Consider the following 461373-nt stretch of genomic DNA (forward strand, 5'->3'; position numbering starts at 1 on the left):
ATGGGAAAACATCAGTTTCGAATCCATTTTTGAAGCCCACAAAAATGTGTTCCAATTGCTGAAGCAATTTCATAATGAAAAAAGACTGAATATGGTTTGGGGAAACCATGATATGGTCTATCAGAACCCCAACTACGTTGAAAAATATCTTACCCATTATTTTGAGCCTATTGATGGCTCCGACAAATCCTTGTTTGAAGGGATAAAATATCACGAAGCCCTTCTTCTTAAACATAAAGAAACGGGACAAGAACTGTTCTGCACCCATGGACATCAAGCGGATTGGTGGAACTACGTTTGCTGGCGTATAGGACGATTTTTAGTTCGAATTCTTTGGAAACCACTTCAAGTAGTAGGTATAGCAGACCCAACCAGTCCAGCCAAGAATTACAAGGAGCTTATCCGAATAGAAAAGCGAATAAAACGCTGGATTCTGAAAAACAATTTGCGAATTACGATTGCAGGACATACCCACAGACCCCGATTTCCTGAACCGGGACAGATTCCCTTTTTCAATGATGGTAGTTGTGTACATCCCAGAAGTATAACAGGCATAGAAATAGAAAAGGGAGAAATATCATTAATTAAATGGCAAATTGCCACTAAAACAGACGGTACCCTTCAGATTGTGAGATTGCTTCTGGAAGGACCAGAAAAATTGGTAGATTATATCTGACTAAGCCCTTTTAGCCAATGTTTTAATTGCTTCAACAAAATAGTCAAGTTCTTTTGTTGTGGTATAAACGTTAGGGGTAATTCTGCATCCTTTCACGTTAGCATAGTCTATCGCCACAGTCCATATTTTAAATTCTTCCAATAAGGTTTTCGCCAAATCGTGGGGTTTCATGGTTTTGACCCCAACATTTGCGATTCCACAGCTTCTGTGAGATTCCTTAGGTGTATTGACCACAACGTTCTCAACATTGCGAAGGGGCTCAGACCAATACCGTTGGATAAACCGCAACCTGTTTTCCTTCCGCTCTAAACCAATCATTTCCAAATAATCCATGGAATCATTGATTGTTAAATCTGTATGAACCGGATGTGTTCCTGTATGGTTCAAGTGACGAATCTTGGTTTTGTCATCTTCGTGTTCAGCAAACAAAGGCCAAATCTTTGAAATGTTTTTCTCTTTCACAAAGAGCAGGCCGGCGCCTAAAGGAACACTCAACCATTTATGAAGACTAGATCCGTAGTAGTCACAATCCAACGCGGCAATATCTACCTTAATATGGCCAACAGCATGAGCTCCATCTACCATTACATCAACTCCGTGCGAATGGGCCATATCACAAATTTTTCTGATGGGAAGAATTTGCCCCGTAATGTTCACCATATGGCATACCATCAGTAACTTGGTCTTTGGAGTTATCTGGGATTCATATAGTTCCACGATTTCTTCATCTGAATTGGGATGATTGGGTAAGGAAATTTCTTTGCAAACAATTCCATACCGGTCTCGTTGTTGATGGAAATGGATGCGCATTGCACCATAATCTTGCTGTGCAAAAATCGCTTCATCCCCTTGTTTCCAAGGGAAGCCCCCAATAATCATATCCAGCGATTCGGTGGTATTCCGTGTAACTATCATTTCCTTTTCAGAACAGTTGACCAGTTTTGCCAAACGTGCCGCTACCGCATTTTTGTTGTCCCATTGAACTGTTCGCATATAGTGTGATGCTTCATAGTTGACCATTCGTACATGTTCTATGTATTTGTTCAAAATTGGTGTGGGAACAAAGTTGTAATAGCCATTTTCTAAATTGATGTAGTCTGGCTTTAAGTGATAGTCCATTCGAATGCGCTCCCAAAAGGTGTCTTCATCCGTTGGATAAGGCAGAGTCCTGTCTTGGCCGTACACATCCGAAGGTATTGTCAAAAAAGGAGCGGCCAGAGCTGTTTGTCCCAATCGTTTTAAAAACAGTCGTTTTTCCATATTGGTTGGTTTTCGAGAAATTGGTACTTTTCCGCTAGGCTGAAGTTACAATAAATTAACTCTTCTTGGAAACCTTACAACAACTGATAGACCAAATACCCGTTCGTCATAACTTGGCTTCCCATATCATGCTTTTCGGTATTGTACAAGGCTTCTTTTTATGTTTTGTAATTTTCTTCAGGGCGAGAAAAAATAGAATTTTAGTTTTTTTAGCGCTTTCCGTTCTTTTTCAATCTTTGGTCACTTTGGATATTTACTTGTGCTATACTGGCTTAATGAAGTATACCATGACGTTCAATGATTCCACTGAACCTATAGTTTTGTGCATTGCTCCTTCCTTTTACTTTTTTTTGTTTTGCCTATTACGCCGTGAGAAGGTTACTTTCAAAAAGCATTGGTGGCACCTTGTTTTTCCTGTTGGCTACGCTTTATTAGTAACTCCCTACTTTTTAGCTCCGTTGACTGTAAAATTCAACGCCTATTTAGGTGCCTACCCATCTGGAATTGATTATGTCAAAGTACCTGATTCATTTAATTTTTCCTATTCATGGATAAAAACCCATTTTGACAGGTTGGTGCTTGCAAGCTTTTTCGGATATGGTGTTTTATCCTTTAAACTGGTTTGGGCGGAATGGAAACGCAAAAAAAATGCTCCCAACCAAATAAAGGCTAGCAAGTACTTATTTAGTAGGAATTCTGTAATCATATTGTTCACCGTTTTCGTTTTCGTGTTCTTTATTTTCTATCGATATGATAATGATAGCGGGGATCACTACATTGGGATGATTCAAACCCTCATTATCTTTTCAGTTACATATATTATCCTTGGGGAATCACGGTTTTTTGAAAAATCTTGGATTGCAGATAAATACGAAACACTTACTTTGTCAGGTTTACGATTTAGCGAAATTGATTCATTGGTTAACAAGAAAAGCTATTTTGAATCCCCCTCTGCATCACTAAAAGATCTCGCAGATCAATTGCATACAAGCACAAATCAATTATCCAAAACCATCAACTTACATACGGGCAACAACTTTAACAGCTATATCAATCAAAAAAGGGTAGATGAAGCAAAAAACCGCCTTTTAAATGAAGAATTTGCCCATCTCACTGTGGAAGCTATAGGGCATTCGGTTGGATTTAACTCAAAATCAGCATTTTATGCTGCTTTTAAAAAGTACGCCAACACCTCACCCTCAGCTTTTTTGAAGGAAAACAAAGAGTGATTTTCCTTCTAATTTCTCCCAAATTATAATTCCGAACGCATACTACATCCAATAATTTAAGTTGATGAATTCAAGTTTACACCTTTGGCAAAAACAATTCATCATGAAAACTACTATAAGACGTCACGATTTGGACTGGTTAAGGGTAATCGTTTTTGCATTACTGATTTTATACCATGTAGGAATGTTCTTTGTTCCTTGGGGTTGGCATATCAAAAACAATGAGATTTACGAGTGGCTTAGGTGGCCCATGCTATTTCTGAATCAATGGAGATTGCCCATTCTTTTTGTTATTTCAGGAATGGGAACCTACTATGCACTTGGAAAACGATCTACTGGTAAATTTGTATTGGAACGTTATTTACGACTAGGTATTCCCTTAGCTGTAGGCATGTTGCTCATTGTACCTCCCCAAGTATATTTTGAGCGCTTGGCCAATGGGGCTTTCCAAGGTTCATATTTTGAGTACTATACCAGCATTGCGTTCAAAGGAATATATCCGGAAGGAAACCTTAGTTGGCACCATCTTTGGTTTCTTCCTTATCTATTTTTGTTCTCACTCTTACTGGCCCCATTATTTGTTTACCTAAGAAATCATGATACGGCAATGATAAAAAACATAGGGAGAATTATGAATACTTCCCTGGGGATGTATGTATTCATTGTTCCACTGTATTTCATTGAAGTTTTGGTGGAACCTTTTTTCCCAGTAAACCATGCATTGATAGGCGATTGGTTCACCATCAGCTTCTACATCGTATTGTTTTTCAGTGGTTTTATTTTAATAGCTACTGGAGATGTTTTCTGGATAAATCTGAACAATGTAAAGAAAAAAGCCCTTTACATCGGCTCAGGTGCTTTTCTAACATTGTTGTTTATTTGGCTGTTTTTAGAAGACAGTACTTTGGTTCATTTTATTGAAGGATTTGTCAAAGTAGTTAATCTTTGGTCTTGGATATTAGTTCTCTTTGCCTACGCGGTAGACTACTTGAATAAACCCAGCAAACTTTTAGCCTATTCCAACCGCGCTGTATATCCCTTTTACATTTTGCACCAAACCATAACCGTAGGAATTGCGTATTACCTTATGGATTTAAAATGGGGATTCTGGTCAAAAGCCTCTGTTTTGGTTATTGGCACTTTTGGGCTGAGTTGGCTGGTATATCATTTTATTATCTTGCAAATTCCATTGATACAGCCCTTGTTTGGAGTGAAAAGAAAAAAAGCCCACTGAAAAGTGGGCTCAATTTTTTAGAAAAAGTAAGACAACCCAAACAGCAGGTCAGAACCATTTATACTGAAGTTAAAGTTTTGACCTTCATTTTCAGAGTTTTCATTTTCGGAATTAAAGGATGAATATCCCAACACACCTATTGATGATTCCAAAGCCAGGTTTTTTGTGGCGAAAAAAGAAACTCCAGGTCTTAAATTCACAAAAAAGTTATCTCCACTGGATGTTCTCCTTTCTGAATTCTCGAAAATCTCCTCTGACCATGATTTTCCGTAACCCACTTCTCCTTGCATGTAAAACGCCAAATCAGGCGTTACACCAAAATATCTTCTAACATATGGAGCCAGTGATATCCCTTCGCTTTTGAATTCTGAAAAGGAGGCATCCTGACCTTCTTGGATTCTCTCAGTATCTGAATTGTTTACTGAGTAATCTGCTAACAAGCCAACCACCCAATTGTCACTAAACACATAACCGACTCTTGGAAATAATGATACTGATGAAAAATCCCTGTTCAACTCTTCGGAAAATACATCAATGATTTCTCCATTGCCGTCTGTTATCGTATTGTTTATGCTTGAGTCAAAAGTATCAGTTCGGAAAGATACATTACCGCCCAAAGTCCAAGTACCTTTTTCAATGGTAAGTTTGTCCTTTTTTTGTTCTTGGGCATAGATCAAGCATGTCGAAAGCACTACCGCTAAAAAAAATCTTTTTTTCATTTTTTGTTTTGATTTATAGTTTAAGCCAAACAAGCATCAAGCATTGTTCCCATCATAAGGTTCCTTACTGGTTTGTGAAGACTTTAACTCGGCATCCTCTCCCCTTATCGATTTAACTCCATTTTATAACCCAAATGGCAAGGTATTTGTTAACTTTAGCAATGGTTAACGACCAAATTGCTATGCGAAAGTCCATAATCTTACTGTTCTTCTTCGCTATTGGGCTCCTTTCCATGCAGGCTCAAGGGGATATTCCAACAACTAGACCTTTGAAAATAGGTGAGAGAAACAACTTGGATATTAAGAGTAGTAATCAAGGTACTTTGCTTAATATGCCCTCGGTATTAGATAATAACCTCGTTTCAAAAAACAACAAACCTGGAGTCAAGATGTTGCCGGACAAAGAGTTATTACAGGCGGGTCATGATTTGGTAATTGATCCCAAGGTTGGCGAAAAAGAGAAGAAAGGGTCCAAAAAGCATTATGGCGATCAGTACTTGGGCGATATCAAAACCAGTGCAAAATTTGTTGGCATTGTGTGCAGAGATCACGAGTATGTGGACGGCGATCGAGTAAAGATTTATTTGAATGGAGAGGTCGTAGAGGCCAATATTCTGTTATCTGGAACTTTTAAAGGTGTAAACATTGATTTGGTAAAAGGTTTTAACAGAATAGACTTTGAGGCGCTCAATCAGGGTAGTTCCGGCCCCAACACGGCACAAGTTGTGGTCGCCGATGAAAAAGGAGTCGTCATCCATAACAACCGTTGGAACCTTTCCACAGGCTCCAAAGCAAGTTTAATTGTAGTTAAGGAAGAAGAATAAAAACTACTCTCCGGGGCGATAGGTTTTTTTCGCTCGCTTTAGCACATCCTCTTTATAGTAAGCGGCATCCTTCCAATCCTCATTGGCATACATTTCTATTTGATCATCAAAATGAGGTGAATCTGGATCACCACTCTGCCCACCTGCCAAAATAGTCTTGGCTTTCACTTTGTCACCAAATTCAACCACAGCCACGAAGCTGTTCCCTCGCGTACCATATATCTTTTTCGTATTGTTATCGTATCGAGCGCCATACGCTGCAAGCGCACCCCACCTCCCACTAGCAAAACCAATGGGAATACTAGGTTTCGCATCATCAAAAGCTTGGCGAATATCCCCATTTAACCGCTGATACCTGTTTACCTCCCCCCAAGGCATTTCCCATGAGCCAAAATCCGCCTTAAGTTGATTCACTGTTTCTTGAAACAATGCCAGCTTCTCTTGGTCAGGGGATTCACTTCCCCAATACTCCACTAATTGCATGGAATACATCCCTTTCGGTCGTTCCGCTTGCATGTAACTTTGCGTACCATAAAAATGCGCTAAAGTCATGGCTACAGATTCCGTTGAAGTGGTAAAATCCCAGTTTCTTAGTAGCTCTATGGGTTCTTTCAATTCTGAAGTTGGGTTCGTATCATAAGCTTTAACCAACCCTGGAATTAAGGCTTTAAAAGCTGGCAAATACGGGTCATGTCCCAAAGCAATCAAACTATCTAAAGTATATTCATTTCTACCGGTTAATAATTCAATAGCATGAACTCCCCTGAAGTTTTCTTGGTCACGAGACATGTATTTTGGGTAATCCTCTCGCTTAGGGCTATTTTCCAAAGCCGAAGTATAGGGAGTGGAATTGCAATTTTGAATCCAACCATTATTTGGATTCAAAACCAATATATTTTCATCTACCGTGTGCAATCCCTTCCAATCCGTGGCAGGGTTACTTCCATCAACGGGTTGCGTAAAATCGAAAATGGTATCTCTTTTAGGAATGAAATTACCGTGGAAGTAGGCGATGTTTCCTTCCGCGTCTGCATAAACCGTATTGTTCGAAGAATTGGTTCGAATATCCATCATTTTTCGGAATCCTTCATACCCATCTTGTTTTGTCCGGATATAAGATTGCTCCAAGGCTTTAACCGGCTCCCACATCATGGCAGAGGCTGTCCATTGCCCCTCTACCATATGTGTTATTGGTCCGTGATGCGTATGATATATAGGAAAGGTCTTTTCCTTGATTTCATCTCCATCCTTATACCTTAAGGTAACCTCAGTGGATTCTACCCTCCTCAATTCTTCCGCGTACTGGTAAAGCAAAGTTCCATCTTGCTTTACTACTTCCTCTTTAAATTCGTCCATCACATCTGTGTAAGTGGAGGTATGCATCCAACCTGTTTTTTCATTGAAACCTTGATATACAAAAAATTGCCCCCAGGTCACTGCTCCATAAGCGTTTAACCCTTCTTCACTCACAACATGTACTTCTCCTCTAAAATAGAATGAAGTATGTGGATTAATCAACAGCATGGCGTTGCCGGACTGTGTCAATTCTCCAGAAATAGCGATTCCATTGGACCCCTGGGGTTCGGCCATCTCTTTTTGCTTCTTTATTTCTAATTTCTCCATTTCGGGAATTTCCATATCGCCTTCGTAAAAGGCTTGGATTTTCCTAGTAGAAATTCGTTCAATGTCACCACCTATACTTCCTTCACTAAAATAGAAAGGCATCCAGGGTTCAAAACGGGTCAAAAGTTTGGGTGTTACCTCTGGATGTGTGTGTAGATAGTAGTTGATGCCATCTGCAAAGGCATCACATAGCTTCTTTAACCAATCTGGACTTCTCTCATAATTAGCTATGGCTTCTTCTTGGGTCATAAATAGTCTAGCGCGCAAATCGCTATAAATAGCATCCTCACCTTCTACCTCTGCCAACCGACCAATGGCCCAAATGTAATTTTGTTCCACGCGATTAAAATCATCCTCGCACTGGGCATAAAGCAATCCAAAAACAGCATCGGCATCTGTTTTTCCGTAAATATGTGGAACCCCAAAATCGTCTCTAATTATTGTAACGCTTTCCGCTTGAGCTTCCCATTTTTCAACTTCGGTGAGCTCCTTTTTCTGCGCACAAGAAGACAAAATCAACAAGAAAATTAGACTAAGGGTTCTCATTTAGATGTATTTAAGGATTGTCGAGTGAAGATAACAAGAAAACTACCAACTCCCACTAGCACCACCACCTCCAGAACTACCACCACCTCCAGAAAAACTGCTGGAGCTCCCACTGCTCGAGCTTGAGCCAAAGGAATGCGTTCCTCCCGAAGAAAATGTTTTGGACATGTATTTGCTATCGCTTTTAAGGAATGAAAGCTTGAAATCTTCCTTTCCTTTGATTCGAATTTTCAAGACGGCCAAAAGCATAGCTAGTCCTAAACTACCAATAACTACATAGATTAACCAGTTTAAATCGTCCAATAGGTACTCGTATTTTGCAATATCAATTTCCCAAATCATGACAACAAAGACGAGGGGCATGACCACAAAAACCATAGAAAACACTAAGGGAATAAAACTGAACAGTGCCATAAAAATACCTGGAACGACACCCAATTTACCTATGAACATTCCCCGAAACACCTCTATCATTTTGCCATAGGACTTGTAGGAAATAAATCCTCCAGCCACCACAAAAATGGATAGAAAAAACATCATGAAAATCTTGACTCCCGAGCCCATGTCAGATTCTTCATCCATTTCATTCTTGAATTCCTCCAGAGCCTCAGGGTCATTCAAAAATTGGATAATCTGATTAGTGGCCAAGTCCAATCCTTCAAAATAGTTTTCTTCCTTAAACTCGGGAATCATGGTATTCCTTATAATTCTGGATGCCAAAGCATCTGTAATAAAAGGTTCCAGACCATAGCCCACTTCTATTCTCACCTCCCTATCTTCCTTCGCAAAAAGAATCAGTATTCCATTGTCCTTATCCGCTTGGCCCAATCCGTTCTGGTTGAAAGTCCCGCTGGCATATTGTTCAATGGTCTCACTGCCTAATCGTTGAATGGTGAGTACAACCAACTGATTGGTGGTCTCTGCCTCAAATTGACTGAGTTTTGCCCTCATCCCCAATAATTCCGCATTGCTGAAAATGTTGGCATGGTCCGTAACTATTTCTTGAAGCTGTGGATAGTCCTCTTGCGACAATGCCATGGTCACAAAAAGCATCTGAAAATAAAGAAATGCTGTTTTCATTAATTACAAACTGTATCCTCTCAAAGATAGTATAAGTGGGTCTTGTTCACGTTTTTCAGTTCATGAAGACCCTTTTTGGTTTTACCGGCCTAAAATTTGAACTAACTTGCACACTCTTTCCCAAAAGCTATGTCAGAAAAAAAAGTAAGCATCCTCAAGGCGTTCAAAACTATTATTTGGCCCAAAAGAAAATTAGTGCTTATTGGTTTGCTCCTAATCGCCATTAGCAAAGCGGCAAGCTTTGTTGCTCCAATTGCATCAAAATATCTTATTGATGATGTTATTGTAAAAAAGGATTATACCATGCTCAAGTATTTGGTTGCCGGTGTCATGCTGGCCATTTTGGTACAGGCCATAACCTCATTCCTTCTCACCCGAATAGTCAGCGTACAAGCACAATATTTAATATCAGAGCTGCGTGCTCAGGTGCAAAAAAAAGTGCTGGCCCTACCCATCAGCTTTTTTGACAACACAAAATCGGGGGCCTTGGTATCCCGAATCATGTCAGATGTAGAAGGTGTTCGCAATCTTATTGGTACTGGATTAGTACAGTTGGTCGGAGGAACAATCACGGCGGTGGTGTCATTGATTCTGCTTTTAGACATCAGTGTTCCTATGACCCTGATAACCTTTATTCCATTGATTGTTTTTTCTGTGATTGCTCTGAAAGCTTTCAAGATTATTCGGCCCATTTTCCGAAATAGGGGAAAAATCAATGCAGAAGTAAAAGGAAGACTTACGGAAACGCTCGGGGGAATACGTGTAATCAAAGGTTTTAATGCCGAAAAACAAGAGGAAGCGGTTTTTGAAGTGGGCGTGGACCGCTTGTACCAAAACGTAAAAAAGAGTTTGACCACGACAGCATTTATGTCGAGCTCCTCCACATTTTTGTTAGGTGTGGCCACCACAAGTGTTATGGGCTTTGGCGGATATCAAATTATTGAGGGTAGTTTGACCGTTGGCGAATTTGTACAGTTTACCATTTTATTGGGGCTTATGATTGCTCCGATTGTTCAGATGAGCAATATAGGGAGTCAGTTGACCGAGGCCTTGGCAGGATTGGATAGAACGGAAGAATTGATGAACACTCCGGAAGAGGCAGAAGAGGGTGAACGCACCCTTCAACTGGATTCCATTTTGGGCAACGTGAATTTCATCAACGTCTCATTTTCCTATGAAGAGGAAAAAGAAGTGCTGCACAATATCAGCTTTAAGGTAAAATCAGGACAAGTTGTTGCTTTAGTGGGGAGTTCCGGTTCGGGAAAATCGACCATAGCAGGATTGGCAGCCAGTTTTTTAAAGCCCAATTCTGGAACCATTACCATTGATGGACAAGATTTATCCCAAGTGGACCTCAATAGTTTTAGGCAATATTTGGGTGTGGTACTTCAAGATAACTTTTTGTTTGAGGGAACCATTAGAGAAAACATTCTCTTCCCCAGGCCAGATGCATCCGAAGAGCAGTTACAGAGAGCGGTTAAAGCAGCCTATGTAGACGAGTTCACCGATAGGTTTGATGAAGGCTTGGATACATTGATAGGTGAACGAGGGGTTAAGCTATCAGGTGGTCAGCGGCAGCGTATTGCCATCGCGAGAGCTGTTTTGGCAGACCCAAGAATTCTTATTTTGGACGAGGCCACATCCAACTTAGACACAGAATCTGAAGCACTTATTCAAAAAAGTTTAGCCGAATTGACCAAGGGAAGGACCACTTTTGTAATAGCACACCGTTTAAGTACCATTCGTAAAGCGGACCAAATTTTAGTTATTGAAAGTGGGAGAATTGCAGAACAGGGTACCCATGAAGAATTGATTGCTTCCGAAGGGAGGTATTACAATCTCTTTACTTATCAGGCTAGGATATAATCGCCTTTGTCATTCCCATTTTCATGGGAATCCATCAAACGTTTTCTATGGATTCCTGCCTTCGCAGAAATGACAAAAAAGAATCAGATTTCTTCTGGCGCTAGTTCCACTTCCAGCCCTTCGAGCTCTGGAGTGATATGGATTTGACAACCCAATCTGGAATTGTCCTCAACATTAAAAGCTTCGGACAGCATGGCTTCCTCATCATCCGATTTTTCAGGAAGATCATGACCTGAATTCACATAACATTGACACGAAGCACACATGGCCATACCGCCGCAAATGCCAATTGTACCCTCAGGAGCAAGCTCGTAGGAACGCACCACCTCCATCAGGTTCATGTTCATATCCGTTGGTGCATCCACTTCATGCAGTACACCTTGCCTATCCGTGATTTTGATTTTAATGTCGCTCATTTAAGTACTTTAGACGCCATAAAAGTCCGCAAGAAACAAAATTCCTTACTATTCTATCGCTTTGACCACTGCTTTTGGAGCTTCTTTTTTACTACCATCAAATCCAGTCACTCCTCCAACGGTTGTATATTTCATGACGTACTTTTTATCTGGGTGGATACGTTGGTAGGCACTTTGGCACATCAAAGTGGCTTCATGAAAACCGCACAAAATCAACTTTAGTTTTCCGGGATAGGTATTCACATCGCCAATGGCATATATTCCTGGGATGTTGGTTTGATAATCCAGGGTGTTATCCACTTTAATGGCGTTCTTTTCAATTTCAAGACCCCAATCTGCGATTGGTCCTAGCTTTGGAGATAGTCCAAACAATGGAATAAAATCATCCACCTCCAAGTCTATTTTTTCTCCTGAATCCGTTTTTTCGATCACAACCCTCTCCAGTTTTTCTGCTCCTTCCAAACTTCTAACCTCAGCTGGGGTAATCAAGTTAATTTTTTTCTGGTTTTTGAGTTGTTGCACTTTCTCTACTGAATCCAGAGCTCCACGAAACTCATTTCGTCTGTGTACCAAGGTAACTTCTGAAGCTACATCTGCTAGAAAGATAGACCAGTCCAAGGCTGAATCGCCCCCTCCGGCAATTAAAACCCTTCTATCTCGAAAAACTTCCGGCTCTTTTATCATGTAAACTATGCCCTTATCTTCATAATCAGAAAGGTTGGGCAATTGAGGTTTTCTTGGTTCAAAACTTCCAAGACCTCCAGCGATGGCCACAATTGGAGCTTTATGTTGAGTTCCTTTGTTCGTGGTAACCACAAATGAACCATCTTCTTGTTTTTCAATAGTCTCCGCCCGTTCCCCTAGAGTAAATCCTGGTTGGAATGGCTTAATCTGCTCCATGAGATTATCCACCAATTCTCCGGCCAATACCTCTGGAAACCCAGGAATATCATAGATTGGTTTTTTTGGATATATCTCGGCACACTGTCCACCAGGTTGGGGAAGTGCATCAATAATATGACATTTTAGTTGAAGTAACCCTGCCTCAAAAACAGCAAAAAGACCCGTAGGTCCCGCTCCAATAATCAAAATATCGGTTGTAATCATGTAAAATGTTTTGAAGGGTGCAACTTACATTTTGCCTTATGAAGTAATTATGATTTTAGTCATACTAACTTAAGTTGACCACTTCCTCAATTTGTGGTGCATATTTTTTTATGGTCATTTCAACACCACTTTTAAGCGTCATTTGGTTGACACTGCACCCGATACAATTCCCTTCCAACTTCACCTTCACTGAATTTTCATTATCAATGGAAATCAATGAGATATCGCCTCCATCACTTTGAAGAAAAGGTCTTATCTCTTCCAAAGCTTTCTCTACATTGCTACGTAATTCTTCTGATGTCATACTCATTTCTTTTTGACCGCTGCACAACCGGCCATAGTTGTAATTTTAATTGCTTCAGTAGGTGGCAAATCAGTATTTCTTCTAACCAATTCGCTAACCACATTTTTAGTCAACTCTTCAAAAGCTTCCTCTGTTGGCGTAGCCGTTTGAAGCGCTGCCGGCCTTCCTACATCTCCTGCTTCCCGAATACTTTGAACCAAAGGTATTTCACCTAAAAAAGGGACGCCTAAGTCTTCAGCAAGGTTTTTGGCCCCATCTTTTCCAAAGATATGATATTTGTTATCAGGTAACTCCTCTGGAGTGAAATAGGCCATATTTTCTATTATTCCCAATACGGGAACGTTAATCGCCTCTTGTTGGAACATGGCTACACCTTTGCGGGCATCTGCCAAGGCAATTTCTTGCGGAGTACTGACCACCACAGCTCCCGTAACGGGCAAAGACTGCATAATGCTCAGATGGATATCCCCAGTTCCTGGAGGCAAATCCAAGAGCAAAAAGTCCAGTTCATCCCAATGGGCATCAAAAATCATTTGATTCAAGGCTTTGGATGCCATAGGTCCCCTCCAAATAACTGCCTGGTTCGGTTGGGTGAAAAAACCAATGGAAAGCATTTTGACCCCATAATTTTCAACCGGTTTCATTTTTGCCTTACCATCCACGTTGATGGAAAGGGGTTTTTCCAAAGCAACATCAAACATGATGGGCATGGATGGTCCGTAAATGTCGGTATCCAAAAGACCAACTTTAAAACCCATTTTGGCCAAAGTTACCGCAAGGTTGGCGGTAACCGTAGACTTACCCACGCCTCCTTTACCTGAGGCAACGGCAATGATGTTTTGGATTCCAGGAATGGGTTTCCCCTTGATTTGGTTCACTTTAGGTTTTGCCGGAGCATCCACCTTAAGGTTCACCTTTATTTTTGCTTTTTGATAGACTTCTTGGTGTATTATCTTTAATATCTCTACCTCGGTCTTCTTTTTGGCTTGAAGACTTGGATTCTTTATGGTTACATCTACCTCAACCTCATCACCAAAAACCTGAACATTGGTCACTGCTCCGCTCTCTACTAAATTCTGTCCCTCTCCTGGTGCAGAGATTTTTTCCAATGCTTTAAGAATGTCTGCTTTATTAAACTTCATCAATCGTTTTGTTTGCCGTCGTTTAAACTGATTCTAAATTGCAAAGATACGGCAACGGCTTCATTTTGGGAAGTTTGCCCATTGAAAATGAAGATGGTGGGATAGGGTTGGGTTATTGAAGTTCTTTCGCCGGATCCCAAAAGTGCTTTTGAAAATTTACAATTTGGTTGTCCACCACTTTAATCCCCTCATTTTCCAAAAGTTGTTGCATCAGATTGGTACCATCAAAATGGTGTTTTCCCGTCAAAACCCCTACTCGATTAACAACCCGATGTGCTGGTACATCTTTTGCCAGTGAATTGTTCATGGCCCAACCAACCATTCTAGCACTCCGTGCAGCACCCAAATACTTTGCAATAGCTCCATAGGAGGTCACTCTTCCGTAAGGAATCAACTTTGCCACTTCATAAACCTTATCAAAAAAGTTGGGTTCTTCCATTTATCTGTAAAAAATGCGGATTAAGGTGATAATCAAAAGAATTAGCATTAAAGCGCTCAAAATATAGTTTGAGTTTTTCGAAAATCTATTGGTCTTCGTCTCCAATTTATTAAAATAAAACGTATACAAATACAATACCGAGAACGTACCCATTCCAGCAGCCAGTACAAAAATAAGAATGTCCGTAATCTCAAACTTAATCCAACCTGCTTTGTTCCACATCGCGTTAAGACCACTATAATAGGGGATGGTCAGTAAATTCAGAGCGGCCAAAAGCATCCCTTTGAAGAAACTATTCTTTTTGCTCATTTTCACTGGTTTCAATCCGCCTTTAGTCTTTTTCTTAGCAGTAACGAAAAAGTAGATTGCAAAAAAAGCAAAAACTACCAAAGCTATCTTTAAAAGCAAATCGATAACTTCTGGATTGTTGTAGAGAAACTTGGAAATGAGAACGGAAATATAAGACTGTACCATAATCATGGAAGAGACCCCAAGACTAAAGATTATCCCATTCAATTTTCCCTTTTCCACACTAGTTTTTGCAGCATTCATATTTAAAAGCCCCGGGGGTACCGTGGCCATAAATGCAGCAGAGAACGTGGCAAAAAAGAGGATTAGAAGGTGTGTCATATGTCAGCAAACCTAAACTGAAGATAGGTTATGGGTTTTCCCTTTTCAAGATATTGATTTTCATAAAATGTCTGTATTTCCAAAACTTCATCCGGGCTTCCCTCGTTTTTGTAAACGTCATGATTTGAATAGCATATCTCATGCCCTAAACCTTGAAGTATTCCTAAGGTATATCCGTGCAAAAACTCACTGTCCGTTTTAAGATTAATATATCCATCAGGCTTGAGGATTTGCTTGTATTTATTCAAAAAGACAGGGTTGGTCATCCGGTGTTTGGTTCGTTTGTACTTAATTTGGGGGTCAGGAAATGTAATCCAAATTTCATCCACTTCATTTTCCGCAAAAAGTGAGTCAACCAACTCAATCTGTGTCCGTAGAAAAGCAACATTGGGCAGGTCCATCTCCAGCGCAGATTTGGCCCCACGCCAAAACCGAGCTCCTTTTATATCAATGCCGACATAATTCTTACCAGGATTTCTTTTCGCCAACCCTACAGAATATTCCCCTTTGCCACAGCCCAATTCCAAAACAAGAGGGTTACCATTTTTGAAGAAATCACACCATTTTCCCTTCCAAACAAAGTCGTTCAGAGCTTCATCCCTAGTGGGCTGAATAACATTGGGGAAGGACTCATTTTCTTTAAAGCGTTTTAGTTTATTCTTACTTCCCAAGGCTATCATTTAACATTTTGTAAAACTAAGGAATTCAATAATGATTTGATGTTTTTGTTTCTTTGTTCTATGCAAAATTCCAAACGTATCCTAGTGGCTCCTCTCAACTGGGGACTTGGACATTCCACACGTTGTATCCCTATTATTCATGCCCTGTTGGCTCAAGGCCATCAGCCATACATAGCTTCAGACGGAGTAGCTCTGTCTTTGTTACAAAAGGAGTTTCCCAACCTACCTTCTTTTGAGCTCCCTTCTTATAAAATAACCTATGCAGAAAAGGGGCGTAATTTCAAACTTAAGATAATCTGGGACTCTCCAAAAGTCTTCAAGGCCATGTCAAAAGAAAAAAAGGCAATAAAGAAATTGGTCAAAGAATATGATTTGGACGGTATTATTTCTGACAATCGTTTAGGGGTATATTATAAAAAAGTTCCATGCGTCTTTATTACCCATCAATTGAATGTTCTATCCGGAAATACCACATGGATGAGCTCAAAAGCACACCAAAACATTATCAAGAAGTTTGATGCATGTTGGGTGCCCGATGTTGAAGGGAAACCCAACTTAACCGGCAAACTCGGTCATTTAAAAAAGAAGAAAAAGAACATTATCTACTTAGGTCCCCTTAGTCGATTTAAAAAAAACAAAAAGAAGGTGTCTTATGATTTAATGGTACTGTTATCCGGCCCGGAACCTCAGCGTACTCTACTGGAAGAAAAATTACTGGAAGAACTAAAAGCTTTTGCCGGAAACATTCTATTTGTAAAGGGAAAAATACAGGAAAAACAAAACCATGAAAGGTTAGAGCAAGGCAAATATCACTTGGACCTTTTCAATTTTATGCAATCTGAAGAGCTGGAAAAAGCCATCAACCAAAGCAAGTTAATTCTTTGTCGTTCGGGATATACCACGGTCATGGATTTGGCCAAATTGGAAAAGAAAGCATTTTTTATCCCTACCCCAGGTCAGTATGAGCAGGAGTATTTGGCCAAACGAATGCAAAAGCAGGGGTATGTTCCATATTGTGAGCAGGATGATTTTACCGCGGAACAATTGGATAGAGTCGCCTCTTTTGAAGGGCTGACACAATTCGATACCACTATTGACTATTTGGAGTTATTCGGGGTTTTTTCCAAGGTGAAAGAAAACTCAGAACCCACATCTTCCTCACTCTCCACATAGATTTTTTCATCGTGCGCTTCAATAATATGTTTTACGATAGAAAGTCCAAGCCCTGAGCCTCCTTCCTTACGACTTCCACTTTGGTCCACACGATAAAAACGTTCAAATAAACGAGGAATATGCTTTTTGGGAATTCCTTCACCGTTGTCCGTTACCCGAACAATGACTTTGTTCTTTATGAGATTTTCAACACTAACTTCCGTGGTACCTTTGGGATGACCATATTTAATTGAATTCACCAATAGGTTACTGATGACCTGTTGAATTTTTTCGCGGTCCGCCTTCACGAAAATGGGTTCGGGATATTCCATATCGAAAGTCAAGGTAATTTCTTTATCTGCGGCCTTCATCTCCAATAGGTCAAATACATTTTGAATCAATTCAATGATATCGAAATCCTCTTTTTCAAGCTTCAGTCCACCAACTTCAAGTTTTGTAATCAAGTCAAGATCACGAACAATATAGATTAATCGCTCCACCCCTTTGTTCGCCCGCGCCAGATACTTTTCCCGAACCTTTTTATCATTGATTGCTCCATCAAGCAAGGTCAATATATACCCTTGAACGGTGAACAATGGTGTTTTTAGTTCATGGGATACATTCCCCAAGAAGTCCTTTCTATACTCTTCTTGAATTTTTAGTGTATCTATTTCAATTTTTTTGTCCTCAGCAAATTTTTCAATTTCCTCGGTCAAAGTCTTCATATCCGTTGTAACGGGTTTAGAGGAAAAAGTAGAGGATTCCAAGAGTGAAACATCATCATATATTTTCTTGATTCTTCTGTAAATGAAGCGTTCCACCCGGACTTGCAATACAACGAATGAAATAATGAATAAGCTGATAAAAAGGGATGCCAACAGCAAGAGGTTCCATTCTTCCAAAAGGACCATTGCAACTGAAAAAAGAAGGCTTGTTATTAAAGAAATGAAAAAGGAGGAACGTAGGGCAAACTTGTAGGATTTCCTGGTTTGAATGGCCATTACAAGACAAACTTATAGCCCACGCCCTTTACGGTTTTAAAGTGATGGTCTCCAATCTTCTCGCGCAATTTTCTGATGTGTACATCTATGGTTCTTCCTCCAACAACCACTTCATTGCCCCATACTTTGTCAAGGATGACCTCCCGTTTGAAAACCTTACTGGGTTTTGATGTCAATAAGGATAGAAGCTCAAACTCTTTTCGTGGCAAAATTATCTCCTTACCATCGTTTACAATTTTATATTCTTCCCTGTTGATTACGATGTTACCCACTTTTACAATGTCTTCAATCTCTTGCTTTTCGTCCTTCAATCTCCGTAAAAGGGCTTTCACTTTGCTCACCAACACTTTGGGCTTTATAGGCTTGGTTATGTAATCGTCGGCTCCGGCATCAAAACCGGCAACTTGGGAATAATCTTCCCCTCTGGCAGTCAAAAATGTAATAATGGTATTCTCCAAACCTGGGGTATTCCTTAAAACCTCACAAGCTTCAATCCCATCCATCTCTGGCATCATAACATCTAAAATAATGAGGTGGGGACTCTTCTTTTTTGCCTTGACAACGCCCTCGGCGCCGTTCTTCGCTGTAAAAACTTCGTACCCCTCAGCAGAGAGATTGTAACTCACAATTTCTAAGATATCTGGCTCATCGTCAACCAATAGTATTTTGATATCCTTTGTTTTCATGGGATGGTAGAATTAATTAGTAACACCCAAATGTAAATATAATACGATAACTCGATAAATGCTTAACATTCATTTAATCTCCTAACCTTATTGTAACACTTTTCAAATAAACACTTAACACGTTGCTAACATCGCATTTACAGGCTGTCTCGTTCTTTGCCCCGAATTATAATCCAACGAAGACTAATGAAAACATATCTAATACTCCTCTTTACCATAATTAGTACTGCAGCTTTCTCCCAACAAAACGGTAGTATCGTAGGTAAATTGACCGATAAAGAACTTAATGATGAACCCTTGGCATTTGCAAATGTTCTTATTCAGGGTTCCACTCAGGGAACCACTTCAGATGTGGATGGCCTTTTTGAAATAGCAGATGTTGCCCCTGGAACCTATACCCTAGTAATTAGTTTTTTAGGATATGAAACATTGGAAATACCTAATGTCGTTGTCGAATCTGATAAGGTTACTGAGGTTAATGCAGGATTAGGTGCCAGTACTTTTGGATTGGATGAAGTTGTGGTTACCACATCCGCGAGACAAGATTCTGAAATTGCATTACTCCTGCAGCAAAAAAAGGCTCTTGTTATCCAAGAATCCATTGGAGCAGAAGTATTGACGAGAAAAGGTATTGGTGACGCAGCAGCAGCCGTAGCACAAATTGCTGGAATCTCAAAACAACAAGGCTCTAGTAATGTTTACGTACGTGGCTTGGGTGATCGCTATCAGAACACAACGCTCAACGGTCTATCTCTGCCTTCCACCAATGTCAATAAAAAGAACATTGACTTGGATTTATTCGGGTCCGATGTGATACAGAGTATCGGAGTGAGTAAGGCATTTTCTACCAATTTCTATGGAGACTTCTCTGCCGGTAATGTAAACATTGTATCTAAAGCTCATACAGGTAAGGCTTACCTCAGTGTTAGCGCAGGCTCAGGTTTAAACTCTGCAGCTATTGGAGAAGATTTTTTGTTGAATGAAGGTATAAGCTACTTTGGTCGATATAACAGATATGACAACAATCCTTTCGCTATTGTTCTTGGTCAGCCGGTTGATCCAGTTGACGGAGGTTCTCCAATCAACGTAAACTTCGGTATTGAAGGTGGGTTTTCTGTTGTGTTTAATGAAGAATCTAGACTAAACTTCTTTGGGACTGCATCCTTTGCCAATGGCTGGAGGTTTAGACAGGGTGAAGCAAGTGATTTTACTAATACATTGAATTCCTCTTATCCCAATGTAGATCAATATATCTACAACGCCACTACTACGGCGTTGGCTAATATCGATTATATAGCGTCCAGCAAATTCAAATTGCAATATCGATCACTGTACATCAATAGTGCCCAAGATCAAACCGAGTTTTTTGGTGTAAATGGAGAAGGTACGATTAGGGATGATATTGGAGATACAGATCAAGGATTCTTTGTTTATAACGGGCGTTTTAACCAAGATCAGATATTTGTAAACCAACTTTTGGGTGAGTTCGATGATGAAGAAAAGGGTTTTGAAGCCAACTGGGGATTTGGGTATAATAAGGTACTTTCCGACGAACCGGACCGTAAACGTTTCACGCTTCAAAACTATCAATTGGCATTGGATAGCGACCCGAATACAAATCCTATCTTTTTTGATAACGTAGCATTTGACAATCAACGGTTCTTTCAAGAAATAGAAGATGATGAGTTTAACGGCTTCATTAACGTAAAAAAGCAGTTTTCAGAAAACTTTGCGTTAAACGTGGGTTATGCCGGTAGACGTAAGGTAAGAAACTTCAATGCCATCCGCTACGGATACGAGTTTACGGATAATGACTTGGAGATTACTGACGTAAATAATCTAAATGAAATATTTAATGTATCCAATATAGATATTCCAAATGGAAGTGGTTTATGGGATGTGGTAACCTTAAATCCAATACCTGGACAAAGTACCGTGAACAGACCTGGATTACCAGATAGCCAATATAGAGGTGAGTTGAATGTATATGCTGGTCACATCAATACCGAAATCCAGCTTTTGGATAAAAAATTACTCCTAATACCCGGCATCAGGTTTGAGAATTTCCAACAAGAAATTACATATGATGTCCAAGGTGACATCATTCCCCCAGGTACCTCAACTACCGTAACCTCAAATGACAATTTGCTCTTACCTAGCTTAAATGCAAGGTATGCTTTGAATGAAGACATGAATCTACGGGGTTCGTTTAGTGTGACTGCCTCGTTTCCAGAATTCAAGGAAGTTGCTCCTTTCGTTTATGAGGATGTTGTTATTCGCTATGGTGGTAATCCAGACCTTCTTGGAGGTGCTGATGGAAGCGGACCGAACTTTTCTGAGATATTTAATTACGATTTAAAGTACGAGTGGTTTTTATCCCCTAGGGAAATCATTTCTTTGGGCGTTTTCTACAAACAGATCAAAGATCCAGTAAACCGGGTAACCGCTAGGGATGCTACAGGGGACCAGCGCTATTTCAGAACTGGGGATCAAGCTGATGTTTTTGGTGTTGAACTGGAATTTCGAAAGAATATCTTAAAGGATGTTGAAGATAATCCCCTCCTTAATCTTGGATTTAATTTGGCATGGACCGACACTAACCAGGACCTGCAATCCGTAGGAGGCACCTTTACTACCAGTTTCAACAGAACAGAAAGTGAATTGGAAGGGGCATCAGATATTATCTTTAATACCGATCTTAGTTTTACTCCTACCATAGGGAAATTCAAGCCGAAAGCAACACTGGTTGGCTCTTACTTTTCCGACAGGATATTTGCTTTAGGTGCAGGAACTGTTGGAGATATTACAGAAGAATCCGTTACAACCCTAAATCTGGTAATTATCAATCCAATTACCGAAAACTTTGAAATAGGACTAACTGCAAGAAACTTACTTAACCCAGATATAACACTTTCTCAAACAGACCAAGTGGGCAACCGCCTCATTATTACCGAATTCAAGGATGGTATTGATGTAGGCTTGTCACTTAAATACAAATTTTAATTACAGATGATAACTATTTTAAACCCTTTAAAAATGAAAATCAGATTTCTTTCAAGCTTACTCATAATAGCGCTCTTAATCGTGGGCTGTGAGGAGGACAACACGCCAGATATTGTTATTAACGATAACAGTGTCGTAAATAACACCGAGGGCGGAAACAATGGAAACGGTGGTGGAAATGGAACCGAAGAGCTTTTCGGTTTTATTACCGAAGATACAACACTAGATCCTTCTATAACCTATCGATTAGCTGCTGCCACATTTATTGATGAAGGTGCAACATTGACCATCCCTGCAGGTACGGTAATAGAAGCTGAGCCCAATGGAGTACAAAACTATATTGCAGTGCTTAGAGGTTCCCAAATACAAATCAATGGAACGGCAGCAAACCCGGTCATCATGACCTCTGCCGCTAATACTCCTGCACCTGGAGACTGGGGAGGTTTGGTTATTTTGGGCCAATCTACCACGAACTTAATCGATCCTGCTGAACCAGATGACCTTCCAACTAGTGAAGTAGGCCAACTTCCTTATGGAGGTTCTATTGTTGCCGACAATTCCGGTATCATCAGTTATTTGAGACTGGAGTACGTAGGTGGTGCTCTTAATGGGACCCAAGAATTAAACGGATTATCATTGTACGCAGTTGGAAGTGGAACCACTATAAATAATGTACAGGTTTTCCAATGCTCTGATGATGGTATAGAGTTTTTTGGTGGAACTGTGAACGTAAACAACCTTGCCATTGTGGGAGCTGAAGATGATTCAGTTGACTGGACAGAAGGTTATACCGGTACTATTACGGACGTATTTGTGTCACAAACTTTGGACGGTGATAGTGGATTTGAAATGGATGGGTTCAATACAGACTTTCAAAACTCTGGCGGTTTCGTATCTGTCCCAACCATCAACAACGCTACAGTTATTGGAAGTGGCGACAACAGTCGAGCTTTCCGTTTACGTGCTGGGACTGGTGGTATTTTTAACAATGTCGTTATCGAAGATTTCGGAAGAGGTGTTGTAGTGGAAGATGACACTGCTGGGGATATTACCTCAGACAACATTCCTACTGATCTTCAATTTACTGATGTCTCTTTTACTGGTGTAAACGAAGAGTTTTTATATGAAGATGATTTTGCAAACCCAACTCCTCCAACTCAAGCAGATGTAATTAGTGGTGACTCTGCTAATGCAACTGGAACCGATGTTGCCACATGGGGTGCTGGCTGGACTGTAGGCATCAACTAAAAAATAAGCGCTAATAATAATATTAAGGCCCCGTAATTCGGGGCTTTTTTCATGCACTTCATCGAAAAAGCCAACCCTTTTTCGACAAAAGGCTCACTTTCAGCGATGTAATTATATATATTTGTGGCATAGCCTTTGTAACCTACTTTGTATGAAGCACCTTTACGCGGTACTTTTCTTTTTTGTGTGTACCATTGGATTCTCTCAAGAGAATGTGGAGTCCAATGCAGATATCGATGGCTTAAAACTATATCCCAATCCCTGCACCCAACACAAGGTTTTTATAGAGACTCTTTCCAATAATCCTAAACAAATAGCAATTTTTGACGTTTTAGGAACCCAAGTACTCCAAACCACCATGGTAGGTAAGGAACTAAACCTTTCTCGTTTGGACAAGGGCATGTACATTATCCGAATTCTGGAAAACAATAAAGTTGCCACCAGAAAACTGATAATCAAGTAGTTCGTCGATGATTTTGACCCTTATATCCTGTAAACGTTCACGTTTTTCAGCTTAACCTACATAATTTCCTGTTTCACAACATTTTATAGGTATACCCTTAAGCTTTAGCTACTTTTATAATGCGTAGACCCCAAATCAACATGTATGAAGAACCTCTACTTAGTTATCCTTATGGCATTACCACTATTTACCTTCGGTCAAGAACTGGTCACTGTAAACACACAACAGGTGAGCGAATTACAAGGGTTCAAAATGTATCCGAACCCTGCGTACGGAGATGAAATCTATATCACTACTTCATCTAACGGGACAAAAAATGTTAAGATTTTTGATGTATTTGGTGATGTTGTCCTTACGGAACGAATATCCACAAATACCTTAAATATATCACGATTGTTACCTGGAGTCTATGTACTTCAAGTAACAATACAGGAAAAGACCATGACTCGAAAATTGGTCATCAAATAACCCCCATATCTTAAGCCCTTTCAAGGGCTTTTTTCTTTTTTGGCCTATTTTTGTGGGCCATGGAATTCAAGAATATCCAATCCATTTTCTCAATTTCAAATTCGGATGAGTTTGAGACCCAGTGCTTGAGAATCTTTGATTTTCAATTCAGCCAAAACCCTGTTTATAAGTCATATTGTGAGCTTTTAGGTAAAAATCCAAAAAACATTTCCGATAGTTCTGAGATTCCATTCCTTCCTATCGAATTCTTTAAATCGAAAGAAATAGTTTCTTTTACAAAACCTGTTGAAGTTATTTTTGAAAGTAGTGGCACGACAGGAAGCACAACTAGCAAACATTTCATTCCTGATTTAAATATTTATAGAGAAAGCTTTACAAAAGCGTTCACTCTTTTCCTTGGGGCTCCCGAGAAGTATTGTATTCTTGCTTTACTTCCTTCGTATTTGGAACGCAAAGGGTCATCACTGGTGTTCATGGTAGATGACTTGATTCATCAATCCCAGCACCCAGACAGTGGTTTCTACCTATACGACGTACAACAACTTCACCAAAAACTCATTGAACTAGAGGAGAAAGCAACCAAAACCCTGTTGATAGGGGTCTCTTTTGCCTTATTGGATTTGGCAGAGCAATATCCAATGAACTTAAAACATACCAAGATTATGGAAACAGGGGGCATGAAGGGAAGAAGAAAAGAAATGATTCGTGAAGAACTGCATTACCACTTAAAAAAAGCGTTTGGAACAGATGCCGTATACTCAGAATATGGCATGACCGAACTGTTGTCCCAAGCATACTCCTTGGGTAAAGGTACATTTGATTGCCCTCCTTGGATGAAAGTTTTGACAAGGGATACTGAAGACCCACTTTCTCCCCAGGATTATGGTAAAACGGGAGGAATCAATATAATTGACCTAGCCAATGTCTATTCTTGCTCATTTATTGCCACTCAAGATTTGGGGAAAGTATACCCAGATGGTTCCTTTGAGGTTTTAGGAAGGTTCGATCATTCTGATGTTAGGGGATGTAATTTGATGGCTTTATAGTCGTCAATCCATCATGACCAGCACATAGTAATTCTTCTTACCTCGCTGAAGCAACACGAATTTATCGTTAATCAAATCGGTTTTAGTGATTAAATAATCCTCTTTCACTTTTTCCTTGTTTACGGAAATGGAGTTTTGTTTTAATTCTCTACGAGCCTCTCCGTTGGACCCCAAAAATCCTGTTTTTGCTGCCAGCGCACCAATCATATCCAAACCATTTTCCAATTCTGACATAGATAACTGAGCTTGGGGCACTCCTTCAAAAACGTCCAAGAACGTTTGCTCATCCAGTTGTTTTAGATCTTCAGAAGTAGATTTGCCAAAAAGAATATTACTAGCCTGCACGGCTCGGTCCAAATCAGCTTCAGAATGTACCATTGAAGTTACTTCTTCGGCAAGCTTTTTTTGAAGCAATCGCATGTGCGGTGCTTCATTATGTTCTTCAATCAGCTGTTCAATAGATTCCTTGTTCAAAAAGGTAAAAATCTTGATATACTTCTCCGCGTCCACATCCGAAGTATTCAGCCAATATTGATAAAAACGATACGGTGAAGTGCGGTGGGCATCCAACCAAATATTACCTCCTTCGGTCTTTCCAAACTTAGTGCCATCGGCCTTTGTGATCAAAGGACAGGTCAGGGCATATCCCTTCCCTCCGCCAATTCTACGGATGAGTTCGGTTCCAGAAGTAATATTTCCCCATTGATCGCTTCCACCCATTTGGAGGGCGCAATCATGATTCTGATACAAATACAAAAAGTCATACCCCTGAACCAGTTGATACGTGAACTCCGTAAAGGACATGCCTTCTTTAGCATCCGATGACAATCGCTTTTTTACGGAATCCTTGGCCATCATGTAGTTAACGGTTATGTGCTTGCCCACGTCCCGAATAAAGTCTAAAAAGGAAAAGTCCTTCATCCAATCGTAATTATTGACAAGAATAGCTGCATTTGACTCAGTGCCATCAAAATCCAAGAAACGGGACAATTGTGCTTTTAAGGCCTCTTGGTTTCTTCGCAAGGTTTTTTCATCCAAAAGATTACGTTCTGCCGATTTTCCCGAAGGGTCCCCGATCATTCCTGTTGCGCCACCTACAAGGGCAATGGGTTTATGTCCTGCCAACTGAAAATGCTTCAACATCATTACCCCCACCAAATGTCCAATATGCAATGAGTCCGCAGTGGGGTCTATCCCGACATAAGCAGCCTGCATTTTTTCCATCAAGTGTTCTTCCGTTCCTGGCATTACGTCATGTATCATTCCACGCCATTTCAGCTCTTGAACAAAATTTGTTTTCATCCCTAGTAGTTTAAATCGCTGCAAATATAAAATGAAGTTCTTAGATCGTTACGGAAATACGACGCAAAGAACTACTTTAGTTATATGATTCTAGTCACCGGGGGAACTGGACTATTAGGTTCACACTTACTTTATCAACTTGTACAGGATGGCGGAACCGTAAGGGCAACGTATCGAGACCCCAAAAAGAAAACCAAAGTACTGGAGGTCTTTGGGTTTTATTCTGAAGAACCACATGAGTTATACCATAAAATTCAGTGGGTCGAGGCCAATGTTACGGACCTAGCTTCTTTGGAACCTTGTTTTGAAGGGGTTAACCAAGTATACCATTGTGCTGCTTTGATATCATTTGATCCCAAAGATCTTAACGATTTGCTTAAAACAAATGTTGATGGTACGGCCAACATGATTAACCTTAGCGTGAAATATAAGGTCAACAAGTTTTGCCATGTAAGTTCGATTGCAGCGTTAGGTTCTGGCAAAAAAGGGCAAACCATATATGATGAAAATGTAGAATGGAACGATAACCAAGTATCCGTTTACGGTATATCGAAGTTTGAGTCGGAGCTAGAGGTTTGGCGAGGCTCCCAAGAGGGACTTCCTGTGGTAATTGTCAATCCTGGAATTGTATTGGGCCCAGGATTTTGGCGTTCGGGCAGTGGCCTATTGTTCAGAAGAGCTTCAAAAGGAGGGCGATATTCATTCCCAAGTGGAAGTGGCTTCGTAAGTGTGAATGATGTGGTGAATTCCATGGTACTGTTAATGCAATCCAACATAGAAAATGAGCGCTATATCTTGGTCAATCAAAATTTGACCTATCATGAGGTATTTCTCAATATGGCTAAAGCTTTAGGTGTGGAACCTCCGTCAAAAATAGTTTCCCTTTCATTATTGGAGATCCTTTGGCGAATCGATTTCCTAAAAAGTACATTTTTTGGGAAGCGCAGAAGACTTACAAAAAACCTTGTGAAAGGTTTGTATCAACAAGACAAGTATGACAATTCAAAATCGAAAACCATACCTAATTTCACTTATGAATCGCTTAACGAGGTAATCGGATTTTGTTGTGAAAAGTTTAAAGTTACGATGAAGGCTTAGCTTCTTTTCTGACTTTGTTCAAAGAGTCTGCTCTATTTTGTTGGGCAGCTCTGGTGCTATCGTTTCTTTTTTGGCTGTCTTCCTCCAATACCTTTCTTTTTGCTTCTAATCTTGCCTCCACTTTCTCATAAATCATTTGATATCTCAATGGAATAGAAGCGTAGTACTTATCGCTCTGGACAAATTGGATACTATCAATCTGATATTTTTTATAAAGAAAATCCATAGTCTCCACACTGTTATCCTCTAAGTAGTAATTAAAAGAGGTTTTTGCAGCTCTGAGTAGGGCCAAATCATGGAGAATGTCGACCATTTTTTCTTCGGAAATCAAATCCTCAGGTGGTTCCACCACTTTTTCAGCACAGCTCCAAACCGCTAATACCAAAACAAAAGCAAGTACGGTTCTCTTTGTCATCTGTTAAAGGTGAGTCTTTTTGCATTCCGCTTCTCAGAAAAAATACCATTGTCATAGGCCAAATGGCCATTAACAAATGTTCTCATCACTTTTGAGTGGAAAGTAGTTCCCTCAAAAGGAGACCAACCACATTTGTATAGCACGTTGGATTTTTCAACCATTTGGGAGACTCCTTCTTGTATCTGAACCAAATCGGCATAATATCCTTCACGGATATACCCCCTTCTATCCAAATCGAAAAGCTTGGCCGGATTATGGCACATCTTTTCCACAATCTTTGGTTTGCTTATCATTCCCTCCTTTTCCTTTTCCAGCATGGCAAGCAGTGCATGCTGCACCAACGGTCCCCCAGATGGGCATTTTGTATAGGGATTGTCTTTTTCTTCCAACGTATGCGGAGCATGGTCGGTGGCTACTACGTCAATTCTATCATCCAAAAGGGCTTCCCACAATTGCTCTCTATCTTTTTGTGTCTTTACAGCTGGATTCCATTTGATGAAAGCACCCTTATTTTGATAATCCTCATCAGAAAACCATAAATGATGTATACACACCTCAGCTGTTATCTTTTTCTCTTCAAGGGGAATTGCATTGGTAAACAAATCCGTTTCTATTCCAGTGGACAAATGAAAAACATGTAACCTGGCACCGGTTTGCTTTGCAAGGGCTATGGCCTTTGATGAAGATAAGAAGCACGCCTCTTCACTTCGGATAATGGGGTGCAGGTGAATGGGTATATTATCTCCATATTCACCTTTATACTTTTCAAGATTGGCCTTTATGGTTCCCTCATCCTCGCAATGTGCAGAAATGACCATTCCTGTGCTACTGAAAATACGCTCCAAAACGACTTCATCATCTACTAGCATGTTTCCTGTAGACGAACCTAAAAAAAGTTTGACCCCTGAGCAGGCATTCCTGTCCAGTCGCTTTAGCTCTTCCAAATTATCATTGGTTCCTCCAAAAAGAAAAGAATAATTGGCCCAAGCGCTTTTGGACGCCATACCAAACTTCTCTTCCAACTTTTCAATTGTGGTGGTCTGAGGGTTTGTATTGGGTTGTTCCATAAAAGTCGTAATCCCGCCTGCCAGTGCCGCACGACTTTCAGTATCAATAGTTCCTTTATGGGTCAACCCGGGTTCTCTAAAATGTACTTGGTCATCGATAATCCCAGGGAAGAGATAATCTCCTTTTAAATCAATGACCGTTGCCATAGGTTCCGAAATATCCCTATCAATTCTTTCAATGAAATCAGAATTTAGGAGAACGTCCATCTCGAAACATTCCCCCTCATTGACCATTTTGGCATTCTTTAATAGAATCTTTGGCATTGCTAAAAACTTTTTCTTAAAAAGGTGCTTCTTAGTTTCATCGTAATCACTCCAAAAATGGCCTCTTTGACAATTTTTGAATTCATCTTGGACTTACCATGAATCCTATCTGTGAAGATAATGGATACTTCTTCTATTTTAAAGCCTTTTAAGTAGGCTCTATACTTCATTTCAATTTGAAAAGCGTAGCCAATAAAACGTACCCTATCCAAATCAATTTCTTCCAAAACCTTTCTTCTATAACATACGAAACCAGCAGTTGGGTCGTGAACCTTCATTCCCGTAATCAGTTTTACATAGAAGGAAGCTCCATAGGAAAGCAGAATACGGAACAAAGGCCAGTTAACCACATTGACCCCTTTTTTATAGCGAGACCCCACGGCAACGTCTGCCTCATTCAAACACGCCCTATGCAAACGCAACAAATCCGCGGGACGGTGTGAAAAATCGGCATCCATTTCAAATATATAATTGTAGTCCCTATCCAAAGCCCATTTGAAACCATGGATATAGGCTGTTCCCAAGCCGGATTTCTCTTTCCTTACTTCCAGAAAAAGTCGCTTGGGAAATTCTTCTTGAAGCATTCGGACATTTTCTGCTGTTCCATCTGGAGAATTGTCATCAACAATCAGAATGTGAAAATCTTTCTTTAAATCGAAAACCGTTCTGATAATCGCCTCAATGTTTTCGATTTCGTTGAAAGTAGGTATAATGACGAGTCCGTCTGCCATTCATGATAAGTTAGACGGCAAAAATAACACATTGTGTTCTGATTTAATACTATAGATTTACGGTCACCGCAGTTTACCAATATTTGTACCTTTATCCCACCAAAATATCTATTGATGACCCAAAGGTTCCCCGCGATTTTCCTTATTCTACTCGCGTCACTTTTCATCTTAAACCTTGTTCAAAGCAGTCTTACCGAGCTCATTTATGATGAGGCCTATTATTGGTACTATGCGCAAAATATGGATTGGGGGTTTTTTGATCACCCTCCCATGGTTGCCTTTCTTATCAAAATAGGCAGTTTTTTATTTGATGGAGAATTGGGCGTACGTTTTATAAGTTGTGTTCTATCTGTGGGGACTTATGTGGTTCTGTGGTTGACCATAGATAATCCCAAGAAAAAAGACCACGTGGTGGTTTTCTTTCTTCTATTGTTTTCCACCACCCTCTTGAATGCTTACGGATTCTTTACACTCCCTGATACTCCACTACTTTTTTTTACTGCACTTTTTCTTTGGCTTTACAAGCTTTTCTTGGAAAAACCATCATATCTGCTTGCTCTTGCCATTGGTGTGGTAATGGCAGCTTTGATGTATAGTAAATACCATGCAGTTCTTGTCATTGTTTTCGTATTGCTGTCCAATCTAAAGCTATTGCGCGAGCCTAGGGCGTGGTTTGCCGTCATAATCGCTTTGCTCTGTTATATACCTCATTTCGTATGGCTTTATGGGCATGATTTTGTTTCCATTAAATACCACATTTATGAACGCCCCAACCAAGCCTACTCCTTTTCTAAATTTACCTTGGGATACTTAGTTAATCTTGTGGCCATTTTTGGGCTCCTTTTTTTCTGGGTCTATAAAGCTTTGCTAAAAACCAACACAACCGACCTTTTTGTAAAGGCCCTAAAATATCTCTCCTATGGGGTAATCATTTTCTTTTTTGTTTCAAGTTTCAATAGGAGGGTACAGACACAATGGGTGGTGGTCATCTCAATTCCCCTAGCCATCTTGACATTCAACTACATTTTGGAAAACTCAAGCTCCAGAAAATGGGTATATCGATTGGGACTTGTAAGCCTAGTGATTATGTTATACGCGCGGGCATGGTTAGTATACAAACCCCTTTTCCCTCTTAGGTTTGAAACCCATGACAATACCGTTTGGGTGAATGAACTCAAGAAAAAGTCGAAAGGGGTTCCTGTGATTTTCGAAAATTCTTATCGTCGCCCATCCATGTACTCCTTCTACTCTGGAAAACCTAGTTTTGCCTTAAACAATCATATGTACCGGAAAAGCCAGTATTCCATTGATGAATCTGAAAAAAGTGTCCAAAACAAAAGGATACTGTACGTAACGAAATATGCTAAAAGTGGAGACATTCAATTTTTGCACTCTGATAATAAAACAGTGTATTTTGGAACATTTATGGATAATTTTGAATCTTTTCGAAAGTTGCAATGCATAGTGGATACCACTTCTGTAGAAAAGGAATACTCTTTAAAGATTTACAATCCCTATAATTTTGATGTTCCATTATCAAAACTTTCATTTTCTGCTGCATTTTCAAATGCCTACAAGCAAGTAAAGGATTTACAAACAATGGAGGTACAAGCTGTTAAAAAAGACAGGCAAATAATCCCTGCCAGAGATACTCTTGAGTTTAGATTCGAACTGCCAAAATCCAAATTTGAAAATCCTAAGTATTTTAGAGTGGGTGTTTCTGAGAACGGTCTACTTCCTGGATTGAATGGAATCCCTGTTAAAATTTAACAATGAACCCAATTATCAGAACCATAGAATCTCTGGATTGGATGACCTTAGCTTTGGTCTTGAGTATGCTTGTAATGACTTTGGGAAAGTATCTCTTTCAAACCAAGTTCCTCAACTTCTTGATTCTGCCCTTTAACAATAAGTATATTATGCTTTCCAACAAAAAAGGACGTCTTTTAAACTGGTTCCATATTTTCATGACCATTTTCCAGTTCATTAACCTTTCGTTATTCATTTTTTTGATTAACAAGGCGTGGAACGGTACGTCAAATCAGGACACTTTTGAGGTGTTCTTGATTACTATTGCATTGGTAATAGTTTTCCAAACTGTTAAAATCTTCCTTCAACTTTTCAAGGCTTTTGCTTTCAATACCCAAGAACTGGTTTGGGATGTGATTTATAACAAAACCACATATTTTAATCACAGTAGTTTGGTAATGTTTCTTAGTAACATAATTCTGATTTACATACTGAACAATTCAAAAACTGTCATTTACATAGCCATTGGGCTTATTCTTTTAATTAATGCCATTGGACTGATAAAGCTGGTGAAGAACCATCAAAAAGTGATAGTCTCCTATTTGTTTTATTTTATTTTGTACCTTTGCGCACTCGAAATTGCACCCTTGGTTGTAATTGGAAGCTATCTAAAAGGTTGATTATCTTATGAAAGTAAAAACAATTTTGGTTTCCCAACCAGAACCCAAAATCGAAAATTCCCCTTATTCTCGATTAATCGAAAAAGAAAAAGTAAAAGTAGATTTCAGACCCTTCATTCATGTAGAAGGAGTACAGGCCAAAACTGTAAGACAGCAGAAAATTGACCTCAATAATTTTACTGCCATAATTCTTACCAGTAGAAATTCTGTGGACCATTTCTTTAGAATTGCTGAAGAAATGAGGTTTAAGGTACCTGATAGTATGAAGTATTTCTGCCAATCTGAAGCTGTTGCCTACTATCTACAGAAGTATGTAGTGTACCGTAAGCGTAAAATATATGTTGGCAAACGAACTTTCAACGAATTGGTACCGTTGATTAAGAAATACAAGGATGAAAAGTTCTTGCTTCCTTCCTCCGATACTTTGAAGGCTGCTGTTCCTGAAGCTTTGAATGAACTTAAAGTAGATTGGACAAGAGGTATTTTCTACAAGACAGTAATCAGTGATTTGTCTGATTTGAGAAACGTTTATTACGATGTATTGGTGTTCTTCAGTCCTTCGGGAATAGAATCTCTTTTGAAGAATTTTCCTGATTTTGAACAGAACGACACAAGAATCGCCGTTTTTGGTAATAGCACAGTAAAAGCTGCCACAGACGCCGGACTTCGAATAGATATTAAGGCGCCTACTCCTGAAACACCTTCAATGACCATGGCCCTTCAGAAATACATTACCAGTGTAAACAAATAATTAAAGCTTTAGCTCTTATATCAAAAAGGCCGCTCTAAAGAGCGGCCTTTTTCAATTAAAATGCATAGCGTTGAGGACCTCCACGCCTAATCTCTTCACTGGCGTAGGCTTCAAACTTTTTGAAGTTTTCGCGAAACGCGTTTGTCAGTTTAAAGGCCGTTTTATAATAAGCATCATCGTTGTTCCAAGTTGCTCTCGGACTCAAAACTTCGGTTGGAACACCAGGGCACTCCCTGGGCTGCGCCACTCCAAATACAGAATGAATATGGTATTTGTCATAGGAATACAGCCCAAGCTCTCCACTCAGGGCAGCACTTATCATGGCCCGGGTATACTTAAGTTTCATTCGTGTTCCCACACCATAGGGTCCGCCGGTCCATCCAGTATTAATCAACCAAACATCTACTCCGGATTCCACCATTTTTTTGCTTAGCATCTCCGCATACTTGGCAGGATGTAAGGGCATGAATGGGGCTCCAAAACATGCAGAAAAAGAAGGTTGTGGCTCAACCACCCCAGCCTCTGTCCCAGCCACCTTGGCCGTATAGCCAGAAATAAAGTGATATGCAGCTTGGGCAGGTGTCAGTTTTGATATAGGTGGAATAACTCCGAAAGCATCAGCGGTCAAAAAGAAGATATTCTTCACATTTTTCCCAATCGAAGGCTGTTGGATATTCTCAATATGGTGTATTGGATAGCTTACCCTTGTGTTTTGCGTAATGGTGGTATCTGAATAATCAACTACACCATTATCATCCATAATGACATTCTCCAGGATAGCTCCTTTTTTTATGGCACCATATATCTCGGGCTCCTTTTCTTGAGACAGGTCTATCACTTTTGCATAACAACCCCCTTCAAAATTGAAAACTGTATTTTGTGGTGTCCATCCGTGCTCATCATCACCAATCAGCTTTCTATTAGGATCTGTGGAGAGAGTTGTCTTTCCAGTACCTGATAAACCAAAGAAAAGTGCTGTATCTCCTTCAGGACCTACATTGGCCGAGCAGTGCATAGGCAATGTGTTCTTTTGGACTGGTAGAATAAAGTTCAAAGCTGAGAATATACCTTTTTTGATTTCTCCAGTATATCCCGTACCCCCTACAATAGCAATTTTCCGTGTAAAGTTCAAAATGGCAAAATTATGTTGACGGGTACCGTCAATTTTGGCATCCGCGGTAAAGCCTGGGGCATTCAGCACCACCCATTCAGGGTCAAAAGACTTTAGTTCCTCCTCTTCAGGCCTCAAGAACATATTGTATACAAACAGATTGGACCATGGGTATTCATTAATAACACGTATGTTCAAACGATATGACTCATCCGAACAAGCATAACAGTCCCGTACAAAAACATCGCGCTCATTAAGGTAATCCACCATTTTGTCATATAGCCTATCAAACTTTCCGGCATCAAATGGAATATTGATGTCACCCCACCAAATTTTGTCCTTGGTAATTTCATCCTCCACAATAAATCGGTCCATAGGTGACCTTCCAGTAAACTCCCCGGTGTTGACGGCTAAAGCTCCAGAAGAGGCCTGCTTTCCCATCTCCATATCAATGGTTGTTGAGTGTAAGGTATCAGGAGAAAGCTGATAGTGTATCCTATCATGATGGATTCCATAATCCTTTAACGAAATCGATTTCGTAAATGGGCTGTCAGATGTCATTTTTTTACTTTTAACGTTAGGGCAAAACTAGAAAATTATATATTCTCTAGTCCGTATTAATCTAGTTATTTGCCCTTTTTTGGGTCGAAATGCTATATGCTAAAAAAATCCAGCTAAAAATTAGAAGAATGCCACCAACTGGGGTAACTGGACCTAAGTATTTTAAATCGAATGAAAGGGCTTTTCCTATAACCAAAATGTAAATTGAAGCAGAGAAAAGAATAACCCCGGTCAATGTCAATCTATACAATATGACCTCAGATTTTCCCTTCATCCCACCCCAAAGTCCAACAAAAAGAAAGAAAAAAGCATGGTACATTTGATAGCGGACCCCCGTTTCAAAAGAATCTACACTTTCGTAATCAGCAATTCTTTCTAAACCATGGGCACCAAATGCCCCAAGAAGAATTCCTATCAAGCCCAATATCGCTCCCGTTATTAAAAATGTTCTTTTCATAACTTTCTTTGCCCTTTATTTTACAAATACAACAATTTGATACCTTAGTCTCTGGTAAAACAAAAGTAACTAAAAGCTATGTCCCGAACTGTTTTGGTATTTGGAGCTGGGAAATCTACCGCTTATTTATTGGACCATATTTTAGAAAAATCCACGAGTGAAGAGCTTAAGCTTATTATTGCCGACATTAACCCCAATTCAGTTGACCCAAAAATTGCCTCACATCCCAATTGCACTGTTCAACAGCTGGATATTTTTGAAGATGAAAAAAGAGAAAAAATGATACGGGATGCTTCGGTAGTGATTTCCATGTTGCCTCCTAAACTGCATATTAAAGTTGCTGTAGATTGTTTGAACCATAAAAAGAACTTGGTAACCGCTTCCTATATAAGCGATGCCATTCAACAACTGGATTCGGATGTAAAAAATAGCGGGCTTGTTTTTATGAACGAAATTGGCCTTGACCCTGGCATCGATCACATGAGCGCCATGCAGATCATCGACCGTATTCGCGATAATGGTGGAAAAATGCTTCTTTTTGAATCCTTTACCGGTGGGCTGGTGGCACCTGAACACGATTCAAACCTGTGGAACTACAAGTTTACGTGGAATCCTAGAAATGTTGTTGTTGCAGGACAAGGAGGTGCTGCAAAATTTATTCAGGAAGGGACGTATAAATATATTCCCTATCAAAAACTTTTTCGAAGAACGGAATTTTTGGAGGTTGAAGAATATGGCACATTTGAAGCCTACGCTAATCGTGACTCTCTTAAGTACCGCGAAGCTTATGGCTTGCAAGATGCACTTACCTTATATCGAGGAACCATGCGAAGGGTTGGTTTTTCCAAGGCATGGCAGATGTTCGTTATGTTGGGTATGACGGATGATAGCTATGTTATTGAAAACTCACAGGGCATGTCCTATAGGGAGTTTGTAAATCTGTTCTTACCCTATTCGCCTACTGATTCCGTAGAATTGAAACTTAGACATTATCTAAAAATTGACCAAGATGATATCAGATGGGGTAAACTTTTGGAGCTTAACCTATTTGATCATACCAAAAAAATCCCCCTTGCCCAAGCTTCTCCGGCCCGCATGCTTCAGTATATTTTGGAGGACAGCTGGACCCTTGAATCCCATGAAAGGGATATGATTGTGATGTACCATAAATTTGGCTACGAACTCAATGGCGTAAAAAAACAGATTGATGCCAATATGGTGGTCTTGGGTGATAACAACAGCCATACCGCTATGGCCAAAACTGTTGGACTTCCAGTTGCCATGGCAGCACTACTGATTCTTAATGGTAAGATCAAAAACCATGGTGTCCAAATACCCATCAAAAAAGAAGTGTACCAACCCATCTTAAAAGAACTGGAATCCTACAAGATTCATTTTAAAGAATATGAAGTACCGTATCTAGGCTATAATCCGGACTCAGTTGCTATTTAAGATTGTTGTTTTTTAAATATCTTTAGCTTCAATTTTCAATGCAAAAGATGAAATCCAATAACAATTCTGTCAAGATAGATGGTATTGACAAAAAAATCTTAAGGTATTTGATGGAAGATGCCAGAAGACCGATACTAGAAATTGCAAGAAACATTGGTATCTCTGGCGCGGCTATCCACCAACGACTTCGAAAGCTGGAAAACGCCAAGTTGCTCGCAGGTTCAAAGTTTATCATCAATCCAAAAGTATTGGGCTATACCACCATGGCCTATATTGGTATTTTTTTGGATAAAGCCATGGCCAACCCTCGAGCTGTAAAGGAACTCGAAAGAATTCCAGAGGTCTTGGAATGCCACTATACAACCGGAAACTGGTCCATCTTAATCAAAGTGCTCTGCAGGGATAACGAACATTTGATGATGGTTTTGAATAAAAAAATCCAGCAAATTGAAGGAGTCTCCCGAACGGAAACCTTCATTTCGCTGGACCAACAAATCGATAGGCAAATTTCAATATAGAAATTACTGGAAAACTACGCTTTCGGCGATGCTCCTATTTTCCTCCAAATCCGTTCTTACGCTATGAAGTTTCATCCCTATCGTCATTAAGGCGGTTGTTCCGAGAGGAAGTCGTAAAGGCGGATTTTGAGAATTTACCAAATCGTATATGGCTTGCGCCGCTTTTTCCGGGTCACCTTCCTGTTTTCCGTCCACTCCTTTGAGCTTGTCCCGAAATGCTCCGGCGGTGGAATCATAATCAGATATCATTCTCTTTGCTTCCGGAAGTTTTGAAGAAGCAAATTCCGTACGAAACGGTCCAGGTTCAACCAAAGACACCTTAATGTTTAAAGGTTCAACTTCCTGTGCCAAAGCCTCGCTAAAACCCTCCAAGGCAAATTTGCTGGCATTGTAAACTCCGAACCCGGCAAATGCCTTCAAGCCACCATGGGATGAAATTTGAATGATATGTCCAACTTTTTGCTCCCTCATCATGGGCAATACCTCTTGAGTCATTTTTAGAGCTCCGAAGAAGTTAGCTTCAAAAACCTGCCTTGTTTCCTCCATACTGCTTTCCTCAATAGCCCCGATAAACCCAACACCAGCATTGTTCACCAAAACATCGATTCTACCAAACTCATTTTTGATATTGTTTGCCATATTTTCGATACCTAAGTGGTCGGTGATATCCAAGCGGTAAGCAAAGCCTCTTCCGGTATTTGCCGTGTTAAATGCATTGACCTGATTTTCCTTACGGAATGTTCCCACCACAAAGTCACCCGAGTTCATAACTCTATTTGTCAAGGCTTTTCCCAAACCGCTCGATATTCCGGTAATCAACCAAACTCTTTTTTCCATCTTATTTAAGCTTTAAAAGTTGAAGGGATTCTTCCTTTAAGAAGAATATGCCAACTATAAACAAAGCTGTTGGGAGCAGCCAAATACCATTACCTATAAAATCATGGGCCACATGAAAGGCTACGATATTAAATACTATTGGAGCCAATAACAACCATCCCAAGAGTCTGGTTCTTTTAATCGCGATAAGAATGCCACCAACTATCTCTCCCATGGCGACCACCACAAAAAGGTAAGAGGTAAACATGGTGCCCAAAAATTTTTGCGCTGTTTCATCCGCTGGAGGTTCCACGGGTATGAAGCCGAGAAACTTGTTTAATCCAAAAATCACCATGAGCAGTCCTAGAAACCCAAATAGTGCATTGTTCAATGTTGTTTTCATTGTAGATAGATTTAAAATTCAACACTACAAATTTGAACAGACCAAAAGCGAGCTCTAATAATCTGTGTTAGGAAAAACTCTTGAACTAGTTTAAGAATTCTGGGCGATTCCCTTTCTGATTTTGCTCAAGAACTCTGGAGTCATCCCTAAATAGGAGGCAATAATCCGTTGTGGAACGCGATTCACAATACCCGGATACATGGAGGTCAATTTCAAATAGCGCTCTTCGGCCGTCATACTCAAGTTGGAAAGTGCTCGATTTCTGGAATAGGCGAAAGCTTTTTCGGTAGATACTCTAAAGTATTCGCTCAAGGAGTGTATTTTTCCACACAACGGTTCAATGTCCTCATATTTCATTTGAAGCAAAGTTGAATCCTCTAAAGCCTCCACAAATAAGGTAGCCGGAGTTCTCGTGATATAGCTATAAAAATCACTTACGAACCAATCTTCAATGGCAATTTGAACCGTGTGCTCCTTACCATCCTTATCCAAAAAGAAGGACCGAAATGCACCTTTTACAATGTAGTTGCGATACGGGCTGATATAGCCCGGTTGGTCAATAAACTGCCTTTTTTTTATGGGGGTGATGTTAATTATAGCGGCAATCTGTTCCTGTTCCTCTTGGGAAAGCGTAACATAGCGAGCAATGTTACTAAATAAACCTTGATATTCTCGGGGTATCATTTCTTTACTGAAGTATCTATCCGAAAATTACAATAATTGGCACAAAAAAACCTGCTCAATATATGGCGAGCAGGTTATGTTTCTTTTATTCAGGCTGATTAATCCCTGCCTCCAAATACTTGAACGGCCCAATACAAAAGGGAAGCCAAGGCTCCAAGCGCAGCAACCAAATACGTACGTGCAGCCCACTTTAAAGCATCTTCAGCTCCTGCGTATTCTTGTTGGCTTACCATATTCTTTTGTTTTAACCAAACCAAAGCCCGTTTACTGGCATCGTATTCCACTGGCAAGGTTATAAAACTGAACAATGTAGCGAAGCCCATCATAATCAGACCTGCAACAGCTACGTAAAAACCAATACCTCCCAAGGCATTTGTGGCCATTAACGCAATTCCTCCAAAAACAATCCATGTGGACATTCCGGAGGTAACACTGACCACAGGGACTAATTTGGAACGCATGGTCAACCATTCGTAAGCTTGCGCATGTTGCACGGCATGGCCCACTTCATGTGCTGCCACTGCTGCTGCAGCCGCATTTCTTTGACTATAGACTGATTCGCTTAGGTTTACTGTTTTATTCCTCGGATTGTAATGGTCCGTCAGCATCCCAGCTGTGGAAATCACTTTTACATCTCGAATTCCATGATCATCCAACATTTTTTGAGCAATTTCGGCTCCACTCATCCCATTACGAAGATGTACCTTGGAGTATTTTTTGAACTTGCTTTTCAATTGGTTGCTTACCAACCAGCTGACAAGGGCAATACCTCCAATTAATATATAATATGTCATCATAGCTTTTGTGTTTTAGTATATCTAAAGATACCAACTAAAATGCAAAAACCCCGCCAACTTGTGACAGGGTCTTTTTTACTGACAAAATGTAAACTAAACTAAAACGGGTTCTAAATTGAAAGCTTCTGTAATTTCTTTGTAGACTATCTCCCCTTCCACAATATTGAGTCCTTTGGATAAGGATTTATCCAAATTACATGCGCTGCGCCATCCCATATTGGCCAATTTTAGCACATAGGGCAGTGTTACATTAGTCAAGGCTACGGTAGAAGTGTAAGGGACTGCCCCTGGCATATTGGCTACACAGTAATGAACTACATCATTTATAATGTATGTGGGGTCCTCATGAGTGGTGGGCTTAGTGGTTTCAATGCATCCGCCTTGGTCAACAGCCACGTCAACGATAACTGTTCCTGGACGCATATCACTAAGCATCTCTTCGCTTATCAATTTTGGAGCCTTGGCTCCTTTGATCAACACACCACCTATGATGAGGTCATGGGTTTTTATATGTTTTCTGATATTAAACTCATTTGAAAATTCGGTAACCACGTGACTGGGCATTACATCATTCACATAACGAAGTCGTTTCATGTTCACATCCAAAATGGTTACATGTGCTCCAAGGCCAGCTGCCATTTTTGCAGCTTGAATTCCAACAGTTCCCGCGCCCAACACCAATACTTTGCCTGGAGCCACCCCCGGAACACCTCCAAGAAGCACTCCCCGGCCTTTTTTGGGCTTTTCCAAATATTTGGCCCCCTGTTGAATGGCCATTCTACCCGCCACTTCAGACATTGGGGTCAACAAAGGCAGTGTACCATCTTCATCCTCAACGGTTTCATAAGCAATACAAGTTGCTCCGCTATTAATCATTGCTTTAGTGAGCGCCTCGCTTGAAGCAAAGTGGAAATAGGTGAACACAATCTGTCCTTTTTTTACCAAGGGATATTCTTCTGCAATCGGTTCCTTTACCTTTACTATCATTTCACTAATAGCATAGATTTCTTGAATGGTATTCAATATAGTAGCTCCTACTTGTTGGTAGTCTTCATCAAAAAAGCCACTACCTTCCCCAGCTCCTGACTGCACATAAACGGCATGGTTGTTCTTTACCAATTCAAAAACGCCAGCCGGAGTCATTCCAACACGACTTTCGTTATTCTTGATTTCCTTAGGTACACCAACAATCATTATTATGTTTTTCCGATTACAGCTCAAAGGTGTCACAAAAAAAACAAATAAAAAAGGAATTATCGATAAAATTTAGGGGTGTATCGATAAAAAAGTAATTAATATTTAAAATAACCCCTTTTTATTAGGGGGTTGTTATTAAAAATTTATATAAAAATGTCAAACAACCCATATTTATATAGGGTTACTTATATTTTATTTTTAGCATTAGCATAAGAATTGCCAATAAAGATGTTATGCCATTGGCCAGTATGACCGATAGACTCTGAATATTGATCCCATAAATCAACCAAAGTATTGTCCCTGCCAAGAAAACCGTGTACATGGTCAATGAAACATCTTTAGTCGATTTGTTTTTGAAAGCTTTGTATACTTGGGGTACAAAGGCAGATGTGGTTAGGGTGGCTGCGACCAACCCAACAATTTCAATATTTCCCATTGGATGGATTTTAAATGTCTAAAAGGTTTGTGTCCTTTGGACGGGATAACCTATGCTATATCATTAAAGGCGGAGCTAGCCTACAATATTGATAATCTTACCGGGAACCACAATCACTTTTTTGGGTTTACGCCCTTGTAATTGCTCCTTGGTTTTGTCATGTGCCATAACCACAGCTTCAATTTCATCTTTGCCCATATCCAGAGGCAGTTCCAACTTAAATCGAAGTTTTCCATTAAAAGAAATAGGGTATTCCTTTGTGCTTTCCACCAAGTATTTTTCTTCAAACTCAGGAAATGCTTCATTGGCAATGGATTCCGAATGACCCAAACGCTCCCAAAGCTCTTCGGCAATATGCGGTGCATAGGGCGAAACCAGAATCGCCAAGGGTTCCAAAATGGACTTACTTGTACATTTCTGGGATGTTAACTCGTTGACACAAATCATGAAAGTGGAAACCGAGGTGTTGAATGAAAAGCTCTCGATATCCTCTTCCACTTTTTTGATGGTTTTGTGCAGTGTTTTTAGATTTTCCGCAGATGGCTCAATATCATTTAAGGCGCCATAAAGCTTCCAAAGTTTCTTCAAAAAAGAATGAACTCCGGTTATTCCCGCTGTATTCCAAGGTTTGGATTGCTCCAAAGGCCCAAGGAACATTTCATATAAACGAAGGGAATCCGCTCCATATTCCTCACAAATGGTATCCGGGTTGACAACATTAAACCATCGTTTTGACATTTTTTCAATCTCCCGACCCACTATATATTTTCCGTCTTCAAGAATAAAATCGGCATTCTTAAATTCTGGCTGCCATTTTTTTAACCCATCAATATTCAATTCATCTGAGGGATTTATTAGAGAAACATCTACTCTTAAAGGATCGGTACTATATTTATCTTTAAGCCCCAAGGATACATATCTGTCTTCATTTTTAATTCTGAAGACAATTGCTGAAGTCCCCGTAATCATCCCCTGGTTAATCAACTTTCTAGCAAACTCGTCTTTAGGAGCTATGCCTCTATCAAACAAAAACTTCTGCCAAAAGCGGGAATACAGCAAATGCCCCGTGGCATGTTCACTCCCCCCTATATACAAATCCACATCTTGCCAATATCCTATAGCCTCTTCGGAATATATGGTCTCATCATTATGCGGGTCCATGTAGCGGTTAAAGTATTGTGAGCTCCCCGCCCAACCTGGCATCGTATTCAATTCCAGTGGGTAGACTCCTTCGTAAGATTCCGAATCAAGTTCGGAATGACCGTCATCCCGGACTTGTTTCAGCATCTCATTGGAAACCACCTTGTTGTTCTTGGCATCCCAAGCCCAATGTGTTGCATTGCCCAGAGGCGGCTCCCCAGTTTCTGTAGGAAGGTACTTTTCCACCTCAGGAAGCTCCAAAGGTAAGTGTTCCAAATCAATCATTTGCGGCATGCCATCCACATAATACACCGGAAAAGGCTCCCCCCAATACCGCTGTCTACTAAAAACGGCATCACGAAGACGATAATTGATTTTTCCCTCACCTTGTCCTAGTTTCTCCAGTTCAGCAATCACTTTGGAGGTTGCCTCCTTGTAGGATAAGCCATTTAGAAAATCGGAGTTGGCAATAATCGTATTGGTTTTATCCGCGAACGCTTCTTCTGAGATATCGACCCCTTCAAAAATGTTGGGGATTGGAATGTTATAATGCTTTGCAAAATCATAATCACGTTGGTCACCACAGGGAACAGCCATGACCGCTCCAGTCCCATAACTGGCCAAAACATAATCCCCAATCCAAATGGGGACGGGTTCCTTTGTAAAAGGATGTTCTGCATATGCACCTGTAAACACTCCAGAAATAGTTTTTACATCTGCCATTCTATCCCGCTCGGAACGTTTCGCGGTCGCCTCCACGTAGGTTTCCACCGCTTCTTTTTGTTCCTTGGTGGTTATTCGGGATACCAAATTGTGCTCGGGAGCAAGAGTCATAAAACTTGCTCCGAAAATGGTATCGGGACGAGTTGTAAACACCTCGATACTGGCGTCGTGGTCCTTAACCTTGAACGTCACCGAAGCGCCCTCCGAGCGACCAATCCAATTGGTTTGGGAATCTTTCAATGGTTGCGGCCAATCAATCGTATCCAGACCATCCAAAAGACGTTGCGCATACGCAGTAATCCGCATGCTCCATTGGGTCATTTTCTTTCGGATTACTGGATGCCCTCCTCGCTCAGAAACGCCATTTACAATTTCATCATTGGCCAAAACTGTTCCTAGGGCCGGGCACCAATTTACCTCCGTATCCGCCAAATAGGTCAATCGATATTTTAAAAGTATCTCCTGTTTGGTCTTTTCTGAAAATCCGGACCAATCCTTAGCATTAAATAAGGGGGTATCCTCATCACAAGATGCTTCAACATGGGTATTTCCTTCTTTATCAAAAATGGAAATCAAAGTAGCAATATCCTCTGCCTTATCCGAAGCTTTATTGTACCATGAGTTGAACAACTGAATAAATACCCACTGTGTCCATTTGTAATATTTGGGGTCAGAGGTACGCACTTCCCGACTCCAATCAAATGAAAATCCAAGTTGGTCCAACTGCTCCCGATACCTATTTATATTGGTTTCAGTAGTTATTGCCGGATGTTGCCCTGTTTGGATGGCATACTGTTCCGCTGGAAGTCCAAAGGAATCATACCCCATGGGGTGAAGCACATTGAAACCTTTGTGTCTTTTGAAGCGCGCATAGATATCGCCGGCAATATATCCCAAAGGATGGCCCACATGAAGTCCTGCTCCGGAAGGGTACGGAAACATGGAGAGCGCATAGAATTTTAGTTTATCGGAATTGTTGGTTGCTTTGAACGTTTCGTTTTTGGCCCAAAACTTTTGCCACTTGGCTTCAATTTCCCTGAAATTGTAGTTCATTTTCTTATATTCTCCTTTGGTTGGGCAAAAATAGGTTTAATCGCTTAATTACAATTTACTTTTCTATTTTTACGTACTGATTTTGCCCAATGAGCCAATATATTGAACGCTACCAAAGACGACGCTTGATTTCATCCTACTTTTCTGTAGTGCTGAGCATAGCTTTGGTTCTTTTTTTGTTAGGCGTTTTGGGACTTCTGGTATTGAATACCAAAAAGTTGGCGGACCATTTCAAGGAACAAATAACAGTTTCCGTCTTTTTGAAGGACAATGCTAAACCTGTAGAAATTGAACAACTACAAAAAAGCTTGGCGCTGGCCGAGTATACCAAATCCGCAAATTATGTTTCCAAAGAGGATGCCGCAGAACAATATAGTGAGGACATTGGGGAGAATTTTGTTGAGTTTTTGGGATATAATCCCCTTAAAAACTCCATTGACGTCAATTTAAAGGCGGATTTTGTTACACCTACCCAGATTTCCGAAATAGCAGACGAAATTGCCTCAAAAACGTATGTGGATGAAGTGAGTTATGACCAACCCCTGATTTCCTTGCTTAGTGATAACGTACAACGGATAAGCCTATGGATTCTAATCGCTAGTGGAGTCTTCACCTTTATATCGGTATTATTGATAAACAGCTCCATCCGACTTTCCATTTATTCAAAGAGATTCATTATCAAGACTATGCAAATGGTGGGAGCCACAAAAACCTTTATCAGAAAACCATTTATTTGGACAAATATTCAATTGGGTATGTTGGGGGCGCTCATCGCCCTGATTGCTTTGGCAGTTGTCGTTTATTACGTCAATCTCAACTTCCCCGAGTTAAATCTGTTTCAGGACTTGATAACGCTTATTGGGTTGTTTGTCTCTGTTTTTGTACTTGGGGTTTTAATATCCTGGTTAAGCACGCATATTGCCACACAGCGCTTTTTGAATCTAAGGACTGATGATCTTTATTATTAACTTTACGGCATGAGTAAGAAAAATAAGAAGGAAAAAGAACCGTCGAAGGAATTTGTGTTTCAAAGAAAAAATTACCTCTTTCTTTTTATCGGATTGGCCTTCATAGCATTGGGTTTTATTTTGATGAGTGGAGGCGGAAGTGACGACCCCAATGTTTTCAACCCAGACATATATAGTTTTCGAAGAATACGTTTGGCACCTACCCTAGTTTTAGTTGGACTGGGCATTCAGGTATATGCCATATTGTTGAATCCTCACAAAAAGAAAAAATAATTTGGACATTATTGACGCAATAATCCTTGGAATTATCCAGGGTTTAACTGAGTTTTTACCAGTATCCTCGAGTGGGCATTTAGAATTGGGCAAAGCTATTCTCGGAGCTGATGCTCTTCCCGAAGAAAGCCTTTTATTTACGGTTATTCTCCACTTCGCAACTGCATTGAGCACCATCATTGTATTTCGAAAAGATGTAATTGCGATTTTTAAAGGCCTATTTCAATTTAAATGGAATGAGGAAACCCAATTCTCCATGAAAATTATCATTTCGATGATTCCTGCCGCTTTGGTGGGTTTCTTTTTGGAGGACTTCTTAGAAGTATTTTTTGATGGAGCCATTGTCATTGTGGGAATCATGTTGCTCATTACAGGATTCCTTTTGTATTTAGCGGATATGGCCAAAACAACGGATAAAGGCGTTTCGTATCGTAGCGCTTTTGTCATAGGTATAGCGCAAGCTGTCGCCATCCTGCCCGGCATATCCCGAAGTGGAGCAACAATTTCAGCAGCTGTTTTATTGGGAGTAGATAAATCGAAATCAGCACGTTTCTCATTTTTGATGGTTGTACCGCTAATTTTTGGAAAAATGGCGAAAGACCTTTTAAGCGGTGATATCCATTTTACAGGAGATCAGACCGTAGCCATTACGGCTGGTTTTATTGCAGCATTTGTTGCTGGCCTGGCCGCATGTACTTGGATGATTAAATTGGTACGCCAAAGCAAGCTTACCTATTTTGCCATCTACTGTTTTATCGTAGGGCTTATTGCAATTGCTTGGAGTATTTGGGGTTAAAATTTATATCCTAGAAATTTTACCAAAGCCTTTTAACCTTCTGATGTTTAAAAGCACAATATTAACGGCATAATAATTGTTGTTTTATTGAAAACTATGAAGTACAGCTTACTATCAGTTTACTTCAGAACATGACAAATAACCCTAAGTATCCGCCATGAAAAAAAACCTCATTATTGTTTTTTCGGTCCTACTGATTGCTGCTTGCAATAATCCCGAAAGTAATTCCTTTTGCATCGGGCCGATTGAAGACCAAAGTTCAATAAGAACTAACCCCAACAACCTCAATGGAAAGTTTGAGTTTGATTATCTCATTTCTTCACAGTTAAAATCCAATGTAGATGGTACTGAAGAAACTTATGAGTTAGATTACTTTGTAAATACCTCCGATGGCTCCAAATTTTTGTCAAGAACAACCATGATGGTCAATTTTGGGGCAATAGATAGTGAATTTGGCTCTGTTGATGGCGTTATCATAATGCCAAGTGGAAAAACAGTAGTCTATGTAAACGACGCTCAATTCAATATAAAACGAGCAATAACTGTAGCCATGGACGGAATTGGTGAAGACAAAGTGTTTAATGACCTTGTATTTCTAAACGAGTTTTTTAATAACACCGCCAACCTTAGAGAGGTCGCTGACCGTAAACCCAGCGCAATCAAGCAAAAAACCAAGGCCTATGCCGCTATGGTAAATAGTCCAAATGGAGAAAAAGCGAAGGTCACTATGCATTTTTCAGAAAACAAAGGGGGAAGGGTAATTACAACTGGCGTGCCCTTGGTAGGGCTGTTAGTGGGTGTGGTTAAAGATGAGACAATTGGTGATTGCAATAGGTTATCGGTCTATACCAAAGTAGAGTCTAACGAAGGTATATTCGAAGCTACCCTTAATGAAATGGTTCCCTCCGCACAATCGTTCGATGGTTCTTCATATAAAGAAGCTACTTTAGGAGTAACCATGGGCAACCAATCTTTTTCAAGTCAACCTATAAGTGATGAGGTTGACGAAGCCATGGAACGGGATTATGCCAGAATACAATTTCTTTTGGATAGATTAAAGGATTGTGAACCCGATGACGTTGATTGCAAAGAACAAATAGCTTTGGAAATGGTTGAGGTTCAAGACAGAATACAGAGACGTGTAGCAAATAATGCCTCCGACCCTAATGCACTGGGACGTGAAGGAACCAATTTTGCCACTGATAAAAGAGGATTGGAAAGACGATTAAATCGAATTACGGCAGAAATTATTAAGCAAAAGGCTGATTGTGAACGAATAGAACTTGAATTGGACAATTGTAAAGGTCCTTGTTCAGGATTGGAACGAGAAAAAAAGCGTTGCAAGCAAGAAGTGGAAGAACTAGAGGAAGAAGCTCAAACCATAGCTTGCCAAATGGCAAAGTTAATGGGAATTGAAGATGCCGCTGAAGATTGCCTTCAATGATTTTGAAATCAAGCCGTACCTTTACCCTTTGCAAATAGCGGCGGAACATTTCGCTGTTTTAATTTCTAAATCGTGACATCCAAAGAATCTTTTTTGCAAGGTCAAATTCTTTTGATTGACAAGCCCTACGAATGGAGTTCTTTCCAAGCGTTAAATGCTGTAAAATGGGCCATCCGCAAAAAATTTGACCTCAACAAGAAGTTCAAGATTGGTCATGCTGGCACACTTGATCCCTTAGCTACGGGATTATTGGTCATCTGTACAGGGAAGTTCACAAAGAAAATTCCTGAGCTTCAAGGACAAATCAAAGAATATACCGGAACCATCAAGCTCGGTGCGACCACCCCATCTTATGACCTAGAGACCGAGTTAGACCAAACATATCCCACTTCACATATTACGGAAGAGGGCATTCGAGAAATCTTGCCAAAGTTCATTGGAAAAATTGAGCAAAGACCACCTTTGTTCTCGGCACTAAAAAAAAATGGGAAACGACTTTACGAGTACGCCCGAGAAGGAAAACAAGTTGAAATAAAGTCGAGAACCGTAGAAATTCTCACTTTTGAAATTACTCGTTTTGATATGCCAGAAGTTGATTTTCGGGTAATTTGCAGCAAAGGCACTTATATACGTTCACTGGCGCATGATTTTGGTAAAGCCCTGAATTCTGGGGGCCATTTAACCAAACTCAGAAGAACCAAAATAGGCGATTTCAACGTATCTAAAGCTGTTACACCCGAGGTTTTTAGGCAAAATCTTGAAGGTAATGGTTAAAATCCCTAAAAAAGGAGTTAGGGAAAAGCCAATTGTAAAATATTTTAAAAAAAAAGGGGTTATTATAGCACCATGAATCTTAACCGTCAACAGTTATCTTTTTTAATCACCTTCTTCTCCATGGCGTTGGTCATTTTGTTGATGTACAACATCCATCTGGGAGGAATGAAGGAGGAAGAGTATGTGATAGAGTTAAGTTTGGCCGATGAAGATATTGAGAAATTGCTGGAGGAAGAGGAAAAAAGATTGGAGGAACTTGCCAATAGTGACCCAATTAAAAGCCATATGGCCTTAAATGAAACGGCCAAACCAACCGTTGGTAATCCAGAGCCTTTAAAAACCTTGGAAGAACTGATGGAAGAGAGGGCTTTGACCAGCGATGCCAGCGAACATTCAGCCGCAGATGACGCCTTTGCTGACAATTTGAAAAAGTTGGCGGAACAACGACAGGAAAAAAAGCAACAGCTTACCGAACGTGAGGAGCAAAAAGAAACTTTTACCAACGCATTAAAGGATAAAAGAACTTCAATTTCCTATTCGCTGGTAGACCGAAATGCATATTCCTTGCCACCACCCATTTATACTTGTATTGAAGGTGGAAAAGTGGTTATTAATATAAAAGTAGACCAAAGCGGTTACGTAGTCGAAGCAGATTTCAATGATCAAAGTTCCAGCACGAGCAATGGATGCTTGGTGGACAATGCCATTCAATATGCTCTAAAAGCCCGTTTTGATTCGAGCTCCAAAAGCTCACAGATAGGCTCAATCACTTATCTATTTCAGAGTAAGTAGTTGAACTAAATCCTCAAGAGTGTTCTGGCCCTTGTCCTTATTGTACCAGATTTGCAAATCCTGTTTGAAGTCTGCAGTCAACTTTCCATGTTCTTTCTTGTAGTCCTCAACCATTTGGGCAGCAATGCTTGGTCTTGGTCCCCATTCTCCAACAACTTCTTCTTTATCTGTATCCCAAACAATTAGTTTTGGAATAGACCTTGTACCATTGGTCAGAAACTTGTCCATCAAAGGTAAATTCTCGTCCCGCAGAACAATTTTAAATTCAATTTTTTCATTGAGCTCTGCAATCTTGTTGATTACCGGCAGGCTTGGAGATGCATCACCACACCAACTTTCGCTTAATGCCAAAAAGGCCAAATTTGAATCCAGATTGGAAATAGTTTCTTTGATTTCTTCAGAAATCTTCAAAGTCTTGTCCCAACGAGCCATTCTTCGGTCGTTCAATTGGGTATAATTAATAAGGGACTCCAATTGCTCAGGCCCCGTAGTGGCACGATTCTCTGCCAAATTTTTTACTAGTTCCCTATAAGCTTGGTAAGACATTCCTTTTTCTATTCCCGAAAGCACTAAGTTCAATACATCTTCCTTCTGATTCTCCACTACTGTTTCCATATTTATATTTTTCCAAATGTAGTTCTAACGGATAGTACATTTGTTGATTTTTATCATTTGTGGGATTACTTGCAAAAAACTTACAGTAAGAACAGTATGCAAAGAATCCACCTAAAAAAGGTGGATTCTTTAGCGTTAAACCAATCACTTAATCCAACAATTCAAAAAGAACAAACTGGTTCAATTGTGGGCCAAAGGCACTAAAGTTATTATCGGCAACCAAAACGACCGATTTATTACCATTAGGAAAATCTGGACCAAACGTAATTCCTTCAATATTGTCAACCACTCCTTCAGTAAGTTGGTTGCGAATTGTTTCAAAATCAAACAAAAGCTTTTTGGAGGCTACTGTAAAATCCGCATTGACAAGGGCCTCTACTCCACTTACATCTGTAGCATCGGAAATATCAACGTCATAAATCTTTACATTATTTCCACCATAATCATATCCCGTAGAAAAAGAACGCTCCAAGAACAAGAATTTTTCTTCGTCATATTGAAGAAGCTCCACAACCCCGTTGAGTTCAAAGGTACTCCCATTTGCAGCTGGTCTCACCACAGGGTCCAATTCATAAGCAAACTCCTTTCCAAAGTTCCCAGAAGCTCTATCTATGTATGAAATACGAATTGGGGAATCCGTATCTTGGGTAGTAGGGGCAGGACCATCTTCAACCAAAGGAAGTTCCATTGTAACCCAATACCCCATTTTGTCATAGCTTAAAGTAATTCCTTCAAAAGTTCCATTTTGTCTTGGTCCTCTTGCCGCATCACCGATAAATGCCTGATAACGTGAAGGCAAATTGGTTCCAGAAACGTATGCCCCGGTCAAGTTAGCCACTCTTACAAAAGGGTCTACACCATTGTTGATGTTTCCTTCACTGGTCCAAACCAAGTTCCCATTATCAAACCGAATAGCTTCAGGATCTACGGTTCCTCCACCAAAAGAGCTACCGGTGTTATCCAGTAATTCATTTACTCCATTAATCGAGATATCAATAAACCCATCCATATCATAAGATATGGTCGCATTGTAGAATCTTGCATTGTTTGGGTCATCTGCGATAAGGTACCATGTGCCCAAAGCGTAATCAATACCCGATAATCCTCCTATCAAGGTATTTTGAAACATGGTATCATCTGGAATAACAAATTCATCTACAAATTTCAATTCCAAATCATCGGTTTTTCCACCAGAGAAATCATCGATAAATGCACAAGAACCCAGTAAAAATAGGGTGGTCAACCCTATAACTTGAAGTAATCTGTTTTTCATTTTAGAAGTGTTTTTTAGATTACTTCAAGTTTTAATTTTAATGCATCCGCAGACTTAATTTTGGATTATGGCTATTTTATAAAATCGTAAGCTTAATCAGTAAATGAACTCGGTTTAATGATTTAGAAATCTTTTCTTTACCATTCCTCCTTTAGTATCATTGATACTGTTCATTATCACGAAAGCTTTTTTGTCTATTTTATCGATTTCAAGATAGAGTTTACGAATCTCCAGTCGGGTAATAACGGTGTAAATGACCTCATACTTCATTTGTTCCCCCTTGTTTCCATATCCTCCTCTTGCATCATAAATGGTCAATCCTCTACCCATAGTCTCAATAATCATTTCACGCAACTCCTCACTCTTTTGGGAAATGATGGTAACCCCAGTGTATTCCTCGATACCTTCAACCACAAAATCCAAGGTTTTGGATGCGGCCAAATAGGTTAGCATGGAATATAATGCCGCTTCTATTGATAGAAGATAAGCGGCTGCCAAGAAAATGACCAGGTTAACTAGAATAATGACGTCACCAATCTTAACCCCCCATTTTTTGCTAAGAAAAATAGCGAGAACCTCCGTACCATCAAGTACACTTCCACCTCTAATGGAAAGTCCGATACCTGCCCCTAAAAAGAACCCTCCGAAAACAGCCACCAACAATTTATCCTGGGTAACTTCGGGAAAAGTGACCAACACCAAGGTTAGCGCCAAACCCAATATTGCAATTACTGCCTTAATGGCAAATTGCCTACCAATAACTCGATAGCCCATTATTAAAAATGGGATGTTGACCAATATTATAAGGGCCCAAAGAGGAACTTCAGCTACTTCTGATATCAGTAGTGAAATACCTGTTGCCCCACCATCTATAAATCGATTGGGCAAAAGAAAACTCTCTAGACCAAAGGCAGCGGAAAATATTCCAGAAACAATAAAGAAGGTGTCCTTTACGCCCGAAGAAATTGATAGCTTAAAGTTTTGATTCCTTTGCTTGCCGCTTTCTTCCAGTACCGTTCTCCTTTGAGCCATGCTTCACCATCTATAAGTCCACTGGGTTTATGGCCAAACTCTTGAATAACATCGCTTTCGTGAGGAAGAACTTATTCTGAACCTCATTCTGCTTTAAAAAAGCATCAATAAGACTACTCTCCCGGGAGTTAATCAAAAACAAGGAGCTCTCCCCAAAACTGAATTTTCGTTCTTCAGCGGATAGCAGTGTGCCATAATCCCTCACAATATCTGCAATCAATTGGTTTTGGGTAGTATATGAATCGAGTTCCCTATAAATCGCAATCACCTTGTTTTGAATCTCTACCAAGGCATTGTCCCTCTCAAATTCAGCATCTCGCAATTTGAACTTTGCCAATTTTAAATCTCCCCGTTCTTTCCTCAAAAATATAGGTACACTAAAAACCACCCCTCCCTTGAATTCATTGGTCTCCAAGGAACCGATATTCCCCGGGGTCTCCGTCAAAAAATTGTACTCTACATCCAAGGTGGGCAACAATTTGTTCGCTTTCAGCCTCTTGTCAACCACAAGGCCATCAATCTTGTATTCCAGCGATTGTATTTTTGGGTGATTTTCAAGAGTGAAGCTATCCAAAGGCCTACCCATAATCTCCAAAGTTTCGTCAATATCATCTTCAACACCATCGTCTGGGACCACATTGGCCTGTAATTCGACTGGTAAATCATTTAGCCATAAAAAGTTGGACAGCTCCAAGGAGCGCTTCATAAGTTTTACCCGGGCTTGCTCCAAGCTCAGTGCTCTATTCTGAACTGCAATTTTTGCCTCTACAGTGTCGATTACGGCAATATCACCGGCCAATGCACTTTTTTTGATGCCCTGAAATCGTCTATCGGCGTTTTGCAAAAAGTCCTGGAAAATCTGGGCATCTTGATAGGCCCTTAACCAATCAAAATAGGCCAACGATGCTTTATACAGAATTTCGTTGACCAATAAATCTTGGTCCGCCTTGCTCTGCTCCCTAAAGAACTTGGCTTTCCGCAGGGTAGCCATGCGCTCGTTTATCCAAAAACCATCCGCCAGGGAGAATGAAACCCCAAGACTGTACAATCCGTCATCTGGCAAGAATTCGTCAGGATTGGTAAATTCCCCTTGAATCTGTTCAAAATTTCCCTTAAGTTCAATACCGTACCATGTAGGGATTTTAAATGTCGCATTCAAACGGTCCCAATATTCGGTCCCTGAAAACTCTTTCCGATTATAATCCACCTCAATTTTTGGATCAAAACCCCCACGAGCTTTCATCAAGTTAGCCTGACCTATGGAAATGGTCAATTGTGCCTGTTTAGCCACCGGATGGTACTTCTTGACATAGCCAAGGAACTCCTTAAACTTAAGGACTACCGTATCTTGCTGGCCATATACTCCTGAGCTCATTGCAAGGAATGAGAACAGGATGAAAAAGTAGTTCCTATTTTTTTGCAACATCGGACTTGCCGTTTACAGGTTGATAATAATTTGGTGGGAATCCATTGATTTGTCGCCACAGTTCAAACCAAATTGGAACATCTTCCAACAAGGCCATGGTAAACGCTCCAGAACCAACCCTTAAATCCTTAGGCCAAGGAGCTTCGTCCGGGTCAGGTGCCACCAAGATTCTATATTTTCCGTTGTCACTGATAAAAGTCTCTATGGCCACCACTTTGCCCCCAAAAGTTCCGAAGGATACATTGGGCCATCCACTGAATATTATTGCGGGCCATCCATCAAATTGGATTCGTATTTTCTCTCCCAAATGCATCAAAGGCAAATCGATAGGCTCGACAAACGTTTCAACGGCCATTTCGTAATCCGAGGGCATAATCCCAACCAAACGGTCCCCTTCTTTAAAGGTCTCGCCTATTCCGGATTGCAGTGCCTTGTTGATAAAACCACTTTGAGGAGCCCGTATGTACATCAAATCATTTCGAATCTCATAATTGGTATACTCATTTTCCAGCTTGGTCACCTGCGCCTCAGAATCAAACTGATTGGATTGCGCGGTATACCTATCACTTCGGGCTTTGGCTATTTTATCGGCATACTCTGCCTGAACCCTATTGATTTCAACTTGAGAGTTGATTACCTCATTTTTGCTGGTAAGGAGTTTGTTCTCCTGTGAAATCAATTTGGCCTGGGTCTCTTGTAATTTCAAGCGCTTTTCCTCGACATCGGTCACCGCTTTAAGTCCCTCTTTTTCCAACTGCGTGGTTCGGTCAAATTGACGCTGAGCAATCAAGATATTGGTCTTGGCTGCTTCAAGATCAATGCTATCGCTTTGTACTTTAAGCCTAGATTGCAACAGTTTATTACTAGCCTGTTCCAATTTTAACTGTCGCTCCTTGGTCAACGCCTGGATTTGAGTCCCCAGGGCCTTCACCTTTTCTTCGTACGACGTTACCGCCATCTCTTTTGCCCTAATCTGCTGACCAGTTCTGGCAACAAGGTTGGGATCAAAGTATTCACTTTTTACTTCGGAAATATGTAAAATAGTGTCTCCCTTGTTTACAAAATCTCCTTCACGTACATACCATCGCTCAATACGACCTGGAATAGGCGATTGAATGGTCTGTGGCCTTTGATCGGGTTTAAGCGTGGTCAAAAAACCATCTCCAGAGATATTCTGCGTCCATGGCAGGAACAGTATTATCAAAAGAATTATTGAAAAAGCCGCTAAAAAACGATTAAAGTGTTTGTAATGTCTTCTATGAAAAACCTTTAATCCGGCTTTATGTCCGGTGATATCCACCTTCTGGTTCAACTTGTTATGAGATATATTGAGCATGGTGTTTTATCTTTCGTTAATCAACTTTCCGTTTTCAATTGTAATGATACGACCACATCGGTCCGTCCATTTTGGGTTTTGACTTACCACAACCAAAGCCCATCCATTGGAAGGTTCGGTCAAAAAGTCCATAATTCGGACTGCTTCTTCTTCTGTGAATTGATCCAGTGGATCTTTCAAAATCAAAAGCTTGGGTTTTCTCACAATACTTCGAGCCAAAACTATTTTCTTTGATATTGTGTAGGGTATTTGTCTCCCTTCCGGATACAATATCGTGTTCAACCCTTGTGGTTGTTCTTTCACGAATTCAGTAAGTCCCGTTTTCTCAAGAGCCCAGTACACATCATCTTTTGAAACATCCTTATCACCAAAAGTGATATTATCCAAAATTGTACCCTCAAAAGGTGACTCTTCCGTAAGGGATTGTCCGAGGTGATAGCGATAGTAATTCAAATTCAGTCCTTGCAGTGCAACGTTATTCACAAAAATGTTCCCATTACTTGGCTCTATGATTCCAGCAATCAATCTGAGTAATGTTGACTTACCAGAGCCATTGGGCCCCTGAAGTAAAATGGTACACGTAGGTGTGATGGTTAATGAAATATTATCGATGATTTTTTTATCTCTATCGGGAACATGATAAGAAACATTTTGAAGCTCCACCGTAAAACCGTCATTTTCTGAAAATGGACGCTCCCCTTCAAGAGGTTCCAATTCCCGATCCACCACCTGACCCAATTTTTCAAGGGATGTCAATAGATCATAGAAGGTTTCAAGTCCAAGAATCAATTTTTCAACAGAACTGATTACCAAAAGTATGATAAGCTCAGCTGCAACAAACTGTCCAATATTCATTTCCTGATTAAGGACCAAAAGACCACCTATCAGTAAAAGTCCAGCAGTCACCAAGACTTTAAACCCAATCATTTGTATGAATTGGAGAATAAGAACCTTGAAATGGCTTTCGCGTGCATCAAGGTACTTCGCTACCAAAGTGTCATTTTTGTCAATGGCATGCGAAGTTTTTCCAGATAGCTTGAAACTGACCAAACTTCTTGCAACCTCCTGAAGCCAGTGGGCCACTTTGTATTTGTTTTTGGATTCATCCAAACTGGTTTCCAAACCTTTCTGAGCTGTAAATTTAAACACCACATATATCAAAAGGATAAGCAGAATACCATAAATGATGAAGAATGGGTGATAAAAGGAGAGCAAAAGCAATCCAAATATGATTTGCAAGAGTGCCGCCGGAAAATCAATCAAAATCTTTGAAAGCGACTTTTGTACGGTGAGCGTATCAAAAAAACGATTAGCCAACTCTGGCGGATAGTAATTTAACAGCTGGCTCATTTTTATCTTTGGAAACCGATACGCGAACTCAAAAGAAGACCGGGTAAAAATCTTCTGCTGAACATTTTCAATTATCCGTATCTGCATCAACTGTAAAATCCCTACAAATGCAACACCCAAGGTGACCAATACGACCAGGATTATCCAAGAAGTGCTTACTTGTGCCCCCTGAATAAGGTTAATAATGGCTTGTATCCCCAAAGGCAAGGATAGGTTCACCACACCTGCAAAGATTGCATAATAAAAGATTTGCAGGACATCTTTTTTATCTAAAGCAAGAAGCCCCAAAAGGCGCTGCCATGCCGTTAATATGTTTTTAGCCATTTACTGTCGGTTTAAGGGCCCTAAAAGCCAGATCCATAAAATACTCGGTTGGTGTGGTTACGTCGTTGCAATCAGTAAGCATGGGAAAATGCTCCCTTAAAAAATATTGATGCAGGGAGCCCTCCAAAATTGTACTTGCCAAACTGGAAGGGTAAGGGTAATTGCCATCCATGGCCACAATCATTTCGTGCAAACGATTTACTAGCCTTTTATAAATAATGAAGTAACCATCCTTGTTCTCGCGATCAACTTCTTTGGTAAGATAAGACTTGGAGTATTCGTTGATTACTATTTTGTTCAATAGCACCTCATTAATATGGGAAAATGAGACATCTTCTTCTACTGTTTGGGTCAATATCTGAATGGCCTTTTTAAGCTTTTCCTTTCTATCCATAATGCCATTTGTGGCAAACACCATTCTATATTCCAACCATCCCCAGTACCATGATGCCAAATACAACAATAATTTGTGCTTATTTTCAAAATACCGATAGATAGAACTCTCATTGGATTTAATGCGTTCGCCCAATTTCCTAAAGGTGAAGCTTTCAAAACCCATCTCATCAATCATCAAAATGCTTTGCTCTATGATACGTTTTCCCAAATCAGATGATTCTGGGTCTTTGACATAGATTTTATCGTTTATCCCTATTCGAATTGAATGCAGCAATCTTTCCATATAAAACACTTTCATTAAATCGAACGCAAATATAACAGTATTACTATCATATATTAATAGTTTAACTACTTATTAACAATAGTAATGCTTTTTTATTTGCAATTAAAACTATCTTTATACAGTTTACTGAAAATCAAGCCTATGCAAAGAAGATTACTTTATATAATTCCGATTACCTTTTTGTTTTGCTCAATACTTAATGGGCAAGAGCATTTTAAAACCATAAGTTTTGAACACTTTACTGAAAGTAGAGGAGATTCAGAAAGCGGTTTGATAATAGAAATTCCGAAGTCGCAAATAATTGTTTTGGAGAATTCCCTTAATACCAGTTCCGGTTTTGGGATGCGTCTCAATTTTAATGGGGCCATGGTGATTATAGACCAGATGGAGGTTTTAAGAGATGGCAGGACCCAAGTAGTGCTTAGGCGGGAAGACGGTAGAAACTTTTACGGATATAAGCCCACTTTGAAAGCTATTCTAACTAACAATCAAAATAATGAAAAACAAGGTTCTCAATTGGTTGAAGACCAAAAAAGACGATCCGGTCTATGATGCTTCGTATCAAGTTCGTTTGGTGGAGGGTATTTTTGAGCCTGCAGAATCGGCCGATGTATTATTGTCTTTGCTGAACTATAAAATAAAGTTTCACACTGTCCAACTCTTGAACCTACAAGAAAATGATGGCAAGAATTTGGAACAATCCAAAAAGAGGATAGAAGAACTTAAATTGGCTAAAAAAAGGGTGACCGACATCGTATTGGACGCCCGAAATAAGGGAGAAGTACTGGAGATTCAAAGTACGATTACCATTATACCGAAATCAAGTGAGGAAACATTCTAGTAGCTATCCAGCCATTGAAAATGTGTCTTCATTATTTCTTCTTTGTTTGTTCCCAAATAATCCAAAAGAGCGTTAGATACAGGAGATAATTTTTTATTCTTCAACCAAACCAAATTCCATGTGGTAATAATGGGAAGACTTTTTGAGGGTATAATCCTCAGTTCTCCATTTTTTAATTCCCTGTGCACACCTATCAAAGGCATTATGGAACATCCAAGGCCCGCTATTACAGCTTGCTTTACTGCCTCGTTGGAAGTAAGCTCAATCTTTTTTCCTACCGTAATGCTTCGCTTGGTCAGATAACTCTCCATAGCCGCTCTTGTTGCCGAACCTTTTTCCCTAAAAATCAACGGCGTGTCCTTTGAAAAGACACTTTTACCCAGTTTTACTTTTTCAAAGTATTTTGGATTGCCTACCAATTGCAGAACGTTTTTCATTAAACTCACTTTGTTTAAATTCAAATGCTGGGGCAGTACACTTACCAATGCAAAATCTACCTGATTTTCTTCCAAGGTTTCAACCACCCTGGACTTGTTCGTCACATCCATTACCAAATCAACACCAGGATTCTCTCGTACAAAATCCGACAAGAAATAGGGCATCACATACTTTCCAGTGGACACTACAGATATTTTTAAGCGCCCGGCCAATTCTCCTTGATATGCCAAAAGCTTATAATTAATACTGTCCACTTCTTTCAAAATCCGTTTAGCCGCAGATGCAATCTCACTACCAAAATCAGTCACAAACAATTGCCTTCCCACAACCTCAGTCAAGGGAATCGGAAATTGGTTTTGAAAATTTTTTAGTTGAATAGATACGGCAGGCTGAGTCAAATGAAGCTCTTCCGAAGCCTTCGTAATACTCTGTTTTTCAACTATTTTCAAGAATATTCTGAGTTGATTTAAGGTATAGTTCATAAAATAAATTTATTTATACAATAATAAATATAAATAAACATATATAATAATAATGTATAACCTTTGCCCCAAATTATACCACATGGAAGAAAAAATATCGTTGCCGTACAAACAGAAATCCAAATCTAAAAGTGTTAAATGGACCTTTAACCGTAGTCGGGCCGCTAAAGCGACTTTAATAGGCATGATTTGCTTTTTCATCGCTCTATCGATTCAGAATGGATCCCTTTTTCTCGATAAAATACTTTTATGCTCAGGAATTATCGTCGCCCTTTTGGTAGCCTCAGAGATAAAAAAACCCTAATACCTTAATTACCCAAAAAAATAAAAATGGAAACAGTTGTAAAAACAAAACAAAAAATTCAGTTGGTAGATGGTACATTTTCACCTTCTGAAGCATCCGATGTTATCATTGCTCTACTAGAACAGAAAATCAATTTCCATAAACTTCAGCGTCTTTCATGGTGCGAGGGGAACAAGGATGCGAACACGAAATATCCAGATGACCGCATACAAGAACTTGAAAAAGAGAAAATCATAGCCAAAGACTTCATAAACAGTGTACGCTGGGAGGGAAAAAGGCTTAGAATTGATGGCGTTCTCAACATTACCTTAGAGGAATAACAATAAATGGACTTACACCTTTTGGTCGATAATTTGACCAACCCAGCCTTGCTTTTCTTTTTCTTGGGCATCATCGCCGTTCAGTTGAAAAGCGACCTTTCTATACCCGAAAATTCATCAAAATTCATATCCCTTTACCTACTTTTTGCCATTGGTTTTAAGGGTGGCCTAGAGCTTTCCCATAGTGATTTCAGTATGGAAATCGTTTGGTCCCTATTCTTTGGAATATTTTTGGCCGTTTCAGTACCAGTCTTTGCCTATTTCATTTTGAGACGTAAATTCAATGTGGAAAACTCCGGTGCCATAGCCGCTTCCTATGGTTCGGTAAGCGCAGTGACCTTTGTTACGGCCATCTCTTTTTTGGAAATGGAGACCATAGATTTTGGGGGGCATATGGTGGCAGTAATGGCTTTAATGGAAGCTCCTTCAATTATTGTTGGTGTACTTTTAATGGCCCTATTTCAGAAAAACAGGACTGAAAAAGGCAATTTTGGTAAGGTCCTACATCATTCGGTAACCAATGGAAGCGTTCTTCTCATTCTAGGAAGTCTAGCCATTGGCTTTTTGGCCAATGAACAACAGGCTGAGGGTATAAAGCCGTTCACAACAGACATTTTCAAGGGCTTTTTAGCCGTATTCTTATTGGATATGGGTATTATGAGTGGTAGAAAACTTGGCGACTTTGTTAAAAAAGGAAAGTTTGCACTATTCTTTTCGGTTGGGCTACCCATAATCAATGGGTGTTTAGTAGCATGGTTCAGTCAATTTATCACCGATAGTATGGGCAATCGTTTTCTATTTGCCATCTTGGCCGCGAGTGCATCTTATATTGCTGTCCCTGCCGCAATGCGGATTGCTGCACCTAAAGCCAATCCAAGTCTTTATATTCCCATGGCTCTCGCCATTACGTTCCCTTTCAACATAACATTGGGAATGCCGCTCTATCTTTTTACCATTCAGAGTTTTACACCCTAATCAAGAATACCATGAAAATTAAAAGAAAACGCCCTGCCCTATTTCCCAATCATGGAAACGACAAAGTAGCTCTCGTAATCCCTGTAAAGCCGCACCAAGTGAAATTAGGTGCAAATTTTAAAGTGGGCAATCCAGCAAATGCGGCTTATCTTTTTCTTTGGAATTCCCTAAAACAGAAAATCAATTATCTGCATAAATCAGACTTACCAAGCAACCATATGGTGGATCAGGTGGTTACTATAACCGGCATTCTTAAACGTAAAAACAACACATACACAGCAATTCTTGAACGCAAGGACAAAAACGAATTCTATAAAGGCTTACAAAAGATTTATGCCGATATAGACAATGCTGTAGTGGCTAGGGAATTAATATCTCTCTAAAAGCAAAGAGTACTTTTTCTTATATCTTTATCCAAAACCTAAAAATGGATAAACATCGCTGTGGTTGGTGCGAGGGAGATGCACTCTACGAAGCTTATCATGATGAAGAATGGGGTGTTCCCGTTAAGGATGATGCCATACTTTTCGAATTTTTGATTCTCGAAACCTTTCAAGCCGGATTAAGTTGGATAACTGTGCTCAGAAAACGTAATAATTTTAGATTGGCCTTTGACAATTTTGATTATAAAAAGATTGCCAAATACAATCCAAAAAAAATTGATGAGCTCTTGTCCAATTCCGGAATAATTCGAAACAAGTTAAAAATCCATGCGACCATAAGCAATGCCCAAGCCTTTATGAAAGTTCAAGAAGAATTTGGCAGCTTTAGCGATTACATATGGGGGTTTGTAGATGGCTCCCCAATTAGGAATTCTTGGAAAAGCTATAAAGATGCCCCAGCGACCACACCCTTATCGGATACACTTAGCAAGGATTTAAAAAAACGGGGGTTTAAATTTGTAGGTAGTACCGTGGTCTATGCTCATATGCAGGCCACTGGAATGGTAAATGACCACGAAGTAAGTTGTTTTCGATATAATGAAGTATAAGCTATTTTTTATAGTTCTAATGCTTGGTCAGTGTTATTGTTTTGGCCAAACCAAAAGAGAAGTTGAATATAAAATCAGCCCTTCAGAGCTTCCTCAGGGCATTGAGACACTGTTGTCTCCGTTTACAGAAGATGCGAAACGGATTAGGTATTACCAAGAAATTGATGGTGACAAAAAGAGCTACGAGGCCAAGTTCAAAAAAGGACGACTACGGTACAGCGTCGAGTTCGATGAATCTGGTTCTTTGGAGGATGTGGAATTCATTATAAGAGAGACAGATATTCCTAATGAAAGTTGGTTGAACATTGTTCGATATCTTGAGCAGAACTTTTTAAAGTTTACGGTCAAGAAGATACAACAGCAATATCCGGTAGAGAACAAAGCGCCTAGTAAAACCCTTACCGAAGCTTTCCAAAATCTCATATTGCCCTACATTAATTATGAATTCATTGTTTCGGCTAAGAAGCAAAAGGGGTATGAGCAATTCGAAATTCTATTCAATTCCGATGGTCAATTTCTGAGTATGCGCAAATCCATCAGTTCAAAGTATAACCATGTCCTTTATTAGAGTCCTTGGCATAGGAACTTGCCTTGTACTTTCCATTACTTTGAATGCACAAGAAAATGTAACGGGTTTTTGGCAACCCCAAGCAGCTATAGATTATGATGTTTCCCCAACATACGGACATAATTTTTCCGTAGCCTATCGCTCTTTTTTCTTGGAAGATGAAAATTTCGGCTTAACGAGTCGACAGTTGGATTTGGTCCATTTTTCGAAATTAGTCCTTAAGGAAAACCAAAGTGTTGCCCTTGGAATTCAATACCGATTTAGGGATATTTTTGAGAACGCTTCCAATGAACTGCGGCTCACACAACAATACAATTTCAAATACCGGCCCTTCACTATCCGATATGGACATAGATTTCGCAGTGAGCAACGTATCACAACTAATCTAACAACCCATCGGTTTAGATATCGATTTGCTATTGATTTTCCCCTAAAAGGTCAGAAGTTGAATTTGGGGGAACCTTATCTTGTTGGTAGTGCTGAACAATTACTAAGCGTTGCCAAAGGCGAATCGTCCCAATATGATTTTCGTCTCAACGGACAGATAGGTTGGCAATTGGACAAAGAATTCAAGCTCCAAATAGGGATGGAATATCGTTTTGAAGAATACACAGCTCCTCAAATCCAGCATGTTATTTTTCTATTGACCACGGTTCAATTATCCCTTTAGTATTTCAAGAAAACGACTTCTTGATATAAGTTCTGCTCCTAAACTTTCCAAATGAGCGGTATGAACCTGGCAGTCAACTATATTATAATTAAGCTGTTGTAGTTCTTTAACCATTTTTATAAAAGCAAACTTGGAAGCATTGGGAACCAAACTAAACATGCTTTCACCACAAAAAACGTGTCCCAAATCTATTCCATAGAGTCCGCCAACCAAAGCCCCATCTTGCCAAACTTCATAGGATTTTGCAAAACCTTTATCAAACAACTCTCTGTACGCTTTTCTTATATTGGTGGTTATCCAAGTTCCCTCCTGGCCTTTGCGGTTTACTTTCGCACAATGCTCAAGAACGCTATCAAAAGAAGTATTGGTAGTAAGAGAAAACTGCTTGCTGCGCAACACTTTACGCATACTTTTGGAGATTTTGAGCTTTTCAGGAAACAAGACCATTCTTGGGTCTGGGCTCCACCAAAGAATCAAGGCATCATCATTAAACCAAGGGAAAATTCCGTTACGATAGGCCAAAACCAATCTTTCTGGAGACAAATCACCTCCCACAGCCAATAGCCCATCTTCGTTGGCAGCACTTACAGGAGGAAACTCCAACCTATCCCCCAAAAAGAAAAGCGGAAGATTTTTCTTGTCTTTTTCCACCTTGCAATTTTTTATAAAATTACAAAAAAGCCTTACAAAAGTAACAGGCCAATGATATATATAAATGTTCCAAACAACATGAAAACCAGAGTATAGGGTAGTATTTCTTTGGCCTTGAGTTTGGTAATTCCCAAAAGGGGAAGAGCCCAAAATGGCTGTAGCATATTCGTTATCTGATCGCCATAGGCCAAGGCCATTATAGCTTTCGGCAAAGGAACATCCAATTGCAGCGCTGACTCTAACACCAAAGGACCTTGAATAGCCCATTGACCACCGCCACTGGGTACAAAAATATTGACCAACCCAGCACTGAAGAATGTAAAAATCGGTAAGGTGGTTGTATTGCTGATGGAGACAAAAAAATCAGAAATAGAATTTATCATGCCGCTACCGGCCATAATTCCCATTATTCCAAAATATAGAGGGAACTGAATCAAAATCCCAGATGTATCCGTGATGGCCTCTTGCACCGCTTCCAAAAAACTCTTGAAGCTACCGTGCAGAACTATCGCCAATCCCAACATAAAAAAATTGAGCATGTTAGGAGTTATGTTCAGTTGCTGAAGTGGTATTAGATATTGAACCAAAAACGCGGCAAAAAGTAAACCCCCAAAGAACAAAGCCATTCCTTTGGAATGATCTAGTTGCTCTGCTCCAACTAAATCCTTTTTCTCCGTTGAACTGAAGGTATATGACTTCAAATAAAATGAAGTTGGGGATGCTTTCTTCCCAATGAAAAATGCTAACAGCCCTATCACCAAAAGAACCACAAAGAACAATAATAGATTCCAACCACTTAATATGGTCAAGGATGTAGAAATGGAGGAAGGCAGCTGCTCCAGTACACTATTATCCGAAATACCAGACAACAAATCAGGTATATGGCCTTCTTCGGCTACTTTTAGTGGTGCAGAACCACTAATGCCTCCATGCCATATCATTAAACCCACATAACCCGAAGCGCCAATCAAGGGGTAATTTAAGGGTATCTGATTGGCTTGTGCATGCTCACCCACTTTTCGGGCCAAAATAGCGCCAAAAATGAGACCCAAACCCCAATTGAAAAAGGAGACCAACATCGTAGAAACCACTACCAAAACCGCGGCAGTAGACGTATTCGTTGCCCATTTGGTTATTCCAAGCATCAAGCGTTCCATGGGTTTGCTCAATACCAATACATGACCAAGCACCAAAATCAACATCATTTGATAGGCAAACACCAAAAGTCCACTGTTCCAAATGCCATTTTCCCAGTAGGACAGAATTGTGGTAATTCTAGACCCTTGGGAAGTGTCTTCAGAAAACAACAATGCCAGTACCATAGTGACAATGGTAAGTAGAACGGCAATGGTAAAAGGAGACGGCAAGAACCGCCTAAAAAGATGTTCTATGAGCTTGGTGAAACCCAAGATGAATTAAAAAGGAAGGTCGTCGTGATCTTCTTCATTCAAATCATCAGCAGGCTCAAAAGCTTCCATAGGAGGAACAGGAGGCATATCTTCCGAGGCCGGAGCACCTTCCAAATTCTCAATACGCCAACCTTGAATGGAGTTAAAATACTTTACCTCACCTTGGGGATTGGTCCATTCCCTACCCCTGAGATTGATACTTATCTTTACTTGTTGTCCTACCTGATAACTATTCAATAAATCACATTTATCCTGAACAAACTCAACAAGAATATGCTGAGGGTATTGTTCTTCTGTGGTAATTACAACTTCGCGTTTTCTGAAACCATTGTTCCCATAGGTTTTGGTCTCATCTATCATTTTTATTCTTCCCTGAACTTCCATGTTTTCTGCTTTTCAAAATGCCTCAAAAATACAAAAACCAAGTCCATAAAAATGAGAATGTATCAACGAACTATCAACAGTATTTTTCATTTTCCGCTATCTTTAAAGACAATTACACCAAAAAAGTGAACTTCAACCCCAAAAGAAAAGCTTCCAACATTACACTGCTGATTTCGGCATTTGTCATTGTGAGTCTGATTCTTTGGAACACCAATAGTTTTTTTAAAAAGTTTAAGGAGGAAGAGCGGTTAAAAATGGAAATTTGGGCTACGGCCCAATTAGAGTTGATACAATCTTCGGTAGACCAAGAACTTGGAAATCTTACCCTAAAAGTCATGGGCAATAATACTTCTACCCCAATGATTTTGGTAAATGAGGCCGGGACTATTAAGACACACAATATTCCTGAAGAAAAAGCCCAGGATTCCATTTACCTCCAAAAAAAAATTGCACAATATAGAAATGAGAACCAACCCATTCAAATAGTACAAGACGGAGAACTATTGGAAACCCTATACTATGGTAATTCAGAGGTTTTGAACAAATTGAAATATTATCCACTTGCTCTTTTACTCATCATTTTTTTGTTCGGGACCGTTATTTTCTTCTTTTTCAAGACCAATAAAGCTTCCGAGCAAAACAAACTGTGGGCCGGCATGGCTAAAGAGACTGCCCACCAAATAGGGACCCCATTGACATCCTTGTTGGGTTGGAACGAGTTGCTAAAATCAGAAAACATCAATGAAGATATCACCAAAGAAATAGGAAAGGATATTTCGCGTCTCCACACGATTACCGAGCGGTTTTCCAAGATTGGTTCTACGCCAAAACTTGAGGTACATGATATTGTCTCCGAGACTGAAAAGGCCTATGAATATCTAAAACGGAGAAGCTCAAAGCTCATTCAATTTTCTTTTAATTCGAACATTTCTGAATTACCCGTGTTATTGAATCCACCTCTATATAATTGGAGCATTGAAAATTTGGTAAAAAATGGTATTGATGCTATGAAAGGCAGGGGAAACATTAGTATTGAAATTGAGCAGAAGGGACAAAATGTGAATGTCCTGGTAACGGATACGGGACATGGCATCCCAAAAAGCGACTTTCAGAACATATTCAATCCAGGAGTCACTTCAAAAAAAAGAGGGTGGGGCTTAGGACTTTCTCTGGTGAAAAGAATTGTGGAAGAATACCATAAAGGAAAAATTAAAGTACTTTCGTCAAGTAAAGAGGGAACAATCATGCAAATTTCCCTCAAAGCAAGCCCCTAATCCCTACAGCCTATGTCCAAAACAAAAAAAATTGTAATAAAAGAAGCAGATATTACCAATCACTGCCCAGTATGCTATAACCAAGAACTAAAACTCACCTTTTATCAAAAGCACACGTACAATGCTTTTTTTCACAGAACTACAGACGAAGTTACCCACGAAATGAAGTGTCAAAAATGCCATTCGATCATCTATCCCGTAAACCGGACCACAGATATTGAGCGTGTTTTTGATTATTACAACAAGTTGGTAGAGCCAGACAAACCTTCTGTACGATTTACCACCTTGTTTTTTATAATCCTGATTTTGGTTTTAGGGTTAATCGGAACCGCTATATATCTGCATTTGGAGGGTATTATCTGAGGTGTTCCCCTATTCTTTGGGCAATCTCTTCAAACTCTTCAGTTTGTAGAGAAACCTTATGTTGAAAAGTTGCATTTTGCATGCTGTTCAAAGGGATTAAATGAACATGTACATGGGGAACCTCTAATCCAATTACCGTCATTCCCACCCGTTCACATGATACTGAGGATTCAATGGCTTGGGCAACTTTATAGGAAAAATCCATTAACTTCAAATACTCTTCCTTTTCCATATCCCAAATCTTGTCCACCTCTTTTTTTGGAACACAGAGTGTATGACCTTTTGCATTGGGGTTGATATCCAAAAAAGCAATATGGTCATCATCCTCGGCAACCTTGTGACATGGGATTTCTCCCTTTATGATTTTTGTAAAAATACTTGGCATTTAAAAAGCTTTTTGAATAAAAAATCCCGCCAATTGGCAGGATTAAATATAATCAATTCAGGTTCCTATTGCCTTGTAATTTCGAGAATATCGAACTTTAGAGTTCCATTGGGGACCGTAATCTCCGCAACATCCCCCACGGACTTTCCTAAAAGTCCTTTTCCAATAGGTGAAGTGACCGATATTTTACCTGCCTTTAGGTCCGCTTCGCTCTCAGCTACCAAGGTATATTTCATTTCCATTCCGTTGGTTTGATTCTTCAACTTCACAGTGGATAACACCAATACTTTGGAAGTGTCCAATTGAGATTCATCAATCAATCGGGCATTTGCCAAAGTCTCTTCCATTTTGGAAATCTTCATCTCAAGCAATCCTTGCGCTTCTTTAGCCGCGTCATATTCTGCATTTTCGGAAAGGTCTCCTTTGTCACGGGCCTCTGCTATTGCCTGGGAGGCCTTTGGACGTTCTATATCCTTCAAATGGTTTAGCTCCTCCCTCAATTTCTTTAATCCTTCGGCGGTATAATATGATATTTTACTCATCTTCATCAGTTTTAATGCAAAAGAACACTGGAGAAAATAAAATCTATTTTCCCAATGCACTTTATCTTCACAAATACAAAAATCCTCAACGAACCCTGTGCAATGCACAGTTTTTTGCGAGGATTTAACGCAAATATAGGCATTTTTTACCCAATTTTGTCGTTATAATGCTTTGAAATTGAACTCATGAAACACTTCTGGACCCTTGCCCTTTTACTTATTTTGTTTGGTTGTGATAGCGACCCAGAGAACAGAAATCCATTTTTGCAAGAAGCAAGATTTAGATTTGAACTGGACCTAAATCTTCCCTTATATAACAATTTAAACACCATCGGTAACCCTGTATATGTTGGAAACGCCGGCGTAGGAATAAGAGGGGCTTTTGTAATTAGAAATGGTATTGATACCTTCCTAGCTTTTGAAGCAAGTTGTCCCAATCAGACACCAAATGAATGTTCAACGATGGAAATAGAGGGGCAAAACGTGGTTTGTCCCTGCGATGGCTTAACTTATAGTTTGTTCACGGGCCAACTGCTCAACCGCCCTGATGATGGCAATCGGTATTTTGACCTTCTTTTTTATAGGACCACTCAGAGCGGGAGTATAGTGACCATTTCAAATTGATTGGTCTCAGATTAGTTGGTTTTGTCGGTTCCTAGGATTTTATCCATTACCCAACTCGTATGTAATCCAGATTGACCTGTTGATGGGTGGGTACTTTTACTCCATAAATGGTTCTTTATATTCTCAGCATGAAACTTCTGAATATGTTCCGGGTTTGGAACTTCCAGAACCTCTTTCCCACAGGTATTTTCCAAAATTAAAGGTGCCTCGTCCAATACGGCGAAAGTGATTTTTCCTTCAGAACCAAAAATCTCAACAACATCTTCGCGGTGATGGGTTAAAAAATTCCAGCAACCCTCTCCGGTTACTCCATTTTTATGAACCCAGGAGCCCGTAATCGCATCATAAGAAGTGTACAATCCTCCTTGATTTCGAGCAAAACCACTGGCTTCTTCTATTTCACCCAACAAAAAGGTAAAAAGGTCCAATCCGTGACTTGCCAGGTCATCAAAATATCCTCCTGGGGCCACTTTTGCATCGGTTCGCCAATTATATTCGTCACTCAAATCCATTGCATTGGGTGCCTTTGTTTTCAACCATCGGACATGCCTAATATCTCCTATTTGTTTTGTATCCAACCACTCCTTTACCTTTAAAAATCTAGGCAAAGACCTCCTATAATAGGCTATGAACAATGGAATGCCCTTTTCTTGGAATGCATGAAAAATGGCCAAACTATCTTTGTAGTTTGGCGCTATAGGCTTTTCAATACAACAAATTTTACCCGCTTTGGCCACCCAAAGACCATAGTATTTATGAGAATCTGGTGGAGTGGCAATATAAATGGCATCGATATTAGGGTTTTCAATGACTTCTTTGGCATCAGTAGTCCATTTAGGGATTCCATGTCGACTTGCATAATCAGCGGCCTTTTCCCCATTCCTGCACATTACCATGGATACTTCAAAGCCTTCCGTTTGTTGATAGGCAGGAACACTTTTTTTCTCAGCTACACTTCCGCATCCAATTACTCCCCAGCGAATCTTCTTACTTCCCATGTAAACGTAGGTTCTTAAAACAAAGAAAGTGCCCTTTTTTGAGGAATCCTATTTTGAGATATAGTTCTCCATCGTTTCCACCCACAAAAATCAATAATCCAACCCTTGATAGACTAAATCTTCATATACCAAAGACGATGTTTCCAAATTGGTTTCCTTGAGCCACTGCAAAAATTCGTTTACCCTGTTCTTTTCCATCTTTCCCCATTCATTTGTGTCTCCATAGGCAACAAGGCTCTCTTTTTGACTCTTGACCAAATCAATATCCGAATCAGTTTCAGATACAAACGGCCTCAAAATGTTTGCCGCTTGCTCTGGGTTTTCCTTTGCATACATAAACCCTTTTTTTGTAGCCTTTAGAAATGAACTATACGCTTCTGTTGAGTTATCCACTTTAGATTTTGAGACCATTAAAACAGGTGAATACCCATAGGGTATACCATAATCCGACATACGAAAAGCACGCAGTCGAACACCTTGGTTATGGGCTTGAACTCCCTCCCAATTCATAAAAATCCATGTGGAATCGTATTTTTTGGAAAGGAGCGTTTCCCAAATACCCAGTTTATCAGGGTATACCAAATCCATTTCGCCTTTACCCCCATCATTGATTATCATCTGGCGAACAATCTCATCTTCATACCGTGCTTTATACGAAGCGTAGGTTTTTCCATCCAAATCGCTAGGTCGTTCAATAGAAGAATCTTCCAACACCACAATGGCGCTTAAATCCTCTTGAAAAATGGTCGCGATTCCAATGGCATCGAACGCTTGTCTTTTAGTCCGATAACTGATGATGCTTTCAAAAGGACAAAGGGCCATATCCGCTTTGCCCAGCTCTACTTTTTTGGCAGGTGTTACAGTATAGTTGTCATCTTCTGCGTTCAATAGTTCAACCTGAAGTCCCTCCTCCTTATAATATCCTAATTCTTTGGAAACGAAAAACCCAATGTGGTTGGTATTTGGGGTCCAATCCAATGCTAGTTTCAATGTTTTCATCTCTAAAGATTTATGGTTGCTCCCAATAAAAAGTTTATCCCTGCTTGTGGATAAAATCCGTTTCCTTCAATTGTGGTAACCGTCCCTGGAGTGGTAAAATCGTCGTCAAAAGTGAAAAAGAAACCGTTGTTCTCATATTCCAAATCGAACAGGTTATTGATTTGACCCGAAAACACGATAGACTTGACAATAGGAATCGTGGTAATCTGATATTGAATGTTCAAATCATTAACAAAATAGGCCTCCAATCGGGAAACGGGTGAATCAATGTTCCCCATAAACTGCTCTCCCACATATTTTGAAAAGAGGCTAAAACTCCAACCTTCATTTGGACTAAAAGTAAACACATTTCCTGCTATGACTTCAGGAGAAAATGAGATATTGGTATTGCCCAAATTCTGAAGTTCCCCATCCCTTTGAAAGAAAAAATCACGGTTTTTATTTGTACTCAATGCTAGGTTGGGACGCACACTGAACTTATCCGAAATATTCCAATTGGCATCTATCTCCAGACCCAAACGGAAGCTGCTACCGCTGTTCGTACGTATTGGAAAACCTACCTCATCCAAAGCTCCGGTAAGTACCAATTGATTTCTAAAATCCAGATAATACACATTAGTGTTCAATTGAAAATCTGAGGTAATATGCCTCCACCCCAATTCAAAATCATTTAAACTTTCTGCTTCGGGATTCCCATTTTCAAAATCTACTCGAGCTGGTTCTCGGTTTGCCCTTGCATAAGATAGATAGAGCTTGTTATTTTGATTAAGATTATAGGTAACCCCAGCCTTAGGATTAAAAAACGTGTACGTTTCATCAACACTCAAGGCTGCTCCTGGTTCAAACAATGAACCACCAGCTTCATAATTGATATTACGCACCTGCAAATCACCAAAGAGCGAAAGTTGGTCATTCAACTTAAATGTTCCCTTGGCGTAAACATTAAAGTCCTTTTTATCACTTTCATTTTCAAAGAAACGATTCGGGATATTAGGGACTATGGCAAACTCGGAACCAATAACTTCACCAAACTGTTCGCCATCGTAGCGATTCCATCCCCCGCCAAAAACAGCGTCCACTTTAGGCGAATTATAAATCAAGCTAAAAACCGTACCATAAAAATCACTGTTCAAATGTTGACGGGTAATCAAATCCGAGTTCGTAACAGTTTCCCCGTCAGAATCAAACTCGTCCAATCTAAAAAAGCTAAGGGAAGCGTCATCCACATACTGCTCAAAAAACCCTCTTCCATAGGTGTAGTGGAAAGAGATATTTCCACTCCAATTGTCGTCAAATTGTTGGGTCAAGTGCAATTGATAATGGTCTTGTTTATAATTGTCGGTCTGACGATCATAAAATCGCTGAACGCCATCCCTATCGACATAAAGACCATCAAAATTAAAACGCCTATTGGTCTCGAGACCTGCCGCATCCAAACCGGCAAAGGAAAGTCCTGTAATTTCCTCACCTCCAAAAACAAGTAGTTTAATCTGGGTATTATCATCTTTATAAACACCATCCAAAAAATAGGAGCTCAAATCTGAAAAAGCTCTGTCGACGTAACCATCCGATTTGATTCTGGAAAGTCTTCCTGAAAAAGCAAAGTGATCATTCAGCAATCCTGTACCAAATTTTACCGTATGTTTTCGGGTGTTGAAGCTTCCAAAGCTATTCGAAATTTGACCATAACCTTCTTCAGCCACATTATCGGTCAAAATATTGATGCTGGCCCCAAAGGCCCCAGCTCCATTCGTAGAGGTCCCTACCCCCCTTTGGATTTGAATATTCTCTACAGAAGAGACAAAATCCTGAAGATTGACAAAAAATGTGGTCTGACTATCCGCATCATTGTATGGAATACCGTTAATGGTGACATTAATTCGAGAGTTGTCAGCTCCCCGGATTCGAAAATCGGTGTATCCCACACCTGTTCCATCAAAAGTTGTCGAAACTACCGAAGGTAAATAATTGAGCAGGACCGGAATATCCTGACCTAGATTTACTTTGGCAATTTCTGTTTTTTGAAGATTGGAAAAGGTAACCGGAGATTCCTGGGTAACACGAGAAGCAGAAACAACCACTTCATTTAGATTTACTTGTTTTCCTTCCAGGGAATCTGTTGGCGATTCTTGTGCACTTAAGCTCAGCGCGAGCCCAAAAAGGGCGGTAATTGTGAAAATAGTTTTAATGCGATGTTTTTTGACTCTTTTTAATTGTCGCATTGAGCCACTTCGATGTTTGGTGGCTTTTTGGTAATAGGTAGAACATAGTAGTTTCATTCGTAAAAATGTTACGAATAAAAGGGGCTATTATTCTGGTTAAACTTAATTTATGTAAGCGAAACGTTTGATAGTTGGGCCAGCGCACCGTCTCGCTCCTCACCCCAAAGGTCTACAAGACCTTTGTTGCTCGGCCGTCCCTTGGCGGCATTACCCGCCCAGGTTCATTGGGTATAATCTCAGCCTTTTATAAAAAAGCACCCCTTTGAGATGGGTGCAAATGTACTACCCGGTTGTCATTTTTCATAACAAAAAAATAAGTTAATTAACAAAGTCCAGATATTCCAGGCCTTCAAACTCTACGTATATCTCCTACCCATGCGCCCCAAACAAAAGAAAAGGTTCACCTTAAAAATTATAACTAGCTATTTTGTGCTGGTCAGTCTAGGTGTGCTTGCCGGATACTTGATTTATTCCGAGTTTCAAACCTATGATGCGGTCCAGAGCCAATCAACGGATAATCAAAAACTACTTCAGACCAATCTTCTACTAACGGAACTCCACGAGGCAGAAAACCTGTCCAAGTTGGCCTTACAGACCAGAAAGTCGAATACGCTCAAGACCTATTCCAAAAAGGTTGATTCCATCACGGTTCTTATCGACTCTTTGAAAGTGCTTACCCTGGAAAGCTCTCAGCAGAAGAGATTGGACAGCGTTCAAGACCTGCTTATTCAAAAGGCTTTTAACACTGCTGAATTACGAAAAATTAGATTGGAGGCCAAAGAGTATGCTCCCATGGATTCTTTGTTGAGGGCCTTCAAGAAAATGGAGATTGATATGGGCAGAATCACTCCTGAAAATCTCGTTGCGAATTATGAAGAGCTTCCTCCATCCACCCAAAAATCCATTACGGAATATGTGAACTTATTGAATGAAAATATTCCCCAAAGTAGCAATGCATCAACCAAAGAAGTAAACATTGATTCTTTGCTGCAAGTCTCAAAATCCATTTTGGCCCAATCCAAAATTGAGAATACCCGATTGAAACAATCCTTAGCGCAAAAGGAGGTAAACATTTACCGAACGGATTTGGAGCTTTCCCGAAAATTACGCAGCATCATTTCTTCACTTCAGCAAGAAATTTATAGGAACGCCGAATTTGACAGTTTTCAGAAACAAAAAGTGATTGAACGTAGTATTCGGTTAGGGGGAATTGCGGCTTTTTTAGGTCTATTTGTGGTTATACTTTTTACCGTATTGGTTTCCAACGATTTTCTTAAGGTACAACGATATAAAGATCAACTTGAAAAGGAAAAAACCTATTCTGAATCACTCTTGAAGAGCAGGGAGCAGTTAATTTCCACAGTAAGTCATGACCTAAAATCTCCTTTGGCGACCATTCGTGGATATACCGATTTATTGGAGCAAAAAAACACAAAGAAGAAACCTTTGAAGTATACGAACCATATGAAATCGGCTTTAACCTATGTAGATACCCTTCTAAGTGATCTTTTGGATTTTTCCAGATTGGAGGGAGGTCAGTTACCCATTGAAAAAAAGTCCTTTCTCCTACCGGAACTCCTGAATGCCATTACTACCCAATACGAGGATATACCAGACAAAAAGAACGTTGCTTTTTCTTGGACGGTTAGCCCTCAGCTCCACACTCCCATACAAAGTGATCCTGTACGCCTAAGTCAGATTCTGAACAACTTGATTGGCAATGCATTCAAGTATACCAATGAAGGCTTTGTTAAGGTAGATGCTTCCGTATATGAAACCAAGAAAGGGCCTTATTTGAAAATAAAGGTGATGGACAGTGGCATTGGGATTAAAAAAGAAAAGCAAGCCCTGATTTTTAAAGAATTCACGCAGGCTGATGAGTCAATTTATGGAAAATATGGAGGATATGGTTTAGGACTTACCATTGCGAAGAAAATGAGTTCACTTTTGGGCGGGTATTTGGATTTGGAAAGTATGGAACAGAAAGGAAGTACATTTATAGTCTATATTCCTTTGGAATACGGAACTCAGGAAGAATTTCCAATTGAACATCAATCTTCAATTTCCAATAATGACCCTCTATCCATATTGATTTTTGAGGATGACAAAGCCTTACTAGAGTTGTTATTGGAGATTTGTAAATCACATAGCATCAAAGCTATAGGATTCCGCACTTTTCAGGATATGGAGATTCCTAGTGATTTTTCCTATTCCCTTGTTCTGACCGATATTAATCTTCCGGATGTGGATGGTTTTGGAGTATTAAAGAAATTGAAGTCCAAAACCTATTCGCATTACAACAATCAACCCATAATTGCCATGACTGGACAGCGCAATATTGACCAAGTAAAATACATTGAAGCTGGGTTTTCGGAAGTTTTGCCCAAGCCTTTTTCTGCAGAAACCTTGCTTGAAACGTTACAAGTGGTTATTTCTGAAAGTACAATCGAAGCGTATGAAATCCCTGAAAAACAATCCACTTATTCGCATTCACTCTTTAATCTTGAACCTATTTCCTCTTTTTTGGAAAATCAAGAAGCCCTTGAAAGTGTGCTTGCCACTTTTCTTGAAAACAACGCTCAGAACCTAAAACTATTGGGAGACGCTCTTTCGCTGAGGGATATCAAAAAGGTAAGGTACATTGCCCATCAGACGCTGCCCATGTTTAGACAACTTCAAGTGAAAGATGCCATTCCCATTCTTGAACGATTGGAAGTTATCACAAAAAAAAACGAATGCACCAATGCAAAAAAGGAATACCAAACATTAAAAGGTATTTTCTTGGCTCTTGAAAAAGAGATACAAGGAGTGTTCTTTATACATCCAATTGATACAGATTGATTTTGTTGTAGAGTGTTTTCCGTGTCATCTGAAGCAATTCTGCTGCTTTGCTTTTATTAAAATTAGTTTGTTTCAAAGCTTTTAAGATTCGCTCTTTCTCATACGAGGATTTTGAAAAATCCTTTGCTTCGGTGTTCTGTTTTGTTTTGGTTTTTATATGCTCAGGTAATACTTCAATCTCAAGACTGGCTCCTTCGGAGAACAAAACAGCCCTTTTAATGCTATTTTTCAACTCCCTCAAGTTTCCCGGCCAAGCGTAGTTCAATAAAACCGTTTTTGCCTCCTCTGAAATCTTTACTACCTCACGACCAATTTCTGAATTGGCCTTCTTTAAAAAAGCTTCCGCAAATTGCAATAAGTCATTGCCTCTTTCGCGTAAGGCGGGTATTGCAATTGAAAACTCGTTCAAGCGATGATACAAGTCTTCTCGAAACCTACCCTCAGCGACCGCTTTTCTCAAATCTTCATTGGTAGCCGATATGATCCGTAAATCAACATGGATCTCTTGGGTACTTCCCACGCGCTTGATGCGTCTTTCCTGTAAAGCGCGCAAAAGTTGAATTTGATTTTCATAGGAAAGATTCCCTATTTCATCCAGAAACAGAGTTCCTCCATTCGCAGCCTCAAAATGCCCAATCTTGTCTTCCACTGCACCCGTAAAACTTCCTTTAACATGCCCAAAAAATTCACTGCTTGCAATTTCCTTGGGTACTGCACCGCAATCCACAGCAACAAACTGCTTGCTTTTCCTTGAACTTGTATTATGAATCGCCCTGGCTGTTACTTCTTTTCCCGTACCACTTTCACCAATTAGCAGGACGGACATATTCGTAGGTGCCACCAGTTGGACATGATTTTGAAGTGTAATGGAGCTTTCGCTGTTTCCTAATATAAAATCAGATGTTGAAGGAGAAGCTTTTACAACTTCGCCATCTATTCTTTCCTTTTCTTCAATTCCCCCATTTTTTAATGCATCATTGATAATTTCCAAAATGCTGTCAGGTGTAAAAGGTTTTGAAATATAGTCGAATGCGCCTTTTTTCATGGCCTTCACAGCCGTTTTTACTTCCGCATATCCAGTCATCATGATAATTTGCGTCCGCGGGGATTCTTTTTTGATTGTTGAAAGTAAGCTCACCCCATCACCTTCCGGAAGGCGGACATCGGATAGGATAACATCAAAAAAAGAAGTTTTTATTTGGGAAATTGCTTCTCTGAGCGAAATCGATACCGTGACTGCAAATTGATGCCTGGTCAAAAAGCGGGACAGCATTTGACTAAAAGCAGTATCATCTTCAATGATTAAGATTTTGGGCATATCTCGTAATCAATATACGACGTACCCACAGGAAAGGATGATAAATTCTTGGTAAAATTGTCACAAAAAGAAGAGGCTTGCCAAAGCAAACCTCTTCCTAACCAAACTAACCTAACACGATTAATCAAAAACTAGTGTTGTTTTCATTACATTTCTATCCAATTGCCTTCTGCATCCGCATAAACAGTCCCGGAAGAACCATCCGTTAAAGAAAGCTCCAACTTAAATTGGTTAGACGCATTTTTATAGGCTTTATCAATGCTAGCTGTAGGATAGTCTTTTGCTACTGCAGCCGCTACTGCTTCGGGAAGGTCGGATACACTGATTTCCTCAAAATCTTGTACATCCGCTACAACGATTGTTTCCTCATTTTGAACATCTGTTGCAGCCTCTTGAGCAGTTGCCATAAATCCTACGAATGATAATACTGTTGCTAAAATCAATTTTTTCATGATATGTCTTTTTAATAATTAAACTCAATCCATACCATGAAAATCTGATGCCAATGGGTAATAAATCACTAAACCGGTTTTATATATTTGATTATCAGTATATTATATTATTTCTACAGAGTTCTAATATTGTGTAATAGTGTGAACCCCAAAAGATGACTGTGTATTTTTTATACAAAAAGAAGGCTGCAAAAGCAGCCTTCAAGTGGACAACGCATGGTTAGTGTTTGCATAGCATCATCCTATTTCCCTTTTTTCTGTTGGTTTTCTCTCCTGTGAATGGACAGAAGGACAAAAATGGATATCGCCAAAACGATTATACTTACTACAAATACCGTTCTAAAAAGTATCATCTCTCTTTCTCTGTTAGATTAGACACAGCTATCTCGTATAGGTCACAAAAAAAGGCCGCAACATGTGCGGCCTTCAACCAAATCAACCAACCAAAAATGACCAGACGCTAGCGTCTGGTATACTTATATCGTTTGTTTTTTTATATTCCTATTTGTCCAAAAAAGAAAACCTAACAGTACCAAATTCAGCAATACTAAAAAACTTGTAATCCCTATTAACCACATAATCTGTTTCTTTACTTCATATAGTAAGACCCAGATTTTTTGGCCGGGTCACCTCAAAATGAGGTTTTTAACAGTTTTTTGACATTTTTGGGCAAAAAAAATCCCCTGATCAGGGGATAGTGAAATAATGGCATTAAAACCTTTTATGCCTGATGGCTAGGTTTGAGCAGGTCATTTACCGTTTTAACCGGATTGAACGTGACTAATGGAACCTCAACAAACAGGGTGTTCCAAAAAGCCATCGCCCCATTCCAAAGGCCAGGAAGTTCCAGAGCTTTCAATTCTTTCCCTGCTTGTGTTTTTCCTGTAATGAAACCTTGTTTATGGTCAACAAATTCCAGAAGGTCATATTTTTCCCCTTTATGGTTCTTAACTCCACAAATGATATCCACTGGATTGAAGTGTGTGGAATTTTTCAAAAGACTTGCCTGTTCAGAATCTGACATATCTACTTGAGCAGATTCCACAATTTGAAGGGAAACACCACCATCATGATCCAAAATCCAAAATGGGCCACCTCCAGGTTCACCTTCATTCTTGACCATGCCACAAACCCTAATGGGTCTATTAATCTTATTCTTAACAGCAGATAATTTACCGTCAAAACTTAAAGTGCCAAAGTCTTCAGGAAACCTTACGTTAAGTTCGTCTTCCAAAAATGTTTTGATATCCATCAATTTTTCTTCGGAGATATTGTTTTTTTCTAAATCTGCTGCATATTCAAAAGCTTTGGACTGTACTTTTAAAAGAACACCTGCAAGCATTTTCTTGCTGTTCCCCACTGCCTTCAAATTCTCATCCACTACGACATTATCTATGTTCTTGATAAATATAATATCAGCATTTTGTTCATTTAGGTTCTCTATTAAAGCGCCATGACCTCCCGGTCTAAACAAAATGGAGCCATCTTCCTTTTTGAAAGGTTTGTTGTCCAAATCAACAGCAATAGTATCCGTTGATGGTTTCTGATTGGAATACGATACATGAAAATTCGTATTTGTAGCCTCAGATACCTTAGGCCCAGAACTGGCATGCTCATCTTTGAACATATCATTATGTTGCACAGAAATGGTAAAATGCAGATTTGCATTCCCATTGGTCTTTGCATAAAAAGCGGCCTCCTTCAAATGCTCTTCAAAAGGTGTCGCGGATTCTGTCTCATAGTTGTGAAATGGCAACAATCCTTTAGGGTAGAATCCGTAGTTCAATCCCTCTTCCACCAACATCTCTTTTACAAATAGATGGGATTCTTCATCGGCGTTTTCCGCCTTGCCAGAAATACGACCCATAATTAGGTCGTAAAATGGCAAACTTTCTTTTCCTTCTAGAAACTGTTGCACTGCTTTATCTCCAGTTCTCCCAAAATATGCCGACAAGGATTCATTTGATGCATTGTAGGAATCCAAAAAATTGAACATGGCCTTGAACATACGGGATGCGGCTCCCGACGCCGGAACAAACTTTAATAGGTACAGTTTCTCAGAAGCATCCTCAAAGTAAGCAATTAAATCTGATTGCTCTTCATTTGAAAAGCGCAGAATTCCATCACCCACAACTGCAGCTTTTTTAAGTTTTACAAAGGGAATCCCTTCCTTAAAGGTTTGGATTTGACTTAATACTTTCTCTTGGGAAATCCCCTTTTCTTCGAGCTGTTTTAAATCATCAGAGCTGAATTCAATCATGGGTAAAGTAGTTTGTCTATGTGTTGTTTTGCCGACTGGAATCGTTGTTCTTTATCTCCCTTTAAAGTAACGAAATTCCTATCGTATTTCTTTAAAGTTTCATGGAAATACGAAAACATTCTTTCCCGTTCATCGGGCTTGTCTCTCAAATCATCTTTTACCCATGGCACATCAATATAAGTTAATAAGTATAAGTCGTAAGAATTGAGTAGGGCGTATTTCTCCAAAAGTGGGTCAGAATACCCTAGATAATAAGCCTCTGAATACACTTTGGTCTCTAGCAAATCGGTATCGCAGATAAGAATTTTATTGGCCTTTTTTGCCAAGGTATTTTCCAAATCCATTTGACCATAGGCTATTGGCAACAAATCATCAGGTTCACACGTTTTCTGTTCCCTATCCCATTTTTCCTGTAAATACTCTCTTGCATACTCAGGAACCCAAAGGGTTTGGTAGTGGTCTGCCAATTGTTTGGAAAGTGTGGTCTTTCCTGTAGACTCTGGCCCAAATAAAACTACTTTAACAAGGTCTGAGGGCTCTTGCCCAAGCTTTTCTTCCATGCGCGATAGCCATAAATGGCAATAATGGTGAACAAAAAGTACTGAAAAGAGGAAAATACCAACCCCTTGTATAAATATAGGGGAACAGAAATGATATCACCAATAATCCAGAAGGTCCAATTTTCCAATTTTTTTTTGGCCATCAACCACATGCCCACAAAGAAAATGGCCGTGGTCAAGGTATCCACATAAGCAGTCCATGAATCAAACTTTTTGAAGATGATATAAACCCCAAAAACAAATACTATTGTGGAGAGAAACAACAGGATTGCCCATTTTTTTTCCAAAGCGTTCATTTGGGTGATTGGAATAAAATGCGTCTCATCAATTTTTCTGGTCCAAACCCACCAACCATAGATGCTCATAGTAAAATAGTACGCATTGATGAGCATATCGCCTAGCAGTCCATATACTAATAAGATATATACGAAAATGGCGGTGCTGATAATTCCAGTGGGGTAAACCAGTATATTTTCCCTTTTGGAAAACCAAACACTTAAGAACCCAAAAACAACTCCTATTATCTCAAGTATTACTAAATATGTAGGAACACCTTGGTACTGGGCAAACAACCAATCAAAAATGGGGCTCATAGGTACTTCTATCCGATTTAACCACTTTCATTTGAAGAACCACATGGTCCAAATTGTCAAAAGCTTCCTTGATTTCGGTCTTAAGTAAATTCATTACCTCATCATAATCGCCGTACACTTGCGTACTCAAGGGGTTTTCCAAAACCGTAAGCCCAGAAGCTCTTAGTTTTTTAATGAAGTTGATGATTGGTGGTTCAAAATCATCCTTAAGGGGAGTGAGTGTCAACTCAACGGATATTCTCATGGGTCATGCCAAATTTAAAACCACAAAGCTACAAAAGCCAATGGTAGAAATTAATCTTCCTTTTGCGCATAGACGCAGGTGAAGCCTTCAAATTCTAAAAAATCTACTCCAAACTCGGATTTTTGCCCCTGATATCTAACCTTGGCCTTAGTTTTCAAATCATCAAAACGAAAATCCGAAACATCTATGTGTTTCAAAAAGCTCAATCCCGGCTCGCCGTATATCTTATACAGTGATTCTTTTGCCCCCCAGACAATGGTAAGCTTTCTAATAATGGCTTCAGTATTGGCCAAGGTTCTATATTCGTGGATAGGTGTAAACTTATATGCGATTCTCAATATTTTTTCACGCTGTTTCTCAATATCGATACCTACCTCTTCTTTCTTGCCAATAATTATACCCGTGAAGTTATGTGAATGGGTAATGGATATATGATTTCCATCCTTTAAATAGGGCTTACCAAAGTCGGAATAGTATACATCCTTATCCTCATAGCCCGCTTCAAAGAATAAATGTCGAATACTTAGAAAAGCCCTTCTATGCATCTCTGATTTCATGGACTCCAGGCGATTTTGACAATGTGTTGTCAATTCAACACCTTTCGCCAAATCATGTTCAGATTCGGTTACTTTCCACAGGTAAGCCGTGGTATTTGGAGAAACTGTTATGCTTTTGTAAATGGGCACTGTTAAGAGATTAGTAATTTGTATCTTTGCAGCCTTAAATAGCTAAGCTACAAAAGTTAAAGTACAAAAAGTATGAGCACAAAGACAATTCCCTATGTTCCCTACAAGGTAAAAGATATTTCATTAGCCGATTGGGGTAGAAAAGAAATTGAATTGGCTGAAGCGGAGATGCCTGGATTAATGGCACTACGCGAAGAGTATAAAGTTGAACAACCTCTAAAAGGAGCACGCATTGCTGGATGCCTACATATGACCATCCAGACCGCAGTTTTGATTGAAACCTTGGTTGCCTTAGGGGCTGAAGTAACATGGAGTTCATGTAATATTTTTTCCACGCAGGACCATGCTGCTGCTGCAATAGCTGCCGCGGGAATACCAGTATATGCCTGGAAAGGAATGACAGAGGAAGAATTTGATTGGTGTATCGAACAAACCTTGTTCTTTGGCGAGGAAAGAGAGCCTCTTAACATGATTCTTGATGATGGTGGAGATTTGACCAATATGGTTTTGGACCAATATCCAGAATTGGCAGGTGCCATTAAAGGGCTTTCCGAAGAAACTACTACAGGTGTTCATAGATTGTATGAGCGTGTAAAGAAAGGTACACTCCCTATGCCCGCCATCAATGTGAACGATTCGGTAACCAAATCTAAATTCGATAATAAATACGGTTGTAAGGAAAGTGCTGTGGATGCCATTCGAAGAGCTACAGATACAATGCTTGCCGGAAAAAGAGTGGTAGTTGCCGGTTATGGCGATGTTGGAAAAGGGACTGCTGCTTCGTTCAGAGGCGCCGGAGCCATAGTGACCGTAACTGAAATTGACCCTATCTGTGCACTTCAGGCCTGTATGGATGGTTACGAGGTAAAGCGATTGGAAACTGTGGTTGGCAACGCTGATATTGTTATTACCACCACAGGAAACAAAGACATTATTAGAGCTGAGCATTTCAAGGCCTTAAAGGATAAAGCCATTGTGTGTAACATTGGACACTTTGACAATGAAATCGACATGGCCTGGCTAAACGGCGAATACGGTGACACTAAGGATGAGATTAAGCCTCAAGTGGATAAGTATACTGTTGATGGCAAAGATATTATCATTTTGGCCGAGGGACGATTGGTTAACCTAGGATGTGCTACCGGACACCCAAGTTTTGTAATGAGTAACTCTTTCACAAACCAAACCCTGGCTCAAATTGAGCTTTGGAACAATAGTGATACGTATCAGAACGAAGTATACATGCTTCCAAAACACTTGGATGAAAAAGTTGCCAAATTGCATTTATCCAGATTGGGTGCTGAACTTACAGAACTTAAACAAGACCAAGCCGAGTATATCGGAGTTACGGTTGAAGGACCTTTCAAGCCGGAATATTATAGATATTAGGCATGCGCTCTAAAATTTTAATAGATAAACCCTTGCCTATGGCAAGGGTTTATTATTTTAGATTATAATATGACATCCGCCAAATGAATATCGTTTTAACGGGAGCTACAGGTACCTTAGGGTCTCAAATACTCTTTTCGCTACTGGAAAGCAGATTTGATACTCTGGAAAGAATCTATGTGATTGTTCGCAGAAAGAAGCATATTTCCGCTGAGGATAGGATAACAGCTATTCTGGACAGCAGTTCTGCTCCTGTATTTATCCAAAAAAACAAGGATGCTGTTCAAAATAAAATCGAGGTAATAGATGCTCAACACCTATTGAATCCAGCTTTCTTTCTTGAAAAAAAACCCGTTCACTATTTTATTCATTCTGCTGGATTCGTGAATCTCTCAATAAATCCGGACAGTAAAAACGAGATTTTTAAAGAGAATCTGGTCCTTACCCAAGATGTTTTTAAGGCATACACGGATTACCTTTCCAAATTCATCTACATAAGTACAGCTTTTTCCATTGGAAAATTGGAAGGGCTTTTAAATAACAATTATGTAGATATGGAGCAGAGCGAATACCGAAACTATTATGAAGCTTCCAAACATGCAGCAGAGAAGTATTTGGTAAAGGCTGGTGCTGAAGCTAATATCCCTATCCAAATACTGCGCCCAAGTGTGCTTGGCGGAAATATTATGGACAGTCCGAACTTTTTCATCTCCAAGTACATGGTGTTTTATCTATTTGCCAAATTCTTTTATAAGAGTCCTTCTTCTGAACCCGTTCGAATTCAGGCAAACCATGATAGTAAACTGAATATTATTCCAACGGACTATGCGGCCAAGGTAATAACCAAAGTATTTGATACAGACGTAAAACAATTGAACATTGTAAATTCAAAGGGGACAAACATATTCAATGGAATTGCCAAAATATTGGAAACGGTAAACTTCAAGAACTTTAGGCTAACGCAAGAATTGATGGATACCGCTTCGGACTTTGAAAGCGCTTTGGAACAATTCTATTATGAGACTATTGGTGTCCATCTAACGCCATATTTGACTTCAAAACCATATGAATGGGACACTACGTTGTTGGAAAGTATTTTACCCATCCCCAAGTACAATTTGGAAGACTATCTAGTGGCCACTGTCGAATTTGCCAAAAACAATGGTTTTAGAAACCAGAGATGGTAAATTCCCTATTTGTATTTATAAAGCTTACTGATTCATCGAAGACCTACTGAAATGCAATTAGGAAAAGGTTACATGTCCAACCAGCGCTTAAAGTTGGTGGTCCGCTCCCTAGAAACAACGACCTGCTCTTCTTCCTTGGGAAGGATTTTTAATAATAAACGGCTGTTAAAATAGCTATGTATTTCCGTTACAGCTTTAACTGATACCATGAATTTTCTATTGACACGAAAAAAATGGATGGGATTCAGGATATTCTCCAATTGATCGATGGTATATTCAATAGGGTATGATTTTCCAGTATGTGTGTACAAATAAATCAATCCTTCATGCGATTTAAAGTAGGCAATGTCCTCAACATTGAACGATTTGAACATGTTACCAACCTTAACCATAAAACGATGTTTGTATTCTTTATGGAAAAGTTGTTTTAAATGCTCAAGATTTTCCGAAGTGCCATTCCCATTTTTGGTTATGTTTTTTTTGAATTTTTCCAACGCCTTCTTCAAATCTTCTTTAACGATGGGTTTCAATAAATAGTCCAATCCATTGTATTTGAATCCACGTATGGCAAATTCATTATAGGCCGTAGTGAAAATGACTGGAGGATGTTCGTGCAATCCATCCAAAATATCAAAGCCGTACCCATCGTTCAGCTGGATATCCAGAAAAATCAAATCCGGGATACGGTTCTTATCGAACCAGTTTGCTCCACTTTCCACCGAATTTATCTCTGCAACTATGGAAATCTCAGGAGCCAACTCCCTGACCATCTGCCCAAGTCGTTTTGCCGCAAATTCCTCATCCTCTACGATTACGGCCTTCATCACGAAATGGTTTTAAGATTCGTTCTCATTACATTGCTCTCCAAAAGCGGAATAATCACTTCAAAGAAATCTTCCTCCTCTCGAACAAGGACCTGTTTGTTCGAATAATACGCATACCTCTTTTTGATATTCTGTAGGCCCATTTTTGTGGTCTCCTCGGGCTTGACCCTTTTTTGAAGGTTGTTCTTTATTACCAGAGCATCCTGTTGAATGTTGGAAATTGAAATATGGAGCGGTTTTTCTTTGCTATACTGGTTGTGCTTTAAGGCATTTTCAACAAGCATTTGTAACGTAAGGGTAGGTATGAAATACCTTTTTGGTTGTACTTGTATGTCCATGGATATGTCAACAGCCTTCTTATGCCTTACATTCATCATAAAAATATAGGAATCCAAAAAGTTGATTTCCTTTTGGAGACTCACCAAATCGTGCTCTCTATTGTCCAAAATATAACGGTAGGTAGAAGCCAAACGGGTCACAAAATCCGAAGCCAAATCCCTATCCTCGTACATTAACGAAGTCAAAGTATTTAGACTGTTGAACAAAAAATGAGGGCTTATCTGATTCTTCAATGTGGTGTATTGGGATGCCATCATTTCTCGTTTCAAATCGTCCATTTGACGGGTAAGATCGTCTTTTTGTTTAATCGAAAAATAAAAGAGATTCACGAAAACCACTGCTGTTGCCAGTAGCCACGCCCTAAAGACATCTCCCCAAAATTCTCGTACTGGGTCATTACATACAATTCCAAGAATGTCTTTAAAAGGAAAAAGGGCCAAATAGTATATGATAGTAGTCATTGGTACCAGTAGCAACATTGTTTTTGCAAAAATGACCAGACTGTTTTTCAAGTTAAGCCCTCCCAAACGCATCTGTTTAGATATAAGCCTATCATTATATTCCCATGTGACCATAAAAAATAAGAACGCGGTAACATAATAAAATACGGCAGTAGGGCTTATGAATTGCTCAAAATCATCATTATCACGCTCAACAGTAGCCTTTATCATCAGATATACAACATTGACCACCATCCATCGGAAGAAAAATTTTCTAAGGCCCTTCTTTGTAAAAAAATCTTTCATATCAACCATAAAGATAAAGAAGTCTTTTTGCCACCCCTTTCCCGATTGAACCAATTGCTAAAAAAGAAGCTGATCTGTCATTTTCAAGTTTAAACTGTATTTCCAAACATAAAGGCCGGAAAATTCAACTCAATCTATTTACCGGTGCCGACAGAGTCAAAATCAACAACCCAGCTTTTTATGCTCCCTACCGATGGTGATTCAAGACATCTTTGGGCAAAACAATTAAAAATCATGAGAAAGTTAGGAATTGTATTAGCCCTACTAATTGGCCAACAACTTATGGCTCAAACAGGAACCATCAAAGGAATTGTTTTGGACAAGCAGTCCGAAATTCCACTTATCGGTGCAACGGTTGAATTACTGGAACAAGCAGAAAGTTTGGGAGTAATAACGGATGAGGATGGTAGGTTTACTCTTGAAAACACACCAACAGGTAGACAAAAAATTAGGGTGAGTTATATTGGGTACGAGAGTGTAACCCTGCCCAATATAGAAGTGACCACAGGAAAAGATGTTTTCCTCACCGTTTCTCTATTGGAGTCCTTTAATCAATTGGACGAGGTCGTATTGACCTCCAATACCAATAAGGACAGGGCCAATAACAAGTTGGCAACGGTATCCGCTAGACAATTTGGCGTAGAGGAAGTAACCCGTTTTTCCGGGGGACGAAGTGATGTAGGCCGTTTGGCAGCAAACTTTGCCGGGGTTTCCACTCCGGATGACAGCCGAAATGACATCGTGGTTCGTGGCAACTCTCCAACGGGATTGTTGTGGAGGGTGGAAGGAATCCCGGTACCAAATCCCAATCATTTTTCCACCGTAGGTACCACGGGAGGCCCTGTATCCGCAGTTAACCCCAACACGTTGAAGAATTCGGATTTTTTAACCTCGGCTTTTGCATCGGAATATGGTAATGCCCTAGGCGGTGTTTTTGACTTAGGTCTGAGAAAAGGAAATGTGGACGACTATGAGTTTTCCGGACAAGTGGGTATTTTCACTGGAGTTGAAGTCAATGCGGAAGGCCCTTTGGGTAAAAAGAACGGTTCATTCTTAATTGCAGCGCGTTATTCATTAATCGATTTACTGGGAACCGGTGCAGGTGGTACCGCTGCCACCCCAAACTATAGTGATTTAACATACAACATCGACTTTGGTTCAGGAAAACTGGGGCGGGTCTCCCTATTTGGAATGTTAGGTACATCGAATATAGAGTTCTTGGGTGATGATATCGACGAAGATGATTTGTTTGCTGCTGAGGATGAAAACACCTTTGTCGATTCGAATTTTGGAGTAGTAGGCATAAAACACCAAATTCCTATCGGAAAGAAATCGTATCTGAGAACAGTTGTAGGAACTTCATTCACAGGAAATGAGTTTACAGCAGATAGATTCATAAATAAAGATACTCCTCAGGAAAGAATCATTTTGTTCACCGAATCGGATAACTCGGAATCCAGGCTTTCGTTCTCCACCTTGTTCAATGCTAAATTGAGTAACAGAGCAACCTTGAGAACCGGGGTCCTGCTTGAGAATTTTAATGTGGAACTTACTACCCGTGATAGAGACGAACAACCGGACAATAATGGTGATGGTGACCCTGATTTATTCACTTTTCTGGATGTTGATGAATCTTTTTCGATAATTCAACCCTATGTGCAAAGCCAGTTCAGATTAACAGAAAAACTGACCTTGGATGCAGGGTTGCATGCCCAATACGCAAGCTTAAATGAGCAATTTGTGCTTGAACCTCGTGCCGCTTTGAACTTTCAAATAGCACCAAATCATAAAATAAATTTTGGATATGGACTCCATCATCAGAATGTTCCTTTCCCTCTTTTGTTTCTAAATGAAGAAGTAAATGGCAATCTGGTTCAAACCAACAGAGATTTGGATTTTGTAAGAAGCAATCACTACGTGTTGGGGTATGATGTAAAGTTGGGCAATGATTGGAGAGGAAAAATAGAGGTCTACAATCAAGATATTGATAATGCTGCCGTAGAATCGTTCCCTTCCAGTTACTCCTCCCTTACAGAAGGTGCGGATTTTGGATTTTCCAATGACAGGGTTTCCCTTGTAAACGAGGGCACAGGTTTTAATAGAGGGATAGAATTCACCTTGGAGAAGTTTTTTAGTCAAAACTACTATGGTTTATTGACCGGTTCTTTTTATGAAAGTAGATATGAAGGTAGTGATGGAATTGAAAGGGACACTCCATTTAACAATGGTTACGTTATAAACGCTTTGGCCGGAAAAGAATTCCCTATGGGTGCCAACAAAAGTAAGATTCTGTTTGTGGACTCCAGACTTTCATTTGCCGGAGGACGCTTTTTTACTCCCGTAGACCTTGAAGCTTCAAGAGCTGCAGGGTTTGAAATACTGCAGGAAGATTTGGCCTTTAGCGAGCAACAGGATGGCTACTTTAGATGGGATGTCAAGTTTGGCCTTAAAATCAATAGTAGAAGCAAAAAACAATCCCACAGATTTTACGTGGACCTACAAAATGTTACGGCCAATGAAAATGTCTTTGCAAGACGATACAACCGGCTCACCAACAATGTGGACCAAGTAGACCAAATAGGGTTCTTTCCTGACTTTGGATACACTTTTCAATTCTAAAAACATCGAGAAATGGGCTTTTCAAATCATCTAAAACAAAAACTATTGAACAAGTATGGTCCCTGGGCATTGGTCACAGGAGCTTCTTCAGGAATTGGTATGGCCTTGTCCACACGACTGGCTGAATCAGGTTTTAATTTGGTACTGCATGGAAGAAATGCCACGGCATTATCTGAGTTGAGCTCAGCTTTGGAAGATAAATGGGGCGTAGTAACGGATGTCATTATAGCCGATATTTCATCAACTTCAAGCGTCGTGCAACTTATAGACAGTCTTGGTGATTTACCGATTGGTCTTTTTGTAGCATCGGCCGGATTCGGTACTTCTGGAGATTTCATTCAGGGAGATTTGGAAGCTGAAATTAAAATGCTCCAGGTAAACAATTTGGCTTTGATGATGCTTACCCATCACTTTGCTCGAACATTCGCCCAAAAAGGTGGTGGTGGAATTATTCTAATGAGTTCAATTGTAGGTTTTCAGGGAGTGCCCAATGCTGCTCATTATGCTGCGACCAAAGCATATGTGCAATCCTTGGGAGAAGGTCTCTACCACGAATTAAAACCACACGGTGTTGATGTTCTTGCCGCTGCACCAGGTCCTGTCGCTAGCGGTTTTGGAAAAGTAGCGGACATGCAGATGACCAGTACCCTAAGCCCTGAAGATATAGCCTTGCCCATATTAAAATCATTAGGAAGAAAATCCACAGTATTTCCTGGTAGGCTTACACAGATTTTGATTTTTGGGTTGCGAACGGTACCACGTTGGGGAAAAATACGTATCATGAAAATGGTGATGGGCGGCATGACAAAACATCAAAAAGCTGAGGTATGAAAAGAATGGCTATTATTTTGTTAGCTTTAGCTTTCATTCTATTGGGAATATCTTTGGCAAGAAACACAGAAAACAGTAGCGCTTTTATGGATGGTCAAATAGGACTGCTCGAATCCTACATTCTTGAAAGAGATGCTTCAAATCCAAAAGTGTCTAAAGTTGATGTAGCGTGGCATGTTGATCATTCATTAAAAACCATTAATCGGATTTGCGAAATACTGGAAAAATCAAACCCAGAGGAATTTAAATCAAATTTCAACTTTACAAGAATTATGATTTTTGCTTGGGGAGATTTTCCAAGAGGTGTAGCAAAATCGCCAAAAATAGTACGCCCACCTGAAGACATACAAACGGAAGACCTTTATGCCCAGCTGGAAGAAGCCAAGGAAAACCTTAAAAAGATTGAAAGTTTACATGAAAATGTGCATTTTGAGCATCCCTATTTTAATGTAATAAACAAAGGGCAGACCAAACGATTTTTAAAGATACATACAGGGCATCATCTAAAAATAATAGAAGATATTCTAAAGTAGAAGCAATAAAAAAGCCCGCTAAATAGCGGGCTTTTTTTATCTAGTAAATGCTTTTTAAGCTTCGAAAGGATCAACGGAAACAAAAGATTTGCCTCCAGCTTTTTTGTCAAATCGAACAATACCATCCACTCTGGCATGTAAGGTATGATCTTTCCCAGCATATACATTATCTCCTGGATTGTGCTTGGTACCTCTTTGTCTAACAATAATATTGCCAGCAACAGCAGCCTGTCCACCAAAAATCTTTACCCCTAAGCGTTTCGATTCTGATTCTCTACCGTTTTTTGAACTACCTACACCTTTTTTGTGTGCCATGATATTTCTTTTTTAGTTCTTTATTCCTTATTTGCTCAAAGCTTCAATAAGCTCTGCTTTCTTCATTGATGAATATCCGCTGATTTCCTTGGCTTTTGCCATTTCCTTCAACTCAACAACTGTTTTGGAAGATAAGTCTTCTGTTGCTTTAGCTTTAGGTGCTTCTTTTTTAGGAGCAGCGGCTTTCTTTGGAGCGGCCTCTTTTTTCTCAACAGGCTTTTCCGCCTTCGCTTTCGCAGGAGCTGCTTTTTTAGCTCCTTTTGCCACAATACTTTCAACCACAATCTCGGTCAAAGATTGTCTGTGACCATTTTTTTTGCGGTATCCTTTTCTTCTTTTCTTTTTAAAGACAATTACCTTGTCTCCACTCAGGTGCTTTACAACTTTAGCTTCAACAGCTGCACCTTCTATGACTGGGGCGCCTACAGTAACGTTCCCGTTGTCATCCAAAAGAAAAACTTTATCAAAAGTTACTTTTTTACCTTCTTCTGTTTGCAAACGGTGTACGTACACTTTCTGGTCTTTTGCAACTTTGAATTGCTGCCCTGCCATTTCTACAATTGCGTACATAATGCGTTTATTAGAGTTTAATAAGGCTAAATTGGATTTAGCGGGTGCAAATATACTCCTAAATCCTTAATTCACAAGCATTATTTGACACAATTACCCCTATTTTTTAGGGTTATTGGATGATTTGAACAGCTGCATGAAAGAAAGGGTCAAAACCAAGGTAGTGGCAAAGCCCATTATAGCTACCGTGAAAAACACTATCCCCTCAAAATTTGCATAGTCTTTGGACCATACTTCGGAAAGTTCGTTTAAAAAATTGGAGTTCAATTCCGTTGAGTAAAATGCAAAGAAAATTGTAAACAAAAGTGTAGCTACAAATCCCATGGTGATTCCGGCCGTAAATCCCTTTCCATAACTGAACTCTTTTCCCATCCGTATTTTGGTATACTTGATGGTTTCATAAATTCCAAAACCTGTAATTACCCCGTTGAATAAACTAAAAAAAACATTGGTATGTTTTCCCATCAGGGCAAGAATTAAAAAATAGGCCATTAAAATGCCGCTGGTAACAATACCAAACCGGATGGGCAGGGTTAGATTTTTCATATCAGTGCTTTTTTGGATGGGTATATAATTTACTGAATGTTTGGGAATTATTGGTTCTTTTTGTCAAAAACTAAACATTTAAAAATCCGAAAATCCTTTCGATTAACCCTATATTCGTGTAACATGTCAGATAAAACTGAGTCTAACCCATCATGACACGTTAACTCTTAAATTATAAATATGAAAAGAACTCTTTTTTTGGGTCTTCTCATGCTTGGATTAGGAAATTTCGCATTTGCTCAAGAAGTTTCTTTTGAGGAGTATGACTTGCCCAATGGGCTTCATGTAATCCTGCATCAGGAAAATGGAGCTCCAGTCGTGACCACTTCGGTAATGTACCACGTTGGAGGTAAAGATAGAACAGAGGGCCGTACTGGTTTTGCCCATTTTTTTGAACATCTCCTTTTTGAAGGAACAGAAAATATTGAAAGGGGAAAATGGTTTGAGATTGTATCCTCAAATGGAGGAATCAATAATGCAAATACTTCGCAGGACAGAACCTATTACTACGAAGTATTTCCTTCAAATAATCTACAACTTGGGCTTTGGATGGAATCAGAAAGAATGCTTCATCCTGTAATTGATCAAATAGGGGTCGATACCCAGCAAGAAGTGGTAAAGGAAGAAAAGCGTTCAACTTATGACAACCGTCCTTACGGTCAATTTTTGGCTGTATTGGGAAAAAATCTTTTTGACGTTCACCCGTACAAAGATCCAAACATAGGCTATATGAAGGATATTGATGCAGCCACTTTGGAGGATGTGAAGGCCTACAATAAAAAGTATTATGTGCCCAACAATGCAGTCTTGGTTGTAGCAGGGGATTTTCAGATAGAAGAAACCAAAAAAATGATTGAAGATTATTTTGGTCCCATTCCCAGAGGCGCTGATATTGTTCGCAACTATCCAAAGGAAAAACCAATAACAGAACAAAAGATTGCGACAGCATATGATGCCAACATTCAAATACCTGCCATAGGTTTAGCCTATAGAACTCCTGGTTTTAGGGAAAGAGATGCCTATGTTCTTGATATGATTTCAACCTATTTAAGCGACGGAAGGAGTTCCAAGTTGTATAAGAAAATGGTTGACGACCAAAAGCAAGCTCTTCAAGTAGGAGCTTTCAATATTGGTCAAGAAGATTACGGTATGTACCTAGTATTTGCACTTCCAGTTGGTGAAACCAGTTTGGAGGTGCTTCAAACAGAAATGGAAGAAGAAGTGGCAAAGGTGCGAGACGAGCTAATTTCTGAAAGAGACTATCAAAAACTACAAAACAAGTTCGAGAATGATTTTGTAAATGCGAACTCTGGAGTGGAGGGCATAGCAAATTCTTTGGCCCGATACTATTTGCTCTATGGGGACACCAACTTGATCAATAAGGAAATTGATATCTATCGTTCCGTAACACGGGAAGAAATCAAAGAGGTGGCAAGTAAGTATTTAAAGCCCAACCAAAGCGTAATCATTAACTATTTGCCAGGAGACAAAACGGAAAATTAAGATGAAAACAATTAAAAATTATATTTCAATCCTTTTTATCCTCTTTGCATTTGGACTCAATGCACAGATTGATAGGAGTAAGCAACCCGAACCCGGACCAGCGCCAAAGATAAATTTGGACAAGCCCAATTCTTTTGAGCTAATGAATGGTTTGAAAGTTATGGTGGTTGAAAATCACAAACTACCACGAGTACGAATTCAGCTTGAAATTGATAATCCTCCGGTACTTGAAGGTGATAAGGCCGGCGTTCAAAGTTTGACAGGCTCACTTTTGGGACAAGGTTCCACCAATATGTCCAAAGACGATTTTAATGAGGAAGTGGACTTCTTGGGTGCCACCATAAACATTGGGGCGCAGGGTGCTTTTGCCAGTAGCCTTTCCAAATACTTCCCAAGAATTTTGGAATTGATGGCGGATATGGCTTTGAACCCAAATTTCAATCAAGAGGAATTTGACAAAGAAAAAAATATTCTTTTGACTGGTTTAAAAACCCAGGAAAAAGATGTTTCTGCTATTTCTGGAAGAGTACAGCTGGCTTTGGGGTACGGCAAAAACAATCCTAACGGGGAGTTTCTTACCGAAGAAACAGTGAACAATGTCACCTTGGCCGATGTGCAACAGTTTTACAGGAAGAATTTTGTTCCTGCCAATGCCTATTTAGTAGTGATAGGTGATGTTCAGTTTGAAGAGGCAAAGGAATTAATTACCGAGGCGTTTACCCCATGGACGAAAGCCACACCACCTTCCTTGATCTATTCCAAACCTCAAGATGCCCAATACACACAAATTAACTTCGTTGATGTTCCCAATGCCGTTCAATCTGAAGTTTCCGTACAAAACTTGGTTGAGCTTCAAATGAAGGATGAAGATTATCTCCCAGCCTTAATTGCCAACCAGATACTCGGTGGCGGCGGAGAAGGAAGACTATTTTTGAACCTTAGAGAAGATAAAGGATACACCTATGGTTCATATTCCGCCATCCGCGATAATAAATTTGGTCCTACCCGGTTCAACGCAGTTGCCCAAGTTCGTAACCAAGTCACTGATAGTTCAGTTGTAGAAATTCTAAAAGAAATTGACCGAATTATTAAGGAACCCGTTTCTGATAAGGAGCTTGAGAACACCAAAGCCAAATATTCAGGGCGTTTTGTAATGGCACTGGAGCAACCGGAAACCGTGGCCAACTATGCATTGAACATTGAAAAAGAAGGCCTTCCGGATAATTTCTATGAAACGTATTTGGAGCGCATTAACGCAGTTTCTGTAGAAGATGTCCAAAAAGCGGCCCAAAAACACTTATCCATAGACAAGGCCCGAATAGTCGTTGCCGGAAAGGGAAGTGAAGTAATTGAGAATTTGGAGAAAGTAGAATTCAATGGTAAAAAAGTACCCGTACTCTATTACGACAAGTTTGCAAACAAAACGGAAAAGCCAGATTACAATGCCTCGATTCCCGAGGGAATCACCGCCGAGTCCATTTTGCTGAATTACATTTCTGCTATAGGAGGCAAGGCAAAACTGGAAGGTGTAGAATCCTATGCCATGTTTGCCGAAGCCCAAATGCAAGGTATGACTTTAGAACTGGAATTGAAGAAAACCTCTAAGGACCAGTTCATGCAGAACATAAAAGTCGCCGGTAATTCCATGCAAAAACAGGTATTCGATGGAGACAAAGGATATATGGTCGCACAGGGTCAACGAAAGGATTTATCTGAGGAAGAAATCCAAAAAATCAAGGAGGAGTCCGCTGCTTTCCCAGAATTGAATTATTTGGTTGCTGGTGGCATCAGTCTTGAGGGAGTGGAAACTGTCGGAGACAAAAAGGCCTATAAACTAAAGATCACCGAGAATAAATCTGCTTTTTACGATGTTGAAACTGGATTAAAACTTCAGGAAATGGAAGTACAGGAGGTACAGGGACAACAAATTAGTCAGACGTTAATACTTTCAGATTACAAGGAAGTCTCCGGAATTCAGTTCCCATTCAAATTATCCCAATCTGCAGGACCTCAGACTTTTGATTTTATAGTTAAGGAAATCAAGGTAAACGAAGGTGTTACTCCAGCGGATTTCGAATAAAATACAATGTCAAACGAACAAAAAGGCGTCTATTTGGGCGTCTTTTTTTTGTTTACCAAGTAAACCCCCAACAAAATAATTGCCGCTGCCAACAATTGTTGAAGCTTAAATTCTTCTCCATCCAAGATTCCCCAAAAAATCCCTACCAAAGGGATAAGATAGGTTACCGAAACCGAAAAAACCGCAGAGGATATCTGAACAAGCCGGTTGAACATAACTTTGGCTACACAGGTGCTCATAATGCAAAGGATAACGATATATCCCAATGAGCTCCAAAAGTACTTACCAGTAGTAACTTCCTGGGAGAAAAATCCGGAAAAGGGAAGAATCAAAAGTGCGGGTACAATAATTGCGGAAAAATTACCCACAGCAATTCCCATGGCCGATACATCATCAAGTTTACTCTTAATAATATTTGCGTTCGATGCATAGCAAATCGTTGCCAGAACTACGAATCCCGCATACCAATAATTTTGACTCGGATTGATTTGGCTTTCGAAAACAACCAAACATATTGCTCCGACAAGTCCAACAATCACGCCTACTAATTGATTATGCCCAAAACTAATTCCAAAGGCAAAGAACCCGATGAACAAGGTAAAAAGAGGTACTAGCGAATTCAGAATAGATGCTATGGCGCTATCAATCTCGGTTTGGGCAAATGCAAACAAAAACATGGGGATAAAACTTCCCACAAAACCAGATAAGGCTACCCAAGGCCATTCTTTTTTGCTAATGGTACGAAGCGACTTGAATCCAATTATGAATAAAAAAAGACCAGCCAACACTACTCGTACAGCTCCTAGTTGTACCGGGTTAAACCCATCAAGTCCCTTTTTGATAAGGATGTAAGATGTACCCCAAATAACGGAAAGAACAAAGAGATAAATCCACTTTCTATTTTGTAGGGTCACCTTAGAAATTTAAAGTGCAAAAGTGCGGTATATTTGAGAGAATTTGAGCTTTTGTGCCTTATTTTTGTCACCCAAATCCCATTTGATTGAAGAACTTCATCGTATATAGTTTTGTTCTGCTCTATGTCATTGCAATGACACGACCCATCCTTCCCTTGATGGAATTCATTATATACGAGGATTACATTGCTGAGTTTTTGTGTGTTAATAAGGACAATAAAGAGCTTCAATGTAATGGAAAATGCTATTTGATGCAGATGCTTCAGGAACAAAATGAGGATAAAAAACAAAATCTTCCCAAGATTGCGATGGAGGAGTATCCTATTGGATTTGTGCAATTACCTGATTTTATTTCAGAAAAGTTCTTAAAGGTTCATGACGAACAAAGGTTCAAATACATGAATCCTTACAGTTATATCTTCTCATCCGAAAGTTTTCATCCCCCAAGTATTTCTTGTTGATTTTTCTTGTTCACGCCAATTAATAGGGAACCTGCCAACGGTTCTCCAAGTTTTTGATTGGTATTAATCAAATAATACACTTTTAAAACAATACAATGAAATACTATTTATCCATCATTGCAATGATGGCTGCTTTTGCATTTTATGCACAAGAAACTACTAATACTGCACAAAAATGGTCCGCAGGAAGACCAGACGGACACGCTCCAATTCCCGTAATGGGAGACCATATGCACGGAAAGGGAGAATGGATGTTCTCCTACCGATATATGTATATGAACATGGAAGACCTAAAACAAGGCAGCGACGATGCCTCCTTTGGTGATGCCCTAGAAAACTATATGGTAACCCCCACAGAAATGCCCATGAACATGCACATGTTGGGAGCAATGTTCGCCCCAAGCGATAAAATCACCGTAATGGCCATGTTCAATTACTTATCCATGGAGATGGACCATGTAACCCGAATGGGCGGAACATTCATAACGGAGGCTAGTGGTTTTGGTGACATCCAAATTTCCGGATTGTACCGATTCTTCAATCAAAATCAGCAAACCCTGCACGGGCAGTTGGGCTTCTCCATTCCAACGGGAAGCATCACAGAAAGTGACGTTACTCCAGCTTCGGCACCCAACGAAACAGAACTGCCCTACCCCATGCAAATTGGAAGTGGCACATTTGATACCAATTTGGCCCTTACCTATTTAGGTCAAGGTGAAATCAATTCATGGGGTGTTCAACTCAGGGGGATTTTTCGATTTGGTGAAAATGATAGGGAGTTCCGCTATGGAAATCGATATAGCCTCAATAACTGGTTTGCAATCAAAGCTGCAGATTGGCTAAGTTTTTCGGCAAGGTTGGAAGGACTTATTGTCGGTGAAATTGAGGGAGAAGACCCTAACCTCAATCCTATGATGGTGATTACAGCCGATACTGAGAACTCTGGGGGAAACTTTGTGAACGGTGGATTGGGCTTTAACATCTACATTCCATCAGGAGCTTTAAAAAATCTCCGATTCGGTTTTGAAGTGGCATCACCAATTTATCAGGATGTCAATGGAATTCAGCTAAGAACCAGAGAGACCCTGACTTTGGGAACCCAATATGCATTTTAGGCTTTGTACATGAAAAAAAAGCTGATTTTGATGCTCGCTTTCATTTCATTTTTGACAGGAGCGGCACAAACTGTGCTTAAGGGTACGGTAAAAGATGCTAAAAACAAACCTATTGCATTGGCAAACATCAAGGTTTTGAACAGCAGTTTAGGTACTGCAACCAATAGCAAGGGTGAATTTTTATTGGAAATCAATTCTAAGGTAGAAACCATTGTGATTTCTGCCTTAGGTTTTGCGACTCAAACCGTAGTATTCGAAGGTGACTCTGAACTGACCGTTATTCTTTTGGAAGAAACTACCGTTTTGGGAGATGTAGTCGTATCGGCCCGAAAACGAGAGGAAGCATTGGTTACTTCTCCCATTTCTGTGAGTTCATTGGATAGTAAGACCATAGAAGATACTCAAACTTGGGATTTGGGAGGTCTTACAGCCATTGTCCCAAACTATCTTTATCAAGAGTCTGGGGTACCTTTTCAGGCGATTCAATCTATACGAGGGATACAGGTTTTTAGTGAAAACCCTGCAGTGGCCACCTATATTGACGATGTGAATCAATTGGATATTCTTGCCAATGGTTTTGCGCTAACGGATATTGAACGGATTGAGGTCTTAAGAGGACCACAGGGCACCTTGTTTGGAAGAAATGCCATGGGTGGGGTGATTAACATAACTACCAAGCAACCAACAAACACAACAGAAGGTTTTGCTGAAATTGGTTTTGGTAATCTGGGTTTAAACCGACACTCTATTGCATTGAAAACACCCTTGATAAAAGACAGGCTTTTCTTTGGTTTTTCAGGTTTGTTTCAAAACAGAAATGGCTATTGGGAAAATGATGCCTCTTTGGCTTTTGTACCAAATCCATCTTTGGATGGGGAAACCGTGGGGGATTTTAGAAACTTGTATGGAAATCTTAGCTTAAAATGGTTGGCATCAGAAAAGCTAGCCTTTTCATTGAATGTGAAATCACAAAAAGACTGGTCCGATGCAACGGGATTTTTTGTCTCACAACCCAATGAGGAAATCGCTTTCGAAAATCCGGACAAAATCTATTTGAGCCGATTGGGAAGTCATAATAGGAACATAGTCAATACAGCTTTGGTTGGCAAATACTATGGTAAAAACTATACCCTTAGCTTCATCGCCACGTATCAAAACATAGTTTTGGCATTTGAGGATATTGACTTTCCTGGATTTTTCCACTCTTTCGTTGATGATGAAATTGGAGAGAAACTTCCCCCTCAAGAAGTATGGAGTCAAGAAATAAGAATCAATTCGACCGATGCAGACTCTAAATGGCAATATACTGGTGGAATCTTTGGATTTTCTCAAAAAGCTTTCGAGCCTTCCACAAATCTTGCTCAGGAATTAACCGATGGCGAAGCCGATTTCCTTCAATTACCAAGAGGGTCGAACATCATTTTCCGAAATGAAGGACTAAATCAGGGTTTTGCAGCCTTCGGTGAACTCAGTATTGCAATCGGCAATGGATTTGAACTAACGGGAGGTCTACGATATGATTTTGAGGAACGGGAAGCCACTTTTAATGGTTTCGGAGATTTAATATTTCTGGATGATGAACTCATTGAAAATGCTCAAGAAGTAACGGAAAAAGGAAGCTATTCTGCCTTATCACCAAAACTGGCTTTCTCTTTTACACCTAACAATTATTCCAATTTGTATGTAAGCTATAATCGAGGGTTTCGAGCTGGCGGGATAAATGCGCAGCGATTGCCAGAGGGTATTGATCAAACATTTGACCCTGAGTATTCGAATAACTTTGAGTTGGGCTATAAATTAAACTCAATGGATAACAGATTTAGGTTGGGTGCTACGGCCTTTTATATTGATTGGACAGACCTTCAATTCTTTAACCTTGTTGCATTGTCCACGTTTGCTCGGGAGAACGTTGGAGATGCCACATCTATGGGTTTAGAACTTGAAACTTCATTAATCCCAGTAAATGGTCTTGAACTTGATGCCAGTTTTGGGTATAACTATACGGAATATGAAGACTTTGTTTTGGTTAGGCAGGATTTTGTTTCAGGTGAGGAGATACGAACCGATATCAGCGGCAACTCCCTAAGCAATGCTCCGGAATATACGTTGTTCTTGGGAGCACAGTATGGAACACGTATTTCGAGTGAATTAAGAGCCACCGTAAGAGGTGAACTCAGGAGTATTGGCAACTACTTTACCGACATTCAAAATACGTTGGAGCAGCCTTCTTACAACTTGGTGAATGCCCGTATATCTTTTGAATATAAAAACTATCAATTGATCTTTTGGGGTCAAAATCTTACAGATGAAACCTATCTCGCTTTTGGAAATGCAGACACAAGTTTCGGAAGCAGAAATGTTAGGACAGCTGCCCCTTTGACTTTTGGCAGTACCCTTAGCTACAGATTTTAATTAAAAACAACATAAAATGAAATTATTAACAACAGTGTTGGTTGCGATGCTAATACTTTCCTGCAAAGACCATCAAGTAACTACTAACACTTCCGAAGAGAAAAAAGAAGAGATGGGAAGTACCAAAAACAGAAATGTGAAACCGGACGGAAGCTTTTATTCCGATGAAGAGTTGGAAGCCATGGGCCATGCCGAATCAATGGCCATACTATATGAAGTACCCACTGATACGGTAAAAACTATAGGATTTCTTCTATATGACGGTTTTTTTACCATGGATGCTATGGGGCCTCTTTCAGTGTTGAACAGTATGTATCCTACTGAAAAAATTCTTATTGGGAGAACTAAAGGAAAAATAGTGAGCAGCGATAAGGTAACCTTTCATGTGGATTATAGCATAGAGGACATTGACCAATTGGATATGCTTGTGATTCCGGGGGGATTTATAGAAACCTATCAAGCCACCAAAGACGAAGAGCTTTTGCAATGGATTCGCAAAATTGATGATAACAGCAAATACACGGTAAGCGTGTGTACTGGAGCTTGGATTATGGGCGCTGCAGGTTTACTTGAAGGCAAAAAAGCCACTACACACTGGTATCGAGCTGAAGAAAATCTTGCAAAGTATGGCGCCCAATTTGTTGAAAAACGTTTTGTAAATGATGGCAAATATTGGACCAGTGCTGGCGTTTCTGCAGGAATCGATATGAGCTTGGCCCTTGTTGACCAGATTCTAGGAAGAAACTATGCCGAATTTATCACCCTGAATCTTGAGTACGACCCCCAACCTCCTTTTGAAGGGGGGCATCCCAAAAAAACGGATAGGGTCGTTAGCGCGATGATGGAAAAGATGTTCGATGAAGGGCTAGCCCCATATCTTGAAAAGTAATAGATTTGAAAAAACCGATTGGAAAATGAAACAGATTATAATTTTAGCTCTTTTGGTAGTCTTCACCATGAGCTGCAAAGAAAAAAAAGAAACTCCTGAAGGACCTACCCAAATGGAAGAGGTAATGGCAATTCATGATGAGGTAATGCCTAAAATGGGAAAGCTAGGGAAAATGGTAGGCGAGCTTAAAAGTAAAGTTGATACTACTGAGGCAGGCCAACAATATCAAGCTGCGATGAAAGACCTGCAAGATGCCAACAAAGCTATGATGGATTGGATGATGAATTTTGGCAACCGCTTTGATTCTGATGAGATATTGGAAGGAAAAGCTCTAACTGAACAAAAACAGGTATGGCTAAATGAAGAGGAAGAAAAGGTAAAGGCGCTACGTGAACAAATAAATCAGAGCCTTGAAAAGGCTGAAGCCCTCTTGAAACAACAATAGTTTTAGTTTTTCCAGCTAAGACTCTCCATGATTTTTCTAATATCCTTTTGGAGATATATTGCGGCGGGAAGAATGGAATCGTAGTTTGGTTTTGCATAGAAATACAAAGAGCCTGTAACAAAGTGAGAGGTACTGTCAGTCACATAAAATTGGGATTGTGAGGCGGCATTACCGCTTACTTCATAGAACATCCCATAGACCTTATCGCCTGGGTTGATGAAAGGTTGTTCCAAAATATTATCCGCCTTCACTACATGTTCATAGGACAGTTTCTGGGCGTCAACAAGCAGCGTATCAAGATTGCTTTCTACTTTTTTGTATGTTAGATAGATTGAACCCTTCATTGAGGGATAATCCAGAACCAAAGAACAGTCCTTGTTTTCTTTGACGAAGGCAATGTCATTCTTATCAAAAGTAAAAACACAATCTGAATTTAGTTTTTGATAAGATGCTTCTGGATAGTCCAAACGCAACATAGCCTTGGGTTTTGGCAGCACATCGCCCTTGCATCCAAGAGCTAAAACAATACTAAAGGCATAAATAAGGAGTCTAACTCTCATTGGGCAAAGTGAACTTAATTCGTTTTAATCGTTTTTTATCCAAGCTTTCCACCACAAACTGATAGTTTTTGAAAAATACTTTTTCTCCTCTTTTTGGAAAACTTCCAGAAATCTCCAAAACAAAGCCCGCAATGGTTTCCGATTCCCCTTTTTGATCCTCAAATTCGTCTTCATCTTCAATCTTTACCACCCTGTAGAAATCCTTTAAGGTAGTCTTCCCGTCAAAGACATAATTAAAATCGTCCAATTTGGAAAAAATCAAATCCTCATCATCGAATTCATCGCTGATATCCCCAACAATTTCTTCAATGATATCTTCCAAAGTTACAATTCCTGAAGTTCCTCCGTACTCATCCACCACAACTGCCAAATGATTCTTCTTCTCCTGAAACTCGAGTAGAAGGTCATCCAATTTTTTATTTTCCGGAACAAAATAGGGTTCTCGAATCAAAGACATCCAATTGAAGCTTTTTCGTTCCAAATAGGGCAATAAATCCTTAACATATAGGACTCCTAGAACATTGTCCATACTTTCCGAAAAGACCGGAATACGTGAATACCCGTTCTTTTTTATTTCAGAAATAACCTCGGGAAACTTCATTTCCTCGTTAAGGGCAAAAATATCAATTCGAGGGCGCATTACTTGTTTGGTGTCCGTGTTACCAAAGCTTACTATACCTTCGAGTATCTTTTTTTCTTCCTTAGTTGTATCTCCTTCTGATGCCAGTTCCAAGGCCTGGGATAAGTGATCTACTCCAAAATTGGATTTTTGTCTCCCCAACTTGTCCTGTAAAAAAACCGTGGCTGAACTCATGGGAGAACTAAAAGGTGTTAAAACCACACTTAGTGCACGCAGAGGTCTTGACATAAGTGTTGAGAACTGTTTTTTGTTTCGATTGGCATAAATCTTTGGAAGAATCTCCCCAAACATCAAAATCAAAAAGGTAGCAACAATGACCTCGAGTAAAAAACGTACGGATACTACTCCAAATAAGGTCTGGTTTATTTCCGAAAAGAGCGTATTTCCTATAGAACTAAACAAAAGGACAATACCAATGTTTATGGCATTATTGGTAACAAGAATAGTGGCCAAGAGTTTTTTAGGCTTGTCCAAAAGCCTGTTTATCATCGCCCCACTTGATTCATTCTCTTCTTCAAGTTCATTCAAATCTGTTGGGGAAAGTCCGAACAAGGCGACTTCCGCACCAGAAATAAGTGCCGAAAAGCACAATAAAACAAGTAGTACAATGACTTTTACACTAAAAACTCCGCTGTAAGCGAACAATGCAATGGACAAGCAATACGGGTCAGGGTCCAAGTTAGTAGTATTTAAATCTTTCTTTTAGAAGGGTAAATCATCATCTTCTACACTCTCCTCAGCGGCTGGGGCAGCAGGTTGGGTTGGTTGAACCGGAGCATTGGCAACAGAAGGTTGGGAAGGGTTCGTCATTCCTTCTTTGTTTGTTGAAAGAAAAGTGAAATCCTGAACATGAACCTCAGTAGTGTAGCGTGTATTTCCGTCCTCTCCTTGCCATTGTCTGTTTTTCAGTCTTCCTTCGAGATAGACTTTATCTCCCTTGCTAAGGTATTTTTCACATATTTCGGCCGCTTTATTGCGCACCACAATGTTGTGCCAATCCGTGTTGGTTACCTTCTCGCCGGTTTGTCTATTGGTATAGGTCTCATTGGTCGCCAGTGGAAAGCGGGCTATACAATTACCTCCTTCAAAATAGTGGATTTTAACCTCATCTCCCAAGTGGCCAATTAGCATCACTTTATTTAATGTTCCGCTCATAACTTTTCAATTGGACAAAGGTACTAAATTTTAAAAGTCCTGATAAAGTCAGCAATCAAAACTGGTACAGCAAATGAACCGATTTGGTCCCAGGAAATCCCATCCTTGATTTTTTCTGAAGGCTTAAGAATCCAAAACTGCGTATGTAAATGTTGATGGGATAGTTTATGGACAATGGGCTCTTCATTAAAAAGCACCAAAGATTCCAAATTTTTTCCGTAAGGTTTTTGCTGCAATTCTTTAACCATTGTATCATGGTCTGCAATACTACCGGTTTCCACCAAAGGAAATTGATACAGATTTTGCCATATACCCTTTCCTTTTCTTTGCTCGATAAGCGTGTTTTGGTTTGCGTCAACCAAAACCAGGTAGTTAAAGTAGCGATGTTTCAATTTGGTCTTTCCCAACTTAACCGGAAGGCTTTTAACCCTATTCTCGTTTAGGGCAGCACATCCATCATTTAAAGGACATAAGAGACAGTATGGTTTTTTGGGAGCACATTGAATAGCACCAAATTCCATAATGCCCTGATTGTAGTCACGAATGTTTTTGGTATCCATTACCTCTCTGGCCAATTCCTTGAAATATTTTGTGCCCTTGGTGGAATTTATTGGAAGTTCAACACCGAAGTATCTGGATAAGACCCTATATACATTGCCATCCACAACAGGTTCTGGAATATCAAAACATATGGAAGCAATAGCACTTGCTGTATAGTCACCCACACCTTTAAGCTGTTTTAGGCCCTCATAGGAATTTGGAAATTCACCTCCAAAATCCTTTACAACCATTTTTGCCGTAGCATGCAGATTCCGTGCCCTGGAGTAATAGCCCAAACCCTGCCATAGTTTCAATACTTTTTCTTCTGGAGCAGCAGCTAAGTCCTGTACGGTGGGAAATGCTTCTATGAATTTGAAATAGTAGGGCGTTCCCTGTACAACCCTGGTCTGTTGTAATATAATCTCAGAAAGCCAGATTTTATAGGGATCCCTGGTACTTCGCCAAGGTAATTCCCGTTTATGCTCTTTGTACCAGTTCAATACTTTTTGTGAAAAGCTCATCAAAAAAATTATGGAAAATAAAAGTAGTGGTTTATGTACTTAAAATTAAAGGCATTAAGCAAAAGATTAATTTAAATTTTTATATTTGCAAGCCTAAAAAAACAGAAATTAAATTAACGAAATGACGAAAGCGGATATCGTAACTAGAATCTCGGAGAAACTAGGTATGGAAAAAGGAGATGTTCAAGCAACTGTTGAATCTTTTATGGAAGAAGTGAAATCGTCCTTGGAAAATGGCGACAATGTATACCTAAGAGGTTTTGGTAGCTTTGTCATTAAGACAAGAGCGGAAAAAACAGGTAGAAACATCTCTAAAAATACTACCATCAAAATTCCGGCCCATAATATTCCTGCCTTTAAGCCTGCCAAAGTTTTTGTTGAAGGTGTTAAGAGCAACGTACAAGTAAAATAATTCAACTAACACTAAAGGAAAAGCTATATGCCGAGTGGTAAAAAGAGAAAAAGACATAAGGTAGCTACTCACAAGCGTAAGAAACGCAGAAGAGCAAACCGACACAAGAAAAAGTAGTTGTTGCAACTACTTTTTCATTTTACATGCATACGTTCTTTGACATAGAGATTCAAAATGAAGAATTTCAATCGGTTTAACAAAAAACCGATTCCAAATATTGTTTAATCATTTATTCCAAAAACACTTCACATTGGAATAAATCAAAATCGATTCATGTGAATAGAGAATTAATCGTTAGATCTAGTTCTGAAGCAGTCGATTTTGCCTTACTAAAAGATGGAAAACTCATTGAACTTCACAAGGATGAGGACGACAACAACTTTTCCGTTGGGGATATCTTCCTAGCCAAGATAAGAAAGCCCGTTACCGGACTCAATGCGGCCTTTGTCAACGTAGGTTATGAAAAAGATGCCTTTCTGCATTATCATGACCTTGGCCCGCAACTGTCATCCATGCTCAAGTTCATCAAAAAAGTAAGAACAGGGAAGCTTAGAGATTACACCCTGAAAGATTTTCCATTTGAAAAAGATATTGACAAGAATGGCAGCATCAATGATGTAATAAAAGCCAATCAGTCATTGTTGGTACAAATTGTAAAAGAACCCATTTCCACCAAAGGCCCAAGAATCAGCTCTGAACTTTCCATAGCAGGGCGTTACTTGGTCATGGTTCCTTTTTCTGACCGTGTTTCCGTATCTCAAAAAATAGGAAGCAAAGAAGAAAAGGATAGATTGATACGCTTGGTGAAGAGTATCAAGCCCAAAGGATTTGGCGTTATTATCCGTACCGTTGCAGAAGGCAAAAAAGTTGCTGAACTGGACAAAGATCTTCAGAATCTGCTGACCAAATGGTCGGCAATGTGCAAAAAACTGCAAAAGGCACCTCATCCTTCCAAAGTTTTGATAGAGCTTAATAGAGCTTCTTCCATACTTCGGGATGTTTTTAATGATTCCTTTACCGGAATCCATGTGGATGACGAGACTTTATATAATCAAATCAAAGATTATTTGCATGAGATTGCACCCCAAAAAGAATCCATAGTTAAACTATATTCAGGGTCTGCCCCTATTTTTGAAAAATTCGGAATAGAGCGTCAGATTAAGACTTCTTTTGGCAAAACGGCATCCATGAGCAAAGGAGCCTATTTGGTAATTGAACATACCGAAGCACTCCATGTAATTGATGTAAATAGTGGAAACCGTTCGAATAAAGCGAAAAATCAAGAGGATACCGCACTTGAGGTAAACCTTTTGGCCGCTTCCGAAATTGCAAGGCAATTGCGACTTCGTGACATGGGTGGTATAATCGTGGTAGATTTTATTGATATGACCAAAGGCGATCATAGAAGAAAACTTTTTGATCACCTGAGGGACGAGATGAAGGAAGACCGTGCGAAGCACAAAATATTGCCCCCAAGTAAATTTGGTCTCGTTCAAATTACGCGTCAACGTGTTCGCCCAGAAATGAACATTAAGACCAGTGAAGAGGACCCCAATGTGTCAGGAAAGGAAGTCGAAGCTCCGATTGTGTTGATTGATAAAATCAATGCAGATTTGGAACGAATATTAAAAAGCAATAGAAAGCATAAGGATATTGTATTGAACCTACATCCATTTATTGCTGCATATTTGACCAAAGGATTTCCGTCACCACGATTCAAATGGTGGTTGGACCACAAGAAATGGATTAAGATTCAACCAAGGGATGCCTACACTTATCTAGAATATAGATTCAAAGACAAGGAAGGAAAGACCATCCGATAATATAAAGCGACTTCAGCAATGGGGTCGCTTTTTTGTTTTTGTACTTTTAGCAAATGAGCACATATGTACATTATTCAGTTCAGGAGGCCCAAAAAAAAATGGAACGTTACTGTGCTTATCAAGAGCGATGCCATAAGGAAGTCGAAAAGAAATTGAGGGAAATGCGTATGATTCCTGAAGCTATTGATAGTATAATGGGCCACCTCATCCAAGAGAACTATTTGAACGAAGAACGTTTCGCAAGAAGCTTTGCCCGGGGGAAGTTCAACATAAAAAAATGGGGCAGAAACCGAATCAAAAATGAATTAAAACAACGGGATATTTCAAAGTTCAATATTCAACTTGCACTTACTGAAATTGACTATCAGGACTATCTTCAAACTCTTGACGTTTTGGCTAAAAAAAAATTGGCACAACTCACCGAACCCAACCTATTCAAAAAAAGAAAAAAATTATCCGATTACTTGCTTTATAGAGGTTGGGAAAGCCCATTGGTTTATGAAAAAGTTATGGAACTCACCAAGTGACCACTACTTTTGAATAGCTATGAGTTCTGTCCGTCTTATAGCTTCTTCATTTTTCCAATCTATCCATTTTTGACCTTTCCATCTTCGCATCATATTATCAAAATGGCGCATAAAGAAAATATTGTATAACGCTTTACCAAAATTCTTGGGCTTACGGGCTATGGCCCTAAGACTCATGGAAAATCCTGGGCTAATGTATTTCATATGGTGCCAATACCCTTCTGGAATGTACAACACGTTTCCATGCTCCAAATGTGCAATGTGTCCCTTTGCATTTTTAAGTGCGGGCCATTTGTCCAAATCCGGGTTGGCAAAATCAATATCTTCCCGCGTAATTAAAGAATGAGGGATTTTATATAAAAACTTGGTTTCTGATTGCGGAAATAGGATACATTGCTTTTTTCCTTCAAAATGAAAATGAAAGATGTTGGCCAAATCAATATCGTAGTGCATAAAAGTATGCGAGTCACTACCTCCAAAAAACAACATAGGAAGTCCTTTCATCAACCGAAGTCCAAAGTCTGGATATTTAAAGTCTTTTTGAAGCTGAGGAATCTCTTTGATAACATTCCAGAGAAAAATGCGATATTTTGTAGGTTCGCTTTTAAGAAGACGGATATAATCTTTCATCTTCATCTTGGCATGGGGCTCGTTGAATCCCTCATCATGCTTCACTGGTCTATCATCATAAAGAGGCACTTCCTTTTCACCAGCAATCTGCGACATATAATCCAAACTCCATTTAGAATAAGCCGGCCAATCCTCGATGAAGTTTTCGATGACTACTGGCTTCTGGGGCCTAAAGTACTTTTGAAGAAACTCTTTCTTAGAAAGTGTCTTTTCTCGAGGAATTTGTTCAAGGTTAAGTTCCAATATTTCAACGAGTTTGAAACTACAAAATTACTAAAAGGTTTTTAAACCCTTTCTATGACTCTATTCCTTGGTCGCTAACTTTGACTTTTCTTTAGCCAATTCGTTTCGTTCAATCGTGTGGTCAGGACGCGTCCATCTGGGCTTCTCTCCCAAGGATTGATATTCTGAATCTTTGGCTTCTACCGTTTTGGGCTGAGAAATCTTTATGAATGGTTTTTGTGGATTCAATCCCAACGTTTTAAACATTTCCATGTCCTCGTTTACATCGGGATTTGGTGTGGTCAACAGCTTGTCTCCAGCAAAAATGGAGTTCGCCCCAGCAAAAAAGCACATGGCCTGGCCTTCTCTACTCATTTCTGTACGCCCTGCGGAGAGTCTTACTTGAGTCTCTGGCATCACAATTCGAGTGGTGGCAACCATACGTATCATTTCCCAAATTTCAACTGGTTTTTCGTCCTCCATAGGAGTTCCTTCAACCGCTACCAATGCATTAATGGGAACGGATTCCGGTTGGGGACTCAAAGTGGATAGTGCTACTAACATTCCAGCTCTATCCTCGGTAGATTCTCCCATACCGATAATACCGCCACTACAGACAGTCACATTGGTTTTTCTCACATTTTCAATGGTTTCCAAACGATCCTCATACCCTCTGGTTGAAATCACCTCCTTGTAATATTCCTCAGAGGTATCTAGATTATGGTTGTATGCGTATAGTCCTGCCTCCGCGAGTCGTTTTGCTTGGTTCTCGGTAACCATGCCCAACGTACAGCATACCTCCATATCCAATTTATTGATGGTACGTACCATCTCCAATACTTGGTCAAATTCGGGTCCATCTTTTACATTACGCCATGCGGCACCCATACACACCCTGGAACTTCCCGAAGACTTCGCTCTTAAGGCTTGTGCTTTTACCTGCTGAACGGACATCAAATCATTCCCTTCAATATCCGTGTGGTATCTTGCAGCTTGCGGGCAGTAGCCGCAATCTTCCGGACAGCCTCCGGTTTTAATGGATAACAAAGTAGATACTTGAACTGTATTGGGGTCATGAAATTTGCGATGCACCGTTGCCGCTTCATATAATAACTCCATTAACGGTTTGTTGTAAATTTCTAAGATTTCTTCTTTGGTCCAGTTGTTTCTTATTACACTCATATTTCTCGGATGTGGAGACAAAAATAGGTCTTATTCTTAAACCAAGATAAGACAGATGTCATGAAAAGAAAAAGGCCCATAGTTAAAACTACAAGCCCTCTTCCTATTAAACCAACTAAATTCTACGTTTTATCCTTTTCCGAGGATTTATCGGTTTCCTCAGTCCCGGATGGATTTTCTAAATCCTTTCCTTTCAAATATTCTGGTAATTGCATTCCTGCCATGTTGAACATTTCTTGTAGAGGTGGTACGGATTTATACATTCCTGATATGAAGTTTGCAGTGGAGTTTTTTCCATCCTCACTTTTGGAACCAGAATCCCATACCGTTACTTTATCAATTTTGATATTTTTAATGGCCTCAGCCTGTTTTTCTACCAGCTCCGGAAGCTTATCGGCAATCAATAAGAGCACAGCATCTTTGGGGTCATTCCCAGCAGCTTTTACGATTTGGTCAAGACCCTCTGCCTGTTTGGTCAAAACTTCAAAGATTCCCTTGGCCTCTGCTTCAGCTTTGAAGAGAATAGCATCTGCTTCACCTTTGGCTCTTCTACGAATCATTTCGGCTTCTGCTTCTGCTTCAATCTCCACTTTTTGTTTGTCTATTTCCGCAGGAACTACAATATCTGCCATTTGCGAACTTCTTTCACGTTCAGCACGGGCCATCTCTGCATCTTTTTCAGCCGCATAGGACTCTTCCAAAGCTTTTGCGGCTTGTACTTTTTCTGCAGCAGCAGCTGTACGCTCTGCCTCTGCTTCCCGTTGTCTACGCAATGAATCTGAGTTGGCTACATCTATCTTTGCAACGTTCTCTCCTTCAACCGCTTTTGCATTAGCTGCAGCAACCTGAGTTCTTTCATCTTGCAAAGCATTGGCCTCACCAATGGAACCGTCCCTGTTTTTTTCCGCAACGGACTTTCTGGCCGCATTTATCGCATGGGCAGCAGCCTCCTTACCCAATGCTTCAATATAACCGGACTCGTCCACGATGTCCGTGATGTTTACGTTGATAAGCTTAAGACCTACTTTTTTCAGCTCAGACTCTACACTTTGCGAAATGTTGGTCAAAAACTTATCTCTATCCGAGTTAATTTCCTCAATATCCATGGAAGCCACAACGAGACGTAACTGACCAAAAATGATTTCCTTGGCCAATTCCTGTACCTCGGTCATTCCCAAACCTAGGAGTCTTTCAGCAGCATTTTGCATTACTCCAGGTTCTGTGGAAATACCAATGGTAAAACGAGAAGGAACATTTACTCGAATATTCTGTCTACTTAAAGCATTGGTCAAATCAACTTCGATTGAGATCGGGGTAAGATCTAGGAACTCGTAATCCTGGATAACGGGCCAAATAAATGCGGCTCCTCCATGAATACATTTGGCTGAATTACCAGAACCTACTTTTCCATAGACCACCAAAATCCTATCTGAAGGACATCTCTTATACCGTCGGATAAACGAGATGATTATGATGAAGAAAAAGAGGATGGCAAAGCCAATGGCGAGAAGGGAGGCCCCTCCACCTAATTGTAAGGGTAGTATTAGCATATGGTCAATTATTTAAGAGTTTAACAATTACTATTCCGTTATCGGTAACCTCCTTTACCTTAATGACGTTACCTTGTTTTAAATCGATTTCTTCGTCCGTTAGGGCTTCCAATTCCCTTAAAGTCCCCTGAACGTTCACACTTACTTTCCCTATACTGGACCGATTGGCGCCTATGGTCAAGTATACTTCACCAATTTGCCCCATGGCATTCTTCAATTTTAGCGTACCACTACTTTGAAGTTTTGCCAAGTAATAGAACAAGGAGGCCATAGCGAACATCATCAAGAGTCCACAGGTAACTGAAACCAATATGGTCGCTCCAGTGGAAAGTCCATTGTCCATACAGGCAATTCCAGACCAACCGAATATGGTGAAGAATCCAATAAGATTTTTGAAAGAAAGAAATTGGAAGCCAATTCCGGTGTCCCCATCAATGTCCATATCCACATCACCGCTAACATCTTCGACATCACCACCTACAAATGTCATGACCATGAGAACAGTAAATATTATGGAGCCTACAATGGCTACTATCCAATAAACTTTTTCAAAAAGAGTGAGTGCTGAAAACCAGTCTTCCATAGTTTAAAGTGTTAGGTTATTGTTTAGGTATTAAGATAAGGTTTTACCATAAACCTTTTCTACATTATTTGGAAAGAAGTACGGACACTGCATTGCCCCCAAAACCAACCGCATTTACCATGATTTTCTCAATGGATTTTGACGGAGTCTCTTGTTGCGTAAAAGGGACTTGTAAATATTCTTGGTGTTGAAGCATCAGTATGGCCATTTCCACACTGAGCATTCCCGAAGCTCCGAAAGTATGTCCTACTTTCCACTTATTGGTAGTCAAAAAAGGTGTTTTGTTACAAAAAACCTTTCGGATGGCATTATATTCTGATAAATCGCCTTTTACGGTGCCTGGAGCATGTAGCACTATAACATCTACTTCCTCAGGTGATATCCCGTTCAAAGCCATCTCCATGGAATCCTGAAAACACTGAGCATCCGTAGAAATGGAAACATTGTGTGTCAAAGGTTCTGTAGCATATCCTACTCCTTCAATTTTTGCCAAACGATTTGTTTGTAGTCCTTCTTCCAAACAGGCCATGGATGAGCCTTCTCCCAATACCATGGAATTTGTTTTCTTTTCCAAATCCAACGCGAGACAGGGGTATGGTGCTTCCAGTCTTGAATAAATTTTTAGCGCTTGTATTTGCGCAATGGTAAATGGTGTAAGCGGAGCTTCGCTGCCTCCTACCAAAAACCTATTTGACATTCCACTCTGAATCCAAGCCACTCCATTTAACAAGGCATGAAGCGCTGTGGAACAGGTTATGGAATGTGATATGGTTGGCCCATTGGACTTAAGATCGTGCGCGACCCATGATGAGATGTTTCCCAATGTCGTTGTCGGTGAAGCCAATGTGGAAACATTTCCTTTTTTTAAAAATTCTTGGTGATAGTTTTCAAAAAGTGATGTGGCGCCGCGTGAAGAACCAATATTTACCCCAAAATTTGTTTTTTCATTCCAACCCGCCTCTCCAATAGCTTGTCTAGCTGTTTTAACAGCAAACAAAACCGAATCATCCAACTCGTGATATTTGGTGTCCGAATTCCGTAGGCCATCTATTTCTCTCTTTTGATTTTTCGTAAGCCCTGATACCCACACACTTTTCCCGTTTACGTTTTTTGGGGTAAATCCATGGGTCATTTTTTGATAAGAATCCCATACTTCTGAAGTACTACTTCCCAAAGAAGAGATTGATGAAAGAGCTGTAATGGAAATTGGTTTCTTCAACACTGAATCTAATTCGGGCAAAAATAAAAGTTCTTATCTTCATAAAACAGATAAACTTGATAACAATGGACAACGAACTGGTACCCCAACCCAACTGGTGGAAAAGAAATTGGAAATGGGTCGTACCAGTAGGAGGTTGCCTCACCCTTATCATTATCTGTATTGTGTTCTTTGCCTCACTCTTTTTTGGTGTGACCAAAATGATGGAAGATTCACAACCCTATGAATATGCCTTTGAGTTAATAAACAATGATGAACAGTTAACTGATGTGTTGGGTACGCCTATCGAAAAAGTGGGTATGGTTCAAGGCAATATCAGTTGGAAGAATGGAAAAAAAGAGGCACAAATGGTCATTCCCATAGAAGGTTCGAAGGATTCCGGTACGCTTTATATTGATGCTTATGGTGAAGGCGACACATGGAATTATAGGGAAATACGTGTTGAAATAAGCGATGCCTCAGTGAACCTTTTAGACTAATTTTCTACTTCTTAAACTACTTCAAGCACTCCTTCTATTGTTGAATAAATACGTTGCAATTGTTCATCGGTAATTACATAAGGAGGTAAGGTGTAAATGGTATTGCCCAAAGGTCGGAGATTAACCCCTTGAGTCATGAAAGACCGATATAATTTATCACGTAGCGAACCGTAACGGTTCGTTTCAACAGCCAAATCCAATGCAAAAATTACGCCCATACTTCGTGCATTTTTAACCTTGGGATGTGATTGTATTCTCTCCGTAAAGCGTTGGTGTTGATGAGCGATATAAGCTCTTCGTTCCAAAATCTCATCAGAATTTAGCAACTCAATACTAGCCAAAGCTGCAGCGCAACCCACGGGGTGAGCACTGTACGTGTGCGCATGGAAAAATCCTTTGGAAACCTCATCACTCAGAAAAGCATCAAAAACAGTTTGGGAGCAGCTAGTAATGCTTAATGGAAACATCCCCGCGGTAAGTGCCTTGCTCAAACAAATGATGTCAGGAGCATGGGTCAAGTCCTCTGATGCGAAGTTTTTTCCAGTTTTCCCAAAGCCAGTCATGATTTCATCTGCAATACAAAGTGCTCCTGCTTTCTGACATACGGCAATCATTTGGTCCAAACCTTCGGTAGAATGGAACTTCATACCAGCTGCTCCTTGAACCAAGGGTTCAAAAACAAAGGCAGAGCATTGGTTTTCAGCAAGAATTTTATCCAATTCTCCCAAAACAGCCTTCAAGTTTTCTTCTGTTGGTACTGGAACACGGATTACTTTCAATAAAAAATCCTCGAACGGTCCATTGTAACTGGATATTCCCGAAGCGGACATCGCTCCAAAAGTATCTCCATGAAACCCATCTTCAAATGCGATTATAGTATCTCGTTTTTCTCCTTTGTTGTGATGGTATTGAATAGCCATTTTGATAGCAGCTTCAATGGCAGTTGAACCATTATCATTAAAGAAAATTTTAGCCTGATTGCCGGGAAGTATCTTTATTAGTTTTTCTGACAATTCCACGGCAGGAGCATGTGTGAAACCGCTAAACATGACAAAATCCAATTTCTGCATCTGTTGGGTCATGGCCTTAACAATATATGGGTTGCAATGCCCATACATCGCGGTATACCAAGAAGCAATTCCATCTATATAGCTTTTCCCATCTTCATCCCAGACAAGGGCTCCTTCGGCCTTCACAATACCCAAAGGCAAATGGGCTGTCTTATGTTGGGTAAGCGGGTGCCATATATGGTTTTTATCCCTTTCGACCAATTTTTCCAATGCTACCGGATTCTTCAAAACTTCATTTTATCTATCTTGCAAAGATGATAATTAATCACCAAAAACCCAGCCTTCACCTTGCTTGATAAAATTCTTGGCATTGTAACTCCAGATTATCAAAAACTGAATTGGAAAACAGTGCTGCTCATTCTTTTTTTGTTAGACTTTTTCATCCGACTTCCCTTCTTTTTCAGGGATTATATCGATAGGGATGAGAGCACGTTTATCATTATGGGACAATCCTGGGTTGATGGTTTTTTGCCCTATACCCAACTATGGGATCTAAAACCACCCATTACGTTTTTATTTTTTGCAGTTATCATCAAAATTTTTGGCAAGAGCTTTATTGCCATACGGTTTTTTGGTACACTTTTAGTAACTCTGTCAGCACTTTTTACCTATCTAATTGGATTGCGAATTACCTCTAAAAAGGTGAGCTTTTGGAGCGCAATAGCCTGTGTGTGCCTTATGAGTCTTTTTGGAAGTTTACAGGGTGTAATGTCAGAGCATATTAGCGTGACCTTTTTTATTGCTGGGGTATATGTATTGCTCTCTAAAAAACATATTTTCTGGCATTTTTTAGCCGGTGCGCTGTTGGGTCTGTCCATTATGTCCAAATTAAATATGGCTTACCCTTTTGCTGCTTTGGGTATATACTTGATTTGGTCGATTATCAGACATCAGGAATATTCCAAGGGGGTTCCAAGACTCTTCCTCTTGGGTATCGGTGCAGTTATATCCATTACCCTTACTGCAATTCCCTATTACATCGGTGGAATACTTAATATTTGGTGGGAATCCATTTTTGAAGCGCCCATAGCTTATTCTGAGGGAAAGTTGAACTCCCCGCTGAAAGTTCTACCCTTGGTACTTTTGACTCTTCTCTTTTACTACACAACCTATAAAAAAAAGCTGCTGGATTATAGTGATGCGGGTATTCAGGTTCTCTTAATAGTTTTTTCGGGAATTGTTTTATCATTTGTTCAAGCTGGAAAGGTCAATGGACATTATTTGATTCAGGCGTATCCCTTCATATTGATTCCATTTGCCGTTGCAGTCAGTAAGCTTCCTGAAATCAAAAGAAAATATCAACCTCTATTGTTGATTCTTATTCTTGTTCCCATTGAATCTTATCTGGAATATGCGAACATAGTATCCAACAAAATGGAAAAAGGAACTTTTTATAATGGTGAAGGGATTGAAGTGCCAAAATACATCATGGACAACAAGTTAGACAACCAATCCATTTTTTTTGCTGAATACCACATCGGGTACTGGATGTTGGATGCTACGCCACCAACTGTCGCATCAACACACCCCAGTAATATTACCCGCGAAGAGCTTTTTCCCTACATGAAAAATCCAAGGAAAACGTCCATACAGGAATTACGATATATTCTTGAAGAAGAACGACCTAAAATCATAGTGGCCCGAAAAGGAAAGCGAATTTTTGATAAAAAATATGAAGAGCTCAACGCCTATATAGACCCCTACTTAGAAGAACACTACGTTTTAAGAGAAACCATTGGTCGTGGGCTTATCTACCAACGACTAGAATGACGTTAGCGCAGTTCTAAATTTTTTCGCATACTTCTTTACAACTTCTTTATCAAAATCCACTTCTTCATTTATTCTTCCTAAAAAGGAAACATTTGTTTTACTAAGTATTATACTTTCCGTGGTTGGATGCTCATCTCCACTAAATATGATTCCAATTTCCAAATTCTTTTTCTGAAGCTTTTCTATGGTAAGCAGGGTATGGTTGATACTTCCCAGGTAATGACGTGATACCACAATTACTTTGTAATTGGGTAGAATGAGGTCATTTATGGTGTCTTTTTCATTCAATGGCACCAGTAACCCTCCTGCACCTTCAATAACCAAGTGATTTTCTGTTTGAGGAGCAACAATTTTTTTCAAATCCACTCTGATTCCATCAATTTCCGCTGCTGCATGAGGGCTCATTGGAGTATTCAGCGCATATGAGTTAGGGTGAATCTTAGTCTTTGTATTTGATATCAATCGCTCAATTTTGTGGCTATCCGAATTGTCCAAATCTCCGGCTTGAACAGGTTTCCAATAATCCGCCTCCAAGGCTTCTACTACAATTGCCGAAGCAACTGTCTTTCCAACTTCTGTTGATATTCCGGTAACAAATACTATCATTGGGACGGTTTTGTAATAAAGTTACAGTTTAAACATCGATACTTTTTAGGTTCAAAGAAAGGAAAGAGCTTATAGAAAACTCCCTTTCTCGAATAGTATATTTCGGACTTGGTGGCTTTACAATTGGGACAAACAATCAACTCACCATTTTCATCTACTGCATAATTCCGAACTTCATTAAAGATTTCCTCAGCTCTTTCCTTGTCCGACCCATATACCTGCAATTTAATCCCTCCCAATGCATTGCTTGCGAATGGGTCAATGGAAACGGTATTTTCATCCTTTAGAATCACGGTTATTCCTTCAGACTCCAATTTGCCCTTGATTATTTGGACGTCAGCTAAAAATTCAAAACTACCCAGGGTCACTAGTTCCTTGCTCATATGTGCTCTCTAATCGTTTTAAGTACATTTTCAATTTCTTGTTTGGTATTATAGGAATGTAGACAAAATCGCAATCGCTCTTCACCGAACTTTACTGTTGGCGAAAGAATGGGCTTAACATCATAACCCTCATTCCTTAGCACCTGTGATAATTCTTTTACCTTTTGATTACCTGGAACCAGCATGCAATGTATAGCAGAATTGCTGTCCAAAAAACGGTTTTCCAAATTAAATCGATTTATTTCCTGTTTGAAAAAATCAATGTTGGAATGAAGTTGTTCTTGTCTTTTCAAGCCCTCTTTTTCCAAAAAAGAATAACTCGCCAATAGAATTGCTAGGGCATGTGGCGACATAGCAGTAGTATAAATCAGGCTACGGGCAAAATTTACCAAATACTCTTTCAAATGCTTGCCGCCCAAAACAGCGGCACCATGACTTCCCAAAGCTTTACCAAATGTTATGATTCTCGCGAAAACCTCATTTGTAGTTTCTACACGGTCTACCAGACCTTTTCCAAAAACACCAATGGCATGGGCTTCATCCACGATAAGATGAAATCCTTGTCCTGAGCAAAAATCTACCAGAGCCTTTAAATCAGGGGAGTCTCCGTCCATGGAAAATACAGACTCTGTCACCACATAAACCTCGTTTTCTTTACTTTTCGGCTGGGCTCCAAATAAAACTCCAATCTTATTTTTTAAACTTTCCAAGTCATTGTGGGCAAATTTGTAGCTCTTTGCATAACTCATTGAAATACCTTCACGGATACTCGCATGAATCAATTCGTCGTATAGAATCAAATCCCCTCTTTGCGGTACGGAAGAGAGTAGTCCAATGTTGGCGTCGTATCCTGAATTGAATACAAGAGCAGTTTCAGTAGTGTAGTGTTTGGATAAGTAAGCTTCAAATTCATCATACAATTGATGATTTCCAGTAAGTAGACGCGAGCCTGTGGCTGCATGTTGCCTTATTTGTCTGCTTTCCAATACACTTTCTGCCTTTGAGATAATCCAATCACATTGCGCCAAACCTAAATAGTCGTTGGAAGAAAAATCTACTAAATTTTGCTTTTTTGGCAATTCCCTAAAAGCATTCTCTGTCTTTCGCTTTTGAAGTCTTTTCTCCAGTTTTTTTGGAAAATTTGGCATGTTTCAAAAGTACTATCTTTATTGAAATAGGCTTGCAATGATTGTATACAAACAAGCTTCAACTCCTCGGGAATTGGAGCAAATTCTTACCCTACAGCAACAAAACCTGCCTAAAAGCTTATCTCAAAACGATATGGTCAAAGATGGTTTTCTTACTGTAGAGCACTCCCTAGAACTTCTAAAGGAAATGAATGATATGTCCCAGCATATCATAGCAGTTGAAAATGAAAAAGTTGTTGGTTATGCCCTTTCCATGCATCCAAAATTTGCGGAAAGCATTGACATACTAAAACCTATGTTCCATGAAATAAACAAGGTTGTGAAAAAAAGAACCAATTACATGGTGATGGGACAAATCTGCATCGCCAAAACACATAGGGGACAAGGGTTGTTTCGAAAACTATATTCCAACATGAAAACGCATTTGCCCGATGGTTTTGACACGATCATTACCGAGGTTGATACCAAAAATCAACGTTCCATGAATGCCCACAGGGCGGTTGGGTTTGTGGAACTCAAAAACTATAGTTCGGATGGTAAAGATTGGTCGTTGATTATAATGCAATAAAAAAGCCGCTTTGCAGCGGCTTTTCAAATTTTATCTTTAGAATTTGGCTTAATCTGCCAATACAATCACTTTGTTATCTTTCATTTCCACGGTTCCGCTCACTATGGATAATAAAGTTTCTCCATTGGTCCCCTTGGTAAATTTGTTCTGAAAGTCTTCATGGATTTCAATGTTACCTTGCACCTTAACGTCACCTTCTCCCAATAAAGAAACAATAGGTGCGTGGTTTTGAAGCATTTGAAACTCACCATTGATTCCAGGAACCGTAACTGAGGTCACTTCTCCTGAAAACAAAGTAGCTTCGGGCGATACAATTTCTAAATACATACCTACTAAACTTCTGCTAACATTTTCTCTCCAGCTTCAATCGCATCTTGGATGGTTCCTTTAAGGTTGAATGCTGACTCTGGAAGATGATCTAGCTCACCGTCCATAATCATATTGAATCCCTTAATGGTGTCCTTGATATCAACCAAAACTCCTGGAATACCTGTAAACTGCTCTGCCACGTGGAACGGTTGTGATAAGAAACGCTGAACCCTTCTTGCTCTACCAACTGCCAACTTATCTTCTTCAGAAAGTTCTTCCATACCCAAAATGGCGATAATATCTTGAAGCTCCTTATAGCGTTGCAATAGCTCCTTAACGCGTTGCGCACATGCATAATGTTCGTCACCCAAAATTTCAGGAGTCAAAATCCTTGAAGTGGAATCCAATGGATCCACAGCGGGATAAATTCCAAGCTCTGCAATTTTACGAGAAAGTACCGTAGTAGCATCCAAGTGGGCAAAGGTTGTCGCAGGAGCAGGGTCAGTCAAGTCATCAGCAGGAACGTAAACCGCTTGTACTGATGTAATGGAACCTTTCTTAGTCGATGTAATTCTTTCCTGCATAGCACCCATTTCAGTCGCCAATGTAGGTTGGTATCCTACCGCAGATGGCATCCTACCTAAAAGGGCAGATACCTCAGAACCTGCTTGCGTAAAACGGAAAATATTGTCTACGAAGAAAAGAACGTCCTTACCTTGTCCATCTCCAGCCCCATCACGGAAATATTCTGCGATGGTCAACCCGGAAAGTGCTACACGGGCCCTAGCTCCAGGAGGTTCGTTCATCTGACCAAAAACGAAAGTCGCTTTGGATTCTTTCATGGCTTTTTTGTCCACTTTGGTCAAATCCCATCCCCCTTCTTCCATGGAGTGCAAGAAATCGTCTCCATATTTAATAATTCCAGATTCCAACATCTCACGAAGCAGGTCGTTTCCTTCACGGGTTCTTTCACCAACACCAGCAAAAACAGATAGACCACCGTGACCTTTTGCGATATTGTTTATCAATTCCTGAATCAATACGGTCTTACCTACACCAGCACCACCGAACAATCCAATTTTTCCCCCTTTGGCGTAAGGCTCGATAAGGTCAATTACCTTGATTCCTGTATATAAAACTTCTGTAGAAGTTGAAAGCTCTTCAAATTTTGGTGCTTCCCTGTGAATTGGAAGACCATTATCCCCAGTCTTTGGCAAATCCTCAAGACCATCAATAGCATCTCCAATTACATTGAAAAGTCGTCCGTACACATCTTCCCCGATAGGCATTTGAATGGCGTTCCCAGTAGCATTAACATCAACTCCTCTACTCAATCCATCAGTGGAATCCATAGAGATGGTTCTTACAGTATTTTCACCAATATGTGATTGTACTTCCAATACCAATTTAGAACCGTCTTCTTTAATGATTTCCAAGGAATCATAAATCTTTGGGATTTCTACTCCGGATCCAAACTCTACATCAATGACCGGGCCGATAATTTGGGCAACTTTACCTGTAACTTTAGACATTACTCTATTAATTTTTAATTGAATAGGATAAAAAATCTCTCGATTTTTTCGGCTGCAAAGATATACTTTTACTTCTTTAAAGAGAAACGAAAACAACCTTTTTTACAGCAATAAAAAAGGCGCTGAATTTATCAGCGCCCCATCTTTGAGTTGTTGTCAAAAATTATGGATTTATGGTCCATGAAACGTAATAAATAGCTCCGATTAAACCAGTACCTACGGCTTGGAAATATTCATCAGCCAAAAGGTTGGACCCTCCTGCTTTGAATACTGATTTTATACTTGGAACCGAATAGTTGATTTGCGCATCCAAAACCGAGTAGGCCGGTACATCGCCAACTGCAAATGTGGCCTCCCATAAGAAGCTATCGCTCCATCTGTAGTTAAAATTGAAACCAAAGTTTTTAAATAGCTCTGTATTTCCAAAGGAAGCTTTTATTCTATGCTCAGGAGTATTGAAACTTGTAAGGAAATCCGGGAACCTTTCTCTATCAAAATCAAAGTCGGCATAGGTATAGTTCACACCCAAATCAAAGTTTCCAAAAACCTTTGTGTCAATACCAATGGTACCCCCCCAAGAATCCACATTTTCAGTTAGATTGGTATAGGTTTGATATACTTGTCTATCTCCGTTTTGTAAAGCGAGTAAAGAAAGCCCATTGTCTCCAGCAGTTCCATACAACGGGACAAATACATTTTGATTAAGAATAAAATTGCTGTATTGGTTGAAATAACCACTTAAATCAATGGTAAACTTTCCTATTTGACCACGATACCCTGCTTCAAAAGTGATAATTTCTTCTGGTTGTACAAGTTCAGCATTGGCTACTTCAGGAGCTCCGGCAATCACCGAACTTACTGAATAGGCATTTTCGTATGCCGCTCTTCCAAGAATTTCCACAGTAGATTGACCGATCAAATTTTGTCCATCAGGAGTCACATCAAACCTTCTGATGTCCCTATCCAAATTATCAGGAGCAGATCCTACTAAAATCGCAGCACCCGCGTTCAATCCAATGAACAAATCCTGGGTTGTTGGGTTTCTAAAACCTTGTTGTGCCGATATTCTAATATTATGATTTCTATTAGTTCCAGCCGTATATCCTAATGCCACTCTTGGTGAGAAGAAGCCATCAAAAAATTCATTCTTGTCATAACGAACCGAACCGGTGAACTTCAATCTATCATCCAAGAATTTCTTTTGTAATTGTGCATACGCGCCAAACTCATTATAGGAGATAGGACCATCAATATCCGTAAAGATTGTTCCTGCGGAATTTAATTCATATTCCCTAAAAGAACCTCCTACTTGGATATCTGCCCAATTGTTGATAAGGTGTGCTAAGTTATAGTTTCCATTAATGTGACGGAATTTAGTATTATCTATAAATCTTGACCCTGTGGTCAAATCTCCATCTGCCGTAACTGCATCAAAAGCAGCTTGAAATTCGGGTGTTCCTGGAATCAATCTACCTGTATCTGCGGCTTGTCTAGCAGCGGCATGGGCCGCCGTGGAAGCCTGCTCCCTAGTTAGTCCTCCTTGTTGTATCCCTCCTAAAAATGTTGGGATATAGGTCTGGGCATATTCGGTGAACCATTGCGTATTTGATTTCCATCGGTTGTTGATATTCAAACCTGTAAATCGGGTATCATAGGAATCCCCCGCGTTTTCTGAGACGATGTATCCCCGTAAAAAGAAATTATCGTTTCTGAATTCAATCTTATGTTGTTGAAGATTGAACCCTCGTACTGCATATCGGTTAGCACCTTGATATATAGTATTACCCCTACCTATTCTTCCTTGATATATGATTTCAAAATCATCTGCGAAAGGTCTATAGTATACCGAGAAATCTGTTTTTACACTTTGGGCTCCATAATTAACCAAATCTCTTTCTTCGTATCCTGTACGTGAAACCTCTGCTGAACCTATGGTTCCAGCCGGTAATCCCGCGGCAGAATCAAAATTTAGAATTGTGGAAGCTTCATCTCCATAAATATTCAATCCGTCGAAAGCTGGATTAGTTCTATCAGCACCTGGTCTGTTGATATCATCCGTCCGAACAGCATGCCAATCTTCACCTTGCAAGAAAGAAAGGTTAGCCTTTACAGCCAATTTATCGCTAAAGGCGTGGGCTGCTCTAATCCCTATATCATAATATTGGTTATCTCCTGCTGCTTCCTGAGAAGTTAGCCCTGTTTTGGCGTAAAAACTAATTCCTTCAAAATCAAACGGACTCTTACTGGTCATAAAAAGAATTCCATTGAATGCGCCAGCACCATACAATGCAGAAGAGGCACCGGGTAGAATCTCCACACTCTGTACTTCCAACTCAGACATTCCCACCAAGTTACCCAAAACGAAATTCAATCCGGGAGCGGAGTTATCCATCCCATCCACCAACTGCAAAAATCGTGTATTTGCAAAGGTGGCGAAACCTCTGGTGTTAATAGACTGGAATGTTAAACTGTTGGTATTGATGTCTACTCCTTTAAGGTTTTGAAGCCCTCCATAAAAGGACTCCGCCGTAGTATTCTTAATATCCTTTAAGCCAAAGCGTTCCACGGAAACCGGAGACTCAAAAATACGTTCTGGCGTTCTCGAAGCGGAAATTACTATTTCATCCAAAATTGTTGAAGCCTCGCTTAATGTTATTGACAACACTTGATTGTTTGTCGTAACGTCTGCCACAAAATCTGAAAAACCAATACCGGTAATTCTTAATTGGAAGGGTGGTTCTTGGGACGTATTGAAAGTGAAATTCCCATCAAAATCTGCTGTAGTTCCTTCTGCTTTTCCAACAAGTACCACATTGGCACCTGGTATGGGTTCATTGTTTTCATCAACTACTTTTCCAGTCACTGTAGTTTGGGCAAAAGAAGCTGCTCCAAATAGCATCATGGAAAAAATAATAAGCTTTTTCATTAGTTTGAATTTGAGTTAAATTAGTTTTAAGGATAAGTAAAACTTTGGAAGCGGAATATACATTTTTTTTGGTTCGGTTTGTACAAAATTGAAAAAAATTATGCATGCATAATACTTTTTCACCAAAAAAATAGGGCAATCAATGTGATTTTAACAAAAAAGGCCCCTTTTCAGGGGCCTTTTTCACTTTTATTGTATTTGTAAAGGTCACTCTACAGTAACCGACTTTGCTAAGTTTCTTGGTTGATCTACGTTGCAGCCTCTCATAACCGCTATATGATATGAAAGTAATTGAAGTGGTATTGTAGTCAACAATGGTGTTAGGCATTCATTGGTTTCTGGAACTTCAATAACATGATCTGCCAACTCTTTTACGGTTTCATCACCTTCAGTAACAACAGCGATAATACGACCACTTCGTGACTTTATCTCTTGAATATTGCTGACCACTTTTTCGTAATGTCCTTTTTTAGTGGCAATTACCACTACCGGCATTTGCTCATCTATTAAAGCTATGGGGCCATGCTTCATCTCGGCAGCTGGATAACCCTCTGCATGGATATAGCTGATTTCCTTTAGTTTTAGAGCTCCTTCAAGTGCCACCGGAAAATTGTAACCTCTTCCCAAATAAAGACAATTTGTAGAGTCTTTGTAAATGTCCGCTATATGGGAAACCAAGTCATTGGATTCCAATGCTTTTTCAACCTTACTTGGAATATTCTCCAATTCTGTCAAGATTTCATGGAACTGAGGTGAAGAAAAGATTCCTTTTTCGCTTGCTAGCTTCAAGGCAATCAAGGTCAATACTGTAATTTGAGTGGTAAATGCCTTTGTCGAAGCTACACCAATCTCTGGTCCTGCGTGCGTATAGGCTCCGGCATGGGTTTCTCTAGCAATGGATGACCCTACTACATTACAGACACCGAATACGAAAGCTCCTTTTTCCTTCGCCAACTTTATGGCTGCAAGCGTGTCAGCTGTTTCTCCAGATTGCGATATGGCAATTAAAACATCATTTTCCGTGATGACAGGATTTCTATACCTAAATTCAGAAGCATATTCCACTTCAACAGGAATACGCGCCAAATCTTCAAATATATATTCCGCGACCAAACCGGCATGCCACGATGTTCCACAAGCTACGATTATGATTCTATTGGCGTTCAGGAATTTCTCAAGGTTTTGGTCAATGCCAGCCATTCTCACTATGCCCTGGTCAGCAAGTAAGCGTCCTCTGTATGTATCTAAAATTGCTCGTGGTTGCTCGTATATCTCCTTAAGCATAAAATGATCATACCCTCCTTTTTCTATTTCCTCTAAATTCAATTGAAGTTCCAATATATTGGGATAGGCTATGGAGTCATCCTTGATTTTGCGCAACTTTATCTCCTTACCCAGACGGATAATGGCCATCTCTTCATCCTCCAAATACACCGCGTTATTAGTATATTCAATAAAAGGTGAGGCATCTGAAGCAACAAAATATTCGTTCTCTCCTATTCCAATGGCCAAGGGACTTCCTAATTTAGCCACCACAATTTCGTCTGGTTTGTTTCTATCGAAAACCGCTATGGCATAAGCTCCTACCACTTGATTAAGCGCAATCTGAACTGCTTGCCCCAGCTTAACTTCTTCTTTATCCTTAACCTCTTCAATAAGGTTCACCAGAACCTCGGTATCCGTATCAGTTTTAAACTCATATCCTCTAGAGGTTAGGGCTTTTTTAATAGACTCATAATTCTCGATAATTCCGTTGTGGATAATTACTAGGTCACCAGAATTAGAATAATGTGGGTGGGAATTGGTATCATTGGGGACTCCATGGGTTGCCCATCTTGTATGCCCTAATCCCAAACTGCCTTCTATATTATTAGAAGTTTCGGCCTTCACCTTTAAATCATCTACTTTGCCCTTGGTTTTGGACACCACAATTTGACCGTCATGGTAGAGAGCTATTCCTGCACTATCATATCCCCTGTACTCCAATCTCTGTAATCCCTTGACAATTATTGGGTATGCATCTCTATGACCTATATATCCTACAATTCCACACATAGAAGAAAGATTTTGACGCTTAGCGTTCTAATTTCACGCAAATGTAAAATGAATATGTAAAAAAAAAGCTACGTTAAGATATATAACGTAAAAAATCCACAAAATGTATCAATTTGCCTCTGTGTAAAAAATCTCTAACTTCAGTTTTCTATCTTCTTCTGAAGCAGGAACATTACTTCCAAACAAAACAGTACCCAAAGGATTGATTGTGGACATTATGGGGACGTCAATGGTAGCTGGTTCTGAAGCACCTACTCCTTCTTGGACAAAAGGAATGCCTACGTTTGATGATACCGCCAAGGCCAACTTAGCATTAGTGGAATCCCTAACAACTATATTGTTGATATGCTCCGTTATTCTAACGGTATATCGTAATCCCACATCTCCATCACGCTCCAGTAATCCGTCGTAACTTGGTAAAATAGTAAGAGGTTCAAACACTTCTGTAGGATCCGGGTCAGTAAGAAGATTATAAAGGGGTTGATTGGTCTCTGCATTGTACAAATACAATCTAGGTGGTTCCACTACTGTTCCTCCAGCACTCAACAATGCTTCCCTGTCCACATAAAAAACCAAATTGGCTTCATTGATAATCCAATTGTTTGATCGTATCTCTTCAATCAAGTTCCTGCCCCTAGTTTCAGAGTCTTCTAAATCATCAAACAGCAATACTTCGGACATAACTCCTGTACCACCTTTCAAATAAATTCTAGAAGCATTCTCGCCATTATCGAGTTGACTGGAAATACTCGCTGGTATTTCATCTTCAAAAGTATTGACTGCATTTCCTCTGGTTACCAATCCATTGGCACCTTGAATCAAATTGAAAATAAAATCTCTTTCTACAGTTTCAGCAACATCATCTGTAGTATTAAAATCCTGAAAGTTATATGTAATTGTTATGGTAGCCTGTGTAAGGTCAAAGAGGAACAAAAGGTCTTCTTCCACACCATTTCCGGTAATACGTATACCTCTGAAAAAGTCAGAAAAATTGGATACACTGAGTAATTCAGACTGCCCCTCTTTATCAAGGATATTTCTTTGAAAAAAATCCATGTCCAATGGTATTTGTAGGCCTGGAGGCAGTCTAGATTCTACTACCTCGGACTCATCCACATCCTCGGTATCCGGGTCATCTTCCTGAAAAGTGATTATCTCCAAATCACTAATAACAAGTGGTTCCTGACCAGGGTCAGAACCATCATAGAGTACCTCGCCCTCAAAACTTGAAAAGTCCTGGTTGGAGAAAAATTCCTGAGCTTCTTCAAAATTGGTATTTGGGTCAAGGTCCCTTAAAAAGAATGTAGATTCCGTAACCCTAAGATTAACGTTTTGCATCCTATTTCCAAAAATACTATCCAAAGCGAATCTTCTTCGGAATGTATTGGGAACAAAATTGTCTCCTGTACCATCTTCGGTTTCGTCAAAAGGATTGGAACCTAAAATACGTTCATCGTTGTCACTTACACCATCACCATCCCAATCTGAGTTGGGGTCCAATCTATCGGCTTCGGTTCGTTCAATTTCGTCTTCAACACCATCACCATCTGTGTCACGTACTGAGCCAGGCGGAAGTTGAAAGGGTAAGTATAAAATTACTTCTACCACTGTTTCTTCTTCGGGTATCGTAGAGTCACTATCATCCGAATCAGCATTATCCTCAACTTCTTGGGTGCTATCACCAAATGTTGGATTCGGAGTTCCCCCAGGAAAAGTGACCTGAGAGACAATACTCGCAGTTCTTCTACCAAAAATTGGGTCATTGAATGTCCCCAATTGGTATAGGGGCAATCTATTGGTTTGTACCGCTTGAACTCCCTTATTGAATGCAAAAACATTATATTCTTCACGGCCAGTGGTAAAAGGTTCTCCTGCAACCACACCCTCTCCTAGAGTACCTAATTCTTCTTCACATGAAACCAACATCGCAACCAAAACCATGGCAATTGCCAAAGGTTTAATCCCTTTCAAATTTCGCATGTTTTTTATTTTAGAACCTCAGTTTTATAAAAATTGGTATAAGCTTCTTCTGCCTCTTGAAGAGAGACATAGGGCAAAACTGGTTTGGAAGAGTTGTTTATGTGTGTTTTTAGGTCATCAGAAACGCCTTCCGAGGCTAAAATAATGGCATCGGAATAATCGGTGGCAACCTTTAACAAATTATTATAGTCGGGTTGGGAAAGCGGCCCAATGCTATCCTCAGAAATTCCATCAAATTTGATTTTATCCATCATTTCTTTGTCAAGCTCACCTTCAAAACCGTTTTCATATACGGACAACACAATCTTGCTGTCAGCAAACAACGGTTCATCAGCGTAATACTTTCTTAAGTACAATGGAAGCAAAGAAGCCATCCAGCCATGGACATGGATAATATCCGGAGACCAATTCAACTTCTTTACAGTTTCAACCACGCCTTTTGCAAAAAATATGGCTCTTTCATCATTATCCGGGAAAAGATTGCCATCAGCATCGGTAAAAGTGGCTTTCCTCTTAAAATATTCATCGTTGTCAATGAAATATACTTGAATACGCTCCTTGGGTATGGACGCAACTTTTATAATCAACGGCATGTCCATATCGTTGATTACCAAATTCATTCCCGACAAACGGATTACTTCATGTAATTGATGTCTTCTCTCATTAATATTTCCATACCTCGGCATAAAAATACGTATCTGACCCCCATTGCTATTTACCATTCTAGGGGCTTCGTATGACATTAAGGAGACTTGGTTCTCAGGGAGGTAGGGCACTAATTCAGAAGATACAAACAATATCTTTTTTCCATTCATAAAGTCGTGTTTTTACTTATCCGAAAAACGTAGCTGCAAAAGTACAAAAATTATGCTGATTACCAGTAATTATAGTATTTTTGCACGCTTTTAATACTCGAGATGTCAATTTTTTACACCAAAATGGACCTTTTTTCTTTTCTTGAATCAAAGGAAATGCAGGACCTGACTTTAGGTCTGGTTCCCACAATGGGCGCGCTTCACAAGGGACACCTCTCCTTGATCAAAAAGGCGCTTTCTGAAAACGACAAGGTAGTCGTGAGTATTTTTGTCAACCCGACCCAGTTTAACAATCCTAATGATTTGGAGAAATATCCAAGAAATTTGGACCATGACTTGGCACTATTAAGGAAAGTAGACCCCAACATTTTAGTTTTTGCACCTTCTGCAAATGATATTTATGAAGGCTCTGTGGTTTCCCAAAACTACAATTTTGATGGTTTGGACAAAGCCATGGAAGGAGCTTTCAGGCCTGGACATTTTGATGGCGTCGGCACTATTGTGGAACTGTTTCTCAAAACTGTTTCTCCTGACAAAGCCTATTTCGGTGAAAAAGACTTTCAACAACTTCAAATTATCCGAAAGTTGGTAAAAAAGAGAGGTATTAAGGTAGAAATTATAGGTTGCCCCATAGAGCGTGAGCCGAATGGATTGGCCATGAGTTCCAGAAATGAAAGATTGAGCATTGAAATGCGACAAAAGGCTGGTTTCATTTATAAAACGTTGGAAACTGCCAAGAAAAAGTTTGGCACGGAAAGTGCAAATCATCTATTGAATTGGGTAGGGTCTGAATTTGAAAAGAATGAGGATTTTGAATTGGAATATTTCAGCATTTCAGAGGAGGAAACCTTGCTGCCCATAAAAAGAAAAGAAAACAATAAAGAATATCGAGCTTTCATTGCCGTTTATGCGAATGACGTTCGTTTAATAGACAATCTAAAACTCAATTAACTAATTTTGCGCCATGCAGGTAGAAGTTGTAAAATCTAAAATACATCGAGTAAAGGTCACTGGAGCAGACCTCAACTACATTGGTAGCATTACCATTGATGAAGATTTAATGGACGCGGCCAATATTATTAGGGGAGAGAAAGTCCAAATCGTGAACAACAACAATGGTGAGCGATTGGAAACCTATGCCATTCCTGGGCCAAGAGGTTCTGGTGAACTAACCTTGAACGGGGCCGCGGCACGCAAGGTTGCTGTTGGTGATGTCCTCATTTTGATAACCTATGCTTGGATGGGCATTGAAGAGGCCAAATCCTTCAATCCTGCATTAGTGTTCCCCAACGAGGAAACCAATAGGCTAAACTAGTTTTGAGCACCTCTCTGAAAAAGTTTCTCAAAATTACTGTCCCAATTCTCATCGGATTGGGGCTAGTGTACTATTCCTATGCTTCCACAACCCCGGAGGATAGGGCCAGAATTTTTGAAGCCATTAAAAGTGCAGATCCCATTTGGGTCTTCTTGTCCATTTTCATAGGTATTCTGAGTCATGTTTCTAGAGCTATCAGGTGGAACTATCTTTTAGAACCTTTGGGATATCGACCAAAACTGATAAACAATATTCTCATTATCCTTACCAGTTATTTTGCCAATACCCTTGTTCTTCGCTCTGGGGAAATCCTTAGGGCCACAGCGCTCAACACCTATGAAAAAGTTCCCTTTGAAAAAGGTTTTGGTACTATTGTGACCGAAAGAATCATTGATGTCATTATGCTGCTTCTGGTCATAACCATAGCGCTCCTCGTCCAGACCGATGTAATTTTGGGCATTCTGGAAGAAAATGGAATTGGACTTATTGGGTCACTGGTCTTACTTTTGGTTGGCGTGCTTGGACTCGTTATAGCAATCCGACTCATTAAAAAATCCACCTCCAGCTTTGCCCTAAAAATAAAGGCTTTTCTTAACGGACTTCTGGATGGTGTCATGAGTATCTTCAAAATGAAGCATCGAGGGGCCTTTATCTTTCACACTTTCTTCATCTGGGCCTGTTATATTGGCATGTTTTGGGTCATTAAGTTTACAGTTCCCGAAACCACAGAGCTACCTTTAGGCGCCTTTTTAGTTGCCTTTGTTGCCGGTGCCTTTGCCATGGCCACCACCAATGGTGGTTTGGGGCTTTTCCCTATAGTTGTCACCGCCGCTTTGTCCGTTTATGGCATCAGCAAGACTTCAGGAGACGCCTATGGATGGATCATGTGGACTGCCCAGACCATGATGGTGGTCGTTTTTGGCACAATATCCTTTATGGTACTACCGTTATTGAATAGAAATCGGTAGACCCCGGCCATCTTATACTTAACCAAATGAAAAAATATCTGCTCCTGCTTATTGGCATGGTTAGCCTCAGCCTTGCCGGTCAGGTAAAACAAGAAATCTTTGAATCCTTTAAACTTCAGGAACGGAGAAACGTTTCCTATTATTTCCCTGAGAATTACTCTGAGGACAAGAAATACCCTTTGATTGTTGTTCTAGATGCGGATTATCTTTTTGATGTCGTTGTGGCCAACGTCAAAGTATATGGCGCAAACAGCAGAATGCCTGAAGCCATTGTTGTAGGAATTCATCAATCTGAAAATGATTTGCGTTGGGATGACTGCGACTTTGAGCAGTCCACAGGTTTGCCTACGGAAAAAGGTGCCAAGTTTTATGAATTTTTAGGCACTGAGCTTATTGCCTATTTGGAAACACAATATAATATTGCCCCATTTAAGATGTTTGTGGGCTATGATATTACGGCCAACTTTGGCAATTACTTTTTGTTCAAGGACAAGTCGTATTTCAACTCTTATGTAATTGTGTCCCCTGTCTTGGCTCCCGATATGGAAAGTCGCGTTCCTGCCCGTCTTTCCGATTTGGACCAAGAAATCTTTTACAATATCATAGTTGAAAAAGAAAAAACAGAAGACAGGCAGCGGATTCTTCAAATGAACAATGCCATCAAATCCATAAACAAGGAGTCTTTGCATTACTATTTTGATGAATACGATAACGCTGACCACGTTTCAATTACAACCTATGGGATTAGCAAGGCATTCGACAATGTTTTCAAAATGTTCAGACCCATCAGTCCAAAAGAATATAAAACAGAGATATTGACCTCGAATGAGCCTGTTTTCCAATATCTGGAAAAACGCTATGCCAGAATTGAGGAACTTCTTGGGTATAAAAAGTCCGTAGATTTGAACGATATCATGGCCATTTATGCAGGTTCCCTTAAAAAACAGGATTTTGAGTCTTTGAAACCCTTGGCGGAGATTTGTAAAAAGGAATTCCCCGAAACTATGTTGGGCTTTTATTTTGAAGGCGAATATTATGAACAATTGGGAGAGCCCAAAAAAGCGTTCAAAACCTTTGAAAAAGCCTTTCAGATGGAAGAAATCGACTTCTTGACCAAGGATATGGCCCTCGAAAAAATTGATGCACTCAAAGCTGATTTCGGTTACTAATCCCTTAAAATCGGTTTAAGACTTTGTGCTATCTTTAGCCTCAAATTTGGGGCGAGTGGCCAAAGTAAAAACTTCTTTTTTTTGTCAAAATTGTGGAGCACAATACCCAAAATGGATTGGACAATGTACTTCCTGCAAACAATGGAACACCATTGTTGAAGAAGTTATTCAGAAAGAGGAAAAGCCAGCTTGGAAATCAAGTGCTACGCCTACATCGAAAAGAGCCGGTTCTCCAATACGGCTTTCGGAAATCACACAGGAAAAGGAACTTCGCCTGGACACCCAAGATATGGAGTTCAATCGTGTATTGGGTGGCGGATTAGTTCCTGGTTCGTTGACTTTGCTTGGAGGTGAGCCCGGTATCGGAAAAAGCACCTTGCTCCTTCAAATAGCTTTAAAACTGCCTTACAAAACACTATATGTTTCCGGTGAGGAGAGTCAAAAGCAAATCAAGATGCGAGCAGACCGCATCCTCCCTTCAAGCGAAAATTGCTTCATCCTCACGGAAACCAAAACCCAAAACATTTTCCAACAAATCACCTCACTGGAACCGGATTTGGTCATCATCGATTCCATCCAAACCCTACATACAGATTATGTGGATTCTGGGGCTGGAAGTATTTCACAAATCAGGGAATGTACCGCTGAGCTTATCAAATTTGCCAAGGAAACCCATACTCCAGTTATTCTTGTTGGACATATTACCAAAGATGGAAATATCGCAGGTCCCAAGATTTTGGAGCATATGGTGGATACTGTGCTGCAATTTGAAGGAGATAGAAATTACGTTTATCGAATTCTACGCTCTCTTAAAAACCGATTTGGTTCAACAGCCGAATTGGGTATTTACGAAATGCAGGGCAGTGGCCTTCGTGAGGTCAACAATCCTTCCGAGGTGCTTATCTCTAAAAACGATGAAAATCTAAGTGGAACGGCAATAGCCGCAACGGTAGAAGGCATGCGTCCCCTATTGATTGAAATCCAAGCCTTGGTGAGCAGCGCAGTGTATGGCACACCGCAACGTTCAGCAACCGGCTTCAATGCAAAACGCTTGAATATGCTACTGGCTGTGCTTGAAAAAAGAGCCGGTTTCAAATTAGGAGCAAAAGATGTATTTCTGAATATTACAGGAGGTATTTCTGTGGATGACCCTGCCATCGATTTAGCCGTTATGGCTTCTATCCTATCAAGCAACTCCGATATTCCTATTGAAAAGGGGGTATGCTTTGCTGCTGAAGTCGGACTTGCTGGGGAGATTCGTCCCGTGCAACGCGTGGACCAACGTATTTTGGAAGCAGAAAAGCTAGGATTCTCTACGATTTATGTGTCCAAAAACAATAAGATAGGCTTAAAGAATCCGAATATCCAGGTGCAGTTGGTTTCCAAGATTGAAGATGTGGTTTCCCACCTATTCGGCTAAGCTCTAAGGTGCCGGATTCGGTATGGCGTTATGGATTTCCTCTATGCCATCCAATACCTCATCGGAAAGGTCAACATCTATACTTTCAATATTTTCCTTAAGTTGCTCCATGGTAGTCGCACCAATAATATTGCTGGTCAAAAAAGGGCGAGTGTTTACAAAAGCCAAGGACATTTGAGCCAAACTTAATCCATGGGCTTTCGCTAAATCATTGTATTTCCTCGTGGCTTCAACCGAGATGGGGCCACTATATCTATTATAGTTGGGGAATAACGTAATTCGACCTTTACGGGGCTGTATCTCATCCAAATATTTTCCACTCAAGACGCCAAAACCTAAAGGAGAATACGCCAACAAACCAATCCCTTCGCGAGTGGAAACTTCAGAAAGGCCCACCTCAAACAAACGGTTTAGCAAGCTATATGGGTTCTGAATAGTCAACATTCGAGGTAAACTTTGGTGTACTTTGCTCTCTTCCAGAAATCGCATAGTTCCCCATGGGGTTTCATTGGAGAGACCCACATGTCTTATTTTACCTTCGCTTACCAAATCCCTCAAGGTTTCCAAAACCTGATGGATATTATCCTCCCACATATCCACGGCATGGGCATTGAATCCTCGTTGTCCAAAATAGTTGGTGTTTCGCTCAGGCCAGTGCAATTGATATAGGTCGATATAGTCCGTTTGCAACCGCTTTAGGCTTCCTTCTACAGCTTTGATGATGGAGTCTTTGCTGAACCCAGTGGTCCTTATGTGTTTTGTAAACTCGGCTCGTCCTGCAATCTTTGTGGCCAAAACTACCCTATCACGATTACCAGTTTTTTTGAACCAACTCCCAATAAATTCCTCAGTTACCGCATACAATTCTTTTTTGGCAGGAACGGGATATAATTCGGCCGTATCAAAAAAATTGATGCCTTGGTCCAAGGCATAGTCCATTTGGTCATGGCCTTCTTCTTCACTGTTCTGCCTTCCAAAAGTCATGGTTCCCAAACAAATCTTGCTTACTCGAATATTGGTATGGGGAATTCTAGTGTATTTCATGCAATTTTTAATTTGAAAGCCTCAAAAATAAGATATAGTTCTGGAAGAGGTTTTACCCCTTCGTTATTTTTCGACTTCCAGCAGTATGGGGCAATGGTCACTGTGTTTGGCTTCTGAAAGAATTACGGAACGTTTCAATCTACTTTCCAGTGAATTGGCGACCATACCGTAATCCAAACGCCAACCTTTGTTATTGGCCCTAGCGTTGGCACGATAGCTCCACCACGTGTAATTGTGCGGTTCTTTATTAAAGTGCCGAAAACTATCAATGAATCCGCTGTTCATAAAATTCCCAATCCATTCACGCTCTACGGGTAAAAAGCCAGAAACATTTTTGTTCCGTACCGGGTCATGAATGTCTATGGCTTCATGACAAATGTTATAATCCCCGCAAACAATCAGATTGGGTCTATCATTCCTAAGCGCGTTGGCATACTTCTGAAAGTCGGCCATATAGGTCAGTTTAAACTCCAGTCGGTCTAGATTGGTCCCAGAAGGAAGGTACATACTCATCACGGAAAGGTCCCCAAAATCGGCGCGAATATTTCTTCCCTCATTATCCATATAGTCTATCCCTGTCCCATATTCAATATGGTCCGGTTCTGCTTTGCACAACAAGGCCACACCGCTGTACCCCTTCTTTTCCGCACTGAACCAATAATGAAAAGGATATCCCGCCTTTTCAAAAGCTTCAACATCCACCTGCTCTTTCTGGGCCTTGGTCTCTTGCAGGCAAACCACATCAGGGTTTACACTTGTTAGCCAATCAATAAACCCTTTGTTCAAGGCGGCTCTAATACCATTTACATTATAGGAAACTATGTTCATGCTCAAATTTTTACTAAAAATAACCATTGTCCTTGGCTCTTTAAAACCAATTTGACCCAAGAAGCCATTACCTTTGTTTTTTGGAACACTAGTTGATTATCCCAATAGTGTTTAAAACCTTGACCATGAAACGAATACTTTTCTTTATCATTTTGTTCTCCGGATATTTTGCACTAGGACAAGCGTATCCAAGATTCGACAATGACAATGAACTGAAATTCAATATCGGACTGTTCTTGGCCACCACAAGCGTAGAAGGCTCATACGAGTATTTCTTCAGCGAAGATACCAGTATAGGGGGAACCGTCTATTTTGATAATGATGCTACGGATTTCAATGGAAACTTCGGAATCGGACCCAACTTTAGGGCATACTTTGGCTATCAACCCCGAAGCGGCTTTTTTGCAGAAGCCTTTGGGCTCTATTATACTGGGGAGGACGAAATTTCGGAAGAAGAACTTGGCCCGCGAAACAATGATTATAGCACTGTGGCCTTGGGGCTAGGGCTGGGAAATAAGTGGGTGACACGAAGTGAACGATTCAGTCTGGAAATCTTTGCTGGTTTTGGAAGAAATATCAATCCTGAAGATTTTCAGGATGACTTTATGTACCGAGGTGGATTGTCCATCGGTTTCCGTTTTTAATCCCTAACTTGGTCATAAGCTTAGTATGTATGACCGCATTATTACTCATCGACATTCAAAAAGGAATCCAAGAGACCGGATACTACGGAGAGGAACGCAACAATCCCCAGGCTGAAGAGAATTGCACCAAAATCTTGAACAGTTTTAGGGAAAAAGGATTGCCCATATTTCATGTGCAACACTGCTCCACCAACCCCGGTTCGCCCTTGCACCCTTCCAAAGAAACCCATGCTTTTTATCCAGGAGTCGCTCCAAAAAACGAAGAGCCTGTCATTCAAAAAGATGTGAACAGCGCCTTTATCGGGACCGACCTTGAGCAACAATTGCAACAGAAAGGCATTGATAAGGTGGTCATTACTGGATTGACCACGGAACACTGCATTTCAACCTCTACCCGTATGGCCGCCAATTTAGGCTTTGATGTGACCCTTATTTCCGATGCCACCGCCGCCTTTAGCAAAAAAGGGATTGATGGAGAATTTATTGGGGCGAATATGGTACACCAGATTGAACTGGCCAACCTCAAGGATGAATTTGCTACTATTAAGGATACCCATACCCTCTTGAGTGAACTGTAAATTGTAACTAGCTAAATGAAACATCACTTTCTTTTTTTGTTCTCTGTTCTTATGATGCTATCTGCCAACATGCAATCCCAAGAAAAACCTTTGAAAGTGGGTGTGGCGGGTCTGACCCATACCCATGTACACTGGATTTTGGGAAGGGACGATATTGGAGATATTGAAATTGTTGGTATTGCCGAACCCAATCGGGATTTGGCCCAACGCTATGCGGAGCAACATGGCTTTTCTATGGATTTAGTGTACAACACTTTGGACGAAATGATTGCGGCTACTGGTCCCGAAGCGGTGACCGCTTTTGGTACCATTTATGACCATTTGGAAGTGGTAGAAACCTGTGCTCCAAAAGGCATCCATGTGATGGTAGAAAAACCTTTGGCGGTGAGCATGGACCATGCCCAAAAGATGAAAGCCTTGGCCGAAAAGCACAACATACACCTTCTCACCAATTACGAAACCACCTGGTACCCCACCAACCATAAAGCCAAAGCCCTTTTGAATGAAGGTAAGATTGGGGATTTACGAAAAGTGATTGTGCGCGATGGACACCGAGGCCCGAAAAAAATTGGGGTGAACAAAGAGTTTCTGGATTGGCTCACCGACCCCCAGGAAAACGGAGGTGGTGCAATAACCGATTTTGGCTGCTACGGGGCCAATCTTATGACCTGGCTGATGCAGGGAAAACGACCTAATACGGTAACTGCAATTACCCAACAGTTGCAAGCCGAAAATAACCCCAAGGTGGACGACGATGCAACCATACTACTCACTTATGATACGGCCCAAGCCATTATTGAAGCCTCTTGGAATTGGCCCATGGGCAGAAAAGACATGGAATTATACGGCTTAACAGGAGCCATTTATGCCGATAACCGAAACGACCTACGTGTACGTATAGCGGAAGGTTATGATGGGTTTGAAGAAGAAAAAACCACCTTAGCTGAACGAGAGGCGCCCTACAACGACCCCTTCTCTTTATTGGCTGCTGTAGTAAAAGGAAGTATACGCTTATCCTCTTACAGCCTTTCTTCCCTGGAAAACAATATGGTGGTTATGGAGATTTTAGATGCTGCCCGAGAAAGCGCCAAAACGGGTAAAACGATTGTTTTGGAAGAGTAGAAAAGTTATTTCCTTCACTAAGAGAAATTACAGATATCCTCTACAAGATAGTACGATTATGCATTAAATTGGGGGTATAGAAGTATATTTCAAATCGCCATATATAAGTTGTGCCGAATCATGTATAAGTTATTATTGTCAACATTTTTTATGCTGTTCATAATTGGAAAATCATTGGGACAGTACCCTGAACAGCCGCCAAAAGAACTGCTAAAGAAGTATAGATTTTATACTCATAAATTCGAACCAAAAAGCTGTTGGAAATATAAATATGAGTTAAAAAATGGACTTGTCGTAAAGCAACAAAACTATTGCAGAAACAAACTGACTTACTTGGCTCTCTTCGAATATGATAAATTCGATAACGTATATAGGGAGATTGAGAAATATAATGCTGATGATGGAAATGTGAATAAAGTTTCAGAGATTAAGCTAGACTATGAGGATGGATTGCTGATTCGAAAAGAATTGGACTACGGAATAACTGAAAAGTATTCTGATTTCACTGAATTTGGTGAGCCAAAATTGATTGAAAGAGAAGATGAACATAACATTTGGCCTTACAAAGAAACCTTTGAATATGATGAGAACGGAAATGTTATTAAATCTACTGTATATAGCACATACAACGATTTAGATGACAAAATTATCAATGAAAAAGCAACCACCTCTTATAAATACGACAACTGGAATAATGTTGTAGAAATTCATAGAGAATTTGAACCTGAACAAGAATTTCCAATCATTATGATTGGCGGGCCAGCGAAATATGAGTTTGAATATTTTAGATACAAGTACAATGATAGTGGACTTTGGACCAAGAAGTACAAAACCGTCAATGAAAAGGAGTATCTAATCGCCAAAAGAAAGTATAAATAACGGTGTCCAATAATGACTATAGCTCATAGCTGAGACCGTCTACGTAGTTTAAAACAGATTATGCTTAATAAAAGTAACATCCCTTTGGGTTGTGTAGTGTATTCAGAATCAATCCATGGCATTGAAGCTGAATGGATTTTTAAACGAAAAGATACAATAGAACGGGGAAAGGGAATCGGAATACGACTAACTGAAGTAAACAAAAAAAGGAGATATGAAGGGGAATTTGAGATTACTTACTCTGATACAGATGGCAATACCTCACCAAAACTATATTTGATTATTTCCTTTGAATCGGGATATTATACCTTGACATGGAGCAACAATGAAAAAATTACAGATATAGGGATTGGTATCGAAAGGGATAACAAGTTATTGGTCAGTTATACCAAAGCCATTTGAATTCAATTTTTAGGATTTATGAATTTTCCCATTTTGATTTCTGAATCAGTTAAAAAATTATGCAGAACAACGGTTATAACCCATAGCTTTTGCCTGACCATTTTTTGTACTTTCAATTCGACCAATAAATGGCTGGCGCTGGCCATAAAGTCATCGCCGAGACCTTTGTACACAATTAAAAATCCAATGCTTAGAATTTTCACACCAATGCTTTTCATTTCAATTTTCTTAGCCGGTTGCGGTGGTGACGACTATTATAACATTGCGACATTTCATGCTAAGAATGGTGATTACGAAAAGGCAATAGAATATTTTACAAAAGCGATTGAGAAAAATCCAAAAGACACGGAAGCCTATTACCAAAGAGCTTATTGTCGCCAAGCCATAAATGGTAATAATGAGCTTATAATTGCTGACTATACTAAATCATTAGAGTTTAATCAAAACGACCATGAGGCTTACATGAATAGAGGTGTGGCGAAAATGGCAATTGGAAAGACTTCGGAATCAATACAAGATTATTTGAAATCAATTGAGATTAATCCAAAATACCCCTTAGTATACGCGAACCTTGGAAATGCTTATAAATTGAAATTTGATGACGAAAAAGCTTGTAAAAATTGGAAAAAGTCTCTTGAACTTGGAAGTGAAAATGTTCGAGAAAGGATTGAAATAAATTGTAAATAAAAAACTGTGTACAACAAAACCTATTCGCAATACCCTTCGGGAAACTACGCGTGGCCAAACCGTTTGCAAAAATCATAAATGCAGAAGTTTAAAAGCATTGGATTCCTAATTCTAGTTATCGTTATCGGATATAATGTCTACGATTATTTTAAAGTGAAAAGGGAATTAGAAAATAAGAATCTTCAGGAATGTAGCAGAAAATTCAGAATCACAAATCCTGAAATCGATAAAACGGTCGCTGACCAATATTGTAAGTGTACTATTGAAAGACTTGGTGAAAAGTATAAAAACTCAAAAATCGAAGCGGAAAAAATTCTTGAAGATGAAAGAGCAGTTATGCAGGATTGTTTTGAAGAAGCGAATAAATAAAACAAACTTTTGCTATTAATAACCATGATTTGTTATGGTTTTGTAAGACACCAAAATCATCGCCGAGACCATTAGCTACAAATGGAAAATGCGACATACAACCAAATCAATCGTCTTTACAATAAACAACTGAATGAAAATCCTTCTGAATGTATGTGTTGTTTTGCTTTTAGGCTGCAATACATCAAACAAAAAAGACAACACACAACTCACCAACTCAAATGACGATTACCTGATTGAAGATGTTGTAATTGAAACAAGGGATGGGGCGCAACTATCAGCAATCGTTTGCCGAAAAAAAGAAAACACCAAACCACAGGCTGTAATCTTACAGAGTACCATTTATGTCAGGGACAAAGGCCGTGACCTAAACACCATAAAAGAATCTGCAGACAGAGGTTATGTGGGAGTTATTGCTTACGCAAGAGGAAAACGCTTTAGCCCGAATGAAATTTGGCCTTATGAAAATGATGCCAATGACACTTATGATGTTATCGATTGGATTAGCAAGCAAGAATGGTGTGATGGGCGCGTTGGGATGTTCGGTGGCAGCTATAATGGGTTTACGCAATGGGCCTCGCTGAAAAAACCACACCCTGCACTTAAAACAATTGTGCCCTATGTGGCAAACAGACCTGGATTGGGCTTGCCGATGGAGAACAATATTTTTATTAATCCGAATTACGAATGGGCATTTCTAGTCGGGAACAATAAATATTTGGATACTATCGCCGGCAATGATAGACAACGTTCTCGAAATTTGATGTTCAACTGGTGGGAAACTGGTGTATCCTACAATAGAATGGATAGTATTGACGGAATACCCAACAGGCTTTTTCAAAGATGGATAAGCCATCCTTCATTTGATGGGTATTGGCAAAAAATGGCGCCTTATAAAGAAGACTTTTCACAAATTGATATTCCCATACTTTCGATAGATGGCTACTACAACGATTCACAAAATTCAGGACTTTATTATTTAAGGGAGCATTACAAATACAATCCAAATGCCGAGCACTATTTGATTATCGGCCCATACAGTCATTTTGGCGCGCAGCGCAATGGTTCTGAAGAAATAAATGGATACGAAGTTGATAAGGACGCGCTGATAAACACAAATGAAATAACCTATCAATGGTTCGATTATGTCTTCAATGATGGCAACAAGCCCGAAAAATTGCAAAACAAAATCAATTACCAGGTGATGGGAGCAAACGAATGGCGAAGCGCGTCATCGATTGAAAATATGAGCAATACCCATTTAAAATTCTACTTGACAACTGAAAAGCAGAATGACATCTATACTTTAAATGATGAAAAGCCTGTAAATTCTGCATTCTTATCCCAAAAGGTGGATTTTTCCGATAGAAAAAATGGCAATAATGATTATTATCCGAATCCGATAATAAAAGAGGATATGGATTTGAGCAATGGATTTAATTTTATAAGCGAACCTCTTGAAGAATCCATTGTTGTCAATGGCTCTTTTCTGGGTGAATTAACCGTCAGCATAAATAAAAAAGACTTTGATTTTGGAGTCACACTTTACGAAGTGATGCCCAATGGAAAACTATTCCACCTATCTTATATTGTCGGAAGAGCAAGTTATGCGGATGATATCGAAAACAGGCAATTACTTCAACCCAAAGAAATCGAAAGAATTCCATTTTCAAACACACATTTGGTCAGTAAGAAACTAAGCAAAGGAAGTCGTCTGCTTGTGTATATTAATGTCAATAAAAATCCGTTTTCCGAACTCAACTATGGGACTGGAAAAACCGTAAGCGAGGAATCCATAAAAGATGCTCATGAACCTTTAGAAGTTAAATGGTACAATGACAGCTACGTAGAAATACCAATCTTAACTGACTAAATACAGGGAGTGACTCCAACACATAACGTGGTATATAAAAAACAATCCTTATTTTTTAAAAACCGTAACAATTTCAAATCTCATGGGTCATTGAAACAAACAAATCAAATGAAATTAATTTTACAGCTACTTCTAATCACTTTTTTGATAGGAAAATCGTACGCCCAAGAAAGTGATAGAAGTGTTTTTGGCAAAACGGATGCCTACTTGGAAAGTACCCTAGATAGTCTACAGATTGTTGGTTTAAACTATGCAATACTTGTTGACAATAAAGTAGTGCACAAAAAATCATTCGGTTCGGCACATGCCCAACTTGATGTGCCTATGACCCTGGACAAATCCTTTCCCGTAGCTTCAATATCCAAAATGTTCAGCTCAATTGCCCTTCATAAATTACTGAGCATTCATAATAGGGACGTAAGTGAAACCGTAGGGGATTTTCTTCCAAGCAGAAACGACTTGCCCGAATCATGGCAAAAATTGACGCTAGAACAATTGCTCTCCCATACTTCTGGTGTTCCAGACCAAATAGACTATCAAATTTTTTTAGCGCCAGAAAGTGAACAATCGGTTATTGATGCCATAAAGGATAAACCATTTAGTTCCCAGCCAGGAACGGAATCAAAGTATAATGCAACAGGGTTTTTGTTGATTCGTGCCATAATTGAAAAATTGGCCAACCAAGATTTTGAATCGCACATGCAAACGGAATATTTTGACAAGTTCAATTTAATTTCCGCTAAATATGGTGGATTTAAAAAAGTGATTCCAAATAGGGTGACCTGCTACCAAAACAACAATGGAAATTTAGAAATGTTCCCTCTCAATTATTCGCCACCAATGTATGCTGGTGCGGGTCTAAACATCACTATTAATGATTTGGCCAAATGGTTTCAAGCATTACAAGATGGACTGATTCTGGACAAAGACATCTTTAATAAGATTTGGACGCCCGTTAAATTGGCCAATGGAAAGGATGGTTATTTTGGGTTGGGATGGGAATCCTATAGACTTGAAGGAGGCTACCGAATGGTGGGTCACGGCGGTGCTGGAATTTCATCCTTTAGGCATTACTGGAATGAAAACACAAATCAGAACATTACGATAATCCTGTTGACAAATGGCGCCTATGACTGGAAAATAAGGCCCAATCAAATGAATTCAGAAATTGCCAACATGTTATTTGAAAAATAACTAAAGTTCTCCACACTGGCTTTAATACAGGCCTTCCACTTGGCCATTTTTTCGTACTTTCAATTCAACCAATAAATGGCTGTAGTTGGCCATCAGGGCATCGCCGAAACCGTTAGCCAAAATATCAATGAAAAGCCCTCTGAACATAGAGATTATAGAAAATAATGGAGGTGGACATAATGATTTGTTGTTTGAAATACCTAAACTAATAGGACAACAAAAATTTGACACTTACTATTTTGCCTTGGCGATTGAACCAAAACATGGAATAGCAGAGATTAAAAATGCTGTTGCTCGATTAATCGATTCGTGGAATAAAAAACAAGCTGAATTGAAAAACGGACAGGTTATTTATCTGCCCATTGATTTTTCAGACCAATACACAGGTTGTTTAAGAGTGGAGAAGAAAAACGACCTGACTTTAAGTTATGGATTTTCAAGACGTGAAGGTTGGAGGGGTGATCCAATGAATCCAGTAGACTATTTTGAATCGATAACCGATTTCAATTCCATCAATGAAAAGTCGATAACGGTTAATCAATTGGAATTTGAAAAGTGTTTGACCGAAATAATTGAAAAACTGAAATCGAAGTAAAAAGTAGAATAACAATATCATAAATCATAGCTGAGACCACAAGCACCAATAGATTTAAAATCGAACAAAATGGAAGTCACCACCGAAAAAAATGAAAAGGTTGCCAATATGGTATTCGCATCCATTTATCCACTTTACCTGAATAGATTGGAGAAAAATGGAAGAACAAAAGAAGAACTCAACCAAGTAATCCAATGGTTCACTGGTTTTGATCAAGATGCTCTACAAGCCCTTATTGATAAAAAAGCTACGTTTAGAACATTTTTTCAAAAAGCCAACATACATCCAAATTCTTACTTGATTAAAGGAGTGGTTTGTGGATATCGCATTGAAGAAATAGCCGATGAATTTGAGTTGTACAAACAGTGTAGACAAATGGAAAAGCTGATTGATGAATTGGCAAAAGGTCGTAAAATGGAGAAAATTTTACGTGAAGAAAAAAAGTAGACCCTGGAGCTAACAAAACCTCAACTACGTCAAAAATGGAGTTTGACGAAAACGCTACCTTCTGTTATGAAAATCGAACAACTAATCAAGAGTCTGACCGAATTGGAAAAACTGAAAACAGTTGAACGTGGACTCAATGTTGGGAATAGAAAAGAAAGTAGCGCAGAACATTCTTGGAGCTGTTTATTGATTGCCGATGTAGTACTAGATTTTGTCAATGAACCTTTGGACAAACTAAAAGTTTTTGAATACCTACTCTATCACGATGTTGTAGAAGTTTATGCTGGAGATGCAAAATTCAACAACCCAGAGGAAATGAAATTAAAGCAAGAAAAAGAAGAAAAGGCACTGGAAAAAATCTCTTCATTTCTACCAAATTCCAATAGATTTCAAAAAATAATGGCGGAATATGAACACCGAAAAACGCGGGAATCAGAATTTGCTAAAGCAATTGATTGTATCGACTCTTGTGTTCGAAACTTGAATGATGAAAAAGCCTCGAATAAAGACGGGTTTACGGAAAGTTTAATTCGACGGAAATACGAACCACACGTTTCAAAGTTTCCGATTACGGAAGAATTATTTGAGACGCTAATGAAAAGATTGGTTGAATTGGAAAAGGTTTAGCAGTAAGTAACAATAAGTACAATTTATCTGACGAACTTAGGACAAAATCATAGCCACTATTTTGAAGAACTCCACCCCATGAAAAGATTGCTCATTTTCACCCTATTTTGTTTTGTAAATACAGGACTATGCGTAGCTCAGGAGTATAATTCTCCCATTACCATTGGTGTTAATCATACCATTAAGTCTTCCATATTAAATCAGGATAGAGCCATTCAAATTTATACTCCAGAATCATACTCAGATTCCACTAAGGAATATCCCGTGCTGTACATTTTAGATGGACAACGGTATTTTCTAAGTGGAGTGGCTGTTCAAACGGCCATGAAAAACCCTCGTGCCATTCCAGAAATGATTGTGGTAGGTATCGCAACCAACAATCCGTTACGGCGAACTTTATTTGGTGATGAAAGTGAAAAATTCACCAGTTTTTTAATCAAAGAAGTGGTTCATTATGTAGACTCCAACTACAGAACAAGTGATGAACGAGTGATTTTCGGATGGGAGGCAGCAGCTTATTATATAAGCGAAATGATTCTGCAACAAAGTGAAGTATTTGATGGAGCCATCATAACTGACGGGGGCTACGCTTCCGAAGACCTAGTAAAAGGGTTTACCTCCAAAAAAGATGTGTACCTGTTCATGGCCAACTCCAAAAAGGATATTTACTATATAGGTTCTACGGATGCATTTCAAGAAGTATTAAATAACCATGCTCCTAAAAATCTCATTTGGAAATACCGTTTGTTCAATGACGAAATCCATGAATCATTGCCCCATTTAGCAATCTACAAGGGGCTAAAACACTACTATCATAATTATAATTCACTGGTTTTTGAAAGTATAGAAGCGTATATTGATTTAGGTGGAATGGACTACCTGACTTCGTATTTTGAGGAACGGGCCAAACGATTTGGCTTCGATAAACAAATAGATAACAGCACAAAAAATGCACTCATCTGGTTGGCCTGGAAGCGGGACAACTTTGAGTATTTCAAAATTTTCATGACCGAGTTTAAGGATGTTCTAAGCACGCAGCGATACGCTTCGGCCTATTGGCAAAATCGTTTTGGGCAATTTTATTTAAAGCATGAAGATTATACCAATGCGATTACATATTTTAACGCGGGACTTACCAAATACCCAAACTCATCATTTGAAACAGAAATGCAAGAGGGGCTTACCCTAGCCAAAAACAAAGAAGACCAATAAAAATAAAACCAGGAATTTGAAGCACATGTCTATGCAAAACCAAAAAAGCTTTTGAATAAAAACCTGCACCACGTATAACCAATTACTAAAAAGAATTTTCCATGGATATAGATCCCGAATATCTGAACAGCGTTGTGAACCAACTGATACTAGTTGCCTCTCTTTTAGCGGGTTTTTCGATAGCCATTGTTGCCAATCTACTAACCGACAAAACAGAAAGCAAAATCCACAATCGCATTTTTAAAGTAACAATTCTTACGGCAAGCTGCTTTCTAGTATCGGTTTTTGGGATGACAAAACTTGTAATGATGACCACTAAAGGGTATCCCAAAAACCTTTCACCCATAACATTGGAGATATCCAATCAGATTAGCGCCATATCCTTTCTTTTGGGAATCGTTTTCTTGTGCATTGATATAGGGCTTTTTGGCTGGACCAAATCAAAAAAAATGGGGCGTTTTACGACCCTTGTGGGCATACTGACCTTCTTTTTGATTCTACTGACCCTAACGAATATCGAAAAGTAATGCTTAAAAACGGTCAGTTTTCTACGTCAATAAGAATTTAAAATTTCAAGAAAATTCCCATAATCAATTATCTTTAAAGTAAGGTCGCTCTTTCCGTGGGAAAAAGTCAAAACCAATGAGCCATATGACCGTTTGCGGCGACTGAAACAATGTAAGGTGTTGAAAGAGAAAAAAAACATAATTGAAAGAATTTTTGATAGCCGAGATGATAACGGGCTTTGGAAAGTGATTCCCAAAACACATAAGCATTATCCCGACTACATGCATTATGTCCCAAACTATAAAGCCTCCCTTTGGACTCTAATTTTGTTGGCAGAACTTGAATGTGACAAGGATGATGTCCGAATAAAAAAGCCGTTGGAAACCGTAAAAACCCATTTATTTGATGAAGAGCATGGCATTTACACGCTAAAAGAAGACCACTTCCCAATCCCCTGTTTAAATGGGAATATGTTGTATTTGGATTGTTATTTTAATGATGCCCCGGACGAAAAAAGCAATAGGTTATTGGATTTCTTTTGCAAGAATCAACGGTTTGATGATGGAAAATATGAAGAACCCAAAAATCAATTTTGCACCAACACTAGCTGCTATGGCAAGCATACTTGTTATTGGGGTATAGTCAAACTCTTCAAAGGAATTTCTTTTATCCCCAAAGATAGGCGTGATGATAAGGTTAAAACACTAAAAGAAAGATGCATCAACTTCATATTAAAGCATAGAGTGTGTTATAGCTCCAGAAATCCGGAAAAAGTAATGATAAACAAATTGGATTTGCTGACATTTCCCAATTTCTACAAAGGAGATTTTTTGGAAATACTTTGGTTGCTAAAACGAGAAGAGGTGGAATCGGAAAAATTAATTCCAGCCATAGAATTATTAAAGTCAAAGAAGACCAAAGATGGAAAATGGCCCCTGGAAAGAACAATGAACAATATGGTGACCTCAGTTGGAAAAGTCAATGCCCCCAACCCTTTTGTTACCCAAAGAGCCAATGAGGTATTGACCTATTATGAGAAAAAAGTCTCCAACAATACTCAAACTGCATAAAACCCTTTGGGACCGCAAAACCCTACATGTTGGCCATTGCAACCATCAAAAACAAACCCCATGAAACTAGTATTTACCGCATTACTTTTTTGCCTTTCATCCATTATTTGCTTTGGGCAAGAAACCATAGAAGTGGTTTACAATCAAGACTACTCGGTTACCTTGAACGGCATCTCAATTGACCATTCAACCACATACCAAAATCTTGTAGAAATACTCGGAGAACCCGAAGTTTATAAAGTGTACCCCACTGGAAAAGTTAATTATCGTTACACAGATCTGGGCCTTGTGTTTCATACGGTAGACGGCAACCTACTTACGCTTGCCTTCAACTTCAATTGGGATGGGGACAAAAACTTTCCGAACACATCGTTTGAAGGGGTTCTAAAAATTGGCGACAACACTATTAATGCGAAAACAACCGAAAGTATAGTGGATGATTTGGAGCGCTTTGAAATAAAGTGTCTTATGGCTGGAATGTGCATGAACAATCCAAGAAAAATCAAGAACCCTATTTTATTGGGCTTTAAAAACGATTTGATTACCCAAGTAAGCATTGAATTTCATTAGAAATAAAAATAGATTTCGATACTTATGAAAAAGGATTACGGAAAAGTTTTATGGTTGATTTTGGTGATTCTCTTCATTACTCTGATTGTGAGAATGGCTTATCTTCCCTCTGCTTATGGATTTTGGTTTCCCTTCATATTGACATTCATCATTTGTGGGGTTGGAGTTGGCGCTGTGGGGGCAATTCTTGCTGGAATTCTAGACTTAGTTCTAAAAAAGTACACCTTCCAGAAGTTATTCATTATACTATCATCAATAATCGTAGTAGGTCTTCATATTTATGTGTACGCTCCGCCACTAAAAATTATAGTCCCTAACGATTTTACCGGTGAAGTTAATTTAGTAGTGCATCCAGACAATGAAAAAAATCTAAGGATTGATTCAAATGGGATAGGATACATAACAAAGTCGATTTACATAGGCTCAAGGGGAGATAAAAAACCTTGGGTATATTTACAAAATGGAGAAAGAGTATATCCAAAAAGAATAGTGGGGTATGATTCCTTATTCTTTTTTGGACATGGTTCTTTTAATGGAAAAGCTGCTCTGAAATTTAAAGTAGAAAAGGAGTAAAGAGTATTGACAATCGTTACAATTCATTGTATTTTATAATATACTAGATTCTTGGCAAAGATAAAGGAGAACAACAAGAAAAACAGAATTCTATGAAAAACAGAATGCTATTATTTAGCTGCTTAATTGGAATCGTTTTTTCTTGCAAGGTCTTTTCGCAGAACGATACACTTAGTGCTGTCGACTACAAAATAATTGCCCATGGAACCGACTCACCTATTCCTAATCTACAAATAGTGTGTTTTAACAAGTATTTCAATAAAGACTATTTATCTGCCGACTTTCGAAAAAAGTATAATCTTGACGAAGAGACTCTTTACAAAAAGAAAATGTTGGTACAGATATTTCATTCAGATAAAGACAAAAAAGGACTTGATAAAATTGACTTAGTTGGAATTGAAGAGGATGATAAAGAGTTTGTGATTAAGTATAACATTGTGAATACCAACCCTGATAATGATGATAGTCAATTGTCCCCATTTTTAATTATTCAAGTGCCTAAATCGAAAAAGAAAATAAAGTTTATAGCTGATGGGGTCGAATTAGGACAAGGGACAGAGGTATATGTAGACTAAAATGAATATCTAGTAATAATTTATGATTCATTGTAATTCTATTCCATATCAAAATCATATTCGAGACGCCGAGCATTTATGAATGTTAAATATCTCTTATCCATATTTTCTATCCTCACCGTCTGTAACTACTCAAATGGACAAACGGATTTAAAGTTTGAACGAAAGGTATTCTATGAGGTAGTTCCCAAAATAATTGATTCGCAATTCCCAAAATGGCAAGGAGTTTTTAAAATAAAGAAAACCCTAGGGGACAATATATCAATTTGGACTGAGGAAACTTCGGTTAATGCTATCATCGGAATAATGGACTCTGTTTATGGATTTAACAACTCCTTTTACAATAAATACATAAATCTGTACTTTTCAGATACTGAGTTAAAATTTGATACCCTAAAAATTGGAAACAATTACAGGCTAGATATTTTAAAAATTAAAAAAAGGGAAGATTACAATTATAAATACTTAAGTGAAGTTCCGGGGCCAGAAAAGAGGTGGAATAGAAGCAAAGACTTTTATTTGTTAGGATTAATTGGCTTTTCAAGAATTCTATTTGATGAAAAAAAGAAGTTTGGAATCATGGATTTCTCAGCGACCTGTGGTCAGCAATGTGGGTTAACCGCTCTAGTATATTTAAAAAATGAAAATGGAAATTGGGTAATAGACGAAATTGAATCCATCCTCATTGATTAAAACTGCCTACGCGATTACCGTTCCAACTCACTCCAAAACCTCCCCCAAACCTTTAAGCAATTCTACCGCATCTTGAATTTCTCTGGGAGTGAAGGTATCTTCTTGCAGAAAGTGCAGCATAAACACGATGTAGTCCAGGCGCTTGCGTATTTCTTCTTTTGACCCGTAGGAGTTGGTAATCCAGCAGGATAATTCCTGTATTTGGGACATTTCAAACATATTACTTATACAGTTCATGTCAACTGAGGCAAGGTACATGCTTAAATTGTTTTGTGTAACTACTAATTAGTGACAAGGAAAAGCTAACATGCCAGGTTCTTCAGTTTGGTTTTGAAAGTTTTTTGGTGAAAGTTTTGAGTAAGAAGGACTTAAGAACTTCTGTGTAAGGGTTTAGCGAAAAATCATTTGAGTTTTCTATCAAATCATTGATTTATGTGGTATTTTTCTTGAATATAGTTCAGGTATTTTCAGAACCAATACATCAACCTAAAACCCAAAAATGACCAAAACCCTCCTTTCATTTTTTCTTTTTGCCACTTTAAGTTCAACTATCTATTCCCAAATCTCATATGAAAAGGGATACTACATCAGCAGTGCAGGCCAAAAAGTAGACTGTTTTATCAAAAATGTAGATTGGAAAAACAATCCTTTGGAAATTGAATACAAATTATCCGAGAATTCAACCCCCGAAAAAGCTACAATAAACAACATTAAGGAATTTGCCATTAACGGGATTTCTAAATACCAACGACATAGAGTCAATATAGATCGCTCCAGCAAAAACATTAAATACATTACCTCCGATAAAAATCCTGTGTTTAAAGAAGAGGTCCTTTTTTTAAAAGTGCTCATCGAAGGAAAATCCAATTTGTATGAGTACGTAGACGGTCAACTTAAGCGATTTTTTTATAATAAAGACGGCTCCTTAGTTGAGCAGTTGATATATAAAAAATACAAGACCTCCGACAACAGAGTCGGCGACAACAACAAATTCAGACAGCAGTTATGGGTGAATCTGAAGTGTGGTGACATTCAAATGAACGACATTGAAAAACTGGATTACAACACAAACGAGCTGACCCGATTCTTTACGGAATACAACCAGTGTACCAATAGCGAATTGACAAGCTACCTTCCCAAGCAACAACAAAATCCATTTCATCTTTCCCTCAGGCCCCGCTTAAACAGTTCTTCGGTGTCCTTGGACTTTGAGTCTTCAGAATCGAGTACAATTGATTTTGACAACCAACAAAGCTTTGGTTTTGGTTTGGAAATAGAATACGTTTTTCCTTTCAACAAAAACAAATGGGCCATTGCCCTTGAACCTACCTACCAATCCTACAGTGCTGAAAGCACAGTAAATGTAGATAATGTTGTTGGTGGAATACTTGATGTAAACGTGGATTATACTTCCATTGAACTTCCATTGACCTTGAGACACTATCTCTTTCTGGATGAGAATTCCAAAATCTTTTTGAACGTATCCTACGTTTTTGACTTTAGCTCAGGTTCTTCACTTGAGTTTGTCCGAGCCGATGATTCCATTTTAAACGAAACGGAACTTGATAGCAAGGGCAATGTAGCTTTTGGATTGGGTTATAAATTCAAGAATAGGTACAGTGCAGAATTAAGATACCAAACAAGCAGGGAATTACTTGGTGACTTTTTACCCTCTAGCCCCAATTACGATAGCTTGTCCTTCATACTTGGGGTGTCTTTGTTTTAGCGCTATTTGCTTTCTAAATCTTCACTGTAGACACAAAGTTCTTTTTGATCACCTCCAAGAAGTCGGCCGTATCGTAAGGCTTTATAATCAAGTCGGTAAAACCTAAACCTTTTAGGTCTTCAAAAGATTTGGTAGGGTCCGTGGCCGTAAGTGCTATAATGGGAACGGTACTGTTAAAGCCCCGTATTTCACGTGTCGCCTCAAAACCATTCATAATGGGCATGTTCACATCCATCAAAATCATGTCAAAGACCTCATCGTTAATAATTTCAAGCGCCTCTTTCCCATTTTCGGCAATGGTACAGGTGAACTTATTCTTTTCCAAGATTTTTCGAGTCACCAAGCGGTTGATTTTGTTGTCGTCCACAATCAAAATATGGCTGCCCACAATGCTGCGGTCTATGGTTTCTTCCTTGGGCACTTCTTCAATTTCGGTCTTCTGCGTTACCTCATAGCAAATGGTAAAGGAGAATTCGGTGCCCACATTTTTCTCACTTTTTAGTTCAATGGTGGCATCGTGCAAATCCAACAGTCGCTTTACAATGGCAAGCCCCAATCCTGTGCCCTGAAAATCGTTGGATTTCATATCCTGGGTAAACTCATCAAAAATATCACGTTGCTTTTCTTCGGAAATACCCATACCTGTATCGGCAATCTTAAAATCCAGCAGAATACATGTTTCCCTAATTTCTTTGGGCGTTATGGAAACGGTAATGGTTCCCTCCTCCGTAAACTTACAGGCATTGCTAATCAAATTAATGAGTATTTGGGAGAGCTTTACGTAGTCGCCCTTCAAAAATTCGGGTATGTCATCTGTAATTTCAATCTCGAATTGATTGTTGTTCTTCGCTCGCATGTGCTCCATGGAATTGGTGATATTTCGCACCAATTTCCGTAAGTGAAAAGGTTTGTTCTCCAACTCCCTGTTCTTCAGCGCATCTAATTTGTTCAAGAACAACAAATCATTGATCAATGCAAGCAAATAATCTGCTGAAAACTTTAAAGAGGTGATGTCCTCCTTATATTTCGCGAGAGGTTTTTCTTGTTTTAAGATGGAGGCGATACCGATGATACCATACAAAGGAGTTCGTAACTCATGACTGATGGCAGACAAGAAGTTGGTCTTAACCTCGGAAAGCTCCTCTGCCTTCTTTTTGGCGTCCAGGTACTGCACATTGGTTTCCTGGAGACTCCTTACCAATGCTTTTCTTCTCTTGAAGGAAAGAAACATGGTGCAGACAAAAATCAATAAAACTACAGAAGCAGCTAAAGTAATATAAACAATGGTTTTGTTTCTATCCGCCGTCTGACGGTTCATCTCATTTTCCAGTTCTTTAGCCTTAAGCTCTTGTTTGTACTGGTTCACGTTCATTCGGGCAATTACCTCATTTATGGCAGCTGCTTTTTCTATCTCATGCTTCTTATCAACATACTCGTCCGATTCTTTTCTGGCCAGATAGGCTTGCTCATAATCCCCATTACCCACATAGGCTTCAATTAGGAATTCATAGCCTTCTACGAGGCCGTCGGTATAATCGTGCTTTTTTGATAGCGATATGTCGTTATCAAAATATTCTATGGCTTTGTCCCAATCCTTCTCCAATAAGGCCAATCTGCCCTTGGAAAAGTAATATCCAGCACGTAACAATGGGATTTGAATGGAATCCAAATATTTATCCAGACCTGCGACATGCTGTTTTGATTTTGCTACATTCTCCTGATCCAAGTAGATGTCCGAAAGATTGAAATGAATGACGAAAACCCGTGTTACGTTCTTCTTGGCGCGATATACTTTTAGTGCCTCATTGTAATAAGCAATTGCCTTTGCGTCTTGTCCAATTTCGTTGTTCAGGTTGCCAAGATTGTTGTAGGCATCGGCAATCAATGTGGAATCATTGACAATTTTGGCCTTTTTCAACGATTCGGTGAATGTTTTCTCTGCTCTTAGCGTGTCCTTTATTCTGATAAGCGCACTCCCTGTATACTTTGATATTTCAACGTCCCAAGCCAAATTGTCAATTCTATTGGCCAGTTGGAGTCCCATATCTCCATACTTTAGAACTTCTAGAAAGTTATTGCTATAATAATCGTGAATCAGTTTGTTCTTTAAACTGTCCAAACGAGTCAAAATTTCCTCTTCTGGAGTATCTACGGGTGGGTCAAAATAATTGGAGGTCTCTTCTTGGGCTACAAGTAGGCTGGAAAAGAATACAACAACGAAAAAAAAATATAGCTTTCGCATTTTTAAAATTTGGGGTGCGTGCAAGGCTATATTTTAACGTATCTAAATCGTTTTTAGTGTATTGTCGGGGTGTTTTACTGCAAAACGCGAACCTACCTTAAATTCGTTGCAACCAATACCGCATGTCCACCTCTTTGGAAATGATATCTTTTACGGCATCCACCTTTACCCGTTGTTGTTCCATAGTATCCCTATGACGGATAGTTACGGTTTCATCCTCCAGGGTTTGATGGTCCACGGTTATGCAGAAGGGAGTACCCACCGCATCTTGACGACGATAACGACGGCCCACGGCATCTTTTTCATCATAAACCACATTGAACTCCCACTTTAGCTCTTCCACAATTTTATGGGCTACTTCGGGTAGACCATCACGCTTCAAAAGAGGTAAAATGGCGGCTTTGGTAGGGGCCAAAACAGCTGGTATTTTAAGTACGGTCCTAGTCGTATTGTTTTCAAGTTCCTCTTCTTGCAGTGCACTGGAGAAAACGGCTAAGAACATACGGTCCAACCCTATTGAAGTTTCCAGAACATAGGGCACATAGCTCTTATTCTCTTCAGGGTCGAAATACTGTAATTTTTTGTTGGAATATTTCTCATGGCTTCCCAAATCAAAATCAGTTCTGGAATGGATACCTTCCAATTCTTTGAAGCCAAAGGGAAATCTAAATTCAATATCGGCGGCCGCATCTGCGTAGTGTGCCAATTTTTCATGGTCGTGGAAACGATAGTTATCCTGACCCAATCCTAAGGAAAGGTGCCATTTCAAGCGTTTTTCCTTCCAGGTATCGTACCACTCCTTTTGGGTTCCTGGTTTGATGAAATATTGCATTTCCATCTGTTCAAATTCCCGCATTCGGAAAATGAACTGGCGCGCCACGATTTCATTACGAAATGCCTTTCCCGTCTGTGCAATCCCAAAGGGGATTTTCATCCTTCCCGTCTTTTGTACATTCAGAAAGTTGACAAAGATTCCCTGTGCTGTTTCCGGGCGCAAGTACAAATCCATGGCTGAATCTGCCGTAGCCCCCAGTTTGGTGCCGAACATTAGGTTGAACTGCTTTACATCCGTCCAGTTTTTAGAACCGGAAACTGGACAAACTATGCCCAATTCTTCGATAAGGGCTTTAACATCGGCCAAATCTTCATTTTCCAAAGATTTTCCCAGACGCTTCAGGATACCATCCGCTTTGGCTTGATAATCCAAAACACGTGGATTGGTCTCCAAAAATTGTTGCTTATCAAAACTATCCCCAAAACGCTTGGCCGCTTTTTTGACTTCCTTTTCAATCTTAGCTTCAATCTTGGCCACATGGTCTTCCACCAAAACATCTGCACGATAGCGTTTTTTGGAATCTTTGTTGTCAATCAAGGGATCATTGAATGCATCTACGTGTCCCGAAGCCTTCCAAGTAGTGGGGTGCATAAAAATGGCAGCGTCAATTCCAACAATGTTGTCATTTAGCTGAACCATGGCCTGCCACCAGTATTCGCGAATATTCTTTTTTAGCTCAACTCCATTTTGACCGTAGTCATAAACAGCGCTAAGCCCATCGTAAATTTCACTGGATTGAAATATGTAGCCATACTCCTTTGCATGGGAGATAACCTTTTTGAAAATATCTTCCTGATTCGCCATGGGGCAAAAATAGTTTTTTGAACTAAAAAATAAGGGGTTATTTCAACTGAAATTCAGTAGAGGCCAAAAGTCTTTCGTCCTCAAAAACATTAAGGGTATAAATTCCTTCAGAAAGGGATTCTGCAGGTACGGTTATGGCATCACAAATACTAATTTCTTTACCGGTGTAGACAATCTCCACTTTCTTACTATAGGTGTTTCCACCCACAGAAATCGTATTGGCATTGTCTTCGATTACCTTCATTTCCGGTGTCAAAAATTGAAGATACAGCACACGTACTTTTCCTCTCTCCGAAGGGTCACTTAATATGGTAACACAGCCTCTCAATTTCTCAATTGTGGAAGCTTTGTTGGTTTTTATAGGTCGACCTGCCCTAAGTCTAAATCCACTGCCTTCTGCATTCTGCAACTTTAGGTAGCTTTTAATTTTTAACTCGCGACTCAACTCTCTGTTGGTCTCACGCAACAAAGACTCTCTTTTTTCTATATTGCTAGCTCGTCCTCTGGCATCCCGCAGTTGTTTTTGGGTTTCTTCATATCTATCGGCCAAAAGACGATTGTTATATCGTAGAAAGTTGTTTTTCAGTTTTAAGCTATCAAAACTTACCTCCAACATGCGAAGTTCGCTGCGTGTTTCTTTGAGTTTGGTAAGACTAAAATTCAGCCTTCCCACAGAATCCAACAGTTGTTCTACTCTAAAACGGGAGGTTTGCAGTTCAATTTCATTTACTTCGTTCAAGCCAGATAGCCGGTCAACTTCCGCTTTCATCAAGGTCAAATCCTTAACCAAAAGCGACTTTTCCTGTTCCAAAAAAACCATTTGATTCTTGGACTGGGCATAGCTATAGTAAAATGCAATGAGAATACCCACAATTACTGCTACAAGTGCGGCAAAGATTATCTTGTAATTGAAATTGTTATCTTGGGCGTCCATGGGGTTCTAGAGCTACTCTAAACAAAATAAGATTTGATGTCCAAAAGGTTGGCTAAGATAATAAACGATATTAACAACATCCTATTGCCAAGAGTGTGTTTTGGATGTAATGCCCATTTATCCAGAGGAGAACATGTTTTATGTGCCGTTTGTCGACATGAATTGCCACTCACCGATCATAACTTTAGTGAAGAAAATGCAGTTGACCGCATTTTTTATGGACGAACTCCTATAAAAAAGGCTGCTTCTTTTGTTTTTTTCTCGAAAAATGGAATGGTAAAAAACCTAATGCATCACTTAAAGTATAAAAAACAAGAGGAGATAGGCGCTTTTTTCGGTGATTGGTACGGTTCTTTGTTGAAAGAAGAAAACACACTAAAAGCTATTGACGTAGTAGTACCTGTTCCACTTCATCCCAAAAAAGAAAAAAAGCGAACCTATAATCAAGTATCGCTTTTTGCAAAACAGATTGCCGAGCATCTTCAAGCAGATTTTTCAACGGAATTGCTTATCAGAACCAAAAATACCAAGACCCAAACCAAAAAAGACCGACAATTGCGATGGGAAAACATTAAAGATGCCTTTCAATGTGATACATCCAAAAACAAGGGATATAAACATTTACTATTGGTTGATGATGTAATTACCACAGGAGCGACCTTGGAGGCTTGTGCCAGAACTCTTGCTGACTTGCCTGGGGTTGAAATCTCTGTGGCCAGCATGGCCGTTGTGGAGTAGGGTTAAATTTTGCCAATGTCCGTTTTCAAAAATCAAATTAATCGTTTCTTTGCCCAATAATTTTTTATGGTTCATCTTAAGAAATACTTGAGCTTCTTTTTTGTCCTTTGGATTGCCTTGGTACTTTGGCAATGTGCACGCCGAGGAAACCCAACGGGTGGGCCGGAGGATGTAACTCCACCCGAATTGATTCGTACCGAGCCGGAAAACTTCTCAACCGAGTTTAAATCGAATACCATTCGCTTGTATTTTGACGAATACGTAAAACTTGAAGACGTTCAGAACCAGTTGATCATATCTCCCCCGTTAAAGTACTTACCAGAAGTAAAACCACAGGGCGGAGTCAGCAAATATGTGGAAGTTATAATAAAGGATACTTTAAGCGAAAACACTACCTATACCTTGAATTTTGGTCAAAGCATAGTGGATAATAATGAAGGTAATCCCAATAGTTTTCTTACCTACGTTTTTTCAACCGGTACGTATATCGATTCACTGACCCTTGCTGGGGCTGTAAAAGATGCTTATGATAGAAAGGCAGAAGAGTTTATCAGTGTTATGCTCTACGAATTGGACACATCTTTTACAGATTCTACGGTTTTTAAAAGACCCCCAAACTATATTTCCAACACCTTGGACAGTCTTCCCATTTTTGAATTGAAAAATCTCAAAGCGGGAAAATACAAGCTTATTGCCCTAAAGGATTTGAACAAAAACAACTTGTTTGACCAACGACAGGATAAAATTGGATTTATTGAGGATACCATCATAATACCTACCGATTCCATATATCTCCTAAACCTTTTTAAGGAAATACCCGACTACTCTGCCTCCGTGCCCAGTTATGTGGCAAAAAATCGCATCATATTTGGTTATCAAGGGGTACAAGAGGAAATTAGCATAGAAAGCCTTACCGATTTACCAGATTCAGTACGAACTACCATCTTAAAAGAAAGGGAAACCGATACCCTAAACTATTGGTTGACCCCAACGGATTTGGATTCTATAATCTTTTTGGTGCAAAACAAGGTATTGGATCAAAAGGATACGTTTACGGTAAAAACAAGAAAACTCGAATTGGATTCTTTGAGACTCACCAACAGCGTTAGCGGTAAATTTGGGTTTGAAGAGATTTTTAGCCTCTCGGCCAATACACCCATTGTAGCTGTGGACACTAGCCATGTTGAGGTCTTCGTGAGTGATTCTATCCCTTACGATTATGGTTATGCCGTTGATTCCGTTAAAAATCAGATTGACTTTGCGTTCGAAAAAGAACCCAACCAAACCTATAAATTTAACTTCAATCCTGGTGCTATCACCGATTTTTTTGGTATTCAAAATGACAGCTTAACCTATAGGTTTACTACTGGCAGTTACGCGGATTACGGAAACCTAAGGGTAAACCTTTCTGGTACGGTTAGGTATCCCATGATTGTTCAGTTGACCAATGAACAAGGTGAAACGCAAAGGGAAGCAATCTTGGAAATTCCCACACCTGTGGAATTCAACAATCTTGAACCAGCCCGATATATGATTCGGGTGATTTTTGATGACAATGCCAATGGCATCTGGGACACGGGCAATTATTTGAAAAAGATTCAACCTGAAAAAGTCAGTTATTATCCTGATATCATTGAGGTAAGGGCCAATTGGGAACTGGAGCAGTCATTTATTATAACAGATTGAAATCATCCTGGTCTTCCAGAAACTGTAGTTTCTCTCTGTTTTTATCTATATGCTCTTTGTCCAAGGTCACATACAGTATTTCTTCTCCTGTAGAAAGAGCTAGTTGATTACCCAAGACATCATAAGCTGATGAATGCCCAGGGTATTCATGCCCCAACTCATCAAAACCTACTCGATTTACCCCTAAACAATACGCCATATTTTCAATGGCTCGAGCTTGAAGTAGTGTGTCCCAAGCAGAAATTCGTGGCTTTGGCCAGTTGGCTACATAGATTAAGACATCATAATCCTCTGTGTTTCTTGCCCAAACAGGAAAGCGAAGGTCATAACAAATCAATGGACAAAATCGAAATCCCTTATAATGGACTATAACCTTTTTCTCTCCGGATTCATATTTCTTATGCTCTCCTGCTAAAGTAAACGTGTGCCTTTTGTCATATGTAGTAAATCCTCCATGAGGCTCAACAAAATACAAGCGATTATAGTATTTACCCTCTTCTTTAAAGACAATACTCCCAGCGATGGCAATTTGAAGTTCCCGTGCCATGCTTTGCATCCATTTCACTGTTTGAAGCCCTTCAGAAGCATCAATATGTTCAGGTGACATTGTAAATCCGGTAGTGAACATTTCAGGTAAAATGACTAAATCGACATTGTTTGGCAATAAGGCCATTTTTGATTCAAAAGCCTTTCGATTGGCATTGGGGTCTTCCCAAATTAATGGAGATTGAATTAAAGCAACTTTCATTAATCAAAATAAACTTCGTTGGTTTTGGACTTGGCCAATTGGAACAACTGCTTTATCTGAAATTCCAAAATACGTTCCTCAGATAGAGGGGGAAGATTGTCTAATGAAAAAAAGTCTGCCCCTAGCATATCAAAACCGGGTTTAAGTTGTCCGCCAGTTATCTGACAATGGAAGATTATTTTGTAAAGATAGTAGGGTTCAGGTGGGTGTGGATGAACTTGTTTATCATAAACCGCTAAAAGACGTACCACTTCCGCCTTCATTCCAGTCTCTTCCCAAATTTCCTTTATAGCAACTTCCGAAGGTGTGCTTCCAATATCCGCCCACCCTCCTGGAATGGTCCATTTACTGTCCACGCTTTCCTTGGCCATCAGTATCTCATCCTTTTCATTAATTACAAAACCCCGGATGTCCAATTTAGGTGTAGGATATGATTCGGAGGGAATTAAAAACTCCTTGAGCACCTCCAGGGGTTTTTCAGCTACCTGTGCCATCAACTCGGTGCCAATTCCCTTTAATTCTTCATATCTTTCCCTATCATAGTCGCCCTCCGCATAAAGTAAACCTGTGTCGGCAATGGCATTTATTCTTTTAATAAGGTTCAGTTGATTGGAATTCATAGGCTTTAAGAATTCGCCTCCAAGAGGGTGATTAAGGGTTTAAAATCTTGTGTTTTGGCATGGTCCAAGGCAGTGCTCCCACGTGCATCCTTTACTGAAATATCTGCATTGTTGGCCAGTAGGAGCTCAGCAATTTCCAAATGGTTGAAGGTCACCGCATAAATCAAACAGGTAGCTCCCATCACATTGGTCACATTTACATTGGCACCGGCATCTATCAAAAGTTTAGCAATTTCTACATACCCTTTAAAACATACACCCATTAGGGCCGTATTCCCAGAACCATCCTTTTCATCAATTCCAGCCCCATGTGATAAAAGAGTTTCCGCAACTTCTTTTTGGTTGTAATATGTGGCCAAAATCAGAGGTGTAGACCCACGACCATCCTTTGCATTTATCAAAGTAGGTTGGTTTTGCAACATTTGTGCAACTTTGGCAGCGTTGCCATTTCGAATTTCGCTGAAGAATTTTTCCGAATTTTCCATTTACAGTGAAAGATAAAAAAACTGCCACAACCTTTTACGAAATGTGGCAGTCAAGTTAAATTTTCTTTTTCTTGAATTTATGTTTTGAGGCAGTGATTCAACACATTACGAATCGTCGCTTATCTATTTTCAAATTATCTTAAAATTAGTTTTAAAGTCTTAAAAAACATGTATTTGGTCATATCGAAACATTATAAAAAAATAGGTTTTCTCTATCTGGGGAAGCCAAGGATAGCAAAAATGACCTTTGATATGGCAAATGTCCCCCCCTAGTGGGAACTTCAACCTTCCTACCTTTGAAAGTGTCCGGCTTTGGCTTTGAACAAAATATGAAATGCATTCAATGACCTCGTATTAATCATCTTAATCTCAACAATCATAAAATCGTAACACATGAAAAAAATCATTTTACCTGTTTTGGTCCTTACCTTCTTTAGCTTTAGTAAGGATACTACCAAACTAACCGAAGCTGAACGTACTATGGTGATAGAACTCTTGGAAGAAACTCGGGATCACATGAAAAGTGTAATCAATGGTTTAACAGAAGAGCAGTTGAATTTTAAAGCAGAAGAGAGTTCTTGGTCCATTGCAGAATGTGTGGAACATTTGGCCATCTCTGAAAATGCCTTCGGCGGATTTATCCAAAAGACCGTTGCTTCCGGTGCCAACCCGGCCTTGCGAGATTCCTTGAAATTCAAGGATGAGCAACTTATGGGAATTATTACTGACCGTAGTAATCGTGTAAAAACTACCGAGGCTTTTGAACCAAGTGGAAAATTCGGCTCATTTGAAGAAACAGTGAAGGCTTTTATGGAGAAAAGAAAGGAGCATATTGAATATGTAAGAACCACCAACGATGATTTAAGAAACCGATACAATAGCGATTTACCATTTGGAACCGTTGACGGGCTCCAGGTCATCATATTTGCTGCGGGCCACACAGAACGTCACGTATTGCAAATGGAAGAAGTCATGGCGCACAAGTCGTTTCCCAAGGGAAAATAACGGACATTAACAATTATTAGCAAGCCCTTTCCAATATGGAAGGGGTTTATTTTTTACTTTCGTCCTTATTCCGTAAATCATCTATTATGAGAACCTTGAAGTTTTTTGCCTTGGTATTTATCGTTTCCATGTTTTCTGTTGGAATCAATGCCCAATCCAAAAAGGACCGAAAGATTATAAACGATGCCAAAAAAGCCAAAAAGACCTTATTAAAGGCAGACGCTGGTTTACAGCGCTTTTTTGACGATTCTGCAGGTTACGTACTGTTCCCAAATGTGGGCAAAGGAGGTTTTATTATTGGAGGAGCGTCTGGTAATGGTGTGGTGTATGAGGGTGGAGAAATGATTGGTATGGCCAATCTCAAAAAGTTGAACGTAGGTTTGCAAGCTGGCGGACAAGCCATAATTGAAATCATCTTTTTTGAGACCTCTGTGGATTTGGACCGTTTTAAGGAAGGAAAGTTTCAATTTTCGGCTGAAGCTTCTGCGGTGGTATTAAAAACCGGGATTGCGGCCAGTGCTAAATACAAAGACGGTGTAGCTGTTTTTGCCTTGCCAAAGGCAGGCCTTATGGCCGATGCCTCGGTAGGAGGACAAAAGTTCGGGTATAAGCCCTTTTGAAAAGGCTAAAACCATCTTATAAGACTATAATTTGCTACCATAGATTCTTGAACGAATCCTTTACCTTGTTAAACAAGGATTCCATATCAATATCCAAGAATTCCATCTCCAATATTTGATCAAATATTTCGGATTTTAACCCCATTCTTCTGGCATTCGTCAATCGTGAGTTTACATTTTTCCAGTTAGAAGTGGATTTCATGGATGAATCTATGATTAAATTGTAATCTTTTTTTATCCCTTTGGTATCACAATGTTTCGCGATAACCTTTTTCATATGCCTGGCATAGCCGGAGCCTGCAAAGAAAAGAGCCGCCCATACTCGTTTTGCCTCTTTTGACAAAGACTCAAAATCATCAATTTCTTCTTTCAACCTTTTATTACTGAAAGCAATCATGGAAAATCCTGAAAAAAGAAAGTCTTTCACCTTTATCCTTGCAGGTCGCTGTACGGTTTTCCCATTTCTAAATTCTGAGGCATCCACTTTTTCCCATGTAATATTGGCTTTTTTAAAGCTGGTTGTATGGAATCTTTTTTGACCGCCACTTAGCATAAAATCAAAACCGGCAATTCCATCCTTATGTACATCGGCACCAGAAGTCACATACTTTTTATCAAGCTGGTTCTTTTTAAAGGATTTATAATATCGATAGTTCAAGGGCCCGGTCTCTCTTGAAAAAATAGCCATTACCAAACCAATATCACGAGCGTTACTGTATCCTAGAATTTCTGTTTTAAAAAGTGCCAATCTCGTGTAATCCCAATTTTTCTGAAATTCCTTCGCGTTGAAGAACTCTGCTTTTTTTAGAGCAGTATTTACATTCAATACCTGATTTTTCAAGTCTTTTTTAGCCAGACCATATGAAGGATAAAAATTTTGAATTATCCCATTGATTTCATTCTCTGTCATAATATGCTTTTACATGGTATTTAATTCGGATTCGGGTACAAAGTCATTACTGTTTTGAAGTGATTATAAATAAAGTGAAAGTTCAAGTTCTAGACCTTTGTTATTTGACGAATGGGTGTTTTGGATTAACAGATAGGTTGCTTTCCCCTAGTCCCTGACTTTTGGAGTAAAATCCTCTGGCGCATTTTGGGTCTGTTTGAAGGTTCCCGCTTCTCCCGTATCGTTAAAGATGGTCCATTCAGAAAAAGTATAGGTAGGATTCCCTTAAGAATTGTCGTAACCTATTGTTAACCATTTGGAAGGTAAACTAGCTCAAAATATACTTTGTTATCTTTAACTCATGACCGTAAGATTACCTAAAGGAGAAGACAGAAACATTTCAGATACAGAAGACATTGCTCGAATAATGCAAAAAGTTTTAAGAAGGCAAAACAAACTTCACAGAAACAAAGAATACTTTTGGACTATTGGACTAAATACCTCTAATGATATAGAATACATTGAGTTAGTTACTATTGGAAGCAACAACAGAATGATTCTTGTCCCAGTTGATGTGTTTAGTTTTACTGTAGCGAAAAAGTGCAAAAAAATTATCTTTTGTCATAACCATCCTTCAGGAAATTTAGTTCCTAGTAGAGCGGATATTGAATTCACAAGAGATATGGACAAAGCGGCAGGTCTTCTCGGTATTGTCATGTTGGACCATTTGATAATTTCAGAGGAGGATTACTCGACTATTGAAATCTAGACAAACTTTCAAAGATTTATGGATTTTTAAGCATTAGTTTGTACCTAAGTACTAAACACTTTTAAGTGTAAGGTCAATATATAGATTGATTTTGTAAGAAAAATTCATGTTTTCTAGATGTAAATAATTATATCGTAACTTTGGCACGACGCTTGGACTAAAACAACCATGAAAACAATTCCAATCGACAAATTGGTAGATGTAATAATCTTATACTGCAATTCAAACGGATTAACAATTACCCCATTGAAATTGCAAAAGATATTGTATTACATACAGGCTTGGCATATTGCAAGATTTGAAAAGCATACTTTGTTTGATGAATTGCCTGAAGCTTGGGTAAATGGCCCTGTTTATAGATCAGTATATAATACATTTAGTGAAAAGTTCTATCGTAATACCCCACTTAAAATAAATGTGCAAGGTGATGTTCCAGAGGAATTGGAAACACAAATGAATGAGTTAGATTTAGACCAGTTACAAACCGAGCACATAAATACTACCATAAAATTTTACTCACCTCAATCTGAGGGAAACTTAGTGCTCAAGACCCATGCGGATGCCCCATGGAACATTGCCAGAGACGGATTAGATGCATTTGAACGTTCTAGCAATGAAATTAGTATTGATTCAATGTTTGACTATTATAATCCACTGCTTGCGTAATAATGTCTTTTCTTGATGCTCTAAATGACCATGCCGAAGAGATTGAGAGTTATGGTTTGGATTTTCGCCTTAACCCAGGTGATGCCCCTAGAGCGGTACAATTTATAAGGCCAAGTGTATCCTACGACTTATTGCAAAAGAACTATGAACCTAATATTTGTCATACGTCAAATGATTTTATCAAAGAAGACTTTCATGACTATTTTGACGTTCTAAAAGATGTATGCTCCAAATCTCTCGGTGAGTTAATGAATGAACACTCCAATGTTGATTTTGAGATATATTCCTCGCCAAATAGAAACTTAAAAGCTGTTTATGCTAAAGCAATGGGGAAAAAAAACATATATCAGTCTGAGATGCCATCTTTCGGTAGGATAGGTTTATATAATAGTTTAGACGAAAATGGCAAAGCACCACGCATTTTTTTTGCTTTGGGACATTGGGCTAGATTACATGTTTTAATATTTGATCCCTTACATCAAATTTATCCATCCAATAATAATTAATCAAGAAAATAGATTATAACAAAAAAGTGTCGTCCCCCAAGTTGCGATCTTGTTTGACGACACTTCTGCTAGCTTGAATTTTTTTAAGCAAGTGGATTCTTTTCCGGCTTGCAAAACTACTGACCGCTAAGTCAACAGTACCTAAGTCTATCCTCATAGGCATTGAGGGAACTTTTATCCTTGCAGTATCGCTATCCCTAATTTGATTACTTACCCTGAACCAAATTATATAGAGTGTCTTAAAACGAGTCTATACTTGACCGATTAAAGCCAAAAGGGGTCAAGGCTTGAAGCCAACCTGATTGGAATTCAGACTCTTCTATACTACAAAGACTTGGCAAGTTAAATCTACAACAGATGAATAGAAAATTAAATATTAATCCATCCAACCTTTCAACAATCTTATTAACAGACTTTTACTAGCGGGATTTTACCAGAACAGCACCTTAAAGTGTAATAAGATTTTTTGTAGAGCATAAGGCTAATTTATTCTTTTCTATAATGTCGAAAATCTATTTGACACTCTAAATGATTCACTTGTTTTTGATGATGAAAGGACCCCTCAAGGCAGATATAAATGGCAGAAAACCAGATATGATCGAAAAATTGACCACATCACTAGAGTGCTTTCTGAGATTGGTAGTGAAAAAACAGAATCTGCTCCGGATATCATCGGGCTTTGCGAAATTGAGAATAGAAAAGTCCTGGTTGATCTTGTAGAGCATCAAAATCTTTTAGCTCATGATTATGGTATTGTTCACTTTCCTTCTCCTGATGAGCGTGGGATAGACGTTGCTTTGCTTTATAAAAAGCGCTCCTTTCTACCCACTTCATTTGTAAGTCATCGCTTAATGCTATTGGATGAACTTGGAGAGCGCAACTACACACGCGACCAGTTGGTGGTATCTGGTGTTTTGGATGATGAGCCTATTCATTTTTTGGTCAACCATTGGCCGTCAAGAAGGGGAGGCGAACAAAAAAGCAGACCCAATAGAATTAAGGCTGCACAATTGAACAAACGGATCATAGATTCCATTTTAAATCTAGATGTTGACGCAAAAATCATAAGTATGGGGGACTTTAACGACGACCCAAAAAATGATAGCTTTAAGAAAGTACTTAAGACCAAAGGCAATCGTAAAACCTTGGATAGTATGGAATTGTTCAATCCCATGGAAAAACTATATAAACAAGGTATCGGGTCCTTGGCTTATCGAGACAAATGGAATCTTTTTGACCAATTTTTTATGACTTCGAATTTGATTCAAAGAAACAAAGGCTATTTTCTCTGGCAAGCAGGTGTTTATGCTCCAAGCTATCTACGTACCACGAATGGCAAGTACGCGGGTTATCCTTTCAGAACATACGCTGGAACCACATATCAAGGTGGCTATAGCGATCATTTTCCAGTGTACCTTCTATTGTTAAAAGAATATAGAGATTAGCCTTCCTTAAAAACAACCTTGGAAAAGTTTCTGTATCTCATAACAAAGCAATCCTATGAAAAAAACGCTATTTATTGTAATGCTATGTATCCTATATTATTCTTGCGGGTCAAATGACGATGACCCATGTCCTGAAGTGGTAATAGACCCAATAGTACAGTCTATCTTTATTGAGCTTGTGGATAATCAGGGAAATAATCTTATTGAAAATGGGACATTTCCAGCAGCCGGGATTACAGCTGAATTCAATGATTTTCTAATAACGGGAATCGTTTTTACCGAGGTGGACGGTCTTGAAAACTTAATCACTTTAAATTTTTTGGGTAGTGGTGGTGAAACCACGTGGCTAATTAATTTAAACGATCAAGTAACGGATACGTTGGTTCTAGACTTATCTCTAAACATAGGAGAATGCGGATTCAACACCTATACTCTGAATTCTGCTCTTTACAACGGGATAGAGCAAATACTTATGGTAGATGCTGATTTCGTCGGTGATACCAGAATACGTGTTGTAAGGGAGTAATCCCCTTTTTTGACTAAAACCACTGTCTCCATGGAATGCGAGAAAGAATTAGCACAAGACCCAGACCGTAGAAAATGGTAATGGTTTTGAACTTTTTGTCGCTCTCCATCAAACGTTTGTGGCGAGACCAGCCAATGGTAATCAAAGCAATGGCCAGTATATTGGTGAAGGGATGTTCCAAGGCCAATAAACGAGCAGGAGCGTTCAACCCGCCCATGCCCAAGGTTTGAATCGCTTTTAGCCCATTTGCCGAAACGAAGTATAGAATTAATCCAACTACCAGCTGGATATGGCTCAATATTAAAGCGAAAAGACTAACACGTAGGTCTTTGTGCATGGTAAAATCACGTTTGCCCATCCAGCCACTCAACGCATTAAAAACAGCGAGGACAAGAACTATAAGAACAACATATGCAAAGTAGGAGTGTAGGTTTTGAAGAATTTCCATGGTCAATTAGTTTGCCTAAAAGTAATGATTTTGGGAATAAAAAACCCCGCCTAAGGGCGGGGTCTTGAAATTAACTATCTATTGATTGCTTAGTTGAAAATGTATCGGATTCCCAATTGCATTTGCCATCTTGATGATTGGATGCCTTCGTCATCCAATTCCTCAAAATTAGCGCTGCCGTCCAATCCAACTACACCTGTGTTAAGTGTAAAGGTTGGTATATCTCCTGTAGAAACCGTCGTAAGAGGACTTACTTCGCTTCCTACGAATTTCAACTGACCCCAATCTTTGTTCAACAAATTAGTGAAGTTAAAGATATCTGCAGATAACTGGATAGTATGTTTGCTGTCTCCCCAATTAACGGAGAAATCCTGCAAAAACTTTAAGTCAACAATATGGCTCCAAGGACCTCTTGAACCATTACGCTCTGCATAATCTCCTCTTCGTGTGCGTAAATAGTCATCATTTTCGATAAACGCGTCCAAGGCCGCCCACTGCTCTGCAGGAGTGGCAACAAGGTTACCATCGCTATCGGTAAGATTTGCAAATGCAATCTCACCTTGGTTAGCTGGCACATAAATCAAAGCATTGTCACGAGAGTCATCATTCAACAAGTCTCTACCTTCATTATAGCTAAAGCTATATGGAGTACCTTGAAAACCTTGATAGAACAGACCCAATGTAGTTTTTATATTTTCATTCCAGTTGTATTGGTATGAAACATTGGCTATGATTCTACTTCCCAAGGCAAAATCAGATCTAGTAACAGGTAAATCAGAGTTTTTACCATTTACTGTCAAAATATTACGCCATTGAGAACTGTTCTGAGAAGACGTTCCATCAAAAATCTTATTGGATTCTGCATATGCATATGAAATTGACCCTGCAAAACCGTTTTCGAATGGCTTCGATAGTGTAAAGGTTGCATTTGTGGCGTTTCCACCACCGGTATTGGAAGCCAGAATTATTCTACCATAAGTGTTATCAATCAAGTCTGAAAAACTTCTGGTATAGAATGGCCTGTTATCAGCACCTTGATAGTTACCTATAGCTTCAGGAATATTTAGGTTCTCATAAAAAATATCTGTGATTACATCAGTATACAAAAAATCTGCAGAAGCAATCAATCCCCACCAAGGTAATTTTTGATCAACAGCAATGTTGTACTTAACTACTTGTGGCAATTTGAAGTTTGGTGCAATCAAATCAATATTCCCGCCTAGTGCTCCGGTTCCAGGTTCAACGTTCCTTGTTTGATTGTTAACATCCGGATTAAACTGGGTAACAGTTGTATTGAAATCCGCAGCAAATCCGCCTGTTATACCGTTATTATTGTACGTACCCCCTGGCCATACCAAAGGTAGTCGAGAAGTGAATACTCCAATACCTCCACGAATCTGGGTAGTCCGTTCCCCATTAACATCCCAGTTGAATCCTAAGCGAGGAGAGAAAACGGCATTGCTAATCTGTTGACCAACTCTGGCTCCCTGTAAATCTTTACCTGCAGCTTCCAGAAGACCAACTGTTGTGGTATTGAATTCCTCATTTACGGGACCCGACTTCCATACAGGAATATCAATACGTGCACCAATACTAACTCGGAAGTCATCAGTTACATCCACCTCATCTTGAACGTAGAAACCGTATTGTTCTGTTTCAAAGTCAGCAGAACCATCAGACTCATCACCTACTGCAGTGCTTCCTACCAGAGAATAACCGTGCTGATATTCAACCGGTGCTTGGTTGGTCAAGAACTGGTTTAAACCAGTGGAAAGAAGGTTCCCATCATCATCAAACAAATCCTCGAAAGTATAACTACCAAAGTTAAAAGCAAAGAATAGGTTCTTTACCTGTGCAAATTCCATGTTTGCTCCTAAAGTAACAGTATGTCTTCCAGCATATATGTTGAAGTTGTTTGTAATGGTTACATAATCTGTATTTAACAAGTTAGCTGTAGAAAAAGGCTCAGACCCAAAGAAGATATCTCCGTCACCGTCTTGAATTTCAACTGTTGGAAAAGGCTCCCCAGATGGGTCCCTGTCATCTCTTACTCTAGCATAACTGACAATGAAGTTGTTGCTGAATTTATTGCCAAAACGAGAATTGAGTTCCAACGCGGTGGAATTTGTGTTGGATTCGAAGAACTCTGAACCATTAAGGAATCCTATTTCTCTGTTACCAGAAGTTCTAGATTCAAGATTCTCCGCCCCTACATAACTATGTCTCAATGATAGGTTATGATTCTCATTGATGTTCCAATCCAACTTAGCAACAAAAGTGTTACTTTCCAAGGTTCTTGTATTGTTATCAAAAATACCAGGATTGTAGCCAAAATTGGTTTGAAGGAAGTTGCTCAAATTCGCCAAATCAGCTTCAGAAGAACGTCCCGTATAGTTGCTGAAGTTAAAAGGTTGAGGCGTTTCAGTTTCATTCCTTTCATAGTTAACAAAGAAGAACAATTTGTCCTTGATTAGGGGACCCCCTAAACGAACACCATATGTATTTGCCGAAAACTCATTTAGTTTTTGTCTTTCTTCACCATCACCTACCAAATCTGGAGGAGTCTTCCCTGATAGGGATTCATTACGTGTGAAATAATAGGCAGAACCTTGGAATTCATTAGAACCAGAACGCGTAACCGCGTTGATGGAACCTCCAGAAAAACCAGATTGTCTTACATCGAAAGGTGCAACGTTAATTTGAAAAGTCTCGATTGCATCCACTGATAGCGGGTTTACCCCTGTTTGCCCTCCATTAGTTCCGGAACCAGCAAGACCAAAAACATCATTGTTTACCGCACCGTCAATGTAGATTGCGTTATATCGGTTGTTTTGTCCAGCAATTGATATGGAAAATCCATCATCACCTTCCGACACTTGAGCTTGAGGAGTAAGACGAACAAAATCCGCCAAAGACCTTGAAGCCGCTGGTATGGTGGCCACCTCTCTTTGAGAAATATTGGTTTCAGTACCTGTTTTGTTTGCACTAAAAGTCCCATTGGATACGGCAGTAATTACCACTTCATCCAGGGCAGTGGCAGATTCCTGTAATTGGGAACTTTGCCTGGATGTTTGCCCTAAGTTCAAAAAGATATTTTCCCTCACATCATCGTTAAAACCAATATAGGAAAAGGTGATTTTGTAAGGACCTCCTGTTCTCATACCTGAAATTCGGTAGAAACCGTCAAAATCGGTAGCAGCACCATAAGTTGTACCGGTTGGCATATGAATCGCCACTATACTGGCACCAGGAAGAGGTTCACCAGTATTATCAGTTACCTTACCGCCCATGGCGGAAGAAGTAACACCCTGTGCAAAGGCTGTCGCCGTAAACAATACGGCTAAAACGGCCAAGTAGAATTTTTTCATTTTACAGTATTAAATTGATCAAATAGCACTGCAAAAGTGTGGCATTTTTAACATTTCGTTATTAAGGGAATGTTAAATAAAGAAAGGTTTCTTAACATTTAGATAACATTAATGAATCTGATTATCAGCTAGTTAAGATTTGCTAATCTTAAAGAATTCTTAATTTAACCTTTAAAAAACTGAAGAAGTTGCATTGTGGAACTATCATGTCTGCCAATTTCAGAATTTTCAAGGTCGGCAAGTATATTTTTAGCCAATTGCTTACCTAATTCCACACCCCATTGGTCGTAACTAAAAATATTCCAAATTACCCCTTGAACAAAGATTCTATGCTCATATAGGGCTATCAAGGCACCAAGGTTCTTAGGAGTAAGCTTGTTAATGAGCAAAGTGGTTGTGGGTTTGTTTCCTTCAAAAACCTTGAATGGGAGAATGGTATCCAGTTTTTCTGGTCCTACTCCCTGTTGTTCCAACTCCGATTTTACCTCCTCCTCCGTTTTTCCATTCATTAAAGCTTCTGTCTGGGCAAAGAAGTTGGCCATTAGCTTTTTGTGGTGTTCCACATCTCCATGTAGGGATTCTTTGAAGCCAATGAAGTCTGTTGGGATGAGTTTTGTTCCCTGATGTATTAATTGAAAAAAGGCATGCTGGGAATTGGTGCCCGGTTCACCCCAGATAATGGTTCCAGTTTCATGGGAAACCGAGTTTCCGGCCCTATCCTTGCTCTTCCCATTACTTTCCATGATACCTTGTTGCAAATAGGCAGAAAACCTATGAAGGTATTGGGAGTAAGGAATAATCGCTTCCGTTTCCGCGCCAAAAAAGTTGTTGTACCAAACCGTTAAAAGCCCAAGGATTACAGGTAGGTTTTCAGAGAAGGGAGTCTCTTTAAAATGGATATCCATCTCATGAGCACCATCTAATAGCTCTTCAAAGTTTTGATGCCCTATTGAAAGGGCTATGGACAACCCAACAGCACTCCATAAAGAAAAGCGACCTCCAACCCAATCCCACATGGGGAATACATTTTCTGAACTTATTCCAAACTCATCGATTTTCTTCAAGTTGGTGGATACTGCCACAAAGTGCTTGGCGACATCCTTTTCCGAAGCATTTTCAAGAAACCATTTTTTAATGGTGAGCGCATTACTCAAAGTTTCCTGGGTAGTAAAGGATTTTGAGACTATAACAAAGAGAGTAGTTTCTGGATTAAGTCCCTTCAGTGTTTCATGTACGTGATCGCCATCCACATTACTCACAAAATGTACATTGAGATGGTTCTTGTAAAACTTCAAAGCTTCGGTTACCATGACCGGACCCAAATCTGAACCCCCAATGCCAATATTAACAACATCGGTGAATGCTTTACCCGAATATCCTTTGGTATTACCAGAAATAATTCTCTCTGAAAAAGCTTTTATCTTATCCCTAACCTCATAAACCTCCGGAACTATGTTTTTGCCATTTACAAAAATGGAATCGCTGATTTTAGCTCTGAGTGCAGTATGCAATACTGCTCTATCTTCCGTTTCGTTAATGTTTTCGCCCTTAAAATATTGAGATATTGCTTCTTTTAGCTTGACCTCATCTGCTAGTTCCAATAGCAGGGAAAGTGTTTCTTCGGTTATCCTATTCTTGGAATAGTCTACAAAAAAATCACCAAAATGGATGGAAAACGCCTTTGCTCTTTGGGGGTTCTCCTTGAAAAGTGTTTTGAGATGTTGAGGCTTTAGCTGATTGAAGTGGTCATGGAGTTTTTTCCAAGACTCAGTTGTCGAGGGATTGATTTTGGAGAGGGACATTTTCAGTGTTATAGGTTATCAGTGTTTCTTGTTGTTGTGGCTCTACAAACTCAATGCAATCGAGTTGTTGTTTCATGGGGGCTATGTGTTCCAAATAATTCGTCCGAAGAGAATCCGCAATGGGTTCAGCCGCTGGTAATTTCTCCCGCAAAGGATCGACCTGTCTTCCATTCTTCCAAAATCGGTAGCAAACATGAGGACCGCCTGTGTTACCGGTCATTCCTACCCATCCTATAACATCACCTTGGCGAACAAACTCTCCTCTTCTTACCGCCTGTTTTTTCATGTGAAGGTATTGGGTACTATACGTCCCATTATGCCTAATCTTAACATATTTACCATTCCCTCCCCGTCTTGTAGATTCTGTTACCGTGCCATCTGCGGTGGCAATAATAGGGGTTCCTATTGGAGCAGCATAGTCAGTCCCTCTGTGAGGTCTCACTTTGTATCCATAATACGCTATCCTTCTTTTAAGATTGTATCTTGAGGACAATCGATATCCAAATTTGATAGGAGCCCTTAAAAACGTGCTACGTAGGTTGTTTCCTTCATCATCAAAATAATCCTGTATTTGTTTTAAGGAATCTGTGACATAAGGAAATGCATAGACTTGTTTTCCCTTATGTTCAAAGAGTGCAGCTTCAATGGGCTCTACACCTGCATAAATACTATCATTGATATACCTTTCTTTAAAAAGGATTTTGAACTTATCTCCTTTTTCCAATTTAAAAAAGTCAATGGTCCAGGCATATATTTCCGAAAGGTTTATGGTGACCAGATAATCCACTCCAAGACTATCCAGTGTTTGTGAAAGGGAGCTTTTGATAACTCCGGAAACCTCTCTTGATAGATACTTTACTTTTTTCTTGCTCTTGTAGGCGACGGCAGAATCCCTTAAATCTACAACAGTATAGTTTATTTTATCGTTCTCGTAGATAAAGACTTCTGCTTTCTCCAACGTATCTCGGGATTTAAGAATGGTATAGGGTCTTCCGACCTTGATACGCTTTACATCAAAACTATCCTTGTACTGTTCAGAAATAGTAACGATTTTAGGATAATCCACATGGTTGGCCAGCATTAGTTTTCCAAAACTGTCCCCTCTACGCACTGTGTCATTGACAACCTTGAATTCATCAAGGTCAAAACCGTAAATTTTCTTCTTGGGTATTTCTATTGGAATTTGAGCCACCTCAATCGGTTCGACTTTTTTGGTCTCCTTACATCCGACCAAAGCAAATAACAACACAACGATGCCCCAATATTTCCCCATGTTATATCTTTTTGTTTTCAGGATTGAAAATGTGGTCTACCCACTGTTTTCCCCAAGTTTCTTTTTCCCCTTCAGAGTGCAAAGTTGGGAAAAATATTATTTTCTGGAAACTCGGAGGCAAATAGGCCTTCCAATTCGTACCTCCAGTGGCGTCCACCTCAGCTTTTTCTTTTGCCAAATACCGATAGGCGGAACCCATATGCATCAATGGCCAATTCACGTTCGCATTCACATCCAATTCTTTTAACGCATTTATCAACTCTTCATTGTTCTTGGATGCTTGAGGAAGCTGAAGGTATTTATGATAGATAGTGCTATTTTTTACTTGATTTGAAATTCGAAGCAGTCTGGGGGTATACCTGAATTCAAATTGTTTTAATGTCAACGTTTTTTCTCCAGTGGTTATATCGGTCGCTCCCTTTTTCCAGTATATATGTTCAAAAAGCTCTTCAATGGTATTTTTTCCTGTAAAGGTCTCCCGGTCATCCAAATGGACTAAATTCTCCAAAGGCGTGGCATAAATCTCGATCATTCGGTATTGAACCGATTGAAATCCGCTTGCGGGAAGCAATGCCATTCTGTATCGAAGAAACTGTTCGCGCTCCATTCCCTTTATCATAATACTGAAAGAAGAAATAAGCGCTTTGTAATAACTGTTCATTCTTCGTATCCTTTCCACAAAGAAGGATAAATCCTGGGATTTGTCTTCAACAAGCTGTTTTTGCTCATGCAAAATCAGTTTAAAGTACAACTCCGTAATCTGGTGGTACATGATAAAAATCTCCTCATCAGGAAAATGGGTTCTGGGCACTTGAAGACTAAGCAGGGTGTCTAGATGGATATAATCCCAGTACGTAAGGTATTTTTGATATAGGAGGCCATCAAGGTAGGAGCTAAGGTCCTGACCTGAGTGCCTGTATTTTTCTTCAAGTTTGTGGATTTGGGACTTAATGATGTCGTCCTGGTTCATTCAGTAAAATCTATCGCTTCTTCATTATTATTTTAAACTGGTTGCGAAGCCCATTATAACCATCCAAATCTGCTTTTAAAGAGCCTACAGCCAAATCTGCCTTAATGCGGACAGGTATTTTGTTCATATCATTGGAAACCCATAAGGTCAGGCTCTCTTTTTCTTTGAAAACACGCCCTGATTGAACCAAAGGCCTAAATTTAAGACATTCTACTTTTCCAAATTTGGTGCGAATGATTTCTTTTCCCAAAAACTTCAATTTGAACTTAAAAACGCCATCGTCATCAAACAACATGTCCATATCGATGGATTGCCCTTCCTTGAAGTCCTCAAGTTTATACCTGTTCCTTAGGTGATACGATGCGGATAAAAGGTCTTGGATATCATCATGCACGGGGATGTCAAATTCCTTTCCATTCTTGTTGTCCTTTAGAATGGCTTTATCCTCGGCATAGTGAAAATCAATTTCAATATCTTTCGTGTAGCCTCCCTCGTTTATTTTTCTAATAAATCGATAGGGTTTGCCATCCTTGCGGCCGAAGTAGCTTTCATAAGTATCATCCACCTTAAAAAAGATACTTGCAAAGCCTGTGGTTTTCCCTCGACCCACAACATGATAAACGGGAATACTATCTATTTTATCAGTGCTTAATTGCAAAGTGGCGTAACTGGCATTTAAGAACCCATAGTGAATGCGAAATTTTAACCATTCCCCAGATTTAAAGGCAGGATAGGTTTTTTGTCCTGCCATAGGAAGGGTAAAAAGAATACAAAGTAGGATGTATATTTTCTTCATGGCTTTAACTATGGTTGTAAAATTAGTAAAATCAAGCTTCAAGATGATTAGTTTACAATTACTTAAACAAAAGCTGTTTCAAAATATTGTAGCATAAAAAAAGCCCAGTTTAGCAACCGGGCTTTTCCTAAATAACCAACCAAACTTTAAATTATGAAAAACCAATACTTAAAGTTATAAGGGAACCACCCCTTATGTTTTGTAAAGATACATCAAGACTTTGTAGGAAAATAAGTTTTTAACGGACTTTAACTAACCGAATAAAATTTTATGAAATCCTTAGACAAGAAGGCTGTATGCAAGGTATTCTAAAACCAGTAACCTACGCTAAAAAATATGTGGTTTTCATTGGATTCTGGAGAAAAAGAATAAAAAACCTGAACCGGGCCCAAAAAAGATTCCAAGCCATAACCAATACCATAACCTGTGAAGCTAGGCTCGGAGAACCATTCTCCAGTTCTGAACAAATCGTCTTCTACATTGGCGAAATTAGCGGTGAACATAAAATGATTCTTAGGTGCGAATTCATAATCCAATCGCCCGTAGGCCTTTACGAAACTATTTCCTGGTAAACTCAGGAAATCGTACCCAAAAAATGGAATGAAATTATTTACAAAATCATTGCCATAACCCCCCAAAACAAAATCAAAAGAAGTAACGCTGGACGTTCCCAATTTAAATCCTCCTGAGGTTTCCAGGTTAAGAGACAAATTATTTTTCAATGGAAAAGCCACTCCTAACTGCGCTTTCCCAATTGAAAACTCCCTGAAGTTGTCGTTAAAGTCGGATGAAAAAAGGTAAAGATGAAAATCACTGTCAAAGAACAATCCTTTGGTTGGGAAATATTTATCATTATATGTGTCAAGTTTAATAGACCCGTAAGTACTGAAATAATTGGAGTCTTCGAAAAAAGTCCTATCAGAAGAAGTTGGAACAACTAATTCCGGTGTTTCCTGCTCAATTAAATCGTTTAACGTATTTGTACTGTATCTCAATAGTTTATGCTCCACTCCAAGAGTAAGAGCAAATTCTTCCCTAAAAACGGTCTGTAGATAAATTTGATTGGTGAGATCAGTAACATCCAAGGTGATTTCCCGAATATTAGGGTCATCAACTACATCAAAGTTTGAACGTATCAGTCCAAAATCAATTTCTTCATCAAAATCGGTGAATCTCGAATTTATACCAAAACTCCAATAAAATCCTTTATCCAGATAGTATTCCAAATTATACCGAATATGGTCTCCCAATATAAAGTCAAAAGAAGCGACATCATCTTTCAATAAGAAATTCTTTCGGGTAAGGTTGATTAGTGCAGCACTTTGGTACAAATCATCATAGTGAGCCGCCATTTTAATGAACATTTTTGTCTCTTTTTCCCTCAACTTTAAGATCAAATCAGTACCTAGACCATTGGAGACCAATTCGTAACGAATGGCTTTGAAATTTCCCGTGGCAGATAAATTGTTGATTCCCTGTTTTAGCTTTTCAAATGGAATCCTTTCTGCCAGATTGAACCTTAGTTTTCCTTTAATATATCCACGGGTATAGCGGTCGTTTCCACGTATGATCAACCTGTTTATGGTAAGACTGTCCATAGCAGGGATATTAGGTTTGATATATGGAATAGCATTTTGCTTGATGGCAACTTGCTCCAATTCTTCAAGTTTTTCCATAGCTCCATCGCGACCACTTTGAATAATCTCTTGTCCTCTTTCAAAATCTATGACCGAGAAATCATTAATGTCCGGTCTAATATAAATATCGGTCTGTTTGGATTTCTCTTTCATATCGTTAACCGTTCTATAATTATTGATTTGAAGCAGAATCTCCGTTGCAGAGGTTAGGGATTCCCGTGATGCCAAATCATGTTGCACATCAACACCTATGATAAAATTCGCTCCCATTTTCTTGACCTCATCTATAGGATAGTTGTTCACAACCCCTCCATCAATCAATATATCACCATCCACTTCGGAAGGTTCAAACAAGGAAGGGAAAGTACCACTGGCCATAATGGCTTCGGGCAAATAACCACTGTCCAAAAGAACGCTTTCGCCCGTTTCAACATTGGTTGCCATGCAGATAAAAGGTATGGGCAGCTTTTTAAAATCAGATACATCCTTTACGTGAAAAAGGAGTTTTACAAATTCGTTGTAAATGTTTTGCCCTCCAGAAATGGCCTGGGGAAAGGAAACATTAAAGTTGTCAAACGGTAAACTCAATGCATATCGTTCAGAGTCGTCTTTTTCGTAAAAAGTCTTTGCCCCCCTGGGCACGTTATCCGTTATAAGCCTTGGGAAATCAGTAGTCCTGAAAATGGAGTCCAGTTCGTTGGCAGAATATCCTGAAGCGTACAAAGCACCTACAATGGCCCCCATACTTGTTCCTCCAATATAATCTATCTTAATACCAGCTTCCTCAATGATTTTCAATGCCCCAATATGGGCCAAACCCTTTGCACCTCCCCCGCTCAGAACCAACCCAACCTTCAACTCCTCCAAACCATTATTAGCCTGGGAAAAAGCCACTATTCCAGAAATAATAAATAGGAAAAATGCAATCTTTCTCTTCATTTCCAATTCTTAATGAAAGGATTCATAAATCTTTTTTGCCTTTGCCATTCCTACAGTTTCCGCCAAACTCTCCACCGTTGCTTCCTTTATTCGTTTTACCGATTTAAAACTTTTCAAAAGCTGCTCTGCGGTCTTTTTGCCTACTCCTTCAATACTTTCCAGTTCAGAATCAATAGCGCCCTTGCTTCGCTTATTTCTATGATGGGTAATTCCAAATCTATGTGCCTCGTTTCTAAGTTGCTGGATTATCTTCAACGATTCGGATTTTTTATCAAGGTAAAGTGGAATCGGGTCATCTGGGAAATAGATTTCCTCCAAACGTTTGGCAATACCAATAATAGCTATCTTACCCCGCAGCTCCAAAGCTTCCAAACTTTTCAATGCCGAGGACAATTGTCCCTTACCGCCATCAATTACAATGAGCTGTGGTAAGTTTTCTTCTTCATCCAACAATCTTTTATATCTCCTGTACACCACTTCTTCCATGCTTGCAAAATCATCCGGGCCCTGTACAGTTTTTATATTGAAATGGCGGTAGTCTTTTTTGGAAGGCTTTCCATTTTTGAATACGACACATGCGGCCACTGGATTACTCCCTTGAATATTCGAATTATCAAAACATTCTATATGTATGGGTTCTTCAGAAAGTCTTAAATCAGACTTCATTTGGGCCATGATACGTTTGGTATGCCTATCCGGGTCCGTGATTCTTATTTGCTTAAAACGATCTTGTCTAAAAAAGCGGGCATTTCTTTCGGAAAGCTCCATGATGCGTTTTTTGTCTCCTAATTTGGGTACCGTAACCTTGAGGTCATCTTCAACAGACACGGGAAATGGCAAATATATTTCCTTGCTATCAGAGCTAAAACGGCGTCGCAACTCTACGATGGCCAGTTGCAATAACTCAGTATCAGCTTCGTCCAGTTTTTTCTTTATTTCTAAAGTGTGTGACCTCGTAATAGCACCATGCGAAAGCTGGAGAAAGTTTACATATCCATGCGTCCCATCAGAAATAATGGTAAACACGTCTACATTGTTAATTTTGGGATTGACCACAGTGGATTTGGCCTGGTAACTTTCAAGTATTTCTATTTTTTCCTTGATTTCTTGCGCTTTTTCAAACTCCATTTCAGTAGCAAGAACCTTCATCTGAGCTTTAAACTCCTGTAAAGGTGCTTTGAAGTTCCCTTTGATGATTTCCCTTACTTTTTCTATACGCTTGCTATATTCTTCTTCAGTGATCAGTCCTTGACATGCACCCTGACAAAAACCAAGATGGTATTCCAGGGAGAACTTGAATTTTCCCGCTTCAATCTTCTCCTTGGTCAACAGATGCTTGCACGTACGCAAAGGTTGAACATTTTTTATCAGTTCAAGGAGCGTTTTCACGGTTTTCACGCTCGTGTATGGGCCAAAATATTCAGACCCATCCTTAATAATATTTCGGGTCATGAAAATTCTGGGGAAAAGTTCGTTTTTGATGCAAATCCATGGATATGATTTATCATCCTTTAGCAAAACGTTGTATCGGGGCTGATGTTCCTTGATGAGATTGTTCTCCAAAAGAAGGGCATCTGATTCTGTAGCTACCACTATATGGCGGATGGATACAATTTTCTTGACCATTACCCGGGTCTTGCCGTATTCATGGTTCTTGGTGAAGTAAGAAGAGACCCTTTTCTTTAAGTTCTTTGCCTTACCCACATATAAAATCTTGCCGTCAGTATCGAAAAATTGATATACTCCTGGATTGTTGGGCAGCGTACTTATTTGAACCTCAATAGCGGTCTTGGACATATTTTATAGCAACGAAAGGTCTTAAACAAAGTTAAATGTAAATAAATGGGATAATAGTTAAAACTGATAAATCTATATTTCATTTTGATTGATGGCATTCCAGATTTGATACTTGGGTCTTTACTTCAAAATACTTGGAACTCTTGGATTTTGAACCGATATTCAAGTAAACAACAATATGATACTTGTTGTTCCAAAAAAAGTGTTTAAAATTTCCCTCAAATTGTTAAACTGTTGCTAAAAAAAGTGCTTTTCATCGATAAAAAGTGCATTTCATAGTAATCTTCTCGTTTTATTTACTTACATTTAAACTGAATTATTATAACACCTATGGAAAATTATATTATCGTCTTGGGAATGTATCTCATCTTGATGTTGTTTTTCAAAATCTTTTATTCGGTTTCCGAAAAAAAGACTCTTCAAGATTAATATTCCAAGACACCCCAAACGCTTCAACATTTTATGTTGAAACATGAACTAAGAAGAAAATACAGACAAAACAGAGTTCATCTAGAAAGAGATGAAATCGAAACAAAAAGTATAACCTTAGTAAATAAAATTTTACAAATCCCAATATGGGATTTTTTTTATTTCCATACTTTTCTGAGCATTATAAAAAACAAAGAGGTGGACACTTTACCCTTGATCACCTTGCTTCAAGGTAGGGACAAACACATTGTTGTTCCTAAAGTGATAGGCGAACATTCCATGAAACATTATTTACTTACCGACAATACTGGACTAAGACTAAACGAGTGGTCCATTCCTGAACCTATTGACGGTATTGAAATACCTGAGAAAAAAATTGAGGTTGTTTTTATCCCATTATTAGCTTTTGACAAACTTGGTAACCGTGTTGGGTATGGAAAGGGGTTTTATGATGAATTCCTATCTAAATGCGATTTCGAAACCATAAAAATTGGACTCTCACTTTTTGAAGTAGAAGAAGAACCAATTACCGATGTTCATGAAAAGGATATTGGTTTAGATTACTGTGTAACTCCAAACCAAATCTACACCTTTTAAGCTTCTTCTTTCTTTTCTGTCTTTGGAAAGGCCTTTTTGTTGAAGACAATCAAAATACCCACTCCTGTACTTATTGCAGTATCTGCAATGTTGAAAACCGGCTCAAAAAACCGAAAGCTTTTTCCTCCCAAAGAAGGTACCCAATCGGGCCAAGTGGTATCTATCATTGGAAAATAAAGCATATCCACTACCTTCCCATAGAATAACTTTCCGTAGGGTTCATTAGAAAAAAGAGTAGACACCTGCCCAACACTTTCATTAAATATGGTTCCATATAAAACGGAGTCAATAATGTTACCCAAGGCTCCCGCGAATATGAGTGATACGGCAATAATCAAAGTTTTAGGAGCATTCTTTTTGATAATGTCCCATAACCAATACCCGATTCCTACAATAGCAAAAAGCCGAAAAATGGTCAACACCAATTTGCCGTTAGTTTCCGAAATAGGAAGCAAATCACTTAGTTTAGTTCCCCAGGCAGCACCCTCGTTTTCTATGAACAGGATTTTGAACCAACTGAAAACATCAACAGATTCTCCCAGAATAAAATGGGTCTTGATATAGATTTTACTGATTTGATCCACCAAAAGAATCAGAAAAATGATGAGTAGGGACTTTTTTAGATTCATCGTTTCTTTAAAGAATGCGCAAAAGTAGGCATATTATTTCGTTTTGTTCAAGTAGATATTACCCTCTTTGCTTTGCAGCATATAGTGTTTATCCCCTTTGGGGAAGTCCTTGTTGAAGACTTTTCCATAATCGCTCGCCGCTTCCACCACTCCAGAGGCTGTACTGAGCCAAATATCCCCTTTTTGGGTGGTAACGTCTACGGTTTCCCCCACATCAACTATTTTACAGTCTCCATCAGAGAGTCTTACTGTGAGTTTCCGGTAATCCCCCTTGGCTTCAACATGCGAATTTGTCCCATAGACCACGACTTCCTTGTACTCAGGAACTTCGATATGCAAAGCAATTGAAATCACCTTATGCGCACTAAGCTTATCGTTTGGAAAGATAAAATTGGGATGGAATCCTGTGCTTACCAAAATGGACTTTCCTTCGGTCTCAAGGTTTACCACTAAATCTGTGGAGTACTCGCCTTCCATACTGGCATTTATCCTTAACTCATCTGAAGAGGTGGTTTCCAAATTTACTTGATAGCAATTTTTTACGTCAATTACTATCCTGGAAACATGGGAATCCACCAGTGTTTTTTTCAATACTTTTTGTGAAGAAACACTGAAAAAGAACAGAGACACAAAAGGAAAAACAAGCCCCTTACATTTAAAAGAACTTAGGGGGCACATGTTATTATTTCTGCATGTTTTTTGCCTCAATACTTAGGGTAGCATGGGGAACCAACTTAAGGCGCTCTTTGTTGATCAACTTACCGGTAACCCTGCAAATTCCATATGTCTTGTTCTCAATTCTGAGCAATGCGTTCTTCAAATCGCGAATAAACTTTTCTTGACGTATGGCCAATTGTGTGTTCGCCTCTTTGCTCATGGTTTCAGAACCTTCCTCAAAAGCCTTAAAGGTGGGAGAAGTATCGTCTGTTCCATTATTCCCGTCGTTCATATATGAACTTTTCAAAAGCTCTAAATGTTTATTGGCTTTTTCTATTTTTTCCTCAATAAGGTTTCTGAATTCTTCAAGGTCTTTATCCGAATATCTTACTTTTAAATCTTGTGCCATGTTCTAATGTTTTTGGATAAATAATTTTGTATTTACTTCATCGAAGGCAATTGCAACGCCCTCTTCCAATTTTTCCTCAAAATTCAATTCTGCGGTCAGGGTCTCTGTTTTGATGTAATCTTCATTACTCGATACCGCTTTCTCTACAAAACCGTCTTTTAATATTTTGATGTCAATCTTATCTGTAACTTCAAATCCCGATTCTTTTCTAAGATTCTGGATTCTATTTACCAGTTCCCTTGCAATCCCTTCTTTTCTGAGTGTATCATCTATGGTCACATCCAAGGCCACCGTAAGGGCTCCTGATGTTGCTACCAACCATCCCTCAATATCTTGGGAAGTTATCTCTACATCGGTTAACTGTAAAATAATACTTTTATTTTCTATTTCAAGCATTAATTCGCCTTCACGCTCCATTTTTTGGATATCTTCTTGGTTCAACTGACTCACAGTAGCAGCTACAGCCTTCATGTCCTTACCAAACTTAGGGCCCAATACTTTAAAATTGGGTTTTATCTTCTTCACCAAAATATCGGAAGCATCATCCAACAACTCAATCTCTTTGACATTGACTTCTGATTTAATCAAGTCTGATACCGCCTCTATTTCTGCTTTCTGATTTTCATCCACTACAGGCACCATTATCTTCTGTAAAGGCTGTCTTACCTTGATTTTCTCCTTTTGGCGTATGGACAAAACCAGCGAAGATACTTTTTGAGCCATTTGCATCTTTCCTTCCAACGCTTTGTTAACCATGTTACCGTCAAAAGATGGAAAATCTGCCAAATGAACACTTTCAAAGTTCTCCATTCCAGTGGCTGCATTCAAATCCTTATATAGTCGGTCCATATAAAAAGGTGCCACAGGAGCTGAAAGTTTGGCTACTGTGACCAAACACGTATATAAGGTTTGGTAGGCTGAAATCTTATCTTGTTGATAATCCCCTTTCCAGAATCGCCTTCTACTTAAGCGCACATACCAATTACTCAGGTTTTCTTGAACGAAATCGGAAATCATGCGTGCTGCCTTTGTAGCCTCGTAATCGTTGTATGCCTCGTCCACTTTTTGTATCAGGGAATGAAGCTCTGACAAAATCCATTGGTCAATCTCCGGCCTTTCGTTCAGTGCTATTTCATCTTCACTAAAATCAAACTCATCAATATTGGCATAGAGTGCAAAAAAGGAGTAGGTATTGTAAAGGGTGCCAAAGAATTTTCTTTTTACTTCAACCACACCATCTAAGTCAAACTTTAGATTGTCCCATGGATTGGCGTTGGAAATCATATACCAACGGGTGGCATCAGCACCATGCTTTGGTAATGTTTCAAATGGGTCAATGGCATTGCCCAATCGCTTGGACATTTTCTTTCCGTCTTTGTCCAAAACCAAACCGTTGGAGACCACATTTTTATAAGAAACGGAGTCAAATACCATAGTTGCAATAGCATGTAAGGTATAAAACCATCCACGGGTCTGGTCCACTCCTTCGGCAATGAAATCTGCTGGGAAAGCCACACCATCATCTATCAACTCTTTGTTCTCAAAAGGATAGTGCCATTGAGCGTAGGGCATGGAACCACTATCAAACCAAACATCTATCAAATCTGATTCCCGTTTCATGGGTTTTCCAGATGGCGATACCAAAGTAATTTGGTCCACAATGTTCTTGTGCAAGTCAACCGTATCATAGTTCTTCTCACTCAAGTCGCCAATCACAAAATCAGCAAAGATATCTTTATCCATGAGGCCGGCTTCAACCGATTTGGACATTTCTTCTTTGAGTTGTTCTATGGAACCCATAATCATTTCCTCTTTGCCATCCTCGGTTCTCCATATTGGAAGAGGTATTCCCCAATATCTCGACCGGGATAGGTTCCAATCATTGGCATTGGCCAACCAGTTCCCAAAACGTCCTTCACCAGTAGCTTTTGGCTTCCAATTGATAGTCTGGTTCAATTCGAACATCCTATCCTTAACGTCGGTCACCTTTATGAACCAAGAATCCAGAGGATAGTACAAAATCGGTTTATCAGTACGCCAACAGTTGGGATAACTGTGAAGGTATTTTTCAACCTTGAACGCCTTATTTTCCTCTTTAAGTTTGATAGCAATCTCCACATCTATCGATTTTTCGGGAGCCTCACCATCATCATAGTATTCATTTTTTACATACTTGCCACCAAACTCTTTGAGTTCTGGACGGAATCGACCCTGCAAATCAACCAAAGGGACAGGGTTGTTGTTTTCATCCAAAACCAACATGGGTGGTACTTCGGGTTCCGCTTGTTTGGCCACGAAGGCATCATCCGCTCCAAAAGTAGGTGCGGTATGGACAATACCAGTACCGTCTTCCGTAGTTACGAAGTCTCCGGAAATGACACGAAAGGCGTTCTCTGGATTTTGATAGGGCTGAACATAGTCTATCAATTGCTCGTATTGAATCCCAACCAAATCCTTACCGGAAAAACTTTGTACAACTTGGTATGGTATTTTTTTTGCCCCTTTCTCAAAGCTTTCAAAATCTGCTTGGGTTTCTGCCTCAAAAAACTTTCCTGAAAATTGTTTTGTTACCAGTGCTTTTGCCAAAACCACTTGGGTAGGCTCAAAAGTGTATTGGTTAAAACTCTTTACCAAAACATATTCAATTTTGGGGCCTACGGTCAACGCTGTATTTGAAGGCAATGTCCATGGTGTGGTTGTCCATGCTAAAAAATAGATTTCTCCGTCTAATTCCCTTAGAAAATCAGGTAATGATTCTCTTTTTGCTTTGAATTGTGCCGTGACCGTAGTATCCGTGACATCTTGATATGTACCCGGTTGGTTCAGCTCGTGGGAGCTCAATCCAGTACCCGCTTTGGGGGAGTACGGTTGTATGGTATATCCCTTATAAATGAGCCCTTTATCATAAATCTGTTTCAACAACCACCAAACAGATTCCATATACTTGGATTTGTAGGTGATGTAGGGGTCATCCATGTCCACCCAATACCCAACTTTCTCGGTCATTTCATTCCACACATCGGTATAGCGCATCACCGCTTTTCGGCAGGCCTCATTGTATTCCTCAATGGAGATTTTTTTACCGATGTCCTCTTTGGTAATCCCAAGTTCTTTTTCTACCCCTAATTCCACAGGTAGACCATGGGTGTCCCAACCAGCTTTCCGCTTCACCTGGAAACCTTTCATGGTCTTATATCTTGGGAATATATCCTTAATGGTTCGCGCCATTACGTGGTGAATCCCAGGCATTCCATTTGCTGAGGGAGGGCCTTCAAAAAAGACATAGCTTTCCTTGCCTTCCCGAGTGGAAACACTTTTCTCAAAAATCTTTTCGTCCTTCCAAAAATCCAATACCTCATCGGCTACTTTTGGCAAGTCCAATCCTTTGTATTCCGCGAACTTCATCGGTTCCTTTTTCTTCTCAAATTCCAAGTTCGCAAAATTAAAAATTTAAGTGGAATTCTCTGTAGTGAAATCGCTTAAGAAAGCTTCGTAATTGACTTAATGTAAATGTAATACCTCCGTAAACTGGAAAACCGGCCAATTTTATTATTTTGAATCCCTAACACTAAACCATTTTATTATGAAAAAAGTAATTTTTATTGCTCTTACAATCTTTATTTCGTTGGGAACCATTGTTTCCTGTAAAGAAGCTGCCAATAAGGCCAAAGAGGCCTCTGAAGAAGCATCAAAAACCATTGAAGAAGCAGGGGATGATTTACAGAAAGCTGCCGACGATGCATCCGATGTGCTTAAAAAAGCAGGAGAAGAAACAGAACAAGCTTTGGATAGCCTTAAAAAAGCGGGTGAGGATTTAAAGAATACTGCGGAACAGACCGCAGAGGACTTGAAAAAAGCTGCTGAAGATGTCAAAGAAAAGTTGGACAACTAGGTCGTAGCTAAGAAAAATATATCAATAGGCTGTATAAAAAGTTTGATATTCGTCAAACTGAACTTGTTTCAGTTTCTCATAAATATTGGGTTATCAAGTTATTGGGATTCTGAAATAAATTCAGAATGACGCGCCTTAGTGCATTTTACACAACCTCTTCCCTTTAAAAACTGTATCCTAATCCAAGTATCAAATTAGTCCCTGGCGCCACGATTCCGGAAGAATACGTCCGATATCTTTGGTCCGTTATATTCTCAAGACTTAAGGTGCTCCTCAAAGCATTGGTAATTTGATATTGCGACCGAAAGTTTAGGGTGTACCACGAAGGGGAATATGGGTTTCCATTGTCATCCGTAGCATAAATGAAGGGTTTGTTTCTTTCTGACAGGGCCAAATCCTCAAAAGCTATTTCTCCATTGTAGTTTAGAAAAAAATCGGCTCTAACTTTTTGATTTTGCCAAATTAAATGCACATCTGCAAAAGTAGGGGCTACATGTCGCGCTGCAGAATCGATACCACTATCATCTTCCTCAATGCCTTCGGTAAGGGTCAAGTTCGAAGAAAGCGACCAATTTTCCGTGAAAAAAGCATCCATTCCAAACTCAAAACCGTAAACATAGGCTTTGGCCGCATTTTGAATAGCCTGAACATTGCTCAATTCTCCATTGAACTCAATTTCACGTAGACCACCGAAGGAAAAATCCCTGCGAACCAAAGCATCTACCAAATAGGTATAATAAGTAGCACCTTTTACTACCAATTTATCATTAAAATTCTTTCGCAATCCCAGCTCAATATTGTAGGCATATTCAGGTTCCAAGTCTGGGTTTGGTACTACCACAGAACCAGGTTCAGAATCAAACACCTTTCCAATATCGTCGATATTTGGAGCCCTAAATCCTGTTGACCCGTTCATGGTGACTTGTAAATCTGCCCTAGGAAACCAACTGAACCCGATACTCCCTGTTAGAGCTCCCGTAATCAAATCTGCCTCTTCAAAGGGGAACTGAAAAAAAGTATCATCAAATTGAGCGTCTACCCAAACTTGGCTATAACGCAAGCCTGACAATAAGGTGAAGTTAGGTTTCAATTTGTATTCTCCATTAATGTACCCCGCAAAGGTCTGCCATGTAGAGCCGTCTGGATAGCGAGATGCCGAAGGAGTAACTGCATTGGTTTCAATGTTGGTTTGACTTCCCTCGGAGTTCACCTTATTAAAAAGGTATTCAGCTCCATAATAAAGCCGAAGGTCACCTATCTTTTTGTTCTCAAAGTCTAAGTTAACCGAAAGTGCATCCACATTCTCAACCGTGGTAAATCGTGTGGGGTCCTGAAACCTGCGCTCATTGCGACTTTCTTCAAAATGCTGGTAGGCCGTTGTGAGTTTTACACCGTCATAAAATTTGTTCTTTCCCTTTTTTGTGATTTGAAAATTACCCATAAACCACTTTTGGGGACCATAGAACCATTCCGCCGCCCTTAAACCCGTACCGTCGCTGTTTGGACGGATTAAACGATCGTAACGAGAGTAGTCTGATGTTTCGGAATAGTACAATCCCAAATCATAGTTCCAAGTGGTATTGGGTTTGTAGGTAAACTTTTGAAGGAAATTGACTTGATCATAACCTGAGGGAACCTGCCTTCTTGGGTCATCGTTCTCTACAAGAACATCTATTCCATCCCTTCGTTCCACAAAAGTATTTCGTAAATATTCCACCGGTCCATGACGACCCATTACCAAATCATCAAAATTATTATAGCTGAAACTGGAATAAGCTGCCCATTTTCTCTGCCCAAAATTTACGTCAAAGTGAGCCGTATTCTCATTATTTGCAGAAGCAAATCGGTAGGATGCATTTCCGGAAACCGTTAGGCTATCGGTAAAGGAAAATCTAGGTTTGTGGGTGAAAAAATTCATTACTCCACCTATTGCATCGCTTCCATAAATTACAGACCCTGGACCAAAAATAATCTCTGTGTTTTTAACGGTAAAAGGGTCAATTGAAATTACATTTTGGACATTCCCTCCCCTAAATATCGCATTATTCATCCGGACACCATCTACGGACAATAGCAAACGATTGGTGGCAAAGCCACGAATCATGGGACTTCCCCCTCCCAGTTGACTTTTTTGAACGAATACTTTACCGCTGTTTTGTAACAAGTCTGCCGAAGTTTGGGGATTGGTAAAAGAAATGCTTCTAGCGTCAATAGACTCAATCTTCTGGGGGATGTCACTTTTCTGTTGCTCCCACTTCGAAACTGACATCACTACTTCTTGTAATTCTGCAGGCCTTAAATTGAGGTAGATACGGTTTCCCCTTCTGGCTATCTGTGCTTTGGTAGTGGTAAAAATCTCGTAGCTGATATGCTTAAATGTAATTCTTTCGTTTCTGGAAAAAACACTGATATCACATTTTCCATTAAAATCGGAAATAGCGGTTTTGGTCTGTTCCTTGTTGTAAACCGCAATATTGACCACAGGGTTCCCTGTTTCGGCATCCAAAACGGTTATTTCTTGGGCGAAGACTGAAAAAGATGCCAAAATGAAAATAACGAAACATCCAACTATGCTACGCATATCATTCAAAAACTGCGTTTAAAACTTCCAGGGACTTGGGTTTTCTGAATCCGTGCAAATGTAGCTGAAAATACAGAATAACTATTTTGATAAGTTCTCGCCTCCGGGGTTTTCCTATTTTTATTGATGCAAGTGCATCAAAATTTATGCCCAACAGCTTAGTGAACTCTGTTAAATTTTCGCCCTGGACCACAGGGTTCAAAGATGGTGAAGTGCTAAAACTTCCTTCCTGTAAATCAAAATAAGGAGAATTGGAAAAAGAAGTGTCTGGGTAAAATCCTAAATACTTCGTCAAATTCAACAAAAAAAGAAGATGGAAACTGGCATTAACTGGATGCTCATCTAACCAAAGCAAGCTGTATTCCAAATAGTTGAAAAGTGCTAAATCCTGTTCATGTTCTTGAATCGAATTCCCTAACATTTCAGCCAAAAAAAGAACAAGACTGTTTTTTACAATATCGGTATGCAAAGAAGAGTAGGGATTGGTCACTTTGGCCTCTCGAATGCTTTCTAAAGTCCCTTTGTTTTTGTGGTTGGCCACAATTTCCAACTGCATTAGGGGTAAGAAATAAGCTGCTTTTAATTTGCCCCTCTTTGAAGCCAAAACCCCTTTTAACAAATAGGATTTCAACCCATCAGTTTTCGTATAGGCCTTTACGATTAGACTGGTGTCACCGTACTTTAAAGAAGATAATACTATGGCCTTGGTGGTAACTTGCATTTAGCTCAAAAAAAAACAGCTTTAAAACAAGGTAAAGATAAACCCTGTCTCAAAACTGTTTTACTAAATATATTTCGGGTTTAGATTACCCCTTGGGCCAACATAGCATCCGCGACTTTAACAAAGCCTGCGATGTTAGCTCCTTTTACATAATTACAATAACCGTCTTCCATACCATATTCAATACATGAATCATGGATGTCTTCCATAATTGCCTTCAAACGCTCATCTACCTCATCCCTTGTCCAACTGATACGAAGTGAGTTTTGAGACATCTCCAATCCTGAAGTAGCTACACCTCCTGCATTGGATGCTTTTCCAGGAGCAAATAGGATTTTCGCGTCGTGGAAAGCATGAATTGCCTCTGGAGTGGATGGCATGTTTGCTCCCTCAGCAACTGCGATACATCCATTTTTAATGAGTGTGGCGGCGTCATCACCATCCAACTCATTTTGCGTAGCACATGGAAGGGCAACATCACAAGCAACTTCCCATGGTGTTTTCCCTTTATGATATTTTGCAGATGGATATTTATCCGCATACTCCGAAATTCTTCCTCTTCTATTGTTTTTCAGGTCCATGACAAATTCCAGTTTATCGGCGTCTACGCCATCTTTGTCATAGATGTACCCACCTGAATCAGAAAGTGTCAGCACTTTTCCACCCAACTGCAATACCTTTTCGGCAGCGAATTGGGCCACGTTTCCAGAACCAGAGATAACCACTGATTTTCCTTCAAAAGACTGATTTTGCGTTTTGAGCATGCTATCTGCAAAATACACCGTTCCATAGCCTGTAGCTTCCGGGCGAATCAATGAACCACCCCATGAGCGGCCTTTCCCGGTAAGCACTCCTGTGAACTCATTTCTTATCTTCTTGTACATTCCAAACAAGAATCCAATCTCTCGTGCACCAACTCCAATATCACCAGCTGGAACATCTGTATTCGGTCCAATGTGTCGACATAATTCAGTCATAAATGCATGGCAAAAACGCATGACCTCATCATCAGATTTTCCTTTTGGGTCAAAATCCGAACCTCCTTTTCCACCCCCCATTGGAAGGGTTGTCAAACTGTTTTTGAAGACCTGCTCAAAAGCCAAAAATTTCAAAACACTTGCATTTACGGTTGGATGGAAGCGAAGCCCTCCTTTATATGGGCCAATTGCCGAGTTCATTTGAATACGATATCCTCTGTTTACATGGATCTCCCCCTGATCATCAACCCATGCTACCCTGAAAGAAATTAGTCTTTCCGGTTCAACCATTCTCAATAGAATGTTCTTACCATGGTAGATATCATGTTTTACTATATAAGGTATGACGGTTTCGGCAACCTCTTGAACTGCTTGGATGAATTCTGGTTCATGGCCGTTACGGCTTCTGACCTCATCCATAAATGCTTTGATTTTTGCTTCCATATAAGGATTGGTAAATTGTTAATTGAAGTTCCCGAAATGGGCCCTTTTTTATCGAATTAGGAATTTGACGGCAAAATTATGCTATTTAAACAATTTAAGGCTTGTTTTATGAAAATTTTGCAATTTCAGATTATCCGATGGCCTGTTCCAAGTCTAAGATAAGATCATCAACATCCTCAATACCTACACTTAAGCGAATCAACGCATCAACAACACCACTTTTTTCGCGTTCTTCTTTCGGGATACTGGCATGGGTCATGCTTGCAGGATGACCTGCTAAACTTTCAACACCACCCAGGGATTCTGCCAAAGTGAAAACCTGCAGTTTTTCCACTATTTTGATGGCATCCTCATAACTGCTCCCTTTGGGTACAAAAGAAATCATACCGCCAAAATCATCCATTTGGCTTTTGGCAATATCATGATTTGGATGGGTTTCAAAACCGGGCCAGTACACTTTTTCTATTTTAGGATTGTTGGCCAAGTATTCGGCTATCGCTTTACCGTTTTCGCAATGCCTTTGCATACGTACATGTAGTGTCTTAATTCCACGAAGGGTTAAAAAGCTATCCATGGGACCACATACTGCACCGCTGGCATTCTGGATGAAATACAATTTATCAGCCAAGTCTTTATCATTCACTACCAAGGCTCCCACTACCACATCGCTATGTCCTCCTAAATATTTCGTAGCTGAGTGCATGACTATGTCTGCGCCCAAATCCAAAGGTCGTTGCAGGTATGGTGTGGCAAAGGTATTGTCAACGGCCAATAGTAAATCGTGCTCTTTAGCCAACTTAGAAACTCCCACTATGTCAATAACATTCATCATTGGATTGGTAGGGGTCTCTACCCATATCAATTTAGTTTTATCATTTATATGCGAAGCAATGGCATCCAAACTCTGCATTCCTATAAAATGAAATGTAATACCATATTTTTCAAAAACCTGTTTGAATAAACGATAACTACCACCGTAGAGGTCGTTGGTAGAGACCACCTCATCTCCTGGGTTCAACAACTTTATCACAGCATCAATTGCAGACAACCCACTTGCGAATGCCAAACCATATTGCCCATTTTCTATGCTGGCCAAAGAGTTTTCCAAAGCGGTTCGGGTGGGATTGGCACTACGGGAGTATTCAAATCCCATATGTCCTCCTGGTGTGCTTTGCGCGTATGTGGATGTCTGATAAATTGGAGGCATTACCGCACCATAGGCCTTGTCAGGATGTTGCCCTCCGTGAATAGTCTTGCTGTTGAATTTCAAGTCTTTTTTGCTCATTTTGTTTTGATATGCGAACAAAGGTATCGTTATCTTTTGGAGTAATCAACGAAGTCTTATTTTTGAAATGCCTTAAACCTCGAATCATGAAAAAACCCATCGGCGTACTTTTGTTCATTTTGCTCCTCCTTGGTTGTGAAAATGAAGCCAAACTTACTTTTGGGACTTTTGAGTTGTCCAATACTGCTTGCGATGTGTGTCCAAAAATTGAAATAAAGCTTCCAGAAGCATTGGACGATATATCCACTTCAAAAACCATCAATACTGCCTTGAGGGAAGAAGTTATCGCTCTACTCTCTTTTGAAGAGGAAACCGAGATAGTCTCTATTGAAGGGGCAGTTGAATCTTTTAGCACCAGCTTTAAAGATTTAAAGGAAAAGTTTTCAGATGAAGTGGCTTGGGAGGCAGAGATTAATGGAGACATTGTTTATGAAGATGATAACATGCTTACATTGGTGATCAATGCATATATCTTTACTGGTGGCGCACATGGATACAGCTCGACTTCTTTTTTGAATTTTGATAAACTAAAGGGAACCGAACTTGAAAATTGGCAGCTGTTTGAAGATGAAGAGGGATTTATCCACTTTGCTGAAGCTAAATTCAGGATTCAAGAGAAGATTCCCCAAGATGGGAATATCAACGCTACGGGCTTTATGTTTGATGGTGATATGTTCCATCTGGCAGAAAACATAGGATATACCCCAGATGGTATACAATTGATTTATAATCAATATGAAGTAGCTTCTTATGCCGATGGACCAATCGTATTGACCATTCCCTATGCAGAATCAAACAAGTATCTAAAACGGGGTATCCAACTTTAGTTTATCGTCTGGATTTTTTTAAAACATTTTTACATATCTAAAAATATAGATATGTAGATATTTTTATTATATTCGCTTCATGAATATTGTTGAAATCAGTAAAGTATTGGCGAACCAAACCCGGGTAAATATTTTGAGATGGCTCAAAAACCCCGAAGCAAATTTTCCTCCGCATCAAGAAATTGACCATTTTGATGATGGGGTTTGTGTTGGGTTCATTCAAGACAAAACCGGATTATCACAATCCACAATTTCAACCTATTTAAATTCTATGCAAAATGCCAATTTGGTAATCCCCAGCCGACATGGCAAATGGACGTATTACAGACGAAATGAGGAGGTAATTCAAGCATATTTACAAGAACTACAAAAGGAACTCTAATTTTTTAGAACAACATATCGAGATTTAGCGAAATATAAATTTAATGGTCATGGAAAAAACCATTCCTTGCGAAAACGTAGGACCACACCACTACGCAAAAACCAAAAAAAGAAGTGTAATCAAAATCATTTTTGCCTTTTTGGATTCTTATCCTATTGCGGGAGCCGAATTCATGAGCAGAACTAAATAAACATCAAAAACGTGAAAACAATAGGAATAATCGGAGGAATGAGCTGGGAATCTTCTAAGTTCTATTACCAATATATCAATCGTATTGTGGCTGACCAATTGGGAGGCTCCCACTCTGCACGAATTTTAATGAGTTCCGTGGATTTTGCAGAAATCGAAACTTTGTCCTTTGCCGATAACTGGGAAAGAATTGGAGAACTTATGGCCATAGAAGCTAAACGATTAGAGTCTGCTGGGGCAGATATTATCATTTTGGCCACTAACACCATTCACTTGGTAGCTGATAACATTGAAGAGGCCGTTTCAGTTCCATTTTTGCATATCGCCAAAGCAACAGGAAACGCTATTAAGAAGAAAGATATTTCAAAAATTGGCCTATTGGGCACCCGTTTTACCATGGAGCGGGATTTCTATACCAAAATCCTGACAAACGATTTTGGCTTGGAAGTATTGATTCCATCCGAAGAAGAAAGAACGTATCTCCAGAATTTGATTTATGGGGAATTGGTAAAGGGTCAATTCACCTCAGAAGCCAAAGAAAATTGTTTGGCAATAATAGAAGGATTGAAATCAAAAGGTGCACAAGGGGTCATTCTAGGTTGTACCGAGTTGCCGATATTAATTCCAGAAAAAGAGGTTACCATTCCTTCTTTTGATACGACCATGATACATTCATTAGCAGCTGTTGATTTTGCAACCTCTTAATTCTTAAAAAAATGAAAATACTGATCATAGGGGGAAACGGAACCATTGGAAAGAAAGTAGCAGCACATTTTCAGACAGAACATCAGGTGCTAGTTGCAGGTAGAAAAAGTGGAGAAATTCAAGTCGATATTTCTTCTACTCCTTCTATTGAAGCTATGTTTCAACAGATTGGCAAAGTGGATGCCATTGTTTGTATAGCAGGAGAAGCCAAATGGGATAGCTTTGGTGCTTTGACCGAAGAAGATTACTATATAGGAATCAATAGTAAATTAATGGGACAGGTAAATCTGGCAAGAATCGGTCTTTCTTATCTAAATCCCAAAGGGTCTATTACTCTGACTACGGGAATCTTAGCTGATGACCCTGTTGAAAATACAGCAAGTGCTGCCATGGTGAACGGTGCAATTCATAGCTTTGTAAAAGCCGCATCCTTGGAATTGGAATACGGCAACCGCCTGAATGTGGTTTCGGCGGGAATGGTGGAGGATGCTTATGAAAAATACCGAAATTATTTTCCTGGACACTCCCCAGTCCCAATGGCCAAGGTGGCAAGAGGATATGAAAGAAGTGTAATGGGAAAGGATAACGGTAAAATTATTCGGATTTATGAATGATCAAATCAATTGAATATGAAAAAGATATACTACTTGGAATCCTGCAACACATGTCAAAGAATTTTAAAGGAATTGCAACCTTTGGACGGCGTTGAACTCCAAGAAATAAAAACACAACCCATAACTCCCAAACAGCTAGAACAAATGAAAAGCTTAGCTGGAAGTCATGAAGCTCTTTTCAGCAGAAGGGCAATGTTGTTTCGCCAAAGAGGATTGCATGAAAAAGAACTTGCCGAGCAAGATTATAAAGAGCTGATACTGGATAATTATACCTTTTTGAAAAGACCTGTCTTAGTATTAGACAGTCAAATCTTTGTCGGAAATTCCAAAAAAGTGATTCAGGCCGCCAAGGAAGCTTTACACGCATGAACAAACGCACCTTGGCTATATTGGCCGCTATTGGAGCCACCACCATTTATGGTATAAACCACACCATTGCCAAGGGGGTTATGCCCACTTACGTAAAACCTTTCGGTTTTATCATGCTACGGGTGGTAGGTGCTGCAGCACTTTTTTGGATTTTTTCGTTGTTCGCTCCAAAGGAAAAAATAGAGAAAAAGGACTGGCTCAGGGTTCTTGTATGTGCCGTACTGGGTATGGTCATCAATATGCTCGCTTTCTTTAAGGGTCTTCAACTCTCAACTCCAATTAACAGTGCCGTTTTAATTACCATTACACCTATCATTGTGGTTATTTTATCAGCCTTGTTCCTTAATGAACGGATAACTCTCAATAAGGGATTTGGAATTCTGATGGGTTTTGCAGGTGCAGTGGCGCTAATTTTGTTTGGTGCCGAAATTCGTAGTGACGCACCAAATATCCCATTGGGGAATTTTCTTTTTATAGTCAACTCAGCTTCTTATGGAGCTTATTTGATAGTGGCCAAAACCTTGATTGAGAAATATCACCCCTTTACTTTGATGCGCTGGCTTTTTACCATTGCGCTTATTATCAATTTCCCGATAACGTTACCCGAGTTTTTAGAAATACAGTGGTCAACCATGCCTCTGTGGGTATATGGTTCCATTGCTTTTGTGGTGATAGGAACTACCTTTTTGACCTATCTTTTCAATGTTTTTGCATTGACACAATTAAAAGCATCCACTGTGGGTGCATTTGTTTACCTACAACCACTTTTTGGAATCTTTTTTGCTCTTTTTTCAGGAAAAGACCAGTTAACATTGGTGAAAATATTGGCCACCTGTTTGGTTTTGTTCGGTGTGTATTTAAGCAGCAAAAAACCCAAGCCAAGACCCTAGTTCTTTTCTTTCTTTAAAGCGTATTTTTGATTCTCATGATGAGGACGTCTTTTAGGTGCTTACTTTTTCTTTCAATTCTAGCCTTTGTGAGCTGTAATGAATCGGCCAATTCAAAACCAAGAGTTACGGTAGCTGTTGCGGCTAACATGCAGTTCGCCATGAAATCAATTGCAGACAGCTTTTCCAATAAAACCACCATTGACTGCGAGCTTATTTTAGGATCATCGGGAAAACTTACCGCCCAAATTCAACAAGGTGCACCTTACGATGTTTTTATCTCAGCAGATATAAGATACCCAGAAGAGTTATACCGAAACAAAAAAACAGAAGGAAAGCCTAAGATTTATGCCCAGGGGAAGTTAGTACTTTGGACGGTGATGGAAGATTTGACTCCTTCTCTTTCGCTGCTTCAGACGGAAACTGTTCAGCACATAGCCATAGCCAATCCCAAAACAGCGCCTTATGGAGTAGCTGCGCTGGCCGTACTGGGCAATCAACCATTTTATGAAAGCGTGGTTGAGAAACTGGTATATGGGGAGAGTATTGCGCAAACCAACCAATTCATAACTTCAAAATCTGCTGAAATTGGTTTTACCTCCATGGCGGTTGTGCTTTCAACAGAAATGAAAAACAAGGGTCATTGGATTGCCCTTCCAGAAGAATCTTATCCAAGACTTCTTCAAAGTGCAAGCCTTATAAAGAAAGAAAACGGCGCTTCCAAAGAAGCACTTGCTTTTTATGAGTTTCTTTTCTCCCAAGAGGCCCAGAAAATACTGAAACAGTATGGGTATTCCATCCCCAACTGATTTCTCTTAGACCCATATAAAGTCGTTTTAAAATGGCTAAATTGTACAACCTAATCCACAACTGGAATCCATGATTTGGGACCCTTTGGTACTTACCCTTAAATTGGCCTTGGTCACTACCTTTTTGCTACTGGTCATTTCTATCCTCTTGGCTTCATGGTTGGCGCAGACCAGGTCAAAATTGAAACCTGTCATCGAAACTTTGGTCAGCATGCCATTGGTTTTACCACCTACAGTACTTGGTTTCTACTTTCTAGTTGCGTTTAGTCCAGGAAATGCCTTTGGAAATTGGCTCAACGATTGGTTCGGAATAAAACTGGTTTTCTCTTTTCCCGGGCTGGTTTTGGCTTCCATCCTATACAGTTTGCCTTTTATGGTGCACCCCATTCAATCGGGTCTTTCCAGCATTTCACCTTCCCTAAAAGAAGCTTCCTATTTAATGGGGAAGTCCAAGTGGGAAACTTTGACAAAAGTATTATTGCCCAACATAAAACCCGCAGTACTGACCGGAATTGTCTTGGCCTTTGCACACACCATTGGGGAATTTGGTGTTGTTTTGATGATCGGCGGAAACATTCCAGAAGTCACCAAAGTTGCATCCATTGCTATTTATGATGAGGTTGAAGCCTTGAATTATGAGGCGGCCAACTTTTATTCCGCCATTCTATTTATAACCACATTTGCCATTCTACTTTCAGTTTATCTTATAAATGGTCGATATATTAAACCGTTTTGGAAATGATTGATATTCAGGTCCAAAAGAAACTCGACTCACCCTCTGGTAACATGGTTCTCGATGTGGGTTTTACTATAGAAGAAGGTCAAATGGTGGCTTTGTTTGGAGAATCTGGAGCGGGCAAAACATCCTTACTTCGAATTTTGTCAGGGTTACTTCAACCAGATAAGGGCAGAATTTCGGTACACGAAAGAATATGGTTTCAATCACAGCCTAAAGTCATCAACTTAAAACCTCAAGAAAGAAATGTTGGTTTTGTTTTTCAAGACTATGCCCTTTTCCCCCATATGACGGTGCTCGAAAATTTACAATTCGCTGCTGGTACGAGAAAAAACGTCAACCTGCAGCATCTGCTAGAATTGAACGAGCTTGGAGATTTGAAGCATAAAAAACCGAAAAATCTTTCTGGAGGACAACAACAGCGTGTGGCACTGGCCAGAGCTTTAGCTCAACAACCAAACATTTTACTCCTGGATGAACCCCTTTCGGCTCTTGACGATAACATAAGAAGAAAATTGCAAAGACATCTACTAGAAGCACATAAAGAGTACAAATTGACCACCATTTTAGTGAGTCATAATATTGAGGAAATCATTAAGTTATCCGATTGGGTTATAGAACTCCACCATGGTAAAACAGTTGAACAAGGGCATCCTCACCAACTGTTTGCTTCAAAGGAAATCAGTGAAGATTTTAAAGTAACTGCAGAAGTGCTGTCCATTGAATCTAGTGGTAATTCTTTTGTCGCTCAACTTCTTGTTCAAAACCATGTCCTGAAAATGTCTTTCTCCCAAAAACAAGGTAAATCCATTCAAAAGGGCGATAGGATTGTTTTGGCCTCAAATGATTTTAAGCCAAACGTTTATAAAGAATAGCTTTTACAAATCCTTTGGGATTTTGGCAAACTTCCTAGTATCCACTTTGGTTAAGACCTTAAAGCTAGCTTCCTTTTCCATTTTACCGAAGGCATCCAAAAACTCTTGCGGAAGACCGATGAGTTTACGTTCCTTCAAGTCCATCCATGCACCCATCATTTCACATCGGGCAAAGTTTTTTCCATCACTGTCGTAAAAATTGTGTTCAAATTCGAAGAACATCCCATCCTTACTCAACCCTTGAAGACCTAAAGAGACCTTTATTGGTTTTCCAGGGAAAACTTCCTTGAAGTAGTACATGTGTTCGTAAAAGACCACTGGACCAATGTTGTGCTTGGCCATGGATTTTTGATTGAACCCCAAAATCCCTAGATAGGTCATACGAGTGTGGCTCATAAAATTGATGTAAGCCGAATTGGCCAAGTGTCGATTCGCATCCAAATCGCTCCATCGAATATCAAATTCCTTAAAAAACATAGTCGGTTATTTGTTATGCATGCATAATAATTGTAAAATTATCATAGTTTTGGATATAGATACCCATCTATCCCAAAAATCAACTTATTTTTAATGATACTTTAACACGAAACCATGTCTCAAAAAGCTGAATTCATCAAAGATCTTGCGTTGCCAGTGGTAGCAGCCCCCATGTTTTTAATCTCTGGTCCAAAATTGGTCATCGAGTGTTGCAAAAATGGAATAGTAGGGACGTTTCCGGCGCTAAACCAAAGAAGCAGTGAAGGGTTTGAGGAGTGGTTGATTGAGATAAAAAGCGCGTTGGAAGCTTTTGAGGAGGAAACTGGGAAGAAACCTGCTCCCTTTGGAGTAAACCTCATCGTACATCCAACCAACCCCAGATTGGAAGCGGATTTAAAGTTGTGCATCAAACATCAAGTGCCCCTAATCATTACTTCATTAGGTGCCGTAAGTCAAGTTGTTGATGCGGTTCATAGCTACGGTGGATTGGTTTTTCATGACGTCATCAAAAAAAGACATGCGCAGAAGGCAGCGCAGGCAGGGGTAGATGGTCTCATTTTGGTTGCCGCGGGAGCTGGGGGACATGCCGGGAGTATTAATCCCATGAGTTTAATAGCGGAGGTCAAGCAATTTTTTGACAAAACTATTTTACTATCTGGATGTATAAGCACCGGTAGGGATGTGGCATCCGCGATGCAAATGGGTGCCGATTTAGCCTATATGGGTACCCGTTTCATTAATTCGGAAGAAAGTAAGGCGCCCGAAGAGTATAGGCAGATGATTATTGATTCAGGAGCAAGTGATGTGGTTTATACTGCCGCCATCTCGGGTGTGCATGCCAACTTTTTGGCCGCAAGCCTTAAAGCAGCAGGAATCTCTGAGGAAGACCTTAAAAAAGACCATAAGATAGATTTTGGAAAGGAATTGGACACCGAAGCCAAAGCTTGGAAAACGATTTGGTCCGCCGGTCAGGGCGTAACGACCATTGAAAATGTTATGCCCATATCGGAACTGGTGCAATCTTTAAAAACTGAATTTAAGGAAGCCATTGAGGAACAGACTAAACTTTTGGAAGTCTATCCGAAGGATTAACCCATTTTCTCCATCACCTTAATACTTTGCAATCGCCTTATGTTCATAACACCACAACCAGTTCTCGTTGGGTTCCGCGGAACTAATGACATAATGATTATGTGAAGCTGCATGTTTACTGGCATGTTTGTTGGGTGAGCTATCACAGCATAACGTAATTCCACAGTCTTGGCAGGTCCTTAAGTGGACCCATCGGTCTCCGGTTTTTACACACTCGGCACATTCGTACTTATCCGCTCGCTTAACTTCAGTGATTGCGTCAAGGTGTTCGCATTTTTTGGGTCTCATAGCCATTACCTAAAAATACAATAAAGGTGTCTTAGTTTGTTAGAACCCGCTTCGAATAGGTAAGATTTCTTTATTTTAGTTCATAATCTGTCCAAATGTACATTAAACGCAATATCAGTTGGGACATCATTCTAAGATATGGTTGGAAGAACCTTATCTTTTTTACCCTCTATGCCCTTGTGATTTTTGGCGTTTACTACGGTTTGGATTGGACATTTATTGACCTTCCCTTTCAGCCCCTTACCGTAATAGGTATCGCTGTTTCCTTCTACATCGGTTTTAAAAATAGCCAGAGCTACGACCGATTCTGGGAAGGCAGAAAAATATGGGGCGGCATTGTTAACTATAGCAGAACTTGGGGCATACGCGTGCTTGCCTTTGTAAAATCAGATGACCCGCAAGCGGACAAAAAGATGCAAGAACAAATGATTCTTCGACATGTCGCTTGGCTAAATGCTTTACGGGTCCAACTGAGGCAGCCAAGATCTTGGAGTATTAAGGAAGGTAAGGCGGTTGAACGTGTTTTTGATAAACACGGCGAACGAAACATCTCCTGCAATGAAGCTTATCATTTTGTAAGCATGCGGGAGTTTAGTGATTTGAAAAAAAGGGTCAATCCAGCGACCCATTTGGTGAAAAATCAAGCACTTGATGTAACCAAACTAAGAGAGGATGGTGTGATTGACGGTTTTCAGGAAATCCAATTGCAAGCAGTTTTGGAGGAGTTCTATAATTTACAAGGAAAGTGCGAACGCATAAAAAATACCCCTTTCCCCAGACAGTATGCTTTTTTTTCAAAGGTGTTCACTTGGATTTTTGTCCTTTTAGTGCCCTTTGGTTTACTCAATGTTTTTGAGGCGCATAACCAAGATTTTGGTGTCGATGGTATGGATTGGTTGATTTTTTTGCAAATACCTTTTTCAGTTTTGATTTCTTGGATTTTTACCACCATGGAAATTGTTGGGGATAACAGTGAAGACCCCTTTGAAGGTAGAATCAATGATGTACCGATGACCGCATTGTGCCGAACCATTGAAATTGACCTAAGGGACATGCTTGATGAACAAGAGCTACCTGAGCCTGTTAAACCCAAAGACAATATTTTGTATTAATGCCCTTAGTCACTTCCAGGTATAGTCCTCCCCATTTTTTCAAGAACGGCCATATCTCAACCATATATGCCGGTCTAGTAAGGCAAGTAAATGGCTTTAGTCAACAAAGGGAAAGAATTGAACTTATGGATGGCGACTTTTTGGATTTGGATTGGAGCTTTTCAAAAGGTAAATCAGACAGACTAGTCATTCTACTTCATGGATTGGAAGGCGATGCTCAACGACACTATATAACCGGTAGTGCCAAACTGTTCAATGCCAATGAATTTGATGCATGTGCGGTCAATTTTAGAGGCTGCAGTGGCGAACCTAATCAATTATATAGGTCATACCATTCTGGAGCTACGGGGGATTTAACGGAAGTCATCAATCATATTTTAGAAAACAAAAAGTATCGTTCAATCCATATCAAAGGCTTTAGTTTGGGCGGCAATTTGTTGCTGAAATATTTGGGAGAACGAGAAGGGGTACCCAAGGAAATCAAAGCTGCAGTAGCTGTCTCCGTACCTTGTGATCTTCATTCTTCATGCGAGCAATTACTCTCTTCCAAAAATATGCTCTATGCTAAGCGTTTTAAAAGAAACCTACTTCAAAAACTTCGTCAGAAACAAAAACTCTTCCCGGAGTTAATCTCAGATGCTGAAATCAAATCAATAATCACTCTAAAGGATTTTGATGATGTGTATACCAGTAAGGCCCATAATTTTAAAGATGCCATGGATTACTACACAAGCTGTAGCTCTCTGCAGTTTCTTGAAACAATTGACATACCTGCCTTAATCATCAATGCGAAGAACGATTCTTTCCTAGGAACTACCTGTTATCCTTATGAAGAAGCTGATAAAAACCATCACTTGTATTTGGAAGTTCCTGCTTATGGAGGACATGTTGGGTTTTGGGGAAAAAACAACATCACCTACACAGAAAAAAGAGCCTTGGAGTTTTTCATAAAAAACTCCGGTTAGCATTTACCTGCTATTCCCTATCTTAGTGTCTTCGTTAATGTCAAATCCAATTTGAAGCAATCACCATGAAAAAAGCAATCCTGTTACTAGCTCTTGGAGCATTTGTTGTAAGCTGCGGAGGAAAAAAAGAAGAGAAGAAAGACGGTTTTGAAGTAAGCCGCACTAAATCTGAAGATAAAAAAACGGTAGCCAATGAAGGTGTTCCCGTAGATTTGAACAACAAAGGGATTGGTCCAATCAAAGAAGTATCTTTTCCGGATGAAATTGATACCGAGATGGCGGCCCGTGGAGAAGCTCAGTTCAACGCTATTTGTGTCGCCTGCCACATGGTGGACCAACGTATGATTGGACCTGCCATGAAAGGAGTGTATGAGCGAAGAAGTCCAGAATGGGTTATGAACATGATGTTGAATCCTGATGGTATGCTTAAAGAAGACCCTATTGCCAAAGCTTTATTGAAAGAGTACAACAACGCCATCATGTTGAATCAGAATCTTACTGAAGAAGAAGCGCGTGATTTGGCGGAATATTTAAGAACCCTATAATACTTATTTAGAGCGGGTTTATTTTTTTTGTAATCCTCATGGATAACCTCATTATAGTCGATTATAGACCCTCTGATTTTCAACCTTGGCTAGATATGTCCCTAATACTCTTTAAGGACTATCCCCCTGAGGAAACTGAATTCGAGCTCAAACGCATGGCAGACAACCCGAAGTACAAGACTTTTATGGCAAAGTCTGGGAACACTTCCATCGGATTTGTCACGGTTTCCATCAGAACAGACTACGTGGAGGGTTCGAAGACCTCTCCAGTAGGCTATGTTGATGCCATATATGTGGATTCCGAATATCGAAAACAAGGTCTTGCCAAACTTCTATTTAAAAAAGGCGAACATTGGACCAAACTTCAAGGTTGTTCTGAAATTGGCTCTGATACGTGGGATTGGAATACCGCGGCTCAGGACTTTCACCAAAAACTGGGCTTCCAAAAAGAAGATGTTCTGGTCCATTACATAAAAAAGATTTCTGACTAAGGGGCTATTTTTATTCGAGTCGTGCGATGAAACCCCAGTTCATTGCTTGTTTTCTTCCCAAATAACGAGGATTTGCATCTTGCCACTCGTCATCCGATCTTATCCAGAAAACCAGTTTGTTGTCGCCCTCTTTTAGGGATAACAGTATTTTTTCCTCACCGTCCATCACACGCATAAAATTACCAGTGTCAAGTTCTCGGCCAAAAAATACCACCTGACCGTTTAAGACCATCAATAAAACCTGAGTATAATCAAAGGCCAAAGTAGCCTCTCGGTCAGTTTCCGAAACAATAATTGTTTTCGCAAAAATGGACTCTTTGGGGTGGTCAAAGTAACGCACCAAATTCACGATTCCATTTTTACCTGCTTTGATGCTTTTCCATGTATGGTTTTTTTCTGCATCATTCAACCACTCATAATATTGCCTCTGGGAGTAGATATTGCCTTCCAATTGCTCTGAAATTTGCCAGTCGGTCAAATACGAATTTGGGTTCTGGACCTCCTTAATCGAAAATGGAGTGGTCAATTCCTTGATTTCAACATTGGCAAAATAGGCTTCGGCAAAACTGGTCTTCAAAAACAAAAAACCTTCTCCCGTCTCATCCTGTAAGAGTTCCACTTCCATATTTGGACTTTTTTCATCGTTAATAAATGCTCTCATCTTTTTATCAAACACCTCTACTCGCAAATGGAACCATTCCTCCGGTTTGAATTCAGCTTTTGTTTCATAAATCGGCATGTTGTATATCTGCCATGGTAGAGCGGCGTTGTATACGGGAGCATATTGGAGCGCATCCTCCTTTCCTCCTGAAAACACTCGGCAGTAGAAAAACTCATAATTAAACAAGTCCTTGGCGTGGAATCCTACTCCTGGCATGGCTTTGCCAGCAATGTCCATTTCGAGCACAAAATTTTCGAAAGATCTCCCTTCTAGTTTGGCTATCTTATGCCTTCCCAACCGGAAGGCATTTTTCCCCTTGTAGTTGGTTGTATGAAAATCAAGGTTTTGGTTGTTTTCGTTATCAACAATCTTCCAATTTTCTGATGTGAACTCGATTTTTTGAGCAAACATCGCTTCACTAGAAATCAACATCAAAAGTAAAAGTGTAGTCCAATCAATTTTTCTGTTAAAACGCTTCATGTGGTTTTTTTTTCAAAATTCAGATGAATCTTACTGTAACAAACCATCAAAAACCGTTTATTTATAATCCAAATCCCGTTCATTTTTGAATTCACAACATGACCACTGTTGAAAAAGACTTATTGAATAGTTGCATTACCCAAATTGTGGGCAGATACTTTCCTGAAAAAGCGTCAACAAACCAGACTCTCGGACAAAGGGATTTGAATTACTTGGCGGACTTAATTGAGGAAAAGACCAATATTCGTATAAGTCTATCCACAATGAAACGGCTTTGGAAGGGAAATTTCAACAAGATGCCACACCCCAGTACTTTGGATGCTTTGGTTTCTTTACTTGATTTTGAAAATTGGAATGCTTTTCGGCAGAATCAAGGAAACGGTTTTTCTCAATCTACGTCAACCCATGCTAAGCTTGAGAAGCGCTTTTCAAGACCGCTTTTAGCCCTATCGGTTTTGGGTGTTATGGCGTTGACATTTCTTTTGATATCCCTGGTTAAAAAAAAGAAAGAAATCGTAATTCCTGAAGGAGTTTCTTTCTCGGCCAATAAAACAGTAGCCTTCAATGTACCCAACTCAGTCATTTTTTCTTATGACCTGGCTGGAATTGAAGCAGATAGCTTTTTTATACAGCGTTCGTGGAATCCCATGCACAAATCGGCAATACGTCCAGAAAAGAAAAACTTTTCAGAAATCTATTATTATCCGGGCTTCCATTGGGCAAAGTTGATTGCCAACGACAGTGTCATCAAAAAAACACGTGTTCATGTCAAAACTGACGGCTGGTTCGTCACTGCGAAATCGAAGAGGATGCAGGATGTTCCGTTGTATCCAAATCAAGAAAACATCATATCGGAAGGGAATTTAAGAGTTGAGGAACTAGATTTACAAAAAGCTGGCTACGACCCAAAACAGAACTTGATTCTGTCTTTTTTTAATATCAGGGAATTTGAGAATCTTCAAAGCCAATCATTCATACTTGAGACCAGGGCAAAGTTTGAAGATGTCCAAAATTTAACTTGCCCCTACATGGAAGTGACATGGATTGATGAAAAGGATGTTTCGTGGGTAGGACTCATTGATAAAGGCTGTGAAAGCAACTTAAATCTAAAACTAAGTGATACCATTTTAATGGGGACAGAAAACGATTTCTCAAAACTTGGCGCTAAACTGGATGAGTGGCAAACCATTAAAATTATCTGTCATAAAGGAACCTTCAAGCTATATTTGAATGATATTTTGGCGACGGAAACCGAATTCACTGGAGCAACGGGAAAGATTATGGGCTTGGTTTTTACCTTTACTGGAAAAGGGGCCATTGATTACGTATCTTTAAAAGATATAAACGGTAAAGTTTTGTATTCAGATGAGTTCAATGATAGATAAAACCTGCATTACCCTTTTCTTGCTAATTTTTAGTCTTACCCTGAATTCCCAATCCATCGATGGGGCATGGGAAACAGTTATGCCCAATGATGATGACCTTGAAACGCAGCATGTAGTCATTATTTCGGACGGTTTTGTTTCCGAGGCTTTTTTTGAAAAGGATTCAGGAAAATTTATGGGCACTTGGGGCGGTTCTTACGAAGCAAAGGATGGAAATTTTGACTGCACCTACGAATTTTCAACTTTTGACCCCCAATTGGTCGGAACTTCCCAAAGTTTGGAATTTAAACTCATAGATGGGAAAATGCATCTAGAGGGTAAGGTTTGGACTCGTATTGATGATGGTTCTCCAGGAGTGTTGAACGGAGCATGGTTAATTTCGGGAAGAATGCGAGACGGGAAAATTCAACAGCGTGATACAAACCGGCCTAGAAAAACCATGAAAATCTTATCCGGCACTCGATTCCAATGGATTGCCTACAATACCGAGACCAAAGAGTTTATGGGAACTGGCGGAGGAACCTATACTTCAGAAAACGGAAAATATGTCGAAAACATAGGGTTTTTCTCCCGGGATGATTCAAGGGTTGGAGCCAGTCTTTCATTTGACTTTAAATTGGAAGACGGTAATTGGCATCATTCCGGCAAAAGCAGCAAAGGTTCTCCCATTTATGAAATTTGGAGTCCACGAAAACAGTAACACCATGATACAAAAATTGGGATTGTTTCTCATCGTTTTTCTTTTAACCAACCCTATGAAATCTCAAGAATTACCTTATCGAGAAATTCCCGACTACCCTTCCGACTATGGCCCTGGCAATGTTGTGTCTCGGATGATTGATGGTTTGGGATTCCGATTTTATTGGGCAACCGAAGGATTAACCGAGAAAGACTGGAGTTATAAACCCTCCGAAGAGTCGAGAAGTGTTTTGGAAACTCTACAACACATTTATGGCATGTCCGAAATGATTCTGAATGCTCCGACTGCCACACCCAACGTTCGCCCTGCCGATTTTTCCAAATTGACTTACAGTGAATTGCGTGAAAAGACCTTAATCAATCTCAAAGCAGCCAGCGAAGCCGTTCTTGGAAAACAGGCATCTGATTTTGAAGATTTTGCGGTAATCTTTCAAAGAGGAGAAAAACAAACACCTTTCCCGTATTGGAATCTAATCAATGGCATGCTTTCCGATTGCATTTACCATACAGGCCAGATTACCATGCTTCGCAGGGTAACTGGAAATCCCATCAATCCAAATGTTAGTGTGTTTACAGGTAAGGTTAGGGAATAGACTTAACTATCCACCACTACTTTATAAGTAGGATCTTCCATCACATTGACTTCAATAATATCCTCTGCATTTTTTAAAAGGCGGATACAGTCTTTGCTCAAGTGTCTTAGGTGTACTTTTTTTCCAGCTTTGGCATAGCGTTCGGTAATCTTGTTCAGAGCCTCAATCCCCGACATATCAGCCACCCTACTTTCTTGAAAATCGATGATTACCTCACTAGGGTCGTTTTGAACGTCAAATTTTTCCCCAAATAAGGTTGTGGAGCCAAAAAACAAAGGGCCATAAATTTCATAGTGTTTTACTCCGTTTTCATCCAAATGCTTTCTTGCTCGAATACGTTTTGCATTTTCCCAGGAGTACGCAAGAGCCGAAATAATAACACCCAGTAAAACGGCTACCGCCAAATTATGTGTGATGGCTGTAATCAAAGTCACCAAAACCATAACGATAACATCGGAATTTGGCATTTTCCTAAATGTTTTAAAGCTGGCCCATTCAAAAGTTCCAATGGCCACCATAAACATCAGTCCCACTAGAGCTGCCATAGGCAGTTGTTCTATCAAACTACTCCCAAACATGATGAACACCAATAACATCACGGCAGCAGTAATTCCAGAAAGTCTTGCTCTTGCCCCAGATGAAGTATTGATTAAACTCTGTCCTATCATGGCACATCCTCCCATTCCAGACAGGAATCCGGAGAGGATATTTGCAGTTCCCTGTGCTACACATTCTTTATTTCCACTACCCCTTGTTTCCGTGATTTCATCAATAATATTAAGTGTCAATAAACTTTCTATTAAACCTACTCCTGCTACAATGGCAGAATAGGGAATGATGATTAGAAATGTATCCCAAGTAAATGGAATTTTAGGTATGGACAAGGGTGGAAACCCACCTTTTATACTTTCACCTTCTTGTATAGTATCGGCAACCGTCAATGTATCAATTCCAAAGCCGATTACAATAGCGGAAACCACAACAATGGCCAGCAAAGATGAAGGGAATGCTTTTGTCAGCTTAGGAAAACCCCAAATAATCAACATAGTCAAAAGTGTCAAACCCAACATGGTGTACAAGGGTGTTCCTGATAAAAGTTCTTCTGTTCCCTTTTGATAAAAATTAGGGAATTGCGCCATAAATATGATAATGGCCAAACCATTTACAAATCCAAACATTACAGGATGAGGTACGAGCCGAATGAATTTTCCCAGACGAAGCAGTCCAGCTAAAATTTGAATGACTCCGGCAATAATTACCGTTGCAAACACATAGTTTAATATTGTTGTGGGCTCAATTCCAGGAAAAGTCTGTTTGAGTTCTAAAATCAATCCTACGAAGATTACCGCCACAGCACCTGTTGCACCGGATATCATACCCGGTCGACCTCCCAATATTGAAGTCACCAAAGCCAGTACAAAGGCTGCATAAAGACCGGTCAATGGGGAGAAGCCTGGAATCAAGGCAAACGCAATAGCCTCTGGAACCAAGGCCAAAGCAACAGTAAGTCCTGATAACACTTCTGTGCGATAATTTACTTTCTGTGAAAAATCAAAAAGGTTCAAGTACTTTTTCATTGCCCATGTTTTGAAGCCGGCAAAAATAGCACTATTCTGTAAAGTAGGTGATTAGCTCACCTATTTTTATGGATTTAACGATCTTACCAAGCTGTTAACCCAAGTAATCGTTCTCCCAGAGGATTTAATTTAGCGGTTTCATATTTATCGCGTTCCCAATTTCTGGGGTCACCTGGAAAGGCATAGCCTTCTGGTGCAACTCGATTTTTCCATGAGTTGATGCGCCATTGCCTTAGAGATTCATTCTCCTCTTCCGCAGGCATCATGGAGATGTATTGGGCAATACGCACCTTATTCCCAGATTTGTTCGGACGGATACCATGAGGTTGCGTACTGTTGAAAATCAACAAATCCCCTGCTTCCATCTTGACTTTTACTATTTTGTCTTCCAAACCTGATATGTCTGGTTGAAAATGGTCCCTGTCTTCAGGTTGGGTCAATTTCCATGTATCATAATTGCGATACAGCCATGGAATGCATTGGAATCCCCCCATATTTTCATCCATTTGGTCCGCTAATGCTAAAACTCCTTGAACATTTTGAGGTTTCGTTTCAGGGTCATAATCCCAATGGATGAAACCCTTTTTATTCATCCCAGGCTGTAATGGAAAGTTTAAGTTGGCCCGATCAATGGTCACCCATAGTTTTTCTGTGCCCCAAACATCCACAAAAGCATTATATACTTTTTCGGTCTGTCGATTGTTCCAGAGATATTGATGGTTGTACACCTCAACCATACCTGTGCCCGTGAGTTCCTTCATTTTCATTTCCGCCCTCGGTGGAGCATACCAAGTTTCCGGATTATTGGGGTCTTTCTCATCAAATTCCCATAAAAAGTCCGCAGTAGCCTTAGCTTGTTCCTTGGAAACCGCATTTTTTATTACCACATATCCTTGTTCCATCCAAAAGTTCCAATCATCTTCAGAAAGAACTCGTAAAGGCTTCCCCTTGGATCTATCATTCAACTTTTGGGTACTGCTTGTTGCGGTTGAAGGATTACCTGGGATTTCTTCATGGGCCTTATTGGCCATTTCCATTTTATACTCTTTGTTCATAACCAAAAAGTTACGAAAAAAGAAAAGCATAGTAACGGCTAAAGCCAAATGGAAAGAAGAAGGCGAATGGTATAACCAACAAAAAAACCGCCCCAAGCTAGCACTTGAGGCGATTTTTAACTAAATAACCAACCAAAAAACTTGTCTATATAGTCGAACACTATGTTTTGTCCTTACATTTTTCTTTGCCGAGTTACGTTCATTATGGAATTTTTAACTTTTTCCCGCTTTTTTCCTGTCTTTGGATTTGCCTTCAAATACTGTACAAACCCTCTTCCTGTAAACTCGTATACGGTACCACTTGCTACATCAAACAACTCTATGGTACTATCATTGATAACGTATAACTCAAAATAATCATTGCCCAAGAAATCGTAATCCAGTGTTAAAGTTTTAAGTGTGTTATCCCCTTCAACATCAAAAACCTCATAAATGCCTTCATAGTCCCAAACCAAATCCACAAGCGGTATTGCCACGTTATCTATGGAAGAACGAAAAACGCCTTGTCCTCCACCTGACAAAAACTGCAGATAATTCTCTTCGTCGAACTCATTGACAGCTCCAACTTCGCTAGTGAATGTTTTCTCCCAAGCTTCATATTCCTGCAAGAAAAAGTGGATATTATCATAGAACACCAAATCATAGTCAAAGTTGTTTCTCTGATACCCCCTTAGAACATAAGACGTGTTTGTATCTGGGTTGTAAAGCTCAATTGTCCTATCATTTATTGCCAATACCTCTAAAAACCAAAGACCATCAATATCATGATCTACTTCCACAGCCCCGTTCAGGGTTCCGTAAGCACCCACATCTATACCAAAACCGTTACCGGTTTTTCCTATGCCAGCCAAATTGTTATTTACATATATGACACCTCTATTAAAAGAAATGGTAAACGCCCGCTGTAAAAAAGGAACTTCTCCATTTCCTCGGCTTGCATTGATGTCGATATACCATAAATCGTAACTCTCTAAAACCAGAGCGGTGTTGACCGGTGATGCTTCAATGAAGTCATCTTCGATAATGACATCTGTGTAACATGATGAAGCCAAGAGGCCTATAAAGAGTAATCCGAATAGTAGTTTTCCATTTCTCATAATTTCAGTCTTTTGATTATACTTTACTAAACCAAGCATTATGCCAAAATCATAACCATTTGATAATCAGATATTAATGTAGTGTTTAAAGGATTGATTAGTTTTGAATCCTTAAATTGAAATATGCAAAACGCGCTTAGGTTTGGAGTTGTAGGAGGTGGTAGTTGGGGTACTGCCATTGTAAAAATGCTCTCCGAAAATATGGACCGAATAGCTTGGTATATTCGTAACGATTCCATTATCAGACATCTACAACGGGAAGGTAATAATCCACATTATATTAGCTCCGCCCAATTTGATGTCTCCATGCTACATCTAAGCTCTTCTATTGATGAAATTGTGGAAGCTTCGGATGTGCTGATTTTGGCTATTCCCTCTGCTTTTCTGGAGAAGGAGTTTGCAAATTTGACCCTATCCCTTAGGGATAAAATTGTTTTTTCTGCAATTAAAGGGATTGTTCCAGAAACGGGACTGATAGTGGGAGAACATCTTCATGAAGCTTACCATATTCCATTTGAAAACATTGGCGTGTTAACTGGACCATGCCATGCCGAGGAGGTTGCCCTTGAACGCCTCTCATATCTTACTTTGGCCTGTTCCGACACTTCCAAGGCTGAACTGGTGGCAAAAAAATTGAGAAGCCATTACATTCGGACCAAAATATCCGATGACATAATCGGTACGGAGTACGCGGCCATGCTCAAAAACATCTATGCCATAGCTGCTGGAATAGCGCACGGTTTGGGCTATGGCGATAATTTTCAGAGCGTTTTGATGAGCAATTCCATTCGAGAAATGAAACGATTTATCGGTTGTGTTCACAAAATGAAGCGAAACATCAATAATTCGGCTTATTTAGGTGATTTGTTGGTTACGGGCTATTCTATTTTTAGCCGAAATCGCATGTTCGGAAATATGATTGGCAAAGGATACACCGTTAAAAGCGCCATGATGGAAATGAACATGATAGCTGAAGGCTACTATGCCGCAAAGAGCGCGCATGATTTAATGGCCAAATTGAAGAAGAAAGCCAAAACTCCAATCATTGACGCTGTTTACAACATCCTGTACAAGGAAAAAGAGGCCAAAAAAATTTTCAAACAGCTTACTGAAAAATTGGATTAAATCCGCTCCAATGAGAAATTGGAATGAGATTCCAGTTCCTCTTGAATCTTTTCTTTGAATGCAAGCATTTGAGCATTGTCGTAGCTATACACTTTTTTGAACTCTTCCATGACAGGTTCAAGATATTCACGAATACTATCAATATCGAAATATAACCTTCCCGTTCTTCGAATAAAGAAATCCAATGGATTGGCCGCCATTTCAAATGCTATGGAAAACTGAGCTTCGGCCCGAATCATTTTCACATAATTGTCTTTGTTTCGCAAAGAAGCATAGTTTTCTAAAATAATCTCTGTTTGCTTGCCATAGGTGGTCACTAAGTACCAAGCGTCATATTCCGAGAAACCATCATCCTTTATGCGTTCATAAATCTCGCCAATGTATTTTTTTACATGCTTAAATTTCTTGAAATCATTCCCACAGAGAGGAATTTTGTCAGTCGAGCAAGATTCAAAAGATATTCCTTCATCTTCCTCCATTTTTTTTGTGATACGATTGACCACACGTTCTGCCATTTTTCGATATCCGGTCAATTTTCCACCTGCAATACTCACCAAACCAGTATCGGAAGTAAATATTTCGTCCTTTCGCGATAATTCTGAAGCGGATTTTCCCTCTTCGTGAATCAAGGGTCTTAAACCAGCCCATGAGGAAATGATATCTTCCATTTCCAGATTAATGTCCGGGAACATGTTGTTTACTGCAGAAATCAAATAGATGGCATCGGCCACATCAGTTCGCACATTGTCCTTATCTAGGTTGAAGTTGGTATCCGTTGTACCCACATAGGTTACTTTTCCTCTTGGGATAGCGAACATCATCCGGCCATCGGGAATATCAAAATATACGGATTGCTTTACGGGTAATTTTTCCCTTGGGAATACCAAATGGACTCCCTTCGTCAAATGTAGGCGTTTCCCTTTTTTGGAATTATTGGTGCTTCTCAGTTCATCAACCCAAGGCCCTGCTGCACTTATTACATGCTTCGATTTTATCTCGAACTCATTTCCAACTATCTCATCTTTCACCTTGACTCCGGAAATGATATCGTTGTCATACATAAAATCAACCACCTTGGCATAGTTCAATGCCTTGGCTCCATATTGAAGGCTTGTTTTAATGTTTTCAATGGTCAATCGGGCATCATCAGTTCTATATTCTGCGTAGTACCCAGCACCATTCAATATCTTTTTGGGCAAAAGTGGTTCCAGCTTCAGGGCTTCCTTTTTTTCCAGCATCTGCCGTTTATCATCACCGGTCACTTGAGCCAAAATATCATAGACTTTAAGTCCAATCGAGGTCAACCATTTTCCATAGGACCCCCCTTCAATGAGCGGAAGCAACATCTTCTCAGGAAGTACCAAGTGAGGTGCCAATTTGTGAACAATGGCTCTCTCGGAACCTACCTCTTTCACCAACCAAAAATCGAATTGCTTTAAATAACGTAGCCCTCCATGAATCAATTTGGTGGATTTACTGCTGGTTCCGGAAGCGAAGTCCCCTTTCTCCAATAAAGCCACCTTCATTCCACGGGAAGCTGCATCCAAGGCAATTCCTGCGCCAGTAATTCCTCCACCAATCACGACCAAATCAAAAGTCTCTTTGGTCAATTCTTGAATGGTGTGCTCTCTGTCCAAGTTGGAAAATCTAATATTCTCTTTCATACCTTTTGCAATCAAACTTCAAAAATACATATAATGTAAACCTTTACACAATGAGGGATATTTAAGTTTACATTAACTCCGTTGCGTAAACTCATACTCTCTATCCACAGTACAAATTCTGACCTTATACCAAGAATACCATTGCTCTTTTCCCTTTTGTTGTGCCACTTGATGTTCTATATTGGCCTTCCAACGGGAGATGGATTCCAGATTCTCCCAATAGCTTATTGAGATCCCAAGAGATGATCGTGCGCTCTCAAAACCCAAAAAACCTGGTTGTTTTCTTGCTAAATCCTCCATGTCCTGCGCCATTTTCGCATAGCCATTATCTTCTTCGGTTCTGGTGTTCGTAAAAATAACTGCGTAATAGGGTCGTTTCAGTTCCATCAGTCTATATAGCTTTTCTCTAAGAAGTAGTTGACCAAGGCCTCTTTCATCAAGACAGATTGTTCACCGGCTTTCAATGGGGGGAGTTGTTCCTTTACCTTATAGTGCGGCCATCCATCCTCATCAAAAAAATCGAAATCGTAATATCCGTACGGCTCCAAAAGTCTGCAAATGGCTATGTGCATTAAGTTTACCTTTTCATCTTTTTTAAAAGATCTGTGAAAATTGCCCAGTTCCTGAACACCCACCAAATAAATGATTCCATCAAGTTCCAATGGATCTCCATCAGAAAATTGCGCCGAGAGCTTTTCCACTAAAACTGTCCATCTTTCCTTTAACTTTTCGTCCCTAGCCATAACTTTAGTTGGTTCGGTAAAGGTACAAACCAAAGTTCTATATTTGTTAAAAACCCATAAGTGACCTTTTTTGATATTGTAATTGGCATATTGTTGGTCTGGGGTCTTATCAAAGGCCTTAAAAATGGTCTTTTTGTTGAAATCGCTTCCTTGTTGGCCCTAATAGTTGGTCTTTATGGGGCGATACATTTCTCTTACGTTACCGGGGATTATCTCAAAGCACAGGTAAACTGGTCAGAGAATTATGTGAAAATTGCCGCATTTCTTATAACCTTTTTTATCATAGTGGTTCTTGTACATTTTGCCGGCAAGTTTTTGACCAAAATTGCTGACTTTGCCATGTTGGGCCTTCTCAATAAAATCGCAGGTGGCATCTTCGGGGCGCTTAAAACTGCCATCATTCTAGGTGCGCTTCTTATTTTCTTTGAAAGACTTACGGATTCCTTCAACTTTGTGGACGAAGAAACCAAACAATCCTCTATTTTTTATGAACCTATTAAAGAAATAGGAGCTTTGGTGTTCAGCTTTGTCCTTGAGGAAAAAGAGGATGCCCCTAAAATTCAGAATTTAAATCGAGGCGTATGAAATGCGTGTTTTTTCGATAAACGGTTGATTTTCTTGGATTTAAAATGTGGGAAATCACTTCTTACCTGCATATAATCGGATAAATCCGTTTCCTTATGGAGTTTTTATTGCTTAGGCAATCTCCTCTTTTAGATTAGCTATACGAGCACAAGAGAATACTAATGAACACCCCCGAAAATGAAAAAGTTGAGCACTGCAGCTATAACGGCGGTTTTGGCTATCATACTCATTACATGTAGTAAATCGTCAGCGACTTCCGAACAGGAAATTATAGCCAACAATCAGGAATCTATCAGCAAAGCAGAAGTAAATGCCAGCCAACTAGAGACAGAACTCCTTGATATGATAAATGAACATAGAGCTTCTATAGGAGTGGATGCTTTAAAGGCCAGTTCCGAAGTATATCCCTTCGCAGAAGACCATAACAGCTACATGATTGCTCAAAATAAATTGAGTCACGACAATTTTGAATCTAGGGCCGCCCAAATAACGGTAAGAACAGATGCTATCAGAATTGCTGAAAATGTTGCAAGACATTATAGTTCCGCACAGCTTGCATTGAGTGGCTGGTTGGAAAGCTCAGACCATAAAGGCACATTGGAAGGGAACTATACCCATACAGCTCTAAGTGTTGTTTTAGACAAAGAGGGGCGGCCATACTTTACACAAATATTTATGTTGGTGGAATAAGATTTTAGTCTAGGTTATATTAGAAGTGTTTTATCAAGGCCTGTTTTACTACAGGTCTTTTTTTTACCTTTCGTAAAAATTAAGCCCATGACTATACAAGAACCTTTCAATCTTACCAAGTGGGTAGAAGAAAACAGGGATGCCCTTAAACCCCCCGTTGGAAACAAAAATCTATATAAGGAGGCTGGTGATTACATTGTTATGATTGTTGCCGGACCCAATGCTAGAAAGGACTATCATTACAACGAGACCGAGGAGCTTTTTTATCAACTGGAAGGTAACATAGAGGTACATATACAAGAGGATGGACAAAAGAAAACCATGAAGTTGGGGCCAGGAGATATGTATTTGCATCCTGCAAAAATACCCCATTCACCCGTTCGGCATGAAGGGTCTATTGGGTTGGTAGTAGAACGAAAACGCGACCACATGAATGTTGATGATGGCCTTATGTGGTTTTGCGATAATTGTAACAATAAACTCTATGAGGCCTATTTTACCCTTCATGATATTGAGAAGGATTTTTTAAGTCATTTCAAGCATTTCTATGGTTCTAAAAAATTAAGAACCTGTAATAATTGTGGAACCGTTATGCCCGTTGACAAACGTTTTATATCTGAAGATTCATAACTATGTTGTTAGTTGCTAAAATCATTACCGCTATTGTCGCACTATTGCATCTCTACTTTTTATGGTTGGAAATGTTTGCGTGGACAACAAAGGCCAAAAAGGTGTTCAGAAGTTTTCCTGAAGACCTTTTTGAACGAACGAAAACCCTTGCCGCCAATCAAGGATTGTACAATGGTTTTTTATCTGCAGGTTTAGTTTGGTCCCTTTTGATTCAAGATGCCCTGTGGCAATTCAACGTTGCCCTATTTTTTCTTGGTTGTGTTTTAGTAGCTGGAATCTATGGTGCCATTTCGGCATCTAAGAAAATATTTATAGTTCAAGGCATTCCAGCTTTGCTCGGTATTCTTTTTTGGTTGGCCTCACATTATATTTGATTTCTTTCCTCGGTAATTCCTGTTCTTCGTAGTTTTGTAAAAATCTAACAATAACCGCGTAAAAAGTTATAAAATGGCAATTGCTGCACTCTCTTTTGGTATAGACGAAGCCTTGAAACAATTAGGCTTACAAGAAATCAATCATGGTACCTCAACAGGTGTTCATTCATTTGGTTCTGGTGAACTGATTGAATCCTTTTCGCCTGTGGATGGACAAAGTATTGGAAAGGTTACGTCAACCACAAAAGAGGAGTACGAAAAAGTGATTCAAACAGCGACCAAAGCTTTCCATCATTGGAGAAAAGTACCTGCTCCCCAACGCGGAGAAATTGTACGTCAATTCGGAGAAAAGCTTCGTGAATTAAAAGAACCTTTGGGAAAATTGGTTTCCTACGAAATGGGAAAATCTTATCAAGAAGGTCTGGGCGAAGTACAAGAGATGATTGATATTTGCGATTTTGCCGTTGGCCTTTCCCGACAATTGCACGGACTTACCATGCATTCGGAAAGACCGGGTCATCGAATGTACGAGCAATATCATCCGCTTGGAATAGCGGGAATCATTTCGGCCTTTAACTTTCCTGTGGCAGTCTGGTCATGGAACACTGCCCTGGCTTGGGTTTGTGGAGATGTCTGCGTATGGAAACCCTCAGAAAAGACACCCCTTTGTGGAGTGGCCTGTCAAAGCATTATAGCCGAAGTACTAAGGGAAAACAATCTTCCCGAAGGTATTTCATGTCTCATTAATGGTGATTACACGGTTGGAGAGTTTATGAGTCATGACAAAAGAATCCCTTTGGTCTCTGCAACTGGTTCCACTAGAATGGGCAAAATTGTAGCTCAGGCTGTTGCTGCCCGTTTGGGAAAATCACTGTTGGAACTTGGGGGAAACAACGCCATCATCGTAACCCCAGATGCCGATATAAAAATGACCGTTATTGGAGCGGTATTTGGTGCAGTGGGCACCGCGGGACAGCGTTGCACCTCCACTCGAAGATTGATAATCCATGAATCTATTTATGATAAAGTCAAAAAGGCCTTGGTAGATGCATACCAACAACTGCGAATTGGTAATCCGTTGGATGAAAACAATCATGTGGGACCTTTAATTGACCTTGACGCAGTCAAAATGTATAATTCTGCTCTTCAGAAAGTAGCGGAGGAAGGAGGCAATATCATTGTTGAAGGAGAAGTTCTTTCTGGAGAAGGTTACGAAAGTGGCTGCTATGTAAAACCAGCAATAGTTGAAGCAGACAATACCTTTAAGATTGTTCAAGAGGAAACCTTTGCGCCTATTTTATACCTTTTGAAATATTCTGGTGATGTGGAAAATGCCATTGCCATGCAAAATGATGTAGCACAAGGACTCTCCTCGGCCATTATGACCAACAACTTAAGGGAAGCGGAACGGTTTTTATCGGTAGCGGGCAGCGATTGTGGTATAGCCAATGTAAATATAGGAACGTCCGGAGCCGAAATAGGAGGGGCTTTTGGTGGTGAAAAAGAGACTGGAGGAGGTCGTGAAAGCGGTTCAGATGCCTGGAAAGTGTACATGCGCCGACAGACCAATACCATAAATTATACTGCTGAACTTCCTTTGGCACAAGGGATAAAATTCGACCTATAAAATAAAAACCGCCAATTTTAGATGAACATAAAACTGACGGTCTTAAAACCAACTTAACTAACTCAAACTTAAATTAAACCCTATTTCAATGCCGGAGCTTTGTCGGGAGAAATAGGGTCCCTTACCTAATATTGAATCAAATTTCTTACTAATTGCCATGTAAGTCAAAGGCAAGCGTATCGTTGGTTGCAAAAACTGTATAATTGGTATTTTCAGTTCTATTCTCGGGAAGGGCTATGCCAAATTACGAAGGGATTGACTGATTTCTCCCTTTTTCTCCAGGGTAAAAGGTGTACACCGGCTCACTTTGCCAAAATTGTTTGGTATCTATATCCATTGCTGTCAAGCATCCCTTAAAAGCAGCACCAGTATCCATGTTCCATACATTGGCACTATTTTGAGGAATCACCACCCCAGCTTTAGAGATTGGAGTGTGTCCTATAAATATCTCCGTATAGTTTTTTAATCTCATGGGAAAGTTCTTGTGGTCAATATCAATATTTGGATTCAGTGCTTTGGCTAATTCCCAAAGGGTTCTATCCCAATAGAAGAGTTGGTCAAAATATTCAAAGGCCACGCCTTTCAGGTTCGTGAAACCAGCGTGAAGAAAAAGCCGGTTTTTTTCATCCAGATAATAATTTTGCATTCCAGTATAAAAGTCCAGATGTCTATCCCATGTTACTCTATTTGCCCTGAGGTATGAATCTCTTGTTGCGATTCCCCCATGTGCCAACCATTGCGGATTCTCCTTTTTTGTAATCATCCATTCTTTGCATAGCTCATCGTGATTACCTCTAATAAATGTGCAGTTCCAACCATCCTTTAAATTGATTAGAAAATCAACTGTTTCGACCGCAGTACTCCATCCATCCACATAATCCCCTAAAAAAATAAGATGGTCTTCCTTTGTCACCTCAGCTCTTTCCAGAAGTTGTTCAAGTGCCCTAAGACCTGAATGAATATCTCCAATAACCAACTTTCGCATAAGCAAATTTTTGGCAAGTATACATAACTATACTGTTCGTAGATTCAAAATATACTTTAAGATTTGATTATTTACTGAAAAGTTTCTAAGCGGAAGCTAAAATAAACACTATACTATAACAGTGCATTTCATCGATATTTGTAGGAATCTTTTAACAGGAATTTAAGTTTTTGTTATATTAAAAGGCTAATTAATTTAAGACCTCTATATGAAAAAACCTCTACTCACTAAACTATCTTTTTCTTTGTTTGCTTTTCTATTTGTTTTCATCTCACATGGAACAGCTCAGCAGCTTAAGAAAACACATGATGATGCCCCTCAAAAAGGGCATAATCTGTACAAACAATCCAAACTGTACGACAGTAAAAACGGTCCAGTAGGGCAAAGACCCAAAGCTACTGGGGATCGGGCAATGGACAGAATTTCTTATGAATTCCGTCAAGTCCAAGATCCAGTAACAAAGCAAATTCCAGAAGGCATTCGTTCCAAAGAAGTTACCTTTTCGGATAAAATTGCTCCCACCGATATCCAGCAGGAAATGTCGAAAACCTACGGTGAAGAAGCGTCAAAAAAGCGATTCTTCTATTGGCGTAATCGTGGGCCTTTCAATGTAGGAGGGCGTACGCGGGCACTTGCTCTGGATATGCGGGATGAGAACATCATCTTGGCAGGTGGTGTTTCAGGTGGCCTCTGGCGTTCTACCAATTCAGGCGAAAGCTGGAGACGTGTTACCCGAAACCTTCAATCACCAAGTATCACTGCCATTGCCCAAGACCCAAGAAAGAACAAGCAAAATGTATGGTACTACGCTTCGGGCGAGCGTTTTGGGAATTCTGCCGGTGCACCGGGAGCTTTCTTCCAAGGCTCTGGTATTTTTAAATCTTACAACAATGGTAGATCATGGTTTAGAATACGAAGTACTTCCGATAACGACGTGACTTCCTTTTCTTCCTTTGATTTGATCAATAGTCTGGCGATTCATCCTTCAAATGGAGATGTTTATGCAGCGACCTTTGATGGCCTGTTCCGTTCGCAAGATGGTGGAAGAAACTTTGACGAAGTACTGCCTAGTGGCTTTGATAGCCAAACAGAAGTCATTGTAACTCCAAGTGGTACATTGTATGCCACAGTTGATATTTTTGGAGCTGAGAATGCTGGATTTTATACTTCACAGGATGGTACAACATGGACCAACATAACACCAGAAGGAATCTTTCCCTCTTATGGTAGAACCATAATGCAGTACGATCCTTCAGATGAAAATCGTGTCTACTTCTTCTCTTTTGATTTAAGTGCAAACGGAGAGGCCTTTTTGTGGAGGTATCAAGCAGACGCAGAAACCCCAGAAGAGCAATGGGTAGATTTAACAGCAAACCTACCTACTTCAATTGGGGGTGTAGCGGGTAATCTAGACTTACAAGGGGCATATAATATGGTAATCAAAGTGCACCCAACCAATCCCGATTTGGTATTCGTAGGAGGGACCAACCTGTATCGTTCAACCACTGGTTTTACAACGCCAACCGGATTTGAAAGTTGGATAGGAGGTTATACTATCTTTAGTGATAGTTTCGCGCTTTATCCAAATCATCACCCAGATCAACATAATTTGGTTTTTCTCCCATCCAATCCAGATAGGGTAATTACCGCCAATGATGGAGGTGTTCAAATTACAGAGGATATTACCATAACCACTGAACCCGTAAGTTGGACTTCTCTCAACAATGGATACATTACCACACAACCTTACGCCATTGCAATTGACCCCGAAGGAAATAGTCAGGACATTGTTGCTGGGTTCCAAGATAATGGTACGTGGTTTACCAATTCCATAAATGGAAATGACCCTTGGGAAAGTGATTTTAGTGGTGATGGTGCTTTCAATGCGATTGCTGATGGCGGACTAACTAGATATGTTTCGGCGCAATTTGGGGTAGTGTTCCGTCTTAATTTCGATGAAACAGGTGAATTTGTATCCTTTACAAGGGTTCAACCTGCTGGCGCAACAGGTTTTGATTTTGTGGCTCCATTCGTACTAGACCCTGTAAACGACAATATAATGTACATGCCTGCTGGAGACCGCATGTGGAGAAACAACAATCTGGATGAGATACCTCTTTTCTCCAATGCGCCGACCACAGTCAATTGGGTAGAACAGACCCAAACCGCAACCCCGGATGGTTCCGTTATTTCCGGTTTGGATGTGTCTAGGTTTCCCGTCGCCAACACATTATACTATGGGACTTCTTCTGGGCTAATCTTCAAAATTGAGAATGCCAATATAGATGATCAGGTTCCAGTTGATGTTTCTACCGGAAAAGGTCTTCCAACGGGTAATATCAATCAGATCTATGTAGACCCTAACAACTCAGATAGGGTTTACGCAGTTTTCTCCAATTATAACATTCCCAGTATTTTTATGAGTAAAAATGGGGGTGAGACTTGGGAAAACATCAGTGGAAATCTTGAAGAGAACGCCGATGGAACAGGAAATGGCCCTTCCGTGCGCTGGTTTTCTATTGGTGGGAACAACAATATATTTTATGCAGGAACAAGTACAGGACTGTATGTTTCCTTTTATTTAAATGGCACAAGAACCAGATGGTTCAGAGAGCCATTTGTAGTTGGTAATGCCGTAGTTCCTATGATAAGGACACGCGAAGATGGATTTGTTGCCGTAGCCGCACACGGAAATGGTGTTTACAATGCTCAATTCTTTGCATCTAGATTTCCTGATGCAAAACTATCCACTTCGTTCTTGTTACCTGATTTAACCCTTCCTATCAACAATCCACCCGTTGAAATTGATGTAACGGATTTGTTTGTGAATTCGAGAGGAAGAGCCATCTCAGTTGAATTAACCAATTCCAATCCAAACTTGGTAACTGCAGAGTTGGACGGAAATACCCTATCTCTTTCATTTGCTCCAGAATCTGAAGGTTCGGCAGCCATTGGCCTTATTGCAACATCGGGCCGAGAACAAGTTGCGGAGGGCTTTACCGTCACATTGACTGAATTCCCAATTTACGAACAAAACGGATTGATTTCATCTAGTAGTCCATCTCAATTGATTCCAGATTTTGGAGGTGCCTTGATACAAAGCGCCGACGATTTCATCGTTCCTGAGGGGGATCAGTGGACAATAAACAACATTGTTGCCTTTGGAGGAGCCAATGGAAACCCGCTACTGACAAGCGCTAATGTTGTTGTTTACGAGAACAATGGAGGTTTGCCCGGAGCAGTTATCTACGATAGTGGTGCTATTGTACCAAATTCTGAACCAACGGATACAAATCTGAATTTAAGTCTCCCTGAGGATTTGGTTTTGGAACCGGGAACATACTGGCTATCTGTTTTTGCAAATCTGGACTTTCTTCCAAATGCCACCCAGTGGTTCTGGTTAACACAGGTTGGCCTCATTGGAAACGAATCTGCATTTAGGGATACTGGAGACTTATTTGGAGCAGGTGCAACGGATTGGGGACCTACAAGTGCTGTTTTTGGTGGTGCCCCTGAAGATCAGGTTTTTCAGATTTTTGGAACCGTCACCCCAACGGCTGGAGGAGAAAGCGCTATGGAAATAGCTCCCTCCGGAAGTAGTGAAGTCGACCAAGAGGCGACCGATATTCCACAAAACCTTGCAGAGGTCAAGCCCGAAGTAATTACAGCTGTGTGGCCCAATCCTTCGGCAGATGAATTCTATTTTGCAGTACAAAATGCCGAAAAATCTAGAGTAAGTGCCAAAGTATTTAATATGGTTGGGCAATTGGTTTTTGAACAAAAGGATTGGGACAGTTCCCGTCCATTGATTTGGAACTCTTCAAATGCAACCCCAGGTATATACTTTGTAACAATCTCGGGGGCAAACATTAATGAAACCTTCAAAATCATTAAACGTTAATTTTTGGATTACATATAAAGGCGCGGTTATTTCCGCGCCTTTTTTAACATCTAACTAGGGTTCCCAAATCGTATATCCTTAAAGAATTTAGCTCATGAAATCTATCTTTTTTTCTTTTGTAATGCTGTTTATGAGTTCTTGTAGCGAAAGTACAACCGATAATACAACTGCAGACTCCGCAGACAATATTCCCCAATTTCAGCAGATAGGAACAGACGAAATCCTTTTCAACATTAGGGTTTTGAACGTATTTGAATCCCCACAAAATGTTTGTGGTGCTGAAAAATCCAATGTTGCCTCAATCGAGATAATGGAAGTACTCGAAAAAGGGAGTACTGTTCGTCAAAAAGTTTCGAAAGAGGAACAATTCAATCTGGTGTTTTTGTTCACTCCTTCCAATTTGGAACAAAATGTGGTTATTGAGGCCAAGGCAAGAGAAACCCTTTGCAAAAACAGTTCCGAAACCTATTTTACAGTCATATCCCACAAAATTTTGGACTAGCCCCACTTTTCTCCTTATTTTAGTTTCTTAACGAATCTAATGGGGTATGAAAAAAGTATTCTGTGTTGGCGAACTTCTGATTGATTTTGTTGCTGAGAATCAAGGAAACGACCTTTCTAAAGCCTTGCATTTTACCAAAAAAGCCGGGGGCGCTCCAGCCAACGTAGCCTGCGCTATTTCTAAGTTAGGGGGAAAAGGGATTTTTGTAGGAAGTGTTGGGAATGATCCCTTCGGTTCATTTCTTTTGGATACCCTAAAAAAGGAGGGCGTTGATATTTCCTTGACCCAAACTTCTTCAGTTTTTACAACATTGGCCTTTGTATCCCTTGCAGAAGACGGAGAACGTGATTTTGTGTTCAGCCGTGGTTCAGACAGGGAGTTGACTTATGATCCTTCCCTTAGAAAAGATTTTGTAGGCCATATGCTTCATCTGGGTGCTGCAACAGCACTTTTGGGCGGACCACTTGAAACAGCTTACAGTAAGTACCTTTTTGACGCGCTGACCAAGGAAATGTTCATAAGCTTTGACCCGAATTATAGAGGCGATCTTTGGAAGGACAACGAGCAACAGTTCATTAAAAAATGTATGCCCTTCATTGAAAAATCCCATCTCTGTAAGTTCAGCCAAGAAGAGGCGCTTTTGCTTTCCGGGGCTTCAAATGTTGATGATGCTTGTGATACACTCCATGAGGTGGGAACAAAAATCATAACCGTAACCTTAGGAAAAGAAGGCACTTTGGTCAGTTGTAATGGTATGAAACAAATTGTTCCTAGTATTCCAGTTAAGGCAATAGACACCACCGGAGCTGGTGACGCTTTCATTGGATGTCTTTTGTCCCAAATCTCCCATTTGGATAAATACGAACAGGTTTTCAGTGATACTTCCTTACTGTTGGCCATGGTGGAGAAAGCAAATAAAGCTGGGGCAATTACCACTACTGCCTACGGGGCAATTCCAGCCCTTCCCACAAAATCCCAATTGGAGAGTTAATGAACCAAGCTGCCTTACATCGCCTTTTATCTTCAAAAGCTGAAGACATATCTTCCGAATCGTTGTTTCATCTGAGGATGGCAACCAACCTCAGTCTAATCCAAAACCTATTCTTTTCCCTTTATCCCGAGGAAAAGCACGAACCCTTTTTTGAACAGTTGTTGACTTTGTTGCCAAAACTATATCAAACACGGCCTGAAGAGCTAAAGCTCCAAGATCTTGAACGCATTTCATCTGGAAATTGGTATCAAACAGAAAAAATGGTGGGAATGCAACTCTATGTAGAGCATTTCAATGAAGACATAAAGGGTTTAAAAGAAAAATTATCCTATTTCACAGAATTTGGGATCAACTTTGTGCACTTAATGCCTGTTACCACTCGTCCAAAAGGAGAAAACGATGGAGGCTATGCCGTGAATAGTTATCATAAGGTTGACAAACGGTATGGAAATCAAAAAGACCTTCTCAATTTGACCAAAAGCCTAAGGAAAAAGGGAATGTACCTTATGTTGGATTTTGTGGTAAATCATACGTCCGATGAGTATTTGTGGGCCAAAAAAGCCAAAAAAGGAGATAAAAAATATCAGGGGTATTATTATACTTATCCCGATACTACCGTTCCCAATGCTTTTGAAAAATCGCTTCCAGAGGTATTTCCAGAAACCTCACCGGGGAACTACACCTATATCCCTGAAATGCAACAATGGGTTATGACTGTTTTTAACAGCTATCAATGGGATCTCAATTACACCAATCCCAAAGTTTTTCTGGAAATGTTGACACAGTTGGTCAATTTGGTGAACCTAGGAGTGGATATCGTCAGGTTCGATGCACTGGCTTTTTTATGGAAAAAAATTGGTACTATTTCCCAAAATCTTCCTGAGGCCCATATGTTGGTAAGTCTCTTTAGAATGTGCTTACAAGTTGTTGCTCCTGGAACTGTTTTGCTAGCAGAGGCCATAGTGGCGCCTAAGGAAATCATTAAATACTTTGGAGAGGGTATTCAACTTGGTAACGAATGTGAAATTGCCTACAACGCTTCTTTAATGGCATTGCTATGGAATTCCATTGCTACAAAAAAAACGGTTTTGCTCTATAAAAGCTTGGAGAATGTACCCGAAAAGCCAAAAGATGCCACTTGGCTCAACTATGTGCGTTGCCATGATGATATTGGACTCGGTTACGAAAATCAATTCATTGAAGAAATTGGCTGGAATCCTGCTCAACATCGAAAGTTTTTATTGGACTATTACTGCCAACGTTTGGATTGGTCACCTGCAAAGGGACTGTTGTTTATGCATAACCCAAAAACAGGAGATGGAAGAATTACGGGAAGTGCCGCCTCACTGCTTGGCCTAGAGAAAGCTATCGGGGAAAATGATGAAGAACTGATTGATGAGTCGGTTTCCAAGATAATCTTGCTACATTCAATAATACTCTCCTTTGGAGGAATCCCAATGTTCTATGCTGGAGACGAAATAGGTACTTTAAATGATTATTCTTTCCTTGAAAAGGATGATAAAAAGGGTGATAGTAGATGGGTAAATCGCCCCTATCAAGACTGGGAAGTAATAGATAAACTAACCCAAAAAAAACTCCCTCAAAGCAAGATTTTCCACACCCTGAAGCGATTGGTGAAAATTAGGAAAAGTACATCCATTTTTGCAGATACCAACAACGTGTCTCTCTATCATACGGGCAACCATCATATTTTTGCATTCGAACGCGCTGATGGCAAAAATGATGGCCTTCTCGTCCTTTGCAATTTCGATGAAAACCCCCAAGTGGTCAATGCTTCTTGGATAATGAAACTTGGGTATTTTACAAAGGGAGAACCCAAGGATTTGGTTTCAAATAAAAAGGTATCCCTAAAAAGCGGGCTTTTGCAATTGAATGCCTATCAGGTCATTTGGCTGAAGAAAGACTAATTATATTTCACCTTACGAAGAACCCTAAGGGACTCTTTCAATGACTGGTATACTCCTTCATCAGTCTTTTTCAACAAGGGCCTCGCCTTTTCCATCCATTCCCTGGCTTCTTCAAAACCATTCAGATAACATATCAAATAGGTTGCTGGCAGATGTTTTAAATCCGTCTTTTCCGCTTTATTCAAAGCTATCTGTTTGTCCAGTTTCATCATGATTGAATTGTTGGAGTTCAATACATGATGCAATGTTTTTTTATCATACTGGGGAGGTTCAAAGACCAATTCACTCTTTATGTTATACTTTCCGTTTTCGGAAAAAGTGATTTCCATTCTTTCAAGAGGGTAATATTTTTGTTGGACTCCCAATCCCAGCTGAACATATTCCAAAGTAGAGAAGGAATCTTCATTATACTCAATTGTAATTTCATCCAAAGCTGAATAAAACAGTTTCACCTGCTCATTGATGAGCTCAATATCTACTCTGGAAAAATAGGTTTTGCTCTTAACCCTTTTTGCATTTCCCGCCCAACATACCACAAATTGTTCCTTAAAGACTTTATAATGGCTGCTCAAATCTGCATGCCGCTTGTTCATAAAACTTATTACGGCGTCCAAGGTCAGTTCAATATTGTTCCTTGCATGTTGTTCTATGGTAGCCACAGCTTTGGAATTGATATCCTTCAACTCAATATCAAAAGCTTTGGGCAGACTTATACTACCTTCCCTAAAAAAAACGGCCCCGCCATAATATTTCCAAATATTCTTTCTGAGTGCACAGACCTTTCCATTGGATTTTATCGTCACCAATCCAACTACTTTGCCATCGGGCAAATGAGGGAAAGGAATGTTCTCGTATGAAATCAAAGGAGGGTTATCTAAATAAGCGTTCACCAAATTCTGAATCCTGCTATCATCAAAAAAATCGACACCAACAATTTTGTTGTCTTCATCCTCTACCCCTATTACAATGAATGAATTGTTTTTGGGGTTACTATTGGCAAGCGCACAAACGTGCTTCAAGAACTTCGCCTTGCCTTCTTTTTCGCCTATCGAAATAAATCTCTTTTTGTCATAGAAGCTATTCTCATCATTATGAGCCAAGAGATTTTTAACCAACAGGCGTTTATTGATCATAGTGCTTTCTTCACTATAGTGCTATTGGCCTGAGCCGTGGGCATGACCACCAAATCCGCAATATTTACATGACTGGGTCGGGTAATGGTAAAAAGAATAAGCTCAGCAATGTCTTCGGGGAGCAATGGTTGATAACCTTGATACACCTTTTCAGCACGGGTATCGTCCCCTTTAAATCGTACCTGGCTGAATTCAGTTTCAACCAACCCCGGATTGATGGCACCCACCCTAATTCCGTGAGCGTTTAAATCAATGCGCATTCCTTGGTTAATCGCATCAACAGCATGCTTACTGGCACAGTACACATTGCCGTTGGGATACACCTCTTTTCCCGCGGTGGAACCGATGTTGATAATATGCCCCGATTTATGCTCAACCATTTGAGGAATAATTGCCCTGGATACATACAGCAGCCCCTTTACATTGATATCCATCATGGCGTCCCAATCATCCATGCTTCCTTCGTTGATTGGGTCCAGGCCATGCGCATTACCAGCATTATTGATAAGAACATCAATTTTAGAGAAAGCTTCGGGCAATGAACTAATTGAACCGAAAACCGCTTCCCTGTCCCTAACGTCAAAATTCAAAGTATGCACTTCTGTTTTTGAACCCAAATCTTTCTGAATTTCCTTCAAACGTTCTTCTCTTCTTCCACAGAGTATAAGTCTGAATCCTTCTTTTGCCAATAGATTTGCGGTGGCCTTTCCAATACCGCTGGTTGCACCCGTGATCAATACAGTTCTTTCTTCCATTATTTTCCTTTTAGGGTACTTCATGCCCTTGGCTGGCCGCCAAAAGGGTAAACCAATCTTGTAAATCAAGTTCAATATGGGCGGCTTCCGCAGAAGCCGTAATCCTTTCCTTGGTTGTAGTACCAATTACTGGAGATGGTTTTGCTGGGTGTGTCAGCATCCATGCCAAAAGCAACTGGCTTTCCTCAACATTGTATTTCTGTGCCAGTTGTGAAAGAGTTTCCTTAATCTTACCTGTTTGTTCGCTTCTTTCACGAAAAACTTTTCCCAACGGACTCCAAGACATTGCAAAACGATTCTTGCCTATGCAATCGTCGAATGTACCGTCGTACATAGGGTCTAAATGAGTAATGGAAAACTCAACTTGATTGGCACTTACATCAATATCCTTTTCCAACATGCTGATTTGGGAAGGCGTAAAATTGGAAACACCAAACTGTTTGATTTTTCCACTATCCAAGAGATGTGTTATGGCTTCGGCAATTTCAGGAGGGTTCATCAACGGGCTGGGCCGATGTATCAGAAACAAATCAAGGTAATCTGTTTTCAATTTTTTGAGTGATTCTTCTGCAGACCAAATAATATAGTCCTTACTGTACTCATAATGTTTCAAACGATTTTTCCGGCCGGTGGTCATTTGTATACCACATTTGGTTATCAATTGAATTGAAGACCTGTTTATTCCGCTTTCGGAAAAAGCATTGCCAAAGTCAGTCTCTGTGGTATAATCTCCGTAAATATCTGCATGATCAAAAGTATGGAGCCCGTTCTCAAGACAATGCTCCATCAAATCAATCATACCTGTTTTGGAAAGTTGCTTTCCCCAACTTCCCCATGTCATCGTTCCCGCTATAATTGGGGAATAGTTTTTAATAGTTTGCATATAGGGTGAAAGTATAAAAATAAACCCTTAAATACTTCCCAAAACTAAGGGCTTGCCGTTTTTTTTAACCATTAATTAACAGCCGCTTTTTAAATTAATTTTCATTTTGCAATCCTTAGAAAAAACACTATCATTAACCTTTGCGACAAAAGTTTTGTATGGAAGAAAACACTACTATTGATATTAGTGCTGTGAATGAGAAAATAACGCATGAAAGTGCTTTTATTGATTTGCTCACCTCGGAAATGAATAAGGCCATAGTTGGTCAAAAACATATGGTAGAGCGTTTGCTGATAGGTCTTTTGGGCCAAGGTCATATTTTGCTAGAAGGTGTTCCAGGCCTTGCAAAGACACTTGCCATCAATACTTTGGCTAAGGCAGTCAAGGGTAGCTTTAGCAGAATTCAGTTTACTCCAGATTTACTTCCGGCAGATGTCGTGGGTACTTTGATATACAACATTAAGGAGAATGATTTCTCCATTAAAAAAGGACCTATTTTCGCCAATTTTGTTTTGGCTGATGAGATTAACCGTGCCCCTGCCAAAGTGCAATCCGCTCTGTTGGAAGCCATGCAGGAAAAGCAGGTAACAATCGGTGATGAAACCTTTATATTGGATAAGCCCTTCTTGGTAATGGCTACCCAAAACCCGGTAGAACAAGAAGGAACATACCCACTACCTGAAGCTCAAGTAGACCGTTTCATGCTGAAAACCGTGATAGATTATCCCAAATTAAATGAGGAGCAGCTTATTATTCGCCAGAACCTTCGCAGTACCGCTGGTGAGCCTGTAAACCCGGTGGTAAGCCTAAAACAAATTTTGAGCGCCCAACAGACCGTCCGTGAAGTATACATGGATGAAAAAATTGAAAAATATATCCTGGACCTGATTTTCGCAACCAGGTATCCAGAAAAATATAACCTCGACCAATTAAAACCCCTAATCAGCTTTGGAGCTTCACCCAGGGGAAGTATCAATTTGGCAAATGCTTCCAAATGCTACGCATTTATTAAACGAAGAGGATACGTTATTCCAGAAGATGTTAGAGCCGTGGTTCATGATGTGCTGCGACACAGAATTGGAATAACTTATGAAGCTGAAGCAGAAAATGTGACATCTGAAGAAATTATCAACAAGATAGTCAACGAAGTGGAAGTACCTTAACCCAATGCATAATTAACAATGGACAATTGACCAAGGGCCCAAAACCCTTAAAAAAGAATTGAACATTGTAAAATTGTTAATTAAGCAAATGGATACGAAAGAACTACTTAAGAAAGTACGGAAAATTGAAATAAAGACCAGACGTCTTTCCGATCATATTTTTGGTGGGGAGTACCACTCTACCTTTAAGGGAAGAGGTATGACCTTTAGCGAAGTTCGTCAGTATCAATTTGGGGATGATGTTCGGAATATAGATTGGAACGTTACGGCTCGCTACAACGAACCCTTTGTCAAAGTGTTTGAAGAAGAGAGGGAGCTAACCATGATGCTTATGGTTGATGTGAGTGGTTCCGAGCTTTTTGGTACAGCAAAGCAGTTCAAAAAAGAGGTTATTACCGAAATATCTGCCACCTTGGCTTTTTCTGCCTTGCAGAATAATGATAAAGTAGGTCTAATCCTGTTTTCAGACGAAGTAGAACTGTTCATCCCTCCAAAAAAGGGCAAGAGCCATGTATTACGAATTATTCGTGAACTTTTGGAGTTTACTCCAAAAAGCAGTGAGACCAACATCACCGAAGCCTTCAAGTTTTTAACCAATGTGATGAAAAAGAAGGCCATTGTTTTCTTGCTTTCAGATTTTATAGCGGATGACTACGATGCAACACTCCGTATTGTGGGAAATAAACATGACGTGACGGGCATTAGGGTATATGACCAAAAAGAAGAATCCATGCCCAATTTAGGAATGGTCCAAATGCAGGATGCCGAAACTGGAGTGTTGGAGTTGGTCAATACCCGTTCCAAAAAAGTGCGTAGTGCCTATGGACAATTTCATAAGGATAAAGTGGAATACTTTTCAGATTCTTTTGCCAAATCAGGTAGTGGTATAATCCATTGCAGGGTAGATGAAAGCTATGTGAAAAAACTATTGGGCTATTTTAAGAGAAGGGGATAATGAAGTTGGTGAAATACATATCGGAAATACAACAGAGTTCATTGAAACTTCGGATAGTATGTTTCATGGCTTTTATTCCACTCTTTGGATTTTCCCAAAACACATCTAAAGTCTCTTCAAAAATTGATACTACCTCCATAAGAATCGGGGAGCAAATCCAGTATATTATTACTGTAGAAACCGATTCCATAAATATTGTTCATTTTCCGGAGGGGCAAACCTTTTCGCCTTTGGAAACGGTTGAAGCCTTGCTTACCGATACCATCAAAGAGAGTAATCGAGTAAAACTTCAGCGTATTTATGCCCTTACACAATTTGATAGCGGGTCATATACAATTCCGCCTCAGCGTATTGCCATCAATGAGCAACCCTTCTTCACCGACTCTTTTCAGATAAAGGTTGCGGATGTGGTTGTGGACACCACCAAGCAAAAAATGTATGACATCAAACCGCTTATTCAAGTTGATCGCAGTTATGCCAAACTTTGGTGGATCATATTTTGGGTAGTTCTCGCACTGTTGATTATTGGTGGTCTGGTGTATTGGTTCTTTTTACGGAAAAAACCTTTGACCGAAGAGGAAAAAGAGGCACTACTGCCTCCGTATGACCGCGCACTTTTAGAACTAAAGCGTTTAGAGAATTCTAGGTATTTGATTCAAGATGAATACAAAAAATACTACTCTGAGCTAACAGATATTGTTCGGTCTTATTTGGAAGAGGATGTTCAGGTTACCGCATTGGAAAGTACCACGGACCAGCTTATTACCAAGTTGGAAATGCTGAAAGATTCAGGAGAACTTCAACTTGAAGATGAAACCATAAAACAATTCCAACAAATACTTAGAACAGCAGATTTGGTGAAGTTTGCTCGTTCCAAACCATCCACTTCAGTAGCTGAACAGGACCGAAAATTAGTGGAGGAAATTGTAGTAAAAACGCATGATGCCCTTCCCGAGCCAACCGAAGAAGAGCTTTTATTGAACGAGGAGTATTTGGAAGAATTGGCGAAGAAGAAACAACGTAGGCGAATTTATTGGGCCGCTGCTATTTTTGCGGGACTTCTTATTTTAGGAACTACATTTTCCCTTATTTTCTTTGGTGCGAAGCAAGTGAGGGATACCGTTTTTGGATACCCCACCAAAGACCTTCTGGAAGGTGAATGGGTATTTAGTTCCTACGGATATCCTCCAGTGGAATTGGAAACCCCAGATGTTTTGGTTCGTAATGAAGCTGAACTTCCAGAAGAAGCACAGGAATTGGTAAAAGAGCTTCAAACTTTTCGCTACGGAAGCTATGTAGGCCTTTTTGGTGTAAGCACCAGTTCTGTGACCTATAAAGAACAAACAGAACCCAATTTTGAGGCTGCAATTGCAGGAACTCTATCCACGTTTGAAGCCTTGGGGCTTAAAAATATTATTACCAAGCAAGAAGAATTTACAACTAAATCCGGTGTGCAGGGACTTAAAACCTATGGTACTGGAAATTATAAGAATCCATTAAACAATGAATCCAAAAAAGCGAAATACAATATCCTTTCCTTTGGTGGAAAAGGATTTATGCAACAGGTCATTATCACTTGGGAAGATGGTGATGAATATGCAGAACAAATTGTAGATCGTATATTGGGCTCGCTCGAAGTTAAAACACAGGCTTAGAAATGTTTGAGAATGTAGAATTTGCAAATCCACAATTTTTCTGGTTGCTGCTCCTGCTGCCTCTGGCAATTCTATGGTATTTCCTTAAACGAAAGCAAGAGGTTGCTTCCCTGCGTATTTCAAGTATCAAAGGATTTACTGTAAAAAGTATTATTTCCAAGCTTAGGCCCTTACTTTTTGTACTTCGCCTTTTGGCCTTGGCGGCCATCATTACAGCTTTGGCACGACCACAGACGGAAGATATTTCGACACGAACCAAGACCACCAAGGGAATCGACATTGTCATGGCTATTGACGTTTCCAGTAGTATGTTGGCCAAAGACCTAAAACCTGATAGATTGACCGCACTTAAAAAAGTAGCAGCTGATTTTATCAAAAAACGACCCAATGACCGCATTGGTTTGGTGGCCTACGCTGGTGAAAGCTATACCAAGACGCCCATCACCAGTGACAAGACCATAGTTTTGAGCGCCCTTAGGCAAATAACGCATGGCGAACTTGAAGATGGAACAGCAATTGGTATGGGGTTGGCCACTTCGGTAAACCGACTTAAAGAAAGTAAAGCCATAAGTAAGGTTATTATATTGCTTACGGATGGTGTGAACAACTCTGGTTTCATTGAACCTTCCACGGCGGCGGATTTAGCGGTAGAATTCGGAATCAAAACCTATACCATTGGTTTGGGCACCAATGGAAACGCACTATCTCCAATAGCTTACAACAGGGACGGTTCTTTCAGGTTTGGTATGCGTCAGGTAGAAATTGATGAAAAGCTGTTGGAAGAAATAGCCTCTGCAACGGGAGGTAAATACTTCAGGGCAACGGATAATGAGAAGTTGGAAGAAATCTATGACGAAATCAATAAACTTGAAAAAACGGAAATAGAAGAGTTCAAATATTACAAATACGATGAAAAGTTTAGGCCCTTGGTGCTTCTGGCAGGAGTTTTGCTTCTATTGGAGTGGGGTCTGCGTAGTTCGATATTTAAAAGCTTCATCTAGGTACAATGATTCAGTTTGACGAAAAAATATATTTTTATCTCTTAGCCATACTTCCGGTAATGGCAGCAGCTTTCTTTTTTCTTCAAATATGGAAAAGAAGAGCCCAAAAACAGTTTGCCGATACACGACTGTTGCGCAGATTGGCTCCGGATAAATCTCAATTCAAGTCCGCATTGAAGCTTTTATTTCTTCTGGCAGGATTGGGGTTTTTGATTTTGGGCTTAGTAAATCCCAAAATCGGTACCAAGTTGGAGACTGTAAAACGGGAAGGGGTTGATATTGTATTTGCCATCGACGTTTCCAAAAGTATGCTTGCTGAGGATATTGCTCCCAATCGTATGGAAAAAGCCAAGAGATTGGTCTCGGAGATTATCAATCAATTGGCCAGTGACCGAATTGGAATTATAGCCTACGCGGGCCAAGCTTATCCCCAATTGCCCATAACCACCGATTACGGGGCGGCTAAAATGTTCCTTCAAGCCATGAACACCAATATGCTTTCCTCCCAAGGAACAGCAATTAATGCGGCCATAGATTTGGCAAGCACCTATTTTGATGACGAAGAGCAAACCAATAGAGTGCTATTTATTGTTTCTGATGGAGAAGACCACTCTGAGAGAACGACAATCAGTGCGGTTGAAAATGCCACTCAAAACGGTATCAGAATTTTCACCTTGGGGGTTGGAAAACCCAAAGGTGCACCAATACCCATCAAAAGAAATGGAGTTGTTGAGAGTTTAAAAAAGGATAATCAAGGTGAAGTGGTCATCACCAAATTGAATGAGGCAGTGCTATCCGAAATAGCAGACGAGGGAAATGGGGTTTATATAAATGGTTCCAATACAGATGAAGCGGTTGAATTCATCAAAGAACAATTGGCCCAAATGGATAAAAAAGAATTTGAGGCCAAACAATTTGCAGAATACAAAGACCAATTCCAATGGTTTCTGGCAATCGGTCTGTTCTTTTTATTTTTGGATATCTTCCTGCTTGATAGAAAAACCAAATGGTTGAAAAAACTTAATCTTTTCAATGAACATGATGATGTATAAGGAGATAGGATTTTTGGGTCTGTTTTTGATATTTGGGCTTACTACATGGGCCCAAGATGCAGAGGCGGAAAAAGCTGCAGAAAAAGCATTGAAGAACTCTACCAATCTTACTTGGGAGGCCAACAAGGAATTAACAGCCAATGATTTTACCGGGGCGGAATCCGATTATAGACGTGCCATTTCCAAAAGCAAAAAAAATGCAGTTGCCCCTTACAATTTAGGCAACGCCTACTATAATCGAGAAAGCTTTAGCGAGGCATTTGGCAGATATAAACAGGCTGGGGAAACTGCTACCTCCAAAGATGGAAAGCATAAATCGTTTCACAACATGGGCAATGTGTTCATGAAAAACAAGGAATACGAAAAAGCCGTCGAAGCCTATAAAGAGGCTCTACGAAACAATCCCAAGGATGAAGAGACTCGATATAATCTGGCCTTGGCTAAAGAAATGCTAAAAAAGCAACAAGACGAGCAGCAAAACGACCAAGACAAGGACGATAAAGACAAACAGGACCAGCAAGACCAAAAAGACAAGAATCAGGATCAAAACAACCAGGGGGACAATAACAAGGATAACGAAGGGGAACAGGACCAGGATGAAAATAAGGATCAAGGTGATGAAGGAAAAAATGGGGACAACAAGCCTGAAGAAAATCAAGAGGGCGAAGGAGATAAGAAAAAGGAACAAGAACAAAAACCCAGCGAAGGAGACCAGCCTGACCAACAGAAACAACAACCCAGACCAAATCAACTCTCCAAACAGCAAATCCAGAATTTGCTAGAGGCCATGCAAAACGAAGAGAAAAAGGTGCAGGAAAAAATGGAGGCAAGAAAGGTTAGAGGTAAGAAAATTAAAAACGAGAAAGATTGGTGATGTTGAAGTGGGGCGTTTTTTTTACTACAATTTTATCTACTGCCCTCTTTTGGGCATCAGACGTAAGTGCCCAAGAAGAAATAACCTTTGAACTCAAATTGAGTAAAGAAAAACTAGGGATAAACGAACGCCTAAGGGCAGAGTTTACCATGAACAAGGATGGAGACAATTTCAACCCTCCATCTTTTGAAGGTTTTAAGGTGGTAATGGGGCCGTCTCAATCCATAGCTTCTTCATGGATTAATGGAAAACGCACCTATTCCAAAACATATACTTACATATTAGTCCCTACAGCAAGAGGAAGATTTACTATCAAACAGGCTACCATTGAAATTAATGGAGAAACCTACAAAACCCTGTCCAAAACCGTTGAGGTTACTGCCGCGGTAGACAAGCCGAATGATCAAAAGACAGTAGATGATGTAGCAGATGAAAGCCTACATTTAGTAGCAGAAGTATCTAAAGGCAATCCATATCTAAACGAAGCGGTAACGGTTATTTACAAACTCTATGTAAGTCCGAACATCAACGTGACCAACTACCGTTCGCTGGACAGCCCCAAATACAATGATTTTTGGAGCCAAGACATTCCGGTTACCAAGCATACTGCTCAAAATGGAACCTATAAAGGAAAGCCCTATCGCTACGTGGTACTTAAAAGAGTAGTGCTTTATCCTCAAAAATCAGGTAAATTGGATATAGAGCCCTTGTCTCTTGAGATTTTTGTTGATGTCCCCACTAACCGAAGGGATTTCTTTGGAGGACGCATTTACACACAGACAAGCAAAACGGTATCTGCTGGTAGAAGAACCCTTACGGTGAAATCCTTACCGGAAGCAGGGAAACCTGCAAACTTTGGGGGAGCCGTAGGTGATTTTAAATTTCAGGTCACTTCAAGTAAGAAGAGGTTAAACGCTTCAGAATCGCTTCAAGCCAAAGTAGAAGTGTCAGGAAAAGGAAATTTGAAACTGTTTCAATTGCCGGAACCTGAGTTACCGAGCTCTCTTGAGGTATACGAGCCTGAATACAACGAAAATGTCCGTACAAACCTTTCGGGTATGGAGGGGAAAGTGGCCAACAACTACACTGTGGTTCCCTCTTTTAGGGGAAAATATCCAATCCCCAGTATTTCGTTTAGCTATTTTAATCCCAAGACCTCAAGGTACGTTACTTTAAACTCTGAAGAAATCAACATCGAAGTTTTGGAAGGTCCTGCGGGAAATAATACGGTTAGCCCTGTAGCTTCCAATGTAAACAAACAGCTGGTGGTGCCCACCGGCAAACAGTTTCACTTTATAAAACTACGGCCCAATCTCACTAAAATTGGAACGGATTATTTCTTTGGTTCAAACACTTTTTATATTCTGCTTTTTGCGCCAATTCTATTAATTCCTATCGCTGTATTTTCTTTTAAGAAAAGAGAAGCGATTGCAAGTGATATTGAAGGCAATAAAATTAAAAGAGCAAACCGTCTGGCCAAAAAGTATCTCTCCACAGCTAAAAAGGAATTGGGCAATAAGGAGGCTTTTTATGTGGCTTTAGAAAAAGGCTTGCACAATTACTTAAAGGCCAAATTAAAAATTGAGACTTCAGAATTCAGTAAAGAAAAAATCACCTCTATTCTAGATGAAAAACTAGTTGATTCTTTGGACATTGAGGGTTTTATTAGTTTGTTGACCAACTGTGAAATGGCTAGGTACAGCCCTTTTTCAGATGTACAGATGCAGCAGGATTATGAAAAGGCGAGCGAAGTCATCTCAAAATTGGATAAACAACTATGATGCAAAGGGTCTTTCTTTTGTGCACGGCACTTTTGGTATTTGCTTGGGGCAACTCTCAAAACAGCCAATTGTTTACGCAAGCTACGGAACACTATAATAAAGGAGAATATTCCAAGGCCATAGAAAACTACGAGCAAATTTTGAAGGGTGGTAAACACTCACCGGAGCTATATTTCAATTTAGCCAATTGTCATTATAAGCTGAATCATATTGGTCCTAGCATTTATTATTACGAAAAAGCATTGCTACTTAATCCAGATGATGGAGAAATAAAGAACAATTTAAAGTATGCGCAGAACATGAGGCTCGATGCCGTGGAAGAAATGCCACAAACTGAAATTGGGAAAGCATATACCTCAGTTGTGAACATGTTCTCTTTTGATGGGTGGGCCTATCTTTCAGTGGTACTAATAATGCTATTTGTGTTGGGTTACTTGGCTTACTACTTCCTTCGCAGCGCTACCCAAAAAAGAATTGCTTTCGTAACCAGTATTTTTTCTTTAGTTCTGGGACTGCTAACAGTTTTACTGGCTTACCTCCAATACCAGGAATATAAATCCAACAACCCTGCAATTGTCTTTGCAAAGGAAGTCAAAATCACCTCCGAACCCAATGAGAACAGTGAAACCGTTTTTATTCTTCATGAGGGGACCAAAGTAAATGTGCTGGATGGTTTAAACGATTGGCAAAAAATAAAATTGGCCGATGGCCAAACAGGTTGGGTTAAAAATCAAAATGTCAAGTTATTGAAGGATTTTTAAACAAAATTTAACTAAAAACAATAGCTTTGCTATTATTTTTGTTTAAAACCGCCTTGTTTGAAGAACATTGCTTTTCCCTTAATTGCTCTTTTTCTGGTGTCCTCTATATTGACTCCATCGCTACTTCCAATTATTGATGAAGACATTGATATAGTGCTTCTTACAGACACAAACGAGGAAGAAAAGCAAGGTGAAAAAGAATCAGAGAAAAAATTTGATGAGAAAGACCTGTTCTTAAACAATTTTCAACATATCTATTCGGATTTAATCCAATCACAAGAGCATACTCATTTGGAGTATGTAGTTCACAATTCTGATTTTGTGTTGGATATTCTACTTCCCCCACCTAGGAAAGTATAAATTAATGCCATACTTTTTAGCAAATTATATCATTCCCTCCGAAGAATAGTATACTTCGGAGAACAAAACCTAATCACATTATGTTCAAGTATATTAAAAATGACTTGCCGGCAAGTATCGTAGTATTCTTTGTTGCATTGCCTTTATGTTTGGGAATTGCCCTTGCCAGTGGTGCCCCATTATTTTCAGGCCTGATTGCAGGAATCGTAGGTGGAATAATTGTGGGTGCCCTCAGTGGTTCCCAGATTGGGGTCAGCGGTCCAGCAGCCGGTCTTGCAGCAATTGTTCTCACAGCTATAGGAACTTTGGGAGGTTTCGAAAATTTTTTGGTTGCTGTAGTTTTGGGCGGTCTCATTCAAATTTTGTTCAGTATTCTAAAAGCCGGGGTTATTGCCTACTATTTCCCGTCATCGGTTATTAAAGGAATGTTGACCGGAATCGGAATCATAATCATCTTAAAGCAAATCCCTTACTTCTTTGGTTATGATAAAGACCCGGAAGGCGACTTCGCCTTCTTCCAAATAGACGGGGAGAATACGTTTACGGAAATTTTTAATACCATTAGCGGAATCATAAGTGGTAACTTTAGCAACGGCGCTACTATTATTGCGCTAGTGGCCATGGCCATCTTGATTTTATGGAACAATGTACTTTCCAAAAAAGGAAAAATCTTTCAGCTCATCCAAGGCCCTTTGGTTGCAGTAGTTCTTGGTATAATTTTCTTTGTTCTCACCCAAGGAAATGAAACCTGGGGGATTTCTGCTGAACATTTGGTGAAGGTTCCCGTTCCCGAAAGTATTGAAACCTTAGGAAGCTTACTGAGTTTTCCCAATTTCTCTGTAATAGGAGATGCACAGATATGGATCACAGCATTTACCATAGCCCTGGTGGCCAGTTTAGAAACCTTGCTCTGTGTTGAGGCGACTGATAAACTTGATCCTTACAAAAGAACTACCCCGACCAATAAGGAGCTTTTTGCACAAGGTATTGGAAATACAGTATCCGGTTTGGTAGGTGGTCTCCCAGTAACCCAGGTTATTGTTCGAAGTTCAGCAAATATTCAATCTGGCGGTAGAACGAAGGCGTCTGCTATAATTCATGGTTTCTTCTTACTGATTTCAGTGGTTCTAATACCGAGGTTATTGAACATGATTCCTCTCTCCGTTTTAGCGGCAATCCTGTTCATAGTTGGGTACAAACTGGCAAAACCCAAGCTTTTCAAAACCATGTACAATCTGGGGTGGAAGCAGTTCATTCCATTTGTAGTTACCGTATTGGGAATTGTTTTTACTGATTTATTGGTTGGAATAGGTCTTGGACTAGGTGTAGGTATAGTGGTCATTTTGATTAAGAGCTATCAAAATTCGCACTTCCTGCATATAGAAGATAAAAGTAACGGGGCGCACAAAATTAAGATGACCTTGGCGGAGGAGGTTACTTTTTTCAATAAGGGAGCCATTCTAAAGGAGTTGGATAGTCTCCCAGAAAACTCACAACTTGAGTTGGATGTTCGAAATACAAGATATCTGGATAACGATATCATTGAAATACTTGAAGATTTCTCGGAGAAAGCTGCCAATAAGAATATTGATATAAAATTAATTTCTGAACGTGGAGTGGTTGAAAATCCAGATAGCTACATTCAATTTTTTAAATTAGATAAAAATCAAAATCCTCCTAGCGATGATAACACAGACTAAAGAAACACAAGCGGCGCTGACCCCAAATGCGGCATGGGAACTTCTCAAAGAAGGAAATAAACGTTTTGTAGAAAAGAAACAGACCTCTAGGGATTTACTACAGCAGGTTAAAGAGACCACATCGGGTCAATATCCCTTTGCCACTATTTTGGGTTGCATCGACTCCCGGGTATCTGCCGAACTTATTTTCGATCAGGGCGTGGGAGATATATTCAGCGCAAGGGTAGCCGGTAATATAGTGAATGAAGATATTTTGGGAAGTATGGAGTTTGCCTGCAAACTTGCGGGAACAAAAATTATTGTAGTTCTGGGGCATACCAGCTGCGGCGCTGTAAAAGGAGCTTGTGATGACGCAAAAATGGGTAATCTTACCGAGTTATTGAGTAAAATAAGGCCAGCTGTTGTGGCAGTGGAAGAACCAGCGGATGAATCCCAGCGGAACTCCAAAAACATCAATTTCGTGAATGCTGTTGCAGAAAAGAATGTTCATATGACCATGGAAAACATCAGAAAGAAAAGTCCTGTTCTAAAGGAAATGGAAGACAATGGGGAGATTCTTATTATTGGTGGTATGTACGACATTGCCGATGGACAGGTGCACTATTTTTAACTTATTCTTTTAAGAATTTCAATTCAATCAAGGCCAATGATTATCCTTTCGTTGGTCTTTTTTAGTGTCCTAAATTCACTATCTTGGTGGTAATGCTAAACCCAAGCACTGCATATGTTTAAACATTTCAGGGGTGATTTATTTGGTGGGGTAACCGCTGGCATAGTAGCTCTACCGTTGGCCCTTGCTTTTGGAGTAAGTTCGGGTTTGGGGCCTAGCGCAGGTCTTTACGGAGCAATTTTTATCAGTTTTTTTGCGGCACTCTTTGGAGGGACCAATACTCAGATTTCTGGGCCTACAGCCCCAATGACCGCGGTTAGCATGGTGGTCATTGCAAGTATCGTGGCCATCAATGACGGTGATGTAGAAAAAGCACTTCCTGCCATACTTACCATCTTCCTATTGGCTGGACTCATGCAAATTGGTTTGGGCCTCATAGGTCTTGGAAAATATATTAAATACATTCCTTACCCTGTCGTTTCTGGTTTTATGACCGCTATAGGGGTAATCATTTTGGTGACCCAAATTCTTCCAGCTGTAGGTTACTATCCAAAAGAGGACGAGGAGTTTGTCGCTCAATATATGGCCGAGGCCGAGGAAGAAATCTTGAAAAACATTTTACAGGAAGAAGCCGGGGAAGGAATTCTAGTTCTTGAGGATTTTGAAGAAACCATTAAACGCGCCAACAAAATAACTCCAGCAGATATGAATAAGGAAGCCAAAACCCTTGCCGCTAAAGATGCTTCGGGTGTTTTGGGAACTTTTAAAGTTTTGCCAAGAGCGTTGGGCAACATCAATTGGCTTGAACTCTCGCTTGCAGTGGCCACAATTCTTATCATTTTTGGATTTAAGAGAATTACTAAATCCATACCAAGCACTTTGGTGGCCCTGTTAGTTGTCTCGGGAATTGCCTATGGTGTTGGATTGGACTACCGTCCCATTGAAAAAATTCCAAGCGGTCTCCCTCTACCTAATCTGGAGATTTTCAGCAAATTTTCCCTTGGTTCCATTTCTCCCCATATTTTCACAGCCCTCACACTTGCCTTGCTAGGGGCAATTGATTCACTGCTAACATCCGTGGTTGCTGATAACATGACGCAGACCAAACATAAACCTAATAAAGAATTGGTAGGGCAAGGAATAGGAAACAGCGTTGCCTCCATTTTTGGGGGTATTCCTGGTGCCGGTGCCACAATCCGAACTGTTGTAAATATCAATTCTGGTGGAAAAACCAGATTATCTGGAATGATTGCCGGAGTACTATTGCTGATAATTCTTTTGGCACTGGGACCTGTGGCCTCACAAATTCCGGCAGCTGTACTCGCAGGTATTTTAGTTACTGTCGGCATTGGAGTAATGGACTATAAAGGACTGAAAGCTATTCCCTATTTGCCAAAAGACATTCACCTTGGCCCACTCAAATTGAGTTCGGAGGTAATTATTATGCTTACAGTAATGGTACTTTCATCTGTATGGAATCTGGTGTATGCTGTTGGAATTGGATTAGTTTTTGCCTCTCTAATGTTCATGAAAAAAATGGGAGACCTAACCGCCAAAAAATCAGAAGTCTTACCGCTTATCGAAGAGAAAGCTTGGGCGGATGAAACCAATTTTCCAAAGAATTTAGCTGAAGAAGTGTTTATTAAACACTTGAATGGACCGCTTTTTTTTGGGTCTACCAGCGATTTCCATCAACTTGCCGAACAGATTCCTGATACTGCCTCGGCGGTAGTGATTCGCATGGCGCGTATGCAATACATGGACCAGACCGGGCTGTATGCTATGGAAGATGTATTGCAAGACCTTAAAAACAAAGGAATGGATGTACTGTTCGTTGAAATTCTAGACCAGCCCATGTATATGATGGAACGTATTGATATTATCCCAGACCTTATCCCTGAAGAACATATTTTCCCTGACTTTGATAGTTGTATGGAATGGATAGAAGAGCACGTGGAAGATAAGTATCCATAACCTATCAATCTGCTTATAACTTTTAATCCTATTAAGGCTTAATTCCAATACCATACGGGACAAAGCTTTCATTTTTTGCTTTTGGGATTGTAATACATTTGAGGAGCTTAGCGGTATCGTTTTCTTGTAGCTATTCCCAATTCCAACCATTATGTTTTCAGAGACAATTTGCTACCTTTGTCGATTGACAATCCAATCACCAATGATTGACACGCTTAAACAACACTTGGCTGAAGTAGAGGCTTTTTCATCCACCTCGAAAGACGAAATAGAAGCATTCCGAATTAAATATTTAGGAAAAAAAGGGCTTTTAAACTCCTTTTTCGCTGAATTCAAGAATGTGCCCAACGGGCAAAAGAAAGAATTCGGTCAGGCTATCAATCAATTAAAGACTTCAGCAAACGAGAAGGTAAATACTTTAAAGCAAGCTGTTGAAAATCAATCAGAGACGCAAGGAAAGTATGGTGATCTTACACGTCCGGGTGAACCCATAGAAATTGGTGCGAGGCATCCCATTTCAATAGTTAAAAATAGAATAATCAACATCTTTTCGCGTATTGGATTCAATGTTTCTGAGGGTCCCGAGATAGAAGATGATTGGCATAACTTTACCGCTTTAAATCTGCCCGAATATCACCCTGCACGTGATATGCAGGATACATTCTTTATTCAAACCGACCCAGATATTTTGCTTCGTACCCACACCTCATCGGTACAGGTAAGGTACATGGAAAACAACCGGCCCCCCATTCGCACCATATCCCCTGGACGTGTGTATAGAAATGAGGCTATTTCGGCAAGATCCCATTGCTTCTTCCATCAGGTTGAGGGACTTTATGTGGACAAAGATGTGTCTTTCGCAGATTTGAAACAGACTTTGCAATATTTCACTTCAGAAATGTTTGGAAAGTCAAAAATCAGGCTGAGGCCTTCCTATTTCCCTTTCACCGAACCCAGTGCCGAAGTAGATGTATATTGGGGATTGGAAACGGAAACAGATTATAAAATGACCAAGGGAACAGGTTGGCTCGAAATTATGGGATGTGGTATGGTAGACCCCAATGTTTTGCAAAACTGTGGTATTGACCCTGAGGTTTATTCCGGTTTTGCTTTTGGAATGGGTATTGACAGAATTGCATTATTGCTGCATCAAATTCCAGATATCCGATTGTTGAGTGAAAACGATATTCGCTTCCTTGATCAGTTCAAAAGCTCCCTGTAACATCTAGATTGAAAAATGTCGAATTCTTTGTTTAGTAAAGCAATAACAGCACTATTCTATATTTTTCTGCTAGTTACAGTAACTTCTTGCTCTAAAAATGATGATCAGGGTTTGTTCTCACCTCCTCAATGGCTGATAGGGACATGGGATAGAATAGAGGATATTGAAGCAGGACCATTATTTCCGGTAAGGCTGGTCATTACCTCTGATAATATAATTTCGACAAATGAAGATGGAAGCTTTGATGATTTTTCTGCTTTGGCAAGAAGCATGGAAAGACCAAATTATAGTGAAAGAACTATAGATGAGAACAACTATACTGCTTCTGTAAGCCTTTTACCGAATAGACCAGGTTCTGGAGTTTCCTTGCAATTTAGAAGACTGTCGGACAATGAAATGACTACGAGCTTACTCCGTTTTCGCAAAAGATAAAACAAGTCTCTTTCTTTAAAATATCATCTATTTCAAATAGTGGATAGAATGGAGATTTCAAAATATATTATTCATTTTAAAGCAGTTCAAATCCTCCCTTTAGTTTGTTTAACAACACCACGATGTTCAATGAAGGTACTTTTTTGGGCCCATTTTTTTTGAAGTTGACATTTTAGTCCCCTGATTTTTACGGAATTGTCATAGGATACAAGCGCCTAAGCTATTAATTTAGAGGTGATTGCTAATTCAAAAAAGACCATCTATGACCACCAAAAACATTTCCAGAAGAGATTGGCTTAAAAAAGGCGCCATTACGGCCGGAGGAATTCTTGCTACTCCTTATTTAGGATACTCTGAAAACCTAAAAGCTCCATTGGTTCTTGATACGAATGGAGATGCTGTCTACAGCCCTTTTTTCAAAGAGTATTTACCAAAAGATATTAGGGAATTTCCTTCTTTTGAAGCCAAATTGAATGCAAATGAAAATCCATATGGACCATCGCCAAAAGCCTTGGAAGCATTTAAAAATGCAGCATCCGGTGGAAATAGGTACGCATGGAAAGAACTCTTTCAATTGGTTGACAAAATAGCTGATTTTGAGGGAGTAAGTGCAAAGAATATAATGATGGGCCCGGGTTCTTCTGACCTTTTGGAAAAAACGGCCATGGTGTTGTTCATGAATGGTGGAAACGTAGTATCTGCCGATCCTGCATATATGTCACTAATACGAGTTGCTGAATCTGTAGGTGCCACTTGGAAGCCCGTTCCACTAAAGAAGGATTGGTCTCATGACTTAAAAGCCATGGAGGCCGCTGTTGACTCAGACACAAAATTGGTGTATATCTGTAATCCCAACAATCCTACGGGTACCATTACCGATCACGAAGAAATGGTTGATTTTTGTTCCAGAGTCTCCGAAAAGGCTCCAGTCTTTGTGGACGAAGCCTATCTGGCTTTTATGGGAGAAGGTTTGAAGAAAAGTATGGTTTCCCTAATCAATGAAGGTAAAAACGTAATCATTGCCCGTACATTTTCAAAAATCCATGGAATGGCCGGATTGCGTGTAGGTTATATTGTAGGCCAAGAATCTACTTTAGGTCAACTGCAGAAAATAACAAGAGGTGGAATGGGAATATCATATCCATCTGTATTTGCGGCAATGGCGGCAATGGACGATACATCCTTTTTGGACAGTTCAAGGGAATTGAATGTAAAATGTAGGGAATATGTGTATTCCAGTTTAGATTCCATGGGCTTCGATTACGTAAAATCCCATACCAGCTTCATGATATTCCCTATTGAAATGGCTGGAAAAGATTTTCTAGAGAAAATGACCGACTTAAAAGTTGGCGTAAGGGCATTCCATTTTATGGATAAAGATTGGTGCCGAGTAAGCATGGGTACCATGGATGAAATGAAACTTTTTACAGACGCAATCTCCAAAGTTCTAGTCTAGCGTTTCATGGACTCCGGATTATATAAGACAATTACGTTTGTATGCTTTATCCTTATTGGTGTTTTTCTAAAAAACAAAATCAAATCCAAGGATGAGCGCAGTGGCATAAAGGCAATTATCTTGAACCTGGCATTGCCTGCCACAATTTTCATAGCCTTATTGGGTGTGAAAGTGGAGTGGAGCTTATTGTTCCTTCCTATCATGGCCTTAGCGCTCAACGTAGTTTTGTTTCTTGCAATCCCTTTCGTCCTTCCTCTGGTGGGTATAGAAAAAGATTCTCCAGAGTTCCGAACCGCAAGGCTGCTCATCCCTTCGCTGGCTCCAGGTCTTTCATGTTTCCCTTTTGTGCTTGAATTCTTAGGCGAAAATGCTTTAGCTAAAGTGGCTATGGCCGATTTGGGAAACAAAATTTTTGTGTTGGTCATTCTTTATGTTGTTGCCATGAATTGGCACTACCAACTCAGAAGTAAGGCCAAGAAAGGTAATGGAAAGTTGATGTCATTATTGAAAGTGCTTGTTTCGGAACCGGTAAACATATTTATAATTGCTGCGCTAATACTACTGGTATTTGGGTTTACTATGGATACCTTACCCGTTTTGTTCAGTGACATCCTGAAAAAACTGAGCTTGATTATGACTCCATTGGTTCTGTTGTTCATTGGGTTGGGAATCAAACTTAAAAGAAAACAGTTTTTTCAAGTGTTTTCCATGTTGTGCATTCGTGCAGGGTTGGTATTTGTTTTGGGAGGAATATTTATCCTATTTTCCGGATTAAAATCCATAGAAAACATTCTTTTATTGTTGGCATTTGGTTTGAGCTCATGTAGCTTTTGGCCCTACGCCCATATTTCCGCGGTGGAACATCTTGAAGTTGAAGATACCCAAAAACGTACTTTTGATAGTGATTTTGCCCTTAACATTTTGGCGCTTTCCTTTCCGTTATCGACTGTTCTAATTCTTGGAGTACTCAACACTGGAACTTTCTTTACCACCAATATTAATATCTTACTCGTTGGTGGAGTCCTGTTTGCCATTGGTTTAGTTTACCCCATTTTGAACGGGCTGAACAAAAAAGTATCACTTACTAAAATGGGTAAGGCGAAAATAAAAAGAACTGCCCCCGAACATATATAATGGAACTATCTTAATGGATAGCCCTTTGCGGCCCACCAAGGATGCACTTCTATTTCTAACCTCTCGGCTTTTACCATAGGGTCCAGGTTTGCTAAACTATCAGCCATTTTTAAGGTAGGTACGTTATAAATGGTAATCCCCCGTATTTCTCCATCATCTCCAAAAGGGCCTGAAATATCAGCATAGCCTTCGTCATACATTCTTTTGAGATGAGTCAAGTGCAATATTTGCAAACTGTCCAATTCCGATTTGCTTTGATTTCTATTAGGACCTGTCTTTAAAAAGGCCATAAAATACTGTTGCATCAAAATGGTGTCCTTGGTCTCCTCATCTACAAAATCGAAAATCTGATACCCCTCATTGGTCAATTTCGCTTTCAATTGGGAAGTACTTTCCTCTTTGGGCATTTCCTCTTCCACAGGTTTAGGAGTTACTCCCTGCTTGCAAGAAAAGATGATAAAACATGCCAAAAAACATAGAATTCTTACATTTTCCATTGGTTGTACGGTTTTTGAATAAGTTGTGAATTATAATATGCCACCTTTCCAGTGACCTCCTCTCCAAGCCAACCTGGCTTTTCAAAGGTTTCGTTTTCGTTTTTCAACTCGATTTCAGCAATTACCAATCCTAAATTATCTCCCGCAAACTCATCAATCTCAAAAAGCTTTCCTTCAAAATCCACTTCATATCGATACTTGTCAATAATTCCTGGCTCACATAGTTTCATTAGGGAGAGCGCTTCCTCTTTTTCAATTTCCTTTTCCCACTCATATCTTGAGGTTCCAGATACATTGGATTTTCCCTTTACCGTCAAAAAACCAACTTCTCCTGTTACTCGAACCCGAACGGTTCTCTCAGGATGGGTGTTCAAAAAACCTTGTATAATTCTGGTTTTTGACAAAGCCTGCTCTCTATATTCATCGGATTTCACCAAAAACTTGCGTTCAATTTCCAAATGTTCCATCCTATTAAATATAGCCATAAATTTGAGTGTGGCCTTTGATTTTCCATTACGCAAGATAATCCATGTGGATATGGATGCATTTTATGCATCTGTTGAACAACACGATAATCCTGAGTTGAAAGGGAAACCTGTTGCGGTAGGTGGCGGGTCCAAAAGAGGTGTTGTCTCTGCGGCGAGCTATGAAGCCCGCAAGTATGGAGTACGAAGTGCCATGTCCGGTTATATTGCCAAGAAAAACTGTCCTGACCTTATTTTTGTCAGACCTCGTTTTGACCGGTACAAGGAAATATCTCTTCAAGTGCGAAATATTTTCTTTGAGTATACCGATTTGGTGGAGCCCCTCTCCTTGGATGAGGCGTATTTGGACGTTACCCAAAACAAAAAAGGCAATCCTTCAGCTACGTTGATTGCCAAAGAGATTCGACAAAAAATATTGGATAAGACTGGATTGACCGCCTCAGCTGGAATTTCAATCAACAAATTTATTGCGAAGGTAGCGAGCGATATCAACAAACCCAACGGCCAAAAAACCATCAATCCTGAGGAAGTTATCACCTTTCTTGAAAACTTGGACATCCGAAAGTTCTACGGGGTGGGAAAAGTCACAGCTGAAAAAATGTACAAACTCGGCATCTTTACTGGAAGCGACCTCAAACAAAAATCGTTGGAGTTTTTGGATGAGACCTTCGGAAAAAGTGGACGATATTATTACCATGTGGTCAGAGGTATACATACCAGTGAAGTGAAACCGCATCGCATTCCGAAATCTGTCGGTGCCGAACGCACTTTCTCTGAAAATCTGAGCAGTGAGATTTTTATGTTGGAAAGGCTTGAAAATATCGCTTCGGAACTTGAAAGAAGGCTTCAAAAATCTAAAATTGCCGGTAAAACGGTCACCTTAAAAATAAAATACAGTGATTTTACACTAAATACCCGAAGCAAGACCCTCCCTTATTATATTTCCAACAAGAGTCTAATATTGGAAACCGCCAAAGAGCTGTTGTACCAGGCCCCTCTTAAGGACTCTGTTCGGTTGTTGGGAATTTCTTTGGGTAACCTAAACACTGAAAAGGAACAGGCAGAAGAAGAAAAGAAGGAGAAAGACGAAATTCTGGTCCAGCTACGCTTTGATTTTTAGGTCAAACCCCATTGGTTGAGAAAACTGTAATCAACCAGACAATTAAGGACGAGAAAAAAATTCCAGTCATATTTGCAAAAAAGGCTTGTTTTCTTTCAATTTTAAACAGATAAGATGCTATACTCCCTGCATATACTCCCGTACCGGGCAGAGGAATCATAACAAATAGCACCAAGCCCAAAAAACCAAACTTTTCAATTTTCTCTCCCGAACCGGTTTTGGCCCTTTTCGCGATGAAAAGTGCAGATTTTTTATAGAATCTCCACTTCAAAAAATATCGGTTGATTTTATCCAGGAAAAACATCATTAAAGGGAATACAGCAATGTTTGCCAGAAAACAAAAAATAAATACGACGTATTCGTTGAGTCCCTTCATGATACCATAAGGTATACCGACCTTTGCCTCCCCAAATGGGGATAAGCTCCACAACATTGCCAGTATTAAATCCAGTATCACAGCTTTTTTTTGAACTGCAAAAATACTTATGAAAAATTCTTTTTCTTTTTACTGAAGCATTAAAAAAAATATAAAATTTGACAGCCCTGGGTGGATAACTTTCCCGATGAGAGAACTGTATGATTGGCTCGCAATAAAGCACCTATATATTGTTCCTGCTGTTCACATGTAAAACCCCCAACTGTCTTTTTTTATCTTTATGCTATGCAGAAATCAACCTTACATGAAAAAATCATCTCTACCGCAGGAGATTTGTTTTATACAAATGGATATAACTCCACAGGTATAAATGAGATAATAAACAAGTGTGGTATTGCAAAGGCTACGCTATATAGCCACTTTAAATCCAAAGAAGATATTTGCATAGCATATTTGACTCAAAGGCATGAAGAATTTCTAGACGATTTGAAACAATATGTAAGTCGAAGGAAAAAAGGCAAGAACCAACTTTTGGCCATCTTTGATTACCTAACCGATTTATACAGAGAAGATACCTTTTTTGGATGCTGGGCCTTAAAGACCCTAGGTGAACTCTCAGCTAAACAGAAGCGTATTTTTTCCACCATACAAAAACACAAAAAGGAGTTGTTGCTTTATTTAGGGGATGTTGTACTGGAAAACATCCATAACGTTTCCAAAGCGGAAGTGGAAAAGGTTTCCGGCGGGATATATATGTTGTATGACAGTGCCATTACCGAAGCCTATTTGCACAAAAATGCCTGGCCCATCTATCTGGCCAAAACCATAGCTCCATCTTTTTTTTCCAACTTGGACATGAAGTCATAAAAAAAGCGCACCCTATATAGGCGCGCCTTTTCAAACTAAAAGCATTCAATTTGCTATTTTACTATCAACGTATTGTCGGTAGAAGTTGGGTTCAAAGGACAGAAGTAAACATACTCACCTTTTTCCAGTTTAGTAGCTTTTGATGTTTGAGATGCACCAGTTTTTACTGGTTGAGTCACATAAGCTGTTTGAATGTGATTTTCAGGTTTGCTGACATCCAATCCTTTTTTTACCAATACAAAACCAACATCATGACCTACACCATTATTGGAAATGTCAAAAACATAGGTTCCTTCCGAAACTGTAATTTGTTTCTGGGTAAATTCACCAGAAGTCTGTTCCAAAGCTATGGTCTTCACAGCCTTGTCCTTCATTGCATCTTGTGCCTCAGCTGTAAAAAGGGCTCCAAAAGCGAATACTAAAACTAAAATTGCGTTTTTCATTTTTCTATGATTTAAATTGGGTTTTATCTTTTCAGAATTATACTGTTGCTTCCAAAGGTTGTGCTACTGGAAAGTCTACAGGTACATTCGTAGTTTTGTGGATATAGTTAGAAATCGTTTTATCACCTACCAAAACGATGGTATCAATCATGTTTTCTTTGGTCCAACCAGCGTTGAAAAAGTTGTCTACAACCTCGCTATCCGTGGCTCCTCTATTCTCCGTAATATTTCTGGCCAATCTTGCCAAAGCATCCAATTTATTGTCAAAAGATGCCTCGCCTGCTCTTAGTTCAAGAATTTGCTCGTCTGTGAAACCGTTCATTTTTCCAATAGCGGTGTGCGCAGACAAACAGTAAATACAGTTATTTACTTGGCTTACGGCTAGGTTTACTACTTCTTTTTGTTTGGCATTCAAAGAAGTCTTGGCATTGGATAATGTCAAATAGTTTCCTAGTGCATTTTCAGAATGTGCATAGGTTGCAAAAAGATTGGGAACAAAGCCAACAGCTTTTTCCAAATTATCGAATATAGCTTGATTGTTGCTGCTTACTTCTTCTCTTGTGGGTACATTAAAATTGCTCATAATCGTAATAATTATAAAATGTGTTATTGTTTAAAATTGAATATTGGATACAAAGGGTTTTTCAGCATCACAATAAAAATCATGATGATGTTTTTGCTCACAATGTGTTTTTGGTGAGATGGTTTGGAATTCAGACTTTCTGTTATTCCCGAAAATCTCTATTAAGTTGAAAATTGACTTTTCCGATGTTTTCATCTTTACCTTTCTTTTAATTTCTGAGCAAAGATGCGGTGAAAGTCAAGGTGAGTGTTAGCAACAATTTCCCGACCGCTTGTCGAAATTTCCCTTAAGCAGCTATTACCTTGTTTTCTCGATATTCCGAAGGGGTCATATGCGTCATTTTCTTGAAGAATTTGCTAAAATGCGCAGGGTCGTTGAAGCCTAGTTCGTATGCTATTTCCTGATTCTGCATATCCGTAAAATGCATCATCCTTTTCGCTTCGAGAGCAATACGGTCCAAAATAATTTGTTGTGGAGGCTTTTGGTTGTAGATGGAAAACAAATTAGAAAGGGTTTTGGGGGATTTGAAAAGGAGTTCCGCATATTCACTTACCTTTCTTTTGCTCCTGTAATGTAAGTCAACCAGAAAATTGAACTTTCTTATGGTATCGATTTGTTCATTGTTCAAAGTCTTCACTATGAGTTGTTCCTTGGCCAAACGTGTGCTCATGATAATCAGTCTTTTCAATAACATTTGAAGCATATCTCCTTGAATGTTATCTGGTGTTCCAAATTCTTCGGTAAAAACCTCGTGCCACAAATCAAATTTCCTTTTCTGATTTTCCTTGACAGCAATAATGGGGATATCCTGTGTCCCAAAAAACAAAATTCCATTACAGGATACTTCACTATCATGGTCAGCAATGCAATAAAACTCCCTATTGAACAAGATTCCCGTTATGGGTAATTCCGATTTTTCAAAACTTACTTTATGCAAATAGGTAATGGTCATCAAATGATTGGGGGGTAACTCCACCGGAATATTATCTACGGTAAAATCAACAGGTTTTTCATTTCTATTCCATAAAAATTTGATGGTGTTTTGGGTTATTGAAAAGTGATTAATATTCTTTTGAATGTTATCCGTAAAACCAATTATGGATCCTAATTTTGAATCTTGATATTCGTATTTCATGTCCAAAATAGTTTTGTTTAATGTTTTGAAAAACCCTGAATTTATTACAGTTTGTCCCCATTTCTTGTTGATGCTTACAGGGATTTTACAGTTAATTTCACTAAAATGATTAAACAGAAATGTTAATATATTATTTAGATTTCTGCGCGAGTTAAACTTTTTATAGTATTGAATATGGAAAGTACCAAATTTTACGATGAGGCATTATGCAAGTTCTACGGAAAATTAGAGATAAATAGCTATCCTCTTAGTTCGTTGGACATTTATGCACAGCACTTTAATAAGGTATGTAAAAACCTAAGTGACATTAAAAGTTTGGCTACTTTGGCCAGACAGCAGGATTGGAATAAAGGTATCTCGCTCCGTGAGGAGATTTTGGACAAAGACCACGTTGTAGTGGTAACTGACCCTAAACTGAACATTGTTTATGCCACCCAAAACATTTTTTCAATGAATGGGTATTCCCCGGAAGAAATTATTGGAAACAAGCCAAAGATGTTTCAGGGAGAAAAAACATGTCAGGAAACGTCGAAACAGATTTCAGCGGCTATTAAGCAACTCCTTCCTTTTGAAGCTACCATTACCAATTACCGTAAAAATGGCTCAATCTACAATTGTTGGATAAAAGGACAACCTATTTTCAACAGAAAAGGTAAGGTTGTTAACTTTATAGCTTTTGAAAAAGAGGTTGCCTAATTATTTACTAGTCGTCTAAACGGGACAGCTCTCTATTTCCGTAACCCTCAATGTGTTTACCATACCCTTGTCTTTAATAGGCATGGCCGCTAGGCTTATTAGCATATCCCCAACATCTAAAAACCCTTTCTTACAAGCGATGTTATTCACATCCTCAATGGTCTCATCGGTTGTAACATATTTATCGTAGTAAAAAGCCTTTACGCCCCACAACAAATTCAATTGGGTAAGGATCCTCTTGTTGGAAGTAAAAACCAAAATATGCGCACTGGGTCTCCATGCCGATATTTGAAACGCCGTGTATCCACTATTGGTAAGAGTGGATATGGCCTGTGCCTGTATCTCGTTGGCCATTAAAGCTGCATGGTAGCAAACAGATTTTGTAATATATCTTTTGGTTCTGATGTGCGGCGGAGTCTGCGGAACATTGATTAGGGCAGAACCTTCAACACTTATCAGAATACTGGACATTTTCTCGATTACCTGAACAGGATAATTACCTACAGATGTTTCTCCAGAAAGCATTACGGCATCTGCTCCGTCCATAACGGAATTTGCCACATCGTTTACCTCTGCACGTGTTGGTGTTAAGCTTGTAATCATCGTCTCCATCATCTGAGTGGCGATGATAACCGGTATTCTCGCTTTTTTAGCACGTAGTACCAGTTGCTTTTGTATCAAAGGCACTTCGTGCGCGGGAACTTCCACTCCCAAATCACCACGTGCTACCATCAAACCGTCGCAGTAGGCTACAATCTTATCGATGTTATCAACCGCCTCTGGTTTTTCAATTTTGGCAACTATCGGTATTTTATGTTCGGAATGCTGATTAATCAGGTTTTGCAAATCGATTAAGTCTTGACTATGCCTTACAAATGACAGTGCAATCCAATCCACTTCTTGAGAGATTGCAAAAACAGCATCAACAATATCTTTTTCGGTAAGAGCAGGAAGCGAAATAGCCGTATTGGGCAAATTCACTCCTTTTTTAGATTTCAAGGGACCCCCTTGGATTACCTCAGCGGTCACTTCGTCGACACCATTTGTGGATTTTACCTCAAAGATTAACTTACCGTCGTCCAAGAGTATTCTTTCGCCAGGTTTTACATCTTTCGGAAAACTGGCGTAATTCATGTAAACTCGCTCAGCACTTCCTTCAAAAGGTTCTCCAGTTGCAAACTTCACGGTATCTCCAGGAGCTACCACTGCTTCTCCTCCCATAACACCAACTCTCAATTTTGGTCCTTGCAAATCAGCAAGTATAGAGGTGTTCATGTCAAGTTCATCGTTGAGTTCACGTATCATTTTGATACGTTCGGCAACATCATCATGAGAAGCGTGTGAGAAATTGATTCTAAATACATCAACACCCGCCAATATCATCTGCTTAAGAGTTTCTTTCTTGCTGGTGGCAGGACCTAGTGTTGCTACAACCTTGGTCTTCTTTCTTGTTGGCATTCCTAAAAGATTAAATTGCTTTTCGATTTTAATGCGTTTGGGTCTATGGAGTATGCTGTAACTATATTGGGCATAGCATTGATAGCCTTTACCGTTTTGTCCATTATCCCCATGTCATCCGTGTCAATCCTCAAAAAATAATCCACCTCTTTATGTTCAGAAACCAAAAAATCTGTCTTCTGGGAAACATCATTGGTGAAGAGGCCTTCGGAAATTCCTATTTCCTGATCACAACTGTTTGTAAAAAGCACCCAATAATTCTGGTTGATTTCGTCTTCCCAATCAAACATTGAAAATAAGAGATTTTCACCATAGCTTAGGTCGTTATCTGTTCTCTTCAACTGCAATTCGCAACCTTTGTTAAGTGAATAGGCTAACGAAAAATCTTCCATACCACTATGGATGGCAATTAACTGAAAATCATCATCGTAATACGCCTCTATTATTTTTCGAGTGGCTGACATGTCCTAAATGCGAACTGTAAATATAGTCTTAATACGCAATACAGCCTAGCTATATATAAAGCAACGCATGGAAAAAATTACGAAAACGTTTGAGTTTACCTTTTTTTAAAGTTAGGACACATCGATACGGCTTTGGAGTGCGAAGTATGCTCGTTTCGATGCTTTTTCCTCCGCTTTCTTTTTGGAAGTGGCTCTGGCTTTGGCCATAATCTTGTTGCCAATGGTAAGTTTTACAGCAAAATGCTTGTATTCATCGTTGCCGGTATCTTCATAAACTTCATAGTTGAAAGGTTTTTTTTGCTTTTGGCACCATTCAATTACCAAACTTTTGTAACTGATGACTTTTCCTTCCAACTGTTCAATATCCACATAGGGATTGATGACTCGGTCATAGATAAATCGTTCACAATAGCTGTATCCTCTATCCAAGTAAATTGCCCCCACCAAGGCTTCAAAAACATTACCATGAATATTATCCCCAAAATGGGATTTGGGAATCCGACTTTCCACGTGCTCCAACAGTCCTAAATCCTTACCCAATTCATTCAGGTGTTTTCGGCTTACTATCTTGGAACGCATTTTAGTTAGATAGCCTTCATCACCTCCTGGAACCTCATTGTATAAGTGCTTTGAGATGATGGTTCCGAGCATCGCGTCCCCTAAAAATTCAAGTCTTTCGTAATTCTTGGGATTCCCTTCTTCATCTTTTATGTTCATGGACCTATGAAGAAAAGCTCTCTTGAATATCTCAGTGTTTTTAGGTTTAAACCCTAATATTTTTTTCATCGCCAAAAAAAAATCCCCATCCGTTTTCGGTGGGGAGTTAAATATTTTTGACGTTAATCTCATGCTTTGGCTTCGCTATATTTTTTTAAAAAGTACACAAGCATTATGACCCCCAAAACCGAACGTATTGCTCATGGCAATTTTTACATCTCGCTCTTGAGCTTTGTTCAATGTGAGGTTGAGGGAAGCATCAATTTCTTCATCTACCACGCTATGGTTTATGGTAGGTGGTACCATTCCATGCTCAATGGCCAGAATGGAGGCGATGGCTTCAATGGCTCCAGCCGCACCAAGCAAGTGACCGGTCATGGACTTTGTAGAATTGATATTGATATTGGATGCATGATCTCCAAAAACCTTGGAAATAGCTTTCAATTCAGCGACATCACCAAGAGGGGTTGACGTTCCGTGCGTATTGATGGCATCTACATCTTCTGGTTTCAATCCTGCATTTTCCAAGCAATTTTCCATAACCCGAACCACGCCAATTCCTTCAGGATGCGGTGCTGTCATGTGATGGGCATCACTGGAAAGTCCTCCGCCCAAAACCTCAGCATATATTTTTGCTCCACGAGCTTTGGCATGTTCGTATTCTTCCAAAATAAGTGCTCCAGCTCCCTCACCTAAAACAAAACCATCCCTTGTGGCATCAAAAGGTCTGGAAGCGGTTTCTGGACTTTCATTTCTTGTGGAAAGTGCGTGCATGGCATTGAATCCTCCCATACCTGCAATGGTTACGGCGGCTTCACTTCCACCGGTAACGATTACATCACAATGCCCCAAACGAATATAGTTCAAGGCATCAATAAGTGCGTTGGCCGAAGAGGCACATGCCGAGACCGTGGTATAATTTGGTCCCATAAATCCATGCTTTATGGAAATGTTTCCAGGAGCGATATCCGCAATCATCTTTGGAATAAAGAAAGGATTGAACCTTGGGGTTCCGTCTCCATTGGCAAAACCAATCACTTCGTTCTGAAAAGTTTCAAGACCTCCAATTCCAGCGCCCCAAACAACACCTACCCTAAATTTATCTATTTCGTCCAGATTAAGGCCAGAGTCCTGAATAGCTTCATCCGAAGAAACCAAGGCGTACTGTGCAAAACGGTCTAGTTTTCTAGCTTCCTTTCTGTCAAAAAAATCCTGTGGATTATATCCTTTAAGTTCACAAGCAAATTTGGTCTTGAACTTTTCTGTGTCGAAATATGTAATGGGTGCCGAACCGCTAACGCCATTCTTTAGTCCTTCCCAATAAGCTTCTAAATTATTACCTATGGGGGTCAGTGCTCCCATTCCGGTAACTACTACACGCTTTAACTGCATTGAACTATGTTTTACCCTTAAAAACCTAAATTAAAAAAAAATTATCCATGCGATTTGGTATCGCATGGATAATTTACATCATTTGATAAAATATCATAAATTATTTAGCTTCTTCAATATAGCTAATGGCTTGACCAACTGTAGCAATATTTTCGGCCTGATCATCAGGTATTTGGATGTCAAATTCTTTTTCAAACTCCATGATAAGCTCCACAGTATCCAAGGAATCCGCACCTAAATCGTTGGTAAAGCTAGCTTCAGCTACTACTTCATTCTCATCTACACCTAGTTTATCAACGATGATAGCCTTAACTCTTGATGCAATGTCTGACATAATTATATTGGTTTTAAAAATTTAAATCGTTGGCAAAAATATAAAACTTTGGATTAAATACACTATTTGTCGATAAATTGTGCTCAAATCAAACTTCTTACAAATGAGAACGTTACTTTAGCCTTTTGAACTTTGCCCATTCAAAATTGTACTTATTTAGATGAAACGAATAGTAATTCTTGCCTCTGGCAATGGTTCCAATGCCGAACGGATTTCCACCTATTTTGAAGATAAAGAAGGTATAGAAGTTGCCGCTATTTTAACCAACAAAAGTACGGCAAAGGTGCTTGAGCGTGCTAAAAGGCTTCAAATTCCTGCATTTTACTTCAACAAAACGGCGTTTTCCAATTCCGATGCCGTAGTGGGGTTATTACGTTCTCTCAAACCGGATATTATAGTCTTGGCTGGTTTCCTTTGGAAGGTACCTCTGAATATAATAAGAGCATTTCCCGGAAGGATTATAAACATTCACCCCGCCCTCCTACCCAAGTACGGTGGTAAGGGAATGTATGGTGACCATGTACACCAAGCCGTAAAGACCAATAACGAAACTGAAACTGGGATAACCATCCATTATGTTAATGAGCATTACGATAAAGGAGCGATCATACATCAAGCTAAAGTTGGAATTGAACCTTCAGATGATATTGACGGTATTGCCAATAAGGTACATCAGTTGGAATACGAGTATTTCCCAAAAATCATTGAAGACCTATTAAATTCGCAAAATGGCGAAGACTAAAAAGTTCTATGTGGTCTGGAAGGGTAAAAAACCCGGAATCTATGAATCTTGGTCCGATTGCAAGGCTCAAATAGAGGGCTACCAAGGCGCTCAATACAAAGCCTTTTTGGAATTCTCCGAAGCAAAAAAAGCATATAAGGGCGAATACAAGGATTATAAAGGAACAAACACCAAAAAGAAAACACTATCCAAAGCAGAACTGCTCCGCATCGGTGAACCCAATTACAACTCCATTTCCGTTGATGCTGCATCCAGCGGAAACCCAGGAAAAGTAGAATATCAAGGTGTTGATACTAAAACCAAAAAGGTGTTTTTTAAACAGGGTCCCTTTGACCAAGGCACAAACAACATAGGTGAATTCTTAGCCATAGTCCACGGTCTTGCTTTTCTAAAAAAGAAAGGTAGTTCCAGAATATTATATTCAGATTCTAAAATAGCCATGGGTTGGGTAAAAAAGAAAAGATGCGGCACAAAACTTACTAAGACCAAAAAAAACGAAGAGCTTTTTCATTTAATCTCTCGAGCAGAAGAATGGTTACGTGAGAATACGTACGATACTATATTGGTTAAATGGGAAACCAAAGCATGGGGAGAAATCCCAGCGGATTATGGAAGGAAATAATGACAAATCAATTCCCTTTCACCAAATGTATTTATGAATGTTTCAAATGCAATATGTAACCGTATATTTGCAGCAAAATTTTGTGAATGGGCAAATTATTGATTGTTGGATCAATCGCTTTTGATGAAATAGAAACCCCTTTTGGAAAAACGGGAAAAATATTGGGCGGTGCGGCTACATTTATAGGTTTGGCCGCCGGTCAGTTTAGGGTTGATGCAGGTGTCGTTTCCGTAGTAGGGGATGATTTGCCGGAGGAATACCTTAACCTTTTGAAGGAAAGAGATATTGATGTAACCGGTGTTGAAGTAATCCAAGGAGGAAAAACCTTTTATTGGAAGGGAAAATATCACAACGACCTCAATTCCAGGGATACCTTGGTAACGGAATTGAATACTTTGGGTGATTTCGACCCTGTGGTCCCAGAAGATTTCAAAGACGCGGATGTCGTCATGCTCGGGAACTTGCACCCCAATATTCAATTGAGTGTAATTCGGCAAATGAAGGTTCGACCAAAGCTTACCGTTCTGGATACCATGAACTTTTGGATGGACAACACTTGGGATGAATTAATGGAAGTCATCAAATTGATAGATGTCATCACAATTAATGATGAAGAAGCTAGACAGCTGACGGGAGAGCATTCCTTGGTGAAGGCAGCAGCTAAGATTCAAAATATGGGGCCAAAATATGTGGTCATAAAAAAAGGAGAGCACGGAGCGCTTCTTTTCCATAAGGAATACATCTTTTTTGCCCCTGCGCTTCCTTTGGAAGAGGTTTTTGACCCAACAGGAGCGGGAGATACTTTTGCAGGTGGGTTTGCAGGATATTTGGCGCAGACCAAAAACATTTCGTTTGAAAGTTTAAAAAATGCCATAGTTCAAGGTTCCAATTTGGCATCGTTCTGTGTAGAACGCTTTGGTACCGAACGCATGCTCGACTTAGAAAAACATGAGGTCGACCTGCGATTGGCGCAGTTTAAAGAATTAACACAATTCAATATAGAATTAACATAAGTGTGGCCCTGAGAATTCTCAGGGCCTTTTTATTTTTTTGCTATGAGTGATCCTATTAAGCACGAATGCGGAATATCACTGGTCCGTTTGCTTAAACCTCTTGAATACTACAAGGAAAAATATGGTACGGCATTTTATGGGGTGAACAAAATGTACCTCATGATGGAAAAACAGCATAACCGAGGACAGGATGGTGCTGGATTTGCAAGTATAAAATTGGATATGAACCCAGGAGAGCGGTATATGAGCAGGGTTCGGTCCATACAACAACAACCCATCCAAGATATTTTTGCCCAAATCAATGATCGTATAAACAATGTTTTGGCAGAGCATCCCGAGTTTGAAGATGACGTGCAACTGCAAAAGAAGAACATCCCATACATTGGTGAGCTTCTATTGGGACATGTACGTTATGGCACGTTTGGTAAAAATAGCATCGAAAGCGTACACCCTTTTTTAAGGCAGAACAATTGGATGCATCGTAACCTTATTGTGGCCGGAAACTTTAACATGACAAATGTTACAGAGCTTTTCGAAAATCTTGTGGAACTCGGACAGCATCCAAAGGAATTGGCAGATACTATTACCGTAATGGAAAAAATTGGCCATTTCTTGGATGATGCCGTAGCCAAAATCTACAAGGATATTAAAAAAGAAGGGTATAGCAAAAGAGAAGCCTCTCCAATTATTGCCAAGAGACTCAATGTTGCCAAAATACTACGCAAATCATCCAAAAATTGGGATGGTGGTTATGCTATGGCCGGGCTATTGGGCCATGGTGATGCCTTTGTGTTTCGTGATCCTGCAGGTATTCGCCCGGCTTACTATTACAAAGACGATGAAATAGTGGTAGTTGCTTCGGAAAGGCCAGCCATACAAACCGTATTCAATGTTCCCTTTGAACAAGTACAGGAACTTGACCCGGGGCATGCTATAATAATAAAGAAAAAGGGGAGCGTCCATCTAGAGCAAATTATTGAACCCAAAGAAAGAAAGGCCTGTTCTTTTGAGCGTATTTATTTTTCTAGGGGAAGTGACCAAGAAATCTATCAAGAGCGAAAAATGCTTGGCAAACTGGTTTTTCCTCAAATCTTGAAAACTATTAATGACGATTTGACGAATACCGTTTTTTCATATATCCCAAATACCGCTGAAACTTCCTTTTTGGGAATGGTCAAAGAAGCCCAGAATTATTTGAATCGTAAAAAGGAAGAACAGATTTTGTCTTTGGGAAACAATATTACCCGAGCGAAACTGAACGCTATTTTAGATGTAAGACCACGTATAGAGAAAGTGGCTATAAAGGATGCCAAACTTAGGACCTTCATTACTCAAGACAGTAGTCGTGACGATTTGGTTACCCATGTTTATGATATTTCGTACGGCTCTGTGAAGCCCAACGACAACTTGGTCATTATAGATGATAGTATTGTACGTGGTACTACCCTTAAAAAAAGTATCCTTAAGATTTTGGACCGATTGAATCCGAAAAAAATTGTGGTCGTTTCATCCGCTCCGCAAATTCGCTATCCTGATTGTTATGGTATCGATATGGCTAAATTGGAAGACTTTGTAGCTTTTAGAGCTGCATTGGAGCTGCATAAAGAAAGAGGTACTATGTCCATTGTCGATGACATCTATCAAAAATGTATTGAACATAAAAATTCAAAAGATACTGAAGCCGTCAACCACGTTAAAGAATTTTACGCTCCATTCAGCGCTCAAGAGGTTTCTCAAAAAATCGGAGAGATATTAAAACCCGAAGTAATCAAAGCAGAGGTAGAAATCATTTACCAGGGCATTGATAATCTTCATAAAGCGTGTCCACAAAATTTAGGAGATTGGTATTTCACTGGAGATTATCCAACGCCTGGTGGAAACAGAGTTGTGAACAGGGCTTTTATCAATTTCTACGAGGGCAAAAACGAAAGGGCATATTAACACTACGATTAACAATAAGTTAATGTGTGCATTTCGTCGATGAAACCTGCATATTGTCGGGTTTTTGGCAATCACGTAAATGTCAAACCTACTTTAGTATTGCCATAGCATAAGTAGGTTAAGTTCATGGTAAGATTTGGGGCAAAAAAGGTGGAAAATTTTCCACCTTTTTTATTTTCCATCCAACTTTCTTTTCTCTTCGTAGTCCTTTTCCTTGGCATTCGTGTCTTCTCTCGACTCATATGGTAATTCAACCAAATTACTGGGGTTTCGTCTAAAAGCTTTTCATCTACAACAGGGTCACCTTACTTTTGGAGAACCATAGCATAAGTAGGTTAAGTTCATGGTAAGATTTGGGGTAAGAAGGCGGAACAATGTTCCGTCTTCTTTGTATTTGAACCCCAAGGTTTTAAGGTTTTCTACCTTTTGTTTTTCACTCCTCAAATCAAAAATTTCTTTAAAAACTTTTGTTATTTCTCACAATACCAGTAATTTAGTTTTGCCATAGCATAAGTAGGTTAAGTTTATGGTAAGATTTGGGACGAAAAGGGTGGGAGCTTTCCCGCCCTTTTCTATTTGCGAAGTTTTACAATAAAAAAGCCCGGTAATCTTACTGATTATCGGGCTGCTTTTTTAAGATAGAATCCTTTCTAAACCTGCTTATTTGTTGGCATTGTAATACTCAGAAACTTTATCCCAGTTAATTACATTGAAAAAAGCCGAAATGTAATCTGGTCTTCTGTTTTGATAGTTAAGGTAGTATGCGTGTTCCCAAACATCCAATCCCAAAATTGGGTATCCTTCACATCCAGTATCAGGCATTAGTGGATTATCCTGATTGGGAGTAGAGCAAACCTCCAACTTTCCCCCTTTATGAACACAAAGCCAAGCCCATCCAGAGCCGAATCGGGTTCCTGCGGCCGAAGTAAATTTCTCCTTAAAGCTATCAAAAGAACCAAAGGCCTCGTCAATAGCGGAAGCCAAATCACCTGAAGGAGCTCCTCCTCCATTCGGGGACATTACTTCCCAAAACAAACAGTGGTTATAAAAACCTCCTCCGTTATTTCTTACTGCTCCGTTGGACATGTCCATGCCAGACAAAATATCTTCAATACTCTTACCTTCCAAATCGGTTCCGGCGATTGCGCCATTTAATTTTGTGGTATACCCATTATGGTGCTTTGTATGGTGGATTTCCATAGTGCGGGCATCTATATGAGGCTCTAGCGCATCGTACGCATAGGGCAAATTAGGTAATTCAAAAGCCATAATTATATCATTTTTAAGTTATTAATTGCTTCCTGTAAAAATACGGTTTTATCGTCTATTTCATGGCAATCCAATATTAAGTTAAGAAGGGTTATGCGTAATTTGCAAAAAAACTTTTGAAGGATTCCAACTTTGTCATCTATAATGCTTCAGCCGGTTCTGGTAAGACGTATGCGCTGACCAAAAAGTACCTTCAATTATTACTTTCCGGAAATTCTTCCACCCGCTTCAAAAGAATGCTGGCCATCACCTTTACAAATAAGGCGGTCGGTGAGATGAAATCTAGAATCTTGGACAGCCTTTTTAGGTTCTCGCAACCTGATATCTTAGAAAACGAGAATGATATGTTCAAGGAACTTTGTGTCGAAATTGCTCTTAGTCCGCAACAAATGCAGAAGCGATGTGCCTATTTATTGAAGCAAATTTTGCATAACTATGCTTTCTTTGAGATTTCCACAATTGATAAATTTAACCACAAACTGATTAAAACCTTTGCAAGAGATCTCCAGCTTTCACAAAACTTTGAGGTGGAATTGGATGTAGCTGTTCTTTTGGAGAAAGCAATTTCCAATTTATTGGAACGAACAGGGGAAAACGATGACCTAACGCGCGCCTTACTTGATTTTTCGCTGGAAAAAATTGAGGAAAACAAGAGTTGGAACATTGTATTTGACCTCATGGAAAGCGGAAAGCTGTTGTTTCAGGAAAACCACTTTTCTCATTTAGAAAAACTTAAAGAAACATCGATAGCTGACTTTAAAGCAGCGCAGACCCATATTGCTTCCCATGTTGCACAGCTTGACAAAGAAATGGTGTCCTTGGCTAAACTTGCTTTGGAAAAAATCGAGACCCTTGGCTTTCTACCTGAAGATTTCCCTAGAAAAACACTTCCAAATCATTTTAAAAGGATAGCTGATGGCGAATACACCCCGAAAGCACTCTACAATAATAAGCTGGAAGAAAACTTGATTCAGGGTAAAATTCTTAAGGCGAATGATTCAAGGGATACCACAGAACTTTCATCATTTCTACTTGAACACTTTCTTGGCCTAAAAAAAACAATTTACGCCCGAGCTTTTCTGAAAAATGTTTACTCCAATATTGTTCCGCTAACCGTACTCAATGAAATATCCAAAGAGGTAAAAAGACTGGAAGAAGAAAATGATACTATTCCTATTTCTGCTTTGAATCAATTGATTTCAAAAGAAATCAAAAACCAACCTGTTCCTTTCATCTACGAGCGGCTTGGGGAAAAATACCGCCACTATTTTGTTGATGAGTTTCAAGACACCTCTAAAATGCAATGGGACAATATGGTTCCTCTAATATCCAATGCTCTTGAAAGCCAAGGGGAACAGGAAAAGCAAGGTTCATTGTTCCTTGTAGGTGATGTAAAGCAGGCTATCTATCGTTGGCGGGGAGGAAATACGGAACAGTTTTTGGATTTATTGGATTCCCAGGAAAACCCTTTTGTAATTGCTCCCCATATAGCCCATCTGGACACCAACTGGAGAAGCTCTTCAAAAATCATAGATTTCAACAATGCTTTTTTCTCCTACTCAGCGAATCTTCTTAAAAATGATTCATACAGAGATTTATTTCTCAAAAGCTGCGTTCAAAAACATAACAGCTCTATTGGAGGCTATGTGAATATTTCCATGGTAGAGAATACAGAAAAAGACGAACTGTATTGCAATAAGGTCTTGGACATTGTTTTGGAATTGATTTCGAACGGATACAATTATCGAGACATCTGCATTTTGGTCAGAGACAACACCAAAGGAGCACTTTTGGCCAATCATCTTTCTGAACAGAACATTCCTATTATATCTTCTGATTCACTTTTACTGGCTCAAAATAGAGTGGTGTCTTTTCTAATTTCATTACTGCAACTGATGGACAACCCAAGGGATAAAGTCTTTGGTTATGAGGTGCTATCGTTCCTATGTGATTTTAAAAAGTTAGAAAACAAACACGATTTTATTGCTGCCCATATTGACTCCTCCAAAAGCTACCTATCAGAAGAATATGGTTTCATCTTGGAAAGCCTCTCCAATAAATCTGTATTTGAAATACTGGAGCATGCCATTTTGAAAATCGGGATTTCTCAAGGCTCTGAAGCATACATTACCTTTTTAATGGACGAAGTGCTGGAAGTGGAAAGAAAAAATGGTCCTGGTATTCCAGCTTTTATGGAACATTGGGAACGGAAAAAGGAGTCGCTTTCCGTTGCAGCACCGGATTCTGTGGATGCCATCAAGATAATGACCATCCATAAGTCGAAAGGGTTGGAGTTTCCTGTGGTGATTTATCCCTTTGCCAATTCCAAAATCAATGATAAGAGAAAAAAAATCTGGGTGAATTCTCAAGGTATGGATTTGAATCTAGGTCTTCTTGAAAACGTATTAATGAATGTTACCGCAGATATGCGGATGTATCCCCAAAATGCGCAACAAGCCTACTTGGAAGAAGAACACAAAACCCAGATGGATACTATGAATGTTCTTTATGTTGCTCTTACCAGGGCTGAAAAAGCACTGTATATCTTAACCGAAAAAGTAAAACATACCTCTGAACTGGAAAATGCCAACACCTATGCTCAACTGTTCCAACTTTATTTGCAAAACGAAAACCTGTATGATGAAGAAAAGAACGAGTATGCTTTTGGCAAACTCCCCAAACCTTCAATTCTAAATTCAAAAGAAAGTCCTGCAAGTTTTAACATCTCATACCATACCCGAGCTTTTATGGAGAATGATTACTCAATTGCAACCATTCAGGGCCAGTTATGGGGCACGGAGGCAGGTGAAGCCATTGAACTTGGGAACCTCGTCCATTATGCCTTATCAGAAATAACCTATCTTGAGGATATGGCCAATGTTTTGGAACAACTAGAGTTAAAAGCGGTTTTTCAAGCTTATGATTTTAAGAAAGTGGCCGAGTACATAAAAGAAACGGTAAATCATCCATTGATTGCACCCTATTTCTCGAAACCCTATACCATATATAATGAACAAGAGATTTTAATGTCAGATGGGCAGAAACTTCGTCCTGATAAAATTGCAGTTTTAGAAAATGAAGCCACTATATTGGACTTTAAAACCGGTAAACCAACTGATAAACACAAAATCCAAATAACAAGATATGGTGAAGCCCTAAAAACTATGGGATTCTCAATTAAGAACACTATTATTGTATACATTGGTGAAGAGATTCAACCGCTCTTCCTTTAAACATTAAATTTACCATGTACGGAAAAATTAAAACCCATCTCTCGCAGGAACTGGAATCCATAAAAGAAGCTGGATTATTCAAGAAAGAACGTATTATTACATCACCCCAAGACGCTGTCATAAAGATTTCAACAGGTCAGGAGGTCATTAACTTTTGTGCCAACAACTACTTGGGCCTATCCTCTCACCCTGAAGTAATTCAAGCAGCAAAAGACACCTTGGATTCCCATGGATTTGGAATGTCTTCCGTTCGGTTTATTTGCGGCACTCAGGACATCCATAAACAATTGGAACGGGAAATAGCCAACTTTTATGGTACAGAGGACACCATTTTATATGCTGCTGCCTTTGATGCCAATGGCGGTGTCTTCGAACCATTGCTTACCGCTGAAGATGCCATCATATCAGACTCGCTCAACCATGCATCCATTATTGATGGTGTTAGATTGTGTAAAGCAAAAAGATATCGGTATGCCAATAACGATATGGCAGATCTAGAAACTCAATTAAAACAGAGTCAAGAAGATGGTGCTCGGTTTAAGATTATAGTCACAGATGGGGTATTTTCCATGGATGGTTTATTGGCCCCTTTGGACAAGATTTGTGATTTGGCTGACAAGTATGACGCGATGATCATGATAGACGAATGTCATTCTGCAGGTTTTATAGGAGCTACAGGACGAGGGACTTTAGAAGAAAAGGGTGTGATGGACAGGATTGACATTATAACTGGAACACTGGGGAAAGCACTAGGAGGCGCCATGGGGGGTTATACCACCGGGAAAAAAGAAATCATTGAAATGTTACGCCAGCGTTCCCGGCCGTATTTGTTTTCCAATTCTTTGGCACCTGCTATAGTAGGCGCATCCATAAAGGTATTTCAACTTTTGTCTGATGATACTTCATTAAGGGATAAGTTGCAAGAGAACACTACCTATTTTAAAGAAGGCCTTAAAAAAGCGGGATTCGATATTATTGACGGTGAATCGGCTATCGTTCCTGTAATGCTCTATGACGCAAAGTTATCCCAACAAATGGCCGACTTGCTGTTGGAAGAAGATATTTATGTAATCGGATTCTTTTATCCTGTAGTGCCCAAAGGAAAAGCAAGAATACGGGTACAATTGTCAGCAGCACATAAAAGGGAACATTTGGATAAAGCCATAGCCGCATTTATCAAAGTAGGTCAAACTCTAAAAATCGTTTAACTGCACTCTTTTACCCATGTAATACGTTAAAAAAAATGAAAAATTGATTTTGTTAATAGTTCTTAACAACTTACATTTGCAGCTGATAAACACTTAAACTTAAAATTTTGAACATGAAACATCTGAGCAAATTATTGGTTGTTGCCCTTGTATTTGTAGGGTTCAACAACATCCAAGCGCAAGACGAAAATAATCCATGGCAAATTAGTTTTGGTATCAATGCGATAGACGTATTCCCTACCAATGACGAAGAAGCCTTGACTAATTTCGGTTTCCAAGCAGGTGGTCTTTTTGACGAATACTTTAATGCAAATGACCATTGGAACATCTTGCCTTCCGTTTCCACTGTCTCTGTAGGGCGTTACATTGGCGATGGTTTTTCTGTTGGTGTTAGAGGTTCTTTAAATAGAATTGAAAATCTAGGAGATGTCAGCGTGGACGATTTGTCCTTTTATGCAGTTGACGGTACCATCAAATACAATTTTTTGAAAAACACTACTATTGATCCATTCGCGGAGATAGGTGGTGGTTACACTTGGGTTGATGAAATTGGTGCAGGTACTGTAAATGGAGGTGTTGGTGTTAACATTTGGTTCACTGATAACCTTGGATTTATGTTGCAGACTCAGTACAAACATGTTTTTGAAGATAATGTTCCTATCCATTTCCAACACTTGGCAGGCTTGAATATCCGTTTTGGAGGTACTGATACTGATGGAGATGGTATCTATGATAGAGACGATGCTTGTCCTGAAGTTGCTGGTCTTCCTGAGTTTAATGGATGTCCTGATTCTGATGGTGATGGTATCGAAGATGGCAAAGATAGTTGTCCAAATGAAGCTGGTACAGCTGAAATGAACGGTTGTCCTGATTCTGACGGTGATGGTATCGCGGATAAAGACGATGCTTGTCCTAACGAAGCTGGTTTAGCTGCATTAAGCGGTTGTCCTGATGCTGATGGCGACGGTGTTGCTGATAAAGACGATGCTTGTCCTAACGAAGCTGGTCCTGCTGAAAACAAAGGATGCCCATGGCCAGATAGAGACGGTGACGGAGTATTGGATAAAGATGATCAATGTCCTGATGTTGCTGGAACGGTTGCTAACAATGGATGCCCAGAAGTTACTGAAGAAGTTCAAAAGCAATTGAACGATTACGCTAGAACTATTTTGTTCGATACTGGAAAATCTTCCATTAAAGCTGAGTCAACTACAGTAATGGTAGACATCATTCAAATTTTGAATGAATATCCTAACGCTAAGTTTACAGTTGAAGGTCACACTGATAGTGTAGGTAGTGCAAAAACTAACCAGAGACTTTCTGAAGAGCGCGCTAATTCAGTAAGAGATTTCCTTATCGATAAAGGAATCGGAGCTGATAGGTTGACAGCTATAGGATATGGTGAAGACAAGCCAATTGCTACCAACAACACAAGATCAGGTAGAACACAAAACAGAAGGGTTGAAATCAACCTAGTTAAATAATACGTTAGAAAATTAATTTTCTATAAAAAGGCTCTGCACATGCAGGGCCTTTTTTATTTTTGGTCATGCACCAATCGTTTATTGAATTCGTTCTTCAGGATTTAACCAAAAATGGTTCTTCAATTGAACACAACACCTATATTCTTCCCAGTAAACGATCAGGAGTTTTTCTCAAACACCATTTAAGCGAGATACTCAACAAAAACATTTTCACCCCACCTATTTCTTCTATAGAAGACTTTGTTCAAGAAGTCTCTGGATTGAAAAAGGCATCAAATATCGAACTCCTATTGATCCTATATGAATCATACAAAACTTTGCCTATTAAAGATTTGGATGATTTCGATACTTTCTTAAAATGGGGAGAAACTATACTACAGGACTTTAACGAAATAGACAGGTACCTATTACCCGCAAACGAGATTCTAAACTATCTAAAATCAATCAAAGAACTCGATCATTGGTCATTACAACCCAAGAAAACCAGATTGGTTAAAGAGTATTTGGACTTTTGGGAAAATATAGAATCCCTATATCATGATTTCAGCAAAAGGTTGATTACCAAAAAAATAGCACACCAAGGCCTTATCTACAGAATCGCAGCTCAAAACATTGCTAAATACACCGAGGAAAACATTAAAAGCCCTATCGTCTTTTTGGGCTTTAATGCACTTAACTCTGCTGAATCAGAAATAATCCAACATCTTCTTGCCCATACTGAATGTGAGGTATATTGGGATATTGATTTGTACTTTTTGGATGATCCCATACATGATGCTGGTCTATTTATAAGACGATATATCTCCGAATGGCCATATTATGTTAAAAACAACCCGAAAGGTATTCATAACCGTTTTTTATCAGACAAGACCATAGAAATCACTGGAGTGCCAAAGAGCGTCTCACAAACAAAATATGTTGGAGAAATACTTAAGGAGAGAGCAGCCATAAAATCAGCTTCTTCAGATAATCTGGCTGTTGTACTTGCTGACGAGTCTTTGCTATTTCCGATGACCAAGGCAGTTCCAACCGAGATTGAAAACATAAACATAACTATGGGTATATCCTTAAAGAACACCCTCTTGTATTCCCTTTTTGTTTCTGTTTTTGAGTTGGTTGAAGACACAACGAACAAGGGATGGTTTTATAAAAACGTATTGAATTTGCTGAGCAACCCCTACTTCAAAATTATCAGCGAGGATAGTAAAGTACATTTTTCGGATAATATTATACAATCATTAAAAACCAACAATACAACCTATGTACAACCGAAGGCTTTATCGCTCTATCTAGCCCAATATGATATTGACCCAAACTTGTTTCCAGATGAAGCTATGGTTCCCAACTCCATAATCGAATATTGCTTATTCATAATTTCTCGTTTAAAAGAGATTTTTCAAAAGGAAAAAAACGCGGTAGAGCTACAATACGTGTACACTTTTTATAATCTATTCCATCAACTGAAAACACAGATAAACGCCATCGGTTTTATCAAAAACATTAAAACCGTACATAGCTTTTTTAAACAATTGGCAACCACAGAAAGCATTGATTTCATTGGCTCACCTATCGGAGGTTTGCAGCTAATGGGTGTTTTGGAAAGTCGAACTTTGGACTTTGAAACAGTAATTATTACTTCGGTGAATGAAGGAATACTTCCAGCGGGAAAAAACAATAGTTCATTCATTCCTTTTGATGTGAAAAGAGAATATGGTCTTCCTACATATAAAGAAAAGGATGCGATTTACACCTATCATTTTTACCGCTTAATTCAACGCGCAAAAAATGTCTACATTATCTACAATACAGAACCTGATGTTCTGGAAGGTGGCGAAAGAAGCAGATTGATTTCCCAATTGTTGACAGACCATAATCTAAAATCCGTTGTTTCCCATAAAATAGCAACTCCAAGAATCCACATTGAACCACAAAATAAGGAGCAAATAACAAAAACCTCGCTTTTACTTTCCAGTTTAGAAGCTTTGGGTAGTAAAGGGTATTCCCCAACATCTTTGAGTAACTATATAAGAAACCCTATAGATTTTTATAAAAAGCATGTCTTACAGCTTCCAGATTCCATTGAAATTCAAGAGAGCATTGCGGCAAACACTTTTGGAACAATTATTCATGAAGCACTTTTTCTACTTTACCAACCCTATTTGGGCACTATCCTGAATAAGGAAAGTATCACTTTGATTCGTAGCCATATAAGACCTACCATAAAAAAATCGTTCAGCACACATTTGCCTAGTGCAGATACAGAAAAAGGGAGATATCTTTTGATATTCCACGTCATAGAACGCTATATTCAGAACTTCATCAAGATGGAATCCCAACTGGTAGAGAAACATCAAATAAAGCTATTACATCTTGAGGAACGATTTGAAACTACCTTAAATTTCAACGAAATATCCCATCCGATTACACTTAAAGGATTTATAGATAGAATAGATGAATTCGATGGAACAATCCGTGTAATTGACTACAAAACAGGTAATACGGAATCAAGGGATGTACGGATAAAAGAATGGGAAGAGCTTATTTTAAACGATAAAAAAAGTAAAGCCTTTCAACTTTTATGCTATGCATATCTTCTCAATAAGCATAATGGAAGTAGCACTGTTACAGCAGGTATTTATGCCATAAAGAATTTAAAGAATGGACTCCTCCAGTTTTCATTCAACAACAATCCTATAATAAATGAAAGTGTTTTGGAAGAATTCCAAAATCAACTGAAAGCACTTATCATGGAGATTTACAATCCTGAGATTCCCTTTACGGATAAAAATTGAAGCTATTTCAAATCAGGTCGGGAGGGTCTCACCTCAATCTTACTGGGTAAGGTTCTCGGGTGCATTTTTAGCAAATCAATCACTATTTGCCCAATGTCTTCCGACTGTATTTTCCATGCATCCTTCTCAGAAGGTTGGTTGTTATTAAAATAGGTGGCAACGGAACCGGGCATAATGGTACTTACCTTGATATTGTACTTTCTCAAATCCAACATGGCTGCCTGCGTAAAACCTACCACACCGAACTTAGTGGCGTTATAACCAGCACCCTGGGCAAAAAAATTGGTCCCTGCCAGGCTCGCCAAAGTAATATAATAGCCCTCTGAAGCTTTAAGAGCTTCTACCGAGGCCTTGAGTGTATAAAATACCCCATTTAGGTTTGTATTGATCATTTGGTTCCACTTGTCCAATTCCATCTCATCAATTGGCGCAAAATGACCAACCCCAGCGTTCGCTAAGACTACATCAAGCTGGCCCCACTTCTCAATAACATCCTTCACTGCTTTGACTTCATCTTCAAAAACAGATACGTCCGAAGTTATCCCTAAGACATTATCAGAATTGCCCAAAGTTTCTATTGCCGTGGAGAGGCTACTTGGGTTCCTGCCACTTATGGCCACCTTCATGCCTTGATCAAGTAAAGCCTTGGCAACACCCAATCCTATCCCTTTTGATCCACCTGTAATGTACGCTACCTTTCCTTTTAAATCCATATTCCAAAATTAGAAGTAAACAAAAAAACCACCCTTAGAGTCAGGTGGTTTAGTGGAGAATACCGGATTCGAACCGGTGGCCTCTTGCCTGCCAGGCAAGCGCTCTAGCCAACTGAGCTAATCCCCCAAGCGAGCGCAAAGGAAACACATTTTGAGAAAGTTTCAAAATGTAGGGGCGAGCCTTAATCCTTTTTAACGCTTAATATCAAAACCGGTATTGGAACAAAAAATTCAGATTTCGGAATGGTATTCTTCTCCCAAAGTTTTTTGAAAAAGCCTCTTTTTCTTCTAAAGACGCAAATCAAATCCGGTTGTTGATTTTGATAATATTCCAATACCCCCAAATAGGTGTTTGCATTCTCCGAGATGATAAGCTGTTTGCTCAAATCCAAAAGAGCTGTGTTCACCTTGAGATCGTCTTCCGAATACCCTGGCCTTTTAACCAATAGCAGGTTAACATCCGATATAAATTTATCCTTTATGGAAATCAATGGGTTTAAGACACGGTTACGTTTCAAGATACCCGAACCAAAAGCAGTCATAATATTCTGAATGGGCTTGAATTCTGTTCCTTTTGGAACAATCAGGGTTGGAATGTTGGTTTGTTTAACAATTCGTCCAGAGGTGTGACCCAAATATAATTCCTCCTTGATATCATTGCTTTTCGGGGCGATGATGATCAAATCAATCCCCAATTCTTTGTTGATATCGTTAAGCCCATCAATTATGTCACCGTTATAAGTGGCAATTTTAATCTCGACATTGTTCGTATTGACACTAGCTATGATCTCCTTAATATGTTCCTTGCTGCTCTTTGCAACCTTTTCTTCAATGTTTGCCAGACTTCCTGAGGCAGAGGATACCGAAAAGACATCCATAACAAAAACCTGAGCGCCAAAATTGCCTGCAAAATCGATTGCGTATTGCAGGGTGTTGGAAGCATTAGGAGAAGTTCCAATGGGTACCAGTATATTATTCATTGTTTGGTGGTTGTGATTATACCTTAAATTTACAACTTAATTGTACCGAATCAATGATACGACACGCAAAGTTACCTGAAATTAAGGACATTCTGCAGGTTGCTAGAGCTTGTGCCCTAAAAATGGTTGACAATGGGATTTATCAATGGAATGAGCATTATCCCAAGGAGCAAGCTTTTCTTAATGATCTTAACAGAAATGAACTCTATGTGAATGAGCATAACGGTCAAATAATAGGAGCCATCGTTGTATCAACACATATGGATGAAGAATATTTTCCGATAAAATGGCTGACACCCAACGGAAACAATACCTATATTCATCGGGTATGTATTCATCCGGAATTTCAAGGAAAAGGATTTGCCCAAACCATGATGGATTTTGCTGAAGATTTTTCCAAAACCAACGGGTTCGCTTCCGTTCGGCTCGATACCTTTTCCCAAAACAAACGTAACCAGCATTTTTATGAACAACGTGGCTATCAAAAACTAGGGAATATCTTTTTTCCCAAACAAAGTGAACACCCTTTTCACTGCTACGAACTTGTTTTGTAATCTGTACGTGTATTGAAGACTCAAATCAATTTTAAATCCATCAATCAACTGGCCGTACCAGCAACAATTTCTGGTATAGCAGAGCCTTTGTTGTCTATTACGGATACCGCCATAGTTGGAAACATTCCTGTAAACGGTTTGGAATCCTTGGCGGCGGCTGGAATTGTAGGTTCTTTTTTGTCTATGCTCATTTGGGTTTTAGGACAAACGCGAAGTTCCATTTCCGCCATAATCTCTCAGTATTTAGGCGCTGGAAAATTGAAAGAGGTAGAAAACCTTCCCGCCCAGGCCATCTTTTTTAATGTATCTCTTAGTGTTGTTATTTTATTGTCCACAGTCTTCTTTATAGAGGATATTTTCAGATTATTTGAAGCAAAAGGAAAAATATTGGAACTCTGCGTTTCTTACTATGCCATTCGTGTTTGGGGATTCCCTTTGACCTTGTTCACTTTTGCAATCTTTGGGATTTTTAGGGGGTTGCAGAACACCTTTTATCCCATGATAATCGCACTTATTGGGGCAGTTTTGAATGTAATTTTAGATTTCATTCTTGTTTATGGAATAGAAGGATGGATTCCAGCCATGTATCTGGAAGGTGCAGCTTGGGCCAGCCTTATCTCACAGGCGGTAATGGCCCTATCTGTTTTCATATTACTGTTGAAGAAAACTACTATACGACTACGGCTAACGTTTCCTTTGAACAAAGAGATAAATAGGCTTATAGTAATGAGCTTAAATCTGTTTGTAAGGGCTTTGGCTTTGAATGCCGCTCTAATTATTGCCGTAAGGGAGGCCACAGCATTAGGAGACAAATACATTGGAGCACACACCATAGCGATCAACCTTTGGTTGTTCGCTGCTTTTTTCATTGATGGATATGGTGCCGCTGGAAACAGTATGGGTGGGAAACTTTTGGGTGCAAAAGATTACGATGGCCTTTGGAAGCTGGCCAAAAAAATTATTCAATATGGACTCATTGTTAGTGTAGTCATTATGCTGACCGGCTTTGTTTTTTATTACTCCATTGGAAAATTGTTCTCCAATGAAACTGTGGTTTTAGAAACTTTTTACAGCATTTTCTTTATCATGATTCTTGGGTTGCCCATGAATACCTTGGCTTTTGTGTATGATGGCCTTTTTAAAGGGCTTGGCGAGATGAAATACCTTAGAAACGTTCTCCTTGCAGCAACCTTTCTCGGGTTTATTCCCGCTTTATATTTGGGTAAGTTCTTAGGCTGGGGATTTTATGCCATTTGGATTGCTTTTGCGGTTTGGATGGCAATTCGAGGATTTTCCTTGGTTTGGAAATTTAGAAGAAAATTCAGGCCCTTGGTGCAAAACCTTTAATTTTGATTCCAGTTTTAATACATATACCCTATGTCAACCGATAGAACCGACGGAAGCCTGTACACTTCAATTCAAAATAAGGTCGCGACTGTTGAATTTGGTCATCCAGCCAGCAACTCGTTCACTTCTAAACTGCTGGAACGTCTTACCAAAGAGCTATATGCTTTGGGCAAGGATAGTGAAGTTTCCATAATTGTTTTGAAGTCCGAAGGTGAACGTGCATTTTGTGCCGGAGCCTCATTTGATGAATTGGTTGCTATATCCAATTTGGAAGAGGGAAAAGCTTTTTTCAGTGGTTTCGCCAATGTCATCAATGCAATGCGAAGCTGCGGAAAGATAATTGTTGGTCGGGTCCAAGGGAAAACTGTAGGAGGCGGAGTGGGTTTAGCGGCTGCTTGCGATTATGTCTTTGCCACGGAAGCGGCTTCTGTCAAACTCTCTGAGGTTTCCATAGGAATTGGTCCATTGGTAATCGCGCCGGCCGTGGAACGTAAAATTCAAAAGTCAGGTTTGGCGGAACTTTCCCTGAATCCTACGGAGTGGAAAAATGCCTATTGGGCTCAGGAAAAGGGTTTATTTTCTAAGGTTTTTGATTCCATTTCTGAAATGGATAAAGAGTTGGATTTACATATTTCCAAACTAGCTTCTTATAATCCAGAAGCTCTAGCCGAAATGAAGCAGGTACTCTGGGAAGGGACCGAACATTGGGATGAGCTTTTGTTGAAAAGAGCAGCCGCTTCAGGTAAGCTTTCCCTTTCCCCAGAGACCAAACAAACCTTGGATAAATTCAAAAAATAACCCATGGATATCCTAAATTTCTTGAATAGTGATATTGTATTTCCGATAGTGGCTTTTTTGGTCATCGTGGTCTATCTCGTTACTAGAATACGAAACCGAAGAAGATTCAAAAGGTAGGTTAATGTCCAAAAACAAATCATCTATGTGGATTTTGCTATATAGTTTCTTTTTTGCTCTGGGTTGTTTTTTAATGTATTCCGCATATACACAATATCAAAAAACAGAACTGCTTTTGGAAAAAGGTGTACGAACAACTGCTACAGTCAAGGAGTTGCTCGTATCTTCCAGTAGTGATGGAACCACTTATGCCCCAGTTTTTGAGTTTAAAGACCGTCAAAGAAACATTCACTCCTACACCAGTAAAATCTATTCTAGTCCACCAGCCTATGATATTGGTGAAAAGGTAAAAATAGTCTATAGTCCAAAAGACAAGCAAAATGTAAAGACTATATCCTTTTGGGGATTATACCGGGGCATGGTTATATTGGGCATGATAGCCTCTCCACTCCTTGTTATTGGTGGATGTTACCTTTGGTATATCTACTTTTAATGCCATAACCGTATCTTTATTCCGTGAAGAAACTTCAACTTCCTTCGGGTAAAAAAATCTACTTTGCTAGTGACAATCACTTGGGAGCACCCACATCCAAGGACAGTTTACCTCGTGAGAAGAAATTCGTTTCATGGTTGAATAGCATTAAAAAGGATGCAGGAGCAATTTTTTTGCTTGGTGATCTTTTCGATTTTTGGTTCGAATACAAAACCGTTGTTCCAAGAGGATTCACTCGTATTTTGGGGAAATTGGCCGAGCTGACTGATGCTGGAATCCCTATTTTCTATTTTGTAGGGAACCATGACCTATGGATGAATGGCTATTTTGAAGAGGAATTGAACATTCCGGTGTTTCATAAACCTCAACAATATTTGGTTAACGAAACCACTTCTTTTTTTATTGGACATGGTGACGGCCTAGGTCCAGACGATAAAGGATTCAAGCGCATGAAAAAAGTGTTTACTAACCCAGTGGCACAGTGGTTTTTCAGGTGGTTACATCCTGATTGGGGCGTTCGCTTGGCGCAACACTTATCCATAAATAACAAAATCATTTCTGGTGAGGCAGATGCCAAATTTTTGGGAGAGGACAAGGAATGGCTGGTTCAATACGCCAAACGAAAATTGGAACAACAACACTATGACCATTTCATTTTTGGGCACCGACATCTTCCTTTGGAAATCCAGCTGAATGAAAATTCCAGGTACACTAATCTTGGAGATTGGATAAGTTATTTCACTTATGCGGTTTTCGATGGAGAGAAATTGACTCTAGAAAAATTTCGGAATTCGTCACCCTGAACTTGTTTCAGGGTCTCATTATTCAGGTCTCAAATCCTAATAGCATTACTCATTCTCCTGCTCTTCAACATCCGCTGTTAAATCCAGCTTTCTGAATTTGGGGAAGAACGCAGCCATCCCTCCTACGGTCAATAGAGTCATACAACCACCAAAAACCACTGCAGGAACCGTACCGAGGATTTTAGCGGCAAGACCACTTTCAAAAGCGCCCAGTTCATTAGATGATCCCACAAAAATGGAATTCACAGAGGCCACCCGACCTCTCATATTATCCGGTGTTTTTAATTGAAGAATCGTTTGACGGATAATCATGGACACGCCATCAACAGCACCACTTAAGAACAACGCGGCAACTGAAATCCAAAAAATCTTGGATACCCCAAAGACGATGATACAGACTCCAAATCCGAACACGGCCCACAATAATTTTTTACCCGCCTTCTTGTGGAGTGGAAATCTGGTGGAACCCAACATGGTAATGGATGCACCTACGGCTGGCGCTGCGCGCAAAATCCCAAATCCTTCTGAACCTACATGAAGTATATCCTGAGCATAAATGGGCAATAAAGCCACTGCGCCTCCAAACAGGACGGCAATCATATCCAAAGTCAATGCGCCGAAAATAGCTTTGCTGTTGAAAACAAACTTCAACCCATCTTTTAAACTTTGTAGAATAGGCTCTCCAATTTTTGGATTGAGAATGGGTTTTCTAGGAATTCGGAACAAAAATAAAAGTGCCATCAGCGAAAAACCAAAAATCACACACATGGACCAATGCACTCCAATCCAGCTAATAGAGAACCCTGCTAAAGCTGGGCCCAGCACCGATGCTAATTGCCAGGTGGAACTGCTCCAGGTGGCTGCATTCGGATAAATCCTTTTAGGAACAATCAAGGCAATCAAAGAGAAAATAGTTGGCCCAATAAATGCACGGACCAAACCCCCTAAAAACACCAAAGCGTAAATGGAATATAAAATGGTTTTAGAGGACAACGATTCTTCCAAATCAGGGTCACTCAGAAAAAATAGCCCCAAACTGACCACCGAAAATCCAAGAATACATTTTATAAGCAAATCACGTTTTTCTGTTTGGTCCACCACATGACCCGCGAAAAGTGCTGTGCCCACTGCGGGAATCACCTCCATCAAACCAATAATTCCTAAAGAAAGGGGGTCCTTGGTCAATGAATATACCTGCCACTCAATCACAATAAACTGCATGGACCAAGCAAAGACCATGGCAAAACGAACCAGTAGAAAAATGTTGAATTCCTTATATCGGAGTGCAGCGTATGGATCCATTAAAGCTATCGAATGTCCCTAAGTTTCAACTGCAAGCTAACATTTCCATTCCATTCATTCTCATCCAAAGAGAAAACAATGTCAAAAGGGTTGTTATTTGTGATTTTATCCTTGCATTTTCCTAAGTTAAATCCGATGGCATCAAAAGACTTCTCGATAGTACTCGAAGTGATATCTGCGTTCTGGGAAACCCTGCACTTTAAATGTTTTTCATCTTCGCCCACGCACTTTCCATAACCCGTATCTTTTACTTGTGAGGTCATAAAAACAGGAGTCATGTTTCCTGGTCCAAAAGGTGCAAATTGTTTTAATATCCGATAGAGCTTGGGTGTAATCTCATTGAGTTCGATTTCAGCATCAATGGAAATTTCAGGTTCCAAAAGGGTCGTGTCTATGGTTGATGCTACTACGGTTTCAAATTGCTGTTTGAATTTTTTATACTGGCTCTCCAAAAGGGTTAAGCCCGCCGCGTATTTGTGTCCTCCAAACTGCTCCAAGGTGTCCGAACAAGCATCTAAAGCATTATAGACATCAAACCCCTTTACGGAACGGGCTGAAGCTGCCAACTTATTCCCACTTTTAGTGAAAACCAAAGTAGGTCGATAATACGTTTCTGTCAATCTGGATGCCACGATTCCGATTACGCCTTTATGCCAGTTTTCGTTATAGACAACCGAGGTAAACTTGTCTTCTTCTTTGTTCTCTCGAATCTGAATTAAGGCTTCCTTGGTAATTTCTTGATCTAACTGCCTTCTGTTCATATTGAACCGTTCAATTTCCCCAGCCCATTTTTGGGCAGCTTCCAAATTGTCCTCAACCAATAATTGAACGGCATGTTCTCCATGCTTCATACGCCCTGCAGCATTAATGCGAGGTGCAATCACAAAAACAACATCCGAAATACTGAGCTCTTTCTTTTTCAATTGTCCAATAATGGCCTTAAAACCCACTCTGGGAGCCGTGTTGATGACCTTCAAACCAAAATAGGCCAAAACCCTATTCTCTCCGGTCATTGGAACTATATCCGCAGCAATGGCAGTGGCCACCAAATCCAAATAGGGCACTAAGTCTTCTAGGGTTTCTCCTCTTCTTTCAGCTAGTGCTTGAATCAATTTAAAACCAACTCCGCAACCGCACAATTCTTTATATGGGTATTCGCAATCTTCCCGTTTTGGGTCCAAAACGGCAACAGCCTCGGGTAAAATCTCTCCTGGTCGGTGATGGTCGCAGATTATAAAGTCTATTCCTTTTTCGTTCGCATATTTCACTTTATCAATTGCCTTTACCCCACAGTCCAAAGCAATAATCAACGTAAAATCATTGTCAGAAGCGAAATCAATACCCTGAAAAGAAACCCCATATCCTTCAGAATATCGGTCTGGAATATAGGTAGCCATATTTGGGTATGTCTCTTTAAGAAATGATGACATTAAAGCTACCGAAGTGGTTCCATCTACATCGTAATCCCCATAAACTAAAATATTCTCTCCGGCTTCTATGGCTTTTTCGATTCGTTCCACGGCTTTATCCATATCCTTCATAAGAAATGGCGAGTGGATGTCCTCCAAACTAGGTCTAAAGAATTTTTTCGCCTTTTCATAATTGGAGACACCCCTTTGCAGCAACAAATGAGCAATCAATTTATCCACCTTGAGGGATTCAGAAAGGGAATTGATTTCTTGAGGTGAAGGATTCGGTTTTAGGGTCCAGCGCATAATCAATTTTGATTTGGGTCGGCGTCAGTTCGAGTATTTCCGTAGTGTTTTACACGAAGGAAATGTATCGAGAACACCTTAATGAAATTTCTTTCTTGATAGATTAGGTAATGCTTCATAGGTATTATTAATCAGGGCTTCTTTTTTAATTCTTGACCACTTCTTGATTTGTTTCTCCTTTTCTATGGCTAAACTAATGTCATTAAATTCAGCATAGAAAACCAAGACCACGGGTCTTCTGAAAAAAGTATAACTTTTTCTGTGTTTTCCTTCCTGATGTTCTTGTATTCGCTTCTCAAGATTAGAGGTTACTCCTGTATAGTAGGTGTTGTCAGAACATCTCAGCATGTATACATAAGACTTTTTCATATTAGGTGTAGGCACTTCTCGATACAATTCTGACTTTGTCAGAACCACTCGAAGTGACGTTAACTTATGTAAGGCTGAAAAGTATTTCTAAATGTAAGGTATTTCTTGAACTTGCTCTTGAGTTTTTAAACCTCAACCTCCTTATGATGAAAAAACGTCTTAATCTCCAATTCCGCAAAACGACGGAACATTTCCATAACCCCACAGTATTTTTCTACAGATAAGTCTACTGCTTTTTGGAGTTTGTCTTCATTAAGATTGCTCCCATGAAAATGATATTCAATGACCACTGAATCGTAATATTTGGGATGCTCTTCCGTGAGATTGGCAATAGTCTCCATTTGAAAATCATCCACTTCCAATTTCATTTTTTTGATGAGCGAGGCCACATCCAAGCCTGAACAACCAGCCAAAGATGAAAGCATCAGCGCTTTGGGCCGTAATCCTTCCCCTGCTCCCCCATTCTCAGGTCCAGCATCAATCTTGATAGAAAGCCCTGAGGGATTGTTGCTTTCAAAAGCCATTTCACCGAGCCACTTGGTGCTAATATGATTTGTCATGATAGTAAATTTTCGTTTCTTGTAACTTTCAAAAATACGATTAAAAACTGCACCTATGGCCCTTGTAAATCCGTTGGACCCGAATCATGATCCAGATACCAAAAAACTAGCTGAATTCTTTAATGAAACCTTGGGGTTCTGTCCTAATTCAGTGCTCACCATGCAGCACCGACCTGCTATTTCAAAAGCGTTCATCAACCTGAACAAGGCAGTTATGGCCAATGAGGGAAGGGTTACCTCAGCGCTTAAACGGATGATTGCTTGGGTAAGCAGTAATGCCACTGGGTGTCGCTATTGCCAAGCCCATGCCATACGAGCGGCAGAACGCTACGGCGCGGAACAGGAACAATTGGATAACATTTGGGAATATAGAACCCACTCGGCTTTCTCTGAGGCGGAACGCGCGGCTCTCGATTTTTCTTTAGCGGCATCTCAAGTACCCAATGCAGTAAACGCTGAAATAAAAGAGCGGCTGTACCAGCACTGGAACGAAGGTGAGATTGTGGAAATGCTTGGGGTGATTTCTTTGTTTGGTTACCTGAACCGTTGGAACGATTCCATGGGGACTTCTATTGAAGATGGAGCGGTTGATAGTGCCGAACAGTATTTGGGCAAAACGGGTTGGGAAAAAGGGAAGCATGATGGGAGCAAATATTAAACGGCATTCAGGCTTCTATAAAGTTGTAGAGTCCTTCAATAATTTCTTTTAGAGTATTATTTTCTTTCACCAGTTGTTCGTATTCTATTTGATACTCTAAAAAGTAATTGCACAATTTAAGTTTATAATCATTTTTTAAAGTCCCTGATTTTGCCAGAAATGCTTTTTGGTCTTTTTCTGGAATTTTAACGTTTTTGAACATCTTTTTATAGAAGAATCCAAGACGCTCATTAGAATAATCTTCTTTTGAAAACTCTATTCCTTCTAGTTTATCGTGATGTACCTCTTTGACCAATAAATGGGAAAAACCTTTAATGACTTCCATTGGTAGTAAATTCTCAATTTCAACTACGATGGTATTCAGATATTTGAAATTATCCTTTTCGCTAGATAACTCTTCTAAGATTTTCCTCCTTTTCCCTTTTTTACTACTGCCCTTAGCTAAATCAGAATCGGCTAATAGCAATATTTTATTTGAAAGTGAAAAAGCTTTAATGTGTTCTGGCACTTTTTCATAATTAATCTCCTCTCCATTTTTATCAAACAAATAATGTGCTATTAGATTGCCTCCATATTCGAAAAACGCAAAGTCTATATCTTCTTTTAAAAGTTTTTTTCCTTCCAATTTGTTATAAAGCCTTAGCCATTTTGCGACATACTTTCTATCTGTTGGACCTTCAACCCATAAAGATGTATTGGAAAGAAAAACTGAAGAAGTATTAACCCCTAAAACATCCAAAATTGTTTTATTGGGTTTTACATTTGTTTTCACTTCATATTTTTCCACACTTTTTTTCTCAAATTGAAAAATTGAAATTTTTTCCATTTCCAGAGTTAGGTCCAAAAAATGATTTGAATGAGTGGTGAAAAAATATCTTAAGTTTTTGCCTTTCAGAAAATCGTCATTAATTAAGGTTTCAATAAAAATCCTCTGAAGGCCCGGGTGAAGATGGGTTTCTGGTTCTTCTATAAAAAACCAAGTGTTTGGTAAGGCAGTAAATATTGGAAATAGAAGTGAAATTATAGATTGTATACCATCACCAATATCGTGAATCTTTCTTTCCTCTCCATCTACTAAAAATCTAATATTCTTTTCTCCTATATGAGAGATTATTTCCAAAGCTTTTTTTTCGAAAAAATGTCTGGATAAGAAATTTTCGAACTTCTCAAAATTTTTTCTAATTCTCTTTTCGTCATTTCTGATTTTTAAAATTTTCTCAAAAAGATCTAGTCCAGTAAAAACATTTTCTTTATCTAAACCATAAAGTTCTCTGGTCGTTTCTTCAAAAACTTTAGAATCAATTAGGCTACTTGTCTTTATGCTTCTAAGGATTGGTATATAAACCTTTTCCTTCGGTTGATTCAAGCTCACAAACCCTATCTCTTTTTTTAATGACTCAACAATTGAAAAGAGACTTTTTCGTTTGGATAGTGCCAACTTTCTATTCCTTTGAGAGATACCTATATCTGGGATATCTAATCTTTTAATCAATCTTAAATCATCATATTTGGTCTTTATAATTTCATCTAACTGCATCTCACAACTTGACCAGTTCAGTATTAGATTTCTATAACCATTGTTTATCTGTTTAACTTTTCGTATAATTTGTTCCGTCTCCCCCGCTTACTTGATAATCAAGTCGGTTTATTTCCGAAATACTCTTTGAACCCCATTCTTCAACTTCATTAAACAAATCTTCAATGCTTTTCTTTTCAGAAGAAATCTCATAATTCAATCTATCCGATTGAAGTAATCCTCTTAAAAATCTACTCTTACCCGAATTGTTGGTGCCAACGAAGAGATTGATTATAGAAAAAGGGCCAAAAAAATCTATTCTTTCTTCAGAATTAGTAGATGAGATTTTCAGCTCATCTGAATAATAGATACAATTAGATAAATCTTCGCCAAATTCCTTTGGCAATTGTCCATCTCCAAATAAAAACTTCAAATACATATAAGAAATGTACTTCAAAAATTACATTTATTTATTACTTTAAGAATTTTTCTTGACCTGCATCAAGTTTTACATCATCATCCTGCCTGAACTTTGCTGTAATCAAAAAAACGAACAGTTATGGCAAGCTTAATATTGACCTCCGAAAATCAGATTCAACGACTAAACGGCATCCTGACCAGGATTGAAACCATTTCAAAACTGGATGTAGAAAAACTTACCACGTCGCCCAGACCAAAATCATGGAATGTAGTTGAGGTAATTGAACACCTCAACATGGCGTATCGTATTTATGTGCCTAAAATTGATGATACGCTTGCCAAATCTCCAGATATACAAAAAGAAACGGAAGGGTTTAAAGCTAGAGGATGGCAAAAGTTTGTGATTCAAGGGCAGCTATCAAAAGATGGTAAGCGCAAAATGAAAATGAAGACCTTAAAGCGTTTCACCCCAATATTCGCGGCCTCCGACCTAACCCAAGAAAAAATTGATGAAGTGTTTGCCAATTTTTTTGAACTCAACAATCATCTAAAGCAGTCCATTTTGAGTAGCCGAAGCAAAGATGTGTCGAAGAAAAAATTCTCCTCGGCCATTGGCCCTATTGTGAATTTTTATTTACCCGAAGCTTTTGAGTTTTTGCTTTGCCATATGGAGCGCCACATGGTACAGATTGATGAGATTTTAGAGTCAAAGCGGCTTTAAAAAGTTATCCGAAGCATAGTTCCCAATTTTAGCACCTAACTTATTCCCTTCTTCAGAATCGTATCGAAAATGAATACCGAGATACACCCTGGACATGGATGCTTCCAAACCCGCTTCGGAGAAGCTATTGAAGTTTCGTGTGGGTGGGTCCATCTTCATGCGTCCTGAGAAAAAACCTGCACTGTCCACTTCCTTTTGTACCATGGTAAATTTATAGTCATCCCCTTTTCCAAAGGTGTTGGCCAAAACCGTCATGGCGGCCGTACTTGCCGTTCCGTGGGCGGATGGATACGACGGAAAGGGATAGGTATGTTTGTGTAGGTTGTTCCATTCTACCTCCGGTTCTGTGTTATCATTTCCATCATGGGCTGCCCAACGAATGGCGGTATATGGCCTCCAATGGTTATAATGGAACTTGTTATAAAACACATTCACATAGCCATCAAATATTACCATATTCATAAGGGCAAAACTGCGTGCAGCATCCCAAAGGTTTGGGTTCTCTTTTTTTATCAGGTCGCGGAGTAGCTTATTGTGGGAGCTTTCTCCAAATTCTTTCCACCACATGGCTAGATGGGCTTCGTCTTTTGTTCTGGTTTTACTATCATACCTACCTAATTCTTTCACCTCATTAAAGGCTTTGGTATACGCCTCGCTGTTGATTTCTGGCGGTGGAGGGGCTTTAAAATGGTCATAATTTGGTAGTAAGAATGGCTTTATTACGGCAAGACCCGCCCCAAAAATAAATCCTTCCGGAGTACCACTATGCTCATTGAATTCGGCATACACACCAGGTGCCATGGGATGAAATGTATAATCGGCTTGGCCATTCCATTTATCGCCCTCCCGTTTTTTCAGTATGGCTTCCGCTGCATCTTCACCTAGTGTTTTGCCCTTGGCCTTGGTTTCTGAATCTTCAACATTGGAAAGATGTTTATCCAGAATCTTTTTGAAGGCCTCTTTTTTATCGGGATATTGATTGATGGCCACCGAATAGGCTGCATAAGCAGCGGCTGCTATGGGATTTGCATCTGGCGCTTCGGTATGGTATGCGTAATATTCATATTTGGGCACAATACTGTTCAATGCGTCGTGCATGGCAACATGCATCATTGATGCCGAACGCACACCTTTCATCGTGAGCAAATTGTCCTCAGCGATTGCTGTTTCGATGATCAGTTGATTAAAGTCCGATGCCAAGCTGGCATTGTAATCTTCAATACGCACATCCTGAGAGGTACAGCTTTGAAACGTAAACAGTACCATTAAAACTATTATGATAAGCGTTGTGGATTTCATGATTGGATATTTTTAATGTTTACGGCAAGTTAGAACACGATGTGCTGAAAATATATTCCAGAAAACTCAAAAAATGTTCTAAAAATGTCAAGCCACAACCGCCTGTTGCTCTAGCATTCTTTTGTACCGTAGAGGGGGATGCTGGTAGTGCTCTCTAAAGCACTTGATGAAATGGGAAGTGTTTTCAAAACCAATATCCAAAGCTATTTCATTGATGTTCTTGTCGGAAGTTTCCAATAAGAACTTTCCATATTCAACCCTTCTTTTCTTTATCCATTTTGCGGGGGTCATGTTATATATTTTGTAGAAGTCACGGTTAAAGGTTGCTAAGCTCCTACCACTGAGTTTGGCCAGTTCCTTGAGTTTTAAATTGAACATAAAATGTTCCTCCATGATGGGTTTCAAACTGCGCTTACCATCTGTGTTTAATTTATTAAAATAGCCCGTAGCCAACGGATTATGCCCACTCGTGGCAATGTTCACAATGAGTTCTTTGAACTTGATGGTCAAAAGACTTTTGGAGGGTGGGTTTTCCAAGGAAAAATAGCCCAACAAGGTGTCAAAATAATCTTTTAAGGTCTTGTTCAAGTTGAGGCGAATGACCGAATCCGTATAGGCTGCAGTGCCGGCACTATGATTCATTCCACATTCTTCTTTCATTACCGAAGCAATAAATTCATCAGGGACCATAATGAGCAAAGCGCAGAAGTCGCCATTAAGGATTTTATAGACTCTATGTGCTCCTTTCTTAAGAAATGCCGCATCGCCAGCCTTTAAAACGTATTCTTCATGGGGTGTTTTCCAACGACCCCCACCTACAAACACATAACAGAAATAATTGGTCTTTATCCAATAATCCACTGGCGAACCTTCAATGGGACAATCGTAGGCGGTAAATAACAAATCGTCCACTTTAAACTGTTTGAAAAGGGGGTTCCCATCCACAAATTCATAAAAGTGTACCATGTCTTTTCGTCTCATGGGCTTTTGTTTTTTTATTATACCTCAATTAAATGCATTGTTGGACTGGTTGCCAACACTTAAACGCTGTCTCGTACCAAAAGGGGGAAGTTTCGGGTACATCAAGGTACAATTTTTCTGTAAAAAGCTCAAGATTAAGGTTTTGGGAATTCTATTGGTAAAACACCTCAACGTCTGGGAAAGTATGCTGTATTTTTTGGTACTGCTCCAAGGTCATTCGCCAAATCATGGTGTCTCGGGGTTCACCCTCTGGGGAAGTGGTGGTGTTTTGGAGTATCTCGGCCAAATCAAAACCCAGTTTTTTTGGGATTTTTAGACTGCCCACATTCTCGGGGTCGCAACGAATTTCAATGGTGTTTACGGCATGATGTTCAAAGCCCACTTTAATCAACGCTTGGGTGCTCTCCGTAGCGTAGCCTTGGCTTGTATATTTTGAGTTTATCCAATACCCAATTTCGCGAGCGTCTGCACCTATTCGGGTATGCAATCCCGTGGAGCCGATTAAGACGTCTTCTTGTTTATTGAAAATCCCAAAGGTGTAATCGATGTTTTCCAGAAACTCCTGTTCAAACTTTTCCAAAAGCTCTTGTTTGGATTCCAAGCTGGATGGCTCGGCTTGCGCCCAGGGCATCCACTTTTTTAGGTCGTCCAAGCTCTGGGTGATGGCCTCCAAAAGTATGGAAGCGTCGCTGGGATGGTAACAGCGAATCAGTAACCTTTGGGTATGTATTCCATAGGGGATTTGCTTTTTCATGGGGCTTTAAACCAATTCCTCTCCTTTCAAAAGACGTTCAATATTGTTTTTAGTGTCCGTGTTCGGTTCAACTTTTTTTAGCTGTTTTATTTTTTCAGTTATTTCCTCTGACCAATTCTCCTCTTTCCATTTATCCAAAGCTCGGATTGCCATATTTCTATTTCGAGTAACAGGACTATCTAATCCAACCAGAATGAGCCTTTCTCCTTTCCTAGGGTATTTTCCCAAAAAAGTAAGTATGTAATCCAATGAAGAATGCTTATCATAGTCTTCGCCAAATCCCATCGAATCTTGTGGTCCTGAGCCCAAAAATTCTAGTGGCAGATTGCTTATAGCAAAATCGATAATCTCATCTACTTTATTTTCTTTGGCATTTTCCGTTACATCATACCAAGCTGAACTGTCTAATGCGTTTTGTTTTAGTTTAGTCCAAACGGAATTCCAGATGTCAATCCCAAGTCTATGCGCTGCCTGTTTACCGTTCCAATATTCAATGTTGTCAGAGCCTTTTAGAGCACTATTAACTTCTGCTGTCCAATCTTTTGAGTTTAAAAGTTCATTAATATCTATGAGACAATTGGATAAATCATTTTGATTCCAGTTTTTAAGTGTTTCATTTTCTTCTGGTGATTCTTCTAGGTAATCTTTAATTCTATTAAGAGTTACATAGTTAGAAATGTTGAGATTTCGCGTTTTAGAATGCCTGATAAAACTCTCAATTGCTTCACCGCGATCATCATAACCTGACATTCCAACCGCTGGTCCTTCATCCAGTAAAGCGATAATTATGTCCCCAGCGGAAACATAAAGTTTTTCATCAATAGATTTAGTGCGTAGCTTTTCATTTAGCATACCATTTTTGGCACAGGTTAAAGCTAAATACTCATACATGATATTGTTTTTATATCCCTCCAACAGAAGCCAATCTCTAATTTCGCTGGTTAGCTCCATTTCAGCTAGTCTGTCTACTAACTGAATTTTGCCCCAACCATCAACTTGCTTTGCAAGTTCCCACAAATCGAAGACTAGATTGTCTGATAAATTCGAAAGTGCAACCGTGGAAAAAACCGTAAACTCGTCATGAAGTCCCAATATTTTTATATCATCTATTGGCATTTTATTTTGGCACAATCCAAGAATCGCAATTCCAAATTTTACCGAATTGCGATTATTTGTTTTAGTAGCCAGTTTATGGGCATAATTGAACAAATGCGGTTCTATCGGAAACGAACTTTGCCCTATTTTTTGTAAAAACTCATCTATAATACCAATTACACTTTCATTCTCCGTAATTTCTCTATAGAAGTCGGACTTACTTTGATTATCTCCCTTTCTTGCAATTTTTCCAATTAAAGTTACAAGTTGTTTTATTCTTAATTTGGATTCTTGCGATTCATCAGCTCCAAACATTGCATCCACTAAACCTGGAGCAAACTTTACTTCATTCTCTTTCCTCTTTTCGTCAGGTAAGGTTTCAGCCGAATCATTTAATGAACCATCTTCACTAATATTACTTTTTAAGTGTTCAAGAATCGATTTATCCGTTTCCCAATCAAGAATTTCTTTTGGTTCTTCGCTATTCAATAAATTTTTAATCCAATCAATCATTCAATGTTTTTTTCTAGAATAAAGAACAAAAATTAAGGTGCACCTCTTTTTAATGAAATTAAACCTTTTCAATCTAAAGCTCAAGATTGACCTTTATTTCTCCAGTCTTGGTATTCTTCCCAATCATTCTGGCGGATTTCTTCTTTCTCTTCTTCTGTCATGTTGTTTTTGTCAGACCAACTAAATTGCATTGAGCGAGGGAATTCTGCGTAGGCGATGACATCTCTGGGGTCTGCATTGGCCTGTTTAATCAGTTCTCTTATTTTGTTAAAATCACCTTCCGCTAACTTAAGGATTGCTGCTTTCGTCCTATTGGTACTTATCCAAAATTTCTGAAGTCCTGAAAACTTATTCTCAACTTCTCTCGCTCTTTCAGGAAACTCTCTTGAAATCAAGAATTCTATTTCACCCTCTTCGAAACTTGATATTCTTTGACTTCTTTTCTTCTTGTTCCCTTTTCGACTCATTTAAAATGCTCTACAACTTTTTAAAACATGGTTCGTCTTATTGAAGAGTTACTCCTTTTCAATCTAAAGCTCAATATTGACCTTTGCTGAGATTACTGGTATTTTTAGGAAAAGTTTTATTCGAATATTTGCCTTGCCAATTCTACACCGAAAAGTGAAAACCTAAACTTGTCTGATGCAACTATTACAGAATAAATATCCTCTTCTTCAATATACTCGTCAGAACGTTTTTTAATCTCTTCGTGGAGTTTTGGTGGTTGTTCTTCAATTAATCGTAATCTTAAAAGATTATCAATTAAAAGTCCTCTAGTAGCTAGCTGAGTTCGGCCATTTCTTTCCAATTCTGCTCTTTCGAAATAGGGTCTGTCTCCGCTTGACATTAAAAAACTATTGCTGTAAATAAAATGTAAAATATAAACTTCATTTACAGAAAGTTGATTTAGAATTTGAATAAAAATGTTGCTCGTATCAAACTGATTGTTTGGATTCATGGTATTGGCTAGAAGTTTTGCCCAACTGTCCTGCATTATTTCGTCTTCTTCGAATGAGGCATGTTCCAGTAGCGTGGTGACATCTTTTATTGATATTTTCTTCGGAGTTTCTATTCCTTTGGACTTTAGATATTCCTTAGCTTTAGTTATGATATTGACTTGGTTCTTAAACCTCCAGTATTTCACCTTGTCTGTGAAAATCCCCGTTCCCTCCATAAAAGGTCCAGCAATTAACTTTTCAATAAAATCAAGAGCCTTTTTCAGCAGCCATTCCAATTCCTTTTGCTAATTCCGAGTTTTCACCTTCTCCCATAATGTTATTAATAAATTAAGCTCGACAACTTGGATATACTTTCTTTAAATGAAACATATTAACCTATCCGTGAATTTACCCGTTTTGTCTCAAATTTCCCACCATTCCACTTTAAACTATATCTTTGAAGTGCGAAACACATCTTTATTCTTACGCCTACAACCTCTCGTGTCGTAACAGATAAAATTGGATAGGCAAATGGGTGCGAGTCCCTAGACCAATCAAGGCGTAGCTTTGATGTGTTTCGCGGTGACCTATCCTCATTTATTCACTTTTTTATCACTTTCTTATGCGAAACACAGAAGGTTATCGGTCATGCCCGCATTGTAATGCGACCATGGCTAAAACGCTGAATCCAGCACAGCGCAAATTGTTGGACTATGTAGATGCCCTAGATGGCCCAGACCGGGTAAAGGCCCTACAATGGGTACACGATGTGGCCCTGTACGAATCTCACGAACCCTTGTACCGAGAAGAAAAAGAGGCCCTCTACCAAGTAAAGGTACTTTGGGAGCTTATTGAGGCTACCCTTCCTTCGTACAAGACTTCGGAAGGGGAGAAATGAGTTTGTATTTTCATCCTGAGCAGGTCTTTTTGCGCTTGCTCAGGATGAAATTTTTATGGCTACTGAACTACTTTAATTCGTTAAGGCTGGCAAAATGTACTCTTGTAAAATATCGCGGGGCTGGTTGCCTTTTCGGTTTCTAAAATTCCCCGAAGTGACCACCACCACAGCTTCCAACTGCGGAAGGATAAAGATAAACTGCCCGCCAGCGCCCCGGGCTTCAATGGCGGCCATGGGCTTTCCGTTTACCTCGTAGCTATCGTGCCACCAGAGATAACCGTATTCATTTTTGTCTCGGGTATCCTGCAGTCGCCCATACTTCCCAAACGATTCAGCCACCCAGGCCGAAGAGATAACTTGTTTTCCGTTCCATTGGCCTTGGTTCAAAAACAATTGTCCAAATTTGAGCAGGTCCCTTGAGGTCAATAGCATCCCACCACCAAAATACGGCACGCGCTCCGTGTCATCCGTCTGGTTTATGTAGTTGGTGATTCCAAGAGGAGCAAATAGTTTGTCGTGCATATAGGTCTCCATGGGCATATCCAAACGTTCGTTTAAACACACACCCAACAAAAAGGGATTGGCAGACCCATAATCAAAATAGGTGCCCGGTTCGTTTACCATGGGCGCTTCCAAAACCGACTGAAGCCAACTGTTGGGATTGCTCGGGTTTTGGTAGAAATCTTCCTGAGCCAAGTTGTTCACATCCATGCCGGAGCTCATGGTGAGCAGGTCTTTTATGCGAATTTTGGATTTTTGGTCATCTTTGGTGTGCTGGTATTCCTTTGGAATAAAACTGTACAAGGTTTCATTCACACTCTCGATAATTCCTTCATCAAGGGCAATCCCAATCACGGCCGAAGAGATGCTTTTTGAGGCCGACCTTAGGTCGTGTGGAATATTGGCGTTGTACCCATCAAAATAAGATTCAAACACTAATTTGTTTTCTTTGGAAATCAAAACACTGTGAGTATTCACCAACTTTTGCGCATGCACATCTTGGATGAGTCGGTCCAGTTGTTTGGTATCCATTCCAAAGTCGTTACCATTAGCAGTGTCCCAGCCGTCGTTTAACTGAGTGGGCATATCTGAACTTGCAGTTTGGGTCACCGCATCCGAATTATAGTCCCAACCCTCTGTGGTGTGGGTTAGGCTGGTCTTCGTTATCAAAACATCGGTCAATAAAATTTCGAGGTCAATGGTTCCTTTCAAAAGTTTGGCCCGAAAATTAAGCCCTGTGTTCCCGTCTTTGAACAAGAGCATGTCCTCTTCCTGTTTAAAACCCTCGCCCCAAGCCCCTCGGAACCGTTGGTCTCCAAAAAAGGGATAGGCTACTAGATTTTCACCTTCTGTTAATTCTGTGTATAGCATAATATCGTCCGACTGTAGGCCATTATCCACCATAAAGGCATTCCAATTGCCTTCGTATTTGTCGCTTTCCATTTTGGCTAAGCGCGTACGGTACAAAAATCTTCCGGACTTTATAAATCCCCTGAGTGCTTGTTGGTTTTCTGCATACTTTAAATCAAAGAACAATTGTTCGTTCACATTGAACTGAATCGTATTCTCATTGGATGATTGTACCGTTTTCTGCAGAAGCATTTCGCCATTGCTTATATTGAGATTAAAGGTTTTGTCACCCACCTTTTTCAAAGACACTTTAAAGTTGAAACTGTTTTTGTTGGGCAAATGACCTATCCATTCCCCTTCAATAGGCTGTGGAGTGGTTTGTTGGGCACAACTTGTGATTAGAAATAAGGATAAGACTAAGAGGGATACTTGCTGTTTTTTCATTATTTGATTGATTTGAATCCCAAAAGTAGTGTGTTCCCAAACGAGGAAATTGTATCAGATTAACATCGGTTGTTTTTTAGAAAAAATTGACAACACTCGGAAGTCTGATGTCTGATGTCATTCCGAACGCATGTGAGGAATCTCAACAAAATAGATTTCTCAGTTGTTTCACTCCTTCGAAATGACATGGAGCATAGGTAGATGTGCAAAAGCATTAGTATTTTTGAAACAAAGCCCGCTGCATGAATGATGAAACCTTCCTTCGCCTAAAGGCATTTTTCCCACAAGTCAATTTTCAGGGTTTGGATGAGTCTTGGTTTCGTTCGCTTTGGGTAGAAAAAACATTTAACCAATACGACATTATTACCGAGGCCGGTTCCATTGAGCATTATTTCTATTTTGTGTTGGAAGGTGTGCAAGCCTTGTACATCTTGAATGAAAAAGGGCAAAAAGTGGTGCTTGGGTTTTCGTATACCGGAAGTCCGTCTGGGGTTTTTGATTCCTTTATTGCGCAAACCGCGTCTTCCACTTTTTTGGAGGCATTAAAACCCTCCACCCTTTTGGGTATTCATCTTTCGGATTACCATCACCTTTTCGAAAAGCATCCAGAATTCCATAAATGGGGGCATCTCTTTTTTCAAAATGTACTTTTTGGACGGCTCTTTCGGGAGGTGGAGTTACTCACAATGTCGGCGGAACAACGGTATGTTACTTTTATGCAGCGCTGTCCAGAGGAACTTAAAGTTATTCCTCAAAAATATCTGGCCTCCTACCTCAATATGAAACCGGAGACTTTTAGTCGGTTAAGGGCTTCGGTTACATATTGATATTAAAATAAACTTCCGTCAGTTTGAGTGATTTTCAAGGGAAAACTGTATCGAAAACAAGGAAGTTTTGCGACTCAACCACATCTCGATACGTTTCCTTCGTACAAAGTACTTCGAAAACACTCGAGGTGACGTTGGTTTTAGTGAAAGTGGGATAAGCTCTTCCCGCGCCAAATAAGATAAAATAACAAACCCACCGTAAAAGGGTGGGCTCAAAGTTTTTAAGGAAGTCTGCGGCTACTGTGCATTGTCATAATAAAATCGCTCATGCACAATTTGATATCCTTGCCATTGTTGTACTGCTACCTGCTCCATCTTGGCCCTATGCCCTCCTTTGAAGGTAACATCCATGGTGGACTCCACAAAAGAAGTGCCGGCTGCCTCATCAGACCCAACTTTGTTTATTTCTAAACTGTGGAACTCTTCAATATTGTTCAAAAATTGTTCCTCATAGGCTCGGCATTCGGCTTTACCATTTCTTGTTCCCCTAGGTTCGGTCATTACCACGTCTTCTGCGTAGTATTTATCAAAGGCACCTAAGAGTTGACCTTGCTGAAGTTGATTGTAAATGTCCCTAGCTTTTTCTTTATAACTCATTGTAATAGTTTTTATGATGACATAAAACTAAAATATTTTTCTATACAACTATTGTATATACAAATGTTTAACATCAATTTATAATTTTACATGTAAATCTCATCCAATGTGCTTTTCTATATTCTTTTTGAATTCTGGTACAACCTCTTCTTCAAACCAAGGATTCTTTGCCAACCAAAACTGGTTTCGGGGGGAGGGGTGCGGCAATACAAAATACTCTGGGGCGTAGTTCTGATAATTTCGAACGGTTTCTGTGAGATTTCTTTCCCTTTTGTTTCCTAAATAGCGTTTTTGTGAATATTGGCCTATTAAAATAGTAAGTTGAATGTTGGGCATTTGTTCCAAAAGTACATCATGCCATTGCGGAGCGCATTCTGGTCTAGGCGGGAGGTCACCAGATTTTCCCTTTCCAGGATAACAAAACCCCATGGGCATTTGAGCAATTTTGGTTTCGTCATAAAAGGTTTCATCGGTCACACCCATCCATCTTCTAAGCTGCTTTCCACTTTGGTCATCCCAAGGGACGCCCGTTTTATGCACCTTTGTGCCCGGGGCGTGGCCAATAATCAAGATTTTGGATTCAGGATGACCAGCCAAAATAGGTCTTGGACCTAATGGTAAATGCGCTTGGCAGATTTCGCACTTTCTTATTCTCTCCAAAAGCTCTTGCATACTTCTGTCTTATATAAATATGGATTCTAATAAATAAATGGTAAGCATCCCCCAAAAGGTTCCCGTGGCCATGCTCAAAATAGCCAGAACAATCGCATGGGGCATCCATTTTTTCTGATAGGCGGCCGTGACGGCGGGCGCGGTTGCAATTCCTCCCACATTGGCCATACTGGCAATGGGCACCCAGGCAAAATTGACATTCAAGAGTTTGGCAACCAGAGTCATAAAAACAAAATGTCCGAAAAGCCAAATCACCAAAAATCCAAAAAAGCTAGAATTAAAGCCGAGCACATCAAACTGAAGTTTAAGTCCCAAAATGGCCATCACGACCAATATCAAAACTCCGCCTAACTTTAAGGAAAACTGAAAATTCCATCGGGGAATAAAATTTCCCAAAATCAGTCCAACAATGGAAAGGACAACTACCTTGAGCGCAAACATGTCTATGATTTGATTGCTAATGACCACAATACCGCCCATGATCAAAAGGGTCAATCCTATGGACAAAGGTTTTCCCTTTCTTTCCCGAATTTCTTCAGGTAAGCTAATATCCCTTATTTTAAAAATGGCATTCAAGGTTTTGCTTCTTTTGATGGTCTGGAACATCAAAATGGTCCAAACGTTCACCAAAATATTGTCCATCACCAATACGGAGAGGAAGATATTCTCCGGGCATTCCACCAATTCTTTAAGCACCAACTGACTCGTGCTACCACCTATCCAGCTTCCCACAATGGGCGGCATTCCTTTCCAAAAACCCTGATTCCCCAATGTAGTGGCCACTAATTCTGTGTTTGAAAAAAATAACACAAAAACCACCGGAAAAAGCGCAATGAAAATGGAACCTGCCACAAAAACTACAATGGGTTTGTACCCTACCGCCTTTAATTGGCCCAAGGATAAACTGGCCATAACGGCAACAATGGTTAGTGGAATAAAATAGTCTTTGCTATAAGTGTGAATTTCGTCTTGAGAAAAATCCAGATTAAAAATGAAAGAAATAAGTGCAGGGATGATGTAGGCCAGAAGAATTGCTGGAATCCAGTCAAAAATGGACTTTAGGTATTTGCTTTCAAAGCGATCCAGAAAATAAATGACCACAACCGTAAAGCATACAATTGCCCAAGGAATCCAACTTATCATTTGCCCTGCAATATCCCAAGATGAATAATCCGACTGCCAGAAATGGAAACAGGATTTGTGCTTTTTCCAATCACAATTCCAGATTCGGGTGCAGCATATTGTTCGACCACCTCGCCAAATGCGTTCTTAAGAATAGCTATTTGTTCCCCTTTTTCTACTATTTGTTTCAGCTCCACCAAAACTTCCAAATACCCCCCCTTTTGGGTAAAAACCCAATAAGACTTAGAGCACACATAACCCAGTTCTGGCAAATCATATTTGGAATCAGAAAAGCCGAATCCGTTCAGTACTTTCAAAATTCCCTCTACCCCACGTTTCACCATTTCCGATTGGTACACCTGTGGATTTCCATACTCCATGGTGATTGAATGTACACCTTTGCTTATAGCAAATGCACGAAGGGTCAATCCTGAAGCCTCACCAAAACTTGCCTTTCCTTTGTTGGATACAATGATATCTGGTTGTAGTAACCTAAGCATCTTCGCTAAAGTCTCATCACTCATATCTCCTCTGCCATAAAGACTGTTTACCCTACCAAAACTTGCGGTATGCAAATCGATATGATAATCAAAAAGAGGAACAATCTTTTCTCCTATTTGATAGGCCATTTGTTGGGAACGATTACCATTGGGTTTGCCAGGAAATAATCTATTTAAATCTTGAAGGTCCATGAACTCCCGTTGATTCCTTGCGATAGCCAAAGGGTTCAACCCTGGAATGGCCACAACCGTACCTTTTAAGCCTGAAGGATTGATTTCATCTATGAGTTTATGGATGATGGAAATTCCATTCAGTTCATTTCCATGGATGGCGGCCGTAAGTCCCAAAACCTTTCCCTCCTCAGCACCTTTTAAAATAATAACCGGTACGGTAATTCGATTTCCAAACTCGTTATCTCCGAGTCCTAACCAAACCTTGTGAACTTTGCCGTTTTCAAAATTGGCCAGATTCAACGCATCAAGAATTACATCATTTGAATCCTGGGCCTGAATCCCGAGACAAAAGAGTATCAGTAAAAAAAGTGAGCGTTGGTTTTTCATGGTTATAAGCGTGTAAATCAAATATACTTTTTATTTGTTTTCGTTGACTTCCCTTTTCGTTTGACATCCAATGACTTTCGCCATCCCAAACCTCTAATCATCCTTTTTCGTATACAGGAATTGCCCCAACAAAACGCCGAGGCAATTCTTCATCACACAATCCACCTATCATGAAAACCTCTTATACATGGATTTCAGAGAACTCTAGTCTGCTACTTCTGGTTTATGCAGGCTTACCACAATCAGCACAGCAATCCCATTAATCCAGTAATAGTATCCATCCAACCCTTCAAAAGAGAGCGCAAAGGGCGCCAAAATAAATACCACGGCCACCAAAAAATCTATCAATAAATGATACCTGTAGGGAATTACCCGAAATACTCCCAAGTGGTGGTCTGTCAATAAAGTCAAAACCAATGCGGCCACTCCAACGGCAACTGAAAGCTGCAATGCCAAGGGATTGGAACTTCCCAAGCCCAACAAAAAAGGTAAGGCTATCAATGCTAATGCAACTGGATAATCTAAAAATGCATGTATTCTTTTTGTAACGAATTTCATAATCTTAATTTTTAATTGAACTCCCCTACAATTCTAGTTGTAGGTTTTGCTTAATTGCTTCCAGTTGGTATCTGCGGTGCTCTTCAATTTGGAGTGGTTTTTCTCTGCCAACCATAATTGTTTTGCATCCAATTCTACATTGTTCAAGAACAAATAATATTTGCCATCTTTCACCATAAATTTGTTAGGGTCTACTCTAAACTTGGCTCCAGCATATACTCCAAAAGCACAGTACCCGCCATATTGTGGCAAATATTTCTCTGGGTTCTTGTCAAATGTTTTTTTCTGTTCTTCAGAAGTGAAGTAATAAGCTACTTTGTTGTATTCTGATTTATAGGCTTTATTTCCTATTTGTGCCAATCCCAAATCCAAGTAGGATACAGGGCTGTAGCCAGCCAATGCAATATTGCTGTTGTCAATGTTGTTTGCTTTTTTGTCTTGTCCAAAAGTGATTGAACTGATTGCTAAAGCAAAAATGAGTACTGTTGTTTTAATTGTATTTTTCATCGTTCTATTTTTTAATAATTGTCTGTATTTGTTTTTAGAATTCTTCTTGAACCGCAGGTTATGATAGGTTAAGTTTTCTACTATCCATGCAGTTCGTTTCTTCGGTCTCAAAACCTAAGGTGGTTGACTTTCTCCATCTGGCTTCCGTAAAAAGAGAGCCAAAATCGAAACGTTGCGTCTTAATCAGTCGTCCGTGCCGTTTGGTGTTGAAGAAATGCATAGCAAATTCTTTTACTCCGCGTTGAAATACTCTTCTTGTACCACTTCACCGTTTTCATTCCAGATTCTGCGAATGATTTCGTGCCAGTAAATCTTACTGTCGTCCTTCATGTTGAAATCGAATGTGAACTCTGATGCAGATACATTTCCATCAACGATGGTGTGGTGATGAGTAATGCCATTGACTTGGGCAATAGCTCCTGCAAAGCCTTCCATTTTTTCAACCATTTGTTGTTTGTTGGTAGTTGCTACTCCATTGTAGTCAGAGGTAGTAGAATCTTCTGCGAAGAATTGTTTTACCGCATCCACAATAGCTCCTTGGGCAACTATACTGTCCATTTCTGTTGCTAATGATTTAATATCCATTGTTGTCAATTTTTAATGTTTACACAATTGTTGTTTGTAATTACATTGCAAATTTCAGCAAGGATGCCAGGCTAGGAGGTACAAAAAAGACGCTAAGAATTGTACTTTTTGGATTTATACAAAGTGGGTGTGGTGCCTGTATATTTCTTGAAGAATTGGGAGAAATGATTGGCTTCTTCAAAACCCAAAGCAAAGGCCACCTCTTTTACGGAAGCATCTTGTTTCAATAGTCTTTTTGATGAAGTGATTAATTCTCCTCGAATCAATTGTCCTAGGGAAGCATTCATTTTAGCCCTAGTTTTTTTGGAAAGCGCCTTTACGGAGAGATGCATTTTGTCTGCATAAAACTCAAGGTTTCGCTGTTCCGTGTGATGGGTTTTTAGTAATTCAACCAAGTCCTGGATAAACGAATCTCGGTTGTCAAAGTCAAAATCATTTCTGAACTCGGAAGGGGTCATTCCCGTACTTCTTTTAAAGACCCGATTAAAGTAAGCTGGGTCTTTATATCCCGTTTCAAAGGACACTTCTTGAATGCTCTTATCCGTAAAAACAATTTTCTTTCTACCCTCCATCAATCTTTTGTTGGAAATCAAGTTTTTTACAGAGAGCCCTATTTTATCCTTGACCAAGGCTTGGGCTTCGTATCCATTTTCGGTCATCAGCTTTATCAAATCATCACTGGAAAAATTACCGACATAGTTTTCGTCAATAATATCCTTGACATCAAAAATCAGCTGGTATTCTTTCTTGCTAGCCTTAAAGGGATTCTGCCAATACCATTGTTTGGATGATATATCGATGATGTCTGTAGTGTTTTCCGAAAATACGGTGTTGGATAAGTATTTTTGGCATTCATCACACTCATTAAAGTTGATATAGCCCAATGAAATTAGGTGTTTAAAAAGCACACGTACTTCCTTCTTTTCAAAGATGTCCTTGTTGGGAAACTCAATCTTTCGAACCACAAAGTCATCTGAAAAGAATTTGATGTATTGGCCTTTTTCCAAATAAATGGCCTTGTCCTGCCAATCCGAATAGTTTTTAAAATCTACTTGAATGGTTCCTGAACCGGAAAGAATATGAAATAAGGTATACTTATTCACAAAGTACACCTTGTTGATTTCAGGATATAGTTTTTGTACCACTGTGGCCGTCGGTTGTTGCCAATTTGGTCGAAAAAAAGGGAGATTACTAACACTTATTGCTTTCCGGCCACCACAATAACAAACTCACCCTTAGGGGGTTTAGTTTCAAAATGTTTCAAAACATCAGACACCGTTCCTCGGATGGTTTCTTCATACATTTTAGTCAATTCACGCGAAACTGAAACTTGTCTATCCACTCCAAAATATTCACCAAACTGCGTCAATGTTTTTATCAATTTATGTGGGGATTCGTAAAAAACCAAGGTCCGTTTTTCTTCGGCCAAAGCCTCCAGTCGGGTCTGTCTGCCTTTCTTAACGGGTAAAAATCCTTCAAAAACAAAACGGTCATTGGGAAGACCACTGTTCACCAAAGCAGGCACAAAAGCGGTAGCCCCAGGCAAACACTCCACTTCAATATTGTTTTGGACGCAGGCACGGGTCAACAAAAATCCGGGGTCGGAAATCGCGGGGGTTCCCGCATCGGAAATCAAGGCCAACGTAGCCCCACTCTTTAATCGTTCTAACATGGCTTCAAGCTGTCTGTGCTCATTATGCATATGGTGACTCTGCAAAGGTGTGTCAATTTCAAAATGCTTTAGCAGCTTTCCGCTGGTACGCGTGTCCTCGGCTAAAATCAAATCCACTTCCTTCAAAACCTTAATAGCTCTAAAGGTCATGTCCTCAAGATTTCCTATTGGTGTTGGAACCAGAAACAGTTTTCCCATAGGCCAAAGTTAAGGCCTTGCCTTTTTTCCCGTGAAGTAGGAAGTCAGTACAAAAATAAAGGCAAGAAGAGCCCCCATTTGTTGTCCATCGCCAATCATAACATGCGCGAAAAAGGCCAAAATGGAGTTAAAGAAGAATCCGGCATATGCCCATTCTTTCAACCATTTTGAAAAATTCCCCCAAACTGCAACAAGGCCCAAAAGTTTGGCAATGGCCATAGGATAAATTAAATAAGTTGGATAACCCATAGCTTCAAAAAAGCCACGAATCATCTCGTTGTTAAAAAAGTAATTGTACGCAGAAAAACACATAATGGCGGTCAACAAGGCAGTTGATAGCCAATAGGTAATTTTAATACCTTTCATCTTAGTTAGGTTTAGGGATGAATTTCCCTAAAAATATAAAAAGTAGCCGAAACGGATTCCGGTTTATGCGAAGCGTCTTTCTATCAGTGCCATAAAGCGAGATTCATACTCCTCTTTACCTTCCCAATTGTGGTACTCCGGTTTTACCAAATTGGTGATAAATGCCTTGGAACGTTCCTCAGTCTCAATGGTGTTTAGCTGATTGACAACCTTTTCGTATTCCTTAATATTGTCGTTGAAGAGGTGCTTAACAAAAGCCAATTTATCATTCAATCCTATTTGATACTCCTTTACGAACGAATCATTTAAAGACTTTTTCGCTGAAGCTTCAGCGGTGCTTTCTGTAAAAATATCCTTGCCATTTTCGGGCTTTTCCGGTTTGGCCACAAACTCCGCAAAAAAGTGCTCCACCGCAGTCTCCGTAGGCATTTCTGAAACCATATCTTTAATCGTATCCATCCCAGGAGTAATAATATCCTCATCGTGAGGATTACTTTCCGGAACTGCTGTATTGCCACTCATAACAGTGTTGGCCAATTTTTCAAATCGCGATGCCAACACATTCTTGGAAACATCCACCTCAATATCACTCAACTTTTCATCAATAAACTTCAACACCGCAAGTTTCTCATAGAGTTCTTTTGCCTTATCATACAGCTCAATTAACTGCTTGTCTTCCCTGGCCGTAATAATGTCAGTGGATAGTTTTATCAATTCTTCCCGTAACTTCCTAACCATCACTTAAATCTTTTTATAAAAATAAGTCCATTTTGATAATACCTTTAAGAACAAAAGGTTAAATTTTATCGCTGTAAGAGGGCTTATTTTTTTAGTAGCTTTGTGTTTTGTCTTAATATAAAACGAAAGTACTACCCTTTTCGTTTAAAAGTACAGTATGTTTCTCGAAAATACGGTAAACCCAGAAGAACAGTTTGGATGGATAGAGGTTATCTGCGGTTCCATGTTTTCAGGAAAGACCGAAGAGCTTATCCGACGCTTAAAACGCGCCAAGTTTGCCAAACAAAAGGTTGAAATCTTTAAACCCATAGTGGATACCCGATATCATGAAGATATGGTAGTCTCCCATGATTCCAATGAAATCAGGTCCACGCCAGTACCTGCTGCTGCCAACATTCGATTGCTAGCGGATGATTGCGATGTAGTAGGTATTGACGAAGCCCAATTCTTTGATGACGAAATAGTAACGGTTTGCAACGATTTGGCCAACAGGGGTGTTCGCGTTGTAGTTGCCGGATTGGACATGGACTTTAAGGGAAATCCATTTGGACCTATGCCCGCACTAATGGCCACAGCAGAATACGTAACCAAGGTGCATGCTGTTTGTACAAGGACCGGAAATTTGGCCAACTACAGTTTTAGAAAAGCTGACAATGATAACTTGGTTCTTTTGGGAGAAACTGGAGAATATGAACCCCTTAGCCGAGCTGCTTTCTACAAGGCCATGCTCAAAGAAAAAGTAAGTAAAATGGATGTAGAGGCCGAAGAGGTTACCCCTAAAAAGAAAACAGCCAATGGATAAAGTTGGTGAAACCGTCTTGGAAATTGACCTAGAAGCCCTAGCCCATAACTACAACTACCTCAAATCAAAACTGCTTCCCAAAACCAAATTCTTAGCAGTGGTAAAAGCTTTCGCTTATGGAAGCGACATGGTTGCCATTGCAAAAAAGATGGAATCCCTTGGAGTGGATTATTTTGCCGTGGCCTATGTGCGGGAAGGTGTTTTACTTCGCGAAGCGGGTATTGTGACTCCCATTCTGGTGCTCCATCCCCAACCTGTGAATTTTGAACAATTGATTACGTATCAGTTGGAGCCAAGTTTATATTCCCCGAAAATCTTGGTTGAATTTTTGAAAACAGCTCGGGAGAAAAAATTGAAGAACTACCCTGTTCATATCAAATTCAATACCGGTCTTAATCGTTTGGGGTTTTGGGAAACCGACGTCGATTACATCTCAAAACAATTGGACAATCGTGATGAGATAAAAATCACCGCTATCCTCTCCCATTTAGCCGCATCAGAAGACCCTGATGAGAAAGAATTCAGTGACACTCAAATCAAGATTTTTAAGAAAATAAGTGTCGCGCTCAACGAAAGATTAGGGTACAGTCCATTTAGGCACATGTTGAACACTTCCGGTATCATCAACTATCCAGAAGCGCAATTTGAGATGGTTCGTAGCGGCATTGGTTTGTATGGCTACGGCAACAGTGCTATTGAAGATAAAAACTTGAAGCCAGTAGCTCAGCTAAAAACCATTATTTCCCAAATACATAAAATAGAACCCGGCGAAACGGTCGGATACAACCGTGCTTTTAGTTCGGAGGGGTATCGAACCACTGCAACACTACCGCTAGGTCATGCAGATGGTATTGGTAGACAGTATGGGAATGGAAAAGGCTATGTGCACATTAAAGGAAAAAAGGCTCCTATTATAGGCAATGTATGTATGGACATGATTATGGTAGATGTAACCGAAATTGACTGCGTGGAAGGTGATGAGGTACTGGTTTTTGGACAAGATAATTCTGCTGATGCCTTTGCGTCATCTGCCCAGACCATTTCCTATGAAATATTAACCGCCATTTCCCAGCGGATAAAACGAATCATTCGGTAATATCCACTTTTTCATCCTTCCCTTGCAAAAAAGTGGTTTTTTTCTGTATTTTGGATTCATTAACCATAAAAAACTATAAAATGGGATTTCTAAAAGAATTCAAGGATTTCGCCATGAAGGGGAACTTGGTTGACATTGCCGTAGGTTTTGTCATGGGTGCGGCCTTCAACAAAGTTGTAGCCTCTTTTACTGGAGGAATCGTTTCACCGCTCATCGGTCTTCTGTTTAATTCTGATTTCAATGATTTAAAGTATGTTATAAATGAAGGTACCGTGAATGACGCAGGTGAAAAAGTTGGCGAAATAGCAGTCCTCTATGGGGCATTCTTGACCAACGTAATTGATTTCCTCATTGTCGCCTTTGTCATGTTCCTGATTGTGAAAGGAGTGAACAGAATGAAGAAGAAAGAAGAGCCTGCTCCAGAGGCACCAAAAGGACCATCTCAAGAAGAATTGCTTGCTGAAATCCGGGATTTATTGAAAAAATAAAATCGACGACCCTGTAAAAAAGGGTACCGCTACATCACAATTCTTAACTAAAAAACCGTCAGTCTGTTTCGCTAACACTCTGACGGTTGTTTTATTTGTAACATTTTGTTATTTTTTCTTTCATCTTTCTTAAAAGACTTGCATAAATCCAATCTGCGGATGTACTTTTGTTCCATAAATTGATTAAAACTATGAAAGTAGCCGTAGTTGGAGCCACGGGAATGGTGGGCGAAGTGATGTTAAAAGTATTGGCCGAACGTAATTTTCCTATAACTGAATTGCTTTTGGTGGCTTCTGAGCGTTCCGTTGGTAAAAAACTGGAGTATAAAGGTGAGGATTATACGATTATTGGGCTTGCTGATGCAATTGCCGCTCAACCAGATATCGCCATCTTCTCCGCTGGAGGTGGTACCTCTTTAGAATGGGCTCCCAAGTTTGCAGAAGTTGGAACAACGGTAATCGACAACTCCTCTGCTTGGCGAATGGACCCAACGAAGAAATTGGTAGTTCCAGAAATCAATGCATCAGAATTGACCTCCGAGGACAAGATTATTGCCAACCCTAACTGCTCTACCATTCAGATGGTTATGGCATTGAATCCACTTCATCTCAAATACCAAATGAAGCGAGTTGTGGTCTCTACCTATCAATCGGTGTCAGGTACTGGGGTTAAAGCTGTCCAGCAATTGGAAAATGAGACCAAAGGTATAGACGGGGAAATGGCATATCCATATCCAATTAATAGAAACGCATTACCACATTGTGATGTCTTTATGGAAAATGGATACACCAAAGAGGAGATGAAACTGGCTAGAGAACCTCAAAAGATATTGGACGATAGGACTTTTTCAGTCACCGCTACTGCAGTGCGAATTCCAACTGCTGGAGGTCATTCCGAATCAGTCAATGTTGAATTTCATAAGGATTTCGACCTTAACGAAGTTAGACAATTGCTTAGTGAAACTCCAGGCATAGTAGTTCAAGACAATCCTGAAACCAATACGTATCCCATGCCCATCCATGCGCATGACAAAGATGAGGTCTTTGTTGGGAGATTGCGTAGAGACGAGACGCAACGCAATACGTTGAACATGTGGATTGTATCAGATAATTTGCGAAAAGGAGCAGCGACTAACGCTGTGCAGATTGCTGAATATTTGGTACAGAAAGGATTGATCGCCCAGCAATCTTCAGCAGTTTCTTAAAATACGTTAAAGGTTACCCTAGTTTTCAAAAGCCTAGTGGGAATTGTGCTATTTTTAACAGATTAAATTAATTGAAAATGCGCAAATTAACCTTCCTAATCGCTGTGCTTATTCTTGCCAGTTGTACCCAGGAAAAAAAGAGAGAACCTATTGCTGTGAACTATCCCGTTACCAAAAAGGTAGACACTGTGGATACCTACTTCGGAACTGAAGTAAAAGACCCTTTTCGTTGGCTCGAAGATGACCGTAGTACCGAAACCGAAGCTTGGGTTAAGACTCAAAATGCCACCACATTCGGTTACTTAGACAAAATCCCTTTTCGAGAAGACTTAAAAAACCGTCTGGAAAAGCTATGGAATTATGAAAAATTGGGCTCCCCTTTTACCGAAGGTGAGTACACTTATTTCTATAAAAATGATGGGCTTCAAAATCAATATGTGGTTTATCGCCAAAAAGATGGTGAAGAGGCAGAAGTGTTTTTAGACCCCAATACATTTTCTGAAGACGGTACCACTTCATTAATGGGCCTGAGTTTTACCGAAGATGGTTCCAAAGCCGCCTACTTGATTTCCGAGGGAGGAAGTGATTGGAGAAAGGGAATCGTAATCGACACAAAATCCATGGAAAGAGTAGAGGATACGCTTGTGGATATCAAATTCAGTGGTATTTCATGGAAAGGAAATGACGGTTTCTACTATTCCAGTTATGATAAACCAGAAGGAAGTGAACTTTCTGCTAAAACAGACCAACATAAACTATACTATCATAGCTTGGGAGCCCCGCAATCCGAGGACAAGTTGGTATTCGGAGGGATACCTGAGGAAAAACATAGATATGTAGGGGGCAGTGTATCCAAAGATGAAAAGTACTTGTTTGTTTCCGCTCGAATATCTACTTCGGGGAACAAACTTTTCATGAAAGATTTATCAAAACCAAATAGTGAATTGGTCACGATTCTTGATGACACGGACTCAGATACCTATGTAATTGACAATACAGATTCCAAACTGTTTTTGGTTACGAACAGAGACGCGCCCAATAAAAAAATTGTCGCCGTAGATGCTTCCAACCCAACTCCTGAAAATTGGAAGGATGTTATTCCAGAAACCGAGAATGTACTTACACCTGGAACCGGAGGCGGATACTTCTTCGCAGAATATATGGTTGATGCAATTTCCAAAGTTATCCAGTACAATTATGATGGTAAGTTGGTGCGTGAGGTTGAACTTCCTGGAGTGGGAAGCGCCAATGGATTTGGAGGCAAAAAAGAAGAAAAGGAGTTCTATTTTTCCTTTACCAATTACAACACGCCTGGTTCCTCGTACAAATTTAATGTGGAAACAGGTGCCTATGAGCAATACTGGAAACCTGAAATTGATTTCAATCCCGAGGATTATGTTTCCACCCAGGTCTTTTTCGATTCAAAGGATGGGACCAAAGTCCCTATGATCATTACCTACAAAAAAGGTGTGGAAATGAATGGAGAAAATCCTACTATTCTATACGGATATGGTGGTTTTAATATAAGTCTTACTCCCTCGTTCAGTATAGTAAATGCAGTTTGGATGGAGCAAGGTGGAATTTATGCTGTACCCAATCTTAGGGGCGGTGGGGAATACGGCAAGAAATGGCATATTGCCGGCACCAAGCAACAAAAGCAGAATGTGTTTGATGATTTTATCGCGGCAGCCGAATATTTAATTGCTAACAATTATACCTCCAAGGAATACTTAGCTATTCGTGGAGGCTCGAATGGAGGGCTTTTAGTTGGGGCTACCATGACGCAACGTCCTGATTTGATGCAGGTGGCGCTGCCTGCAGTAGGTGTTTTGGATATGTTACGTTACCATACGTTCACGGCAGGTGCTGGATGGGCCTATGATTACGGGACCTCTGAAGATGACAAAGAAATGTTTGAATACTTAAAAGGGTATTCTCCAGTGCACAATGTAAAAGAGGGTGTGGAGTATCCAGCTACTTTGGTCACCACTGGGGATCATGACGACCGTGTTGTTCCAGCACATAGCTTTAAGTTTACTGCCGAGCTCCAAGAAAAACAACAAGGGGACAATCCTACCTTAATCCGTATTGAAACCAATGCGGGGCACGGAGCGGGAACACCTGTAAGTAAGACCATTGAGCAGTACGCTGATATTTTTGGTTTTACCTTATTTAACATGGGATATGATAACCTTCCAAACCAAGCCGTTTTGAAGGAATTTAAAGATTAATCAAATTGGATATTTAATCAAATCCGCCTTTGAGGAGGCGGATTTTTTATGCTCTTAAAAATAATGCTCGACGTTCAGGTTCACTCTTTTGATTATGATGGCAGGTTGATTCTGAAGGATATCTTTTTTAAAGTCAACAAAGGGGAGCATATTGCCTTAATGGGAGAAAGTGGCTCAGGGAAAAGTACGCTGTTGAAAATTATCTACGGTTTGCTTCATCTTAAAGAAGGTTCCATTTTTTGGGGAGAAAAACAAGCCCTGGGGCCCAATTACAATTTAGTGCCTGGAGAGCCTTATATGAAATACTTGTCCCAAGATTTTGATTTGATGCCCTTCACCACTGTGGAAGAGAACATTGCGGAGCATCTTTCTGTTTTCACACGAGAAACTCATGCTGATCGTATTACCGAATTACTCGAAATGATCGAAATGAAGGACTATGCCAAAACAAAGGTTAAAAACCTTAGTGGAGGCCAACAACAACGAATAGCCCTGGCAAAAGTGCTTGCCCAAGAACCCGAAGTGCTTTTGTTGGATGAGCCTTTCGGTCACATTGATAATTTTAAGCGAAATGCTCTCCGATACAATTTGTTTCCTTACCTAAGGAATAAAGGTATTACCGTTATAACCGCTAGTCACGACCCTAATGATGTCCTATCTTATTGCGATAGGATTTTGGTTATCAAGGATGGGAAATGTTTAGCAAATCACGAGACCCAGTTGCTGTACCAAAACCCCCCAAATTTTTATATAGCGTCATTGTTTGGCGAGGTGAATCAGGTTCCCATTCGCCTACTTAAATCTTACGCTCCATTGGATACTTCCGTATTGATTTATCCGCATGAATTTAAAATTTCGAAGGAGTCGGGGCTCAAAGTAGAAATTACCAAATCGCAATTCAGGGGCTCCCATTTTTTAGTTGAAGGAGAGACAAAGGAAGGATATTCACTTCGCTTTAATTCAAATGAAGAACATGATATTTCTTCTTCGGTTTATTTGAACATATCTTTGGAGACTATCAACTTACGGCTAAAGCCCAAAGAAGCATTTTGGACCAAGGAATCATCATAAAAGAACTTCAGTTTAAAGCTGTACGCAGTAGCGGACCAGGAGGGCAACATGCCAATAAAGTTTCTTCCAAGATAGAACTCTCATTTGATGTTGATGCTTCTTTGGGCTTGTCACCAGAGGAAAAGCAACGAATATGCCTAAAACTACGATCAAGATTAACTGCGGAAAAAATTCTCAAACTAAACTGTGAAGAATCAAGAAGTCAGCACAAGAACAAAGAGTTGGTAACCAAGCGCTTCTTTCTCCTATTAAAAAAGGCTCTGGAAGTTCCCAAAAAAAGGAAACCTACAAAGCCTTCAAAATCTTCGGTTGAGCAACGCTTAAAATCCAAGCGAAAGCAGTCCAACAAAAAAATCAATCGCAAAAGACCCGATTTGGACTAACCCATTGACGGGACTTCATAAAAGTATTGGGCCTTTTTTATTTTCCCGTCCTCCACTTGATACAAGCAGAGCTCTTCAAAAGCCCAACGGCCCGTATCCTTGAAAGTGGCATCCATGGACATGGGTACTACGAAATGATTGGCGGCTACCATAGGGTCTCCTACCGTACCCCCATGAACTGCTTCAATGCTCTCCGCCCATTGCAAATAACCATTCCAAATATTGTCTTTTCCCTTGGTTACTTTTTCCCCAGGCATTCCATCCATTTCTATACTTTCTGCATCATCTGCATAAAGGTCATAGGCCTCCTTGTACTTTTCTTCACGGCACAACTGAACCAGTTTATCCGCAACTTCTTGTGTTGTCATGACATTCATTTATTGGTTAATACCTTTAAAGATAAGCATCTTGATAAGGTATTTGTTTTAAGGAATGGTTAAACCAATCCCGATTAATCTATTTTCGAGATTTTGATTGTCTTCCCATTGAATTTGAAGCTCTCACCAGTAGTTTTTCCCAATAAACACTGCCCTATTGGAGAGGCGACGGAAATGCAGAATATCTTTTCATGGGTATCTTCAAAAACTCCTGCAAAAACTGACAGAAAATAGGATTGGTCATTGGTTTTTATTAAACTTCCTAAACTTGCATTTGAAGTGGATTTGTCAATAGAAATTCTTCGAAGTATCTCTTTTACTTGTTTCAGCTCCTTTTCCTGTTTTTCCAGTTTTTCCTGTTCCAACTGAACCATCGCCCTTCCCGTTTCGTGCTTATCTCCCGCGGTGCTTTTGGTTTCGTTGACCAAAGAATCCTGAAGAAGCTTATATCTTGCAGTCAACTTCTGTTCCTTTTCATTTACATAAGCATGGCAGTGTTCCAGAAGCGCTGTTTTTATCGACATGGAGCCTATTTTTATATAAAGGTCAATCTGAAAACCGTTTCAACACTAGGGATGGAATGCACTTTGATGCTTCCACCATGCAACTGCATTACCCTCTTTGAAAGACTCAATCCAATCCCGGTCCCACTTGTCTTCGTAGTAAAAAAAGGTACAAAGATTTCTTCCATTAGTTCCTTGGGTATTCCTGGTCCGTTGTCCCTTACTTCAATAGTTTTTATTCCGCTTTCTTGCTTTGCTATTAGCTGAACTTGGGCATTGTTGGTGTTTTCTGAGGATTGAATGGCATTTTTGCACAGATTGAGCAGTACTTGCGAAATTTGTTTTTCATCTATGTAAATCTCTAGATTGAGCGGAGTACAATCTATTGTGAATTCAACGCCAGACTCCTTTGCCTGGGTCTCCAATAGCACTTGTATTTTGTTAATTAGGTTAAATCCATTTACCAAGGTCCTATCCGGTTCCGGTACGCTTAAGAGTGTTCGATAGGACTGGACGAAATCCATCAGGTCGCCCCCCTGGTCTTTAATTACTTGCAAACCTTTTACGGTATTCTGTATTTGCGCTTCCTCCAAATCCGATGCAGAAATGGCCTCCCCATTCTTCGAAAAATATTTGATAATCGTATCCGAAATAGAAGTTATGGGGGTAATGGTGTTCATAATTTCATGGGTCAGTACACGAATCAATCTTACCCAGGATTCCGTTTGTTTTTCATCCAATTCCTTGTCAATATCCTGGGCTACGACCAACAACAATTCTTGCTCGTTAAGGACAATCCCCCGAGATTTTAAAGCCAATTGTTTTTGCTCCCTTTCATTGGTCAACTCCACCAGTTTACGATCAAACGGTTTCAATTCACTAAAAAGTTGGTACAGTTTTTCATCAACCTGTTGTAACTGCTTGATATGGTTTAACGGACTGTGATTGAGCAAACGTTCCATAGTCGGATTGGCAAATAATATATGTCCTGCCGGATTTACTGTAAGGATACCTATATCCGCTTGCTTGATAATTTCCTGATAATACTTTTCCTTGGCTTCATTCTTTAGATAAAGATCCTGAACCGTATCATTGAGCAGATTCAAACTATGGTTAAGTTCGTTCAAGGATTTTAGCTTGGTTTCCTTGGGAAATCGAAGCGTGAAATCTTCGTTCTTCATGGCTTTGAACAGATAGGCAATAGCGCTATTCATTTGATTGAAAAAACGAACTAGAAGTATTATCTGAACCACAAAAAACAAGAACCAAAGTCCACTAAATAAGAATTCCTTATTAATAAATGTGTAGGCTATCCCTAAGGCAGTAATGCCTATAAATACCACCCTAACAATAAGCCGATAATAAAAATTGTTACTTACCATCAGGACTGATTCTTTTTCAATTTGTTATAGAGCGTTTGTCTTGAAATCCCAAGCTGTTCGGCCGCTGCACTGTGATTTCCCTCATTCTGTTCAAGTGCCTTGGCAATCATTTGCTGTTCCATATCATCTAGGGTCAAGGCACTATTGCCCAATTCGTTATGAGGTTTTGGGTGCAATAAAAAATCTGATGGTTTTATCACATCTCCTTCAGACAAAATTACTGCACGTTCCATAGTATGCTGTAATTCCCTGATATTACCTGGCCAAGTATAGGTCATTAGTTTTTCTTGGGCTGCACTATTGATTTTGAGGCTCGGTTTATCGTATTTGCCCCCAAACCTTTTCAGAAAGAAGTCGGCCAATACAAGTATGTCCCCCTCCCGCTCACGGAGAGGTGGTACCTCAATATGTATAGTATTGATGCGGTAGAGCAAATCCTCTCTAAAAAGTCCGTCGGCGACCATTTGTTCCAAGTTGCAGTTTGTAGCACAGATTAATCGGATATCCACGGAAATGGATTTATTGGACCCCACTCTAACAATGGATTTGTTCTGTATTGCGGATAGAAGTTTTGCTTGCATTTGTAAAGAAAGGTTCCCCATCTCATCCAAAAAAAGACTCCCTTGGTGTGCAGCTTCAAATTTTCCTACCCGATCTTCTTTTGCATCCGTAAATGATCCTTTCAAGTGACCAAAGAGCTCACTTTCGAAAAGGTTCTCCGCAATAGAACCCATATCAACACCAATGAACACCTCATCTTTTCGAGCTGAAAGACGATGGAGCTCTCTTGCAATCAATTCTTTACCCGTTCCATTCTCTCCAGTAATCAAAACATTGACATCGGTCTTGGCCACCTTTTTTACAAGATTCAAAACAGAATTCAATGCCTTGGAATTTCCGATAATCAAATTCTTTCCTTCATTAATAACCTGTTTTAAATGGGTTTCTTTCTTTTTTAGCTTATTGATTTCAAGCTTGGATTTTCTTAGTTCATATGCGGATTTCACTGTGGCCATTAAACGTTCATTGTTCCATGGTTTTAGGATGAAGTCTGCTGCGCCCTGCTTTAATGCACTCACGGCAAGATCCACTGCTCCATACGCAGTCATCAAGATTACGGAGGTATTGGGTGACTTCTTTTTTATTTCGTTCAACCAAAACAGTCCCTCATTTCCTGTATTGACCCCAGCAGAAAAATTCATATCCAAAAGAACAATATCTATTTCCTCCAGTTTAGGAAAAGATGAAAGCTGATTGGGGTTAAACAGGGTCTTAACACTTTTATACTCAAATTGAAGTAAAATCTCAAGCGCACTGAGCACGCTTTTATTATCATCCACTACCAAAATATTGGCATCAATCATAAATCCTATAGTTTATTGATTTAAAGCTACAAATAGAATGTCAATCCCGCTAGGCATTGTAAAATATTTGGACAGAAATTGTATAAAAAATTTACACTTTGTTTTTTCAATAATTATTGATTTTATATTAAACATTTGATTTACAGATATTTAATTTTTTGGCATATGAATAGCTTTAAGTTTGGCACAGCAATAAAACATGAAATTTAAAATATACATATCAGTAGTTTTCTTCATCTTGGCAGCTAAGATGTTTTCACAAAAAGCATGGACTTTGGATGAGTGTGTTTCTTATGCCGTTGAAAACAATTTGCAAGTCAAAAATCTTAGTTATACCAAAGACAACAATCGCGAGAGCTATCGTCAATCAGTTCGTAATTTGTTGCCCAACTTTAGTGGTTTTTCACAATATCGCTATAATACCGGTCTAAATGAGGACCCTTCAACCGGTGTATTTGTCAATCAAGAGTTCAACAGTTTCAATTATAGTGTCAACGCCAACCTAGACATTTTTCAAGGATTTCAAAAACTAAACTCCATCAAAGCGGCCAAGTTCATTTACGAAGCCGCCAAAGAAGATGTGCTTCAAGAGAAGTTTCTACTTGCCTTCAGAGTAATGAGCGCCTACTACGACATTAAGTTCAACGAAGGGTTGGTGGCAAACTCCTTGGAGCAACAGGACATCTCACAGACCAATTACGATATGGTACAACGTCAGGTTGAGTTAGGGGTAATGGCAGAAGCAGATTTGGTGGAAGCCGAATCCAATTTGTTATCGGACAAACTTTTGGTTACCCAAAATCGCAACTTACTTGCTCTATCCAAATTGACTCTACTTCAGGAAATGAACCTTACAGAAGAAAGTGACATCGAACTTCAAATTGAAGAAGCAAGTGAAAATGATGTGGAAGGCTCAGGTACAGTAGAGGTTGATTCTTTATATACGGCGGCAAAAGGATTCATTCCTGTAATCAAGTCCCAAGAATACTTGGTGAAGGCGGCCAAAAAGCAATTGAACGCTACTCGCGGTAATCTGTATCCTTCCTTATCCATGATTGCGGGTCTGGAATCAAGATATTCCGAAACTACATTAGATGACAACGATGTGCCCGTGCCTTTCTCAGACCAATTGAACGACAACTTTTCACGATTCATCGGGGCACAGATCATTGTTCCAATTACAAACGGATGGTCCAGCCGCTCACAGGTGAAGCAACAAAAAATTGCATTGTTACAAGCAGAAAACAATTTGGACATTCAAGAGCAGGCCTTATTTCAATTAGTTCAACAGCTGGTTCAAACCAACAACGCTTTAGTTGCCGAATACGAACAAAGCAACAAGCGTGTTGAATCACAAGGTTTGGCATTTCAAATTGCACAAAAGAGATACGAGAAAGGGCTGATTAACGCATTAGAGCTTTTTCAAGCTAAAAACTTATACGGAACAGCACAGAACGAAAATCTACAAGTACGCCTTCGTCTGAAAGTAAACGAAAGCACAATAGATTTTTATAGCGGCTTGCCAATTTTTAATATCAATTGATAGACTAATGGATATACAATTAGAAAAAAAGAAAGGATTAAGACCCAAGCACTACGGTTACATTGCAATGGGAATATTACTTCTATTTGTTGGATGGAAACTACTTTTTGCCGGAACCACCTCAACATTTAGAACCGATAAAGAGCGACTTTCAATCTCCGAGGTTGTTGATGGAAAGTTCGATGACTTTATCACCATCAATGGAAATGTAGCTCCAATTGCTACCATATATATGGATGCCTATGAAGGTGGCCGAGTAACCGAAAAACTGATTGAGGAAGGTGCCATGGTAAAAAAAGGAGACATTATTCTCAAGCTGGAAAACATGGTGCTTTATGAACAAATTTTAGCTAGTGAAAGCAATTTGGCCTTAAAGCAAAATGACCTACGTTCCACCAAACTCAATTTTGATTCCAGACTTTTGGATGGCAGACAATCCTTGGCTACAGCTTTCTATGACCTACAGCGCCTAAAAAGAAATTATGAGCAGAACCAAGAGCTTTACGAAGAGAAGTTAATCTCAAAAGAAGCATATCTCCTATCCAAAGAGAACTTTGAGTTGGCTCAGCGACAACACAATATTATTGAAAAGCAAACTAAGCAAGATGAGGAATTGAGCAAAACTTCATTGACCAGTCTGGATGCCGATTTGGTCCGAATGAGAAAAACACTTTCAATGGTTTATGAAAGACTCGATCACTTAAACGTAAGGGCTCCCGCTGATGGTCAATTGGGCTTTTTGGACGCCGAAATTGGTCAAAACATTGCTCAAGGACAGCGTATAGGTCAGGTAAATGTATTGACAGACTATAAAATAGAAGCCGAAATAGACGAACACTACATTGATCGTGTAAAACGAGATTTGTTCGCTTCCCTTGAACGCAATGGAAATGAATATCAGTTGAGGGTTAGAAAGGTCTATCCTGAAGTTAGAAACGGAAGATTTCAAGTGGATCTGGTTTTTACGGATAACAAACCTGAAACTATAAGAGCGGGCCAGAGCTACAATATTAGATTACAATTGGGCGCTTCCAATGATGCTCTTCTACTTCCAAAAGGTGGATTCTATCAAAGTACTGGTGGACAATGGGTTTTTGTTCTTGGTGCCAGTGAAGACGAAGCATTGAAGCGAAACATTAGAATAGGAAAGCAAAACTCAAGGTATTACGAAGTTCTTGAGGGACTTCAGCCTGGAGAAAAGGTGATTACCAGTAACTACGACAGTTTTGGTACTGCCGAAAGAATAGTATTAAAATAAATTTCAATTAAAAAACATAAAAAAATGAACAGATTAGTGATATTTTATGGATGTGCGCTCTTAGCTAGCTCCGCCATAGCAGAAGAACAACAAAGTCAATGGGACTTCAATCACGAAAAACTAGAAGTAGTCCTGAATTCTACAAATTCGATTGTATCCAATACGATTAAAGCTCAATTTGCAGCAGGGGAACAACCATGTATTCCATGCAATGAAGAGAATGGTGAAGTTGAATTGGATATAAATAACATTGACTATGTCACTGAAGATAAGGTTGAGCTTGGGTTCAATCCAAACGACTATCTTCCTGAAAACTTTGATCCTTATACCACTTACTTCGACATTGACTCCATAGAGTATGTTGAAGAAGAAAATGAATATGTTGCTGGTATTGACACCAAAGTATTTCTTCCGGAAGATTTTGATCCATATACCGATATCGTTTCGGTGGATTCCATCAATTATATGGAAGAGGAAGAATTTGCTTTAGACTTTGATACCTCTAAATACCTTCCTGCAGGATTTTCTCCCTACGAAGTTTATTTTGACATAGATGCTATTCTCTACATTGACATTGAAGATTTGGAAGAGGAACTCTCGGTATCATCTTGGGAGACAAACATAAAAAACGAACCATATAACTAATTAATAAAGACCATAACATCATAAAAATGATACAGATACAGAACCTTAAAAAGAGTTTTAGAACCGAAGAAGTAGAAACCTTGGCGCTCAACGGAGTAAACTTGAACGTGGCAGAAGGCGAGTTTGTCGCTGTGATGGGACCATCCGGGTGCGGAAAATCAACATTGTTGAACATTATTGGGATGTTGGACAATCCGACCGATGGCAGTTACAACTTTGCTGGTCATGAGGTGAGTGGATTAAAAGAAAGCCAACGTACACAACTTCGTAAAGGAAACTTGGGATTTGTTTTTCAGAGCTTCAACCTTATTGATGAGCTCACTGTTTTTGAAAATGTAGAACTTCCTTTGATTTATCTTAAAATGAATAAAAGCGAAAGAAAGCAGAAAGTTCAAGCGGTTTTGGAACGTATGAAAATTGCCCACAGGGAAAAACATTTTCCACAGCAGTTATCAGGAGGTCAACAGCAACGTGTTGCTATTGCCCGTGCCGTAGTTACAAATCCCAAACTGATTCTGGCAGATGAGCCTACCGGGAACCTTGACTCCAAAAACGGAATAGAGGTAATGAAACTGCTCACCGAACTTAATCAAGAAGGCACCACTATTGTAATGGTGACGCACTCTGACCGTGATTCCCACTACTCGCATAGGGTAATCAACCTATTCGATGGACAAATAGTGACTGAAAGCCAAAACAAACCTATACAGGCAACCGTATAAGAGAGTTTATTCATCAATCAAAAAACAAAAAATCATGTTTAGGAACTATGTCAGAATTGCCTGGAGAAATCTACTGAAACGTAAGGTGTTCACTGCTATTAATATACTTGGGCTTGCCATTGGTTTTGGAAGTAGTATTCTTATATATCTCTTTTTGAGTTACCATCTTTCTTTTGACAAGTTCCACGAAAACTCAGATAGGATTTACAGAATTGTCACTGAGGAACACCGGGATCTTATTGATTATGAAGCTAGTGTTCCTCCCGGCTTTGCCAAAGTGTTTCGCGAAGACTACGAATATGCCGAAAGAGTGGCAAAAATTGTTGAACAGAGCGGCCTCGTTATGGATGTTGAGGTTGATGGCACAACTAAAAAGCTTAAGGAAGATGTTGTGTTTGCTGAGGAAGACTTCTTCAAGATTTTCAATTACCCTCTCTTGGATGGAAGTAACAACATATCGTTATCAGAGCCCAATACAGCGGTTGTTACAGAAGAAATAGCACTCAAAATGTTTGGAAAAACCGACATAGTTGGCCAAACCTTTGTACTGGAAAATGACAAGACCATAAAAATAACCGGGGTACTGAAAAATCTACCTAAAACCACATTTCATGAAGAGCAGGTTTTTGTATCATTTGGCAACCTCGAGGATTTCTTTGGTTTTGCCGCTTCAGAAAGTTGGGGCGGAATTTCAAGTAATCTTCAGTGCTTTGCGCTTTTAAGACCCAATCAAAATATTCAAGCGATTGAGAGCGCTTTAGTTGAACTTCCCAAGCAACATCGTCCAAAAAGTAAAAACAAGCACATATATAAACTTCAATCCTTGGCGGACATTCATTTTAATCCCTACTATGGTGGGGTCGACCCTGTTCTCCTCTGGATTTTTGGCATTATTGGCGTGTTTTTGATTGCAATTGCTTGTATCAATTTCATAAATATATCAACCGCTCAAGCTTTCTATCGTTCCAAAGAAATTGGGATTCGAAAAGTACTGGGAAGTTTTAAAACACACTTGTTTTGGCAGTTTCTTTCAGAAACTTTTGTAATTAGTCTTTTTGCCATCCTTGTCGGTGTTTTATTGGCAGCACTTTTTCTCCCTTCTTTTAATGCGTTGTTTGAACTTCAGTTATCCATACGCGACCTTCTGACTTTTGAGTTTTTTGGATTTCTTATGTTGATTTTGGCCGTAGTGGCGTTCATGTCAGGTAGCTATCCAGGGCTGCTTATGTCCCGGATTGTTCCCGTTCTCGCACTAAAAGGCAAACTCACTCATAATGACACCGGGGGCAATAAAACTCGAAAAGTTCTGGTCGTAGCCCAGTTCGCCATTTCCATAACACTTATTGCCGCCACCCTGATTATTTCAAGACAACTTGAATATGCGGTCAATGCAGATTTGGGGTTTGACAAAGACTCTGTGGTAATGTTGGAAGTTCCTGGGGAACTTGAAAAAATTCAATATGGAACTTTGACCGAGCGTTTCAGTCAAATACCTGGAGTAAAGAGCGTTTCAGGCTGTTTGAGCAGTCCAGGGGCCGCAGAGAACAATTGGGGTACCAGCGTCAAATTCAATAATCGTCCAGAGAATGAAGAATTCAGCATTCAAGCTAAAATAGGTGATGTCAATTTTCTTGAAACCTTCGGAATAGAACTTGTTGCAGGAAGGAATTTTTTTAAAAGTGATTCAATCACAGAAGTATTGGTCAATGAAAAATTTGGAGAAAAAGTAGGAGTGTTAGATCCACAAGAACTTCTGGGGAAAAAGCTAAAAGCCAACGGAGATGAGATACAAGCAACCATTGTAGGGGTGGTTCGCAATTTTCATGATGTCAGTTTTGCTGAAGAAATTCGTCCGGCATTTATCGCTGACAACCCTAATTGGTATGGAGAAATTGCCGTTAAGATTGGTCCTGTAAACACTCGGTCCACACTACAGCGAATAGAACAAATATGGTCTCAGGCTTTTGAAGGCTATATATTCGATTATCGTTTTTTGGATGAGCGAGTGGCCCAAGAGTACGAAGCCGAACAACGGTATTTATCATTATCTAAAGTCTTCTCAGCTCTTGCCATTCTTATCGGTTGTCTTGGTTTGTATGGCCTCATCCTTTTCTTTGTCGGGCTCAGAACCAAGGAAATCGGGATTCGAAAAGTACTTGGGAGCAACGTCGCCAATATACTGGCCCTTTTCACCATGGATTTTTTCAAATTGATTCTTATCGCTGGGCTGCTTTCCACTCCAATTGCCTGGTATCTCATGGAACAATGGCTACAGGGTTACGCCTATAGAACCGAGATTCGTTGGTGGATTTTTGCTTTGGCCATAGTTTCAATCATGATTATTACCCTGATTACCATTAGCTATCAAACCTTAAAAGTGGCCGTCACAAGCCCTGTAAAAAGTCTGAGAATAGAATAATCGATCAAAAAAGAAAATCATCATGCTTAAGAGCTATTTTAAAATCGCCTGGAGAAATCTTATCAAAAGAAAGGTTTTCACCACTATTAATATCCTGGGGCTTTCCATTGGTTTTGGCAGTGCCATTTTGATTTATCTTTTCTTGGGGTACCATTATTCATTCGATGATTTTCATCCCAACGAAGATCTCATTTACAGAATGGCCACAGAAGAACATACAGATGTTGTAGTGTATTCTGCCAGTGTTCCCCCAGCATTTGCCAAGGTGTTCCGAGAAGAATATGCCTATACGGACAAAGTAGCTAAAATAGTGGGTCAATCCGGGCTTGTTCTTGACATCGAACAAAATGGGAATACCAATAAATTTAAAAGAGATGTATTGTTCACCGAAGAAGATTTTTTCAAAATTTTCAATTTTCCTCTATTGGATGGCAGTAATGCTGTTTCGCTTTCCGCACCTAATACTGCAGTGATTACCCAAAACGAAGCTATCCAACTTTTTGGCCACACGGATGTCGTTGGAAAAACCTTTGTTTTGGAAAATGATAAGATCATTGAAATTACTGGGGTTCTAAAAAATATTCCACAGACTTCATTTTTGGAGGGCTCAATTTTTATTGCTTTTAAAAACCTAGAGGACTTCTCTGATTTTGCCTATGGTGAGAATTGGGGCGGAATCACCACCAACTTACAGTGTTTTGCATTGTTAAAACCAAATCAGGATATAGCACAAATAGAAAATGTGCTTTTGGAACTTCCAAAAAAACATAGACCGAACAGTATGAACACCCATGTTTATAAGATGCAACCCTTATCAGAGATACATCTTAACCATGATTACGGTGGCTTGGATCCTGTCTTTTTGATTGTTTTTGGGATTATCGGTCTATTCTTATTGGTCATTGCTTCCATAAACTTTATCAATATTTCTACGGCACAGGCTTTTTATCGTTCCAAGGAAATAGGAATTCGAAAAGTACTGGGAGGGTTTAAAAAACAACTTTTTTGGCAATTCTTGAGCGAGACCTTTCTCATTAGCTTGTTTGCCATTGCATTAGGTTTTGGCATGGCCATTCTCTTCTTGCCTTCTTTCAATGCCCTATTTGAAATACAATTGACATTGGAAAGTCTTTTGAGCTTTCAATTCTTTGGGTTTTTAATTGCTCTGCTAATATTGGTCTCACTTCTTTCAGGAGCATATCCAGGTCTTTTGCTATCCAAGATAGTTCCCATCCTGGCTTTAAAAGGAAAGTTGAGCCACAATGATACCGGAGGAGCAACAACACGAAAGTTTTTGGTGGTGGCCCAGTTTGTTATTTCCATTTCCCTAATTGTAGCCACTTTGGTAATCTCAAGACAGATTAAATATGCGACCCAATCAGATTTAGGCTTCGACAAAGAATCCATTGTGATGCTCGAGATACCCGAAACCATAGATTCAGAAAAGTTTTATGACCTTAAGGAAAGGCTAAAACAAGTTGCGGGGGTCCAAAAAGTTTCAGGCTGTCTCACCAGCCCTGGAGGAGCCAACACTTTTTGGGATACAACTGTTAAGTATAACAATCGCCCCGAACGTGAAGAATTTAGTATTTCCATTAAAATTGGGGATGAAGACTACTTGAATGCCTTTAATATTCCACTTGCAGCAGGAAGGAATTTCTTTAAGAACGATTCAATAACTGAAATGCTAGTCAATGAAAAGTTTGTAGAAAAAGTAGGGGCTGACTCGGCTGAGGACATTTTGGGCAGAGCAATTGCCGTTAATGGGGAGAGGATAAAAGCCACCATTGTAGGTGTAGTGAAAAACTTTCATGATGGTAGTTTCACCGAAGAAATTAAGCCAGTTTTCATAGCGCCCTATGTAAGATGGTATAATGAGTTAGGTATTAAAATAAACCATCTCAATACGAAAGCTACCATGGAACAATTGGAAAAAGAATGGTCTCAGACTTTTTCCAAACAAATTTTCGACTATCGCTTTTTGGATGAAAGTGTAGCAGAACAATACGAAACAGAGCAACGCTATTTATCCCTATCCAAAGTTTTCTCCGGGCTTGCTATTTTCATAGGTTGTCTAGGGCTTTATGGACTCATCTTGTTCTTTGTAAGCCATCGTACAAAAGAAATTGGTATACGTAAAGTTCTTGGGAGTAGCATTGGCAACATTCTTACTTTACTTTCTACCGATTTTTTAAAACTTATTGCCATAGCTGGAATTGTAGCCACGCCAGCCTCATGGTATATAATGGACCAATGGCTACAAGGATATACCTATCGAACCGAAATTGGGTGGTGGGTGTTTGCTTTGGCTATTGGTTCCGTAATGCTTATAACCCTACTGACCATAAGTTATCAGACACTTAAGGCAGCGTCAGCCAACCCCATAAAGAGTCTTAGAACGGAATAACAGTAACCTACAAAACGAAAAAAATGATACGCAACTATTTTAAAATTGCATGGCGCAACCTCAAAAAAAGAAAGGGTTTTACATTGATAAACATTGTAGGACTGGCTTTGGGTTTTGCTTGTAGCAGTATCATATTTCTTTTCGTTCAATATCATTTAGAGTTTGACAAATTCCATAATCATCCTGATAGAATTTATCGTTTTGTAACAGAGTCACATGGGGATGAAATTAGCTATATCCCGAGTGTTCCACCCGGATTTACAAATACTTTCCGTTCAGATTTTGATTACGCAGAAAAAGTGGCCAAAATAGTAAACTGGGAAGACCGCGTAATTTTTGTGGAAGAATCCAATATTCGATTAAACCTAAAAAAAGGTATTGTATTCGCTCAAAAAGACTTTTTTGACATATTCAATTTTCCCCTATTAAATGGCTCAAACGACGTAAATATTTCGGAAGTCAATACCGCAGTAATTACTGAGTCGATGGCCAAACGTCTTTTCGGGGACTCAAACCCGGTTAACAAAACATTTGAGCTTGGTAATCAAGAAACCATCACTATTACCGGTGTTCTCAAAGACCAACCTGCCGCCTCATTTTTACAAGGTGACATTTTTATTTCTTTCGACACCCTTAAACGCTTTAGCAAATTTATGGGCGGTGAAGAATGGTGGGCCATTGGATTAAACCTTCAAAGTTTTGCCAGATTGCATCCTGGACAGGATGTTTCACAAATTGAAGCTGTACTGAAAACGCTTCCAGCTAAATATCGCCCTGATGAGAAAAACCTACATCAATACAAACTACAGTCTTTAAGTGACGTTCATTTTGACCAGCGTTATAATGGTCATATTGACATCAAGGTCTTATGGGTATTTGCCTTGATCGGGTTATTGATTCTGATTATAGCATGCATCAACTTCATAAACATTTCCACAGCTCAGTCCAGTTACCGTTCTAAGGAGGTGGGCGTTCGAAAGGTTTTAGGTGGGCTCAGAGGTCATCTCTTTTGGCAGTTCATGTGCGAAACCTTTTTGATTGTAATTTTTGCACTCATTGTTGGAGTGATTATCTGCGGGGTTTCCTTACCATACTTTAATACCATTTTTGAATTGAAGCTTCATTTTTCGAGTCTTCTCAATCCCTCTTTTTTAGTATTTATTGGTATTCTCTTGGTGGTAATAACCTTTTTGTCAGGAATTTATCCAGGAATCTTATTGGCACGAATAAATCCAGTTTTTGCTTTTAAACGCATCCTCTTTCAAAATACCCCTTCAAATAACCTTACGCGCAAGGTATTGGTCACTTCTCAGTTTGTGATATCCATAATTCTGGTTGTTTCGGCAATAGCAATCAATAAACAAATACAATATGCCATCAATTCAGACCTTGGTTTTGAGAAATCTGCAATTGTAATGGTAAACATCCCCAAACCCCTTGAGCAATCAAAACTAAAGGTAGTTAAGCAACGTCTAAGTAGACATATTGGAATAGAAAAAATCACGGCTTGTTTTGCACCTCCTTCAGCGGCAAAAAATGAATGGAATGCTGCCGTCAGATTTAACAATAAGGATGAGAATGAACTGTTTTCAGCGCAAATGAAAGTAGCGGACATCGATTATCTTCAAACATTCGGATTGGAAGTCCTTGAAGGACGCAATTTTTTTGAAAGGGACTCTGCGGACGAAATTCTGGTAAACAAGACTTTTGCTAAAAAGATAGGAGTAAAATCTTTAAATGAATTGTTGGGCAGGCCCGTATCATTTGCTGATGGGGTTGTAAAAGGTAGAATTGTTGGTGTGGTCAATGACTTTCATGATAAGGATTTTCATCAGGATATCAGTCCAATTTTCATCGCGCCACTTTCCAGTAGCTTCTATCAGTGGGCTGTAAAGGTAAATCTAGATCACATCTCATCCGGAATCGAAGAGATTGAAAAAGAATGGTCCCAGTTATTCCCTAACTACATATTCGATTATACCTTCCTTGATGATCAAATTTCCCTTATGTACCAACAAGAAAGTCGTTCCCTTTCTCTTTTGAAACTATTTTCCGCGCTTGCCATCTTTATTGGTTCACTAGGGATTTATGGCCTCATCTTATTTTTTGCCGTCCAAAAAACAAAGGAAATCGGTATTCGAAAAGTCTTGGGCAGCAGTGTTGGAGGCATTTTATGGATTATGTCCAAAGACTTTTTCAAACTCATCTTGATGGCAGGTATAATAGGGTCTCCAATTGCATGGTGTTTCATAAATAGTTGGCTACAAAACTTTAATTATCGGACACAGGTTTCGTGGTGGATTTTTGGATTTGCAATTAGTATTTTATTGATAATAACCCTTGTAACCATAAGCTACCAAGCCTTAAAGGCTGCCCGAACAAATCCCATTAAGTGTCTTAGAACCGAATAATCAATCAAAAAACAAATCATCATGCTACGCAATTCCTTTAAAATAGCTCGGAGAAACCTTCTAAAAAACAAAGGCTTTACCATTATCAATGTCCTGGGACTAGGTCTCGGTGTTGCAGCTTGCATCTTAATAACCCTTTATATCATTCATGAGAGCAGTTATGACAGCTCTGTTGCAAATGCAGACCATATTTATCGAATGATAAATAGAGACCGGGAGGATGGTAAAATTAATGATGGGGTACACTTTTCGGCCAATACAGGGTCAACCGTACTGAACGATTTTGGAGAAGTCGTTAATGCAGGTCGATTAAATGACAACGATTTGTTTTATGGGGCCGGAAGCAATGAAATCCGTATTGAAGGTCAAACCTCCCAGTATTATGAAAAAGGTTTTACCTATGCAGACCAGGCGATAATTGACATAATGGATATCCAAATGGTTTATGGGGAAGCTGCAACGGCTTTAACAGAACCATTTACTTTGGTGATTTCAGAATCAATGTCCAAAAAATACTTTGGCGACCGTAATCCGGTGGGCATGTCTATTTATCTAAATGGAAATGACAGTCAGCCATTTCGAATAAATGGCGTAATGAAAGACTTTGCTAGCAATTCACACATGGATTATAACTTTCTCCTAACGTTGAAAGGAGTAGAGTTTGGTGAAGGTGAACAAACACGGTGGATTCAAAACAATTATTACACCTATTTACAACTTAGACCTGGTACGGACGTCGAGGCCTTCCAAAAGAAGATGTCCGATAGGCTCATCAATGATTATATAAAGCCAGCCTTTATAGCAGGGGGTTTTGTGTTGCCTGAAAATGGCGAAGACTATTTTAGTATCCGTTTGCAGCCGTTAAAGGATATCAACCTTTTTTCTGGAACAATCGATTTCGAAACAAGCAAAAGAAACGATATTAAGATTATCTGGATTTTCGGCATAGTGACCCTGTTCATTTTAGTTATCGCTAGTATCAACTTCGTGAATTTGTCAACCGCCAAATCAGCCAACAGGGCTAAAGAAGTAGGAATAAAAAAAGTTATTGGCTCTTCCAAAAAGGCTTTGCTTCAACAGTTTTTGACTGAATCACTTTTGATTACGTTCATTGCATTTGTCATAGGGGTTTTCCTTGCCTTTATTATCCTGCCATTTTTTCAAGAACTTTCAGGAAAAGCCGTGCAAATTCCATGGTCAAGCCCCTACTTTTTTCTAGCTATAGTTCTTGGTGCCTTTTTCGTGGGCATACTAGCTGGAATATATCCGGCTTTTTATCTCTCAAGATTTAAGCCTAGCTCCGTACTCAAGGGAAAGCTTGCTATCGGTAGTAAATCAAATCGTTTACGAAGTGGCCTGGTCATCTTTCAATTTGCGATTTCCATCATCTTAATCATCGGTACGCTGACGGTTAACAAGCAGATGAGTTTTATTCTAAACTCAAAATTAGGTTTTGAAAAGGAGCAAGTGGTGCAATTGTATGGAACCAATATGTTAAGAGATAAGTTGACAACCTTCAAAGAAGAACTGAAAAGCTTGAATGGCATCAAGAATGTAAGTGTAAGTGACTATTTACCTTTAGAAGGCACCAAACGAAATGGAAATGGTTTTGTAAACGAGGGACGTGATAATTTGGATGAAACCGTATTTGGGCAAGCATGGGTAATTGATGAAGACTACTTGAATACCCTAGGTATAAATCTGATTGAGGGTAGAAATTTTTCTGAAGATAGAACATCCGATACGCGTACAACAATTGTCAATCAACAAATGATAGAAAAACTCAATCTAAAAAATCCTATAGGCAAGAGAATTTCAAGATACGGTGAAACATATGAAATTATTGGTGTTGTCGAGGATTTTCATTTTGATTCCATGAAGCAGAAAGTTGCTCCTTTGTGTTTCTTTTTAGGAATGAGCCCGTCAATTACTTCCGTTAAAGCAAGTACGGATGATATCGAAGGCTTGGTGCAAGCGATTGAAAACAAATGGTCTGAGTTCATGCCCAGTATGGAGCTTCGATATGCATTCATGGACCGCTCATTTGCCAATATGTACGACAATGTTAGTCGTATAAGAAGTATTTTTATCTCTTTTGCCATATTGGCCATTTTTGTAGCCTGTTTGGGATTGTTCGCGCTCTCAGCATTTATGGTTGAGCAGCGAAGAAAAGAAATAAGTATCCGAAGGGTACTTGGTGCGTCCTTTAGGAATATTTACAAATTGCTTACCGTTAATTTTTTGAGCTTAATAGGCATTGCGGCTTTGATAGCAACTCCCCTTGCTTGGTATGCAATGTCCCGCTGGCTTGAAGATTTTGCCTATCGTATTGAAGTGTCTTGGCAAATCTTACTACTTAGCGCAATCATTTCAATAATCATTGCAGTGCTAACGATAAGTTATCAATCCATAAGTGCTGCCTTTACCCAACCCTCAAAGAACTTAAGAAATGAATAATCACAATCAAAACCGAGAATCATGATAAAGAATTATTTAAAGGTCGCATGGAGAAACCTCTCCAAGAACAAGGGCTACTCAGCAATCAATATTGGCGGTTTGGCCTTGGGTATGGCCGTTACCTTAGTCATTGGACTATGGATGAATGATGAGCTTACGTATAACAGTTACTTTAAGAACAAAGAAAAAATTGCCCAGGTTTTTCAATCACAGACTTTTAATGGCAATGTAGGCACAGGGCCTGCAATTCCTTTGCCTTTGGAGCCAGCACTTCGTGAGAATTTTGGAGATAACTTCGAGCATATTATGATGAGCTCATGGACCCAGACCAGTTATGTAAAATACCAAGAAAAGAGCATATCCCGAACTGGAAATTACATGCAGCCAAATGCGCCTGAGTTATTGAATCTTCGGATAACCAAAGGGGATAAAAATGGATTGGAAGACGTTAACTCCATTATGATATCTGAATCCTTGGCTAACGCTTTTTTCGGAAAAGATGACCCCATCGGTAAAGTTCTAAAAATAAGAAACCAGTATGATTTGATGGTCACCGCGGTTTATGAAGACATCCCTTATAGCAACTCGTTTAACGATACGGATTATATTATTCCGTGGGAGCATTATGTAAATGTGACCAATGCCGACTGGATTAAAAACTCATTGGATAATTGGCAGAACAACTCTTTTCAAATGTTTGTACAAATTGCGGATAATACCACATTTGAAAGTGTAACCAATGCAATAATTGATGTCAAAAAGAAAGCTGATGAAGAAGTGGTGCAGTATAATCCCAGAATCTTCCTGCTACCTATGGAAGACTGGTATTTGAGAAGCAATTTCGAGCAAGGTAAGCAAACCGGAGGAAGAATTACATACGTTTGGCTTTTTGGAATTATTGGAGCCTTTGTGCTGATTCTGGCCTGTATCAATTTTATGAACTTAAGTACAGCGCGGTCTGAAAAAAGAGCAAAAGAGGTAGGTATCCGCAAGTCTATCGGTTCCCAAAAAGGTCAGCTCATCTATCAGTTTTTGAGCGAATCGTTCTTGGTTGTGTTTTTTGCCTATCTTCTTGCCATTGTTATTGTATTGCTTTCTTTGAATGGATTTAATGAATTGGCACGAAAGGAAATCTCTTTTCCATGGAACGGTCTTTCTTTTTGGTTGATATCTATAGTATTTGTACTGTTTACTGCCCTTCTGGCAGGAAGCTACCCTGCTCTCTATCTTTCCTCCTTTAAACCAGTTGATGTTCTGAAGGGAACCTTTAAAGCAGGGAAGTACTCTGGTCTCCCAAGAAAAATTCTAGTAGTTGTTCAGTTTACAGTTTCTGTTGCATTCATCATCGGCACCTTTATTGTCATGCAGCAGATAAATCATGCCAAGAACCGGCCTATAGGATACGATAGGGAAGGATTGATACAACTACCCACTTTCGCTGAGGATTTTGAGGATAAAACCGATTTAATGCGAAGTGAGTTCAAAAAGTCAGGCGCGGTTATGGAGATGGCTACTTCCAGTAGTCCTACAACCAGGATATGGTCCAACAGAAGTGGCTTTACTTGGGAAGGTAAACCTGAAGGCTTCCAAGAGGACTTTGCCTGGACCGAGGTTTCAGCAGAGTATGCCAAGACCTTAAACCTAAAAGTTGTTGAAGGCAGGGATTTTTCAAGAGACTATGCTTCAGACTCTCTAGGTGTGCTCATTAATGTGACCGCAAAAAAATATCTTGGTCTTGAAAACCCTATCGGATTACTACTTAGGGACACCGATATTGAAGATCCCGACCCTCCTTTGAAAATCATTGGGGTTGTTGAGGATATGATTGCACAATCACCCTACGATCCGGTTAAACAAGCCTTATACGTATATGACCGTTCGAACGAATTTAGTTATTACAACCTAAGACTAAACCCAAAACAAAGTATGCGGCAAAACATTGCCGTTGTAGAAAGAGTGTTCAAACAACACTTTCCAGATATTCCATTTGAATACCAATTTGTGGATGAAGAATATGGAGAAAAATTTGCCGCCGAAGAACGTATAGGTAGTCTTTCTGGAATATTTACCGCTCTGGCCATTCTGATTAGTTGTTTGGGACTATTCGGATTGACTTCTTATGTGGCAGAACAGCGCACTAAGGAAATCGGAGTAAGAAAAGTATTGGGGGCTACGGTATTCAACGTGTGGAACATGCTCTCCAAAGACTTTATGAAACTGGTAATCATCTCTTGCTTCATTGCCATACCTATTTCGTACTACGTCATGAACGGTTGGTTACAGGAGTACCCGTATCGGGTCATTCTTAAATGGTGGATTTTTGCCCTGGCCATGTTAGGTGCCATGGGAATTACTGTACTTACTGTAAGCTTTCAAGCAATAAAAGCTGCAAAGTCAAATCCTATCAAAAGCCTTCGGACAGAATAATCAAATCAAAAAACAACAATCATGTTTAAGAATCATCTAAAAATAGCTTGGCGTAGCCTAAAAAAACAGACCTTTCTAACGCTGCTCAACACCATGGGGTTGGCCATTGGCATGGCTGGAGCCTTATTAATTGCACTTTTTATCCATGATGAGTTGAGTTTCGATAAAATGTTTACTGATGCCGAACGTATTCATCGGATAAACGTAGATGTTAAGTTTGGTGGAACAGAAAGTGTTTTTGCAGAAACTTCTGCTCCAATGGCAGAGGCATTAGTGGCGGATTTTTCGCAAGTGACCATGGCCACACGTTTTAATCCATTGGGAACCACACTAATACGAAGAAGCGATAAAACTCAAAACACCAAAGAGGATAATTCCACCTTTGCTGATGATACCTTCTTCGACATGTTTGGGATGGATTTACTTGAAGGCGATAAAAAAACAGCTCTTTCGGAACCAAATACCCTAATCATCACAGAGTCTGCAGCCCAGAAACATTTTGGTACTTTATCAGCTGTTGGAGAAACCTTGGTTCTAAACAATTCGACCACATATACCGTAACTGGAGTAGTTCAAGACATGCCAAAAAATTCGTTTCTACGAGACTATTCCCTTTTCTTGGCAATGGCTGGAAACGAGGATGCCACTGATGGAGAGTGGACCAGCCATAATTACCCAACTTTCATCAAACTTGCACCTAAAGCCAATATTGAAAATTTACAAGAACCATTGCGCAACATGATGGGTAAATATGTAATTCCATATGCCCAAAGGTACTTCCCAGGGATAACCGAAGAAGCTTTCAAGGCTTCTGGAAACCATTTGATATACAGTACAATTCCATTGGTGGACATCCATTTAAACTCTCAGCTTGAAAGTGAAATGAGTCCTAACAGCAGCATGCAAAATATTTATATCCTATCGTTCATTGGTCTGTTTCTAATTGTTCTCGCGAGTGTCAATTTCATGAACCTTTCCACGGCATACTCCCTAAAGAGAAGCAAAGAGGTGGGTATTCGGAAAACCTTAGGATCATCAAAAGTGGGTCTGCTGAGACAGTTTTTTATCGAATCTGGACTAATTACCTTAATATCCCTACTATTCGCTTTTGTGCTGGCCACTATTCTTCTGCCCTTTTTCAATGAGCTAGCCGGGAAAGAGATATCCATACCTTTTGCAAATCCCTATTTCTGGGCCATTGTTTTGATCTCTGCTGCTTTCCTTGGTGTTTTATCTGGTTGGTATCCGGCCTTTTTTATGTCCCGATTTATGCCTGTCGATGTACTAAAGGGTTCCGGAGATAAAAGTATAGGTGGTGGAAGGGTACGAAACTCATTGGTCATATTTCAGTTTGCCATATCGGTTTTTCTCATAATTAGTACCATTATTGTCTATCAGCAACTAAGGTTTATTCAAAGCAAGGATCTCGGTTTTTCTAAAGATCAGGTCTTGATTATTGAAGATGTATTCGCCACCGGTGACCAAGCCACCACTTTTAAAGAACAGGTGAACCAACTGGCCCAGGTAAAAAGTACTACGCTCTCTAGTTTTCTGCCAACTCCGTCTTCCCGAACTAACACAAGCCTCTTTCGTGAAGGTTTTAGCGACCCAGAAAGTGCCATTAACATGCAGGTCTGGAGGACAGATAATGACTACATCCCTACGTTAAATATTGAAATGGTATCAGGAAGGAATTTCAATCCACAGTTCCCTGCAGATTCTTCGGCCATCATCTTGAACGAATCGGCAGTAGCCATTTTAGGTGTGGATTCCAAAGAAGTTTTGGGTGTTAGGTTATCGGACGACTTAGGCGAAGAGGATGCTACATTTTTAAATGTGATAGGGGTAGTTAAGGATTTTCATTTCGAATCCTTAAGAAAGGACATAGGAGCATTAAGCATTCGATTAGGGCAGTCTACAGGAAATTTAGCTGTAAAACTTACCGCAGGGGATTTTTCCGAAGCAACCGCAGCCATACAACAAATCTGGAACAATCTTGCTCCTGGGCAACCTTTCAGCTATCGTTTCATGGACGATGCCTTCAACAAGACCTATGAAGCGGACCGAAACCTGGGAAGAATATTCATCACATTTACCATTTTGTCCATTTTCATTGCCTGCCTCGGTTTGTTTGGTCTGGCCACTTTCAATGCCGAAAAGCGTACCAAAGAAATTGGAGTTCGAAAAGTACTTGGCGCCAGTGTAAGTCAAATTACACTCCGCCTCACTACCGACTTTCTTAAGCTTGTTGCTATATCCATTTTAATATCGGTTCCTATAGGCTGGTTGGCCATGAACAAATGGCTCCAAGATTTTTCATATCGAATTGATATTAGCCTAGCCGTTTTCCTTTTGGCAGCAGCTTTAGCAGTATTAATAGCGGTAATAACGGTTAGTTATCAGAGTATAAAAGCAGCTATAACCAATCCTGTAAAAAGCTTACGAAGCGAATAATTAAAAGCATCGATCATGTTCAAAAACTATGTAAAAATCGCTTGGCGGAATCTTCTAAAAAACAAACAACAGACTATCATTAATGTATTAGGGCTGACCGTGGGTACCGTGAGTTGCTTGTGCATTTTACTGTATGTATTCGCCCAATTCGGCTATGATGAGCACCATGATAATGCGGCCTCTATTTTTAGAGTAGAAACCTTAATTGAAAGAGAGGGCAAAGACGGTTTTAATACCGCAGCAGCTTCTCCACCAACTGCTTTTGCGTTAAAAGAGGATTTTCCAGAAGTTAAAGAGGCAACAAGGGTGGTATTAACAGATGTGTTCTATAGTAATCTCATTAGCGCCGCCGATAGCGAAGATGCATACTATGAACCTAGGGTATATATTGCAGATTCCACTTTTTTTAAGGTTTTCAGTTATCGGTTTTTAGAGGGTAATCAAAAGAACGCCCTACATGAGCCCAACACCTTGGTTCTTTCTTCTTCGCTTGCCAACAAACTTTTTGGCAAACAAAAGGCTTTGGATAGGGCAGTAATCTGGGGAAGTGGAGAGAATGTCCAAACATTGACTGTAAAAGGTGTTTTTGATGATTCGTATGCAAAATCACATTTGAATCCCAATTACATAGTAAGCATGAGCACTGAAGGAATGGGCACTTTTGTACAGGGTTTTCAAGATTTCGCCACCAATAATTTCGTATACAGCTATGTAAGATTGACCTCAAACGCAAATGCATCGAGCTTACAAAATAAACTTCCTGAATTTATTCAGAACAGAGGTGCCGAAGATTTGGCCAACGCTGGTATGGACAATAAAGAATTGTTTTTAAGAAATGTATCGGATATCCATTTATATTCTGCGGATATGCCCAATCAAATCCATGAGGTTTCAAACATAAAATTCCTGTATTTTCTATTGACCTTGGCCATTTTTATTCAATTGGTAGCCTGTGTCAATTTTATCAACCTGAGTACGGCCAGGGCCAGTAAAAGGGCAAAGGAAATAGGGGTTCGAAAAGTGGCAGGGGCTTTTAAGAATACATTAATGCGACAGTTTTTGGGTGAATCTTTGTCGTTATCGCTATTTGCAATGCTCATAAGTATTCCATTGACAATCATGTTACTTCCTTTGGTGAATAATCTTGCAGGTGTCTATTTGACCCATCAAGACATCATGAGCTGGAAAATCGGTTTCTTGCTACTAGGTCTGGGCATAGTCACCGGATTCGTCTCTGGGATTTACCCTGCCACAGTACTATCAGCTATAAAACCTATTAAAGCACTTAAGAGCAACACCATAATACAATCAGATAAGGGTGTTTTTCGTAAAGCTTTGGTCGTCTTTCAATTTGTCGTTTCCATTGCTCTGATAGCGACGGTAATTGTGATTACGCAGCAATTTCAATTTACTCAGAAGAAAGATTTGGGTTATTCCAAGGACAACCTCCTGGCCTTGAGAATCGGAACGGATGAGGCTTCCAATAAGTTCGAATCCATTAAGTCTTCTTTTCTTGAAATACCCGGAGTACTGCATGTATCAAGTGGACTTTACGCCCCATCTGAAGTTATATTAAGTGATAACGGTCTATATCTTCCGGGAGGAAATCGAGAACACAATACTCTTGTAAAAAGGCACGGTATTAGCGAGGGCTATTTTGAAACATTAGATATTCCTATCCTAAGAGGTAGGGATTTCACTCCGGCAGATACCATTGATCAAATTATTGTAAATCAAGCCACTCTGAAAGCCTTCAATATTAAAGAAGAGGATGCTCTGAGCACTAGACTTATAGAGAGCTTTGGAGATGAGACTTCTGAAATGAGAATTATAGGTGTAGTTGAAGATTACCATTTTGCATCTTTGAAACATGAAATTGCACCCTTATTTCTATATAAGGAAGAGAACCCAAACTGGTTGTTTATCAAAACCAAAACTACAGATTACACACAATTACTTAAAAACCTGGAAAACAAATGGAAGGCAATAGTAAAGCAGGTACCTTTCGATTATCGCTTTGTTGATAGGGAGGTAGAAAGAATGTATGAGGAGGAAAAACGCCTTGGACAAATATCTATGGTATTTACAATTCTGGCCATTTTCATCAGTTGTTTGGGTCTCTTTGGTTTGGTCTCGTATGTTGCCGAACAGAAGAAAAAAGAAATTGGAATACGAAAAGTGCTTGGAGCCTCAGTCACATCAGTGGTTCAAATGCTCACAAAGGATTTTTTGAAGTTGGTACTGGTTGCCGTGGCCGTTGCCACCCCCTTAGCATATTATTTCATACAGCGCTGGTTGCAAGATTTCACCTACAGGATAGAAATACAGTGGTGGGTATTTGCCCTTGCGGGCGGTTCTGCTTTGGTTATCACCTTTATTACAGTTGGTTTTCAATCACTGAAATCAGCTGTTGCTAACCCTGTAAAGAATCTGAGGGTGGAGTAAGTGGATTGCTATGGATTACAGTTAACTGTTAATTAAAAATCGTCAATCATGTTCAAAAACTATCTAAAAATAGCTGTTCGAAGTATTTCCAAGAACAAAACTTACTCGTTCATCAATATTGGCGGATTGGCACTTGGTCTTACAGTGGCTATGCTTATAGGTTTATGGATTCATGATGAAAAAACTTTCAATACGAATTTTAAGAACCATGACCACATAGCACAGGTGCTTGTAAACAAAACCAACAACGGTGAAATTCGAACTAGGTTTACCCTACCCTACCCCTTGGCCGCTGAGTTGCGCAGTGTCTATGCCGGTGATTTCAAGTACGTGGTAATGAGTTCTTTTCCTGGTGACAATGTGTTGTCCTTTAAGGAAAAAAATCAGAACCAATATGGTGCCTATATGGAGAAAGATGCCCTCCGTTTGTTCTCCTTCACCATGTTAAAAGGAAATCATAATGCACTTAACGACCCCAATGCCATTGTACTTTCTGCATCGGCTGCCAATGCCTTGTTTGGTAATGAAGAACCTATCGGAAAAACAATGCGCTTGAACGATAATTTCGTCGTTACGGTAAAGGGCGTTTTTGAAGACCTTCCGACCAATGCAAATGTATTTGAGCCACTTGCTGCTTTTTCAGAATCCAAAAAGCTTGACTTCATTGCTCCGTGGGACCTATATGTATCGATGTATGAATGGGTAAAGACCGCACGTGATCGAAAGCTATGGGATAACAATTCCTATCAAGTATATGTGGCAGTGTCCAATCAGTCTACCATAGAAGCTGTAAGTCATAAAATCAAGAATACCCTTTACGACCATGTTCCGGACGAAACCAAAAGAAGCAATCCGGAAATCTTTCTTCATCCTATGAAAGATTGGCATTTAAAATCAAGCTTTAAGAATGGTCTTTCCTACGGTGGAGCGATTCAATATGTGCGCATGTTCGGTATAATTGGCGTGTTCGTATTGCTTTTGGCCTGTATCAATTTTATGAACTTGAGTACCGCCAGGTCACAGAAACGTGCCAAGGAAGTAGGGATACGAAAAACGGTTGGCTCAAACAAAAACCAACTAATTGAGCAATTCTTGTTTGAATCACTGTTGGTCACCTGTTGTGCTTTTGCAATCGCCTGTACTTTAGTTGTCCTGCTTCTACCCCTATTCAACCAATTAGCGGATAAACAGATTCTTTTCCCCTATGCAAATCCCTTATTTTGGTGTATAGGTTTGGGATTGATATCCGTTACGAGTCTATTGGCCGGCAGTTATCCCGCTTTGTACCTCTCTTCCTTCAGACCAGTTCGCGTTTTGAAGGGAACCATCCAAGCGGGCAAATCGGCAGTGTCATTTCGTAAAGTACTGGTCGTGGTGCAATTTATAGTTTCCATCATTTTGGTATCTGGCACTATGGTAGTTAATCAACAAATACAACATTCAAAAAATCGACCTATAGGCTATAATAAGAATGGCCTAATTATGATTGAAAAAACCACCGAAGCATTTGAGGGGAAATACAATGTACTTCGCGAAGCCTTTAAAAAAAGTGGGGCGGTGGCAGAAATGGCAGAATCCTCGAATCCGATGACCGAGGTGTGGAACAGTAACGGCGGTTATGATTGGGAAGGCAAAAATCCTGATTTTATCACCAATATCGTTAACTTTTATGTATCCCATGATTATGGAAAGACCGTAGGTTGGGAAGTGAAGTTCGGCAGGAATTTTTCAAGGGATTTAGCCTCAGATTCCACAGCATATATCCTCAATGAAGCCGCGGTTGAATATATGGGTTTGCAAGACCCCGTTGATAAGACCATCCGTTGGTATGACGGGGAGCATAAGGTTATTGGGGTCGTCAAAAATATGTTGACCGAGTCCCCTTTTGAACCAGTCAAACAGGCTATTTACAGTATTAACTACAATGAGACCAATTGGATTAACCTAAAATTGTCTCCCGAGAAAAGTATTACTCAGTCTTTGGAAAAGATTGAGACGGAGTTTGCCATATTTGCCCCGAGCATTCCCTTTGAATTTCAATTTGTGGATAATGCCTTCGGACACAAATTCAAAGCTGAGGAACGCATGCGAAAATTATCGGGTATCTTTTCCGTCCTGGCCATTTTCATAAGCTGCTTAGGGTTATTCGGACTATCTACTTTTATGGCCGAAAGACGCACCAAGGAAATTGGTATTCGCAAGGTATTAGGAGCGTCCATAATGAGTCTTTTTAAGATGCTTTCACGAGATTTTGTTTTGCTGGTACTATTTTCTGGCCTCATTGCTATTCCCGTTGCCTACTACGTGATGCAACAATGGCTGGAAAACTATACTTATCACATCAGCATTCCATGGTGGGTTTTTGGAGTGGCCATTTTATCCGTAATGTTCATTGCCCTTTTTACCATAAGCTATCAAGCCGCCCGAGCGGCAATTGTCAATCCTGTAAAAAGTTTGCGCACACAATAAGAAAGTCAATCAAAAGCAAGTCACTATGTTCAAGAACTATTTGAAAGTTGCCTTACGAAACCTATGGAAAAACAGACTGTTCTCCGGTATTGGAATTCTTGGCCTGTCCATTGCCTTTGGTGTAGCTACCCTATTGACCATGGATTCGCTTCATGAGCTTTCTTATGATAATTTTCATACCAACGGCGATAGAATCTATCAGGTTCATATTACTTGGCAAACTCCTAAAGGGACTGAGGTCGGAACGAGCCAGCCAACTCCTTTTGCAGAAGCATTAGCCTTTGAAGTGCCCGGTGTAGAGAAAATAACCCGATTTCTTGAAGAGGAAGCTTTGACCATTTATAATGAAAAAGAACTAGGTTTAGATGCCATTTATGTAGACCCTGATTTTTTTGAGATGTTCAGTTTCCCTATCCTTCAGGGCACCAAAAAAAACACTTTGGTTGATGTTTCATCCGTAGTACTTACAAAGAGTTCGGCAACCAAATTATTCGGTAGTGAAAGCCCTGTTGGAAAAACGGTAACTGTCTTAATTAATGGAAAAAATGAACCTTTTGTTGTTAGAGCCGTTGCACCCGACCAACCTGAAAATAGTTCTATTGAATTTGATATCGCCTTACCTTTTGAGAAGAATCCTGAATATGAGGAAACCAAAGAACATTGGTATGCGCAATACCATGAGGTTTATCTTCAATTGGAAGAACAGGTGTACGCAAAGACGTTCGAAGAAAACAGTCGGAGCTTTACCAATTTGCATTATGAAGGAGCAGTTGAAAACCTCAAACGTGATGGAGCACTTCCCAACCAAAATGGCGATTTTCTCCAACTAGGTCTTTTGCCCATAACAAACAAGCGTTTTGTTAGGTATAACAAGGGATATGTTGAGATTAGTAGAGCGAAAGTATATGTCGTTTTAGGGGTTGCTCTACTTATTCTATTCATAGCTTGTGTCAACTTTGTTAATATGAGCATTGCCAAAAGCGCTCAACGACTCAGAGAGATTGGAATGCGCAAGACACTTGGTGCGGAGAAGCGGCAGCTCTTCTTTCAATTCTGGGGAGAAAGTCTAATTGTTTTTATAATCTCATTGGGAATTGGAGTACTATTGAGTTTGTTTTTAGAGGATAACTTTCAAACCTTATTTAAGACAGGTGCAACATTTGATATCCTTTTAACCCCTATCTTGATTTTTACAACATTGCTTTTAGTATTGTTGATATCCCTAATTGTTGGAGGATATCCAGCGCTACTTCTTAGCCGTTTGACCACTATTCAATCCTTGAAAGGAAAGTTGGGCTCCTCAGGGAAAAACCATTTGCGTGACGGACTTATAATACTTCAGTTTGGAATTGCCATCCTACTAATTAGCGGGACATTTATCCTTAATGGACAGATTGAGTACATGAGAAACAAAGACTTGGGTTATGACAAGGAACAGGTGGTTTCATTTCCTTTAAATGGAAAGAAGAACAGCTATGATACGGTTAAACTGCTTAGAGAAGAACTAAAGGACAATCAAGACATTCTAGCTATCACGGCAGCTGACAACAATTTAGGGAGAGGGAAGGACGGAAGTCTATCTTCCAGTGTATGGGGTTTTGACTACAAGGGAAAAAGTGTCCGCACAAATACTTTGGTTGTTGATTATGATTACGTCAAAACCTTGGGGCTTGATTTTAAGGAGGGTAGAAGTTTTGATTTTGAAAGAGAAAATGATGCTTATACGGTAATTATCAACGAAAGTATGGCAAAGGAGTTGGAAGAGCACGAACCATTAACAGTACAACTACCCGCTGGAGATAGTTTGGGTTATGCCGTAATAGGAGTGGTCAAAGACTACATTTTTCAGGATATTTCAAAGGCCATAGAGCCCCTGACTATTTTCTTGAATAGAGAGAGTGGACTCACATACGCTTATGTTAGAGTGGCCCCTTCAAACATGGCAGATTCTTTTCTGGCCATTCAAAATGCCTACAAAAAAATAGAGCCAAATGCCGAATTCTTAGGTTCATTTTTAGATGAAAATGTAGACCGAACCTTCCGCAGGGAAAAAACAATGGCAGCACTTGTTACCAGTGGTTCCATCATCGCGATACTTTTAAGTTGTGTAGGTCTGTTTGCCATGTCAATGCTAATCACAAACCAGCGTATCAAAGAAATTGGTATTCGAAAGGTCATTGGTGCCAGCGTGGCCTCGGTGACTTATTTGTTGACCAAAGATTTTCTAAAATTGGTTCTTGTTGCTTTTGTCATTGCGACCCCAATATCGTGGTGGCTTGCCAACGAATGGCTAAAAGAATATGCAAATCGAGTCGATTTGAGCTGGCACTTCTTCGCTGTTTCTGGAGTTCTGGCTTTGCTTATTGCAGTGTTGACCATCAGCACCAAAACGATAAAATCAGCATTGGCAAATCCTGTGAAAAGTTTAAGGACCGAGTAGTAATCAAAAAACTAGAAATCATGCTTAAAAACTATCTGAAAATTGCTTGGAGAAACATTGTAAACAATAAGGTTTTTTCATTGTTAAATACCATTGGTTTGGCAACAGGACTGTCATGTAGTCTGCTCATTTACCTATGGGTTTCAGACGAACTGGCCATGGACAAATACCATGAAAACATAGATAGACTCTATTCAGTTTATCAAAAACAGATTTTTGAAGGGAGAGTGGATGCCTTATACGCCACACCAGCACCACTTTACAGGGAGTTAAAAAATAAGATTCCCGAAATAGAGCAAGCCACCCCTGCGAGCTGGAAGAGCACCAAGACCTTTGCCTATGAAAATAAGACCTTTAAACAGGAAGGGTATTTTGTAGGAGAGGACTATTTTAATATATTTTCATATAACATCTTGGCAGGAACCATCGCCACGGCCATGGATTCCCCGGATGATTTGGTTATTTCTGAACAAATGGCACAAAAGTTTTTTGGAAGTGCCACAAATGCCATAGGCAAATCCATTATCTATGAAAATAGCCGTCCACTTACGGTATCTGCAGTGTTTAAGGAAGTTAACTCCTCCAATTCCAAAAAGAGTGATTTTTTCCTGCATTGGGATATTTTCTTGGAAGAGAATGGTTGGGCTCCTGATATCACCAATAGTGGCTCACTCACGTTTTTACTCCTCAAAGAGAATTCAGATGTTGTAACAGTAAAAGACAAACTAAAAGACTTTCTAACACCTTACAGGACGCAGGAGGATGCCAATTTTACAGTGGAATTAGAGCTTCAGCCCTTTGGAGAAACGTATTTAAACAGCCATTTTGAAAATGGTATTATTTCCGGTGGCCGCATCGAAAATGTACGCATCTTCGGATTTATAGCCTTTTTCGTTTTGTTGATTGCCTGTATCAACTTTATGAACCTAGCCTCTGCCAGTTCTTTAAAGAGAGCCAAGGAAGTTGGGGTACGAAAATCCCTAGGAGCAAAAAAAGGAAGCCTAGTGTCCCAATTCTTGGGAGAGGCATTGTTGCTTACACTACTTAGCACCTTTTTAGCCTTAATCTTGGTTACGCTTTTATTACCATTGTTTAATGAACTTTCTGGTAAAAATTTGAGCCTTTTAGAACTTTCACCCATATCTTGGTTGGGTATTTTGGGCATTACCTTATTGACGGGAGTGGTTTCCGGAAGCTATCCTTCATTCGTATTATCTTCTTTTAGTACTATCGATATTTTTAAGAATAATAGCAAAGCTAATGCCAGTTCCCAATGGATTCGCAAGGGATTGGTAGTTTTCCAATTTGCTTTAACGATCGTCCTCATTTCAGGAATGCTAATTACTTCACGACAAATCCATTTCATCCAGCATCAAGATTTAGGTTTTGACCGCCATAATGTTGTCCTTTTCATTTTCCAAGGAGATTCTACACATTCCTACGCAAGTCTAAAAGAAAGAGCTTTGAAACTTCCGGGGGTGGAGTCCGTGTCCATAACCGATGCAGGTCCCATGCAGATTTCGAATGGATTTGATGATGTGGTCTGGGCTGGTAAACCTGCAGATGACCCAACGATATTTATGAGTATGGCTGTAGGGTCCAATTTTTCTAAGGCTTGGGGTACGGAAATACTTTTAGGCAGTGATTTTTCCGATATCACTGCTGCCGATGATTCAGGCTATATCATTAATGAGACCGCTTTGAAAATCATGGGGTTAAAAGATCCTATAGGTCAGCCTCTGGCTATGTGGGGTAGAGAAGGGCAAATTGTTGGGGTAATGAAAGACTTTCCCTTAAACACATTAAAATCTACTATTCCTCCTTTGATTATTCGCAATGGAGAGCAACTAAACAGAGGAGCCGTTTTGGCCCGTATTCGTCCGGAAAACGCAATGCAAACGGTAGAGGCTTTACAAGAGTTGTATACAGAGATGCTTCCAGAAATTCCTTTTGAATATGTTTTTTCTGATGCATGGTACAATGATATGTACAAAAGTGAGAACGTATTTTTCAAGCTCTCTCAATACTTTTCACTCATAGCCATATTTATTTCATGTCTGGGACTATTTGGACTCGTCATTTTTTCAGCCCAACAACGTGTAAAGGAAATTGGAATACGAAAAGTGCTAGGTGCTTCGGTCCAGAAAATAACTAGTCTTTTGATTAATGATTTTCTTAAGCTCGTGGTTTTGGGTATAACCATAGGTTTCCCCATAGCTTGGTATATTATGGATAAATGGTTGACTAGCTATGAATATCGTATTGAGATGCCCTGGTGGACATTTGGACTGTCGGGAACGTTGGTCGTCGCCTTAGCGCTATTGACTGTTGGTTTTAAGTCAGTAAGTGCAGCTATGGAGAATCCTGTGAAAAGTCTACGAACTGAATAACAAAATTAAAGAACAGAAAACCATGCTCAAGAATCACATCAAGCTTTTCCTAAGGAACATCTCCAGAGACAAAAGTACCTTCTTCATTAATTTGGTTGGTCTAACATCAAGCTTAACCTGTGTACTCTTGGTCTTTTTATGGGTGAAGGATGAGGTTGTAAAAGACCAATTCCACGCCAACAAAGAGCAATTGTACCAAGTTTTCAGGCACGTGCCAAATGGACAGGGTTCCTTGAATACCTACACCTCAAATTCCAGTTTGATGCTTAAAGCTTTGCAACAAGAAGTTCCTGAAGTTGAGCAAGCTGTGGCTATTTTTAGGATAAACGGGAATGCAATGCTCCAAACCGAAGATAAAAAGCTTGCCAGTATAGGTTTCTTTGCTAGTGAGGACTACTTTAAACTGTTCTCCATTCCACTAATAGAGGGTAATACCAATGAGGTTTTGCGTGATGTAAACTCCATGGCCATTTCAAAAAGAATGGCGGAAAACCTATTTGGCCAAGAAAGCTTTGCTATTGGAAAAAGCCTCATTGTCAAAAACGGGGAAGATGGATTGGAAGATGTATTTACCATCAATGGTATTTTTGAAATCCCAAAGAACTCCTCAGAAAATTTCGATTTTGTGCTCTCTTACAAGAAGTTCTTACAAAAAAGGGACTCTAGGGATATTCATTGGGGGAGTAATAGTTCCAGAGTGTATGCCCTCCTTAAGACGGGAGTTGGAATTGAATCTTTCAATTCGAAAATAAAGGACTTTATTAAAACGAAGGATTCCGAAAACCAGGCAAGTGTGTTCTTTGGACTATATGCCGATAATTATTTAAAAAATCGCTTTGTTAATGGAAAACGGTCAGGGGGACGAATTACTTATGTAATCCTTTTGTCAATAGTTGCTTTGTTCATACTCACCATCGCTTGTATCAACTTCATGAATTTATCCACCGCAAGGGCCTCAAAAAGAATAAAGGAAATTGGCGTAAAGAAGGTGGTAGGGGCAGAAAGAAATTCTTTGGTTTTGCAATTTTTAACTGAGTCTGTATTGCTTGCATTCTTTTCTATGATTCTTGCCTACCTCACAGTAGCTTTAATTTTACCCTGGTTCAGTGATGTTACCGGAAAACAGCTTGAATTTCCTTTCAACATCAGTCTTATTCTTTTAATAACAGGAATCGCTGTGGTAACGGGTCTAGTATCCGGTAGCTATCCAGCATTTTATCTTACAAAATTCAAGGCAATAAGTGTTTTAAAAGGAAAATTGCCCATTTCCCATGGAAATCGTTTAGTACGCAAAGGGTTGGTCATATTTCAATTCAGTATTTCAATCTTACTTATTGTTGCTGTAAGCGTTATTTATATGCAGTTGGATTTTATTCAATCAAAAAATCTAGGGTATAATAAGGATAATATTATAGCTATTGAACGCCAAGATGGGTTGGTAAACAATATGGAGACTTTTCTTCAGGAAGCAAGAATGATTCCAGGGGTAGTAAACGCTTCTTATATGCAGGGTGATATGACCAACTTTAGTAATTCGTCCTCCAATCATAGGTGGCCAGGTCAAAGCGAAGAATCCAAGAAACTTACTTTCAGGCATGCCCATGTAGGGCCCAATTTCATAGAGACCATGGGTATTGAAATGAAAGAAGGTCGCTCTTACGTTAACGAGGTCCCCAATAACAATTCTAAAATAATTTTAAATGAAACTGCGGTAAAGTTGATGGGGCTGGAGAATCCGATAGGGACCGTTATTGATATGCGAGGTCCCAACCGGGAAATCATAGGAGTGGTAAAAGATTTCAATATTCAATCCCTGTATGAAGAGATTACGCCCATGGCACTTGTCTGTAGGTCCGAATGGATAAGTACGTTATTAATAAAAATAAAGGCCGGTGAAGAAAAAAAGACAATAACAGCACTGACCCAGTTATTCGAAAAATTCAATCCAGGTCTTCCTTTTGATTTTGACTTTCTGGATTCCCAATACGAACAACTCTACCTAGCCGAACAAAGAGTAGCTTCCTTGTCAAAATATTTAGCGGGACTTGCAATTTTAATCTCTTGTTTGGGACTTTTTGGATTGGTGACCTTTACCGCACAGCTAAGAAAAAGGGAGGTCAGTATTAGAAAAGTTTTGGGGCAGACCACATCCCAGGCATTTATCATGTTATCAAGCGAATTTATAAAACTGGTAGTTGCGGCTATGGTTGTAACATTGCCAATCGCCTATCTTTTGGCAAACGACTGGTTATCCGATTTTGCCTATCGCATACCTTTGAGGATTTGGTATTTTCTAGGCGCTGGATGTGCCGCTCTGTTGATTGCCATGTTCACGGTTGCAGGTCAATCCTTATTAACTGCAAATAGTAGTCCTGCAAAGGCTTTAAGACAAGAATAAACTTAGAATAAAAACAGTATTATGCTATTACAATTAAAAAACATATTCAAATGGGTCAACTCAGGTGGCCAACGTATTTTTTTGCTTAAAGATGTCAACCTAGAGGTATCCGAAGGGGAGTTTATTTCCATAATGGGGCCTTCAGGTTCTGGAAAATCCACATTGCTCAACGTAATAGGAATGTTGGATGGATTTGATGAAGGAGAGTACCATTTTTTGGACGAATCAGTTCATTCCTTAAAGGAAAAGCATAGATCTAATTTGTATAAGGAGTACATCGGGTTTGTCTTTCAATCCTATCATCTACTAGACGATTTGACGGTAAAAGAAAATCTGGAAATGCCCTTGTTGTACAAAAAATATGGTTCTTCAGAACGAAAGGCTAAAGTTGCCGACATGTTGGACCGCTTTAATATTGTAGGAAAAAAAGACCTTTTCCCAGCCCAACTCAGTGGTGGGCAACAACAATTGGTTGGAATTGCAAGAGCCTTAATTTCAAACCCCAAACTTATTTTGGCCGATGAACCCACAGGAAACCTAAATTCTAAGCAAGGTGAAGAAATCATGGAGCTTTTTAAGAAATTGAACGACGAAGGTGTAACCATTATACAAGTGACTCATTCCGAGAAAAATGCCGCTTATGGTTCAAGGATTATCAATCTTTTGGACGGTAGGATGGTTTAGTCATATCCTTCTGGGTGTAATTCATCATAATCCGTGACTTCTTGAAAGTGTTTGGCCAACAACAGTATTTTTCCTTCATCATACAGGTTCCCGACCAAGGTTAGACTGGTAGGGAGTTTTTCATCATCCAAACCTGTAGGTATGGCTATTACGGGATGCCCTGTTAAGTTGGTAATAACCAATTGTTTATTTCCGAACGAAGGGGATATCAATACGTCATAATCCTTCATGATTTGGTGCATCTTTTCGATAAGGATCTGCCTATGCCGATTGGCCTGTAAATATTCTACGGCGGGAATAAAACGGGATTGTCGCAACGAATTTGCACGAGACCTCTTGTGTTGTTCCACCATGATATCGACTTCTCCAGACCGTACCAGTTCATCAAAAAATGCCCCTGATTCCGATCTTAAGATAATGTCAAATCCATCGTAAGGCACATCCGTGGGTAAATGAACCGGCATCGGTTCAATCCCCATCTTTTTGAATGTAGTCAATGCCTTTAATAAATTGGCCTTGCCCTTAGTAGTATCCTTTTCAATATCATCTTTCAAATAGGCCACTTTAAGGGTTTTAACGTCCATCTTCGGGTTAAAGGAAAAAGGAATTGAGGTTGTTGTTTTATCCTTTTCATCCTTTCCTTGAATGATACTAAATACAATGGCACAGTCTTCAGCGTTTCTGCACATAGGACCCACCTTGTCCATAGACCACGATAAGCTCATTACGCCATGTCTACTTACCTGACCATACGTAGGTCTTAAGCCTGTAATTCCATTTTTTGAGCTAGGCGAAGTGATTGAGCCCAAAGTTTCCGTACCCAAGGCAAAAGGCACTAAACCAGCTGACGTGGCACTACCAGAACCAGCTGAAGAACCACCAGCCCCTTTCGAAGTATCCCAGGGATTCCTGGTTTTCCCCCCGAACCAGACATCGCCACGAGCAAGAGCTCCAGAAACCAATTTGGCCACCAAAATTCCACCAGCTTCATCCAAATGTTTCACTACGGTAGCGGTTTCTTCAATACGCTGGGTTTTATAGGGTTCAGAACCCCATGTAGTGGGATACCCTTCAACAGCCATCAAATCCTTGACACCATAGGGAATACCATGTAGAATTCCGCGATAATGACCTTCGGCAAGTTCGTTATCCAGTTGCCTTGCTCTGTCCAATGCCAAGTCTTCTGTCAAAGTAATGGTACATTCTAGTTTGGGACTGTATTTTTTCAACCTATCCAAATAGAATTGGGTAAGCCCCAAACAGGTTATTTTCTTGTTTTTTATCAACGAAGCTAGCTTTGGAATGGCGAAGAATGCCAGTTCACTCATGTTTTCAGGCATCTGAACGGTATCAGTCACCGTCCATGTCAAAATCGTGTCTTTAGAGGAGGGAATCTGGAAACCTCTGGGTATGGGGTCAAATAAAATGGCAGGAAAAACCTCATCTGCTACGGGATACTTACGCAAAGAATCATATCCTTTTTTGTTCCTCTGTAAGTACTCTTGAAGGGTGTCTATCTTTTGTTTCGAAAATTCAATCCCAATTAATTCCTGAGATTTTTTTATACTTTTCTTTGTGACTGTTCCTTTTTGCGTTCCGCACGCTATTAATAAAAGTGTCATCAAATAAACGGCAAGCTTAAAATTGGATGCTTTTAAGAAGCTCATATGTAACGTTTGTCTAGTGTTATCCTATCGATTGATTTTATTCTAGGATGGAAACAGCAACCACGCTTCATCAATCAAACAATGTGAAGATAAGAATATCAAAATTGCTTAGGGGGTGGAGGCAATTGCATTATGCTATTAAAAAGGTCGCTTTTTTCGCTATATCATTCCCGCCAAATCCTTTCCCACAAGGCTACCTAGGGCGACTCCCATTCCACCTAGTCGAACACCACAGAATACATTGGTTGACACTTGTTCAATGATTGGGGTTTTCTGATTGCCCACACCCATTATACCACTCCATCTTTGAGCTATCTCAAATGGTTGTTTGGGAAGAATTACTTCTTTCAACAGGTTTTCAAGAGCACTTTGGATTGATTCAGTTTCTCCCATTCGGGTGGTTTCCTCTCCTTTAAAATCCAAATTTCTACCTCCTCCGAGCAAAATCCTATTATCCACGTTCCTGAAATAATAGTATCCCTCTTCCAAATGAAATGTACCTTTTATCTTCAAGTTTGGAATGGGTTCAGTAATCAACACTTGTGCCCTGGCCGGTTTCACCTGTTGTTTGTTCAACAGTTTTGAAGCAAAACCGTTTGTGGCCACAAATACCTTCTTGGTTACAAAATCAAAATCACTTGATAACACTGAAACGCTAGTTTGGAGCTCCTCAAGTTTTTCCACCTCAATGCCATTGAGCACCAAAACTCCCTTGGAAGTGCATAGTTTCAAAAGGTTTATCATCATCTTTCCGGTATCAATCTGACCTTCTTGGGTATGGGTAATGTACCACTCTTTTACGTTTTCAAAAACAAACACATTCTCGGTCTGATCAAATACGTTTACCTTAAAAATAGGTTTAAGCAAATCATTGGCATAGTCCAACTTTTCAATGCATTGTTCGTACAACTCGTTATCCTTCTTCAAAAAAACCTCATGGCCCCCATTTTGTTGATACGCCAAATTCTTATCCCCTAAAATCCGTCGTAGCAACTGAATGCCTTCATATCGGTCTTGTACCAATTTCTGTACTTCTTGCTCGGAGTGTTGCTTTACATCCGATAAGATCTCCGAGATACTTCCGAAGCAGGCAAATCCAGCGTTTTTAGTACTTGCGCCTTGTGGTAAGAGGCCCCTCTCCAAAACTAAAACTTTGCTTTTGGGATGCTTCTCTTTCAAAAAAAGTGCGCAGCAAAGGCCAACAATTCCGCTGCCCACAATCGTGAAGTCCACATCTTGTAACCAAGTTTTGTATTCCCAATAACTAAGCTTCATAGTACAAAAAACCCCGATAAATCGGGGTCTTTATTTAGTAATCATATTTTTCATCCATTTCAAAGTCCTCCATGAACTTAGTCGTATAATTTCCAGCCAGATAATCTGGATGGTCCATTAATTGACGGTGAAACGGAATGGTTGTTTTTACGCCCTCAATCACAAACTCATCCAAGGCCCGTCTCATCTTATTGATGGCTTCTTCACGCGTTTGTGCTGTGGTTATCAATTTGGCAACCATAGAATCATAATTTGGTGGAATAATGTACCCGCCGTACACATGGGTGTCCAGACGAACCCCATGTCCTCCGGGCATGTGCAAGGTTGTTATCTTTCCTGGAGAAGGCCTAAAATTGTTATAGGGATCCTCCGCATTGATACGTACTTCAATGGAATGAAGTTTTGGAACGTAATTTTTTCCGGAAATAGGAACACCTCCGGCAACCAAAATCTGCTCCCGAATCAAGTCATAATCTATAACTTGCTCCGTAATTGGGTGTTCAACTTGAATACGCGTATTCATCTCCATGAAGTAGAAATTTCGGTGTTTATCTACCAAAAATTCCACCGTACCCGCTCCCTCATACTTGATATATTCGGCTGCTTTTACAGCTGCCGCTCCCATCTCCTCACGTAGCTTGTCTGTCATAAATGGAGAAGGGGTTTCCTCGGTCAGTTTCTGGTGTCTCCGTTGCACCGAGCAATCCCTTTCAGAAAGGTGACATGCTTTGCCGTATTGATCTCCTACAATTTGGATTTCAATATGTCTCGGTTCCTCAATCAGTTTCTCCATATACATTCCACCATTACCAAAAGCGGCAGTGGCTTCTTGGACCGCACTTTCAAAATTGCTTTCCAATTCATCCTCACTCCAAATGGCACGCATCCCTTTTCCTCCACCCCCGGCTGTAGCTTTGATCATTACGGGATAGCCCATTTTTTTGGCAACTTTCTTGGCATCCTCTGCATCTTTCAGCAGTCCATCCGAACCAGGAATGGTGGGCACACCTGCTTTCTTCATGGTTTCCTTGGCTGTTGCCTTATCTCCCATTTTATCTATTTGTTCCCCAGAAGCACCAATGAACTTTATTTCATGTTCCGCACAAATTTTGGAAAACTTGGAGTTTTCAGAGAGAAAACCATATCCAGGGTGAATTGCATCGGCATTTGTAATTTCGGCCGCAGCAATAATGTTTGGTATTTTTAAGTAGGATTCACTACTTGGTGCAGGGCCAATACAAACTGCCTCATCTGCAAAGCGCACATGTAAACTTTCTTCATCTGCTTTCGAGTAGACGGCAACGGTTTTTATTCCCATTTCTTTACAGGTCCGTATTACCCGAAGGGCGATTTCACCCCTATTCGCTATCAATATTTTCTTAAACATAATACCTAAAGATTTCAAGCCTCAAAATCCGATTTTCAATGTATGGTCTGGAAAAACGGAGCTTGGGTATTGTGATTATTTATGAAGGGTCTACCAGGAACAACGGTTGGTCAAATTCCACCGGGGAAGAATCATCCACCAATACTTTGACCACTTTTCCGGAAACTTCAGATTCTATATCATTGAAGAGCTTCATGGCTTCGATTACACAAAGCACATCACCTTCACTTATGGTGCTGCCTACCTCAACAAATGGTGGTTTGTCTGGAGAAGGCTTTCTATAGAATGTTCCTATGATTGGTGATTTAATCGTAATGTACTTCGAATCGTCTGCATCAGCAGCAGGCTCAGCAGCTGGAGTTGGTGCAGAGGCTTCTTGAGGTGCAGCGACAGGTGGTGCAGCAGGAACTGCAGGCGCCTGGGCCATAGGTATTTGCTGTACAATAGTGGTTTCCGGGGCGCTTGTACTGGAGCCTGTTCGAATGGTAATCTTTACATCCTCCATTTCCAGTTTTACCTCACTGGCGCCTGATTTGGCTACAAACTTGATTAAACTTTGAATTTCCTTAATGTCCATGGAATATGATTTAGTTAGTCAGTTTTATGAATTATAGGCCCATTTCAAGTAAATGGCACCCCAAGTAAATCCTCCGCCAAATGCGGCAAAAACAAGGTTATCTCCCTTTTTCAGTTGCTTTTCATAATCGTGCAATAGTAAGGGAAGGGTTGCCGATGTGGTGTTGCCATACTTGTGTATGTTGATCATAACCTTCTCCTCATCCAGTCCCATTCTATTTGCCGTAGCGTTGATAATTCTTTTATTGGCCTGATGTGGTACGAGCCAATGTACATCTTCATGTGTCAACCCGTTCCTATCCATTATCAGCTTAGAAACATCTGCCATATTGGAAACAGCAAATTTGAACACTGACTTTCCATCTTGCTGTACAAAATGCTGTTTGTTCTTCACGGTTTCTTCCGAAGGAGGAAGTATGGAGCCTCCCGCTTCAATTTTTAAAAACTCCCTGCCAATCCCATCAGACCTTAGGTGCTCATCTTGGAGACCTAGACCTTCCTCATTTGGTTCGAATAGCACCGCCCCAGCTCCGTCTCCAAAAATGATGCACGTTGTCCTATCAGTATAGTCAATAATGGAAGACATCTTGTCCGCCCCAATTAGTAATATTTTTTTATAACGCCCAGATTCTATGTAACTGGCCGCTGTCGACATTCCATAAAGAAAACTCGAACACGCTGCCTGCAGGTCGTAAGCAAATGCATTTTTGGCCCCAATTTCGGAAGCAACATATGCAGCAGTTGCTGCAACGGGCATGTCGGGTGTAGCCGTCGCCACTAAAATGAAATCGATTTCTTCCGGTTTGGTTCCACTTTTCTGCATCAAGTCCTCTGCGGCTTTAATGGCCATAAACGAGGTTCCTGCATTTTCCTCTTTAAGGATTCGTCGTTCCTTAATTCCCGTTCTGGTAGTAATCCATTCGTCGTTGGTGTCTACCATGGTTTCCAGCACTTTGTTTGATAAAACAAACTCTGGAACGTAAGCTCCTACAGCGGTAATAGCTGCTGTTCTTTTTTTCATATTAGCGCCTTTCTCTGTCAAAAAGGTTGAAATTTGACCAAAAAGTGGTGAAAATTAGTCAATTTTAATGAATTTCAGCCGAAAATTGGTTGGTTTTTAAATTTCAGCTCCAAACAAAAAACTCCCGTTGAAACAACGAGAGTTTGTTTGATATTTTCTTTGTATCGCTTATGCGGCAGTTTCTTCTTCGGTTTTGTCAATCAAAACCTGACCTCTATAATACAATTTACCTTCGTGCCAATGCGCTCTATGGTATAAGTGCATTTCTCCAGTTGTAGGATCTTTGGCAATAGTAGGCATGGAAGCCTTGTAATGGGTTCTTCTTTTATCCCTTCTGGTTTTGGATGTTTTTCTTTTAGGATGTGCCATTGTTACCTATTTGTCCGTTAATAATTTTTTTAAATCGTCCCAACGGGGATCGGTATTTTCTGATGATTCTTTTTTTTCTTTTGGTTGTAATTCTTCCAGCTTGTCCAAAATTTCGGATTTGAGACTACCGTCTGCTACTCCAGGATGTACTCGCTTCTGTGGAACGGCCAAAACCAACATCTCATACACATATTGTGCGATGTTGAACTGATGTTCCCCATGTGGAAGAATCAATATTTCGTCATTTTCATCATCATAGATTTCTCCGAATTTAATGACTAAATTCAGGTCTGATGAGATAGGTAAATCAAATGCTTCACCCGTAACATCACAATCTACGTTGACATTTCCTTCCGAACCCAGTTCCAATTCCATCATATTGTTCATTTTGTTCAATATGGCGGTGGCTTTTATACTGACCCCGTTAAATTCTTGATAACCAAAAGATTCAAAGAACGTATTATCTATTTCGTACTCAAACTTGTGTTTTCCTAACTTCAATCCCGAAAAAGGAATAAAAAACTCCTTTTGTTCCATCATTTTTACACTTATGCTTTGTGCACTGCCCTTTAAGGCGGGTGCAAAGATACTATTTATTTGAAAACCTGCAATCTGAGCGAAAAATAAAACTACTGTTTATGTGAATTTTAGCTTGCTCTCTTGATTTTTTGCTTTTGCAATGGGTTTTTTATCAACTCCTTATACTCACTTCGTTTTTTATAAATCTGAATCCCCGTGAAAACCGCTTCCTTAAATGAACTAGGGTCCGCTTGTCCTTTTCCAGCAATTTCAAAAGCCGTTCCATGGTCTGGGGAAGTGCGCACTTTGCTTAAACCAGCAGTGTAGTTGACCCCTTTTCCAAATGACAATGTCTTAAAGGGTATCAATCCCTGATCATGATATGCCGCTATTATGGCATCAAATTTCTCATGGCTATTAGACCCAAAAAAACTGTCCGCAGAATACGGTCCATAAACCAATGTCCCTTGGTCAAATAATTCTCGAATAATTGGTTTCAATATTTTCTCATCCTCTTCTCCAATAGTTCCGTTATCTCCACTATGTGGATTAATTCCCAGCAATGCAACTTTTGGTCGACGGATTCCAAAATCCATCTTCAAGGATTCGGTAATAGTACTTACTTTTTCCTTTATAAGTTTAGGTGTTATTGCTTGTGCCACATCCTTTACGGCAATATGATCAGTAAGCAAGCCCACTTTTAACTCGTCCGTAACCATGAACATAAGGCTCTGCCCTTCCAATTCTTGCCCCAAATAATCTGTATGGCCTGGAAACTTGAAATTTTCAGATTGAATATTGTTTTTGTTTATGGGAGCGGTGACAAGCACATCAATTTTGTCCGCTTTTAGCGCTTTAACCGCTGCCTCAAAAGATCGTATTGCAAAAGCACCTGCTTCCTCTGTCAATTTCCCAAATTCGATTTTGGGGCTTTCCTTCCAAACATTCACAACGTTGATTTTTCCATCAACCGCATGCGAAGCATCTTTTATCCCATTAAAATTGATGTTTATGTGTAGAGCTGACTTTTGTCCAGAAATCATTTTGTTGGAAGCGAAAAAAATCGGCGTGCAGAAGTCCAACATCCTCGAATCTTCAAAGGTCTTCAATGCAACTTCACAGCCAATTCCATTATAATCTCCTATCGAGATTCCCAATTTTATTTTTCCTTTTTCCTTCATTAAATCATCTTCAATATGGCTACTTTTACATTACAAAACTACTCATTTAAACTATTTCATGTTTACCGGAATTATAGAGACGTTGGGAAACGTACAGCTTTTGGAAAAAGAGGGAGGTAATCTACACATCACTGTAAGTTCAGATATAACACATGAACTCAAAATTGATCAGAGTGTTTCCCACAACGGGGTTTGCCTAACTGTGGTTTCCATAAATGGAAATCAATACACCGTAACGGCTATTGAAGAAACCCTAAACAAAACCAATTTAGGAGATTTGGCTGTTGGCGATACAGTAAATCTAGAGCGTGCCATGAAATTGGGAGCTCGTTTGGATGGCCATATTGTTCAGGGACATGTGGACCAGATAGCCACCTGCACACAGATTGAGCAAAAAGATGGTAGCTGGTTCTTCACCTTCTCATACGATTCATCTTTGAACAATGTTACCATTGAAAAGGGTTCCATTACCGTTGATGGGGTTAGTCTTACCGTTGTGGATTCCAAAAAAGATAGGTTTAGCGTAGCTATTATACCATATACTTATGAACATACACGATTTGGAAGTTACAGGAAAGGTGTCACGGTAAATTTGGAATTCGATGTTATTGGGAAATATGTTACGAGATTGATGGAACTTCGTAATTAGTTTCCATGACTTTAGCCGACGGTTCCGCTCTTACTGCCTTTTTACTTGCTGCACTCGCTTCCTTTCTTATGGGTCTTTCCAAAGCTGGATTGAAAGGGTTATCCATTTTCAATGTAACTCTTATGGCATTGGCCTTTGGCGCTAAAAGCTCAACCGGCTTGATTATGCCCCTGCTACTGGTGGGAGACGTTTTTGCGGTTTCTTATTACAATCGCCACACGCAATGGAAGTATATCATACAATTCATACCCTGGATGATCATCGGTATTCTCATCGGTGTTTTTCTGGGTAAGGACCTTCCCGAAAAAACCTTCAAACTGGGTATGGTCATCGTTATTTTCATTAGTCTTGGCATTCTATTCTGGTGGGACAGAAGAAAAAGCCAGAGCGTTCCTAAACATTGGTCCTTTGCAGGTTTTATTGGTATTATTGCTGGGATTTGTACTATGATAGGGAATCTTGCAGGAGCATTTACCAATATTTTCTTTTTGGCAATGCGGTTACCAAAAAACGAATTTGTGGGTACCGCGGCATGGTTGTTTTTAATAACCAACCTGTTCAAACTACCATTTCATATTTGGGTCTGGGAAACAATTTCATGTGAGACTTTGTTAATCGACCTAAAATTGTTGCCAGCAATTGCTTTGGGTCTTCTTACCGGAGTTGTTTTACTTAAAAAAATTAATGAGCGGAACTACAAAAAGTTCATATTAATCATGACGGCAGTGGGAGCCATAGCCATTTTGTTCAAATAGTTTTTTGATTTTAAAGGCCTTCTTGAGATATGTCAACATTGGATTTCAAGCGGATTGGCAATGAACTGTATGCTCATTGGCGAAATTCATTGAAGAGAATGAACATAACTCAATTTCTGTTTCAAGAATTATCTGAACAACTCCAATAATTCCCCATCCCATCCCGGAAATAGTGACGATTTGTCTTTAATATTCAAGTGTTTCGAAGCTACAGTTGCAAAATAAGAACGGAAATCGGTGGTAACAGGTAAATCTCTGTTGTCCTCGAGATTTTCAAAGGCCAATTCTGGAAAACTGCCATATATTTTTCCGCCATTTATACCGTTTCCCAAAATAAAACTGCATGAAGCTCGCCCATGATCTGTTCCGAAAGAACCATTTTCCATTACGGTACGACCGAACTCCGTCATCGTCATAACCACTACATCATCTTGCAAAGTGCCCAAGTCTTCCCAAAAAGCAGAAATGGATTGTGCCAAATCCCTTGCCCTTAGTGTAAATCCACCATAATCCACATTTTGTCTACTATGAGTATCCCAACCGTTGCTTTCTACGAACGCAATTTCGAGTCCTGCGTTGGCCTTAATAAGCTTTGCAGTTTGTTTCAATCCTGAACCCAACGGTGACATTGGGTAAGCTGAGTTGGGATTTATAGGTTGGTTCAGTATATCTAATGAAGCCATCATTTCTGCGGCCTCGATATTGTATATGCCTGCATTTGCAAGCTCGGCCATGGATTCCTTTTGGTACAACTCCTTCAGCTTTTGCAGTTCTTGAAGTTCTTCAGCGGAAAAACTTAAATCCGATAGGTCCTGAACCACAATATGTGCGTTTTCTCCATAAAAAGAACGCGGAGAGGTTGGCGTAAACGATACCGCTTTAAATGGTGTGGCTTCGTGCCCCATAGCTCCCATGGCTCGGTTCAACCAACCGGATTGCGTTCCCTTGATTCCCGGTGTGCCACTTTCCATGAAGTCCTGAGCATCAAAATGGGACCGATTCGCAACTGGAGAACCCACACCATGTAAAATAGCCAGTGTACCGTTTTTGTAATAGGGTGCAAGAGGAGCTAACTCAGGGTGCAGTCCAAATGCTCCATTCAAATCCAATAATTTCTTTGATGCGTTGCCTGTTGCAGAGAAAACCAAGTTTGGACGATGCTTTTTCAAGAAAGCATTGTCGATGGGCTGTACGGCGCTGATTCCGTCCATGGCACCCCTTTGAAAAATACAAACCAGTACTTTTTTACGTTGAAAAGAAGCAGGTTCCAAAATGGAGGCAGCCGCTTGAGCCACAAAACTAGGAACCCCGCCTAAAGTTGTTGTAAACAGGGATAGGCCACTAGTTTTTATAAAACTTCGGCGACTCCAATGCTTATTTCCTTTCTCTTCACACATTTTTATTGTTTTTGAAATCGTGGACTACTCAACTCGCGCTTCCATTCACTGGTGCGAAATTCCGCGGGCAATTGTATCCCAGCTATTTTGCTTGAAGTGAGTGCATCGGCAAACTTCATTCTATTAATGAGTCCTGTGCCAGTTGTCCAATACGTTTTGGTATCGGGGAAACCTGTAGGTACTTGATAGCCGTAAATGGGCTCGCCCATACGTACAATCCATTGCAAAGCTTCTTGTTCCGAACTGATTTTGGCTTCACTGGACCGTAGTGCCGATGCGACATATTCAAAGGGAGTCTTTACTTTGACATGGGCATGTTTAGGGTCCCAAAATTCCTTCGCTTCCAATAAGTTCCGCATCATCGTAGGGATGTGACCGGCACTGGAAGTATAAGCTTTGGCCACTTTATCAATTAGTGATTGTGGTGCATCGTCACTTACAAAGCGCTTAACCAGCTTTGCGCTGATAAACTGAGCTGTTGATGGATGGGCCGCAAGTGTTTCTATAGCTTGAATGCCCTGTTCATAACCTCCTTTTTCAGAAAACCTCCTGCCCAAAAAAGTTTTGCTACCTGAATCATGATGAGTGCTGTCAAAAAAGAAAGCGCCATCTAAAAACGATTTTTTATTTTTTTTGATGCCCTGTTTGATGAAAAAACTGAGGAGCCAATGAAATCTAATTAACAACGGATTCACTTTCCAGCCACTTAATATTCTGGATAGTTCTTCAACATCGTTTTGGGTATAGCCACCGTCTACTCCTAAAGTATGCAATTCCAAGAGCTCGCGCGCATAATTTTCGTTGATGCCGGGCATCTGGAGAAACTGTCGAAATTCCGATTCCAACAACTTTTTTGCTGGTGGCTTTCGTCTATCCAATGTTTGTGAACTTTCATCAGCATTGGAGTGATTATTATCGAGATAAATCAACATAGCTGGGTGATGTGCACTGGCCTTCAACATTTTATCAAAGTGTCCAAGCACATTGGCCCTGATTACATCCTGATCATAGGACAATACGTAGGGCGCCGTATCATTAACTCTAGTGATGGACACATTAAGATGATTGAACCAAAAATCTGCCAGTGTTTCTTGAATTTGGAATGGGCTATGTACGGCTCGATACAGTTTTTGTGCCCGCAACTGGTACATTAATTCCATAAAGTTCCCAAACTCCAATTCCTCGAAATATTTGCGAAGAAATTCGCCGCCCTCCAATTCGTAAATGGCACGTCTATCTACATTGGCCACGGACGCGTTAATAGTTGCGAGCATTTCGTTAACTAGCAGTTTTTCTTCCAATTCCTTTTTGAACTTCTTGTCTTTTCGGAATTTAATGCCCATTAAAATCAACGAAATTCCTGGGCTGGGATAGGTCTTTGCAATTTCCTTGATAGAGAGTTTGGTAATTGGAAACCGACTCTCCACCTCTTTCTCAAAACTATACTTTGAGGCTAAAGACAACTGTTTTTCCAGCCAGTTTTCCAGACCTTCAGATTTGATTTCCCCAATCAGACCTTTAGTTGCTCCGAAAGTTAGCTTTGAGACCGCATAGTCTATAGCTTCGCTTTCCGAAAGGCCCATGGATTTATATGCAAGGTTCATTAAAGACATTGTTCAATTAAACGGATAACATAAATACCACCTTGTTTCAAACGAAATAAAAAGTAGGATTATTACTTAAAATCTACTGCTCTATTTTTTTGACTTATGAATAATCCAATGGTTTAATAGCCGATTTTAAGATTCCGGTCATCACTGGAAATCAACATCGGATGGTAGTTGATTTCGATCAACTTGCCCGCCATTTTTATCATAATACACATAGCTCACAATACTACCCTTCTTCAGTCGGATACGATAGTACTCCTTTTTGGTCTTATAAAGTTTAATATGAACGCCCCCTGTTACCTTTGACCCTGAAAAATTTTCTTCTAAATCTGGTCTCAATAAACCAGGAATGGTTTTAGGGCCATAATATTCTGAGTAGTAGAGTATTTCACCTTCTGCCGAATATCTTGCATTGCTCAAGGGTCTTTTCCCTTCTTTCATAAAGGAAACATATCGAGTAAAACTGTTTCCTTTTCTTCCTGTCGATTCTTGTCTTTTCCAACGAATCACTTTTTTATCCCCGAAATTTGCTTGCTGGGAGCTCAATACCGCTTCCGGAATCTCTTCGGCGGAAACAATACTACCTTCAAACTTTGTTGTTTGCCCAATGGCCGCAAAAAAGGCCAAACTTACTAAACTTAATATGACTATTCTTTTCATAATCTGCTGTTTTAGAGGTTAAATCACGTATTAATAAATTAATTTTATTCATGTAAAAAAACTACAGATTCTGTGCCCTAAGTGTTCCCTAAATCCTGTTTTCAATGAAATTGACCCTATTTTCAATGAAATGGTTTCTTTTAGATAGCCCAATAAAGAAAGTTTGCTTTTGGGGTATCCTTCTTCTGTTGGCCAGTTGGAATTACTATACCGACTTTTTCCAACCCTTTCAGGCTTTTTTAATGGCAATACTCTTAACCTGCCAGGTGATAGGGATGGTTTTAATTGGCTATTTGTGGCTGGGCAAACAAAAAAAGTTTCCAAGAATTACATTTTGGTCCATCACTCTGGCGTTCACCATCTTCAGGTTCTTGATTGTATTTTTCATTCTCCAATACAAACTCCCCGAGTGGACCGTTTTCCACCATCCAGATAGAGTTGGATTCTATCTTTTTTTTACTTCAGCCGCCTTCATTTTTTTTGGATATAGTTATTCCATTTATGAGTGGGGGCTTGCCGCAAGACAAGATTACAAGGACTCAATGGCCATTTCAGGGAAAAGCATACAGCCACCGATTGTGATACGTAGCGAGGGCAAAACGGTTCGCCTATTGCCCCAGGATATTATCTATCTGGAAGCGAATGGTGAATATGTCAAGTATTGCACAAAGGGGAAAAACCACATGTGCTTTCAGCGTATGAAGACTGCGGAACATGAACTAAAAAACTACGGTCTGCTACGGGCCCATAGATCTTACATTGTCAACCCGCTTTTTGTTGAATCGTACTCCTCTAATCTGCTGATACTTAAGAACAATCAAGAAATCCCCATTAGCAATTCGTATAGAGATCTGTTCTTAAAAACCCTGAAAAACCGGGATTTTAGGAATTGACTTTAAAAGCCTAATGATGATAAAAAATCGAAAATTCAAACAAAGCCTTAATAGTTTTCCAATCTTAAATCACTTCAATAATGACAGTAGAATATATACGATATAACATTGCTCCAGAAAAAAAGAATGCTTTTTTAACGGCTTACGAAAAGGCATCGGAGCAACTTAATGCCTCCGAATTTTGCTTGGGTTATGAACTAACCCAATGTGAGGAAGAGCCCACTAGTTTCATTTTGAGAATTGAATGGACTTCAACAGAAGATCACTTAAATGGCTTTAGAAAATCTTCAGACTTCGCTGTTTTTTTAAAACATGTTCGTCCCTTTTTCAATGATATTATGGAGATGAATCATTATCAGTTGACTTCTGTACTTAAAAACAGGTAGCAATGCAGAATTCGAACAAAGGATTTCCATGAATCTTTGAACATTTCTTTAAGATTAAAGAACACAACAAAGCTTATTTTAGCTATAGTAAATAAAACCTTTTTAAGAGAATTATATGTCCGTATCACCCTTTGACTCCTACCAACTAGGTCCCTGGAGTTTGAAAAACAGAATTGTAATGGCCCCAATGACCAGAAGTCGCGCCATCGGAGGAGTACCCAACGAACTAATGGCAAAATACTATGCGCAAAGAGCTTCTGCAGGCCTGATTGTTACCGAAGCAACCAGTTCATCCCCCAACGGAATGGGATATGCACGCATTCCTGGGATATATAGCGATGAACAAGTAACCGGCTGGAAGCTGGTTACAGATGCTGTTCATGAGAAAGGAGGAACCATAGTCCTTCAGGTTTTCCATACCGGGCGAGTATCCCATCCGCTAAATATGCCCAAAGGTGCTAGGGTTTTGGCTCCCAGTGAGATAGTCAGTCCAACCGAAATGTGGACGGACGAACAACAAATGCAGCCACAACCTGTCCCCGAGGCTATGTCCTTAGATGATATTAGGACAGCGGTAAATGAATACCGTACTGCTGCTAAAAATGCTGTCGCAGCAGGCTTCGACGGTCTAGAAATTCATTCAGCAAATGGATATCTCATCAATCAATTTATCAATACACAATCGAACCATAGAACAGATGAATATGGGGGCAGTATTGAAAATCGTTCAAGATTTCTTTTAGAAGTTGTTGACGCGGTCACTTCAGAAATAGGAGCAAACAAGACGGGTGTGCGGATAAGTCCTCATGGCGTATTTAATACTATGGATCAATATGATGGATTGACAGAAGACTACGAATACATTGTTGAACGTTTGTCAGATAAGGGAATAGCGTATCTTCATCATATAAGAGCTAAGTTCATGGGGGCACCCCAAGTGCCTTCTGATGTAGATGCAAGGATGAAAGCAAAGTTTAATGGGACTTTTATAATAAACGGTGGCTACGAGAGAGAATCTATGATAGCCGCTTTAGAAAATGGAGACACAGATTTGGTTGCAATCGGGAAACCGTTCATATCCAATCCGGATTTGGTGGAGCGGTATAAAAACAATTCTTCGATAGCGCCTTTTCATACAAACTCGTTCTATACCCCAGGAGAGGAAGGCTATACCGACTATCCTCATCTGCAGGAAATGCCAAACTAGATGGTGCTGATTTGATGGACACCCAAGATGAATTTTTGGAAAAATTCATCTTGGTGTTTTTTGTTCTCAAAGTTTAAAGTTGATGTCTATGAAAAATTTATTGAATGTGGCGAGTATCGTTTTACTCATTCTAGCTGTTATGATAATCTACTTGGGTATGCAAAGAGAAAGCATTTTCAATCCTCCAAACATTACCGGGGTTGGCTTTATAATGATAGCTGTGGTGCTACTGTTTTTTAAAAAGCATTTTTAATAAAAGCACTTTTATGCTCGGTCTTGCTTAGTACTTAAGTTAATAGTAAAGGATGAAATCAAGAACTCTCAAAGTTTTAATTACATCTTTTTTGATAGGACTTCTTTTAGCGCTTCATTCTTTTTTTATCTCGGGAACAAATCCACTCTTTGAACTACTCATTAAAGGTTTCCTTCTTTTGCTCATTGTCTATTGCGTTAGTCAAATTTTGAAAGAGCCGAGTAAAAGAGAAAAGCTTATCCAAACTCTAATTCTTTTATTGTCAATTGGATTTGGCCTGTTCGTAGCTAATAGGTCATTGGACAAGCTGAACAAAACAGGGGGCAGAAAATATCAAGTTGAACAAAAATCGAATTGAGATTCAATTAAACTTTAAGCAGAATTATTCCCGTCCTGCTGCTACTCAATACGACCGTATATGACGAAAACCGATTGGAAATTGTAGGTGATAAGTCTATTGGTAAGGTTAAGTAGATCCTTTAACCATTTACATTCGTACTATTTTATCACCGTTTTCGCAAAAAGCAAAGTATTAAGATTAGAGCTTGCGAGAACAGATGGTCGCACCTACTCTTTCTCAATTCCAGATTTTAAGGGTGTATTCAACCAGTACTTATCCGTTAAAAAATCAGAATTAGCTTGCTGATATTTGGGTAAGGGTCTTTGTTTGTTCACGTAATTGATGTTTTGGGGAAGAGGCTTTATTGGAAATACCTCTTGAACAAAAAGTTCTCTAAATTGATTTGCGGTAACCGTATTTTTTTTTCCCAACTTTCGATTTTGGATGTCTCTTAGATTTCTGATTCTATGGGTAATGTGTCTCATCACTCCCTCCTCATCCTCAATTTCATCTATCGGAATTGTACCCTTTACCAATTTTACCTTTATTTTTTTTGTATCCACAGTTTCTATGTCAGCTATGCTGAGCTTCCTTTTTTTGTAAAGAAACCTGAAATCCTTTGGGCCGTTTAAAGATTCCCGTTTGACTGGATTTGTAAAACTTACATAAAAAGCATTTTCATTGATATCAAATGTGATGTCCTTGATTTCGAAGTTTTGTCTATCGGACACTTTGAAATAATTGTTGAACGAAATGTAATTCAAATACATTAAACCCTCTCGGGAAATATACTCAGTCGTTAAAGTGTACAACGGCTTGTTTCTATGAAAGAGATAATACTCCAGTTTATAAATTGCATACGTCGTTGGGGAAATAAAGACTTTTCCTTTTGCGGAGTATTCTGCGGCCGAATTGGGTTTTATATATTCAAAATCAATTTCATACAAAGGAACACCATCAAAATAGCTTACTCTTCTTGTTTTAAAGGTGTGATTGCCTACAAAGTCGGTTTGCAAAACATCGACGAAAGAAAAACTGGGACGGACATAGTTACGTATCGGATTATGAAGGAACAGAATACTCAGTTCGTTTCCTCCCATATCCGATATCACGGCATTCAAAATATATTTCCCATCCGCATTGTATGCCTTGGCCAATTGCTCATCCTGAGGAAAATCCAGATTCGTTTTGTATTGGTGCAACACCGTTTGGTTACTAGGGTGATATATCTGATTGGTCTGTATTCCACCATCGAAAACTTCAATAATAGCTTCATTTAAATTCAAATATTGACTGCCTGTCTTTTGATAGTCTCTATAGTAGGCAACATAAGAATGGGGTAGGTTCGGATAGTTTTTGGGTATACTGTCAATCGCTTTTTTTATTAGGGAAATACCAAGTATATCATTATTCCTTTGTTTGCCCTTGCCAACCAATACTACTTCACTCAGGGATTCTATTTTGGGAGTTAAAAGAATAATGTTTAACTCTTTATTTTGCAAATTTGAAGTGGGTATTTCCAAGGTTTCATACCCTATACTTGCTATTCTTAATGTATCAATGGATGATTTAAGCTTAGCCGGCATTCTAAAGTAGCCATTGTCATCGGTGACAATGCCTTTTTGGGTGTTTTTAAATTGAATCGTTGCGAAGACAATAGGTACGCTGTCCTTGGAATCCAGTATTTGGGCCTTTAGTTCTTCTTCATTATTTTGACCAAAGGTCTGCGTAGCAAAAAAAATGGCGATACCAAAGGATACGCTCCTTTTCCAATGACCGCTATTGCTGCAGAGCTGTTTAAACTTCATAACTTCTATTATTCATTGGGTGACAAGGAAATTGTTTGGGAGACAAATGATCCTTGATTCGTAATCCCTTCAACGAAAATTTTAACTCCAGCCGAGTACGCATTGGAGACCTTAAATTTTATCAACCCGTTTACATCTGATTTAAGTTGGGGCAACCAATCCAACACCCCAAAATATTCAAAGAAATCGGACTCATAAGAGGAGTACCTTGGCACATAAAACTCACGCTCCTGGGTAAATGTCATTTCAAATGGATGCTCCGAATATTCAGTATAGGCGTTGGAACGCTTTCTGGAAGACTTGTACTCTTCTCCCGTATATATTCGAATTACACCACCTGAATTAATACCTTCCCCAAGACCTTTCTTGTTCACCTCGATATAATCGATTTCCGATAGCCTAAGATTCGAGAGCACACTAAGTACATCCGGTTGTAGCCCTGCACTTCCAATAATGGTCGTATCCCTGGTAATGAAGGGGTTAAGCAAATGATCATCAATATAAATTGAGGGTTCTCCGCTGGAACCAAAGTTTTGTGCTTGTTGGTTAACAATCAAAAATCGACCCTGTTCTTCCCTTACAAGAAAACCTTTCCTGCTGATATAATTTCTAAAGGTAACAAGATGCTGTTTTTGCTCATTTGTAATTTCCTCAACATTCCCAAAGGTTTTGTTTTGAAGTGATTCAAGCTGTGACGACTTCCTTTTGGCTTGGACAATAACTTCTTCTAAAGCTCGAATTTGGTTTAATATACGAAACCTCTCTGAGTAGTCTGTTTTAGAAATGCTCGTGCTCCCGTAGCCCAAAGCTTGTGATGAGGTATCAATCTCGGGAACTTTGGAGGGATAAAAGCTCACAGTAACATCTGCGGGACTTAGTTTTCCTTTACTACTTATTCTCCCAATTCTGAAAAAATCGTCCCCATCCGGAAAAAGCCCCGTTTTCTCTAGTTTTTCCTGCCCCTCTTCAAAGGAAACAATTTCGAGATTGTTATTTCCGTAAGGAATTACAACATATTGCTGGTTTCCCTTTTTAGCATCCCGTTGAATGACCGCCCGTATCCCCTCTTCAAAGTCATAATCATAATCAGGCGGGGAATTGAATATGTTTTCCCAGCTATAACTGCTCCATCCTTGGGTCAGAAGCAGCAAATCCAGTTCTTCCTTTTTTAATTCATTGGTATCCTTAAAGTAGTATTCAGCATTTTCAATATATCCTTTCACATAAGGCTGCAAAAGAGTATAGGATGCCAGATTATGATGCGGTCTGTACGTCACTGAAGCACTGGGAAGAATAGAAACACTGGCGTTGAGAATTGGTTCTGCAGAAGATATAGATACTTCGATAGAATCTTTCATGTTTGTCTTTTCAACCAGATTTTTATTTTGAAGAGATATTCCTTCATAGTTAAAATAAAGTCTTTCAACCAATGGTTGACCGGAACTATCAAAAACCGTGAATATGTTCATTCCAGGAAAAAGAATGCCACGGGGTATATCATTGTTTGATTTCAAGCTGGTAAAAGGATTAAGGGCAATTAGGTGGTTATCCTCACCGTTGTGGACCAACAAACTATACGTGTTTCGCAATATTTCATTATTACTTGCTTGATTTGTGGATAGGGTTAGACTTAAGCCACCACCTTGGTCCAATAGCGTTAAAACGACGCCCTTGTTTTCAGATTTGGGTAACGGATACTCCAGTTCTTTTCCTTCAAAATTGATTTTAACAGCATAGGTTCGCCCGATATCGGGCTTTAATTTGAATCTTCCGTGACCGTGTTTATTGCAACTTATTTTTCCTAAACTATTACCCGTTTCATCAACTAGCTCCCCTTCAACATTGGGTATTCCCAACCCTGAAGCGTCCTTTATGGCAATTCCTATTACACTCTCAACACCCATCACCAAATGACCACCTTCAGGCAGGACTTGAACATCAGGACGTACATTTGTAGTTAAATTCTCTTGAAAGCCCTCTTTAAAATCCAGAATCTCTATAGTCTGTTTAAAATAATTAGGTTCCTGAAAGTTTTTCATCCAATTGGTAAAGGCCAAAAGGGTATATGTGCCTGAGGCAAAGAGACTGTCAATTTCAAAAACGCCAGAGGCAAGTCCCTTATCTACTTTCACCAGTTGCTGTTTTATGGGTAATCCATCCTTGTTGGAAATGGTTACATAAAGGTTCTTGGTGTCTTTAGAAAGCCGCTTGCTTTCTTTTTCCAAGCAATACGCCTGAAAACCGAGTTGTTCCCCTTTTATGTAGGTTGTTTTATTCGTATGCAAAAAGACTATTTCCCTTGGGAGTTCAACATAATCCTCATAAGCTTCAAGAACCATATCATCTGAGTTCTCTTGTGCATAGAAATAAGCATGAACAAATGCAAAAAGTAGGGTAAAAGTATATAACCTCATCTATCACAGGGAATTACTTTAAAAATACGATACAAACTAGTTTTTTCAAAATGTAACGAATCGATTGAAATGTCAAATCTGACCAAAGTTGCGCATTTAGCACAACCAAAATTTTAGATGATTTTCCATCATACTTTCGGGCCTAATTCTCAATATCAAATGAATAAAAATCGTGCGTAGAAGTGCGCCTAAAATGATGGCAACTAACCCATTGCCTGTTTTTTTCTATATTTAAGACTTACCTCAATTCATGAAGAATTGTACCGGCCATATTTTAATCCAATTTTTTTTGGGCATTGTACTTTGTTCAGCCCAAAACTTTAGATATACCTATTACAAGAACAGTGACCTCCCTTTTAAAAAGGTTTCCCAAATCAACCAAGATGCCCAAGGGTATATATGGATAGCTTCGGATAAAGGATTGTTTCGGTTTGACGGCACTCAATTTGAGGATTTTAACCTTACCCTAAAAAGTAGAAATATTAAGTCCCTGCTTTCCACCCATAGGGACACCTTGTATTTTTCAAACGATGAGGGTCTCTTTCAGCTCACCTATCAAGAAGGACGCCCAAAAATCAATAAATGGGTTGAAACAAGCGAAGCAGAAAACCTAATGGGTTACCCCGAAGAATTGTTCAGGGACTCTAAAGGTCGGTTTTGGGTAAGTCAACTGGATGGCAGCGTGTTTTCCATTGATGCTTCTGGAAAACTGCAGAGAAAATTTCAATTGTCAAATCATCCAAAAACGCGAAAAATAACTTTTGGGGAGGATAAAAACAATACTATCTGGGCGATGATTCCCGAGGAAGGTTTGTTCTATTTGAATGAGAATCAAAAAAAATTCAGTTTGTTCCAAACCTTTTCCGCTGGCCAACATTTTGCCACAAATGGTACAAACCTTATTGTGGTTGGCAATGATATCAAGATTTTCACCTTGGATGATAATAAAAATGTGAAACAGGAAAAGGTCATTAATTCTGATGGAATTCAATTTAACCAAATCTCAAAGGACCTTGAAGGAAATTATTTTCTAAGCGCTGATAAAGAGCTCTTCTCTTTAGAGATAGATAAAGGCACGTTTCAAAAGGTATTTGGATCGAACGATCCACACCGTGTTGAAGAGCTCCCCTTTGTTTCCTTTGACCATCTTTTTTTTTCTCCAAGTGAATTACGTAAAGGAGGGGATATTTGGGTAAGTACACGGCACGGCTTCGGAATCTTGCAGTTTCCATTTTTTCAAAGTGTTTCGGGCCTGCCTCATGATAATGTTTTAAGTATAAATACCCATTCTAAAAACAAGGTTTTGCTGGCCATGGGAAATTTGTTTCAGCTTGAAAAAGCAAACACTTCTTTTTCATTTGAAAAAAATCTAGAGCTTTCACGCGTTTCTTCAATAAGTACTTTCAATGATATGACTTGGTACGGAACTAGTGATGGAAGTATTCTTTTCTTTAAAAATGGTCTACAACAAAGAGTCTATAATCTTAGCGAGGTCGGAGGAGGAATCTTTTTTATGTCCACCGACCATGTTGGAGAAACTTGGTTCTGCCAGGCACCACTGGACAAACCTATTTTAGGCGTGAAAAAGGTATCAAGCACGGGCACTATTGTTGACTACGGTGTTCAAAAAGGGATAAACTCACGCATTTTGGTGATAAAGGAAGGGGGAAGGTCTGAAATTTATGCCGCTGGCATTGGAGCAGATTCTTACCTGTTCAAATATGATAGAGAGAATGATACTTTTCAAGACAAAAGCTTACCCTTTAAATTTGAGGTAGGCAGCAATTTTGAAGTGCATGATCTTACCATCGACCATCAAGGTGTAGTTTGGTTGGCAACTACAGATGGTCTGTTAAAGTATGACACTGAAACCATAAATCGTGTTAATCTTGGCCCTTATACAACACAAGAAATTAGATCCATTGCATCTTCAAAAGATGGCAATCTCTGGTTGGCCACAGATACGAATGGTTTAATTTTCTACGGAAAAAATAAATCATACGTACAATTTGATGAAAGCAGCGGAACGCCTTCAAAGGTTTCCACATATAGGAACCTAAGCATTGATCAGAATGAATTTTTATGGTTTGGTACGGCTGAGGGTGTAGTGTATTCGTCTGTTGCCAATGCAGGGCCTTTGCGCACCAAGTCTCCTATAATCAAGTCCATTCTAGTTAATGATAAAAATACCGAGCAAAATGAAATGCTCAATGTCCATGAAAAGTCGCGAGTTGAGCTGCAAGTTTCTACTACGGCATTTCCTGGAAAAGAAGTTTTGTATCAGTACAAAATAATAGATGACGAGCATTTAAGAATAGGTTCCGACCATGCTTCATGGTCTGACCCCATTAACTCTTCCAAAATCCCCTTGCCAGAAATCAAAAGTGGTGACTATACCCTTAAAATTCGTGGACAACAAAAGGGTGGACATATGTGGAGCACCCCTTCTATATTACATTTAACGGTAAAACCCATGTGGTATTCCACTTGGTGGGGTGTCTTAATCCTTTCAATTGGTGGGGTCCTTCTTTTTTGGGTAACAACCCGTCAATGGGGTCGTTTTAAAACCCGTAACTTGAGAAAGCTTTTATTGGAGGAGCAATTGATACTGGCAAAAAAAGAGGCCCTTTTGGTTAAAAAGGACAGCGCCCTCAAGCTTCAACAGGAAGAACTAAAAAGTACGGGGGCCAATGTTTACATGCTCAATCGGCTTTTGTCCTCATTACCTCAGTCCGGCACATGGCCCGAGATATTTAAGGGCTTAAAGAGGTTGATTGAGCTCCCTACGGGAATTGATGCCTTCGAAATAGCAAGAGTTGATGGAGGAGAAATAAAGTATCAAGGATTCCATAGAAACAAAACAGGGCATATCCGAAGAAAAGAGGAGTTCAATGAAAAGGAAAACTTTGCCAGCTATGTTGCTACAACCGGAAAGCCCTTAATTATAGACAATGTGTCCCAACAAGCTCTAAACTACCTTTGCAATGTTCCTGAAAATGACTTTTCATCCCATCTATTCGTTCCGTTCCAACAACAGGGAAATACTGCCGTTTTTTGTGTTTATGGCACCGAGGAAAAGAAGTTCTCGCAACGTGATTTGTCTTTGATTCAGATTCTAACAAATTTCCTTGGCCTAATCACATCAAAACCCTTGAAAGAAGATGTATAGAATATCAAAATGCATAATAAGCTTCGGTGCGATTCTATTCTTGGGAGTAGCAAGCCTATCTGGTCAGACCCAAATAGACACATTAAAGGTTGGGGTTTTTAAACAGGTGCCGTTTGTTAATGGGGACAATGATTCATCCTTTTCCGGTCTATCCATTGATTTATGGGAAAACATTGCTTTAAAGAACAACGTCCCCTTCAAATATATTGAGTTTAGTGATGCAGTTGGAGTGATACGGGCTTTGGACTACAGGGACATTGACCTCGCCATAAACCCCATGAAGAATACTGCAAGCAGAATGCAGAAATTTGAAGTCAGTCAGCCCTTTCATATTTCGAGTCTCGGCGTTGTGGTTACCTCATCGAGTCAAAGTCAATTTCAAATTTTTATCAGCAACTTTTTTTCACGTGATTTTTTGAACATCGTGATTTTGTTGTTACTGATACTACTTTCTTTCGGAACCATACTCTGGTTTGTGGAAAGACGCTCCAACCGATATCAGTTCAGACCTGGAATTCTTGGGCTTTTTGATGGGCTCTGGTGGGCCGCGGTTACCATGACCACCGTGGGCTATGGTGACAAAGCTCCAAAAACCAATTTGGGAAAAACAATCGCCATCATTTGGATGTTCACAGCAGTGATAATCATTTCAAGTTTCACTGCGACCATTGCCTCTACGCTTACGGTCAATAGTTTAGAGGGAGAAATCAATAGCTTGGAGGAGCTTAAAAGTGTTGAACTGATAGCCGTGGTCGGGGCGAGCCCAAGTTCAGATTTTCTTCAACTTAGCGGGTTTGGAAATACCAAACTATACCGTAGTCCGCAAGAAGCACTTTACGCGTTGTCAAAAAAAGAAGTCAATGCACTGGTTCATGATAGAACAACGATGCACCATTTAATTCAACAACTGCAAATACAGGAAAGTGTTCAACTTCTACCATTGAGTTTTGAAGAAGGATATCGTAGCTTTATGATGCCCAAGGGCCATACTTTTTTTGACGTTCTGAATCAAGAGATAATTTTTCAAATTCAACAAGATTCGTGGAACGCGCTTCTTTTGAATTATGGATTATAATGCTAGTGATTTCCTTCCTAATTTACTCTTCGGCAACAGTACTTTGGGATAGTTTTTTTAGGTCGGCACGAGTCAAAGGTTTTGTAATATACCCATCAATGAACTCATATTCCTTTGATAAATTTAAATCTTCGGGGGCTATAGAAGAAGTGAGAATGTGAATTTGAATGGAATCGCGAACCACACTTTTGACTTGCCGCAATTCTTCCAAAAGCTCCCAACCATTCATTACGGGCATATTGATGTCGAGCAACATAATTTCTGGGAGATGTTCAGGGGTTTCTGAAAGCTCCTCCAACCTATTGTAAGCTTCTAGTCCATTTTCAAAATGAAATACTTCATCAGTAAGTCCAGAAGAGGTAATAAGCACCTCGGCGGCCTCTCGAAAAATAAAATCGTCATCAACTAAAAACACTTTTTTTGCTTTCATGCCTTTGCTTGTTTAGGGTTTGGAAATTTTAGCAGAAACGTGGCACCTTGGTCCACCTCACTGATTACTTCAATTTCAGCGTTCATTGCATCCATTTGATTTTTGGAAATAAAAAGACCGACCCCTTTGGCGTCTTTATTCCCATGAAAAGTTTTATACATACCAAAAAGTTTATCACCATGCCGCTCCATATCAATTCCTCTTCCATTATCCTTAAATGAGACTATAGTATTTCCATCTTTCTCATAGGCCTCCACAACAATACTCAGCTCTGTTTTGGGTTTTCTATATTTTAAACTGTTGGTAAGCAAATTCAAGAAAATACTTGATATATAAGGTTTCACGGCGTGAATCCTTAAATTATTTTCAATTTGGATGTCAATGCTTGGGGCAATTTCTTCAACATGTGCGTTTATGCCCTCCAAAACCTCGATCAACGTGGCTTTTATATGCACCCATTGTAAATTGACATTAGGGTCTGACTGAATTTTAATTACCTCGTTCAATTGAACCACAGTTTCGTCCAAACGTTCGGAAGAAATTCGAATCATTTCCAAAAAACGTTGTTGTTTTTCGGGGTTGGTGTTCTCCAACAGCATTCCGGTCAGCATAGATAGGTTGCTTGAGTTGGACCGAAGATTGTGAGAAACGATATGGGCAAAATTCAACAAACTTTGATTTTGTTTTTCGGTGGTGTTAAGTAATTGTCGAAGTCTGTTATCCGCTTTTTTAATTCGGGAAACATCAGTGTTGGCCCCAACCATTCTAGTCGCGTTCCCTTTTTCGTCCCTGAACACTTTTCCCAATCCGTGAATATATCGTACAGACCCATCCGAGGTTTTAATCCTGAACTCGGTATTGAATTCCTTTTTTCCTTCAATAGCTTCTTGAACCGCCTGAAAGCTTCTTTCGCGATCATCAGGATGTATAGTACTCTCCCAGGCCTCAACCTCTCCCGAGAAATCTTCCTTGTTTACCTGGTATAAATCATACATGTTATCGTCCCAAACCAAAACGTTATTAACGATGTCGTAATCCCAAATACCAATATTCGAACTCTCGACGGCCACTCGCATTCGGTCTGTAAGCACCTGATATTTTATGCTTGCTCGTTTTGACTGATCAATATCTTGAAAGACTCCAAAAAGACGTGTAGCCTTCCCATTCACAATCTCTGTGCTACCTATTGAACGCACCCACTTTTCATTTCCTTGAGCTGTAACTATGATGAACTCTTCATCGAAAGAGCCCCCATTTTCAATGGTGTTTGAAACCAGTTCCATGATGCGTTCACGGTGCTCCCCTTTTTTGTAGAAGTTGATCCCACCCTCAAGGTCTGGGATGTAATCCTTGGGAACTTCGTGTATCTCTTTGGTCATATCCGACCAATAAATTTTATTGTTGACCAAATCAACCTCCCAACTTCCGATTTTAGCGGTGTGCTCGGCTTGAACAGAAAGGTCAAAAGCTATTTTCTTTTGTGTGACATCTTCAAAATAAAGAAAGTATCCAGAATGTGAGACATCCGGATAGAGAACCAATTTGTGCCATCTCAATTCACCTTTTCTAGAGACATAGGAGACAAACTCGCTAATGGGCTTTTTCGGTAAAGATTTCTTCCTTCTGATTTCTTTAAGGGAATCGGGTATTCTTCCAATCAAATCTTCCAGATTGTTGGGAAGTCTATCTGCGCCCTGAAATCCGAAATAACCGTAGAACACATCAGAATGTTCTTTAATTTCAAATCGGTGGTCAACAAGAGCTACAGGAAACGGAAGCTCCGACATTTCAATACTTGAACCAATCTTTAAACTCATGGAATCCAATAGAATAGTCCAAATAGAACGTCAGATTTTTCTTAAAATTGTTGTCAGCTAAAAATATCGACTTCCCAGGGCAGAAACATCGTATTATTTGTAAAAATCAACCTCAATCCATTAAGGGTAAAATCCGGTTTGTAAAAACTGGAAGCCCCTATTTGTTTGTTCGCACCCACTAGGAAAAAAACACAAATCTTGTTTCTTTCCTTTTTTAGAAGAATTTCGAGCTGTTTAAACTCAATACTTAGCTCCAAACACCTTAAAAAGACTTTAGTCAAAATTGAATACCCAATGTGTTTTTCAACAAGGGTTTTTACTCTATTGGTAGTATTTACCCCTAAGTTTCCATAGGAAATAATCTCTTGAAAGTCTTGAGTGTTTCTGAGGCCTTCCCATGCCCCTTCATCATTTAATTCCTGAAAACAGTCTGCCATAATACACATTTTGCGAATTAATCATATAGAATGGCACTTTGAAGTATATGGCAATAAACCTATGAACCAAATAACGATTCAGGTATTTTCTGCGTAGTAGTTGTGGTTTTCGCACTCAAATATAAGAAATATATTACGGGTGTTTCTGCTTGCTAAATCAAGCTAGGTTCAACTATATCAACCAAAAAAAGCTTTACAGCCTACCAGTTTAAAGAGAGTTGTAATTCTTCTTTATGATAAATGCTCTTATGTTTTTTTAGTTTTCGATTTTTTGAAAATCAATTGTTCGCTAAAATCAGATTTAAATGAATGTCTTTTACATAAAAGTGAAAAGAACATGTTCTTCAAAGCAACTTCGGATTCGGATAATGATCGGACTGGTCTTCGCTAGTATTATCTAGACAAGTGAAGTCCTTTTCAACCAAAAGGGATAAAGAAGACGCGTCATTCCAATCCACCGAATTACTATAACCAACCCTGTTACTGGTAGCCCAAGTGGATAGTTCCTCTTGGGGCATGTAAATGGTAATTCTGTTATTCAAAAAATCAGCTTCCAATTCGTTAATCCCCTCTTTACCCTTAAGGGTATAGATTAGGGTATTACCAGCAAATTTCGTGGTCTCCTCGTAAAAACCCTTGTTGCAAAAGGTTTCCACTTCAGTCTTGGTCAATCGAAACCGTACCGAGTTGCCCTTGATTCTAATCTTCATGTTCTTTCTATATTTTATTTGTCTATAACTACCTCTTCAACTTTATAGTTAATGGCAACCCTAATGCCTTCACCTGGTATAGAGTTGATAAACAGACGTCCGTTAATATAATTGATTCGTTCTTTCATGAAAAAGACACCTATGCCCCTTCACTGTTCTTTTTGGTCACCTTATCCAAAACTGAAGGGTCAAAACCTTTGCAATCATCATCAATTACAACACTTAAGAGCCCATCAGCATGGTTGAGGGTAACCAAAATATAGTTCGCTTCCGAATACTTTATAGCATTATTGACCGCCTCTTGGGTCACCCTATAAATGTTCGCAAAGAAATAAGGAAACAAATCCAATGTAAAATTTATTCCTGGCTTATTACGTTATAGAGGTGTCTTCCTAGAAAAAGATACGAATGTTCTCGAAGAAATATTTATTTGGCATTTTTTTCTTACTCCTTATCTCTCCAATCTTTTGCCTTGGCCAATATCAAGTAATTCTCGATTCCACCTTTTTTAATGAGCGTACGGAAAGGCAGCGGCTTACCATAAAAAAAATGGCTATCCCGGTTGGGCTGACAGCTACCGCCTTGCTGATGACCAACGGTGATTTTGAGCAGGGATTGCAACCTAAAGTCAATCGTAACTTAAGAACAAATATCGATGATTATACAAGGTTTGCTCCCCTGGCTGTGATGTATATTTCTGACGGTTTGGGCGCAAAAGCCGAGAACCATTGGTTTGACCAAACAAAGAATGCAGGACTGTCGTTACTACTTACACAGGCAATTACCACTGGCCTAAAAATAAATATCGATAAGGAAAGACCTAATGGCGCAAATGAGGAAGCGTTCCCCTCAGGGCATACCTCTCTGGCTTTTGCAAGTGCAACTGTGCTCCATGAAGAATTCAAAAATACCGAACCCATTTTAGCCTATTCCGGTTATGCTTTTGCTATAAGCACGGCATACCTACGTATGGCTAAGAATAAACATTGGCTCTCTGATGTAATCCTGGGCTCCGCCCTGGGCATTGCCGTGACCAAGCTAGTCTACCACTTCGACTATCTTTTCTCTTGGAATCCTTTCAAGAAATCAGATAGGTTGCTAATCGCTCCAACTGTGAGTCAAGAGGGGGCCGGAGCATACTTTTCTTTTAGATTTTAATCCTCCTAGGAAACAGACTTTAGCTCCGCGCTTAGCCCTTGATTTTTCCCTTTGGTTAAAAATCAGGATGTCCTGATTTCCAATAGAAGAAGGAAAATACGTTTGCTGCTTGTCTTTTAATGCCCAGGAAATAATTCACCCAGAACTTGCCCAGCTAGATGAAGATTTGGAATACAAATTGTATTCATTAAGCAATATTTATTATCAGCAAAGAACTAATGAACCACTGATTAAAAACTTTAAGTCCTTATGATTTTGGTTTTAAGTTTTTATCTTAGAGTAGATTGTGCTTATATCTATTTTGCTCTATTTTGGCAAGCGAATCTAGTTTTTGCGTTGCAAGCATCTCAAACTTGCCAAACTAATACTATGGGAGCTAAGCAAAAGATAGAATTCTGAGTGAATCGGGTCATTTTTTTTCTGAGCCATGAAGTAAAAAGTTTGAATTACAAAGCATCTTCGCAAGCTTCCTATTGAAATAAAAAAACGCAATCATCAAGTATCTGTGATGTTGCGTTTAACGTGGTCCCACCTGGGCTCGAACCAGGGACCCCCTGATTATGAGTCAGGTGCTCTAACCAACTGAGCTATAGGACCTCCCTTTAAGGGGATGCAATATTAGCATTTATTTTGCTACACCGCAAGGTTTTGATGGTTTATGACTCCTTAATATCTTGGCAAAGCTCTACCAATACTCCGTTGGTTCCTTTCGGATGTAAAAAGGCGACCTGCTTGTTGTCTGCTCCTTTTTTAGGAAATCCCGGTAGAATCACAAAGCCCTCCCCTTCCAAACGCTTCATTTCGGTTTCCAAATCTTCAACTGCAAAGGCTATATGGTGAATCCCTTCCCCCTTTTTCTCAAGAAACTTGGCTATAGGACTATCCGGATTTGTAGCTTCCAACAATTCAATCTTGTTAGGGCCCGACTTAAAAAAGGAAGTTCGAACACCCTCCGAGGCCACCTCTTCAATTTTGTAGTGTTCTTCACCAAAAAGACTTTTGAATAACACATTGGAAGCTTCTAAATCTTTTACGGCTATACCGATATGCTCTATTTTGTTCATGATGCGCTTGGTTTACAGTACATTTTGGTCAAAATTACATACTGTTCCCTTAACCAATCATGAGGTTAGTCATTAATTGACGTATTTTTGCCTCAATGGAATCACAACGACAGCGAAAAATAGCGGGAATCATTCAAAAAGACATTGTGGATATTCTTCAACGTGCCGCAATAGATGGTGGCTTAAAAGGCACTCTGATTTCAGTTACCAAGGTAAATGTCACTGTGGATCTATCTATAGCAAAAGTCTACATCAGTATTTTTCCAAATAACAAGGCCAAAGAGTTGCTCGAAGGTATAAAATCCAATCAAGCACTAATCAGATATGAGCTTGCTCAACGTACCAAAAACCAATTAAGAAGGGTTCCTGAGCTCAGTTTTTTTCTAGACGATTCCCTGGATTACATAGATAAGATTGAAAAATCTCTCAAGGGCGAAGAAAACCCAATTGACAACAGAGATTTATTGGATAAACGCAAGAAATCCTGATTTTGAATTTTCCCTTCTACATAGCTAAGCGTTATCTAAGGTCAAGGAGTAGTCAAAACGCGGTCAATATTATCAACTTTATTACTTTTTTGGTTATTGTTATTGGGTCTGCTGCCCTGTTTGTTGTGCTATCCGCTTTTGCTGGCCTTAAAACTTTTAGTTTATCGTTTACCAATACCTTTGATCCCGACCTAAAGGCCCTACCAGTTACTGGGAAGCATTTTTCCATTCTGCCAGATGAAGCGCGAAAATTGGACCAAATAGAAGGATTGGCCCATTTTTCAAAAGAACTGGAAGAACGTGCCTATCTCAATTTTAGAGGAAAAAGCACTATAGGCTATATTAAAGGTGTTGATGGCAATTATCGTTCTGTTACTGGGGTTGACAGCACTCTATATTTTGGAAATTGGGGGGTTATCGAACAAAACGCAGTAATCGGGATTGGCATCTACAACCTTTTAGGTGTGCCTCCAGATAATTACCAAAGTCCTATGTCCGTTCTCGTACCTAAACCTGGAAAGGGCTCCATATCTCAACAAGGCTTAAATGCCAAACCCTACAATCAACTTCCTCTTGTGGTTAGCGGGGTCTATGCGGTAGAGGAGAATTTGGACAAAAAATATGTGTTTACCACACTTAATTTAGTTCAGCAGTTATTGGAAAAAGACAGCACACAGATTTCTGGTATAAATTTTAAGTTGCTGCCCGAAGCTTCTTTAGATGATGTTAAGAACGATATTCGGACAGTCCTTGGGGACAAGGTGCTCTTGTTGAATCGACAACAACTGAATGGTACTCTGTATCGCATGCTCAATACGGAAAACTTAGCCACATATTTGATTTTTACTTTGGTTCTTATCATTGCTTTATTCAATGTTGTGGGTGCCATCATTATGATGATTCTGGACAAACAACAAAACTCCAAGACCTTGTTTAGTTTGGGAGCAACAATAAAAGAACTTCGCTCAGTCTATTTTATACAAGGACTGTTGGTGACAACCCTCGGCGGGTGTATCGGGGTATTGATTGGAAGCCTGCTCATTGGAAGTCAAATCGCTTTGGGTTGGTTGAAAATCACCCCATCCCTCGCCTACCCTGTAGAATTTAATTTTAGCAATCTGATTGTGGTTTTGGCCACGATAGTAGTTTTGGGATTCATTTCATCGAAAATAGCAAGTAGCCGAATTTCCAGAAAACTGATTGAAGCCTAGGCGAACTGATAATCGCCAAACTTCTCCTGCACCTCATCAAAAGCAGCAAAAACATCCACGGCATCATCGCTGGTAACCATCTTCATCCTATACTCTTTGAAATGAGGAATTCCTTTGAAGTAATTGGTATAATGACGACGTGTTTCGAATACCGCCAACTTCTCCCCTTTCCAATCAATCGCCATTTGCAAATGCCTCCGGGCCGCTTCTACCCGTTCAGACATCGTTGGAGGCTCTAAATGTGTTCCAGTTTCAAAATAATGTTTTACTTCTTTGAAAAACCATGGATTTCCTATACTGGCACGACCAATCATAGCTCCGTCCAAACCAAAATCGTCCCGCATACGCATTGCGGCTTCGGGAGAATCTACATCTCCATTTCCGAATACAGGAATATGCATTCTTGAATTGTTTTTTACTTGGGCAATTGGTTTCCAATCTGCAGAACCTTTGTACATCTGCACCCGGGTCCGCCCATGAATGGATATGGCCTGAATACCAACATCCTGTAAACGTTCCGCCACCTCAACAATCTTGATTGTGTTTTGATCCCAACCCAAACGGGTTTTTACCGTAACTGGCAATTTTGTCCGTTTCACAATTTCACTGGTCAGCTTGACCATCAAAGGTATGTCGCGCAATATTCCAGCTCCAGCGTTCTTGCATACCACTTTTTTTACAGGACAGCCGAAGTTAATGTCAATAATATCTGGATTGGATTTTTCGACAATATCCACTGCCTGAAGCATAGAGTCCAATTCGGCTCCAAAAATTTGAATGCCTACAGGTCTCTCTTTTTCATAAATGTCCAGCTTGATGACGCTCTTTGCGGCATCTCTAATCAAACCTTCTGAAGAAATGAATTCTGTATATACCACATCAGCACCTTGTTCCTTGCAAAGTGCTCTAAACGGAGGATCACTTACGTCTTCCATAGGTGCTAAGAGCAATGGGAAGTCCGGAAGCTCTATGTGGGCAATATTTGGCAATTCTTTTGTTTTTTGGAACGCAAAAATACAAAATAGAAGAAAATCAGGTAGTTATTCGCTTTCCAAACGGTCTCTTTCTTTCTTGTCAATCCCTCTTTGGTTATCGTTCAACCTAAAATTTCCGAAATTATAGGTGAAGCCAAAACGGATAAATTGAGTCTCGGGTCTTCTTCTATAAAAGTTATCTTGGTTTAGATAGCGAGACCGATATGTTGGGATATACTGCTCCAGAATATCTTCGGCGGTCAAAGAAATGGAAGCTCTATTGTCAAAAAGTGACTTGCGTAGTCCTAGGGTAAGGTTTAGTTGTTCGTCCGCAATATAGGAACCAAATAAAAACTTGGAGAGGTATGTCATGGTCACCTCTCCCGTAAAACTTCCATCTTTGGAAATGGTAATATAATTGGCCAGATACCCATAAACCCCATCAACCTCAGCGGTAAACTCTTGATTCCCGCTTTCCACGGCTACAAAAGTCTCTTCCTCATGAAAAATAGACGTATAGGCGTACAAAAACCAGAATGGTAAAATACCCTTGCTCACCGTAAAATCCAGACCGTAGGATTGACTTCCAGTAACGTTTTGCTTCAGCTCTCGAAGGGTAAGATTTGTATTGTCCTGAAAAACTAGGTCTGCTATATTTTCACCGTTATCCCTATAGTAAATGTCAAAGAAAAACTCATTGTTCAGCGTATAATTCAAATTGAAGTTGTTGGAAAAGCTGGGGAATAACCGTGGGTTTCCTTCTTCAAAGTCATTTTCATTGAAAAAGAAACTGAAAGGATTCAGGTCATTGTATTTAGGTCGCACAACGTTCCTTCCGTAATCAAAAGAAAAACTGTGATTTTCCGAAGGGGAATATAAGATATAGACTGAAGGAAACGGTTCAAAAAAATCCTGAGTGTTGATTTCATTTAAGGTAAGGGATGTGCCAGATGCATCAGTCAACTCACCTCTAACTCCAAGTTTCATAGACCACTTTTCCCAGTTTTTTACCCAGCTGAAATAAGCTGCATAAACGTTTTCTTCATAAACAAAAACGTCGGAGAGCGACTCATCTACTGTATCACTAAAACCAATGAAGTCTGAAAAAACAAGTTGGCTCTCAGAATCTATTGAAGAAACTTTTAGGCCAGCCTCAATTGAACCTTGCCCTAAAGGTGAGGAATAGTCCGCCTGTCCCGTAAAAATTTGAATGTCCTGTGTAGCATCGGAGTTAAATCCAAAATCCCTGATAAATCCTCCTGTTCCATCAAAATATGACGAGTTTAGACTTTGAAATGAACTTCCATCATAAAATGTATAATGCCCATTGAACGCCAACTTTGCTCCCTGTTTCTTTAGCTTATGTTCATAGGTAAGGTCAACCGCTAAATTAGTGTTGTCCAAGTTCGTATCGCTCTGGGTATTGAAGGTTGAATCTAGTTGAGCTTGCGCATTGAAAATGTCATTTTCCAATTGGTTCTCCCTGCTCTGGTCAAGGTTAAATGCCAAGTTTGAAGTCAGATTCAAACTATTTCTTGAATCCAGTTCATAGTCCACAATGATATTAGCATTCTGAGGAGTGGAAGTATCTATTTGTTCATACTCTGTATCCCAAACCGAAAAGACATTGTCCTCTTCATTGATAAAGTTGATTCCTTTGTCTGTTTTTCTGATTTCTTTCTTTGGATTGATGGAATAGTTCGCAAACAGATTCAACTTTTCCGTTTTGTAATAATGACTTGTCCCAAAGCTATACTTTGGAAATACGGCTTGTGTAGCACTTCCATTGATGCTTCCCTTATATCCGGGTGTTATAGCTTTGCTGGTTACAATGTTTAAAATGGGTCCGTCTTCAGCATCATACCTCGCTGATGGATTGGTGATTACTTCCACAGATTTTATGTTGGCTCCTGAGAACCCTTGAAGCAAATCGCGTACTTCTTGGCCTGACAACTGGACCTTGCGGTCGTTAAGATAAACTGTAGCCGATTGACCTCTAATTTGCAGTTCTTCTTGATTTATGATCACCCCAGGTGTGCTTCTCAAAATATCCCAAGAACTCCCTTGTGAGACCACGCTATTCTCCACATAAAAGACCAATCTATCCGTGAGGCGTTGAACTGTAGGTCGTTTTGCAGTCACTACCACCTCATCCAAATTGGTGCTGGAAGGTATGATCAAGGCTCCCAATGAGACATCGGCAGTAATATCCAGACCTCTTGGTATTGATCCAACACCAATATAGCTTGCTTGAAGCAGATAAAGATTTGGTTGTACCTCTTGAAGAATAAATCTTCCGGTATCATCGGTAGATGTTCCTTGGACAAAGGTAGAATCTGCTGCCCGGAGCAATAAGACATTGGCAAAAGCAATGGAATTGTTGTCTTCGTCCACCACTTTTCCAGTTATCTTATAGGTTTGCCCCCAAGATAAAATAGAAGTCAAGAAAGCAATGCAAAAAACCGAGGTGGAGCGATTCATTTACAAATGGGGTTGAATATCAAATCTAATAAAATATTTTAGAGTCTTTTGGAGAGCAAGTATTGCAATCTTATAAAAAAAGAAGGTCTGGGAGTTAAAAGGCCTATATTTGCAGTTGATTTGAAACGTTTTACAACGTGCCCTTTTGATATGGAAATGATTCGAAATTTTTGCATAATTGCACATATTGATCATGGTAAAAGTACTTTGGCCGATCGTTTGTTGGATTTTACCGGTTCGGTCACCGAACGCGAAAAACAAGATCAGCTTTTGGACAATATGGACCTGGAACGGGAGCGTGGCATTACTATAAAAAGCCATGCAATCCAAATGGAGTATGTATATGGGGGAGAAACCTATGTTTTAAATCTTATCGATACCCCGGGACATGTGGATTTTTCCTATGAAGTTTCCCGCTCTATCGCAGCTTGTGAAGGTGCTTTGCTCGTAGTTGACGCCGCTCAGAGCATTCAGGCACAGACCATTTCCAATTTGTATTTAGCCCTGGAAAATGACCTGGAAATAATTCCTGTCTTAAATAAAGTGGACCTACCAAGCGCAAATCCCGAAGAAGTTACGGATGACATTGTTGATTTGCTGGGCTGTGATCCAGAAGAAGTGATTCCAGCAAGCGCTAAAACAGGTGTTGGAATAGAGGATATTCTAAATGCCATTATTGAAAGGGTTCCTGCTCCAGAAGGTGATCCGGATGAACCCTTGCAAGCGTTGGTATTCGATTCGGTTTATAATCCTTTTAGAGGGGTTGAAACTTACTTTAGGGTAGTAAATGGTGAAATCAAGAAAGGACAAAAGATAAAATTTGTAGCCACTGGCAAGGACTATTTTGCAGATGAAATTGGCACATTGAAGCTCAATCAAATTCCAAAAAATAAAATTTCTTCTGGAGATGTGGGCTATCTAATTACAGGAATAAAAGATGCAAGAGAGGTTAAAGTTGGAGATACCATTACCGATGCCAATACACCCACCCAAAATGCCATTGAGGGGTTTGAGGATGTAAAACCTATGGTTTTTGCTGGTATTTATCCTGTGGATACGGAAGATTTTGAAGAGTTACGCTCTTCGATGGAAAAGCTTCAGTTGAATGACGCTTCTTTGGTATTTACTCCAGAAAGTAGTGCAGCCTTAGGTTTTGGTTTCCGTTGCGGATTTTTGGGTATGCTCCACATGGAAATTATTCAGGAACGTTTGGAGCGTGAGTTTAACATGACCGTAATCACTACAGTGCCCAACGTAAGCTATCACGCCTATACCACTAAAGACAGGGAAACTGCGTTAATTGTGAACAATCCTTCCGACCTGCCTGACCCCTCAACTGTAGACCGGGTAGAGGAGCCTTATATCAAAGCAACCATAATCACAAAAGCCGATTTTGTGGGCAACGTGATGTCGCTCTGTATTGAAAAACGAGGTCAGATTACAAACCAGACCTACTTGACTACAGAGCGGGTAGAGCTCACCTTCGATATGCCCCTCGCCGAGATTGTCTTTGACTTTTACGACCGATTGAAAACCGTTTCAAAAGGGTATGCCTCTTTTGATTATGCACCCATAGGCATGCGAACCTCCAAATTGGTCCGAGTAGATATTTTGTTGAATTCGCAACCTGTCGACGCCTTATCCGCATTGGTTCATTTTGATAATGCTCAGACCATCGGCAAAAAAATGTGTGAAAAACTCAAGGAACTTATCCCAAGACAACAATTTGATATTCCGATTCAAGCGGCGATTGGTTCTAAAATCATTTCCAGGGAAACCATCAAAGCACTTCGTAAAGATGTTACCGCCAAATGTTATGGAGGTGATATTTCCCGAAAGCGAAAACTGCTTGAAAAGCAGAAAAAGGGAAAAAAGCGAATGCGTCAAGTAGGCAATGTTGAAATTCCGCAACAAGCGTTTATGGCCGTTTTAAAACTGAATGATTAATCTGAATGCAACTTCAAAACAACCGATTTTTCAATACAAAACCCGGCATAATTGACCAATACCTTGCGCCGGTTGATGAATATCCTTGCTATTAAACTAGAAGCATTGATTTCAACAACATTCAAATAAAAAAGCGCTCTAAAAAAGAGCGCCTTTGATTCATCTTAGCTATATTTTGTTTAATTGCAATCTGCTATTAAACCCAATTGAGCGATAAAAGCATCAAATGAAATACCTTCCAAATCAACTGTTTCTGATTCTCCTTCTGTTGTAGCTGTAACAGTTCCGTCTCCATTATCACAATATTCGGTTGAAGTGGTAATATCTAAAAGAGTTATTGAACATGTTGTACAGTTGGACGATGAACTGTCATCATCACTGGAACAACCAGTAAAACCGATAGAAGCCAATAATGCAAAAGCAAAAATTATTTTTTTCATAATACTTAAAAGATTAGAGGTTAAATGTTTTTCGTAAACAAATAACCGCATCAAATCTTTTTAAGCCTAAAACTTGTTGTGAATTTGTAAGAAAATGTGGCGCACGGTCAAACTTGTTAGGAAACCTGCTCTTCCAATTCAAAGACTTTTCCCAAATAAACCAATTTATATCCATCACCATTTGGATTAAAATCTTTGTAGTTGAGGGGCATGATGTCAATGTTTCCATCTGGCGATTTGGTGAAAATCGGTACAATATCCATATCCTGACTCGCGGTTTCCATAAGTGCATCATAATGCGCCTTGTCCTTAATATCTGCTTCATGGATGGAAGGGTATTTCTCCGAAGTTTCTGTAAACTTTATAAAATCGTAGGTGGGTGAGAAAAGACCATTGGCTGGCAAGTTTTCCGGATGATTTATTTCTTCAGTACTTGCAAGACGAAAGGCTCCATTCTCGCCAAATTGTTTTTCGAACTTATTCAACGCGAAAGTGTTTATGTCCGTATTGCCAGTCAAGGCAATCAAATAGCCAACATCATTTAATTCAATATTATCGGTTAGTGCATCTGAATAAATGTCGGCCACTAGGGCTTCTAAGCCTATCTTTTTAGCCTTATCAACATTAGTTTGATTGTTATCAATAAGTACCACGTGCCTATTATTCTTTTTAAGGTAGTTGCCAATAAGGCGGGAAATTTTGGACGCTCCTATAATAAGTATACCATCAGATTGTTTGAGAAAAACCCCGACAACCTTGGCAAAAAATCGTGCTGTCGTGGCATTCAATAAAACTGTTCCCAGAACAATCATGAACACCAAAGGGGTAATATATTCGGCTCCTGGTTCGCCTTTAATCAGCAGTTTGGAGCCAAAAAGCGATGCGATACCCGCAGCTACAATACCCCTAGGGCCTACCCAACCGATGAACAGTTTTTCGTTAAATTTCAAATTTGAACCTTGTGTGCTTATAAATACTCCTAGAGGTCGGATTATAAAAACAATCACCGCGAACAGAATTGCAGAGTTCCAGTTATAAACCAATTCCATATCTCTGATATTAATATTGGCAGCCAAAAGAATAAAAAGAATGGATATCAATAGCACGCTAAGGGATTCCTTAAAGTATAGCAACTCTTTCAGATTGGGTAAATTCATATTCCCCAATACCATGCCCATTACCACAACAGCCAAAAGCCCAGATTCATGGGCAAACAAATCGGACTCCACAAAAACTAAAAGCACCACTGAAAGCGAGACCACATTCAATAAATAATGTGGAATAAAGTTTCTTTTAATGGCAAATGCCAAGGCATGCGCAAAGGTGAACCCAAAGGTAGTGCCGAACAATAAGATTTTCCCAAATTCAATAAGGGCTGTTTTGGTGAATGCCTGACCTTCACCAACACTAATGAACTCAAAAACAAGTACCGCGACCAAAGCGCCTATTGGATCTATGAGAATTCCCTCCCATTTCAAAACGGTAGAAACGTCCTTTTTTAAAGGAATGTTTCTCAATATGGGTGCAATAACTGTCGGGCCGGTAACAATAATCAGTGCGGAGAACAAAAACGAAATTTGCCAAGACAAATCAAAAATATAGTGAGCTGCTACACCTGCTCCAAAAAAAGTGACTATTGTACCTAAAGTAATCAGCTTAGTTATTACAGGGCCCACATTTGCAATCTCCGCACGCTTCAAAGTAAGTCCCCCTTCGAAAAGTATAATACTAATGGCCAATGAAACAAAGTAATACAGTCCATCCCCTGGGAAAAGTCCCTTGGTTCCATTCCAAATAGGTTCTATTAACTTGGAACCATCTTCAGTATAAAGCGTGGCTATCGGACCGACCAAAAGCCCTATCAAAATTAGAGGTAAAATAGCAGGTAGCTTTAACCTCCATGCCATCCATTGTGCTATGATTCCAAGAATAATAATTCCCGCCAGTTCGAGCATCGGTCAATTTTTGGTTAAAATAGGATTTTTCTTCCAATTTTTGGCCCATTCTGGGGTGATCGCATGGAAATCAGGGAGATTTATTCCATTTCACATTTTGTTAAAAAAGGGCCAATAATATTTCCATTTTAAAGACAAACTGTCTAGGTTTTCTTATTTTGCGCGTCCTTTGCTTTTCAAATGACGCTTTATCCCGTTGAGACTGGTAATTTTAAGTTAGATGGTGGGGCCATGTTCGGTGTGGTTCCCAAATCACTTTGGACCAGAACCAATCCTGCGGATTCCAATAATATGATTGACCTGGCGGCGCGTTGTCTTCTTATTGAGGATGGAAATCGGTTGATTTTAATCGATTCAGGTCTCGGAAACAAACAATCCGAAAAGTTTTTCAGCTACTATTACCAATGGGGTAACCATACGTTGGATGGTTCTCTGCAAAAATTGGGCTTTCATAGAGATGATATCACCGATGTCTTTATGACCCACCTTCATTTTGACCACTGCGGAGGAAGCATACAATGGAACTCTGACAGGACCGGGTATGAACCTGCTTTTAAAAACGCGAAGTTTTGGTCCAACAAGGACCATTGGGAGTGGGCCATTCATCCCAATGCCCGAGAAAAGGCTTCTTTCCTAAAGGAAAACCTACTTCCAATGCAGGAAAGTGGCCGGTTGAATTTTATCCAAAGAGATGATTCCAGTTTCATTGAGAATTGTGAACTTGGTTTTGATGTTCTTTTTGTTGATGGGCATACTGAAAAGCAAATGCTACCCTTTATCCAATACAAAGGAAAGACATTGGTTTTTGTCGCCGACCTTATTCCAACCGTTGGTCACATTCCTTTGCCATACGTCATGGGCTATGATATGAGACCTCTACAGACCCTAGAAGAAAAAGAGGTTTTTTTGAAGAAGGCAGCAGACAATAAATACATACTCTTTTTTGAACATGACGCCCACAATGAGCTATGCACATTGAAACATACCGAAAAAGGGGTTCGGTTGGACGAATTGTTCTCCTTCAATGAATTGTTAACCCCCTAAAGCTGTTTATATTACATTAAAATACATTTTATGATTACTACATATACCAAACTCTCCGCAGTTCTTTCTCTTTCAATTTTATTGGTAGGTTGCGGAGCTACTACATTGGTGGCAACACCTGTAGCAAATATTGATACCGTTCCTTTGAAGATTACGGAGCTAACAGAGGCCCAACAGAAAACTTGGGGACATGCTGACCTTATCGCCGATACCATTCCCGGTATGAGCGTGGACAAAGCATATAAGGAAATCATCAAAAACAGAAAAGGGAAAAAGGTCGTTGTTGCTGTTGTGGATTCAGGGATAGACCTGGAACACGAAGATTTGGATGATGTGCTTTGGACCAATAAAGATGAAAAGCCCAACAATGGAATAGATGATGATGACAATGGATATGTGGATGACATTCATGGATACAATTTTTTAGGAGAATCCTATAACGAACAACTTGAGTATGCCCGAATGCTTCGTTTGAATATTGGAGATGCTTCAACACGAGCTAAAGCAAGGTTATTGTTGGACAAGGAATATCCTGAAGCCGTACAAAACAAACAGCAATATGAACAAATACTCCAAGTAGTAAAAAACGCAGATGAAGCTGCAAGAAAAGCTTTGGGCAAAGAAGTATATTCAAAGGAAGATTTAAATACCATTGAAGACAAGAGTGAACAAATGCAGCAAAACGTTGCAATTCTCAGCCAAATGTTTTCTTATGGTGATGATATTCCCAAAGTCATTGATGAACTAAATGAGGGAATAACCTACTTTGCCGAGCAGGTCAATTACAATTTGAATAAAGATTTTGATGGAAGAAAGCCTGTAGGTGACGATCCCTATAACTTTAATGACAAATCATACGGCAACGGAAACCCAAAAAACAGGGTTGAAAGCGAAAGTCACGGTACACATGTGGCGGGAATTATCGCTGCAGAACGAAACAACGGAAAAGGCGTTAACGGGGTTGCAAAAAACGTAGAAATCATGAGTCTAAGAGCCGTTCCAAATGGTGATGAATATGATAAGGATATTGCCTTGGCTATTAGATATGCTGTGGACAACGGGGCTAAAATCATTAACTGTAGCTTCGGGAAATCGTTTTCTCCAAATGCAGAATGGGTATACGACGCTATTAAATATGCTGCTTCCAAAGACGTTCTTATTGTACATGCAGCAGGAAATGATGGAAATGATTTGGACAATCCTGACAATCCCAATTATCCAAATGACCATAAGTTTTCAGGTTCCGAAATTTCCAATAATGTAATTACCGTAGGTGCATTGACCAGTAAGTACGGTTCGGAAATGGTAGCAGGTTTTTCAAATTATGGTTCTCAAAACGTTGACGTTTTTGCTCCTGGTGCAGAAATATATTCGACGCTACCAAATAATTCATACGATTTTCAAGGAGGAACTTCTATGGCGGCACCCGCCGTGGCAGGAATAGCTGCATTAATTCGCTCATATTACCCACAACTATCCGCAGCGCAGGTAAAGCAAGTTCTTATGCATTCTGGTCTAACCACAAAAACCTCTGTGATAGTTTCCGGGGATGCTTCAAAAGCCACCACTTTTAGCAGCATCTCTAAATCTGGTAAAATGGTCAATGCTTACAATGCTTTGCTCTTGGCCGACAACATTTCAAAAGGAAGACAAAGATTGGCTTCAAATACAAAATAAAAATGAAAAGGACACTATTTTATTTTTTAGGCGTTTTCTCAGGTATTGTGTCTCTTATGGGGCAATCCCACCCTGGATATTGGCAACAAGAAGTGGATTACACCATGGAAGTGGACATGGATGTGAATACTTATCAATATACTGGGACCCAAAAATTGGTCTACACCAATAATTCCCCAGATGTACTCAATCGGGTTTTTTATCATTTATATTACAATGCTTTCCAACCAGGAAGTGAAATGGACATACGGTTGCAGAGCATAAAAGATCCTGATGGTAGGATGATGGAAGACGGGAAAAGTCGAATAGCATCCCTATCTGAAAGCGAAATGGGCTACTTACATGCCATTTCATTAAAACAAGACGGAAAGACCGTCAGCTTCAATGAAGAAGGCACCATTTTAGTCGTGGATTTGGCCACTCCCATTCAACCAGGTGGGAAAACGACCTTAGATATGGAATTTAGAGGTCAAGTGCCATTACAAATACGACGTTCTGGACGAAATAGTAAAGAAGGGGTGGCACTTTCAATGAGCCAGTGGTATCCCAAACTTTCGGAATACGATGTGGAAGGTTGGCATCCCAACCCGTACATTGCCAGGGAGTTTCACGGAGTGTGGGGTAATTTTGATGTGAAACTGACCATTGACAAAAATTACACTGTTGGAGGTTCTGGGTACCTTCAAAATCCACAAGAAATTGGACATGGGTACGAGGCTCCAGGTACTGAAGTAAAGACCAAAGGAAAAACGTTGACTTGGCATTTTGTGGCTCCCAATGTTCACGACTTTATGTGGGCCGCCGACCCTGAATACGTTCATGACGTTGTAGAGATGGAAGATGGCCCCACTTTACACTTTTTCTATAAAAACGATCCCGAAATCCAAGAAAATTGGAAAAATCTTCAGCCCAAAACAGAAGAGACCATGCGTTTCTTCAGTGATAACATTGGTAAATATCCATATGAACAATATTCCGTAGTACAAGGTGGGGATGGCGGTATGGAGTATGCAATGAGTACACTTATTACTGGGAAAAGACAGTTTTCAAGTTTAGTGGGTGTTATGGTCCATGAAATGGCCCACTCCTGGTTCCAGCATGTTTTGGCTACCAACGAATCGAAATATGAATGGATGGATGAGGGTTTCACATCCTTCATTAGTAGTCTTTGTATGAATAAAATTATGGGTCAAAACAAAGACAACCCTTTTGAGGGTTCTTACAAGAGTTACTATGCTTTGGTAAACTCTGGATTGGAATTGCCACAAACCACTCATGCCGACCGCTATGCCACGAATTTTGCCTATGGAGTGGCCGCATACAGCAAAGGGTCCATTTTTCTTTCTCAATTAGGATATGTTATTGGACAAGATAAATTGTTGGAAACTGTCAAAAAATATTTCGAGGACTTTAAGTTCAAACACCCTGTTCCGAACGATATTAAGCGCACTGCGGAAAAGGTTTCCGGAATGCAATTGGACTGGTATTTAACAGACTGGACACAAACTACCAACACCATCGATTATGCCATTAAAAGTGTAGAATCCAGTGGAAATTCTACCAAAGTTGTTCTTGAGCGCATAGGTCTTATGCCCATGCCGTTGGATATTTTAGTGGTAGGGAAAGACGGAGCCAACGAAACCTATTATGTCCCTCTACAAATAATGCGTGGTGAAAAGGACAACCCTTATCCTCAATTCAAACGCACAATAGCAAAAGATTGGGCTTGGGCGTATCCCACCTATGAACTAGTTCTTGACAGGTCTTTGGATTCCATTGAGGCCATAGCTTTGGACCCATCACAATTAATGGCCGATATCGACAAACAAAACAACGTCTTTCAGGTCGCCGAATAAGAACCGAGAGTCGTTACTCTTCTTCCTATATTTGGTGCATTTAAGAATTGAATGTAACTCATTTCTAAATGTACTTGAACGGATTATGGGCTCCATGAAGAAGGAACATACTTTTGGTCAAAAAGAAAGGCTAAAAAGCAAAAAAGCTTTTGATTCCCTTTTTTCCGAAGGCAAGGTCCTTAAGGTTTATCCATTACAGCTGCGATATCTCCCAACCAACTTTAACGATGGCTCACAGATAAAGGTGGCTGTGGTTGCGCCAAAACGAAAGTTCAAAAAGGCCTTTCAAAGAAACCGGATAAAACGGCTGCTGCGAGAAGCTTACCGGGCAAACAAATCCCTTGTTTTTAACAACATAGAGGGAAACTTTGCGTTGCTATTTTTATATATTGGACACGATATGCCTTCTTTTTCGGAAGCTGAGGCGGCCATGAAAGAGCTTCTACAGAATTTTATAAAACTGGACCTCCATGAAAAGAGTAGTTAAAAAAAAGATTGTTCTTCCTTTGATTGCCATTGCATTTCTTGTGGTAGGAAGCAGCTTCAAAAGTGACTTTTTCGAAATTGCCAAGCAGATTGAAATTTTTACTACGCTCTTTAAAGAGCTCAACATGAACTATGTTGATGAGACCAATCCTGCAGAGCTTATGGATTCTGCCATAAAAAATATGCTGGATGAGCTCGACCCGTACACAACGTTTTTAAATGAACAGGATGTGGAAGCCTTTCGTATAAACAACGCTGGAGAATATTCCGGGATTGGCGCGTTGGTTCGTTCTTATGAAAGCAAGTTGTTGATAATTGAACCCTACGAAGGATACCCTGCAGATAAAGCTGGTCTTAAGGCTGGTGATGAAATTATAAAAATTGGTGAAACGCTAGTCTCCGACTTTGATGACAATGCCAGTGAATTGCTTAAAGGAGCTAATGGTACCAGTGTGGACATAACTTTTGTACGTCAAGGAGAGACTAAAAAGGCTACTTTGAACCGTGAAGGTGTAGAGGTTGACGCAGTCCCATATTATGGAATGGTTGACGATAAAACCGGGTATATCGTTCTCTCCCGATTCAATAGAAAAGCCTCTGGTCAAACCAAATCTGCCATGCAAGACTTGAAAGGACAGGGAATGGAACGCTTGATTCTTGATCTAAGAGGAAATCCTGGTGGCCTTCTTACAGAAGCCATAAACGTAACTAATTTGTTTGTGCCCAAAGATGAATTGATAGTAACCACAAAATCCAAAGTCAAAAAATTCAACCAACAATACAAAACCAAAAAGCAACCAGAAGATCTTGATATTCCTTTGGTGGTATTGGTTGATGGGGGCAGTGCCTCAGCAAGTGAAATTGTTTCAGGTGGCCTTCAAGATTTGGATAGGGCCGTGGTAATGGGTGCCCGTAGTTTTGGAAAAGGCCTCGTGCAACGCCCTCTAAAACTTACTTATGGCACACAATTGAAAGTGACTATTTCCCGTTACTACACCCCTTCTGGAAGATGTATACAAGCCCTAGACTATTGGAACAGGGATAATGAAGGAAACGCAATTCGCAACACTAAATTTCAGGAATTCACTACTCGAAATGGTAGAAAAGTCCAAGACGGTGGAGGCGTAATGCCAGATGTGGAAATATCCACCCTAAAATCCAATACTTTGCTAGATGCGCTCAAAAGTAATTTGTTGGTTTTTGATTTTGCCACCGATTTCTACTATGACCATTCATTTGACACTGTAGATTCCTTCACTTTTTCCGATTCGGATTTTGAAAGCTTCAAAAAATACGCCCAAGAACAAGATTTCTCTTTTCAAACCAAAACGGAAACCTTGCTTGAAAAATCCATCAACTCGGAAGAGCATTTATTGGGCCCGGATGTCCAGAGTAAATACAAAGACCTTTTATTGGCTGTAAACCAAGGCAAAATAACTGCTCTCGATTCCTTTGAAGCGGAAATAAAAAAGAACCTTGAAGACGAAATCATCAAGCGTTACTTTTACCGAAAAGGTCTTTATGACTATTATTTGAACCATGATGAGGCCATATTGGCCGCAACAGAACTTCTGTCAGATACCTCTAAGTACAGCAATATCCTCAACTAATAGGTCGTGCTGATTAAATATCTTCTTTTGTATACTTGTCTTGTGTTGACAATTTCAACCCAAGCACAAGAAGTATACGAAAAAGGCAAAATACTGGATTCTATTCCTGTATCTGGCACAACAGATGAGAGTTTTGCGCTGTATATACCCAATGGATTCAAAGAAAATGAACTCAGTTCCATTGTTTTTATTTTTGAGCCCGCTGCAAGGTCTGTGATAGGAATTCGCCCTTTCATTCCGGCGGCAGAAAAATACAATCATATTCTGGTCTGTTCAAACAATTCAAGAAACAGTAGTTATGACCGTAATTTTGGCATAGCCAATAATTTGTTCGCACATATTTTTTCCCATTTCAATATCAAGGAAGATGAAATGTACCTTTCCGGCTTTTCGGGAGGTTCGCGAGTAGCTTGTGCCATAGCTTCATTGAGCAATCAATTTGCCGGAGTTGTAGCCTGTGGTGCTGGTTTCCCGAGCGTGCCCGACTATAAGCCCAGTATACAGAAGTATGCTTATGTGGGGCTAGTTGGGGATAGGGACATGAATTACAAGGAAATGTTGAAAAATAAAGATTTCCTTCAATTTTTGAAGTTCAACAATACCCTTATTACATACAAAGGCGAGCATTCTTGGCCCGCACCCGAACAAATCTCGCAAGCATTTGATTGGCTTTATCTTCAAAAACTGAAAAAGGCACCATCAAAAGAGGCTGACGAAATAAAAAACCTTTATCTAAAAGCTTATAAAAGAATTGAAGAATTCAAAGCCCGCAATGAGCTCTTACGTGCTTCGGAACAATATGAAAGAACCATCAAAACCTTCCAAGATTTTGTTTCTTTAGATACCTTGATGCAACAACATCAAAAGTTATTGGCCACCAAAGCTTATAAAAAGCAGGCAACTTCCTTTTCCAATGTTCTGAAGCAGGAAGAAAAAATTGCAAATAAGCTTAAGTCTCGTATGACATCTGATTTCGAGAATCCAAAAGAAACCAATTTTGGTTGGTGGGAAAAAGAACTGGCCAAATTGGATGTACTTGAAGAAAAGGGAGACACCAACACAAAAGACATGGTATACCGCATAAAATTTGATGTCTTTGCAAGAGCCTACTCTCGTAAAAACACTTTGCTCTATGAAGAAAATCCAGAACAAACCGCTTTGGCTGAACAGTTTATAAAATTAGTTTACCCAAAGACTGAATAGAAACCAAAACGGGATTTGACTTAAACAACATGATTCGGATAGTATACACTTGGCATGTTGAGCCAGAAAAAATGAATCTTTTCATTGAGACATGGAAAAAAACTACCAACACAATCCATCAACAAATAAAAGGCGCTAAAGGTAGCTTTATGATTCAAAACAATAATAATATCCGAGAAATAAAAACAGTGGCTCGATGGGACTCTCTAGAACACTGGGAGAGTTTTTGGCAGGGCAACGGAAAAACAAAAATGGGGTCAATGCATGAGTTAGGACATCGTGTTTCTGTAGAGGTTTTTAAAGAAATTGATGATTTTACTAGATAGTATCTTGCGTGTTGGTTCTCAAGAGTAATACTTTACCCATTCACGAGATAGGATTCAGGAATGGGATATTCTGGACTCTCCCCCATCCAAAAAATACTGACAATGTACCATCGGTCCTTGCCTTTCAACAATTGAATACTGTTGATTCCTCTGGCAAATGGTTTGTCATCATTCTTATTTCGGCGAGATTCATAGGTGGAGAACACATGGGCTATCGTTCCATATTTTTCAACCCTTCGGGCCACTTCCACTTCAAAAAAACCATCTTTTTCCAGATTACTTCCAGCTTTGTTGATGTAATCTTCCAAACTCCAATATCTATATCCCACATCTCCAGTTTGCGCATTTTTACCTGACGGCATTAGCACTGCTTCCGGGATAAACAAACTGCGCATTCTATCCCAGTCCCGTTTTTCACCTGCCGGGCCAGAAATAACATCATAAACCGCAGCGATTATAGCATCAATGGATGCTACGTCATTTGGGTCTCCGCTTGGAAGTTCTTGTGATTGGACCGAACCCAAAAAGAACAATACGACAATAGTGGCTATAAATTTCTTCATTCTAAAAGGTTATTTGTTGCGTGTTAAAAGTCTCTAACTTTCTGAAGTTAAGAAATTTGATGATATGAAGGCTTACCCTTAATTCTAAACGACACCCTGAGTGTACTACGCCAAAAAGTGTAACTTTCCTACTTGGATAAACCAAATGATTATGAAAGAGCAATCCCTAAAAGATAAAACCACAGAGAAATTGCAATCGGAATTGAAAACCATTAAGTCTATTACCGGTGTTCTAATTGGTGTTCTCATAGTATTGTTCTCTGTAATTATTTATGGTCTTCTCACCAAAGAGAACAATTCCTCGTTTATTGCTTTAATCGCAGTTGGTATTTCTTGTTGTGGTGTTTTGCCACTTCAGTTTACAAACATGAAAAAAATAAAGTCAGAACTTGACTCTAGAAATAAGGATAACTAAATCAAATATGAACGAAAAACTAAAACCAATCAAAATCATACACATTGGATTATGTGTTGGGGTCACTTTGGCCTATTTTTTTTTGGGAGACCTACAGACTCTTGAATTCCTTAACGTGCCTAATATAGATTCAAACACGGTAATTTATCTTCTCATTGGCGTTTCTGCTATTTTTTTGGGAAATATGGTTTATAAACAACAATTAAAGGTTGTGGATGCCAAGCTTAGTTTGGAAGAAAGGGTAGGCACCTATCAGACGGCAAATATTATTCGTTGGGCCCTGCTTGAGGGCGCTGCGTTTCTGATTCTAATTCTAAAAAAAGAGCTGCTGGTAATCGGATTGTTTCTTATTCTGTATATGATTTTCACCAAGCCTTCTTTAGAAGGCATGAAACGAGATTTTGCCCAAGTAGGCAAATAAATATTTGGATGAAGCGAATCAATGTAAAAAAAGGGGAGATACTTCAAAAAAAGGGAGAACTTGATAGTAAGGTATACCACGTGGTTTCTGGGCTTTTGAGAAGCTACACCTTAGATGAAAAGGGAAGGGAGCATATTTTCATGTTTGCCCCGGAAAACTGGACCATTGGCGATAACTTGCCAAAAGACGTTCCTTGCGAACTTTACATTGATGCCTTGGAAGATTCTGATGTCCGTGTCCTACAAAAAGATATTAAGCGGGAAGCAAAGAATATTGGGGCGTTTCTCAAGCGGCTTTCTGTTTTGCAAAAACGTATTATAATGCTCATGAGTGCTTCTGCCCTTGACCGCTTTGAACATTTTGAAAAAACCTATCCTGATATTATTCAGCGTGTACCTCAAAAAATGATAGCTTCCTATTTGGGAATTGCGCCAGAAACCTTGAGCAAAATAAAACGAGAACGGTATGAATAATCGGGATATTCATTTCTTAATCTAGGTTAATGGATTCTTCATCTGTAAATGGGATATTGGTCGGATATCCTAATACTTCTTCCATGAAAAATCTCTCCATCTTTTTAAAAACCGCAGCCATTTTATGGATTATTTGGGGCCTGGTACACATTTTTGCAGGGGCAATGACCATGAAAGGTGTGCTTACGGACGACATAGCAGCCTCTATCAGCGGAATTGCTGATGCCATAGAGCCCGAAACCCTAGAAATGGACTATCCAAAAGCCGCAGGAGCCATTATTGGGCAACATGGGTTCAACTTGTTTTGGATAGGTCTGGTAACCTTCATCTGCGCTTTCTATATCTGGAAAGGAAACAAAAATGCCATTTTTTTGGCGGCCATTACAGGTGGGTTGGCCGATTTGGGTTACTTTTTGTTTTTAGATCTTGGGGGGTACGTAAAATTTATGCCTGGTACCGTTATGACCTTGGTATCGTCTTTGGCCATTATCACTAGTTTTTACGCCCATTTTAAAAAAACCAAATAACGGAGGCTGTAACATTTGAGACTTGGACTAATCTTTTAGTTAAATCTCAAAGTTATGCGGCGTATTATCTTATTGATTGGTATTCTTTTTCTTTTCTCATGTCAAAAGAAGAAATCCGCCTCCTTTGACAAAGAAGGGACCTGGCAGGCCATTGGCTATGGAAGAATTCTTCATATAGATAAAGATTCCTTTTCTTTTTATGATACCTCTTCTATCTCTTGCTTGCCCCTTCAAAAAGGAAACATGGATTCATTTGGAAATAATCTAACGCTAAGAAACGACACTTTGGTCCAACGGAAGGGCACCGGGATTTATGAGTATACACGACTGGATAAAATGCCAAATATATGTACGGACCTCTTATCAGACTCTAAAAGAAATGATCCAGTTTATAATTTTGAGGTATATGCCGAAGCCATTAAGAACAACTATGCCTATTTTGAAGACAATCAAATAAATTGGGATAGTTTATATACAGCAAACCAAAAGAAAATTTCCGCTAGCACGAGAGACTTGGACCTCTATTTGGTAATGGAAGAAATCATGTCAGTACTGAAAGACAATCATGGGTATATTGAGCCTACAAATGAAGTGTATGAACAAGCATCTGCTTTAGACAAGGACGCGGCTTCTCAAACCGAGGAGGATACACTACCTGAATATGGGGACTTTCAGATGGCTAAATTAGTTTCGGATACTTTCCTTGACGAGGATTTGACTGTTGATTCTCCAATAGTTACTTGGGGTAAATTGAAAGGAAATATAGGATATATCCACGTAAAAAGCATGTGGTTATTCGCAGACCTCAACCTTCCTGATTCTTTGGTGCAGAAAAACGGATACATAAGCACATATGTGGATGCATTTGCCCAAATGAACGAGGCAGAGTACATTGAGAAAGAGCGAATTGGTGCCTCCAATACCATAGACCGTGTCATGCAAGACCTGCAAAGCACGGATTCCCTTATAATTGATGTTCGTTTTAATGGCGGAGGACAAGATGTGGTAAGTTTGGAAATACTAAAACGGTTCAACGACCAGCGAAAAAAGGTGGCCAGTAAAAAAACCAAAACTCATGATGGATTTACCCCTGAAATTTCCATTTATATGGAAGCAACCGAAAACGCCTACCTAAAACCTGTGTTTCTCCTTACTTCACAGCAATCGGCCAGTGCTACCGATTTTTTTGTGATGGCCTCAAAGGTGCTTCCACATATTACACGAATAGGTTCCAGAAGTCAGGGGGCGTTGTCCGATGCTTTGGAAAAACCGCTCCCCAACGGATGGTCATTCGCAATTTCCAATGAAGTTTACTACGACATCGATGGCATTTGTTATGAATCCATAGGAATTCCTCCTCATTATGAGTTGAATTATCCAGAAGACCGACAACCATTTTTTAGACGAGTTGCCCAAAATCTTGAGCAAGACAAAGAAATGATTCTAAGCGCAATGAAGGATTTTAAAAGATAGTTTTAAAGGCGTCTTGTTAAAAAGTTAGCTTTTGATTCGCGCCCATAATTTAGTCACAAACGCTACTTTTGAACATGCGACAGTTGACAGTTTGTGAACTTTTTGCCGGAGTAGGGGGTTTTAGACTAGGTCTTGAAAACACCAAAAAATTCAAGGTGGTCTGGAGTAATCAATGGGAGCCTTCCACCAAAACACAGCATGCTTCACGAGTATACGAAGCTCGTTTTGGGACTGAAAATCATTCTAACATCAACATTGAAGATGTCCCCACCTCTGACATTCCCAATCATGATATTATGGTGGGTGGGTTTCCTTGTCAGGATTATTCGGTGGCCACAAGTCTGAAGAACTCAAAAGGCCTTATTGGAAAAAAGGGGGTGCTTTGGTGGTCCATCCATCGTATTCTTTCCGAAAAAGAAAACAAACCTAAATACCTGCTTTTTGAAAATGTAGATCGTTTGCTTAAATCGCCTTCCATACAAAGAGGACGAGATTTTGCAGTGATGCTTAAATCTTTGAACGATTTGGGCTACGCGGTAGAATGGCGTGTAATCAATGCCGCAGATTATGGTATGCCGCAGCGTCGCAGGCGAGTTTTCTTTATTGGATATCATAAATCTTCTCCTGTTTATGAATCACTAAATACCCAGAATCCACAGGAGTGGTTGTTGGCCAATGGTACTTTTGCTACGTCTTTTCCAGCAAATATGCAGGCCGCTACCTCATCCTTCCTCTTGAAAGAAGATTTAATTTCCATTTCAAAAACCTTCAACAATGAAAAAGGGCTTTCGCCTTTTTATAATACGGGCCTCTGTATCAATAATAGAGTACATACCTTAAAAACAGTACCAGATTATGATGGGAACCGTGTAGTTCTATCGGATATCCTTGAAAATGAAACTATAGATTCCGAGTACTATCTTTCAGAAACAGACATCCCTAAATGGAGCTATTTAAAGGGTGCCAAAAAAGAAATCCGCAAAACTCGAGATGGTTTTGCATACCACTATAGCGAGGGAAGCATGGTCTTCCCAGATGCTCTTAATCAACCTTCCAGAACAATTATAACCGGAGAGGGTGGCAAATCCCCTTCACGGTTTAAGCACGTAGTCCAAACCTCCTTGGGATTGCGAAGACTCACTCCCGTAGAATTGGAACGATTGAACATGTTTCCCGAAAATCACACACAGTTGGAAGGTATTTCCAATACGAAAAGAGCCTTTTTTATGGGCAACGCTTTAGTGGTGGGTATAGTGGAACAACTGGGTAACGCCCTGTTCCAGAAAATCAATGCCCTTGAAAAGCAGCTTCAAAACTGATTTGGCCAAAGAGAAAAAACTTACCCCTCTTTTGGATTCTTATTATCAAAAGCACTTGACGTCATACGAATTTGAACGTATGCATGATTTAAATAGACAACAACAAGGGATAGACCTTATTTTGACTCATAAAAAAACCGGGGAAACCTATTTCGTTGATGAAAAAGCTCAACTGGACTACATTAACGAATCACTGCCCACGTTTGCTTTCGAAATTCTCTATATGAAGAATCATGTCGAAAAAATGGGATGGTTCCTTGATACCCAAAAGCAAACGCAATTTTACGCCTTGGTCACCAGCATCTTTTCTGATGAAACCAATGTATTTACCTCTTGCAACATCACCTTTGTTAATCGGGAAAAACTAATACAGTTTTTGGCTGCTCGTGGATTGACTTCTGAACGAATGCAGGAATTGGCACGTTCACAACCTAGTTTTCACGGTAAAATGCAATTAAACCATCTTGAACCCTATACTGAAGGTTGTCTCTTTTTTTCTAATAAAAACAAAGCGGAAAGTCCTGTCAACTTAATCTTAAAGTTGGATTTTTTGCGTGCAATTGGGGTTGGGAAACTATTGTACTAGCGGAAATGCTGATTTTATTTTCTAGCCTACTATTTAGCTTAATCTTATCTATTCCCTAACCATCCTCACATGCGGAATTCCATCTTCCAAATACTCTTCGCCTCGTTCCACAAAGCCAAGTTCAGTATAGAATTTTTTTAAATAGGTCTGCGCGGAGAGCTCAATCGGTCCTTTAGGAAAGCTTTTTTTGATTTCGGCAAGCGTTGCCTCCATAATTTCTTTTCCATATCCATATTGTCTTTCCTCATTTCTAACCACTACCCTGCCAATACTCGTATGTTCAAAGTAGTCCCCCGGTTTAAACATTCGGGTATAGGCTACTATTTTCCCTTCTTTCATTCCCAATAGATGAATCGCTTCTTGGTCTTTGTAGTCCACGTCTTGATAGGCGCATTCTTGCTCCAATACAAAAACTTCGCAACGTAATGCTAGAATAGCATAAAGCTCGTCTTTAGTAAGTTCTGTAAATGTTTTGATATGGACCTTCATCAATCTTGTACAATTACATTTTTAGAGTCACATTTATCATATTCTGGTTGTATGTTCACATGGTTGATACCATGGCGATGGTACACATGTTCCTCTATCTGTTCCAAAATAACGTCAAATTCAGAGAGCTTAATATCCTCCATAAAATCTATGTGCGCTTCCATATGAATTTCTTCCTCATTCAATTGCCAGATATGTACGTGGTGTACGTTTTTCACTGCTTCCAGTTCACAAATGGAATTTACTATCTCCTGTACTTCAATGGATTTTGGAGTAAACAGCATCAACACTTTTGTGGATTCCTTCAATAAATCATATCCCATATAAACCAAATACATGCCAATGACCATGGTCAACACCGCATCCACCCAATATATCTGGAAGAATTTCATCAAAATACCCCCTATCAAAACGGCAATTGAAGCCATCATATCGGTTAACAAATGAAGATAGGCAGACTTCATGTTCATATTACTACTGGAATCTTTTTTAAGCAATAAGACACTTAGTCCATTTGCAACAATCCCAATGAAAGACATAATAATTACCAGATTTGAACCTATTTCCTGAGGTTCCATCAACCGCTTTACGGCCTCAATCATTAAAAAAATTGCGACGACCACTAAAGTGGACGCATTGATGAAAGCCGCCAATATTTCAGCACGCTTGTAACCAAATGTTCTGTCTATGCTAGCCTTCCTTTTGGCTAATTTGGTAGCTACATAACTAATTATAAGTGAAAGAACATCGCTGAAATTATGAAGCGCATCAGATAACAATGCCAAACTTCCAGAGATTACACCTCCAATAACTTGGGCAACCGTAATTACAACATTGAGAACTATGGAAATTAAGAGGTTTCTTCCTTTTAGATTGGCGTGGTCGTGATGATGACCATTATGGTGATGGTGATGGTCCACAGTCTAACCTCTTTAAGTGCAAGGTACTTTTTCTATTCGTCGTTCATGTCTACCCCCTTCAAATTTAGTGTTAAGAAAGGTCTCTACCATTTCAAGTGCTTGCGGCAGTGCAACGAATCGCGCAGGAAGACTTAGGATGTTTGCATCATTGTGTTCTCTCGCCAAAGCAACGATTTCTTTGTTCCAACAAAGTGCACCACGTATCTTTTGATGTTTGTTAATCGTCATGCTTGCACCATTTCCTGTCCCGCAAATCACTATGCCCATGTCTGCTTCACCATTTTCAACATCCTTTGCCACAGGATGTGCAAAATCTGGATAATCCACACTGTCCGTTCCATCTGTCCCATAGTTTGTTACCTCAATATCCTTTGACTTTAATAGCCCAACTATAGCAAGCTTATATTCCGTTCCGGCGTGGTCGTTTCCTATGGCAATTTTCATCACATGTATCCTTTAATGGTCCTAAAACAAAAGTACGATTCTTTTCTATCCTTCATGTTCATAAAACTTTTTCAAAACATGTAATGCATTCAAAACCAGTTATTTTACAAAAATTACTTTTTGTTGATCTTTTGAAGAAAACTACAAGGAATTAAATTTTGTTTTTAGCTGAATTATTTTTATTACGAAATAGCTCTTAAACTTTACGTAATATTCGATTAATATTTAATCAACATATTTCAGTAAAAAACACGGAGTAATTAACATTAAATCAATTATTAATTTTCAATAAATCAATGTTGATATGTGTTATCAATATTCGTGGAGAAAAAATCTAAAAGCTTGATTTTTAATTTTTTCATAAGCTGAAAAATTGTGTACAAAAATATTTATATGTTCAAAGCAAACTTTCTTCAAAAAAATTATTTCACATTTCAACATGCTATCATAATCTCAATAAATTTTAATTTAAAAAAAAGAAAAAAGGATAATTCTATTTGATGTTAATAAAAGATGTTCTTTTTGGGCAATCTATCTTAAGGTAGATCTGTAAATGATTATAATTCGTATTTTTCACAAAACATGATGGTTAATGTCGAAAAAAAAGAAAAGGGCTAGAAGCCAAAGGAAGAATGAGATAACCAAAGGTATTTTTACAGTTTTAGAAAAAGAACCTTCCAAAAGTTTTAACTACAAACAAATAGCCGCTAAGCTTGGGATAAATGAAACACGTGATCGCAACGACCTCATAAAAAGATTGGGTCAGTTACGGGCAAGTGAACGAATAATAGAAGTTGAACGCGGTAAATTCCAGAAAAAGCCTTCTCTAAATACATACTACAAAGGCCTTATTGATGTAACCACTAGCGGTAATGCCTATGTGATGGTAGATGAACTGGATGAGGATATTTTTGTCCCTTTCAATAGATTGAACAAAGCTTTTCACGGGGATACGGTTGAGGTCTTTATGAAACCAAAGCGAAATGGAAAGAAACCTGAAGGGGAAATTTCCAGTGTTTTGGAACGTAAAAAGAAAACCTACGTCGGTATCGTAGACAAACAAAAAACGTTTGCTTTTGTCCGACCAACGGACCCAAAAATGTATACGGATATTTTCATCCCTATTGAGAAATTAAAAAAAGCCGAAGATGGGGATAAGGTTTTGGTTCATCTGGAAAATTGGCCGGAAGATGCCGATTCCCCTTTCGGGATAGTTTCCGAAGTTCTTGGAAAACCAGGAGAGCACCAAACGGAAATTCATGCCATATTGGCCGAATATGGATTACCCTATGCGTTTCCGTATGAGGTAGAACAATTTGCAAATACATTGGATACTTCAATTAAGAAGGAAGAAATCGCCAAGCGAAGGGATATGAGAGAGGTGTTAACCTTTACTATTGATCCTAAGGATGCTAAGGACTTTGATGACGCACTCTCTTTCCAAAAATTGGAGAATGGAAATTTTGAGATAGGAATCCATATCGCAGATGTGTCCCATTATTTGGAACCCAACACAGTTTTGGATGATGAGGCCTATGAGCGGGCAACTTCTGTGTATTTAGTGGACAGAGTGGTGCCCATGCTTCCAGAGATTCTATCAAATGGCGCATGTTCACTTAGACCCAACGAAGAAAAATATACGTTCTCGGCTGTTTTTGAAATGGACGGGAAGGCGAATTTGATAAACCAATGGTTTGGAAGGACCGTAATCAACTCAAATGAACGGTTTGCTTATGAAGAAGCCCAACATATCATAGAAACCAAATCTGATGAAATTCCAAAGGATATTTCTATCAGGAAAGGAGTGTATAGTGTGGACGAGGATGTTATTGAGGCGATTCTCAAGTTTGATGAACTGGCTAAAATAATGCGCAGACAACGCATGGATGAAGGTGCTATTTCTTTTGATAAAATAGAGGTTCGGTTTAATCTAACGGAAGATAACCAACCGGCTGGGGTATTTTTTAAAGAATCAAAAGATGCCAACAAATTGATAGAGGAGTTCATGTTGTTGGCCAATAGGAAAGTTGCTGAATTTATAGGAAAACAAAAGAAAACCTTTGTTTATCGAATCCATGATGAGCCCGATGAAGAGAAGTTGTTGGCCTTAAATGGAGTGATATCAAGATTTGGTCACAGCATCAACCTAAGGGACAAAAAAAGCCTGAACAGTTCTTTGAATCAGCTTTTAAAGGATGTAAAAGGAAAAAAGGAACAGAACTTAGTGGATACTTTGACCATTAGAAGTATGAGCAAGGCTATCTATACAACTGAAAATATTGGTCACTACGGATTGGGATTTGAATATTACACACATTTTACGTCGCCCATACGTCGCTATCCTGATGTAATGGTGCACAGACTACTCCAAAAGTATTTGGATAGGGAAAAGGCACCAAAAGCTGAAATCTACGAGCAGAAATGTAAGCACTCCTCAGATATGGAATTGTTGGCAGCAAGTGCAGAACGGGATTCTATAAAATACATGCAGATAAAATTTATGGAAAACCACAAGGACCAAGAGTTTTTAGGTGTCATTTCGGGGGTTACCGAATGGGGGATTTACGTTGAAATTATTGAGAACAAATGCGAAGGAATGGTCCGGATTAGAGATATTAAGGATGACTACTATATTTTTGACGAAAGACAATATGCAATAGTTGGGGAGCGAAGAAAAAAAATGTACCAATTGGGAGATGAAGTTTGGGTAATGGTAAAGGATACTGATTTGGTAAAGAGACATTTGGATTTTTCTCTTCTAGGGAAAAAAGAATAGAATTTGTTGGAATAACTGCTAATTTTCAACACATGAAAACACTAAAAAGTATTTTAATCTTTCTCATGATTTTGGGTGTACGGGCCCAAGAAGGTACTATTACTAAGGAGTTGAATACATTTTCTGAAGTTAAGGCCTTTGATGGTTTGTCAGTAAAACTGATTAAGTCAAATGAAAATAAGGCAATAGTCAAAGGAGCGAATACAAATAAGGTAGCTATTGTAAACAATGGAGGGGTTCTAAAACTTCGGATGGAAATCGACAAAATTTTTAGTGGATATAGAACTTTTGTGGAGCTCTACCATTCTGGAGAATTAAAGGTTTTGGATACGAATGAGGATGCAAGGATTTCTTCAGGGGATACTTTTGAACAAGGTGTTCTTGAGTTGAAAGCACAAGAAGGAGGAGAACTTGAAATTAACTGTCAAGTGGAACAGCTCCTTATAAAGTCTGTAACAGGAGGAGATGTTGTTGCCAAGGGATTTTCTAAAAATCAAGATATTATTATAAACACGGGCGGTACGTATAATGGTAAGGAATTCAAAACGGAGTTTACCACAATTTCTGTTAATGCAGGGGGAAGAGCTAGTATTTACGCTACCGAATATGTTAAGGCTACGGTCAAGGCCGGGGGTGAAGTAGAAGTGTATGGTGACCCTTTGAAAATGGATGAAAAAACCGTGTTTGGTGGTAAAGTAAAACGGATGTAAGTAAGATGATTGAGGATATTCAAACAGCAATTCCTTTAGGTTTTTTCCTAAGTTTTGTAATAGGCCCTGTTTTCTTTGTCCTATTGGAAACGAGTGCTACCAAGGGTTTTAGAGCTGCTTTGAGCTTTGATATTGGAGTTATTGTTGCTGATATCGTATTCTTGGTGATAGCCTATTTCAGTAGTTTTCAATTACTGGAAAACCTAAGTAACCAGCCTGGACTGTTTGTTTTTGGTGGGATGATATTGCTGGTTTATGGCATTGTCATATTCGTAAGAAAGGAAACAAAGAAAAAACCTGGACTAAAAATTAAGAAGGGTACTTACTTAGGATTGTTGGTAAAGGGTTTTCTATTGAATTTCATCAATATTGGCGTGTTGGCTTTTTGGTTGGGAATGATGGTTATTGTAGGGCCTAGTTTAGATAACGATGCCAACCGTATGGCCATCTTTTTTGGAACTGTACTGGTTACTTACTTTACCACAGATTTGATTAAAATCTTATTGGCGAAACAATTGAAGCGCTACCTTACCGAAGAAAGAATTGTACTCTTGAAAAAGGGTTTGGGTATTATTTTGATGGTTTGTGGTATTGTGTTGATAAGCAAGGGATTCCTTCCGAAGGATAAATTCAATATTCAAGATGGGCTTGAACGTATAAGTGAATAAAAAAAGCCGGTTAAAAAACCGGCCTTTTTGAGGCATCGAGCGGATTCGAACCGCTGTACAAGCTTTTGCAGAGCTGTGCCTAGCCACTCGGCCACGATGCCAATGGTTGGCAAAGCTAAAAATATTTTACGAATCTATCTTTATCGTACATTCTCAATTTTTACGGAAACACTCTCCACATCACCTCCAATAGGTGGGTTTATTTTGGAGACCGATATCTCGACCTTATCTACTAATAGCAACTCATCTAGAATACGCGAAGAGATTCTTTGAGCAACGTGCTCCAATAGTTTGGAACGGATGGACATTTCTTCCTTAACGATATTGTTCAGATGGACATAATCCACTGTTTCAGAAAGCCTATCGGAAAGAGAAGGTTTTTTCAAATTCGCCCAAACTACCATATCAACTCGGTAATCACTCCCTATTAGCCCTTCTTCTCTCAGGCAGCCATGATTGGCATGTACACGAATGTTGTTGAGACTGATGCTTCCCACTTGCAAAGTTCTTTAAAGTGGGCGCTAAATTAATCAAATTAATACGTACAACGACAGTTGCTCAATCCTTGGAACAAATCCATTCCTACAGTCAATACATGAGTTCCGGTACTATAACCTAAAATCTCATTGGTGATGACCTGGTATGAATATCCAAAATAGAAGTTGTTTTTCTTCAAACCGGCAATTGGAGCTATGTACAAAGGTTCTCCCAATTGATCATTCAAGAAACGATATGTGACACCCAAATAGTAATAGTCTTCAAAATCATGAAAACGGAATTTGGCATTAAGATCGGTAACGGAACGGCCATCATTTTCAAACCACTGGAAGAAAACAGAAGGCTCAACCTCTAATTTGCTGTTTTTGTTCTTCATGAAACTATAGCCGGTGAACACATAATAGTTCCTCAAAGTATTTGGCTCAAATACTGGGTTGAATTGCGTCAAATCCTTATTCAACAAATTTGAAGCATTTAAAGCAAAGTAAAATTTATCATATCTGTATAGTACACCAATATCAAAATTGTGGTTGGTTGTGGCTCTATCATCTGTGGGAAGCTGACCATTAAACTCTGTGAAGTTTTCCACATCTATCCTAAACTGGTTAAAATTATATGAAATACCAAAGGACAAGAAAATATCATCATATCTGTTCAAGGTTAAGTGGTGGGCGAAGGACACCCGAGAACCCCTTTGCTTGGTTTCCCCGTTGCTATCATTGTAGAGAAGCATTCCTATTCCAGAACGATTACCCACCCTGGCATCTGCTGCCAAAGTTTGGGTATCCGGAGCGTCTTCAATGCCTACCCATTGCGTAAGCCCGTTTAACCTAACTTTAATATGGTCACCTATACCTGCATATGTTGGAGACATTATGAAGGGGTTGTCCGCAATGTATTGTGACAGCTGCGGTATGGTCAGCTCCTGACTTCTGCCTGAAAAGGCCAGAAAGAGGATTAAAATTGGGGTGCAGAGTTTTTTAAACATGATTTAGTAGGTTAAGCATCATTGTCGATATAGGGTAAAATGTCCGATAAATTCCCGGTCATCATTTTCACCTTGCAGCTTAATGATATACCAGTAGTCACCAGTAGGGAGCTCGCTGTTATTATAAATACCAGCCCATCCGGGATCGCCATATCCCATACGATAGAGCTCTCTACCATAACGATCAAAAATGATCATTAGTACATTTGGAAAGGCCTCCAAATTGTCTGGAATCCATGTGTCATTAAGATTGTCTCCATCTGGTGTAAAGAAGTTAGGAATCTCAATATCAATGAACTCCATAAAAATTTCCATGGTTACCGAACAACCGTTCTGATCTATAACAGTTACTGGATAGGTGTCGGTTCTATTTATTATGAATGTATTGTCTGTTCCATTATCCACATCTCCAAAGAAGAATGTATAATCCTGTAGGCCACCAGTTGCAGTTGCAGTGATTTCATTTATGTTGCTATTCTCCAATAACAAGGTCAATGGTTCAAATGCCTCTATGGTAAAGTCCAAGGTATTTACACAACCGTTTGAGTGAGCTATAGTCAAGTAATGGTCTCCTGGAGGGATGTTCGTAAAATCAGATGTCAACTGCATATCCAGAGGGTCTGTGGAATCCAAAGCATATAGAACATCTCCGCTCACAGAAGGATCAACAAACACAACATCCAAACGGTTATCAGGAATTATACCATCGCATGAATACATTGGTGTTACTGTTGCTTCCAGATTTACTCCAGGATTGATTTCCACAAATACATTGGTCTCACAACCTTGAGAATCTCGAACAAAAACAACGTTTGTTCCTGCAGACAAGTTCTGGAACAAGATTTGGTCTTGAACAAAATCTGCATCTGCATTGGAATTCAAACTGGTAAAGTATGGAGCAGTTCCTCCGGTAATGTTCAATTCAAAAGAACCATCGGCACTCTCAAAACATACCTCATGCATTACGTTTATAGCGTCTGCCGCAATAGGTGCTGGCTGATCTATTATGAACTGGAAGGTTTCGAAACAACCATTTCTATCTTGAGCGATAACATCATAAACGCCAGGCGCCAAGTCTGTAAATGTGTTTACTGTATCAAATTGGTTCAAGTTGGGGGTAATGGCATAAAAGATTTCGCCCGTTCCGCCAGAAACTTCAACTGTAATTGTACCATCCTCAAGACCTGCACAAGTTACATTTGTAAACTCTTGCCTGTCTATTTGTAAAGGAGCTGGGTCGTCTATTTGAATAAGACCACTGGTCACTTGACAATCCATGCTCGTTACGTGTACGTAGTACGTACCAGCTAATAGTCCGTTAAACTCCCCATCGGTTTGTGGTCCGGCCACTGAACTGGTCAATCCAGGGTCGGAGAACAACTCGTAAGAGTAGTTACCCAATCCGCCAATTGCATTGGCTATTATGGTTGCTGAGGCTTCACCGGTACAGTTGATGAAAGCGGCACTATCGTCTATCAGAACATCCAAAGGTGTAATTGGGTCTACGGCAATTTGATTGGAAATCGTAGACCTACAACCAAAATTGTCCATCACATAGTATTGATAAGGTGTAGTGCTATCTGGAACATTAAATGTTTGAGTGTCTCCTCCAGCGCCTGTCATCGGGAAGAAGTTCACATTGTCCGTACTGAACTGGTAAGGACCGGTACCTCCTGAAGCCGTTAACAGAAGTTCTGCGTCAGTTGTACAGGTAAGTTGTGATACCTGAATCAAGTTGGCCATTACCTCAACTGGCTCAGAAATGGTTACTTGGATGGTTTCTACGTCACAACTCCAGCCGTCAGAAACAGTGATACTATATATTCCCGCACCAAGATTGTTGAAATCTGCACTGGATTGAAGGCCCGATGTAAACGCAATGGTTGTTCCTGTTGGATCATAGATGTTCAACTGATATTGATATACACCTCTACCATTGATTACGTTTATGGCGGATACAGTTGCGTTGGTATCTCCATAACAAGCCAAAGTGGTAGGTGTGGCAGTAATGTCCGCGGTGATTGGGATTGGTTGGGTCAACTGTATTGGTCGATTAATGACACAACCATTATCATCCGTAATTTCAACATCAAAAGTTCCTTCTGATAAGCCATCGAACACCATGCTTGAAACATCCGTAGCTGTATAGATTTGACCTGTTGTGGTATTGGTCAAGACAATGTCGTAAGGGGCATATCCTCCTGTTGGGGAAACCTCTATTTCACCTTGATCATTGGTACAGGTAACATTGGCCACTTCCAATGGAGTAGCATCCAATAACATATCTGGAGATGCAATGGTAAACACATTGGAGTCCTCTGAACACGATGGACTAGCCGTTTGTACAACTCTGATAAAGAAGTTTCCACCTGGCAGGTTAGGTATGGGTGTTGGGTTCGTGGCTGTATTGCCGGAGCCTGTAATTCCCGTTGTAGTACCATTCGCATGGAAAACTTCAAAATTAAAAGTGCCTGAATATCCTGTAATGTTTATTTCTGCGGCACCATTGGTATCGCCAAAACAGGTTACCGGTGTCGTAGGTGTGGCCACCACACTTATTAAATCAAATGGTAGGATTTCATAAGGTGCCGTATCAAAATAACATCCAGTATTGGTATCGGTCACCCTGAATGTGTATGTTCCAGGAGTGGTCAAGTTGAAAGTAGCTTCAACATTTGATGGATTACCTGTTAAGGTTCCCAACGGATTACCCATTGGCAATAACTGATAGTCATAAGTATTACCGGGATTTCCATTATCAACAACAGTTATCAACACTTGCTCAGGACCCGCACAGGTAATAGGTGTAACCCTAGAAACCGTAGCAGTGAATACATTGATAGGGTCAATGGTAACGGTATCTGTTTCCAAACAAGCGTTGGCATCGGTAACGAAAACTGTAATGTTCTGAACGGCGCCTGTGTCTACGACTTCAAAAGTGTTTGATGTCTGGAAATTCACATTGTCTATACTATACAGGTAAGGACCGGTTCCATCTGTTGCGGTAACTGTAATGGTAACTGTATTTGCAGTGTTGGATGGACCACACACAAAGGTATTTGCCGATGCACTTACACTTAAGGCATTTGGCTCAGTAACAGTTTGATCAAAAAAGGCATCACAAGATCTTCCGGAAATTACCCTTACTCGATAATCTCCAGCTGGTAGATTATCAAATACATTACTGGTTTGGGCAAACCTGAAGGGAGTGATCAAATTTGCCATTTCGTACAGTTCATAGGTATATACTGGATTAACGGTAGTAGCTGGGTCCAGCTCCACGGTCAATGAACCATCCGACCCTCCATTACAGTTTACAGGATCTTCGATCACATTGGTAATAATAGGGGTTACCCTATCATCCAAATCCAAGGTAATTGTTTTTATACATGTATGTCCAGTAGCATTGTCGGTAATGGTAAACGTGTATGTGCCGGGCATTGTCAAATCTGTGAAAACACCAGTATTATTGGTTGGTAATGGTGTTGATAGGTCAGGGAAGGTTACAGCATAGGTAAAGTTGCCGGAACCACCTGTTTGACTTACGGTTACATGACCTCCGGGGTCAAGGGTACAGTCTATAGGTTTATCCAAAGTGACATCCGGTACAATTTCATCAAACAACTCTACAGAGTTTGTCGTATGCGTACATGAGAATTGATCTGCGATTTCAACCACATAAACCCCAGCACCTAAACCGGTAAATACCGGGCTGGTCTGTGGTGAACCAATCAAGGTTCCATTTCTTCTTAATTGGAATGTATAGTTTGCATTTTGTCCACCTGTAGTACCCACAACTTCAATTTCGCCTTCAATATTGGTACAGTTCGGCGTGTTGATTTGTAAGGTTGCAGTAATTGGGTCAGGGTCAACTAAAATCACATCGGACAATTGATGTTCACAATCAAATTGATCCTTTACCCACACTTGATATGTGGTTCCTGGTGTTGCTCCACCAGCGAGATTTTGGAATAACGGTGAGGCAACATAATCACCTGGACCGGTTGGGGCACTGGTGCCAACAAAGTAGGTGTATCCACCCCATCCACCAGCAACATTGATGATTTCAATACTACCGTCGTTAAGGGCACAGGTCACCTCGGAAACTTGGGTATTGGCAGAAATACCAACATTGGGTCCTGCAATATTAAAAGACTGAGAATATGTACATGCAGAACCAGGAGGATTGTCATCCACCACTTCTATAAAGTAGGTTCCTGCGGCCAATCCTGTTACTGTAAATGCTCCATCAGCATCCGAACCAGTTGAGGTTACATCGTCCGCTAAGTTGGTAGGAGTATTGTTTACATCGTAATACAAAGTATAGCTTGTGGCACTTGCATAGGTGACATTTGAAGCATCCTGAAGGTCAAGGCTTACTTGACCATTTGTATCTCCAAAACAGGTAATATCGGTTGTGCTTACAACATCCAAATGAAGCACTTCAGGAGTCAATACCTCATGTGTGGCAGTAATGATACAGTTGGTTACTGTATTCTGTATTTCAAAATTGTGAAAACCAATATTCAATCCAGTAAAACTGCCGGAAGCCTGGAAGGAACCTCCCGGTAACAGTCTAAACTGATAGTTTCCAGGATGCGTTGTAGAGTTCGTAAACGTTCCGTTTGCAGTTATAGTAATATTTTCTCCAGCAACGCATGTAGCTGCATTGTCCACAGCGATGCTCGAAGAAACGAGAATATCCAATGGTTGAATGGTTACCGTATCAGTTTCGGCACAGTTGTTTGCATCAGTTACAAAAACGGTAATGTTCTGAACAGCTCCTGTATCAGCAATATTGAAGGTATTTGAGCTTTGGAAATTTACATTGTCAATACTGTACAAATAAGGCCCTGTTCCATTTGTGGCGGTTACCGTAATTGTTGACAAATCTGCGTTGTTTCCAGTTGCACAAGTAAATGGTGTTGCAACTGCGGAAACTGACAATTGGGAAGGCTGGGTGATTACCTGCGTTTGCGTTGTTGTACATCCGGTAGCCTGAGCAGTTACTTGGATGGTATAGGTAATACCTGCACCAACAGCACCTTCTAGGCCAGTAAATGTAGCAGAAGCAGAAGTATTACTGGAAGGGGCAATTGGGAATGTAGCGGAACTACCAGGTCCAGAAATGATTTCAAAATCATAAGGACCATTCCCCGTATCCACGGCATTTACTGTAATAGAACCGTCATCACTTCCGAAACAAGTAACATCAGTTGCGGCAACTATGTTGAAAGACGGGGTTACAATAGGAGGAACTGTAATATTGAACACCCTTGTACATTCTGGAGTTGTGGTATTGTTGTCGAAGATGGTTATGGTGTAATCTTCAGGCGTTGAAGTATTGAAAACAAAAGGATTACTTGGCAAATTGGTTCGGCTTACCACGGTTCCTGTACCATCTGTAATTTCATAATCATAACTTGTGGAACCAGAGGTTACGTCAATCGTAATCTGTGCATCAGGAGTACTTGGAGCCACAGAACAGTCTAAAAGTTTGGTAAGCTGGACATCCGCTTGTAGTAAAGGATGAACCGTTACGGTACTAACTGCTGAACATCCATTGCTATCACGAATAGCAAGATTGTATGTTCCGGCTGCCACGTTGTTGAAAACACCACCATTATTTACAAAAGTTGTTCCCCCATCGATGGAGTAAAGAATCTGCGGGGCCGTACTGGTAGCATTGATGGTTACCGTAGCAGGGTTGGAGCAATTGTCTACAACAATACTATCTATAGTTGGGTCTGGAGTTAAGGTTAACGAAACAAAACCAAGTTCGTTGGAACAACTATATTGATCTTGAACAGCTACTCTGTAGCTTCCAGCTGCAGAGTTTGCGGGGACTTCAATAGGGTTATCTGTAGTCGTTGTAATGAGCACATCATCAGCTAGATTTGCAGGCGTGTTATTGATATCATGGTATAGCGTATAGGTGTATATTCCACCACCTCCATTTGGATTTTGGATTTGAATCAATCCAGGTGAATCACAGCTAATATTTTGAAGAACTGTTGGTGTTCCCGTAATTTGATCAAGCTCCAACAAGATGACATTTTCACTTCCTACCATACAGTTGTTAGGAGCTGCTCCTTGAATCTCAACAAAATAAGTTCCTGCGGCAAGTCCAGCCAAAGGAGCTACCGGCACGGCAAATGAATCGCCAGAAGTAAATCCAACTTCAGTTCCAGAATTAATGGAAACGGTCGGGTTGGAAAGTTCGTATAGGTTCCATGTAAATGTTCCTCCCAAATCACCTGGAGTGTCTTCTGTAACAGTATACGTAATCTGTCCATTATTGGAACCAAAACAACTCGGTGTTACATCTGCTGTTATTTCAACAGGCGGAGGCGCCACATCATTTACATTCACCGTACTTTGTCGTACACAAGGACTTGAATCCCTTACATAGAAAACATAAGTTCTTCCAGGGACCAGACCCGTGAACACATGGTTTCCTGGAGTAGGAGCGGTCCAAGTGGCCGTAGCTTCGTTAAAATTGGCTGGGTCATCAGAGTAGGTATACTCATAATTTGGAGATCCTTGGGTTCCCTGCACGGTAACTTGAAGATCGTTACAATCCACAACAATTGCCGAAATGGTAATATTCAAGTCATCAAGAGGATATGGTATAAGATATTCCGGCAAATCAACCTGACATAAGGTGTTGTTGGAAGCATCCACGGTACGTATGGAAGGATAAACAACCGTACCAGAAGCATAAATTGTTCCGGTTACCGGATCCATTCCAGTAAAGGTATCACTAGATTGCCAGTTCAATCCACCATCTGCACTGAACTCAAGTGTTCCAGAAAGGGTTAGTGGATAATTATCGAATTCAAATCCTGTCAAATTAATATCTGGATCACAACCCGGAGGCAATATTGGCAGAATATCGGCAGTCAGCTCATCTGGATTGTTTATAGTTACTGGAGTATCAGTAATCGTACAACCCGTAGCATCGGTAATATTAATAGTATAATTACCGGGCATGAGGTTAAAATAGGTTCTTGTAGTAACCAAAACATTGGTGTCTGTTTGATTCCCTGCTCCTGCATTATCCAAATCAACAATATCAATGGTAAAAGGTGCCAAGCCGGAAGTGATATCTACTTCAATTGAACCTGTTCCATCATGACACTGAGGGTCTGTTGGGGTGTTTACTACGGTTAAAGGAGTTGCTGGGTTTACCGTGACGGTTTCCACAAAATCACAATATGCATTACTGGCAGAGGTATCTCGTACATATACATCATAATCACCATCGTTTCCTGCTGTAACGACAAACGTGTTTGAAGTTGTAAATGACCCAGAAGGACTATTTCCTGTAGGAACAAATGCGTATTCAAGATTGGTCAAGGCGGCCGGCGCAGTAACGGTGATACTTCCATTGGCACAAGTGCTTATATCAACAACATCAATGGTCGGCGCATCGTAGATGGTAACATTTTCAAGTGTTCCTAAACATCCCAAACCATCTCTTACATTGATGGTGTAGTTACCACTTACTAAATTATTGAAAGTAAAAGTAGTCGCACTAGCAGGTGTTGGGGCTGTCCAAGGACCTCCATTTAAACTGAATTCATACGTGCCATTTCCAGCGGTCACGTCAATTTGAATGGATCCATCATTGTTACCGCCATAGCAGGCTGTAAAATCATACGTGATTGGAGTGGTTGGGGCAACATTTATGCTGGCATCAATAGGATCTTCGCAACCATTGGCGTCCCTAGCCCTTACGATATAGTCTCCAGCCGGAACACTTGTAAAACTGTTGGATGCTTGATACGGTCTAACTACTGTGATAGTTGGCAGCGTAGAGGCATCTTCTAGTCTATATTCGAACCCTGGTGTTCCACCCGATGTAATACTTGCCGTAATGGTTGCACCGCCATTGGTACATGTAAGTATATCAGTTACAGAAGCATCGGTAACAAGAGCATCGGGCTGACTTATAGTTTGACTTAAAGTCACCGTACATGAATTGTCAAGCACATCCCGGACCTCAATGTTATATGTTCCAGCAACTATGTTGTCTCCAGTAGTTGCGTTGGAAATAACAACAGGGCTTGTCGTGGAAACAGTAAATGGCCCAGAGCTACCCAAACGGTATTCGAATCCGTTTATAGGGTCAAAGTTTTCGACCTCAAAGGTTATGGAACCATCATTTCCTCCATTACAGCTTACATCTGAAAATGCAGTTAGCGCTGCATCAAAAGCGTTGCCATCTTCTATTACAATAGGAATATCAACACTGCCTTCACACACTTCAGGAATTTGAAAGGCTTCAATATCATCAATAGCGATATCGTTACCGCCAGTGACCGCTGAGTTAGTGCGTATTACAATATCCAAGTTAGTATTTGCCCCAGGATTTAATGTCACGGAATAATTTTGCCAGTCATCTGCATCATTATTCTTTGGGACATTCCCTGTGGTTGTGCTTGCAATGACTGTTCCACCGCCATCCACCAACTGAATGTTGATGTCTGGATCTGCACCTCCAGTTCCAACACGAAGTAGGTTGAATGCCCAAAGCGAAATGGTTATATCTCGATTTGGAATTACTTCAATATTTCGTTTAGCATAAATAATTCCATTAGGACCAACTACACCCCCAACGTTCATTGCTAGGAACCTTCCATTAGGAAGTGCAGAATGATCATTCGGGCTACGCCATGAACCATAAGGATTTACAATGAGTTGGGTAACAGAGTATTCCCCATCTTGAATGCGGTTATTTATTGCCCAACCACAGGAATTTACCGAACCATCTTGTGGTTCATAACAATATGCAGGATCAACCTCGGGAATACTTGTATTTGGGCCGGTTCCAAAGTTCTCCAAAAGGAGAACACTTGGCGAGGGTGGTGTCGCGTTGATGTAGTTTACTGTAATGGTGTGACTGCCTACAGGAACATTATTAAAAATGTTGGAAGTATTCGGCGTATTGTCCACACCATTGATTTCATATGTATAGTTGTACCCGGGATTGTCTGGAGTAACAGTAACGATACCCTCCCCATCACACTCGTAATCGATACTTGTAGTGACTCCAGGAGGTGTTGGTTCTGGTTCGATGGTAACCGTCATTGGGAAAGTACAATTGTTAGCATCTCGAACATAAACAGTGTGGGTTCCGGGCAATAGAAAGCCTATGGCACTAGCACCGTAATTGGTTCCACCATCAAAACTATATTCGTAGGGTGCCGTACCCCCTAATACGTTGGTAATTCGAACCTCTGCGCCTAAACCAGGATTACACTCCGCAAGTTGGGTAACTGCAGCTGATGCGGAAAGTGTCAAAGGTTCGGTAATAGTGTAAATTTGGGTAATGTCACAATTATTGGCGTCTCTTACACGGATGTTATAACTACCAGCTAATTGATTGACGAAGGTATTGGAGCTTTGATAAGTTGTTCCGTTGTCAATACTATACTCATATGGGGCTTCACCACCGGAAGCTGTAATAGTAATATTGGCTTGGGCCTCCCCACTACATTGTATGCCAGTATCTGCTACTGAAATGGCTACTGGGGCGTCTTGTACAACATTCAAATCGAACGAAGCCTCGCAAAACCCGGATGCACCTCCGTTATCTCGCACATATACATCATAATCTCCAGCACCTGTAACGCTTATGGGGTTGGTAGTAGAAAAATCACCGGCAACTGGGGTCACACCATTGCCAACAATGGCAAAAACATAATTCCCATCTCCACCAGCTGGCGTAATATCTACATTGGTTGAAGTGCCGCAAGCGGTTATGTTTGGAGCTGAAGCAACAACGGTTAATTCTGGATTAATAGTTATGGTTTCGGTATCGGTACAATTATTTCCATCACGAACTTCGATGGTGTATGTACCTGAGGTCAGTCCGGTAAAAACATTGTTGGTTCCAAAAACCCCACCGTTCAGGCTGTATTGATAGTTCCCATCTCCGCCCGAGGTAATATTGGCCGTTAATGTCAATCCAACAGCATCGTCATAACAAAAATCATTGGGAACAATGGCAAGTACTGGGGCAACTGCGGCATTTAGGGTAAAATCGGTTGTCACCACACAGCCATTGGCGTCGGTAACAGAAGCTGTATAAAGCCCTGTTTGGGTCAGGTTATTGAAAACACCGGTACTGTTGGTTCCAAAAGGGGTAGCGTCAGGATTGGTAAGGGTAAAACTATTTCCTCCCCATCCTCCGGTTGAGGTAAGGGTAACACTTCCCGTTGTGGTACAAGTGGGTTGGACTTCGGAAGCGCTCAAAGTTAAAGCCGCCGAAGGGGCATTTATGGTCACGCTCGCTGTGGCAGTACAATTGGTTAAATTATCTGTTACTGTAATATCGTATGTTCCATCATCTAAGTTGGATAAGGAAATGGTTCCATTGGTTTCGTTGTTTCCATTGAAATTGGACGGTCCTGTAATGGAATAGTTGAAATCCGTATTGAAGTCCGAGACCGTAAAAGTTAATTCACCATCAGTGCTGGTCAAACAACTAATGTTGCTAACCAATTGACCTGTAACACTGATTTGCGATACAGGGTTTATGGTAAAGGATTCATCATAGACACATCCTCTGCCATCCGTGACCCTAAAGGTATATGTGTCTGGAGCAAGACCATCAAAATCTGCGCTATTTCCTGTTATGGATGTAGCAGCTGTAGGGGTTGGCGCAATAATCTCAAAAACGAAAGGAGCATCTCCATTCACGGAGGTTACTGTGACATCAGAGGTTAAAGTGGGGCAATTGGGCGTAGTAGCGCTAAAGGTCAAATCCGTTGGCGGGTTTAATGGATCCAACGTTATCGCGTTTGTGACAAATGTACAGTTATTGGCATCCCTAACTGTGATGGTGTAGGTTCCCGCTGTTAGGTTTGAGAATCGTTCTACACCCACTCCATTGAGGAAATTGATTCCGTCTATGCTGTATTCATATGGAGCAGTTCCTCCAGTAACATTTTGAGCTTCAATAATACCATTTTGCAAACAAGTAAAATCTTGTATTAAAACGGCATTTGCTGAGATTCCTGCAGCGGGTTCGGTAATGGTAAAATTGTCTATTTCATCACAGCTAACGCCTCCTTGGGTTTGGGTAACCGTAACGGTATAATCCCCTGCGGGAAGATTGGTGAAGGAACCAGAGGTATTCGTTGTTGGCGCTCCAACTGTTGGTGTCAAGGTGAAATCCAGGGTATACCCGTTGGTGTTTGTCACATTATAAGTGATGGACCCATCATTGCCTCCAAAGCATGAAACTTCTGTTTGGGATGTTGTGTATACTATAGCAGGAGCCACAACAACGGTGGCTACATTTGAAATGAAAGTACAATTGTTCCCGTCAACAACGATGAATTCATAGTCTCCCTCTTCTCCATTTGTGAATGTGAAGTCGTTTGGAACTTGGAATTCACTGGCTGGTATGTCACTTACCGAGGTATATAGGTCAACCCCGTTGTAGCTCCAAATGGCATAGACATAATCAGGATTAGGAAAACCACCCGATCCGGTAACTGTGATGATACCGTCCGTACAATCTATGTTTTTGGTGGTAACTGCAGTTACATCCAAATCGGTAACATCGTTTATAGTTACTTGCTCAGTATAGCTACAACCATCATCGGTGGTAACTAAAACATCGTAAACACCATCATTAAGGTTCTCGAAGGTGTAGTTGTTATCTGTTGAGGGTCCAAAAGTATCTACACTAACCCCACCTTGTGAGATTTCATAATAGTACTGGGGCTCAACATTTAGAACAGAAATCCCAATCTCACCCAACCCGTTACAATCTGTATCTCGAGTAGTGATATCGACTTGGAAATCCCTTTCCAAAATACCAATGTTGTCAAGAACAAAAATACACCCATCAACAACACCTTGTTGGCGCATTTCTACAGTGTAAGCTCCATTGCTTGCAATATCAAAACTTGGGCTAGTCTGGTATCCCTGTACAACATTTCCCGTGGCCTGATCAATCAAACGGTACTCATAGTCCAATGGCATATTGGTTACAGTAATGTTACCATTGGTGTTACAAATGATATCCCTTGTGTTTACTTGAGGATCTAGGGGGTTCTTGAAAATATTAAAGTAAAACCTACTAAAACATCCATTTTGGTAATTGATAACCAAACGATATTGACCAGCATCTGAAGCAGTGAAATTGCTTCCTGTTTCTACGACGTTCCATGTACAACTGTTATTTGTGTTGGCACATCCTGGAGTTGCGGCAGAACAACTGGATTCATCCAAAAGCTCCCATTCAATACTATCTGCATCTGGAATGTTTACTTGAACCAGTTCAGTGTCATTTAATCCGCAAAGGAAGATTTCGGGCAATTCGCTACCATCATTTGGGCATATTACGATTTCACCTTCTACAGTATTGGAAGTATCGTTTATCAAAGTTGTAATCGGATTGGTCTGGGTAGCCCCCACTCGCTCAACAACAATGATTTCAGCAAAGTCCTTACATGGGTCAGCAACTTGCTTATCCACAATATAAGTACCGATATCCGTGACGGTCAATGTGCTTGGGTCTCCATCTGGGTCTCCATCGTTCAATACTGTATCCCCTGCATCAATAGTGTTGTTCCCGTTTTCATCCCTGTACCAAATATAGGCGTCGAAATTGTCGCCGGCGTCAAGAGTGACAGAGTTTCCACAGAGTTCTACAGTCCTACTAAAGTTACAAGCATTTAGGTCATCCAATAGGAAGTTAGTTGCTCCAGGAGTAGTAAATCCACAGTCGTCAAAATCTGAAACACTAGGGTCATCACTAATTTGGTTGTCATTAATTACGCCTTCATAAGTGGAAAAGGCCTGGTTTTGAATAACATCTGTACAGGCGTCCACAAAATCAAAACAGTTCTGGGCTACTTGCACACGCATCCTAATGGATGAAATAGGATCACCTTCTTCTACCAGATTATCAGGAATGGTGAAAGTGATTTCACGATTAGGCTCATCGTACACATAGGTAACTCCAGTAGGAAGGGTCAATGATGCTTCATCTAGAGTAACATTGGTGGGCAATACATCTCTGATTACATAATTTGTCGCATCATCATTTCCAGTATTGACAAAGGAGAGAACATAGTCCAAAACCTGTCCAAGATTCACCCCTAATCCGGTGATATCATTTCCACCAATATCTTCAACTCGTTTTTCAAGTACAATGTTGGGCTCTATGATTTCTACCCCAAAGGTTACCAAAAATGCCCCAAAAGCGTCACCTTGTGTGAACAGTCTTAGAGTTGCATCGGTTTCGGTATTGGCAATTATACTGTTTGCTGGGTTGTTGATTTCAAATATATCAGAATCATAACCCAAAGTATTGGTGGCGGTTATATTTCTTGTAGTAACATCTACACCATCAATGGTAATATTGGAGTTAAAGAAGTTGTTTGCTGGGTTACCTGCATTGGAAAGGCTTGTGAACCCTGGATTTAAAGGTGTTTGAATACGGAAGGCATCTCCAGAAATACTACGGTCTCCTTCTACCACACTGGCACCCAAGCGCGCACGGACAGGTCCAACAGGGATGGTGTTGAAACCAGAAACATTAATATCAGCACTTGAGCTTCCACTTACTCCAGCATATCCATCAAAAACGGAAATGTACTTTCCGGTTAATGTAGGGTTTTCATAGATTATGACTAGCGTCCATCCACCAGCACCACCAACACTTCGCCCTCTTGTTGCTCTTACGTTTCCCACAAAGTATTCTCCAGCAGGGTCGGCTAGACCTTGAAGAATATTGGTTACATTTTTAAAGCATGTATAGGGGGAGTCTTTAAAATTGACATTATCATAAATTATAGCGTCTTCCTCTCCAACAGGGTCCGGATTATTGTCGGCCTGAAGATCCATGTAGGTTGTACTCCCTGGAACCCTAAATTTTATTTGAGTAAAATCTAAGCGCTGAGTGTCGTTAGCCGGAAGTGTTGGAATTTGTGAGTTGTTCAACACTTCTTGCTGATAGTTTGCAGACCAATAAAGTCCTGCCCAATAGATGCGCGAACAAAACGGAAGGGTCAATGTTGAACTACTGGAGCTAAATGTAGTTGGATCGGAGTCTATATCGATATAATCCCTATGGAATCCGTTGTTGTTGGCAGTCCCATTGTAAGGGTCATTTGCCGTGTTGCTTCCGTCTACGCGATTTATAATACTGTTTGAAAGAAAAGTGTAGTCTCCCTTAATGTTGATAAATGAATTATCCAATCTAGGCGTGAAAGGCACTTCGACCTGCGCGCTAGTTTTTAGACCTAATAATCCAATGCCAAAAAGGCAGATAAGGGTTTTTAGTATGTGATTGGACATCTTAACTTGTATAGTTTGGTTTTACCCGCATGATCCACATATCGTCGTCATACGAAGCGTTCAGTTTGGTATAGTATGAGGTTAATGCATTTGTCCAGGTGTCGTGTTTTTTCAGGTACACATAGCGGAAATTGTCCTCGGGATTAGTGAAGTATTTTGCGTCGAGCCCCCTGGACTGGAGCTCTTTTACAAATGTTCTGGCATCTTGGGACGTGGCAAATACGCTGGCTATTATGTAATAGCCTTGTCCATGTCCATCGATGTCAAAGGTTTTATAGGTGGCTGAGCCGCCGTTGTTTTGACGGGAATTCTTGATTTGGTTGGAATTCCTTGTTTGCATCGCAACGGGTAATGTGGAGATATCATTTTTTACTGACATCACCCACATTGGCGCCAAAAATTTGCCAGATAACTGAGTCTTGTATTGTTCTGCAACCTGCGTTTTGGATTGAGAGTGCTCCAAATAAACATACTTCAGATTGTTCTTTGGATTTTCAAAATATCTGGCATCGATTCCCAAATTATGCAGCTCATCCAAAAAGCGATTTAAATTTTCATCCTCGCGGTATACATTAGCGATGAGATAATGCCCACTTTCAACATCCGGAATGTCGAATACAGGATAGTTGTAACCGAAGGACCTCGATTTTGATCTCGTTGTATTTATGGTTCTATCTTTAGCCACATTTGATGTTCTGGCAACTGTATTGGATGAATTTCTATCTATTTTAATTACCCTATTTACTGATGAGGTATTAGAAAGCCCATGATTGGATATGGGTTGTTTTTTGGCTCTGCTCACTAAAGAAGAACTGTCTACATTTTCAAAATAGAGTTCCCTCGCTCTTTTTTCTACTTCAGGCTGATTACCCTTAGTTTCTCTTCGAACCATTTTCATAACAGATTCAAAACGGCGTTCAAGATCTTGTTTTCTATTTTGCTCTATCGAATCTTGGCGGAAGAGAAGCTCATCTAAGATTGCATCGTTTTCAGCTAGTTTTTCCCGTAGCTGGGCTATTTCCAAGTCTTTATCCGACAGAGTTAGATTTTCTTGAGGCACACTGTCATTCTGAACAACGTCATTTTCTTTTTCAAGAAGAACCCTATCTTCAGTCAGGTTTGGTGTAAATGAATATGCCAATGAAACTTCATGACTTACCCCAAAGTTTTCAAAATTATTGGTCAAACCCTTTTCAACTGTATAACCAATGGATAGGTTTTTATTTAAGTTAAATCCAAGTCCCGCAGAAGCACCATAAAAATCGTCGTAACCTGCCTGTACCCAGCCTAGTTTGGGTAAATCCATGACCAAACTTCCACCTAGGGTAATATCTTCTTCCCCTACTTTTCTCAGCCTTGCCAAGGGCATAAGTCTCCCTTGTTCCAAGATGCCCGCAGCATTTTTAAACTGATGGGTATATTGTAAGTGCCCGGAATACGTTTTTTCGTTGAAATCTGTTACCGATTCACTGTTTTTGAGGTTATAATCAAATAGGTTTTCCGCAAATCCACCAAAATCAAATTTTCCAAATGAAATATTGAAACCAGGTTGAAAGGAGATTAAGGAACTACTTTCAAGAGTATTTAAGAAAGGGTCATCATCCACTGTGTTGGCCCGGTTCTGGTTGAAGGCACTTTGATAATAGGAAAAATTGGCCCCGAATGTGAAGTTACTTTTTGGACTCAGCCTAACACCATAGGCATAGTTGGCGTGTACTCCAAAATTATTGAACAGTCCTTCTCTATTGGTAAACAAACTAAGTCCAACCCCGCTTCTATCTCCCACTCTACCACTGTAACTTAAAAAGTATACCTGGTTGTTGTCATCAAAAGAAACCGATTGGTTTCTATGAAACAAGTTGATGTAAGATTTGTCCTCCCTTACCGTTGAAAAAGTTGGATTTATCAAAAACCTATTGAACTTCAGAAGGTTTTGGGAGGGAACCTCATAACTTACAAATGGGGTTTCTTCCTGACTCCAAAGGCCAGAAAAGCAAAGCAAAGCAAGCGCGGTTAGTACTATGTGTTTGTTGGGGTTCATTCTTGGTTATCTGATAACAGTTATGGTTCCTTGCCTTAGGTTTTTTCCTTCACGAGATAGTTTGTAATAGAAAATCATATTTTGTTGGTTGAAAGAAGTAGTGGATTCTGGCCAGTTGTTTTCGTAATTGGTCTGACTAAACACTTCTTTTCCTCTTTCATCGAAAATGGTCACCAATACTTGAGGGTCCCTCGAAAAAGTATTGGGCAATACCCAAAGGTCATTTATTCCATCGCCGTTTGCGGTAATCACATTTGGAATAGCAAAGGTGTCCCTAAATGATACGGTAATTACTCTACTTACCGTACAGCTACCGAAGTCAGCGGTCAACAAATACTGCCCTTCCGCATCAAACGTAAAGGAGTCTTGACTACTTAATAAGGAATTGTTGGAATCGAACCATTCATAGGATTGTGCACCACTTGCGGTGACAGTTTCCGTTTCACCTTCAATGATTACTATATTTTCGGATCTATCCAGAACGAGTAGGGATTCATCAAATGGCACTACCGTTATTTCGTTGGAAATCAATGGACAATCATTGGTGTCGATACTCAATTGATATGTTCCTGACTCAGCAATAGTTAAGGAAGTTGAAGTAGTATCGAAACTGCTACCATCTTTTATCCATTGAAAACTCTCTCCTGATAAATCCCTTGATGAAGAAATGGTTATTGTACTACCATTTGGGCAAAGCACATTGCCATCTGAAGTTAGTGCTAAGGATTCATTCGTAGCCAACCTCACGTTTAGGGAGTTGGAATTGGCGTTGAATGAAGATAGCACACCTGTTAAAGCGTAAACACCATTGTTACTATTGTCCGTTACCGTCAAGGTTCTAGAGGTTTCACCGGAAAGAGGATTTCCTTCATAAGTCCATTGGTAGGTGAATGAGTTCTCTAAAGCTGAGGTAACATTTGTTCTGGCACCCGAGTTACTTATTGCATCTATAGTTGTTATTCCTATGGTGACATTAGAGTCAACACATTCTGTGTATGTTCCAACAAAATCGATTGTAAATTCAAAAGAATCTGGAGTTACTACTGTGGTACTTTCTGAATCCACTGGGGCAGCTGTTACACAAGAGCCTGCTGTTTCGGTCACACGAGCAAAGTAGACACCTATATCGCTTATAGTCAAGGAGCTACTTGTTTCTCCTGAAAGGGGCGCTCCGTCCTTAAACCACTGAAAGGTTGGAGAAACAGCATTGGTAGTTACTGACAACGTTTCGTCTTGGCCAGGTAGGAGTACAATGTTTGCGTCGTTTTGACGTGTTGCCAAAATAGAGCCTAAGTTTTGAACTGTTATTGCAGAAGACTTTTCGGTACATACGCCAGACCCCTCAATTTCAACTTCATAGTTTCCTTCGAAACCAGAGATTGACGTGTTTATATTTAATGTATTCCCTTCAACGGTAGGCCCAGATACCACTACCCCATCTTTGTACCAAGTGTAGGTAAGACCTGAACCACCTAGGTTGGCGGTTAATGTATGTGGATCCCCAACACATAAGTCAACTGTACTTGGACCGGCTATGGCTACGCCAAGCGAAGAACCTGTTAGTACTTCTATGATATTGGAAGATGTATTGGCAGAACCCGTACAGATACTACCGTAGTCCAATTCTACATAGTACATTCCTGGGGTTGAAACAGTAAGTTGATTTGATTTTTCACTCAATAATGTGGAGCTTCGGTACCAGTTGTACTGGTAGGTACTGGCATTTGGGATGTTATGGGTGGCCAGAGTAATTGAACCTCCATCGCACTGTTGTATCTCTCCTCCGTCAGGCAATGTACCATTGCCATCTTCACTAATGCGTAGGGCAGAAGAAAAGTCCACAAAGTACATGGGATAGGGTACAGAAGGAGGGCTTGTTTTAGCAGGGTTTGTGCTCCTCACCCTCAGTCTATAGTTTTCTCCACGAGCATCGTTCGGAACCGCAAACTCGAAGTCAAAATCAAAATCTGTGTTTTTATCTGCAACACGGGCCAATTCCACGGGAGCACCAAAGTTTCCGTTCGAATCGGATAGCTCAAGAATGAACTCATTATTGGATTCAACTAATGGAAAATTCCAAGTGAAGTTGACAAAGTATTCGTTGAAGCTTGCTGAGGCGCAGGCCGCAGTCCAAGGAAAGGAGCTTCCAAGATTTGGATTGGGAGCTGCCTCAGGTTGATTCAATACCTGTGCGGAGATACGCAATGGAATACACATCATTACAATAGCAATGATTGCGGGAATGCTGTAGGTTGAATTATTTTTTCTCATCAGCGTTAGTTTTAAGAGGTTGTCGACAATATTTGCCCCAATTGTGTGCCCCTTAAGATGTTGAGTTGTTTGGTAGCGGTTCTAGTGCAACCAAAATTTCATACAGTATTCCAATAACAAATATGGTTTTTATCAATAGGAAAGGAAAGATATTGTTGTGGGCCACACCAAAACTGTTGTGAAATGGCTTTCTTTGTATACACTTGAGGCTTTAAGTAGTCTGAAGCAACTGTTTTTGCTACATTTGCGCTTCAAATATTGATCATGGGCGAAGAGGAAAAATCACTGAATTTTATAGAGCATATCATAGAGGATGACTTAAAGGCGGAATATGTCAAAGATGACCTTCGATTTCGATTTCCTCCAGAACCCAATGGCTATCTCCATATAGGGCATGCTAGCTCTATTTGTCTCAATTTTGGATTGGGGTTGAAGTATGATGCTCCTGTGAATCTTCGATTTGACGACACCAACCCTGCCAAGGAAGAAAAAGAGTATGTTGATGCTATAAAGAAAGACATTAAATGGCTTGGATTTAGTTGGGATACAGAGTGTTATGCTTCTGATTATTTTCAACAATTGTACGACTGGGCCACAGCGTTGATAAAGGAAGGGAAAGCTTACGTAGATAGTCAAAGCTCAGAGGAAATTGCCGAACAGAAGGGAACACCTACAGAACCAGGGAAAGAGAGCCCATATAGAAATCGTTCTGTGGAGGAAAATCTCGGCCTTTTTGAGGGTATGAAAAGGGGTGATTTCGATGAGGGCGAGCATGTCTTGAGAGCAAAAATTGATATGTCTTCCCCAAACATGCTTATGCGAGACCCGGTGATGTACCGTGTGCTACATAAGGCGCATCACAGAACAAATACCGATTGGTGTATTTACCCATTATACGATTGGACCCATGGGGAAAGTGATTATATCGAACAAGTCTCTCACTCTTTGTGCACATTGGAGTTTCTGCCTCACAGGGAGCTTTATGATTGGTTTTTGGACCAATTGGTATCAAAAAGTAGATTAAGACCAAAGCAAAGGGAATTTGCTCGAAGAAACCTTAGCCACACTGTTGTCAGTAAGAGAAAATTGCTGCAATTGGTTGAAAATGGTATTGTTTCGGGTTGGGATGACCCAAGGATGCCTACTATTTCGGGTTTGAGAAGAAGAGGGTATACCCCGGAGTCCATCAGAAATTTTGCGGATACCATAGGAATTGCGAAAAGGGACAACGTGGTGGATGTTTCTCTTTTAGAATTTCATGTACGCGAGCATTTGAATAAGATAGCCCCTCGTGTTATGGCGGTTTTAAATCCGCTTAAGGTGGTGATTACCAATTACGACGAAGGAAGAGAGGAGTGGCTGGAAGCTGAGAACAATCCTGAGGATGAGAGCGCAGGAATAAGAGAGGTCCCATTCTCCAGAGAACTTTATATAGAACAAGAGGATTTTCGGGAACAAGCCAATCGAAAGTTCTTTCGATTGAAGTTGGGAGGAGAGGTTCGTCTTAAGAATGGATATATAATAAAAGCGGAAAGCTGTACCAAAGATGAAAATGGAAACGTAATCGAGGTACAATGTACGTATGACCCAAAAAGTAAAAGTGGCAGCGGCACTGAGGAAAGCCTTAGAAAGGTAAAGGGAACTTTACATTGGGTTTCAATTCCACATGCAATTGAGGCAGAGGTTCGGTTGTACGATAGATTGTTTACCGATGCCACTCCGGATGGACATAAGGACAAGGAATTTATGGATTTTGTTAATCCCAATTCATTGGACAAAGTAACAGGATATTTGGAACCAAGTTTGAAGGACGTAAAACCTGGTGATAGATTTCAGTTTCAAAGACTGGGATATTTTAATGTGGATTTGGATTCTACTCCTGAACATTTGGTTTTCAACAGAACGGTTACTTTGCGTGACACTTGGGCAAAAATTGAGCAGAAAGCATAACATAAGAAAACCCGATATCAAAAGCCTATTTTAATAGATAACCACTATAGAAAATTAGGCTTTTTTAGTCGCTTTTATGGCCTTTTCTTGTTTTTAAAACAGTAGGTATATTATTGATGCTGATTGTCAATTAGAGAGCTTTAAAATGAAAAAACCCTGCATTGCAGGGTTTTATTTTCTATTTCTCTTAGTTGTGCCTAATCGTCAGTGTTCTTGTTCCGATTCTGTTTTTTCATGGCTTCACCAATTTGATTACTTGCCGTAAATGAAGCGACCATATTATTAAGCATATCACTTCCAGCTTGTGGTGAATTTGGTAATAGTATTAAGTTGGAATTGGTTTCTTCTCCAATGGCCTGCAAAGTGTCATAGTGCTGAGTCACTACAATTAGCGCGGAGGCTTCTTGGGAGTTGATACCAACCTTGTTCAAAACCTCAACGGACTCTTCCAAACCTCTGGCAATCTCCCTACGTTGGTCTGCGATACCTTGACCCTGCAGTCTTTTGCTTTCAGCCTCGGCCTTTGCCTTTTCCACGATTAGGATTCTTGCCGCATCTCCTTCAAACTGAGCGGCAATTTTTTCTCGCTCAGAAGCATTGATTCGGTTCATAGCTGCTTTCACTTGGGCATCTGGGTCAATATCGGTTACCAAGGTTTTTATGATATCATATCCGTATTCAGACATGTATTCTTGTAGTTCTCGTTTTACCGCTATAGCAATGTCATCTTTTTTAACGAAGACATCATCCAATTTCATCTTGGGCACCTCTGCGCGAACCACGTCAAAAACAAAGGATGTAATTTGGTCATGGGGATATTCCAGTTTATAAAATGCATCATACACTTTGTCACGAATGACAACATATTGTACAGAAACTTTGATTTTGACAAATACGTCATCCAATGTTTTGGTTTCTACAATTACATCCAACTGTTGAATTTTTAGACTTAACCTGCCAGCGATTCGGTCCACCAAAGGGATTTTCATTTGCAATCCAGAATTTCTAATACTTTGGAATTTTCCAAAACGTTCAATAACTACAGCGGTTTGTTGTTTTACTACAAAGAATGAAGCGAATAGGATTATTAATCCAAAAAAAATGATTGGTATTAAAAGGAAATTGCCCATATAGATTATTTTAAAATGATTTCAGGAAGTTACAAAACTCGGTACTTGATTGGTATAGGATTGGACAAAATTGTTACAGAATAAATGGTTCAGCCTTAAAAGGGAGGGATTGTCTGGCAAGAGAAGAAATCAAGATATCAAGCGGTTTAAATCTGGGATATGGCTTTTTGGATACGAGCTAGAGCATCCTTTTTTCCTATCATTTCAATGATAGCGAAGAGATGCGGTCCTTTTAAATCCCCAACAATGCTTAACCGTAAAGGTCCCATAACTTTCCCAAAAGAAAGCTCATTTTGGCCAATCCAATCTTTGATTTTACTTTCTATGTTGTGCGAAGTAAAATCTGAAATGGATTCAATTAGGCCTGAAACTTCACGTAGAATAGAAGGTGTATCCTCCTTGAATTGCTTTTTTGCTGCTTTTTCGTTGTATTCGGATGGCGGCGTGAAGAAGTAACTTCCCAATTCCCATAACTCGGACACAAAGTTAGCACGCTCTTTTATCAATGAAATCACTTTTTCAATATAATCAAGAGACTTCTCCTTTAATTCTGGATAATTTATGGTTTCCTGTGCTATGAAAAGGGAGGTTAACTCAGAACTAGTCTTTTTTTGCAGGTATTGATGGTTGAACCACTTTGTCTTTTCAGGGTCGAAGCGCGCACCTGATTTATTGATGCGCTCCAAACTGAAAGATTCAATGAGTTCCTCAAGGGTAAACAGTTCTTTTTCATTGCCTGGATTCCATCCCAAGAGAGCCAAGAAGTTGACCACAGTTTCCGGGAAGTATCCACTTTCTCTATACCCTTGAGCATCGTTCCATTGAAGGGGAAAGACCGGGAACCCTCCTTTTTCTCCATCACGCTTGCTCAATTTTCCTTTTCCTGCTGGTTTCATAATCAGAGGGAGGTGAGCGAATTCTGGTGCTTTCCAACCAAATGCATCATAAAGTAATTGATGAAGTGCCAATGAGGGAAGCCATTCCTCGCCACGAATCACGTGCGAAATCTCCATCAAATGGTCGTCTACAATATTTGCCAGATGATAGGTGGGCATACCATCGCTCTTAAACAAAACTTTATCATCTAGAATATTGGTGTCTATTGTGATTTCCCCTCGAATTCTATCGTGCAAAATCAGCTCTTGGTCTTTTGGCGATTTAAACCGAATTACGTAATCCTCTTCATCGTTTATCTTTTGTTGAACTTCATCTTGCGAGAGCGATAGGGAGTTGGAAAGTTTTTCCCTATTGTGCCAATTGTAAATAAAGGTTTTTCCTTTTGCCTCATGGTCCTTACGATGGTAGTCTAGAGTTTCTGGAGTATCAAAAGCATAATAGGCATGTCCTTTTTCTATCAATTCAAGGGCGTATTGTTGGTAGAGATGTTTTCGCTCACTTTGGCGGTAGGGTCCAAATCCTCCATCCTTTCCCGGCCCTTCATCGAAAGGAATTCCACACCAGTTCAATGCTTCGATTATATAGGCCTCAGCCCCTTCTACATATCTATTTTGGTCGGTATCCTCTATCCTTAAGATAAAATCACCATTGTGTTTTTTGGCATAGAGGTAGTTAAATAATGCCGTTCTAACTCCTCCAATATGTAACGGACCTGTTGGGCTGGGAGCAAAGCGAACCCTAACTTTTGACATACCTTAAAAATTTTTTCAAAGGTATGAAAAGCCCTATGCGATAGAAAGGGAATTTGTAGGTTTCATGTCTTTGGGAACTCTTGGGTTCATGATATAAAACCAAAGGGGAGGTATTAAGGAGAGTACCATAGATGTTGGATAGCCAAAAGGCATTTGTGGTGATATATCATGGTAATCCAGTATTTGATATTTTTTGGATGATTTGTAGTGATGGTCACTATGCCTGGTAAGCTCATATAAAACTATTCTTCCTATGACATGATTGCTATTCCAGGAGTGGCATTCTTTTACCCGTTCATATCTTCCGGAAGGCATTTTTTTTCGCATCAAGCCATAGTGTTCTATATAATTTACGGTCTCAAGCAACAGGAAACCGACAATTCCTGAAGCCAAAGCAAAAACTAGCCCTAACATTCCAAATAACAAATAGACGGATATCAAAAACAATATTTGAATAAGAGTGTACCATAGCATGTCGTTTTGGAGACTTACAAGGCTCCTGTTTTCTTTTTCGAGTAGGCTTTTTTGAATCTTCCATGCATTGACATATTGCCCAAAGGTGGAGGTAAACCAGAAAGAATAAACACTTTGGTTATAGGAGGCTGTGGCCGGGTCTTCCGATGTTGCCGCCTTGGCATGGTGTCCAAAGTTATGTTCTATATAAAAGTGCATATAGAACGATGGTAGCAGGAGTAATTTTGCCAAATATCTTTCAGGGGTATTTTGTCTATGCCCCAGCTCATGGCCCACATTTATGCCATTAACACCAAATACAATCCCTATGGAAAAAACCAATCCAATTATCTCATAGGTTTGATATGTTGTGGTGGTAATATCGAAAAGAGTGTATGTTAAAAAGAAGTAAACTACTGGAACGTTGAGATAAAGTAGCCAATCAAAAAGAGGACTTTTTTTCTTCTCTTCCCTTTCTTCAGGAGAGAGATTGGAGGAATCAACAGGGAGAACAATTTCCAACAAGGGAATGATTGCGAAGGCATAAACGGGAGTGAAAAAGCTCCAATACCCTTTTAAATACAAGCTTATTAAGGCGGAAATAGGTATGGTAAATGCGGCTAAATACTTCAAATCTTTCATAGGGAGACCTTTTAACAAAAAATTCTCAAGACAATTGCTGGGTATCGGGTATATTGTAATAAATATAAAATATTTTGAACAGTTATCGCGGGGTTTTAACTAAGCTGGAAAGGTTTACAAGAAAGTACTACACGAGGCAGTTAATTCAAGGTATATTGCTTTTTGGTTCCTTTGGACTTTTGTTTTGGTTGGCTATAACTTCGGTTGAGTTTGTTTTTTGGCTTGATGGAAGTTGGCGCTTGACACTTTTTCTAATCTTTATTGCTGTAGAGCTGTTCCTGTTATACCGATTCATAATAGTTCCGCTTTCTTATCTCTTTAAAATCAAAAAAGGACTATCAAACAAAGAAGCCTCCAAGTTGATAGGTATACACTTTCCAAATGTGGAGGATAAGTTGTTCAATCTTTTGGAGTTGGCTGAAAACCCAACAAAATCTGAGCTGTTGGAAGCTAGCATTGAGCAGAGGTCTCAAAATTTGGCGGTATTACCTTTTCAGGAAGCGATTGATTTTAAGGAAAGCATTAGGTACGTAAGATATTTAATAATGCCTCTCCTTATATTGGCTGTGTTTTGGATATCTGGGAATATTGGTCAACTTTTGAATTCTCATAATAGGGTCGTTAATTATGATTTGGCGTATGAGAAGCCCGCCCCGTTTACCTTTAGATTGCTTAATTCGAATTTGAATGTCTTGGACAATGAGACACTTACAATTGAGTTTGCGGTAGAGGGTGATTTAGTACCGGAAAATGCCTCAATCGTATTTGCAGATGAGCCTTTGTTGATGAGAAGAAACGGAAATCGATTTCTGTATAGCGTTCAGCCCCCCTTTAATGAAACCGAGTTTTATGTTTCTGCCAATGGATGGAATTCTAAAACTTATAAGATTGAAAGTATTAGTACGCCTACACTGGTCGACTTTATCATGAAATTGAATTTCCCCTCTTATTTGAGCAAAATTCCAGAACGGATTAGTGGAAGTGGTAATGCGGTGGTTCCTGAGGGAACACGTATTGAGTGGGAGATAAAAGGCACATCGGTTGATAAAATCAAAATGACTACTTCGGATACTATAGAACTTTTCGGCTTGAATGGTGAGAGTTTTGAGATGGTTAAGAATCTGTTTAAGAACTTGGACTATTCAATAAGCACATCCAATCAAGAAGTTAAAGACTTTGAATCTTTGCATTACTCAATAGATGTGATTCGGGATGCATCTCCAAAGATTGAAGTAAGTCAGGTTTTGGATTCTTTGAATCCAAATCAGTCTTTTTATTCAGGTCAATTATCGGATGATTATGGGATTTCAAAGTTGAATTTGATTTATTATCAAGCGGACAATGAACAAAACAAAAGAAAGATTTTGTTGGAATCAGTGAACGCAAGCGGTCATCAATTTTACTATACGTTTCCTTCAGGTTTAGATATTGAGCAGGGAAAGGATTACAAGCTATACTTTGAAGTGGTTGATAATGATGGAATTAGAGGAGGTAAAGCAACAAGAAGTAAAGTTTTCAGCACAAAGGTTTTTGATGATAATGAGTTGATAAACAGGGAGTTAGACATACAAGATAATCTTTTAAAGAAGTTTGATAAATCCCTTGAAGGGTATAGGGAGCAACAGGAAACTTTGTCTAAAATAAAAGAGAAGCAAAAGGAGGGGAACACCTTTGATTTTGAGGAGAAAACAAAGATTAAAAATTTCATTCAAAAGCAAAAGGAACAGGAACAGCTTATGGAAAAGTTTAGCCAGCAGTTGAATGAAAGTTTGAAAAAAGGTGATGAAAATGATGAGTTGAAGAGGTTACTTCAAGAAAGATTGGAACGTCAAGAATTGGAGGCTAAGAAGAACGAAAAGTTGTTGGAGGAGTTGGACAAGCTTGCGGATAAGATTGAGAAGGAAGAGCTTAAGAAGCGATTGGATGAGTTGTCTAAGAAACAGAGCTCCAATGCCAGGAATTTAGAGCAGTTACTGGAACTAACAAAGCGATACTATGTTACTGAAAAGGCTTCTCAACTAGCCAAGGAATTGGATAAACTTTCAAAGGAACAAGATGAACTAGCTGAGAAGAAAAAGGAGGGTAAAGAATTGAAGGATGAGGAAAGTGTTAGCGAGCAGGAAAATTTGAACAAGTCTTTTGAAAAGCTATCCGATGAATTGAATGAGTTAAAAAAGGACAACGAAGATTTGAAAAAGCCCTTATCAATTGATGTGAAGGAAAGAAGTCAAGAATCTATCAAGCAGGATCAGAAAGACGCGTTGCAGGAGCTTCAAGACAACAAGGAAGAATCAGAAAGTGAAAGTGGGTCTGAAGGTTCTAAGAAAGCAAAACAAAAACAAAAATCGGCGGCTCAGAAAATTCAGGAACTTAGTGAATCCCTGCAACAAAGTGCTTCAGCAGGTGGTGGTTCATCTGACACTGAGGATGCGGAAATGCTGAGACAAATTTTGGATAATTTGGTTACATTCTCCTTTAAGCAAGAACAGCTTTTTGAGTGGGTTGAAGAGTCCGATGTAGATGTTTCTCAATATGGTAAAATGGTAAGGGACCAAAAGGAATTAAAAGATTTGTTTGAGCATGTGGATGATAGTTTGTTTTCATTATCACTGCGTAGGGCTGAGCTATCTGAGTTTGTGAATGAGCAGATTACGGAAGTGTATTATAACATCGATAAGTCCCTGGAAAGTCTTGCTGAAAATCAGGTTTTTCAAGGGGCATCTTATCAACAATATGTTATTAATGCAACAAATTCGCTAGGTGATTTTCTCGCTAACATTTTGGATAATATGCAACAGAATATGCAGGCTGGACAGGGACAAGGTCAGGGTGGACAAGATTTTCAACTGCCGGATATTATAAAGGGACAGGAAGGATTACAGGAAAAATTGGATGGTTCTGGTCAGCAAGGTAAAACCGAAAGTGCTGGAGAGGGCGAAGAAAAGAAGGATGGAGAAGGTTCGGGGAAGGAAGGTAAGAATGGCAAGGATGCAAACGATGAAAATGGAGAACAGGGAAATGGAAAGAATTCGAATGGCGAAGAATCGGGAGAGGATTCAATTGGCGAGCAAGAGGAACTAGGGTTCAACGAAATCTATGAGATCTATAAAGAGCAGCAGTTTTTAAGGGAACAGTTAGAGAAACAGTTAAAGGATTTAATTCGAAAATCTGATAAGGATTTGGCTAAGAAACTGATTCGTCAGATGGAGGATTTTGAGAATGATCTTATTGAGAATGGTATTACCCAAAGAACAAGAAACAAGGCCAATGCAATACAACATCAGTTGCTTAAGTTAGAGAACGCAGCCTTAAAACAGGGCCAAAGAAAGGAACGAGAAAGTGAAACCAATCTTGAAAAGTATAAAAATCCCATTATTACCAAGCCTAAACAACTCATAGATAACCGCAGTGATGTTGAGATATTAAACAGGCAAACACTACCTTTGCGCCGTCAATACGACAAAAAAGTGAAGGAGTATTTCAGGAATGATTGATTTTCATTTTGAATCAGATTTAGTATTAGAGGATATTTCAAAGTTTTCCGACTGGGTAAGTAGAATAATCGAAGATGAAAACTTAGTGGTGGGTAAACTTGACTATGTCTTTTGTTACGATGACAAGTTGTTGGCTATCAATCAGGAGTACTTAGGGCATGACACGTATACCGACATAATTACTTTTGACTACACAGACGGGAGGGTTATCTCAGGTGATATTTTTATTTCAACGGACCGGGTAAGAGAGAACGCAAAACTTTTTTTAGTTGATGAGCAAGAGGAGCTTTTAAGGGTTATGAGTCATGGAATTTTACACCTTGCGGGGTATGAGGATAAATCCGAAGAGGAGATTGCCGTTATGAGGGCGAAGGAAGAAGAAAAAATTAAAATGTTCCACGTGGAACAATAGATATGTTTGAAAAGGAATATGATGTAATTGTAGTGGGGGGTGGTCACGCCGGTGCAGAGGCTACCGCAGCAGCTGCAAATATGGGGTCAAAGACATTGTTGGTTACCATGAATCTACAAACCATTGGACAAATGTCTTGTAATCCTGCTATGGGAGGAATTGCTAAGGGACAAATAGTTCGTGAAATAGATGCACTAGGTGGATATAGTGGAATTGTTACGGACAAGTCGGCCATACAGTTTAAGATGCTCAATAAGTCTAAAGGGCCGGCAATGTGGAGTCCAAGAGCCCAGAATGATAGAATGCGTTTCGCAGAAGAATGGCGGTTGATTTTGGAAGGCACTCCTAATGCGGATTTTTATCAGGAAATGGTTTCTGGACTTTTGGTTGAAGGCAACAGAGTTGTTGGTGTTCGCACTTCTCTTGGAATTGACATAAGATCTAAAGCTGTTGTACTTACTAATGGAACATTTTTAAATGGATTGATTCATATAGGGGAAAAACAGTTCGGAGGTGGAAGAGCTGGAGAAAGAGCTGCTACTGGAATTACGGAACAGCTTGTTGATTTTGGATTCGATACAGGGAGAATGAAAACAGGTACTCCTCCCAGGGTTGATGGAAGATCTTTGGATTATGAAAAAATGATTCCGCAACCGGGGGATAGCATCCCTGAAAAGTTCTCTTATCTGGATACGCCGGTTTTGAAAGAACAACGGGATTGCCATATGACCCATACCAGTGAGTTGGTACATGATTTGTTGCGTGAAGGTTTTGATCGCTCACCTATGTTCAATGGAAGAATCAAAAGTATTGGACCCAGATATTGTCCTTCGATAGAAGATAAAATACATCGATTTGCGGATAAGAATGCACACCAGATATTTGTGGAGCCTGAGGGATGGAATACGGTTGAGGTATACGTAAATGGCTTCTCAACTTCTTTACCGGAGGATGTTCAGTATAAGGCGCTGAAGTCTGTTAAGGGATTTGAGAATGTGAAGTTTTTCCGTCCTGGATATGCAATCGAATATGATTATTTCCCGCCAACACAGTTGAAGCACACACTGGAAACTAAGCTTGTGGACAACCTATATTTTGCTGGACAAATTAATGGAACTACAGGCTATGAAGAAGCCGCCTCTCAAGGGCTTATGGCGGGTATAAACGCACACCTCAAAATAAATGAAGAAGAACCATTTACTTTAAAAAGGGACGAAGCGTATATAGGTGTATTAATTGATGATTTGATTACGAAAGGCACAGAAGAGCCCTATAGAATGTTTACTTCTAGGGCTGAGTATAGAACCTTGTTGAGGCAAGATAATGCAGATTTGAGACTGACGCCCAAAGGATATGAATTAGGTCTTGCCTCCAAAGAAAGGCTTGATTCAATGGAAGAGAAGCAAAGGAAGTCGGATGACTTTATTCATTTTTTTAAAAAGACAAGCTTCGACCCAGAGGAAATCAATCCTATATTGGAACGTGTTGATTCTGCCCTTGTCAGACAATCAGATAAATTATTCAAAGTTTTTTCGAGACCAAAGGTTAGCATGGACCATATGTTGGAATTGGAATCGGTTTCTCATTTTGTCGCTGAAAACGATTTGGGAAGAGAGGTTCTGGAGCAAGCTGAAATTCAAGTAAAGTATTCTGGATACATTGAAAAGGAAAAGAACAATGCAGACAAACTGCATCGCCTGGAGAATGTTAGGATACCGGATTCATTTGATTATTCCAAACTTAAATCGTTATCATATGAGGCTCGGGAAAAGTTGGAGGAGATACGCCCAGTAAATATTTCTCAGGCCTCAAGAATTAGTGGTGTTTCTCCAGCAGATATTAGTGTTCTTTTGGTTTTTTTAGGTAGGTAATTGTTCCACGTGGAACAGAAATAGAAGGCTACAAATTCTGGTTACAACCCTTTTTCAGATTTATATCCGTCAACATTCTTGTATTTTATCTAGCTCTTTTTGTATACATGTTTGTTGCAGATTATAAAAAAGCTGGTCATTCATCTGAGTATGACTTTCAGTATGCATTGAAGGATAATTCAATTTTTGATACTTTATTGAATGCATGCGAAAAGGAATTATAATTACAGAGGAAGCATATATTTGTTAAGTATTTGTAGTTGTGGAGTCTTTGATAATGAATAGGTTTCCCTTTTCCTTTTTAGTTTTAAAACCAATATTTAACAAACGCAACCAGAATGAAGTTGTATTTAAAAACCAAAGACTATTCGTTTTCCAATGAGGAATTCGATTTGATTTGGGACGAATCAAAAGATATGCTCATTACGGAACCAGTACCGGATAATCTTGCTTCTTTTTATCAAGGTGATAACTATATCTCCCATACAGACTCAAAAAAGTCCATAGTGGACAGTTTATACCAAGTAATTAAGGTAAAAAACATCAAAAACAAAATTCAACTCATTGATAATCAGGGGCATAAATCAAAAAAGCTACTTGATATTGGCGCAGGAACAGGAGATTTCTTGATTTTTGCAAATCAACAAGGCTTTAAGGTCTCCGGAGTGGAACCAAATGAGAAAGCCAGGGGAAGAGCTCAGCAAAAAGGAATTAAGCTTACCGAAGATTTAGATGAACTGTCCGATTCGAATTTTGATGTGATAACTTTATGGCATGTATTGGAACACCTTCCAGATTTGAATCATCAGATTAGAACCATTTCAAATCTTCTTAACGATTCAGGAATTTTGATTATAGCGGTTCCGAACTTTCGTTCATGGGATGCAAAACATTTTGGAAAATATTGGGCCGGGTTTGATGTGCCTCGCCACTTGTGGCATTTTTCAAAAAGTTCAATTCGTTTGCTTTTTAAAGAACATGGGATGAAGGTAAAAACAATTAAGCCTATGTGGTTCGATGCATTTTATGTTTCCTTGCTTTCGGAAAAATACAAGGGCAACCGATTTTATTTTTTAAGTGCTTTTTTCAAAGGATTATGGTCCAATATTCAGGCAATCTTTACAAAAGAGTATTCTTCTTTGATTTATGTTCTAGAAAAAGGATGAAAACTTTCAATAAAAGGCTATAAGAAGCTTTTTGGATGTCTGACATGCATTCATACATATAAAAAGAGAAAACGCATTCTGAGACGTAAAAAAGCAGCCGTTAGAATAAATGAAATTGATTCTTGAACATTTATTTCATAGTTTTTTCTTATTCCATATATGAAACGAAGCGCTATTCATAAAACTTAACGATATCATTAAAAAAGCTTTTCTATTTTTGCCCATCTTTAAAACACAAGGATGAAGAAAATTATAATACCCATAATGGCTTTGTTGATCATGTCTTGCGAACAGGACAAGATTGGTTACGTGGACAACGTCAAACTAATGGATGGCTTTCAAGAGAAGATAGACATCGAGGCAAAGTTCAAAACCAAAGTGGAAGCTTTGACCAAAAAAAGAGACAGTATCTCACAAGCATTCCAATTGGAGTTACAGCAGTTCCAGAACAAGGCGCAAAAAATGTCACAAAAGAGCGCCCAAGAAGAATATGCATTGCTTCAACAAAAAGGACAGTTTGTTGGAAATCAACTACAGCAAGAGGAACAACAATTGCAACAAACCAGTCAAACAGAGATGGACTCTTTGGTTAGCAAGGTGAAAAGAGAAATCCGAGCTTATGGGGAAACCAACGGTTTCACTTACATATTAGGTGGCGGAGATGGAGGAAGTGTTCTTTACGGAAAAGTTGGTAAGGACCTTACTGACGAATTGTTGAAAATACTCAACGACAAGTATAAGAAATAATCAGATTGACTTTAATAGAGTAAAAGGCCCATCAATGATGGGCTTTTTTATTGCAACAAAAACACCAAAAAGATAGCGGGCATAAAGTAAATCACAATAGTTCTGGCTCCATCGTAATCCTTGGCTACGCGCTGCCCCAATAACAAGAGTAACAAGGTAATGCAAGATAGAATCGCGGCATATAGAGCTAACGAACTGGAGTCAAAAGTTGCAAATTGGATTGCCCCAGCCACTGCCAAAACACCAGAAACACATTCCAAAAGAAGGATTATGCCCAAAAGCAATGGGACCATGTTTTTAAAAATGGTTTCCGAGAAATGGCCTTTAAGCCACCCCAAGTTTCCTTTCCAATCTACAATTTTGTCCAATCCGCTCTGGATAAATGTGATGGCCAAAAAAACGAGCAACAAGATTTTAGTTATGTGTTCCATAAATTATGATTAAGCTGCCTTTGCGTGGAGCAGACGTGTTAGTTTGATGGAAAGGTCGGTGAAGATCACCTTGGCGTTGCCGTTTCTTTCCACATGGTAGATGGCCTTTTCTATTTCCTCCACAATTTCAAGGATGTTGTTTTCATGTACAAACGGGGAGAATTTTTTAAGATCAAAGTTTACCGTGTGCATCTTTAAGTAAACCAAAGAGTCTACATTATAGTTAAGAAACAGCGCTTGCCGCATCACCGTGATACAATAGTTCAAAAACTGCTTCTGAACTTCCCTCCCGGTTTTGGAGACCTCATCACTCCAAAGAACCAATTCGTGTACCGCACCTTTATTGCCCTTGGCCTTGAAGGCACTTCTCACCCATTGCACAAACCACCGCTCAAAAACCAAATCTTCCGAATCCTTTTTTACCAAATCCAAGGCCTTGTTGTAATTGCCATTGGCTTCTTGAGCAATCGAAAAGGCTTCTGATTTTTCTATACCGGTTTCTTCCAGCGCTTCTGTAATTATATTTTCTGGTAAAGGTGGAAAATGTAGTATTTGGCAGCGAGATAAAATGGTATTTATTATTTGTTCCTCCTCTTCAGCAATAAGCAACAATACTGTTTTATCCGGAGGTTCTTCAACCAATTTCAACAATTTGTTTGCCGCTGCAGTGTTCATCTTTTCGGCCATCCAAATAATCATCACCTTATAACCCCCCTCATAGGATTTTAAGGAAAGCTTTTTCACAATGTCCTGTGCCTCATCAACCCCAATCTGACCTTGTTTCTTTTCAATACCGACCAATCGATACCAATCAAAAAGATTACCATAAGGCTGTTCCTTTACAAATTGCCTCCATTCCTCAATAAATAGATCACTTACAGCATGTGATTTTACCTTGTCGGAGTTGGATACAGGAAAAGCAAAGTGAAGATCCGGATGGGAAAGTGTATTGCACTTTAGATTGCACGCTGCGTTTCCGCTGTCGTTTTCTCCACCTGAGTTAGAGCACAACAAGTACTGGGCATAAGCGATGGCCATGGGCAAAGTTCCACAACCTTCAGGGCCAATAAAAAGTTGGGCATGCGCAACACGCCCATTATCCGCGGTAGTGGTTAAATGTCCTTTTATATGATCAAGCCCTAGAATGTCTTTGAACAACATAGACCAAATATAAGTTTTAAGTTGCGATAGAGAAGTTTTCCTTTTAAAATTATAGCGGCTGAACACAGGGAGATTGCGGGAAATCTTTACTTTTGACTTTCCATAAACCATAGCATATGAGAACCATAGATAATTTCAACTTTGCAAACAAAAAAGCACTTATTCGTGTAGACTTCAATGTTCCTCTGGATTCAGATTTCAATGTCACGGACACCAGTAGGATTGAGGCGGCAAAACCTACCATTCTTAAAGTACTGGAGGATGGTGGCAGTGCCATTCTAATGAGCCACTTGGGTAGACCAAAGGGAAAGGTGAATGCTGATATGTCCCTTGCCCATATCTCTGAAAAAGTTTCTGAAATTATAGGGGTGCAGGTAAAGTTTGTGGAGGACTGTGTAGGTACATCGGCAGAACAAGCCGCAGCTTCTCTGGAGAATGGAGAAATCCTATTGTTGGAAAACCTTCGATTCCATGCAGAAGAGGAAAGTGGCGATGAGTCCTTTGCTGAAAAACTATCCCAATTGGGTGATATTTACGTCAACGATGCTTTTGGTACTGCCCATAGAGCCCATGCTTCCACAACTATTGTTGCTAAGTTCTTCCCTGAAAACAAATGTTTTGGCTACCTATTGGCAAAAGAAATTAAAGCGATTGAGAAGGTGATGCAGACAGGCGAAAAGCCTGTTACGGCTATTTTGGGCGGCGCGAAGGTTTCTTCCAAAATAACAATCATCGAGAACATCCTTGACAAAGTGGACCATTTGATTATTGGTGGAGGTATGACCTATACTTTTGTTAAAGCTCAAGGCGGAAGCGTTGGAGATTCAATATGCGAAGACGATAAAATGGATTTGGCATTGGATATTTTAAAACAAGCCGAAGCCAAGGGGGTTAAAGTGCATCTACCCGTTGATGTTTTGGCAGCAGATGATTTTGACAACGATGCCAACACACAATTCTTAAGTGTAAATGAAATTCCTGAAGGTTGGCAGGGACTTGATGCGGGACCACAGACCTTGGAAAATTTCAAGGAGGTGATTTTGCAATCCAAGACTATTCTTTGGAATGGACCGGTCGGGGTTTTTGAAATGGAAAACTTTTCCAAAGGAACCATTGCTGTAGGTAATGCCATTGATGAAGCAACACAGAATGGAGCATTTTCCTTGGTCGGTGGGGGTGATTCTGTTGCAGCGGTAAAGCAGTTTGGGTTCCAAGATAAAGTAAGTTATGTTTCTACCGGAGGCGGCGCTATGTTGGAGAGCCTTGAAGGAAGAACTTTGCCGGGAATTGCGGCAATATTGGACTAAAGCATTCGTTCTTAAAGGACTGAGTGTTTCAGGTTTAACGTTTGTTTTAGAGCGAAAGTTTTAGTTTTTCGGAAAAAAAAGCCATTTTCGTTTGTTCCGAACCAAATCCAGACCAAAAATGAATTTAGGATGTAAAGCAACCTTACCGTTGGTTTTTCTATTTTCTTGGGTAACTTCAACAGCCCAAGAGGCAGATAGCACCCAGATTTCTTCGTCAACAACTCCTCAAATTGTTGTTGATTCCATTTCACTTGATGATTCTTCCATCTCTTCCCAGATGAATGGGATTATTTCCAAAGGAACCAATGGAAAATTTCAACTTAAGGATTTGGAAGCAGCACGAAAAAGTGATAGTCTTTGGCTTAAAGAACTTTCAAAAAGTGCAGATTGGTTTACTGAAATGTATGCCGAGGTGCAAAATATCGACGAGGAAAAAACTCCTGAAATAGACCTCCCCACGGACACTTTAAAAGCTAGGCTTGCAAGACTCAATGAAAAAACACCGTTCAACATTGCCTATAACCCTTCATTGGAAAGTGTAATCAAATCGTTTTTGGTGCGCAAACGGGATTTAATGGAGCGCATGCTGACCGCTAGCCAATTTTATTTTCCACTTTTTGAGCAAGAACTGGACAATCAAGATGTTCCCCTTGAAATGAAGTATTTAGCGATTGTGGAATCTGCATTGAATCCTAGGGCTAGGTCAAGGGTTGGAGCTAAGGGACTATGGCAATTTATGTACGGGACTGGAAGGATATATGGATTAGACGTTAGCAGTTATGTAGATGAAAGAAATGACCCCATATTAGCGACCAAAGCGGCCACAAAGTATCTTTCCAAACTTTATGATATTTTCAATGATTGGGATTTGGCACTGGCCGCATACAATTCTGGTCCAGGAAATGTAAACAAAGCCATTCGACGGTCAGGCGGATATAAAAATTACTGGAACATTAGAAGAAATCTTCCACGTGAAACAGCGGGGTATGTTCCTGCGTTTTTGGCCACCATGTACATTTTTGAGTATGCCGATGAGCACGGTTTAAAAAAGGTAAATGTGGACCGCCCTTATTTTGAAACGGATACAATAATCGTTAAAAACACCATCACCTTTGACCAGATTTCAAAACTGGTAGATATCAGCAAAGAAGAATTGGAAATGCTGAACCCCGCCTACAAATTGAACATCATACCAAAAATCAAAGGAAAGAAATATGCCCTTCGTTTGCCGGTTTCCAAAATTGGGACGTTCGTAAACAATGAAGAAGCCATTTATGCTTTTGCCAAGAAAGAACTGGATTCCTTGGAAAAACCATTGCCCCAATTGGTGGAAACCAAGAATCAGATACGATATAAAGTACGAAGTGGAGATTATTTAGGCAAGATAGCTGAACGATATGGAGTAGGCGTTAGCCAAATAAAACGATGGAATGGATTGCGCAGCAACAACTTAAGAATAGGGCAGCGCCTTACCATATTTCCACGCAAACCGTATTACACCAAACAGGTTGCAAAAACTACACAACCAAAAGTTTCCACCGAAGGTGCAGCCAAGGCCGGAAAGATTCACGTTGTGCAGAGCGGTGATTCCCTTTGGACAATTTCCAGAAAATATCCGGGAATTTCTGTTGAGAATTTACGGGAATGGAACGGTATTAGTGGGAATAATTTAAAACCTGGCACAAAACTTAAATTGTGCGAGTGTTCTTCGTAAATTTAGAACAATATGAAAAAAATTGGAATACTAGCGGTCATCTTGTTGATGGCCTTGTTTGCATGTAACGACTCTGGTAAGAAGAAACGATTTTTACCACAATCCACTGGGGGAATCAATTCTCTTATGGTTGTGATGGACACAGAATTATGGAAAGGTGCCGTTGGAGACAAAATTAGGGAGCATTTTGCAGCTCAAGTCTTGGGATTGCCTCAGGCGGAACCCATTTTCAGTATCACGCAGATTCCTCCACAAGTATTTAAAGGAGCAGTAACCCACTCAAGGTCCGTGCTTTTTGTGGAACAAGATACCGTATCATTGGCGCATGTTAAGACCAACGTATATGCGGAACCACAAAAAATAGCGGTGATTAAAGGAGAAACGTACAATGACCTTGCTGGAAATATCGAAAAACTATCGGGTCAAGCTATTTCCTCCTTTAAGCAAGTTGAAATAAAGGAAGCTCAGAAACGATTCACACGCTCTTTGAGCAAAGAAACTGCACTACAGGAGGAACTGGGTATTTCACTGCGAATACCTTCCTTATATAAACTTGGAAAGCGCGAAAAGAACTTTGTTTGGATGGATATTCAAATTCCAAAAGGAACAATGAACATCATTGCTTATGAAATGCCAAAAGAAAGCTTCTCTACGGATTCAACCTTTGTAAGGGACATTATAAAAATGAGAGACTCTATAGGAAAAATGCATGTTCCAGGCCCTTACGAAAACACCTTTATGATTACGGAAAAGGCTTTTGCGCCTTATGTGCTTCCCGCAGAAATTGGAGGGAAAAAAGCGGCCGAAGCAAGAGGAATATGGGAAATAAGTGGATATCCTATGGCCGGGCCCTTTTTAACGTATATCATCAATGATGAGGCCAATCAAAGAAAATTGGTTTTGGAAGGATTTACTTTTGCCCCTTCGGCAGAAAAAAGGGATTATATGTTTGAACTTGAAGCCATATTGAGGACCGTTAAATTTAATTCGGACGCAGGGTCCTAGCTCCTCAAAACACTGAAAAATAGATTCAAAAAAGCCCAGCATGTTCTAAGTGCCGGGCTTTTCCGTTCTTTAAATGCTTAAGAGTATTTTTTAGTCAAAAGCGAATCCTGTAGCTATTCTGAAAACGAACGCGTAAAGCACAATAAAGAACATAACGAAACAAAACCAGGAGAACACTTTAAAATATCTTTCCAAGACTATGTGGCCTAAATTTTTGAAAGCTTCCAAATAAATCTCCTTTACAAGTAATAATTTTTTCATAAGTATTTGTTTTAAGATTTAAAGACAAGACAAATTTTGCGCTTTCGCCTTGGACTTGAAGAAAGTGAAGGACAAAATGCAGAAAAAGAATGATGAAAAAAACAGGGGCATCTTCATCTCCCACAACGGCCATATTTTTATCGACAAACGGTATTAAGCAGGATAGGCCTTAAAGATGAAAAGTATCGATGAAATGCATCCTTGGGATTGCAAATGGGAAAAAGGGTAAGGTAAAAGGGGAATTTTGGTAGAGGGCCTACATATTTACTATGATGAACTCGGACCTTCTATTGAGGTTATGGTTTTTTCCGCTACAGCGAACCCCATCGCTACAATCGTTTAGTAGACGTTCTTCGCCATATCCTATGGCGCTTTCAATACGAGAGGCTTCTATTCCTTTGGAAACAATATAATCCCTCGAAGATTTTGCTCTCTTATCGGATAAGTACTTGTTATAGGCTCTGGTTCCCCGGGAATCCGTATGGGATTCAATTCGAATGACCATTTCTGGATAAGATTTCATTAAATCCACCAACTTGTCCAATTCTTCTGCGGCCTGGGCCTTTATATTGAACTTGTCAAAATCAAAATAAATATTCTCCGTGTTTACTTTGAGCACTTCATTTTCCCTCACAACCAACTCTTTAATCGGAGTTATGGATTGTTCCAAAAAGATGCGTTCATTATCCTTAGTGCTCACCAGGGTTTTTTCCTCCACAAAGCCTTCTTTCAATGATACCAAATTATATGTTTTGGATGGAAGGAGTTCCTCAAACATAAAATTACCCAGACTGTCTGTGGTAGTTTCCATCAACTTTTCACCTTCTTCATTGAACAAGGCCACAACCACATCAGCCAATAACTTTTTATTTTCTAAATTGTCCACAACACCGGCTATGGCATTAAGGTTCATAAGGTTTTTGAAAGAATAGATGTCGTCATCGCCTTTACCCCCTTTTCTGTTGGAGGCAAAATATCCTTTTTGGGTTTCTTCATCTATGATGTATGAAAAATCATCGCGATTACTGTTAATCGGTTTCCCCATGTTTATAGCTACGTTGAACAGCTCTCCGGAATAGTCGGATTTGTAGATATCCAACCCTCCCGTTCCCATGGTTCTGTCCGAAGAGAAGTATAAACTTTTTCCTGTTATATAAGGAAACATCTCTTTGTAGGGCGTATTCACTGATTTACCCAAATTTTTGGGCTCGGAAAACTTTCCGTTTTCCAAAATGTCTACGACGTAGATATCTGTAAGACCGAACCCACCTGGTCGGTCCGAAACAAAATACATTTTTTTGCCATCTGGACTTATCGCGGGATGTCCATTGGAATAGTTTTCACTGTTAAATGGCAACTCTGTTGCTTTGGTCCATTCCCCATCGATAAGATTAGAGGAATAAATTTTTAAATGATTTACTCCTTTCTTGCCCCTTCTTAGCTTCTTTTTCTTTCCGTAATTATTTCTGGTGAAGTAAATAGTTTCCTGGTCTGGAGAAAACGCAACCGAAGCTTCATGGTACTTTGTATTGATTTTTCGTGAGAGTTTTCCAGCACCAACCAAATCCTCCTGCGATTCATTCTGGCGGGCCACATATAAATCCAAAAATGGTTGATTGTTCCACCGATAGCGTCTTGTGGTCAAGAAAGAGGAGTCCATGGCGGATGCGTACACCACTTTCCCATCTCCATGAAACATGGGAGAGAAATCGGAATACTTGGAATTAATTGCCATGTTCTTTAACTCAACATAAGCGGAGTTGTCCCATATTGGATTTTGACGGGATTGTACCTTCAAAGTTTTTTCGCGTTTTTGACGGAACAATCGGGTTAACCTAGCAGCCCTTTTGTAGCGCCCTGTAGCCTTTAGGCTATGGCTGTACTTAAAGAAATTCTCTTCGGTAATGGTTTTTTTATGGTTTTGATACAACTCATGGTACCATTTATAAGACTTTTCCATATTGCCACTGTAGTAGTGGGCATCGGCGGCTTTGGATAGTAGTTCAAAAGTATGTTCCTGGTCACTTTCCTCAAGAACAATGTCGTAAATACGGGCAGCTTCGGCATACCACATTTTTTCGAAGTATCCATTGGCTTTCTTAATGAGTCGTTCTTCCATTCCTCCTTGCGCTCTCTTCCGGAAACCCTCTTCTCTTGTTGTTTCGTTGAGAGTTTCACCCACAAAGGATTCTTCTGGTTGTATCTCAGTTCCAGATCTTTCCTCAATGTCTTCAAATTGAACAAAGGAAACATCCTGGGCGCTAAGTCCAGATATGAAAGCGACGGTAATAACCAAAAACAGCTTTCTCATTTTAGTTCTTTCCGAGACTGGGCATGGTTAGGTCTAACTTGTTGAAAAGATATGATTTATACCCAGTATAACTATCAAATGCTAAAATAGAATACCCTTTTAGGGAAAATAACTTTTTGTTGTGAAAGGTATTTTTTTAGGTATGTAAACCCAAATAATGTAGTTGTTTATCGATTAAATCAACGTTTATAGGGGCTAAGGTGTAGTAAAAAGAAGAAAAAGGTCCTAAAACTAAGAATCGGACTCTTTTGGGCCGTCCAACTTCTCATCCTCTTTGGATGCATCCTTAAATTCCTTGATTCCGCTACCAAGACCACGCATTAATTCAGGGATTTTTTTCCCACCAAAGAGAAGCAGGACAACCACTACAATCAATACAATTTGCCAAGGGCCAAGCATTCCGAGAAAAATATTAAGAGAAATCATGATATTAAGTTCTAACTAACAAAGTATAAAAGTACTAAAAGAATGGGACATCGTCACTTCAATTAACGAAAATTGGCTCCGTAGATTGTATATGTCTGGAATTCTTTGTGCGGCATTTTAAAAAGCTTAACATGGGAATTAAAATCTAGAACTATCTTTGTCACTATGGCGACCAAAAAAAGAAAGCGGAAAGAGCTTAAACGAAAACTGCTGCATAAGTATCGTTTGGTCATTCTTAACGAGAATACTTTTGAGGAAAAGATTTCTTTTAAGTTGAACCGGATGAACGTTTTTGTCACGGGAACCCTGTTCATAATTGTTTTAATTGGCTTAACAACGCTCATAATAGCTTTTACCCCTCTAAGGGAGTATATTCCTGGATATTCTTCCACAAGACTAAAAAGACAAGCTACCGAGCTGACCTATAAAACGGACTCTTTGGTAACCGTTCTGGATTATACCAATAGGTATTTGGATAATATCCGCATGGTCCTTAAAGGGGACATTGAAAATAACGAGACCAACCGGGATTCGCTATTTGAACGTTTTAAGTTGGACCCTTCTACTGTAGATTTGACTCCAATTCGTGAAGATTTATTGCTGAGGGAAGAAGTAGAACTAGAAGATAAATACAATTTATTTGAACGAAGTGTGGAAAATGTGGAGGTACTTTTGTTTTCCCCTTTAAACGGTACGTTGTCTCAAGGCTTTGACACTCGCCTAAAACATTATGCAGTTGATATCGTCGCACCTAGAGGTACTCCTGTTAAATCTGTGGCCAACGGAACCGTTCTGTTTTCCGAATGGACTTCACAAACGGGTTATGTCATAATTGTCAAACATCAGGATGATTTAACTTCGGTCTATAAACACAATGGTTCATTAAGTAAATCTCAAGGAGATTTGGTAAGAGCTGGAGAGGTAATCGCTGAGGTTGGTAATACAGGGGAATTAACTACCGGTCCTCATCTTCATTTTGAACTTTGGAAGAACGGCAAACCCATAAACCCCTTAAACTATATAGACTTTAAGTAAATGTCCTTAAAAGCTATCGCCGCCAAATGGTTTGCCCGCTTCATTGCTAAAAAGACCAACAGATGGGCAAACGACCCTATAAACACACAGGCCCAAGTTTTTGAAAGTCTTATAGGACGCGCTCAAAAGACGGAATTCGGGCGGGACCATAATTTTAAAAATATCAGAACCCATAAGGACTTTGTAGAAAACGTACCCATTCGGGATTACGAGGAGTTAAAACCTTACGTTGAACAAATAATTGATGGTAAAACGGATGTATTGTGGCCAGGAAAACCCATTTATTTTGCAAAGACCTCAGGAACTACATCGGGGGCAAAGTACATTCCTATCACTAAAGAATCTATAAAACATCAAGTAAATGCATCCAGAAATGCTATTCTAAATTACATTCACGAAACAGGAAATACGGACTTTGTCGATGGAAAAATGATTTTTCTTCAGGGCAGTCCAGTGTTGGAAGAAAAAGGAGGAATCAAACTGGGAAGATTATCCGGAATTTCAGCACACTATGTTCCCGGGTATCTTCAGAAAAACCGCTTGCCTAGTTGGGAAACCAATTGTATTGAAGATTGGGAGACCAAAGTAGACAAGATAGTTGAGGAGACTGTATCCAAAAACATGACGGTTATTGCCGGAATTCCTTCTTGGGTTCAGATGTATTTTGAAAAATTACAAGAGCAAACCGGGAAGAAAGTGGGCGAGTTGTTCAAGAACTTTAACCTCTTTATTTATGGTGGGGTAAACTATGAACCGTACAGGGCAAAATTTGAAAGACTGATTGGAAAAAAGGTGGATAGTATTGAGCTTTTTCCAGCAAGCGAAGGATTTTTTGCGTACCAAAACTCACAGAATGATCCAGGAATGCTTCTTTTACTCAATTCGGGCATATTCTACGAGTTTGTTAAAGCTGATGAATTCTTTTCCCAAGACCGTAAACGTTTAACCCTGACCGAGGTTGAGCTAGGGGTGGATTATGCGATGATTATTTCTACCGATGCTGGACTATGGGCATATAACATTGGGGATACCGTGCGGTTTATTTCTAAAAAGCCCTATAAAATCTTGGTATCCGGAAGAATCAAGCACTTCATATCAGCTTTTGGTGAACATGTTATTGCCAAGGAAGTGGAAGAGGCATTGAAATTGGCTGTTTCCAATTCAGATGCGGTGGTGAATGAATTTACTGTGGCACCACAAACCTCTCCTGAGGAGGGAGAGTTGCCCTATCATGAATGGTTCATAGAGTTTGAAAACGGACCATCTGACCTTGAAAAGTTTTTATCGGATATTGATCAAAGTATGCAAAAACAGAATAGTTACTATTTTGATTTGATAGATGGCAAGATTCTGCAGCCGTTAAAGATTTCACAGATAAAGTTGGGTGGATTTCAGGAGTATATGAAAACCATAGGCAAATTGGGAGGGCAAAACAAAGTTCAACGTTTGGCCAATGATAGAAAGGTCGCAGACGGATTACAACCTTTTAGGGTTTAGGGCTAAAATAAGATGTTGGTTTCTTCGGAATTCGTGTATTTTTGCCAGAAGTTAAGATGGCTACACGAGTAAAACAAACAACCCGGGCGCAGGAATCCACAAATGCCATAGAACGGCTTTACATTACCATGCGCCATTTATTGAATCGCGGGTTTTATAAACCCTCGGGGGTGTCCGGCAATGCATTGCGGAACGCACTTTTAGTGTTAAGACCTGAAATCTATGGTAGCATAGCAGAAGAGAAAGCCGAACTAAATGGTCTCATCTATGTTTTGGAACGTTTGCCGGAGGGCATTGAGGAATGTCGTTTCATTAACCTCACTTCGGATGAGGGCTTCTCAAAATCCCACCTTAAAGCCATAATCCCTCCAAAGCGTAGAAGAAATTGCTATCGTATAGACGATGAGCAAATGAACATTGAAATCACTAGAGGACGGAGTGATATTTATGATATCTTGACCCACCTTACTTTCCTTTTTGTAGAGTCTGGTAAGATATCAGAACGGGTTTTGGTGGAAGATGGCAAAGCTACCATTAGGGATTGGGAAAAACTCGTGGAATTTGTGGAGAAGGAAGAAAAAACGGAATCAGAAAGAGAGGTAGCTTTTATCCATACGGCGAACATCTTAGGAAGGACCTATGAAGAGGTATCTGAGATCCATGGAAAACTGGAGAGTGCAAAAAACAAAGATCGTTTCCTCAATCTGGTATATTGGTTGGGAAAATTGGCAATAGAAGAAGAAACCACTGGAAACAAAAGAACCATCACGTTCAGCCCCTTGCTTCGCGAAAGACTGGGCCATCACATACATGGTGAGCGCTGGGCAGATGCAATCAAAAGTGCGTTGGAGAAACAAAATCTTTTGGATAGGCCCATCCATATTATAAGTGCAAATATGCACAGTGTGATGAATTCCCTCTTTGCTAGAATGGCGTTGTCCAATGAGTTTCCTAATTCCGAGTCACTGGAAATCTATGAAGCCCTTAGCTCTTCGGAGAACAAAGAACTTCAGACAAAAGTTCAGACATGGGCTCAGGAGAACGGGATGATTTTCTTGGATGATAATTCTGGCGCGAACATCGATATACAGATTTTTGATTCGGCAAAATTCGGAAAAGGAGCATGTTGCTACGATTTTGGTGAGGCAATTGAGGAGATTCAGAAACCTGTTATTTTTGTAATGGACTATGCTTTTGGCGAGCAAGCGTATGAAACCATTGACGAGCTTCTAAAGCCACTGACAAATAAAAAAAATAAGCGGTTTCTCAATGTGGATTCAATTTCCATAATGGGAAAGGCAGGAATCTTGGAAGGTGGAAAGGGAGATTTGATGATACCATCGGCACATATTTTTGAAGGGACTGCAGATAATTATCCTTTTAAAAACGAATTAAGTGCGGTAGATTTTGAAGGATATGGATTAAAGGTATTGGAAGGTACTATGGTAACCGTATTGGGAACATCACTTCAGAATAAGGACATACTCAAATTTTTCCATGAATCCACATGGAACGTAATTGGTCTGGAAATGGAAGGGGTACATTATCAAAAAGCAATACAATCCGCATCAAAAATACGCAAGAGCATAAAAAAAGACGTCAAGGTAAGGTATGCCTACTATGCATCAGATAACCCGCTGGAAACAGGTAGTACCCTGGCTTCAGGAGGGCTTGGTACCACAGGGGTAAAGCCCACATACTTGATTACAGATAGGATTTTAAAGCAAATATTCAATTCATAAGATGGAAGAACAACCGGTAAATAAAAACAGCTCAGATGAAATAGATTTAGGTCAAGTGTTTCAGATGATTGGGAATGGTTTCAACAAATTAGGTATAGCCTTCCTAAGATTGTTTTTGTATCTAAAAAAGAGGGCTTTTATTGTTGGAGGGCTAGCTCTTTTAGGTCTATGTATTGGGTACGGTCTAAATCAAATTACAGAGGAAAAGAGCAAGATAGAAGTGTTAGTTAAGCCCATTTTAGATAGTAAGAATTATTTATATGATGTTGTCGCTGAGATTGAGAACAAGATAAGAGCAAAGGATACAATATTCTTTAATGACATAGGAATAAAAGTCGAAGACTTAGGACATTTCAAAATAACAATTGAATCGATTGAGGGTAAAAATAACAAAAAGGAAGACTTAGAATACTTAAAGTTTTTGGAGAAGTTTCAAAACAACACTCAATTTTCAGATGTAATTCGTTCAGAAATTCTTAAAAATAGTTCATTGAACCATAGGATAATTTTCACTTTTAAAAATCCCTCCGAGGGAAAAGTTTTTGCTGTAAAAGTTATGGAATACATTAATTCTTCAGATTTTTTTAGAGACCTTACGGCTATCAATAGGGAGAATGCCATAATACGTTTAAAACAGAATGAACTGCTTATTAAACAAATTGACAGCCTCATCGCAGAATATACCGAAAGTATCGCAGGAGATAAATCCAGCCCTGCAGAAAATAGAATTCTTTTGGATAATGAGAAACCAATGGAAATAACCAGTCTTTTTCAATTTAAAAATAGTTTGATTCAAAATTCAGCCCAAAAAAGAATTGAATTACAAGAACAAGAGGAGCCAATTAACATACTTAACATGGGCAATCCCCAAAGGATTGTTAAACCTTTTTTTGGCAGAAAATTGGTGCTTGTGCCAATTCTTTTTGTTGCCATATTCTTGGTTTGGGAACTAATATTGATATTTGATAAAAAGGCAAGAGCATTGTTGTAGCGGTATCCAGTTATGTCTATATATTCAACTAGGCTTTAATAGAAGCCGCATGACTACAAAATTGAAAATAAAAACCGATAATTTTGCTGATAAAGAGAAATAGTAATAAAACAAACTCCCAATCCTGATGTCACCCAAATCAAAAAAAGTAAAAGAGGTAATCTTTGCTGATAATCGCTCCAAATAAACTAAAGATGTTCATGGGACTTATAGATTGCATCATTCCGTTCATTTTCATTTTTATCTGGCTTAATGCTAATTTTTAGTTCTAAATAGAGAGGTTTTTATACAGGAGGGAAATCAAAAAAGGAATATGTGGTAAAAGTCATCACTTAACGGTTCAATATGATTTTAAAATGATATTAAGTTAATGTAACCACTTGATATCGAGGCAAGGAATTGCATAATTAATTACATTAAATTCATTCAATGAAAATAATAGCAGAGAGCGCATTTAATCACAATGGAAGCGTCGAGTATTTAAAAAAGCTGGCCATGGCAGCTAAAGATGCAAAATCCGATTACTTTACGATGCAACTGATGGATTTTAATTCATTTTGTGTTGAAGATTATTCAAAACACGAGATCTATTTAAACAATACACCGAGCTTTAAAGAATGGGATTCTGTATTTGATTTATGCGAAGAGATTGGTTTGCCGGTTGTTCCATGCGTTCTTGACATTACTTCTCTAAACTATTGTTTAAAAAGGGGGCTTCGGTTTTCTAAAAACACACGAAACTCTTGGAATATTGTAATAAATGAGTAAAGTAGGAATAATTGTCCAAGCTAGAGTAGGGTCTAACCGGCTACCGAAAAAGATATTACTACCTTTTTATGACAACATGTCTATTCTTGAAATTTTACTTCAAAAGCTTGTCAAGCTTAAAAATAAATACCCTATACTCCTGGCCACATCCATCAACTCTGGTGACGATGTGCTCGAGAAATTTGCAACCAAATTTCAAATAGGTTTTTACCGCGGTAGTGAAAATAATGTGCTTGAGAGATTTATTGAAACAGCAAAACAATATGAAATTGATATAATTGTAAGAGTATGTTCGGACAATCCTTTTTTGGACATCAATCATATATCTGAGTTAATAGAAATATTTTACAAAAACAAGTCTTTTGACTATTATAGCTATAAAAATGATGAGGGAATGCCAGTTGTTAGAACACATTTAGGTCTTTTTGCAGAAATAGTTACCCTTAAGGCATTGGAAAAAACAAATAAAAGCTCCGAAGACCTTATATATCAAGAACATGTTACAAACTATATATATTCCAATCCAGAAATATTTAGAATATATCTAAAGGAAGCTTTCCCCGAAGTTTTTAGCAGAAAGGATCTTAGGTTTACAATTGACAATATCGACGACTTTAATAACCTTTCGAAATTATACGGCATGTATAAGAAATTTAATTACAGTATTGTCAAGACGATTGATTTTTTGGATAGAAATCCATCATACCGCACATCCATGATGAACAACATAGCAAAATATAGTAAATGACTTATATAATTGGAGAAATAGGGCAAAATCATAATGGTTCTGTAGATATTGCTAAACTTATTATTGATGTAGTTAGTCGACCTGTGCATGATAAACTTTTTGGAAAAGAGTTAAAAACAATGGACGCGATTAAATTGACAAAAAGGGATTTAAATCAGGAGCTATCAGCATCACAAATGAACAGATTATATGATTCTCCACATTCTTTTGGGAAAACGTATGGGGAACATAGGTCTTTTCTCGAACTTGACGATAGTCAGCATTTTGAAATATACAAATATGCAAAATCAAAAGGGTTGGATTTTGTAGAAACACTATGCGCCATAGGATGTTTAAGCCTTTTAAAGTTGTTCACTCCGGATAAGTTAAAAGTAGCCTCTCGAGACCTAACTAATTTACCTTTGCTGTCCGCGATGGCCGAAACCAAAATACCAATAATACTATCAACTGGAATGGCAGGGGAGAAAGAACTTAACCAAGCTTTGGACACTATTCAAAAGTATCACTCAAACATATCCATACTGCACTGTGTTTCGGAATATCCGACTAAATATGAAAACGTCAATTTGAACACTATTACCTATTTAAAGAAAAACTATCCGGAATATGTCATTGGCTATTCTGATCATACTGTAGGGATTGCTACACCAATTGCAGCGGTGTCTATGGGTGCTGAAATAATAGAAAAGCATATTACTTTGGATAGACAAATGAAAGGTACTGATCAAGCTGGCTCATTGGCCATTGATGGAATTTATAGAATGATGCGGGATATTAGAAATTTAGAGCTTTCATTTGGAGAAGAAAAGATTTTTATCGAAAACGCCGTCAAAATGGCAAGAGAAAAGCTAGAAAGATCCATAGCAACACTCAAACCTTTACAAGCAGGTCATGTTATTACCGAAAATGACATTCATCTTTTGAGTCCAGGAGATGGATTCAAATGGAGTGAGAAGGATTTGATACTCGGCAAAAAAGCAATCAAGGACCTTCCAAAAGATGAAATTATCTATCCGGAAAACTTAATTGATTAACGCATGCTTCCTAAATTGATTCTTACTGATATTGATGGAGTTTGGACAGATGGGGGTATGTACTATGATGAAAAAGGAAATGAATTTAAAAAATTCAACACCTATGATAGTGCGGGAGTGCTTTTCTGCAAAATGCTTGGCATTCCTTGCGGCATAGTTACCGGAGAAAACACAAATTCCGTTAAAAGGCGTGGGGCTAAGTTAAAAATGGAATATGTCTTTTTAGGAGTAAAAGATAAAGTTAAACTTATAGAGAATTTGCTCGATGAATTAAAAATTCAGTGGTGTGATATCGCTTATTTAGGAGATGACATTAATGATTATGCTGTTCTATTGAAAGCCGGGTTAAGTGCCTGTCCTTCTAGCGCTCCAGAATACATTAAGGTCGTAGCTGGTTGGAAACTTTCAAAAAAAGGTGGAGAAGGTGTATTTAGAGAGTTTGTTGAGAGGATTTTACAAGAGAATGATATTTCAATTAAAGAATTAGTTGAAAACAAAGCAATGATAAATAAAAAAAACATTCAATAATATTTTTGTAAAAAACTAGTAAAGACCTTACCATTTAAGAAAATATCACTTTTGTAAATAACTCTAATGAAATTATTGTGTGATGTAACTTGAAGCCATCCTCTAGGTTTTAGAACCATTTGATAAATACGTCTTTGCAAGTATAATTAAAAGAACTACTTATGAGTAAATGTCCAATATGCACTTCGAAGAAAATACTTCCGTTGATTAAATTAAATGGATATGATGTTCTTAGATGCAAAGATTGCTACTTAACCTTTGTTGAACCGTTACCTTCAAATAGCGAATTAGAAACATTTTATCAAGGCTTCATGTTTCAAAAACCAGAGGACTATGAGATTCGAAGAAAGATTAAAGACAAGAAAAAAGAATTAATAAAGCTCTTTCAACTTGAAGGAGATGAAAAAAGCCTATCAGAAAAAAAGTTTTTGGACTTTGGAGCGGGCACAGGAATAGCCTATAAAGCAGCCAAAGAGCTGGGTATGGAGTGTTTTTATCAAGATTTGGATAATGAAGCCAAAAAATTCACGATTGAAAATTTTGGGTTGCAGTCGACGCATATAATTGATAACATTGATGATTTCGATGAAAAATTTGACTTTATTTTTTCCGATAATGTTATAGAACACGTAAAAGACCCAAAAGCTTTTCTTGAAAAGCTTTTGAAAAAATTAAATAAGGGAGGTGTATTAATTATTAAGACCCCTCATTCAGCGAATACCGAGACTTATTTTAATCCGATGATTTCGGTAGTAAAATATTTTTTCCTGTCCCTTAAGTATAACTCTTTTGGAAAAACGGTAAGAGGATTTTTTTTAAGATTTTGGCATTGTGACCCCCCACGACATCTCTACTCGTTTTCTAAGGACAGCTTTGATTGTTTAGTTGAGAATTCTGAAGACAAGGAAATTAATCATCGAATTGAATATTATCGTTCAGCCTGGTTCAGCAATACGATTACCAAACGTTTTTTTACGAGGGATAAAAAGGCATCTTTAGTAAAATCCATACTTGTAAGAATAGTCGTTTGGCCTGTTATTTTTGTGGAAGTAATTCTCCAAATATTGCAAAAGTTATTATTGTCTTTACAGGTTCTATCTCCAGGGGGTATTATCTTAAAAGTATACAAATAGAAGACCCTTAAGAGAATTAAAGTCTGAAACGTATTTCTTTGAAATGAAGCCTAAATGAATAAAACGATAGGTCAAGTCGGCGAAATATGGAACGATATCTTACAAATTTGGTTTGGGGGATATCTTGACTTGGTTTCGGGGCAAAGAAGAGATCAAATATCCCCCCAATCCCATTTAAAAAAGATAAAAATTATCCTCAAAGATTTCTTTGGTAGCATTATCAGACTATTTATTGTAAAAAGAATTCCTAAGGATAAGGTCTGGTTTTTTAGTATATCTTCCAATAATTATAATGCTTTAAGTTCAATTCAAAAGAATGTAAGCGATTCTATTTTTGTGTCCAGGTACTCAATTAAGGAAGGACCAAACTATGAGACTTGCTTTTGCGATTACAGATTTAGGTTTTTTTATCTCCTATTTTTTCCACTTAATTTCTTTGTTTACTTTTTTTCATATAGGTCCAAAGCTGTTTCTTATTATGATTTACTCTTTAAAACATGCGGTTATTATTCAGAAAGTCTTAGAATATTAAAAAAATACCGCCCAAGAGCTATTGTGTTTACAAATGACCATGAAATTGCACCTAGAGCTTTGTTGTTAGCAGCTAAAAAACTGAATATAACCAGTTATTATGTTCAGCACGCATCAGTATCCAAGTATTTTCCTCCATTAAAATTTGACTACGCGTTATTGGAGGGCCAAGATGCCAAAAACAAATACTTGGCAATAGGTAAGACAAATACCAAAATTAGTCTTATTGGAATGCCAAAATTAGATAAATATGTACAATGGATGAACACTAAAAGCAAAATTGAATCCATTGGTATTGCATACAATGCTATGGATAATATCAATCTGGTAAAAGAGCTCATAAATCAACTAACAGGAACTTTTCCAGATTTAAAATTTGTAATTAGACCCCACCCTTCAGACAAGCGAACATTGAAAATCCAAAAGGTACATCTTTCAAATTCTAGGGTGGAAAACTCTTTTGAGTTCTTGAATAGAATTGATGCACTAATAGCTTCAGACTCCTCTATACATTTAGAAGCAGTACTGTTGAATGTGTTTTCAATGAGTTATAATTTCAATGATAATAGATTTCTTGATTACTACGGGTTTGTTCAGAACAATTTGATTAATCATTATAGTGGCAAGACAAATTTAATCAAGAAGATTAATTCACTAAGAAGCAACAAGCCTCATGTTCAAAATAAGGCAAAATACTATAATGCAGCAATAGAAAGTGATTTTTATGGAAGTTCTTCCTCCAAAGCAGCTGATATCATTATAAAAACACTCAATTTCTAATGGGGAAGAAAAGCTTATTAAGGAATTCCGCGATTTATAGTACAATAATGCTACTACAAAAAGGAATTAACTTCTTTCTTATTCCAATTTTAACCATTTACCTGACCCCATTTGACTATGGTATTGTAGCTGTTGTCATGGCTATAAATACTTTTCTCAACGTTTTCTACCTACTTGCTTTAAATGGAAGCTTAAATCGCTTTTATTATGAGTTCAAGGAGGACGAGGGTTTGGTGAAAAGGTTTTTCGGAACTATAGTCACTTTTGTCCTTTTCAATAGTTTTATAGTTTCGGCAATAATTTTTCTAGGGCGCAGATGGCTACTTGAACCTTTTTTAGTTGATGTTGAATTCTTTCCCTATATGTTTTTGGGCTTAATATCTGTAATCTTCAATCCGTGCTATTTGATTTATCAAAACTCTCTACAAGCTAGGCAAGAAGGAGTTCGCTACGGAAAAAATAACATAGCATTTTTTGTTTTTAATATGGTGTTACTCTTGGTTGGGGTAATTGTTTTTGATTTGGGAGCGAAAGGTGTACTTGGGGCATTGGCCATTACTAACATTGTATTTTTTGTATACACCTTATTTAGTTTTAAGAAGGATTTGATATTTGGAATTGATAAAAAGATTCTTCGAAAAGCAATTAAATATTCATTTCCAGTGATTCCGCATACACTCGCCGGAGTAGCTACCTCTCTGATTGATCGCTTGTTAATCAACAAGATTCTTAGTACCTCATTAGCCGGGATTTATAGTATTGGCAATAATTTTGGAGCTGTTGTTTTTTTGCTTGCATCGGGCATAAATCAAGCATTTGTTCCATGGTTTAATCAAAAAATAAAAGAGAATTCCACAGAGAGAATCCCTGAGATTTCAAGGTTTTTGATTGTAATATATTGTCTTATTGCTTTGGGGCTCTCTTTCTTTGGAAGGGAAATCATACTATTGATTACACCCAAAGCGTATCATAAATCCTGGATTGTAATACCGTTTATTTCTTTTGCTTACGTATACCATGGAGTTTATTACTTTTTTGCTAGTTCTTTGTTTTATGATATACAGGGAAGAGGGAACAGAATCATACCGGTTGCAACCATCTTATCGGCTTTACTAAATATTCTGTTAAACTTGGTTTTTATCCCGTTATATGACATTTTGGGAGCTGCCTTGGCTACATTTTTAAGTAAATTGTTCTTAACAATATTCCTTAGTTTCGTGCACAATAAATATTTAAATGTCGGTTATCCGATAAGATATATGTTACTGGCGCCCCTAGGCTTTTTTACAATCTCTTTGCTTAGTTATTCATGGGAATTTAGTTTGCCCTTCTTGTTGTTTAAGGCTCTCATTTTTATTCTTGTATTGTCAGTTAGTTATTCCGTTTTCAAATCGGACATTAGGAAGTATTTAACGGAAATAAAATTATTCAATTGAGGATTCTAATATTTAATACTTTATATACCCCTTATAGAATAGGAGGGGCTGAAATCTCAGTCCAAGATTTGGCGGAAAACCTGTCAAAAAAAAATATTGTTGTTGGTGTGGTTACGTTGGGAGAAAATCAAGAAAAAAAAATCATTAATGGAATCTCTATATGGCGTTTGAAATTGCAAAATATCTTTTGGCCTTTTGAAGAAAAGGAATTGACTGCTCTCCAAAAATTGATTTGGCACATAAGGGATGTCAATAATAGAAGCTATAAAAGAACTATAAGCCAGATATTCGAAGAATTTAAACCAGATATAGTCCATACAAACAATTTAGCAGGCTTTTCAGTAAACATTTGGAGTATTGCGGCGTTGAAAAAAATAAAAGTAGTTCATACTCTTAGGGATTATTACCTCCAATGCCCTAGAACAACTAAATTTAAAGGAAAAAGCTTATGTACTAAAAAGTGTATAGAGTGTAATCTTCTATCGTTAACAAAGAAGAAAAAATCTCAAAAAGTTCACTGTGTAATTGGAATTAGCAGTTTTATTTTAACAAATCACATTTCTAACGGATATTTTTTAAATTCTAAGAGAAAGGTTATTTCTAATGGGTTCAAGATTCCAATTGAGATGAACAAAAATTTTAAACTAGATAATCTCGAAGAAATCCAGTTTGGATTTATTGGTCAGATTAACCCTTCGAAAGGGCTTGAACTTTTAATAGAAAGTCTTTCATTGGTTAAAAGCGAATTTAATTGGGTTTTACATGTTGCAGGAAAAATAGATAAGACCTATCAAGAAAAACTAACTTCAAAACTTTTAAAAGGAAAAGTTTTTTTTCATGGATATGTAGATCCAGCATACTTTTTTAAAAAGATAGACACCCTAGTGGTACCCTCTATATGGGAAGAACCATTCGGCAGAGTAGTCCTTGAAGGGTTGATTTATAAAAAACCGATTCTTGGGAGCAACAGAGGAGGGATACCAGAAATACTTGGAGAGAAAAATAGGGCTTTCATATTTGAACCAGAAAAAAGGGAGCTATCACAATTATTAGCTAAAGTAATTGAGTTCCCAAGAATTTTAGAGGAGTTTAGTTTTGATAAAAAGGATTTAGATAAATTCTCTTTAGAAACCTCAACTAAAAGTTATATAAATACTTTTCACGAAGTCTTAAATGACTAACGATGAAATATAACCTGACCAAATTACTT

The 461373-nt window shown here is 39.6% G+C and carries 423 protein-coding genes and 3 tRNA genes (2 of these 426 only partly in view); 227 read left to right on the forward strand and 199 right to left on the reverse strand.

The genetic code is table 11. From position 1 onward, the window contains the following. Positions 1–676, forward strand: the 3' portion of a protein-coding gene (locus tag CLV81_RS02465) for a metallophosphoesterase (RefSeq protein WP_106143475.1). 215 nt of this gene lie to the left of the window's left edge; the window shows 676 of its 891 coding nt (coding positions 216–891); its start codon lies beyond the left edge, outside the window; its stop codon occupies positions 674–676. Here CLV81_RS02465 and CLV81_RS02470 read toward each other — a convergent pair whose 3' ends face one another. After that, entirely contained in the window at positions 677–1936 is a 1260-nt protein-coding gene (locus CLV81_RS02470; RefSeq protein WP_106143476.1) for an aminotransferase class V-fold PLP-dependent enzyme, read from the reverse strand. A gap of 65 nt (positions 1937–2001) precedes the next feature. Here CLV81_RS02470 and CLV81_RS02475 point away from each other — a divergent pair, with 65 nt between their 5' ends. Together CLV81_RS02475 and CLV81_RS02480 are read left to right on the forward strand one after the other, a co-directional pair. Further along, positions 2002–3165, forward strand: coding sequence for a helix-turn-helix domain-containing protein (locus CLV81_RS02475; RefSeq protein WP_106143477.1), 1164 nt, complete (start codon positions 2002–2004; stop codon positions 3163–3165). Between the two features lie 103 nt (positions 3166–3268). Next, on the forward strand, positions 3269–4399 hold the full coding sequence (locus tag CLV81_RS02480; RefSeq protein WP_211297983.1) for an acyltransferase family protein: 1131 nt from the start codon (positions 3269–3271) through the stop codon (positions 4397–4399). A 17-nt stretch (positions 4400–4416) separates the two neighbouring features. Here CLV81_RS02480 and CLV81_RS02485 read toward each other — a convergent pair whose 3' ends face one another. Continuing rightward, the gene (locus CLV81_RS02485) at positions 4417–5118 is read right to left on the reverse strand and encodes an autotransporter domain-containing protein (protein WP_106143478.1); all 702 of its coding nucleotides are present in this window, start codon (positions 5116–5118) and stop codon (positions 4417–4419) included. A 182-nt stretch (positions 5119–5300) separates the two neighbouring features. On the opposite strand from CLV81_RS02485, the gene CLV81_RS02490 reads away from it, so the two are divergent. Further along, the gene (locus CLV81_RS02490) at positions 5301–5942 is read left to right on the forward strand and encodes a hypothetical protein (protein ID WP_106144878.1); all 642 of its coding nucleotides are present in this window, start codon (positions 5301–5303) and stop codon (positions 5940–5942) included. Positions 5943–5945: 3 nt separating this feature from the next. On the opposite strand, the gene CLV81_RS02495 is transcribed toward CLV81_RS02490, so the two are convergent. Both CLV81_RS02495 and CLV81_RS02500 read right to left on the reverse strand, forming a co-directional pair. Continuing rightward, positions 5946–8111: an acylase gene (locus CLV81_RS02495; RefSeq protein WP_106143479.1), complete on the reverse strand. Its 2166-nt coding sequence runs from the start codon at positions 8109–8111 to the stop codon at positions 5946–5948. 42 nt (positions 8112–8153) lie between these two features. Further along, positions 8154–9191 (reverse strand): TPM domain-containing protein, encoded by a 1038-nt coding sequence (locus tag CLV81_RS02500; protein WP_106143480.1) that lies wholly within the window; start codon positions 9189–9191, stop codon positions 8154–8156. Positions 9192–9320: 129 nt separating this feature from the next. Here CLV81_RS02500 and CLV81_RS02505 point away from each other — a divergent pair, with 129 nt between their 5' ends. Next, positions 9321–11057, forward strand: coding sequence for an ABC transporter ATP-binding protein (locus CLV81_RS02505; RefSeq protein WP_106143481.1), 1737 nt, complete (start codon positions 9321–9323; stop codon positions 11055–11057). 83 nt (positions 11058–11140) lie between these two features. Here the strand turns inward: CLV81_RS02505 and CLV81_RS02510 are convergent, their stop codons facing one another. The 7 genes from CLV81_RS02510 to trmB all read right to left on the reverse strand — a co-directional run bounded on the left by CLV81_RS02510 (position 11141) and on the right by trmB (position 15766). Next, positions 11141–11473 carry a 2Fe-2S iron-sulfur cluster-binding protein gene (locus CLV81_RS02510; protein ID WP_106143482.1) on the reverse strand — a complete coding sequence of 111 codons (333 nt, stop codon included), beginning with the start codon at positions 11471–11473 and terminating at the stop codon, positions 11141–11143. A 48-nt stretch (positions 11474–11521) separates the two neighbouring features. Further along, positions 11522–12580 carry an NAD(P)/FAD-dependent oxidoreductase gene (locus CLV81_RS02515; protein WP_106143483.1) on the reverse strand — a complete coding sequence of 353 codons (1059 nt, stop codon included), beginning with the start codon at positions 12578–12580 and terminating at the stop codon, positions 11522–11524. 64 nt (positions 12581–12644) lie between these two features. Next, positions 12645–12884, reverse strand: coding sequence for a NifU family protein (locus tag CLV81_RS02520; RefSeq protein WP_106144879.1), 240 nt, complete (start codon positions 12882–12884; stop codon positions 12645–12647). Between the two features lie 2 nt (positions 12885–12886). Next, positions 12887–14026 (reverse strand): Mrp/NBP35 family ATP-binding protein, encoded by a 1140-nt coding sequence (locus tag CLV81_RS02525; protein ID WP_106143484.1) that lies wholly within the window; start codon positions 14024–14026, stop codon positions 12887–12889. Positions 14027–14138: 112 nt separating this feature from the next. After that, positions 14139–14465, reverse strand: a complete 327-nt coding sequence (locus tag CLV81_RS02530) for an MGMT family protein (RefSeq protein WP_106143485.1) — start codon at positions 14463–14465, stop codon at positions 14139–14141. Then, on the reverse strand, positions 14466–15095 hold the full coding sequence (locus tag CLV81_RS02535) for a LysE family transporter (protein ID WP_106143486.1): 630 nt from the start codon (positions 15093–15095) through the stop codon (positions 14466–14468). It lies immediately after the preceding gene. Further along, entirely contained in the window at positions 15092–15766 is a 675-nt protein-coding gene (gene trmB, locus CLV81_RS02540) for a tRNA (guanosine(46)-N7)-methyltransferase TrmB (RefSeq protein ID WP_106144880.1), read from the reverse strand. Before trmB ends, CLV81_RS02535 begins: the two co-directional genes overlap by 4 nt. A gap of 69 nt (positions 15767–15835) precedes the next feature. Here trmB and CLV81_RS02545 point away from each other — a divergent pair, with 69 nt between their 5' ends. Then, positions 15836–16948 carry a glycosyltransferase gene (locus CLV81_RS02545; protein WP_106144881.1) on the forward strand — a complete coding sequence of 371 codons (1113 nt, stop codon included), beginning with the start codon at positions 15836–15838 and terminating at the stop codon, positions 16946–16948. Here the strand turns inward: CLV81_RS02545 and CLV81_RS02550 are convergent. Together CLV81_RS02550 and CLV81_RS02555 are read right to left on the reverse strand one after the other, a co-directional pair. Further along, complete coding sequence (locus CLV81_RS02550; RefSeq protein WP_417935417.1) at positions 16873–17838, reverse strand: sensor histidine kinase; 966 nt, start codon at positions 17836–17838, stop codon at positions 16873–16875. The genes CLV81_RS02545 and CLV81_RS02550 overlap by 76 nt on opposite strands. Positions 17839–17927: 89 nt before the next feature. Then, the gene (locus CLV81_RS02555; protein ID WP_106143488.1) at positions 17928–18614 is read right to left on the reverse strand and encodes a response regulator transcription factor; all 687 of its coding nucleotides are present in this window, start codon (positions 18612–18614) and stop codon (positions 17928–17930) included. Positions 18615–18800: 186 nt separating this feature from the next. On the opposite strand from CLV81_RS02555, the gene CLV81_RS02560 reads away from it, so the two are divergent. The 5 genes from CLV81_RS02560 to CLV81_RS02580 all read left to right on the forward strand — a co-directional run bounded on the left by CLV81_RS02560 (position 18801) and on the right by CLV81_RS02580 (position 24842). After that, positions 18801–21617: a TonB-dependent receptor gene (locus CLV81_RS02560; RefSeq protein ID WP_106143489.1), complete on the forward strand. Its 2817-nt coding sequence runs from the start codon at positions 18801–18803 to the stop codon at positions 21615–21617. Positions 21618–21650: 33 nt separating this feature from the next. After that, entirely contained in the window at positions 21651–22865 is a 1215-nt protein-coding gene (locus CLV81_RS02565) for a multidrug transporter (protein WP_106143490.1), read from the forward strand. 151 nt (positions 22866–23016) lie between these two features. Further along, entirely contained in the window at positions 23017–23328 is a 312-nt protein-coding gene (locus CLV81_RS02570) for a T9SS type A sorting domain-containing protein (RefSeq protein ID WP_106143491.1), read from the forward strand. A 144-nt stretch (positions 23329–23472) separates the two neighbouring features. Continuing rightward, a complete protein-coding gene (locus tag CLV81_RS02575; RefSeq protein WP_106143492.1) occupies positions 23473–23796 on the forward strand; it encodes a T9SS type A sorting domain-containing protein in 324 nt (107 codons plus the stop codon). A 59-nt stretch (positions 23797–23855) separates the two neighbouring features. After that, positions 23856–24842 (forward strand): long-chain-fatty-acid--protein ligase, encoded by a 987-nt coding sequence (locus CLV81_RS02580; protein WP_106143493.1) that lies wholly within the window; start codon positions 23856–23858, stop codon positions 24840–24842. 3 nt (positions 24843–24845) lie between these two features. Here the strand turns inward: CLV81_RS02580 and tyrS are convergent, their stop codons facing one another. Continuing rightward, complete coding sequence (gene tyrS, locus CLV81_RS02585) at positions 24846–26144, reverse strand: tyrosine--tRNA ligase (protein ID WP_106143494.1); 1299 nt, start codon at positions 26142–26144, stop codon at positions 24846–24848. Positions 26145–26228: 84 nt separating this feature from the next. On the opposite strand from tyrS, the gene CLV81_RS02590 reads away from it, so the two are divergent. Next, a complete protein-coding gene (locus tag CLV81_RS02590) occupies positions 26229–27242 on the forward strand; it encodes an NAD-dependent epimerase/dehydratase family protein (RefSeq protein ID WP_106143495.1) in 1014 nt (337 codons plus the stop codon). On the opposite strand, the gene CLV81_RS02595 is transcribed toward CLV81_RS02590, so the two are convergent. From CLV81_RS02595 to CLV81_RS02605, 3 genes are read right to left on the reverse strand one after another with little or no spacing between them, the layout of a single operon-like run. Then, positions 27226–27657, reverse strand: a complete 432-nt coding sequence (locus CLV81_RS02595) for a DUF4296 domain-containing protein (RefSeq protein ID WP_106143496.1) — start codon at positions 27655–27657, stop codon at positions 27226–27228. The two genes, CLV81_RS02590 and CLV81_RS02595, sit on opposite strands and share 17 nt — an antisense overlap. Beyond that, positions 27654–28988 (reverse strand): dihydroorotase, encoded by a 1335-nt coding sequence (locus CLV81_RS02600; RefSeq protein ID WP_106143497.1) that lies wholly within the window; start codon positions 28986–28988, stop codon positions 27654–27656. The genes CLV81_RS02595 and CLV81_RS02600 overlap by 4 nt, the downstream gene beginning before the upstream one ends. A gap of 2 nt (positions 28989–28990) precedes the next feature. Next, positions 28991–29719: a polyprenol monophosphomannose synthase gene (locus CLV81_RS02605; protein ID WP_106143498.1), complete on the reverse strand. Its 729-nt coding sequence runs from the start codon at positions 29717–29719 to the stop codon at positions 28991–28993. Positions 29720–29833: 114 nt separating this feature from the next. Between CLV81_RS02605 and CLV81_RS02610 the strand changes: the two genes are divergently transcribed. From CLV81_RS02610 to CLV81_RS02620, 3 genes are read left to right on the forward strand one after another with little or no spacing between them, the layout of a single operon-like run. After that, positions 29834–31489: an ArnT family glycosyltransferase gene (locus CLV81_RS02610; protein ID WP_106143499.1), complete on the forward strand. Its 1656-nt coding sequence runs from the start codon at positions 29834–29836 to the stop codon at positions 31487–31489. A 2-nt stretch (positions 31490–31491) separates the two neighbouring features. Then, positions 31492–32148 (forward strand): DUF4271 domain-containing protein, encoded by a 657-nt coding sequence (locus CLV81_RS02615; protein WP_106143500.1) that lies wholly within the window; start codon positions 31492–31494, stop codon positions 32146–32148. 7 nt (positions 32149–32155) lie between these two features. Next, entirely contained in the window at positions 32156–32899 is a 744-nt protein-coding gene (locus tag CLV81_RS02620; RefSeq protein ID WP_106143501.1) for a uroporphyrinogen-III synthase, read from the forward strand. A 55-nt stretch (positions 32900–32954) separates the two neighbouring features. Here CLV81_RS02620 and pckA read toward each other — a convergent pair whose 3' ends face one another. Then, the gene (pckA, locus tag CLV81_RS02625; protein WP_106143502.1) at positions 32955–34571 is read right to left on the reverse strand and encodes a phosphoenolpyruvate carboxykinase (ATP); all 1617 of its coding nucleotides are present in this window, start codon (positions 34569–34571) and stop codon (positions 32955–32957) included. A gap of 61 nt (positions 34572–34632) precedes the next feature. After that, complete coding sequence (locus tag CLV81_RS02630; RefSeq protein WP_106143503.1) at positions 34633–35028, reverse strand: DUF423 domain-containing protein; 396 nt, start codon at positions 35026–35028, stop codon at positions 34633–34635. Positions 35029–35106: 78 nt separating this feature from the next. Here CLV81_RS02630 and CLV81_RS02635 point away from each other — a divergent pair, with 78 nt between their 5' ends. Both CLV81_RS02635 and CLV81_RS02640 read left to right on the forward strand, forming a co-directional pair. After that, the gene (locus tag CLV81_RS02635; RefSeq protein ID WP_106143504.1) at positions 35107–36480 is read left to right on the forward strand and encodes a saccharopine dehydrogenase family protein; all 1374 of its coding nucleotides are present in this window, start codon (positions 35107–35109) and stop codon (positions 36478–36480) included. A 47-nt stretch (positions 36481–36527) separates the two neighbouring features. Beyond that, complete coding sequence (locus CLV81_RS02640; RefSeq protein WP_106144882.1) at positions 36528–36998, forward strand: Lrp/AsnC ligand binding domain-containing protein; 471 nt, start codon at positions 36528–36530, stop codon at positions 36996–36998. Positions 36999–37001: 3 nt separating this feature from the next. On the opposite strand, the gene CLV81_RS02645 is transcribed toward CLV81_RS02640, so the two are convergent. The 7 genes from CLV81_RS02645 to leuS form a co-directional block, all read right to left on the reverse strand. Beyond that, positions 37002–37835, reverse strand: coding sequence for an oxidoreductase (locus CLV81_RS02645; protein WP_106143505.1), 834 nt, complete (start codon positions 37833–37835; stop codon positions 37002–37004). A 1-nt stretch (position 37836) separates the two neighbouring features. Next, on the reverse strand, positions 37837–38217 hold the full coding sequence (locus CLV81_RS02650) for a DoxX family membrane protein (RefSeq protein ID WP_106143506.1): 381 nt from the start codon (positions 38215–38217) through the stop codon (positions 37837–37839). 90 nt (positions 38218–38307) lie between these two features. Next, positions 38308–38901 (reverse strand): Crp/Fnr family transcriptional regulator, encoded by a 594-nt coding sequence (locus CLV81_RS02655; RefSeq protein ID WP_106143507.1) that lies wholly within the window; start codon positions 38899–38901, stop codon positions 38308–38310. A 98-nt stretch (positions 38902–38999) separates the two neighbouring features. Beyond that, positions 39000–39698 (reverse strand): zinc metallopeptidase, encoded by a 699-nt coding sequence (locus CLV81_RS02660; RefSeq protein ID WP_106143508.1) that lies wholly within the window; start codon positions 39696–39698, stop codon positions 39000–39002. Positions 39699–39791: 93 nt separating this feature from the next. Next, on the reverse strand, positions 39792–40892 hold the full coding sequence (gene ald / locus CLV81_RS02665) for an alanine dehydrogenase (protein ID WP_106143509.1): 1101 nt from the start codon (positions 40890–40892) through the stop codon (positions 39792–39794). Positions 40893–41076: 184 nt separating this feature from the next. Next, entirely contained in the window at positions 41077–41331 is a 255-nt protein-coding gene (locus CLV81_RS02670) for a SemiSWEET family sugar transporter (protein WP_106143510.1), read from the reverse strand. A 75-nt stretch (positions 41332–41406) separates the two neighbouring features. Further along, a complete protein-coding gene (leuS, locus tag CLV81_RS02675; protein WP_106143511.1) occupies positions 41407–44247 on the reverse strand; it encodes a leucine--tRNA ligase in 2841 nt (946 codons plus the stop codon). 89 nt (positions 44248–44336) lie between these two features. Between leuS and CLV81_RS02680 the strand changes: the two genes are divergently transcribed. The 6 genes from CLV81_RS02680 (at position 44337) to CLV81_RS02705 (ending at position 49294) form a co-directional block, all read left to right on the forward strand. Continuing rightward, on the forward strand, positions 44337–45215 hold the full coding sequence (locus tag CLV81_RS02680; protein ID WP_106143512.1) for a cell division protein FtsX: 879 nt from the start codon (positions 44337–44339) through the stop codon (positions 45213–45215). A gap of 9 nt (positions 45216–45224) precedes the next feature. Next, entirely contained in the window at positions 45225–45488 is a 264-nt protein-coding gene (locus CLV81_RS02685; RefSeq protein WP_106143513.1) for a DUF3098 domain-containing protein, read from the forward strand. Position 45489: 1 nt separating this feature from the next. After that, positions 45490–46284 (forward strand): undecaprenyl-diphosphate phosphatase, encoded by a 795-nt coding sequence (locus CLV81_RS02690; protein ID WP_106143514.1) that lies wholly within the window; start codon positions 45490–45492, stop codon positions 46282–46284. A 157-nt stretch (positions 46285–46441) separates the two neighbouring features. Further along, entirely contained in the window at positions 46442–47728 is a 1287-nt protein-coding gene (locus CLV81_RS02695) for a hypothetical protein (protein WP_106143515.1), read from the forward strand. 72 nt (positions 47729–47800) lie between these two features. After that, positions 47801–48502, forward strand: coding sequence for a tRNA pseudouridine(55) synthase TruB (truB, locus tag CLV81_RS02700; protein WP_106143516.1), 702 nt, complete (start codon positions 47801–47803; stop codon positions 48500–48502). A gap of 72 nt (positions 48503–48574) precedes the next feature. After that, on the forward strand, positions 48575–49294 hold the full coding sequence (locus CLV81_RS02705; protein WP_106143517.1) for a hypothetical protein: 720 nt from the start codon (positions 48575–48577) through the stop codon (positions 49292–49294). On the opposite strand, the gene CLV81_RS02710 is transcribed toward CLV81_RS02705, so the two are convergent. The 7 genes from CLV81_RS02710 to CLV81_RS02740 all read right to left on the reverse strand — a co-directional run bounded on the left by CLV81_RS02710 (position 49277) and on the right by CLV81_RS02740 (position 57329). Continuing rightward, positions 49277–49909 (reverse strand): thioredoxin family protein, encoded by a 633-nt coding sequence (locus CLV81_RS02710; RefSeq protein ID WP_106143518.1) that lies wholly within the window; start codon positions 49907–49909, stop codon positions 49277–49279. The genes CLV81_RS02705 and CLV81_RS02710 overlap by 18 nt on opposite strands. A 148-nt stretch (positions 49910–50057) precedes the next feature. Next, complete coding sequence (locus CLV81_RS02715; RefSeq protein ID WP_106143519.1) at positions 50058–51182, reverse strand: esterase-like activity of phytase family protein; 1125 nt, start codon at positions 51180–51182, stop codon at positions 50058–50060. 114 nt (positions 51183–51296) lie between these two features. Further along, entirely contained in the window at positions 51297–52214 is a 918-nt protein-coding gene (locus CLV81_RS02720; protein ID WP_106143520.1) for a YitT family protein, read from the reverse strand. A 10-nt stretch (positions 52215–52224) separates the two neighbouring features. Then, positions 52225–53640 carry a TolC family protein gene (locus CLV81_RS02725; protein WP_106143521.1) on the reverse strand — a complete coding sequence of 472 codons (1416 nt, stop codon included), beginning with the start codon at positions 53638–53640 and terminating at the stop codon, positions 52225–52227. After that, positions 53624–54976, reverse strand: coding sequence for an HlyD family secretion protein (locus CLV81_RS02730; protein WP_106143522.1), 1353 nt, complete (start codon positions 54974–54976; stop codon positions 53624–53626). The genes CLV81_RS02725 and CLV81_RS02730 overlap by 17 nt, the downstream gene beginning before the upstream one ends. Before the next feature lie 6 nt (positions 54977–54982). Further along, positions 54983–56650 carry a peptidase domain-containing ABC transporter gene (locus CLV81_RS02735; RefSeq protein ID WP_106143523.1) on the reverse strand — a complete coding sequence of 556 codons (1668 nt, stop codon included), beginning with the start codon at positions 56648–56650 and terminating at the stop codon, positions 54983–54985. Continuing rightward, positions 56643–57329 (reverse strand): TetR/AcrR family transcriptional regulator, encoded by a 687-nt coding sequence (locus tag CLV81_RS02740; protein WP_106144883.1) that lies wholly within the window; start codon positions 57327–57329, stop codon positions 56643–56645. Before CLV81_RS02740 ends, CLV81_RS02735 begins: the two co-directional genes overlap by 8 nt. Before the next feature lie 141 nt (positions 57330–57470). On the opposite strand from CLV81_RS02740, the gene CLV81_RS02745 reads away from it, so the two are divergent. Together CLV81_RS02745 and CLV81_RS02750 are read left to right on the forward strand one after the other, a co-directional pair. Beyond that, on the forward strand, positions 57471–57881 hold the full coding sequence (locus tag CLV81_RS02745; RefSeq protein ID WP_106143524.1) for a hypothetical protein: 411 nt from the start codon (positions 57471–57473) through the stop codon (positions 57879–57881). After that, positions 57826–58170 carry a hypothetical protein gene (locus CLV81_RS02750; RefSeq protein ID WP_106143525.1) on the forward strand — a complete coding sequence of 115 codons (345 nt, stop codon included), beginning with the start codon at positions 57826–57828 and terminating at the stop codon, positions 58168–58170. The genes CLV81_RS02745 and CLV81_RS02750 overlap by 56 nt, the downstream gene beginning before the upstream one ends. Here CLV81_RS02750 and CLV81_RS02755 read toward each other — a convergent pair. Continuing rightward, positions 58167–59090 carry a LysR family transcriptional regulator gene (locus CLV81_RS02755; RefSeq protein ID WP_106143526.1) on the reverse strand — a complete coding sequence of 308 codons (924 nt, stop codon included), beginning with the start codon at positions 59088–59090 and terminating at the stop codon, positions 58167–58169. The two genes, CLV81_RS02750 and CLV81_RS02755, sit on opposite strands and share 4 nt — an antisense overlap. A 330-nt stretch (positions 59091–59420) precedes the next feature. Here CLV81_RS02755 and CLV81_RS02765 point away from each other — a divergent pair, with 330 nt between their 5' ends. The 6 genes from CLV81_RS02765 to CLV81_RS02790 are packed head-to-tail and all read left to right on the forward strand — an operon-like array spanning position 59421 to position 62918. Then, complete coding sequence (locus CLV81_RS02765; RefSeq protein WP_106143528.1) at positions 59421–59714, forward strand: hypothetical protein; 294 nt, start codon at positions 59421–59423, stop codon at positions 59712–59714. Between the two features lie 6 nt (positions 59715–59720). Continuing rightward, complete coding sequence (locus CLV81_RS02770; protein WP_106143529.1) at positions 59721–60689, forward strand: sodium-dependent bicarbonate transport family permease; 969 nt, start codon at positions 59721–59723, stop codon at positions 60687–60689. Between the two features lie 11 nt (positions 60690–60700). Then, positions 60701–61072, forward strand: coding sequence for a hypothetical protein (locus tag CLV81_RS02775; protein WP_106143530.1), 372 nt, complete (start codon positions 60701–60703; stop codon positions 61070–61072). 44 nt (positions 61073–61116) lie between these two features. After that, positions 61117–61680 carry a DNA-3-methyladenine glycosylase I gene (locus tag CLV81_RS02780; protein ID WP_106143531.1) on the forward strand — a complete coding sequence of 188 codons (564 nt, stop codon included), beginning with the start codon at positions 61117–61119 and terminating at the stop codon, positions 61678–61680. Next, on the forward strand, positions 61670–62248 hold the full coding sequence (locus tag CLV81_RS02785; RefSeq protein WP_106143532.1) for a hypothetical protein: 579 nt from the start codon (positions 61670–61672) through the stop codon (positions 62246–62248). Before CLV81_RS02780 ends, CLV81_RS02785 begins: the two co-directional genes overlap by 11 nt. Beyond that, positions 62235–62918: a DUF2490 domain-containing protein gene (locus CLV81_RS02790; RefSeq protein ID WP_106143533.1), complete on the forward strand. Its 684-nt coding sequence runs from the start codon at positions 62235–62237 to the stop codon at positions 62916–62918. The genes CLV81_RS02785 and CLV81_RS02790 overlap by 14 nt, the downstream gene beginning before the upstream one ends. Here CLV81_RS02790 and aat read toward each other — a convergent pair. Genes aat through CLV81_RS02805 form a run of 3 tightly spaced genes read right to left on the reverse strand, consistent with a single transcriptional unit; the run spans position 62907 to position 65362 of the window. Then, entirely contained in the window at positions 62907–63569 is a 663-nt protein-coding gene (gene aat / locus CLV81_RS02795; protein ID WP_106143534.1) for a leucyl/phenylalanyl-tRNA--protein transferase, read from the reverse strand. The two genes, CLV81_RS02790 and aat, sit on opposite strands and share 12 nt — an antisense overlap. 32 nt (positions 63570–63601) lie before the next feature. Next, on the reverse strand, positions 63602–64978 hold the full coding sequence (locus CLV81_RS02800; protein ID WP_106143535.1) for a short-chain fatty acid transporter: 1377 nt from the start codon (positions 64976–64978) through the stop codon (positions 63602–63604). Between the two features lie 6 nt (positions 64979–64984). Beyond that, the gene (locus tag CLV81_RS02805) at positions 64985–65362 is read right to left on the reverse strand and encodes a DUF3127 domain-containing protein (protein ID WP_106143536.1); all 378 of its coding nucleotides are present in this window, start codon (positions 65360–65362) and stop codon (positions 64985–64987) included. Positions 65363–65487: 125 nt separating this feature from the next. Between CLV81_RS02805 and CLV81_RS02810 the strand changes: the two genes are divergently transcribed. Together CLV81_RS02810 and CLV81_RS02815 are read left to right on the forward strand one after the other, a co-directional pair. Beyond that, on the forward strand, positions 65488–66636 hold the full coding sequence (locus CLV81_RS02810; RefSeq protein WP_106144884.1) for a sensor histidine kinase: 1149 nt from the start codon (positions 65488–65490) through the stop codon (positions 66634–66636). Positions 66637–66648: 12 nt separating this feature from the next. After that, positions 66649–66999, forward strand: a complete 351-nt coding sequence (locus CLV81_RS02815) for a hypothetical protein (RefSeq protein ID WP_106143537.1) — start codon at positions 66649–66651, stop codon at positions 66997–66999. Here the strand turns inward: CLV81_RS02815 and CLV81_RS02820 are convergent. After that, a complete protein-coding gene (locus CLV81_RS02820; protein WP_106143538.1) occupies positions 66992–67384 on the reverse strand; it encodes an HIT family protein in 393 nt (130 codons plus the stop codon). The genes CLV81_RS02815 and CLV81_RS02820 overlap by 8 nt on opposite strands. Positions 67385–67449: 65 nt before the next feature. Then, complete coding sequence (greA, locus tag CLV81_RS02825; RefSeq protein ID WP_106143539.1) at positions 67450–67926, reverse strand: transcription elongation factor GreA; 477 nt, start codon at positions 67924–67926, stop codon at positions 67450–67452. A 186-nt stretch (positions 67927–68112) separates the two neighbouring features. Here greA and CLV81_RS02830 point away from each other — a divergent pair, with 186 nt between their 5' ends. Further along, positions 68113–68550: a Rieske (2Fe-2S) protein gene (locus tag CLV81_RS02830; protein ID WP_106143540.1), complete on the forward strand. Its 438-nt coding sequence runs from the start codon at positions 68113–68115 to the stop codon at positions 68548–68550. An 11-nt stretch (positions 68551–68561) separates the two neighbouring features. On the opposite strand, the gene CLV81_RS02835 is transcribed toward CLV81_RS02830, so the two are convergent. The 3 genes from CLV81_RS02835 to CLV81_RS02845 form a co-directional block, all read right to left on the reverse strand. Continuing rightward, positions 68562–69548, reverse strand: coding sequence for a Gfo/Idh/MocA family protein (locus CLV81_RS02835; RefSeq protein WP_106143541.1), 987 nt, complete (start codon positions 69546–69548; stop codon positions 68562–68564). Between the two features lie 90 nt (positions 69549–69638). Further along, positions 69639–70547, reverse strand: a complete 909-nt coding sequence (locus CLV81_RS02840; RefSeq protein ID WP_106143542.1) for an ABC transporter substrate-binding protein — start codon at positions 70545–70547, stop codon at positions 69639–69641. Positions 70548–70549: 2 nt separating this feature from the next. Next, positions 70550–72826, reverse strand: coding sequence for a TonB-dependent receptor (locus CLV81_RS02845; protein ID WP_245911907.1), 2277 nt, complete (start codon positions 72824–72826; stop codon positions 70550–70552). 318 nt (positions 72827–73144) lie between these two features. Here CLV81_RS02845 and CLV81_RS02850 point away from each other — a divergent pair, with 318 nt between their 5' ends. Then, the gene (locus CLV81_RS02850; RefSeq protein ID WP_106143543.1) at positions 73145–75610 is read left to right on the forward strand and encodes an ATP-binding protein; all 2466 of its coding nucleotides are present in this window, start codon (positions 73145–73147) and stop codon (positions 75608–75610) included. Here CLV81_RS02850 and CLV81_RS02855 read toward each other — a convergent pair. The 7 genes from CLV81_RS02855 to CLV81_RS02885 form a co-directional block, all read right to left on the reverse strand. Continuing rightward, positions 75585–76928, reverse strand: a complete 1344-nt coding sequence (locus CLV81_RS02855; RefSeq protein ID WP_106143544.1) for a sigma-54-dependent transcriptional regulator — start codon at positions 76926–76928, stop codon at positions 75585–75587. The two genes, CLV81_RS02850 and CLV81_RS02855, sit on opposite strands and share 26 nt — an antisense overlap. Before the next feature lie 146 nt (positions 76929–77074). Continuing rightward, on the reverse strand, positions 77075–77380 hold the full coding sequence (locus CLV81_RS02860; RefSeq protein ID WP_106143545.1) for a hypothetical protein: 306 nt from the start codon (positions 77378–77380) through the stop codon (positions 77075–77077). A 721-nt stretch (positions 77381–78101) separates the two neighbouring features. Beyond that, entirely contained in the window at positions 78102–79640 is a 1539-nt protein-coding gene (locus tag CLV81_RS02865; protein ID WP_106143546.1) for a DUF4301 family protein, read from the reverse strand. Beyond that, positions 79637–80200: an AAA family ATPase gene (locus CLV81_RS02870; protein ID WP_106143547.1), complete on the reverse strand. Its 564-nt coding sequence runs from the start codon at positions 80198–80200 to the stop codon at positions 79637–79639. The genes CLV81_RS02865 and CLV81_RS02870 overlap by 4 nt, the downstream gene beginning before the upstream one ends. Next, positions 80155–80793: a nicotinamide riboside transporter PnuC gene (gene pnuC, locus CLV81_RS02875; RefSeq protein WP_106143548.1), complete on the reverse strand. Its 639-nt coding sequence runs from the start codon at positions 80791–80793 to the stop codon at positions 80155–80157. Before pnuC ends, CLV81_RS02870 begins: the two co-directional genes overlap by 46 nt. Then, entirely contained in the window at positions 80777–81037 is a 261-nt protein-coding gene (locus tag CLV81_RS02880) for a YkoF family thiamine/hydroxymethylpyrimidine-binding protein (RefSeq protein WP_106143549.1), read from the reverse strand. Before CLV81_RS02880 ends, pnuC begins: the two co-directional genes overlap by 17 nt. A gap of 50 nt (positions 81038–81087) precedes the next feature. Beyond that, positions 81088–81723, reverse strand: coding sequence for a 4'-phosphopantetheinyl transferase family protein (locus CLV81_RS02885; protein ID WP_106143550.1), 636 nt, complete (start codon positions 81721–81723; stop codon positions 81088–81090). A gap of 72 nt (positions 81724–81795) precedes the next feature. Between CLV81_RS02885 and ahcY the strand changes: the two genes are divergently transcribed. Continuing rightward, on the forward strand, positions 81796–83112 hold the full coding sequence (ahcY, locus tag CLV81_RS02890; protein WP_106143551.1) for an adenosylhomocysteinase: 1317 nt from the start codon (positions 81796–81798) through the stop codon (positions 83110–83112). Positions 83113–83195: 83 nt separating this feature from the next. After that, positions 83196–84299: an SDR family oxidoreductase gene (locus CLV81_RS02895; protein WP_106143552.1), complete on the forward strand. Its 1104-nt coding sequence runs from the start codon at positions 83196–83198 to the stop codon at positions 84297–84299. A gap of 68 nt (positions 84300–84367) precedes the next feature. On the opposite strand, the gene CLV81_RS02900 is transcribed toward CLV81_RS02895, so the two are convergent. Both CLV81_RS02900 and CLV81_RS02905 read right to left on the reverse strand, forming a co-directional pair. Further along, positions 84368–85123 (reverse strand): LytR/AlgR family response regulator transcription factor, encoded by a 756-nt coding sequence (locus CLV81_RS02900; RefSeq protein WP_106143553.1) that lies wholly within the window; start codon positions 85121–85123, stop codon positions 84368–84370. Continuing rightward, on the reverse strand, positions 85123–86208 hold the full coding sequence (locus CLV81_RS02905) for a sensor histidine kinase (protein ID WP_158259063.1): 1086 nt from the start codon (positions 86206–86208) through the stop codon (positions 85123–85125). The genes CLV81_RS02900 and CLV81_RS02905 overlap by 1 nt, the downstream gene beginning before the upstream one ends. Positions 86209–86442: 234 nt before the next feature. On the opposite strand from CLV81_RS02905, the gene CLV81_RS02910 reads away from it, so the two are divergent. From CLV81_RS02910 to CLV81_RS02920, 3 genes are read left to right on the forward strand one after another with little or no spacing between them, the layout of a single operon-like run. After that, positions 86443–88827 (forward strand): TonB-dependent receptor, encoded by a 2385-nt coding sequence (locus tag CLV81_RS02910; protein WP_106144886.1) that lies wholly within the window; start codon positions 86443–86445, stop codon positions 88825–88827. Positions 88828–88839: 12 nt separating this feature from the next. Beyond that, positions 88840–89658: an SDR family NAD(P)-dependent oxidoreductase gene (locus CLV81_RS02915; protein ID WP_106143555.1), complete on the forward strand. Its 819-nt coding sequence runs from the start codon at positions 88840–88842 to the stop codon at positions 89656–89658. Further along, entirely contained in the window at positions 89655–90191 is a 537-nt protein-coding gene (locus tag CLV81_RS02920; protein WP_106143556.1) for a DUF1569 domain-containing protein, read from the forward strand. The genes CLV81_RS02915 and CLV81_RS02920 overlap by 4 nt, the downstream gene beginning before the upstream one ends. A 54-nt stretch (positions 90192–90245) precedes the next feature. Here CLV81_RS02920 and rpmA read toward each other — a convergent pair whose 3' ends face one another. The 3 genes from rpmA to CLV81_RS02935 form a co-directional block, all read right to left on the reverse strand. Next, a complete protein-coding gene (rpmA, locus tag CLV81_RS02925; protein WP_106143557.1) occupies positions 90246–90506 on the reverse strand; it encodes a 50S ribosomal protein L27 in 261 nt (86 codons plus the stop codon). 27 nt (positions 90507–90533) lie between these two features. Further along, on the reverse strand, positions 90534–91076 hold the full coding sequence (gene rplU / locus CLV81_RS02930; protein ID WP_106143558.1) for a 50S ribosomal protein L21: 543 nt from the start codon (positions 91074–91076) through the stop codon (positions 90534–90536). A 99-nt stretch (positions 91077–91175) separates the two neighbouring features. After that, positions 91176–91622, reverse strand: a complete 447-nt coding sequence (locus CLV81_RS02935; RefSeq protein ID WP_106143559.1) for a DUF4199 domain-containing protein — start codon at positions 91620–91622, stop codon at positions 91176–91178. 180 nt (positions 91623–91802) lie between these two features. Here CLV81_RS02935 and CLV81_RS02940 point away from each other — a divergent pair, with 180 nt between their 5' ends. Both CLV81_RS02940 and CLV81_RS02945 read left to right on the forward strand, forming a co-directional pair. After that, a complete protein-coding gene (locus tag CLV81_RS02940; RefSeq protein WP_106143560.1) occupies positions 91803–93125 on the forward strand; it encodes a M16 family metallopeptidase in 1323 nt (440 codons plus the stop codon). Between the two features lies 1 nt (position 93126). Then, a complete protein-coding gene (locus CLV81_RS02945; protein ID WP_170068320.1) occupies positions 93127–95205 on the forward strand; it encodes a M16 family metallopeptidase in 2079 nt (692 codons plus the stop codon). A gap of 29 nt (positions 95206–95234) precedes the next feature. Here the strand turns inward: CLV81_RS02945 and CLV81_RS02950 are convergent, their stop codons facing one another. Further along, positions 95235–96119, reverse strand: a complete 885-nt coding sequence (locus tag CLV81_RS02950) for a DMT family transporter (protein WP_245911908.1) — start codon at positions 96117–96119, stop codon at positions 95235–95237. 86 nt (positions 96120–96205) lie between these two features. Here CLV81_RS02950 and CLV81_RS02955 point away from each other — a divergent pair, with 86 nt between their 5' ends. The 5 genes from CLV81_RS02955 to CLV81_RS02975 all read left to right on the forward strand — a co-directional run bounded on the left by CLV81_RS02955 (position 96206) and on the right by CLV81_RS02975 (position 101441). Beyond that, the gene (locus CLV81_RS02955) at positions 96206–96580 is read left to right on the forward strand and encodes a hypothetical protein (protein WP_146129815.1); all 375 of its coding nucleotides are present in this window, start codon (positions 96206–96208) and stop codon (positions 96578–96580) included. A 95-nt stretch (positions 96581–96675) separates the two neighbouring features. Next, a complete protein-coding gene (locus CLV81_RS02960) occupies positions 96676–97695 on the forward strand; it encodes a transporter family protein (protein WP_106143562.1) in 1020 nt (339 codons plus the stop codon). 9 nt (positions 97696–97704) lie between these two features. Then, positions 97705–100107, forward strand: coding sequence for a TonB-dependent receptor (locus CLV81_RS20845; RefSeq protein ID WP_106143563.1), 2403 nt, complete (start codon positions 97705–97707; stop codon positions 100105–100107). Positions 100108–100123: 16 nt separating this feature from the next. Beyond that, the gene (locus CLV81_RS02970; protein WP_106143564.1) at positions 100124–100996 is read left to right on the forward strand and encodes a DJ-1/PfpI family protein; all 873 of its coding nucleotides are present in this window, start codon (positions 100124–100126) and stop codon (positions 100994–100996) included. A 25-nt stretch (positions 100997–101021) separates the two neighbouring features. Then, the gene (locus CLV81_RS02975; RefSeq protein ID WP_106143565.1) at positions 101022–101441 is read left to right on the forward strand and encodes a hypothetical protein; all 420 of its coding nucleotides are present in this window, start codon (positions 101022–101024) and stop codon (positions 101439–101441) included. Between the two features lie 2 nt (positions 101442–101443). Here the strand turns inward: CLV81_RS02975 and gldD are convergent, their stop codons facing one another. Genes gldD through mutY form a run of 4 tightly spaced genes read right to left on the reverse strand, consistent with a single transcriptional unit; the run spans position 101444 to position 104857 of the window. Next, positions 101444–102001, reverse strand: coding sequence for a gliding motility lipoprotein GldD (gene gldD / locus CLV81_RS02980; protein WP_106143566.1), 558 nt, complete (start codon positions 101999–102001; stop codon positions 101444–101446). Beyond that, positions 101991–103319 (reverse strand): gliding motility-associated protein GldE, encoded by a 1329-nt coding sequence (locus CLV81_RS02985; RefSeq protein WP_106143567.1) that lies wholly within the window; start codon positions 103317–103319, stop codon positions 101991–101993. Before CLV81_RS02985 ends, gldD begins: the two co-directional genes overlap by 11 nt. 24 nt (positions 103320–103343) lie before the next feature. Further along, positions 103344–103796, reverse strand: coding sequence for a single-stranded DNA-binding protein (locus CLV81_RS02990; RefSeq protein WP_106143568.1), 453 nt, complete (start codon positions 103794–103796; stop codon positions 103344–103346). Positions 103797–103819: 23 nt separating this feature from the next. Next, on the reverse strand, positions 103820–104857 hold the full coding sequence (gene mutY, locus CLV81_RS02995) for an A/G-specific adenine glycosylase (RefSeq protein WP_106143569.1): 1038 nt from the start codon (positions 104855–104857) through the stop codon (positions 103820–103822). Positions 104858–104978: 121 nt separating this feature from the next. Here mutY and CLV81_RS03000 point away from each other — a divergent pair, with 121 nt between their 5' ends. The 3 genes from CLV81_RS03000 to CLV81_RS03010 all read left to right on the forward strand — a co-directional run bounded on the left by CLV81_RS03000 (position 104979) and on the right by CLV81_RS03010 (position 107619). After that, complete coding sequence (locus CLV81_RS03000) at positions 104979–105269, forward strand: HU family DNA-binding protein (protein ID WP_106143570.1); 291 nt, start codon at positions 104979–104981, stop codon at positions 105267–105269. Positions 105270–105544: 275 nt separating this feature from the next. Further along, positions 105545–107092: an Rne/Rng family ribonuclease gene (locus tag CLV81_RS03005; protein WP_106143571.1), complete on the forward strand. Its 1548-nt coding sequence runs from the start codon at positions 105545–105547 to the stop codon at positions 107090–107092. Between the two features lie 53 nt (positions 107093–107145). Then, entirely contained in the window at positions 107146–107619 is a 474-nt protein-coding gene (locus CLV81_RS03010) for a regulatory protein RecX (RefSeq protein WP_106143572.1), read from the forward strand. A gap of 3 nt (positions 107620–107622) precedes the next feature. On the opposite strand, the gene CLV81_RS03015 is transcribed toward CLV81_RS03010, so the two are convergent. The 5 genes from CLV81_RS03015 to CLV81_RS03035 all read right to left on the reverse strand — a co-directional run bounded on the left by CLV81_RS03015 (position 107623) and on the right by CLV81_RS03035 (position 113005). Continuing rightward, on the reverse strand, positions 107623–108492 hold the full coding sequence (locus CLV81_RS03015) for a cupin-like domain-containing protein (protein ID WP_106143573.1): 870 nt from the start codon (positions 108490–108492) through the stop codon (positions 107623–107625). 60 nt (positions 108493–108552) lie between these two features. Continuing rightward, complete coding sequence (bioB, locus tag CLV81_RS03020; RefSeq protein ID WP_106143574.1) at positions 108553–109653, reverse strand: biotin synthase BioB; 1101 nt, start codon at positions 109651–109653, stop codon at positions 108553–108555. 122 nt (positions 109654–109775) lie between these two features. Further along, positions 109776–111203 (reverse strand): flotillin family protein, encoded by a 1428-nt coding sequence (locus CLV81_RS03025; protein WP_106143575.1) that lies wholly within the window; start codon positions 111201–111203, stop codon positions 109776–109778. A 4-nt stretch (positions 111204–111207) separates the two neighbouring features. Further along, complete coding sequence (locus CLV81_RS03030) at positions 111208–111786, reverse strand: hypothetical protein (protein ID WP_106143576.1); 579 nt, start codon at positions 111784–111786, stop codon at positions 111208–111210. 64 nt (positions 111787–111850) lie between these two features. After that, complete coding sequence (locus CLV81_RS03035; RefSeq protein ID WP_106144889.1) at positions 111851–113005, reverse strand: beta-ketoacyl synthase N-terminal-like domain-containing protein; 1155 nt, start codon at positions 113003–113005, stop codon at positions 111851–111853. A 65-nt stretch (positions 113006–113070) separates the two neighbouring features. Between CLV81_RS03035 and CLV81_RS03040 the strand changes: the two genes are divergently transcribed. Next, positions 113071–113484: a cytochrome c oxidase assembly factor Coa1 family protein gene (locus tag CLV81_RS03040; protein ID WP_106143577.1), complete on the forward strand. Its 414-nt coding sequence runs from the start codon at positions 113071–113073 to the stop codon at positions 113482–113484. An 11-nt stretch (positions 113485–113495) separates the two neighbouring features. Here the strand turns inward: CLV81_RS03040 and bioA are convergent, their stop codons facing one another. Then, positions 113496–114782 (reverse strand): adenosylmethionine--8-amino-7-oxononanoate transaminase, encoded by a 1287-nt coding sequence (gene bioA / locus CLV81_RS03045; protein ID WP_245911909.1) that lies wholly within the window; start codon positions 114780–114782, stop codon positions 113496–113498. A 60-nt stretch (positions 114783–114842) separates the two neighbouring features. Here bioA and CLV81_RS03050 point away from each other — a divergent pair, with 60 nt between their 5' ends. Then, positions 114843–116324 (forward strand): ArnT family glycosyltransferase, encoded by a 1482-nt coding sequence (locus CLV81_RS03050; RefSeq protein WP_106143578.1) that lies wholly within the window; start codon positions 114843–114845, stop codon positions 116322–116324. Here the strand turns inward: CLV81_RS03050 and bioD are convergent. The 3 genes from bioD to CLV81_RS03065 are packed head-to-tail and all read right to left on the reverse strand — an operon-like array spanning position 116316 to position 118461. Then, complete coding sequence (bioD, locus tag CLV81_RS03055) at positions 116316–116930, reverse strand: dethiobiotin synthase (RefSeq protein WP_106143579.1); 615 nt, start codon at positions 116928–116930, stop codon at positions 116316–116318. The two genes, CLV81_RS03050 and bioD, sit on opposite strands and share 9 nt — an antisense overlap. Continuing rightward, positions 116927–117313 carry a putative signal transducing protein gene (locus CLV81_RS03060; RefSeq protein ID WP_106143580.1) on the reverse strand — a complete coding sequence of 129 codons (387 nt, stop codon included), beginning with the start codon at positions 117311–117313 and terminating at the stop codon, positions 116927–116929. Before CLV81_RS03060 ends, bioD begins: the two co-directional genes overlap by 4 nt. Continuing rightward, positions 117310–118461, reverse strand: a complete 1152-nt coding sequence (locus tag CLV81_RS03065) for an aminotransferase class I/II-fold pyridoxal phosphate-dependent enzyme (protein WP_106143581.1) — start codon at positions 118459–118461, stop codon at positions 117310–117312. Before CLV81_RS03065 ends, CLV81_RS03060 begins: the two co-directional genes overlap by 4 nt. Before the next feature lie 37 nt (positions 118462–118498). Between CLV81_RS03065 and CLV81_RS03070 the strand changes: the two genes are divergently transcribed. Further along, a complete protein-coding gene (locus tag CLV81_RS03070) occupies positions 118499–119029 on the forward strand; it encodes a GNAT family N-acetyltransferase (protein WP_106143582.1) in 531 nt (176 codons plus the stop codon). A gap of 48 nt (positions 119030–119077) precedes the next feature. Here CLV81_RS03070 and CLV81_RS03075 read toward each other — a convergent pair whose 3' ends face one another. From CLV81_RS03075 to CLV81_RS03100, 6 genes are all read right to left on the reverse strand, one after another. After that, on the reverse strand, positions 119078–119356 hold the full coding sequence (locus CLV81_RS03075; RefSeq protein ID WP_106143583.1) for a F0F1 ATP synthase subunit delta/epsilon: 279 nt from the start codon (positions 119354–119356) through the stop codon (positions 119078–119080). Between the two features lie 5 nt (positions 119357–119361). Further along, positions 119362–120870 (reverse strand): F0F1 ATP synthase subunit beta, encoded by a 1509-nt coding sequence (gene atpD / locus CLV81_RS03080; protein WP_106143584.1) that lies wholly within the window; start codon positions 120868–120870, stop codon positions 119362–119364. A 163-nt stretch (positions 120871–121033) separates the two neighbouring features. Continuing rightward, positions 121034–123796 carry a TonB-dependent receptor gene (locus CLV81_RS03085; protein ID WP_106143585.1) on the reverse strand — a complete coding sequence of 921 codons (2763 nt, stop codon included), beginning with the start codon at positions 123794–123796 and terminating at the stop codon, positions 121034–121036. 207 nt (positions 123797–124003) lie between these two features. Further along, complete coding sequence (gene glmS / locus CLV81_RS03090) at positions 124004–125851, reverse strand: glutamine--fructose-6-phosphate transaminase (isomerizing) (protein ID WP_106143586.1); 1848 nt, start codon at positions 125849–125851, stop codon at positions 124004–124006. A gap of 108 nt (positions 125852–125959) precedes the next feature. Continuing rightward, on the reverse strand, positions 125960–127831 hold the full coding sequence (locus tag CLV81_RS03095) for a DUF4270 domain-containing protein (RefSeq protein WP_106143587.1): 1872 nt from the start codon (positions 127829–127831) through the stop codon (positions 125960–125962). A 5-nt stretch (positions 127832–127836) separates the two neighbouring features. After that, entirely contained in the window at positions 127837–128646 is an 810-nt protein-coding gene (locus CLV81_RS03100) for a glycogen/starch synthase (RefSeq protein ID WP_106143588.1), read from the reverse strand. Positions 128647–128748: 102 nt separating this feature from the next. On the opposite strand from CLV81_RS03100, the gene panC reads away from it, so the two are divergent. The 5 genes from panC to radA are packed head-to-tail and all read left to right on the forward strand — an operon-like array spanning position 128749 to position 133518. Further along, a complete protein-coding gene (gene panC / locus CLV81_RS03105; RefSeq protein WP_106143589.1) occupies positions 128749–129597 on the forward strand; it encodes a pantoate--beta-alanine ligase in 849 nt (282 codons plus the stop codon). 13 nt (positions 129598–129610) lie between these two features. Beyond that, positions 129611–129961 carry an aspartate 1-decarboxylase gene (gene panD / locus CLV81_RS03110; protein WP_106143590.1) on the forward strand — a complete coding sequence of 117 codons (351 nt, stop codon included), beginning with the start codon at positions 129611–129613 and terminating at the stop codon, positions 129959–129961. Positions 129962–129963: 2 nt separating this feature from the next. Next, complete coding sequence (locus CLV81_RS03115) at positions 129964–130929, forward strand: lysylphosphatidylglycerol synthase transmembrane domain-containing protein (RefSeq protein WP_106143591.1); 966 nt, start codon at positions 129964–129966, stop codon at positions 130927–130929. Between the two features lie 26 nt (positions 130930–130955). Then, complete coding sequence (locus tag CLV81_RS03120; RefSeq protein ID WP_106143592.1) at positions 130956–132098, forward strand: alpha/beta hydrolase; 1143 nt, start codon at positions 130956–130958, stop codon at positions 132096–132098. Between the two features lie 55 nt (positions 132099–132153). Continuing rightward, the gene (gene radA, locus CLV81_RS03125) at positions 132154–133518 is read left to right on the forward strand and encodes a DNA repair protein RadA (RefSeq protein WP_106144891.1); all 1365 of its coding nucleotides are present in this window, start codon (positions 132154–132156) and stop codon (positions 133516–133518) included. 3 nt (positions 133519–133521) lie between these two features. Here the strand turns inward: radA and CLV81_RS03130 are convergent, their stop codons facing one another. Together CLV81_RS03130 and CLV81_RS03135 are read right to left on the reverse strand one after the other, a co-directional pair. Next, positions 133522–134562: an NADP(H)-dependent aldo-keto reductase gene (locus tag CLV81_RS03130; RefSeq protein ID WP_106143593.1), complete on the reverse strand. Its 1041-nt coding sequence runs from the start codon at positions 134560–134562 to the stop codon at positions 133522–133524. 63 nt (positions 134563–134625) lie between these two features. Beyond that, on the reverse strand, positions 134626–135390 hold the full coding sequence (locus tag CLV81_RS03135; RefSeq protein ID WP_106144892.1) for an exodeoxyribonuclease III: 765 nt from the start codon (positions 135388–135390) through the stop codon (positions 134626–134628). A 125-nt stretch (positions 135391–135515) separates the two neighbouring features. On the opposite strand from CLV81_RS03135, the gene CLV81_RS03140 reads away from it, so the two are divergent. The 19 genes from CLV81_RS03140 to CLV81_RS03230 all read left to right on the forward strand — a co-directional run bounded on the left by CLV81_RS03140 (position 135516) and on the right by CLV81_RS03230 (position 150007). After that, the gene (locus tag CLV81_RS03140) at positions 135516–136034 is read left to right on the forward strand and encodes a hypothetical protein (RefSeq protein WP_106144893.1); all 519 of its coding nucleotides are present in this window, start codon (positions 135516–135518) and stop codon (positions 136032–136034) included. Between the two features lie 29 nt (positions 136035–136063). Continuing rightward, a complete protein-coding gene (locus CLV81_RS03145; protein WP_106143594.1) occupies positions 136064–136612 on the forward strand; it encodes a cysteine hydrolase family protein in 549 nt (182 codons plus the stop codon). Between the two features lie 15 nt (positions 136613–136627). Next, the gene (locus tag CLV81_RS03150) at positions 136628–137734 is read left to right on the forward strand and encodes a Gfo/Idh/MocA family protein (protein ID WP_106143595.1); all 1107 of its coding nucleotides are present in this window, start codon (positions 136628–136630) and stop codon (positions 137732–137734) included. A 120-nt stretch (positions 137735–137854) separates the two neighbouring features. Further along, a complete protein-coding gene (locus CLV81_RS03155) occupies positions 137855–138613 on the forward strand; it encodes a hypothetical protein (protein ID WP_158259064.1) in 759 nt (252 codons plus the stop codon). Between the two features lie 60 nt (positions 138614–138673). Further along, the gene (locus CLV81_RS03160; protein ID WP_146129816.1) at positions 138674–139015 is read left to right on the forward strand and encodes a hypothetical protein; all 342 of its coding nucleotides are present in this window, start codon (positions 138674–138676) and stop codon (positions 139013–139015) included. A gap of 186 nt (positions 139016–139201) precedes the next feature. Beyond that, positions 139202–139702 carry a tetratricopeptide repeat protein gene (locus tag CLV81_RS03165; protein ID WP_158259065.1) on the forward strand — a complete coding sequence of 167 codons (501 nt, stop codon included), beginning with the start codon at positions 139202–139204 and terminating at the stop codon, positions 139700–139702. Between the two features lie 78 nt (positions 139703–139780). Next, positions 139781–140071, forward strand: a complete 291-nt coding sequence (locus tag CLV81_RS03170) for a hypothetical protein (protein WP_106143599.1) — start codon at positions 139781–139783, stop codon at positions 140069–140071. Positions 140072–140204: 133 nt separating this feature from the next. Then, positions 140205–141944 carry a CocE/NonD family hydrolase gene (locus CLV81_RS03175; RefSeq protein WP_106143600.1) on the forward strand — a complete coding sequence of 580 codons (1740 nt, stop codon included), beginning with the start codon at positions 140205–140207 and terminating at the stop codon, positions 141942–141944. Positions 141945–142052: 108 nt separating this feature from the next. Continuing rightward, on the forward strand, positions 142053–143138 hold the full coding sequence (locus CLV81_RS03180; RefSeq protein ID WP_106143601.1) for a serine hydrolase domain-containing protein: 1086 nt from the start codon (positions 142053–142055) through the stop codon (positions 143136–143138). 127 nt (positions 143139–143265) lie between these two features. After that, entirely contained in the window at positions 143266–143733 is a 468-nt protein-coding gene (locus tag CLV81_RS03185; RefSeq protein ID WP_146129817.1) for a hypothetical protein, read from the forward strand. 69 nt (positions 143734–143802) lie between these two features. After that, complete coding sequence (locus CLV81_RS03190; RefSeq protein WP_106143603.1) at positions 143803–144180, forward strand: DUF2200 domain-containing protein; 378 nt, start codon at positions 143803–143805, stop codon at positions 144178–144180. 66 nt (positions 144181–144246) lie between these two features. Further along, positions 144247–144807: an HD domain-containing protein gene (locus CLV81_RS03195; RefSeq protein ID WP_106143604.1), complete on the forward strand. Its 561-nt coding sequence runs from the start codon at positions 144247–144249 to the stop codon at positions 144805–144807. 78 nt (positions 144808–144885) lie between these two features. Continuing rightward, positions 144886–146019 carry an alpha/beta hydrolase gene (locus tag CLV81_RS03200; protein WP_106143605.1) on the forward strand — a complete coding sequence of 378 codons (1134 nt, stop codon included), beginning with the start codon at positions 144886–144888 and terminating at the stop codon, positions 146017–146019. A gap of 101 nt (positions 146020–146120) precedes the next feature. Further along, complete coding sequence (locus CLV81_RS03205; RefSeq protein WP_106143606.1) at positions 146121–146546, forward strand: hypothetical protein; 426 nt, start codon at positions 146121–146123, stop codon at positions 146544–146546. A 156-nt stretch (positions 146547–146702) separates the two neighbouring features. Further along, positions 146703–147596, forward strand: a complete 894-nt coding sequence (locus CLV81_RS03210; RefSeq protein WP_106143607.1) for a hypothetical protein — start codon at positions 146703–146705, stop codon at positions 147594–147596. Positions 147597–147656: 60 nt separating this feature from the next. Then, positions 147657–148166, forward strand: a complete 510-nt coding sequence (locus tag CLV81_RS03215; RefSeq protein ID WP_146129818.1) for a DUF7738 domain-containing protein — start codon at positions 147657–147659, stop codon at positions 148164–148166. A gap of 24 nt (positions 148167–148190) precedes the next feature. Continuing rightward, positions 148191–148739 carry a hypothetical protein gene (locus CLV81_RS03220; RefSeq protein WP_106143609.1) on the forward strand — a complete coding sequence of 183 codons (549 nt, stop codon included), beginning with the start codon at positions 148191–148193 and terminating at the stop codon, positions 148737–148739. A gap of 92 nt (positions 148740–148831) precedes the next feature. After that, complete coding sequence (locus CLV81_RS03225; protein ID WP_106143610.1) at positions 148832–149314, forward strand: hypothetical protein; 483 nt, start codon at positions 148832–148834, stop codon at positions 149312–149314. A gap of 78 nt (positions 149315–149392) precedes the next feature. Then, positions 149393–150007: a hypothetical protein gene (locus tag CLV81_RS03230; protein ID WP_106143611.1), complete on the forward strand. Its 615-nt coding sequence runs from the start codon at positions 149393–149395 to the stop codon at positions 150005–150007. A gap of 27 nt (positions 150008–150034) precedes the next feature. Here the strand turns inward: CLV81_RS03230 and CLV81_RS03235 are convergent, their stop codons facing one another. After that, positions 150035–150265 carry a hypothetical protein gene (locus CLV81_RS03235; protein ID WP_158259066.1) on the reverse strand — a complete coding sequence of 77 codons (231 nt, stop codon included), beginning with the start codon at positions 150263–150265 and terminating at the stop codon, positions 150035–150037. Between the two features lie 241 nt (positions 150266–150506). On the opposite strand from CLV81_RS03235, the gene CLV81_RS03240 reads away from it, so the two are divergent. Next, positions 150507–151733: a porin family protein gene (locus tag CLV81_RS03240; RefSeq protein ID WP_106143613.1), complete on the forward strand. Its 1227-nt coding sequence runs from the start codon at positions 150507–150509 to the stop codon at positions 151731–151733. Positions 151734–151746: 13 nt separating this feature from the next. Here CLV81_RS03240 and CLV81_RS03245 read toward each other — a convergent pair whose 3' ends face one another. The 3 genes from CLV81_RS03245 to CLV81_RS03255 all read right to left on the reverse strand — a co-directional run bounded on the left by CLV81_RS03245 (position 151747) and on the right by CLV81_RS03255 (position 156548). Further along, positions 151747–153975 (reverse strand): response regulator, encoded by a 2229-nt coding sequence (locus tag CLV81_RS03245; RefSeq protein ID WP_106143614.1) that lies wholly within the window; start codon positions 153973–153975, stop codon positions 151747–151749. A 97-nt stretch (positions 153976–154072) separates the two neighbouring features. After that, on the reverse strand, positions 154073–155614 hold the full coding sequence (locus tag CLV81_RS03250) for a glycine--tRNA ligase (RefSeq protein ID WP_106143615.1): 1542 nt from the start codon (positions 155612–155614) through the stop codon (positions 154073–154075). Between the two features lie 37 nt (positions 155615–155651). Next, positions 155652–156548 (reverse strand): hypothetical protein, encoded by an 897-nt coding sequence (locus CLV81_RS03255; RefSeq protein WP_106143616.1) that lies wholly within the window; start codon positions 156546–156548, stop codon positions 155652–155654. Positions 156549–156584: 36 nt separating this feature from the next. Between CLV81_RS03255 and CLV81_RS03260 the strand changes: the two genes are divergently transcribed. After that, complete coding sequence (locus CLV81_RS03260; protein ID WP_170068321.1) at positions 156585–157286, forward strand: ComF family protein; 702 nt, start codon at positions 156585–156587, stop codon at positions 157284–157286. A gap of 66 nt (positions 157287–157352) precedes the next feature. After that, entirely contained in the window at positions 157353–158972 is a 1620-nt protein-coding gene (locus tag CLV81_RS03265) for an Ig-like domain-containing domain (protein ID WP_106143618.1), read from the forward strand. Here CLV81_RS03265 and CLV81_RS03270 read toward each other — a convergent pair. The 3 genes from CLV81_RS03270 to CLV81_RS03280 are packed head-to-tail and all read right to left on the reverse strand — an operon-like array spanning position 158959 to position 160825. Then, positions 158959–159720: an amidohydrolase gene (locus CLV81_RS03270; protein ID WP_106143619.1), complete on the reverse strand. Its 762-nt coding sequence runs from the start codon at positions 159718–159720 to the stop codon at positions 158959–158961. The genes CLV81_RS03265 and CLV81_RS03270 overlap by 14 nt on opposite strands. Then, positions 159720–160340 (reverse strand): NUDIX hydrolase, encoded by a 621-nt coding sequence (locus tag CLV81_RS03275; protein WP_106143620.1) that lies wholly within the window; start codon positions 160338–160340, stop codon positions 159720–159722. Before CLV81_RS03275 ends, CLV81_RS03270 begins: the two co-directional genes overlap by 1 nt. A 5-nt stretch (positions 160341–160345) precedes the next feature. Next, positions 160346–160825 (reverse strand): ankyrin repeat domain-containing protein, encoded by a 480-nt coding sequence (locus CLV81_RS03280; RefSeq protein WP_106143621.1) that lies wholly within the window; start codon positions 160823–160825, stop codon positions 160346–160348. Positions 160826–161218: 393 nt separating this feature from the next. Here CLV81_RS03280 and CLV81_RS03285 point away from each other — a divergent pair, with 393 nt between their 5' ends. Both CLV81_RS03285 and CLV81_RS03290 read left to right on the forward strand, forming a co-directional pair. Then, the gene (locus CLV81_RS03285; protein WP_106143622.1) at positions 161219–161830 is read left to right on the forward strand and encodes a DinB family protein; all 612 of its coding nucleotides are present in this window, start codon (positions 161219–161221) and stop codon (positions 161828–161830) included. A gap of 86 nt (positions 161831–161916) precedes the next feature. Next, the gene (locus CLV81_RS03290) at positions 161917–162450 is read left to right on the forward strand and encodes a lipid-binding SYLF domain-containing protein (RefSeq protein ID WP_106143623.1); all 534 of its coding nucleotides are present in this window, start codon (positions 161917–161919) and stop codon (positions 162448–162450) included. Positions 162451–162484: 34 nt separating this feature from the next. Here the strand turns inward: CLV81_RS03290 and CLV81_RS03295 are convergent, their stop codons facing one another. Further along, positions 162485–163360, reverse strand: a complete 876-nt coding sequence (locus CLV81_RS03295) for a hypothetical protein (RefSeq protein ID WP_106143624.1) — start codon at positions 163358–163360, stop codon at positions 162485–162487. A gap of 340 nt (positions 163361–163700) precedes the next feature. On the opposite strand from CLV81_RS03295, the gene CLV81_RS03300 reads away from it, so the two are divergent. From CLV81_RS03300 to CLV81_RS03320, 5 genes are all read left to right on the forward strand, one after another. Then, the gene (locus CLV81_RS03300; RefSeq protein WP_106143625.1) at positions 163701–164108 is read left to right on the forward strand and encodes a JAB domain-containing protein; all 408 of its coding nucleotides are present in this window, start codon (positions 163701–163703) and stop codon (positions 164106–164108) included. A gap of 168 nt (positions 164109–164276) precedes the next feature. Further along, positions 164277–164774, forward strand: coding sequence for a Panacea domain-containing protein (locus CLV81_RS03305; RefSeq protein ID WP_106143626.1), 498 nt, complete (start codon positions 164277–164279; stop codon positions 164772–164774). Positions 164775–164776: 2 nt separating this feature from the next. Next, positions 164777–165280 carry a hypothetical protein gene (locus CLV81_RS03310; protein WP_106143627.1) on the forward strand — a complete coding sequence of 168 codons (504 nt, stop codon included), beginning with the start codon at positions 164777–164779 and terminating at the stop codon, positions 165278–165280. Positions 165281–165768: 488 nt separating this feature from the next. Continuing rightward, positions 165769–166725 (forward strand): endonuclease/exonuclease/phosphatase family protein, encoded by a 957-nt coding sequence (locus tag CLV81_RS03315; protein ID WP_106143628.1) that lies wholly within the window; start codon positions 165769–165771, stop codon positions 166723–166725. A 55-nt stretch (positions 166726–166780) separates the two neighbouring features. Beyond that, positions 166781–167251: a hypothetical protein gene (locus CLV81_RS03320; RefSeq protein ID WP_106143629.1), complete on the forward strand. Its 471-nt coding sequence runs from the start codon at positions 166781–166783 to the stop codon at positions 167249–167251. A gap of 13 nt (positions 167252–167264) precedes the next feature. Here the strand turns inward: CLV81_RS03320 and CLV81_RS03325 are convergent, their stop codons facing one another. The 8 genes from CLV81_RS03325 to uvrC form a co-directional block, all read right to left on the reverse strand. Further along, positions 167265–167699, reverse strand: coding sequence for a hypothetical protein (locus tag CLV81_RS03325; RefSeq protein WP_106143630.1), 435 nt, complete (start codon positions 167697–167699; stop codon positions 167265–167267). 89 nt (positions 167700–167788) lie between these two features. Next, positions 167789–171067 carry a TonB-dependent receptor gene (locus CLV81_RS03330; RefSeq protein ID WP_106143631.1) on the reverse strand — a complete coding sequence of 1093 codons (3279 nt, stop codon included), beginning with the start codon at positions 171065–171067 and terminating at the stop codon, positions 167789–167791. A gap of 164 nt (positions 171068–171231) precedes the next feature. Further along, positions 171232–172869, reverse strand: a complete 1638-nt coding sequence (pgi, locus tag CLV81_RS03335; RefSeq protein ID WP_106143632.1) for a glucose-6-phosphate isomerase — start codon at positions 172867–172869, stop codon at positions 171232–171234. Then, the gene (locus CLV81_RS03340; RefSeq protein WP_106143633.1) at positions 172835–174142 is read right to left on the reverse strand and encodes a peptidoglycan DD-metalloendopeptidase family protein; all 1308 of its coding nucleotides are present in this window, start codon (positions 174140–174142) and stop codon (positions 172835–172837) included. The genes pgi and CLV81_RS03340 overlap by 35 nt, the downstream gene beginning before the upstream one ends. A gap of 1 nt (position 174143) precedes the next feature. Further along, complete coding sequence (locus CLV81_RS03345) at positions 174144–175112, reverse strand: tryptophan 2,3-dioxygenase family protein (protein ID WP_106143634.1); 969 nt, start codon at positions 175110–175112, stop codon at positions 174144–174146. A gap of 10 nt (positions 175113–175122) precedes the next feature. Then, positions 175123–175908, reverse strand: a complete 786-nt coding sequence (locus CLV81_RS03350) for a DUF3108 domain-containing protein (protein ID WP_106144894.1) — start codon at positions 175906–175908, stop codon at positions 175123–175125. Positions 175909–176216: 308 nt separating this feature from the next. Continuing rightward, a complete protein-coding gene (locus CLV81_RS03355) occupies positions 176217–178484 on the reverse strand; it encodes a patatin-like phospholipase family protein (RefSeq protein WP_106143635.1) in 2268 nt (755 codons plus the stop codon). Positions 178485–178493: 9 nt separating this feature from the next. After that, a complete protein-coding gene (gene uvrC / locus CLV81_RS03360) occupies positions 178494–180281 on the reverse strand; it encodes an excinuclease ABC subunit UvrC (protein ID WP_106143636.1) in 1788 nt (595 codons plus the stop codon). Between the two features lie 462 nt (positions 180282–180743). Between uvrC and CLV81_RS03365 the strand changes: the two genes are divergently transcribed. Further along, complete coding sequence (locus CLV81_RS03365) at positions 180744–181307, forward strand: 5-formyltetrahydrofolate cyclo-ligase (protein ID WP_106143637.1); 564 nt, start codon at positions 180744–180746, stop codon at positions 181305–181307. Here CLV81_RS03365 and CLV81_RS03370 read toward each other — a convergent pair. The 4 genes from CLV81_RS03370 to ileS all read right to left on the reverse strand — a co-directional run bounded on the left by CLV81_RS03370 (position 181304) and on the right by ileS (position 186407). After that, positions 181304–181936 carry a lipoprotein signal peptidase gene (locus CLV81_RS03370; protein WP_106143638.1) on the reverse strand — a complete coding sequence of 211 codons (633 nt, stop codon included), beginning with the start codon at positions 181934–181936 and terminating at the stop codon, positions 181304–181306. The two genes, CLV81_RS03365 and CLV81_RS03370, sit on opposite strands and share 4 nt — an antisense overlap. 33 nt (positions 181937–181969) lie before the next feature. Further along, entirely contained in the window at positions 181970–182527 is a 558-nt protein-coding gene (locus CLV81_RS03375; RefSeq protein ID WP_146129820.1) for a hypothetical protein, read from the reverse strand. A gap of 91 nt (positions 182528–182618) precedes the next feature. Next, complete coding sequence (locus CLV81_RS03380; RefSeq protein ID WP_106143640.1) at positions 182619–183002, reverse strand: TraR/DksA family transcriptional regulator; 384 nt, start codon at positions 183000–183002, stop codon at positions 182619–182621. Between the two features lie 3 nt (positions 183003–183005). Next, positions 183006–186407 (reverse strand): isoleucine--tRNA ligase, encoded by a 3402-nt coding sequence (gene ileS, locus CLV81_RS03385; RefSeq protein WP_106144895.1) that lies wholly within the window; start codon positions 186405–186407, stop codon positions 183006–183008. Positions 186408–186585: 178 nt separating this feature from the next. On the opposite strand from ileS, the gene CLV81_RS03390 reads away from it, so the two are divergent. Next, positions 186586–186894 (forward strand): hypothetical protein, encoded by a 309-nt coding sequence (locus tag CLV81_RS03390; RefSeq protein ID WP_106143641.1) that lies wholly within the window; start codon positions 186586–186588, stop codon positions 186892–186894. A 163-nt stretch (positions 186895–187057) separates the two neighbouring features. On the opposite strand, the gene CLV81_RS03395 is transcribed toward CLV81_RS03390, so the two are convergent. The 4 genes from CLV81_RS03395 to CLV81_RS03410 form a co-directional block, all read right to left on the reverse strand. Continuing rightward, positions 187058–189475: a TonB-dependent receptor gene (locus CLV81_RS03395; protein ID WP_106143642.1), complete on the reverse strand. Its 2418-nt coding sequence runs from the start codon at positions 189473–189475 to the stop codon at positions 187058–187060. A 1-nt stretch (position 189476) separates the two neighbouring features. Further along, positions 189477–190196, reverse strand: a complete 720-nt coding sequence (gene recO, locus CLV81_RS03400; RefSeq protein ID WP_106143643.1) for a DNA repair protein RecO — start codon at positions 190194–190196, stop codon at positions 189477–189479. An 80-nt stretch (positions 190197–190276) separates the two neighbouring features. Then, the gene (gene gdhA / locus CLV81_RS03405) at positions 190277–191617 is read right to left on the reverse strand and encodes an NADP-specific glutamate dehydrogenase (protein ID WP_106143644.1); all 1341 of its coding nucleotides are present in this window, start codon (positions 191615–191617) and stop codon (positions 190277–190279) included. Between the two features lie 130 nt (positions 191618–191747). After that, positions 191748–192902: a cystathionine gamma-synthase gene (locus tag CLV81_RS03410; RefSeq protein WP_106143645.1), complete on the reverse strand. Its 1155-nt coding sequence runs from the start codon at positions 192900–192902 to the stop codon at positions 191748–191750. A gap of 86 nt (positions 192903–192988) precedes the next feature. Between CLV81_RS03410 and CLV81_RS03415 the strand changes: the two genes are divergently transcribed. The 10 genes from CLV81_RS03415 to CLV81_RS03455 all read left to right on the forward strand — a co-directional run bounded on the left by CLV81_RS03415 (position 192989) and on the right by CLV81_RS03455 (position 199295). Further along, the gene (locus tag CLV81_RS03415; protein ID WP_106143646.1) at positions 192989–193729 is read left to right on the forward strand and encodes a DUF3298 and DUF4163 domain-containing protein; all 741 of its coding nucleotides are present in this window, start codon (positions 192989–192991) and stop codon (positions 193727–193729) included. 79 nt (positions 193730–193808) lie between these two features. Continuing rightward, positions 193809–194111: an ArsR/SmtB family transcription factor gene (locus CLV81_RS03420; RefSeq protein WP_106143647.1), complete on the forward strand. Its 303-nt coding sequence runs from the start codon at positions 193809–193811 to the stop codon at positions 194109–194111. Positions 194112–194160: 49 nt separating this feature from the next. Further along, positions 194161–194301, forward strand: a complete 141-nt coding sequence (locus CLV81_RS20510; protein WP_158259067.1) for a hypothetical protein — start codon at positions 194161–194163, stop codon at positions 194299–194301. 11 nt (positions 194302–194312) lie between these two features. Next, entirely contained in the window at positions 194313–195005 is a 693-nt protein-coding gene (locus CLV81_RS03425; RefSeq protein ID WP_106143648.1) for an aspartate/glutamate racemase family protein, read from the forward strand. Positions 195006–195016: 11 nt separating this feature from the next. Continuing rightward, positions 195017–195619, forward strand: coding sequence for a short chain dehydrogenase (locus CLV81_RS03430; protein ID WP_106143649.1), 603 nt, complete (start codon positions 195017–195019; stop codon positions 195617–195619). 15 nt (positions 195620–195634) lie between these two features. Further along, on the forward strand, positions 195635–195988 hold the full coding sequence (locus CLV81_RS03435) for an arsenate reductase family protein (protein ID WP_106143650.1): 354 nt from the start codon (positions 195635–195637) through the stop codon (positions 195986–195988). Continuing rightward, entirely contained in the window at positions 195985–196878 is an 894-nt protein-coding gene (locus CLV81_RS03440) for a DMT family transporter (RefSeq protein WP_106143651.1), read from the forward strand. Before CLV81_RS03435 ends, CLV81_RS03440 begins: the two co-directional genes overlap by 4 nt. A gap of 86 nt (positions 196879–196964) precedes the next feature. Next, positions 196965–197684, forward strand: coding sequence for a molybdate ABC transporter substrate-binding protein (gene modA / locus CLV81_RS03445; RefSeq protein ID WP_245911911.1), 720 nt, complete (start codon positions 196965–196967; stop codon positions 197682–197684). A 70-nt stretch (positions 197685–197754) separates the two neighbouring features. Further along, on the forward strand, positions 197755–198426 hold the full coding sequence (modB, locus tag CLV81_RS03450) for a molybdate ABC transporter permease subunit (RefSeq protein WP_106143653.1): 672 nt from the start codon (positions 197755–197757) through the stop codon (positions 198424–198426). Next, entirely contained in the window at positions 198423–199295 is an 873-nt protein-coding gene (locus tag CLV81_RS03455) for a sulfate/molybdate ABC transporter ATP-binding protein (RefSeq protein WP_106143654.1), read from the forward strand. Before modB ends, CLV81_RS03455 begins: the two co-directional genes overlap by 4 nt. A 3-nt stretch (positions 199296–199298) precedes the next feature. On the opposite strand, the gene CLV81_RS03460 is transcribed toward CLV81_RS03455, so the two are convergent. Beyond that, a complete protein-coding gene (locus tag CLV81_RS03460; protein WP_106143655.1) occupies positions 199299–199772 on the reverse strand; it encodes an acyl-CoA thioesterase in 474 nt (157 codons plus the stop codon). A 114-nt stretch (positions 199773–199886) separates the two neighbouring features. Between CLV81_RS03460 and CLV81_RS03465 the strand changes: the two genes are divergently transcribed. Beyond that, positions 199887–200864 carry an NAD(P)H-dependent flavin oxidoreductase gene (locus tag CLV81_RS03465; RefSeq protein ID WP_106143656.1) on the forward strand — a complete coding sequence of 326 codons (978 nt, stop codon included), beginning with the start codon at positions 199887–199889 and terminating at the stop codon, positions 200862–200864. A gap of 18 nt (positions 200865–200882) precedes the next feature. On the opposite strand, the gene CLV81_RS03470 is transcribed toward CLV81_RS03465, so the two are convergent. Continuing rightward, positions 200883–201152 (reverse strand): UBP-type zinc finger domain-containing protein, encoded by a 270-nt coding sequence (locus tag CLV81_RS03470; protein WP_106144896.1) that lies wholly within the window; start codon positions 201150–201152, stop codon positions 200883–200885. 95 nt (positions 201153–201247) lie between these two features. On the opposite strand from CLV81_RS03470, the gene CLV81_RS03475 reads away from it, so the two are divergent. From CLV81_RS03475 to CLV81_RS03490, 4 genes are all read left to right on the forward strand, one after another. Next, positions 201248–202264: a bestrophin family protein gene (locus CLV81_RS03475; RefSeq protein WP_106143657.1), complete on the forward strand. Its 1017-nt coding sequence runs from the start codon at positions 201248–201250 to the stop codon at positions 202262–202264. Beyond that, positions 202264–203229, forward strand: coding sequence for a YheT family hydrolase (locus CLV81_RS03480; protein ID WP_106143658.1), 966 nt, complete (start codon positions 202264–202266; stop codon positions 203227–203229). The genes CLV81_RS03475 and CLV81_RS03480 overlap by 1 nt, the downstream gene beginning before the upstream one ends. Before the next feature lie 65 nt (positions 203230–203294). Then, positions 203295–203774: a c-type cytochrome gene (locus tag CLV81_RS03485; protein WP_106143659.1), complete on the forward strand. Its 480-nt coding sequence runs from the start codon at positions 203295–203297 to the stop codon at positions 203772–203774. Between the two features lie 38 nt (positions 203775–203812). Continuing rightward, complete coding sequence (locus tag CLV81_RS03490) at positions 203813–204265, forward strand: GNAT family N-acetyltransferase (RefSeq protein WP_106143660.1); 453 nt, start codon at positions 203813–203815, stop codon at positions 204263–204265. A gap of 10 nt (positions 204266–204275) precedes the next feature. Here CLV81_RS03490 and CLV81_RS03495 read toward each other — a convergent pair whose 3' ends face one another. Next, complete coding sequence (locus CLV81_RS03495; protein WP_106143661.1) at positions 204276–205406, reverse strand: 3-keto-alpha-glucoside-1,2-lyase-like domain-containing protein; 1131 nt, start codon at positions 205404–205406, stop codon at positions 204276–204278. A gap of 98 nt (positions 205407–205504) precedes the next feature. Between CLV81_RS03495 and CLV81_RS03500 the strand changes: the two genes are divergently transcribed. The 3 genes from CLV81_RS03500 to CLV81_RS03510 are packed head-to-tail and all read left to right on the forward strand — an operon-like array spanning position 205505 to position 208083. Beyond that, a complete protein-coding gene (locus CLV81_RS03500; RefSeq protein ID WP_106143662.1) occupies positions 205505–206791 on the forward strand; it encodes a hypothetical protein in 1287 nt (428 codons plus the stop codon). Then, entirely contained in the window at positions 206772–207491 is a 720-nt protein-coding gene (locus CLV81_RS03505; protein ID WP_106143663.1) for a membrane or secreted protein, read from the forward strand. The genes CLV81_RS03500 and CLV81_RS03505 overlap by 20 nt, the downstream gene beginning before the upstream one ends. Before the next feature lie 4 nt (positions 207492–207495). Next, positions 207496–208083 carry a DinB family protein gene (locus CLV81_RS03510; protein WP_106143664.1) on the forward strand — a complete coding sequence of 196 codons (588 nt, stop codon included), beginning with the start codon at positions 207496–207498 and terminating at the stop codon, positions 208081–208083. Positions 208084–208085: 2 nt separating this feature from the next. On the opposite strand, the gene CLV81_RS03515 is transcribed toward CLV81_RS03510, so the two are convergent. The 3 genes from CLV81_RS03515 to CLV81_RS03525 all read right to left on the reverse strand — a co-directional run bounded on the left by CLV81_RS03515 (position 208086) and on the right by CLV81_RS03525 (position 211812). Continuing rightward, positions 208086–209660, reverse strand: a complete 1575-nt coding sequence (locus tag CLV81_RS03515; protein ID WP_106143665.1) for a SulP family inorganic anion transporter — start codon at positions 209658–209660, stop codon at positions 208086–208088. Between the two features lie 83 nt (positions 209661–209743). Beyond that, positions 209744–210715 (reverse strand): phytanoyl-CoA dioxygenase family protein, encoded by a 972-nt coding sequence (locus CLV81_RS03520; RefSeq protein ID WP_106144897.1) that lies wholly within the window; start codon positions 210713–210715, stop codon positions 209744–209746. Positions 210716–210888: 173 nt separating this feature from the next. Continuing rightward, entirely contained in the window at positions 210889–211812 is a 924-nt protein-coding gene (locus CLV81_RS03525; protein WP_170068322.1) for a nicotinic acid mononucleotide adenyltransferase, read from the reverse strand. Positions 211813–211935: 123 nt separating this feature from the next. Here CLV81_RS03525 and CLV81_RS03530 point away from each other — a divergent pair, with 123 nt between their 5' ends. Further along, positions 211936–212937 carry an NAD(P)H-dependent glycerol-3-phosphate dehydrogenase gene (locus CLV81_RS03530; RefSeq protein WP_106143667.1) on the forward strand — a complete coding sequence of 334 codons (1002 nt, stop codon included), beginning with the start codon at positions 211936–211938 and terminating at the stop codon, positions 212935–212937. Here the strand turns inward: CLV81_RS03530 and CLV81_RS03535 are convergent. From CLV81_RS03535 to CLV81_RS03545, 3 genes are all read right to left on the reverse strand, one after another. Next, positions 212934–214601: a glycerol-3-phosphate dehydrogenase/oxidase gene (locus tag CLV81_RS03535; protein WP_106143668.1), complete on the reverse strand. Its 1668-nt coding sequence runs from the start codon at positions 214599–214601 to the stop codon at positions 212934–212936. The genes CLV81_RS03530 and CLV81_RS03535 overlap by 4 nt on opposite strands. Before the next feature lie 72 nt (positions 214602–214673). Further along, positions 214674–214988: an antibiotic biosynthesis monooxygenase family protein gene (locus CLV81_RS03540; RefSeq protein ID WP_106143669.1), complete on the reverse strand. Its 315-nt coding sequence runs from the start codon at positions 214986–214988 to the stop codon at positions 214674–214676. Continuing rightward, positions 214988–215344 carry a hypothetical protein gene (locus CLV81_RS03545; RefSeq protein WP_106143670.1) on the reverse strand — a complete coding sequence of 119 codons (357 nt, stop codon included), beginning with the start codon at positions 215342–215344 and terminating at the stop codon, positions 214988–214990. Before CLV81_RS03545 ends, CLV81_RS03540 begins: the two co-directional genes overlap by 1 nt. A gap of 60 nt (positions 215345–215404) precedes the next feature. On the opposite strand from CLV81_RS03545, the gene CLV81_RS03550 reads away from it, so the two are divergent. The 5 genes from CLV81_RS03550 to amaB all read left to right on the forward strand — a co-directional run bounded on the left by CLV81_RS03550 (position 215405) and on the right by amaB (position 219250). After that, a complete protein-coding gene (locus CLV81_RS03550) occupies positions 215405–215929 on the forward strand; it encodes a CvpA family protein (protein ID WP_106143671.1) in 525 nt (174 codons plus the stop codon). Positions 215930–216106: 177 nt separating this feature from the next. After that, complete coding sequence (locus CLV81_RS03555; RefSeq protein ID WP_106143672.1) at positions 216107–216619, forward strand: CAP domain-containing protein; 513 nt, start codon at positions 216107–216109, stop codon at positions 216617–216619. An 87-nt stretch (positions 216620–216706) separates the two neighbouring features. Beyond that, entirely contained in the window at positions 216707–217249 is a 543-nt protein-coding gene (locus CLV81_RS03560) for a 3-hydroxyanthranilate 3,4-dioxygenase (RefSeq protein ID WP_106143673.1), read from the forward strand. Positions 217250–217251: 2 nt separating this feature from the next. Further along, a complete protein-coding gene (locus CLV81_RS03565; RefSeq protein ID WP_106143674.1) occupies positions 217252–217623 on the forward strand; it encodes a DUF1304 domain-containing protein in 372 nt (123 codons plus the stop codon). A gap of 73 nt (positions 217624–217696) precedes the next feature. After that, positions 217697–219250 (forward strand): L-piperidine-6-carboxylate dehydrogenase, encoded by a 1554-nt coding sequence (gene amaB, locus CLV81_RS03570; protein ID WP_106143675.1) that lies wholly within the window; start codon positions 217697–217699, stop codon positions 219248–219250. 244 nt (positions 219251–219494) lie between these two features. Here amaB and CLV81_RS03575 read toward each other — a convergent pair whose 3' ends face one another. Beyond that, positions 219495–220235, reverse strand: a complete 741-nt coding sequence (locus CLV81_RS03575) for a metallophosphoesterase family protein (RefSeq protein ID WP_106143676.1) — start codon at positions 220233–220235, stop codon at positions 219495–219497. A gap of 208 nt (positions 220236–220443) precedes the next feature. On the opposite strand from CLV81_RS03575, the gene CLV81_RS03580 reads away from it, so the two are divergent. The 4 genes from CLV81_RS03580 to CLV81_RS03595 all read left to right on the forward strand — a co-directional run bounded on the left by CLV81_RS03580 (position 220444) and on the right by CLV81_RS03595 (position 227557). Beyond that, a complete protein-coding gene (locus CLV81_RS03580) occupies positions 220444–224136 on the forward strand; it encodes a T9SS type A sorting domain-containing protein (RefSeq protein ID WP_106143677.1) in 3693 nt (1230 codons plus the stop codon). Positions 224137–224230: 94 nt separating this feature from the next. Further along, positions 224231–224638 (forward strand): hypothetical protein, encoded by a 408-nt coding sequence (locus CLV81_RS03585; RefSeq protein ID WP_146129821.1) that lies wholly within the window; start codon positions 224231–224233, stop codon positions 224636–224638. A 46-nt stretch (positions 224639–224684) separates the two neighbouring features. Further along, positions 224685–225629 (forward strand): carbohydrate kinase family protein, encoded by a 945-nt coding sequence (locus tag CLV81_RS03590; RefSeq protein ID WP_106143679.1) that lies wholly within the window; start codon positions 224685–224687, stop codon positions 225627–225629. After that, entirely contained in the window at positions 225629–227557 is a 1929-nt protein-coding gene (locus tag CLV81_RS03595) for an alpha-amylase family protein (protein WP_106143680.1), read from the forward strand. The genes CLV81_RS03590 and CLV81_RS03595 overlap by 1 nt, the downstream gene beginning before the upstream one ends. Here the strand turns inward: CLV81_RS03595 and CLV81_RS03600 are convergent. The 3 genes from CLV81_RS03600 to CLV81_RS03610 are packed head-to-tail and all read right to left on the reverse strand — an operon-like array spanning position 227554 to position 230328. Continuing rightward, on the reverse strand, positions 227554–228690 hold the full coding sequence (locus CLV81_RS03600) for an ATP-binding protein (RefSeq protein WP_106143681.1): 1137 nt from the start codon (positions 228688–228690) through the stop codon (positions 227554–227556). The genes CLV81_RS03595 and CLV81_RS03600 overlap by 4 nt on opposite strands. Further along, a complete protein-coding gene (locus CLV81_RS03605; RefSeq protein ID WP_106144898.1) occupies positions 228687–229445 on the reverse strand; it encodes an SDR family NAD(P)-dependent oxidoreductase in 759 nt (252 codons plus the stop codon). The genes CLV81_RS03600 and CLV81_RS03605 overlap by 4 nt, the downstream gene beginning before the upstream one ends. Positions 229446–229455: 10 nt before the next feature. Next, positions 229456–230328: an aldo/keto reductase gene (locus CLV81_RS03610; protein ID WP_106143682.1), complete on the reverse strand. Its 873-nt coding sequence runs from the start codon at positions 230326–230328 to the stop codon at positions 229456–229458. A 158-nt stretch (positions 230329–230486) separates the two neighbouring features. Between CLV81_RS03610 and CLV81_RS03615 the strand changes: the two genes are divergently transcribed. From CLV81_RS03615 to CLV81_RS03690, 16 genes are all read left to right on the forward strand, one after another. After that, positions 230487–231491, forward strand: a complete 1005-nt coding sequence (locus CLV81_RS03615) for an AAA family ATPase (RefSeq protein WP_106143683.1) — start codon at positions 230487–230489, stop codon at positions 231489–231491. A gap of 88 nt (positions 231492–231579) precedes the next feature. Beyond that, the gene (locus tag CLV81_RS03620) at positions 231580–232446 is read left to right on the forward strand and encodes a DUF58 domain-containing protein (RefSeq protein WP_106143684.1); all 867 of its coding nucleotides are present in this window, start codon (positions 231580–231582) and stop codon (positions 232444–232446) included. 65 nt (positions 232447–232511) lie between these two features. After that, positions 232512–234101 carry a BatD family protein gene (locus CLV81_RS03625; protein WP_245911912.1) on the forward strand — a complete coding sequence of 530 codons (1590 nt, stop codon included), beginning with the start codon at positions 232512–232514 and terminating at the stop codon, positions 234099–234101. A gap of 2 nt (positions 234102–234103) precedes the next feature. Next, positions 234104–235102 carry a vWA domain-containing protein gene (locus tag CLV81_RS03630; protein ID WP_106143686.1) on the forward strand — a complete coding sequence of 333 codons (999 nt, stop codon included), beginning with the start codon at positions 234104–234106 and terminating at the stop codon, positions 235100–235102. A 5-nt stretch (positions 235103–235107) separates the two neighbouring features. Next, complete coding sequence (locus CLV81_RS03635; RefSeq protein ID WP_106143687.1) at positions 235108–236154, forward strand: VWA domain-containing protein; 1047 nt, start codon at positions 235108–235110, stop codon at positions 236152–236154. After that, positions 236135–237028 (forward strand): tetratricopeptide repeat protein, encoded by an 894-nt coding sequence (locus CLV81_RS03640; protein WP_417935409.1) that lies wholly within the window; start codon positions 236135–236137, stop codon positions 237026–237028. The genes CLV81_RS03635 and CLV81_RS03640 overlap by 20 nt, the downstream gene beginning before the upstream one ends. Continuing rightward, on the forward strand, positions 237028–238809 hold the full coding sequence (locus CLV81_RS03645; RefSeq protein WP_106143689.1) for a BatD family protein: 1782 nt from the start codon (positions 237028–237030) through the stop codon (positions 238807–238809). Before CLV81_RS03640 ends, CLV81_RS03645 begins: the two co-directional genes overlap by 1 nt. Continuing rightward, positions 238806–239570 carry a tetratricopeptide repeat protein gene (locus CLV81_RS03650; protein ID WP_313790276.1) on the forward strand — a complete coding sequence of 255 codons (765 nt, stop codon included), beginning with the start codon at positions 238806–238808 and terminating at the stop codon, positions 239568–239570. The genes CLV81_RS03645 and CLV81_RS03650 overlap by 4 nt, the downstream gene beginning before the upstream one ends. A gap of 57 nt (positions 239571–239627) precedes the next feature. Beyond that, positions 239628–239930 carry a hypothetical protein gene (locus tag CLV81_RS03655; RefSeq protein WP_106143691.1) on the forward strand — a complete coding sequence of 101 codons (303 nt, stop codon included), beginning with the start codon at positions 239628–239630 and terminating at the stop codon, positions 239928–239930. An 80-nt stretch (positions 239931–240010) separates the two neighbouring features. Then, a complete protein-coding gene (locus CLV81_RS03660; protein WP_106143692.1) occupies positions 240011–241630 on the forward strand; it encodes a SulP family inorganic anion transporter in 1620 nt (539 codons plus the stop codon). Next, positions 241614–242240, forward strand: a complete 627-nt coding sequence (locus tag CLV81_RS03665; RefSeq protein WP_106143693.1) for a carbonic anhydrase family protein — start codon at positions 241614–241616, stop codon at positions 242238–242240. The genes CLV81_RS03660 and CLV81_RS03665 overlap by 17 nt, the downstream gene beginning before the upstream one ends. Before the next feature lie 114 nt (positions 242241–242354). Continuing rightward, positions 242355–244214: a SulP family inorganic anion transporter gene (locus CLV81_RS03670; protein ID WP_106143694.1), complete on the forward strand. Its 1860-nt coding sequence runs from the start codon at positions 242355–242357 to the stop codon at positions 244212–244214. Positions 244215–244416: 202 nt separating this feature from the next. Beyond that, entirely contained in the window at positions 244417–245436 is a 1020-nt protein-coding gene (gene pheS / locus CLV81_RS03675) for a phenylalanine--tRNA ligase subunit alpha (RefSeq protein WP_106143695.1), read from the forward strand. Between the two features lie 15 nt (positions 245437–245451). Beyond that, positions 245452–245868: a hypothetical protein gene (locus CLV81_RS03680; RefSeq protein WP_106143696.1), complete on the forward strand. Its 417-nt coding sequence runs from the start codon at positions 245452–245454 to the stop codon at positions 245866–245868. A gap of 262 nt (positions 245869–246130) precedes the next feature. Then, complete coding sequence (locus tag CLV81_RS03685) at positions 246131–247324, forward strand: pyridoxal phosphate-dependent aminotransferase (RefSeq protein WP_106143697.1); 1194 nt, start codon at positions 246131–246133, stop codon at positions 247322–247324. 6 nt (positions 247325–247330) lie between these two features. Next, complete coding sequence (locus tag CLV81_RS03690) at positions 247331–248458, forward strand: AEC family transporter (protein ID WP_106143698.1); 1128 nt, start codon at positions 247331–247333, stop codon at positions 248456–248458. A gap of 5 nt (positions 248459–248463) precedes the next feature. Here the strand turns inward: CLV81_RS03690 and CLV81_RS03695 are convergent, their stop codons facing one another. Both CLV81_RS03695 and CLV81_RS03700 read right to left on the reverse strand, forming a co-directional pair. Continuing rightward, the gene (locus tag CLV81_RS03695) at positions 248464–248955 is read right to left on the reverse strand and encodes a YciI family protein (RefSeq protein WP_106143699.1); all 492 of its coding nucleotides are present in this window, start codon (positions 248953–248955) and stop codon (positions 248464–248466) included. Next, a complete protein-coding gene (locus CLV81_RS03700; protein WP_245911915.1) occupies positions 248943–249440 on the reverse strand; it encodes a CYTH domain-containing protein in 498 nt (165 codons plus the stop codon). The genes CLV81_RS03695 and CLV81_RS03700 overlap by 13 nt, the downstream gene beginning before the upstream one ends. 10 nt (positions 249441–249450) lie before the next feature. On the opposite strand from CLV81_RS03700, the gene dinB reads away from it, so the two are divergent. Then, positions 249451–250560, forward strand: a complete 1110-nt coding sequence (gene dinB, locus CLV81_RS03705) for a DNA polymerase IV (protein WP_106143701.1) — start codon at positions 249451–249453, stop codon at positions 250558–250560. A 1-nt stretch (position 250561) separates the two neighbouring features. On the opposite strand, the gene CLV81_RS03710 is transcribed toward dinB, so the two are convergent. Then, positions 250562–250993 (reverse strand): COG2426 family protein, encoded by a 432-nt coding sequence (locus tag CLV81_RS03710; RefSeq protein ID WP_417935418.1) that lies wholly within the window; start codon positions 250991–250993, stop codon positions 250562–250564. 228 nt (positions 250994–251221) lie between these two features. Here CLV81_RS03710 and CLV81_RS03715 point away from each other — a divergent pair, with 228 nt between their 5' ends. Continuing rightward, positions 251222–251803: a TetR/AcrR family transcriptional regulator gene (locus tag CLV81_RS03715; protein ID WP_106143703.1), complete on the forward strand. Its 582-nt coding sequence runs from the start codon at positions 251222–251224 to the stop codon at positions 251801–251803. Positions 251804–251856: 53 nt separating this feature from the next. Here CLV81_RS03715 and CLV81_RS03720 read toward each other — a convergent pair whose 3' ends face one another. The 3 genes from CLV81_RS03720 to CLV81_RS03730 form a co-directional block, all read right to left on the reverse strand. Continuing rightward, positions 251857–252246 carry a cupredoxin domain-containing protein gene (locus CLV81_RS03720; RefSeq protein WP_106143704.1) on the reverse strand — a complete coding sequence of 130 codons (390 nt, stop codon included), beginning with the start codon at positions 252244–252246 and terminating at the stop codon, positions 251857–251859. 37 nt (positions 252247–252283) lie between these two features. After that, positions 252284–252829 carry a carboxymuconolactone decarboxylase family protein gene (locus tag CLV81_RS03725; RefSeq protein ID WP_106143705.1) on the reverse strand — a complete coding sequence of 182 codons (546 nt, stop codon included), beginning with the start codon at positions 252827–252829 and terminating at the stop codon, positions 252284–252286. A 286-nt stretch (positions 252830–253115) separates the two neighbouring features. Continuing rightward, positions 253116–253964 carry a helix-turn-helix domain-containing protein gene (locus tag CLV81_RS03730; protein WP_106143706.1) on the reverse strand — a complete coding sequence of 283 codons (849 nt, stop codon included), beginning with the start codon at positions 253962–253964 and terminating at the stop codon, positions 253116–253118. A 174-nt stretch (positions 253965–254138) separates the two neighbouring features. On the opposite strand from CLV81_RS03730, the gene CLV81_RS03735 reads away from it, so the two are divergent. Beyond that, positions 254139–254660, forward strand: coding sequence for a PAS domain-containing protein (locus tag CLV81_RS03735; RefSeq protein ID WP_106143707.1), 522 nt, complete (start codon positions 254139–254141; stop codon positions 254658–254660). Between the two features lie 15 nt (positions 254661–254675). Here CLV81_RS03735 and pyk read toward each other — a convergent pair whose 3' ends face one another. The 5 genes from pyk to CLV81_RS03760 form a co-directional block, all read right to left on the reverse strand. After that, positions 254676–256118 carry a pyruvate kinase gene (gene pyk, locus CLV81_RS03740; RefSeq protein WP_106143708.1) on the reverse strand — a complete coding sequence of 481 codons (1443 nt, stop codon included), beginning with the start codon at positions 256116–256118 and terminating at the stop codon, positions 254676–254678. Positions 256119–256120: 2 nt separating this feature from the next. After that, positions 256121–256582 (reverse strand): IPExxxVDY family protein, encoded by a 462-nt coding sequence (locus CLV81_RS03745; protein WP_106143709.1) that lies wholly within the window; start codon positions 256580–256582, stop codon positions 256121–256123. 111 nt (positions 256583–256693) lie between these two features. Further along, complete coding sequence (gene rnc, locus CLV81_RS03750) at positions 256694–257431, reverse strand: ribonuclease III (RefSeq protein ID WP_106143710.1); 738 nt, start codon at positions 257429–257431, stop codon at positions 256694–256696. A gap of 12 nt (positions 257432–257443) precedes the next feature. Continuing rightward, on the reverse strand, positions 257444–258691 hold the full coding sequence (gene fabF, locus CLV81_RS03755) for a beta-ketoacyl-ACP synthase II (protein WP_106143711.1): 1248 nt from the start codon (positions 258689–258691) through the stop codon (positions 257444–257446). A 100-nt stretch (positions 258692–258791) separates the two neighbouring features. Then, positions 258792–259025, reverse strand: coding sequence for an acyl carrier protein (locus CLV81_RS03760; RefSeq protein ID WP_009778413.1), 234 nt, complete (start codon positions 259023–259025; stop codon positions 258792–258794). 160 nt (positions 259026–259185) lie between these two features. Between CLV81_RS03760 and purN the strand changes: the two genes are divergently transcribed. The 4 genes from purN (at position 259186) to CLV81_RS03780 (ending at position 263343) form a co-directional block, all read left to right on the forward strand. Further along, on the forward strand, positions 259186–259767 hold the full coding sequence (gene purN, locus CLV81_RS03765) for a phosphoribosylglycinamide formyltransferase (RefSeq protein ID WP_106143712.1): 582 nt from the start codon (positions 259186–259188) through the stop codon (positions 259765–259767). Beyond that, positions 259754–260389, forward strand: coding sequence for a ribonuclease H1 domain-containing protein (locus tag CLV81_RS03770; protein WP_106143713.1), 636 nt, complete (start codon positions 259754–259756; stop codon positions 260387–260389). Before purN ends, CLV81_RS03770 begins: the two co-directional genes overlap by 14 nt. An 86-nt stretch (positions 260390–260475) precedes the next feature. Then, positions 260476–261402, forward strand: a complete 927-nt coding sequence (locus CLV81_RS03775) for a PfkB family carbohydrate kinase (RefSeq protein ID WP_106143714.1) — start codon at positions 260476–260478, stop codon at positions 261400–261402. Positions 261403–261444: 42 nt separating this feature from the next. Further along, complete coding sequence (locus tag CLV81_RS03780; RefSeq protein ID WP_106143715.1) at positions 261445–263343, forward strand: amidophosphoribosyltransferase; 1899 nt, start codon at positions 261445–261447, stop codon at positions 263341–263343. Between the two features lie 660 nt (positions 263344–264003). Here the strand turns inward: CLV81_RS03780 and CLV81_RS03785 are convergent. Next, positions 264004–264612: a superoxide dismutase gene (locus tag CLV81_RS03785; RefSeq protein WP_106143716.1), complete on the reverse strand. Its 609-nt coding sequence runs from the start codon at positions 264610–264612 to the stop codon at positions 264004–264006. Between the two features lie 116 nt (positions 264613–264728). Here CLV81_RS03785 and CLV81_RS03790 point away from each other — a divergent pair, with 116 nt between their 5' ends. The 4 genes from CLV81_RS03790 (at position 264729) to CLV81_RS03805 (ending at position 273329) form a co-directional block, all read left to right on the forward strand. Next, positions 264729–267845: a UvrD-helicase domain-containing protein gene (locus tag CLV81_RS03790; protein ID WP_106143717.1), complete on the forward strand. Its 3117-nt coding sequence runs from the start codon at positions 264729–264731 to the stop codon at positions 267843–267845. A gap of 14 nt (positions 267846–267859) precedes the next feature. Next, positions 267860–269053, forward strand: coding sequence for a glycine C-acetyltransferase (gene kbl, locus CLV81_RS03795; RefSeq protein WP_106143718.1), 1194 nt, complete (start codon positions 267860–267862; stop codon positions 269051–269053). A gap of 113 nt (positions 269054–269166) precedes the next feature. Then, on the forward strand, positions 269167–270537 hold the full coding sequence (locus tag CLV81_RS03800) for an OmpA family protein (RefSeq protein ID WP_106143719.1): 1371 nt from the start codon (positions 269167–269169) through the stop codon (positions 270535–270537). Between the two features lie 65 nt (positions 270538–270602). Then, positions 270603–273329, forward strand: a complete 2727-nt coding sequence (locus CLV81_RS03805; RefSeq protein ID WP_106143720.1) for a PD-(D/E)XK nuclease family protein — start codon at positions 270603–270605, stop codon at positions 273327–273329. Positions 273330–273331: 2 nt separating this feature from the next. On the opposite strand, the gene CLV81_RS03810 is transcribed toward CLV81_RS03805, so the two are convergent. From CLV81_RS03810 to CLV81_RS03820, 3 genes are all read right to left on the reverse strand, one after another. Then, the gene (locus tag CLV81_RS03810; RefSeq protein WP_106143721.1) at positions 273332–274042 is read right to left on the reverse strand and encodes an SDR family oxidoreductase; all 711 of its coding nucleotides are present in this window, start codon (positions 274040–274042) and stop codon (positions 273332–273334) included. A gap of 53 nt (positions 274043–274095) precedes the next feature. Then, positions 274096–274169 (reverse strand) — tRNA-Ala (locus CLV81_RS03815). A 55-nt stretch (positions 274170–274224) separates the two neighbouring features. Then, on the reverse strand, positions 274225–275022 hold the full coding sequence (locus CLV81_RS03820; RefSeq protein WP_106143722.1) for a universal stress protein: 798 nt from the start codon (positions 275020–275022) through the stop codon (positions 274225–274227). Between the two features lie 53 nt (positions 275023–275075). On the opposite strand from CLV81_RS03820, the gene CLV81_RS03825 reads away from it, so the two are divergent. From CLV81_RS03825 to CLV81_RS03845, 5 genes are all read left to right on the forward strand, one after another. Further along, positions 275076–275576: a GNAT family N-acetyltransferase gene (locus CLV81_RS03825; protein WP_106143723.1), complete on the forward strand. Its 501-nt coding sequence runs from the start codon at positions 275076–275078 to the stop codon at positions 275574–275576. Positions 275577–275588: 12 nt separating this feature from the next. Continuing rightward, a complete protein-coding gene (locus tag CLV81_RS03830; protein WP_106143724.1) occupies positions 275589–276923 on the forward strand; it encodes an MATE family efflux transporter in 1335 nt (444 codons plus the stop codon). A gap of 30 nt (positions 276924–276953) precedes the next feature. Beyond that, the gene (locus CLV81_RS03835; protein WP_106143725.1) at positions 276954–277721 is read left to right on the forward strand and encodes an enoyl-CoA hydratase/isomerase family protein; all 768 of its coding nucleotides are present in this window, start codon (positions 276954–276956) and stop codon (positions 277719–277721) included. A 121-nt stretch (positions 277722–277842) separates the two neighbouring features. Continuing rightward, positions 277843–278271, forward strand: coding sequence for a DUF3592 domain-containing protein (locus CLV81_RS03840; protein WP_106143726.1), 429 nt, complete (start codon positions 277843–277845; stop codon positions 278269–278271). Positions 278272–278294: 23 nt separating this feature from the next. Beyond that, on the forward strand, positions 278295–279074 hold the full coding sequence (locus CLV81_RS03845) for a UDP-2,3-diacylglucosamine diphosphatase (protein ID WP_106143727.1): 780 nt from the start codon (positions 278295–278297) through the stop codon (positions 279072–279074). Positions 279075–279119: 45 nt separating this feature from the next. Here the strand turns inward: CLV81_RS03845 and CLV81_RS03850 are convergent, their stop codons facing one another. From CLV81_RS03850 to CLV81_RS03865, 4 genes are all read right to left on the reverse strand, one after another. Continuing rightward, positions 279120–280376 (reverse strand): MFS transporter, encoded by a 1257-nt coding sequence (locus tag CLV81_RS03850; RefSeq protein WP_106143728.1) that lies wholly within the window; start codon positions 280374–280376, stop codon positions 279120–279122. Positions 280377–280381: 5 nt separating this feature from the next. After that, entirely contained in the window at positions 280382–282091 is a 1710-nt protein-coding gene (gene recJ, locus CLV81_RS03855) for a single-stranded-DNA-specific exonuclease RecJ (RefSeq protein ID WP_106143729.1), read from the reverse strand. Positions 282092–282169: 78 nt separating this feature from the next. Next, on the reverse strand, positions 282170–282460 hold the full coding sequence (locus tag CLV81_RS03860; protein WP_106143730.1) for a GIY-YIG nuclease family protein: 291 nt from the start codon (positions 282458–282460) through the stop codon (positions 282170–282172). 125 nt (positions 282461–282585) lie between these two features. Next, entirely contained in the window at positions 282586–283020 is a 435-nt protein-coding gene (locus CLV81_RS03865) for an OsmC family protein (RefSeq protein ID WP_106143731.1), read from the reverse strand. Between the two features lie 55 nt (positions 283021–283075). Between CLV81_RS03865 and CLV81_RS03870 the strand changes: the two genes are divergently transcribed. Then, complete coding sequence (locus CLV81_RS03870) at positions 283076–283678, forward strand: carboxymuconolactone decarboxylase family protein (protein ID WP_106143732.1); 603 nt, start codon at positions 283076–283078, stop codon at positions 283676–283678. Positions 283679–283685: 7 nt separating this feature from the next. Here CLV81_RS03870 and CLV81_RS03875 read toward each other — a convergent pair whose 3' ends face one another. Both CLV81_RS03875 and CLV81_RS03880 read right to left on the reverse strand, forming a co-directional pair. After that, positions 283686–285284, reverse strand: coding sequence for an ATP-dependent nuclease (locus tag CLV81_RS03875; protein ID WP_417935419.1), 1599 nt, complete (start codon positions 285282–285284; stop codon positions 283686–283688). After that, entirely contained in the window at positions 285268–285651 is a 384-nt protein-coding gene (locus CLV81_RS03880; RefSeq protein ID WP_146129822.1) for a hypothetical protein, read from the reverse strand. The genes CLV81_RS03875 and CLV81_RS03880 overlap by 17 nt, the downstream gene beginning before the upstream one ends. A gap of 102 nt (positions 285652–285753) precedes the next feature. Between CLV81_RS03880 and CLV81_RS03885 the strand changes: the two genes are divergently transcribed. Continuing rightward, entirely contained in the window at positions 285754–286335 is a 582-nt protein-coding gene (locus CLV81_RS03885; RefSeq protein ID WP_106143735.1) for a DinB family protein, read from the forward strand. Here CLV81_RS03885 and CLV81_RS03890 read toward each other — a convergent pair. The 6 genes from CLV81_RS03890 to CLV81_RS03915 all read right to left on the reverse strand — a co-directional run bounded on the left by CLV81_RS03890 (position 286321) and on the right by CLV81_RS03915 (position 292211). Beyond that, the gene (locus tag CLV81_RS03890; protein WP_106143736.1) at positions 286321–287634 is read right to left on the reverse strand and encodes a vanadium-dependent haloperoxidase; all 1314 of its coding nucleotides are present in this window, start codon (positions 287632–287634) and stop codon (positions 286321–286323) included. The two genes, CLV81_RS03885 and CLV81_RS03890, sit on opposite strands and share 15 nt — an antisense overlap. Positions 287635–287721: 87 nt before the next feature. Next, positions 287722–288615, reverse strand: a complete 894-nt coding sequence (locus CLV81_RS03895; protein WP_106143737.1) for a helix-turn-helix domain-containing protein — start codon at positions 288613–288615, stop codon at positions 287722–287724. 151 nt (positions 288616–288766) lie between these two features. Continuing rightward, positions 288767–289369, reverse strand: a complete 603-nt coding sequence (locus CLV81_RS03900; RefSeq protein ID WP_106143738.1) for a GNAT family N-acetyltransferase — start codon at positions 289367–289369, stop codon at positions 288767–288769. A 6-nt stretch (positions 289370–289375) separates the two neighbouring features. After that, on the reverse strand, positions 289376–290977 hold the full coding sequence (locus CLV81_RS03905; RefSeq protein WP_106143739.1) for a hypothetical protein: 1602 nt from the start codon (positions 290975–290977) through the stop codon (positions 289376–289378). A gap of 80 nt (positions 290978–291057) precedes the next feature. Continuing rightward, the gene (locus CLV81_RS03910) at positions 291058–291444 is read right to left on the reverse strand and encodes a hypothetical protein (RefSeq protein ID WP_106143740.1); all 387 of its coding nucleotides are present in this window, start codon (positions 291442–291444) and stop codon (positions 291058–291060) included. 116 nt (positions 291445–291560) lie between these two features. Beyond that, positions 291561–292211 (reverse strand): Abi-alpha family protein, encoded by a 651-nt coding sequence (locus CLV81_RS03915; RefSeq protein ID WP_106143741.1) that lies wholly within the window; start codon positions 292209–292211, stop codon positions 291561–291563. A gap of 326 nt (positions 292212–292537) precedes the next feature. Between CLV81_RS03915 and CLV81_RS03920 the strand changes: the two genes are divergently transcribed. Next, on the forward strand, positions 292538–292813 hold the full coding sequence (locus CLV81_RS03920; protein WP_146129823.1) for a hypothetical protein: 276 nt from the start codon (positions 292538–292540) through the stop codon (positions 292811–292813). 72 nt (positions 292814–292885) lie between these two features. On the opposite strand, the gene CLV81_RS03925 is transcribed toward CLV81_RS03920, so the two are convergent. Next, positions 292886–294607, reverse strand: coding sequence for a serine hydrolase domain-containing protein (locus tag CLV81_RS03925; RefSeq protein WP_106143743.1), 1722 nt, complete (start codon positions 294605–294607; stop codon positions 292886–292888). A 242-nt stretch (positions 294608–294849) separates the two neighbouring features. Here CLV81_RS03925 and CLV81_RS03930 point away from each other — a divergent pair, with 242 nt between their 5' ends. Next, a complete protein-coding gene (locus tag CLV81_RS03930) occupies positions 294850–295434 on the forward strand; it encodes a Crp/Fnr family transcriptional regulator (RefSeq protein WP_106143744.1) in 585 nt (194 codons plus the stop codon). Between the two features lie 237 nt (positions 295435–295671). Here the strand turns inward: CLV81_RS03930 and CLV81_RS03935 are convergent, their stop codons facing one another. From CLV81_RS03935 to CLV81_RS03985, 12 genes are all read right to left on the reverse strand, one after another. Beyond that, positions 295672–296031 carry a nuclear transport factor 2 family protein gene (locus CLV81_RS03935; RefSeq protein WP_106143745.1) on the reverse strand — a complete coding sequence of 120 codons (360 nt, stop codon included), beginning with the start codon at positions 296029–296031 and terminating at the stop codon, positions 295672–295674. Positions 296032–296130: 99 nt separating this feature from the next. Beyond that, positions 296131–296703 carry a uracil-DNA glycosylase family protein gene (locus CLV81_RS03940; RefSeq protein WP_106143746.1) on the reverse strand — a complete coding sequence of 191 codons (573 nt, stop codon included), beginning with the start codon at positions 296701–296703 and terminating at the stop codon, positions 296131–296133. Between the two features lie 9 nt (positions 296704–296712). Then, positions 296713–297846, reverse strand: coding sequence for a DUF819 family protein (locus tag CLV81_RS03945; protein WP_106143747.1), 1134 nt, complete (start codon positions 297844–297846; stop codon positions 296713–296715). Further along, the gene (locus tag CLV81_RS03950; RefSeq protein WP_106143748.1) at positions 297843–298886 is read right to left on the reverse strand and encodes a succinylglutamate desuccinylase/aspartoacylase family protein; all 1044 of its coding nucleotides are present in this window, start codon (positions 298884–298886) and stop codon (positions 297843–297845) included. The genes CLV81_RS03945 and CLV81_RS03950 overlap by 4 nt, the downstream gene beginning before the upstream one ends. Positions 298887–299090: 204 nt before the next feature. Next, on the reverse strand, positions 299091–299444 hold the full coding sequence (locus CLV81_RS03955; RefSeq protein WP_106143749.1) for an SPW repeat domain-containing protein: 354 nt from the start codon (positions 299442–299444) through the stop codon (positions 299091–299093). 33 nt (positions 299445–299477) lie between these two features. Next, complete coding sequence (locus tag CLV81_RS03960) at positions 299478–299951, reverse strand: YHS domain-containing (seleno)protein (RefSeq protein ID WP_106143750.1); 474 nt, start codon at positions 299949–299951, stop codon at positions 299478–299480. Between the two features lie 58 nt (positions 299952–300009). After that, positions 300010–300171, reverse strand: coding sequence for a hypothetical protein (locus CLV81_RS20515; protein WP_158259068.1), 162 nt, complete (start codon positions 300169–300171; stop codon positions 300010–300012). Between the two features lie 11 nt (positions 300172–300182). Next, positions 300183–300536, reverse strand: coding sequence for a hypothetical protein (locus tag CLV81_RS03965; protein ID WP_106143751.1), 354 nt, complete (start codon positions 300534–300536; stop codon positions 300183–300185). A 92-nt stretch (positions 300537–300628) separates the two neighbouring features. Continuing rightward, on the reverse strand, positions 300629–301681 hold the full coding sequence (locus CLV81_RS03970; RefSeq protein ID WP_106143752.1) for a helix-turn-helix domain-containing protein: 1053 nt from the start codon (positions 301679–301681) through the stop codon (positions 300629–300631). 53 nt (positions 301682–301734) lie between these two features. Beyond that, positions 301735–302406: a 16S rRNA (cytidine(1402)-2'-O)-methyltransferase gene (gene rsmI / locus CLV81_RS03975; RefSeq protein ID WP_106143753.1), complete on the reverse strand. Its 672-nt coding sequence runs from the start codon at positions 302404–302406 to the stop codon at positions 301735–301737. Between the two features lie 9 nt (positions 302407–302415). Next, complete coding sequence (locus tag CLV81_RS03980) at positions 302416–302772, reverse strand: DoxX family protein (protein ID WP_106143754.1); 357 nt, start codon at positions 302770–302772, stop codon at positions 302416–302418. 63 nt (positions 302773–302835) lie between these two features. Next, a complete protein-coding gene (locus CLV81_RS03985; protein ID WP_106143755.1) occupies positions 302836–303510 on the reverse strand; it encodes a hypothetical protein in 675 nt (224 codons plus the stop codon). Between the two features lie 157 nt (positions 303511–303667). Here CLV81_RS03985 and CLV81_RS03990 point away from each other — a divergent pair, with 157 nt between their 5' ends. The 7 genes from CLV81_RS03990 to arfB all read left to right on the forward strand — a co-directional run bounded on the left by CLV81_RS03990 (position 303668) and on the right by arfB (position 310786). Further along, the gene (locus CLV81_RS03990) at positions 303668–304312 is read left to right on the forward strand and encodes a thymidine kinase (protein WP_106143756.1); all 645 of its coding nucleotides are present in this window, start codon (positions 303668–303670) and stop codon (positions 304310–304312) included. After that, positions 304305–305408, forward strand: a complete 1104-nt coding sequence (gene alr, locus CLV81_RS03995; RefSeq protein WP_106143757.1) for an alanine racemase — start codon at positions 304305–304307, stop codon at positions 305406–305408. Before CLV81_RS03990 ends, alr begins: the two co-directional genes overlap by 8 nt. Positions 305409–305488: 80 nt before the next feature. Then, positions 305489–305896, forward strand: coding sequence for a large-conductance mechanosensitive channel protein MscL (gene mscL, locus CLV81_RS04000; protein WP_106144899.1), 408 nt, complete (start codon positions 305489–305491; stop codon positions 305894–305896). A 191-nt stretch (positions 305897–306087) separates the two neighbouring features. Continuing rightward, a complete protein-coding gene (locus CLV81_RS04005; protein ID WP_106143758.1) occupies positions 306088–307101 on the forward strand; it encodes an aspartate-semialdehyde dehydrogenase in 1014 nt (337 codons plus the stop codon). A 77-nt stretch (positions 307102–307178) separates the two neighbouring features. Continuing rightward, a complete protein-coding gene (locus CLV81_RS04010; RefSeq protein WP_106143759.1) occupies positions 307179–309332 on the forward strand; it encodes a prolyl oligopeptidase family serine peptidase in 2154 nt (717 codons plus the stop codon). A gap of 63 nt (positions 309333–309395) precedes the next feature. Then, positions 309396–310403, forward strand: coding sequence for an ABC transporter ATP-binding protein (locus CLV81_RS04015; RefSeq protein WP_106143760.1), 1008 nt, complete (start codon positions 309396–309398; stop codon positions 310401–310403). Then, positions 310382–310786: an alternative ribosome rescue aminoacyl-tRNA hydrolase ArfB gene (gene arfB, locus CLV81_RS04020; RefSeq protein ID WP_106143761.1), complete on the forward strand. Its 405-nt coding sequence runs from the start codon at positions 310382–310384 to the stop codon at positions 310784–310786. Before CLV81_RS04015 ends, arfB begins: the two co-directional genes overlap by 22 nt. Here the strand turns inward: arfB and CLV81_RS04025 are convergent. The 4 genes from CLV81_RS04025 to CLV81_RS04040 all read right to left on the reverse strand — a co-directional run bounded on the left by CLV81_RS04025 (position 310783) and on the right by CLV81_RS04040 (position 314412). After that, positions 310783–311154 (reverse strand): nuclear transport factor 2 family protein, encoded by a 372-nt coding sequence (locus tag CLV81_RS04025; RefSeq protein WP_146129824.1) that lies wholly within the window; start codon positions 311152–311154, stop codon positions 310783–310785. The genes arfB and CLV81_RS04025 overlap by 4 nt on opposite strands. A gap of 83 nt (positions 311155–311237) precedes the next feature. Next, the gene (locus tag CLV81_RS04030) at positions 311238–311687 is read right to left on the reverse strand and encodes a GreA/GreB family elongation factor (RefSeq protein ID WP_106143763.1); all 450 of its coding nucleotides are present in this window, start codon (positions 311685–311687) and stop codon (positions 311238–311240) included. Between the two features lie 11 nt (positions 311688–311698). Continuing rightward, positions 311699–313048 (reverse strand): sensor histidine kinase, encoded by a 1350-nt coding sequence (locus tag CLV81_RS04035; protein ID WP_106143764.1) that lies wholly within the window; start codon positions 313046–313048, stop codon positions 311699–311701. After that, positions 313048–314412: a sigma-54-dependent transcriptional regulator gene (locus CLV81_RS04040; RefSeq protein ID WP_106143765.1), complete on the reverse strand. Its 1365-nt coding sequence runs from the start codon at positions 314410–314412 to the stop codon at positions 313048–313050. The genes CLV81_RS04035 and CLV81_RS04040 overlap by 1 nt, the downstream gene beginning before the upstream one ends. Positions 314413–314611: 199 nt before the next feature. Here CLV81_RS04040 and CLV81_RS04045 point away from each other — a divergent pair, with 199 nt between their 5' ends. From CLV81_RS04045 to CLV81_RS04120, 16 genes are read left to right on the forward strand one after another with little or no spacing between them, the layout of a single operon-like run. Beyond that, positions 314612–315955 (forward strand): TolC family protein, encoded by a 1344-nt coding sequence (locus CLV81_RS04045; RefSeq protein WP_106143766.1) that lies wholly within the window; start codon positions 314612–314614, stop codon positions 315953–315955. A 7-nt stretch (positions 315956–315962) separates the two neighbouring features. Continuing rightward, positions 315963–317213, forward strand: coding sequence for an efflux RND transporter periplasmic adaptor subunit (locus CLV81_RS04050; protein ID WP_106143767.1), 1251 nt, complete (start codon positions 315963–315965; stop codon positions 317211–317213). A 24-nt stretch (positions 317214–317237) separates the two neighbouring features. Next, positions 317238–317858, forward strand: a complete 621-nt coding sequence (locus tag CLV81_RS04055; RefSeq protein ID WP_106143768.1) for a hypothetical protein — start codon at positions 317238–317240, stop codon at positions 317856–317858. 26 nt (positions 317859–317884) lie between these two features. Continuing rightward, positions 317885–318580, forward strand: a complete 696-nt coding sequence (locus CLV81_RS04060; protein ID WP_106143769.1) for an ABC transporter ATP-binding protein — start codon at positions 317885–317887, stop codon at positions 318578–318580. A gap of 34 nt (positions 318581–318614) precedes the next feature. Next, complete coding sequence (locus tag CLV81_RS04065; protein WP_106143770.1) at positions 318615–320999, forward strand: ABC transporter permease; 2385 nt, start codon at positions 318615–318617, stop codon at positions 320997–320999. A gap of 22 nt (positions 321000–321021) precedes the next feature. Further along, positions 321022–323406 carry an ABC transporter permease gene (locus CLV81_RS04070; RefSeq protein WP_106143771.1) on the forward strand — a complete coding sequence of 795 codons (2385 nt, stop codon included), beginning with the start codon at positions 321022–321024 and terminating at the stop codon, positions 323404–323406. Positions 323407–323429: 23 nt separating this feature from the next. Continuing rightward, positions 323430–325817: an ABC transporter permease gene (locus CLV81_RS04075; protein ID WP_106143772.1), complete on the forward strand. Its 2388-nt coding sequence runs from the start codon at positions 323430–323432 to the stop codon at positions 325815–325817. Positions 325818–325838: 21 nt separating this feature from the next. Then, positions 325839–328274, forward strand: a complete 2436-nt coding sequence (locus CLV81_RS04080; RefSeq protein ID WP_106143773.1) for an ABC transporter permease — start codon at positions 325839–325841, stop codon at positions 328272–328274. A 21-nt stretch (positions 328275–328295) separates the two neighbouring features. Beyond that, on the forward strand, positions 328296–330701 hold the full coding sequence (locus CLV81_RS04085; RefSeq protein ID WP_106143774.1) for an ABC transporter permease: 2406 nt from the start codon (positions 328296–328298) through the stop codon (positions 330699–330701). Between the two features lie 21 nt (positions 330702–330722). Further along, complete coding sequence (locus CLV81_RS04090) at positions 330723–333155, forward strand: ABC transporter permease (protein ID WP_106143775.1); 2433 nt, start codon at positions 330723–330725, stop codon at positions 333153–333155. A 15-nt stretch (positions 333156–333170) separates the two neighbouring features. Then, entirely contained in the window at positions 333171–335600 is a 2430-nt protein-coding gene (locus CLV81_RS04095; protein WP_106143776.1) for an ABC transporter permease, read from the forward strand. A gap of 48 nt (positions 335601–335648) precedes the next feature. Next, the gene (locus CLV81_RS04100; protein ID WP_106143777.1) at positions 335649–338069 is read left to right on the forward strand and encodes an ABC transporter permease; all 2421 of its coding nucleotides are present in this window, start codon (positions 335649–335651) and stop codon (positions 338067–338069) included. Positions 338070–338094: 25 nt separating this feature from the next. Next, the gene (locus CLV81_RS04105) at positions 338095–340509 is read left to right on the forward strand and encodes an ABC transporter permease (protein WP_106143778.1); all 2415 of its coding nucleotides are present in this window, start codon (positions 338095–338097) and stop codon (positions 340507–340509) included. 20 nt (positions 340510–340529) lie between these two features. Then, positions 340530–342899: an ABC transporter permease gene (locus CLV81_RS04110; protein ID WP_106143779.1), complete on the forward strand. Its 2370-nt coding sequence runs from the start codon at positions 340530–340532 to the stop codon at positions 342897–342899. A gap of 22 nt (positions 342900–342921) precedes the next feature. Next, entirely contained in the window at positions 342922–345297 is a 2376-nt protein-coding gene (locus CLV81_RS04115; RefSeq protein WP_106143780.1) for an ABC transporter permease, read from the forward strand. 21 nt (positions 345298–345318) lie between these two features. Then, positions 345319–345981, forward strand: a complete 663-nt coding sequence (locus CLV81_RS04120) for an ABC transporter ATP-binding protein (RefSeq protein WP_106143781.1) — start codon at positions 345319–345321, stop codon at positions 345979–345981. On the opposite strand, the gene CLV81_RS04125 is transcribed toward CLV81_RS04120, so the two are convergent. The 8 genes from CLV81_RS04125 to pdxA all read right to left on the reverse strand — a co-directional run bounded on the left by CLV81_RS04125 (position 345978) and on the right by pdxA (position 353976). Continuing rightward, positions 345978–347648 (reverse strand): amidase family protein, encoded by a 1671-nt coding sequence (locus CLV81_RS04125; RefSeq protein ID WP_106143782.1) that lies wholly within the window; start codon positions 347646–347648, stop codon positions 345978–345980. The two genes, CLV81_RS04120 and CLV81_RS04125, sit on opposite strands and share 4 nt — an antisense overlap. Before the next feature lie 159 nt (positions 347649–347807). Then, positions 347808–348923 carry an NAD(P)/FAD-dependent oxidoreductase gene (locus CLV81_RS04130; RefSeq protein ID WP_106143783.1) on the reverse strand — a complete coding sequence of 372 codons (1116 nt, stop codon included), beginning with the start codon at positions 348921–348923 and terminating at the stop codon, positions 347808–347810. Between the two features lie 34 nt (positions 348924–348957). Then, a complete protein-coding gene (gene accC, locus CLV81_RS04135; RefSeq protein ID WP_106143784.1) occupies positions 348958–350310 on the reverse strand; it encodes an acetyl-CoA carboxylase biotin carboxylase subunit in 1353 nt (450 codons plus the stop codon). Between the two features lie 79 nt (positions 350311–350389). Further along, a complete protein-coding gene (accB, locus tag CLV81_RS04140) occupies positions 350390–350887 on the reverse strand; it encodes an acetyl-CoA carboxylase biotin carboxyl carrier protein (RefSeq protein ID WP_106143785.1) in 498 nt (165 codons plus the stop codon). Between the two features lie 24 nt (positions 350888–350911). Further along, positions 350912–351907, reverse strand: a complete 996-nt coding sequence (locus tag CLV81_RS04145) for a beta-ketoacyl-ACP synthase III (protein ID WP_106143786.1) — start codon at positions 351905–351907, stop codon at positions 350912–350914. Between the two features lie 168 nt (positions 351908–352075). Continuing rightward, entirely contained in the window at positions 352076–352276 is a 201-nt protein-coding gene (rpmF, locus tag CLV81_RS04150; protein ID WP_106143787.1) for a 50S ribosomal protein L32, read from the reverse strand. A 6-nt stretch (positions 352277–352282) separates the two neighbouring features. Then, on the reverse strand, positions 352283–352816 hold the full coding sequence (locus CLV81_RS04155; RefSeq protein WP_106143788.1) for a YceD family protein: 534 nt from the start codon (positions 352814–352816) through the stop codon (positions 352283–352285). 107 nt (positions 352817–352923) lie between these two features. Next, the gene (gene pdxA, locus CLV81_RS04160; RefSeq protein WP_106143789.1) at positions 352924–353976 is read right to left on the reverse strand and encodes a 4-hydroxythreonine-4-phosphate dehydrogenase PdxA; all 1053 of its coding nucleotides are present in this window, start codon (positions 353974–353976) and stop codon (positions 352924–352926) included. 58 nt (positions 353977–354034) lie between these two features. Here pdxA and CLV81_RS04165 point away from each other — a divergent pair, with 58 nt between their 5' ends. Then, positions 354035–354625 (forward strand): riboflavin synthase, encoded by a 591-nt coding sequence (locus CLV81_RS04165; RefSeq protein ID WP_106143790.1) that lies wholly within the window; start codon positions 354035–354037, stop codon positions 354623–354625. 5 nt (positions 354626–354630) lie between these two features. After that, positions 354631–355380, forward strand: coding sequence for a sulfite exporter TauE/SafE family protein (locus CLV81_RS04170; RefSeq protein WP_106143791.1), 750 nt, complete (start codon positions 354631–354633; stop codon positions 355378–355380). Positions 355381–355508: 128 nt separating this feature from the next. On the opposite strand, the gene CLV81_RS04175 is transcribed toward CLV81_RS04170, so the two are convergent. From CLV81_RS04175 to CLV81_RS04185, 3 genes are all read right to left on the reverse strand, one after another. Next, entirely contained in the window at positions 355509–356777 is a 1269-nt protein-coding gene (locus CLV81_RS04175; RefSeq protein ID WP_106143792.1) for a DUF1501 domain-containing protein, read from the reverse strand. 2 nt (positions 356778–356779) lie between these two features. Then, complete coding sequence (locus CLV81_RS04180; protein WP_158259069.1) at positions 356780–358381, reverse strand: DUF1800 domain-containing protein; 1602 nt, start codon at positions 358379–358381, stop codon at positions 356780–356782. Between the two features lie 150 nt (positions 358382–358531). Beyond that, entirely contained in the window at positions 358532–359047 is a 516-nt protein-coding gene (locus tag CLV81_RS04185) for a hypothetical protein (protein ID WP_106143794.1), read from the reverse strand. A 104-nt stretch (positions 359048–359151) separates the two neighbouring features. Between CLV81_RS04185 and CLV81_RS04190 the strand changes: the two genes are divergently transcribed. The 4 genes from CLV81_RS04190 to CLV81_RS20520 all read left to right on the forward strand — a co-directional run bounded on the left by CLV81_RS04190 (position 359152) and on the right by CLV81_RS20520 (position 361786). Continuing rightward, positions 359152–359940: a LytR/AlgR family response regulator transcription factor gene (locus tag CLV81_RS04190; RefSeq protein WP_106143795.1), complete on the forward strand. Its 789-nt coding sequence runs from the start codon at positions 359152–359154 to the stop codon at positions 359938–359940. Between the two features lie 80 nt (positions 359941–360020). Beyond that, entirely contained in the window at positions 360021–360326 is a 306-nt protein-coding gene (locus CLV81_RS04195; RefSeq protein WP_106143796.1) for a putative quinol monooxygenase, read from the forward strand. Between the two features lie 115 nt (positions 360327–360441). Continuing rightward, positions 360442–361533: an alkene reductase gene (locus CLV81_RS04200; RefSeq protein ID WP_106143797.1), complete on the forward strand. Its 1092-nt coding sequence runs from the start codon at positions 360442–360444 to the stop codon at positions 361531–361533. A gap of 88 nt (positions 361534–361621) precedes the next feature. Continuing rightward, positions 361622–361786, forward strand: coding sequence for a hypothetical protein (locus tag CLV81_RS20520; RefSeq protein WP_158259070.1), 165 nt, complete (start codon positions 361622–361624; stop codon positions 361784–361786). A gap of 567 nt (positions 361787–362353) precedes the next feature. Here CLV81_RS20520 and CLV81_RS04210 read toward each other — a convergent pair. Further along, the gene (locus CLV81_RS04210) at positions 362354–363934 is read right to left on the reverse strand and encodes a carboxypeptidase-like regulatory domain-containing protein (RefSeq protein WP_106143799.1); all 1581 of its coding nucleotides are present in this window, start codon (positions 363932–363934) and stop codon (positions 362354–362356) included. 8 nt (positions 363935–363942) lie between these two features. Then, the gene (locus CLV81_RS04215) at positions 363943–366348 is read right to left on the reverse strand and encodes a hypothetical protein (RefSeq protein ID WP_106143800.1); all 2406 of its coding nucleotides are present in this window, start codon (positions 366346–366348) and stop codon (positions 363943–363945) included. 250 nt (positions 366349–366598) lie between these two features. Between CLV81_RS04215 and CLV81_RS04220 the strand changes: the two genes are divergently transcribed. After that, positions 366599–369517, forward strand: coding sequence for a GAF domain-containing protein (locus CLV81_RS04220; RefSeq protein ID WP_106143801.1), 2919 nt, complete (start codon positions 366599–366601; stop codon positions 369515–369517). Beyond that, positions 369510–370592, forward strand: a complete 1083-nt coding sequence (locus CLV81_RS04225) for an ion channel (RefSeq protein ID WP_106143802.1) — start codon at positions 369510–369512, stop codon at positions 370590–370592. The genes CLV81_RS04220 and CLV81_RS04225 overlap by 8 nt, the downstream gene beginning before the upstream one ends. A 22-nt stretch (positions 370593–370614) precedes the next feature. On the opposite strand, the gene CLV81_RS04230 is transcribed toward CLV81_RS04225, so the two are convergent. From CLV81_RS04230 to CLV81_RS20885, 5 genes are all read right to left on the reverse strand, one after another. Further along, complete coding sequence (locus CLV81_RS04230; protein WP_106143803.1) at positions 370615–371022, reverse strand: response regulator; 408 nt, start codon at positions 371020–371022, stop codon at positions 370615–370617. Further along, positions 371019–372839, reverse strand: a complete 1821-nt coding sequence (locus CLV81_RS04235) for a PAS domain-containing sensor histidine kinase (RefSeq protein ID WP_106143804.1) — start codon at positions 372837–372839, stop codon at positions 371019–371021. Before CLV81_RS04235 ends, CLV81_RS04230 begins: the two co-directional genes overlap by 4 nt. Before the next feature lie 53 nt (positions 372840–372892). Continuing rightward, the gene (locus tag CLV81_RS04240) at positions 372893–373276 is read right to left on the reverse strand and encodes a hypothetical protein (RefSeq protein ID WP_106143805.1); all 384 of its coding nucleotides are present in this window, start codon (positions 373274–373276) and stop codon (positions 372893–372895) included. Positions 373277–373620: 344 nt separating this feature from the next. After that, positions 373621–373986: a DUF7009 family protein gene (locus CLV81_RS04245; protein WP_106143806.1), complete on the reverse strand. Its 366-nt coding sequence runs from the start codon at positions 373984–373986 to the stop codon at positions 373621–373623. Between the two features lie 139 nt (positions 373987–374125). Continuing rightward, positions 374126–374335, reverse strand: a complete 210-nt coding sequence (locus CLV81_RS20885) for an ATP-binding protein (RefSeq protein ID WP_313790277.1) — start codon at positions 374333–374335, stop codon at positions 374126–374128. Positions 374336–374394: 59 nt separating this feature from the next. On the opposite strand from CLV81_RS20885, the gene CLV81_RS04255 reads away from it, so the two are divergent. Further along, positions 374395–375144 carry a phosphatase PAP2 family protein gene (locus CLV81_RS04255; RefSeq protein ID WP_106143807.1) on the forward strand — a complete coding sequence of 250 codons (750 nt, stop codon included), beginning with the start codon at positions 374395–374397 and terminating at the stop codon, positions 375142–375144. A gap of 523 nt (positions 375145–375667) precedes the next feature. Here CLV81_RS04255 and CLV81_RS04260 read toward each other — a convergent pair. Together CLV81_RS04260 and mce are read right to left on the reverse strand one after the other, a co-directional pair. After that, a tRNA-Ile gene (locus tag CLV81_RS04260) sits at positions 375668–375741 on the reverse strand. Positions 375742–375800: 59 nt separating this feature from the next. Beyond that, entirely contained in the window at positions 375801–376208 is a 408-nt protein-coding gene (gene mce, locus CLV81_RS04265) for a methylmalonyl-CoA epimerase (RefSeq protein ID WP_106143808.1), read from the reverse strand. Positions 376209–376303: 95 nt separating this feature from the next. Between mce and rbfA the strand changes: the two genes are divergently transcribed. Together rbfA and CLV81_RS04275 are read left to right on the forward strand one after the other, a co-directional pair. After that, complete coding sequence (gene rbfA / locus CLV81_RS04270) at positions 376304–376696, forward strand: 30S ribosome-binding factor RbfA (protein WP_106143809.1); 393 nt, start codon at positions 376304–376306, stop codon at positions 376694–376696. Between the two features lie 2 nt (positions 376697–376698). Next, a complete protein-coding gene (locus CLV81_RS04275) occupies positions 376699–377907 on the forward strand; it encodes an ABC transporter permease (RefSeq protein WP_106143810.1) in 1209 nt (402 codons plus the stop codon). Here CLV81_RS04275 and dusB read toward each other — a convergent pair. Both dusB and CLV81_RS04285 read right to left on the reverse strand, forming a co-directional pair. After that, the gene (dusB, locus tag CLV81_RS04280) at positions 377904–378896 is read right to left on the reverse strand and encodes a tRNA dihydrouridine synthase DusB (RefSeq protein ID WP_106143811.1); all 993 of its coding nucleotides are present in this window, start codon (positions 378894–378896) and stop codon (positions 377904–377906) included. The two genes, CLV81_RS04275 and dusB, sit on opposite strands and share 4 nt — an antisense overlap. Positions 378897–378947: 51 nt before the next feature. Then, positions 378948–381362, reverse strand: coding sequence for an outer membrane beta-barrel family protein (locus CLV81_RS04285; protein WP_106143812.1), 2415 nt, complete (start codon positions 381360–381362; stop codon positions 378948–378950). 150 nt (positions 381363–381512) lie between these two features. Here CLV81_RS04285 and lepA point away from each other — a divergent pair, with 150 nt between their 5' ends. Beyond that, the gene (gene lepA, locus CLV81_RS04290; protein WP_106143813.1) at positions 381513–383309 is read left to right on the forward strand and encodes a translation elongation factor 4; all 1797 of its coding nucleotides are present in this window, start codon (positions 381513–381515) and stop codon (positions 383307–383309) included. Positions 383310–383488: 179 nt separating this feature from the next. Here lepA and CLV81_RS04300 read toward each other — a convergent pair whose 3' ends face one another. Both CLV81_RS04300 and CLV81_RS04305 read right to left on the reverse strand, forming a co-directional pair. Continuing rightward, positions 383489–383749 carry a hypothetical protein gene (locus CLV81_RS04300; RefSeq protein ID WP_106143814.1) on the reverse strand — a complete coding sequence of 87 codons (261 nt, stop codon included), beginning with the start codon at positions 383747–383749 and terminating at the stop codon, positions 383489–383491. Between the two features lie 116 nt (positions 383750–383865). Further along, on the reverse strand, positions 383866–385704 hold the full coding sequence (locus CLV81_RS04305; RefSeq protein WP_106143815.1) for a cation:proton antiporter: 1839 nt from the start codon (positions 385702–385704) through the stop codon (positions 383866–383868). A 180-nt stretch (positions 385705–385884) separates the two neighbouring features. Here CLV81_RS04305 and CLV81_RS04310 point away from each other — a divergent pair, with 180 nt between their 5' ends. The 7 genes from CLV81_RS04310 to CLV81_RS04340 all read left to right on the forward strand — a co-directional run bounded on the left by CLV81_RS04310 (position 385885) and on the right by CLV81_RS04340 (position 393906). Next, positions 385885–386748 carry an MBL fold metallo-hydrolase gene (locus tag CLV81_RS04310; protein WP_106143816.1) on the forward strand — a complete coding sequence of 288 codons (864 nt, stop codon included), beginning with the start codon at positions 385885–385887 and terminating at the stop codon, positions 386746–386748. Between the two features lie 30 nt (positions 386749–386778). Continuing rightward, positions 386779–388425: a S8 family serine peptidase gene (locus CLV81_RS04315; protein ID WP_106143817.1), complete on the forward strand. Its 1647-nt coding sequence runs from the start codon at positions 386779–386781 to the stop codon at positions 388423–388425. Between the two features lie 2 nt (positions 388426–388427). Beyond that, positions 388428–390281, forward strand: a complete 1854-nt coding sequence (locus CLV81_RS04320) for a M1 family metallopeptidase (protein WP_106143818.1) — start codon at positions 388428–388430, stop codon at positions 390279–390281. 94 nt (positions 390282–390375) lie between these two features. After that, a complete protein-coding gene (gene rnpA / locus CLV81_RS04325; protein WP_245911916.1) occupies positions 390376–390768 on the forward strand; it encodes a ribonuclease P protein component in 393 nt (130 codons plus the stop codon). Continuing rightward, on the forward strand, positions 390752–392377 hold the full coding sequence (locus CLV81_RS04330; RefSeq protein ID WP_106143820.1) for a S41 family peptidase: 1626 nt from the start codon (positions 390752–390754) through the stop codon (positions 392375–392377). The genes rnpA and CLV81_RS04330 overlap by 17 nt, the downstream gene beginning before the upstream one ends. A gap of 42 nt (positions 392378–392419) precedes the next feature. After that, positions 392420–393580 (forward strand): alpha/beta hydrolase, encoded by a 1161-nt coding sequence (locus tag CLV81_RS04335; RefSeq protein ID WP_106143821.1) that lies wholly within the window; start codon positions 392420–392422, stop codon positions 393578–393580. A 29-nt stretch (positions 393581–393609) separates the two neighbouring features. Next, entirely contained in the window at positions 393610–393906 is a 297-nt protein-coding gene (locus CLV81_RS04340) for an antibiotic biosynthesis monooxygenase (protein ID WP_106143822.1), read from the forward strand. A 32-nt stretch (positions 393907–393938) separates the two neighbouring features. Here the strand turns inward: CLV81_RS04340 and CLV81_RS04345 are convergent, their stop codons facing one another. Continuing rightward, positions 393939–394469 carry a Cif family virulence factor gene (locus CLV81_RS04345; protein WP_170068323.1) on the reverse strand — a complete coding sequence of 177 codons (531 nt, stop codon included), beginning with the start codon at positions 394467–394469 and terminating at the stop codon, positions 393939–393941. Positions 394470–394620: 151 nt separating this feature from the next. Between CLV81_RS04345 and CLV81_RS04350 the strand changes: the two genes are divergently transcribed. The 7 genes from CLV81_RS04350 (at position 394621) to CLV81_RS04380 (ending at position 399683) form a co-directional block, all read left to right on the forward strand. Then, positions 394621–394884, forward strand: coding sequence for a hypothetical protein (locus CLV81_RS04350; RefSeq protein WP_106143823.1), 264 nt, complete (start codon positions 394621–394623; stop codon positions 394882–394884). Between the two features lie 7 nt (positions 394885–394891). After that, the gene (locus CLV81_RS04355) at positions 394892–395305 is read left to right on the forward strand and encodes an MFS transporter (protein ID WP_106143824.1); all 414 of its coding nucleotides are present in this window, start codon (positions 394892–394894) and stop codon (positions 395303–395305) included. An 8-nt stretch (positions 395306–395313) separates the two neighbouring features. After that, positions 395314–395778 carry a Crp/Fnr family transcriptional regulator gene (locus CLV81_RS04360; protein WP_106143825.1) on the forward strand — a complete coding sequence of 155 codons (465 nt, stop codon included), beginning with the start codon at positions 395314–395316 and terminating at the stop codon, positions 395776–395778. 29 nt (positions 395779–395807) lie between these two features. Next, positions 395808–396305, forward strand: coding sequence for a hypothetical protein (locus CLV81_RS04365; RefSeq protein ID WP_211297985.1), 498 nt, complete (start codon positions 395808–395810; stop codon positions 396303–396305). A 54-nt stretch (positions 396306–396359) separates the two neighbouring features. Continuing rightward, positions 396360–397778 carry a S41 family peptidase gene (locus CLV81_RS04370; RefSeq protein WP_106143826.1) on the forward strand — a complete coding sequence of 473 codons (1419 nt, stop codon included), beginning with the start codon at positions 396360–396362 and terminating at the stop codon, positions 397776–397778. Between the two features lie 74 nt (positions 397779–397852). Beyond that, positions 397853–399097, forward strand: coding sequence for a DNA (cytosine-5-)-methyltransferase (gene dcm / locus CLV81_RS04375; RefSeq protein WP_106143827.1), 1245 nt, complete (start codon positions 397853–397855; stop codon positions 399095–399097). After that, on the forward strand, positions 399069–399683 hold the full coding sequence (locus tag CLV81_RS04380) for a hypothetical protein (RefSeq protein ID WP_106143828.1): 615 nt from the start codon (positions 399069–399071) through the stop codon (positions 399681–399683). Before dcm ends, CLV81_RS04380 begins: the two co-directional genes overlap by 29 nt. 48 nt (positions 399684–399731) lie before the next feature. On the opposite strand, the gene CLV81_RS04385 is transcribed toward CLV81_RS04380, so the two are convergent. Genes CLV81_RS04385 through rpiB form a run of 3 tightly spaced genes read right to left on the reverse strand, consistent with a single transcriptional unit; the run spans position 399732 to position 401536 of the window. After that, entirely contained in the window at positions 399732–400172 is a 441-nt protein-coding gene (locus CLV81_RS04385) for a GNAT family N-acetyltransferase (RefSeq protein ID WP_106143829.1), read from the reverse strand. After that, positions 400172–401092 carry a cation diffusion facilitator family transporter gene (locus tag CLV81_RS04390; RefSeq protein ID WP_106143830.1) on the reverse strand — a complete coding sequence of 307 codons (921 nt, stop codon included), beginning with the start codon at positions 401090–401092 and terminating at the stop codon, positions 400172–400174. Before CLV81_RS04390 ends, CLV81_RS04385 begins: the two co-directional genes overlap by 1 nt. Positions 401093–401104: 12 nt before the next feature. Then, complete coding sequence (rpiB, locus tag CLV81_RS04395) at positions 401105–401536, reverse strand: ribose 5-phosphate isomerase B (RefSeq protein WP_106143831.1); 432 nt, start codon at positions 401534–401536, stop codon at positions 401105–401107. Positions 401537–402128: 592 nt separating this feature from the next. Here rpiB and rnr point away from each other — a divergent pair. From rnr to CLV81_RS04410, 3 genes are read left to right on the forward strand one after another with little or no spacing between them, the layout of a single operon-like run. Beyond that, entirely contained in the window at positions 402129–404312 is a 2184-nt protein-coding gene (rnr, locus tag CLV81_RS04400) for a ribonuclease R (RefSeq protein ID WP_106143832.1), read from the forward strand. Positions 404313–404344: 32 nt separating this feature from the next. Then, positions 404345–405022 (forward strand): head GIN domain-containing protein, encoded by a 678-nt coding sequence (locus CLV81_RS04405; protein ID WP_106143833.1) that lies wholly within the window; start codon positions 404345–404347, stop codon positions 405020–405022. Between the two features lie 5 nt (positions 405023–405027). Then, positions 405028–405690 (forward strand): LysE family translocator, encoded by a 663-nt coding sequence (locus CLV81_RS04410; RefSeq protein WP_106143834.1) that lies wholly within the window; start codon positions 405028–405030, stop codon positions 405688–405690. A 30-nt stretch (positions 405691–405720) separates the two neighbouring features. Here CLV81_RS04410 and CLV81_RS04415 read toward each other — a convergent pair. The 6 genes from CLV81_RS04415 to CLV81_RS04440 form a co-directional block, all read right to left on the reverse strand. Continuing rightward, a tRNA-Cys gene (locus CLV81_RS04415) sits at positions 405721–405791 on the reverse strand. Between the two features lie 39 nt (positions 405792–405830). Then, positions 405831–406187: a dihydroneopterin aldolase gene (gene folB, locus CLV81_RS04420; RefSeq protein WP_106144903.1), complete on the reverse strand. Its 357-nt coding sequence runs from the start codon at positions 406185–406187 to the stop codon at positions 405831–405833. Positions 406188–406225: 38 nt separating this feature from the next. After that, positions 406226–407176 (reverse strand): PorP/SprF family type IX secretion system membrane protein, encoded by a 951-nt coding sequence (locus tag CLV81_RS04425; RefSeq protein WP_106143835.1) that lies wholly within the window; start codon positions 407174–407176, stop codon positions 406226–406228. A gap of 18 nt (positions 407177–407194) precedes the next feature. Next, the gene (locus CLV81_RS04430) at positions 407195–421498 is read right to left on the reverse strand and encodes a T9SS type B sorting domain-containing protein (protein ID WP_106143836.1); all 14304 of its coding nucleotides are present in this window, start codon (positions 421496–421498) and stop codon (positions 407195–407197) included. A gap of 1 nt (position 421499) precedes the next feature. Then, positions 421500–423539, reverse strand: coding sequence for a PorP/SprF family type IX secretion system membrane protein (locus CLV81_RS04435; RefSeq protein WP_106143837.1), 2040 nt, complete (start codon positions 423537–423539; stop codon positions 421500–421502). 6 nt (positions 423540–423545) lie between these two features. After that, complete coding sequence (locus CLV81_RS04440) at positions 423546–425810, reverse strand: T9SS type B sorting domain-containing protein (protein WP_106143838.1); 2265 nt, start codon at positions 425808–425810, stop codon at positions 423546–423548. Between the two features lie 264 nt (positions 425811–426074). Between CLV81_RS04440 and CLV81_RS04445 the strand changes: the two genes are divergently transcribed. Beyond that, positions 426075–427760, forward strand: a complete 1686-nt coding sequence (locus CLV81_RS04445) for a glutamine--tRNA ligase/YqeY domain fusion protein (RefSeq protein WP_106143839.1) — start codon at positions 426075–426077, stop codon at positions 427758–427760. A 197-nt stretch (positions 427761–427957) separates the two neighbouring features. Here CLV81_RS04445 and CLV81_RS04450 read toward each other — a convergent pair whose 3' ends face one another. The 3 genes from CLV81_RS04450 to CLV81_RS04460 form a co-directional block, all read right to left on the reverse strand. Further along, positions 427958–428890 (reverse strand): SPFH domain-containing protein, encoded by a 933-nt coding sequence (locus CLV81_RS04450; RefSeq protein ID WP_106143840.1) that lies wholly within the window; start codon positions 428888–428890, stop codon positions 427958–427960. Positions 428891–429036: 146 nt separating this feature from the next. Then, positions 429037–430539, reverse strand: coding sequence for a glutamate--tRNA ligase (gene gltX / locus CLV81_RS04455; RefSeq protein ID WP_106143841.1), 1503 nt, complete (start codon positions 430537–430539; stop codon positions 429037–429039). Between the two features lie 33 nt (positions 430540–430572). Then, complete coding sequence (locus CLV81_RS04460) at positions 430573–431634, reverse strand: alkane 1-monooxygenase (protein ID WP_106143842.1); 1062 nt, start codon at positions 431632–431634, stop codon at positions 430573–430575. 74 nt (positions 431635–431708) lie between these two features. Between CLV81_RS04460 and CLV81_RS04465 the strand changes: the two genes are divergently transcribed. The 5 genes from CLV81_RS04465 (at position 431709) to CLV81_RS04485 (ending at position 439324) form a co-directional block, all read left to right on the forward strand. Next, entirely contained in the window at positions 431709–435128 is a 3420-nt protein-coding gene (locus CLV81_RS04465; RefSeq protein WP_106143843.1) for a DUF4175 family protein, read from the forward strand. Continuing rightward, entirely contained in the window at positions 435121–435540 is a 420-nt protein-coding gene (ybeY, locus tag CLV81_RS04470; protein ID WP_106143844.1) for an rRNA maturation RNase YbeY, read from the forward strand. The genes CLV81_RS04465 and ybeY overlap by 8 nt, the downstream gene beginning before the upstream one ends. Positions 435541–435542: 2 nt before the next feature. Further along, a complete protein-coding gene (gene mnmG / locus CLV81_RS04475; RefSeq protein WP_106143845.1) occupies positions 435543–437411 on the forward strand; it encodes a tRNA uridine-5-carboxymethylaminomethyl(34) synthesis enzyme MnmG in 1869 nt (622 codons plus the stop codon). A 338-nt stretch (positions 437412–437749) separates the two neighbouring features. Further along, complete coding sequence (locus tag CLV81_RS04480) at positions 437750–438577, forward strand: class I SAM-dependent methyltransferase (protein ID WP_106143846.1); 828 nt, start codon at positions 437750–437752, stop codon at positions 438575–438577. Between the two features lie 240 nt (positions 438578–438817). Then, positions 438818–439324 (forward strand): OmpH/Skp family outer membrane protein, encoded by a 507-nt coding sequence (locus tag CLV81_RS04485; protein ID WP_106143847.1) that lies wholly within the window; start codon positions 438818–438820, stop codon positions 439322–439324. A 47-nt stretch (positions 439325–439371) separates the two neighbouring features. Here the strand turns inward: CLV81_RS04485 and CLV81_RS04490 are convergent, their stop codons facing one another. Both CLV81_RS04490 and CLV81_RS04495 read right to left on the reverse strand, forming a co-directional pair. After that, positions 439372–439755, reverse strand: coding sequence for a DoxX family protein (locus CLV81_RS04490; protein WP_106143848.1), 384 nt, complete (start codon positions 439753–439755; stop codon positions 439372–439374). Between the two features lie 9 nt (positions 439756–439764). Further along, a complete protein-coding gene (locus tag CLV81_RS04495) occupies positions 439765–440916 on the reverse strand; it encodes a DNA polymerase III subunit (RefSeq protein ID WP_106143849.1) in 1152 nt (383 codons plus the stop codon). A gap of 116 nt (positions 440917–441032) precedes the next feature. Here CLV81_RS04495 and CLV81_RS04500 point away from each other — a divergent pair, with 116 nt between their 5' ends. The 3 genes from CLV81_RS04500 (at position 441033) to CLV81_RS04510 (ending at position 444942) form a co-directional block, all read left to right on the forward strand. Then, positions 441033–442223 carry a phosphoglycerate kinase gene (locus CLV81_RS04500; RefSeq protein WP_106143850.1) on the forward strand — a complete coding sequence of 397 codons (1191 nt, stop codon included), beginning with the start codon at positions 441033–441035 and terminating at the stop codon, positions 442221–442223. Between the two features lie 118 nt (positions 442224–442341). Then, positions 442342–443937, forward strand: coding sequence for a lytic transglycosylase domain-containing protein (locus CLV81_RS04505; RefSeq protein WP_106143851.1), 1596 nt, complete (start codon positions 442342–442344; stop codon positions 443935–443937). Between the two features lie 12 nt (positions 443938–443949). Next, positions 443950–444942, forward strand: coding sequence for a DUF4837 family protein (locus tag CLV81_RS04510; RefSeq protein ID WP_106143852.1), 993 nt, complete (start codon positions 443950–443952; stop codon positions 444940–444942). Between the two features lie 90 nt (positions 444943–445032). On the opposite strand, the gene CLV81_RS20640 is transcribed toward CLV81_RS04510, so the two are convergent. From CLV81_RS20640 to tatA, 3 genes are all read right to left on the reverse strand, one after another. Then, on the reverse strand, positions 445033–445203 hold the full coding sequence (locus CLV81_RS20640; RefSeq protein WP_170068324.1) for a DUF6747 family protein: 171 nt from the start codon (positions 445201–445203) through the stop codon (positions 445033–445035). Positions 445204–445459: 256 nt separating this feature from the next. After that, the gene (locus CLV81_RS04515) at positions 445460–447514 is read right to left on the reverse strand and encodes an OmpA family protein (protein WP_106143853.1); all 2055 of its coding nucleotides are present in this window, start codon (positions 447512–447514) and stop codon (positions 445460–445462) included. Between the two features lie 231 nt (positions 447515–447745). Further along, on the reverse strand, positions 447746–447940 hold the full coding sequence (tatA, locus tag CLV81_RS04520) for a twin-arginine translocase TatA/TatE family subunit (RefSeq protein WP_106143854.1): 195 nt from the start codon (positions 447938–447940) through the stop codon (positions 447746–447748). A 165-nt stretch (positions 447941–448105) separates the two neighbouring features. Here tatA and CLV81_RS04525 point away from each other — a divergent pair, with 165 nt between their 5' ends. The 13 genes from CLV81_RS04525 to CLV81_RS04585 all read left to right on the forward strand — a co-directional run. Then, entirely contained in the window at positions 448106–448975 is an 870-nt protein-coding gene (locus CLV81_RS04525) for a M23 family metallopeptidase (protein WP_106143855.1), read from the forward strand. After that, positions 448976–450472, forward strand: a complete 1497-nt coding sequence (locus CLV81_RS04530; RefSeq protein WP_106143856.1) for a GH3 auxin-responsive promoter family protein — start codon at positions 448976–448978, stop codon at positions 450470–450472. A 56-nt stretch (positions 450473–450528) separates the two neighbouring features. After that, positions 450529–452214 (forward strand): DUF6909 family protein, encoded by a 1686-nt coding sequence (locus CLV81_RS04535; protein ID WP_106143857.1) that lies wholly within the window; start codon positions 450529–450531, stop codon positions 452212–452214. Position 452215: 1 nt separating this feature from the next. Further along, a complete protein-coding gene (locus tag CLV81_RS04540) occupies positions 452216–453205 on the forward strand; it encodes a hypothetical protein (protein ID WP_106143858.1) in 990 nt (329 codons plus the stop codon). 429 nt (positions 453206–453634) lie between these two features. Further along, a complete protein-coding gene (locus CLV81_RS04545; RefSeq protein WP_106143859.1) occupies positions 453635–453973 on the forward strand; it encodes a hypothetical protein in 339 nt (112 codons plus the stop codon). Continuing rightward, on the forward strand, positions 453966–454721 hold the full coding sequence (locus CLV81_RS04550; RefSeq protein ID WP_106143860.1) for a cytidylyltransferase domain-containing protein: 756 nt from the start codon (positions 453966–453968) through the stop codon (positions 454719–454721). The genes CLV81_RS04545 and CLV81_RS04550 overlap by 8 nt, the downstream gene beginning before the upstream one ends. Then, positions 454718–455755 carry an N-acetylneuraminate synthase family protein gene (locus tag CLV81_RS04555; RefSeq protein ID WP_106143861.1) on the forward strand — a complete coding sequence of 346 codons (1038 nt, stop codon included), beginning with the start codon at positions 454718–454720 and terminating at the stop codon, positions 455753–455755. Before CLV81_RS04550 ends, CLV81_RS04555 begins: the two co-directional genes overlap by 4 nt. Positions 455756–455758: 3 nt before the next feature. Beyond that, positions 455759–456283: a KdsC family phosphatase gene (locus CLV81_RS04560; protein WP_106143862.1), complete on the forward strand. Its 525-nt coding sequence runs from the start codon at positions 455759–455761 to the stop codon at positions 456281–456283. 311 nt (positions 456284–456594) lie between these two features. Beyond that, a complete protein-coding gene (locus CLV81_RS04565) occupies positions 456595–457416 on the forward strand; it encodes a class I SAM-dependent methyltransferase (protein WP_158259071.1) in 822 nt (273 codons plus the stop codon). Between the two features lie 555 nt (positions 457417–457971). Beyond that, the gene (locus tag CLV81_RS20435) at positions 457972–458727 is read left to right on the forward strand and encodes a glycosyltransferase family protein (RefSeq protein ID WP_146129825.1); all 756 of its coding nucleotides are present in this window, start codon (positions 457972–457974) and stop codon (positions 458725–458727) included. After that, positions 458727–460163: a lipopolysaccharide biosynthesis protein gene (locus CLV81_RS04575; protein WP_106143865.1), complete on the forward strand. Its 1437-nt coding sequence runs from the start codon at positions 458727–458729 to the stop codon at positions 460161–460163. The genes CLV81_RS20435 and CLV81_RS04575 overlap by 1 nt, the downstream gene beginning before the upstream one ends. Next, positions 460160–461344 (forward strand): glycosyltransferase family 4 protein, encoded by a 1185-nt coding sequence (locus CLV81_RS04580; RefSeq protein WP_106143866.1) that lies wholly within the window; start codon positions 460160–460162, stop codon positions 461342–461344. The genes CLV81_RS04575 and CLV81_RS04580 overlap by 4 nt, the downstream gene beginning before the upstream one ends. Positions 461345–461346: 2 nt before the next feature. Further along, on the forward strand, positions 461347–461373 hold the 5' end (the start) of the coding sequence (locus CLV81_RS04585; RefSeq protein WP_106143867.1) for a hypothetical protein. It continues 1122 nt past the right edge of the window; 27 of the gene's 1149 nt are visible here — the first part of the coding sequence; the start codon lies at positions 461347–461349; the stop codon falls past the right edge of the window.

It is taken from the genome of Flagellimonas meridianipacifica (assembly GCF_003001695.1).
GTDB lineage: Bacteria > Bacteroidota > Bacteroidia > Flavobacteriales > Flavobacteriaceae > Flagellimonas > Flagellimonas meridianipacifica.

Excerpts from the sequence above, each read along its gene's own strand:
- CLV81_RS04365 (WP_211297985.1), top strand. The coding sequence starts at position 395,808 with ATGGATTCTTCATCTGTAAATGGGATATTGGTCGGATATCCTAATACT.
- CLV81_RS04320 (WP_106143818.1), top strand. The coding sequence starts at position 388,428 with ATGAAAAGGACACTATTTTATTTTTTAGGCGTTTTCTCAGGTATTGTG.
- CLV81_RS03745 (WP_106143709.1), bottom strand. The coding sequence starts at position 256,582 with ATGTCAGCCACTCGAAAAATAATAGAGGCGTATTACGATGATGATTTT.
- CLV81_RS20520 (WP_158259070.1), top strand. The coding sequence starts at position 361,622 with ATGAAAAATTTATTGAATGTGGCGAGTATCGTTTTACTCATTCTAGCT.
- CLV81_RS02500 (WP_106143480.1), bottom strand. The coding sequence starts at position 9,191 with ATGAAAACAGCATTTCTTTATTTTCAGATGCTTTTTGTGACCATGGCA.
- CLV81_RS02505 (WP_106143481.1), top strand. The coding sequence starts at position 9,321 with ATGTCAGAAAAAAAAGTAAGCATCCTCAAGGCGTTCAAAACTATTATT.
- pgi (WP_106143632.1), bottom strand. The coding sequence starts at position 172,869 with ATGTCCCTCTCCAAAATCAATCCCTCGACAACTGAGTCTTGGAAAAAA.
- pdxA (WP_106143789.1), bottom strand. The coding sequence starts at position 353,976 with ATGAAGGAAAAAGGAAAAATAAAATTGGGAATCTCGATAGGAGATTAT.
- CLV81_RS03190 (WP_106143603.1), top strand. The coding sequence starts at position 143,803 with ATGGAAGTCACCACCGAAAAAAATGAAAAGGTTGCCAATATGGTATTC.
- mce (WP_106143808.1), bottom strand. The coding sequence starts at position 376,208 with ATGAACAAAATAGAGCATATCGGTATAGCCGTAAAAGATTTAGAAGCT.
- atpD (WP_106143584.1), bottom strand. The coding sequence starts at position 120,870 with ATGTCTAAAGTTACAGGTAAAGTTGCCCAAATTATCGGCCCGGTCATT.
- rnc (WP_106143710.1), bottom strand. The coding sequence starts at position 257,431 with ATGAGATTAACGTCAAAAATATTTAACTCCCCACCGAAAACGGATGGG.
- CLV81_RS03330 (WP_106143631.1), bottom strand. The coding sequence starts at position 171,067 with ATGAAAAAATTCTACTTGGCCGTTTTAGCCGTATTGTTTACGGCGACA.
- CLV81_RS03965 (WP_106143751.1), bottom strand. The coding sequence starts at position 300,536 with ATGGATATTAAATCATTAGCAACAGAAATGGACAGTATAGTTGCCCAA.
- CLV81_RS03900 (WP_106143738.1), bottom strand. The coding sequence starts at position 289,369 with ATGAAAAAGCAAATCCCCTATGGAATACATACCCAAAGGTTACTGATT.
- CLV81_RS03625 (WP_245911912.1), top strand. The coding sequence starts at position 232,512 with ATGGCTTTTATTCCACTCTTTGGATTTTCCCAAAACACATCTAAAGTC.
- CLV81_RS02600 (WP_106143497.1), bottom strand. The coding sequence starts at position 28,988 with ATGCCAAAGATTCTATTAAAGAATGCCAAAATGGTCAATGAGGGGGAA.
- CLV81_RS04065 (WP_106143770.1), top strand. The coding sequence starts at position 318,615 with ATGTTTAGGAACTATGTCAGAATTGCCTGGAGAAATCTACTGAAACGT.
- CLV81_RS03605 (WP_106144898.1), bottom strand. The coding sequence starts at position 229,445 with ATGGAAGAAAGAACTGTATTGATCACGGGTGCAACCAGCGGTATTGGA.
- CLV81_RS02990 (WP_106143568.1), bottom strand. The coding sequence starts at position 103,796 with ATGAGCGGAACATTAAATAAAGTGATGCTAATTGGCCACTTGGGAGAT.
- tyrS (WP_106143494.1), bottom strand. The coding sequence starts at position 26,144 with ATGAAAACAAATTTTGTTCAAGAGCTGAAATGGCGTGGAATGATACAT.
- CLV81_RS04360 (WP_106143825.1), top strand. The coding sequence starts at position 395,314 with ATGAAGCGAATCAATGTAAAAAAAGGGGAGATACTTCAAAAAAAGGGA.
- CLV81_RS03650 (WP_313790276.1), top strand. The coding sequence starts at position 238,806 with ATGATGCAAAGGGTCTTTCTTTTGTGCACGGCACTTTTGGTATTTGCT.
- CLV81_RS04115 (WP_106143780.1), top strand. The coding sequence starts at position 342,922 with ATGCTCAAGAATCACATCAAGCTTTTCCTAAGGAACATCTCCAGAGAC.
- CLV81_RS04300 (WP_106143814.1), bottom strand. The coding sequence starts at position 383,749 with ATGAAAAAAATAATTTTTGCTTTTGCATTATTGGCTTCTATCGGTTTT.
- CLV81_RS04025 (WP_146129824.1), bottom strand. The coding sequence starts at position 311,154 with ATGACAACACAAGAAGTTGCGGATAAACTGGTTCAGTTGTGCCGTGAA.
- bioD (WP_106143579.1), bottom strand. The coding sequence starts at position 116,930 with ATGATAGTATTTGTTACCGGAATATCAACAGAAGTTGGAAAGACAGTT.
- CLV81_RS03990 (WP_106143756.1), top strand. The coding sequence starts at position 303,668 with ATGTTTCTCGAAAATACGGTAAACCCAGAAGAACAGTTTGGATGGATA.
- greA (WP_106143539.1), bottom strand. The coding sequence starts at position 67,926 with ATGAGTAAAATATCATATTATACCGCCGAAGGATTAAAGAAATTGAGG.
- CLV81_RS02515 (WP_106143483.1), bottom strand. The coding sequence starts at position 12,580 with ATGATTACAACCGATATTTTGATTATTGGAGCGGGACCTACGGGTCTT.
- CLV81_RS03420 (WP_106143647.1), top strand. The coding sequence starts at position 193,809 with ATGAATATTGTTGAAATCAGTAAAGTATTGGCGAACCAAACCCGGGTA.
- CLV81_RS04425 (WP_106143835.1), bottom strand. The coding sequence starts at position 407,176 with ATGTTTAAAAAACTCTGCACCCCAATTTTAATCCTCTTTCTGGCCTTT.
- CLV81_RS03685 (WP_106143697.1), top strand. The coding sequence starts at position 246,131 with ATGACCACCAAAAACATTTCCAGAAGAGATTGGCTTAAAAAAGGCGCC.
- CLV81_RS03510 (WP_106143664.1), top strand. The coding sequence starts at position 207,496 with ATGATACAAAAATTGGGATTGTTTCTCATCGTTTTTCTTTTAACCAAC.
- CLV81_RS20515 (WP_158259068.1), bottom strand. The coding sequence starts at position 300,171 with ATGCATTTCTTCAACACCAAACGGCACGGACGACTGATTAAGACGCAA.
- CLV81_RS04190 (WP_106143795.1), top strand. The coding sequence starts at position 359,152 with ATGAAATTGACCCTATTTTCAATGAAATGGTTTCTTTTAGATAGCCCA.
- CLV81_RS03250 (WP_106143615.1), bottom strand. The coding sequence starts at position 155,614 with ATGGCGAATCAGGAAGATATTTTCAAAAAGGTTATCTCCCATGCAAAG.
- CLV81_RS20510 (WP_158259067.1), top strand. The coding sequence starts at position 194,161 with ATGGAAAAAACCATTCCTTGCGAAAACGTAGGACCACACCACTACGCA.
- CLV81_RS02570 (WP_106143491.1), top strand. The coding sequence starts at position 23,017 with ATGAAGCACCTTTACGCGGTACTTTTCTTTTTTGTGTGTACCATTGGA.
- ileS (WP_106144895.1), bottom strand. The coding sequence starts at position 186,407 with ATGAAGTTCGCGGAATACAAAGGATTGGACTTGCCAAAAGTAGCCGAT.
- CLV81_RS04450 (WP_106143840.1), bottom strand. The coding sequence starts at position 428,890 with ATGGGCAATTTCCTTTTAATACCAATCATTTTTTTTGGATTAATAATC.
- CLV81_RS03535 (WP_106143668.1), bottom strand. The coding sequence starts at position 214,601 with ATGAAAGAGAATATTAGATTTTCCAACTTGGACAGAGAGCACACCATT.
- CLV81_RS03770 (WP_106143713.1), top strand. The coding sequence starts at position 259,754 with ATGGCGAAGACTAAAAAGTTCTATGTGGTCTGGAAGGGTAAAAAACCC.
- CLV81_RS03000 (WP_106143570.1), top strand. The coding sequence starts at position 104,979 with ATGACGAAAGCGGATATCGTAACTAGAATCTCGGAGAAACTAGGTATG.
- rplU (WP_106143558.1), bottom strand. The coding sequence starts at position 91,076 with ATGTACGCAATTGTAGAAATGGCAGGGCAGCAATTCAAAGTTGCAAAA.
- CLV81_RS04230 (WP_106143803.1), bottom strand. The coding sequence starts at position 371,022 with ATGAAAGCAAAAAAAGTGTTTTTAGTTGATGACGATTTTATTTTTCGA.
- CLV81_RS04200 (WP_106143797.1), top strand. The coding sequence starts at position 360,442 with ATGTCCGTATCACCCTTTGACTCCTACCAACTAGGTCCCTGGAGTTTG.
- CLV81_RS03070 (WP_106143582.1), top strand. The coding sequence starts at position 118,499 with ATGATTGTATACAAACAAGCTTCAACTCCTCGGGAATTGGAGCAAATT.
- CLV81_RS03040 (WP_106143577.1), top strand. The coding sequence starts at position 113,071 with ATGGACAACGAACTGGTACCCCAACCCAACTGGTGGAAAAGAAATTGG.
- CLV81_RS03495 (WP_106143661.1), bottom strand. The coding sequence starts at position 205,406 with ATGAAGCGTTTTAACAGAAAAATTGATTGGACTACACTTTTACTTTTG.
- CLV81_RS03295 (WP_106143624.1), bottom strand. The coding sequence starts at position 163,360 with ATGACAGAGAATGAAATCAATGGGATAATTCAAAATTTTTATCCTTCA.
- CLV81_RS03935 (WP_106143745.1), bottom strand. The coding sequence starts at position 296,031 with ATGAGTTATAAAGAAAAAGCTAGGGACATTTACAATCAACTTCAGCAA.
- recJ (WP_106143729.1), bottom strand. The coding sequence starts at position 282,091 with ATGCGCTGGACCCTAAAACCGAATCCTTCACCTCAAGAAATCAATTCC.
- CLV81_RS03245 (WP_106143614.1), bottom strand. The coding sequence starts at position 153,975 with ATGCGAAAGCTATATTTTTTTTTCGTTGTTGTATTCTTTTCCAGCCTA.
- CLV81_RS03235 (WP_158259066.1), bottom strand. The coding sequence starts at position 150,265 with ATGTACCTTGCCTCAGTTGACATGAACTGTATAAGTAATATGTTTGAA.
- CLV81_RS03950 (WP_106143748.1), bottom strand. The coding sequence starts at position 298,886 with ATGAAAAACCAACGCTCACTTTTTTTACTGATACTCTTTTGTCTCGGG.
- modB (WP_106143653.1), top strand. The coding sequence starts at position 197,755 with ATGATTTGGGACCCTTTGGTACTTACCCTTAAATTGGCCTTGGTCACT.
- CLV81_RS03715 (WP_106143703.1), top strand. The coding sequence starts at position 251,222 with ATGCAGAAATCAACCTTACATGAAAAAATCATCTCTACCGCAGGAGAT.
- CLV81_RS02480 (WP_211297983.1), top strand. The coding sequence starts at position 3,269 with ATGAAAACTACTATAAGACGTCACGATTTGGACTGGTTAAGGGTAATC.
- glmS (WP_106143586.1), bottom strand. The coding sequence starts at position 125,851 with ATGTGTGGAATTGTAGGATATATAGGTCATAGAGATGCATACCCAATA.
- CLV81_RS04240 (WP_106143805.1), bottom strand. The coding sequence starts at position 373,276 with ATGGCAGACTGTTTTCAGGAATTAAATGATGAAGGGGCATGGGAAGGC.
- CLV81_RS02520 (WP_106144879.1), bottom strand. The coding sequence starts at position 12,884 with ATGACATCAGAAGAATTACGTAGCAATGTAGAGAAAGCTTTGGAAGAG.
- CLV81_RS03470 (WP_106144896.1), bottom strand. The coding sequence starts at position 201,152 with ATGAGACCCAAAAAATGCGAACACCTTGACGCAATCACTGAAGTTAAG.
- CLV81_RS04220 (WP_106143801.1), top strand. The coding sequence starts at position 366,599 with ATGAAGAATTGTACCGGCCATATTTTAATCCAATTTTTTTTGGGCATT.
- CLV81_RS02725 (WP_106143521.1), bottom strand. The coding sequence starts at position 53,640 with ATGTTGCAAAAAAATAGGAACTACTTTTTCATCCTGTTCTCATTCCTT.
- CLV81_RS04090 (WP_106143775.1), top strand. The coding sequence starts at position 330,723 with ATGTTTAAGAATCATCTAAAAATAGCTTGGCGTAGCCTAAAAAAACAG.
- CLV81_RS03460 (WP_106143655.1), bottom strand. The coding sequence starts at position 199,772 with ATGTTTTTTAAGGAATTTGATATTCGATGGAGCGATTTGGATGCGAAT.
- CLV81_RS02640 (WP_106144882.1), top strand. The coding sequence starts at position 36,528 with ATGAAATCCAATAACAATTCTGTCAAGATAGATGGTATTGACAAAAAA.
- CLV81_RS03945 (WP_106143747.1), bottom strand. The coding sequence starts at position 297,846 with ATGATAAGTTGGATTCCTTGGGCAATTGTATGCTTTACGGTTGTGGTC.
- CLV81_RS03390 (WP_106143641.1), top strand. The coding sequence starts at position 186,586 with ATGAAAAAAGTAATTTTTATTGCTCTTACAATCTTTATTTCGTTGGGA.
- CLV81_RS03645 (WP_106143689.1), top strand. The coding sequence starts at position 237,028 with ATGTTGAAGTGGGGCGTTTTTTTTACTACAATTTTATCTACTGCCCTC.
- CLV81_RS02650 (WP_106143506.1), bottom strand. The coding sequence starts at position 38,217 with ATGAAAACAACATTGAACAATGCACTATTTGGGTTTCTAGGACTGCTC.
- CLV81_RS02835 (WP_106143541.1), bottom strand. The coding sequence starts at position 69,548 with ATGGGAAGTAAGAAGATTCGCTGGGGAGTAATTGGATGCGGAAGTGTA.
- CLV81_RS03870 (WP_106143732.1), top strand. The coding sequence starts at position 283,076 with ATGGCCCTTGTAAATCCGTTGGACCCGAATCATGATCCAGATACCAAA.
- CLV81_RS02730 (WP_106143522.1), bottom strand. The coding sequence starts at position 54,976 with ATGCTCAATATATCTCATAACAAGTTGAACCAGAAGGTGGATATCACC.
- CLV81_RS03135 (WP_106144892.1), bottom strand. The coding sequence starts at position 135,390 with ATGAACATAGTTTCCTATAATGTAAATGGTATTAGAGCCGCCTTGAAC.
- lepA (WP_106143813.1), top strand. The coding sequence starts at position 381,513 with ATGGAAATGATTCGAAATTTTTGCATAATTGCACATATTGATCATGGT.
- CLV81_RS03215 (WP_146129818.1), top strand. The coding sequence starts at position 147,657 with ATGAAACTAGTATTTACCGCATTACTTTTTTGCCTTTCATCCATTATT.
- CLV81_RS03800 (WP_106143719.1), top strand. The coding sequence starts at position 269,167 with ATGAAACATCTGAGCAAATTATTGGTTGTTGCCCTTGTATTTGTAGGG.
- CLV81_RS02740 (WP_106144883.1), bottom strand. The coding sequence starts at position 57,329 with ATGGAAAGATTGCTGCATTCAATTCGAATAGGGATAAACGATAAAATC.
- CLV81_RS04370 (WP_106143826.1), top strand. The coding sequence starts at position 396,360 with ATGCGGCGTATTATCTTATTGATTGGTATTCTTTTTCTTTTCTCATGT.
- CLV81_RS02685 (WP_106143513.1), top strand. The coding sequence starts at position 45,225 with ATGAGTAAGAAAAATAAGAAGGAAAAAGAACCGTCGAAGGAATTTGTG.
- CLV81_RS03440 (WP_106143651.1), top strand. The coding sequence starts at position 195,985 with ATGAACAAACGCACCTTGGCTATATTGGCCGCTATTGGAGCCACCACC.
- recO (WP_106143643.1), bottom strand. The coding sequence starts at position 190,196 with ATGCAAGTTACCACCAAGGCCATAGTATTATCTTCTTTAAAGTACGGT.
- CLV81_RS03825 (WP_106143723.1), top strand. The coding sequence starts at position 275,076 with ATGATACGACACGCAAAGTTACCTGAAATTAAGGACATTCTGCAGGTT.
- CLV81_RS03525 (WP_170068322.1), bottom strand. The coding sequence starts at position 211,812 with ATGAGAAATGGAAAACTACTATTCGGATTACTCTTTATAGGCCTCTTG.
- CLV81_RS04380 (WP_106143828.1), top strand. The coding sequence starts at position 399,069 with ATGCCCTTGAAAAGCAGCTTCAAAACTGATTTGGCCAAAGAGAAAAAA.
- CLV81_RS03225 (WP_106143610.1), top strand. The coding sequence starts at position 148,832 with ATGAAAAACAGAATGCTATTATTTAGCTGCTTAATTGGAATCGTTTTT.
- CLV81_RS02565 (WP_106143490.1), top strand. The coding sequence starts at position 21,651 with ATGAAAATCAGATTTCTTTCAAGCTTACTCATAATAGCGCTCTTAATC.
- CLV81_RS03590 (WP_106143679.1), top strand. The coding sequence starts at position 224,685 with ATGAAAAAAGTATTCTGTGTTGGCGAACTTCTGATTGATTTTGTTGCT.
- CLV81_RS04085 (WP_106143774.1), top strand. The coding sequence starts at position 328,296 with ATGATAAAGAATTATTTAAAGGTCGCATGGAGAAACCTCTCCAAGAAC.
- CLV81_RS02840 (WP_106143542.1), bottom strand. The coding sequence starts at position 70,547 with ATGAAAACATTGAAACTAGCATTGGATTGGACCCCAAATACCAACCAC.
- CLV81_RS02510 (WP_106143482.1), bottom strand. The coding sequence starts at position 11,473 with ATGAGCGACATTAAAATCAAAATCACGGATAGGCAAGGTGTACTGCAT.
- CLV81_RS02880 (WP_106143549.1), bottom strand. The coding sequence starts at position 81,037 with ATGAGAATATCCGTTGAGTTGACACTCACTCCCCTTAAGGATGATTTT.
- CLV81_RS02870 (WP_106143547.1), bottom strand. The coding sequence starts at position 80,200 with ATGGAAGAAAAGCTTGGGCAAGAGCCCTCAGACCTTGTTAAAGTAGTT.
- CLV81_RS03840 (WP_106143726.1), top strand. The coding sequence starts at position 277,843 with ATGTCCAAAAACAAATCATCTATGTGGATTTTGCTATATAGTTTCTTT.
- CLV81_RS03925 (WP_106143743.1), bottom strand. The coding sequence starts at position 294,607 with ATGAAAAAACAGCAAGTATCCCTCTTAGTCTTATCCTTATTTCTAATC.
- CLV81_RS04405 (WP_106143833.1), top strand. The coding sequence starts at position 404,345 with ATGAAAACACTAAAAAGTATTTTAATCTTTCTCATGATTTTGGGTGTA.
- CLV81_RS03480 (WP_106143658.1), top strand. The coding sequence starts at position 202,264 with ATGCCCTTAGTCACTTCCAGGTATAGTCCTCCCCATTTTTTCAAGAAC.
- CLV81_RS03410 (WP_106143645.1), bottom strand. The coding sequence starts at position 192,902 with ATGAGCAAAAAAGACTTGAAATTCAACAGCAAGACTATTCACGGAGGG.
- CLV81_RS04550 (WP_106143860.1), top strand. The coding sequence starts at position 453,966 with ATGAGTAAAGTAGGAATAATTGTCCAAGCTAGAGTAGGGTCTAACCGG.
- CLV81_RS02790 (WP_106143533.1), top strand. The coding sequence starts at position 62,235 with ATGTCCTTTATTAGAGTCCTTGGCATAGGAACTTGCCTTGTACTTTCC.
- CLV81_RS02960 (WP_106143562.1), top strand. The coding sequence starts at position 96,676 with ATGAAATACTATTTATCCATCATTGCAATGATGGCTGCTTTTGCATTT.
- CLV81_RS03560 (WP_106143673.1), top strand. The coding sequence starts at position 216,707 with ATGACTATACAAGAACCTTTCAATCTTACCAAGTGGGTAGAAGAAAAC.
- CLV81_RS02905 (WP_158259063.1), bottom strand. The coding sequence starts at position 86,208 with ATGAAAGATTTTTTTACAAAGAAGGGCCTTAGAAAATTTTTCTTCCGA.
- CLV81_RS03545 (WP_106143670.1), bottom strand. The coding sequence starts at position 215,344 with ATGGCTAGGGACGAAAAGTTAAAGGAAAGATGGACAGTTTTAGTGGAA.
- CLV81_RS03010 (WP_106143572.1), top strand. The coding sequence starts at position 107,146 with ATGAGCACATATGTACATTATTCAGTTCAGGAGGCCCAAAAAAAAATG.
- CLV81_RS02560 (WP_106143489.1), top strand. The coding sequence starts at position 18,801 with ATGAAAACATATCTAATACTCCTCTTTACCATAATTAGTACTGCAGCT.
- CLV81_RS02670 (WP_106143510.1), bottom strand. The coding sequence starts at position 41,331 with ATGGGAAATATTGAAATTGTTGGGTTGGTCGCAGCCACCCTAACCACA.
- CLV81_RS04195 (WP_106143796.1), top strand. The coding sequence starts at position 360,021 with ATGACAGTAGAATATATACGATATAACATTGCTCCAGAAAAAAAGAAT.
- pheS (WP_106143695.1), top strand. The coding sequence starts at position 244,417 with ATGATTGACACGCTTAAACAACACTTGGCTGAAGTAGAGGCTTTTTCA.
- CLV81_RS03930 (WP_106143744.1), top strand. The coding sequence starts at position 294,850 with ATGAATGATGAAACCTTCCTTCGCCTAAAGGCATTTTTCCCACAAGTC.
- CLV81_RS02940 (WP_106143560.1), top strand. The coding sequence starts at position 91,803 with ATGAAAAGAACTCTTTTTTTGGGTCTTCTCATGCTTGGATTAGGAAAT.
- pckA (WP_106143502.1), bottom strand. The coding sequence starts at position 34,571 with ATGACATCTGACAGCCCATTTACGAAATCGATTTCGTTAAAGGATTAT.
- rpmA (WP_106143557.1), bottom strand. The coding sequence starts at position 90,506 with ATGGCACACAAAAAAGGTGTAGGTAGTTCAAAAAACGGTAGAGAATCA.
- CLV81_RS02550 (WP_417935417.1), bottom strand. The coding sequence starts at position 17,838 with ATGGTCCTTTTGGAAGAATGGAACCTCTTGCTGTTGGCATCCCTTTTT.
- CLV81_RS03885 (WP_106143735.1), top strand. The coding sequence starts at position 285,754 with ATGGCAAGCTTAATATTGACCTCCGAAAATCAGATTCAACGACTAAAC.
- CLV81_RS03120 (WP_106143592.1), top strand. The coding sequence starts at position 130,956 with ATGAAAAAATATCTGCTCCTGCTTATTGGCATGGTTAGCCTCAGCCTT.
- CLV81_RS04030 (WP_106143763.1), bottom strand. The coding sequence starts at position 311,687 with ATGTCGATAAAAACAGCGCTTCTGGAACACTGCCATGCTTATGTAAAT.
- CLV81_RS04040 (WP_106143765.1), bottom strand. The coding sequence starts at position 314,412 with ATGATTGATGCCAATATTTTGGTAGTGGATGATAATAAAAGCGTGCTC.
- CLV81_RS04060 (WP_106143769.1), top strand. The coding sequence starts at position 317,885 with ATGATACAGATACAGAACCTTAAAAAGAGTTTTAGAACCGAAGAAGTA.
- CLV81_RS04285 (WP_106143812.1), bottom strand. The coding sequence starts at position 381,362 with ATGAATCGCTCCACCTCGGTTTTTTGCATTGCTTTCTTGACTTCTATT.
- CLV81_RS03365 (WP_106143637.1), top strand. The coding sequence starts at position 180,744 with ATGTTGAAACATGAACTAAGAAGAAAATACAGACAAAACAGAGTTCAT.
- CLV81_RS02785 (WP_106143532.1), top strand. The coding sequence starts at position 61,670 with ATGAAGTATAAGCTATTTTTTATAGTTCTAATGCTTGGTCAGTGTTAT.
- CLV81_RS02975 (WP_106143565.1), top strand. The coding sequence starts at position 101,022 with ATGAAACAGATTATAATTTTAGCTCTTTTGGTAGTCTTCACCATGAGC.
- CLV81_RS02805 (WP_106143536.1), bottom strand. The coding sequence starts at position 65,362 with ATGGAAGTTCAGGGAAGAATAAAAATGATAGATGAGACCAAAACCTAT.
- gldD (WP_106143566.1), bottom strand. The coding sequence starts at position 102,001 with ATGAGAGTTAGACTCCTTATTTATGCCTTTAGTATTGTTTTAGCTCTT.
- bioB (WP_106143574.1), bottom strand. The coding sequence starts at position 109,653 with ATGAGTGTAATAAGAAACAACTGGACCAAAGAAGAAATCTTAGAAATT.
- CLV81_RS02750 (WP_106143525.1), top strand. The coding sequence starts at position 57,826 with ATGAAAAACAAGGTTCTCAATTGGTTGAAGACCAAAAAAGACGATCCG.
- CLV81_RS02580 (WP_106143493.1), top strand. The coding sequence starts at position 23,856 with ATGGAATTCAAGAATATCCAATCCATTTTCTCAATTTCAAATTCGGAT.
- CLV81_RS03100 (WP_106143588.1), bottom strand. The coding sequence starts at position 128,646 with ATGAATGGAAAAAAGATATTGTTTGTATCTTCTGAATTAGTGCCCTAC.
- CLV81_RS03220 (WP_106143609.1), top strand. The coding sequence starts at position 148,191 with ATGAAAAAGGATTACGGAAAAGTTTTATGGTTGATTTTGGTGATTCTC.
- CLV81_RS03340 (WP_106143633.1), bottom strand. The coding sequence starts at position 174,142 with ATGGGGAAATATTGGGGCATCGTTGTGTTGTTATTTGCTTTGGTCGGA.
- CLV81_RS04555 (WP_106143861.1), top strand. The coding sequence starts at position 454,718 with ATGACTTATATAATTGGAGAAATAGGGCAAAATCATAATGGTTCTGTA.
- alr (WP_106143757.1), top strand. The coding sequence starts at position 304,305 with ATGGATAAAGTTGGTGAAACCGTCTTGGAAATTGACCTAGAAGCCCTA.
- CLV81_RS03255 (WP_106143616.1), bottom strand. The coding sequence starts at position 156,548 with ATGGACGCCCAAGATAACAATTTCAATTACAAGATAATCTTTGCCGCA.
- CLV81_RS04500 (WP_106143850.1), top strand. The coding sequence starts at position 441,033 with ATGAGAACCATAGATAATTTCAACTTTGCAAACAAAAAAGCACTTATT.
- CLV81_RS04155 (WP_106143788.1), bottom strand. The coding sequence starts at position 352,816 with ATGATGGAACAAAAGGAGTTTTTTATTCCTTTTTCGGGATTGAAGTTA.
- CLV81_RS02680 (WP_106143512.1), top strand. The coding sequence starts at position 44,337 with ATGAGCCAATATATTGAACGCTACCAAAGACGACGCTTGATTTCATCC.
- CLV81_RS03285 (WP_106143622.1), top strand. The coding sequence starts at position 161,219 with ATGAAAAAAATCATTTTACCTGTTTTGGTCCTTACCTTCTTTAGCTTT.
- pnuC (WP_106143548.1), bottom strand. The coding sequence starts at position 80,793 with ATGAGCCCCATTTTTGATTGGTTGTTTGCCCAGTACCAAGGTGTTCCT.
- CLV81_RS03370 (WP_106143638.1), bottom strand. The coding sequence starts at position 181,936 with ATGAATCTAAAAAAGTCCCTACTCATCATTTTTCTGATTCTTTTGGTG.
- CLV81_RS04345 (WP_170068323.1), bottom strand. The coding sequence starts at position 394,469 with ATGAAGAAATTTATAGCCACTATTGTCGTATTGTTCTTTTTGGGTTCG.
- CLV81_RS03275 (WP_106143620.1), bottom strand. The coding sequence starts at position 160,340 with ATGAATTCCAATCAACTGAACCTTATTAAAAGAATAAATGCCATTGCC.
- CLV81_RS02745 (WP_106143524.1), top strand. The coding sequence starts at position 57,471 with ATGCAAAGAAGATTACTTTATATAATTCCGATTACCTTTTTGTTTTGC.
- CLV81_RS03910 (WP_106143740.1), bottom strand. The coding sequence starts at position 291,444 with ATGAGTCGAAAAGGGAACAAGAAGAAAAGAAGTCAAAGAATATCAAGT.
- CLV81_RS02530 (WP_106143485.1), bottom strand. The coding sequence starts at position 14,465 with ATGGAAGAACCCAACTTTTTTGATAAGGTTTATGAAGTGGCAAAGTTG.
- CLV81_RS04010 (WP_106143759.1), top strand. The coding sequence starts at position 307,179 with ATGCGCAAATTAACCTTCCTAATCGCTGTGCTTATTCTTGCCAGTTGT.
- CLV81_RS03485 (WP_106143659.1), top strand. The coding sequence starts at position 203,295 with ATGAAAAAAGCAATCCTGTTACTAGCTCTTGGAGCATTTGTTGTAAGC.
- CLV81_RS03200 (WP_106143605.1), top strand. The coding sequence starts at position 144,886 with ATGAAAAGATTGCTCATTTTCACCCTATTTTGTTTTGTAAATACAGGA.
- CLV81_RS03150 (WP_106143595.1), top strand. The coding sequence starts at position 136,628 with ATGAAACATCACTTTCTTTTTTTGTTCTCTGTTCTTATGATGCTATCT.
- CLV81_RS04480 (WP_106143846.1), top strand. The coding sequence starts at position 437,750 with ATGAAGTTGTATTTAAAAACCAAAGACTATTCGTTTTCCAATGAGGAA.
- CLV81_RS04170 (WP_106143791.1), top strand. The coding sequence starts at position 354,631 with ATGACTTTAGCCGACGGTTCCGCTCTTACTGCCTTTTTACTTGCTGCA.
- ybeY (WP_106143844.1), top strand. The coding sequence starts at position 435,121 with ATGATTGATTTTCATTTTGAATCAGATTTAGTATTAGAGGATATTTCA.
- CLV81_RS02470 (WP_106143476.1), bottom strand. The coding sequence starts at position 1,936 with ATGGAAAAACGACTGTTTTTAAAACGATTGGGACAAACAGCTCTGGCC.
- CLV81_RS02535 (WP_106143486.1), bottom strand. The coding sequence starts at position 15,095 with ATGACACACCTTCTAATCCTCTTTTTTGCCACGTTCTCTGCTGCATTT.
- CLV81_RS04110 (WP_106143779.1), top strand. The coding sequence starts at position 340,530 with ATGCTTAAAAACTATCTGAAAATTGCTTGGAGAAACATTGTAAACAAT.
- CLV81_RS02630 (WP_106143503.1), bottom strand. The coding sequence starts at position 35,028 with ATGAAAAGAACATTTTTAATAACGGGAGCGATATTGGGCTTGATAGGA.
- CLV81_RS02485 (WP_106143478.1), bottom strand. The coding sequence starts at position 5,118 with ATGAAAAAAAGATTTTTTTTAGCGGTAGTGCTTTCGACATGCTTGATC.
- CLV81_RS04070 (WP_106143771.1), top strand. The coding sequence starts at position 321,022 with ATGCTTAAGAGCTATTTTAAAATCGCCTGGAGAAATCTTATCAAAAGA.
- CLV81_RS03665 (WP_106143693.1), top strand. The coding sequence starts at position 241,614 with ATGATAACACAGACTAAAGAAACACAAGCGGCGCTGACCCCAAATGCG.
- CLV81_RS02710 (WP_106143518.1), bottom strand. The coding sequence starts at position 49,909 with ATGGAAACAGTAGTGGAGAATCAGAAGGAAGATGTATTGAACTTAGTG.
- CLV81_RS04180 (WP_158259069.1), bottom strand. The coding sequence starts at position 358,381 with ATGAACCTTGCATATAAATCCATGGGCCTTTCGGAAAGCGAAGCTATA.
- CLV81_RS03500 (WP_106143662.1), top strand. The coding sequence starts at position 205,505 with ATGACCACTGTTGAAAAAGACTTATTGAATAGTTGCATTACCCAAATT.
- CLV81_RS03980 (WP_106143754.1), bottom strand. The coding sequence starts at position 302,772 with ATGAAAGGTATTAAAATTACCTATTGGCTATCAACTGCCTTGTTGACC.
- CLV81_RS02765 (WP_106143528.1), top strand. The coding sequence starts at position 59,421 with ATGGAAACAGTTGTAAAAACAAAACAAAAAATTCAGTTGGTAGATGGT.
- pyk (WP_106143708.1), bottom strand. The coding sequence starts at position 256,118 with ATGCCAACAAGAAAGAAGACCAAGGTTGTAGCAACACTAGGTCCTGCC.
- CLV81_RS02865 (WP_106143546.1), bottom strand. The coding sequence starts at position 79,640 with ATGATTGAATTCAGCTCTGATGATTTAAAACAGCTCGAAGAAAAGGGG.
- CLV81_RS03455 (WP_106143654.1), top strand. The coding sequence starts at position 198,423 with ATGATTGATATTCAGGTCCAAAAGAAACTCGACTCACCCTCTGGTAAC.
- CLV81_RS04560 (WP_106143862.1), top strand. The coding sequence starts at position 455,759 with ATGCTTCCTAAATTGATTCTTACTGATATTGATGGAGTTTGGACAGAT.
- CLV81_RS03180 (WP_106143601.1), top strand. The coding sequence starts at position 142,053 with ATGAAATTAATTTTACAGCTACTTCTAATCACTTTTTTGATAGGAAAA.
- CLV81_RS02695 (WP_106143515.1), top strand. The coding sequence starts at position 46,442 with ATGAAAAAAAACCTCATTATTGTTTTTTCGGTCCTACTGATTGCTGCT.
- fabF (WP_106143711.1), bottom strand. The coding sequence starts at position 258,691 with ATGCAGTTAAAGCGTGTAGTAGTTACCGGAATGGGAGCACTGACCCCC.
- CLV81_RS03555 (WP_106143672.1), top strand. The coding sequence starts at position 216,107 with ATGAAAAAGTTGAGCACTGCAGCTATAACGGCGGTTTTGGCTATCATA.
- CLV81_RS03345 (WP_106143634.1), bottom strand. The coding sequence starts at position 175,112 with ATGAACCAGGACGACATCATTAAGTCCCAAATCCACAAACTTGAAGAA.
- CLV81_RS04130 (WP_106143783.1), bottom strand. The coding sequence starts at position 348,923 with ATGAAGCTTAGTTATTGGGAATACAAAACTTGGTTACAAGATGTGGAC.
- CLV81_RS03565 (WP_106143674.1), top strand. The coding sequence starts at position 217,252 with ATGTTGTTAGTTGCTAAAATCATTACCGCTATTGTCGCACTATTGCAT.
- rbfA (WP_106143809.1), top strand. The coding sequence starts at position 376,304 with ATGGAATCACAACGACAGCGAAAAATAGCGGGAATCATTCAAAAAGAC.
- CLV81_RS04215 (WP_106143800.1), bottom strand. The coding sequence starts at position 366,348 with ATGAGGTTATATACTTTTACCCTACTTTTTGCATTTGTTCATGCTTAT.
- CLV81_RS02970 (WP_106143564.1), top strand. The coding sequence starts at position 100,124 with ATGAAATTATTAACAACAGTGTTGGTTGCGATGCTAATACTTTCCTGC.
- CLV81_RS02910 (WP_106144886.1), top strand. The coding sequence starts at position 86,443 with ATGAGAAAGTTAGGAATTGTATTAGCCCTACTAATTGGCCAACAACTT.
- gltX (WP_106143841.1), bottom strand. The coding sequence starts at position 430,539 with ATGTCAAAAGTTAGGGTTCGCTTTGCTCCCAGCCCAACAGGTCCGTTA.
- CLV81_RS03690 (WP_106143698.1), top strand. The coding sequence starts at position 247,331 with ATGGACTCCGGATTATATAAGACAATTACGTTTGTATGCTTTATCCTT.
- CLV81_RS03725 (WP_106143705.1), bottom strand. The coding sequence starts at position 252,829 with ATGAGCAATTTTAATGTACCCACAAGAGAAGAAGTAAGCAGCAACAAT.
- CLV81_RS03585 (WP_146129821.1), top strand. The coding sequence starts at position 224,231 with ATGAAATCTATCTTTTTTTCTTTTGTAATGCTGTTTATGAGTTCTTGT.
- CLV81_RS03505 (WP_106143663.1), top strand. The coding sequence starts at position 206,772 with ATGAGTTCAATGATAGATAAAACCTGCATTACCCTTTTCTTGCTAATT.
- CLV81_RS04045 (WP_106143766.1), top strand. The coding sequence starts at position 314,612 with ATGAAATTTAAAATATACATATCAGTAGTTTTCTTCATCTTGGCAGCT.
- CLV81_RS04440 (WP_106143838.1), bottom strand. The coding sequence starts at position 425,810 with ATGAGAAAAAATAATTCAACCTACAGCATTCCCGCAATCATTGCTATT.
- CLV81_RS20640 (WP_170068324.1), bottom strand. The coding sequence starts at position 445,203 with ATGAAAAAATTATTACTTGTAAAGGAGATTTATTTGGAAGCTTTCAAA.
- CLV81_RS04075 (WP_106143772.1), top strand. The coding sequence starts at position 323,430 with ATGATACGCAACTATTTTAAAATTGCATGGCGCAACCTCAAAAAAAGA.
- CLV81_RS03660 (WP_106143692.1), top strand. The coding sequence starts at position 240,011 with ATGTTCAAGTATATTAAAAATGACTTGCCGGCAAGTATCGTAGTATTC.
- CLV81_RS04460 (WP_106143842.1), bottom strand. The coding sequence starts at position 431,634 with ATGAAAGATTTGAAGTATTTAGCCGCATTTACCATACCTATTTCCGCC.
- CLV81_RS03205 (WP_106143606.1), top strand. The coding sequence starts at position 146,121 with ATGGATATAGATCCCGAATATCTGAACAGCGTTGTGAACCAACTGATA.
- CLV81_RS02735 (WP_106143523.1), bottom strand. The coding sequence starts at position 56,650 with ATGGCTAAAAACATATTAACGGCATGGCAGCGCCTTTTGGGGCTTCTT.
- CLV81_RS03475 (WP_106143657.1), top strand. The coding sequence starts at position 201,248 with ATGTACATTAAACGCAATATCAGTTGGGACATCATTCTAAGATATGGT.
- CLV81_RS03730 (WP_106143706.1), bottom strand. The coding sequence starts at position 253,964 with ATGAAATACGAATATCAAGATTCAAAATTAGGATCCATAATTGGTTTT.
- CLV81_RS04430 (WP_106143836.1), bottom strand. The coding sequence starts at position 421,498 with ATGTCCAATCACATACTAAAAACCCTTATCTGCCTTTTTGGCATTGGA.
- CLV81_RS03630 (WP_106143686.1), top strand. The coding sequence starts at position 234,104 with ATGTTTGAGAATGTAGAATTTGCAAATCCACAATTTTTCTGGTTGCTG.
- CLV81_RS04540 (WP_106143858.1), top strand. The coding sequence starts at position 452,216 with ATGGAAGAACAACCGGTAAATAAAAACAGCTCAGATGAAATAGATTTA.
- CLV81_RS03785 (WP_106143716.1), bottom strand. The coding sequence starts at position 264,612 with ATGGCTTTTGAATTACCTAATTTGCCCTATGCGTACGATGCGCTAGAG.
- CLV81_RS04225 (WP_106143802.1), top strand. The coding sequence starts at position 369,510 with ATGTATAGAATATCAAAATGCATAATAAGCTTCGGTGCGATTCTATTC.
- CLV81_RS03850 (WP_106143728.1), bottom strand. The coding sequence starts at position 280,376 with ATGGATCCATACGCTGCACTCCGATATAAGGAATTCAACATTTTTCTA.
- CLV81_RS04385 (WP_106143829.1), bottom strand. The coding sequence starts at position 400,172 with ATGAAGGTCCATATCAAAACATTTACAGAACTTACTAAAGACGAGCTT.
- CLV81_RS04235 (WP_106143804.1), bottom strand. The coding sequence starts at position 372,839 with ATGAGTTTAAAGATTGGTTCAAGTATTGAAATGTCGGAGCTTCCGTTT.
- panC (WP_106143589.1), top strand. The coding sequence starts at position 128,749 with ATGTCAATTTTTTACACCAAAATGGACCTTTTTTCTTTTCTTGAATCA.
- CLV81_RS04310 (WP_106143816.1), top strand. The coding sequence starts at position 385,885 with ATGACGCTTTATCCCGTTGAGACTGGTAATTTTAAGTTAGATGGTGGG.
- CLV81_RS04245 (WP_106143806.1), bottom strand. The coding sequence starts at position 373,986 with ATGAAGATTAGAATCAAGGGCAACTCGGTACGGTTTCGATTGACCAAG.
- CLV81_RS03580 (WP_106143677.1), top strand. The coding sequence starts at position 220,444 with ATGAAAAAACCTCTACTCACTAAACTATCTTTTTCTTTGTTTGCTTTT.
- CLV81_RS04165 (WP_106143790.1), top strand. The coding sequence starts at position 354,035 with ATGTTTACCGGAATTATAGAGACGTTGGGAAACGTACAGCTTTTGGAA.
- CLV81_RS03145 (WP_106143594.1), top strand. The coding sequence starts at position 136,064 with ATGACCGCATTATTACTCATCGACATTCAAAAAGGAATCCAAGAGACC.
- rnr (WP_106143832.1), top strand. The coding sequence starts at position 402,129 with ATGTCGAAAAAAAAGAAAAGGGCTAGAAGCCAAAGGAAGAATGAGATA.
- CLV81_RS02815 (WP_106143537.1), top strand. The coding sequence starts at position 66,649 with ATGTCCAAAACAAAAAAAATTGTAATAAAAGAAGCAGATATTACCAAT.
- CLV81_RS04485 (WP_106143847.1), top strand. The coding sequence starts at position 438,818 with ATGAAGAAAATTATAATACCCATAATGGCTTTGTTGATCATGTCTTGC.
- CLV81_RS02755 (WP_106143526.1), bottom strand. The coding sequence starts at position 59,090 with ATGAACTATACCTTAAATCAACTCAGAATATTCTTGAAAATAGTTGAA.
- CLV81_RS03175 (WP_106143600.1), top strand. The coding sequence starts at position 140,205 with ATGAAAATCCTTCTGAATGTATGTGTTGTTTTGCTTTTAGGCTGCAAT.
- CLV81_RS03065 (WP_106143581.1), bottom strand. The coding sequence starts at position 118,461 with ATGCCAAATTTTCCAAAAAAACTGGAGAAAAGACTTCAAAAGCGAAAG.
- CLV81_RS04055 (WP_106143768.1), top strand. The coding sequence starts at position 317,238 with ATGAACAGATTAGTGATATTTTATGGATGTGCGCTCTTAGCTAGCTCC.
- CLV81_RS04445 (WP_106143839.1), top strand. The coding sequence starts at position 426,075 with ATGGGCGAAGAGGAAAAATCACTGAATTTTATAGAGCATATCATAGAG.
- CLV81_RS03165 (WP_158259065.1), top strand. The coding sequence starts at position 139,202 with ATGCTTAGAATTTTCACACCAATGCTTTTCATTTCAATTTTCTTAGCC.
- CLV81_RS04545 (WP_106143859.1), top strand. The coding sequence starts at position 453,635 with ATGAAAATAATAGCAGAGAGCGCATTTAATCACAATGGAAGCGTCGAG.
- CLV81_RS04340 (WP_106143822.1), top strand. The coding sequence starts at position 393,610 with ATGATTCGGATAGTATACACTTGGCATGTTGAGCCAGAAAAAATGAAT.
- CLV81_RS04305 (WP_106143815.1), bottom strand. The coding sequence starts at position 385,704 with ATGCTCGAACTGGCGGGAATTATTATTCTTGGAATCATAGCACAATGG.
- CLV81_RS03060 (WP_106143580.1), bottom strand. The coding sequence starts at position 117,313 with ATGAGCAAGGAACTAGTGACCCTGGGTAGTTTTGAATTTTTAGCTGAC.
- CLV81_RS04515 (WP_106143853.1), bottom strand. The coding sequence starts at position 447,514 with ATGAGAAAGCTGTTTTTGGTTATTACCGTCGCTTTCATATCTGGACTT.
- CLV81_RS03805 (WP_106143720.1), top strand. The coding sequence starts at position 270,603 with ATGCACCAATCGTTTATTGAATTCGTTCTTCAGGATTTAACCAAAAAT.
- CLV81_RS03620 (WP_106143684.1), top strand. The coding sequence starts at position 231,580 with ATGGATACGAAAGAACTACTTAAGAAAGTACGGAAAATTGAAATAAAG.
- CLV81_RS02770 (WP_106143529.1), top strand. The coding sequence starts at position 59,721 with ATGGACTTACACCTTTTGGTCGATAATTTGACCAACCCAGCCTTGCTT.
- CLV81_RS03960 (WP_106143750.1), bottom strand. The coding sequence starts at position 299,951 with ATGAAAAATACAATTAAAACAACAGTACTCATTTTTGCTTTAGCAATC.
- CLV81_RS03955 (WP_106143749.1), bottom strand. The coding sequence starts at position 299,444 with ATGAAATTCGTTACAAAAAGAATACATGCATTTTTAGATTATCCAGTT.
- CLV81_RS02900 (WP_106143553.1), bottom strand. The coding sequence starts at position 85,123 with ATGAAGGCCGTAATCGTAGAGGATGAGGAATTTGCGGCAAAACGACTT.
- CLV81_RS04145 (WP_106143786.1), bottom strand. The coding sequence starts at position 351,907 with ATGAAAAAAAGAACAGCAGCTATTACCGCTGTAGGAGCTTACGTTCCA.
- CLV81_RS03160 (WP_146129816.1), top strand. The coding sequence starts at position 138,674 with ATGCTTAATAAAAGTAACATCCCTTTGGGTTGTGTAGTGTATTCAGAA.
- CLV81_RS02850 (WP_106143543.1), top strand. The coding sequence starts at position 73,145 with ATGCGCCCCAAACAAAAGAAAAGGTTCACCTTAAAAATTATAACTAGC.
- CLV81_RS03735 (WP_106143707.1), top strand. The coding sequence starts at position 254,139 with ATGGAAAGTACCAAATTTTACGATGAGGCATTATGCAAGTTCTACGGA.
- CLV81_RS03710 (WP_417935418.1), bottom strand. The coding sequence starts at position 250,993 with ATGTTGTGGAGCTTATCCCCATTTGGGGAGGCAAAGGTCGGTATACCT.
- CLV81_RS03170 (WP_106143599.1), top strand. The coding sequence starts at position 139,781 with ATGCAGAAGTTTAAAAGCATTGGATTCCTAATTCTAGTTATCGTTATC.
- CLV81_RS02595 (WP_106143496.1), bottom strand. The coding sequence starts at position 27,657 with ATGACAAAGAGAACCGTACTTGCTTTTGTTTTGGTATTAGCGGTTTGG.
- CLV81_RS03720 (WP_106143704.1), bottom strand. The coding sequence starts at position 252,246 with ATGAAAAACGCAATTTTAGTTTTAGTATTCGCTTTTGGAGCCCTTTTT.
- CLV81_RS02490 (WP_106144878.1), top strand. The coding sequence starts at position 5,301 with ATGCGAAAGTCCATAATCTTACTGTTCTTCTTCGCTATTGGGCTCCTT.
- CLV81_RS02610 (WP_106143499.1), top strand. The coding sequence starts at position 29,834 with ATGACCCAAAGGTTCCCCGCGATTTTCCTTATTCTACTCGCGTCACTT.
- CLV81_RS03380 (WP_106143640.1), bottom strand. The coding sequence starts at position 183,002 with ATGGCACAAGATTTAAAAGTAAGATATTCGGATAAAGACCTTGAAGAA.
- gdhA (WP_106143644.1), bottom strand. The coding sequence starts at position 191,617 with ATGGAAGCAAAAATCAAAGCATTTATGGATGAGGTCAGAAGCCGTAAC.
- tatA (WP_106143854.1), bottom strand. The coding sequence starts at position 447,940 with ATGATTTCTCTTAATATTTTTCTCGGAATGCTTGGCCCTTGGCAAATT.
- CLV81_RS02620 (WP_106143501.1), top strand. The coding sequence starts at position 32,156 with ATGAAAGTAAAAACAATTTTGGTTTCCCAACCAGAACCCAAAATCGAA.
- CLV81_RS03240 (WP_106143613.1), top strand. The coding sequence starts at position 150,507 with ATGACCAAAACCCTCCTTTCATTTTTTCTTTTTGCCACTTTAAGTTCA.
- CLV81_RS02780 (WP_106143531.1), top strand. The coding sequence starts at position 61,117 with ATGGATAAACATCGCTGTGGTTGGTGCGAGGGAGATGCACTCTACGAA.
- CLV81_RS04035 (WP_106143764.1), bottom strand. The coding sequence starts at position 313,048 with ATGGTAAGTAACAATTTTTATTATCGGCTTATTGTTAGGGTGGTATTT.
- CLV81_RS03310 (WP_106143627.1), top strand. The coding sequence starts at position 164,777 with ATGTCTTTTCTTGATGCTCTAAATGACCATGCCGAAGAGATTGAGAGT.
- rnpA (WP_245911916.1), top strand. The coding sequence starts at position 390,376 with ATGAAGAAGGAACATACTTTTGGTCAAAAAGAAAGGCTAAAAAGCAAA.
- CLV81_RS02935 (WP_106143559.1), bottom strand. The coding sequence starts at position 91,622 with ATGAAAAATCTAACCCTGCCCATCCGGTTTGGTATTGTTACCAGCGGC.
- CLV81_RS02845 (WP_245911907.1), bottom strand. The coding sequence starts at position 72,826 with ATGAAACTACTATGTTCTACCTATTACCAAAAAGCCACCAAACATCGA.
- CLV81_RS03595 (WP_106143680.1), top strand. The coding sequence starts at position 225,629 with ATGAACCAAGCTGCCTTACATCGCCTTTTATCTTCAAAAGCTGAAGAC.
- CLV81_RS03130 (WP_106143593.1), bottom strand. The coding sequence starts at position 134,562 with ATGAAATACACTAGAATTCCCCATACCAATATTCGAGTAAGCAAGATT.
- CLV81_RS03865 (WP_106143731.1), bottom strand. The coding sequence starts at position 283,020 with ATGACAAATCATATTAGCACCAAGTGGCTCGGTGAAATGGCTTTTGAA.
- CLV81_RS04535 (WP_106143857.1), top strand. The coding sequence starts at position 450,529 with ATGGCTACACGAGTAAAACAAACAACCCGGGCGCAGGAATCCACAAAT.
- CLV81_RS03820 (WP_106143722.1), bottom strand. The coding sequence starts at position 275,022 with ATGAATAATATACTGGTACCCATTGGAACTTCTCCTAATGCTTCCAAC.
- CLV81_RS02645 (WP_106143505.1), bottom strand. The coding sequence starts at position 37,835 with ATGGAAAAAAGAGTTTGGTTGATTACCGGAATATCGAGCGGTTTGGGA.
- CLV81_RS02590 (WP_106143495.1), top strand. The coding sequence starts at position 26,229 with ATGATTCTAGTCACCGGGGGAACTGGACTATTAGGTTCACACTTACTT.
- CLV81_RS04505 (WP_106143851.1), top strand. The coding sequence starts at position 442,342 with ATGAATTTAGGATGTAAAGCAACCTTACCGTTGGTTTTTCTATTTTCT.
- CLV81_RS02820 (WP_106143538.1), bottom strand. The coding sequence starts at position 67,384 with ATGCCAAGTATTTTTACAAAAATCATAAAGGGAGAAATCCCATGTCAC.
- CLV81_RS04095 (WP_106143776.1), top strand. The coding sequence starts at position 333,171 with ATGTTCAAAAACTATGTAAAAATCGCTTGGCGGAATCTTCTAAAAAAC.
- CLV81_RS04125 (WP_106143782.1), bottom strand. The coding sequence starts at position 347,648 with ATGAGCTTCTTAAAAGCATCCAATTTTAAGCTTGCCGTTTATTTGATG.
- rpiB (WP_106143831.1), bottom strand. The coding sequence starts at position 401,536 with ATGAAAATTGCCATAGGAAACGACCACGCCGGAACGGAATATAAGCTT.
- CLV81_RS03325 (WP_106143630.1), bottom strand. The coding sequence starts at position 167,699 with ATGGAAATTCTTCAAAACCTACACTCCTACTTTGCATATGTTGTTCTT.
- CLV81_RS02660 (WP_106143508.1), bottom strand. The coding sequence starts at position 39,698 with ATGATGACATATTATATATTAATTGGAGGTATTGCCCTTGTCAGCTGG.
- CLV81_RS03540 (WP_106143669.1), bottom strand. The coding sequence starts at position 214,988 with ATGGAACTGAAACGACCCTATTACGCAGTTATTTTTACGAACACCAGA.
- CLV81_RS03940 (WP_106143746.1), bottom strand. The coding sequence starts at position 296,703 with ATGCAAGAGCTTTTGGAGAGAATAAGAAAGTGCGAAATCTGCCAAGCG.
- CLV81_RS03890 (WP_106143736.1), bottom strand. The coding sequence starts at position 287,634 with ATGAAATCCACAACGCTTATCATAATAGTTTTAATGGTACTGTTTACG.
- CLV81_RS02575 (WP_106143492.1), top strand. The coding sequence starts at position 23,473 with ATGAAGAACCTCTACTTAGTTATCCTTATGGCATTACCACTATTTACC.
- mutY (WP_106143569.1), bottom strand. The coding sequence starts at position 104,857 with ATGAGCTTTTCACAAAAAGTATTGAACTGGTACAAAGAGCATAAACGG.
- CLV81_RS03680 (WP_106143696.1), top strand. The coding sequence starts at position 245,452 with ATGTCGAATTCTTTGTTTAGTAAAGCAATAACAGCACTATTCTATATT.
- CLV81_RS03085 (WP_106143585.1), bottom strand. The coding sequence starts at position 123,796 with ATGAAAAAGCTTATTATTTTTTCCATGATGCTATTTGGAGCAGCTTCT.
- CLV81_RS03350 (WP_106144894.1), bottom strand. The coding sequence starts at position 175,908 with ATGAAGAAAATATACATCCTACTTTGTATTCTTTTTACCCTTCCTATG.
- CLV81_RS03695 (WP_106143699.1), bottom strand. The coding sequence starts at position 248,955 with ATGGAAAATGTAAGAATTCTATGTTTTTTGGCATGTTTTATCATCTTT.
- CLV81_RS03905 (WP_106143739.1), bottom strand. The coding sequence starts at position 290,977 with ATGATTGATTGGATTAAAAATTTATTGAATAGCGAAGAACCAAAAGAA.
- CLV81_RS02715 (WP_106143519.1), bottom strand. The coding sequence starts at position 51,182 with ATGAAAAACAGATTACTTCAAGTTATAGGGTTGACCACCCTATTTTTA.
- CLV81_RS03195 (WP_106143604.1), top strand. The coding sequence starts at position 144,247 with ATGAAAATCGAACAACTAATCAAGAGTCTGACCGAATTGGAAAAACTG.
- CLV81_RS02920 (WP_106143556.1), top strand. The coding sequence starts at position 89,655 with ATGAAAAGAATGGCTATTATTTTGTTAGCTTTAGCTTTCATTCTATTG.
- ahcY (WP_106143551.1), top strand. The coding sequence starts at position 81,796 with ATGAGCACAAAGACAATTCCCTATGTTCCCTACAAGGTAAAAGATATT.
- CLV81_RS03430 (WP_106143649.1), top strand. The coding sequence starts at position 195,017 with ATGAAAATACTGATCATAGGGGGAAACGGAACCATTGGAAAGAAAGTA.
- CLV81_RS04005 (WP_106143758.1), top strand. The coding sequence starts at position 306,088 with ATGAAAGTAGCCGTAGTTGGAGCCACGGGAATGGTGGGCGAAGTGATG.
- kbl (WP_106143718.1), top strand. The coding sequence starts at position 267,860 with ATGTACGGAAAAATTAAAACCCATCTCTCGCAGGAACTGGAATCCATA.
- CLV81_RS04510 (WP_106143852.1), top strand. The coding sequence starts at position 443,950 with ATGAAAAAAATTGGAATACTAGCGGTCATCTTGTTGATGGCCTTGTTT.
- CLV81_RS03030 (WP_106143576.1), bottom strand. The coding sequence starts at position 111,786 with ATGGAAGACTGGTTTTCAGCACTCACTCTTTTTGAAAAAGTTTATTGG.
- CLV81_RS04525 (WP_106143855.1), top strand. The coding sequence starts at position 448,106 with ATGGCGACCAAAAAAAGAAAGCGGAAAGAGCTTAAACGAAAACTGCTG.
- CLV81_RS02555 (WP_106143488.1), bottom strand. The coding sequence starts at position 18,614 with ATGAAAACAAAGGATATCAAAATACTATTGGTTGACGATGAGCCAGAT.
- CLV81_RS02525 (WP_106143484.1), bottom strand. The coding sequence starts at position 14,026 with ATGAAGTTTAATAAAGCAGACATTCTTAAAGCATTGGAAAAAATCTCT.
- CLV81_RS04565 (WP_158259071.1), top strand. The coding sequence starts at position 456,595 with ATGTTTCAAAAACCAGAGGACTATGAGATTCGAAGAAAGATTAAAGAC.
- rpmF (WP_106143787.1), bottom strand. The coding sequence starts at position 352,276 with ATGGCACATCCTAAAAGAAAAACATCCAAAACCAGAAGGGATAAAAGA.
- CLV81_RS03895 (WP_106143737.1), bottom strand. The coding sequence starts at position 288,615 with ATGAGACGAAAAGACATGGTACACTTTTATGAATTTGTGGATGGGAAC.
- CLV81_RS03810 (WP_106143721.1), bottom strand. The coding sequence starts at position 274,042 with ATGGATTTAAAAGGAAAGGTAGCGTACATTACAGGTGGATCAAAAGGG.
- CLV81_RS03075 (WP_106143583.1), bottom strand. The coding sequence starts at position 119,356 with ATGTATTTAGAAATTGTATCGCCCGAAGCTACTTTGTTTTCAGGAGAA.
- CLV81_RS04490 (WP_106143848.1), bottom strand. The coding sequence starts at position 439,755 with ATGGAACACATAACTAAAATCTTGTTGCTCGTTTTTTTGGCCATCACA.
- CLV81_RS04050 (WP_106143767.1), top strand. The coding sequence starts at position 315,963 with ATGGATATACAATTAGAAAAAAAGAAAGGATTAAGACCCAAGCACTAC.
- CLV81_RS03355 (WP_106143635.1), bottom strand. The coding sequence starts at position 178,484 with ATGAAGAGAAAGATTGCATTTTTCCTATTTATTATTTCTGGAATAGTG.
- CLV81_RS02635 (WP_106143504.1), top strand. The coding sequence starts at position 35,107 with ATGTCCCGAACTGTTTTGGTATTTGGAGCTGGGAAATCTACCGCTTAT.
- CLV81_RS04355 (WP_106143824.1), top strand. The coding sequence starts at position 394,892 with ATGAACGAAAAACTAAAACCAATCAAAATCATACACATTGGATTATGT.
- CLV81_RS03305 (WP_106143626.1), top strand. The coding sequence starts at position 164,277 with ATGAAAACAATTCCAATCGACAAATTGGTAGATGTAATAATCTTATAC.
- CLV81_RS03140 (WP_106144893.1), top strand. The coding sequence starts at position 135,516 with ATGAAACGAATACTTTTCTTTATCATTTTGTTCTCCGGATATTTTGCA.
- CLV81_RS02615 (WP_106143500.1), top strand. The coding sequence starts at position 31,492 with ATGAACCCAATTATCAGAACCATAGAATCTCTGGATTGGATGACCTTA.
- CLV81_RS03415 (WP_106143646.1), top strand. The coding sequence starts at position 192,989 with ATGAAAAAACCCATCGGCGTACTTTTGTTCATTTTGCTCCTCCTTGGT.
- mscL (WP_106144899.1), top strand. The coding sequence starts at position 305,489 with ATGGGATTTCTAAAAGAATTCAAGGATTTCGCCATGAAGGGGAACTTG.
- CLV81_RS03670 (WP_106143694.1), top strand. The coding sequence starts at position 242,355 with ATGTTTAAACATTTCAGGGGTGATTTATTTGGTGGGGTAACCGCTGGC.
- CLV81_RS04255 (WP_106143807.1), top strand. The coding sequence starts at position 374,395 with ATGTTCTCGAAGAAATATTTATTTGGCATTTTTTTCTTACTCCTTATC.
- CLV81_RS04435 (WP_106143837.1), bottom strand. The coding sequence starts at position 423,539 with ATGAACCCCAACAAACACATAGTACTAACCGCGCTTGCTTTGCTTTGC.
- CLV81_RS02945 (WP_170068320.1), top strand. The coding sequence starts at position 93,127 with ATGAAAACAATTAAAAATTATATTTCAATCCTTTTTATCCTCTTTGCA.
- purN (WP_106143712.1), top strand. The coding sequence starts at position 259,186 with ATGAAACGAATAGTAATTCTTGCCTCTGGCAATGGTTCCAATGCCGAA.
- CLV81_RS04105 (WP_106143778.1), top strand. The coding sequence starts at position 338,095 with ATGTTCAAGAACTATTTGAAAGTTGCCTTACGAAACCTATGGAAAAAC.
- CLV81_RS03265 (WP_106143618.1), top strand. The coding sequence starts at position 157,353 with ATGGTTCATCTTAAGAAATACTTGAGCTTCTTTTTTGTCCTTTGGATT.
- CLV81_RS03600 (WP_106143681.1), bottom strand. The coding sequence starts at position 228,690 with ATGATCAATAAACGCCTGTTGGTTAAAAATCTCTTGGCTCATAATGAT.
- rsmI (WP_106143753.1), bottom strand. The coding sequence starts at position 302,406 with ATGGGAAAACTGTTTCTGGTTCCAACACCAATAGGAAATCTTGAGGAC.
- CLV81_RS03575 (WP_106143676.1), bottom strand. The coding sequence starts at position 220,235 with ATGCGAAAGTTGGTTATTGGAGATATTCATTCAGGTCTTAGGGCACTT.
- CLV81_RS03290 (WP_106143623.1), top strand. The coding sequence starts at position 161,917 with ATGAGAACCTTGAAGTTTTTTGCCTTGGTATTTATCGTTTCCATGTTT.
- CLV81_RS04530 (WP_106143856.1), top strand. The coding sequence starts at position 448,976 with ATGTCCTTAAAAGCTATCGCCGCCAAATGGTTTGCCCGCTTCATTGCT.
- CLV81_RS04185 (WP_106143794.1), bottom strand. The coding sequence starts at position 359,047 with ATGAAAAGAATAGTCATATTAAGTTTAGTAAGTTTGGCCTTTTTTGCG.
- CLV81_RS02605 (WP_106143498.1), bottom strand. The coding sequence starts at position 29,719 with ATGGCAGACGGACTCGTCATTATACCTACTTTCAACGAAATCGAAAAC.
- dcm (WP_106143827.1), top strand. The coding sequence starts at position 397,853 with ATGCGACAGTTGACAGTTTGTGAACTTTTTGCCGGAGTAGGGGGTTTT.
- CLV81_RS03520 (WP_106144897.1), bottom strand. The coding sequence starts at position 210,715 with ATGAACAAAGAGTATAAAATGGAAATGGCCAATAAGGCCCATGAAGAA.
- CLV81_RS04410 (WP_106143834.1), top strand. The coding sequence starts at position 405,028 with ATGATTGAGGATATTCAAACAGCAATTCCTTTAGGTTTTTTCCTAAGT.
- CLV81_RS02855 (WP_106143544.1), bottom strand. The coding sequence starts at position 76,928 with ATGCCCAAAATCTTAATCATTGAAGATGATACTGCTTTTAGTCAAATG.
- CLV81_RS03230 (WP_106143611.1), top strand. The coding sequence starts at position 149,393 with ATGAATGTTAAATATCTCTTATCCATATTTTCTATCCTCACCGTCTGT.
- panD (WP_106143590.1), top strand. The coding sequence starts at position 129,611 with ATGCAGGTAGAAGTTGTAAAATCTAAAATACATCGAGTAAAGGTCACT.
- CLV81_RS04575 (WP_106143865.1), top strand. The coding sequence starts at position 458,727 with ATGGGGAAGAAAAGCTTATTAAGGAATTCCGCGATTTATAGTACAATA.
- CLV81_RS03610 (WP_106143682.1), bottom strand. The coding sequence starts at position 230,328 with ATGCAAACTATTAAAAACTATTCCCCAATTATAGCGGGAACGATGACA.
- CLV81_RS03270 (WP_106143619.1), bottom strand. The coding sequence starts at position 159,720 with ATGAAAGTTGCTTTAATTCAATCTCCATTAATTTGGGAAGACCCCAAT.
- CLV81_RS04495 (WP_106143849.1), bottom strand. The coding sequence starts at position 440,916 with ATGTTGTTCAAAGACATTCTAGGGCTTGATCATATAAAAGGACATTTA.
- CLV81_RS03640 (WP_417935409.1), top strand. The coding sequence starts at position 236,135 with ATGAACATGATGATGTATAAGGAGATAGGATTTTTGGGTCTGTTTTTG.
- CLV81_RS02545 (WP_106144881.1), top strand. The coding sequence starts at position 15,836 with ATGCAAAATTCCAAACGTATCCTAGTGGCTCCTCTCAACTGGGGACTT.
- CLV81_RS03760 (WP_009778413.1), bottom strand. The coding sequence starts at position 259,025 with ATGTCAGACATTGCATCAAGAGTTAAGGCTATCATCGTTGATAAACTA.
- CLV81_RS04015 (WP_106143760.1), top strand. The coding sequence starts at position 309,396 with ATGCTCGACGTTCAGGTTCACTCTTTTGATTATGATGGCAGGTTGATT.
- CLV81_RS03780 (WP_106143715.1), top strand. The coding sequence starts at position 261,445 with ATGAGTGATCCTATTAAGCACGAATGCGGAATATCACTGGTCCGTTTG.
- CLV81_RS03155 (WP_158259064.1), top strand. The coding sequence starts at position 137,855 with ATGTATAAGTTATTATTGTCAACATTTTTTATGCTGTTCATAATTGGA.
- accC (WP_106143784.1), bottom strand. The coding sequence starts at position 350,310 with ATGTTTAAGAAAATATTGATAGCGAATAGGGGTGAAATCGCCCTTCGG.
- CLV81_RS03320 (WP_106143629.1), top strand. The coding sequence starts at position 166,781 with ATGAAAAAAACGCTATTTATTGTAATGCTATGTATCCTATATTATTCT.
- CLV81_RS03700 (WP_245911915.1), bottom strand. The coding sequence starts at position 249,440 with ATGGCTATATTTAATAGGATGGAACATTTGGAAATTGAACGCAAGTTT.
- CLV81_RS04120 (WP_106143781.1), top strand. The coding sequence starts at position 345,319 with ATGCTATTACAATTAAAAAACATATTCAAATGGGTCAACTCAGGTGGC.
- CLV81_RS03920 (WP_146129823.1), top strand. The coding sequence starts at position 292,538 with ATGCGAAACACAGAAGGTTATCGGTCATGCCCGCATTGTAATGCGACC.
- CLV81_RS02775 (WP_106143530.1), top strand. The coding sequence starts at position 60,701 with ATGAAAATTAAAAGAAAACGCCCTGCCCTATTTCCCAATCATGGAAAC.
- CLV81_RS03635 (WP_106143687.1), top strand. The coding sequence starts at position 235,108 with ATGATTCAGTTTGACGAAAAAATATATTTTTATCTCTTAGCCATACTT.
- CLV81_RS04330 (WP_106143820.1), top strand. The coding sequence starts at position 390,752 with ATGAAAAGAGTAGTTAAAAAAAAGATTGTTCTTCCTTTGATTGCCATT.
- CLV81_RS03775 (WP_106143714.1), top strand. The coding sequence starts at position 260,476 with ATGGGCAAATTATTGATTGTTGGATCAATCGCTTTTGATGAAATAGAA.
- CLV81_RS03530 (WP_106143667.1), top strand. The coding sequence starts at position 211,936 with ATGCAAAACGCGCTTAGGTTTGGAGTTGTAGGAGGTGGTAGTTGGGGT.
- uvrC (WP_106143636.1), bottom strand. The coding sequence starts at position 180,281 with ATGTCCAAGACCGCTATTGAGGTTCAAATAAGTACGCTGCCCAACAAT.
- CLV81_RS04350 (WP_106143823.1), top strand. The coding sequence starts at position 394,621 with ATGAAAGAGCAATCCCTAAAAGATAAAACCACAGAGAAATTGCAATCG.
- CLV81_RS03860 (WP_106143730.1), bottom strand. The coding sequence starts at position 282,460 with ATGAAAAAGTCTTATGTATACATGCTGAGATGTTCTGACAACACCTAC.
- mnmG (WP_106143845.1), top strand. The coding sequence starts at position 435,543 with ATGTTTGAAAAGGAATATGATGTAATTGTAGTGGGGGGTGGTCACGCC.
- CLV81_RS03490 (WP_106143660.1), top strand. The coding sequence starts at position 203,813 with ATGGATAACCTCATTATAGTCGATTATAGACCCTCTGATTTTCAACCT.
- CLV81_RS04100 (WP_106143777.1), top strand. The coding sequence starts at position 335,649 with ATGTTCAAAAACTATCTAAAAATAGCTGTTCGAAGTATTTCCAAGAAC.
- CLV81_RS20845 (WP_106143563.1), top strand. The coding sequence starts at position 97,705 with ATGAAAAAAAAGCTGATTTTGATGCTCGCTTTCATTTCATTTTTGACA.
- CLV81_RS04210 (WP_106143799.1), bottom strand. The coding sequence starts at position 363,934 with ATGAAGTTTAAACAGCTCTGCAGCAATAGCGGTCATTGGAAAAGGAGC.
- CLV81_RS02495 (WP_106143479.1), bottom strand. The coding sequence starts at position 8,111 with ATGAGAACCCTTAGTCTAATTTTCTTGTTGATTTTGTCTTCTTGTGCG.
- CLV81_RS02895 (WP_106143552.1), top strand. The coding sequence starts at position 83,196 with ATGAATATCGTTTTAACGGGAGCTACAGGTACCTTAGGGTCTCAAATA.
- ald (WP_106143509.1), bottom strand. The coding sequence starts at position 40,892 with ATGATTGTTGGTGTACCTAAGGAAATCAAGAATAACGAAAGTCGTGTT.
- CLV81_RS02830 (WP_106143540.1), top strand. The coding sequence starts at position 68,113 with ATGAAACACTTCTGGACCCTTGCCCTTTTACTTATTTTGTTTGGTTGT.
- CLV81_RS04315 (WP_106143817.1), top strand. The coding sequence starts at position 386,779 with ATGATTACTACATATACCAAACTCTCCGCAGTTCTTTCTCTTTCAATT.
- CLV81_RS03095 (WP_106143587.1), bottom strand. The coding sequence starts at position 127,831 with ATGCGAAATTTGAAAGGGATTAAACCTTTGGCAATTGCCATGGTTTTG.
- CLV81_RS02655 (WP_106143507.1), bottom strand. The coding sequence starts at position 38,901 with ATGATACCCCGAGAATATCAAGGTTTATTTAGTAACATTGCTCGCTAT.
- CLV81_RS03260 (WP_170068321.1), top strand. The coding sequence starts at position 156,585 with ATGTCCAAAAGGTTGGCTAAGATAATAAACGATATTAACAACATCCTA.
- leuS (WP_106143511.1), bottom strand. The coding sequence starts at position 44,247 with ATGAACTACAATTTCAGGGAAATTGAAGCCAAGTGGCAAAAGTTTTGG.
- CLV81_RS03615 (WP_106143683.1), top strand. The coding sequence starts at position 230,487 with ATGGAAGAAAACACTACTATTGATATTAGTGCTGTGAATGAGAAAATA.
- CLV81_RS03185 (WP_146129817.1), top strand. The coding sequence starts at position 143,266 with ATGAAAAGCCCTCTGAACATAGAGATTATAGAAAATAATGGAGGTGGA.
- CLV81_RS03395 (WP_106143642.1), bottom strand. The coding sequence starts at position 189,475 with ATGCGTAGCATAGTTGGATGTTTCGTTATTTTCATTTTGGCATCTTTT.
- CLV81_RS04175 (WP_106143792.1), bottom strand. The coding sequence starts at position 356,777 with ATGTGTGAAGAGAAAGGAAATAAGCATTGGAGTCGCCGAAGTTTTATA.
- CLV81_RS03835 (WP_106143725.1), top strand. The coding sequence starts at position 276,954 with ATGTCAACCGATAGAACCGACGGAAGCCTGTACACTTCAATTCAAAAT.
- CLV81_RS03435 (WP_106143650.1), top strand. The coding sequence starts at position 195,635 with ATGAAAAAGATATACTACTTGGAATCCTGCAACACATGTCAAAGAATT.
- CLV81_RS03515 (WP_106143665.1), bottom strand. The coding sequence starts at position 209,660 with ATGAAAAAGTACTTGAACCTTTTTGATTTTTCACAGAAAGTAAATTAT.
- amaB (WP_106143675.1), top strand. The coding sequence starts at position 217,697 with ATGGCAATTGCTGCACTCTCTTTTGGTATAGACGAAGCCTTGAAACAA.
- CLV81_RS03300 (WP_106143625.1), top strand. The coding sequence starts at position 163,701 with ATGACCGTAAGATTACCTAAAGGAGAAGACAGAAACATTTCAGATACA.
- CLV81_RS02915 (WP_106143555.1), top strand. The coding sequence starts at position 88,840 with ATGGGCTTTTCAAATCATCTAAAACAAAAACTATTGAACAAGTATGGT.
- CLV81_RS02705 (WP_106143517.1), top strand. The coding sequence starts at position 48,575 with ATGAATCTTAACCGTCAACAGTTATCTTTTTTAATCACCTTCTTCTCC.
- CLV81_RS03280 (WP_106143621.1), bottom strand. The coding sequence starts at position 160,825 with ATGGAAAATTCGGAAAAATTCTTCAGCGAAATTCGAAATGGCAACGCT.
- CLV81_RS03025 (WP_106143575.1), bottom strand. The coding sequence starts at position 111,203 with ATGCTAATACTACCCTTACAATTAGGTGGAGGGGCCTCCCTTCTCGCC.
- accB (WP_106143785.1), bottom strand. The coding sequence starts at position 350,887 with ATGGACATTAAGGAAATTCAAAGTTTAATCAAGTTTGTAGCCAAATCA.
- CLV81_RS02720 (WP_106143520.1), bottom strand. The coding sequence starts at position 52,214 with ATGGCTCAAAGGAGAACGGTACTGGAAGAAAGCGGCAAGCAAAGGAAT.
- CLV81_RS03985 (WP_106143755.1), bottom strand. The coding sequence starts at position 303,510 with ATGGTTAGGAAGTTACGGGAAGAATTGATAAAACTATCCACTGACATT.
- CLV81_RS04080 (WP_106143773.1), top strand. The coding sequence starts at position 325,839 with ATGCTACGCAATTCCTTTAAAATAGCTCGGAGAAACCTTCTAAAAAAC.
- CLV81_RS03465 (WP_106143656.1), top strand. The coding sequence starts at position 199,887 with ATGTCTCAAAAAGCTGAATTCATCAAAGATCTTGCGTTGCCAGTGGTA.
- CLV81_RS02860 (WP_106143545.1), bottom strand. The coding sequence starts at position 77,380 with ATGAAAAAATTGATTTTAGCAACAGTATTATCATTCGTAGGATTTATG.